Origin of the sequence: Dokdonella sp. (assembly GCF_019634775.1) — a bacterium.
Classification (GTDB): domain Bacteria; phylum Pseudomonadota; class Gammaproteobacteria; order Xanthomonadales; family Rhodanobacteraceae; genus Dokdonella.
Window position 1 is genome coordinate 344,987 of record NZ_JAHCAS010000002.1, and the last position, 347,706, is coordinate 692,692.

Sequence of the window (347,706 nt, forward strand, 5' to 3'; positions counted from 1 at the left end):
GTCCGCTGTCGGATGCGCTCGGCCGCCGCGGCGTGATCCTCGTCGGCGTCGCCGTGTTCACCCTCGCCTCGATCGGCTGCGCGCTGTCGGATTCGATCGGCATGCTGCTCGCGTTCCGTGCGTTGCAGGGCATCTCGGCCGGGGCCGGCCTCATCGTCGGCCGCGCGATCATCCGTGACTGTTTCGAGGGCGCCGATGCGCAGCGCCTGATGTCGACCGTGTCGATGATTTTCGGCGTGGCTCCGGCGGTCGCGCCGATCGTCGGAGGCTGGGTGGTCGGCCATGCGCACTGGTCGATGATCTTCTGGCTGCTTGCCGCGTTTGCCGGCGTCCTGTTCGCGGCCTGCTTCGCCTGGCTGCCGGAGACGCATCCGCCGGCGCGGCGCCTTGCGTTGTCCCCGCGAGCGATCGGCGGTGCTTATCTGTTCGTGGTGCGCGACCGCGCCTTCCTGCCGCTGGTGTTCGCCGGCAGCCTCGGTTTCAATGCGCTGTTCGTCTACATCGCCTCGGCGCCGGCCTTCGTGCTAGGTCTGCTGAAACTCGGGCCGCAGCAGTTCGCCTGGCTGTTCATCCCAGCGATCGGCGGCCTCATGCTCGGCTCGTTCCTGTCCGGCCGGCTGGCGGGCAGGCTCAATGCGCGCAACACCGTGCGCCTCGGCTACACGATCATGCTGGTCGCCTGCGCGGCCAACCTGGCCGTGGCCGTGCTGCTGGACACGCCGCGCGTGCCGTGGTCGGTGCTGCCGATCGGCCTGCATTCGGCCGGTATCGGCATCGCCTTCCCGACCGTCACCCTGCAACTGCTCGACCGTTTCCCGCAACACCGTGGCGGCGTTTCGTCATTGCAGGCCTTCGTCAGCCTGCTCGCCAGCGCGCTGATCGCTGGCGCGATTTCGCCACTCGTGTCGCATTCCGCGTTGGCGCTTGCGGCGACGGCGGCTGGCGTTACCGTGCTGGGATTTGTTGCCTGGCGGGCGAGCCTGCGTTTCGGGGAGGCGTGATTGGTGATTCGTGATAGGCAAAAGCGATGCTCTACCCGAAATCCCAAATGCCAAATCAGGCCGACTCGACCTTCGGCTCGGCCGGCGCGGCCACGGAAGCGCCAAGCAGGGCGCGCATCAGCGCGTAGATTTCCTCCTTGGTGCCTACCACGTTGGTGTGGCTTTCCCGGGTGAGATCGGTACCGAGGCTCACCGAATAGGCAAGACCGAGGTCGGTGCCGTCTTCGTCGATGCGCATGAAGCTGTCGATGCGACCGATGCTGGCGATGCGGTTGCCGTCGATGAAGCGGCCGTCGGGAAGTTTCAGCCAGCGTTGCATGGTGGGCCTCGATGGATTCGTTGAGCGTGCATTGGATCGGGTTTCGCGCGCACGCACAAGGCGGCGTGCGTGCGCGCGGTCGGGTTTACCAGCCGCAGGACTTGCCCTTGTTCTGTTCCTTGAGCCAACCCTGCAGCGGGGCGAAGTAGTCGAGGATCGCGCTCGCGTCCATTTCGTCCTGGCCGGTCATGTCCTTCAGCGTCTGCTGCCACGGCTGGCTCGCGCCGGCCTTCAGCATCGCCCAGAACTTCGCGCCGGCTTCCTTGTTGCCGTAGATCGAGCATTCGTGCAGCGGGCCGTCGAAGCCGGCCTCCCTGCACAGCGCGCGCTGGAACTGGAACTGCAGGATGTGGGCAAGGAAGTAGCGCATGTACGGCGTGTTGCCGGGCACGTGGTACTTCGCGCCGGGATCGAAGTCGTTTTCGTCGCGCGCGACTGGCGAGGAAACGCCCTGGTACTTGCGGCGCAGTTCCCACCAGGCCGCGTTGTAGCGGTCGGTCGGGATCGAGCCGTCGAACACGCCCCAGCGCCATTCGTCGATCAGCTTGCCGAACGGCAGGAAGGCGACCTTGGCCAGGGCGAGCTGCATCTGCGAGTTGATCACCGCCTTGTCGCTCGAGCGCGCGCTGTCGACGAGGCCGACGCCGTGCAGGTAGGCCGGCGTCAGGTTGAGCTGGACGGTGTCGCCGATCGCCTCGTGGAAGCCGTCATGCGCGCCGTTCTGGAACAGTAGCGGCTGGTCGTTGTAGGCGAGGAAATAGTAGATGTGGCCGAGCTCGTGATAGATCGTGGTGAACTCTTCCTCGTTCGGCACGATGCACATCTTGATGCGCACGTCACCGCTGAGGTCGATGTCCCAGGCGCTGGCGTGGCAGACCACGTCACGGTCGCGCGGACGCACCAGCATCGAACGCTCGTAGAACGAGGCCGGCAAGGCGGGCATGCCGAGCGAGGTGTAGAAGTCCTCGGCGCGACGCACCATCTTTTCCGGCGTGTACTTCTGTTTCTTGAGCGCAGAGTCGAGGTCGACGCCGGCGACGCCGGGGAATGGCTGCACCAGTGGATACAGCGCCGACCAGTCCTGCGCCCACATGTTGCCGGTGATGTGCGCGGGAATGGTTCCGTCCTTGGGCATGCGCGTGCCGTACTTCTTCTCGAGGCGACTGCGCACATAGCACTGCAGGTCGGAATAGAGCGGCTGCACCTGGCCCCACAGGCGGTCCGTTTCGGCACGGAAGGCCTCGGAATCCATGTCGTAGCCGGTGCGCCAGCCCTGGCCGGCGTCGGCGAAGCCGGTGTCGCGCGCGCCCTCGTTGAGCAGTTCGGCGAAGCGCTGGTAGTCGGCGCGTGAGGCACGGGCGACGTTGTGCCAGCCTTGCCAGGCCTCAAGGCTGGCATCCCAGTCGCGGTTCTTGGCCATCACCTCGGACAGCTCGTTGAGGTTGCGGCAGGTCTTTGCATCATTCGGATCGCGACACGACTTGCCGGCGCCGTACGCGGCACCGAGCTTCGAGCCGAGTGCGGCGAGCTCGGCGAGGTGGGCCGGATCCTTCGGTGCCGGCATCGGGCTCTGCCGGCGCAGCAGTTCGATCTGGCGCGCGGTGGCCGGCGACAGGCCGGCGATGCCGTCGAAACGACGCGAGGCTTCGATCGAATCCTTGAGGCGGATCAGCGCGCGCTCGCTGGCCTTGGCCTCGAGCAGGCCGGTGTCCTGGGTGATGTAGGTCGCCGCCACCCACTGCGAGGCAACTTCCTCGGCGTAGTGCTCGCGGGACGTCTTTTCCACGCTGGAGATGAAGGCGTCTGCTTCCGCGGGCGTGGCTGCGACCGGCACGGCGGCCTTCTCGGGCGTCGCCTTCGGCGTGGTCGGCGTCGACGCGCAGGCGGCGAGGCCGAGTGCGATGGCGAATGGCAACAGGCTGGACTTCATGGTGGCGACTCCCCGCGAAATGGTCAGGAAGGCTAGTCCGCGGCATGCGGTGCTGGCAAGGCCGTTTGGCCGTGCGCAATGGCATCGCGAAATTCTTCCGTAGGAAGCGCCTTCAGGCGTGATGCTTTGCCTTTGAGGGGTTGTACAGCCAGAGCAGCGCGGCGAAAGCCGCTTCCTACGGTGACGATAAGCTGGGCAACAGCCCGCGCTCGGCGAGCCAGGCACGGGCGTCCTCGGCATCGGATTCGAACCAGGCACGGGTCGAGCCGAGGCGGAAGCTGTAGCCCCAGGCGTCCATGTCCTGCATCAGGCGCTCGCGGCCGACGCCCGGCAGGGCATCGGCGAGGACGATCTGCAGATAGCAGGTGGCGTCCTCCTCGGCGACGGAGTCGCTGGCGTCGGTGTGCACGCGCGCGCGCCGCTCCCGCGGCAGTACGATCAGGTGGGAACTTTCATGCAGCAGCGAATGCACGGGCGTATCGGCACGTGCGTAGACGGTGTTGCCGATCACGCCGGCTTCCGGCTCGCCCCAGTAGCTGCCTGGGATGGGGGCGCCATCGGCGACGCGTTCGAGCACGAGGCCATGGCACGCAAGCAGGGCATCGACCGCAAGTGCGTCGATGTCGGCGAGCCGAAGCACCGGCTCAGTCCTCGTCCGCGACGGCGGCCTTGTTCCGCTCTTTTTCCGGCAACGTGACCGACAGCTCCAGCACCTCGTGTTCGCCGTCGCGTTCGACGCTGATCAGCACGGCATCGGGGTCGACGTTGACGTACTTCTTGATGACCTCGAGAAGCTCGCGACGCAGGGTCGGCAGGTAGTCCGGTGTGCCGCGCTGGGCACGCTCCTGCGCGACGATGATGCGCAGGCGGTCCTTGGCCACGCTGGCGGTGTTCTTCGGCTTGTTCCTGAAAAAGTCGAGGATACCCATGCTCAGCTCCCGAACAGGCGGGCGAGGATGCCCTTCTTCTGCGCATCCACGAAGCGTAGTGGCCGCGTTTCGCCGAGCAGGCGCGCGACGGCGTCATCGTAGGCCTGGCCGGCGTTGGAGGATTCGTCGAGGATGACCGGCACGCCGGCATTCGACGCGGCGAGCACCCCTTCCGATTCGGGGATCACGCCGATCACCTCGATGCCGAGGATCTCCTGCACATCCTTGATGCTCATCATGTCGCCGGCCTCGACACGCACCGGGTTGTAGCGGGTCAGCAGCAGGTGCTGGGCGACGCCGCCCTCGCCGAGTTCGGCGCGGCGGGTCTTGCTCGACAGCAGGCCGAGGATGCGGTCGGAGTCGCGGACGCTCGACACCTCCGGATTGACCACGACGATCGCGCGATCGGCGAAGTACATGGCCAGCGCGGCGCCTTTCTCGATGCCGGCCGGCGAATCGCAGATGACGAAATCGAAGCCTTCGGTCTTCAGTTCGTCCAGCACCTTGCCCACGCCTTCCTTGGTCAGCGCGTCCTTGTCGCGCGTCTGCGATGCGGCGAGCACGAACAACGTCTCGTGGCGCTTGTCCTTGATGAGCGCCTGCTTGAGCGTGCACTCGCCGTGGATGACGTTGACGAAGTCGTACACCACGCGCCGCTCGCAACCCATGATGAGGTCCAGGTTGCGCAGGCCGACGTCGAAGTCGATTACCGCGACCTTCTTGCCATGTCGGGCGAGGCCGACCGCGAGCGAGGCGCTCGTCGTGGTCTTGCCCACGCCACCCTTTCCGGATGTGACGACGATGATTTCAGTCAAGGACGTTCTCCATGCGGCTCTTGTCGTTGTCCGCCGTCAGCCGAGCCTGGCCAGCAGCAGCTTTTCCCCCTCCAGCCAGACCTGCACGGGTTTGCCGCGCAGATCCGATGGAAGATCCTCGAACACACGGTAGTGGCCGGCGATCGACACCAGCTCCGCGTGGAATTCCTGGCAATGGATGCGCGCCGAGGTGTCGCCCTGCGCGCCGGCGAGCGCGCGTCCGCGCAATGCGCCGTAGACGTGGATCGAACCGTCGGCGATGACTTCGGCGCCGTTGGCGACCATCTTCGTCAGGACCAGGTCGCCGCCTCGCGCATAGACCTGTTGGCCGGAGCGCACCGGCGCATCCTGGTACAGCGTGCCGCCGCTCTGGCGTGGGGGCGGCGGTGGTGTGTCCGTGCTCTGCGCAACGGGTGGTGTGGCCGGCGCTGGTGCGGGTGCAGGCGCCGGGTCGACCGACCCGCCCGCGCGTTCGAAGGCGGCCCGGAACTTGGCGAACAGCGGCACGTCGAGCTCACGCGCAAGTGCCTCGTTCGCACTGGTGCCGTAGGAAAGCCCCACCGGCATCATGCCGGCGTCGCGGATGCGCTCGAACAGGTCGCGCACGTGGTCCGCATCCGGCAGGGCGGGCAGGTGGCTGAGGTCGAGCACGACCGGAGTGCGCGCGAACAGTTGCGGTGCAGTCTGCATCTTTTCGGCGAGTTCGGCCGACATCGCTTCCGGATCGTCGCGCTTGAGGCGCAGGTTGGCGATGCCGACCTGGCCGAACTTCAGTTCGGCCGCTGGTTCGAACGGTTTCTGCGTGCCGGACATTGCCACTCAGGCTCCACTCGCACGACGCGCCGGAGCCTCGTCGTTGCCGGCGCGTTCGGCCAGCCACGGCAGGTTCGGCAGGCGACCGTTGCCGGCGCGCAGCCAGGTGTCGCGCACGAACTCATAGCTGCACAGCGTCTTCGCCAACAGGCTTACCGGACGACCGACGCCGGGCATGAGTTGCTGGCCGACCTCGTTGAAACCGTAGGTTCCATGGAATAGCACGGCGACGTCGTCGCGAGGCTCGAGGAAAACCTCGCAGGTCAGCAACGGCACGCGCACTTCGGCATAGCTCGTCACGTCGCAATAGAACACACGGCCGAGCCCGTGGCCGCGAAAGGGTTCGGCGACGACGATGCGGTCGATGTAGACGAATTCGGGATAGCGCTCGCGGAACCAGAGGAAGTTCGGGCTGGAATAGTCGGCGCTCTCGCGCATGGCGATGAGGAAGCCAGCGAGGCGGCCGTCGATCTCGGCAACGCGGAAGTACGAGGCGTTTTCGAAGAACCAGCGCATGCGCGCCGCATCGAGGGCGAGGATACTGGGTCCGACGGCGTTGTTCAGCGCGAGCACCGAATCGAGTTCGTGCTCGAGCACGTCTCGGATGACGAGGGACATGCGGGTGAGGGCTCCAGGCGGACACGGATCGGCCGGAAGTCCGGCGACGGGCCGGAATTATCGCACGGCCCCTGCTGCGGGGCCATGAAGAAATCGTTGCCGTCGCGCAATGCGGGAATGGGGAATAGGGAATGGGGGATGGTTGAGGCCGCTCCGCTCTTCGCTCCCTGCTCCTGACCACTCCCCATTCCCGGCCGCAATGACTTCGGACAGATGGCGCCGACGGGGACCGGGCTATCATGCGGCCATGCCGATGCCGCATTTCAATCACATCCAGCTGCTGCGCTACGCAAGCCTGTTCACCTACGCCTGCGTCGGCATCCCGTTGCTGCGCCGCTCCACGCTGGTTGCCGAGATGCTCGACCGTGGCTGGCCAGCTTGGTACTACGGCTTGTGCCTGTGCTGCTACCTCGTGTTCGGCCTGGTGTTCTGGTTCCTTACCCATGACATGGGTGTGCGTCATCCGACACGCCTGCGCAGGATTGGGCAGATCGCCCTTCTGCTGCTGCTGATCGCCCTGGCGATGGCGATAGGCTGGTTGAGCCAGAGTGCGTTGTCCTCGCTGCTGCTCGTCGTCGTCTCGGTGGCGCTGCCGTGGATCCTGCCGGTCCCGGTTGGTATCGCATGGATGGTGCTGCAGAACTTCTTCATGCTGCCTCAATTCGCCAGTCTGCAGGGCTATACCCTCGGTCTCGCCTTCCTGCAGTCGAGCCTGTACGTCGGCACTTCGGCGCTGAGCTTCTTCACTTCGCTGGTCGCGCGCCAGCAGGTTGAGGCGCGCGACGAGCAGCGCCGCCTCAATGCCGAACTGCGCGCGACACGCGCACTGCTCGCCGAGTCGAGCCGGCTCGGCGAGCGCATGCGCATCTCGCGCGAGTTGCACGACCTGGTCGGCCACCACCTGACCGCGCTCAGCCTCAATCTCGAGGTGGCCAGCCATCTCGTGCAGGGCCAGGCGCTGGAGCACGTGCGTCAGGCACAGTCGGTGGCGAGGCTGCTGCTGTCGGACGTGCGCGAAGTGGTCAGCCAGTTGCGCGAGGACGGTGACATCGACCTCACGGGCGCCCTGCAAACCCTGATCGAGGGTGTCCCGGGACTCGATATCCACCTCGAAATCCCGCCGCGCTTTGCTGTCGAGGACCCGCGCCGTGCCCAGGTGCTGTTGCGCTGCGCTCAGGAAATCATCACCAATGCGGTGCGTCATGCCGGTGCCCGCAATCTATGGCTCGTCTTCGAAGCCACCAGTGATGGCGAACTCGCGATCCATGCGCGCGATGATGGTCGCGGTTCCAGCCAGGTCAAGCCGGGCAACGGCCTCAGCGGCATGCGTGAACGCCTGTCGCAGTTCGGTGGCCGTCTCGATATCGTCACTGCCAGGGACCAGGGCTTCGTGCTCGACGTCTGGCTGCCAGCCTATGCCGAAGGGGGGACATCATGATTTCCGTCTGTCTAGTTGATGATCAGACGCTGGTTCGGCAGGGCATCCGTTCGCTGCTCGAGCTTTCTGACGCGATCCGCGTGGTTGCCGAGGCTGCTGATGGTGCACAGGCGGTGCGCCTGATTCCCGAAGTGAAACCCGACGTCGTCCTGCTCGACATGCGCATGCCCGGCATGTCGGGCCTCGACGTACTCAATGCGCTGGCCGCCGAGGACAGGCTGCCGCCGACGATCATCCTGACCACGTTCGATGATGATCAGCTCGTGCTGGCCGGGTTCAAGGCCGGCGCGCGCGGCTACCTCCTCAAGGACGTCTCGCTCGACCAGCTCGTCGATGCGGTCAAGGTCGTCGCCGGCGGTGGTTCGCTGGTCGCCCCGGTGGTCACCCAGCGCCTGCTGTCCGGCCTCGAGCGCATGCACAATGATTTCACCAGCCTGGACCGCCCGGATCCGCTGACCGAACGCGAGACCGAGATCCTGCGCCTGATGGCTGGCGGCTACAGCAACAAGGAGATCGCCAACTCGCTTGGCGTGGCCGAGGGCACGGTCAAGAATCACGTCTCGAACATCCTGTCCAAACTTGGCGTGCGCGACCGCACCCGCGCGGTGCTGAAGGCATTCGAGCTTGGGGTCGTTTAGGGGGCGCCGACCACCCCCATCCACGGACATGAACAGTGGTTGGGGGCGTCGTGTGCGGACGCAACCCGGCGTTGCGTCGGCTCGACAACAGGCCAGGCTGCCTTCGCCGTCGCGCCTTGACCTGCGCCCATGCATGACGGCAATGCGGTCGCGGGGTTGATCGGAGCATCATTGCGGATTCCCTGGTTGCGACTTGAGTTGCTCCCGCAATATCAAGACCTTGCGGGAGCCAGATCGGCCACGACGGAGGTTCGCCGGAGCGCCTGACGACGCTCCCGGGCAGGCATAGCCAGCGCCGGGCGGACCAAGTACCATGCCCGGCCTGACGCACGGGGGCCCGGCGTCGGCATCTGCGCATGTCCGTGGCCGCTCACGTCGTTCACGTGCCCCGCGCGGGCGGTGGCTGCCGTGTTGGTCATAGTCTGGAGAAGTCCTGAATGGTTCGTCTGCTCGAGTTGCTGGTTTCCCTGGTGATCGTGGCCGTCCTGATCCTCGTGATCGGCGTTCTGCTGCCCGATCGCGGCCACGTGGAGCGTTCCGTCGAGGTATCGAATCCGGTCCGCCAGATCTACGACTCCATCAATACGCTGCACCGCTTCCCCGATTGGTCGCCTGAGCGTCGCCTCGATCCGGCTCTGTCGTTCGACTATGCCGGTCCGCGTGATGGCGTCGGTGCCGCACTGACCTATCGTGGCAACGACCTGGTTGGCAGCGGCCGCCTCGAGATCATCGAGTCCGACACCGACAGCCAGGTAAGGATGGCCGTCGAGAACAACTTTGCCGGCAAGAACAAGAGCTACACGATCCGCCTCGATCCCGCACAGAACGGCAAGACCACGCGCATCTACTGGCGCTACGATGCCGAATACGGCTGGAACCTGTTCTGGCGCTATGCCGGCCTGTATATCCACGGCGCGCCTGACGCCAACGTGCAGACCGCGGTCGGCAGCCTGTCGAACATGTTGGCCACGTTCCCGAATGTCGATTACAAGGACCAGAACATCGAGGTCGTCGATGTCGTGGGCAGCCCGATGATCTATGTCAGCCTTAAGGCGCCACGCACGCTCGACGATGTCGCCACCGCCACCGACGAAGCGACGGCGAAGCTCGAAGCCTTCATGAAGAAGGCGGGCCTCGCTGCGTCCGGCCCGCGTCGCACGATCACCACGAACTGGGGCGACGAGAGTTACGTGTTCGATGTCGCCATTCCGGTCAACTCGACGACCTTCACGTTCGACCGCAAGGAGTTCACGATCCCGGCGGCACCGGCGATGAACGGCAACGACGATGTGCTCGAGGGCCTCGACGACAGCGACGAGCCGAGGACCTATGCGGTAGGCGACATCGACGACAACGGCCACCTCATCCTCGAGGATGGCATCAAGGCGACAACGAGCTATACCGGCAAGGCGCTGGCCAGCCAGTACGACGGCAGCGCCGCTTCGATCCCGTTGCTGCGCGTGATGGAAAAGGCCTGGGCCGAAACCCACGGTTACGAGTACAGCGAGATGGACAACGGCCGTTTCTGGGACGAGATCGTCCCGCCGACACCAAACGAGGACGGCAGCATGCCGGCAGCCGAGGAAGGTGTGAACACCTGGCGCGTGTATTTGCCGGTCATGGAATGATGGTGCGGGAGCGTCGGATCGAGGAACGGGCGGACCGCGAGGTTCGCCCGTTTTTTCTGGAGGGTCGAGGTGAAAGGCGGGGCGCGACAATCGTCGCTTGCTGCATGGTCGACATGCCACGAGGACTGCCGCTGCACCGCGTTCCGCGATCATGACGGCGCGCCTGTCGCGCCGTTGCACCTCATGGCTCTCTTTTGTCGCTACTCATACGCCACCGCCACCACGCAACACATTCGCACTCCGGTCGGCGTGGCCACCTCGAATTCATCGTCGATGCGGCGACCCAGTGCAGCGCGGGCAAACGGTGAGTCGATGCTGATCCAACCACGCCGGGCGTCGCTCTCGTCCGGGCCGACGATGCGATAGGCGTGCTCTGAACCATCCGCGTCTTCGACGCGGAAGTACGCGCCGAAGTAGATCACGGCCTGGTCCGCCGGCAGTTCGTGCGAGGCGCGCAGGCTCGGGATGCGCTTGCCGAGGTAACGAACGCGGCGATCGATTTCGGCAAGCTGCTTCTTGCGGTAGATGTACTCGGCGTTTTCCGAGCGGTCGCCTTCGGCCGCGGCGGCGCTCAGGGCGGCGACCACTTCGGGTCGGCGCCGCGTCCACAGGTCGGTCAGTTCCTCCTGTAGTCGGCGCAGGCCCTCGGGTGTGATCAGCACCGAGGAGGCCGCTCCCGGTGCGCGCCAGCGTCCCATCAGCGTGACTTGAAGATGCCGCCGAGGACGCCGCGCATGATCGAGCGGCTGATCTGGTTGCCGGCGTTGCGTGCGGCCGATTTCGCCATCGATTCGAGCATGCCCTGGCGGCGTTTGGTACCGAACAACAGGTCCTTGGCCGCGCCCATCAGTCCGCCTTCTTCGGCCGGAGCTTGTTTCGCCTTGTCCTTGCTGGTGGAGGTCTGCTCGGCTGCATTCTGCGCACGTGCGGCAAGCAGTTCGAAGGCCGACTCGCGATCGAGCTCGGTATCGTACTTGCCACCAACCGGCGAGCGCGAACGGATCGTCGTGCGCTCCTCGTCACTGATCGTGCCGATGCGACAGCCCGGCGAGGCGATCAGGGTGCGCTGCACGGGCAAAGGCTTGCCGCCGTCCTGCAGCGTCGTCACCAACGCCTCGCCGACGCCGAGTTCGGTGATCGCCTTGACCACGTCGACCTGCGGGTTCGGTGGAAAGGTCTCCGCGGCTGCACGTACGGCCTTCTGGTCGCGCGGCGTGAATGCGCGCAGTGCGTGCTGCACGCGGTTGCCCATCTGGCCCAACACCACCTGCGGCACGTCGTCGGGATTCTGCGAGCAGAAGTACACGCCGACGCCCTTCGAGCGGATCAGGCGCACGACTTGCTCGATGCGCTGCACCAGTGCCGCCGGCGCATCGGCAAACAACAGATGCGCCTCGTCGAAGAAGAACACGAGTTTCGGCCGGTCGAGATCGCCCGCCTCGGGCAGGTTCTCGAACAATTCCGAGAGCATCCACAGCAGGAAGGTCGAATACAGCTTCGGCTTGAGGATCAGTTGGTCGGCGGCGAGTATGTTGATGATGCCGCGCCCGGACATGTCCTGACGCATGAAGTCGGCGAGGTCGAGTGCCGGCTCGCCGAAGAAATGATCCGCGCCGGCCTGTTCGAGTGAGAGCAGGGCGCGCTGGATCGCGGCCAGCGAGGCCGGGCTGATCAGGCCGTACTGCTGCGAGATCGCCTTGGCGTTTTCCGACGCGAAGGCCAGCATCGAGCGCAGGTCCTTGAGGTCGAGCAGGAGCAGGCCTTCGTCGTCGGCGCACTTGAACACGACCTCGAGCACGCCTTGCTGGGTGTCGTTGAGTTCGAGCAGGCGGCCGAGTAGGGTCGGGCCCATCTCCGAGACGGTCGCGCGCACCGGATGGCCGAGCTTGCCGTAGATGTCCCAGAACACCACCGGGTTCGCGTTCGGGCTCCATTCGATGCCGAGCTGGTCGATGCGCGCCTTGAGTCGGTCGCTCATCGCGCCGGCCTGGCAGAGCCCGGCCAGATCGCCCTTGACGTCGGCAAGGAAGACCGGCACGCCCAGCCTCGAGAAGCCTTCGGCGAGCAGCATCAGGGTGACGGATTTGCCGGTGCCGGTGGCACCGGCGACCATCCCATGGCGGTTCGCATAGCGCGCGCGCAGCCACACCTCGATGTCGCTCTTGCCGATCAGGATGTCATCCACTTCGTAGGCCCTCGTTGCCGGAACAGCGCGCGAATTGTAGAGCGTGGCGCCGTGCATTTGCCCACGTGCGATGCCTCGGGTACCGTGCTGTGTCGTCCAGCCGGAGTTTCTCCACACATGAGTTCCGTCCTGCGTTGCCTGCCGATCGCCCTTGGCCTCCTGCTGGCTGCCTGCGCAACGGCGCCGGCGAAGACCTCCGGCCGGCCCACCCCCGGCAACAAGGGCAAAGTCGACGAGATCGCGCTCAACCGGCTGTACGGCGAGTTCGATGCAGCCAGCCAGCGCCACCTCTCGGCGCTCGACCTCGCCGCGCATGGTGAGGTCGAGCGGGCGCGCGTCGAATTGAACGGCGCGCTCGACGAATTGCAGGCCGCCGCCGTACGTTGCACAACCTTGCCGGGTTGCGACGGCGCACGCTTCTTTTCGACCTACGACCGCCTGTTGCGTGCGGGCCTCGAAACGCCGGACGACGTCGATGGCGAGGAGCCTGTCGTCGTCGGCGACGAAGGGGGCGTGGCCGGGAGCCCGCTCGTCGCCGCACTGCCGGCGATGGATCGCACCATCACCCTGCTCAATGGCCGCGAACTGGCCGACATCCTTGTGCTCAACGAGCCGGTCAAGGCCGGCATCGAGCAGTGGCTCACGCAGTATCGGCCGAACCTCGTGACGGCCTACGTCAACTACCAGATCATGCGCTATCGCATGTGGCCGGAGTATCACAAGGTTGGTCTGCCCGAGGCCTTGCTGTTCGGCATCCTCGCCAAGGAATCCGGCGGACGGGTCCACGCGGTGTCGCGTGCGGGCGCCTCGGGGCCTCTGCAGTTCATGTACGCGACCGGTCTGCGCTTTGGCCTGACGCGTCGCGATGGCTTCGACCAGCGCTTCGATCCGGGTCTGTCGGCGCGCGCGAACGCGGCCTATATCAATGAGCAACTCGCCATATTCAACGGCAACCTCGAGCTGGTCATCGCTGCCTACAACGGCGGGGAAGGGCGCATGCAGCGATTGGCCGGGCGTGGCGGGCAAAAGAGCTTCTGGGATCCCGACATCTATGCCGCCCTGCCGGCGGAGACCCGCGACTACGTGCCGATGGTGCTCGCCGCGGCCTGGTTGTTCCTGCATCCGGAGCGCTACAACCTGCAGTTCCCCAAGGTCGATGGTCGTCCGGGCAGCATCATGCTGGCCGAGCCGGCGACACTGGCGGAACTGACGGTCTGTCTCGGCAACGAGGGCGCATCGGCCGACGGCTGGTTCCGCGCCTTGCGCAATCTGAATCCCGCCCTCGATCCGGCCGAGCGCCAGCCGGCAGGGACGCGCATCGAACTGCCGGCACAACTCGAGCCGATATATCGTCGGTCATGTGTCGAAGGCCAATGGGGCCAGCTCGCCGCAGACCTGCATACGGCGAGCCTTGCTGTGGCCGCGACGACGCCGAAAGCGACACGTGTCGCCACCGTGCGCGGCAGTGGTACGCACAGCTATGTCGTGCGCAAGGGTGACAGCCTCGCCGCGATCGCGCGTCGCTCCGGCTGCGCGCGTATCGAGGAAATCGCGCGCCTCAACGGACTGCGTGCGCCGCGCTATGCCATTCGCGCAGGGCAGACGCTCAAACTGCCTGCGTGCGCCGCCGGACGCTAGGGATGCGCATATGATCAATCCCGCAACGGCGTCATGACATCCGCGAGGTTCGCAGCGCGGTGGACGTGGCGAAGTGCAGGCTGGTTGCCTGGACGAGCCGCGCACGCCGCGCTGCGGGCCTTGCGGATGACACCCCGTCATTGGGACTCAAAGATTGGGGCCGTCCGGTGCGGGCGCAGTTCGGCGTTGCGCCGGCTCGACAGACGGCCAGCCTGCCTTCGCCGTCGCGCCTTGATTCCCGTCCGCCCAGGCCGGTGATCCCGGTGCGGGACCGGTCAGCGCCCCTTGGGGATGGCCTGTTCAACCGAATCGCTACTGAAGTTGCTCCCACTGAATCAAGATCTTGCGGGAGCGCCTTCAAGCGTCACGGGAATTGATCGGAGTCCCCCGGCACAATGTATCGACCGCCCCGCATTGGTGGCCCGTCCCGCGCTGGATTCCCGGGCAAAGCGCGAACTTGAACTCGGTGGACATGTGCGTTAACGTTCCGCTCATATCTGGTGGTGGCTTCAACGAAGCCGATACCCGTTCCGTGTCATGCATCGAACCGGACCGTTCGCATGATCGTGGAATGTGGCGGGAGCCTCCGGTGGTTGTGCGTTTGGGGCATCCATCCCCGTGCTTGGTGGTAAAAACCCGGTTATCCGAACTCTGGCTGTGGAGACAAATCCAATGAATCATGAGAAGAAACTGAGTCGCTCCATCCGCAACAACTTGGGGCTTATGGCGGGAGCGGCCCTGCTTCTTGCTGCGACCACGGGCAATGCGGCAATCGTCTGCGATACGCCGCCACTTGGTGGTGCCTTGCCGTACTCCATCCCCGACAATATTGATGGCGTGTACGCCAATCTCGTCACGGGCGCGTACAACAACGGCTCCGTGGCCAACTGGGACATCAATTTCTACAACAATAGCGCGGGCCTGTCGTTCTGGACCAACCCAGGCACCGGTCCCGGCACCAACCAGGTCGTGTCGTCGACGCCCGGTACCGCAGACGTTCTTGCCGCTGGCGCGACCATCGGACCGGGCCAGACCTACAATACATCGAACGTCACCGGCGGGACGGTCCCAGACGCACTCCTTGGTGGTGGATCGGGCTATATCGGCGTCAGGTTCTACAATGAAGTCACGTCAGCCCAGAACTACGGCTGGGTTGCGCTGACGACAACGGGTCCTAACGGCTTCCCGGCAACGATCACCGGTTTCTGCTACGAGAATACGGGTGCTGCGATCACGGCCGGTACCACGCCGGTCACCCTGCAGGGTTTCTCGGTGGACTGATCCACTGTTCCATGCGGTGTGTTTCCGAGCAGGCGCCCCAGGTGGGCGCCTGCTTTTTTTGCGGGAGCGGGTCCGCACCGGGGCAGGTCGCTGCGGTCGCCTCGGGTTGTCGGCTCCCGCAGTGCGTTGATAAACGGGCGTGGGATACAGTCGCCAAGATTCGCAGGCGCGGTCCGACGAGCAGCCTCATCCGGTGCGCGATGGGCGTGGTGCGGAGACGTGCCGTGGGCATCGTGCGGACTGGAGTTTCCGGCTCCCGACAGCCGCACGAGCACGAAGGACCACCGGTTGGTGGTACTTCGTGGCGACGATCAGGGGAATCGTACGGTGCGCTGCGACCTGAGGGGAACCTGCCGGATCGCTCGGCTTTGCCGCCTGGAACGCGGGGGTTTCAGGCGGCGCGAGGGCTGTTCTTGAAGTATTCGCTGGCAGTGTCGGGGGCGTCGCCAGCCGACTCCTTCAGCGTACGCAGGGTGCGCATGACCTGGCGGTGCAACTCGCGCTGGTCGGGGAATGGCGAATCCTTGGTCTCGTGGAAGCTGACGATCAGCCAAAGGGCAAGGCCACGCAGGCGCACCTGCAGGCTGTCGGATTTCATGCGCTCGAAACCGATTGCGGTGCCGGAGCCCCACGGCGCGTACTTCTCTTCGGGTGGGGTGGCGTAGAGGTGCGGGAACTCGCTCTTCGATGCGGCGGAGAACTCGCGCATGGCAATCGCGGCAAGCTGGCGGCGCGCACCGGGTGCGAGCTGCTCGAGCGCTTTTTCAATGTCCTTGAACTGGCGCTTCAACTGCATGCCGCGAGTCAGCGCGATCAAACGGGTAAGGATCTGCATGGTCGCCCCCTGTGGACTCGTGGAGCGGCGATTGTAGCCGGGTCGGCAGTGATTTTGGTCACTTCCTGCCAATTTTCGTCACATTTTCGCGGAACCGGTCACGCTCCGGAGCGTACTCAGGCGTGGCCAATGCGCTGACCGACGCGCACGGACTGTTCGGGGGTCAGCGCGTCGAGGTGCGGGCCGCCAGGCGGCAGCAGCAGGATGACAGTCGAACCCATGTTGAATCGTCCCATTTCATCGCCCCGACCGAGATGCAGGTCGCGGCTGCGCCAGTCGCGTGCGACCGGTCGCGAGGCATAGGGCGGGATCTCCAGGCCATTCCATACCGTCGACACGCTCGACACGAGCAGGGCGCCGACCAGGACGAGGACAAACGGGCCGTGCTCGCCCTCGAAATGGCAGACCAGGCGTTCATTGCGCGCGAACAGCCGCGGGATCCCCGCAACCGCAAACGGAGCCACGCTGAACAGGCGCCCCGGCACGTGCAGGGTCGAGACCAGGCGCCCGGCCAGAGGCATGTGTACCCGGTGGTAGTCGCGGGGTGAAAGGTAGACGGTCACGAAGGCGCCGTCGGCATAGGGCGCAGCGGACGCGTCGTCGCCGAGCAGTTCGGCGGCACTGTAGTCCTGGCCCTTGGCCTGGAACACGCGTCCGGCACGGATCGGGCCGGCCTGGCTGATCCGGCCATCGGCCGGGCACAGCAGGCTGGCAGGGTCGGCATCCTGCGGGCGTGCACCGGCCTTCAGTGCGCGGGTGAAAAAGGCGTTGAAGTGTTCGTAGGCGTCGGAGTCAGGTTCCGCGGCTTCGTCGAGGTCGACGTGATAGCCCTTGGTGATCCGGCGGATCAGCCAGTTCTTCCATGGCCGCCAGGTCCGGCGTGTGGCCCAGTGGACCACACGCGAAAGAAATCGGTGCGGCAGCACGTACTGCAGGAGGATCGACGGCGTCATCAGTGCTTTCCGGCCAGGGTGGCAAGGTCAGTGGCGATGGGCTCCACCTCCAGCGGCGGGCGGAACAGGCCGATGACGCGACCGTCGGGATCGATGATGACGACCGATGCGCTGTGGTCGACCGAGTAGCCTCCCTTGTCGTCCGGCACATGCGTGTAGACCAGGCCGAGCGAGCGTGTGAAGCGGGTGAGGTCATCGTTGCTGCCGGTCGCAGCTTCGAAGTCCGGGTGGAAGTAGCGCACGTAGTCGGTGAGGCGCGTACCGTTGTCGCGCTCCGGGTCGACCGAAATGAAAGCGAAACGCAGCCTCGCCGTCAGGCCCTGTGCGTCGAGCCGGTTCCAGACCTGGCGGAACACGGCGAGCGTGTTCGGGCAAACGTCCGGGCAGTGCGTGAAACCGATGAAGACAAGGGTCCAGCGGCCCTTCCAGTCGGCCGCGGTCAGCGGTTTGCCGTCGGCGGCGGCGAGGTTGAACGCTGGAACCTCGCGCGGCGCCGGATAGAGCACGGCGGTCGTCATGGCGGGTGCAGGCGGTGCGCCAAGAAAACGCGAACCGACGAAGAAGCCGATGGCGACTGCCACGGCGGCGATCAGGATCAGCGGTGTCGCACCGATGCGCGTGCGGGTAGGGGGGGCGGTCATCCGCCCAGTATAGCCGCCATGTCGCGGAAGGTCGGCAGGTCCACACGGCTGCCGGTACACTGGTAGGCCGTGATTGGTGATTCGTGATCGGCAAAATGCACAAGCCCGCACGAAGCTACTCCGAATCACCAGTCACCATTCACCGCTGCCAAGCACCGCTACCAATGACCGCCGAACTCGCCACGATCATCGATTTCATCCGCTACGGAGCAAGCCGCTTCGGTGAGGCCGACGTCACCTTCGGGCACAGCTACGACAATGCGCTCGACGAGGCCACGCACCTCGTCCTGCAGACCCTGCATCTGCCGCATGATCTTTCCCCGGCCTATGGCCAGGCGCGCCTGACCAGCGCCGAGAAACAGGCCGTCCTCGACCTGTTCGAGCGCCGCGTGCGCGAACGCACGCCGGTCGCCTACCTGACCGGCAAGGCCTGGTTCGCCGGCCTCGAGTTCATCACGGACCGCCGTGCGCTGGTGCCGCGTTCGCCGATCGCCGAGTTGATCCAGAACGGCTTCTCGCCTTGGCTCGATGGGCGCGACGTCGGACGTGCGCTCGACCTGTGCACGGGCTCGGGCTGCATCGGCATCGCCATGGCCTCGTACAACCCGGACTGGCAGGTCGATCTGGTTGACATCAGCGACGAGGCGCTGTCGCTGGCGCGCGAGAACATCGATTACCAGGACGTCGGCGCATGCGTGCGCGCGATCTGCTCCGACCTGTTCACCGGCATCCCGGGCGAGAAGTACGACCTCATCGTCAGCAACCCGCCTTACGTGACCGAAAGCGAGTTCGCCGCCCTGCCGGCCGAATATGCGCATGAGCCGAAGCTCGGCCTCACCGCCGGCAGCGATGGCCTCGACTTCGCGTTGCGCATCCTCGCTGAAGCACCGGCCCATCTGACCGAGCATGGCGTGCTGATCGTTGAAGTCGGCGAGAGCGAGCGTGCCTTGGTCGAACGGTTGCCCGAGGTGCCGTTCAACTGGGTCGAATTCGCCGTCGGCGCAATGGGTGTGTTCGTGATCGACCGTGCCGATCTGGTGGCGCATGCGCCCGCCATTCTCGCTGCGGCGGCGGCGCGAGGTTAGAGGACAAGGTTGGGGAGGAGATTCGAGTGCCGTGGACCATTGCGGGATCGAAGCTGTTGCTGCAAAGGTCGCTGCGCTGCCCTCCTGAACATGACCATGCCCGGTTGTCGTGCCCGCGCGTCCCGCTCTTCGTCGCCGTGTCCCAGTAGCAGGCCTCGCACTCCATGAGCAATACATTCGGCAAGCTCTTCACCGTCACCACCTTCGGCGAAAGCCACGGTCCGGCAATCGGCTGCGTGATCGACGGCTGTCCGCCGGGACTGGCGATCGCGCCCGAGGAGTTCCGCCACGATCTCGAGCGCCGTGCGACCGGACGCTCGCGCTACACCTCGCAGCGCCGAGAGGCCGACGAGATCGAGATCCTGTCGGGCGTGTTCGAGGGGCGCACGACCGGCACGCCGATTGCGCTGCTGATCCGCAACACCGACCAGCGCTCGAAGGACTACGGCGAACTGCTCGAAACGTTCCGTCCCGGCCACGCCGACTACACCTACTGGCAGAAGTACGGCATCCGCGATCCGCGCGGTGGCGGTCGTTCGTCTGCGCGCGAGACGACGATGCGCGTCGCTGCCGGTGTGGTTGCCAAGAAGTGGCTGGCTGAACACCACGGCATCTGCGTACGCGGGTGCGTCGTGCAAATCGGTGATCTGGTGCCGCGCTCGTTTGATTGGAAGGCGGTCGAGGGCAATCCTTTCTTCTGGCCCGATGCGGCGATGGTCGGCGAGCTCGAGGCGTTCATCGACGCGCTGCGCAAGGCCGGCGACTCGGTCGGTGCGCGTGTCGACGTGCTCGCCGACGGCGTGCCGCCAGGCTGGGGCGAGCCGATCTACGGCAAGCTCGACGGCGATCTCGCTGCGGCGCTGATGTCGATCAACGCAGTCAAGGCGGTCGGTATCGGCGATGGTTTCGATGTCGTGACTCAGAAGGGCACGCAGCATCGCGACGAGCTGACCCCGGAAGGGTTCCTCTCCAACCATGCCGGTGGCATCCTCGGCGGCATCAGCAGCGGCCAGCCCGTCGTCGCCAGTGTCGCCTTCAAGCCGACCTCGAGCATCCTGGTGCCGGGACGCAGCGTGAACCTTGCCGGTGCGGCGGTCGACGTGCGCACCAAGGGCCGCCACGATCCCTGCGTAGGCCTGCGCGCCGTGCCGATCGTCGAGGCGATGGTGGCCCTCGTGCTGATCGACCACGCCCTGCGTCACCGCGCGCAGTGCGGCGACGTCGGTGCGGTCACGCCGCGCGTGCCCGGCGTCGCGGGGCTCGTACCACGCGGCAATTGAGCCGCAACCTCGTTCCTCCGCACAATGTGCGGAGTGGACACCTTTCCGGACATCCCATGAGCCAGAAGTCGAGCTACAACGTCGCCCTCGTCGGTGCCACTGGCGCGGTTGGCGAGGCACTGATCGAGATCCTCGCCGAGCGGCGTTTTCCGATCGGCCAATTCGTGCCGCTGGCCAGCGCGAAAAGTGCCGGTGGAAAGGTTTCGCTCGGCGCCAAGCAGGCCACGGTGCGCGAGTTGGACAGCTTCGACTTCAAGGACATCGACATTGCCTTCTTCTCGGCCGGCGGCGCGGTCAGCCGGGTGCATGCGCCGCGCGCGGCGGCCGCCGGTGCGGTGGTCATCGACAACACGTCGGAGTTCCGTCGCGCCGAGGACGTGCCGCTGGTGGTCAGCGAGGTCAATCCGCAAGCGATCGCCGGCTATGCGCAGCGTGGCATCATCGCCAACCCGAACTGTTCGACCATGCAGATGTTGGTTGCGCTGGCGCCGATCCATCGAGCTGTCGGCATCGAGCGCATCAACGTGGCCACCTACCAGTCGGTGTCCGGCGCCGGGCGTTCGGGCATCGAGGAACTCGGCCGGCAGACCGCCGCCCTGCTCAATTTTCAGGATCCGGCGCCGACGAAGTTCCCGAAGCAGATTGCCTTCAATGTCATCCCGCACATCGACGACTTCCAGGACAACGGCTACACCCGCGAGGAAATGAAGATGGTGTGGGAGACGCGCCGCATCCTTGGTGACGATACGATCCAGGTGAACCCGACCGCGGTGCGTGTGCCGGTCTTCCTCGGTCACGCCGAGGCCGTGCACATCGAGACACGCGAAAAGATCAGCGCGGGGCGCGTGCGCGAACTGCTCGAAGGAGCGCCCGGAGTGCGCGTGATCGACGAGCGCAAGGCCGGCGGCTATCCGACGCCGGTAGGCGACGCGGCCGGCGCCGATCCGGTCTTCGTCGGCCGCATCCGCGAGGACATCTCGCATCCACGTGGCATCGCTTTGTGGGTCGTTGCCGACAATATCCGCAAGGGGGCTGCCCTCAATGCGGTCCAGATTGGTGAGCTATTGGTGAAAACGTATCTCTGATATAGAGTTACGATTGTGTTATAAGGCGTTTTCGAGCTTTTTCCGGCCGTTCCCAGGGGAGCGGTCGACCGTTGCAGACCACGCTTCCGGGGAGCGCTGTACATGAAACGACCGCTGAAATTGTCGCTGGCCATTGCGCTCGCGCTGGGAGCGACCGATGCGTTCGCGCTGGGTCTGGGTTCGATCCAGGTCCGTTCCGGCCTCAACCAGCCACTGGTGGCCGAGATTCCGGTCATCCAGGGGACACCGGGCGAGGCCGAAGGCCTGATCGTCCAACTGGCCTCGGCCGACGACTTCGACCGCGTCGGCTTGAACCGCGCGAACGTAGGCGTGCCGCTGGAATTCACGCTGGGCAAGAACGCGAGCGGCGAGACGGTGATCCGCGTGACCAGCCGCGAAATCATCCGCGACCCGTTCCTCAATCTGCTGCTCGAGGCGAATTGGCCAAAGGGCCGGTTGCTGCGTGAGTACGCGGTTCTGCTCGATCCGCCGATCATGGCGCCGGCAGTCAAGGGTTCGAGCGCTATCGCTGCGGCCGCGAGCGAGCCCGAGCGTGTCGCCGTGCAGCCGATTCCGGAGAGCAAGCCGAAGCCCGCCGTGGCTGCGCCCAAGCCGGCTCCGGCCAGGCCTGTGGCGGCTGCCGAACCCCCTCCGGCCGCCGCGCCGCGTGTTGCCGCGGCCGGCGAATACGGCCCGGTGGCCGCCGGCGAGACGCTCGGAGAAGTCGCGCGCGCCACGCGTCCCGACGAGAGCGTCAGTGTCAACCAGATGATGCTGGCCCTGCTCAAGGCCAATCCGAACGCGTTCTACCGTGACAACATCAATGCGCTGAAGCGCGGAGCCGTGCTGCGCATTCCAAGTGCCGATGAGATCGGTGCGGTCGGATCGGCGCGCGAGGCGGCTGCAGCGGTTCGCGCCCAGGTCGACGAATGGCGTGGCGGCTTCGCTGCAACACCGACCCTCGTCGCCGACAGCACGCCGACGACAACGAGCGCGCCGCCTCGCTCGACGTCGACACCGGCACCCAAGGGCGAACGCCTGGCCCTCGTGCCGCCACGCGAAGGAAAGGCCGGTGACAGCGCGGCCGATCGCCCGAGTGGCGGTACCTCGAGTGGCGGGGATGCGGCAACCAAGGCCGAACTCGCGCGCGTGCGCGAGGCCTTGGCCAGCCGTGAGCAGGAGTCCGGCGAGCTGAAGTCGAGGGTTCGCGATCTCGAGGACATCAAGAACAAGAACGAGCGGCTGATCTCGCTGCAGAACAGCGAGCTCGCCGAGCTGCGCGACAAGCTGAAGGCTCTGCAGGCCGCTTCGACGACCGCCACGCCGGTGGCTGATCCGGCGGCGGCCGTGCCTGCCGCTGCGACGGCGACGCCTGCCGCCACCGCGCCAGCGATCACCAAAGACGACATCTGGGGTGACGGCGACAAGGCGGCGGCGCCGCCTGCGGCTTCGGCCACACCGACAGCGGAACCTGCGCCCACACCGGCTGCGGCAGAAGACAGCGTGACCTCACCTGCGACGACCGAACCTGTGCCGGCAGCAGGTGACGCGACGCCGGCCGAACCGGCACCCGCAGCAACCGCCGTGGATACGGATGCCACACCCGCAGCCGATACCCCGGCTGTGGCCACGCCGCCCGCGGCGTCTCCTGCGCCGGCAACCTCCGAAGCGGCCAAGCCGACGCCGCCGCCGGCTCGGCCGGTCGCTCCGGTACCGGCGCCCGATTCGGCCACGCCGTGGTATCTCGAGCCGTGGGCGCTTGCGGCCGGCGGCATCGGTGGCCTGCTGCTGGTCTTGCTGGGCCTGTTTGGTCTGCGCAAGCGCAAGGCGCCGGCGCAGGCTGCGGGTCGTCAGTCGATTGCCGACAGCTTCGGTGCCGCGCCGGTCGGCGGTGCATATGTGGCCGCCAGCGATGCATTCGGCGAGGAACAGCAGCTGATCGACCAGGTCCAGCGCGATCCGTCCAACGCCGGCTCGCATCTCGAGTTGCTGAGCCTCTACTACGCGCAGCGCGATGCAGCGAAGTTCGAGGCTGCCGCCGAGGAAATGTATGCCTCGATCGCCGATCCAAACCAGGCGGAATGGCGCGAAGCGCGTGCGATGGGCGAGGAACTCGTGCCGCACAATCCACTGTTCGGGGGCGATCCGTTGTTTGGCGGCGAATCCGGTGGTGAGTCGTTCGGCGGTCATGCCCCCGCGACGCCTGCGTCCGGCGCGGATTTCGGCTTCGATGGCCTGGACACCGCGGCGGGCAGCCATGGCGGCTACGGCTTCACCGATGAGCCGAAGCCGCTACAGCCGGAAGATTCGCTCGCGACCGCCGAGTTCACCGCCGTCGAGTACGACTTCGACACGCCGAAGTCGGGCACCACCTCCGGGGCCGATGAGGGGTTCACCTTCGACGAGGTACCGCCAATCGCGCCGGTCGAGGCGTCGCATGTGGTGACCGAATTCGAACCCGACGACAAGTCTGGCGGGGGTGAGGGCGACGACGATTTCTTCGCCGGCGAGGATGCGATCGGAACCAAGCTCGATCTGGCCAAGGCCTACCTCGACATGGGCGATCCCGATGGGGCGCGCGCGATGCTCGAGGAGGTGCTCGGCGAGGGCAGTCCGTCCCAGCAGGATGAGGCGCGCAGGCTACTCGGCGAAATCCGCTGAGGGATACCCGCTGCTTCACACGACGAGGCCGGGAGCGATCCCGGCCTCGTCGTTTCCGCACGCCGCGCCACGGGGCGGCGGAAGCGGGATACTTCCGGAACCTGTCACGGCGGACCTGACCCTTGCGCCTTGCTCTCGGCATCGAATACGACGGCACCGACTTCCTCGGCTGGCAGCGCTTGAGCCATGGCGCCACCGTGCAGGGCGCAGTCGAGGATGCACTGTCGGTGGTGGCCGATCATCGTGTCGAGGTCACCTGCGCAGGGCGGACCGATGCCGGTGTGCACGCAATCTGCCAGGTCGTGCATTTCGACACCGCTGCGGAGCGTTCACCGCGCGGCTGGATGCTCGGTGCCAACTCGCGCCTTCCGGCGAGCGTGGCGGTGCGCTGGGTCGTGCCGGTCGCCGACGACTTCCATGCCCGGTACGGTGCGCGTGCACGGCGCTACCGCTACTCGATACTGAACCGCGCCGCGAGGCCGGCACTCGAGGCGCGCTATGTTGCCTGGGAACGCCGATCGCTCGACGCTGCGGCCATGCATGCTGCCGCGCAGGCTCTGGTCGGCGAGCACGATTTCAGTGCGTTCCGCACGATCGCCTGCCAGGCGCGGACGCCGTTCCGCAACGTGCATGCGATCTCGGTCGGTCGCACCAGCGAACGCGTCGACATAACCATCGAGGCGAATGCCTTCCTGCACCACATGGTGCGGAACATCGTCGGCTCGTTGCTGCCGGTCGGACGTGGAGAACGTCCGACCGGCTGGCTCGAGGAACTACTGGTCGGGCGCGATCGCAGCGTGGCCGGACCGACCGCGCCGGCAGCGGGCCTGTGTTTCATCGCTCCGCGCTATCCACGCGAGGCCGGCTTGCCGGACGAGGCCTGCCTGTCATGATCCGGACGCGCATCAAATTCTGCGGAATCACACGTGCCACGGATGCACAGTCGGCCTGCGCACTCGGTGTCGATGCACTCGGTTTCGTGTTCACGCGGCGCAGCGCACGCTTCGTCGAACCGGCAACGGCGAATGCAATCCGCCGCGACCTGCCGCCGTTCGTGTCGGCTGTGGCCCTGTTCATGGACGACGATCCGGCCTGGATCGCGCACGTGGTCTCGATCGTCGCGCCCGACCTCGTGCAGTTCCACGGCAGCGAGGCCGCGCTGGATTGCGCGCGCGTCGGTCGGCCCTGGATCAAGGCCGTGGCGATGGCTTCGCACGAGGATGTGGCAAGCTATGCGGCCCGATATGCCGGTGCCAGCGGGTTCTTGCTCGATGCCCATGCGGTCGGCGAACAAGGGGGCAGCGGCCGTCGTTTCGATTGGTCGCGCGTGCCTGCACTCGATCGGCCCGTGATCCTTGCCGGCGGGCTCGATGCCGGCAACGTTGCCGAGGCGATCGTGCGCGCACGGCCGTACGCGGTCGACGTGTCGAGTGGCATCGAATCGGCGCCCGGCATCAAGGACGTGGCGCGCATGCGCGATTTCATCGCTGCGGTGAAGGGCTGACGTCGGATGGAAGGGCAAGGCAATCAGGCGGGTGAGAGGGTTCAGTGAACGCAGTGGGCAATAACGAACCGATCGTCGTCACCGACTTCCACGCGTATCCGGATGCGCGTGGACGCTTCGCCGATTTCGGCGGCATCTACATGCCCGAGACGCTGATGCCACCGCTGGAGGAACTGACTGAAGCATATCTCTCGATGCGCGAAGATCCGGCTTTCATTGCCGAATTCGAGCGTGACCTCAGGCACTACGTCGGCCGGCCCTCGCCGATCTACCACGCCGAGCGCCTGTCGAGGAAGATCGGAGGCGCACAGATCCTGCTCAAGCGCGAGGATCTCAATCACACCGGCGCGCACAAGATCAACAACACCATCGGCCAGGCGCTGGTCGCGCGGCGCATGGGCAAGCGCCGCATCATCGCCGAGACCGGTGCCGGGCAGCATGGCGTGGCCACTGCCACGGTGTGCGCACGTTTCGGACTCGACTGCATCGTCTACATGGGCGCGGTGGACATCGAGCGGCAAAAGATCAATGTCTACCGCATGAAGCTGCTCGGCGCCGAGGTCGTGCCGGTCACTTCGGGCTCGAAGACGCTCAAGGACGCCCTGAACGAAGCCATGCGCGACTGGGTGACACATGTTGCCGACACCTTCTACATCATCGGCACGGTCGCCGGTCCGCATCCGTATCCGATGATGGTGCGGGACTTCAACGCCGTGGTCGGTCGCGAGGCGCGCGCGCAGATGCTCGAACAGTACGGCCGTCTGCCCGATGTGCTGACGGCCTGCGTTGGTGGCGGATCGAATGCGATTGGCCTGTTTCACGCGTTCCTCAACGACCGCGATGTCGCCATTGTCGGCGCCGAGGCGGCCGGCGAGGGCATCGATACCGGCCGCCATGCTGCCTCGCTGGCCGCCGGCCGCAAGGGCGTGCTGCATGGCAATCGCACCTACGTGATCTGCGACGATCACGGCCAGATCACGGAAACGCATTCGATTTCTGCCGGCCTCGACTATCCCGGCGTCGGTCCCGAGCATGCCTTCCTCAAGGACAGCGGCCGTGCAACCTATGTCGGCGTGACCGATGACGAAGCGCTGGCCGCGTTTCATGAACTCGCCCGCACTGAAGGCATCCTCGCCGCCCTCGAATCGAGTCATGCGGTTGCCCAGGCGATCAAGCTGGCCCGCGAGCTGCCGCCCGACAGGCTGGTCTTGTGCAATCTGTCCGGGCGCGGCGACAAGGATGTGCATACGATCGCCGCGCGCGAGGGGATCGCGCTGTGACCTGGCTTCGTCCCTTGACTCGCATCGACCGTCGATTCGCCGAACTGCGTGCGCGCGGCCGCAAGGGTTTGGTGCCATTCATCACCGCCGGCGATCCGCTGCCGGAGGCGACCGTCGACATCATGCACGCCTTGGTCGAAGGCGGTGCCGATCTCATCGAGCTGGGTGTGCCGTATTCGGATCCGGTCGCCGATGGGCCGACGATCCAGCATGCGAGCGAGCGCGCGATCGCGCACGATGTGGGCATCGAGGCGATCCTCGGATGGGTGCGTGCGTTCCGCGAACGCGACACCGATACGCCGGTCGTGCTGATGGGTTATCTCAATCCGATCGAGATTCACGGCCATGCGCGCTTTGCTGCCGAGGCCGTGGCCGCCGGCGTGGATGGCGTGCTCGTGGTCGATGTGCCGGTCGAAGAAGCCGACACCTTGCATCCTCTCATCGAGGCCGGACTCGAGCAGATCTTCCTGGTTGCGCCGACGACCACCGATGCTCGCCTAGCGGCGATCCGCGCGCGTGCACGCGGCTTCATCTACTACGTCTCGTTTGCCGGCATCACCGGCGCCGACCGACTCGACCCCAAGGCGGTGCGTGCGCGCATCGCGCACATCCGCGCGGGTGGTGACATTCCGGTCGCGGTCGGCTTCGGCGTGCGCGATGCCGCGACCGCGGTCGCGGTCGGCGAACTGGCGGACGCCGTCATCATAGGCAGCGCGCTGGTGGCGAAGCTTGCCGAAGCGAAGGACGCCGCCGCCGCGGCGACCATCGCGCGCAACACGTTGGCGCCGATCCGCGCGGCGCTCGATGCCATGCTGCCGACATGAACACGAACGATGCGGGGCGCCGCGAAACCATGCCCCACATCATTGACCGGAGCGCTTCACGATGAACTGGTTGCAGAAACTCATGAGTCCGCGCATCCGCACGCAGAACGCAGGCAAGGGCAAGGTTCCCGAAGGTCTGTGGGAGAAGTGCGATGGTTGCGGTGCCGTGCTGTACGGGCCCGAACTCGAGAAGAACCTCATGGTCTGCCCGAAATGCACGCACCATCACGCCATTGGCGCGCGCAAGCGTCTCGTGGCGCTGTTCGATGCAGGCAGCGCGAGTGAGGTTTTCGGCGAGCTCGAGGCTGTCGACGCGCTCAAGTTCAGGGACACGAAGAAATACAAGGATCGCCTGGCCGCCTCGCAGAAGCAGACCGGTGAAAGGGATGCACTGCTTGCCATGCGTGGTGCGCTCAAGGGCCGCCCACTTGCTGCTTGCGCCTTCGAGTTTGCCTTCATGGGCGGCTCGATGGGCTCGGTCGTCGGCGAGAAGTTCACGCGCGTGGCCGAACTTGCGCTGGCCGAACGCATGCCGATGGTCTGTTTCTCGGCGACCGGCGGTGCACGCATGCAGGAAGGTCTGTTCTCGCTCATGCAAATGGCCAAGACCTCGGCCGCGCTGGCGCGCCTGCGCGCGGCTGCAGTGCCGTTCATCTCGGTGCTCACCCACCCGACCACCGGCGGCGTGTCGGCGAGTTTTGCCATGCTCGGCGAGATCAACATCGGCGAGCCAAAGGCCTTGATCGGCTTCGCCGGTCCGCGCGTGATCGAGCAGACCGTGCGCGAGACCCTGCCGGAGGGCTTCCAGCGTTCGGAGTTCCTGCTCGAACACGGTGCTCTCGACCTCATAGTCGATCGCCGCGAGATGCGCGACCGCCTCGCCGATCTGTTCAACCTGCTGATGAAGCAACCGCGCGCGGCGTGACGGCGGAGTACCCGCTCGGGCCGCGCCGAGTCCGGCGCGGCGTGACTGCGGTATCGATGACCTGGGCGAGGCGACCGATGTGGAGCAGGGACGGCCGCGGCTGAGGGCGCGCGCAGCGAGGTTGCCGCGGTGGCGCCCTTGCATCGGCCCGGACGGTTCAGGAACTGCGGTCGACCGAGTAGTCGGCAAGCACGGCCAGCGCCTCGCGGGCGGGTGAGGCGGGCAGGGCTTCGAGGGCCGATTTGGCTGATCTCGCATAGGCCTGCGCGCGGGCCTGCGCGTAGTCGATCGCGCCCGAATGGCGGATCGCCTCGACGATGTTGTCGAGCGAATCGACGCCGCCGCTCTCGATTGCGCGGCGCAGGCTGGCGGCCTGTTCGGGCGTGCCGTGGGTGATCGCGTGGATGACCGGCAGGGTTGGTTTGCCTTCGGCGAGATCGTCGCCGATGTTCTTGCCGAGCGTGTCGGCATCGGACACGTAGTCGAGCACGTCATCGGCGATCTGGAACGCGTAGCCGAGGTCCATGCCGAAGCGTGCGAGGGCTAGTTCCTGCGTTTCGGGCAGGCCGGCCAGCACGGCGCCGAGACGCGCGGCGGCGGAGAACAGCACGGCGGTCTTGCGTTCGATGACATCGAGATAGGCACGCTCGGTCGTATCGGCGTTGCCGATGTTGAGCAGTTGCAGCACCTCGCCCTCGGCGATGCGGTTGGTCGTGTCGGCAAGGATGCGCATGACGCGCATGCTGTCGATCGCGACCATCATCTGGAACGAGCGCGAATAGAGAAAGTCGCCAACCAGCACGCTCGCCGCATTGCCCCACAGTGCGTTGGCCGTCTTGCGGCCGCGACGCAGGTCCGATTCATCGACGACGTCGTCGTGCAACAGGGTCGATGTATGGATGAACTCGATCAGCGCGGCGAGCGGAACATGCTCCGCGCCGGTGTAGCCGGCTGCCTGGGCGGCGAGCAGGTGCAACATCGGCCGCAGGCGCTTGCCGCCGCTGTGGATGATGTGCTCCGAGATCTGGTTGATCAGCACGACGTCGGAGGCCAGGCGCGTGCGGATCAGCGCGTTGACGGCCTGCATGCCGGGGGCAGCAAGCGCCTGGACGTCGGCGATCGTGCGCACGGCGGTGGCGTCTGCGAGGGAGGTCGATGAACTCAAGAGCGGATTCCGTGGAGCGGACGCGCGCAGTATAGCCGCCCGCGCCACGACCCCGGTCGCGGGTGTCGGCGGCTGGCATGGGAATCGACGTTTTCCTACAACACGGCGGGACGACGGCCGGCAGCAGGGGAGGGTGGGGTCTGGTGTATCCTCGCCGCCCATCACGCACGATCGCGGCGAAGAAACGAGGACTCCAGCATGGCACGCGGCATCAACAAGGTCATCATCGTCGGCAACCTCGGCGCGGACCCCGAAACGCGCTACACGACCAGCGGTTCGGCGATCACGAACATCCGCGTGGCCACGTCGGAGAACTGGAAGGACAAGCAGACCGGCGAGAACCAGGAACGCACCGAGTGGCACCGTGTCGTCCTGTTCGGGCGCCTCGGCGAGATCGCCGGTGAATATCTCAAGAAGGGCCGGCAGGTCTACATCGAAGGCTCGCTGCGCACCAACAAGTACACCGACAAGGATGGCATCGAGCGCTACACGACCGACATCGTCGCCAACGAGATGCAGATGCTTGGTGGCGGTGGCGGTGAAGGGGGCGGTTACAACCGCGACCGTGGCGAGCGCGGTGGCGGTGGCGGTGGCGGGCACGACCGTGGCGCCCCGTCGCGCGCCACGCAATCCGCACCGCCGCATGCGTCGGCTACACCCCTGCGCAACGATCCATTCGACGACGACGAAATTCCGTTCTGACGCCCGGAACGGGGAATGGTTGAAGCGACAAGGCGCAAGCGCCTCGATGCTCCGCTTCGGCCATTCCCTGTCCCCCTTTCCCCATTCCCCGCTCTTCCCCCTCCCGGCCTCCGCGGCCAGGCGTTATCATGCGCCCCCGCCGATCGTGGCGGCCGCCAGGCATCCCGTCATGGACATTCCGAGTAGAACCCCTCGCCGGTTCACCCCGATCCTGACCGATTGATCCCTGCCGGGCGCCCGTCCTGCAGGACGGAGCGCACGATGAGCGACATCGAAACCAGCACGAAGCCGGCCACACCGCTGCAGGGGCACCTTGCGCGCGTGTCCGAGATGCTGCGCCGGCACCATCTGGTCGAGGATCTCGCGCAACGCCAGTCCGGTACGGATCAGGAAACCGACGACGACCTGATTCATCGCCAGCACGTGGAGGAACTGCAACGCGAGATCGATGCGCTGCACCCGGCCGACGTCGCGCGCATCCTCGAGGCGCTGCCACCCGAGGACCGTCTGAGCGTCTGGAACCTGGTCAAGGCCGATCGCGACGGTGAGATCCTGCTCGAAGTTTCCGATGCCGTGCGCGAGTCGCTGCTCGCCGACATGGACGCGCCGGAAATCCTCGCTGCTGCCGAGCAGCTCGATGCCGATGAGATCGCCGACCTTGCCGAGGATCTGCCCGAGGACGTGGTCGACCAGCTCATGCAGCGTCTCGACGCGCCCGAGCGCGAGCAGCTGCGTTCGGCGATGTCCTACGAAGACGACCAGGTCGGCGCGATCATGGATTTCGAGATGGTCACGATCCGCGAGGACGTGAGCCTCGAGGTCGTGCTGCGCTATCTGCGCCGCCTCAAGGAACTTCCCGAGCAGACCGACAAGCTGTTCGTCGTCAACAAGGATCATGTGCTGACTGGGGTGCTGCCGTTGAAGTGGCTGCTGGTCAACGATCCAGCGCGCGAGGTCAGCGAGGTCATGGCCGCCGACGCGAACACGTTCCGGCCCGAGGACGACGTGTTCGACACCGCGCAGGCCTTCGAGCGCTACGACCTCGTCTCCGCGCCGGTCGTTGATGCCGAGGGGCGGCTGGTCGGGCGCCTGACCATCGATGCCATGGTCGACGTCATCCGCGAGGAAGGCGACGCCGAGGCCCTGAGTCGTGTCGGCCTGCGCGAGGACGAGGACATCTTCGCCTCGGTCTGGCGTTCGCTGCGCAACCGCTGGACCTGGCTGGCGATCAACCTCGTCACCGCCTTCCTCGCCTCGCGCGTCATCGGCCTGTTCGAGGGCTCGATCGAGAAGCTCGTCGCGCTCGCCGCGTTGATGCCGATCGTCGCCGGCATCGGCGGCAACTCCGGCAACCAGACCATCACCATGATCGTGCGTGCGCTCGCGCTCGGTCAGGTCAGCCCCGAGGGGGCACGACGCCTGTTGCGCAAGGAAGCCGGTGTTGCCCTGCTCAATGGCGTCATCTGGGGTGGCGTGGTCGGCCTGGTCGCCTGGCTGCTGTACGGCAATCCGGCGCTCGGTCTCGTCATGACCGCAGCCATGACCCTCAATCTGTTGCTCGCCGCGGCGATGGGCGTGGTCATTCCGATGACCCTTGAGCGCTTCGGCCGAGATCCGGCCATGGGCGCCAGCGTGATGATCACGGCGATCACCGACAGCGGCGGCTTCTTCATCTTCCTCGGTCTCGCCACGATTTTCCTGATGTGAGTGGCGGCCACGTCATGATTCCGGAGAGTGTCCGATGAACGAACTTCCCCCTTGCCCGCAATGCGGCTCCACCTACAGCTACGAGGATCGCGGCTTGCTCGTGTGCCCCGAGTGCGCCCATGAATGGTCGCCCGGCACGATCGCTGAAGGTCCGGTCGAAGACGTTGCGCGCATCGTCAAGGACGCCGTGGGCAACGTGCTGGCCGACGGCGACAGCGTGGTCGTGATCAAGGATCTCAAGGTCAAGGGCTCATCGAGCGTGGTCAAGGTCGGCACCAAGGTGCGCAACATTCGCCTCGTCGATGGGGATCACGACATCGACTGCCGCATCGATGGCATCGGTCAGATGGGGCTCAAGTCCGAGTTCGTGAAGAAGGCATAGCCGCCCCGCAGGCACGGCAGAGGAGGGGTTCGCTATGCCGATGTCGTCACCGCCGGCAGCTCCACGCGCATTTGCCCGAGCAGGTCCGCAATGCGCTCGCGGCTGGTGGCGCGCAGCAGTTTCGGCGCGAGCCTGCGCAGGACGCTGCGGTCCAGCGCGTTGATCCTTTCGCGCACCTCGAGCAGGGCGCGCGGGTGCATGCTGAACTCGGTCAGGCCGAGCGCGAGCAGCAGCGGCGTGAAGACAGTGTCGCCGGCCATTTCGCCGCACATGGCCACGGGTTTTCCGGCACGCCCGCCGGTGGCGATGATCTGCGCGAGCAGGCGCAGCACGGCCGGGTGCAGCGGGTCGTAGAGGTCGCCAAGCGCGTCGTTGCCACGGTCGACCGCGAGCGTGTACTGGATCAGGTCGTTGGTGCCGATCGAGACGAAGTCGAGCATGCGGATCATGCTGGGCAGGGCGATCGCCGCGGCTGGCACTTCGATCATCGCACCGAGTTCGAAGTGATCGGCGATCTCGTGGCCCTGCGTGCGCAGGTCTTTCGCGCAGGCACGCAGTTCGCGACGCACAGCCTCGATCTCCTCGACGCAGGACACCATCGGCACGAGGATGCGCACGGGGCCATAGCCGGTGGTGCGCAGGATGGCACGCAGCTGCGTGCGCAGCAGGCCAGGCACGCGCAGCGAAAGGCGCACGCCGCGCACACCGAGCGCGGGGTTCGGTTCCTCGCGCAGGGCGAGTCCGGCGTTGTCGATCTTGTCCGCGCCGAGATCGAGCGTACGGATCGTTACCGGTAGGCCCCCCATGCCGAGCACGACATCGCGGTAGGCCAGAAACTGCTCCTCCTCGGTGGGCACTTCCCTGCGCTGCAGGAACAGGAACTCGGTGCGGTAAAGGCCGATGCCGGCGGCGCCGTTGGCACGCGCCTGGGCGACGTCGGCGGTCATCTCGGCATTGGCGTGGAGATTGATGGCGACACCGTCGATGGTGCGCGTCTCGACCGTGCGCAGGCATTCCAGGCGCTGGTCGTGCTGGGCCGCTTCGCGTTGCCAGAGCCGATAGCCGGCAAGGTCCTGGGCAGTCGGGTGGACGATGATCTCGCCACGATCACCATCGACGAGCACGAGATCGCCGTCCTGTACGTGCGAAAGCGCCTCGTGCGCACCGACCACCATGGGCAGACGCAGCGAACGTGAGAGGATCGCGCTGTGCGACAGGGTGCTGCCAGCGGTCAGGACGAAGCCGAGCACGCCATGCTCGGCCAGCGGCACGAGCTCGGATGGGGCGACCGTGTCGCTGACCAGGATCTCGCCGACGCGAGAAGCGAGCTTGCGTTCCTCGATGCTCGATTCCCGACTCAGCGCACCCTGCACGCGGCCGATGACGTGTTCGATGTCCTCGCGGCGACTGCGCAGGTAGGGGTCGTCCATCGCCTCGAACACGGCGACAAGACTGTCGCGCTGGAGCTTCAGGGCGGCGCTGGCATGCATTCGACCCTGGCTGACGAGATCGCGCAGGCCATTGACGAACTCAGGATCGGCCAGGATCAGGCTGTGCGCGTCGATGAACTCGGCGACTTCGCGCGCCAGCGGTCCGCTCAGCTTGTCGCGCAGCGTGCGCAGTTCGGCGCGGGCATCGGCCAGGGCGTGCTCGAGGCGGGCCAGTTCGGCGGCGATGTCCGCCTCGTCGAGGCGCGTCTCGTCGACGAGAAACCGGCTGGGTTGCTCGAGGCGAGCACGCCCGAGCGCCTTGCCGCGCGAAGCTCCGCTGCCGGTCAGTACGAGTCGCACCTGGTGGATGGTCCATTCCGCTGGTCCTGGGCGGCATCATAGCCACAAGGTGTGTCGAGCGGGGGCCGGGCACGCCGCCCAGGGCCGTGGGCAGCCGATGCCGCGGAGGGATCTGCACGGCGCAGTCGCTCGCCGGGTGGGCCGTCGTGCGCGGGGCGTACGTGCATGGCATAATCCGCGACCTTTTTCGGGTGCCTGGATCTCGTGTCCGGCACCGCGCAACCCTTGGAGCCACAATGGATTTTCTCATCAGTTCCGCGCATGCCCAGGACGCAGCCGCCGCCGCACCGAATCCGCTGGCCTCGTTCCTGCCCCTGATCATCATCTTCGCGATCTTCTATTTCATGCTGATCCGGCCGCAGATGAAGCGCGCCAAGGAGACGCGCGCGATGATCGCGGCGCTGGCCAAGGGTGACGAGGTGGTCACGGTTGGTGGCATCGTCGGCCGCATCGAGGAAATCACGGACTCGTTCGTCACCCTGGAGATCGCTGACAAGGTCAGCATCAAGGTGCAGCGCAACGCGATCAGCGCGGTGCTGCCGAAGGGCACGCTCAAGCAGTCTTGAAGTCCGGCCGCGTGGTCCCGATACAGCATCGGGACCCGCGTGGCACGCATGCGCGGCTCCGGGGCAGGCCACGTTCCTCCCGCGCATCCCGGTCTTGCTCCGTTCTTCCCGTCATTGGCATCCACCCGGATCCTTCCGCATGAATGATTACCCCCGCTGGAAACACGCGCTCGTCCTGCTCGTGACCCTGGCTGGCCTCATCTACGCACTGCCCACGCTGTACCCGAAGCAGCCGGCCGTGCAGATCCTGGCCAGCAAGTCGAGCGTCGTCGTCGATGAGGCGCTCAAGGAAAAGGCCTTGCAGGCCCTGCAGACGCGCAACATCGAATTCGAGAGCGTCGAAGTGAAGGAGGAGCGCCTGCTTGCGCTGTTCCCGAACACCGATACCCAGCTCGCCGCCTCGAGTGCATTGCGCGAGGATCTGGGTGACGGCTACACGGTTGCGCTGAATCTTGCGTCGACCGTTCCCGCGTGGCTGCGCACGATCGGCGCCAACTCGATGCCGCTCGGCCTCGACCTCCAGGGCGGCGTGCAGTTCCTCATGCAGGTCGATCAGAAGAGCGTGCTCGACATGCAGGAGCAACGCTATGTCGACGACATCCGCGGCCTGCTGCGCGACCGCAACGTACGCAACGCCTCGGTCAACCGTACGCCCCAGGGAATCGTCGTGCAGACGAAGGGGGTCGAGGACCGCGACACGATTGCCGCGGCGATCAACCGCGACCTGAGCACCGAGCTGCTCGTCATGGACGGCAACGTGATTGGCGACCAGGCCACGCTCAACGTGACGGTACGCCCGGAGCGTCTCCGCCAGATCGCCGACGAGACGATCAAGAGCAACGTTGGCACGCTGCGCAACCGCGTCAATGAACTCGGCGTCGCCGAGCCGGTGATCCAGCAGCAGGGCAGCAGCCGCATCGTCGTCGAGCTCCCGGGCCTGCAGGACACTGCCAAGGCGAAGGAACTGCTCGGCGCGCAGGCCACCCTTGAGTACCGAGCGGTTGACGAGAGCGTCAACCCACTCGAGGTCGAGCGCACCGGCATCGTGCCTCCCGATTCGCGCCTGTACCACTTCAAGGACGGCCGCCCGGCCGTGCTCAAGAAGAAGGTCATCGTGACCGGCAACGAGCTGGTCGGCGCGACCAGCATGCCCGATCCGCAGACCGGGCAGCCGGCCGTCTCGGTGACCCTCAACGAGGCGGGTGCGCGCAAGATGCTCGACTTCACCACGCAGAACCTCAAGAAGGGCATGGCCGTGGTCTTCGTCGAGCGTACGCCCGAGGTGAAGATGGTCGATGGCAAGGAAGTGCGCACTGCCAAGATCACCGAGGAAGTCATCAGCCTGGCCACGATCCAGGGCGTGTTCTCGAAGAAGTTCCAGACCACCGGCCTGGAAAGCATGGCCGCGGCCTCCGAACTCGCCCTGCTGCTGCGCGCCGGCTCGTTCGCCGCGCCGGTCGATATCGTCGAGGAGCGCGTCATCGGTTCGAGCCTCGGTGCCGACAACATCCGCAAGGGCGTGCTCGCCGTCATCGTCGGCCTCACCCTCGTGGTCGTCTTCGTCGGCATCTACTACAAGCTGTTCGGCGTCATCGCCGACCTTGCCCTGATGATGAACCTCGTCCTGCTGGTGGCCATCCTCAGCATCTTCCAGGCCACGCTGACCCTGCCCGGCATTGCCGGCATCGTGCTCACGCTTGGCATGGCCATCGACGCCAACGTGTTGATCTGTGAACGCATCCGCGAGGAACTGCGCAATGGCGTGACACCGCATACCGCGATCCGCGCCGGGTACGAGAAGGCCTGGGCGACGATTCTCGACGCCAACGTCACCCACCTCATCGCAGCGGTCGCCCTGCTCGCATTCGGCTCCGGTCCGATCAAGGGCTTCGCTGTCACGCTAACCGTCGGCATCCTCACGTCGATGTTCACCTCCGTCACCGGCACGCATTCGCTGGTGTCGCTGATCTTCGGCCGCACGGCCAAACTCAAGGCCTTGCCGGTCTGACGCCGGAGGAGAACGTTCATGGAACTCTTCAACCCGAACATCAACATCGACTTCATGCGCTGGCGCAAGGCCAGCCTCGTCGTCTCGTGCATCCTCATGGCCCTGTCGGCGGTGATCATCTTCGGTCGAGGCCTGAACTATGGCCTCGACTTCACCGGCGGCACGCTGGTCGAAGTGACCTACGAGCGTGGCATCGATGTCGGCGAGGTTCGCGCCGCTTTGGCCGAAGGCGGATTTGCCAACGCCGTCGTGCAGACCTACGGCGGCAGCAATGACTTCGCGGTGCGCATCGCCAACGAGGAGCACGACGGCGAGGCGGGAGCACCCAATGAGGCCGCGACCGACGAGGCCGAGAAGCAGGCTGCCGACCGCATCGCCAGGGAAGTCGTCGCCGCCCTGCAGGCCAAGCGCGCCGATGCCAAGGCGACACGTTCGTCGTTCGTCGGACCGCAGATCGGTGAGGAACTTCGCACCGATGGTCTCATCGCGGTGATCTTCGTCATCGCCGGCATCTCGATTTACCTGTGGATCCGTTTCGAGTGGCGCTTCGCAGTCTCGGCGGTTGCGTCGGAACTGCACGACGCCCTGCTGACGGTCGCCGCCTTCGCGCTGACCGGCCGCGAGTTCGATCTGCCGGCGCTGGCCGCGGTGCTGTCGGTGGTCGGCTACTCGATCAACGACAAGATCGTCGTGTTCGACCGCGTGCGCGAGATCTTCCGTTCCTCGCGCAAGGGTGAGCCGGCCGAGATCCTCAATCGCTCGATCAACTCGACGATGTCGCGCACGATCATGACCGGTGTGACCACGGCGCTGGCGGTCGGCACGCTGTATTTCCTCGGTGGTCCGGCTCTCGAGAACTTCGGCCTGATCATGCTGATCGGCATTGCCATCGGCATCCTGTCGACGATCTTCTTCGCCAACCCGGTGCTGCTGCTGCTCGGTGTGTCCAAGCAGGATCTCATGCCGGTCACGCGCGACGATCCGGAGCTTGCACGCAGGCCTTGAGGAAGAGCGCGCGGCGCGGAAACCAGGAACGGGTGGCACGCACTCGCCGCGCCGAGGCATGAACCGCACCGGGAAACCAAGCCATGGCCTTGCCCGCGTTCTTTCCAGGCGCGGGCTGTGCTCGCGCGCCGAGGCCGAGCGCCTGGCCCGGGCCGGACGCGTACGGGTGGACGGACGCGTCGTCCGCGATCCGCATGCGCGCACGCCCGCTGATGCGGGCCTCGCCATCGACGACGTCGAGGTCGTCGCGCCCACGCGCCGCTATGTGATGCTCAACAAGCCACGTGGCCTGGTCACCACGCGCAGCGACGAGCAAGGACGCGCCACCGTGTATTCCATGCTCGGTGCGGCCGGGGCGGACTGGCTCGCCCCGGTCGGTCGGCTCGACAAGGCGAGCGAAGGGCTGCTGTTGTTCAGCAACGACAGTGCCTGGGCGGCAGCGATCACGTCGCCCGAATCGGTGCTCGGCAAGACCTACCACGTGCAGGTCGACTGCCTGCCTGGCGACGATCTGCTCGCGTCGTTGCGCGCCGGCGTGGTCGATCGTGGCGAAACGCTGTTGCTCAAATCCGTGCGCGAACTGCGCCGCGGCGAGCGCAATGCCTGGCTCGAAGTCACCCTCGACGAAGGCCGCAACCGCCAGATCCGCCGCGTCCTGGCCGGATTCGGCATCGGTGTGCTGCGCCTCGTGCGCGTCGCCATCGGTCCGCTCGTGCTCGGCGATCTGGCCAAGGGGGCGTGGCGGGAGCTTTCCTCGGACGAGGTCGAGGCGCTGGTGCCGCGCCAGACTCGTCCGGGAAGGCGTGGATCGCCGATTCGCGACTGAAGGCGTTTCCGTGGAATCAATGCCTTGCGGAGTCCTGGCGCGTTGAAGGGGCGCTCGGAATATCCTTGGGTGGGTGCGCAGGACGCACGAACCGGAGGCTGGCCATGCAACGACGCACCTTCCTGAAGTCCACGCTGGCTGCGGCGGCGTTCGCCGCTTCGTCCTGGTGCCCTGCCGAAGCCGGTCCACGCGGGAAACTGCGGGTTGGCGTGCTCGGCACCGGCTTGCGCGGCCAGGTCCATCTCGACGAACTGCTCAAGCGCGCCGATGTCGATGTGGTTGCGTTGTGCGACATCGAGCCGGTCATGCTCGAGGCGGCGCTGAAACAGGTTGCCGGTGCCGGTCGTCGCAAACCGAAGGTCTACACCGGCAGCGACGATGCCTGGCGCACGATGCTGGCCAAGGCACGTCTCGACGCGGTGATCATCGCAACCCCGTGGGAACTGCACGAGGCGCAGGCGATTGCAGCCATGCAGGCGAGGGTCGCCGTTGGCTGCGAAGTCGTCGCCGCCACCACGCTCGAAGGACACTGGAACCTGCTGCGGACGCAACAGAAGACCGGCACACCGTACATGCTGCTCGAGAACGTCTGCTATCGGCGCGACGTGCTGGCAGTGCTGGCGATGGTACGCGCTGGCGTGTTCGGCGAGCTCCTGCATCTGGAAGGTGGCTACGAGCACGACCTGCGTGCGGTCAAGTTCAACTCGGGCGACCCGGCCAGGCCCTATGGCGGCGGTGTCGAATTCGGCGCCAAGGGCTGGTCGGAAGCGCGTTGGCGCACCGACCACTCGGTACGCCGCAATGGCGACCTTTATCCGAGCCACGGTATCGGCCCGTGCGCGATGTGGGCCGACATCCACCGCGGCAACCGCTTCACGCGCCTGACCAGCTATGCGAGCAAGGCGCGCGGCCTGCATCGGCATGTCGTCGTCAACGGCGGTGAGCAGCATCCGAATGCCACGGTGCGCTTCGCGCTGGGCGACATCGTCACCACGCAGATCGCCTGCGAGAATGGCGAGACGATCCTGCTGACCCACGACACCTCTTCGCCACGCCCGTACTCGCTCGGGTTCCGTGTGCAGGGCACGAAGGGTTTGTGGATGGACATCAACCAGTCGATCCACATCGAAGGCGAGAGCCCCGCACACAAGTGGGAGCCCGCACAGGCCTGGCTCGAGCGCAACGACCATCCGTTGTGGAAGAGGCACGCGGCGAGTGCCGAGGGAGCCGGTCACGGCGGCATGGACTTTTTCGTCGTGCATGCCTTCGTCGAGGCACTCAGGCGCAACGAGCCTATGCCGATCGATATCTACGACGCCGTGGCCTGGAGCGCGATCACACCCTTGTCCGAGCGGTCGATCGCCGAGGGCAACCGCACCCTGGACTTCCCCGATTTCACCGAAGGGCGCTGGAAGACGCGGCAACGGATCTTCGCGCTGGATGACCGCTATTGAGGTCAGTGCATCCTCGGCGTGGTGGGGAAGTCCTGCTCGTTCCGGTCACCGCTGCGGTCGTTCCTGGCAGCCCTTCCAGTTCCGACGGGGGCGGCCTCGGTCGCGATGGGATCGGGGCCGGACGGCTGCGTCCCGCGGGTACGCCGTGGCAGCATGGCATGCGCTGCCTCAGATCACCCCGAGCTTGCGGCCGACCCTGGTGAATGCCGCGACCGCGCGGTCGATCTGTTCGGGGGTGTGCGCGGCGCTCATCTGCGTGCGGATGCGCGCCTGACCCTGCGGGACTACGGGATAGAAGAAGCCGATCACGTAGATACCCTCATCGAGCAGGTCGGCAGCGAACTGCTGGGCAAGCTTGGCGTCGTGCAGCATGACCGGGACGATGGCGTGCTGGCCGGGGCGAAGTTCGAAGCCCGCTTCGCTCATGCCGGCGCGGAAGCGGCGCGCGTTGGCCTCGACGCGATCACGCAGTTCGGTCGAGCGGTCGAGTATTTCGAATACCTTGATCGAAGCCGCGACCAGTGGCGGCGGCAGCGTGTTCGAGAACAGATAGGGGCGTGAGCGCTGGCGCAGCAGGTCGATGATCTCGCGCTTCCCAGTGGTGAAGCCGCCGGAGCCGCCGCCGAGGGCCTTGCCGAGCGTCGAGGTGAACACGTCGACCTCGTGCATAACTCCGTGCAGTTCAGCCGAGCCGCGGCCGGTCGGGCCGACGAAGCCGGTGGCATGCGAGTCGTCGACCATCAGCAGGGCGCCATGCCGCTTCTTCAGTGCGACGATCTCGTCGAGTTTGGCGATGTAGCCGTCCATCGAGAACACGCCGTCAGTGGCGATCAGGCGCGTGCGCTTGCCGGCCGTCTCCAGGAGGTGGCTTTCGAGCTCGGCCATGTCACCGTTCGCGTAGCGGCGGCGCTCGGCCTTGCACAGGCGGATGCCGTCGATGATCGAGGCATGGTTGAGTGCATCGGAGATGACGGCATCCCCGTCGCCGAGGATGGTTTCGAACAGGCCGCCGTTGGCGTCGAAGCAACTCGTGTAGAGGATCGTGTCCTCGGTGCCGAAGAAGGCCGAGATGCGCGCTTCCAGCTGCTTGTGCAGGTCCTGCGTGCCGCAGATGAAGCGCACGCTGGCCAGGCCGAAGCCATGCGTGTCGAGTGCATGTTTCGCCGCCGCGATGACCTCCGCGTTGTCGGCCAGGCCGAGGTAGTTGTTGGCGCAGAAGTTCAACACTTCGCGGCCATCGTTCGTGCGGATCGCCGAGGACTGCGGGGTGGTAATGATGCGTTCGGTCTTGTACAGGCCCTGTGCGCGGATCGAGTCGAGTTCGGCGGCGAGGCGGTCGCGGGTGGTGGTTTGCATGGCGGGAGCGGGCGGGATCGGGAGGGGCATTGTCTGCGAAAGCAGGGGCAGGGCGTTAGGGATCTGTTCTTGTCAGATCCTTTCGCGGCGGAAGCCGCTCCCGCAAGAGGTTGATCTCGCGGGAGCGGCTTCGGCCGAGGAGGGGATCGATCAGACCTTCTCTGGCACCCGGGTCTCAACATCCCTACACTCCGACGCCCGGCAGGAAGCCGTCATCCACCCACCCGCGGAGTTCCCATGCGCCTGCTTGCCGCCAGTCTTGTCCTGCTGGCCTTTTCCGCTGTCGCCGACGCCGCGCCGCGCGAGGCGGATCCGGCCTTTCTCGCCACCATCGTGGATGACCTGCCGCCACCGCTGCCGCGTGGCCTGGCAGCACACGAGCGCGGCCTGGCCCTGCCGCGGGCACCGTTCGCGCCGCTTGCGCCGCCGGCAAGCGTGCCGCGCGCGCAGGCCGAATACGAGGCTAATCACGGCATCCTGATCCGCTGGGGCAACTTCAACGCCCTGCACACCGCGATGGTCGTGCCACTGACCACGGCCGAGCCGCCCGCGGACGTCTGGATCGTGGTCGGCAACACCAATCAACAGAATTCGGCCACGACCGTGCTGGCGAACGCGGGGGCGGACCTTGCCCATGTCCACTTCGTCATCGCCAGTACCGATTCGGTGTGGATCCGCGACTACGGCCCGCGCTTCATCGATGACGCCGGGCGTCGCGCGATTGCCGATCACACCTACAACCGTCCGCGCCCGAACGACAACAACTTCCCGGGCGTGTTTGCCGGTCAGCTCGGCGAGACGCGGTACGTGATGCCACTTGTGCATGGCGGTGGCAATTTTCACCTGTTCCGCAACCGCGAGGCGTTCATGACGCGCCTGATCGTCAACGAGAATCCTTCCTCTACCGAGCAGGAGATCAAGGACACCTACCTGGCCTACCAGGGCCTCGACGTCACCCTGACCGATCCGTTCCCTTCGAGTTACGATTCGACCCAGCACATCGACATGTGGATGCTGCCGCTCGGCGATGACAAGGTGCTGATCGGTGAGTATGCGGCAGCCGAGGGCGGAGGCGTGCCGAAGGCGGTGACCGACGCCACCGCGGCGCTGATGCAGTCGCGCGGGTACACGGTACATCGCACGCCGGGCTGGCGTAGCGGTGGCGCGCACTACACCTACACGAACGCGGTCATCGTCAACCAGGTCGCGCTGATCTGCCGCTTCGGCGGCAGCAACGCGACCCGCGACGCCGAGGCCCGAGCCACATTCGAAGCCGCCATGCCCGACCACGACATCGTGCAGGTCGACTGTTCGGGCATCATCGGCCTGTCCGGCGCGATCCATTGCATCGTCATGCATGTGCCGGATCTGCTGTTGCGCACGGACTTCGACGGAGCGATCCCGCAACCCTGATGGCACGGGCCGCCTGAACAGCATTCCGGATCGATCACGATGTCCACCCTGCGCCTTGCGCTCGCCCAGTTCGATTTCCCGGTCGGTGCGGTGGCCGCAAATGCGGCGCGTATCGCCGCGTTGATCGCCGAGGCGCGAGATGTCCACCGTGCCGACCTCGTGGTTTTCCCCGAGCTGGCCCTGAGTGGCTACCCGCCCGAGGACCTGCTGCTGCGCCCGGCCTTTCTCGCCGAGTGCGAAGCCGCGCTCGAACGCATCGCGCCTGCGGTGCGCGGCATCGTTGCCCTGGTTGGCTGGCCACAGAGCGCGGGCTCGATCCTCTACAACGCCGCCAGCGTGCTGCGTGACGGCGTGATCGAGGCGACCTACCGCAAGCGCGAACTGCCCAACTACGCCGTTTTCGACGAGCGCCGCTACTTCGACGTCGATCCCGACGGTGGCGCTTGCGTGTTCATGGTTAGGGACGTGCCGGTCGGCGTGGTGCTCTGCGAGGACCTATGGTTCGCCGAGCCACTCGATTCGACCGTGCGTGATGGCGCCGAGCTGGTCGTTGTGCCGAATGCCTCGCCGTTCGAGCGTGACAAGCACGCGCAGCGCGACCAGTTGCTGGCTACGCGTGTCGCCGAAACGGGTGCCGCGCTGGCCTATCTGAACGTCGTTGGTGGGCAGGACGCGGTCGTCTTCGATGGCGCCTCGGTACTCGCCGACGGCGACGGTTTCGTGCATCCGGCCGCGCGCGCCTTCGAAGACCACTGGCTGCTCGCCGACTACGACGCGGCCACGCGTCGCTTCAGCCTGGTCGACTGGCCCGGCGATGGCGACGAGAGCCGGGACGCTCTGGCCTGGCGCGCCATCGTGCGCGGTACGCGCGACTACTGTCGCAAGAATGGGTTCGACAAGGCATGGATCGGCTTGTCCGGTGGCATCGATTCGGCGCTCGTGCTGGCGGTTGCCGTCGACGCGCTCGGCGCCGACAACGTGACCGCCGTCCGCCTGCCGTCGCGCTATACCTCGGATGCCAGCAACGACCTCGCCGAGGAACAGGCGCGCACCCAGGGGGTGCGCCTCGAGACGGTGCCGATCGGTGCGCCGTTTGCGGGCTTTCTCGACGCGCTGGCGCCTCTGTTCGCCGGTCGCTTGCCCGACATCGCCGAGGAAAATCTGCAATCACGTTGTCGCGGCGCGATCCTCATGGCCCTGGCCAACAAGTTCGGCGGACTCTTGCTGACCACCGGAAACAAGAGCGAGTACGCGGTCGGCTACGCGACGATCTACGGCGACATGTGCGGCGGCTATGCGCCGATCAAGGATCTCTACAAGACCGAAGTCTACGCGCTCGCGCGCTGGCGCAACGCGCAGGGCCCGACGCCGGTGATTCCGCAGCAGGTCATCGACCGCGCACCGTCGGCCGAATTGCGTGACAACCAGACTGATCAGGATTCGCTGCCGCCATACGACGTGCTCGACGCGATCCTGTATCGCACGGTCGATCAGGAGCAGTCGCGCGACGAGATCGTCGCTGCCGGGTTCGACGCGGCGACTGTCGACCACGTGCTGCGCCTCGTGCGCGTCAACGAGTGGAAGCGCCACCAGGCCGCTCCGGGGCCGAAGATTTCCCGCCGTGCCTTCGGCCGCGAGCGGCGCTATCCGATCACTTCGGGGTGGCGTTGAGGCGCGTGTGTAGGAGCCCCTTCAGGGGCGATGCTTTTCTGGCGCGTGTTGAAGAGCATCGCCCCTGAAGGGGCTCCTACGGCTGCCTGCGTGACCGAGGCTACTGCCCTTCGTCGAACTTGCGCTCGAACAGGTCGACCAGTGCGGCCATGGCGGCTTCTTCATCGGCACCTTCGGCGCGGAGTTTCAATTCCGCGCCGAGGCCGGCAGCGAGCATCATCACGCCCATGATGCTCTTGGCGTTGACCTCCTTGCCGCGGTAGGCCATGAACACGCTCGACTGGAAGCCGTGCAGGGTCTGCACGAGCTTGGCCGAGGCGCGCGCGTGCAGGCCGAGCTTGTTGGTGATGGTGATGTCGCGCTCAAGCATGGTCGATGTGGATTCCGCTGCGGCCGCCGCTGGCAGCGGTTTGCGCGAGTTCGTCGAGGGATTGTTCGGGGTAGTTGAGCACGCGAAGCAGCATCGGCAGGTTGAGACCCGAAACGCAGTGTGTGGTGATGCCGAGCGCGGGCAGGCGCTGGGCGACATTGCAGGGCGTCGAGCCATACAGGTCGGTCAGCACCAGCACGCCGTCGCCGCCATCGAGTCCGCGGGCTTGCGCGGCGGCACATTTCAACGCGTTGTCCGGGTCTGCACTGGCCGGGACCTCGACGACGTCGACGGGCAGCGACAGTCGGCCCAGCACATGCCGTGCCGCGCCGACAAGGGCCGCGCCCATTGCTTCGTGGGTGAGAAGGAGTACGCCGACGCCCATGCAGGTGATCCGAACGGCTCGCCGCGCTGGCGCCGTGGCCCGTCAGGTTAACCGACAAGGTGCGGGCGCGGGAAGCGTTGCTTCACTCGAGTTCGCGATGATGGCTCAGGACCTGGTCATGGTGCGGGCGGAAATGCTCGGTGAGGCGCTCGACCAGATGGACCGAGCGGTGACGGCCGCCGGTGCAGCCGACGCAGATCGTCACGTAGCTGCGTCCTTCGCCGAGGAAACGCGGCAGCCACGCCTCCAGGAAGGAGCGGATCTGTTCGAAATACCGGGTGACATCGGCATGCGCTTCCAGCCACTCGCGCACTGGCGCATCGCGCCCGGAGAGTGGGCGCAATTGCGCGTTCCAGTGCGGATTCGGCAGGCAGCGCGCGTCGAACACGAAATCCGCATCGGACGGCACACCGCGCTTGTAAGCGAACGATTCGAACAGCAAGGTCAGCGAATGCGCCTTCATGCCAAGTTCGGCGATGACGAGGCGGCGCAGCTGGTGCACGTTGAGTTCGCTGGTGTCGATCGTACGGTCCGCGATCGCCGCAATCGGGCGCATCAGCTTGCGTTCAAGCGCAATCGCGTCGGCGAGGCCAAGGCCGTCGCCGGACAACGGATGACGGCGGCGCGTTTCCGAGTAGCGCTTGATCAATACCTCGTTGCGTGTATCAAGGAACACGAGTTCGTAGTCGATGCCGACTTCGGCCAGTCCGGCGAGCACGCCGGGCAAGCGGTCGAGGTCGTCGGCGCGGTTGCGCACGTCGACGCCGACCGCGAGCTTTGGGTGCAGGCCGGCAGTGTCCTCGGATACGGCGCGTACGAAGGCGGGCAGCAGTGCACTGGGCAGATTGTCGACGCAGTAGTAGTCGATGTCCTCGAGCGTGCGCAGGGCCACCGACTTGCCGGAACCCGACAGGCCGCTGACGACGATCAGGCGCGTACCGCCCTGGGCGGGGCGTGCTTCGGTCATGGAGTCACCATGGCGGCAGGCGGCGCAGCTGGTGCGCCTGGCGGTCGACGAAGGTCTGTGCGGGGTCGAAGCCCTTGCTCTTGAGCATGTGGCTGCGCACCGCGGCCTCGACGAGCACGGCGATGTTGCGGCCCGATGCGACCGGAATGACGATCTGCGGGATCTGCACGTCGAGCACTTCGCGGTAGCCGACGTCGCCGTACAGGCGTTTCATCGCATCGTCGGCACCGAACTGGCCCATCGGTTGCAGGTGCACGATGAGACGCAGGTACTTCGAGCCCTTGACGGCGGTATGGCCGAACATCTCGCGCACGTTGAGCACGCCGAGGCCGCGCACCTCGAGCAGGTCGCGCAACATTTCCGGACAGGTGCCGTCGACGACATCGGGTGCGATCAGGGTGAACTCGGGCGCGTCGTCGGCGACCAGGCGGTGCCCGCGTGTGATCAGCTCCAGGGCGAGCTCGCTCTTGCCGGTGCCACTCTCGCCGGTGATCAGCACACCGATCGAGTTCACCTCCATCAACACGCCGTGCAGGGTGATCTGGCGGGCGAGGCCGCGCGCGAGGTGATACTGCAGGTAGGTCAGGAGTTCGTGGCCACGCTTCGGGCTTGCCCAGAGCGGAGTCTGCGATTCCTCCGCGGCCTCGCGCAGGTCGCCAGGGATCTTCTGGTCCTTGGTGATGAGCAGGGCGATCGGCCGGTAGGCGATGATCTTCTCGATGGTCTCCCAGCGTTGGCGCGGATCGAGGCTGTCGAGGTAGTTCAGCTCCTCTGTGCCGATGATCTGTACCTTGTTCGGGTAGATGATGTTGAGGTAGCCGATCTGCGATGGTCGCCGCGACAGGTTGTCGCCGGGTTCGATCGCCCTCGATTCGCCGCGCATGCCGGCGACCCAGCGCAGTTGCATGCGCTCGCCGACAGCATCGAAGAGCTGGCGGGCACTCAGTCGGTCCATGGCTCGATCTCGGCTTGGCGGCGCTTGAATTCTGCCAGTTCATCGCGCAGGGCGGGGGCGTCGGGAGCCGTGCGCAGACGTGTGGTCAGCTCGCTGTTGGAGAACATCTCGGCGAGTTCGGCGAGCAAGTGCAAATGGCCATCGGTGTAGTGGGTCGGTACGACCAGCGCGGCTACGAGGTCGACCGGGTGACCGTCGATGGCTTCGAAATCGAGGGGGCTGGCGAGCCGGATAAAGGCTGCACGTGGTTGATCAAGGGCCGCGACGCGCCCATGTGGAATGGCCACGCCGCGACCGAGCCCGGTCGAGCCGAGTTGTTCGCGGGCAAGCAGGGACTCGCGAATGGCCGGGCGCTCGTCGCCGGTGACGGCGAGCAGGTCGGCCAGCGACTCGATCAGTGCTGGCTTGCCGGTGACCACGAGATCCGTGCGGATGCGCGGCGGCGGCAGCAGGTCGAGAAACGGCATGCGAAGGTCGGCGGCGGCTTGGGACCGGCGGGAGTATGCACTCGCGGCGCGGACTTGTCCGCGCCTGTACTGGCGGCACGACGGCCCGCCGCCTCGATCGCGCGTGGCGGCGGGCCGGATGGGGCGCTACTGATAGCGTGAGGCGCGCACCTCGTCGTTGTGGTGGTTGGTGAGCTTTTCCTTGTGCTTGCGCACCTGCGCGGTGAGCTTGTCGGCCAGCGCGTCGATCGCCGCGTACATGTCGGTGGCGACGGCATCGGCGTGCAACTGCTTGCCGGAGACGTGGACGGTCGCTTCGGCCTTGTGCAGCAGCTTCTCGATGCTCATGAAAATCGTGAGATCGTGGAGGTGGTCGAAGTGTCGGGTCAACCGCTCGAACTTGGAATTGGCGTGCTCGCGCATCGCCTCGGTGATTTCGAGATGGTGACCCTGGATGGTGACCTGCATGACAGCCTCCTCGTAGGTGGGCCGGAAGAATGCCGGCCCTGAAATCCGGATGGGTATTCGACGGGCCGCGTTCAAGGGCGACCCTCGATCCTGCGACCATTGCGCGCGGCGCGTGTTCCCGGGCCGTCGCGGCCCGCGTTCAGCCGAGCCGGCAACGGTCGTTCGACGACGGTATGTTGAGGGCCTCCCTGTATTTGGCGACGGTGCGCCGCGCGACGCTGATGCCGCGGCGGTTGAGTTCGACGGCGAGAGCCTGGTCCGACAGCGGGCGCGTGGCCTTTTCGTCATCGATGAGCTTGCGGATCATGGCCTGGATCGCCGTGGCCGAGGCGGCCCCGCCGTCGACGGTCGACACGCCGCTTGAGAAGAAGTACTTGAACTCGAAGGTGCCGCGTGGCGTGTGCAGGTACTTGCGCGTGGTCACGCGCGAGATGGTCGATTCATGCATGCCGATTTCCTCGGCGACGTCGCGCAGCACGAGCGGGCGCATCGCCTCGGCGCCGAACTCCAGGAAGGCCGACTGCGCGCGCACGATCGCCTGGGCGACCTTGAGCATCGTGTCCGCGCGCGTCTTCAGGCTCTTGATCAGCCAGCGCGCTTCCTGCAGCTGGCCGCGCAGGTAGTTGGCGTCGTCGCGGCGGGCGCGCGCGATCAGGCTCGCGTAGTGTTCGTTGATGGTCAGGCGCGGCTGGCTGTTCGGCGACAGCGAGACCTGCCAGCGCCCGTTGACCTTGTGCGCGTAGGCATCCGGGGCGACGAACTCGGTCTGCGTGTTCGAGTAGCCGGCGCCTGGTTTCGGCGCGAGCGAGCGGACCAAGTCGATGGCGACCTCGAGTTCGTCCGGCGTGGCGTGCAGCTTCTGGCCGAGGCGCGTGCGGTCGTTGCGCGCCAGTGTTTCGAGGTGCTCGGCGACGATGCTGCGCGCATGGGCGAGGCCAGGCGTCTGCGCATCGAGCGCATCGAGCTGCACGCCGAGGCATTCGGTGAGCGTGCGCGAAGCGACGCCGAGCGGGTCGAAGCACTGGATGCGGTGGCGCATCGCTTCGACCTGGTCCGGCGTCACCGCGTGCAGGCCGGCCAGGCTCTGCACGAGTGCCTCATTCGTTTCGGAGAGGTAGCCGTCGTCGCTGATGGCCTCGATGATCGCTGCGCCGATGGCGCGGTCGGCCGGCGACAGCGGGGTCAGGTTGAGTTGCCACAGCAGGTGGTCGCGCAGGTCCTCGGCTGCGGCGTCCTGCGGCTCGAAACCGTCCTCGTCCGTGGCGGTGCGGTAGTCGGCGCGGTCCAGGCCGAGATCGAGCGGTGCATCGTCGAAGTCCGGGGTGGCATCCGCGGCTTCACTGGGCGCATCGATGGACGAGGCCAGCGGGATCTCGTCGGGCGCCAGCAGTTCGACCGGCTCATCCGCCTCGCCACCGGCTTCGTCCAGGTCGAGCAAGGGGTTCGACTCCAGCGCGAGATTCAGCTCGAGCTCCAGCTCCATGCTCGACAGCTGCAGCAGGCGGATGGCCTGCTGCAGCTGCGGGGTCAGTGCCAGCTGCGACTGGACGCGGAGTTGAAGCGCGGGTTTCATGCTCCTGGATCTTGCCGGGATCACGTGGCAATCCTAGCGCCTAAAAACGGTTGCAGGCAGGTCTTGACGCTGTCCGCAGGTCGGTTCAGGCTTCCGGATCGACCCCCTGGCCGCAGGCGTGGGCCACATCGCCTTGCGGCCGGGAGGCGGGCGCAATGCCGAGCCCGGCTCCTGCAAAGGAGTCCCCACTGACGCTCGCGCCGTTCGCTTTTGGGCCGGCCGTGCTCCGAACGCGCCTCCGAACCGCCCCGGGAAACGTGGACGCTCCAACTCTTGAGGGCATGGAGGGCTGCGGATGTGCGGTTACATCCGGAATTCGCGCCCAAGGTAGACATCCCGCACCTGCTCGTTGGCCAGCACCTCGGCCGGTGAGCCCTGGGTCAGCACGCTGCCGGCGTTCATGATGCAGGCGCGGTCGCAGATGCCGAGCGTCTCGCGCACGTTGTGGTCGGTGATGAGGATGCCGATGCCGCGAGCCTTGAGCTGGCGCACGATGCGTTGGATGTCGACGACCGAGATCGGGTCGATGCCGGCGAAGGGTTCGTCGAGCAGCAGGAAGCGCGGCTTTGCCGCCAGTGCGCGCGTGATCTCGACGCGGCGGCGTTCGCCGCCGGAAAGGCTGATGCCCTTGCTGCCGGCGATGTGGGTGATCTGCAGTTCGTCGAGCAGTTTGTCGAGTTCGGCCTTGCGTCCCCGCTCGTCGAGGTCCTTGCGCAGCTCGAGGATCGCCATGACGTTGTCGGCGACGCTGAGGCGGCGGAACACCGAGGCTTCCTGCGGCAGGTAGCCGACGCCGAGGCGGGCGCGCTCGTGCATCGGCCGTTCGGTGATGTCGCGGTCGTCGAGGCTGATCGTACCGTCGTCGGCGGCGACCAGGCCGACCACCATGTAGAAGCAGGTCGTCTTGCCGGCGCCATTCGGGCCGAGCAGGCCGACGACTTCGCCTTCGGCGACCGAGAAACCGAAGTCACGGACGACGGTGCGTCCACCATAGCTCTTGCGCAGACCCGTTGCGGCGAGCATCAGGGTGAGTCGGCCTTCGCCGCTGCGGGCTTCTTCGGCTTGAAGATCATGCGCACTTCGCTTCCGGGCGACTGGCTGCCGCCTTCCATCGCGCCGCTGTTGGTGTTGTAGGTCATGCGCGGCCCGCGGAATTCGGACTTGCCTTCCTGGATGACGACGACATCGCCGCTCAGCACGGCGATGCCGCTGCCGTCGTTGTAGTCGATCTCGGCGGCGCGCGCGGTGACCTTGCCGCCGTCGCCGTCGAGCAGTTGTTCGAGATGGGCCGGCTTGCCGGTCAGTACCATGCGCCGCGCGTTGCCTTCGCCGTCGTATAGGCGCGCTTCGTCACCGCTGGCCTTGAGTGAGCCCTGCACCATGCGCACGTTGCCGGTCAGCAGGGTGTGGCTCGCGCGGCCGTCGCCGCCGAGCATGGTCTTGTTGTAGGCGGCGTAGACCTCGAGATCCTTCTCGCGATCGCTGCGGAGCGCCTGCGCCGGGCCGGCGATCGCCAGCGCCAGGATGGCGGCGGGAAGCGCGCGCCGGAGGAGCGACTCAGCGCTTGCGCGCGCGCGGCTCGAAGGTGTTGTGCACATCGGACAGGAGTTCCAGGACTTTTGCATTGAGGTCACCGCGCATGCCGGTGCCGCGCAGTATAGAGCCCGGCTGTTCGATGCGCGTGGCGGCGGCGGTCTCCAGTGTGTGTTGCTTCGGTCGCAGGGTCAGTTCGCTGGTGTGGATCGTCGCCGGCGCGACGCCATCGGCTGGCGTGCGGCGCATGACGACCTCGCCTTCGAGCTGCATCAGCGAGCCGTCGCGGTTGACCCAGGCGGAGGCCGAAGTGCCGGTCCATGGATGATCCTGGCTGTCGACCATGATGTAGTCCGGGCTCGACACGAAGATCGAACCGTCCTCGCCGCGCCGCACGAGGCGTGGGCCGGAGACGCTGAAGCTGAGGCGACCGTTCTCGTCGAGCGCGTGCATGGTGAAATCGGCCAGCGTGTAGCCCGAGCGTGGCGGGCCGATGAAGGCTGGTTCCTCGGGCCGTGGGCGCGTCAGCCAGACGAGGATCTGGGTCGCCAGCGCGAGCATGGCGAGCACGGCGATGATGGCAAGGGTGCGGCGGTCGACCATGCTGGGCACGCGCGCAGACGTTCAGCCGGTGCCGAGATGATGGGCCAGTTCCGCTTCGCCATGGCCCTGCGCGCAGAGGATCAGGTCGCAGACCTCGCGCACGGCGCCCTTGCCGCCGCCCAGGCGCGTGCGCCAGTGCGCGCGTTCGCGTACCCAGGGATGGGCGTTGGCCACGGCGATGGCGAGGCCGACCTCACGCATGACACCGAGGTCGGGCAGGTCGTCGCCGGTATAGGCGCACTCGGCCGCGTCGATGCCGAGCGCCTCGACCAGTTGCGCGAAGCAGGCGCGCTTGTCGTCCTGGCCGTGGTAGACGTGGGCGATGCCGAGTTCGGCGGTACGCTGTGCGACCAGGTGGCTGATGCGCGCGGTGATGATCGCGACCTCGATGCCGTTCGCGCGCAGGCGCTTGAGGCCGAGCCCGTCGTGCACGTGGAAGGCCTTCAGCTCGCGCCCGTCCTCGGCATACCACAGGCGCCCGTCGGTCAGCACGCCATCGACGTCGAACACGGCCAGCCGCACGCGCGCGGCGCGTTCGCGGATGTCGGCGGGGAGGTCAGCAAAGAGCATGGGAATGGGAAATGGGGAATGGAGAATGGTTGGGAGCCGGGAACAGGGAATGGCTCAGTTCGAACGCTGCAAGCCCGCGCTTGACCATTCCCGATTCCCTGCTTCTCAAACCACTCTGGCCCGCAGCAAGTCGTGGATGTTGAGCGCGCCGACCACGCGGTTGTCGGCGTCGACGACGAGCAGGGCGTGGATCTTGAACTCTTCCATGACGCGTGCGGCTTCGGCAGCGAGCTTGTCGGCGGTGATCGTCTTCGGGCTGGAGGACATGAGCTGGCGCACCGGCGTGTTGCGCAGGTCGACGTCGTTGTCGTCGATCGCGCGGCGCAGGTCGCCGTCGGTGAACACACCGAGCAGGCGGCCGTCGTCGTCGGTGACTGCGGTCATGCCGAGGCCCTTGCGGGTCATCTCGACCAGGGCCGTGGTCAGCGAGGTGTCGGCACCGATGCGCGGCACCTGATTGCCCGTGTGCATGATGTCGCTGATGTGCACGAGCAGGCGGCGACCCAGCGAACCGGCCGGGTGCGAGCGCGCGAAGTCCTCGGAGGTGAAACCGCGCGCCTCGAGCAGGGCGATCGCCAGCGCATCGCCCATGACCAGCGCGGCGGTCGTGCTTGCGGTCGGGGCGAGGCCGAGCGGGCAGGCCTCGGCCGGCACCGAAACGTCGAGGTGCACGTCGGCGAGGCGGGCCAGCGAGGAGTTCTCGTTGCCGGTCATCGAGATCAGCGGCACGCCCTGGCGCTTGATCAGGGGCAGGATGGTCAGCAGTTCATCGGTCTCGCCGGAATTGCTCAAGCTCAGCACGACGTCCTTGTGGGTGATCATGCCGAGGTCGCCGTGGCTGGCTTCGGCCGGATGCACGAAGAACGCCGGCGTTCCGGTCGAGGCCAGGGTCGCGGCAATCTTGCGCGCGATGTGGCCCGATTTGCCGATACCGATGACGACCACGCGGCCGGGGCAGTCGAACATGAGCTGGCAGGCTTGCAGAAAGCCGGCATTGACACGTTCGCGCAGGATCGAGATGGCGCGGGCCTCGGTGTCGATCACGGCCAGCGCGCTGGCGCGGATCGCCGCTTCGTCGAGCAGGGGGTTGGTCAGCGGCAAAATCGCAGCAGCGGCGTTGGTTTGGGCGTTCATGAGGGCGGGATTGAGGAGCGAAACGGCCGGGTCGGCCCATTCCTGTTTTCGGCGACGCAGGATTTTGAGTACCATTCGCGCTTCCCATTGTATCCGCAAGCCCCCGTCGGCGCTAAGGACGAGGCCGACCGCGGGTTCGTCGCAGGCCGACCAGGAATCCGCCACATCTTGGACACCCAGACCATCCAGGCTTTGATCGAGAACGGCCTGCCCGGTGCGTTGGTCGAGGTGTCCGGCGCGGATGGCGTGCATTTCGAGGCGCGCGTGGTCAGCGCGGCATTCGCCGGCAAGCTGCCTCTGGCGCGGCACCGCATGGTCTACGCGACGCTCGGCGACCTCATGGGCGGCGCGATCCATGCGCTGGCGTTGCGCACGCTGACGCCCGAAGAAGCGGGAATCGGCAGGTAAGGACCGGGAGCCGCTTCCCCCGCGTCACGCTGCCTTTTCCATTCCCCATTCCCCATTCCAGATCCCCGATCCCCGAGTTCAAATGGCCAAAATCGTAATCAGCGGCGGCGAACCGCTGCAGGGCGAAGTACAGATTTCGGGCGCGAAGAACGCCGTGCTGCCGATCCTCGCCGCCAGCCTGCTCGCCGACGAGCCGGTCAGCATCGGCAACGTGCCGCATTTGCACGATGTCACCACGACGATGGAACTGCTCGGCCAGATGGGCGTCGAGCTGATCATCGATGAGCGCATGAAAATCCACGTCGACCCGCGGCCGGCGCGCAACTATTTCGCACCCTATGACCTGGTCAAGACGATGCGTGCGTCGATCCTCGTGCTCGGTCCGTTGGTCGCGCGCTTCGGCGAGGCCGAGGTGTCGTTGCCGGGCGGCTGCGCGATCGGTTCTCGCCCGGTCAACCTGCACATCCAGGGTTTGCAGGCGCTCGGCGCCGACGTGCGTGTAGAGAACGGCTACATCAAGGCCCGCGCCAAGCGGCTGAAGGGTGCGCGGATCAATCTCGATCTGGTCACCGTCACCGGCACCGAGAACCTGATGATGGCCGCCACGCTCGCCCAGGGTACGACGGTGATCGAGAATGCGGCGCAGGAGCCCGAGGTGGTGGATCTGGCCAACTGCCTCAATTCGATGGGCGCGAAGATCTCCGGCGCCGGCACCAACACGATCACGATCGAAGGCGTCGAACGCCTGCACGGTACCGACTACACGGTACTTCCGGACCGCATCGAGACCGGCACCTTCCTGGTCGCCGCGACGATCACCGGCGGCAAGGTGCTGGCCCGCCATGCGCGCCCGAAGACGCTGGACGCCGTGCTCGGCAAACTCGAGGATGCCGGCGCACACGTGTCGACCGGCGACGACTGGATCCAGGTCGACATGAGCGGGCGCCGCCCGCGCGCGGTCAACGTCACCACCGCGCCGTACCCGGCCTTCCCGACCGACATGCAGGCCCAGTTCACTGCACTCAATTGCGTGGCCGAAGGCGTCGGTGTGATCACCGAGACGGTATTCGAGAACCGCTTCATGCACGCGCTCGAGCTGCAACGCCTTGGTGCCGACATCCAGCTCGAGAGCAATACCGCGATCATCAAGGGCGTGCCAAAGATGACCGGTGCGCCGATGATGGCCACCGACCTGCGTGCTTCGGCCTCGCTCGTGCTCGCCGGTCTCGTCGCCAGCGGCGAAACACAGATCGATCGCATCTACCACATCGATCGTGGCTACGAGAACATCGAGGAGAAGCTCGGCTCGCTCGGCGCACGCATCCGCCGCTTGCCGAGTTGAGCAACGGGATTCGGGATTGGAAATAGCCTGGTTCGAAGGCGGCCCGACGCTTTTCCCGAATCCCCAATCCCGAATCTCGAATCCCGTCCTCGGCCAATCACGGCTTTTGCAGCGACACCAGTTCCAGCGTGATCGTCCCGTCCTTCTCGACTTGCTCGATGCGTACAGGAAGCCAGCCGGCCGATTCGGCGAACCAGCTCGTCGAGGTGCGCTTGGCGCGCCGGCGTTCGAGGCAGCGCGTGTCATAGCGACCGGCCGGCACCGAGACCTGCGCGTCGGTGCAGCCGGTATAGCGGATCTCCTCGATCGCATTCTTCGCCGCCACCGGATAGGGTGCGGGCGTCGTGCCGCGCACAAGGTCGGCGACCAGGGCCATGGTCACGGCGTGGCGATCGACCGTGCCGTCCACCAGGGCGTAGCGTGCGTCGCTGTCGCCGTCGCGCATGCGCACTTCGCCGCGCTCCCAGTCGAAGTCGCCGTGGCGGCGCTTGCTGCGCAGGGCGGCCTTCTGGCGGTAGTCGTAGACCAGGGTTTCCGGACGTCCGTGGCGCCAGCGCAGTCGCGATTCCTCGACCACGTCGAGACCGGCGAGGCTGGCCAGGCCCGCCGTACCGACGGTCGTGGTGCGCAGCGTCCAGGTGTCGTCGCGGTTGTCGACCAGTTCGATCGTCGTGCGGCCGAGCGTCTTGCCGTTGCGCGTGGCGGCGTATTCGGCCTTGAACGCGGCGACTGGCGAGGGTTCGGCGGCGGCGGCCGGAATCAGCGCGAGCAGGCACAGTGGAATCAGTCTGTTCATGGCAGTCACTCAGGGCGAGGCGCACGCGACTGTGCCGGCAGGTCGATGAATGTGGACTGGCCGTCGTGGCGCAGCGGCTCGGCGAGCGGTTTGCCGTCGAGCCGGGGCATGCCGTCGTGCCAGTCGAGTCGCCCGCTCGCGGCCAGCGCGATGACGCCCACGTACAGGCGATGCTCGAGTGGCAGCAGGCGTTCGGCGAGTGTTTCCGGCGTGTCGCCGGCTTCGATGGCGAGGCGGGACTGGGCAATCACGGGCCCGCCGTCGAGTTCGGCGGTGACGTAGTGCACGCTGGCACCGTGCTCGCGGTCGCCGGCCTCGATGGCGCGCCGGTGCGTATGCAGGCCGGGGTATTTCGGCAGCAGCGAGGGATGGATGTTGAGTACGCGGCCGACCCATGGGGCGAGCGCAGCCGCGTCGATGATGCGCATGTAACCGGCCAGCACGACCAGGTCGGGCGCGAAGGCGGCGATGCGCGCGAACAGGGCTTCGTCGAAGGCCGCACGGGTCGGATAGGTGCGTGGGTCGAGCACTTCGGCGCCGATGCCCTCCGCGCGCGCGATGGCCAGGGCGGGGGCTTCGGCCTTGTCGGACAGCACGCCGACGACCTCGACCGGCAGATCGCCGCGCCGACTCGCATCGAGGATGGCTCGCAGGTTGCTGCCGCGGCCGGAGGCGAGTGCGACGAGCCTCGAAGGCCGGGATCGGGGATTCGGGATTGGGGATTCGGTCGAGCCGCGGTCGTCGGGGCAGCGCGTGCTCACGCCGCTCGGTCCGCTCCCGCACGCGCCTGCAGTGCTTTCCCGAATCACGAATCGCCAATCCCCAGTCCCGGCTTCAACGGATATGCACACGCTCGTCGCCGCGTGCCGGCACGACCGCACCGATTGTCCACGCCGACAGGCCGAGTGTCTCGAGCATGTCGAGCGCGGCCGCGGCCTGGTCGCGGGCGACGATCAGCGTGTAGCCGATGCCGCAGTTGAAGGTGCGCCACATTTCCTCGCGGGCGACCTTGCCTTCGTGCTGCAGCCAGTCGAACAGCGCCGGATGCTTCCAGGCACCACTGTCGAGGTCGATCGCCAGCGCCCCGGGTACGACGCGGATGATGTTTTCCCTGAGGCCGCCGCCGGTGATGTGGGCCATGCCGTGCACGGGCAGTTGCTGCATGAGTTTCAGTACCGGCTTGACGTAGAGCGCGGTCGGCGCCATCAGCGCATCGGCCAGGGTCTGTCCGCCGACATCCTGATCGAAGCCGCCGTTGTCGACGGTCGCGCCGGCACGCTCGACGATGCGGCGGATCAGTGAGTATCCGTTCGAGTGCGCACCCGATGAGGCGATGCCGATGATGGCGTCGCCGGCCTGGATGCGGCTGCCGTCGATCAGGGCGAGCTTCTCTACCGCGCCGACGCAGAAGCCGGCGAGGTCGTATTCGCCGGGGCCGTACATGCTCGGCATCTCGGCGGTCTCGCCGCCGATCAACGCGCAGCCGGCGAGTTCGCAGCCTTTGGCGATGCCGCCGACGACGGCGACCGTGGTGTCGACATCGAGCTTTCCGGTGGCGAAGTAGTCGAGGAAGAACAAGGGCTCTGCGCCCTGCACGAGCACGTCGTTGACGCACATGCCCACGAGGTCGATGCCGATCGTGTCGTGGCGGCCGAGCGTCTGCGCGAGCTTGAGCTTGGTGCCGACACCATCGGTGCCCGAGACGAGCACCGGTTCACGCCAGCGCCCACCGAGTTCGAACAGTGCACCGAAGCCGCCGAGGCCGGCCATGACCTCCTTGCGGAAGGTGCGTGCGACCAGCGGTTTGATGCGCTCGACGACGGCGTTGCCGGCATCGATATCGACGCCGGCATCGCGATAGGTGAGGGCCTCGTTCGGGTTCGCCATGGGCTTCGGACCGGTGCGCGGGGCCGCGCATGATACCAGCCGGAATGGACGCGCACGCGCGGCTTCGGGCAGACTGGCCGCCGTTTTCGCGCCGGAGTCTGCATCGATGCATCCCGTGCTCCAGGGCCTGCGCCGGCTGGTGTTTGCCGCTGGGCTTCATCTCGTCGCCTGCCTGCCCATCTGCGCGCCGACGGCGTTTGCCGCGCCGCCGACCTACCGCGGCGAAGCGAGCGTGGCCAGCCAGGCCGAAGGTGAGCGCAACGAGGGCCTGAAGAACGCCCTGGGCGGCATCGTCATGCGCCTTTCCGGCGACAGCGGCGTGCTCGCGCGCGGCGAAGTTGCCCACGCGGTCGCCGAGGCGCCGCGTTACGTGCTGCAGTACCAGTATCGTCGTGATTCCGAGGCGTCGCAGCTCGTGTTGGTCGCCGAATTCGATGCTGCTGCGGTCGATGCGATGCTGGCGCGGCTCGGTCTCGCCGATCGCAGTGCGGTTGCGAACGAACCGCCCGGCACGCATCGCCTGTGGATCGCTGGCATCCAATCCGCGGTCGACTACGCGCGCCTGCTCGGCTATCTCGACCGCCATGCGCTGGTGCGCGAAGTACGACCGCTCGAGGCGCGCGGCGATGGCCTGCTCATCGAGGTCGGCTCCGCCTCAGGCCTGACGCGCCTGCTCGATGCGCTTGGCAGCGAGGGCACGCTCGGCATCACCCATGCATCGCCGCCGCTCGACGGCATCGACGCCACCCTTGCCCTGCTGCCGTGACCGGAGATGTGGCGGCACCTGCCCAATCTCATCAGCATCCTGCGCCTGCTGCTCGTGCTGCCGGTGTTCCGGCTGATCGAGAGTCAGCGTTACGCCGAGGCGCTCGGTCTTGCGGCGCTGGCAGGGGCGAGTGATGCAGTCGACGGCTTTCTGGCCAAGCGCTACGGCTGGCAGAGTCGCCTTGGCGGCATGCTCGATCCGCTCGCCGACAAGATGCTGCTGTTGGCCTGCTTCGCCGGTCTTGTCCTCGTCGATGCGCTGCCATTGTGGCTGCTCGTGCTGGTCGTCGGCCGCGATCTGGTGATCGTTGCCGGCGCGGTTGCCTACCACAATCTGGTCGGTCCGTTCGACGCTGCTCCGACCTTGCTGTCGAAGGCGACCACGGCCGTGCAGATCGCCTGTGTGCTCGTCGTTCTGCTGGGTCTGGCCTGGCTGCCCGGCCTTCCCGGCATCGATGTGCTCTTCGTGCTCACTGCCGTGATCACACTGGCCAGCGGGCTACACTATGTCGTCGTCTGGTCGCTGCGCGCGGTGCGCACGGTGCGGGCACGCAATGGAGAACCGCCGCGATGAGTACGTACGTGCTCGACCTGCGTCTCAAGTGGGTTGTCCTGGTCGTCGTCCTGGGCGCACTGCTATGGGTGCTCGGGCCCTCGCTGACGCCGTTCGTGGTCGCCGGCCTGTTCGCCTACCTGTTCAATCCGCTGATCCAACGTCTCGAGAAGCGTGGCATCGCGCGCGTCTGGAGCGTGAGCCTGCTGTTCCTCATCATGGCCCTGGCCCTGGTTGGCATCGTGCTTGTGCTGATCCCCTTCATCGAGAACCAGATCAGCAGTTTCCTGCGCCAGTTGCCGAAATGGGTCGAATGGGCACAGACGATCGCTGCGCCTTGGATCGAGCAGCGCTTCGGCATCAGCCTCGGTTCGATCGATGCACAGCAGGTGATCGGCCTGCTGCAGGGCCACTGGCAACAGGCCGGTGGTTTCGCCACCAACCTCATCGCCAAGGTTTCCAAGTCCGGTTTCACCCTGGTCGGCTGGGCGCTCAACCTCGTCATCATTCCGGTCGCCGCGTTCTACCTGCTGCGCGACTGGAACATCGTCGTCGAGCGCATGCACGCGCTGGTCCCGCGCAGCATCGAGCCGGTCGTGGCCCGTCTCGTGCACGAATCCGACGACACGCTCGGTGGTTTCCTGCGCGGCCAGCTCAGCGTGATGATCGTGCTTGGCGTGATCTATGGCGTCGGGTTGTGGGCGGTTGGCATCAGTGTCGGGCCACTGATCGGCATGATCGCAGGTCTGATCAGCTTCGTGCCCTATCTCGGTGCCATTGTCGGCGTACTGATGGGCGTCATCGCCGCGCTCGTGCAGTACCAGGACTGGTATCACGTCATGCTCGTGCTGATCGTCTTCGCGGTCGGCCAGACGCTGGAAGGCTATGTGCTCGTGCCGAAGCTGGTCGGCGACAAGATCGGCCTGCACCCGGTGGCGGTCATGTTCGCGATCCTTGCCGGCGGCGAACTGTTCGGCTTCATCGGTGTGCTGGTTGCGCTGCCGGTCGCGGCGGTGGTCATGGTGCTGCTGCGTTACGCCTACGAGCGCTACACGCAGAGCGAGATGTACCAGGATTCCGATGCGCCTCAGATCGTGGTCGCCGGGGATGTCGGCGCGACGCCCACGCCGGCCGAAGCGGTCGTCGTCGACAAGCGCCCGCCGCGTCCGGAGTCCGATCCCCGTCCATGAATGCGCAGTTGCCGCTGGCCCTGCGCTGGCCGTCGTGGTCGCGCTTCGAGTTCTTCGATGCCGAGGGTGCCGACGAGGGGGTGGTTCCTTCGCTTGAGCTGGCCGCCGCAGACCCGGCTGCACCATGGACCTTCGTCACCGGCCCCGCCGGTTGCGGCAAGACACATCTGCTCGTCGCCACGTGCCATGCGGCCACCGAGTGCGGACGTCGCGCGCAATACATCAGTGCGGCCGAGTTCCGTATCGATGTGCAGCGCCTGCGTACGCTGGGCGGCAGCGACCTGCTCGCCATCGACGACCTGCAATGCCTGGCCGGCGATGCCGCGGCCGAACACGCGCTGTTCGACCTGTACAACCGTTGCCGTGCCGAGAGTGCGACGATGTTGTTTGCCGCAACCGAGTCGGCCGTGGCGTTGCCGCTTGGCTTGGCCGACCTGCGTTCGCGGCTTGCCGCCTGCGCACAAGGCCGGGTGCGCGTGCTGGCAGAACCGGCCCGTCGCGCGATCCTGAAGCAGCGCGCCGAAGCGCGCGGGATCGAACTCGATGCCGCTGCGCTCGACTGGTTGTTCACATACCACGCGCGCGACATCGGCAGCCTGGTCGCCCTGCTCGAACGCATCGATCAGGCGTCACTGGCCGCGCGCCGGCGCGTGACGGTGCCATTCCTGCGCGACTTGCTGGGTGGGAGCTGAATCCGTGGGGCGCGGCGGTGGGGCCGGCAGGCGTCCAGTCGGGTTGGCTGCGCACGGGGTCGGTGCGCGCTTCAACGCAGCGCGGCGTCGAGCTCGGCGAGGCGTTCCGGGGTGCCGACGTCGGTCCAGCGTCCGCGGTGATGCAGGCCGCTGACTTCGCCGCGCCGCATTGCTGCCCGGAGCAGGTGGACGAGCGCGAAGCGTGGCGGCGTGGTTCCGTTCCAGGCGTGGCCGGCGGCGGCCAGGTCATCCTGCCAGCCGGCAAGCAGGGCAGGGCGATAGACGCCGATGCCGGCATAGGTCAGGCGAGGTTCGCCCTCGGCGTGGATGCGGCCATGGGTATCGAGGTGGAAGTCGCCCTGCGGATGCTGGAGCGGGTTGTCGACCAGGACGAGGTGTGCCAAGCCAGTCGGTTCGGCCGGCAGGCGGGCGAAGTCGAAGTCGCTCCAGACGTCGCCGTTGACGACGGCGAATGGCTGGTCGCCGAAGTGGTCCAGCGCGTGCAGCATTCCGCCACCGGTTTCGAGCGGTTCCTCGCCTTCATGGCTGTACACCAGGCGCAGGCCCCAGCGCGTGCCGTCGCCGAGGGTTGCGGGAAACTGATCGGCAAGATGCGCGGTATTGATGACGACCTCGTCGAAGCCGGCGGCGGCGAGTTTCTCGAGGTGCCATTCGATGAGGCGGCGTCCACCGGCCATGAGCAGCGGTTTCGGGGTGCGCTCGGTCAACGGCCGCATGCGTTCGCCACGACCGGCGGCGAACACCAGGGCGCGGCGCGTCATGGATCGCTCCTGGTCGGCGTGATGCGCGCGAGCACGGCGGCGAACTCGTCGAACTCCGGGTAGCGCGGCAGCACCTCTGCCAGGTACGCGAAAAAGCGCGGCACGTCCTCGACATAGTGTGCCTTGCCGTCGCGATGCTTGAGGCGCGCAAAGATGCCGATGACCTTGAGATGACGTTGCATGCCGATCCAGTCGGCATCGCGCAGGAAGCCCGGCCAGTCCGGCACCGGCAGCGTGGCGGCGCGCGCGCGCTCCCAGTAGCGGCGCAGCCAGCTTTCGGCACGTTCGAGCGGCCAGGAACGGAAGGCGTCCTTGACCAGACTGAGCGGATCGTAGGCGATGGGGCCGGCGACCGCGTCCTGGAAGTCCAGAACGCCAATACCGCCCTGGTCGGCACACTGCATCGGCATCAGATTGCGCGGCATGAAGTCGCGATGCACGAACACGCGCGGTTGCGCCAATGCGGCATTGACGAGACGTGTGCGCGCATCGAACCAGACCGCCTGCTCGCGGGTGTCGAGGGTGATGCCGCGATGGCGGGCCAGATACCAGTCCGGGAACAGGTCGAGTTCGCGTTCGAGCAGGCTGGCGTCATAGCCCGGCAACCAGGTCGGCATGGCAATCCCTTGCATGTGCACGAGCGCGTCGATGGCGGCCTCGAACAGTGGCTCGGGATCGGCGCCGGCATCGATCGCCTGCAGCATCGTGCGATCGCCCAGGTCCGACAGGAGCAGGAAGCCCTGAACCGTGTCTTGCGCCAGCACTTCCGGCGCAGTGATGCCGGCGTCGCGCAACAGGGCGGCGATGGCCAGGAACGGAGCAAGGTCGTTGCTCGCCGGTGGCGCATCCATGACGATCCGGCTGCGGTTGCCGGCAAGCACGCGCCAGTAGCTGCGCGCACCGGCATCGGCGGCGGCATGCGCAAGGGTGAAATCGGCGGTCCCGAGGACACGGGTGAGCCAGTTCTCGAGCAGGGGGCGGCGGTTCGTTGGCAAAGGCGCACGGGGGGTAGCCGGGAATCGCGCAGTGTACGGCGTCCGTGTGCCGACGCGACTTGCCCCATGAGGGTTAAATCAGTACCATTTCGGTCCTTAATTACTGTCGACCGATGCCGATGCTCCGCGTCAGCAAGCTCACCGATTACGCCACCGTCGTCATGACCTGCCTCGCCGGCGCCGGCAACGAGGTCATGAGTGCGCAGTTGCTCGCCGAGCGCGCCCGTCTCGAACTGCCGACGGTCAGCAAGCTGCTCAAGCAGCTTGCCCAGGCCGGTCTCGTCACCTCGTTCCGTGGCGTCAACGGCGGCTACCGCCTTGCCCGCGCGCCGCAGTCGATCACCGTCGCCGAAATCGTCACGGCGATGGAAGGGCCGATCGGCATGACCGAGTGCAGTGCCCATCGCGGCCAATGTGGTCACGAGGCGCATTGCGGGGTGCGCGTGAACTGGCAACGCATCAGCCATGCGATCACCGCGGCGCTCGACAGCGTCACCCTGGCCGACATGGTCAAGCCGCCCCCGCGATCGAGCGCGACGATCCCGTTGCGCGTCGCCGCCACCTGAGTGCGAAGGCAGCCAATGGCCACCGAACGCAGCGACATCGAGACCCGTATCCGTCCCCAATTCCCGGCGGGTGGCAACGAGCGCATCGTCGAGGCGATGAACCGGCGTTACGAGGCCGGCTTCGTCACCGATATCGAGACCGAGTACGCACCGCCCGGCCTGTCCGAGGAGATCATCCGCTTCATCTCGGCCAAGAAGGGCGAGCCGGTGTGGATGACCGACTGGCGCCTGGCCGCGTACCGCCACTGGCTGACGATGAGCGAGCCGCACTGGGCGAAACTCCGTATCGGGCCGATCGATTTCCAGGCCGTGAGCTACTACGCCGCTCCGAAGAACCGGCCGAAGTCACTGGCCGAGGTCGATCCGAAACTGCTGGAGACCTACGACAAGCTCGGCGTGCCGTTGCATGAGCGCGCCAAGCTGGCAGGCGTCGCCGTGGACGCGGTGTTCGATTCGGTGTCGGTTGGCACGACCTTCCGCAAGGAACTGGCTGAGGCCGGCGTGATCTTCTGCTCGATGTCCGAGGCGATCCGCGAGTACCCGGAACTCGTGCGTGCCTACCTCGGCAGTGTCGTGCCCGTCGGCGACAACTACTTCGCCGCGTTGAACTCGGCGGTGTTCTCCGACGGCAGCTTCGTGTTCGTGCCGAAGGGCGTGCGCTGCCCGATGGAACTGTCGACGTACTTCCGCATCAACGCCGGCCACACAGGCCAGTTCGAGCGTACCCTGATCATCTGCGAGGACGGCGCCAGCGTGTCCTATCTCGAAGGCTGCACGGCACCGATGCGCGACGAGAACCAGTTGCATGCGGCGGTGGTCGAGCTGGTCGCGCTCGACGACGCGAACATCAAGTATTCGACCGTACAGAACTGGTATCCGGGCGACGAGAATGGTGTCGGTGGCATCTACAATTTCGTGACCAAGCGCGGCGATTGCCGTGGTGCGCGGTCGAAGATCACCTGGACCCAGGTCGAGACCGGTTCGGCAATCACCTGGAAATATCCGAGCTGCCTGCTGCGCGGCGACGATTCGGTCGGCGAGTTCCATTCGGTCGCACTGACCCACCATCGCCAGCAGGCCGATACCGGCACCAAGATGATCCATATCGGTCGCAACACGAAATCGAAGATCGTTTCCAAGGGCATCAGCGCCGGCCGCGGCCAGAACAGCTACCGCGGCCTGGTCAAGATCGAGAAGGGCGCCAGCGGTGCGCGCAATCACACCCAGTGCGACAGCTTGCTGATCGGCAAGCAGTGCGGTGCGCACACCTTCCCGTACATCGAGGTGAAGAACCCGGATGCGATCGTCGAGCACGAGGCGACGACGTCGAAGATCTCGGATGACCAGCTCTTCTATTGCCGCTCGCGCGGCATCGCCGAGGAGGATGCGGTGTCGATGATCGTCGATGGCTTCTGCAAGCAGGTATTCCGCGAACTGCCGATGGAGTTCGCGGTCGAGGCGAAGAAGCTGCTGGAGGTTTCGCTGGAGGGGGCGGTCGGATGAGTGGTGCGGCAACGGTGGACGTGAAGGAACTGCTCGGCGGAGGGCGCGTCGAACGCGTGGTCGCGAAGTATCGCGCGAACCTGCCCTTGCGTGTGATCGGGCGCGAGGATCCGCTCGGGAACAAGCGTGCAACGAGGCGTTTGAAGGATCGGATGGATGTTGATGAGTTCGGGCGTGCCGAACGCGAAGGGGAGGGGAAGGAGTGACCATGTTGAAGATCGAAAACCTCCACGTCCGTGTTGCCGGCAAGGAGATCCTCAAGGGCCTGTCGCTCAGCGTGAACGCGGGCGAAGTGCACGCGATCATGGGGCCGAACGGTGCCGGCAAATCGACCCTGGGCAACGTGCTGGTCGGTCGTGAAGGCTATGAGGTCGTGGAAGGCTCGGTGACGTACGAGGGTGCCGACCTGCTCGCGCTTGAGCCCGAGGCGCGCGCTGCGGCCGGCGTGTTCCTCGCCTTCCAGTACCCGGTCGAGATCCCGGGCGTGAACAACACCTATTTCCTGCGCGCCGCGCTGAATGCGCAGCGCAAGGCGCGCGGCGAGGCGGAGCTCGATTCGATGCAGTTCCTCAAGCGCGTGCGGGAGAAACTCGCCGTGCTGCATCTCAAGGATGAACTGTTGCATCGCGCCGTCAACGAGGGCTTCTCCGGCGGCGAGAAGAAGCGCAACGAGATCTTCCAGATGGCCTTGCTCGAACCGAAGCTGGCGATCCTCGACGAGACCGATTCGGGTCTCGACATCGACGCATTGAAGATGGTCGCCGATGGCGTCAACGCGATGCGTGACCCGGCACGTGCCTTCGTCGTCATCACCCACTACCAGCGTCTGCTCGACTACATCGTGCCGGACTTCGTCCACGTGCTCGCCGATGGCCGCATCGTGCAGAGCGGCGACAAGTCGCTTGCGCTCAAGCTCGAGGAGGAGGGCTACGCCTGGGTGGCCCAGCGCCGCGTGGCCGGGGCGGCGTGATGGTGGAGCCGCTGCTCGAATCGCTGCTTGCGCCTACGGCCGAGGCCGATGCACCAGGACCGGACTGGCTCGGTGCAGCCCGTCGTCATGCGCGCGAGGTCCTCGCCCGCGATGGATTGCCAGGTCCGCGCAATGAAGCCTGGAGGTACACGAATCTGCGCGCGCTGGCGCAGCGCCGTCACGCCAATGGCGATGCACAGGCGGGCACGCGTGCGGTCGATCCGACTCTGGTCGGACTGCCTGGCCTGGATGGCACGCGCCTCGTCTTCGTCAATGGCGCGTTCCGCGCCGATCTTTCGCGCCTGCCGACAACGGCCGGCATTTCTGCCGTGCCGCTGGCCGCCGCGCTCGCCGCGGGTTCCGCCGCGCTGCAGGCGAGCTTCGAGCAGCCGCTAGACGATCCGGCACTCGCATTCGCGCGCCTCAACACGGCACTCGCCGGCGATGGTCTCGTGCTGCGTGTCGCCGCCGGCGTGCAGGTGGACGAGCGCGTGCACGTGGTGATGCTCGGCGCCGGAACAGGGCCGCTGGCGTGGAACCTGCGTCTGGTCGTCGAGCTCGGCGCGGGCAGCGCCATGACGCTCGTCGAACACCACGCCAGCGACGCGGACGATGCTCATCTCGGCAACGCGGTCGGACACTTCACGCTCGGTGACGGTGCGCGGCTCGACCTGCTGCAGCTCCAGGCTGCGGCCGAGACGGCAACACGCATCCGCCGCAATACGTTCACGCTTGGAACCGATGCCGCGCTGAACCTGCGCACCCTCGAACTCGGTGGCGCGCTGGCACGTCACGATCTCGTCGTCGACCTCGATGGTGATCGCGCGCGCTGTACTTCACGGGGTGTATTCGTCGCGCGCGCACGTCAGCATGTCGACATGCACATCGACGTGCGCCACCTTGCCCGCGACACCGCCTGCGACCTGGTCTGGCGCGGCGTCGCCGGCGGTCGCGCGCGCGGCATCCTGCATGGCGCGATCACCGTCGAACCTGGTGCCGACGGCAGCGATGCCAGCCTCGACACGAAGAACCTGCTGCTCTCGGCGCAGGCCGAGATCGACGCCCAGCCGGTGCTGGAAATCCACGCCGACGAGGTCAAGGCCGCGCACGGTGCGACGGTTGGTCGCCTCGATGAACGCGCCCTGTTCTACCTGCGCACGCGTGGCTTGCCGGAAGCCGAAGCGCGTGCACTGTTGACCCTGGCGTTCTGCCGCGTTGCCATCGATTCGCTGGAAAACATGGCCTTGCGCGAGCACATCGACGGCCTGCTGCTGGAACGTCTTCCAGTGCGCGAGGAGGGCGTGTGAGCGAATCCGACTTCGACGTCGAGCGCATCCGTGCCGATTTCCCGCTGCTCGCACGCCAGGTTCATGGCAAGCCGCTGGTTTATTTCGACAATGCGAACACGGCGCAGAAGCCTGCTTGTGTGATCGAGGCGGTCGACCGCTTCTATCGCAACAGCAACGCCAATGTCGCGCGCGCGGTGCACACCCTTGGCGAGGAGGCGACGGCTGCCTACGAATCGGCACGCGACCGCCTTGCGCGCTTCATCAACGCGCCCGCACGCGACGAGGTGGTCCTGACCTCGGGCACGACCCAGGCGATCAACCTCGTCGCCTACAGCCACGTCCTGCCGCGCCTGCAACCGGGTGACGAGATCCTCGTCACGCGGATGGAGCATCACGCCAACATCGTGCCCTGGCAGCTCGTCGCCGAACGCGTGGGCGCGAAGGTCGTGCCGGCACCGATCACGCAGGCTGGCGAGCTGATCGTGGAGGAGTTCGTTGCGCGTTTGTCGCCACGCGTCAAGCTGGCCGCCGTCGCCCATGTCTCCAACGTGCTCGGTACGGTCAACCCGGTCGCGGTGCTCGCCCGTGAATGCCGACGGCACGGCGTGCCGCTGCTGGTCGACGGTTCGCAGGCTGCGCCGCACCTTGCCATCGACGTGCGCGCGCTCGGCTGCGATTTCTATGCGCTGACCGGCCACAAACTGTTCGGTCCGACCGGTACCGGCATGCTTTGGGCGAAGCGAGCGCACCTCGAGGCGATGCCGCCGTTCTTCGGTGGCGGCGAGATGATCCGTGAGGTGCGTTTCGACGGCACCACGTTCGCGGATCCGCCGCACAGGTTCGAGGCCGGTACGCCTAACATCGCCGGTTTCGCCGGTCTTGCTGCAGCGATCGACTACGTGAATGCGCTCGGCATCGAGACCATCGCCGCGCACGAACAGGCGCTGCTCGCACATGCCCGGGCCGCGCTCGGCGCGATGCCGGGGCTGCGCTTCGTCGGCGAGGCGCCCGGCAAGGCGCCGGTGATCTCGTTCCTGGTCGACTCGGCGCATGCGCACGACCTCGCGACCCTGCTCGATCATGAAGGCATCGCCGTGCGTTCGGGCCATCATTGCGCGCACCCGCTGATGCAGTTCTACGGGGTGCCGGCGACACTGCGCGCCTCGCTCGCGTTCTACAACACGCACGCGGAGATCGACCGCTTCGTCGCCGCGCTTGGGCGTGTGCGCGGATTGCTGGCATGAGCCGCACGTACTCGATCGCCACGGTGGACGATGTGCCGGCCCTCGTTGCCCTCGTCGAATCGGCGTATCGCGGTGATGCGAGCAGGGTGGGGTGGACCACCGAAGCCGACCTGCTCGATGGCCAACGCATCGACCCGGACGGGCTCCGCGAACTCATCACCAATCCGCTCGCGCGCGTGCTGCTCGTGCGCGAGGGCGCGCAGTTGCTGGCTTGCTGCGAGCTGCGCCGCGAGGGTGACGACGCCTACTTCGGCATGTTCTCGGTCAGGCCCGACCGCCAGGGCTGCGGTCTCGGCGGCCAGCTGTTGCGCGAGGCCGAGCGCATTGCCCGCGACGATTGGCATTGCCACGGCATGCGCATGACGGTCATCGATGTCCGCGAAGAACTGATCGCCTGGTACCAGCGGCGCGGCTTTGCGCGCACCGGCGAGCATCAGCCGTTCCCGTACGGCGACGCGCGTTTCGGCATCCCGAAGCGCGACGATCTTCGTTTCGAGATCCTGTACAAGCCCCTGCGTCCGTCCCTGCCGGAAGCGTAGCGATCAGGACACGCAGGCCGCGCCATGGGCGCGGCTGGGTGGGGGCGCGGCCGTTGTCGCTGGCTGCGCTCCGCACGCTGGCGCGGGGCTCCGCGGCAATCGACCGCAAGCCTGTTGCAATTGCGAACGATTCTCATCTTGTGCTGTAATCCGCCGGGTTCGAGGCAGGAAATCGTGCGCGTGGGCAAGCCAGTGGACGCGAAGCGCCGGTCGTACTGGCTGAAGACCCTGCATCAGTGGCACTGGATCAGCTCGGCGATCTGCCTGATCGGCATCCTGCTGTTCAGCCTCACCGGCATCACGCTCAACCATGCAGGTCAGATCGAGGCCAGGCCAGCGGTCGAGACGCGCACAGCCGAGCTGCCGACGGAGCTGCTGGCGATGCTCGCCGATGGCGGCACAGACACCAAGGCGCCACTGCCGGCGGCATTGCGCGACTGGTTCGTTCACGCCATGGATGTGCGCATTGGCGACCGCATCGGCGAGTGGTCGGAGGCCGAGGTCTACGTGTCGATGCCGCGGCCAGGTGGCGACGCCTGGCTCAGCATCGATCGGGTGACCGGTGCGGTCGAGTACGAGCGCACCGATCGCGGCTGGATTTCGTACCTCAACGATCTGCACAAGGGACGCAACACCGGCACGGCATGGAGCTGGTTCATCGATCTCTTCGCCGTTGCCTGCATCGTGTTCTCGGTCACCGGTTTCTTCCTGCTGCAGTTGCATGCGCGGCAAAGGCCGATGACTTGGCCGCTGGTTGGCCTTGGTTTCGTGGTCATGCTGCTCGTGGCCATCCTGTTCATCCATTGACGAGGTTGCCGATGCGAGTGCGCCTGCTTCCCTTGCCCCTGCTGTTTGTCACCGGCCTTGCTGCCGCCGGTTCGGTCAACGTGACCGTCGAGATCCCGCGCATCGATGCGTCGGAATACCACCGTCCCTATGTCGCCGTGTGGATCGAGAAGCCTGACCAGAGCGTCGCCGCCAACCTTGCTGTCTGGTACATGCAGAAGGACACCAGCGAAGGTGCGGGTACGAAATGGCTGGCCGACCTGCGCCAGTGGTGGCGGCGCAGCGGCCGCGACCAGACCATGCCGATCGATGGCATCAGCGGAGCGACGCGTCCGGTCGGCCAGCATCAACTCAAGTTCGACACCGCCAAGGCGCCGTTCGCGAACCTCGAACCCGGCAAGTACGGCCTGGTCGTCGAAGCGGCGCGTGAAGTCGGTGGTCGCGAACTCGTGCGCATACCGTTCGACTGGCCAGCGGCGTCCACCGCGCATCTCGAAGCGAAAGGCTCGCACGAGCTTGGCGCGATCAAGCTCGACCTCAATCCCTGATTCCGATTCCCGGAGCGATGTGATGAAGACTGTTTCCAAGACCTGGATTTTCGCCGCCGTGGCGCTGGCCCTGCCGCTGTCCGCGCAGGCACACAAGGCCTGGCTGCTGCCGTCGGACACCGTGCTGTCGGCGAAGGATCCGTGGATCACCGTCGACGCAGCGGTGTCGAACGACCTGTTCTATTTCAACCACGTGCCGCTGCGCCTGGACAACCTCGCCATCACCGCACCAGACGGCAGCACCGTACCGGCACAGAACATGGCGACCGGCAAGTACCGCAGCACGTTCGACGTGCACCTGACCCAGACCGGCACCTACCGCATCGCGGTAGTCAATGCCGGGCTCTCCGCGGTTTGGGAAGAGGACGGCAAGCCGAAGCGCTGGCGCGGCAAGGTCGAGGATTTCGCGAAGGATGTGCCGAAGGAAGCGAAGAACCTGAAGGTTTCCCAGGCCGCTGGCCGCATCGAAACCTTCGTCACCGCCGGGCGGCCGAACGACTCTGCGCTCAAGCCGACCGGTGTCGGCATCGAACTCGTGCCGGTCACCCATCCGAATGACCTGTTCGCCGGCGAGCCGGCGACCTTCAAGCTGCTGCTCGACGGCCGGCCGGCAGCTGGGCTCGACATCGAGATCATTCCCGACGGCATCCGCTATCGCGACAAGCAGAACGAGTTGGCTGCGACCACCGACAAGGACGGTGCGTTCAGCGTGACTTGGCCGGCAGCGGGCCGATACTGGATGGAAACCGTCGTGCAGGATGCCAAGACCTCGCTGCCGCAGGCGCAGGAGCGTCGCGCGAGCTACGTCGCCACGTTCGAGGTGCTGCCGCAGTAACGGGCTGTCCCTTCTCCCCGCACGCGGGGAGAAGGGAGGCGACAGGCCGAGCTTTCATGAAAGCACTGTTCGTTCCGCTCCTGCTCGCGCTGTTCGCATCCGCCTGCACGCCACGCGCCGGCATCGTCACCCTCGCCGGCGAGTCGATGGGCTCGACCTGGACGGTCAAGTATGTCGGCCGCGACGATACCGCGGCACGGGTGCGTGCAGCGATCGAACACGAGCTCGCCGACATCGACGCGCAGATGAGCACGTGGAAGTCGGAGTCGCCGCTGAGCCGCTACAACACGGCGGAGGCCGGCACATGGCATGACTGGCCCGAATCGCTATTCACGGTCGTGCAGGCGGCACTTGCACTCGCCGCCGACACCGGGGGCGCCTATGACCCGACCGTTGGTCCGCTGGTCGAGCTGTGGGGCTTTGGCCCCGGCAAGGCGCGGCGCGAACCGCCGGCTGCCGACGAGATCGAAGCCATGCGTGCGCGCGTCGGTTGGCGCAAGGTACGCCTGGATGTCGAGCACCGTCGTGTGTTCCAGCCCGGCGGCTTGTACCTCGACCTGTCGTCGATCGCACCGGGTTATGCGACCGATCGCATTGGCGCGTACCTCGAAGCGCAGGGATGTGCCGACTACCTCGTTGAGATCGGCGGTGAACTGCGCGCCCGCGGAAGCAAGCCCGACGGCAGCGACTGGCAGGTCGCGATCCAGCGTCCGCTCGACAACGACAGCAGCGACGGAGCGATCGATGTCCAGCGCATCATCGCCCTGCGCGATGCCGCGCTCGGCTCGTCGGGCGACTACCGGCACTTCTTCGAGGACCAGGGACGCCGCTACGCGCATCGCATTGATCCGCGTACCGGCTGGCCGCTCGACAACGATGTCGCGTCGGTGACCGCATTGGCCGAGCGCGGTATCGATGCCGATCCGTTCGCCACCGCGTTGAGCGTGCTCGGTCCAGACGCCGGGCTGGCCTGGGCACGCGAGCGCGGTGTTGCTGTGCTGTTCATCCTGCGCAGCGGTGGGCGTTTCGAGGAACGCATGAGCGACGATTTCGCCGCGAGGCTGACCCAGTGAGTGCACCGATCGATCGCCGCGCGTGGCTCGGCAACCTTGCCGTCGCGGGTCTGCTCAGCGTGATCGCCTTGTTGCTGCTTGCCTGGCAGCGTGGCTCGCTCGGCTGGAGCGATCCGGGCCCGGTGCGCGTCGCCGCGGCGGTTCTGGTCGTCGTCGCCTATGCCGGGGCCTGGGGTGCCGGCTGGAGCTTGCGTCGACGTCGCCAGCGCGCCGCGCAGGTGTCGGTGGGGCCGCGTGCTTCAGTCGCGAAATCCGTACTGGTCGCATGGGCAAGCCAGACCGGCGTCGCCGAGCAAGTCGCCCGGCAGACCGCGGAGTCGCTCGCAATGGCGGGTGTGGTCGTCGAAACCCGCCCTTTCGGTGAACTCGATGCCGCGCAGCTTGCTGGCGTGCGCCGTGCGCTGTTCGTCGTCAGTACGACCGGCGAGGGTGATGCGCCCGACATGGCAGCGGACTTCGAGCGCCACCTCGTTGAAGCCAGGCTCGATCTTGCGCATCTCCACTACGGCGTGCTCGCACTCGGCGACCGGGAGTACGTCAATTTCTGCGCATTCGGTCATCGCGTCGAGCGTTGGTTGCAGGACGCGGGGGCTACGCCACTGTTCGACCTGGTCGAAGTCGATGACGGCGACGAAGGAGCGTTGCGACATTGGCAGCATCATCTCGGCCAGTTGGCCGGCCGCAGCGATCTGCCGGACTGGAGCAGCCCGAACTACGCGACATGGCGACTGGTCGAACGTCGCCTTGCCAACCCCGGCAGTGCCGGCGCGCCGTGCTTCGCGCTCGGCCTGAAGCCGGATGATCCCGCGCAGCTGCATTGGCGTGCCGGCGACATCGCCGAGATCGGGCCTTGCCATGCGGCTGCCGTGATCGATGCCTGGCTTGCCGCGAGCGGGCTCGACGGCGAGGTTCAGCTCGGTGACCACGGCAGCGTTCGATCGCTGCGTGATGTGCTCGCGCGCAGTGTGCTGCCCGCACCTGCCGATGTTTCAGGTCAATCGATCCATGCCGTCGTCGAACGCCTCGTTCCGCTACCGCATCGCGAGTATTCGATCGCCTCGGTGCCGGCTGATGGTGTGCTCGAATTGCTGCTGCGGCAGATGCGCGGCAGCGACGGCCGCCTCGGCCTCGGCAGCGGCTGGCTGACCGAATGGGCACCACTCGGTGCTCGCGTTGCCCTGCGCATCCGCGCCAATACCAACTTCCATGCGCCCGACGATGCGCGTCCACTGATCCTCGTGGGCAACGGCACCGGCATCGCCGGCCTGCGCGCCCTGCTGCGCGAACGCATCTCCCGCGGCCATCGACGCAACTGGCTGGTGTTCGGTGAACGCCATGCCGAGCATGACTACTACTGGCGTGACGAGATCGAAACCTGGCAACGCAAGGGTGACATTGAACGTCTTGATGCGGTGTTCTCGCGCGATGGCGCCGCACGCGAATATGTCCAGCACCGCCTCGCTGCGCGCGCCGACGAACTGCGTGCGTGGGTCGCAGAGGGTGCCTCGATCCATGTCTGTGGCAGTCTCGAAGGCATGGCGCCCGGAGTTGATGCCATTCTGCGCGCAACGCTCGGTGCCGACGCCGTCCAGGGCATGCTGGCCAGTGGGCGCTATCGGCGTGACGTGTACTGAGGGAGCAGGGGATCGGGGCGATTCCGCGGGCGCGGTGGCAATTGCGGTCGAACGATCCCGAGTTTCCTCAAGGATGCATCCTTAACGCCCGTTTAGCGCGCTCCGCGTATGCTGCGCGCGCCACGGCGCACCCCCGCGCCCCGCTTGTCCCTGAATGCCCCAACCGGACGCCGTCACCGTTGCGACACCCGTTCCGAGTGCGAGCGAGACGGCCGGGCTTCGGCTTGCCTATGCCGGCAGGCTGCGCGTCCGCGAGCGCAAATGGCATGCTCCGCAGGTCGCCCCGCGCACGATCGGCGTGCTGGTTTTCCTCGCGGTGCTCGCCAATATCGCCTGGATCGTCGCCCTCGATCACGTGATGGTGGTGGCGCCGCATGGGGATTCGCGCGATGCGATCCTCGTCACCATCATCGAACCGGTCGAGCCGCTGCCGATCCCCGACGAGCCGCAACCGGCGGTGTTTGCACGCAAACCGTCGCGCATCGTCGTGCAGCCTCCCGAGGCGAAACTCAAGCCGCCGCCGCTGCAGTCCGAAGAGTCGTCGACGACGAGCGCGCGCATCGGTGCCGCCGGCACGCCCGCGCCGCAACTGTTCAATCCGGATGGTTCGTTACGCATGCCCGAGGTGGAGACGCGCATCGGCCCCGAGCGCATCGACAATCCGCAGGAAGCCGGCAAGGCGCGCTGGGCCGAGATCGCACAGCGCGGCGAGAATCCGCTCGATTGCCAGCGTACACGCTTCGCTGGCGCGTTCCGCGCCGACCAGAGTGTCGGCGATGCGTTCGCCGGCAAGTACCTCAGCTGGATCGGTCTTGCCGACGGCGAGGCGATCGCCGAACGCAAGCGCCAGCGTGCGCAGCGTGCGGCAGACGGTTGCGATCCGCCGCCGCAGGATTGATCAGGGCATCCTCACAGCAACCGCAACAGCTCGGGCATCAGCGGCAGCTTGCGCACGCGTACGGTGGTGGTGGCGAAGATCGCGTTGGCGAGGGCAGGGGCGACGCTGCTGAAGGCGAGATCACCGGCGGCGACCGGCTCGGCGCTCGATTCGACCATGTGCACTTCGACGCGTGCGGGGGCTTGCGCCATCGGCATCAGGCGGTAGTCGCGCCAGCCGTGCTGCTGGACCTGACCGTCTTTGAGCGTGATCGCCGCGTGCAAGGCAGTGCCGATGCCGTCGACGGTGGCGGCGGAGACTTCCGCCTCGAGTCCGAGCGGATTGACCACGCGGCCGGCGTCGATCACGCAGATGGCGCGGTGGATGCGCAGCCGCTCACCTTCCATCGAGGTTTCCAGTGCATGTGCGACGTAGCCGCCCGCCCAGGCATGGCAGGCGATGCCGACGCCTCGGCCATCGTTGCGTCGTCGGGTCCACTGGATGTTCTCGGCGCAACGTTTCAGTACCTCGGCCATGCGCGCGGTATCGAAACCGGGCCCGCCGGCCGTGGCATCGATCAGGCGCGGTTCGCCGAGCAGTTCCAGACGCAGTTCCACCGCGTCGCGCCGCACCTCGAAGGCGATCTCGTCGATGAAGCATTGTGCAGCGAACGCCTGCGCCGTGTCGGCGGTTGCACGCCAGGCGCCACGCGGCAATGCTGCCTCGAGAGCATGGAAGCGCTGCTCGTGGTGCGCGACGAGGCCAGCCGGGAAGGAATCGGCCTCGAGACAGCCGCTCCAGACCGGCGCGTTCATGGTGGAACCGTGGTCATTGCGTGGTGTGCCGGCGCAAGCATGCGACCAGCCGGCAATACGGTTGCGCCGGTCGAGGGTTGCCGCCAGGGCATGCACGGACAAAGGGCGGAAGAAGTCGTGGCTGAGGTTGTCCGCCTGCGTCCACAGCAGGCGCACCGGCCTGCCGGCGAGTCGGGCGATGGTGACGGCCTCGGCGACGAAGTCACTGGCCAGTCGCCGGCCGAAGCTGCCACCGCCGCGTGGCAGGCGGATCTCGATCTTCGTGCGTGGCAGGCCGGTCAGTTGTGCGACGAGGCGAGAAGCCGCGTCCGGGTCCTGCACGGCGGCGATGATGAGGGCGCTGTCTTCACGCAGTTCGGCGACCACAGCCGGTGCTTCGAGCATCGCATGGGCGAGGAATGGCAACTCATAGCGGGCACTGACCTGATGCCGCGCGCGCTTGCGCGAACCGGCGAAATCGCCGTGCTTGTGCAAGTCGATGCCCGGTTCGCCAGCGTCGAGCAGGGCATGCGCCTGCGAGACGAGTGCGCTGCTTGACGCGTTGCTGTCCGGTCCTGGCGACCAGGTCGGCTTCAGCGCAGCGCGTCCCTGCAGAGCGGCCCAGGTCGTGTCGGCGAGCACGGCGATGCCGGCAGCGAGTGGCGCGTCTGCGGCAAATCCGGTTTGCGGGCCATCGAAGCGCACGACATCGCGTACGCCGCTGATCCGGCGCGTCTCGGTGTCGTCGAGCGTGTCGAGCTTGCCGCCCGGGTACGGACAGCGTGCGACGACGGCGACGAGCATGCCGGTGAGGAATTCGTCGCCGGCGTAGCGCGTGCGCCCACGCACGACGTTCGCAGCGTCGGGCGTGCGCGCCGGCCTGCCGATGATGCGGAACGCCGTCGCGTTCTTGAGCGCTGGCTCGCCGTCCGGTGGTGCCTGCGACGCCGCGCTGCGCGCCAGCGCGCCGTAGCTGAGGCGGCGGCCACCGGCATCGAGCACATGCCCCGACTCCGTGCGCAGCGATTCAATGGGTTGCTGCCAGACAGCGGCGGCGGCACGCAGCAACAGCGCGCGGGCGATCGCGCCGGCTTTGCGCAATTCGTCCCAGTCGCGGGCTACATCATCGGGTCTTCCGCTCGCCTGGTGGCCATAGGCGTTGCCGGAGCGTCCATCGATTTCCTGGTAACCGTAGGCGAGCTGGACCACGCGCACCTGCGCCCAATCGACATCGAGTTCCTCGGCGACCAGCATCGGTCCGCGGGTCTTCGCGCCCTGTCCGACTTCGCAGGCACGCGAACCGATGACGACCCGGTTGTCGCGCTCGACCATGACGAAGGCGCCAAGCGGCATCAGCTCGTCACCGATCAGGTCGAGCGGCAGTTTCATGTCCTGCGCGTCGGCTTCACCGGCGGCGAATCCTACGACCAGCGCGCCGCCGGTCGAAACGGCGATGCGCAGGAAGCGCCGGCGTGAGGCATCGTGGGCGGCGATCACGGCGCACGTTCCCCGGCCAGCTCCGCCGCACGTCGGATGGCGGCGCGAATGCGCGGCTGGGTGCCGCAGCGGCAGAGGTTGCCGATCGCGGCGATGTCGGCATCGGATGGTTTGGACGTGCGTTCGAGCAGGGCGACCGCAGCCATGATCTGGCCGGCCTGGCAATAGCCGCACTGGATCACGTCATGCTCGAGCCAGGCGCGCTGCACCGGATGCAGGCCATCCCGGTCGAGGCCTTCGATCGTGGTGATCGCGTGGCCGGCGGCGTTGAGCATGGTCAGTTGGCAGGAGCGCGCGGGCTTGCCGTCGGCCAGCACCATGCACGCGCCGCTGCAGCCGTTCTCGCAGGCGTACTTGGTTCCGGTCAGGCGCAACGTGTCGCGCAGGTACCAGACCAGCGGCATCGCCGTGTCGCCACGGTAGTAGAAAGGCTTGCCGTTGATCGAAAGTTGCAGCGTGCCGGCAGGCAGCGCGCGCGCCGAGGTATCGGGCGCCTCGGTGCGGGGTTCGGGAAGGTCCTGCATGCACGCTCCGGAGCCGTGCGGGCCGCCATCGGCCGCAGCACGGCGATTGTCGCATCGGGGCAGGGGATTCGCCAAAGCGCCACGGCTGAAGCCGCCCCCACAAAAACCGCACCCACAAAAGCATCGTCTATGGGGCGTGCAGCGCGCCACCCGCGCGCACCGCGGCCGGCAGCGGCACCGGACGGCCGTTGCGTGGATCGATCCAGACCAGCACGACGTGGCCGTCGGAATACAGTGTGTTGCCATCGGCGCTGGTGATGCGATGGCCGATTGTCAACGAACTCGTACCGGCCTTCAGACAGGACAGTTCGACCATGACCTGGCCAGGCCACGGCATCTGGTTGCGATAGTTGACCTGGGTGGCGGCCACGACTGGCGCCTGGGCATCATCGATCCAGGTGCCATCGAGCCCGGTGAGCCAGCGCAGGCGAGCTTCTTCCAGATAGGTCAGGAACACCGAGTTGTTGACGTGGTTGAAGGCGTCGAGGTCGCGCCAGCGAACGTCGAGCGTGACGCGCGCGAGGATGATCGATGGGGTCGTGTCGGTGGGGTTCATGCAGTGCGCTTCTTCTTTGCGTCGGCGAGCGTGCGGGCGAGGAAGCGGCCGGTATGCGAATCCTTCGTGCGCGCGATCGTCTCCGGCGTGCCGGTGGCGATGATCGTGCCGCCACGGCCACCGCCCTCGGGCCCGAGGTCGACCACCCAGTCGGCGGTCTTGATCACATCGAGGTTGTGCTCGATGACGATGACCGTGTTGCCGTCGTCGGCGAGGCGATGCAACACCTTGAGCAGTTGCTCGATGTCGTGGAAGTGGAGGCCGGTGGTCGGCTCGTCAAGGATGTACAGGGTGCGGCCGGTATCGCGCTTGCTGAGCTCGCGCGAAAGCTTGACGCGCTGCGCCTCGCCACCGGACAGGGTGGTCGCGCTCTGGCCGAGGGTGATGTAGCCAAGACCGACGTCGAGCAGGGTTTCGAGCTTGCGCGCGAGCATCGGCACCGGCTTGAACAACGCATGGGCGTCCTCGACGGTCATGCCGAGCACGTCGGCGATGGTGTGTCCCTTGTAGGACACATCCAGTGTCTCGCGGTTGTAGCGCTTGCCGTGGCAGACGTCGCAGGGAACGTAGACGTCAGGCAGGAAGTGCATCTCGACCTTGATCAGTCCGTCGCCTTCGCAGGCCTCGCAGCGCCCGCCCTTGACGTTGAAGCTGAAGCGTCCAGGCCCGTAGCCGCGCGCGCGCGCCTCGGGCACCTGGGCGAACAGTTCGCGCAGGGGCGTGAACAATCCGGTGTAGGTGGCCGGATTCGAGCGCGGAGTGCGTCCGATCGGCGACTGGTCGATGTCGACGACCTTGTCGAACTGTTCAATGCCTTCGATCGCGCGGAATGGCGCAGGCTTCTCATTGGCGCCGTTGAGGACCGCCGCGACCTGGCGGTACAGGGTGTCGTTGACCAGGGTCGACTTTCCCGAGCCCGATACGCCGGTGATGCAGGTGAACAGGCCCACGGGAAGTTCGAGGTCGACGCCCTTGAGGTTGTTGCCGCTTGCGCCGAGCAAGCGCAGCATGCGCCCGGGATCGGGTTTGCGACGCTGCTTCGGCACTTCGACGGAGCGTGCGCGCGAAAGGTACTGACCAGTCAAGGAACGTTTCGCGGCAAGGATGTCCGTCAGCTTGCCCTGGGCGACGATTTCGCCGCCATGCACGCCGGCGCCGGGGCCAATGTCGAGGATGTGGTCGGCGGCGCGGATCGCGTCCTCATCATGCTCGACGACGATGACCGTGTTGCCGAGGTTGCGCAGGCGTTCGAGCGTGCCGAGCAGACGTTCGTTGTCGCGCTGGTGCAGGCCGATCGAGGGCTCGTCGAGCACGTACATGACCCCGACCAGGCCGGCACCGATCTGGCTGGCGAGGCGGATGCGCTGCGCCTCGCCGCCGGACAGCGAATCGGCCTGCCGGTCGAGGGTGAGGTAGTCGAGCCCCACGTCGACGAGAAAGCGCAGGCGCTCGCGGATTTCCTTGACAATCTTCGCCGCGATCTCGCCGCGCCAGCCGGTCAGCGCCAGCCGTTCGAACCAGGCCACCGACTGCTCGATCGGCAGTGCGCTCAGTGTCGGCAGGTTGGCGTCGGCGACGTACACATGACGTGCGCTGCGATTGAGGCGCTGGCCTTGGCAGTCCGGGCACGGACGCGGACTGATGAACTTGGCGATTTCCTCGCGCACGGCCTGCGACTCGGTTTCGCGATAGCGCCTTTCGAGATTCGGGATGATGCCTTCGAAGCGATGCTTGCGTGTGAAGCGTCCACCGGCTTCGGTGATGTGGGCGAATGCGATCAACTCGTCGCCGGAGCCGTTCAGCACGCGCTCGCGGATCTTCGCCGGCAGCGACTTCCACGGCGTGTCGACGTCGAAGCGATAGTGCTTCGCCAGCGACTGGATCATCTGGAAGTAGTACATGTTGCGCCGGTCCCAGCCACGGATCGCCCCCTCGGCCAACGCCCGCTCGGGATGGGCGACGACGCGCGCCGGATCGAAGAACTGGGTGATGCCGAGGCCGTCGCAGGTCGGGCAGGCACCGGTAGGCGAGTTGAACGAGAACAGGCGCGGTTCGAGCTCGGGCAGCGAGTAGTCGCAGACCGGGCACGAGTAGCGTGACGAGAACGTCGTCGCCGTGGCCTTGTCGTCGTCCATGTCGACCAGTTGGACGATGCCGTCGCCGAGACGGAGGGCGGTCTCGAACGACTCGGCAAGGCGCTGCTTGATGTCCTCGCGGACACGGAAGCGGTCGACGACCGCTTCGATGGTGTGTTTCTGGCGCAGCGCGAGTGGCGGCACCGCGTCGAGTTCGTGGATCGTGCCGTCCACGCGCGCACGCACGAAGCCCTGGGCGCGCAGTTGCTCGAACACCTGCACGTGCTCGCCCTTGCGATCGCGCACGACGGGCGCGAGCAGCATCCAGCGTTTCGTCGGGTCGAGGGCGAGAGTGCTGTCGACCAACTGGCTCACCGTCTGTGCTTCCAGGGCGATGGCGTGCTGCGGACAACGCGGCGTGCCGACCCGGGCAAACAGCAAGCGCAGGTAGTCGTGGACTTCGGTGATCGTGCCGACCGTCGAGCGCGGATTGTGCGAGGTCGACTTCTGTTCGATCGAGATCGCCGGCGACAGGCCTTCGATATGGTCGACGTCGGGCTTTTCCATCATCGAGAGGAATTGCCGTGCGTACGAGGACAGCGATTCGACATAGCGACGCTGGCCCTCGGCGTAGATCGTGTCAAAGGCCAGCGAGGACTTGCCAGAACCCGACAGGCCGGTGATGACGATCAGGGCATCACGCGGCAGGTCGAGGTCCAGATTCTTCAGGTTGTGCGTGCGCGCGCCGCGGATGCGGATCGTGTCCATGTGTTCGGGGGCTACGGCCAAGGTCGGGGAGGCGACCGAACCCGCAATATAGCGTGGCGGTCACGCCGGGCGAGATGGGGGCGGAATGGTGCGATGCAAATCCGCGTATGAATCCTGCCTGCGAGGCGCTCAGCGGTGGCGGTCCGGGAGGCGCGGGTTGCCATGTCGATGCATCGGCGACATGACCGCGGTCTTGATGCGGCGTTGCAGCATGAATGATTGCTTGACATCGGGCGCACCGCGCATCTAGCGTCGCGACCGGTTCGGGCAGGGCGGTGCCCGTACGTCCATCGTTCTTTCCTTCCTGGGGTCCCATCATGCGCAAGAGTTCGTTGCTGGCTGCGGCCATCGCAGCCACGTTGTCAGTTGCCCATGCGGCAGACGGCGCCAAGATCGTGTTGCCAGCCGGTGTGAGCGCGCCGGCCGGCTATCAGTTGATCGCCGACTACGGCACGTTCGCCCTCTATCGTGGCAATCCTGCTGCGATGCCTCGCAACGTCGTCGGCGCGCAGGTGCTGAACGAAGCTGATGTCCTGCAATTCGACCGTTTGCGGATCGATACGCAGACCTCGCAGATCATCGCACCACCGGGATTCACGCTGAACGCGCCGAGTGGCGCCGCGCTGCACCTGGTTCAGTTCGTCGGCCCGCTCAAGGATGCCTGGCTCGACGAGGTGCGCGCCACCGGAGCGGTGCCGGTCCACTACATCGAAAGCAACGGCTACCTGGTGTGGGCGAATGCCTCGGCGCGCAGCGCGCTGGCCAACCTCGCCGCACAGAAGAACACGCTGCAGTTCAGCGCGCCGCTGCCGTCCTTCGTCAAGCTCGGTGACTCGCTGTTCGCCCGCATCCAGGGCACGCAAGCCACCGCGGCGGGCACGCTGATCCCGATCACCGTGCAGATCTACCGCCACGCCGATGGCGTGGTGACCAAGCAAGCCCTTGCGGCCATCGGACTCAAGCCGACGGTCGACTGGAGCCCGATTCTCGGCTACGAGGTCGCGAAGTACGAGGCAACGCTCGACCAGGTGCGCCTGATCATCGAGAACCCGGACGTCTATTGGGTCGGCGAGGTGCATCCACGCACGCTCAACGACGAGGTGCAGGCACAGATCATCCGTGGCTATTTCAATTCCGGCAATACCGGCCCGCAGGCGGAGGGATACCTGCCGTGGCTCAATGCGCTGGGTTTCTCGACCAATCCGGCTGACTACCCGGTCGTCGACATTTCCGACGACGGCATCGGCGACCGCACGACGAACACCGGCGATCCGACCCTGCACGTGCTCGGCGACACGGCGAATCCGTCGCGCGTGGTCTACAACCAGCATTGCGGCTCGGCGGCCACGAACGGCACCGTGCGAGGCCACGGCCACATCAATGCCAACATCGCCGGCGGATACGACGTACGCACCAACGCCACGACACCGGGTGCACGCTTCCCCGGCGAGTACCAGCGCGGCCAGGGCATGAACCCCTATACGCGCCTCGGCGGAACGCGCATCTTCAACTCGAGCAACAGCTTCGACCAGAGCGGCTGTGGCAACACCGATGCCGGCGTCATCAAGGCCGTCTACACCGCGGGTGCGCGCATTTCGTCGAACTCCTGGGGCTGCTCGGGTTGTGCTTCCCAGTATGACGACAGCTCGCAGGCCTATGACGCCGGCACGCGCGACGCCGACACGACCGCGTCCGGCAACCAGGAGCTGATCACGATCTTTGCTGCCGGCAATTCCGGGTCCGCTGCCGGCACGGTCGGTACGCCGAGCAACGGCAAGAACATGATCACGGTGGGTGCCTCGGAGAACCAGCGTCAGGTCGACGAGAACGGCAACTGGTCCGACGGCTGTGGCGTCGGCCCGACCGGTGCCGACAACGCGATGGACATCATTGCCTTCTCGTCGCGCGGCCCCTCGCCGGGCCAGCGCATCAAGCCCGAAGTCATTGCGCCGGGTACGCATATCACCGGTACACGTGCCACCCCGTCGACCGGCGGGAACGTCTGCGACTCGGCGCGCCCGGTCGGCAACGCCACCTACGCCGCCTCGTCGGGCACCAGCCATTCGACCCCGGCTGTGTCGGGCGTCGCCTCGCTGGCCTGGTGGTGGATCGCCAATGGCCAAGGCGCGCTTTCGTTCGATGGCGGCTCGCCCTCGGCACCGTCGCCGGCGTTGATGAAGGCCTGGTTGATAGCGCATCCGACCTATCTGACCGGCGTATCCGGCAACGGCAACCTGCCGACCAATGCGCAGGGCTACGGCATGCCGAACCTCGAGGCGATGTTCAGCGACACGCCGACGCTCGTCGTCAACCAGACCCAGGTGCTCGGTGCGACCGGTGAGACCTGGGAATGGATCGGCGCCGCCGTGGACCCCGACAAGCCGGTGCGCGTCGCCCTGGTCTGGACCGATGCGGCCGGCGCGATCGGCACCAGCCCGCAGGTCAACAACCTCGACCTTGCGGTCGAGTACGGTGCGAACACCTACCTCGGCAATCGTTTCACCGGCCAGTGGAGCACCACGGGCGGTACCGCGGACAACCGCAACAACTATGAGGCGGTGTTCCTGCCGGCGGGTACGCCTGACTCGATCAAGATCACGGTGACCGGCTTCAACATCGCCGGTGACGGCGTGCCCGGCAATGCCGACACGACTGATCAGGACTTCGCTATCGTCTGCAGCAACTGCGCGCAGAACCCGACGTTCACGCTGGCTGTCGATCCGTCCCAGATCAGCGTCTGCACCCAGGACACCGCGTCGGTGCCGTTCAACATCAGCGCAGGATCGATCCTCGGCTTCTCGACCCCGGCAAACCTGGCGGTTTCCGGCGAACCGAGCGGCACGACGACATCGTTCAGCACGAACCCGATCGCGACGTATCCCGGCAGCAGCGTGCTGACCGTCGCCAACCTGGGCGCCGCCGCAGCCGGCACGTCGACGCTGACGATCACCGGCACGGCCGGTGCCGAGATCAAGACGCGCGCGGTCGGGCTGACCCTGTACACGGACGATCCCGGAGCGTTCACCCTGACCACACCGGCTGCCGGCGCGCAGAATGTCGCCTTGAGTCCGGTGCTGACCTGGGCGGCCTCCACCCAGGCGGCGACGTACTTCGTCGAAGTCGCCTCAGATGCGGCCTTCTCGAACATCGTCTGGTCAGGCACGTTCGCGTCGAACACGGCAACCGTCGGCACGTCGCTCAACAGTGCCGCGACCTACTACTGGCGTGTCACTGCGCAGAATGAATGCGGCGATACGGCTGTCAGCCAGGAGTTCTCGTTCACCACGATTCCGCTGCCCGGCGACTGTCCGGTGGGCGTGACCCCGGTCGACGTCTATGCGACCGATTTCGAGGGCGACAACTCGGCCTGGGTCGCCACGCATGCTGCCGGTACCGCCGACTGGGCGGTTTCCGGAACGCGCACGCACAGCGGCACCAAGGCTTTTCTGGCTCAGGACGTGGCGGCGGTGTCCGACCAGTTGCTGACCTCGCCTGGCATTGCCCTGCCGGCCGCTACCTCGCCGATCAACCTGCTGTTCTGGAACCACCAGACGATCGAGGACTCCAGCGCAACGGCATGCTACGACGGTGCCCTTCTGCAAATCTCGACCGATGACGGGGCGACCTGGACCCAGGTGCCGGACGCGCTGCTGCAGATTGGCCAGTACAACGGGCCGATCAGCTCGAGCTTCTCGAATCCGGCCGGCGGGCTGCGCGCCTGGTGCGGTGATCCGCAGGACTGGACGCGCTATGTGGTCAACCTCGACAGCTATGCGGGTCAGACCGTGAAGTTCCGTTTCCGCATGGCGACCGACAGCTCGGTCGGCCGCGTGCCGGACGGTTTCTACCTGGATGACGTGAGGGTACAGGCCTGCGGCGAAACAGAGCCACCCGACCTGATCTTTGCGGATGGCTTCGAGACGGGTTCGGGTCCGGTCTCCGGTGTGCTCGTCGACGAGTTCACCGGGCGCGCGATCACCAATCCGACCGGTGGTCCGGGCGGCGCACCGATCAGCGAACTGCAGACGTCGCTCAGCATGACGACGCTCGGAGCGGGTGCGCAGATCTCCTCGAACAACGTGGTTGCCGAGGACTTCACGGTGCCGGCTTCGGGCTGGTCGATCACGAAGGCGAAGTTCTACACCTACCAGACCAATTCGGGTACGACGAGCACGATCAACGATCTGCGTCTGCGCATTTTCAACGGTACGCCGGGCGGTACTTTGGTGTTCGGCGATACGACGACCAACCGTCTGAGCTCGACGAGCTGGAACGGGGCCTATCGTGTGACGCAAACAAATCCGACCGACGCTACGCGCCCGCTCTACGAGGTGGTGGCGGAGTTCAGCCCGCCGATCGCGCTGGCGGCGGGAACGTACTGGATTGCGTGGAGCATGGGCGGCACGGGAACATCGGGGCCGTGGGCGCTGCCGCAAACCGTGGCGGGTGTGACCACCACCGGAAATTGCCAGCAGTCATTGGGTTCTGGTACTGGGACCTTCGCGCCACTGCTCGATGGTGGTACGTCGACAGCGCTCGGTTGCACGTTCGTGCTCGAAGGAACGGCACCGTAACCACAGCGTACAGGTCGGACCGATTTGACCCGGTCCGACCCGCGGTGACTCAACTGCCGGCCATTGGGCCGGCAGTTTTTTTTCGTGCTGCGCGCACGGGCAGGCATGCCGAAGCGATCGCAGCCCTGCGCGAAACCATTCGCGAATTTGCCGCGCGCTACGGCGGTGACGGATAGTCGTTGGCTCATTGCAGCCGCGGCCACCGTGCTCGACTGCCTCGGAGTCGTCGATTCGCGCGCAGACCGTGTGGTCAGGAGCGCTGCCGCAGGCCTGCATGCAACGCCGCAGGAAACGCCTTCGGGCGTGATGCTCCTTCTGTACAACGCCGCAAAGAAAGAGCATCACGCCTGAAGGCGTTTCCTGCGGTGCTCACGTATTCGCGGATGCCAATCCCGAATCCCGGCTTTCGACACACGGATCGGCGATGCCCAGCTCCTTCTGTGCAACGCCGCAAAGAAAGAGCATCACGCCTGAAGGCGTTTCCTGCGGCGCTCACGTATTCGCGGATGCCAATCCCGAATCCCGGCTTTCGACATACGGATCGGCGATGCCCAGCTCCGCCAGCACATGCCGCTCGAGTGCCTCCATGCGCTCGGCGTCGGTATCGTCGATATGGTCGTGACCGACCAGGTGCAGGACCCCGTGCACGGTCATGTGCGCCCAGTGGTCGCGCGGACGCTTTTCCTGCGCGATCGCCTCCATCGCCACCACCGGTGCGCAAATCACCAGGTCGCCGAGCAGGGCGGTTTTCTCGTGCGGCATCGGCTCGTAGGGGAAGCTCAGCACGTTGGTCGCATAGTCGCGCCGGCGGTATTGGCGGTTGAATAGACGGCCGGCCTCGCTGCCGACGATCAGGATGTTGACCTCGGCACGCTTTCGCCAGCGCGCACCACGCAGTGCGGCGTCGACCCAGCGAGTGAAGCTGGCGGTCAGCGGCACGCCGCCGCGCGCGGTTTCGTTGCGCACGAATACGCAGTACGGGCTTGCGGCATTCTTCTTGCGTGCTGGCATGGGGCGTTCAGCGCTCGAAGTCGGCGTAGAACAGCGAGCCGTCGCAGCCCGGCGCGTCGATCAAGGTCACCTTGTTCTGGCTGGACTCGGGCACACCGACCTGGCCCTTCGGCCAGGCGAAGTCGATGTCGGCCGGATTGCCGAGGTTGTTGGCCAGCACCACCGGGGTCGAGCCCAGCGTGAACGGCGGATCGAAGCGGCGCAGGCAGCCGGCCGGTGAACCGCCGGCACCGCAGTTGCCCCAGGCGCTGACGATGATCGAGCCGCGGCAGTCCAGCGTGATGCCGTCGAAGCTGGTCAGCGTGGTCTGGATCAGGTCGACCGGCGTCGCGCCGGGCGTGGTGAGGTCCAGCGACTGGATGCGCGCATTGGCGCTCCAGGTGGCGATCAGCAGGCGTTCGTTGGCACGGTCGTAAACCAGGCCGTTTGGCGTCGGCACGGTGGCGACGCTGGTGCCGGGCACGGGCAGTGCCGGATTCGAGATGTCGACCGGGTGGATGCGTTTGGCGCTGAAGTCGCTGATCCACAGCCGGTCGGTGCCGTTCGAGGTGATCCCGTTGAGGAAGGAAGCGCCGGGAATCGGGATGTCGGCGACCGGCGTGGCGGTGTCGATGTCGTAGCCCTTGAGGCGACCGCTGTCGAGCACCCAAAGCACCCCGGCGACGAGTTCGATGCCGTAGGGGGCGGTCGGCGCGCTGGTGAACACGCTCAGCGTGCCGTCCGCGGCACGCGCGAGGATGTTGCCGCCGCTGGTGTTGCTGACCAGATGGCGATCGAGGCGCACATGGTATTCGGCGCTTTCTGGGCCACTGTAATTCTGCGCGCAAGCGGCTCCCGCGAAACCGAGCAGGAATGCGGCGGTGACGATGCGGCGCAGGCTCATGGCGTGCTCTCCTTGGTCGGCTCGATGCGCGCCTCGTAGGCGCGCACGATCTTCTGCACGAGCGGATGGCGCACCACGTCCTTCGAGTTGAAGAAGGTGAAACTGATGCCGTCGACGTCGCGCAGCACCTCGATCGCGTCGCGCAGGCCCGACTTGATGTGGCGCGGCAGGTCGGTCTGGGTGATGTCGCCGGTGACCACGGCCACCGAGCCGAAACCGATGCGGGTGAGGAACATCTTCATCTGTTCGGTCGTGGTGTTCTGTGCCTCATCGAGGATCACGAACGAGTCGTTGAGCGTGCGTCCGCGCATGTAGGCGAGCGGTGCGATCTCGATGACGTTGCGCTCGACCAGCTTGGTCACGCGCTCGATGCCGAGCATCTCGTAGAGCGCGTCGTAAAGCGGGCGCAGATAGGGATCGACCTTCTGGGTGAGATCGCCGGGCAGGAAGCCGAGCTTCTCGCCGGCCTCGACCGCCGGGCGCACGAGGATCACGCGCTGCACGCGGTTCTCGTTCAGCGCATCGACCGCCATGGCGACGGCGAGGTAGGTCTTGCCGGTGCCGGCCGGGCCGATGCCGAAATTGACGTCATGCGTGGCGATCGCATGCAGGTAACGCACCTGGTTCGGCCCGCGCCCGCGGATGGTGCCGCGCTTGACCTTGACGCTGACCTCCTGCGCAGCCTCCGCGGCGGCTGCGGCGATCGCCTCGATGCCGGATTCCTGCAGGCGCAGGTTGAGCTGGTGCGCGTCCAGCGTTTCAGTTGCGGTCAGTGCGTACAGTTCGCGCAGCAGGCGCGCGGCGACCTGCACGGGCTTCGCGTCGCCGACCACACGGAACACGTTGCCACGGTTGGCCACTTCGACACCGAGGCGCAACTCGATCTGGCGCAGGTGCTCGTCGAATGGGCCGACGAGGTTGGACAGACGCTCGCCGTCGTCGGGTTCGAGTGCGAATTCCATGCGGTTGGCTTCGGTCATAGGCGCGCGAGGGTAGCGCGCGCGCCGTGCGTGCGCCACCGCACGGCGTTGTTCCGGCGTCGGGAGGCATCGCGCCTGAAGGCGCTCCTACAAAGACATCGTGATCCTGTAGGAGTGCCTTCAGGCGCGATGCTTCCGTCAAGGCACCGACTCGAAGCCGTGCCGGAAGATCACGTCGCCACGCGCTTCGTCGGCACCGATGTCGTACGGTGCGACGCGCGCTTCGCGGTCGATGTCGTCGTTGACGGCCGGATCGGCGCTGCCGGCGTCGATCGCGGGACTGCCGGCGGGGAGATGTCCGCCCGCATCGACGCTGAACGGGGCGACCAGGCTGTTGAGGTCGGCGTTGGCATGGCTTCGCCATTGCGCCAGCGTGCCGCCGCCGGCCAGCGGGCTGCCGGGACGGTTGTCGGCGAACACGCAGTTGCCGCCGCTGCGGTAGTAGCCGTTGTAGTCGCTGCCGCTGGCGCCGGTTAGGCCCGAGAGGCCGCCAAGTTCGCTGCTCCAGCGGATGCGCAGGCTGTTGCCGCTGCCCTGGATGACGAGGTTGTTGGCCAGGCGCGGATTGAGGTTGGGCGGGCGCGCGGCCTGCGGCTCCCAGTCCTGGAAGGTCACGCCGAAGTACAGCGCGGCGTGGCCGAGCGTGGCGGTGTCGATGATGGTGTTGTTGGCGACGATCGAATCGCGCGAGGCGTACAGGCCGATGCCGGCATAGCCGGCGCGGCGCACGACGTTGTTGCGCACGATGCCGCGGATCGCTTCGTAGTAACCGGGGTTGGCCTGCAGGTCGAAGAACTCCGGGCTGGTGTCGAAGCCGACCAGGACGCCGGCCACGCCGCAGTCCTCGAGGCGGTTGCGCTGCACGATCACGTCGGTCGCGCCACCCTTGAAGTAGACGCAGGTGGTGGCGGTGTGGTGGATCCAGTTGTCCTCGACCACCATGCCAGAGCCGTTGACGTTGTCGATGCCTTCGGCATTCATGTCGTCGAGCGGGGTGCCGGGCGGATAGATCGCGCCGCTGTGGTGGATCTCGCTGTTGCGGATGGTCACGCGGTCGCTGTGCGGCGTGATCTTGATCGCGTCGCGGCCGGTATGGTGGATGAGCAGGTCGTCGAGCAGCACGTCGGATGCGCCGCGTTCGTTCTCGCCGCCGCCCTGATACCAGTACGTCTGCAGGAACACCCCGTAGTAGAAGCCGCCGCTGATTTCCAGGTGCGTCAGCACGCTGCCGGAGGCGTTCGGGTCGATCTGCACGGCCACGCTGTCGGGCACGCCGAGCCCGCAGGCGATGTGCGCGCGCTCGCCTGGCGGCGAACGCAGGGTCAGGCGCACGCGCAGGCGCACCTCGCATTCGGCGTAGGTGTTGGCGCCGGCCGGTCCGCGCACCGTGACGATGTCGCCGGCCTGCACGATGCCGTTGGCCGGCGACAGCACGTGGTTCAGCGTGCGGAACGGCTGCGCCGCCGAGCCGGTGCCGGTCGTGTTGTTGCCGGTCGTGGCGACGAACCACTCGGCCGCATGCAGCGGCGTGGTTGCAACGGCGAGCAGGGCGAAAAACCGGAGGGCATGCCGCGGCATGGGATTCCGCCTGTGGGTTGGGCCTGTGATATGCCACGGAAAACCGCCTGCCGGGAGGACAGGACGGATCCGCCGGGTGGCGGCTTCATCGATCGTATTGCCGGAGCGGTTTCCGTGCATTTCAGTCCGCACTGGTGGCGTCGTACACGAACTGCCCCTCGCTCAGTTCGACCTTGCTGCCGTCGTTGGCCGTTAGGGTGCCGGAGAAGCGTGCCTCGATGCGATCCGGATTCTTCGAGAGGCGCACGACGTCGACCGTGACGTCGTAGCCGAACAGGTTGCCGGCGAGGAAGCGCTGCGCGTCGAGATTGGCGATCTGCGCGGCACCGGTTGCCGGATCGGCACTGGTCACCCGGTATCGACCGGGCGCATCGATGCCGAACAGGTTGAGGTTGAACGCCTGCTCGTTGGCATTCCTGCCGCCGCGCGATCCGGCGATGAGGATCGCACGGTCGTAGCCGGTCGGATGGACTGCGCCGAACACGTCGTGTGCGGCGACCCATTCGGCGCCGTCGATGCGCATGCGCAATGGCGCGGCATCGCGTGGTTCCGCAGCAGGCGTCGTGCCCGCCACCGGTGTCGGCGTGGTCGCCGCGGCCGGCGGCGCAGGACTGCCACAGCCGGCCAGCACGGCGAGCCCGAGGGCGAGGGCGAGGAAGGGCGGTGAGGTGGCAAGCTGGTGGGTCATGAGCATGCTCCGCGGCGAGGGTTCAGAGGGTCGGCAGGACAACGCTGCGGTCGAAGCCGTCGGCGAAGATGCGGTCGGACGGCGCCACCGCGGCACTGAGGAAGACCGGGCCGAGGTTGGCGATCGTGTTGGTGAGGTCGCCGCTCACCAGGTAGCGGCCCTGGCCGGCGTGGCTGATGCCGCGCAGGCGCGCGTCGCCGAAGCGCTCGCCCTGGTATTCGATGGGCAGGCGGGCGAGGCCGCGCTGGCTTCCGTTCGTGGCATCGACGCGCAGCAGGGCGCCGTCAACGCGCAGCGTGCCGCCCTGGTCGAGCGAGGCGGTCGTGCCGGCCACCGCCAGTTCATTGCCCTGACGCGCGAGGTCGCCGAGGTACAGGCTGGCCTCCTGCGCGCAGATCGTGCCGGTTTCGCTCGAACCGCCATGCACGACGCGGCCGCCGACACCGAATCCGGCCGGGATCTGGTTTTCGCTGGTCACGGCGACGATGCCGATGCCGTCCTTGCAGCTGCGACGCACGTTGCCGGCGATGAACAGGGTGTCGGCGGTCAGCCCAGGGATGCCGGAGTCGATGTCGAGACGATAGGCAAAATCGCCGCTGTCCGAGCCGGGCTCGCTGAAGTCGAAGTAGTTGGTGCCGCCGGCGCCGAAGCTGGTGTCGATCGTGCCGTTGGCGTTGATGCGGACCACGGCGAAATCCCAGTCCGGGCCGTTGTACTGCGCGCTGCCGACCACGTAGATCGGCATGCCGTCGCCCTGGAAGAAGCGCTTCGGCCGGGCGATGTCGCCGGCGTAGAAGCCGCAGCCGCCGCCCGTGCAGTTGAACGGCACGACCAGCGGAGCGCCGCCGTTGAAGTTGGCGTCGGCGGACAGCAGGCCGTTGCTGCCGAGGTTCAGCTTGGTCACGACCATGCGCGCGAGCGGCGCGTAGCGCTCGGCGAGGACCGTCAGCGTGACCGGCTTGGCGGTAATGCCGGTCACGGTCACTTCGAGCGCGCGCGCGTATTCGTTGGCAGTGCTCGCGATCACCGAAAGATTCTGCTGGAACGTGCCGTCCTCGTTGAACACCACGACGGCGGCATCGCGCTCGACACCGCCGAACACGCGCGTAACCAGCACGTAGATCTTCCCCTCGGCGTAGGCGATGTCCTCGACGCTTTCGATCAGCGCGTCGCCGGTGCCGCCGTTGGTGAGGTTCGGATAGAGCACGTACTGGTTGAAATTGTGGAAGTACGGGCCGCCGCTGCCCGTCCACAGCCGGGGATAGCCCTGCGGCGAATAGCGCACGAGGCCGATATTCCAGTACGGCGCGATCGTGTCGTTTTCCAGGCGCACGATGCCGGCCACGACGATGTCGCCGTTCGGCAGAACGGCATGCTTGCCGCCATAGCGTGCCGACTGGCCGCTGACCGTGGCGAAGATGTCGACGAAGTAGCCCAGGCTCGGAAAGTAGGTCGGGTCCAGGCCGTGATCGGCCTGGGCGGTCGAGGCGAGTCCGGCCCCCAGCAGGATTGTGCCGGCAGCAAGGAAGCGGGCTCGGCGCGCGAGTCCGCGGCGGTCGCGGTTCATTGTGGGGTCTCCATGGCGTGACGGGTGGATGCTGATATCGACTTGCTGAAACGAGGTTGCGCGGCATATCGGTCCATCGCCGACGCAGCCGCTTCAGGGCAGCGACACGCTGCGGTCGAAGCCGTTGGCAAAGATGCGGTCGGAAGGGGCCACGGCGGCGCTGACGTAGAGGCTGCCGAGGCCGAACGGGACGTTGCTGAGGTCGCCGGTCACGAGATAGCGGCCCATCCGATCGTGGCTGATGCCGCGCAGGCGGCCATCGCCGACGGGGGTACCGACGACCACAAACGGCAGCCTGGCGAGGCCGCGCTGGCTGCCGTTCGTCGCATCGACCCGCAGCAGGCCGCCATCCACGCGCAGCGTGCCGCCCTGGTCGGGGCCCTGCATCGTGCCGGCCATCGCGAGTTCGTTGCCGTTGCGCACGAGGTCGCCGATGGCGAGGCTCGCATCCTGCGCGCAGATCGTGCCCGACTCGCTCGATCCGCCGTGGACGATGCGCCCGTTCGTACCGAAACCGACCAGGTCGTTGCCGTCGTCGCTGATCGCGGCGACACCGATTCCATCCTTGCAGCTGCGATGCACGTTGCCGGCGACATACAGCGTGTCGAAGGTCAGGCCCGGCAGGCCGGAATCGATCACGAGGCGGTAGGCGAAGTCACCGCGGTCCGAACCGGGCTGGTCGAACGGGATGTAGCGCGCGCCGCCGAACCCGAAGCTCGTGTCGAGCGTGCCGTTGGGATTGATCCGGGTCACCAGGTAGTCCCAGTCGGCGCCCGAGCGCTGCACCGAGCCGACCACGTAGATCGGCATGCCATCGCCGGGAAAACTGCGCGTCGGGCGCGCGACGTCGCCCGCGTACATGTTGCAGAAGTCGCTGCCGGCGCAAGCCGTCGAGATCGGGACGAGCAGCGGCACGCCGCCGTTGAAGTTGTCGTCGACGGCCAGCAGTCCGTTCGTGCCGAGGTTGTACTTGGCGACGACCAGGCGGGGCCTGGTGCGTAGCGCTCGGCGAGGATGGTTACGCTGACCGGCTTGGCGACGAGGCCGGTCACGCTGACTTCGAGTGCGCGGGCGTACTCGTCGGCACTGCTGGCGATCACCGAAAGGTTCTGCTGGAACGAGCCATCCTCGTTGAACACGACGACGGCGGCATCGCGCTCCACGCCGCCGAACACGCGCGTGACCAGCACGTAGATCTTCCCTTCGGCGTAGGCAATGTCCTCGATGCTTTCGATCAGCGCATCACCGCTGCCGCCGTTGGCGAGGTTCGGATAGACCACGTACTCGCTGAAGTGCCAGAAATACGGGCTGCTGCTGGCTGTCCACGGACGGACAAAGCCCTGCGGCGTGTAGCGTACGAGTCCGATGTTCCAGTACGGCGCGATCGTGTCGTTCTCCAGGCGCACGATGCCCGCCACGACGATGTCGCCGTTCGGCAGCACGGCATGCCTGCCACCGTAGCGCGCCGATTGGCCGCCGTCCGTGCTGAACGTGTCGAGCAGGATGCCGGCACTGCCGTTTTAGTCCGGCGCGAAGCCGTACTCGGCGCGTGCGCGCAGGCACGAACGCGTGCCGATCAGGCAGAGCATGCCGAGCAGTGTGGCGCGGATGGGGGCGGGGCACGGCGTGGTATGTTGGGTCATGAGGGTGTTCTCCTCGGCGCGGCCGGAACGGCGGCATCGCCCGACCGAAACGCGGAATCGTGGCGCATCGGTCCATGCCGGAGCCCGACGGACGCGGGACGCGAGGCGAACGGGCGGAGTTGCCGGCATGACGAAAGCAAAGCCAGGCCTGTGGATTCGCGGCGCGTGCGCCGTGCTGGCGGCCTGCATGGCCACGCCCGCGCAGGCGGGCGCGGTGTTCTCCGTCGCGCCGTGGCCATTGCCTGCGACGAACGTGCCATCCGCGCAGCCCGACCTCGTCGCGGCGACGGACGGGAGCTGGCTGCTGGCATGGACCGAGAAGCGCGACGACGGATCGCAGGCCTTGCGCGTCGCGCGCTCGCGCAAGGACGCGGCGGGCTGGGGCGTGCCGCGCACGATTGCCGCCGGCAAGGACTGGTTCGTCAACTGGGCCGACACGCCGCACGTCGTCGCGCTCGGCGATGGCTCGCTGTGGGCGCACTGGTTGCGCCGAAACGGCGCCGGCATCCATGACTACGGCATCGCCCTCGTGCGCTCGCACGATGACGGCGCGACCTGGTCGACTCCGATCCGCATCGAGCCGGACGGCGCGAGGAACGACTACGGTTTCGTCTCGATGTGGCCGCAATCGCGCGACACGCTCGGCATCGCCTGGCTCGACAGCCGGCAGAAGCCGGCCGCGCCCGCCGACGCCCATGCCGGGCATGCGCATGCCGACCACGGCAGCGGCCGCATGATGCTGCGCGCCGCGACCTTTGCCACGAACGGCCGGCGCACGATCGAGTGGCCGCTCGACGCATCGACCTGCGACTGCTGCACGACCGCCGTCGCGCAGACCGCGCGCGGGCCGGTCGTGGTCTACCGCGGCCGCAGCGACGGCGAAATCCGCGACACGCGCCTCGTGCGGCTGGAGAACGACGCCTGGACGCCACCGCGCGACGTGCATCGCGACGGCTGGAAGTTCGCCGGTTGTCCGGTCAATGGCCCGGCGGTTGCCGCGCGCGGCGACGAGGTCTGGGTGGCCTGGTACACCGAAGCGGACGGCAAGCCGTCCCTGCGCCTTGCGCGTTCGAGTGACGCCGGTGATCGTTTCGGCAAACCGCTGCACGTAGCCGAAGGCGAAGGCGTGCTCGGGCGTGTGGCGCTCGCGTTGGATGGCGGCAAGGTCTGGCTGGCCTGGCTCGGCGAGCGCGACGGCGGACGCGACGGACAACACCTGTGGCTCGCACGTATTGATGCGCATGCCGGCACGATCGAATCAAAGCAGGTTGTCGCCGACCTCGCCGTGCGTGGTCGCGCCAGCGGCTTGCCGCGCCTCGGCGTGCGCGATGGCGAAGCTTTTCTCGTCGTCACCGACCTCGACAACGGCCGGGCGCGCCTGCGCGGTTTGCGCGCGCGTTGATCCGGAAAGGCATCGCGCCTGAAGGCGCTCCTACACACGCGTCGTTGTAGGAGCGCCTTCAGGCGCGATGCCTTGTCAAAGCACGCCTCAATCGAAATCCGCCCAGAACAGGTGGTCGCCCGCGAACTCGCTGGTGTTGTCGAGCGCATCGGTCGCAGAGAGGACGAGGGCGCCGCCTGCGAGCGCGGCGGCGGCGAAACTGATCGTGCGCTCGAGGCCGGCATCGCCGGCGAGATAGGTCGTGCTGGCGATGGACGCCTCGGGCTGGCCGTTGCGTCCGCGCATGAGGTCGATGCGCAACGGGTACGCGGCATTCGCCACCGCCGTATCGACGCGGAACCCGAGCGTGCAGGTTCCAGCCACGCAGGCGAAGCTGGTTATTTCCGGTGAATTCTGCAGGCGGTTGCCACCTTCGTCGGCGTCGCCGGCATCGTTCGCGGTGGTGCCATCGGCATTGCTCGACAGGGACAAATCGAGCGCGAGGCGGCGATTGCGCAGGAAGCGGTTGCCGAGCACCGGCACCTGCGTGCAGTTGGCGACCTGCACGCCAGCCGCCCCGCTATGGGCGATCAGGTTGCCTTCGCCGGGTGCATCACCGCCGACGGCGATGCCGCAGCGTCCTGTGCCGAACACGAAGATCGTCGCCTGCGGCTGGCTCGGCGAGCCTGGATTGAGGCCATTGCCGAGCGCGAGCGTTTCCGATGGATCGGTGCCGAAACGGTTGCCGAGAATGCGCACGGCCTGTGGATCGGCCATGCCGGTCGGTACCTGCGCATCGACGTAGATCGCGCCGAAGCGGTTGGCCGCGAACAGGTTGCCTGCACCCAGCGTGCTGCCGCCGATGGTCGCGGCCTGGCCGAGCGCGTTGATATGGATCGCGTAGTCCTGGCGTGCCAGTTCCGCGGTGCCGGTGGCGTTGGTGCCGAACAGGTTGCCTTCGATCCTCGCCGGATTCGGCGTCTTATCCCACAGGCCGATGTACAGGTTGCCGGAAACGAGGTTGCGCTGCCCCGGCGACGAGCCACCGAGATGCAGCGTTCCGACCGAGTTGATGATGCCGATCCAGCCGGCCACGGCCGGATCGAATCCCGACATGCCGCTGATGTCGGTGCCGATGAAGCAGCCCTCGATGCGATGCACGCCGGCGTTCATCAGGTAGATCGCCTGGAAGAACCGGTTGATGGCGATGCCGCGCAGGAGCAGCGGCGCGGCTGCTGGTCCATTCACAGCCTGCAATCCGATCGTCTGCGCGGCGCGGCCGGGGCCGGCGATCTCGATCTTCAGCACGGCGTTGGTGCCACCCGCGGCCGCCGCCAGGGTGTTGGGAGTCGCACCCGGCTGGGTGTAGCCGTCGATGGTCAGTTCGCGCGTGATGTACGGATACGGCGTGGCCGGGCTGAAGCGCCAGTGCGCCGTGGCAGGCACGTAGCCGGCGTCGCTGGTGGGCAGGTCGAAGCGGATCGTGTGCGGTCCGGGCGAGGCATCGATTGCGGCAAGGGCGCCGCGCAACGAGCAGTTTGCGTTGGCCGCGTCTGCGTCGCAGATCTGGAACGCAGGGCCTCCGTCGTCATCGGTGGTATCGACGAGGAACTCGGCGGCGGTTGCATTCGTGCCGACGAGCAGCAGGAATGCCGATAGAGCGTGGAAGGGTCGTGGGAACATGCGGGCCTCCGGTCGCGGGAATCGACGGGAAGCCTGAACGGATTTCAGCGGGCAGGAGGTCCATCCGTGCCGACGGCGTCCTCGAGCCAGGCTGTGAGCAGGGTGCGTGCGGCGGCAAGGTCGCGCTTGACAGTCTGTTCGGAAACACCTAGGAAGTCGGCAATCTCGGCGTACGTGGCACCGCCGAAGGCCTGCATCTCGATCGCATCGGCCTTGCGCGCATCGAGCGTGCGCAAACGTTCGATCGCATCGATCACGCCGTGTTCGTCGACCAGTGCTGCCTCGGTACCGGCGAGGTTTGCGGTCATGGTGACCGGCGTGGCATCGCCGCCGCGCTTTTGCGTCTGCCGTGCGCGCGCGTTGTCGACAAGCAACTGGCGCATTGCCAAGACGGTCGTGCGTACGAGATGTCGGCGGTCGACATAGGCGCCATCGCGCGGACGCAGCTTGAGCCATGCTTCGTGGACGAGCGCGGTTGTGTCGAGCGTTTCGCCGAGCTGGCCGCGGCGCACGGCATGCGCACGCCGCTTGAGTTCGGCGTAGATCTCGTTGAGCAGCTGCGGGTCAACGATTGTCATGCAAGGGTTCCAAGCAGGCCGACGAGTGGTCCGTCGCGTCGCGCTCCCTGCCGGCGCGATCTCGGCACCGGGGGAGTCTACACCACGTCAGCCAGACGGCAGGCGCGCGAGCAGGCTGCGTGCGTAGCGCGTGTCGAGCGCATGCAGCCGCGGAGCAAGATCATCGCGCAGCCGGACGGCTTCGGCAGTGCGGCCGAGCGAGGCCAGCGTCGACGCGAGTTCGACTTCGATCTCGAGGATGCGCGGATCGCTGTCACCAAACGGTGGTCGATTGGCAGCGATCGCCGCGCGCAGCAGCGGTTCTGCTTCTGCAGCGCGAGCGTGCGCGCCGAGGGCGCGCGCAAGCGCGAACTGCGGAGCGCGCAGCATCAGTGCATTCGGCGCGACGGCGTCATTGGCCATCGCCATCGCCTTCTGCGCGTCAGTCAACGCGCCCGCCGAATCGCCAGCGTCGAGGCGCGCCTCGGCCAGCGTGGCCCGCAGGAACACCGGGATCGGCGTGGGCTGACCGGCCGCGGCGCCGATCGCAGCGATGGCTGACTCGATCTCGGCCAGTGCCTCGCGTGGATGCCCTTCATGGCGCAACAGGATCGACAGGTAGCCGCGGTACATCGCGCGCCATTGCGAATCGGCAGCCTGATGTCGTGCGGCAATTGCGATCGCGCGTTGCAGGGCCGCTTGGGCTGGGTCGGCATGGCCGAGCATCAGTTCGGCGACGCCGAGGCTCCACAGCGGATCGGCCAGTTCGACCGCGGATTCCGAGGCTTTGATGCGTGTCCACAGCGCTACCGCTTCGTGCGCCGATGCAGCGGATTCGGCGAATCGGCTGAGCCCGCGATACTCGGCGGCCAGCGCGCCGTGGATGTACGCCAGTTGCTCAGGGCGCGTGTCGGCCAGGGTGCGCCGTGCGATGTCGAGCAGGGCGAGATGGCCGTCGAGCGCTGCCTGTGTGTGTCCTGCGCGATTGAGCGCGAGGTAGAGGTTTGATCGCTGCACGATCGTGTCGCGGTGTTCGGGGCCGTAAAGGCGAGTGGCGATCGCCGCAGACTCGCCCAACGTGGCGATCGCGCCGTCACTGTCACCCTTGTGCGCGAGTGCAGACGCGCGCACGCCAAGCGCACTGATCACGCTGCTGTGGTCGCGGCCATGCACGGCGGTCAACCCGGCGATCGCGCGGTCGGCGGCGGCGATCGCTTCGTCGTGGCGAGACAGTTCCTTGTAGGCGAGGCCGAACAGTTCCCAGTCGGCGGCGACTTCCGCGCTTGCCTCGCCGAAGGCCGTGCGGTCGGCCGCGAGTGCATCGTCGAGTATGGGCAATGCGCGCTCGGCGGAGCCCTGCGCGATGACAGCCTCGGCGACGATGCGGCGCGCCTGCGACGCTTCGATCTGGGCATTCGTGCCGACGCGGCCCGCGCGAAGGATCGCTTGTTCGGCATGCCCGACCGCGGCCTCGTTCGCGTTGCGGCTCAGTTCGGCGCGGGCAAGGCGTAGCAAGATGAGCGCATGCACGTCATCGGGCACCGCTTCCGCGTCGACCGATTCGATGGCCTTGCGCAACAGCGTTTCGGCGCGCGCGTAGTCGCCAATGTTCCAGTAGAGCTCGCCAATCAGGCTGGTCAACTCGATCTGCAACGCGGCCGGCATGTTCTGTTCGGTGGCGAGTTGGCGTTCGCCCTTTTCGAGCAATTGCTCAGCAGTGAACGGCTGGCCCTTGTTCTCGTCGGGGCTGGCTTGGGCGAACACGCCAACGAGGAACTCACGTGCGGCCTCGGCACGTTCGCGCTGCACGCGCTCGCGTTGCGCGGTGGCAAGCACGAGCACGCTGCTGGCGAGCACGGCGACGGCGAGTACGCCGACGATCGCCGAAGCAATGGCGTGGCGGCGCACGAAACGCAGGGTGTGATGCAGGCGCGAGGGGCGCCGCGCGAGCACCGGGTGACCACCAAGGTGGCGTCGCAGGTCGTCGCCGAACGCGGCGGCCGAGGCATAGCGTTCGCCGGGTGCGGCGGCCATCGCGCACGTGACGATCGCTTCCAGGTCGCCGCTGACGGCGCGGCGCAGGGTTTTTGCGTTGCGCAGGCCGAGCATTCGCGCCCGCGTATCGGTTGCGCCGCGCGTGAGCGGTTCGCGTGTGGCCGTCGCGATCGCCTGCTCGAGCTGGGCGGCGGAAGCGAAGGCGAGCCGGTACGGTCGCATGCCGGCAATGAGTTCGTGCAGGACCGCACCGAGCGAATAGAGGTCGGTCGCGGTCGTCAGCGCTTCGCCGCGGATCTGCTCGGGGCTCGCGTACGGCACGGTCAGCAGGCGTCCTCCGGTCGCGGTCAACGTGCCATCACCGGCTGGTGCGCCGGTGTCGTCGAGCAGCCTGGCGATGCCGAAATCGAGCAGGCTGACCTGACCTTGTGTGTCGACGAGGATGTTGCCGGGCTTGAGGTCGCGGTGAATGACCAGGTTGGCGTGCGCGTATTGCACGGCTTCGAGCACCTGCAGGAACAGCTCGAGGCGGACGCGCAGCGGTGAGCCGTGCGTATCGCACCAGACGGTGATCGGCGCGCCTTCGATGTGGTCGATGGCGAGGAACGGTTGGCCGTCATCAGCAACCCCGGCATCGTGGAGCCGCGCGATGTGCGGATGGCGCAGGCGCGCAAGGATGTCGCGTTCGCGCGCGAAGCGCTCGGCAAGACCGTGTCGTGCATGCAACGCGTGCGGCAACTTCAACGCGAAACGGCGACACAGGCCGTCGTCGTCGCGCTCGGCCAGCCAGACGCTGGCCATGCCGCCGCGACCGATCGCTTCGAGCAGGCGATACGGCCCGATGTGATCGCCGGCGGTAAAGCCCGTACCGTCATCGACGGGATCGGCAACAGCCAGCAGTTCCGCCTCGACGTGCCGGCCGAAATCCGTGCCCGAATTGCCGGCTTCGGCATCGAACAGGGTGCGGACACGCGCGGCGATGTCACCCGTTTCGCCGGCGAGGCGCTCGAGCAGTTTCGCACGCCCTTCCGCATCGAGGCCGGCGGCATCGTCGAACACGGCCAGCACGCGCTTCCAGTCTGTCACGATCGTCCTCCACAGGATCCAGCGTGCAGGTTAGCAGCGTCGCTGCAGGCCGCCAGTCGCTGGTGCGCGTCAACGACCGCAGGGCGCTCGATCGATATGGCTGGTATCTCCAGCGTGACCGTGAGGCGGGCGCTCCGCAGGTGATCGCGGGTGTTGCGGCGGCATGGGGTGCGCGCGGGACGCGCGGTCGGGGCAGATCGGACGGCTGGCGTCACACGCTCATGCACCATGCGCCGAACTGGCTGGGGACGGCCCTCGCGGCTCCGTCGCTGTGTCGTCCGGCGCAGGTGACGTCCGCAGCCTTCCGTCAAGCAGCTTGCCGATCACGGTATGTCGGACCAGCCATTGGTAGCTGGCGAACGAGAACAGGAACGTCAGCGCCACCGACGCGATGAACTTCGCCGTCCAGTGCATCGGCATGTCGAGCAGCCGGTACTGGATTGCCAGCAGCATGGGCAGGTGTATCAGGTAGACCCAGTACGAGCTGTCGGCGAGCCAGCGCATGGCCGCGCTGCGCGTATTCAGCCAGCGTCTGGCGGCGAGCAGACACCAGAGTGTCATCCAGGAACCGGCGCATGCTTCCAGCAAGGCGTTCACGCCGTTGCGCATGGTGGTTGGCGGCACGGCAATGAATCCTTCGGTCGCAACGAACAGGATCGCATGGGCGATGACCGCAGCGGCAAGCAGGAAAGGCGAGAACGGCCGCAGGCGTTCGAGCAATCCGCCATGGAGGAAAAGCTGGTAGCCGAGCGTGAAGTAGAGCCCGAAGAACACCAGCGCCCACAGCGAAGGCACAAGGAAGTCCGGCGCGGGCCACGGCGTACCGACCAGGGCCAGCGGCGGCGTCAGCAGTACCGGCAGCCCCACGACCAGGGCAGGCGCGGGCAGAGTGGCCAGTCGTTGGCCGATGCGCCACAGGCCGAGAGCCGATGCGACCCACACCAGCACGGTGAACTGCAGCAGGTAGAACAGGAACCACAGGTGTGCCCAGCCGGGCGAGGACGGCATGCCGCCGTGCTGGTCGATATGGGCGCGGATCCAGGCCAGTGCCGGTGACGGATGCGCCACCGTGGTTGCCGCATGTCCGGTCAACCCGCTCATGCCGGCGAGCAACGGCGCTGCGAAGACAAGCAATGGCAGCAGTATGCGTGCACAGCGGTTGCGGAACAGTCCGGCCATGCCGCGGCGCGCCACCAGCAGGGCGGCGAAATAGCCCGCGACAGTGAAGAACAGCGGCATTCGGAATTGGTGCAGGAACCAGGCGATTGCATCGACGGCGATTGAGTTTTCGGCATCTGCTGCCGGCCAGAGCGGATGCATCAGCGGGCTGAAGGCAAGCGCAGCATGGAACACCACGCCGGCCAGCATGGCCAGGGCACGCAGATTGTCCATGGCGTGGATGCGGTCGATGTCGTGCATGCCGTCGTCCCTACAGGAATGAGGGCTTGCGCGCGTGCACCCAGCCTGCGGCAAGGATCGCCGTCACGATCACCGCCAGCTCGCCTGCGAGCACGCCGAGCACCGGTGTGCTCCAGACGATCTGGTCGGTCCGCAGGTGGCGGGCGATGGCGTCGAGCCGGCTTACCCACCAGATGAAGGGTCCGACCAGGGTCATCAGTGCGAGCATCGCGAAGACGTTCCAGCCTTCGGAATCAACGGCGATCGCCACGCACAGCGACACACAGAAGTTGGCCAGCAGAAACATCGCGACCAGCACCACCCAAGGTACGGCGCCGTCCGGGCGCGGAGTGGTCAGGATCAGGGCAAGCAGGCCGCCGACCACGAGCAGGAACGGCACGAGGTAGATGACGAGGTTGGCCAACAACTTGGCCCAGAACACGTCCATCGGCGTCACTGGCAGGCTCATCACGAAGGGCTGGGTCTGCAGCTTGCGTTCCGCCATCACCGACGACTGGATGGCGTAGGAGCCGACCACGATCAACAGCACCAGCAGGATCAATGCCCCGGCAGCAGACAGCAGCGGTGTACCCATCCCGACCAGGCCGAGCGCGAGCAGCAGGCCGGCGACGTAACCCGCCAGTTGCTTCTGGTAGACCTGCCAGTCCTTGACGATCAGCCGGCGGACCATCGTGATATCGGATGCGAGCCAGTTCATGCGTTGCCTTCCCCACGGACGGTGGTGACGAATATGTCTTCCAGCGACATCGGCTCGACCGACTCGACGCAGAGCCCGAGCGCCTGCAATGCCGGCACGGTGGATGCGTCGAATGCGCCGGTTTTCAGTTCGACCAGCGGCGCGCTGCCGCGTACCGAAACCAGGCCGGGCAGGCGACGGACTGCTTCCGTGCGTTCGCCACGGCAAAGGATCCGCCGCCAGCCGTCGAGGAAAGACTCCTTGTCGCGCGAAGCGAGCAGGCGCCCGTCATGCAGGAAGGTCACCGAATCGGCGACCTGTTCAATATCGGCAGTGTTGTGCGACGAGAACAGGATCGAACGCTCTTCGTCGCGCAGCACATCGGCCAGTGCATCGAGCACCTCACCGCGCGCCACCGGATCGAGCCCGGTGGTCGGTTCGTCGAGCAACAGCAGGCGCGGATGGCGGGCGAAGATCAGCAGCAGCAGGGCCTTGACCCGCTGCCCGTGCGAGAATCCGCCCAGCACCTGCTGCGGCCGCAAGTCGAAGCGCTTCAGCAGGACTTGCGCATAGGCCTCATCCCATCCGGGATAGATGCTGCGAATGAAATCCATGTGCCAGCGCAGGGGCTGCGCCCGATACAGGCGCATGTCGTCGGAGGCGTAGCCGATGTCGCGCTTGACTGCGACCTGTTCCTGCGGCAAGCGCAAGCCGAGCACCTCCACCGTACCGCCGTCGGCGCGAACCAGCCCCATCAAAACGCGCAGCAGGGTCGATTTGCCTGCGCCGTTGACGCCGACCAGTCCCATCACCTGGCCGACCGGAAGCGCGAGGTCGATGTCGTGCAATGCGAAGTCGTCATAGTGTTTGCGCACACCGCGCAGTGCGATGGCAGGGATCATCATGGCTTCCTTCGTTCGGGATTCGTGTGCGTTGGCGATGCATCGGTCAGGCGATCAAACGCCTGTCCAACCCGCTCGACCACCTGACGGCGGCCGAGCCCGAGTTTCCTGGCCGCATCCAGCAGCCCCTGCATCTGGGTCTGGAATTCGCCTTCGGCGAGTGCCTGTGTCGCGTCCAGCGCATCGGCCACGAACGAACCTTTGCCTTGGCGCGTCACGATCACCCCGGCTCGTTCCAGTTCCAGATAGGCTCGCTTGACCGTGATCACGCTGACCCGGCTGCCTGCCGCCAGTTCACGGATCGAGGGGAGGGGCGTGCCTGGTTTCCATGTCCCACTCATGACCTTGGCGACGACCTGCTCCACGATCTGCACGTACATCGGCGTGATCGAATGCGGGGAAAGCAGCAAGTCGGTGCCCATGCGGCCCTGCTATGACTGGATTGCGCCGCGTTGTCGTGCACCGTCAGCAGGGATCGCCAGTACCCGCCACGCCACCGATATGGCTTGGGATGCTCTGAGCGATCCCGCAATGGCGTCGTGACATCCGCAAGGTTCGCAGCGGGGCGGACGTCGTGTGGGCACATGCTGCTTACGGGTCGATGTTCGCAGGCACTGGTTGCGCAGCGCGCATGCGCTCATGCCTGCGAAGTCCGTCCATGCGCTGCCGGTGCTGCCGATGAGGTCAACCACGTCGGCAAGGCTGCAGACGGGTGCTTGCATGAGGCCTCCGCGGACGTCGGTATCTGTGTATAGTGAGTATACACGGGCATTTCCAGAGATCAAGCGGGTGTCCCGTCGGGGCAGGCGCGGTGGGTAGCCTGTTCGATAAAACCCTGGCGCAGCGAACGACCGCCGATGTGCCGTCGGATGCAGTTTCGACAAGTCGGCGTGGATCGGGCCAACCGGCGTTGTGCGACTGCGCGGGGCCGCGGCCAGCCTCGGCTTTCGCGTGGCCCGGTCGGGAGCAGGATCACGACAGCGTGCGATTTTCCCGCGCGTTGCAACGGGGTGGTCGCGTTGCGCCGGGTCGGTGATGGCTCAGGCGATCACGCCAAGCTGGCGAAGGATCGCCTTGGCGGCCTCGCGGCCGTCGAGGACGGCACGAACGACGAGGTCGGCACCGCGTACGGCGTCGCCGCCGGCGAAGACTTTCGGATTTGCAGTCTGGCCGGGCAGGCGTGTGCTGCCGCCGACTTCGACCCGGCCGCTGGCGTCGGTGCCGATGCCGTTGCTTCCGAACCAGTCCTCGGGGCTGGGCAGGAAGCCGAACGAGAGAATCACCACATCGGCGGGGATGACCTGGGTGCTGCCTTCGACGATCTCTGCGCGTGCACGCCCGTGTGGGTCGGCGACGAGGCGCGTTTCGCTGATCTCGACGCCGTCCACCGCGCCGTTGCCGGTGATCGACCGTGGTTGCGCCTGGAAGCGGAAAATCACGCCTTCATCCCGGGCGTTCTTCACTTCCTTGCGCGAGCCCGGCATGTTGGCCTCGTCGCGGCGGTAGACACAGGTGACGCGGGCGGCACCGAGGCGCACGGCGGTGCGCACGCAGTCCATCGCGGTGTCGCCGCCGCCGAGCACGACGACGCGCTTGCCGCTGAGGTCGGGCAGCACGTCGGCCGTGCCGGCGAGGCCGAGCAGGTGGCGCACATTCGCAATCAGGAAGGGCAGGGCGGCGTGCACGCCGGCAAGGTCCTGGCCGGGCAGGTGCGCGTCGACGAACCGGTAGGCGCCGGTGGCGACGAACACGGCGTCGTAGTCGGCGACGATCGCGTCGAAGGCGAGATCGCGGCCGATGTCGATACCGAGGCGGAAGCGCACGCCAAGTTCCTCGAGCACGGCGCGACGCGTGCGCACCACCGACTTCTCGAGCTTGAATGGTGGGATGCCGAAGGTCAGCAGGCCGCCGATCTCCTGCTGACGGTCGAACACGTCGACGGCCACGCCGGCGCGAACGAGGCGGTCGGCCGCGGCGAGGCCGGCCGGGCCGGCGCCGATGATGGCGACGCGCTTGTCGGTGGTCGATGGCGCAGGTGACGGACGCCAGCCGCGGCGCAGGGCTTCGTCGGTGATCGAGCGCTCGATCGCGCCGATGGTCACCGCACCGAAGCCGGCCTCGAGCGTGCAGTCGCCTTCGCAGAGGCGGTCCTGTGGACAGACGCGCCCACAGATCTCGGGCAGCGGATTGGTCTCGTGCATCAGCGTGGCGGCATCCTCGATGCGCCCGTCGCGCACAAGTTTCAGCCACTGCGGAATGCGGTTGCCGAGCGGACAGGCCCACGAGCAGTACGGGTTGCCGCAGTCGATGCAGCGCGAGGCCTGGTCGGCGGCATCGCCGTCGGCGAAGTCGGCGTGGATCTCGCCGAAGCCGACCACGCGGATCGGGATCGCGATTTCGCGCGGCAGCGCGCGCGGGAACTTGAGGAACGGAAAAGGCTTCTCGCTCATGCCGCGGCCTTCAACTCGTCGGCGAGCGCGGCGAGGCTGGCGGCCTTGGGCTTGACCAGCCAGACCTTGTGCAGCACCTCGCGGAAGTCGGCGAGCAGGCGCTGCGCCCATGCGCTGCCGGTCAGTTCGATGTGTTGGCGGATCAGCGCACGCAGATGCTGGGCGTGGTTCTCCATGCCTTCGAGCGAGATGCGGTTGATGTCGACGAGTTCATGGTTGTAGCGGTCGACGAAGTCGCGTTCCAGATCGAGCACGTAGGCAAAGCCACCGGTCATGCCGGCGCCGAAGTTGACGCCGCTGCGGCCGAGCACGGCGACGCTGCCGCCGGTCATGTACTCGCAGCCATGGTCGCCGACGCCCTCGACGACGGCGAGTGCGCCGGAATTGCGCACGGCGAAGCGTTCGCCGGCACGGCCGGCGGCGAACAGCTCGCCGCCGGTGGCGCCGTACAGGCAGGTGTTGCCGATGATGCTGGCTTCGTGGCTGGCGAAGCGCACGCCATCGACCGGGCGCACCACGATGCGACCGCCGGCCATCCCCTTGCCGACGCCGTCGTTGGCCTCGCCGCGCAGCACGAGGTGGACGCCGCCGGCATTCCATGCGCCGAAACTCTGTCCGGCCGAGCCGTCGAATTCGAGCGTGATCGGGTCGTCGCGCATGCCGGCATCGCCCCAGTGGCGCGCGACTTCTCCGGACAGGCGTGCGCCGATCGCGCGGTCGACATTGCCGATCGCGTAGTGGAAGCGTCCGCCGCTGCGCGTGGCGACTGCGCTGGCGGTGTCGTTGGCGATGGCCCATGCAAGCGGACTTGCGCCGGGCGCGAGCGGGCCCGGCGCGCAGGTGCCGCGCACCGTATCGGCCAGCGCGGCGGTGGCCAGCAGCGGGGCGAGATCGAGCCTGGCCTGTTTGGCGGTGATGCCGGGCAGCACGCGCAGCAGGTCGGTGCGGCCGACGATCTCACCCAGTGAACGCGCGCCAATCGAGGCGAGCAGGTTGCGCACGTCCTCGGCGATGAAACGGAAGAAGTGCTGCACCATCTCAGGTGCGCCGAGGAAATGCTTGCTGCGCAGGATCTCGTTCTGCGTGGCAATGCCGGTGGCGCAGGAATTGAGGTGGCAGATGCGCAGGTACTTGCAGCCGAGCGCGACCATCGGCCCGGTGCCGAAGCCGAACGAGTCGGCGCCGAGGATTGCTGCCTTGACCACGTCCAAACCGGTCTTGAGGCCGCCATCGGTCTGCACGATCACGCGCTCGCGCAAGCCGTTCATGACCAGGGTCTGGTGGGTTTCGGCAAGGCCGAGTTCCCACGGCGTGCCGGCGTAACGGATCGAAGTCAGCGGACTTGCGCCGGTGCCACCGTCATGGCCGGAGATCGTGACGAGGTTGGCGCCGGCCTTGACCACGCCGGCGGCGATCGTGCCGACGCCCGCGTGCGAGACGAGCTTGACCGACACCAGTGCGGACGGATTGACCTCACGCAGATCGTGGATCAGTTCGGTCAGGTCTTCGATGGAATAGATGTCGTGATGCGGCGGTGGCGAGATCAGGCCGATGCCGGGCTTGGCATGGCGCAGGCGCGCGATCAGGCCGTTCACCTTGTCTCCGGGCAGCTGGCCGCCTTCGCCCGGCTTGGCGCCCTGGGCGATCTTGATCTGCAACACTTCGGCATTGACGAGATAGGCCGGCGTGACGCCGAAGCGGCCCGAGGCGACCTGCTTGATCTTCGACATGCGCTCGGTGCCATAGCGCGCCGGATCCTCGCCGCCCTCGCCGGAGTTCGAGCGCGCGCCGAGACGGTTCATCGCGGTGGCCAGCGCCTCATGCGCTTCCGGCGAGAGTGCGCCGAGCGACATGCCGGCGGAATCGAACCGCTTGAGGACATGTTCGCTGGCCTCGACCTCGTCGAGCGCGGCCGGCGCGATGCCGTCGCGCAGAGCGAGCAGGTCGCGCAGCGCCGACGGTGGACGTGAGTTCACGGCATCGGCGTAGCGTCGATAGTGGGCCGGATCGCCGGTGCGCACGGCAGCTTGAAGATGGCCGACCACGGCCGGGTTGTACATGTGGTACTCGCCGTCGGGCACGGCCTTGAGCAGGCCACCGGCCGGCAGCGTGTAGTTCGGGTTGCGCGCCGCGGCAAGCTGGGCACGGTATTCGTTCTCGATGTCGGCGAAGCCGGCACCGCCGATGCGCGAGGGCGTGCCGGGGAAGCACAGGTCGACGATTTCTCGGTCGAGACCGACGATCTCGAACAGTTGCGCGCCGCGGTAGCCGGCAATGGTCGAGATGCCCATCTTCGACAGGATCTTGAGCAGGCCCTTGCGGATGCCGTGGCGATAGCTGCGGCCGATCTCGTGGATCGGCTCGTCGGCACGCCCGCGCAGTTCACCGTTGCGGTTCATGTCGAACAGGGTCTGGTACGACAGGAATGGATACACCGCGGTCGCACCGAAGCCGATCAGGCAGGCGAAATGGTGTGGATCGCGTGCGGTGCCGGTTTCCACCAGCAGGTTGCAGGCGCAGCGCAACTGCAGGCGTGTGAGGTGTGCATGCACGGCGCCGGTGGCGAGCAGGGCGTGGATTTGGGTGAGCCCCGGTAGCGGATAGCGATCCGACAGCAGGATCAGCACAGCGCCATCACGCACGGCCTGCTCGGCCTGGTGACAGACCTGCTCGAGCGCGGCCTTCAGGCCTATCGACTCGTTGTAGTAGAGGTCGATCCTGACGTGGTTGTCGACGATGTGCGGCAGGGCGAGGATCTGGCGCAGCTTGCGCTGCGAAAGGATCGGCGAACTGAGCAGCACCTGCTTCGCGTTCTCGGGCGTGAGGTCGAACAGGTTGCGCTCGAGGCCGATCTGGGTGACCAGCGACATCACCAGGCGCTCGCGCAGTGGATCGATTGGCGGATTGGTGACCTGGGCGAAGGCCTGGCGGAAGTAGTCGTAGAGCGGGCGCGACTGCTGCGAGAGTACGGCCACCGGCGTATCGTCGCCCATCGAGCCGGTCGCCTCGGCGCCGGTCTCGGCCAGGGTCTTCAGCACGACATCGCGTTCCTCGCGCGTCAGCGCGAACTGCTTCTGGAAGCGTGCCAGCACGTCGGGCGGGAACGGTTCGGCGGCGAGCGCGGGATCGATCAGATGCGATTCGAGGTGGATCACGCCCTCGCGCAGCCATTGCCGGTACGGCGCGCGCGCGGCGTTGATGCGGTCGATCGCCGCCGCGTCGAGCAGGCGGTTGGCGACCAGGTCGACCGCGATCATCTCGCCGGGGCCCAACCGACCCTTGGCGACGATGCGCGATTCGGGCACGTCCCACAACCCTGCTTCGGAAGCGACGATCAGGTGGCCGTCATCGCTGCGCGCCCAGCGTGCCGGGCGCAGGCCGTTGCGATCGAGCGCGCAGGCGGCGTAGCGGCCGTCGCACATGACCAGGCCGGCCGGGCCGTCCCAGGGTTCGGTGAGCAGTGCGTAGTACTGGTAGAAGGCCTCGAGGTCGGGATCGAGGTTTTCGTCGGCACTCCAGGCCGGCGGCACGAGGATGCGCATCGCTGCGATCAGCTCGATGCCGCCGCTGACGAGCAGCTCGAGCATGTTGTCGAGACTCTGCGAATCCGAACCGTGGGTTGTTACCGGATCGCCGAGGTCAGAGAGGTCGAGCAGCGCCGAACGCATGGTGTCGCGCCGTGCCAGCGCCCAGTTTCGGTTGGCCTTGATCGTGTTGATCTCGCCATTGTGGGCAAGCAGGCGGAACGGCTGGGCAAGCCGCCAGTTCGGCAGCGTATTGGTCGAGAAGCGCTGGTGGAACGTCACCGCGCGGCTGGCGAGGTCGCTGCGTTGCAGGTCGGGGAAAACTTCACGCAGACGACCCGGCGCGGCCATTGCCTTGTAACCGATCGTCGTTGCGGCAAGGCTGACCACGTAGAACGCGGCATCCTCTGCCAGCGCGATCTCGGCGCGCCGCCGTGCGCGGAACAGGGCGCGGTCGAACGCCGCCTCGTCGAGCGTGGCGGGTGCGTCGACGAATGCCTGCTCGATGCGCGGCCGGCTGGCCACGCCGAGCGGTCCGCAGGGTTCATCGACCAAGGGCACCAGGCGCCAGCCTGCACAGCTGAGGCCTTCCTCGCGCAGCAACGTTTCGAGCACCTTGCGCGCGTGAGCGGCGCGCGCGTCGTCGTGGTCGAGGAAGACGAGGCCGGCGGTGAAGCGCGGCGATGGCGTGATGCCGGCCTCGCGGGCGAGCGAGCGCAGCCATTCGTGTGGGCGATGGAGCAGGATGCCGCAACCATCACCGGTGAGGCCGTCACCGTTGACCCCGCCGCGGTGCGACATGCGGGCGAGCGCATTGAACGCCTGATCGACCAGCCAGGTACTGGCGCGACCATCAATACTGGCGATGACGCCGAAGCCGCAGCTGTCGTGCTCGAATGCAGGGTCGTAGAGGTTTGGTCCACGGCTCGGTGTCATGTTTGCGTTCCGCTCGAAGGTTGCGAGCGCAACGAATTACGCCGGCAATACGCCGCCAATCAATCACAAATGCTGCGGAGCGTCAAACCGTTTGGACGTCCGGCCGTCCATTCGGATGGTGGCATCCGAAACCATCGGATGCCGCGGTGGGCGAGCCGCGCACGCCGCGCTGCGGGCCTTGCGGATGTCGCCTTGATCTGCGCCCGCACAGGACGGTGACGCCGTTGTGGGATTGATCAGAGCATCTCTAGCGCATGCCGCAGCGCACGGACGAGGCGGGTGTCGAAATCGGCGTGTTGCGCGGGGAAGGCGCCGGTTTCGGTCCAGCGCATCAGCAGCGCTTCGAGTTGCTGCGCCGGGGCCTGTGCGCGTTCGCCGCGCAGGCGCGCGGAAAGCTGGCTGACCTGCAGGTCCATGCGCCGCTGGCGATCTTCGGCAGGCGAATCGACGCCGGCAAAGCGCTCGAGCTCGATCAGGGCATCACGATGTTCGGCCATATCGCTGGCCGTGGCGACGGCAGCGCCCGCCAGCGCATCGGCACGCGCCTGCATCGCCGCGGTGGCTATATCGAGCGCGGGCAGGGCGGCAAGCGCCTCCATCGTGGTCGCGGCATCGCGTTCACCGCGCTCGCCCGCGCGCAGCACCTCGTAGTGTGTGAGCCAGGCGTCGAAACGTGCGCGGCGCTCGCCGCGACGGCGTCGTTCGGCCGCATCGCGCAGCGCGGCATGGGCGGCTTCGTGACGCCGCCGCAGGGCCTGGTCGCCGATGCCCAGGGCCAGCCAGGCTGCATCGATGCGTGCAACCTCACCGCGCGGTGGCGGCTCGGGTGCCGCAGCCAGCGTTTCGAGTTCGGTACACAGGCGCGCTGCGGTCTCGCGAGTGGCTGTGTCTTGCGCCTCGCGTTGCGCGCGTTCGTCGTCAGCGCGGGCAAAGACGCGATCGATGGCGCCGCGGAATGCCTTCCACTGCGCCTCGTCACGCGAGCGACGGCCGTTGCCGGCAGCTTGCCAGCGCTTCTGCAGGTCGCGTGCAGCATTCATCGCACTGCGCACGTCGTCGAGTGCGGCGAGTGCCTCGGCGCGTTCGATCAAGGCGGCTTTGGCCGCTTGCACGCCTGCGTTGCTGGCGTCGATGCGGTTGTCTATGCGCGCGAGCGCGTCCTTGAGTTTCTGTGCGAGCGCCTTGCGCGAGCGTGGGTCTACGCGATCGAGGTTGCGCAGCGCATCGGCGGCCGCCCGGCGCAGCGGCAGCAGGGCACCGACCGGCGTGTCGTCGCCATCGGCCAAGCCAATGCGCGCAAGCAGATCGTCGACTTTCGCGGCGTGCGCCTTGCGCAGTTCGTCGCGCTTGTCGAAGTACGGCCGCACCGGTTCGATCGCCGCACGACAGAGCGCACGAAAGCGCCGGGCGAGGCCATCGACGACCTGCGCCGGGCGGCCTTCGAGTTCGTCCAGGCGGGTCCACTCGGCCTGCGCTTCCTTGACGCGCGTGGCGATGGCGTCGGGATGCATGCCGCTGGTGGACAGCGTGGCGATCTCGTCGCAGAGCTGCTGGCGGCGCTGGTTGTCGCCCCAGCGCTGCCATTGCTCGAGCTTGGCGTGCGCCGCTTCGGCATCGACGTAGCGCGATTGCAGGGCGGCCGGCAGGGCACCTTCGAGCGTGCGCCGCTGCTCGGCGAGTTCGTTCCACGCGCGGTGTGCGTCGGCGCTGTGGCCAGTTGCCAGCGCGGCTTCGACGGCGCCAAGGCATGCATCGAGCCTGGCCAGATCGGCCTCGCGGCGTTCGCGCTGGCGACGCTGCGCTTCGGCTGTTTCGCGGCGCCGGCGTTCGGCGGCTTCGGCGTCGACGTCCGGCGTGGTACTCGGCTTGCCCGGCGCGGGTTGCATGGCGAGCTGGTGCAGGCGCGTGGCAATCGCGTGCACACGGCGCGCATCGACGATCTGTGGCCCGTCGACGTCTTGTGCGGCGCCCTCGGCGAAGCGCATCGCCAGCATGTTGAAGCGTTGCTCGAGCGCGCTGAGGTCGGCGTGCGCCGAAGGCAGGGTGAGTGCGTGTTCGAGCGCGGCGACTTCGTTGGCGATGCGTTCACGCTCGCGCGCACGTTCGCGCAGTGCGGCGACGCGTACCGGGTCGCTGCTCAGTGCGTGCAGTTCGCGCGCGGCCTCGAAGCGCGTGCGCAGTTCGGCTTCGATCGGCTGTGCGATGGCCTGCCAAGCCTCGACGACCGGTGCGACTGCGCTGCTGTCACCGTTGCGCAGCGCCGCCTCGAGGCGCTCGCACAGGCGGCGCGCGTGTTCGCGCACCGTGGCGGCGTCGCCGCGCGCGAGGCGCAGGCGCTCGATGCGCTCGCCGGCTTCGCGGCTGATGCGCTTGTCGGTCTTGCGCGTACGCTCGACGATGCGCGCGAGTTGGGCCTCGTCGTCGATGCGTGAGAGCGCGGCCGTACGCACCTCGGCATCGGCGTCGGTGGTCGCGCGCTCGAAGATCAGGGCCGGACGCATCACGCGTGCGAGCGCGGCGAGGCGCAGGTCGGCTTCCGGGGCGCGCACCGCAATGTGTTCGATGAGCTTGGCATCGTCCTGGCCACGCAGCAGGCGCAGGCGTTCGGTGAGCGATGGCGATTGCGCGTGCGTGCCGGTCAGCAGGTCGGTCCACAGCGCGGCCGCGGCCTTGCGCACGCCTTCATCGCGGTCGTCGCTGGCCAGGCTCTGGGCCAGCGCAGGTTCGGCCAGGCGCTTGAGTGCGGCGAGGCGGACGCCGGCATCGGGATCGTCCTTCGCCAGTTGCGGCAGGGCCGCGCGCAGTTCGACGTCGTCGTCGCGGGCGACGGCATCGCGACGGACGTCGGCGTCCTTCGATTGCCAGCGGGGCTTGGAAAAGAGTCGGCCAAGATTCATGCAGGGTCGTCGTTGAAATGGGGAATCAGAGCACGCGGCGCAGGATGCTCAGGCCGGCAATCCACAGGCCGACGCCCATGCCGATATTGGTCAGCAGGAACACCAGCAAGGTGCGCGAGATGCGGTTGCGCCACCAGCCGCGCCATTCGGTCACATCGTCGCGCAGGCTGTCGAAGTCGGCCACGCGCGGGCGGTGCAGCCAGGCTTCGGTGGCTGCACTGGCTGCACCGGAAGGCACGCCGGGGCGGAATGGCTTCAATGGCGCGACGATGAAGGCGACCACTGCACTGAGCGGATGGCCGCCGGCGAGCAGTGCGCCGACTGCGGCGCCGAGGCCGGTGCAGAGGATCCACAGCCAAAGCGCATCGGTACCGATCTGCACACCGCGGGTGAACAGGATGGCGATGCCGGCGGCGATCAAGGCGAAGATGGCGAAGGCGATGATGCGACCCCAGGGCTTGCGCGGCGGCAATTCGACGAGATTCTTCTGCAGGGGTGCCGGATCGTCCTGTTGCGTGGCGAGCGCCTCCTCGATGCCGGCGAGGTGGCCGGCACCGATGACCACGAGCACCTTCCGCACCGATGCCGCGGCATTGCCGGCTTCCTCGCGCAGGCGCGCGGTCATGTAGCGATCGCGCTCGGCGATCATGGCCTCGTACAGCGGCGGCGATTCCTTGGCGAACTCGTTGAACATGCTGCCGAGCACGTCGCCCTGCTTGAGTTTCTCGATCTCGTCCTCTTCGACTTCGTCGCGCGAGAGCAGGTTGCCGGCAAGGCCGGCGATGACGGTCATGCGCTCGAAGAAGCCGATGCGGCGGATCGCTCGGCGCAGGGTCACGCTGACTTCTCGGTCGATCAGCCAGACCGGCAGGTCCCGCGTCTCCGCCCCATCGATCGCGGCCTTCATCTCGGCGCCCGGCTCGATGCCGAACTGTTCGGCGAGGCGACGCTGGAAGGCCGACAGGGCGAGACTGGTGGCGACCAGGCCGACCTTGCGTTGGCGAATCACCTGGAACAGGTCGAGGTTGCGGAAGGCTTCGGGGTCGCGCATGGTTTTGTAGCGCGGTTCGCAGAGCTCGATCGCGACGGCGTCGAAGGGTTCCCTGGCGAGTATCGCGTGTACGGCTTCGGCGCTGGCCCGCGAGACATGCGCGGTACCAAGCAGCACGTACTCGATGCCATCGCGCACGACGCGCGAGATCGGTTGTTCGGCGAGCAGGTCGCTGCCGGGAGTGGTTTCGGTGTCCTGCATGGCCGTGCTCAATCGCGGAAGCGCCTGACGAGATCGCCATAGGCGTCGATGCGCCGATCGCGCAGGAATGGCCAGATGCGGCGCACCGATTCGCTGCGGGCCATGTCGATGTCGACGAGCAGCAGTTCGCGGCGGTCGGTCGAGGCCTGGGCGAGGAACTCGCCCTGCGGGCCGGCGACGAAGCTCGAACCCCAGAAAGCTATGCCGCGCCCGCCGTCCGGAGCTGCCTCGAAACCGATTCGGTTGCAGGCCAGCACGGGCAGGCCATTGGCGACCGCATGGCCGCGCTGCACGGTAATCCAGGCTTCGCGCTGGCGATCCTTCTCGGCCTGTTCGTCCTGCGGATCCCAGCCGATTGCGGTTGGATAGAGCAGCAGGTCGGCGCCGGCCAGGGCCATCAGGCGCGCAGCTTCGGGATACCACTGATCCCAGCACACCAGCAGACCGAGCCTGCCGACCGAAGTCTGGATCGGTTCGAAGCCGAGGTCGCCCGGCGTGAAATAGAACTTCTCATAGAACGCCGGATCGTCCGGGATGTGCATCTTGCGATACTTGCCGGCCAGCGTACGCGAACGGTCGAATACAACCGCGGTGTTGTGGTAGAGGCCGGCCGCACGACGTTCGAACAGCGAGGCGACGACCACCAGTTCCAGTTCTTCGGCGAGTGCACCGAGGCGTTCGGTCGATGGGCCGGGAATCGCTTCGGCGCGATCGAATTCGTCGACGCTCTCGTGCTGGCAGAAATACGGCCCGTTGTGCAGTTCCTGCAGCAGCACGAGCGCGGCACCGGCTGCTGCGGCTTCGCGCAGGCCGGCCTCGATCGCGTCGAGGTTGGCATCGCGGCTGCCGCGGTCGGATTCCTGCAGCAGCGCGACTCGGAGGGTGCGTTGGGTCATGGCCGTGCCCGACGGAAAACGCGATGGTAGCGCGCCACCTCAGTTGGCAGCGAGCACGCCCGCAGGCAACTGCATGGTCACGCAGTGCAGGCTGCCGTTCTGCCAGATCAGCGGTCGGCACGGGATGGGTTCGACGACGCGGCCCGGGTGGGCGAGGCCGATCAGGCGGGCGGCTTCGGCGTCGGCAGCGTCGCCGTAGGCCGGCACGAGCACGGCGCGATCGGTGATCAGGTAGTTCGCGTACGAGGCGGCGAGGCGGCGGCCATCGTCGACGATCGGTCGTGGCCAGGGCAGGGCGATCGTGCGATATGCACGGCCGTCGGCGGTGCGCAGCGCCGCGATCTCGTGAGCCATGCGAGCGAGCTCGGCATGATGGCTGTCGGCGACGTCGTCGCAGGCCTGATGGACGATCGTGTCACTCGGGGCGAAGCGCGCCAGGGTGTCGATGTGGGCGTCGGTGTCATCACCTTCGAGGTGGCCGCTGTCGAGCCAGAGCACGCGCGTGGCGCCGAGGGTGTCGGCGAACACCGCATCGATGTCTGCGCGCGTCCTCGCGGGATGGCGCAGGTGCAGGCACTTCCAAGTGCTGAGGATCGTGCCGGTACCGTCCGATTCGATCGCGCCGCCCTCGAGGGCGAAGTCGATCCGGCGATGGCGTGCGCCGGCGACGAACAGGCCACGCTCGACCAAGCCTTCGACCAGGGCATCGTCGCGCGAGGCTTCGAACTTGCCGCCCCAGCCGGTGAAGCGGAAGTCGTTAAGCACGCAACCACCGGGGCCGACGAGGCTGATCGGTCCGGTGTCGCGCAACCAGGTGTCGTCATAAGCGATCTCGATGAAGCGCACGCGGCCGAGGTCGACGCCGGCGGCCACGAGCTTCGTGCGGGCCTGCTCGCGCAGGCCTGCATCGGCCACGCAGACCAAGACCCGGCCATGGCGCGCGAGCGCACCGACCAGGGCGACATAGGTCGATTCGACTGCATCGAGGCGTTCGGCCCAGTCGGTCCCCGCATGCGGCCAGGCGACCAGTACGGCCGATTGTGGTTCCCATTCGGCCGGGAGGCGGAAGGCGGGGGTGTTCATCGCAAATACAAGGGCAGGGTTGAACGCAAAGACGCCGCAGGAGCCCCCTCAGGGGCGATGCTCCTCGGCACGATGGCCCCGAAAAAGCATCGCCCCTGAAGGAGCTCCTACAGGGGATCGAACAAGGGGGCTCAGGCCCCGTCGCGCACGCTGTGGATCACGCGGTCGCGCTCGAAGTACACGGTGAAGCCGTTGTAGCGCCAGCGGTTGATCGGGGGCTGGCGCGGTGCGCCGCCGCCGACGGTCGGCAGCTTGTCGAGCGGGGCGCCATAGCGGCGTTCGACTTGCCCCATGCTGAGGCCGCGCACCGGTACGTCGCGGGCGCTGACGACGGTCTTGCCGAGCGTCACTTCATCCGCACAGGCCTCGCCTGTCACCACGAAGGCCGCGGCGGCGAAGGCCGCGCCGACAAGAATGGACTTGAAATTCATCGCCGAACCTCCTGATCTGGATGGAAACTGCCTGCGAACCAGCGCGTTGTAACAGATGCCGGGGCGCAGTTCCATGACACAGCGGTCCTTTCCGCTTGCGGAAACAAGAAAGGCCGCACAGGGCGGCCTTTCAGGGGATGCTGCGGCAGTGGTCCGCGATCAGCGCTGACGCGCCTTGAAACGCGGGTTGCTCTTGCAGATCACGAAAACCTTGCCGCGGCGGCGCACGATCTTGCAATCGCGGTGACGGCTCTTGGCAGACTTGAGCGAGGAAAGCACTTTCATGGGAGGCCTCGGGGCAATGCGGAGCGACAAAGCGCGGCAGTATATCCGAAGCCTTTTCCTTTGCAAAGCAGGGACTTCGTCCGTCCGGGCCGGCTTCGGCACTGGCGGGCGGTGCGGGGTGCCTGCATATGTGGGTTTCGCTCCCGTCGAGGTCCCGTCCCGGTGAAATTCGACAACAGCTTCCTTGCCGAACTGCCGGCTGATGCCGAAACCGGCCCGCGCCTGCGCGACGTCCATGCCGCCTGGTCCTCGGTCACGCCGACGCCGGTCGCCGCGCCGCGCTTGATCGCCCATGCGCGCGAGGTGGCGGCGCTGCTCGGTCTCGACGAGGCCGAGGTCGCCGATCCACGTTTCGCTGCCGTGTTTGCCGGCAACGCCCTGTATCCGGGCATGCAGACCTATGCAACGGCCTATGGCGGGCACCAGTTCGGCCATTGGGCCGGCCAGCTCGGCGATGGCCGCGTGATCGGGCTGGGCGAGGCGATTGGCGGTGATGGTCGGCGCTGGGAGCTGCAACTGAAGGGTGCCGGGCCGACCCCGTTCTCGCGCCGCGCCGATGGCCGCGCCGTGCTGCGCTCGTCGATCCGCGAGTTCCTGTGCAGCGAGGCCATGCACCACCTTGGTGTGCCGACCACGCGCGCCCTCTGCCTCGTCGGCACCGGCGAAATGGTCGAGCGCGACATGTTCTACGATGGCCACCCGCGCGACGAACCCGGCGCGGTCGTCTGCCGTGTCGCACCCAGCTTCATCCGCTTCGGCCATTTCGAGTTGCCGACCGCGCGCGGCGACATCGATCTGTTGCGTGCCTTCGCCGACTTCACGATTCGCCACCATTACCCGCATATCGGCGGCGAAGGCGAGACGCGCCTCGGTGATTGGTTCGGCGAAATCTGCGAACGCACCGCGCGCATGGTCGCGGCATGGATGCGTGTCGGTTTCGTGCACGGCGTGATGAACACCGACAACCTGTCGATCCTCGGCCTGACCCTCGACTACGGTCCCTATGGCTGGATCGACGACTACGATCCCGAGTGGACGCCTAACACGACCGACCGTCACCACGGCCGCTACCGTTTCGGCCAGCAGCCGCGCATAGCGCACTGGAACCTCGCCTGTCTCGCCCATGCGCTGTCGCCGCTGTTTGCTGTTGCCGAGCCATTGCAGGCCGGTCTCGTGCGTTATGCCGAAAGCTATGCGGCCTGCGAGCGCGCCGATATCGCCGCCAAGCTCGGTCTTGCGCAGCTGCGCGACGACGATGGCCCCCTGGTCGCCGACCTGCATGCCTGGCTGCGCACCGCCGAGGTCGACATGACGCTGTTCTTCCGCAACCTCGCCGACCTCGATCCGGCACGGCCGGATCCGCAACTGTTCGAGGCCGCGTTCTACGACGAGTCACGCCGTGCTGCCCATGCCGCCACGTTCGACGACTGGCTGGCGCGCTACGCCGCGCGGCTGGGTGACGATCCGCAAGCGCCGGACGCACGCCGCGCGGCGATGCGCCAGGTCAATCCACGCTACGTGCTGCGCAACTATCTCGCCCAGCAGGCCATCGATCGCGCCGAACAGGGCGACGAGTCGATGATCCATGAACTGCTCGATCTGCTGCGCCGTCCATACGACGACCAGCCGGAGCGCGACCACTATGCCGCCCGTCGCCCCGACTGGGCGCGCACACGCGCGGGGTGCTCGATGCTGTCGTGCAGTTCGTAGGAGCGCACCCTGTGCACGATCCGCACACCGTTGCCCAATTCTTTGTAGGGTTGTACAGACAGGGCATCACGGCTAAAGCCGTTTCCTACAGTCGTTTCCTGCATCTGTTTCGCATGTCGTTTCCTGCGGGTGTGTCGCTACGCCTGCGGCTCGCCTTTGGCGATGACCGGGTCGTTGTGCTGTGCGCGCGCGAGACGTGCCTCACGGCGCGCGATGTAGAGGCTGGAGGAGATGACGATCACCGCGCCGATCACGGTGTAGCGATCGACCGTTTCGTCGAACAGCAGCCAGGCCAGCACAGCCACGACCAGCAACTGCAGGTAGCTCAGCGGTGCCAGCGCCGAGGCATCGGCGAGCTTGAGTGCACGCGTCCAGCAGTAATGGCCGCCGGTGCCAAGTGCGCCCGAGAGCACGAGCCAGGGCCACGCCTCGAGCGTCGGCCACTGCCAGACCGCGAGTGCGCCGGGAAGGGTCATCGGCACCCACAGCAGGGTGGTCAGCAGCACGATGCGGTCGGGTGGCTCGCTGCGGGAAAGGAATTTGATGCTGATCGTGACCAGGCCGCTCATCGCCGCCGCGGCCAGGGCGACCAGGCTGGCCGAGCTGAAATCGGCCGTGGCCGGTCGCATGATGACCAGCACGCCGATGAAGCCGGCGACCACCGCGCTCCAGCGACGCAGGCGCACGATCTCGCCTAGCACGAGCACGGCACCGATGGTCACGAACATCGGTGTCGAGTAGGACAGTGCCACGGCCTGTGCCAGCGGCAGATGCACCAACGCCCAGAAGCCGCACAGCATCGATACCGTACCGACCAGACAGCGAGCAACATAGAAGCCGAGCCGCTGCGTGCGCAGGATCTGCCAGCCGTGCACGCGGAGCAATGGCAGGGCGAACAACGCGCCGAACGTGCAGCGGAAAAACGCGATCTCGAAGGCGTGCAGCGTGTGCGAGGCATAACGGATCGCGACGGCCATCAGGCCGAACAGGGTCGCGCTGGCGACCATCATCAGCGCAGCGCGCGGGGGCAGCCCGGCGATGGGAGGCGCGGGCACGGGGGCGAGGGTGTTCAAGGCAAGGGCATCGCGGCAGTGGCGCGCATGATATCGCGCCAGGGATGCCCTGATCGGTCGCGCACCGGACGGTGACGTCGATGTGGGATCGATCGGAGCACCTCTGGCCCAGCCGGGGGCGTCGGGCGCGGGCGTCTGGCCGGTCTGTTGCACCGCCCGCGTCTGCGAGGGGAGGTGTTCCGGTCGCCCCGGCCGCGGCTGAAGTCACTCCCGCACGGTGGTGGTCCGGGACGCGGTCGGCATAGCGAGGGTCGCCGTCGGATTTCGATGCTCAGCGCATCACAAATGAAAAAAATGATCGGTTTTGTCGGGGGACGACATTTTCCGAAATCTACGGCATGCATAGAATGGCGGTTCGCAGCGCCAGGACCCTTGTGCAATGGAAACCGCCCTCCAGAATCCCAGCCTCCGTTTCATGGTTGCCATCCCGGCCCGGCACGGGTCGTCGCGCCTTCCCGGCAAGCCACTGCTGCCCCTGGCCGGAGAACCGATGATCGTGCACGTCGTGCGACGCGCCCGTGAAGCCGGGGCGCGCGAGGTCGTCGTCGCCACGGATGATCCACGCATCGCCAACACGCTGATGGATCTCGAAGTCGATGTGGAGATGACCCGCCTCGACCATACCTCCGGCAGCGATCGCCTGGCCGAGGTCATCGAGCTGCGCGGCTGGCCCGACGACACGATCATCGTCAACCTGCAGGGTGATGAGCCGCTGGCGCCGGCCAGCGGCATCCGCCGCGTCGCCTACGCGCTGGCCACCAACAAGGCGCCGATGGCGACTCTCGCCACGCCGATCATATCCGCCGAAGAACTGTTCGATCCGAACTGCGTGAAGGTCGTGCGCAACCAGCACGGCGACGCGCTGTATTTCAGCCGCGCGCCGATGCCATGGCCACGCGATGCCTTCGCCACCGACCGCAACCAGTTGCCGGACGGTGTCCCGTTCCTGCGTCATATCGGCATCTATGCCTACCGCGCGAGCTTCCTGCGCACACTGACCAAGCTGCCACACAGCCTGCTCGAAAAGACCGAGATGCTCGAACAGCTGCGCGTGCTCGAGCACGGTCATTCGATCCATGTTGCGCTCGCTCCGGAACCCTTCCCGGGCGGCGTCGACACGATCCAGGACCTGATCCGCGTCGATCGCGCGATGGCGCCGAAGAGCGGACGCAAGAGGAAGTAGGCTACCCCGCTCGGACGCGGGCTCGACACCGGGGCTCAGGATGCGCTGAATCTACCTTTCAAGGCTGAGGCCGCACGCAATCAGGGCCCTGTGGGAGCGGCCTCGGCCGCGAGGGGGTGATCAGACCTTCCCTCACGCGCCGGGATCAGTCGCGCTTCGATGAATCGGAGGCTTTCCCGCGTTTCGACGCGGTGACGTTCCCGTCTCCCTTCTCGGCGGATGGATCGGTTCGGTTGGTTTCGTCGAGGGACGCGAGCGTGACCTCATCGGCCCATCCGGTACCACCGTCGAGCAGCAGGAAACCGACCTCGATATCGGAGGTGCGCATTGGCACCTTGCCGCGCAGTTTCACCCGTTGCCAGCCGCTGGTGCCTGTGAGCGGCGCGGTCCGCTCCTGCCACAGCACGTCGCCGTGGTCGAGGAAGCTCATCACCAGCACCCAGCCCTGTTGGCCGACATCCTCGGTCCTGATCGAAGCGCTCGCCTCGACCGTCTGGCCGATATATGCATTGCCCGGCACGCGCTGCGCGATCATGCCGTAGACCTGTTCGGCGGTCCGCTTCATGCGGATGCTGCGATTGCCCTTGGTCGCACGCTCGTCATCGATCTTCAGCTCGTAGGCGGGTGTGCCCGAGTGCTGGGTGAACATCCAGCCTGGAACACGCCCACGGGCATTGACCTCTGCCTCGAAGTCCGCGTTCTCGAGTCTGATTTCGGCGGCGCTGGCACTCGCGCCGGCCAGGATTGCGGCGGCGAACATCGACCATGGTCTCGGCATGCGTTGTCCTTCGATCTGGAGGTGACGGGGCGACCTTAAGGGCTGGCCGGCACCGAGGCAACCTCGACTCGGCGCATGGGGTTGGCCGGCGCTACAATCGGCGTTCGATCGAATCGGAACACCGCCATGAGCACACCGGTCCCGCTTCCTGTCGCCGACCACCTGGCTGACGCCACTCCGCTGCGTTTCGTCACGGCGGCCAGTCTGTTCGACGGCCACGATGCGGCCATCAACATCATGCGTCGTCTGATCCAGTCGCAGGGCGCCGAGATCATCCACCTCGGTCACAACCGTTCGGTCGAAGACGTCGTGCGCGCGGCCCTGCAGGAAGACGCTGACGCCATCGCCCTGTCGAGCTATCAGGGCGGCCACGTCGAGTACTTCAAGTACATGGTCGACATGCTCAAGGAACGCGGCGCCGCCCACATCCGCGTATTCGGTGGTGGCGGCGGCACCATCACGCCGGAGGAAATCCGCGAACTCGAAGCCTATGGCGTCGAGCGCATCTATCACCCCAATGACGGCATGAAGATGGGGCTGGTGGAGATGATCGAGGATGTGGTGCGCCGCGCGGCAGCGAAGCGGGCATTGCGGTCGGGGACCGGCGATATGGTTGTCCGGGCTCCTGACATCGATGACGAGATCGGCATCGGCCGCGTGCTCAGCGCGATCGAGAATGGCGAGTTCTCGGACTCCGAGCTGACGTTGATGCGCAAGGGTTGGAATGCCGGTCCTGGCGAATCGCGCCGACCGGTTACCCCGGTCGTCGGCATCACCGGTACCGGCGGTGCCGGCAAGTCGAGCGTGGTCGACGAGTTGCTGCTGCGCTTCCTGCACGCATTCCCGCAGATGCGCATCGCCGTGCTCGCGGTCGATCCGACCCGGCGGCGTTCCGGCGGCGCGTTGCTCGGCGACCGTATCCGCATGAACTCGCTGCGCTCGCATCGCGTGTTCATGCGCTCGATGGCGACGCGTCGCCAACATGCCGCGACCAATGCGATGCTCAAGGATTGCATCGCGTTCTTGAAAGGCCGTGGCTTCGATCTCGTCATCGTCGAGACCGCCGGTATAGGCCAGAGCGATTCGGAGATCGTCGACCTCGTCGACTTCCCGATGTACGTGATGACCAGCGACTACGGCGCGGCCAGTCAGCTCGAGAAGATCGACATGCTCGACTTCGCCGAACTCGTCGTACTGAACAAGTTCGACAAGCGCGGCGCCGAGGATGCCCTGCGCGATGTGCGCAAGCAGTGGAAGCGCAACCGGGTGGCGTTCCAGCTCAAGGACGATGACGTGCCCGTCTATCCGACCATCGCCAGCCAGTTCAATGACCCGGGCGTGAGCTGGATGTTCGTGAACCTGTGCCGCCTGTTGCGCGACAAGCCCGGGTTCGCCAGCGGCGAATCGGCAGCGGGCGAGGTTTCGCGTTGCGATTTCGCCCCGCGACTCGACACCTCGCTCAAGGAGCCTCGTGCCACCGTGCTGATACCCGGCAGTCGCGTGCGCTATCTTGCCGAGATCGCCGAGCAGGGCAGGGCGATCAATGCGCGTATCGGATCACAGGCTGAAATCGCCGATTGCGCGCAGGCCTACTGGCAATCGCTGCGCGACCTCGAAGATCCCGCGCTGCCAAAGGCGCTTGACCTCTACGCGGCGGATGCCCTGTCTTCCGCGGAGACGGAGCGAACACTCGTTGCCCTTCGCCAACGTTACAACGACGCTATCCAGTCACTCGACTCCGAAGCCCTCAAGCTGCTGCGTGAGTGGCCGGCGCGCCTCAAGTCGATCACCGACGATGTCACCGAGTACGAGGTGCGCGGCAAGGCGATCCGTGTCGACAATTATCGCGAATCGCTCTCGCACCAGAAGATCCCGAAGATCGCCGCGCCCACCTGCAAGAGTTGGGGCGAACTGCTGGTGTTCCTGCAGAAAGAGAACCTGCCCGGAAGCTACCCCTACACCGGCGGTGTCTACCCGTACCGCCGCACCGGCGAAGACCCCATCCGCATGTTCGCCGGCGAGGGGACGCCGGAGCGAACCAACCGCCGCTTCCATTACCTGAGCCAGGGCCTGCCGGCCGCGCGTCTGTCGACCGCGTTCGATTCGGTCACCCTGTACGGCGAGGATCCGGCGCCGCGTCCGGACATCTACGGCAAGATCGGCAACTCCGGCGTCAACATCCCGACGCTCGACGACATGAAGAAGCTGTACTCCGGCTTCGACCTGTGCGCGCCGACCACCTCGGTTTCGATGACGATCAACGGCCCCGCTCCGATCATCCTTGCGATGTTCATGAACACCGCGATCGATCAGCAGGTGGAGAAGTACCTGAAGGCGGATGGCAAGCGTTGGGTCGAAGCCGAGTCGAAGATCGCGAAGTTGTTCGAAGGGCGCCAGCGCCCGCGCTATCACGGTGATCTCCCGGCCGGCAACGACGGTCTCGGCCTCGGCCTGCTCGGCGTATCCGGCGACCAGGTCGTCGATGCCACCACCTATGCGCGCATCAGGGCCGAAACCCTGGCCAGCGTGCGCGGGACCGTGCAGGCCGACATTCTCAAGGAGGATCAGGCGCAGAACACCTGCATCTTCAGCACCGAGTTCGCCCTGCGCATGATGGGTGATATCCAGCAGTTCTTCGTCGAACAGAAGGTGCGCAACTTCTATTCGGTGTCGATCTCCGGTTATCACATCGCCGAAGCCGGCGCGAACCCGATCAGCCAGCTCGCCTTCACCTTGTCCAATGGCCTCACGATCGTCGAGTACTACCTCGCGCGTGGCATGAAGATCGACGACTTCGCGCCGAACCTGTCGTTCTTCTTCTCCAACGGCATGGATCCGGAATACACCGTCATCGGCCGCGTCGCCCGGCGCATCTGGGCGCGCGCGATGCGCGAGCGCTACGGCGCCAACGAGCGCAGCCAGATGATGAAGTACCACATCCAGACCAGCGGTCGATCCCTGCACGCGCAGGAAATCCAGTTCAACGACATCCGCACCACGTTGCAGGCGCTGTACGCGCTGTTCGACAACTGCAACTCCCTGCACACCAACGCCTACGACGAGGCCATCACCACGCCGACCGAGGAAAGCGTGCGCCGCGCCGTCGCCATCCAGATGATCATCAACAAGGAGATGGGGCTCAATTTCATCGAGAACCCGTGGCAGGGCAGCTTCGCCGTCGACTACCTCACCGACCTCGTGGAAGAGGCCGTCTACAGGGAGTTCGAGGCCATCAGCGAACGCGGCGGCGTGCTCGGCGCGATGGACACCATGTACCAGCGCGGCAAGATCCAGGAAGAAAGCCTGTACTACGAGCACAAGAAACACGACGGCAGCCTGCCGCTGATCGGCGTCAATACCTTCCTGCCCAAGGAGCACGGTGGTGAAGTCGTCACCGAGATCGAACTGATCCGTTCGACAGAGGAAGAGAAAGGCCAGCAGATCGCCAACGTCGATGCCTGGCAGAAGAACCGCAACCGTCTTGCCCCGCTCGGCGAAACCTCACGCGAACACGGCACCGACGTCGACGAAGCCGATACCAGTCCGCACGATGGTCATGGACTACGCTACCTGCAGGACACCGCGCGCGACCGCAAGAACGTCTTTGCCGCGCTGATGGAAGCGGTCAAGACGCACAGCCTGGGGCAGATCAGTCATGCGTTGTATGACGTCGGCGGCGAGTACCGGCGCAACATGTAGCGGGAAGGCGGGCCATGGCTGCGGCCCGTTTGGAGGACATCATCGCGGCGCTGGAACAGGCGCAGGTCCGCTACGTGGTCGCTGGCGGTTTCGCCGTCAATCTGCACGGCTTTCACGAAGGACATGGATCTGCTCGTCGACCTGGAGACCGGCAACGCCGCGCAGTCCATGCAGGTGTTGAGCGCGCTTGGCATGAAGTCGCGCGCTCCGGTCGCGAGCGAGGATTTCGCCGACGAAGCGAAGCGCGACGACTGGTTCCGCAACCGCAACCTGCACGAGTTCCAGTTGTGGAACCCGGTCGATCCGACATGCACTGTCGACGTGTTCATCCGGGCCTTTGAAGTTTCGTGTGGAAGACTTTCTGCCTTGACCTATTGCGCGCGCGCGTGGGGCGATGCAGGCGGGTCGAGGCCGACCTTGCACAGACACGCGTCCGCTGCCGAACGGGTTTGCGGGTACGGCACCCACCTGGTTCGGCGGCGGCATCCCGTTGCAGGGCAACGGCAGCGACCTGGCCTATTCCATTGGCGCCTTCGGCGTGGGCGAAGCCAAGCTGATCGCCTGGATTCGCGGTATCGGCATCATCTCCGCCGGAGGCAATTCGTCGTAGTTCGACAACCGCGGCAACTCCATTCATCACGATCGCGGCCTGGGTCTGGTGAACGTCGATCCGGGTAGTCCCGGTCCTTCGCCCAAGGATGCTTTGACGCCGTGCAACGCATCAAGGCCGTTTGCGCCAAGCCCGCAACGGCCAAAGCGCCACTGATGCCTGTCAATACGCAGCCGTCGACGCGATCCTGCAAAAGAGAGCTGGGTGAGCCCTGGAATGGTGTTGCTTGCGGAAGCGCCACCAAGGTCCGATGTTTCGCGTGTCCCGATGATTCGATGTTTCCCGATTTTGTATGCGTGCTGATGTTTGCCGATGTCCTGGCTGGAAACGGTCGCAGGCAGCGGCCAACCGGCCTCACCAGGACCCGGACGCGCCGCCGCCACCCGAGCGCCCGCCGCCGCCGGAATAACTGCTGCTTGAGCTGCTGCTGGATCTGCCGCCGTAGCTGCTGCCACTGCCACCACCGGCGGAGCCGCTCGATGCGAATTCGATTTTCGAGATGCCGAACAGGAAGCCGACGATCACCGCTAACGCAATCAGCCAGTCCGGGCCGCCGAGCCCGGGACCGATCGCGTGGAAGAAGCCGCCCATTCCCGCCCCCACGATTGCGCCGCGCAGCCATCGTGCCCGCCGCCATTGCGCTTGCCCCCGTTGCGGCAAGCTGCTGACCAGTGCATCGGCCATGCCGCGCATCATCATGCTCAACATGAAGGCCATGAACACGCCGAGAATCGTCTTTCCGTCGATGCCGAGGTGGGACCCGTCATCCGCCTCATCCCGGTGCGTGGCCTGCGCAGCTTCGGGCAGGGCCTCGCCATCGACCAGCTTCGCCAGTGTCGCGGAGGCCTCGGCGATGCCGCCCGCGAAATCGCCCTCACGGAACCTTGGCAGCAGGTATTCCTGGATCACCCGATGCGCGGTGACGTCGGGGATCGTGCCTTCCAGTCCATAGCCGACCTCGATGCGCGTGGTGCGGTCGTCCTTGGCGACGACGAGCAGCACGCCATCGTCCACGCCGGCGCGGCCAAGCCTGAACTGCTCGAAGGCGCGCACCGCATAGGCCTCGATGGTCTCGGGCTGCGTGGTGGAAACCATCAGCACCGCGATCTGTGCGCCTTTTGTCGATTCCAGCGCAACAAGCGGCGCCTCGATGCGCGCGATGGCGGCGGCATCGAGCGTGCCGGTGGTGTCGGTGATGCGCGTGCGCAGTTCGGGAATGGCGGCTTGTGCGAACGCGAGGCTGCCGGCACAGGCCAGCAGCAGGGCAACGACCGCGAACACGAACCGGTGCAAGGCCATGCCTCAGTCCTCCGGCTTCGGCGGCGCGCCGAAATCGACGACCGGCGCGGTGGAAATCGCTGCCTCGTTCTCGACGGTGAAGCTCGGTTTGGGATCGTAGTTGAAGATCCAGGCGGTGAGATTGTTGGGAAATACACGGATCAGGCTGTTGTATTCCGCGACCTTTTCGATGAAGCGGTTTCGCGCCACGGTGACGCGGTTCTCGGTGCCTTCGAGTTGTGCCTGGAGGTCGCGGAAGGCGGCATCGGATTTCAGGTTGGGATAGTTCTCGGTCACCATCATCAGCCGCGACAGCGCGCTCGACAGTTCGCCCTGGGCCTGCTGGAATGCGGCGAGCGAGGCCGCGTCCTCGGCCTTGACCTCGATCCTGCCGACCTTGGCGCGCGCCTCGGTCACCCGCACGAAGATGTCCTGCTCCTGCTGCGCATAGCCCTTGACCGTGTTCACCAGATTCGGGATCAGGTCGGCGCGGCGCTGGTACTGGTTCAGTACCTCGCTCCACGCGGCCTTCGTCGCCTCGTCCTGGCGTTGCATCGAGTTGTAGCCGCAGCCCGACAGCAGCAGGGCCATCGCGATCAGGAGCAGGCGCGCCGCACGACCGGCGGCATGGACGACTGCTGCGGGAGCGGGGCAGGCAAGTGACTGGGGCATCGCGGTTCTCCGGGGTGCGCGGGGCTCTACCCAGAGGTTTACGGAAAACTGCGTGGTCAGAGGCCACGCGGCGGCAGGTAGAGTCGGGGTTCACCCCTCGGAGGAGGCGGTGGGGTGAGGGTTCGGGCGAAGCGCGACATGCAGGCTTGAACCGTCCCTGCAACGCTTCGCTCAGTTCAGCTCGTATCCCCGCCTACCCTGTGCACCCTGTCCCGGTACGCTCCGCCGTTTTCGCCGCTGATGCGCGACTGGCGGGTGCCCTTGATCTCGTCGACCTTGGCGTCGGAGCCGGTGACGGGTTGGGCTTCGACGGCGGTTTCGCGTTCGAAGGCGTGGGATTTGTCGGTATTGCGGTAGTACCGGTACAGGGCCCAGTACAGTGCGGTGGCGCCGGCCGGGCCGGCGGCGAGGAGCCAGAGTCCGCCGTCGTCGCTCATGATGAGTTCGCCAGTAGCCAGAGAACGATGCCTTCGATGAAGGTGCCGGTGGTGATCGCCGCGAGCAGCAGTTTCCATTGCTGCACCGGCACACTGCCCATGGTTTCGCCGGTGCGGCCGTTGACGGCGATGTAGTGCAGCATGCCGCCGTTGCTGCCGGGCTGGTGGTAGGAGTACAGCCACACCGGCAGGTACATCGAAACCCAGCGCGTGCCGTGCACGTCGAGGCGCTCCTGTTCCCAGCGCACGCCGCGGTCGTAGCGGCGCACCGTGTCGTGTACCTGGTGGCGTGCGATCGACAGCAGCTGGTCCTCAAGGCGTGGCCGCAGGTGCTCGACGTTGGCGTTGCGTTTTTCCGAACTGAAGCCGGAAAGGTACGAGGCGTTCCACTTCACCGCGTTCTTGGTGTCGAACGGCAGGATCGTGTTGATGATGTTGTTGGTGTTGACACGCGTATCGAGGTTGCCGCGCTCGGTCGATGATTCCAGCGGCAGGTCATCGACGGTGAAGTCGATCGAGCGCTCGATCTGGTAGATGTCGGCGTCGTAGTAGGTGGTCTTGTTGTTGCCGCTGCCGCGCGTGTACTCGCGCGTCTTGATCTCGCCCTTGCCCCACATGGCGGCGCTGGCGTTGCCGTCGACGACCATGTAGGGCAGGTAGACGCCGACGACGTTCTCCGGGGTGAACTGTTCCTTGAATTCCTTCAGTGCGAACAACTGGCGCTTGTCGACGAACTGGCGGATGCGCGCGACGGCATCGTCCTTCTTGATATGGAAAGGAAGCACGGCGTCGGGCACGGCGCCGTTTGCGACCTGCTCGTTGACACCGAAGACATGGCGGCACCAGTGACAGCGGGCGGTCATCGCGTTTTCGGTGTTGACCGTGACTTCGGCGCCGCAGCCGGTGCACTTGAAGCTCATCAAGCTGGCGGCGTCGGCGGCGATGTCGCGTGCGCCGGAGGCCATGACCGTGCCGCGCAGGTCGGCGATGCCTTCGCCGAGGCCGAACAGCTCCTCAACGCGTTCGCCGTGCCATTCATGGCGGCAGTACTGGCAGACCAGCAGGTCGGAGCCGGCGCGATGGCGGATGTCGGTGGCGCCGCATTTCGGGCAGCGGTTGAGGCCGTCCTTCAGCTCCTGCGCGGAGGTATCGATGGCGACCGGATCGGGCGACAGCAATTCGTCGCGGATCGGCCGTGGCAGCGTTTCCGGATCGATCGGAAAACTGCCAGGCAGTGGCGGCACGTCCTGCGGGGAGCCGGGACCGTCGAGGGGCGGTCCCGGTGGCGCTTTGGCATTTGACATGGTGCGTCCGCGGTCCGCTTACAGGCCGAGTGCCTTGGCCTTGAGCGCGTCGTAGTCCGCCTGTGTGATCAGGCCCATGTCGAGCATTTCCTTGGCTTTCTTCAGTTTGGTGACCGGGTCTTCGGCGGCGGGTGCGGCCGGCGTGACCGGCTGCTGCAGGGCGCCGAGGCCGCCCATCATGCCGGAGGCCATGCCGATGCCCATCATGCCGGCCGCGCCGCCGTTCTCGCCGGCGGCCTGCATGCCCGCGGCGACGCTGGCCTGCAGGTTCGAGTTGCCGCGCGAGCCGGCCAATGCGTCGGCACGCTGCACGGTCTTGAGCAGTTCGCGCGTGTTGGCGTCGTACTCGATCGAGACGATGGCGGTCTTGACGATGGCCAGGCCGCGGTCGGTCCTCCACTGGTAGGCGTTTTCCACCGCGTCGGAAAGGCTTTTGGCGAAGCCGATCGAATCCTGCTGCAGTTTGCTGATGCGGTTGCCCTTGGCCGGGTCGTTCGAGTACAGGCTGAAGGCCGGCGCAAGCGAGCCAACCACCTCGTTGAACAATTGACCGGCCGCGGCGTTGTCCATGTCGGTGAAATCGAAGATCTTGCCCGGCTGCAGGAAGCTGGCCGGCACATAATTCTTCACGAACAGGATCGGGTCGACGATCTTCAGCGTGTACGAGCCGCGCGTGACCGCGCCGACCTGGGCATTGAGATACCCGTCGTCCCAGTAGATCTCGGACTGCGTGCCGAAGCGGTTGTCCGGCAGTTCCTTCAGCGAGACGAAGAACGCGGCCTGCTGCGAGCCCGGCTGGCCGCCGAACTTGAAGCGCTCCCAGCTCTGCATGATGAGCGGGCTGACGATGCCGTCGCCGGCGAAGATCGATTTCGAATTGATGTCGTCCGAACGCCACTCGTAGCCACCCGGCTCGGCGGCGAAGCCGGTGATCTTGCCGTCCTGGAACAGCAGCAGGCCATAACCCTCGGGGACGATGATCTTCGAGCCGTTGGTGATGATGTTCGAGGAGGCCGAAGTGTTCGAACCGCGTCCGGCGTTGCTGCCTTGCGGGACGGCGGCGAACAGTGCCGCGGTCGACGGCAGGCCGGCCGGGACCGTGTAAAAGTCCTTCCACTGATCGGCGAGTGTGCCGCCGATCGCTCCCACCACCGCTTGCAAAAGACCCATGGCCACTCCTGCTTTCCGGGGCGGGCACCGTACCCGCCGGTTGGCACACTATACCGTTGCCGGATGACAAAGGAGCATCGCCGCCGAAGGGACTTTTGCAGGGGCTCCCGGGCGGAGGAAATGGAATGTCGTAGGAGCCCGTTCACGAGCGACCGGGTGTTGCGATGAATCGAAAACCATCGCCCCTGAAGGGGCTCCTACCGATTCATGATGTCGGTCGCAATGCAGGCATCAACGCCGGTCGAGCTCGTGGTGGATCAGCACGATGCATTGCGAGGCGAACAGCATTCTCGATCCGAGCGTGAGTTTTTTCGCGCCGAGGCGTTCGAGGCCGCGCAAGGTGTTCTTTGGCATCGGGATATGGTCGGTCAACAGGAAACACGGGTTTTCGTCGAACACCTGCTCGTGGATCGGCAGGCCCTTCCGGTCCATCACGTACAGGGCGTGGTCTGCGGCCAGCCGTTGCACGAGCCGCTCGAAGCTGATCGTCTGCACGCTGACACCGGCTTCGACGGCCCGCGTTTCTTCCTTGCCCATGCCCGCCGACGCATCGAGCGCCCTGGCGATCCTGCCGAGCAGCGCACGTTCGTCGAAACCACCGATATCACGCATGACGTCAGCCTCGAAGCGGATCGTGCGTGAGTAGTCGGGCGTGCTTTCGAGCACGAGATAGATCACCACATCCGGCCGATGCGACTGCGCCACGAAGATCGCGTTCATCAGCGCGTGGGCGAGGATCTCCACATGCACCTCGCTGCCGACCGATGCCAGCAACGTCTTGCCGTCCGTCGGCGCTGCTCGCGCCCGCAGTACGAAAGTTCTCATGCGTGCATTGTCACCGTAAAACCGGGCGAGGTCGCGGTGCGCACGCTTCCGGGTCGGTCCTCGTGGTCGCTCCACCGCCCGGGATAGGCCCATCGGCATGGGTCAACGGCCGTATCGATGCAGTACCTTCGGCGGTTCCGATCGAATCCGCCGGGGGTTGCCATGCTCACATCGCGCCAGACGATTGCCGCCTGCCTGCTCGTTCTGACCGCCAGCGCGCAGGCGCAGTACAAGCAGCCGCCTGAGCCCTTGCTCGGCGTGATGCGTGCACCACTGATTCCGTCGCCGCAGCCCGACCCCACCGGCACCACGCTGCTGCTGGTGCAGCAGGCACAGTACCCGTCGATTGCGCGCGTGGCCGAGCCTTATCTGGCCCTGGCCGGCGTGCGCATCGAGCCGCGTGCCCACACCCGGCACGACATGTCCAGCGGCTACGGTATCCGCACCTGTCTCGAAGGATTCGTTCTGGTGGATATCGCCACGCGCAAGCAGACCCCGGTGACATTGCCGGAAGGGGCGTGTCCGGGTAGTCCAAGTTGGGCTCCCGATGGCAGTCGCATCGCCTTCAGCAACACGACTGACACCACGGTGGAGCTGTGGGTGGCCGATGCGAAGACCGGCGTTGCCAGGCGCATGGACGGCATCCATCTGAACACCATCCTCGGCGGTGCGTTTGAGTGGTTGGGTGATGGCAGGCGGCTGCTGGTCAAGGCAGTGCCCGCCGGCCGTGGCGGCGCACCCGTCAGATCGCCGGTTCCACCCGGGCCGGACATCAAGGACGCCACCGGAGGCGGTGGCGAGAGCAGTACCTACGAGGCGCGCGACACGTTGTCCAGTCCCGAAGACGAGGCAATGTTCACCTGGTACGCGACCTCGCGCCTGGCCAAGGTGGATGTGGACGGTGGCACGCTCACCCGCGTCGGCGAGGCTGGGGTCATCGGCCGGGTGGCTGTCGCACCCGATGGTCGCCATGTGTTGATCGAAACATTGCAGCCGCCGTACTCCTACGTCACCACGTGGGAGAGATTCGCGCGCGATGTCACGGTGCTCGACCTCGCCAGTGGCAAGGCGTACACCATCGCGAACTTGCCCGCCGCCGAGAATGTACCGGTGCGTGGCGTGCCGACCGGTCCACGCGACCATGGCTGGCGCGCGAATGAACCGGCCACTCTGCTGTTCACCGAGGCACTGGATGGCGGCGATTGGCGCAACGAGGTTCCCGAGCGCGATCGCGTCCTGATGTGGCGCGCTCCGTTCAAGCGTGCACCGGTCGAGATCACCCGCACCGCGCAGCGATATGCCGGACTTTCCTGGTTCGAGAAGGGGACGCAGGCCCTGCTCACGCAGTTCGATGCGAACAAGCGCTGGCTTCGCGTGACGCTGGTTGACGTGGACAGGCCGCGTCAGGCTGGGCGTGTGCTGTGGGATCGTTCGCTCGATGAGCGCTACGCCAATCCCGGCATGCCCATGTTGCGCATCCTCCCCAATGGTGCTGCCGTGCTGCGCGAGGAAAACGGCCATCTGTTCCTGAGCGGCCCCGGATCCTCTCCGACCGGCGATCGCCCGTTTCTTGATCGCTACAGGCTTGCCGATGGCAACACCGAGCGTGTGTTCCGCAGTGCGCCGGATGCGTATGAGCGTGCGTTCGGCTTTGCCGGCGATACGTCCAGGTTGCTCACCTGGCACGAATCGCCCGTCGATCCGCCCAATGCATTCTTGCGCACGCTCGGTGAGCCATCCGTCGATGCGGAAGCGGGAGAGGCCGCACGCGCATCCACTCGCGAGCCGATCACCACGTTCATCGATCCTGCGCCGCTGGTGCGGCAGGTCAAGAAGCGCCTGGTCACCTATCAACGCAAGGACGGCGTGAATCTGTCGTTCACGCTCTACACACCGCCGGGCTATGTGGAAGGCACACGAGTGCCGGCCATCCTGTACGCCTATCCGATGGATTTCGCCGATCCGTCGAAGGCGGGACAGGTGACCGGTTCGGAGCAGACTTTCACCCGCCTTGCGAACTACCGCCTGCTGCTGCTGGCCGGATACGCCATCATCGACAACGCGGCGTTTCCCATCGTCGGTGATCCGCGCACCGCGTATGACAGCTATCTGGAGCAGCTCGTTGCCAACGCCGAAGCGGCGGTCGAAAAGGCGGTGGAGCTGGGCGTGGTCGATCGTGACCGCATCGGTGTCACCGGCCACAGCCACGGGGCATTGATGACGGCCAATCTGCTCGCGCATACCGACCTGTTCCGTGCCGGCGTGGCTTCCAGCGGAGGCTACAACAAGACGCTGACGCCATTCGGCTTCCAGAACGAGCGCCGTTCCTTCTGGACCGCGCCCAAGGCCTACGAGCAAAGCTCGGCGTTCTTCCACGCCGACAAGATCAACGAACCGATCCTCATCGTGCACGGCAGCGACGACGCCAACCCGGGCACCGAACCCACCCAGTCGCCGCGCCTGTTCCAGGCGGTGCGCGGCAACGGGGGTACGGCAAGGCTGGTCATGCTGCCGTTCGAGCCACACTGGTATTCAGCGCGGGAATCCAACGAGCATTTCGTGGCGGAGATGCTGGAATGGTTCGATCGCTACGTGAAACCGCCAAGGGCGGGAAGCAAGTAGAGGTCTCCACGACGGGTTGGGGTCGAGCTGGTGTCGGGATGCTCTGATCCATTCCACAACGGCGTCAACGTCCTGCGCGGGCGCAACCCGGCGTTGCGCCGGCTCGACAGACGGCCCGGGGCCGCGGGTTGCAGCAATCGCCTCCGGGGCGCACAAAGGAAGAACCCGGCCGGAGCCGGGTTCTTACGCAAGCCTGTTCGATGCTCAGTTCGTCTTGCCCATGCCGCAGCTTGTGTTGAGGAAGTCTTCCATCAAGGTGAACTGGGTACGGAAGTGGCGCGGGTACCACGGCAAGCTGTGCGGCTGGTCGGGGATCAGCTCGTACTTCGCCGTGACATGGTTCTTGACGCCGTTGTAGAAGCTCTGCGCGTGCCAAGCGGGGGTGCGCACGTCGCGGTCGCCGACATAGAGCAGGACCGGGATATTGGCCTTGTCGGTGTTCCTGATCGGGTCCATGCCCTTGACCGTGCGACCCTGCAGCAGGCGCTGCAGGCGATTCTCGCTCCAGCGCACGCCGAGCTTGCCGAGGTCTGTGACTGGAGCGCCGGAGATTGCGCACTTGTATGGACTGTTCGGCCGCACCACCGCGGCAGCGGCGGCAAAGCCACCGTATGAATAACCAAAGATGACCAGGCGCTTTGGATCGGCGATGCCCTCCTTCACCAGCCAGGCGGCACCATCATCCTTGTCATCCTGCATCTTCTGGCCCCACTCGGCGTCACCTGCCAGCCAAAGCTTGCGGCCGAGATCGGTGGAGCCGCGGTACTGCGGGCGCAGCACGGCGTAGCCGCGTGAGGTGAAGTAGGGGATCCAGGTGCTGCGATCCCAGCCACCGTAGTCGCGCGCCCAGGGGCCGCCATGCGGATGGATCACCGTCGGCAGCGGGCCCTTGTCCCTGCTCCAACCGGCGGGGAGGTCGAGGATGGCCGGAATGGTCAGGCCGTCACGCGCCTTGTAGCTGACCCAGCGCTGCTCGCCGAGGCTGTTCGGGTCGATGCCGCTGCGCTCGGTACCGAGGGTCTTGACCGGCTTGCCTTCGAGCAGCAGGCGGTAGGTCGGCGGATGGCGATTGCTCTGGGTCGAGAACAGCACTTTGCTGCGGTCGTCGGTGAAATCCAGGATGGTGACGTGCTGCCCCGGATATGCCTGCTTGAGGCCCTGGTGGATGCTTGCCATGCGTGGTTCCACCCACTGTGTTTCCGGCATCAACGCGCCGATGGTGAAGCCGATCACCTTGTTGAAATCGCTTTTGCGCGTGCCGAAGCGCAGCGCCATGATCGAGTACTCGGGGTGCGCGATCAAAGGCTCATCGTCGAACTTCTTCGCCACCGGATCGTACAGGTGCGCCTGTACCTGATCGGAGTTGCGGTCGGTGAGCACGTAGAACTTTCCGGATTCCTCGTCGCGGCCGACGATGTCCATGGTGTAGCGGTCGCTGAGCTTGGTCGTCAGCGCGTCATGGACCTCGAACTCGGTGGAGTTGGGTTTTCGGATCAGCACTCGCTGCTCGTAGTCGCCGCCGACCGGCTCGGTCTGCACGCGCGTCAGCAGGTCGCCGTTGCGTGCGTCGAACAGGCCTGGCTGCGAGCGTCCGGTGGCGCGGAACAGCACCTCGGTGTCCTTGGTGCGCAGGTTGTAGCGCTGGTATTCGCGGCGGAAGGACGCGAGGTCCATCTGCACGATGATGACGTGGTCAGGGTCGAGCGGAAGCGTGCTGACGATGGAGGTGGTGCCGGCGATCTCGAAACAACGACGGGTGCGGTCGCTGACGTCGGTCGCGCGACCCTTGGAGACGAAGGCTTCCTCGATCTTGGCCTGCGTGGTGTCGGTGAGGTAGGGCTTGGTGACGAAAGTCTTGGTCGAGCCGATGCTCTTGCCCTCGCCACAGCCTCCGAGCTCGCCGGTCCACTCCTGGCGTGCCAGCACGAGGATGTGCCCCGACTTGATCGAGTCGGCCGCAATGAACTTCATCCGGCTGCCCGAGGCCGTGACGGTCGGTTCCTTGTCGAGATTGTCGAGATCCCAGTTCGCGAGTGATGTGTCGTACTCGTCGGCGCCCTGGCGACCGATCAGGGCAACCAGCTGTTTGCCGTCTGCACTCATCGAGATCGAACTGACTTCGGGCATCTTCGACAGGGTTTCGATGGGAATCGGATCGGCCATGGCCGTTGCCGGTGCGACGAGGCAGACAGTCGCGGCGAGAGCGGGCCAGCGAGCAAGCTGCATGTTCATGGGCTACTCCTGAGGGTGGGTGAGGGGTGTTTGAATACGCGCGCCGACCTGGGAACCCTCGCCGGGGACAACGCTTGGGAAATCCAGTCGAACCCGTTTGCGTTGGCGCCGCTTCGCCGCAGGGAAGTCGGAATCGAACGCCAAAACGGGTTCCGCAAAAGCCGACGGCCGGTTTCCCGGCCGTCGGTGTCCTTGCAGTGCGTGCCGCGCCTGTCAGAAGCGATAGGCGAAGCGCGCGAACAGCGAGCGACCATACCAGTCGTACTGTGACGCGAACAGCGGGACCGTGCCGAGACGGGTCGAACCACCACCGTTCGACATCTTCGGCGGGTCCGTATCGAACAGGTTGGTCAGGCCGACCACCGCGCTCCACTTGTCCGTCGCGTAGCGGACCGAGAACGCGTGGTAGAGGCGCGAACCGGCCTTGATGTCGTAGACGGCATCAGGGTTGCCGCGGTACGAGCCGATCGGGTCAAGGTACCAGTTCTTGGTGCTGTCGATGTAGTTCATCGTCCAGGTGTAGGTCCAGTCACCGCGATTGAGCGCGGTGCGCAGATCGCCGACCAGCTTCGGACGCGTGACGATGCCGTTCTGGTCGTCGATGGCGAAGCCGCCTTCCTCGGCCGTGTCGAACAGCAGGTAGACGTCTTCCATGGTGTACGTCAACTGGCTTTCGACTTCCAGCTTGCCGAACGAGAACTCGCGATCCCAGCGCAGGTTCAGGTCGTAGCCGCGGGTCAACTGCTTGTTGACGTTGACATAGGCGTCGCGAATGCTCTCGATGTTGTAGGCGCCGGTTGCGGCGTTGCCCGGACGACGGGTGAACAGCGAGCAGAACGCGTTCGGGAACGAGTCGGCGTAGTAGCACGCACCGACGATGCCGGCGCCGCCGAGCGAGTCGATCTGATCGTTGACCTGGATCTTGAAGTAGTCGAGCGACACGCTGAGGTTGGCGAACTCCGGCGTGAACACGATGCCTGCGGTCAGCGCCTTCGAGGTTTCAGGCTTCAGCACGCCGAGGCCGCCGCCGGTGAAGATCTGTGCGGACGAGCCGACGCCGTCATAGTCTTCCGGAATGCCGTCGGCCGCACAGTTCGCACGCACGCGCGGGTCGATCGCATTGGTGCCCCAGTTGATGCAGGGGTCGATTGCCGCCTGGCCGAGGAAGCCGCTGAGGTCACCGAGGTACAGCTCGTACAGGCCCGGAGCGCGGTACGAGGTGCCATTGGTGGCACGCAGGCGCAGCGACGGGATGATCTGCCACGATCCGCCGATCTTCCAGACCTTGTCCGAGTCCTCCACGGTGTCGTACTTGAACATACGCGCCGAAGCGTTGAAGGTCAGTTCCTCGACACCCGGCAGGCCGGCCAGGACCGGAAGCTCGAGTTCACCGTAGATTTCGCTGATGTAGTCCTTGCCGCGGGTCGGGCGGGCCGAGGACTGGCCCCAGGCTTGCTGGTTGAGCTCGAACGCTGACGGCGTATCGTCGATCGAGATGCGACGGAATTCCGAGCCGATAGCCGCCGCGGCGGTACCGCCCGGCAACTCGAACAGCTCACCCGAGGCCATCGCATTGGCCACAAACTGCGTGTACACGGTGTTGCCCGTGTGGCGCTGGCCGATTGCCGCCATCAGATCATCCATGCGCTCGCCGCTGAGGATGCCTGGATCGAAGTAGTTGATCGGCATGTCGCCGCCATCGCGGTCGGGCGTGGTGACGCGGTCGCCCGTGATGTCGCGGTTGATCGCGAAAACCGTGTAGTCACCGCTCGAATGCGAATAGCTGGTATTGAAGCGCCAGCTCCAGCTGCTATCGTTGCCGAAACCGCCGTTGAAGTTCGACGAGGCATACCAGTAGTCGACATCGATGTCCTGGTTGGACTTGGCCGGCATGATCACCTGGACGTTGCCGGTGAGGTTCGGGTTGGCACTCGGATTGCCGACGAAGCCATACGGGCGGCCATCCACCTGCGGGAAGAACTGGCGGAACCGGCGCGACTTCGTTTCACGCTCGGTGTAGAGCAACTGGCCGTTCCAGCCGATCGAGCCGAAGGTGAAATCACCGGAAAAATACAGGCTCAGGCGATCCTGTTCGGCAAACACGTCACCCTTGTTCGCGAACGGGGCGTAGAAGGGCTGCTCGTAGTAGGCCGGTGTTCCGGCGCCAGGGTTGGCGTTGCCGTTGCGAACGATGCCATAGCCCGGGATCGGGCCGCCGGTTGCTCCTGGCACCGGCCCGTAACGGCGACCCGAGGCCGGCAGGCCGAGATCGTCGATCGCATTGTAGATGCCGAAGTTGATGCAGCCCTCGTTCTCGGTGCCGCGCGTGAACGAACGATCCTCGTACGGCAGGATATTGCCGGCGGCATCGCGCACCAGATCGTAGTTGCACTTGAAGAAATCGCGATCGCCAACCTTCAGGGCGTTCATGTGGTAGCGCTGGAAGGCGGCAACGACGCTGCCGTTGTCGAAGTTCCAGCCGCCTGCGCCGGAGATGTTGTAGCGTTCGCCGCCGCTCTCGGTCGGCAGGTTCATGTCGACGATCAATTCGGGGCGGTCCATCGACTTGCGGGTGATCAGGTTGACCACGCCGGCGACCGCGTCCGAACCGTAAATCGAGCCGGCACCATCCTTGAGGATCTCGGCACGCTGCAGGATGACGGAGGGGATCACGTTGAGGTCGAAGGCGCCGACCTGGCCACGCGTGCCCGCAGGACCGGGGCGCTGGCCGTCGAGCAGGACCAGGGTGCGATTCGCGCCGAGACCGCGCAGCGACAGGGTCTGCACGCCGGTGCCACCCTCGACGATGTAGGCGCCGAACTGGGTGCTGATCTGGGTGGAGCCTGCTGCAACGTTGGATGTCTGCAGGATCGTGGCGGTATCGAATTCGCCGGCCGCGATGCTGTTGTCGGCCGTGATGACCTGTAGTGGGGAGATGGTGTCGAAGCCCAGACGGCTGATCAGCGAACCGGTGACCCGGATCGGTTGCAGCGCGGTTTCTTCACTCTTCTTGGTGTCTTTCTCGCTCTCGCTCTCGTCGCTGCCCTGATCCTGCGCGAACAATGCACCGGAAGGAAGGGTCAGCGCGGCAGCAAGTGCCAGCGCCAGCTTGTTGCGGAAGTATCGAGCGTGTGTCGACATCAGGTCTGTCCCCTTACTAAGTTGTTGTATTCAAAAGAGTGTCGTAGCGATCTTCCGGGCAAAAAAGTCAAACCCGAGCGTAGCCTAACAAAATGTGAATCATCGCTCAATCATCATGGAACTTTTGTAAATGCTCCAGTAAATCAATGGGATAGAACGGCGCAATCCAGGGAGCCAGATCGTCACGGGAGCGAAGTTTCCTTCCACTCCACAATCCACGTCCGCGGCTATAGTCGGCAAGCCTTGCGCCGGTGGCATGGTGCTGCCGGCGCAGGTGCTCCCCTGGGTTCGACTGCGGAGTCCGCATGGAAATCGCCATCCTTGGCGCCCTGATCGTTCTCAACGGACTGTTTTCGATGTCGGAGATCGCGCTCGTCACCGCGCGCCGCTCGCGCCTGCAGGCCCGAGCCGAGCGTGGCGACAGCGGTGCGGCGGCGGCGCTGGCATTGGGACAGGATCCAACCCGCTTCATGTCGACCGTGCAGATCGGCATCACCTCGATCGGCATCCTCAATGGCATCGTCGGCGAGACCGTGTTGGCCGAGCCGGTAGCCGCGCGCTTCGCCGGGTGGGGACTCGAACCCGGCAGCGCACGCGCCCTGGCGACGTTCGTCGTCGTGGCGACGATCACCTATTTCTCGATCGTCGTCGGCGAACTCGTGCCCAAACGCCTCGGCCAGGCCCATCCGGAGGCCGTCGCGCGCCGAGTGGCCCTGCCGATGGGCCTGCTGGCGATGATCGCCAAGCCGTTCGTGCTACTGCTGTCGCTGTCGACCCGAATCCTGCTTGCGCGCGTTCGGTGTGCGCGAACAGGCCACCGCGACGGTGACCGAGGAGGACATCCATGCCCTGCTGAGGGAAGGCACCGAGGCCGGCGTCATCGAAAGTCACGAGCACGCGATCGTGCGCAACGTGTTCCGGCTCGACGACCGCCAGATCGTCTCGCTGATGGTGCCGCGCATGGATGTCGTCGTCCTCGATCTCGCCGCGCCACGGGAGCGCAACCTTGCGCTGCTGCAGGCGGGAGGCCACAACCGCCTGCCGGTGGTGAAGGGTGGCCTGCACGAAGTGCTCGGCGTGGTCAGTACGCGCCACCTGCTCGCCCAGGTCCTGCGTGGTGAGGAGATCGATATCGAAGGATCAATGCGCAAGCCGGTGTTCGTGCCGGAGAGCATCACCGGCATGGAACTGCTGCAGGAATTCCGCCGCTCCGGTGAGCAACTGGTGCTCGTCGTAGACGAGTACGGCAGCGTCCAGGGAATCGTCACCCAGCACGACGTGCTCGAGGCGATTGCCGGCGAGTTCAAGCCGACCGTGCCCGAAGAAGCCTGGGCGATGGCGCGCGAGGATGGCTCATGGCTGCTTGATGGCCTGATCCCGCTGCCAGAACTCAAGGATCGCCTCGACCTGCGCGAACTGCCTGACGGCGTGCAGGACCGCTACCACACGCTCAACGGCCTGTTCATGCTGCAGATGGGCCGCCTGCCGGCGACCACCGACCACATCGACTGGGAAGGCTGGCGCCTCGAGGTCGTCGACATGGACGGCAACCGCATCGACAAGGTGCTGGCCAGTCGTATCGGGGCCGAAGCCTGATCAACGAAGCATCGCCCCTGAAGGGGCTTCTGCGGAGCGCATGTTGCCCCCGCAGGAGCCCCTTCAGGGGCGATGCTCTTTCAGGGCAACCGTGTCGAGAAACATCGCCCGTGAACCGGCTCCGGCGGGTGATTCCAATCACCCGTCACGGTGCTCAAAGGTCGAACTTGATCCCCTGCGCCAGCGGCAGCGCGTCGGAGTAGTTGATCGTGTTGGTTTGCCGGCGCATGTAGGCCTTCCATGCATCGGAACCCGATTCGCGGCCGCCGCCGGTTTCCTTCTCGCCGCCGAAGGCGCCGCCGATCTCGGCGCCCGAGGTGCCGATGTTGACGTTGGCGATGCCGCAGTCCGAACCGGCTGCGGAGAGGAATTGCTCGGCGGCCTTGAGGCTGCCGGTGAAGATCGACGAGGACAGGCCCTGAGGCACGCCGTTCTGCATCTCGATCGCCTCGTCGAGGATCGAATACTTCATGACGTAGAGGATCGGCGCGAAGGTTTCGTGCTGGACGACGGCGTCGCTGTTCTTCAGGCCGGTGACGATCGCCGGGCGCACGAAGTTGCCGGGGCGGTCGAGCGCGGTGCCGCCGGTCTCGACCTTGCCGCCGCTGGCCTTGGCTTGTTCGATCGCGGCGAGGAACTGCTGCACGGCACCGGGGCTGTTGAGCGGCCCCATCAGGTTGGCCGGGTCAGTCGGGTCGCCGATCTTGGTCTCGACCTGCCGGTAGGCCTTCACCAGCGCGGCCAGCACTTCGTCGTGGATCGACTCGTGCACGATCAGGCGGCGCGTCGTCGTGCAGCGCTGGCCGGCCGTGCCGACCGCGCCGAAGACGATGCCGGGGATGGCGAGCTTCAGGTCTGCGCTGGGGTCGAGGATGATCGCGTTGTTGCCGCCGAGTTCGAGCAGCGAACGCCCCATGCGGCGGGCGACACGCTCGCCGACGATGCGCCCGACCTGAGTCGAGCCGGTGAAGCTGATCAGTGGGATGCGCGTGTCGTCGACGAACTTCTGCGCCAGTTCGACGCCGGCGTCGTTGATGAGGAAGAACAGGTCCGGGAATCCGCCGGCCTTGAGCGCCTCGTTGCAGATGCGCGTCGCCGCGATCGCCGTGAGCGGGGTCTTGTTCGATGGCTTCCAGATGCAGATGTCGCCGCAGATGCCGGCGAGGAAGGAGTTCCAGGCCCACACCGCAACCGGGAAGTTGAACGCGCTGATGATGCCGACCAGGCCGAGCGGGTGCCACTGCTCGTACATGCGGTGGCCGGGGCGCTCGGAGTGCATGGTGTAGCCGTACAGCATGCGGCTCTGGCCGACCGCGAAATCGGCGATGTCGATCATCTCCTGCACTTCGCCGTCGCCTTCGGGCTTGGACTTGCCCATCTCCATGGCAACCAACGAGCCGAGCGCGTCCTTGTGCCTGCGCAGCGCCTCGCCGCACAGGCGGATCGCCTCGCCGCGGCGCGGTGCCGGCGTCGTTCGCCAGGTCCTGAACGCGGCCTGCGCGCGCGCGACGACGGTCTCGTAGTCGGCTTCGCTGGTGGCCTCGACCTCGGCGATCGTCTCGTTGGTGGTCGGATTGATCGAGCGCAGCACGCCGGTCCCGGTGGTCGTCGACCATTCGCCGTTGCCGAGGTAGGTGCCGGAATTGCTTGCGCCGAGGCCGAGGCTGGCGAGCAGGGAATTGGCCATGGAAGGTACTCCGTCGTGGGCTGCGGCACGCCTGCGGGCGCGCTGCCTGGAAGGGCGTGAACGGCAACGCCCATGGGCGCGGGTCCGCTCACCGGAAAGCCCGCCATTCTAGGGATGTTCTGATCAATCCCACAACGGCGTCACCGTCCTGTGCACGCGCAGCTCGGCGTTGCGCCGGCTCGACGGACGGCCAGCCTGCCTGCGCCGTCGCGCCTTGATCTGCGCCCGCACAGGAAGGCCCCAACCATTTTGATTCCAATGACTGGGTGACATCCGCAAGGCCCGGAATGCCAGCGACAATGCGCGCGTTACAACGCGTTGGATCGGTACCGACGAGTGCCTATCATGCGTACACCGTTGGAGCCGTGCGCGAAAAGCGCCGCCCCGTCCGTGTCCGCAACCAGGAGGTTCATCATGATCCGCAGACTTGCCCTCGCATCCGCGCTGCTGTTCGCCTCGTCATCCGCCTTTGCGGCCTGCTCGGTCGACATCGAAGGCAACGATGCCATGCAGTTCAACCTCAAGACGATCGAGGTCGACAAGAGCTGCAAGGACTTCACCGTCAACCTCAAGCATGTCGGCAAGCTGGCGAAGAACGTCATGGGCCACAACTGGGCGCTGACGGCCAGCGCCGACATGCAGGGCGCGGCCACTGATGGCCAGAAAGCCGGACTCGAGGCCGACTACATCAAGGCCGGCGATGCTCGCGTCATCGCCCACACGAAGATGATCGGTGGCGGCGAATCGACCTCAGTCACTTTCCCGGTGTCGAAGCTCGCCGCCGATACCCCGTACACTTTTTTCTGCTCGTTCCCGGGACACTGGGGCATCATGAAGGGCACGCTCACGCTCAAATGAGGCGAGAAGTGCGTGGCAGGAGGATTTCGGCTTCTGCCGCGCAGGCTCCGAGGCGACTCGGAATCGTGGGTTCGATGTGTGAAAATGCGGGGCCGTCTGCACTCAGCGGCCCCGTAGCTCAGCTGGATAGAGCGTTCCCCTCCTAAGGGAAAGGTCGCCCGTTCGAATCGGGCCGGGGTCGCCACCCCTTGCTGGCGTGAGCGGCTGGCCCGCTCCGCCATTGAATGCCGGGGCGATCTTTCCCGCTCTGGCCCGGATGTTTCCGTGCAAGGCCATCGCGGCTGTAGCCGTGCCCACCGGGACCGCTACATGCGGAATACGCCGAACCGTCCCGGTTCGATCGGTGCGTTGAGGCTGGCAGAGATGGCGAGTCCGAGCACGCGGCGGGTGTCGGCGGGGTCGATGACGCCGTCGTCCCACAGGCGCGCGCTGGCGTAGTACGGGTGGCCCTGGGCCTCGTACTGCTCGCGGATCGGTGCCTTGAAGGCGGCTTCGTCCTCGGCGCTCCAGGTCTTGCCGGCGGCTTCAAGGCCGTCGCGACGCACGGTGGCGAGCACGCTGGCGGCCTGTTCGCCACCCATCACACTGATGCGCGCGTTCGGCCACATCCAAAGGAAACGTGCGCCGTAGGCGCGGCCGCACATGGCGTAGTTGCCGGCGCCGAAGCTGCCGCCGGTGACGACGGTGAACTTTGGCACATGCGAGCAGGCTACCGCGGTCACCATCTTGGCTCCGTCCTTGGCGATGCCCGCGTTCTCGTATTTCCTGCCGACCATGAACCCGGTGATGTTCTGCAGGAATACCAACGGCACGTTGCGCTGATTGCACAGTTCGATGAAGTGCGCGCCCTTGAGCGCACTCTCGGCGAACAGGATGCCGTTGTTGGCGACGATGCCGACCGGGTAGCCGTGGATGTGGGCGAAGCCGGTGACCAGGGTCTTGGCGTAGCGCGCCTTGAACTCGTCGAAGTCGGAGCCGTCGACGATGCGCGCGATCAGTTCGCGGATATCGAACGGGATGCGCGTGTCGCGCGGCACGATGCCGTAGATCTCCTCGGCGGCGTACAGCGGTTCGCGCGGCTCGGCGACGGCCAGCGGCACGCGCTTGACGCGGTTGAGGTTGCCGACCACGTCGCGGGCGATGGCAAGCGCATGCGCGTCGTCCTCGGCAAAATGATCGGCGACGCCCGAGATTGATGTGTGCACGTCGGCGCCGCCGAGCGATTCGGCATCGACGATTTCGCCGGTGGCAGCCTTTACCAGTGGCGGGCCGCCAAGGAAGATCGTGCCCTGTTCACGCACGATGATCGTCTCGTCGCTCATCGCCGGCACATAGGCGCCGCCAGCCGTGCACGAGCCCATGACCACGGCGATCTGGGCGATACCCAGCGCGCTCATGCGCGCCTGGTTGTAGAAGATGCGGCCGAAGTGCTCCTTGTCCGGGAACACTTCGTCCTGGAGCGGCAGGAACGCGCCGCCCGAATCGACCAGATAGACGCAGGGCAGGCGGTTCTCCAGGGCGACTTCCTGCGCGCGCAGGTGCTTCTTCACCGTCATCGGGAAATAGGTGCCGCCCTTGACCGTGGCGTCGTTGGCGACGACGACGACCTCGATGCCGCGCACGCGGCCGATGCCGGTGACGAGACCGGCGCCCGGCGCGGCATTGTCGTACATGCCGTGCGCGGCCAGCGGTGACAGTTCGAGGAATGGTGAACCGGGATCGAGCAGGGCACGGATGCGCTCGCGCGGCAGCAGCTTGCCTCGCTCGGTGTGCTTTGCCCGTGCCTGCTCGCCGCCGCCGAGCGCGTTGCGTGCGGTCTGTGCGTGCAGGTCATCGACCGCTGCGCGCAACTGTGCGGCATTGGCCTGGAAGGCGGGGTCACGCGGATCGATCTGGCTGGTGATGACCGTCATTGCTGCGCGCTTCGGTGCGTTGGGATCGGCGTGAATATGTGTGCGGGAGCACACCCCCGGATCGAGTCCGGGGCAAGCTCCATGCGTGATTGGCGCACCACGAAAAGAACGATCGCGCACAGGGTGCGCTCCTGCGTGCATTGCGGCGGACACCGGGCGAAACAGGCCCGGTGTCCTGGCCTGATCGGCGATCAGTCCTTCTTCAGTTCTTCCTTGGCCGCTTCCTTGGCGGCCTTCGCCGTTTCGGCGATGTCGTGGCCGACTTCCTTGGCGCCTTCCTTCACTTCGTGGCCGGCCGCCTTGGCGGCATCCCAGGCTTCCTTGGTCGCTTCCTTGGTGGCGTCGACGGCAGCGGCGGCCTTCTGGGCGGTCGAGTCGGCAGCCTTGGATACCTGCTCGCCGGCATCCGCTGCAGCTTCCTTGGTCGCCTCGACTGCATCACCCGCGGCCGCAGCGGTGGCATCAGCCGCCTTCTGCACGGCTTCCGCCGCCTTGTCCGCGGCTTCCTTGGTCGCCGCAGCGGCGTCCTGGGCCGCCTTCGCCGTGGCGTCGGCGGCATCCTGTGCGCGCTTCTGCGCATCGTTGCCGCAGGCGGCGAGGGCGGTGGTAAGGGCGGCGGCGAGCAGGATCTTGGTCAGCTTCATGGGAATTCCCCTCAGGGTAGATGGCGACGATCTTCAAGGGCAGGCGGCTCGTCGCGATGGCCGCCGCCCGTAACGTGCAACGAAACAGGGACAGCGCCGCGGCCCGCAATGGCCGCAGCGGAACCGGGGATCAGGCCAGCTCGACCGCGATCGCCGTGGCTTCGCCGCCGCCGATGCACAGCGAGGCGATGCCGCGCTTGCCGCCGCGCGCCTTGAGCGCGTGCAGCAGGGTGACGACGATGCGCGTGCCGGAAGCGCCGATCGGATGGCCGAGCGCGGTGGCGCCGCCATTGACGTTGATCTTCTCGTGCGGCACCCCGAGCTCCTTCATCGGTGCCATGGCGACCACCGAGAATGCCTCGTTGACCTCGAACAGGTCGACGTCCTCGACCTTCCAGCCGGTCTTGGCCAGCAGGTTGCGGATCGCGCTGACCGGCGCGGTGGTGAACCATTCCGGCTCCTGCGCATGGGTCGAGTGAGCGACGATGCGCGCGAGCGGCTTGATGCCGCGCTTTGCCGCCTCGTCAGCCGACATCAGCACGGTGGCGGCGGCGCCGTCGGAAATGCTCGACGAGCTGGCAGCGGTGACCGTGCCGTCCTTGCGGAACGCGCCCTTGAGGGTGGGGATCTTGGCGATGTCGGACTTGCCGGGTTGCTCGTCCGTGGCGAACTCGACCTCGCCCTTGCGCGTGGCAACCTTGACCGGAACGATTTCCTCGGCGAACGCGCCGGAGGCGATCGCGGCCTGCGCGCGCTTGACCGATTCGATCGTGTAGGCGTCCTGCGCCTCGCGCGTGAAGCCGAGCTTGTCGGCGGTCGCCTCGGCGAACACGCCCATCGACTGGCCGTCGTAGGGATTGGTCAGGCCGTCCCAGGCCATGTGGTCGACCAGTTTGGCGTCGCCGTAGCGCAGGCCCGGGCGCGCCGAGACCATGTGCGGCGCATTGGTCATCGATTCCATGCCGCCGGCGACGACGATGCTGGCCGAGCCGGCCTTGATGAGGTCGTGGCCGAGCATGATCGCCTTCATGCCGGAGCCGCACACCTTGTTGATCGTGGTGCAGGCGGCCGATTTCGAAAGACCGGCGGCGATCGCGGCCTGGCGGGCCGGCGCCTGGCCGAGATTGGCCGGCAGCACGCAGCCCATGATGACTTCGCTGACATCGGCGGCGGGCACGCCGGCCTGGTCGAGCGCGGCCTTGATCGCAGCCGCACCGAGGGTGGTCGTCGGCACGCCGGTGAACTGGCCGAGCATGGAACCGATCGCGGTGCGACGCGCACCGACGATGACGATATCGGACATGGCAAACCTCCAGGAACGCGAGCGGTTGCCGGCCGTAGCCGGCGCGGGAAAACCCGGATTATGCCACGCTGGCCGCTACGATCTCGCTGCCCCCGGGAGTGGGGCCGGGTGGGCATGGCGGATTGCTCCACGCGGCCTGCGTTTGCATGATCGGGCGATGTTCGCCGCCAGCGCATCCCCGATCCGCCTGACTGCCCGCCAGGCTCGCCTCGTCCACCTGGCGGCACAGGGGTTGCTCGCCCGGCCACCGGCGCGGCCGACCCGTGACGACGCGCTGGCCGCGATCGCGCGCATGCAGCTGCTGCAGATCGACACGATCCACGTCGTCGCGCGCAGCCCCTACCTTGTGCTGTTCTCGCGGCTCGGCGCATATCCGTCGGAATGGCTGGAACACCTGCTCTCCGATGGCGCGATCTTCGAGGCCTGGGCGCACGAGGCCTGCTTCGTGCCGGGCAGAGACCATGCCCTGCACCGCGCCCACCGCGAGGCCGAGGCGCGCACGCCCCACTGGTCGGACCGGAACGCCCTGCGCATGCATGCGCAGCAACGCGCCGGCATGGACAGGCTGCTCGCACACATCCGCGAACACGGCGCGGTCAAGGCGGCCGACTTCGAGCGGCGCGGCCCGAAGTCGGCCTCGGGCTGGTGGGAATGGAAGGACGAGAAGCGCTGGCTCGAGGCGCTGTTCGCGCGCGGCGAACTGATGGTCGCACGGCGCGAGCGCTTCCAGCGCGTCTACGACCTCGCCGAGCGCGTGATCGCGCGTCTGCCGGCGCAGGCATCATTCGACACCGACGTCTCGCGGGAACTCGTGCTGCGTTCGGTGCGCGCACTCGGCATCGCCCAGGCACGCTGGATCGCCGACTATTTCCGCACCGGCCGCAAGCATCGCGACGAGGATCTCGACGCGCTGGTCGACAGCGGCGAGCTCGTGCGCATCGCCGTCGATGGCTGGAAGGCCATCGGCTACGTGCATTGCGAGACCTTGCCGCTGGTCGAGGCGGCGCGTGCCGGTCGCCTGCGGCCGACCCACACGACCCTGCTGTCGCCGTTCGACCCGGTGGTCTGGCACCGCGAACGCGCCAGCACGATGTTCGGATTCGATTACACGTTGGAGTGCTACACACCGGCGCCACGGCGGCACTACGGCTATTTCGTCCTGCCAATCCTGCACCGTGGCGCACTGGTCGGCCGCCTCGACGCCAAGGCGCATCGCGCCGAAGGCTTGTTCGAGGTACATGTCGTGCATCTCGAGCCCGGCGTCGAAGCCGACATCGCTCTTGCCCGACCGATCGCCGCTGCGATCCGTGCCTGCGCCGACTGGCACGGCACGCCGCGCGTGAAGATCACCCGCAGCGATCCGCGCGCATTCGCGCCGCTGCTGCGCTCCGCCCTCTAGGAAACGGCCTTGGCCACGATGCCTTTGCATTGCGAGATTGCAGAGCCAGAGCATCGCGACCGGCTTTCAACAGCCGAGGCGCTTTCCAACAGCCGAATGGCTGGTCATGGCTGGTCAGTCGCTCCCGCAAAAGAATGATGATCTTCAGTGGGAGCGGTTTCAGCCGCGATTGAAGGAGGTGACTTCCACCATCGTCGTGGCGTGCATCGCCGCGCTCCCCGTTACCATCACGATATCGCTCCCAGAGATCGTGCCCATGGACCACGCCCACGGCATCACCCGCATCGACACCGGCTTCTTCCGCGACGACTTCGACGCGGCCTGGCTGATCGTTGAGGACGGCCGCGCGGCTTTCGTCGATACCGGCATCAATGCCTCGCTGCCGCGACTGCTCGGTGCGCTCGAAGCGAAGGGGCTCGGCGTCGAGGCGGTCGACTGGGTGATCCCGACGCATGTGCATCTCGACCATGCTGGCGGCGCCGGCCAGCTCATGCGTCGCCTGCCGAATGCACGCCTCGTCATCCATCCGCGTGGCGCGCCGCACATGATCGACCCGACCAGGCTCATCGCCGGCGCCTCGGCGGTCTATGGCGCGGACGAAGTTCAACGCACCTACGGCGACATCGCGCCGGTGCCGGCCAAGCGCGTGGTCGAGGCGCCGGACGGCTTCACGGTCGATCTCGCCGGACGCAGGCTGCTCTGCCTCGACACGCCCGGCCACGCACGTCACCACCTCTGCGTGTGGGATGCACGCAGCCGCTCGTTCTTCACTGGCGACACCTTCGGGCTGTCCTACCGCGAGTTCGATACCGCGAACGGTGCCTTCATCCTGCCGACGACGACGCCTTCGCAGTTCGATCCGGGCGAGTTGCGCAGCTCGATCGACCGGCTATGTTCGTACGAACCCGAGGCCATGCTGCTCACCCACTATGGCCGCGTCACTGGCGTGCCGCGCCTTGCCGCCGACCTGCGCACGCAGATCGACGCCATGGCCGCGATCGCGCGCGAGCACAAGAGCGCGACGGATCGCCACGAACGCATCACCTCGGCCCTTGCCGACCTTTACGTCTCGCGCGCACTCGCCCATGGTGTCGATATGCCCCCAGACGCCATCCGCGAATGTTTGGCGATGGACATTGAGTTGAATGCGCAGGGACTGGGGATCTGGGTGGATCGCTGAAGGGCAGGGATTAGGAGCCTGCGCGGCAGAAGCCAACCGGGCTGCGAAGTCCTCCGCGCGGTCCATTTTCTTGGCATCCTCCTACATGGCAGGAGGTGCGAGGGCTCGAGAACCGCACGATGTTGCCAATACACGATTTTCGAGCCCTCGCCCCTCGCCCCTTCTACAAAAGCCACCGCGTGACCCCCTCAACCATCGTGCGCGTGCATCCACCCACCCACACCGCGCCATCCGCATCGATGCGCACGACGATGCGTGCGTCGTGGCCGATCTCGCGGCCCTGGCTGACGGTGTAGCCGCGGGCGAGCGTGCCGTGGGGTTCGGCTTCGGCGATCCAGGCGCCGATCAGGCCGTTGGCTGCGCCGGAGGCCGGGTCTTCGACAATGCCGACGCCGGCCGGGAAGGCGCGCACGCAGAGGTCGAACTCGTCGCCCTCGCAGCGGGCGAACGCGCACAGGCCGAGGCTGCCGCTGGCCTGCGCGAGCGCACCGATCGCGGCATGGTCGGGTTGCCAGGCGCGCAACGCGGATTCGCTGGCGAACTCGGCCAGCCACCAGCGTCGCCCCCCTTCGACGAAGGCCGGCGGCAACGCGCCGAGATCGACGCCGTCGAGGATGCCGGCGAGCAAGGGCTGCGCGTCGATGCCGCATGTGAGCACACGCGAGCGAGGCGACTGCACAGACAACCGGCGTGCATCGCCATCGCCCTCGACACGCACCGGCAGCAGGCCGGCCTGGCACTCCTGCACGAGCCGGCCGTCGCGCGGCATGGCGATGCCGGCCTCGAGCACGGCATGTGCGCTGCCGATCGAGGGATGACCGGCGAAGGCGATCTCGCGCTGCGGCGTGAAGATGCGCACGCGATAGCTCGCCTGCGGCGTCGTCGGCGTGAGCAGGAAAGTCGTTTCGACCAGATCGGTCCAGCGCGCGAAGGCCTGCATGGCTTCGTCGCTCCAGTCGTCGGCACCCACCACCACGCCGAGCGGATTGCCGCCGCCGGGGCGATGGCTGAACACGTCGAGCTGGAAGTAGCGGTGTGCGGACATGGTCGGCAGGGCAGGGATCGGGGCCGCGCAGCTTGCCTCAGAACCGCTCGCCCGTGAACGGGCTCCCACGAAAACCATATGCGCCGCAGGAGCCCCTTCAGGGGCGATGCTTTCCGTGATGCCAGACGTCTTCGTTGCTCGCCCGTAAACGGGTTCCTGCGGCAAAGCGCGAGGTTGCCTCAACCCGCGGCTTTGGCTTTCCACGCGTCCAGCAGGGTCTTTTCACGCTCGGGCGTGAGTCCGGAACCGAGTTTGGCCTGGCGTTCGGCCGGCAGCGACTTGAACCATGCCAGCGTATCGCTGGCAGTGGTCGCGAGCGGTCGGAAGCTGAGTCCGGTGGCGAGGGCGCGGCCGATGTTGCGCTGGCCGAAGCCGGCACTGTCGCCCTGGGCCGGAATCCAGACCGGCATGTCGCTCCATGGCGAGACTTTCTGTTCGGCGAGGAACGTCGTGGGAATCCAGTGCAGCGTCGCACCGGCGGTGGTGGTCGCGCGGATGCCGTGCAGCAGTGCGGCCATCGACATCGTGTAGTTCGGTCCGGTCGCATTGAAGACGCCGAACGTACGCGATTCGGCAAGGCGGATCATCCACTCGGTGAGGTCGCGGGCATCGATGACCTGCACGGGATCACTGCCGTCGCCGGGTGCGACCACGTCGCCACCCTGGGCGAGACGCACGGGCCAGTACGTGAAGCGGTCGGTCGGGTCGCCTGGGCCGACGATGAGTCCAGGCCGCACGATCGTGGCGGTGCCGCGGAACTGCTTGCGTGCCTCGAATTCACACGCGGCCTTGAGCGGGCCGTACAGCGCCATGTTCGCACGCAGGCTGTCACGCGTCTCCTTCATGACGTTGCGGCCGGTGTACTTGGCCAGCGCGGCATCCTCGTCGGCGTTCGGCGTGCCATTGTCGGCATAGACCGAGATCGTCGAGACGAACATGTACTGTTTGACCTTGCCCTTGAGTACCTTGGCGGCGTCGCGAACCCAGAACGGCGTGCTGGTCGGGTTGTCGATGCAGACATCCCATTCGCGCCCCTTGAGTGCGGCGAGGTCGCCCTTGTCACGGTCGCCGTTGAGGTGCTCGACACCCCCGGGGAGATCGGCCTGGCGTTGGCCGCGGTTGAACACCGTGACCTGGTGGCCACGTGCCACCGCGTAGCGCACCTGGTGCGGGCCGATGAAGCCGGTGCCACCGAGAATCAGGATGCGCAATGGTTTGATGGCCGGCGTGTCGGCGCGCAGCAGGCCGGGGCGTGCGGTCAGGCCGAGTGCGCCGGCGAGTGCGCCGAGCTTGATAAGATCGCGGCGACTGATCGGCATGGCGGGTTCCTCGTTGGTCGGATTCGGATGGCAGTGAAGCGGGTGCCGAGCCTGTCGTCGCCCGTGCGGGCCATACAGTGCCATCAGTCCTTCCCTGTCTTTCGTCATACCTCCAACCGGTTAGCAGATGGCCCTCGTCGAAACCCGCAAGCTCGACTACAGCGTCGGCGGTCCGTTGCTGCTCGAGGGCGTCGATTTCGCCCTCGAATCGCGTGAACGGGTCTGCATCGTCGGTCGCAACGGTGCCGGCAAGTCGACCCTGATGCGCCTGCTCGCCGGAGAAATCCGCCCGGACGACGGCGAGGTGCGCGTTTCGCCCGGTGTCGTGGTCGCGCGCCTTGCCCAGGAAGTTCCGCACGATCTCGATGGCACGATATTCGACGTCGTCGCCGCTGCACTCGGCGACATCGGCCAGTTGCTCGCCGAGTTCCATCGTCTCAGCCATGCGCTCGACGGCGAAGCCGACCTGCGCGCGCTGGCCGCCGTGCAGGCGCGCATCGACGGCGCCGACGGCTGGGATCTCGACCGCCGTGTGACCGAGGTGCTGGCGCGCCTCGAACTGCCCGAGGATGCGGCGTTTGCTGCGCAGTCCGGCGGCATGAAGCGTCGCGTCCTGCTCGCCCGCGCGCTGGTGCGCGCACCTGATGTGTTGTTGCTCGATGAGCCGACCAACCATCTCGACATCGAAGCGATTGCCTGGCTGGAGGAGCTCGTGCGTGGCTTCGCCGGCAGCGTCGTTTTCATCACCCACGACCGGAGATTCCTGCGCGAGCTGGCCACGCGCATCGTCGAGATCGATCGGGGCACGCTGACCAGTTGGCCGGGCGACTACGCAAATTACCTGCGCCGGCGTGAAGAGCGCCAGCACGCCGAAGCCCAGGCCAACGCCCTGTTCGACAAGCGCCTTGCTGCCGAGGAGGTGTGGATCCGCCAGGGCATCAAGGCACGGCGCACGCGTGACGAGGGTCGCGTGCGCCGGCTCGAGGCAATGCGCCGCGAACGCAGCGAACGTCGTGAGCGCACCGGCCGCGTGCGTCTTGAAATGACCGCCGCGCAGAACTCGGGACGCAAGGTCGTCGAGGCAAGAAACGTCGACTATGCGATCGGCGGACGCACCCTGGTGCGTGATTTCTCGACGACAATCCTGCGCGGCGACCGCGTTGGCCTGATCGGCCCGAACGGCGCCGGCAAGACCACGCTGCTGCGCCTGCTGCTCGGCGAACTATTGCCGGATAGCGGTGAAATCGAACTCGGCACCCAGCTCGAAGTTGCCTATTTCGACCAGCACCGCGCGCAACTGCGCGAGGATCTGAACGCGCTCGACAACGTCGCCGACGGCCGCGAGTTCATCGAAGTCGGCGGTACGCGCAAGCATGCGATCGGCTACCTGCAGGATTTCCTGTTCACGCCGGAACGGGCGCGTGCACCGATCTCGGCGCTCTCCGGCGGCGAGCGCAACCGCCTGCTGCTGGCCAGGCTGTTCGCAAAGCCCTCGAACCTGTTGGTCATGGACGAACCGACCAATGACCTCGACGTGGAGACCCTCGAACTGTTGGAAGAGCGGTTGATGGAATACCCGGGCACGCTGCTGCTGGTCTCGCACGATCGCGAGTTCCTCGACAACGTCGTCACCAGCACGCTCGCGCTCGAAGGGGAAGGGCGCATCGGCGAATACGTCGGTGGCTACAGCGAATGGCTGCGCCAGCGGCCACCATCTGCAGCGGCTCTCGTCGGTGCCGCGAAAGCCGCGCCGCAACCGGTCGGGGCCGCGCCGGTGCCCACTTCAGCGAAGCGCAAGCTCGGTTACCGGGAAGCGCGCGAGCTTGAGCAACTGCCGCAGCGCATCGAGGCGCTGGAGGCCCGCATCGCCACGATGACCGCCGCGATGGGCGACCCGGCCTTCTTTCGCCAGGACGGTGCCGCCATCGCCGCCGCGAATACCGAACTGGCGGCAGTCCAGGCCGAGCTCGATGCCGCCTATGAACGTTGGCAGGCGCTCGAGGCATGACGTTGCATCGACGTGGCTGCTAGGCTCTGCGTCCTGCTGCGAGGGTGGTTCCATGTCCATGACACGATTCCGACGCCATCTCCTTGCGGTCGCCCTGGCTCTCATTGCGGTGGCGGCTCACGCCGCCGATACCGATCGGCGCGCCGTTCTCGTCGACATCCGCACGGCGACCGCGGCCGAAGTCGACGCCTGGCGCACCGCGGCGGGCGTGGACTGGTGGCTCGAACTCGGCGACGAGCTGTTGCTATCGGGCGACGTGTCGGCGATGCGGCGTGCGATCGCACGCGATGTGGTCCTGCGTGATCTCGGCAAGTTCGAACCTCAGGATCTTGTCCTTCATGCGCGCGGCTGTGCGGTCGACCTGACCCCACCCGATCTGCTTGTCTATCCTGGTTCGCGCTACGACCTGCTGCTGCGTCCCGACGCTGCGCGCATGGCCGCGCTCGGCCACGGCGACCCGGCCCATGTCGGCGCTGATGAATGGGTCGAGGTACAGCCGAACAGCGTGATTGCCCGTCAGTACCGCTTCGAGCGGCCGCGGGCTCTGCCTGCCGATCCGGCGATCAGCATGCTGGTTGCCGAGGTCGATACCGCGCGCTGGTTTGCCGACGTTGAAATGCTGGCGTCATGGGATCGTTCCAGCTTTTCTTCCGAATTGGCTACCGCGCGGCAGTGGATAGCTGCGCGCTTCGCCGCGCTCGGTCTCGAGGTCAGCGAGCCGTCGTTCTCACTGGTATACGGCGCTACCACCTATACGCCGTCGAACGTCATCGGCCGGCTCGTCGGTGCGACGCGCCCGGACGACTGGGTCATCGTTGGCGGCCACTACGATTCGCGCAATGCGATCAACTCGCCGGCATATGCAGCCGATACTCCCGGCGCCGATGACAATGCGACCGGCTGCTCGGCGGTGCTCGAACTCGCGCGCATCTTCAGCCGCAAGCGCCCGGCGGCGACCATGTTCTTCATGTGCTATGCGGGCGAGGAGCAGGGTCTGGTCGGCAGCGGTGCGCATGCGGCGGGACTGCAGGCGAGCGGCGAATTGAGCAAGGTTCGACTCGCCGCGATCATGGACATGATCGGTTGGTCGCCGAACGCCACTTTGGGCGCCGACCTCGACACCACGTCGGCCAACCTCGCCACACGCAACCTGTTCGCCGATGCCGCACTGACCTACGTGCCGGAACTTGCGATTACGGTCAGCCCGCTGACCTGTTGCTCCGACCACATGCCCTACATCAATCGTGGACGCCCAGGCATCCTCAGCATCCATCGCAGCTACACCGGCTACGTGCACTACCACAAGTCGACTGACCTGCCGGCCAATCTCGGCAGCCACGCGCAGGCGATCGGCGGAGCGATCATGAAAATGAACGTGGCTGCGGTGGCCAGCGTGGCCGGACCGATGGATCGAATCTTCAGCCATGATTTCGACGATTGAGGGCAAGTGGGACGATCACTCTCGTCGGACCTGCCTGCCGCTTTCGTGCTGCCCGACCAACGTCAAACCAAACCTGCCAATCGTCCGGAGGCTTCAACGATGACAACCGTCTACGACTTTTCCGCCCGCGACATCGATGGCAACGAACGTCCGCTCGCCGATTTCCGCGGCGAGGCCCTGCTCATCGTCAATGTGGCTTCGAAGTGCGGGTTCACGCCGCAGTACAAGGGCCTGGAAGAGCTGCACCGGAAGTACCATGCGCAGGGGTTCAGCGTGCTCGGCTTTCCCTGCGACCAGTTCGGCCATCAGGAGCCCGGCGACGAGGACGAGATCCGCAACTTCTGCTCGCTGACCTATGACGTCAGCTTCCCGATGTTCGCCAAGATCGACGTCAATGGCAGTGGCGCACACCCGCTCTACCAATGGTTGCGCAAGGAGAAGCCGGGTCTGCTCGGCTCGACCGCGATCAAGTGGAACTTCACCAAGTTCCTGGTCGACCGCGATGGCGTGCCGCTCAAGCGCTACGCGCCGACCGACACGCCCGAGTCGATCGGCAAGGACCTGCCGGCGGTGCTGGGCTAGTCGTCGCGCAAGATGTCATATGACGCCAGCAGGAGCGCACCCTGTGCGCGATTGAGGCGTCGCGGAAAACCGATCGCGCACAGGGTGCGCTCCTGCGGGTGACGGGGGCGCGCGCAGGGTTCCCAGTCTACAAATCGGTTGGCTCGATCGCGTCGAAGCTCGTCACGCAGGGATGGCGCGCGTCGGCCGGGCAGCCGCCTGCATCACGGGCGAGTTGCACGGTGGCAAGGCCCGAAGCCTTCGCCGCGTCGAGTTCCTCGGCGATGTCGGACAAGAACAGGATCGCACCGGGTTCGACACCGATCGCAGTGGCAATGCGCGCATACGACGCGGCCTCGCGCTTGGCGCCGGTTTCGGTATCGAAGTAACCACTGAACAGCGGAGTGAGGTCGCCGGCTTCGGTATGGCCGAACAACAGCTTCTGCGCCGGCACCGAGCCTGACGAGTACACGTACAGCGCCAGGCCGCGCGCGTGCCATTCGCGCAGGCACGGCGCGACGTCGGCATAGACATGTGCGCGGAATGCGCCATCGGCGTAGCCGTCTTCCCAGATCATGCCCTGCAGCGCCTTCAGCGCGGTCGATTTGCGATCGGCATCGATCCAGCCGATGAGCAGGTCGATGATTTCCTGCTCACTGGCCGAGACGAGGCCGGCTTCCTTCGCTGCTTCATGCAGCCAGTGCTGCACCTCGGGCTTGTCGGCGTGGGTGACGACGAAGGCCGGCAGGCGTTCGCGCGCGAACGGGAACAGCACGTCCTTGACGAAGCTGATCGAACTGGTCGTGCCTTCGATGTCGGTGAGGATCGCACGGATCGTCATGGCGGCGCTCCGAGGGGAGGGGGCGCAAGATTAGCAGGCGTCGTGCATGGCGCAGGGAGGCGACGCGCGGGGCGAGGGCGTGGCAAGGATCAGGGCATCCCTGCGTGCGGATGCGCGCCGCGGTCGCCTCGATGTGGGTTCGTCAATCGTCCGGTCCGGCCATCGGTTGCCGTGCTTCAGCCGGCGTCGCGCCCAGGATGCCGACGTTGATGACCGTTTTGCGCGCCAAATTGCGTCTCATTAGTTCGAAGCTCACGGGAATCGCATCCGTTCCACAGCCGGATGGCGGTTTCCGTGGGCTCCAGACGGCACACCCCGTCCGTCTGGGGGGCGCGCCCGCATACCCCAAGGTGCGTGGCGCGCTCCGGTTTTTTCTTCGACATGCCTCGATCGGTCCGCCGTTGCGACGGAAAACGTTCCCGCGGGACTTTGCGTTCGTGGCTGCACCTTCCGCCACGATTCGACGATTCAGGACAACCACTGCCGCTTTCGCGCGGACGGCGCGTGCTGCCGGCGCATCACGCCGTCGTCGTCGCTGAGGCGTGTGGCAGCATGCGTGGAAATCGTTCCGCGATGGCGTCGCCGGTGAAGTTCGCCACCCAGCCGGCCGGGTTGTTGAACAGGCGGATCGCGACGAAGTACGGCGACTCACTCATGTCGAACCAGTGGCGCGTGCCGTCGGGTACGCCGATGAGGTCGCCCTGTTCGCAGAGCACGTCATAGACCTTGTCGCCGAGGTGCAGGGTGAACTGGCCAGCGCCGGCGACGAAGAAGCGCACCTCGTCCTCGGCATGGGTGTGCTCGCTGAGGAACTTGGCGCGAAATGCGGCACGCTCAGGATGGTCCGGAGTCAGGCTGACCACATCGACGGTCTGGTAGCCTTCCTCGCGCATCAGGCGATCGATGTCCTCGCGATAGGCGGCGATGACCTCATCCTGGCTGGCGCCGGGGGCGATCGGCTGGTTTGCCTGCCAGCGTTCGAAGCGCACGCCGGCCTTGCCCAATTCGCGGGTGATGTCGTTGAAGTCGGTGTAGGTCGCCAGCGGCGCGTCGCCGTGGTCGTCGCGGAAAATGCGCAAGCGGCTCATCGTGACAGTCTCCTCAGGTCCAGCTCGCAGTTCAGCAGGAACTCGAAGGCCTCGATATGGCGTTTGGCCTCATCCATGTCAACGCCCCAAGTGTAGATGCCGTGGCCGTCGATGAGATAGCCATGCAGCGGCTTGCCGGCATCCAGCCAGGCATCGACCCGGGCGACCAACTCGCTCATGTCCTGGGTGTTCGGGAACACCGGCAGGTCGAGCACGCTCTCGTGAGTCGTGCAACCGGCAATCGCCTTCTGCAGTTCCCATCCTTCGAAGCGCACCAGGCCTTCCTGCGCGTACAGCCGTGAGGCCACGCTCTGTGCACGTGAATGCGTGTGCAGGACTGCGCCGGCCCCGGCGAAACGACGGTAGATCTGCGTGTGCAGGGCCGTCTCCGCGGACGGACGCCGACTCGTGCCGACCGCTCTCGCATCGAGGTCGACGACCATGATGTCATCGATGCCCAGTCGGCCCTTGTCGCGGCCGGATACCGTCACGGCGGCATGCGAGGCATCCAGGCGCATCGAGAAGTTGCTGCTGGTCGCTGGTGTCCAGCCACGGCCGGACAGGTCGCGACCGGCGGCAGCGATGATTTCGGCGCATTCGCGCAGGCGGGCAGGGGCGTACGGGAGCGCGGTGGTGTCGGTCATCTGGCAGATGGCCATCCAAACGGGGGCTGGCAACTATACGTGACCAGGAACCTGGTCGCGCGCAATGAGACGCGGTCTGCGATCATCGGCACTTCGATCCGGCCGGTGGAGACCGATGCCCGAATTCCTGAACCCGTTCCTCGTCATCGCCGTGCTGGCCGGATTCGCGCTCGGCGCGCTCGTGTTCTTCTTGCTGGGGTTGCAGCGTGCGCGTGCGGCTGCCCTGCAGGCGCGCCTCGGCATTGAGCCCGAGCTGACTGCACTGCGCGAACAGCGCGATGGTCTGGAGCACCGTTTCAATGACCAGCGCAGCCAGCTCGAACGGCTCGAGCACGAGCGCAGCCATGCCGAACAGCGGCAGCAGGCCGCACTCGCCGTCGCCGCGGAACGCAAGGCCGAGGTTGAGCAGCTGCGCGCGCGTCTCGTCGAGGCCGATGCACGCCATGACGCAACCAACCGCGACCTGCGCGCACTTGCAGAGCGCCATGCTGCGCTGGAAGCCGGCAGCGCCGAGCAGGTGCGCGCCGCCGCCGACAAGCTCGCCTTGCTCGAACAGGCCGATCAGCGTCTGCGCGAGGCATTCCAGAACCTTGCCCAGCAGATCCTCGACGCCAAGGCCGAGCGCTTCAAGGAACAGAGCGCCGAGCAGCTCGGTGGCCTGCTGGATCCACTCAAGGTCCAGCTCAGGGAGTTCCGCGAGGCGGTCACGCAGACGCATGCGAATGATCAGCGCGAGCGCGGCATGCTGGTGCAGGAGATCCGTTCGCTGCGCGACCTCAATCAGCGCATCAGCGAGGACGCGATCAACCTGACGCGCGCGCTCAAGGGTGACAGCCAGCGCCAGGGCGCATGGGGCGAGATGGTGCTCGAACGCGTGCTGGAGGCATCCGGACTGCAGGCCGGGCGGGAATACGAACTGCAATCGAGTTTCACCGACACCGAAGGTCGGCGTCAGCGCCCCGACGCCCTCGTGCGCCTGCCCGAGAACAAGGTCATCGTGGTCGACTCGAAGCTCTCCCTGGTTGCCTGGGAGCGCTCGATCGCCGCGGCCGAACCGGGCGAGCGCGAGGCTGCGCTGCGCGAGCACCTGGCTTCGCTGCGCCGGCACATCGAGGGTCTGTCGACGAAAGACTATGCCGGTATCGACGGCGTGCGCACGCTCGATTTCGTGCTGATGTTCGTGCCGATCGAGGCCGCCTTCATCGAGGCCGTGCGCCTCGACAGTGACCTCTACGGCCACGCGCTCGCGCGCAACGTCTCCCTGGTCAGCCCGAGCACGCTGCTGGCCACGCTGCGCACGGTCGCTCACCTGTGGCGCATCGAGCGGCGCAACGAGAATGCGCTCGAGATCGCCAGGCGCGCGGCCAACCTGCACGACAACTTCGCCCTGCTCGCGCAGGACCTCGAAGGCGTCGGAAAGCAGTTGCGCGACGCGCAGGACGCCCATGCGCGTGCGTTGCGCCGCCTGACCGATGGAGGCAAGGGCAGCGTCGTACTGCAGGTGCGCAGCCTGGCTGAGATGGGCGTATCGACCAAGCGGACCTTGCCGGGCGGCCTGCTCGACGCGGCGGCGGCCGGCGTCGCCGAGGAGCCCGGCGAAGGCTGAATCGCGGCGCGTTGTTGCCTGCCTTCCCTTTTCCCCGCGCGCGGGGAGAGACGCTGCGGGGTATGCATGCCTCCCGATCATCATTGCCGAAAGCCGGACTGGCGATCTTGCTACTTCCGAGGGCGGGGCTGACTGGTCTGGCGCCGCCGGCGGCGTTCGACTCGATCTGCTCGAAGATCAGCCCTGAGCCTGCGCCATCTTGGCCATCCCGCCCTGCTTCGCGCGGATCTCCGCAATCAGCGGCAGTCCTTGCAGGTACGAGACGATCGGAATGCGGCGTTCGTCGGGCCGACCGGGATTGAAGATGAAGGTGCCGCTGCGCGTGGAGGTGAACTCCAGGCGCGCGGTATGCGGCAGCAGAGTGGCTGAGGCCACGGGCGACGGCCCCTGGCCGTTGAACTCGGGTCCGCCCGTCACCTTTGCGAACTGGCCGCCAGCAGCAGGAACCCACCGAAGCGACTCGGGGGCGACTCAATGTCGCGCTTGAGCGCCGTAGGAATCTCCGGCCTTCAGGCCGGGGAGGATGTCAAGACGGAATTCAAACGCAGCATCAGTGTCATCGGATTGAGCGGCGACGCCTGAAAACCATAGTGCTCGTAGAACGCCTTGGCGTGGTCGTGCAGTGCGTGCACCAGCAGCGCCCGGACACCAGCATTCTGCGAGACCATCACAGCGCGATGAACCGCGTCCTGTAGCAGCGCCCCGCCCAACTTGATGCCTTGGGCGCGATGGTCGATGGCCAATCTGGCAAGCACCATCACCGGCACTGGGTCGGGCATATTGCGGCGTACGGCGCTGGTGGCGGCTTGGTGCGAAACCGCCCCTGCGGCCATCGCGTAGTAGCCATGGACACGCCCGGCCTGGTCGGCGACGACGAAGGTGCGGCTTGCGCCGCTCAACTGGTTCGTCAGTGCCCGGCGCTTGAGCCATTCATCGAGACTGGCCTCCTCGCAGGCGAATTCATCCAGGATGTGGGTGGCCGCAAGGGGTTGCGGCGCGCTCAGAGCCAAACTCATGCCTCGCCGGTGTTCCAGGGCGCTTTGACGGACATCAGGCGTTCAAGCCCGGGGTTGGGGGCGGGAGGCGCATCCAGCATCGCTGTGAACTGCTTGAACTTGTCGGCGTCCAGGCTGAAAAAGACCTGATCCAGCACCACGGACTGAGCGCGCTCGCAAGCGGCCTCCAGCATGAAGTCCGAGCGGTTCTTGCCGAGCAGGCTTGCAGCGTGATCGATCAGATCACGCTGCTCGGGCAGCGCCCGCAGATTGATGGCGGCGTCACGCATTGGCATCTCCTATTTGCGCATACACAACAGATACACGCATTGTGGCGTGTCGTATAGCTGTTGTCGATACGCTTCATCAGGGTCTGCGTGCGGCGGGCGGGTTTGCGGGAACGCCCGTTTCGTACAGATGGGTACCCGTAAGCGGCAGGGCGCAGACCCGATTTCTTCATTGGGCATGTGGCTATCCATGTCACCACCGTTTACCAACTCCAAAACAAACGCTTGCGAGATGATATCAATAACCATACAATGATGCCATTGATAGCGTTACATTGGAGAGCTACCAAATGGCCACAGTGAATGTAAGAAACCTGCCCGATGCTGTGCATCGTGCGCTTCGCGTGCGTGCCGCACATCATGGCCGCAGCACAGAGGCGGAAATCCGCTTCATTCTGGAAGAAGCCACCCGGCCAACCGGGCGCGTCAAGCTGGGTTCGTTGCTGGCTTCCATCGCCCGCGAGGCGGGCGGCCTGACCGATAAAGAACACGCCTTGTTTGAGAGCGTGCGCGACAAGACGCCGGCAGAACCAATGAGGTTTGAATGATCGTCATTGATACCAACGTCATTTCCGAGCTGTGGAAGATTGAGCCGGATTCCAACGTGCTTGCTTGGGTTGATGCTCAGGCTATTGAAACGCTCTATCTGTCTGCCGTCACCGTCGCAGAGTTGCGCTATGGCCTTGCGACGATGCCCGAGGGCAAGCGCCGCACGATCTACCAAGAGCGGCTAGAGGATGAGGTTTTGCCGAACTTCGCCGGCCGCGTGCTGGCCTTCGACCTGGACACGTCCAAGACCTATGCCGAGCTGATGGCGCGGGCGAGGGCAGAGGGCAAAGCAATCGCCAAGGCAGATGGCTACATCGCGGCCACGGCCGCCGCTCATGGCTTGATCGTGGCAACACGCGACACCAGCCCTTTTGAGGCCGGAGGGCTTGCTGTCATCAACCCTTGGGAGGCTTCGCCATGAAGCAGCAGCACCAAGCCGCTTACACCCGTTTTTCCGTTTCGTGAGCGACGAATCATCACGCTGTTCGCGCTGTCGAACCTGTGGATGGTGCGAAAGACGTTGTTGGCGATGACAGGAGAGGTGCGTCCACAGGGAGCCGGATGAGGGTGCGCGTACGAAATGGCGGAAAAATGCCGCCGATTCCTCTTTCCAGACGCTATCGCGCCGAATTTTCCGCGGACATCGTTCGACCACCGCTCAATCGGGAGTTTCAGGTGGCTTGATGAGAGCTTCCCTAACGAAAAGGCCCCGGGAATCGCTCCCGGGGCCTTTTCGTTTTCAGTGGGCTTGCGCCCGATCCCGGATGGGAGCCGCTCAGCGCGGCGGCGCGGCGTCTTCCTTGAACTCCGGCAGGTCGGGGCCGTCCAGCGGCGGCTCACCCTTGGCCAGCTGTGAATTGCGCATGCCGTAGACGAAGTACAGCGCAATCGAGCCAAGCAGATACCACAGGAAGAACAGCAGCACGCGGTTCTCGACGGTGAAGATCAGTGCGAAGCAGGCGATGATGCCGAGGATCGGCAGCACGGGATACAGGGGTACCCGGAATCCGCGCGGCAGGTTCGGATGTGTGCGACGCAGCCACATGACCGCGATGCAGACGATGCCGAACGCAGCGAGCGTACCGACCGAGGTCATGTCACCAAGTGTGTTGATGTCGAAGAAGCCGGCGGCCACCGCCGTGATGATGCCGACCAGGATCGTGTTGATCCATGGCGTCTTGAACTTCGAATGGATGTTGGCGAACACGCGCGGCAACAGGCCGTCGCGTGCCATCGTGTAGAAGATGCGCGTCTGGCCGTACATCAGGACGAGGATCACCGAGGTCAGGCCGATGATCGCGCCAGCCTTGACGATCTTGGCGAACCAGGCCCAGTCCGGGCCGAGCGCGTCGACGGCGACGGCGACCGGGTCGGGCACGTTGAGCAGCTTGTAGTTGACGACCATCGTCATGACGATCGACACCAGGATGTAGAGCAGGGTGCACACGACCAGCGAGCCGATGATGCCGATCGGCATGTCGCGCTTCGGGTTCTTGGCTTCCTGGCCCGCGGTGGAAACGGCCTCGAAGCCAATGTAGGCGAAGAACACGATGGACGCGGCGCGCAGGATGCCGCCCCAGCCGAACTCGCCCTTCTCGCCGGTCGGCTCGGGGATGAACGGTTGCCAGTTCACCTTCAGCGCGTCGTAGTGCTGGATCACGTACCAGCCCACGATCAGGATGAAGGCGATGATGACGCTGGTCTTGATCGCGACGATCACGTTGTTGACCTTGGCGCTCTCGGACACGCCGATGACGAGCAGCGCGGCGAGGGCGAGGCAGATCAGGAAGGCGGGCAGGTTGAACAGGTAGGTCATCGGCATGCCGGCCGCATCGAGCAGCGGCTGGCCGTCGCGCATGATCGTGTGGCCGAACGGACCGGTCAGTTCGATCGGCACCTTGATGCCGTAGTCGCCGAGCAGGCTGACCACGTAACCGCCCCATCCGACCGCGACCACCGAGGCGGCGAGACCGTATTCGAGCAGGAGCAGGGCGCCCATCGACCAGGCGGCGAATTCGCCGATGGTGGTGTAGCTGTAGGTATACGCCGAGCCCGACACCGGCAGGGTCGACGACAGCTCGGCGTAGCACAGGCCGGCCAATGCGCAGACCGCGCCGGCGACGAGGAACGAGACCAGCACGGCCGGCCCTGCATGGAGCGCGGCGGCGTTGCCGGTGCGCACGAAGATGCCCGCGCCGATGATGCAGCCGATGCCGAGAAACACGAGGTTCCACGGTCCCAGCGAACGTTTGAGTTGGCTTGTGTCGCTTTCGCGCTGTACCTGGGCAACGCTCTTGCGCGCAAGCATGCGCCCAAGGAAACCCTGGTTCTGGGTATTCGCCATGGGACTATTTCCTGTTTGGCCGGTGATCGGAAGCGGCGGCTGCCGCGAGATGGAACCGGCCGCGATGGCCGGAAGCGGCGCCGCTCGCCGAGACGGCTGGCGGCTTCAAGCGCGTGCAATGCATGGTGTCCTCCCCGTGGAACGATCCGGCCTGAACGCCCGTCTGCAGCGGAGCTGTCCGGATGCCGGCACCCGACATTACCGGCTCGCACGCGGTGTGCACAAGCATGGGCGGCCGTTGGGCGCGATAATCACGGCATGCTTGCGTCATTCATTCCGGACATATCCAGTCATGACCGAACCTGCCACGGTGCTGCGTGCCGCCCTCGCGGCCTTCGCCGCGCTCGCACCGACCTCGGAATGGGTTGCTTTCACCTGCCTGCTCGACGACCCGGAGGATCCTTTCGTACGCACACGCCTGGCCGGCCACTTCACCGGCTCGGCCTGGCTGGTCAGCGGTGATGGTCGGCGCGTGCTGCTGACCCACCATCGCAAGCTTGGCCGCTGGTTGCAGCTCGGCGGCCATGCAGACGGCGAGCGCGATCTCTCCCTGGTTGCTCTGCGCGAAGCCACAGAGGAGTCGGGGCTGCACGGCCTGACGGTCGAGCCGGAGATCTTCGACATCGACCGCCACTGGATTCCCGAGCGCGGAACCGAGCCCGGACACTGGCACTACGACGTGCGCCATGTCGTGCGTGCGACGGCTGACGAGGCATTCACCGTGGGCGATGAGTCACTCGACCTGGCGTGGGTGGACATCGCGGCGATTGCCGCCGATCCAGGAGCTGACGAATCGCTGCGGCGCATGGCGCGGCGCTGGATGGCGCGCTCCGCGCACGGGCGCGCCATCGGCTCCTGATCGGGCAGTCGCCGTCACCCAGTTGTCGCTTCGCGCCAATGGACGAGCCGGTACAGCGCAGGCAGCACGAACAGGGTCAGCAATGTCGAAGAAACGATGCCGCCGATGACCACGCTGGCCAATGGCCGCTGCACTTCCGAGCCAGGGCCCACGTTGAGCGCCATCGGCACGAAGCCGAGCGCGGCAACCAGTGCGGTCATCAGTACCGCGCGCAGACGACCGGTCGCGCCGTCGAGAATGGCCTGATCGAGCCCGATACCCTGGCTGCGCAGGGCGCGGATGAAACTGATCATGACGATGCCATTGAGCACGGCGATGCCGGACAGGGCGATGAAGCCCACGGCGGCGGACACCGATAGTGGAATGTCGCGCAGCCATAGTGCGGCGACACCGCCCGTCAGGGCCAGTGGCACGCCGCTGAACACGATCGCTGCGTCGCGAACCGAGCGGAAAGCCACATAGAGCAAGCCGAAAATCACGACCAGGGTCACGGGCACTACCACCGCCAGCCTCCGCGCCGCCGAGATCAGCTGTTCGAAGGTGCCGCCGTAGTCGATCCAGTAGCCGCTCGGGATGTCGACTTCATCGACGATGCGCGTACGCAACTCCTCGACGAAACTGCCGAGATCGCGACCGCGCACGTTCGCAGTGACGACCACCCGGCGCTTGCCATTCTCGCGATTGATCTGGTTCGGCCCTTCGCCGTAGTCGATCGTCGCCAGTTCACGCAGTGGCACCGTGGTCGGATTGCCGCTCGCCCAGTTTTCGGCGCGGCTCGACTCATCGTGCCCGGCATCATTTGTCGCAAGCGGGATCGGCAGGTCGGCGAGGCGCGCCGGGTCACTGCGCAGAGCCTCGGGCAGGCGCACGACGATGTCGAAGCGCCGGTCGCCCTCGAACAGCTGGCCGGCGACGGTGCCGCCGATCGCGGTGCCGATGGCCGACTGCACGGCGATCTGGTTCAGGCCGTAGCGGGCGAGCCCCGCTGCATCGGGGGTGATGGTCAGCAGTGGCAGGCCGGTGGTCTGTTCGAGCTTGACGTCGGCGGACCCCGGCACGCGAGTCGCGACAGCCTCGATGCGCCGGCCGACCTCGGCCAAGGTGTCGAGGTCGTCGCCGTAGAGCTTGATCGCGACGTCGGCACGCACCCCGGAAATGAGCTCGTTCATGCGCATCTGGATCGGCTGGGTGAACTCGTGGCTGCTGCCGGGTAGTTCGTTGGCGGCCCGCTCGATTTCCGCGACGAGCTGCGGCTTCGGCTTGCGTGGATCCGGCCACTCGTCGCGCGGCTTGAGGATCAGGAAGGTATCGGCCACCGATGGCGGCATCGGATCGGTCGCCACTTCGGCCGTGCCGAGCTTGCCGAACACGCGTTCGACCTCGGGGAAGCGTGCGAGCCGTGCTTCCAGCGTCGATTGCATCGATACGGCCTGGCTCAGGCTGGTACCGGGAATACGCATCGCGTGCAGGGCGATGTCGCCCTCATCGAGGCTCGGGATGAACTCGGAACCGAGCCGCCCCGCGAGCGCGGCAGCGGCGACGACGAGCAGCATGGCCGCGCCCACCGCGACAAGGCGCAGGCGCAGCAACGATTCGAGCGCGCTTGCGTATATCCGGTGCGCGAAACGCAGTGGTCGGCTGTCGTGCTCGCGCACGTGCCCGCCCAGGAACATGGCGATTGCCGCCGGCACCCAGGTCAACGACAGCAGCATCGCCGAACCCAACGCGAGCACCACGGTCAGCGCCATCGGGTGGAACATCTTGCCTTCGATGCCGCCGAGCGCGAATACGGGTACGTAGACCGCGGTGATGATGGCGATGCCGAACAGGCTCGGCCGGATCACTTCGGCGGCTGCCACGGCGGTGAGATCGAGGCGTTCCTCGCGTGTCATCACCCGGCCAAGCGCCTGTTGGCGTTCGCCGAAGCGGCGCAGGCAGTTCTCGACGATGATGACCGCGCCGTCGACGATCAGGCCGAAGTCGAGCGCGCCGAGACTCATCAGGTTTCCCGAGACGCCGCCGCGCTGCATGCCGATGAAGGTCATGAGCATGGCGAACGGGATCACTGCCGCGGTGATCAGCGCCGCACGCAGGTTGCCGAGCAGGGCGAACAGCACGGCAACGACGAGCAGCGCCCCTTCGACCAGGTTCGTGCGCACGGTCGCGATGGTGCGTTCGACGAGGGCGGTACGGTCGTAGACGGGACGTGCGACGACGCCTTCAGGCAGGCTGGGCGCGATCGCGCGCAGGCGCTCGGCGGTCGCTCGGGCGACCGTACGGCTGTTGCCGCCAACCAGCATGAACACCGTGCCAAGCACGACCTCTTCGCCGTTCTGCGTGGCCGCTCCGGTGCGCAGCTCCGGACCTTCGCCGACATCGGCGACATCACCGATACGGATCGGAATGCCGTCTCGCCGGGCCAGCACGATTGCGCGCAGAGCTTCGAGCCCGGCGACCTGCCCCGGCACGCGCACGAGGTACTGCTGGCCGTTGCGCTCGATGTAGCCGGCGCCGATGTTCTCGTTGTTGATGGCGATTGCGCTGACGATGTCCTGGAGGGTGAAGCCGTGGGCGACCATCCTGGCCGGGTCGGGGGTGACGTGGATCTGGCGTTCGAAGCCGCCGATCGTGTTCACCTCGGTGACACCTGGGGTGTTGCGCAGCTGCGGACGCACGATCCAGTCCTGTACCGTGCGCAGATCGGTCGGCGTCCATGTCGTTCCATCGGCTTTCGGGCCGTCGGCCTCGACCGTATACATGTAGATCTCGCCGAGCCCGGTCGATACCGGCCCAAGTTCAGGCTCGATGCCGGCCGGCAGTCGCGTGCGTGCCTGCTGCAGGCGTTCGGCAACCTGCTGGCGGGCGAACCAGATGTCGGTGCCGTCCTCGAAGACGACGGTCACTTGCGACAGGCCGTAGCGCGACAGCGAACGCGTGTAGTCGAGACGGGCCAGGCCGGTCAGCGCGTTCTCGAGCGGAAACGTCACGCGTTGTTCCGCCTCGAGCGGCGAGAAACCGGGTGCGATCGTGTTGATCTGAACCTGGACATTGGTGATGTCTGGTGTCGCGTCGATCGGCAGTTGCTTCCAGCTCCATGCGCCGATCATGGCGAGCACGAGGGTCAGCACGAGCATGAGGGCGCGCTGCGCGATGGCCATGCGAATGATGCGTTCGAGCATGTCGGCGGCCCTCAGTGGTCGTGCGAGGCGCCGGATTTCCCGATGTCCGCCTTGATGAGGTAGCTCTGTTCGACGACCACCTCCTCGCCAGCGGTGAGACCCGCCAGCACCTCGACATTGGTGCCGTCGCGCCGGCCGAGTTCGACCTGTCGCGCTGCGTAGACCTCACCAGTGCGGACGAACACCACATCGCGGTCACGCAGGCGTTGCAGGGCCGACTGCGGCACGAGCAGATCGACCACATCGACGGCCACGGTCACGCGCGCGCGCACGGCCGCGCCGATCCGCCAATGGCGATCGGCATTGGCGATCGTGGCACGCGCAACCGTGCTCTGGCTCGCCGTTGCCGTGCCGGGCAATACGCGGTCCAGCCGTGTTGTCACGCCCAGGCCATCACCGAGGCGGACGACCTCGACCGGCAGGCCCGGGGTGATGTGCTGGGCGTCGGCGCCGAACAGATGCAGGTCGACCCATACCGTCGACAGGTCGGCGATTTCGAACAGTGGTGCGTCGCCGGCCAGGTCGCCGGGGGCGGCATTGCGCGCCATCACCGTACCGGCGAACGGGGCGAGGACCGCGTAGTCCGAAAGGCTGATGTTGCTTTCGACCACGGCCAGGGTCTGGCCAGCACGCACGTCGTCACCGACTCCGGCGTAGACCCGCTTGATCGGTCCGGGAAAGCGTGCGAAGACCCGGGCGCGACGCCCTTCGACCGGCGTGACGAGGCCCTGCACCTCGTGTTCGTCGCGGATCTCGCCGCCGGCAGCCGGTGTCGTGCGAATGCCGGACCGGGCGGCGATCGCCGCGGATATCGTGGTGCGGTCGACGTCCCGCGCCGCGTGTTCGTCATGGCTATCGCCGTGGTCACCGTGGTGGTCGTGGGTAGCGTCGTGCTCGTGTGCGTGTCCGTCGGCTGCCTCGTGTCTCGAGCAGGCGACGGGGCCGGAGGCGAGCGCAACGATGGAGAGGATGGCAAGGATGAGTCGGAGTTTCATGGTGTGGATGTCCTCTGCGCGGTCGCGCCGAAGGCATGGCCGGTCAGTCTTTGGATTTCGATGAGGGCGCGTTGGGCCTCGACCGTGGCGGCGAGCTGCTGGCGCTTGAGCGTCGTCGTTTCTGCCTGCAACTGAGACCACTCGAGCTGGCTCGCCGCACCTGCCCGGAAGGCGCGTTCCGCTGCCGCGGCGGCGGCGTCGAACCGTGGGATGACCTCGTCGCGCAGGTGGTTGGCTTCGAGAGCGCGCGCGTTGAGGCGGGCATGCGCTTCGGCGAGAACCGAGCGCAGGTCGAGCAGGCCGGCCTCGCGCTCGTGGCGTACGGCTTCCCGCTCGGCTTCCGCGGCGCGGATGGCGAACGCGGCGCGTGGGCGCGTACCCAGGGGCAGGGTCACACTGCCGACCAGGCCCCAGTCATCCGTGGCCTGCAAGCGACGTACACCGACTCGCCATTCGATATCGGCGTGCGCCTCGCTGCGTGCGAGCTGCACGCGCGCCTCGCGCAGGCGTTCCTCGTCGGCGTAGCGACGTAGTTCAGGCGTCGTCGCGAGCAGGCCGTCGATATCGGCGAAGGCGGGCACGGTTGGAATGAACGGCGTCGCCATGTCGGCGCGCAGGCCGATGGCATCGTTGCCACCCCACATGATGGCGAGCCGCAGGGCGGCCGCGGCCTGGGCCTGCTGTGCGCGTACGAGTTCGAGGTTTGCACGGGCGAGTTCGGCCTGCGCAGCCAGATGTACGGAAGCTGGTGAGGCGCCGGCATCGAAGCGTCGCTTCGTCGCGCGCAGCGTGTGCGTGCGCTGAGCGACAGCGTCGCCGGCAATCGTTTCCTCTGCCTGCGCGGCGACCAGGTCGAGGTAGCGACGCGCTACCTCGGCGAGCAGGTCGAGTCGCTTCGCGTCTTCGGCACTGGCGAGTGCCTCGCGACGCCGTTCGGCGACGGCGACGCGCGCTGGCCGCTTGCCGCCGCGCTCGATCACCGAGCCGAGGCCGAAGCTCAACTCCGCGCCGTCGAAGCCGCTTGCGCTGCCGCTGCCGAGCGCGTTCTCGATGTCGAGGCCCAGGCGTGGTGACGGTCGCAGCGCGGCGAGTTCCGCTTCGGCGGAGAGGACGTCGCGGGTCGCGGCAAAGCCGGCAAGCGCGGGATGATTGCGCTCGACGCGGGTGCTGGCCTCGTCGAGACTGATCGTTGCAGGCGTCGGCTGCGCCCGTGCATGCGCACAGGCGCCGACCGCCAAGGCGACGAAGGTCGCCATCCGGATGGACATGGCAGGACTCCGATTGAAGGGATGAAGGGCCGGTCGGCTTCAACCACTGATCGGAGGGCGCAACAGGTCAGGGCGCGGGTATGGGGGTATGCCCGGGGCATGGTCGATGGCGACGAATCCTGGTAGCAGGGCGGCCAACTCGACCGTCGTCGCGGCCGGCAGCACCGGCGTGCAGCAGCAGGCATCGATGTGCATCAACACATGCCAGCCCTCTGGTGGAGCGTGCTCGGCGCGCTCGCCGGCTTCATCGAGAGCCAGCCCGGCATGTGCAAGCGCATGCAGGTCGCTGTGCAGTTCACTGGCCAACTCCAGCGCTGGACGCGCCAGCACGCACAACGCGAGCAGCACGAAGCCGAGCCAGTGCAGGCGAATGAGTCGGTGACGGAGGCCGTCCATCGGCGCAGCTTAGCGAGCGGGCCACGCGATACACAATTTCATCGTCGTCGGGGCAGCATGGTCAAACTGGCCGTCCGCAGCTGCGTGCTACCATCCTCGGCCAATTGGACATCCATTCGGGAAGCGATGCAGATCGAAACCAAGCTGCCGAAGGTCGGCACGACGATCTTCACGGTCATGAGCCAGCTTGCCGCAACCCACGATGCGGTGAATCTCGGCCAGGGCTTTCCCGACTTCGACGGTCCGCAGGAACTGCGTGACGGGCTCACCGCGGCGATGAGTGCCGGTCGCAACCAGTACGCGCCGATGAGCGGTTGGCCGGCGCTGCGCCAGCAGATCGCGCTCAAGACGAAGGCGCTTTACGGCCGTGCGGTGGATGCCGACACCGAGGTGACCGTGACCTCGGGTGCGACCGAGGCGCTGTTCGCCGCGATCGCGGCGGTCGTGCGCACGGGTGACGAGGTCATCGTGCTCGATCCCTGCTACGACAGCTATGAACCGGCGATCGAACTGAATGGTGGTGTTGCCGTGCACGTGCCACTCGACGGCAGTGATTTCTCGGTGGACTGGCAGCGCGTGCGCGATGCGCTCACGCCGCGCACGCGCATGATCGTCGTCAATACGCCGCACAACCCTTGTGGCTCGGTGTTCTCGGCCGCCGACCTCGACGAACTCGCCGCGCTGACCCGCGACACCGGCATCTTCGTTTTGTCCGACGAGGTCTATGAGCACATCGTCTTCGATGGAGCCCTGCACCAGAGCGTGCTGCGCCACAACGAACTCGCTGCGCGCAGCTTCGTGGTCAGCTCGTTCGGCAAGACCTTCCACTGCACGGGCTGGAAGATCGGCTACTGCGTCGCCCCGCAGGCGCTCAGCGCCGAGTTCCGCAAGGTCCATCAGTACCTCACGTTCTGCACCTTCACGCCGGCGCAGATCGCGCTTGCCGAGGTGCTGGAACGCCTGCCGCAACACTATCTTGAGCTGCCGGCGTTCTACCAGGCGCGGCGCGAGTTCTTCCGCGGCCTGATGGAAGGTTCGCGTTTCCGCCTGCTGCCCGTCGGCGGTGCCTATTTCCAGGTCGCCGACTACTCGGCCATCAGCGAAAAGGACGACCTCGCCTTCTGCGAATGGATGGTGACGACGGCGGGTGTCGCGGCGATCCCCCTGTCGTCGTTCTACGAGACGCCGCCTTCGGGCCAGCGTCTGGTGCGCTTCTGCTTCGCCAAGTCCGACGACGTGCTGCGGGCGGGCGCCGAGCGCCTGCGCGTCCTGTGAGGAATCGACAGCGATGAACCTGCCCACCGCTCCGCTGCGCGTGTCCCTGGTGCAGGGCTCGACGCGCTGGCATGACGCTGCGGGCAACCGCGAATATTACGGCGGGCTGGTGCGCACGCTGGCCGGGCAGGGCGATCTCGTCGTCCTGCCCGAAACCTTCCTCAGCGGCTTCACCAACGAAACGCTTGGCAATGCCGAGACGATGGACGGCGAGGGCCTGCGCTGGCTGCGCGGCCTCGCCGCCGAGGTCGGTGCGGTCGTCACCGGCAGCTTGGTCGTGCGCGAGGGCGACAAGTGCGTGAACCGGCTGGTCTGGATGTGCCCGGACGGCAGCCATGCCTGCTACGACAAGCGCCACCTGTTCCGCATGGCCGGCGAACACGAGCGCTACACCGGGGGCAGCGAACGCCTCGTCGTGGACATCAACGGCTGGCGCATCTGTCCGCAGGTCTGCTACGACCTGCGTTTCCCGGTCTGGCTGCGCAACCGCTGGTCGCGCGAGGCGCAGCGCTTCGACTACGACCTGCTCGTGTTCGTCGCCAACTGGCCGTCGCCGCGCCGCTACGCCTGGTCGACCCTGCTGCGTGCGCGCGCAATCGAGAACCTGAGCTACTGCGTCGGCGTCAATCGTGTCGGCAGCGATGGCAACGGCCATGCCTACAGCGGCGACAGCGCCGTTCTCGATTTCCTCGGCCAGCCGCTGGTCGAACTCGGCGCACAGGAACAGGTCGTCACGGTGAGCCTCGATCCGCAGGCCTTGGCCGCGCACCGCGAACGTTTCCCGGCGTGGATGGACGCCGACGCGTTCACGATCCTCGATTGATTTTGCGCTCGGTCGCAGGAGCCCCCGCAGGAGCCCCTTTGGGGGCGATGCTTTTCGACGAATTGATGATCGCCCCTGAAGGGGCTCCTGCGGGCGTTTCGTGCGCCTCGCAGCAGGCGCGCTCCCAATACGGCTCGGGACCGAAGCGCTCGACCAGGAAATCGATCAGCGCGCGCGTCTTTGCCGGCAATGCGCGGGTCTGCGGGTAGACCGCGTGAATGCCGATCTCCGGTACCTGCCAGTCGGCGAGTACGGGTACGAGCCGGCCCGTTTTCAGCGCATCGCAGGCGATGAAGGTCGGCAGCAGGCCGATGCCGCAGCCCTCGATCGCCGCCGCCAGTACGTAGTCGCCGTTGTTGACACGGAGATTGCCGGCCAGCTTGACCTGCACGGTTTCACCCCGGCGTGTGAAGCTCCATTCGCCGGGCTTCTGCGACAAGGTGTAGATCAGCGCGTTGTGGGCCACAAGTTCGTCGGGGTGCTGTGGCGTACCGGCACGGTCGAGATAGGACGGCGCCGCCACCGTGACCAGGCTCACCAGTGCGATGCGCCGCGCGACCAGGCTCGAATCGGCGAGCCGACCGATGCGGATCGCGAGGTCGTAGCCCTCATCGACGATGTCGACCAGGCGGTCGTTGAGGCCGAGCTCCAACTCCACGCGCGGAAAGCGCTTCTGGAACTCGGCCAGCGCAGGAGCGAGATGGCGCACGGCGAACGAGATAGGCGCACTGACGCGCATGCGTCCGCGCGGTTCGATCTGCAGTTCGGCCGCTTCTGCCTCTGCTTCGGCGAGCGCGTTGAGCACGTCGTTGACGCGCGCGTAGTAGTTCTTGCCGGGATCGGTCAGGCTGACACGCCGTGTCGTGCGGTTGAGCAGGCGTACGCCGAGGCTGTCTTCGAGCGCCTGGATCTGCTTGCTCGCCAGCGCGCGCGAAATACCCATCTGGCCAGCTGCGGCGGTGAAGCTTCCGGCGTCGACGACGCGCACGAACAACTGCATCGCCTGCAACTTGTCCATCAGAGGATGGAGAGGATCGCTTCGGGCGGCCGGCCGATCGCCGCCTTGCCGTTGGCGAGCAGGATCGGGCGTTGCAGCAGGGCGGGATTGGCGACGAGTGCGGCGATGAGTTCCTCGCGTCCGAGTCCCGCATCGTCGAGGCCGAGTTCGGCATAGCGCGGTTCGCCGGTGCGCATCAGCGCGCGCGGCTCCACGTCCAGGCGGGTCAACAGGTCGGCGACGAATGCCTTGGTTGGCGGAGCCTTGAGGTACTCGGCGACCTCGAACGCGACCCCGCGCGCTTCCAGCAGGGCGAGGGCCTCGCGCGATTTCGAACAGCGCGGATTGTGCAGCAGGATCGGGGTTTCCACCGGCTTCTGAATGGGCTGAACGGAACCTCACTGTAGCCGAATGCGCCATCGAGGCAAGCGCAAGGTTCAGCGTTTGCGGCGGACGGGAGCTGGAGTTGGCTGCGCGCATGCATGCAGTGGCCCGCATCACCCGATGTCGGCAGGCGTTCTTTGCTGCGCCGCAGCGAATGTGAAACGTTTTGCATTCGTTGGGTGAAGCCCTGCAACAGGTGTCCGCGCAACGGGACGCATAACGGCATTTGCAGCCTGCTAGAATGCGCGCCGATCGCTCCTATGGGGCGGGCGACACGGGTCGGTTCGAAGCAATCCTTACGGGAGCACAAGCTGATGAAGAAGTTTGCAGTGGTGGCCGCGATGGCCATCGCCTCAATGGTTTCGGGCACGGCATTCGCGCAGGGCAAGCCCTCGATCGGTGTCGCCGAGTTCAAGAACGAATCCGGCGCAGCCTGGTGGCGCGGCGGTGTGGGCTGGGAACTCTCGGGCATGCTGTCGAACGAACTCTCCAGTACCGGCAGCTTCCGTGTGGTCGAACGTGCCAAGCTCGAGAAGGTGCTGGAGGAGCAGAATCTCGCCGCCTCGGGTCGGGTGCGTTCGGGCAGCGGCGCCAAGATGGGTCAGTTGACCGGTGCCGATTACCTGGTGATGGGCACGGTGACTTCGTACGAAGAGAACACCGCCAGCACCGGCGGCGCGATCGCGTTCAAGGGCATCGCGCTCGGCGGCAAGAAGAGCGAGGCCTACATTGCGGTCGACGTGCGCGTGGTCAACGCGACCACCGGTGAAGTCGACTTCTCGCGTACGGTCGAAGGTCGTACCTCAGGTGGTGGCGTCAGCGTCGGTGTGTTCCGCGGCGGCTTTGGCGGCACCCTGGCCAACGAGAAGAACACCCCCGCCGGCAAGGCGATCCGCGCCGTGCTGGTTGAGATCACCGATTATCTCAGCTGCGTGATGGTGGAGCGTGGTGGCTGTGAGGCCGAATACGCGGCCAAGGAGCGCAAGCGCCGCGACAGCAACAAGAAGGGCCTCAAGCTCGACTGACGCCTCGCCGCCGGGCCTGCTGCGGCAGGCCCGACGGCCCGCGTGACAGAACCGCCCCTCCCGTGCGAGCGGGAGGGTTTTTTGTTGGCGTTGTTGCCCGTGCGAGCATCCACGAGCGCTGCCGCGAGCGCGCTTGGGCTGACTGCAGGGCGGTTCGATCCCGATCCGCGGACGCCACCTGTGCCCTGCTCGCAGGAGTGGACACGATGCGGGCACCCTCATTGCTGGTCCGTCGTGGCGGCCACCCTGGCCGTTTCCTCGCTGAGGGCCTGGCTGCGTTTGGCCGGAGTCGTGTAGGGCGTCGGTTTCGGCGCATTGCCGAGCAGCAGGTGGCGGCCCGCGCCGAACCCTCCGGCGATGTCGAGTTTGAGGCGTTCGGCATCGCGGCGGCGGATATCCGCCGCTGTCTCCCTGGCTTGCTCCGCGTCGACGCCGAGTTCACGCAGTGCCACCTCGCCGAAGGTCATCGCGGACTCGAAGGTCTCGCGCACCAGGTGATCGACGCCCTGGCCGATCAGTTCGACCGCATGCTCGCGGTCGAAGGCGCGCACCAGCAGCTTCGCCTGCGGAAACTCGTGGCGCGCCAGCTCGACGATACGACTGGTCGTGCGGCGATCGTCGACACAGGCCGCGATCAGCCGGGCGCGACCGGCGCCCGAGGCATGCAGCACGTCGAGGCGACAGCCGTCACCGTAGTAGATCTTGAAACCGAACGTGGTGGCGGCGCGAATCATGTCGGTGTCCGTGTCGATGATCGCGATGTCGAACCCGCGCGCGAGCAGCAACTGGCTGACGACCTGGCCGAAGCGGCCGAAGCCGATGATCAGGACAGTGCCTTCGAGGTCATGCGCGGCCTCGACCCCGTCCATCGATGGGCCGCGCTTCGGCGAGAGTCGGCGCAGGGCCAGCATCGCCAGTGGTGTCAATGCCATCGACAGCACGACGATGGCGGTGAGATTGGCGTTGATCGCAGCATCGATCACCCCGGCATTGGCGGCATGCGAGAACAGCACGAAAGCGAACTCGCCGCCCTGGGCCATCAGCACGGCGCGGTCGATCGCATCGACATGGCTGGCGCGGGTGAGGCGTGCGACGACGTAGATGCACAGTGCTTTCATCGCCATCAGCGATAGCACCCCGCCGAGGATCAGCGGCCCGTTGCGCGCGACCACCGCGAGATCCAGCGACATGCCGACGGCGAGGAAGAACAGGCCGAGCAGGATGCCGCGGAACGGTTCGATGTCGGCTTCGAGCTGGTGCCGGAACGTCGATTCCGACAGCAGCACACCGGCAAGGAAGGCGCCCATGGCCATCGACAGGCCACCGAGCTGCATGAGCAGGGCCGCACCGAGCACGACGAACAGGGCCGCTGCGGTCATCACCTCGCGCGCCTTGGCGCGGGCGAGGACGCGGAACAGGGGATTGAGCAGCCACAGGCCGGCCACGATCAGGCCGGCCAAGGCAGCGATGCCGATGCCGATGCCGGCCCAGCGTGACTGCCCGGCGTCGACATGGTGTGGCGACATGAAGGCGACCAGGGCGAGCAGCGGCACGATCAGCAGATCCTCGAACAGCAGGATCGAGACCATGCGCTGGCCGCGCGGCTGGCTGATGTCGCCGCGTTCGTCGAGCAGTTGCATGACGATCGCGGTCGAGGTCAGCACGAAGCCCATCGCGCCGATCAACGACACCGGCAGCGGGAAGCCGAAGGCGAGGCCGACGCCGGTCAGGCCGAACGTGCAGGTGGCGATCTGCAGGGCGCCGAGGCCGAAGATCTGGCGACGCAGCTTCCACAGGTGCGAGGGCTGCATTTCCATGCCGACGACGAACAGGAACATGACCACGCCGAGCTCGGCGACATGCAGGATTGCCGCGGGATCGGATATCCACTTCAGCCCGAACGGGCCGATGACAAGGCCGGCGGCGAGATAGCCGAGCACCGATCCGAGACCGATGCGCCGGAAGATCGGCACCATGACCACGGCCGCGCCGAGCAGGGCGACCACCTTGACCAGTTCCCCACCCGTGCCTTCGATCGCCATGCCCTCGCTCCGTCAGTATGGGTTGCCCGCCTCGCGCGGTGGGATCGATATCAGCGCCGCCCGCGTGGAATGGTCGCGAGCAGGAGCAGGCCGCCGACGATGGCAAGATTCTTGAGGAAGTGCAGCCATTGCCCATGCGCCTCCGCGCCGTGGTAGCGCCAGAACGGATGCGCGAGGAAGGCATCGGCAACCAGGAAGACGGCGATGAGCAGGGCCAGGATGCGCACCTGCCAGCCGATCGCGAGGAGCAGGCCGGCGGTCAGTTCGAGGGCGCTGAGGACGAGATTGCCGCTGGAGATGGCCGTGCCGGCGAGCGGGCCGACGCCGGTGGCACCGAGCAGGCGTTCGCTGCCGAGTCCGATGAAGATGCCGGCCAGCAGCACGCGGGCGAGCAGGGGGACGAAGGATGCGTTCATTCGGGCTCCATGGGCCACGCGCGTTTCGCGCGCGCCCATGATGCCATCGGCGGTCAGCGCGTGGTGTAGCCGCCGTTGGCGAAGATCGTCTGCCCGGTGATCCACCAGCCTTCGGTGACGAGGAAGCGCACGATCGGGGCAATGTCCTCGATATCGGTCAGGCCCTTCTTCGAATAGCCGCTGAGTGCCGCGGCGGTGCTGTGGTAGGCGACGGCCTCGGGTGTTTCCTGGCCGTAGAAGAACGGCGTGTCCATCGGGCCCGGGCCGATCGCGTTGACCGAGATGCCGCGTGCACCGAACTCCTTCGAGGCAGCGCGCGTGAAGTGCTCGACCGCAGCCTTGCTGGCCGGATAGACCGCATAGAACGGCGTGTAGGCGGCGAGCAGCGAGCTGACGATGGTGACGATGCTGCCGCCGTCGGCGAGCGTGCGGCCGGCCTGCTGGATGAAGAAGAACGCGGCCTTGGCGTTGGCGTCGAAGCTCCGGTCGTAGTCGGCCTCGGTGACTTCGAGGATCGGCTTCTTGATGACCACGCCGGCGGTGTTGACGGCCACATCGATCTGGCCGAAGTGCCGCTGCGCGGTATCGAACAGGCGTGTGTTGCTTTCGACCTCGGCGAGGTTTCCCTGCACGAGGATCGCTTCGCAGCCGAGGGTCTTCAGTGCGGCGGCGGTGCGTTCGGTTTCGGCCTTGGAGGCATCGCTGTTGTAGTGCAGGGCGATGCCGCGCGTGCCGGCTTCGGCGAACTGGCGAGCGATCAGTGCGCCGAGGTTCTTGCCGCCGCCGGCGATGACGGCGACTTTTCCGGTGAGGGTGCGGGCACTCATGCGGGACTCCTGATGATTGGGGTCTTGAGCATGATTTGGACGTGAAGGAAGATAAATCGGCTCGAACTGAATGGTATCGTCGGATTTCTCGACCAATCACCGGGAGGAGGCCATGGATCGTCTCCAGGCCATCGAGGTCTTCGTCCGCGTCGTCGACGCCGGCAATTTCACGCGGGCCGCCGACAGCCTGCGCATGCCGCGCTCGAGCGTGTCGACGATCGTCCAGCGTTTCGAGTCGTATCTCGGCGTACGCCTGCTCCAGCGCACCACGCGGCGCATGCAGTTGACCGACGAAGGCATCGCCTGCCACGCCTGGTGCCAGCGCCTGCTCGCGGACATCGATGAGGGTGAAAGCCGGTTCCGCGGGACCGGGATGCGCCCGCGTGGCCGCTTGCGCGTCGACGTGCCGAACCGCATCGCGCGGCGGGTCATCGCCCCGGCCCTGCCGGGATTCTTCGCCGAGTTCCCGGACATCGAACTCGAACTGCGTTCGAGCGACCGCGCCGTCGACCTCGTAGAGGAGGGCGTCGATCTTGCGATCCGCGTCGGCGAACTGCGCGATTCGCGCCTGGCCGCGCGGCCACTCGGGCATCTGCGCATGATGAACCTCGCCAGTCCGGGGTATCTGGCACGCCATGGCTTGCCGCAGGTTCCCGCCGACCTCGACCGGCACTTCGCGATCCACTACGCCTCTCCGACCAGCGGCCGTATCGAGGAGTGGGAATACGTCGAGGACGGAGTCGTGCTGACCAAGCCGATGCAGGCCAGGGTCACGGTCAACAACGTCGAGACCTACGTCGCCTGCTGCCTTGCCGGGCTTGGCCTGATCCAGATCCCCGCCTACGACGCGCGCGAACACCTGAGCGACGGTTCGCTTGTCGAAGTGCTGTCCGCATGGCCGGCGGCAGCGATGCCGCTGTCCGCGCTGTACCCGCACCGGCGCCACCTGTCGCCGCGGGTGACCGCTTTCCTCGACTGGCTGGTGCCGTTGTTCGAGGCCGGGTTCCAGCCACAGCATCCCGTGTAGGAAACGGCTTCAGTCGTGATGCTCTGGTTTGCAACGTCACAGGGCAAACGCACCAGGCTTGGGGTGTTTCCCGCGAAATCGTCGGCGTCGCTGGCGCGCACCGACGGATCAAGTCCGGAGCACAAGCCGGGCAACTTGCCGCCGCGTGCCGGCTTGCGGCACTCTTTGCGCCTTGCGCTGTCTCCAGGAGCTGCGCCCGACCCCCGGGGATCGTCGCCCGCATGTTCCGACCGCTCGAAGTCTTCATCGGCCTGCGCTACACGCGCGCCAAGCGCCGCAACCATTTCATCTCGTTCATTTCACTGGTGTCGATCCTCGGCATCGCGGTCGGCGTGACTGCACTGATCACCGTCATTTCGGTGATGAACGGCTTCGACAAGGAGCTCAAGGAGCGCATCCTCGGCATGGTCGCGCACGCGACGATCTCGGGCATCGACGAAAGCGTGCGCGACTGGCCGCATGCTCTCGAACGCGCCGCGGCGAATCCGCACGTGCTCGGCGCCGCGCCCTATGTCGAACGCGAGGCCATGCTGCAAGGCGAGCGTGTGGCCGGTGCGATCGTGCGCGGCGTCCTGCCCGAGTACGAGCCACGCGTGTCGGAAGTCGATCGGCGCATGGTGCAAGGTTCACTCGACGAACTTGCCAGGGGGCGCTTCAATATCGTGCTTGGCCGCGAACTGGCGATGCAGCTCGGCGTCGGCATCGGTGACATGGTCACCGTCATCACCCCCGAGGTCAGCACCTCACCGGCCGGCGTGCAGCCGCGCTTCAAGCGCTTCCACGTCAGCGGTCTGTTCGAAGTCGGCATGCAGGAATACGACGGCGGTCTCGCCATCATGCACATGGACGACGCGCAGACGCTGTATCGCCTGGGCGGACCGACCGGCGTGCGCCTGCGCCTCGACGACCTTTTCCGCGCCTATGCAGTCGCGCGCGACGTTTCCGGCCAGCTCGGCCAGGCCTATCGCGTGACCGACTGGATGCAGGGCCACAGCAACTTCTTCAAGGCGATCGCCATGGAGAAGAAGGTCATGTTCCTGATCCTCTCGCTGATCGTCGCGGTGGCCGCGTTCAACCTCGTCTCGACCCTGGTCATGCTGGTCACCGACAAGCAGGCCGACATCGCCATCCTGCGCACGCTCGGGGCCACGCCGGCCAGCGTGATGGGCATGTTCATGGTGCAAGGGGTGCTGGTCGGTGCGCTCGGCATCGCCCTTGGCGTGCTGTTCGGCGTGCTGCTCTCACTCAACCTCGAGGCGATCGTCAAGTGGGTCGAGACGACGTTCGGCATCTCGTTCCTGTCGCCCGATGTCTACTACATCAGCGAACTGCCGTCCGATCTGCACTGGAACGACGTTGGCTGGATCACGGTGACGGCTTTCGTGTTCTGCGTCATCGCCACGCTGTACCCGGCCTGGCGTGCAGCGCGTACCGAACCGGCGGCGGCGTTGCGCCATGAATGAGCCGAAGGAATCCGTGATGACGATGCCGGTCGTGCTCAGTGCCGACAAGGTCGCCAAGGTCTATGCCGAGGGCAGCCTGCGCACCGATGTGCTGCACGATGTCAGCTTCAGCGTGCGGTCCGGCGAGACCGTGGCGATCGTCGGTGCCTCGGGCAGCGGCAAGAGCACCTTGCTGCACATCCTCGGCGGCCTCGACACGGCGACCTCGGGCGAAGTGACAGTCGCGGGCCGGGAAATGTCGCGCTTGTCCGACCGCGCGCGCGGCGTGCTGCGCAATCGCGCGCTCGGCTTCATCTACCAGTTTCATCACCTCCTGCCTGAGTTCACCGCGCTCGAGAACGTGTGCATGCCGTTGCTGATCCGCGGCACGTCGATCGCCGACGCGTGCACGCAGGCCACCGCATTGCTCGAACGCGTCGGCCTCGGCGCGCGCCTCGGACACAAGCCCGGCGAACTGAGCGGCGGCGAACGCCAGCGCGCCGCGGTCGCACGTGCGCTCGTCACCCGTCCCGCCTGCGTGCTCGGCGATGAACCAACCGGCAACCTCGACGAACGCAACGCCGCGCAAGTCTACGAGCTCATGCTGGAACTCAACCGCGAGATCGGCACGGCGCTCGTCCTTGTCACGCATGACCGTGGCTTGGCCGAGAGGATGGATCGGGTGCTGGAGTTGCGCGGTGGGAAGTTGCACGAGCTCGTGGAATAGACTCGACCGCCCCACGGCCGTCATGCCGGTGCAGGCCGGCGTCCAGCTCCTTGCGTTTGCTGTTCGTTTTCTCTTGGTGGCTTGGGTACCGGGTTCCGCTCGCCTCGACAGCGAGCGGAACCGGATACCAAAGTCGCCAACAGGAAGCGCAGAACAAGTCCGGCAGAGCGCGTGATCCAGGCACCCGCCCACACAACGGCGACGAGCGTCGCCGTATCGTCGCCCGAGGGAGCAGGGAGACCACCTATCCAGCTGTCAAGATTTCCGCGGCTAGCTCGGTGATCTGGAGATTACTCCCCCATGACCCTCACCCGAATCTCACCATCCACCAACCGCGCACGCAACGCGGTGCCGGCAGTGACATCGCCGACCGAACGCAGCACGCGGCCGCTGTCGGCGTCGAACAGGATCGCGTAGCCGCGGCTGAGGGTGGCAAGCGGGCTGGTGGCCTGCAGCGTGCGGGCGAGTCCGGCCATGCTCATGCGGCGGCGCTCGATGGCGTGGACGACTGCACGACACAGGCGGGTCTGCAGGGTGTCGAGACGCGTGTGCGTGCGCTGAATGTGCGCACCAGGGTGGTTGACCTCGAGGCGCGAAAGCGCCTTGGCGAGACGGGCATGCCGGCGCTCGCTGCCGTGGGCGACGAACTGCTCGAGGCGCCGGCGCAGGCCGAGCAGACGCTCATGGCCACGCGCGAGCCGCTCGCCGGGGCGCAGGGCCTGAAGGCGCGCATGCCAGTGGTCGAGATGCTGGGCGAGGGCTTCGAGACGGTGGCGCTGGCGGACCACCAGGCGATCGCGCTGGCCCTGCAGGAGACGGCCGAGATCGGCCTGGTCCGGCACGAGCAACTCGGCAGCAGCCGAAGGCGTGGGCGCCCTCAGGTCGGCAACGAAGTCGGCGATCGACACATCGGTTTCGTGACCGATCGCGGCGACCACCGGAATCGGGCTGGCCACGATCGCGCGCGCGACACGTTCGTCGTTGAAGGCCCACAGATCCTCGAGCGAGCCGCCGCCGCGGGTGAGCAGCAGTACGTCGTGCCGTGCGGCTGCAGCGGCGGCAGCCAGCATCGTGGCGATCGCCGGTGCTGCCTCATTGCCTTGCACCGGCACCGGCAGCACGTCGACTTCGACCAGCGGGAAACGTCGACCAAGGACGCTGAGCACGTCACGCACGGCCGCGCCGGTGGCCGAGGTGATGACGCCGATCCGGCGCGGCCATGCGGGAAGGGCGCGCTTGCGGGCGGCATCGAACAGACCTTCCGCGGCGAGACGGGCTTTCAGGCGTTCGAATTCGCGGCGCAACGCGCCTTCGCCGGCTGGTTCGAGGTGCTCGGCGATGAGCTGGAACTCGCCGCGCGCTTCGTACAGGCTGACACGTGCGCGTGCCAGCACCTGCATGCCGTCGGTCGGCTTGAATGGCAACCAGGTGCTGCGCGGCTTGAACATCGCGCAGCGTACCTGTGCTGCGCTGTCCTTGAGCGTGAAGTAGAGATGCCCTGAGGCCGGGCGCGAGACATTCGACAGTTCACCCTCGACCCACACCAGCGGCAGGGCATCTTCGATGAGGTCGCGTGCCAGGCGGTTGAGCGAGGACGGCGTAAGGATCGTGCGCGCCCGTGCACCGTCGCCTTCATTTGCCGGGCTCATGGATGAATGGTTGCCGTTGTATCCATGGTGACGGTTTCGCATGGTCTGCCTGCGCTGGCAAGGGGCGGATGGCATGGATCCGCTCTGTCCGACGTATACCCAGCCCCCCGAACTCGTTGTACATTTCGTCGCACGGGCAAGGATCAGGCGTCCGCCAGCGGGTTTGGCGCAGGGGGATATGGAATGGGTGATGCCGGGTTCAGTACGGCGTTGGCAAGTTCGCGCCCTCTCGAGATCCTCCTTGTGGAGGACAATCCGGGCGACGTGCGTCTTGTCGTCGAAGCCCTGCGGCAAGGACGCTTGCTGCACCACCTGTGCATTGCCGCGAGTGGCGACGAGGCGATGGCGGTGTTGCGCCGCGAAGGCCGCCATGCGCATTGCCTGCGCCCGGATCTGATCCTGCTCGATCTCAACTTGCCTGGCCTGAGCGGCCACGAGTTGCTGCACGTCTTGAAATCGGATCCCACCTTTGCGCGCATCCCGGTCGTCGTCCTGACCGGATCGGTCGCGCACGAGGACATCGTGCGCGCCTACGCCTCGCATGCGAATTGCTACATCCGCAAACCGGTCGATCTCGACCAACTGCTGGGCGTCATGCGCACGGTCGGCAACTTCTGGCTGTCAGTGGTGGATCTGCCGGGAGCGGGCAGCCGCGAGCGCCTCGGCAACTGGCGCTTGCTGCTGGTCGAGGACAATCCTGGCGATGCGCGTCTCGTCGTCGAAATGCTCTCCGCGCCGCAGTTGGAAATCGTTCACGTGGAACGCTTGTCCGACGCGCTCGATCGGCTGCGCGATGGGGCGTTCACGGTAGCCCTTGCCGATCCCGGTTTGCCCGACTCGAGCGGCATCGACACGATCGGGGCGCTGTTGCGCGCGGCGCCACTGCTGCCGGTGGTGGTGTTGAGCGGCGCCGAGGATGAAAACCTGGCCCTGCGTGCGATCCAGCTCGGTGCACAGGACTACGTGGTCAAGGGACGGGTCGATGCGGATGCGTTGGTACGCGTGATGCGCTACGCAGTCGAGCGCAAGCTCGTGCAGGAGCGCCTCGACTATCTGGCCACCCACGACGGCGTCAGTGGCCTGCCGAACCGTCAGGTTTTCATCGATGAGCTTGGTCATGCGATTGCGCAGTGTCAATTGCGCAGCCACGATGCCGCCGTGCTGATGGTGTCGCTGTCGGGGCTGTCGCGCGTGAACCAGGTGCATGGGCACGATTTCGGCGATCTCGTCATCGGTGCCGCCGTCGCGCGCATGCGCAATGTACTGCCATCGGCTGCGCGCGTCGCCTGTACGGGCAGTGCCGAGTTCTCGGTCATCCTGACTGACACGCAGTCGATCATGGATACGCCGCACATTGCAGAAGAACTGATCGCCGAAATTGGTCGGCCTGGCACCATCAACGGCCAGCAATACAGTCTTGGCGCCAACGTTGGCATGAGTCTGTTTGGCATCGACGCGGAGACGCCGTCGACCCTGCTCAAATGCGCCGAGACGGCGCTGTATCAGGCAAAGAGCGTGGGCAGGAATACGTTTCGCTTCTATTCGGCAAAGATGAATGCCACCGTGCTGGATCGTCTGGCGATCGAGCACGACCTGCGTGATGCGATAGACCGGGAGGATTTCGAACTCCACTTCCAGCCACTGTTCGACGTGATGGATGGCAGCCTGGTTGGTGCCGAGGCATTGCTGCGCTGGCGCCATCCGTCGCGTGGCCTGCTCGCGCCAGAGCATTTCCTCGACGTTGCCGAACAGAGCGGATCGATCCTCGAGATCGGAGCGTGGGTGGTATGCGAAGCCTGCAGGATCGCCGCGGCTTGGCCGGAAATCGGTGGGCGTCGCGTGCAGATCGCGGTCAACGTTTCCGCGCGCCAGCTCGTTGCCAGCGGTTTCGCTGAAGTCGTCGACCTTGCCCTCGAAACGAGTGGGTTGCCGCCGTCGGCGCTGGTCATCGAACTGACCGAAAGCATGATGCAGGCCGAAAGCTCGCGCGACATGTTGCAGCGCCTGCGTGCGCGTGGCGTCAACATAGCCATCGACGATTTCGGTACCGGCTTCAGTTCGCTGGCCTACCTGCGCCGGTTCCCGGTCGACGTGCTGAAGATCGACCGCACCTTTCTCGGTGCTGTCACTGGCGACGAACGCGATGCAGCCATCGTGCGCACGATCGTTGCCATGGCGCGCAATCTTGCCCTGTCTGTCGTCGCCGAGGGGGTCGAAACCAAGGCACAGCTCGAGTTCCTGCGCGGAATCGGCTGTGACAAGGCCCAGGGGTACCTGCTCGGTCGTCCGGTCGACGCACCTGCGTTCTCGGCTTGGCTGGGAGCCGGCACGCACGGCTTGCTCTCTGACGGGAGCAGTTGATGCTGTCGCGGCTGCTGCGAAACCCGCTGCATTTCGGTTGTGCACTCGCCGTTGCGGTCATCGCGTTGGGATTCCTCGGTGCAAGGCCATGGGTCGAGGACGATCTGCTCAGGATCCGTCCGTTGAGCGCGGCGCTGGGTCTACTCGTTGCCCTTGGCCTGTTGCTGCGCGCCCGCGGTGGATCACGTATCCCGAAAGTGCTGGTCGGAGTCGTGGTTGCCGGTCTGTGCGGCCTTCAGCTCAGCTGGTTCCTGGTTGGCGGTTCGGGTACCGGCAGCGATGGCTCGGACATGCAGGCGGTCGGACAGGGCTTTGCCGCCGGATTGTTCTGTGTCGGCATGGCCTTCATTCTCGATGGGGTGCTACCGGCGCACTGGGGGCGCCACTTCGTGTTTGGCCTGATCGGGGCGGTCGTTGCCGGCATCGGTGTGTTCGGCCTGATCGAGATCGTCGGTCTGCGTCAGGGCCTCGGCATCGCCAACGAGGACCTGCCGGTCGGCATGCGCCTGCCGAGTGCCCTGACCTTGCTGTTCAGCGGAGTTGCCTTGCTGGCCGGTGCGCGCTTGCGTGGCGTGGCGATCGAAGGGGCTTCGCTCGCCGATGTGCGTCCAGGAGCGCTGCGCGACCGCACCGGCATCGCTGCCGGGCTTGCCATGTTGTGCATCAGCTTGGGTGCAACCGGCTTGATCTGGCGCGAGACGCAGATCGATGCGCGTGCACAGGAGCGTCAGCGCGCCGATGAAGGACTCGATCGCTTCGCCGACGCCCTCGGTGAGCAGGCGCTGGCGACCTCTGCGCTGCTGGATGGACTGGCGGGGCTATTCGCTGCATCGGATGATGTCACCGAGGAGGAATGGAGCGAGTACCTGCGACACACGCAAGTCGAAAAGCGCTATCCAGCCGTAGTAGCCGTCCTGTTCGTGCGTGGTGTGCGCGGCGCTGCTGAGCCAAAGCGAGAACAACAATTCGATGCCGATCACATGCAGCAGGCGAGCCGTCCATCGCGATGGTCCGAGCGCCAAATGGTCATCACCTATGTGTCACCCAGGGCGGAAGTCCTGCGCGCGCTCATAGGCACCGATATCGAACGCGACCCCAACTATCGCCAGATCCTCGACATTGCCCGCGACGGTCTGGCATTTGCGGTATCCGCTCCGATTGCATTCGCCCGCCATGGAGACCCCAGGCAACGTACCGGCTTCGCGGTCGTCCGCGACGTGCATGGCGCCACGCCGGAGGACAGCGGATTCGTCTACGTGATGATCGACATGGCTGCACTCGTCGCGCGCGTGCGCGATGATGTCGGTGCGGCATGGATCAGCCTGCGCGTACGGGATCTTGGCGTGGACGATGCGGCTGGAGTACTGCATGACACGGCTGACTTCGTTGATTCGCGTTCCCCGCTGTCGGCTGAGATCGATGTCGGTGGACGCCGTTGGCAAATCCAGACGCAGGCGCGGACCGCGCAGTCCGGGGATGTCGCCTCGCGCACGTCGTCGCTCGTGGCCATCGTTGGTCCGCTGGTCGCGGTTGCCCTGTTCGCGATCACCTGGGTACTCGCAGGTCACCGTGCGCGTGCGCTGAACTTGGCAGCGCGCATGACCGCGGAGCTTCGTCGCAGCCAGCGTGCCCAGCGGGCGATTGCCGATACTGCAAGCGCCGGGATCATCACGGCAGACGCAAACGGAAAAATCCTCTACGCCAACCCGGCAGTCGCGGCGATCTTCGCCTACGAAGCCGACGACTTGCCCGGGCGCCATCTGACCGAACTCGTTCCGGAGCGTCATCGCGAACGCCATCAGCTCGGTATTGACCGTGCCCGCGCGGGAATATCACCGAACATTCTGGGTCGATCGATCGAAAGCGTCGGACGGCGCAGCGACGGCAGCGAATTTCCGATAGAACTCATCGCCTCGGAATGGTCGAGTGACGGAACGATCTACTTCACCGGATTCGTCCTTGACATCAGCGGGCGCAAGCAACAGGAGTCGATGCTGCTGCAGAAGACACGCGAACTCGAGCGCTCGAATGCGGAGCTGGAGCAGTTCGCCTACGTGGCGTCACATGACCTGCAGGAGCCGTTGCGCATGGTGGCGAGCTATGTGCAGTTGCTCGCGCGGCGCTACCGAGGCCGCCTCGATCACGACGCGGACGAATTCATCGGCTTCGCCGTCGATGGTGCATCGCGCATGCAATCGCTCATCCAGGACCTGCTGGCCTACGCGCGCGTGGGGCGCTCGGGTCAACAGTCGATCCCGGTGCATATTGGCCACTGTGCGGCATCGGCGCGCTTGGCACTCCAAGAGTCGATCGTCGAGAGCGGTGCGTGCGTCGACATCGCCGCCGACGGCGTTGCCCGAGCGGTCCCGAGTCAACTCGTCCAGCTGTTCCAGAATCTGATCGGCAATGCAATCAAATTTCGCAGCAAGGACACGCCGATCGTTTCGATCGACGCGACGCGGGAGGATGAGTTCTGGCACGTGCGCGTGCGCGACAACGGCATCGGCATCGAGCCTCGATACCGTGAACGCGTGTTCGCGATCTTCCAGCGCCTGCATACACGCAACGAGTATCCAGGCACAGGGATCGGCCTGGCGATCTGTCGCAAGATTGTCGAGGGCTTTGGGGGGCGCATCTGGATCGAGTCAGAAACAGGACAACAAGGCAGCGTTTTCCATTTCACCATTCCCGCCAGCGAGGACAGTGCATGAACGCGCAAAAGACCGCCCATGTCGTCGAGATACTGCTCGTCGAGGACAACGAAGGCGATGTGCGCCTGACCCGCGAGGCCCTGAGCGAAGGCCGCATCCGCAATTGCCTCAGCGTGGTCAACGACGGTGAACAGGCGCTCGCCTTCCTGCGTCGCCAGGAGCCATATGCGCAGGCGCCGCGCCCGGACCTGATCCTGCTCGACCTGAACTTGCCGCGGCTCGACGGCCGCGAAGTACTCGCCGAGATCAAGAGTGATCCCGACCTCAAGCAGATACCGGTGGTCGTGTTGACCAGTTCGCGCGCAGAGCAGGATCTGCTGCGCGCCTATGACCTGCATGCCAACTGCTTCATCGGCAAGCCGGTTGCATTTGAGGAATTCATCGACGTCGTGCGCAGCATCGAGGATTTCTGGCTGACCATCGTCGTGCTGCCCCCAAAGGAGTGATGGGCACGGGTAAGGAGCGCCCCTGCGCGCGATTCCTTGCAGCTATCGAAGAACCTTCGTGCACCGGGAGCGCTTCTACGCATCACTTTCAGGCGGGTTGCCGTTGCGGCGACGACGGATGCCGAGCCATCGTGCCAGCAGGGCGAGACCAGACCAGAGCAGGATCGCGGCGGCCGGCCAGGCCAGCGCACGCGGCCACAGGAAGGCCACCACGGCGATGGCGAGAAGGAGCAACCCCCCGATGCCAAGCATCGACGATTCGGAGCGGCCGAGTACGCGCCGGTTGGTGATCGCCGCACCGACCGAGTTGGCCAGGCGCAGCGCACCGGCTGCCGCGCGCCCTGAACTGCCACCCTTGCATGCGGCGGCGCGATGATTCCGACGCTGCAGACGTCTGCCTTCGTGCAGGACGATCTCGGTGCTGTTGTCGAGATCCTGTAGGTACTGCGCTTCCATGCGTTCGGCGAAAGTGCGGTTTTCGACGGCGACGTCGATCTCGCAGTTGCCGATCCAGCTGGCCAGATTGAGGTTGCTCGAACCGACACGTGACCAACGGCCGTCGGCTACGGCGGACTTCGCGTGCAGCATCGAGCCGTTCCACTCGAACACACGCACGCCGGCTTCCAGGAGCGGCCGATATCCCGCGCGCGACATCGAGCCGACCGCGGGAATGTCGCTCGATCCTGGCACGAGCAGGCGAACGTCGACGCCGTCACGAGCCGCAGAGGCCAATGCCTGCACGTAGGGCGTGACGCCGACGAAGTAGGCGTCGGTGAGCCATAGCCGCTCTTCGGCCATGGCTGCGATCAACTGGTCGAGTCGGTACAGGCCGGCCGCATTCGGCACGGTCGCAATCACACGCAGGTCGACGTCGCCGGCCACGCCGGGCACTGCTGCGCAAGCATCGAAATCGAGGGGAGTGCCGATGCGCGCCCAGACGTCGGCAAAGGCGTTGGCCAGCTCGGCGACGGCGGGTCCATGCACGGCGACGCCGGTATCGCGCCAAGGCGGGATCTTCCTGGCCGGATTGCCCAGCCATTTCGCGCTGACGCAGATGCCGGAAAGGAAGCCCGCATGACCGTCGGTCACGAGCAGCTTGCGATGGTCGCGCGAAAGCCAGCCAAGCGGACTGGCGAGCCGTGGCGGGTTGTAGGTGCGCACTTCTCCGCCTGCGGCGACCAGCGGTGACCAGAATCGCGCACGTGACTGACCGAAGCAGCCGAGCCAGTCGCGCACGACGCGGACCCGTACGCCGGCCTCGGCGCGCTCGACGAGCGCGTCCCGGAAGGTGCGCGCAGTTTCATCGTCGCGGAAGATGTAGTTCTCGAACAGAATCGATGCGCGCGCCGCACGGATCGAGGCCAGCCAGGCATCGTAGTTCGCTGCGGCATCGATCAGCAGTTCGATCGCATTTCCGCCGATCAGCGGCGCACCCGCCGCACGGCTCAAGGCCTGCGTGGCGACGAGCCGCGTCGACGCATTCCACGCGGGCACGGGCCTCGGTTCGAAGGGCAGGGCGGACATGCGGGTGAGTGTAGCGCCCGAAGGAGAAGAGCACCGCCCACACGGGCGTCCTTTCTGCATGAGCCCGTTCACGGGCGATCGGACACTGCGATGAATCGAAAAGCCGAGCATCGTCCCTTAAGGGGCTCCTGCAGCGGCTCCTGCGGGAGAATGCAGGCGCTATTTCGTTTCGCGCTCGGTGGCGATGAAGCGTTCGAGGGCTTTGCGCGCGTTGACGGTGACCTTGGCACGCAGCGGCGGTGTCCAGCCCAGCAGGAGACCGAGCGGCCCGAGCGCCTGGCGCGACCAGCGCCAGAAGGCGAAATCGTCGACCTGTTCGACGATGAGACCGTCGGCGAAGCGGAAATGAGAGCGCACGATGTTGTGCACGGGGCGCCCGGTACTCGAGAACGTGTACCAGGCCTGCCAATCTGCGCGCCCCTCGTCGCCTTCGGCAACGATGCCGGACGCCTGCACGCGCAGATCCGCGGCACGCGAGCACAGCATCCGCCACATCGCGCCGACTTCAGCGCCATACAGTTCGAATACCGGATCGCGGAAACTCGCATGGGTGTGGTAGCAGGCCGCCATCGCCGCGCCGTCGTGGCGGGCGAAGGCGGCGAAATAGCCTTCGATCAACGCACGCATGTCGATGGGTGCCGGCACGACGCGCTCGCCCCGATCAGTTCGGCCCGTGGGTGTCCGATGCCGTACCGGTCGGCGCGGCATGCCTGGACGGGCCGGCGACGGGTACGGGGATGTTGGGGGAGAGCGCCGTGCCGTGGTCGTCGATGGCGTTGCTGACGTACCAAGGTGTGCCATCCTCCTTGAGGAACAGGCGGCGCATTTCCTCGAGGGTGAACGGGCGCGAGCCGATGCGGCCGAATACGGCGACCTGATGGCCGCTCTCGTCGACCGCGCGGTCGCGTTCGAGGCCGCGCGACAGCGACAGGGCAGGCTTGCCGGTCGGATACCAGGCGACGAGCTGCGGCTTCGGGTCGGGGGCGAAACCGTAGAACTTCGGTTGCGATTCCGGCGACGTGAGCTGGATGACCTTGAGACCGTTGCGGCCGTCTGCGACATAGGCGAACAGCGAGGCGTTGGTCGTTCCGACCACGACGTCACGCGCATCGTTGAGCTTGCCACCGGCGTTGTACATCTCGTACAGCCTGGGTTGCTCGGGATTGGTCACGTCGATGATGGCGAGGCCGTCAGCGCCGTTGGCGATGAAGGCCCAGGTGCGGGCGATGTGCAGCTTTTGCGGGTCACGCAGAGACAGATGGGCGCCGGGGACTTCGGCGGCTCGCTCGGGCCTGGTCACGTCGACGACGTGCAGGCCGTCGGTGGCGGTGACGAAGAGATAGCGGAATTGCACCTGGCTGGCGCGCGCCCCGGCGATCGGGATCGTCTTGACGTAGCGCGGTGCGAGCGGGTCATCGAGGTCGAGGACGACGATGCCGCGCTCGGTGGCAACATAGAACGTCGTGCCGGCGATGGTCAGGTGGCGCGCTCCGTTGAGCACGCCGTCGCCGTTCCAGGTCATGGCGCGCTCGAGGTTGTTGTTGCGCGCCTCGCCATCGACCAGGGTGTCGATGTCGGTGGCGATCAGGCCTTCCTCGGCATCGGTGATGAAAGCGTATCGGTAGACCGGATGCATCACCTGTTCGGCGTTGGGGCCGCGCATCAGCTCGCCTTCGTTGCGCTTGGGCGCGACCGGTTGGGTCGTTGCCAGCGCAACACAGGTTGCATTCCTCGACTTGATCGCAGTGTTCTGCCCGAGTGGGGAGAACGGTGCGGTGATGAGTTTCTGCGAGAAGCCCTTGTTGCCGATACTGGCGACGTCGTAGATCTGCGTGCCCTTGGTGCCTTCGGCGACGAACAGGTACTCGCCACGCAGTTGCAGGCACTCGGCAGTGCCGGCCGAATGCGCATGCGCGACTGGCAGGCGCTGCCCACGCTGCTGGTGCTCGGAGAACCAGTCCGGATAGGCGTATTTCTGCAGGTAGCTGCCGATCACCGCCTGCGGCTCGTCCCACTCGGTGACCTGTACGGCGTTGATCTCGCCGTCGCCACCGACCCAGGCGTGGAAGCCGACGAAATCGATGAACTTCGTGCCGAGCAGCAGCAGCTGCGCCATGATGGCATTGTTGTCGTTGTTCTTCGACAGGTGGCAATCCTCGCAGTCCTTGGTCTCGGTCTTGCGTTCGGTGTGCGGGTAGTGCGGCGCAAATGCCTGCGAGCTGTAGCCCGAAGCGGCGATCGGCGGCTGCTGGACGTAGATCTTCTCGCGGTTGATGTTGGTCGAGGACAGCACCAGCGCCGACGAGGAGCGCACCGGCGCAATCTTGCCGTCCTTGATCCCGCCATGCTTGCCAAGGAAGAACATCTCGTCGCGCGCGACCTGCGGGTTGTAGGTGGCGAAGTTGCGCGTGTAGCCGCCTTCGTACTTGTGGCGCTCGGTTTTCCAGTTGGCCTCGATCGGCAGGTGGCAGCCGCCGCAGCTCGTCGTCCAGGAGGTGTGGCACGAGTAGCACAGCATCTTGTCTTCGCCGTGGGCGCGTTCGTCGAGCGGCACATCCTTGCCCCAGCGCAGCTCGTCGGTGCCGCGCGCCATCGTATGGGCGCGCGTCGCCTTCGGATTGTATTCGCCGGACAGAGGATCGACGCTGTCCTTGACCAGGCTCATCGTCCATTCCAGGCCGGGTGTCACGGCCGAGCGCTGGATCAGCTTGTCGCCGACCCATTCGAAACGCTTCTTGCCGTCCGGGTTGCGGATCAGCAGCAGGTTGGTGCCGAACTTCGAGGCCGCCGGACCCGAGGTCTTCAGCGTCGGTGGCGCATCGACCGTGCCGTGGCAGTCCTGGCACTGGATTTCCACCGCGCCCATGACCTCGGCCTTGAGGTAGCCGTTGCCGTGATTGTCCTGGGCGAAATGGCAATCGACGCACTGCATGCCGACGTCGACGTGGATCGACGAGAGGTGCACGCCCTTCTTCCACTTGTCCGGATCGTCGTCGGCGATCTTCGTGCCGGCGGCGTCGAGCAGATTGCCCTTGCGGTCACGCTTGTAGATCGCGCGGAAATTCCAGCCGTGGCCGTGGTAGTCGGCGAACTGGGTGTCCTTGAGCTGCGGATTGAGCAGTGAAACATCCTTGAGGAAATCGACATCGGCCCACTTGCCGCGCGGTGAGGCGCCCTCAGGATTGCGGTCAAGGATCTTGCGCATCTTCTCCGCGTCGGGGTACTGCTGCTTCTCCGGCCACATGAACGGCGCGTCGGACTCGTAGTCCCACATCGTGTAGCCGAGCATGGTGTTGATGAACATGTTCGGCTGGTGCATGTGGCAGATCATGCACTGGCTGGTCGGGATCTGGCGCGTGAACTCGTGCTTGAGCGGATGGCCGGGCACGTCTTTCGGGATGGTTGGATCGGCCTGCTGGCTCGTGCCCATGTTGCCGAACTTCGCGTAGATGGCAGAGTGGCGGGGGTCGCGGTCGTTGGCGTAGACGACGTGGCAGGCGCTGCAACCGGACGAGCGGAAGTCGCCGGGATTGTCGTTGGTGCCGAGCATCCAGATGAATGGATCGTTGAGGCGTGTCTTGTGGATGTTGAGCACGGGGATCGACACGCGCAGGCCGGTGCCGGGCCCGCGGAACGACTGCTTGAGGTCGGGCCGGCCCGGTTCCTCGAGGCGCTGGATCTGGCCGAACTCGTTCGGCAGACCGATCTCGGCGAAGATGTTGTTGATGTTGCGCCCGCCGCGCTCGAACACGCGGAAGATGTCGCCCGGCGGCACGGTTTCCCAGGTCGGCATCGGGTTGATCTTCGGCAGAATTCCGCGCTTGTCCATCGCAGCATCGTTGGGGATGCCGTTTTCGACGGCGGCTGGCTCGCCCTCACGCGAATAGGATTCGCCAAGGATCGAGTGCTTGAACGGCAGGATGCCGTTGTTGTACGCGGCGGCGCCCCAGAACATCGCCGCATTGGCCATCAGGCTCTTCTCGTTGGCCTGGATGATCGGCAGGTGGCAGGCACCGCAGGCCTCGCGCGCGATGCGCAGGTCGCCCGGGTTGATGAAGCGCACGAACTCGGGGGCTTCCTGCATCAGCCAGGCATAGCTGCGCTCGGGATTTGCTGCTGACGGGAAGCGCGACGGATAACGTGGCAGCACATGGGCGCGTTCCAGCGCTGCGCGATACTCGACGCTGCCGGTCGAACCCTGGGCCTGCACGCTGGCATCGCCTCCATGGCAGTCCGTGCAGCCGAGCACCACGGCCGGATTGGCGTGCATGGTCTTGCGATCGGATGCGCTGTGGCAACTGACGCAGCCAGCCGATTTCGCTTCGGCCTGTTCCCAGGTCTGGAAGGCCGGCGCGGCAGGTGCGGTGACGTATTCGCGCTCGACTTTCGCAGGCTTGCTGCTGTCGGCGAGAACGGGCGTCGCGGTGAGGGCGACGGATGCGATGCAAGCGGCGGCAATGGATCGCAGCATGGTTCTTCGCGCCCCCTCAGTACGTGAAGATCAGGTTGCCGAGCACCGTGTAGTAACGGGTGTCGTTGCCATAGAGATCCTTGAGGCCCTGGCCGGGCAGCAGGGTCGCCGCGGACAGGCGCAGGATGATGTTCTGCGTGGCATACGGCCGCCAGATCCACGCCACCGAGACATCGGTGCCGATATCGCGGCTGATGTCGGCTTGGTTGCGTGCAGTCTCCAGGACTTCCGAACGATCGAACCACAGGTGGTTGACGTTGGCCGACACGCGCGACTGCGGTGTGAGGTCGAAGTCGGCGCCGAGGCCGATCAGGCGCAGGCCCGGGTTGTCGAAGTTCGACTGGCCCTGTTCCTTCGAGGAATGCAGGTTGGCGAGCAGGCCGTTGCGTCCGGCCAGGGTCACGCCGCCGCCGCCGATGAACGGGATGTTCTGGCGAATCCAGTAGCTGGTGTCGGCACCGGCGAAAATCGGGTTCTCGAAGATCGCGTCGTAACCGGTCGAGCGATCGTCGTAAGGATCCTTGTCGCCGCTGGCCCAGGCCGCCGAGGCGCGCACGCGGATCCAATCGAAGTCCATGGACGCTTCAGCCGCCACGAAGCCGGCGCGTATATCGGTCTTTTGCGGCACGAACACTCCACCGTCCTTCTGGTCGCCGATCGCCGCATACGCGGCCACGGTGAGGTTCAGGCGCCCTATGTGCCCGTCGCCGTTGTAGCCGATGTAGCCGACATCGTAGGTGCGCGGCGCCTCGCGGCCGATCGCGGCCGGGCGCTGGATGAAGCCGTTGGAGTCGTAGAAGCTCTCGTCCTCGCGGTTGCGGTTCCAGGCAACGATCGCCTGCGAAGTGAAGCCGAGGAACGGGAAGTCCTGGCGGTACAGGCTGGCCAGCAGGATGTCGTCGTCGCGCGGTGATTTCGTGACATCGTTGAGGCCCGAGTTCAGGTCCTTTTCGAGGCGCCGGAACCAGGCGATGTTGTACTGCCACTTGTTGTTGTCGCGGTTGCCGAAGAAACGCACGCCGGGCTGGTTGTCCTGGTACAGGAAACCGCGGAAGTCCGACGAGAACGGTTGGATGCCGATGCGTACCTCGTCGACGTCGTAGCGCGACGAGGCGGTGCGGTAGTCCTTGGTGAAGAACAGCTCCTGCACGCCGATGAACCCGTCGTCGCGCGTGCGGCCGAAGGTCGGATCGAGCTGCAGGGCGCGCACTTCTTCGGTGCGCACGCGGTTGTAGTTCAGGGCCAGCGCGAGCTTGAACTCGTAGTCGGGTGGCTTGAATGCCGTGTCGCCCTTGTAGAGCAGGAAACTGGCGATCACGGTCTGCGCGAAGATGGTCTGGTCGGTGTCGCCGAGCACATCGTTGGACCCGGGTTCCGGGCTCGACTGCGGGCCGACCGGAGTCGGGATGCCGCGCGGTTCGACCAGGGTGTCGGACACTCCGGTCATGGCGAAGAACCAGTCCTCGCCGAAGATCGGCTTGTCACCCTTCAGTACGTTCTGGTTGTAGGGGTCGTACCACGGCGACTTGAGACCGAGCGCCTCCATGATGCGCCAGCGATCCGGGACCGGAATGAAGCTGCCAGCCTGGTCGACCGGGGCCGGGTTCACCGCGTCGGGATTCTGCTCGACGAACATCGGCAGCGGTTCGGGCGGATGGCCCGGACGCCTGCGCGGAATCTGCGACTGGTATGGATCGTAGGTCGGCGCCTGCAGCACGCCGAACAGCAGCAGCCAATCGGGCTGGATGCCCGGCAGGTCGGCCTGTGCGTTGCCGACGAACAGGGCCCCGGCGAGACCGAGGCCGAAGGTGCGAAGGTGCAGGGCGATGCGGCGCATGTCACTTGCCCTCGCAGACGTACTGTTCGTTGGAATTCAGGAACGGCGATTGCGGACACTGCACGTAGAGCAGACGCGCGCCCTGCGGGACCAGGGTGTCGGCACGGATTGCCGGCGGTGCGTTGCCGATTGCGCCACCGAGGACGACACCGGCGTTGTGCAGGCCGAGGAAGGCGACGAGGTCGCTCTGGTCGGTGCCATCGCCGGAGGCACCGACCGCGCCGACCAGGGTGTTGCCGCGGTAGATCGGCACGCTGCCGCCGAACAGGGTGATGCCGTTCGGCACGCGATCGATGCCCGTGCAGTTGGTCGGTGCCTCGCCGAGCGGGGGCAGGTCGGTGCCGTCGAGGCTGACGGTCAGGCCGATCTGCTGCAGGTAGAAGGCGAGGAACAGGGCAGCCTGGTTGTAGTCGAGATCGAGTTCCAGGCCGGTGCTGAACACGCTCCAGTCGTTGATCGGCAGGCTCAACGGGCCCGGCGGGCGGCCCGGCACGCCGTCCGGATAGAACGGCCGCGACAGGTTGCCGATCGCGCGGTTCGAATACGCGATCGCGCCGTCGCCGAGCGCGCCCGAAGCGGGCAGGAAGGCGCGCAGTGCCGTGACGTAGGCGAAAGGACTGCGTGAGCCGGCCGAGGTGAAGGCGACGCGGCCGTTGGCGAGGTCGAGGGCGCCGCGCAGGTAGGTTGCCGGCGGCACCGAGGCGAGATCGGCGGCAGCGTAGCCGCCCGAGAAGAATGCGGCCGTGCGCGCCTTCTGCGTGGTCACGTCGACTGCATCCACCAGGGCGTCGCGCGAGCGCACGAGGCCGAGCACGACGCCGTTCGTGTCGACCACGACGATGGTTTCGCCGGCCGGTGAGCCGAGTGGCTTGCGCACCTGCGCACGCGTGCGGTTGGCGACCTTGAGCGCTTCGCTCATCAACGTGCGCACTTCCTCTGCGCTGAGCGCCGCCGGGCCATCGGTGCCCGCGCGCGGCGGAAAGCGGTTGGTGCCGCTGCCGTCGTCGACGACGAAGGCATCGAGGCCGGGAAAAGTCACCGGATCGGGCCGGATGCCGGATTCGACCTGGCCGAAGGCGAGGCCGCGCGAGATCGTGCCACTGAAGAAGGCGGGGATCGCGATCACTTGGCCGTCGGCCGGGCCGAGCGTGGCGAATGCCGGTGCGCTGGCCGGATTGCGCGCAAGCTGGTTGAACTCGACATCGGTGAAACGCAGGCTCAAGCCACCGGCCGTGATGCGATCGGCGCGGCGGTCCACCGGTGCGGCGAAACCATACGTCCCGGCCAGGGCGATGTATTCGTCGAGGTTGCGGTCGATGTCGCCGGCGAAGGTGTCGACGCCGTAGGTGTCGTCGGCGGATACGCCGATCGCACCGACCGGCACTCCATTCTTGTACAGCGGCACCCCGCCTGGATCGGCGGCGATACCGATCGGCGAGCGATGTGGGCCGGCGCTCGGGCCGATGCCGTTGAAGCGTGCCGAGATGTCCGAACACGGCAGTTGCGAGAACTGCACGCCGAACAGAGGCCCCGAAGGAGCGGTGATGTCGCCGGGATTGAAATGCTCCTGCGCGACCTGGCCGGCCGTACGCGAGGTGAAGGCATTTCCTTCGGAGGAGAAATACACCGAGGTGATGGCCTTGGCGATCGCGGTCAGTTCGCTCGGAATCTCGAGGCCTTCGAGGCCGCCGATGACGCCACGCCCGGAATCGACCTTCTGCGTGCGTCGGCTGTTGGTCATGCGATAGGCGCCGAGCACGTTGCCGACGCGGTCGACGACAGTGATCGTCGCCGGCAGGTTCTGGCCCTGCGCCTCGTTGACGGCCTGCGCGATGATGCGCCGGATGTCGTCTTCGGTGAGGAACGAACTGGCGTTTGCGCACGAACCCGAGCACCCGGAGTCACCGGAGCCGGTGCCGGGTCCAGGCGATGTCCCGTCGGTACTGGCGGTATTGCTGCCACCGCCGCACGCGGCCAGCAACGATGTCCCGATCAGCAACGCGCCGAATCTCACGATCCCCATCCGTCCTCCCGTAGCGAGCATCGAGCTGGCTGGCGGTACCCCGCGGGCGATGATAGCTCAGCGGCCCACGGTCGCCTATCGCGCCTTGTTTCCGGTTGCCGGCGAACGTGTCGTCGGTGTGTCCAGGGTCAGGCCCGGCAACCGATGGTAGTCGTGGCAGGCGATGCAGGTGCTCTGCACCTTGCCTGCCGCGTGCGCTCCGCCATGGCACTGGCGGCAGTTGTCGATGCCGGGAATCAGCAGATCATTCGCACCCTTCGAGGTTTCCGCTCCGGCATGGCAGTCGACGCAGGCCATCGTCTCGTGCCGTTGGTGGCTGAACTTCGCATCGACGTACCAGAGCCCGGCCACACGCACCGGTGCGACCTTCCATTCGGGATTGTTCGGACTCGGCGCGGCAATCGTGTGGCAGGTGACGCAGGCCTTGCCGGTGAACAGGGTGCGGGCCGCCTCGCGCGAACGGTCGCGCGCCCAGGCCAGCGCCTCGACGGTTTCCTGGCGCGACAGCGGCGGCGAACCGGGTCGGCGGCGCTCCTGCACGATGGTCGGCGCACGCGCGTCGGCATAGCCGCCTTCGAGCGCGCGCCGCGCATAGAACTCGTCGAGCGTGTAGACCACGGCGGGCACGTCGGCATGCGGCACCTGGCGGTCCGGTGCCAATGTGTCGAAACCGAGCGCGTGGCATTCGCGGCACATCGTCTCGAAGGCGATCGGTTTCATCGCCGCGCCACCCGGTTCGGTGACGTGGCAGCTCGCACACTCCAGCACCTTGCGCCCGTTCGGCGTGTTCAGGCCATCCGCCTTCAGGTGCACGGCATGGTCGAACTTGAGGCCGGAGTTTTCCTTCAACCCAGCCGACCACGGCATCGACTTCGGCATGAAGTTGCCGGCAATGTCCCAGCCGGGCAGGTTGACGTGGAACTCCGGGTGCGCGGTACCGAAATCAGCAATGTCGGCGATCGAGCTCGCGCCCCGGGTGTTTGCCTTGAGGTCGCGGTGGCAGTCGGCGCACAGGCCTTGGTCGGTGCTGACCATGCCGCGGTTGCCATTGTGGTCCTTGTGGCAGGTCGCGCAGCGCGTGTCGCCTAGTTCGGGCAGGTTGAACGCCATCGGGTCGGCATGCGCTTTGGTGCGCACGTGGCAGGTCGTGCAGGCGCTGTCGCGCACCATCAGGAAGGGATTCTGGTGGCAACTGCGGCAATCGTCGCCGAAATGGCGATGGGCGGCATCGAGTTCGCCGGTGCTCCACGCGCCGACGCTCGGCAACGGCGAATGTGCGAGCAGCTTGCCGAGCGGCGGGACGAAATGGCCGGCCATCGGCAGGACGAGGAACAGGCCGAGCACGAGCAGGAAGCCGAGCCACGACGGCCAGCGCTTGCCGAGCCAGGTCTGCGCGAGCGTGGTCGGCTTGCCGCGGCGGGCGAGCATCTCGGCCTGTTCGTTCTTGTCGATCGCGGCCACCTCGACCGCGGCATCGTAGTCGCCGCGCGTGTCGAGCAGGGTGATGCGCGTCGAGCCCAGTTCGATCGCCGTGCCGGCACCGACCGTGGTCGCGTAGGTGATCTGGCCGTCGACGCGGATGCCGGCGACGATCAGCGACTCGACGCGATATTGGCCGCCGCCAAGCGAGGTCACGCGCGCGTGGTTCAGTGCCGCGCGCAGGTCGGGCAGGAAGATCGCCTGGTCGGCGGCGCGGCCGATCGTCAGCACCTCGCCGTAGTGGATGTCCTCCTCATACGAGACGGAGCTCTTCCCCTTCTTGAGGACGCGACGGATCAGCCAGCGCATCGGCTTGCCTCGCGTCCGATCGGGTTCGGATTCGGCTGGCTCATGGCTTGCCGGGCGCCTACCAGTAGAAGAACACTGAAACGATGTGGCCGATCAGGGCGGCGAGCAGGGTCACCGACAGCGGCACGTGGATGTACAGCCAGATCTCCATGATCGCCTGGTACTGGATGTCGCGCGCGACGCGCGTGGCCAGTGCGCGCTTGCGCGAGAGCATGTCGATGAGCTTGCGCAGTGCCTCGGTCTGGCGGTCGTCGGCACCGCCGGCGAGGAAATCGACCATGGCGATGATCGTCTGCCCGGCTTTCAGCCCCGCTGGAGGCGCGCCGACCTGGGTGCTGCGTTCGGCGATCGCGCTGCGGATGCGCGCGATGGCGAGGTCGGAGCCGTCACGCGCACGCAACTGCGTCCACACGCCGCCGCCGAGGCGCGTGTTCTCGATCGAACGCAGTACCACCGCGTGGATCTCCGGCGCGATGCCGTCGGCGAGCGCGAGCGCGTTCTGGTCGATCTCGGCGATCTCCTCGAGCATGGCGTCGCGCGTCGCGTTCTCGCGGTTGCGCGTCATCAGGGCCGGGTAGCGCAGATAAGCGTAGACGCCGAAGAAGCCGCTGAAGATCACCAACAGCATCAGCACGAGTGCCAGCGTGTGCAGGTTCCAGCCGAACTGGAAGCCGCTGTGAAGCAGGGCGACGAGGATCAGCGCGGTGCCGAGGTAGATGTGTGCGGACAGCCAGCCGCGCGTCGAGCCGAGCGACGTCGAGTAACTACGCTTGCGCACGCCGAACAGCAGCAGCCAGACGATCAGCAGCGCACCGATCGTGCCGAGCGTGTAGCCGAGCCAGGTGCCGCCGTTCGGCACCGGATCGGGGTCGTGCCAGACGTAGAACCCGATCGACAGCACGCACAGGGCGAGAGCGATCCACAGGTAGCGGGAGCGGGCGTGGGTCAGGATGGACTCATGCACGGTGGCGCTCCTGGCTTGCTGTTCTTGGTGCGTGGAAGCAGGAGCGAAAGCTGGGGAGTGCGGGCAGCGCTTCTGCAGGAGCCCCTTCAGGGGCGATCGACCCATCGCCCCTGAAGGGGCTCCCAAGGGGGCTCCTGCGAAGCAAAAAACGGCTGTGCGCAGGCGTTACCGCCATGGTCGCCACCTTTACCTCAGCGCCTCGACTGTGCATACGCCGGAAACTCCTCGGGGCTGATGCGGATCGCCGCACCGGTCGGGCAGGCGCGCACGCAGGCGGCGCCGCCGGACTGGTCCTTGCACATGTCGCATTTGACGGCTTTCTTGGCTTGGCCGTCCTTCTTCGCGTCCGGGTCGTAGGGCGCTTCGCCCGGGCCGGGGCCGCGCCCGAACAGCAGCCACTGCAGCAGGCCGGGCTTCTTGGGCGGCTTGCTGGCCATGTGGATGACGCCGTACGGGCAATTGCGCTCGCAGTTGCCGCAGCCGATGCAGTTGTCTGCAATGAAGACCTCGCCGTTCGGCGCGCGCCGCAGCGCGTCGGGTGGGCAGTCCTTCATGCAGTGCGGGTGCTCGCAGTGGCGGCACGAGGTCGGTACGTGCACGTTGGCGAAGGTCGGGCCGGCCTCGCGATCAAGGCGCGAGGTGCCGCCGTGGGTTTCCGCGCAGGCCTTTTCGCAGTTGTCGCAACGCACGCACAGCGATTCGTCGATCAGCAGGATGTCGGTCGCCTCGCCGGCGCCTTGGGCCATCAGGAACGAAATGATGTCGCCGCCTTCCGGCGTCGACTGCATGGCGAGGTTGGCGGCGGTGCGCTGACGGTATTCCTTCTGCAGGCGCAGGCGCAACGCGGGGATGCGATCGATCATGCGCTTGAAGGTGTCGCCATCGAGACGGATCGTCTCCGTCGCGATGGCCGCACGCGCTGTCGCCGAGCGCCTTGTTTCGCCCATCAGGGCCATCTCGCCGACGTAGTTGCCGGCGGCGACGTAGGTCAGCACGACATCCTTGCCGCCGAGGTTGCGCGAGATCGTCAGCGAACCTACACGCACGAGGTGCAGGCAGTCACCGGCCTCGCCTTCCAGAAACACGTTGTCGCCGGCGCGGTAGCGTTGCAGGGTCGCGCCGGCCGCCATCTCGTTCAGTTGCTCGATACTCGCCTCGGGGGCGAAGCGCGACTGGATCGCGCGCACGATGAACACGCGGTCGATCTCCCTGCGCACGGCTTCCACCGAAGCGATCAGGCGGTTCATCGAGCGCCGTGGCGTCTCGACGAGGATGCAGTTCTGGCCTGCGATGACGGTCGCGGTGCGTCGGCGGCCGGAGATCAGGCCCATCTCGCCGAAGAATTCGCCGCGGCGGAGGATCACCGGGCTCGATTGGCCTTCGATGACGATGCGCACGTCGCCTTCGACAATCGAATAGAAGCTGTTGGTGTAGTCGTTGCGTGCGAAGATCGTCTCGCCGTCCGCGGGCGTGCGGATGTCCGAGTCGAGCATGAATTCGCGCATCTGCAGCGGCGTGATGTGCGAGAGCACCGGCACGTTTTTCTGGATGCGAGCAAGCGCCTCGTCGACACTGCGGAAGCCGCTGATGCCTGCAAACTTGGCCTTGAGCAGGGGAGTGTCGGCCGGTTCGACGTTGCCGCCGCAGATGTATTCGACGACTTCGTAGCCCTGGTTCATCGCCTGCTTGATGAGCGGATAGCCGCCCAGCGCGCCGACGATGTAGAGGCCTTTCACGTTCGACTCGTACTGCGCGCTGATCGCCGGCACTGCGGCAGGATCCTTGCTCGGGAACTCGATGCCACAGGCCTCGACGAAGCCGCGCGGCGCGGTCGCGCCGAGACGGGCGATGACGCGGTCGACGAGCACCTGCGCGCGTCCCTTGTCGGTGGCGAGGATCATGCGGCCTGGCTTGCGTCCAGCGCTCAATGCCTCGACCCGCTCGGGCGAGCTGTTGTAGTAGCACTCGATGACGCCGTCCTCGATGGCCTTGAGCACGGCCTGCTCGTTGCCCTTCTTCGCGCGCGAGAACTCATCCTTGCGGTTGATCAGGACGACGTTGTTCTGTTTCGCAAGGGCCAGCGCGTTCTCGATAGCCGCATCGCCGGCACCGACGACGACGATCGTCTCGCCCTCGTAGGCATCCGGGTCGTCGAGCTGGTACTGCACGAACGGCAGATCTTCGCCGGCGACACCAAGCTTGCGCAGGTTGCCCTGCAGGCCGATGCCGAGGACGACGGCCTGGGCCTCGACCTTCGCGCCATTCGTGCAGGCGATGTCGAAGATGCCATCGGCGCGGCGCTGGATCGAGGCGACTTCGTGGCGATGGCGCACGTTGATCTTGAGGCGCGCGGCGGACTCGTCCCAGGCGTCGAGGATGGTCTCGCGCAGGCCGGCAGTGAACGGGATCGGCGAGCGCAGCGGCAGGATGCCTGGCTCGTCCATCACGTACTTGCCCTTCTGATAACGGTAGATCGTGTTCGACAGGTGCGGCTCGGCCTCGAGCAGCACGTGCGATTCACCGCGCTCGGCGGCGCGAGCCGCCGCGGACAGGCCACCCGGACCCGATCCCACGATCGCGATCTTGAAACGCTCGGTCATCGCCACCCCTCAGCCCCGGCCGATCATAGGCGCGGACACGACTCATGGAAAGCCGGAGATTCCGCCCCAACCTGTCGATATCCAATGACGGGGTGACATCCGCAAGGCCCGCGGCGCGGTCTGCGCGGCTTGTCCAGGCCGCCAGCCTGTACTTCGCCACGCCCACCTCGCTGCGAACCTTGGGGATGTCATGACGCCATTGCGGAATGGATCAGAGCATCCCTAGACTCGACCTCCGCAGGGGGACGAAACCATGACGGAATTGCATCGCCGGCTGCTGCGTGACGTGCCCGAGCGGCGCGCGGCGCGCAGCGGCGACTTTGCCACCGAGCCACGCGCCCTGCGCAACTGGGTCGCAGCCCTGCCGCTGGCCAACTTCCTTGCCACTGCACGCATGCTCGTCGACGGCCTGCGTGCGATGAACGCGTTGCGCATCCCGCCCGGCGAACGTCTCGACGCGCTCGAGATCCTGCGGGGGCCGATCAACCAGTTGGCCTCGCTGGTGGACAAGCAGATCGTCGGCGCCAGCTTCCCGCTGCCGCCACAGCGCTCCGAGCTGGGCACGCTGGCCCAGGAGTTCCAGTCCGAGCTGGCGCTTGGCTACCGCATGACACTGCACGACTACTGTGCGCCGAACGGCAGCGTACCGCTGCTCAAGGGCAAGTCCGTCGCACTTTCCGCCGCGCGTGCACTGGGCCACTGCGGCGCGCGCCTGCACAAGGCGTACCTGTTGTATCGCACGCCACCAAAGGGTTGCTGGCAATCGCTGCACGACGTCTACCGGTTCACCGCTTCGCTCGGCCTCGATTCGCGCAGCGTCGATGATGATGCCTTCGGTTCGGCCACGCCGCGCCAGTCCTATGTGCATGCGATCTTGCTCGCACTGGCGAACCCGTATCGGTTCACCCAGCGCGAGTTGCTTGATTTGATTGCCTTCACGCGCACGTTGGCGCCATATCCGGAACTGCGCCGGGTTGCCGGCGGGCAAGCCGCGCATCCGATCGACGTCGAGCGCGATGCAGGCCCCGGCTACATCCCCGAAGAACGCACGACCGTCGACGATGGCGTGCTCGAACTCGATCTCGGTCCGGTGCTTGCCTTCATCGACGAACAGGTCCGCATGGTCCCGCCCGGAATCCGCCTGGCGACATTCCGCGTGCGCGGTGGCGCGCCGGCACAGGTCGAGGTTGACTTGGTTCGTCGCATCGTCGATGGCTGGACCTCCGACGGCACGCGAGGGCATCGTCGCCTCGCCGGCGGACATGTCCTGCAGACCGTGATCGGACTGCACGACCTGCACTTCGTCCTCGCCGGCAACGAGGACTTCGACGGCTTTCTGCGCAAGGTGCGCGGTACCTCGATCAGCCTTTCCGAGCGCGATACGGCGGCCTCCTGGGTCGTCGGCTCGGGTGAGCAGATGCGCACCCAACGCATGTCTGCGCACATCGTCGACCAAGGCCTGGGCGGCTACCGGTTGGTCTGGGAACGTGGTGCGTCCGGTGAAAGCGTGCGCGCCAAGGTCGGAGAGCTGGTTGGACTGTCCTTGCCTGAAGGCGGCGATACGACCCCGGACTGGATGGTCGGCAGCGTACGCTGGATGCGCATCGACGACGAAGGCCGTATCGATGCCGGCATCGAACTGCTCGCACGTCGTTCGCTCGCGGTCGGCGCCGCTGCAGTCGACGCTGCGGGTCAGGCACGCGCAGACATGCGTGGCATCCTGCTGGCGCCGCTGCGCGAGGAGGAATCCGCGATTTACTCCAGTCTGTTGACGCCCGGACTGTTCGAGCGCGAGCCGGCCTCGATCGAAATGACGATTCCTGCCGATCCACATCGTTGGCCATCGGCGCCATGCGTGCTGCGGGTACAGGGGGCAGGCACCATGGATTCGACCGGTTCCTACCTCATGTTCGCGCTGCCGTCGCTGGATCTGCCGGACGATGGCATCGACGCAGCACCCGTGCTGGCGGGCGGGCCCCGGGCTTGAGTATCCTTCGCCTTCCGCGGACGTCGTTTCGGTCCGCTCCGATTCCGCGCCCCGGCGCTGCAGATCCCGCATGACCGATCCATCCGAGAGCGAGCGCGCCCGTCGCCTGAGCGTGGGGGTCCGCGTCGGCACGAGCCTTGTCGGCGGCCGCGCACCGATCGTGGTGCAGTCGATGACGAATACCGACACCGCCGACGTCGCCGGTACGGCGAAACAGGTTGCCGAACTGGCCCGTGCCGGTTCCGAACTGGTGCGGATCACGGTCAACAATCCGGAATCCGCTGCCGCCGTTCCGCGCATCCGCGAACGCCTCGACATGATGGGCGTCGACGTGCCGTTGATCGGAGACTTCCACTACAACGGTCACCAGTTGCTCGCGGCCGAGCCGGCCGCGGCGGAGGCGCTGGGCAAGTACCGGATCAATCCTGGCAACGTCGGCTTCGGACGCAAGAAGGATCAGCAGTTCGCAGCGATCATCGACACGGCACTGCGCCACGGCAAGCCGGTGCGTATCGGCGCCAATTGGGGCTCGCTCGACCAGTCGATGGTCGCCGCCCTGATGGACGAGAACCACGCACGCACGGTTCCTTGGGATGCCGCGCGCGTGGCCCGCGAGGCGCTGATCCGATCGGCGCTCGATTCGGCCGCGCGTGCCGAGGAACTCGGGCTGGGTCGCGATCGCATCATCCTTTCGTGCAAGGTGTCCGGTGTGCAGGAATTGATCGCCGTCTACCGCGATCTCGCCGTGCGTTGTGACTACGCACTGCACCTTGGCCTGACCGAAGCCGGCATGGGCTCGAAGGGTATCGTCGCTTCGACCGCGGCACTCGGCGTGCTGCTGCAGGAAGGCATCGGCGACACGATCCGCATCTCGCTCACCCCGGAGCCCGGCGAGTCGCGCACGCGTGAAGTCATCGTCGCGCAGGAACTGCTGCAGACCATGGGCCTGCGCGCGTTCACACCGCTTGTGACCGCCTGTCCGGGGTGTGGCCGCACGACCAGCACGTTGTTCCAGGAACTGGCCAGGACCGTGCAGGAGCATGTGCGCGCGAAGATGCCCGAGTGGCGGATCAAGTACGACGGCGTCGAGAACATGACTCTTGCGGTCATGGGCTGCGTGGTCAACGGGCCAGGCGAGTCCAAACACGCCGACATCGGCATCTCGCTGCCCGGCACTGGCGAGGCTCCGGCCGCACCGGTATTCATCGACGGCGAGAAGGCGATGACCCTGCGCGGCGAGAACATCGCCCGCGAGTTCGTCGACATCGTCGAGAACTACGTTGCGCGCAAGTACGCACAGCGCGGTTGAGCCGATGGCCAAGCAGGGCGAAATCGACTACGTGGCGAGGATCGGCGAGGTCGGCGCCGAGCACGCGCGCGGCAAGCCGTTCACTGCACCCGATTGCGGCCGCTTGCTGGCGGATCTCGGTGGCCTGTTCATGGTGCTGCCGCCGGCGCCGGCGCGGCTGCTGGACCTCGGTTGCGGCAGCGGCTGGACCAGCGTGTTCTTCGCCCGTCGCGGCTATCACGTCACCGGCCAGGACATCGCGCCGGACATGATCGCGCTGGCCGAACGCAACCGCGCCGAAGCCGGCCTCGGCAACCTCGATTTCCGTGTCTGCGACTACGAAGGGCTCGGCTTCGACGGCGAGTTCGATGTGGCCGTGTTCTACGACGCGCTGCATCACGCCGAGGATCCGACCCTGGCGCTGGCCAGCGTGTTTCGTGCACTCAAGCCCGGTGGCGTGTTGGTGACGATCGAGCCCGGGGTTGGTCATGCCGCAGCCGAGGCTTCACGCGCAGCGGTCGACGCCTTCGGCGTGACCGAGCGCGACATGCCGCCGCGTGAAATCGTGCGGCTCGGCCGTGCCGTCGGTTTTCGTGGCGCGCGCGTCTATCCAACGCCGAAGATGCTGGCGATGATCCAGTACGAGATGCCGAAACTCGCCCGTCTGCCGGATTGGGTCTCGGATTTCATCCGCTGGAGCGGCATGGGTTGGCTCATGCTCATAGCCAAGCATCGCCGCGGCGGAATGGTCGTGCTGCGAAAGTAGGAGCCCCCGTGGATGGGGCGATGCTTCTGCATCGACACGGCATGGGCTGCGGGTGAAACGGCCCGACTGCAAGGCGCCAGGCGCGCAACGGCATCGACTCCATGGGTGAGCGCCGGTTCCGCCGCTGCGCGACTCGAACCGGCCTGTGCTCCTGGCCTCGAATCGGGAGCGAGAGGCTGAAGCACGAAGCACGCGAAGATCGTTGAAATACCTCTTTCTCCGTGTGCTCTGCGTGCTCCGTGGTGTCGGACTTTGCTTTTTGTGTCGCTTACGCGCGCAGGGGGATGGCGCTGGATCGGGTGAGGTCGAGATTGCCACGGCACTTGAGGATTTCTACGCAACTACCTGATCCAGAATGAGAAATCTTGAGTCGAAGCGCGGCCGGGGTGGCTTCGTGGCAAGCCTTGAGCGGACGCAGCAGGAAGGCCAGGGCGTCGCCGGTTTCGGCGGCGAGTTGCAGGCGCCGCAGTTGGCGGTAGTCGGCTTCCGGCAGCCAGTGCAGCACCGCAGCGCAGCAGCCGGCGCGTAGACACTGCTCGGCGCTCCAGTGACGCTCGGCCGCGGCGGCCTCGATCTGCACGAGATGGGCAAGGTCGACGCCGGCGGCGGCGAGGGCCGGCGGATAGGGCACGTAGGGTGGGGCGATCACGGCGACGCGCCGGCGCATCCGGGTGAGGGCGGCGATCGTCGGCAACAGCAGGCTCATTTCACCGAGACCGTCGTGTTCGACCAGAATTTCGGTCAGTGCACCGAGTGGCCAGCCGCCACCGGGCAGGCGTGCATCGAGGCGGGCGTCGCCGGTCGGCTGCGTGCGCAGTGACGGTACGCCGTCACGGCCACGGCGCCAGATGCGCGGATGATCGAGCAACTCACCGAGTGCCACGCGGCGCGCGCTGGCCGGTGCAGTGCTGAACGGGGAGCTCAGGAGCGCAGCCATCAGGTTCTCCGGATCATGCCGACGTAGAGGCCTTCGATCGCGAAATTCGTGCGCTCGGGATCGACTTCGATCGGCGCAAAGTCGGGGTTGGCGGGCAGCAGGCGGATACGGCCACGCCTGCATTCGAGGGTCTTGATGGTGACGTCGTCGTCGACACGGGCGACGACGATGCGACCGTCATCGGCGTGGTCGGTGCGGTGCACGGCGATGAGGTCGCCGTCGAGGATGCCGGCATCGCGCATGCTGAGGCCGACCACGCGCAGGAAGTAGTCCGGGCGCGGGTGGAACAGCGAGGCATCGATGCCGAACTCGCCTTCGATGTTCTCAGTGGCGAGGATCGGACTGCCGGCGGCGACGCGGCCGACGAGGGGAAGCAGCGTCGTCGCCGGCGTCCGTGAGCGATGCGGCAGGCGCAGGCCGCGATGCGGCAGGCGCTCCAGCGCGCCCTTGCGCACGAGTGCCTCGACGTAGTCTTGCGCCGAGCTGTGACGGGCGAAACCGAGAGCCTCGGCGATCTCGCGCAGGGTGGGCGGGCGGCCGTACGCGTCGATGTGGGCACGGATGTGCTCGAGCACGCGGCGCTGGTTGTCGGTGAGGTGGGTTTCGTTCATACGTACCAATGTACGTATTCCGGAAAGGATTGCAAGCCCCTGTGCGTGGGAGCCCCTTCAGGGGCGATGCTTTTGGACAAGGTTGCAAAGAGCATCGCCCCTGAAGGGGCTCCTGCGGCGGACTCACCGAACGGGCGGGCATCAGCCCGCCTTGTGCCGCGCCAGCTTGAGCCAGGTGTCGACGACGGTGTCGGGGTTGAGCGACACCGACTCGATGCCTTCGTCCATCAGCCACTCGGCGAGGTCCGGATGATCACTCGGCCCCTGACCGCAGATACCGACGTACTTGCCCTTCTTGCGCGCGGTCTGGATGGCCAGCGAGAGCAGCTTCTTCACGGCCGGATCGCGCTCGTCAAACAGGCTGGCGACGATGCTCGAATCGCGGTCAAGGCCGAGGGTGAGCTGGGTCAGGTCGTTCGAGCCGATCGAGAAGCCGTCGAAGATGTCGAGGAACTCGTCGGCGAGCAGGGCGTTCGACGGCACTTCGCACATCATGATGATCTTGAGGCCGTCCTTGCCCTGGGCGAGACCGTGGCGGCCAAGCACTTCGATGACCTTGCGGCCCTCGGCGAGCGTGCGCACGAATGGAATCATCACCCAGGCGTTGGTCAGCCCCATCGTTTCGCGCACCTTCTTCATCGCCTGGCATTCCAGGGCGAAGGCTGGCTCGAAGCCCGGGTCGACATAGCGGCTGGCGCCGCGGAAGCCGATCATCGGGTTTTCCTCGTGCGGTTCGTATCTGGTGCCGCCGATGAGGTTGGCGTATTCGTTCGACTTGAAGTCCGACAGGCGCACGATGACCGGCTCGGGCGCAAAGGCGGCGGTGATCGTGGCGATGCCTTCGGCGAGGCGGTCGACGTAGAACGCGACCGGGTCGGAATAGCCGGCCATGCGCTCATCGATGCGCTTCTTCGTCTCGGCGTCCTGCTGGTCGTATTCGAGCAGGGCCTTCGGGTGCACGCCGATGTGGCTGGCGATGATCATCTCGAGACGGGCGAGCCCAACGCCGGCATTCGGCAGCATGGCGAAATCGAAGGCGCGCTCGGGATTGGCGACGTTCATCATGACCTTGAGCGGCGCCGGCGGCATCGCGCCGAGGTCGGCGGTGATGCGCTCGAACTCGAGCTTGCCCGCGTAGACGTAGCCGGTGTCGCCTTCCGCACAGGACACCGTCACTTCGGCACCGTCAGGGATCGCATCGAGGCCGTTGCCGGAACCGACGATGGCCGGCACGCCGAGTTCGCGCGCGATGATCGCGGCGTGGCAAGTGCGCCCGCCACGGTTGGTGACGATCGCCGAGGCGCGTTTCATCACCGGTTCCCAGTCCGGGTCGGTCATGTCGGCAACGAGCACGTCGCCGGGCTGCACGCGATCCATGTCCTTGATCGAACGGATGACCCTGGCGATGCCGGTGCCGATCTTCTGGCCGACCGAACGGCCCTCGACCAGCACCGTGCCGCGCTGCTTCAACTGGAAGCGCTCGATCTGCGTGGCCTTCGCCCGCGACTTCACCGTTTCCGGGCGCGCCTGCACGATGTAGAGCTTGCCGGTCGCGCCGTCCTTCGCCCATTCGATATCCATCGGGCGGCCGTAGTGGGCCTCGATGGTCAGCGCCTGGCGCGAGAGCTCGTGCACGTCCTCGTCGCTGATGCAAAAGCGCATGCGCTCGGCGCCCGGCGTCTCCTCGATCTTCACGCGCTCGCCGGGCTTGTCCGAATAGACCATGCGCTGCTGCTTGGCACCGATCTGGCGGCGCAGGATGGCCGGCTTGCCGGCCTTCAGGGTCGGCTTGTAGACGTAGAACTCGTCCGGATTGACCGCGCCCTGCACGACCATCTCGCCAAGGCCGTAGCTGCCGGTGACGAACACGGCGTCGCGGAAGCCCGATTCGGTGTCGAGCGTGAACAGCACGCCCGAGGCACCGATGTCCGAACGCACCATGAGTTGCACGCCGGCCGAGAGGAACACCTCTTCGTGCTTGAAACCATGGTGGACGCGATAGGCGATGGCACGGTCGTTGTAGAGCGAGGCGAAGACTTCCTTGACCTTGTGGATCACCTCGTCGGCGCCACTGACATTGAGGAAGGTTTCCTGCTGGCCGGCGAACGAGGCGTCCGGCAGGTCCTCGGCGGTGGCCGACGAGCGCACCGCCACGGAGATGTCGTTGCCGCCGGCCCGCCTGCACAGTTCGGCATAGGCCTCGCGCACGGCGACATCGAATGCCGGGATCAGCGGCGTGTCGATGACCCACTGGCGGATCTCTGCGCCGGCCGCGGTCAGCGCGGCGACGTCCTCGACGTCGAGCGTTGCCAAGCGCTGCTGGATGCGTCCGGCCAGGCCGCTCTGGGCGATGAACTGCTGGAACGCGTGCGCCGTGGTGGCGAAGCCTCCCGGCACCGAAACGCCGAGTTTGGCTAGGTTGCCGATCATCTCGCCGAGCGAGGAGTTCTTGCCGCCGACCTTGCCCAGGTCGGACAGGCGCAACGCATCGAGCCACAGGACCAGATCGCTCAAGACAGTCTCCGCATGCGGGAAGGGCGGCGGCAGCGCGCCGCGAGCCCGTGATTTTCGGGCTTTGGCGGCACAGGGGCAAGCCAAGACGCGGTTCGGTGTGGCATTGCAACAGGGGGCGTGAGGTCGCAGCAGACCGCTGCGAAGAGGTAGTGGGCTTTGCGATCAATGGATTGGCTGGGTTTGCGAAACCGCATTCGAGGGCACGCAGGGCTGGACTGCGGCAGCGCATCGGCCGGATGACGCACATGCGCGGCATTCCGTAGACTCGCCGCTTCGCCGTCACCGGAGCCGTCATGCGCCGTACCGTGTTCTACATCTCCGACGGCACCGGCATCACCGCCGAGACGATCGGCCACAGCGTGCTGACCCAGTTCGAAGGCGTCGATTTCGACACCTTCCGCATTCCGTTCGTGGACAGCGCGGAGAAGGCCGAACAGGCCGCCGTGCGCATCAAAACGAGCTACGCCACCAGCGGCGTGCGGCCGATCGTGGTCAATACGATCATGGACAAGGCGCTCGGCGACATCGTCGCCACCGGTGGCGCACTCATGCTCGACGTGTTCGCGCCCTTTCTCGCCCCGCTGGAAGACGAGCTCGGCACGATCCGCTCGCCGCGTGTCGGCAAGGCACATGGCCTGACCAACTTCGCCGAGTACGAGGCACGCATCAACGCGACCAACTACGCGCTGACCCACGACGACGGCATCGATGTCATGTACGACGATGCCGAAGTCATCCTGGTCGGTGTCTCGCGCGTCGGCAAGACGCCGACCTGCCTGTACATGGCCCTGCACTACGGCGTGAAGGCAGCGAATTATCCGCTGACCGAGGAAGACCTCGAGAATCTCGAACTGCCGAAGCGTCTCGTCGCCCATCGGCGCAAGCTCTATGGCCTCAGCATCGACGCACAGCGCCTTGCACAGGTACGTGAAGCGCGCCGTCCGGGCAGCCGCTACGCGAAGCTCGAGCAGTGCCGGCGCGAACTCGATCTTGCCGACAAGCTGTTCCGTCGCGAAGGCATCCCGGTGCAGAGCACGACGCACACCTCGATCGAGGAGATCGCGAGCAAGATCCTGTCCCAGCTCGGCATCGAGAAGCACATGTTCTGAGCCGGGCGATGCGCGCATCCGGCGCACGCTTCGGCAGGAGCCCGTTCACGGGCGACTGGCTGATGCGACGAATCGAGAAGTATCGCCCCCGAAGGGGCTCCTGCGGACATCTGGGACGCCGGGCGCCGTGGGACTTCGCATGCTACGCGCGATCGCTTCCGGCCGACAGTCTTCCGCGCCGGCAAAACCGCTGCGTATGATCCGGCCATGTCGAACCCGATCGCCGAGCGCCACGACGTCCTGCCAAGCCGCTTCGCCTGGCTGATGGGGCTGTACGGCGAGAACTATCACCGTCTTGTCCATATGTTCGCGCCACAGCGGCTGGCGGTCGGGCGCTACGTATCGTCGGTCGACGATCAGCTGGACGTCTGCCTCGAGATGGTCGAGCACCATCGCTACACGATCGACCTCGTCCTCACCTATGCCTTCGTCGATGGTGAAACCGGCCGACCGACGCCATCGGCGCAGTTGCGCATGTACCGCGACGCCCACGTCGCCGAAGTCCTGCACTGCCAGGTCGACGGTCGCCTCGCACGCGTGCTCGATGTGCCGCCGCCGGCACGCACGCTGTTCCAGCGCCGCGTGCGCATGAACTCGTTCCTCAACCGCTGGCTCGAATACCTCGCCGCGCAAGGCCATTCGATCGGCACGCTCGAGCCGGCCGAGGTCGCCGCACGCCGTATGGCCCCGGCGTTTGCCTGAAACCAACGAAAAAGCCCCGCCGAGGCGGGGCTTTGGGATCCGGGAAAGTGGCGGAGCGGACGGGACTCGAACCCGCGACCTCCGGCGTGACAGGCCAGCATTCTAACCAGCTGAACTACCGCTCCGCATTTTCCTGCGCGCCTCCTGCGCCAACCGCGTTTTCCCTCGTCGAAGCGAGCGCCTTGGGGCGTCGTCCTTCGTCACTGGCGTCCCCAAGGGGATTCGAACCCCTGTTACTGCCGTGAAAGGGCGGTGTCCTGGGCCTCTAGACGATGGGGACGCTTAGAGAAACCTGAGAAACCTGGTGGAGCCAGGCGGGATCGAACCGCCGACCTCTACAATGCCATTGTAGCGCTCTCCCAGCTGAGCTATGGCCCCGGGAAAGGCGGCGAAGAATAGAGATCGCCCGACCCTTCGTCAACCATTGATTGTGTCGGTGCGGTGCAGCCGATGCGGCTGATCCGGGTGCTGCGCACCTTGGCTGACCCCGATCCTGCATGCGCGGCGTCGCCGCTCCGGCAGCGAAAGCCTATGATCCGGTCTCCCTTCGCCGAGGAGAACCCCCATGCGCATCGAACTCATCGCCCTCAGCACGTTCGCGCTGGCGGCGGCTTTCGGCAGCGCGTCCGCCGCCGACGCGCCGACGCCATCCGCACAGGCACGCACGAAATCCCCGCCCGGAGTCGAGTTGTATTTCATATCGCCGAAGGATGGCGACAAGGTGGGCCGTGAAGTCACCGTGCAGTTCGGCCTAAAGGGCATGGGCGTGGCGCCGGCCGGCATCAGCGTGGACAAGACCGGACATCACCACCTGCTGATCGACGTCGATGCGTTGCCGTCGCCGAACGAGCCGATTCCTGCCGATGCAAGGCATGTGCATTTCGGTGGTGGCCAGACACAGACGACGGTCACCCTGACGCCTGGCCAGCACACGCTTCAACTCAATCTCGGCGACGCCCTGCATCGCCAGTTCGATCCGCCGGTGCTGTCCGGGAAGATCACGATCACCGTCGAGTAGCTGCGCTGCGACGTCGTCGCCGCGTGAGCGCAAGCCCGCCGGCGACGGCGAGCAGACCGGCCAGCAGGCCCTTCAGCGCCGGTGAATCCACGGGCACGGCGACCGCGGCAGTACCTTGTCCGCCGCGGTATTCGTACGCGCCGATGTCCGCCGCGCCGCCGATCACGCGTGGATGACCGGTGCCGCGTTGGTCGGTTGCGAGTCCTTGGGAGTTGTTGCCTAGATCGATGGCCGGACTGCCGGCAGCAAGCGCATGGGTCAGCGTGCTGCCACCATTGTCGGCCAGCGGCAGCAACCGCGGATCGAGGCTGAGCGTGTCGGCTGGCAGGGCGAGCATCGCATCGGCTTGGCCGATGAGATTGTGCGATCCGGCGATCGCCAGTGCCATTGTGCTTGCAGCGTCGTCGGCGGTGCCGCCCGCGCGGTTGCCGGCGATGATCGAGCTGCGCATCACCGACGGCTGCGCGTGGTTGATGAACGAGATGCCGCCACCGAACGAACCGGCTTCGTTGTCGGTGATCGTCGAGTTCTCGATCACGATCGATGTGATCTGGCGCACGCGAACTCCGCCGCCGTCGTCGTCACGCACGCGATTGCCCGATACGGTCGAGTTGCGCAGGACGAGATCGCCTTCCTGGGTCAGCCCACCGGCAAAACGGATCGCGTAGTTGTCGGCGATCGTGCAGCGCTCGATGCGGCCACCGTTGCGTGCCACGAACACGCCGCCACCGATTTCCCAGTGCGAGAGTGGCGGGTTGTGCGTGCCGAGGGCGCGGTTCCCCGAGATCGTGCTGTCGAGCAGGTCGACGCCATACGAGAACGCACCCCCGCCATAGGCGGCCGTGCCATTGGTCTCGTGATGGCCGAAGGCCAGATTGCCGGAGATCGTGCTGTTGCGCATGGTCAGCGGGCCCGACAGCACGCCGCCGCCGTACGCACCGACGCCGACCGCCTCGCAGTCGCGCACGACCGAGCCGATCAGGCTGAGGCGGTTGCCGGCGGCGATGCAACCGCCGTAGCCGACATCGGTGCCGCTGGCGCGATGCACGCCGCGTTCGATGGTGAGGCCTTCGATGGTCAGCTCGCCGTGGGAAGCGTGGCGCAGCACGCGGTCCTGGCGCCCGCCATCGATGGCGAGCAGGCCGGCGCCGGGGCCGCGCAGGACGAGATCTTCGGCTTCGATGTCGAGCACGCCATCGACCAGGGTGATGCGTCCGCAATCGAGTGTGCTCAGGTCGATGACGTCGCCGGAGATGGCCGACTCGACCAGCGTGCGCAGACTGCCCGGGCTGCCGTCGTCGGCGCAGGTGGTGACGACCAGGGTTGCAGACCCGCGCGTGGCGGCGATCGGCTGCGTCGCCTGCAGCGCCAGCATGCGCTCGCGCAACGGTGTCAGCGCGGCGCTGCGTTCCTGCGGCAGTGGCCATTCCAGTGGCACGTGCGTGACGGCCATGAGTGTCGCCGGCGATCCGCCGATCCCGGCCAGGGCAATGGCGGCGACGAGGGCGGAGCGGCGCAGCGGGCGCATGGATCGATGGGGCACGTTCGGTTCCTCGGATCTGCGGGAGCGGCCGGCTGCTGTCCGCCGGTGGTGACGATAATGCAATACGGCATCCGCCCCGACTCTGGGTGACTGTTGGACGGGGAGCAGGGAATGGTGAATGGCAAAGCCAAAGCCAAAGCGATGCTTTCCGATCCCCCATTCCCGATCAGTGCTCCACCGAGAGGTCGAGCGCGTACGTCGATGTGCCATCGCCGTTTTCGCGCAGCAGGCGCAGGCCGGTGATGCCGGCTGCGCGGGCGAGGGCATCCTTGCCGCTGGCGGTGGTGAAGCTCACCGGAGCGGCCGTGCGCAGCGGCACGAAGCGCCATGGACGATCGCTGGCATCCTCGTCGCGGGTCAGCCGGCCGCGCGCACGCACCCAGTCGATCAGCAGGTCGCGGTTCATGATCTGATCGGACAGCACGACGCGGTCGCCGCCGGTGCCGGGGAAGTCGCCGCCGCCTCCGGCCCGGTAGTTGTTCGTGGCCAGGATGAAGCGCTGGGCGGCGTCAACCGGCTGGCCTTCGTGGCGCAGGTCGACGATGCGTTCGCCTGCTGGTCTGGACAGGTCGATGCGCCAGCTGATGCCGCCCTGCACGACGTCGAAGTTGTAGCCCGGGAAGCGCCGGTTGACGAGTTCCTGCGGTGTGGTGGCCTGCGGATCGATGCGGTTGAACCAGGTCGAGGCCTTGTCGAGCCAGGCGCGCAATTCGGCGCCGTTGACGAGCACGGCTGCGATCGTGTTCGGATACAGGTAGAGGTCGGCTGCGTTGCGGATCGCCAGCGGCCCGGCGGCGATGTCCGTGTAGTCGGTTGCGCCGGCGAAGCCGACCTTGAACGGCGCGACCGCGGACAGCACCGGGAGGTCGGCGAGATCCGGGCGCGTTTCGGCGATGCGCTTGCGCACGAAGTCGCGCTGCGCACGGTTCACCGGTTCGATCGCGCTGACGTCGCCAAGGGCGACGAAATGGCTCGTCATCGCGAAATCGCTGCTGCCGATCGGCGTGGACACGTAACGGATGGTCGCCGCGTGCTCGGCTTCGATGGCCGCGGCGATGGCCGGGTCGGGTTCGACGAAGTCGCCGGCGGCGCGACGGATGTCGCGCACGTGCGAACGCGTGGCCGAATGGTCGATCCGCCAGTGCCCACCCTCGTGCACGAGCGCGAGTTCGATCAGGCCGAGATTCTTGCCCCAGAAGCCGCCCATCACGGCTGGCTTGCCACGCAGGAAGCCGCGCTCGTTGTCGACCTCGGGCATCCTCGCGAAGCGCGACTTCGGATTGCCTGGGTCGGGAAAGACCTGATGCGAGTGGCCGAGCAGAAGCACATCGATGCCGGGTTCGGCAGCGAGATGCCAGTTCGCGTTCTCCATGTCGTGTGTGTGTGGCGAGGGGTTGATGCCGCCGTGCGAAATTGCGATGACGAAGTCGACGCCTTGTGCGCGCAGCGCCGGCAGGTGCCGGCGTGCCGCTTCGACGACGCCACTCACGCTCACGCGGCCGTCGAGGTTGTCCTTGTCCCATTGCAGGATCGGCGGTGGGGTGAAACCGATCAGGCCGATGCGCACGGTGGCCTCGATGGCATCCCCGCGCGCGTCGCGCGCCGCGATCCGGCGCTCGATGACAGCGGTCGGCGCAAACAGCGGTCGTCCGCTGCGCTTCGAATCGACATTGGCCAGCACGATCGGGAAGTCCGGACCCTTGCATGGTTTCGGGGTCACGCCGTCGACGTCGAGGGCGGAATTGGTGACCTGGGCGAGGAAGGGCAGGCCGTAGTTGAACTCGTGGTTGCCGATCGTGCCGCCGTCGTAGCCGAGCGCATCCATGGCCTTGTACATCGCGAGTTTGTCGCCGCAGGCCAGCGGTTCACCACGTGCCTGCCAGTCGGCCAGCGCAGTGCCCTGGATGGTGTCGCCGGCATCGAACAGCAGCGTGTTCGCATACTCGCGGCGCGCCTGGCGAACCAAAGTGGCGAGGCGCTCGAATCCGAGCGACGGGTCCTCGGCAAGCTTGTAGTAGTCATAGCCGAGTACGTTGCTGTGCACGTCGGTCGACTCGAGGATGGCCAGCGTGGCACGCGCGCCGTCGCCAGGCGTCGGGCCGCGCGCGGGCTGCCCGGCGCAGGCTGCGAGCAGGATCAGGATGGAGGCGCAGGCGATTCGGCGGGAAGGGTGCATGGCGACGGATCGTTCAGGGGGAGGGCGGCGATTCTGCCCGCATTGCACGACGGGTGTGCGCGGGGCTGCTGATCAGTCCCCGTCGCGGCCCATGCCGCTCCCGCAAGATGTTGATTTCATGAGTGCGATTTCAGTCGCGAGCCGATGAGTCAAGGTTTCCCTGGAACAGACGTGCGCGGTCGATCTGCTACGATCCGCGCCCCGATTTTGCAGTGTCCTTTCGCGCCATGACGGTAAGAACCCGCTTCGCCCCGAGCCCCACGGGCTACCTTCACATCGGCGGCGCACGCACCGCGCTGTACTGCTGGCTGGAGGCACGCCATCGTGGCGGCGAGTTCATCCTGCGCATCGAGGATACCGACCGCGAACGTTCGACCGCCGCCGCCGTGCAGGCGATCCTCGACGGCATGAACTGGCTCGGACTCGCCCACGACGAGGGTCCGTACTATCAGACCCTGCGCATGGAGCGATATCGGCAGGTCGCCGAGGATCTGCTCAAGGCCGGCAAGGCCTACTATGCCTACGAGACCAAGGAAGAGATCGAGGCGATGCGCGCCGAGGCGATGGCGGCCGGGATCAAACCGCGATACAACGGCCACTACCGCGACCGCAACGAGCCGTACCGCGAGGATCCGAACCGGGTCATCCGCTTCAAGAACCCGACCTCGGGCAGCGTGGTATTCGAGGACAAGGTCAAGGGCCGCATCGAATGGAGCAACGAGGAACTCGACGATCTCGTTCTGTTCCGCTCGGATGGCTATCCGACCTACAACTTTGCCGTCGTCGTCGACGACATAGACATGCGCATCACCGACGTGGTGCGTGGTGATGACCACGTCAACAACACGCCACGCCAGATCAACATCTACCACGCGCTTGGTGCGGCCGTGCCGGCCTTCGCCCATCTGCCGATGATCCTCGGTCCGGACGGGCAGAAACTCAGCAAGCGCCATGGCGCGGTCAGCGTCATGCAGTACCGTGACGACGGCTTCCTGCCGCACGCCCTGCTCAACTATCTCGTGCGCCTCGGCTGGTCGCACGGCGACCAGGAGATCTTCTCGCGCGAGCAGATGATCGGGTTGTTCGACGTTGCCGACGTCAATCGCGCGGCGGCGCGCTTCGACCTGGAAAAGCTGTCCTGGCTCAATCAGCAGTACATCAAGAACGATGATCCTCTCGAACTGGTGCCGCATTTCGAATGGCACCTGCATGCGGTCGGCATCGATCCGGCCGCCGGCCCCGACCCGGTCGACGTCATCGTCGCCCTGCGCGAGCGCGCGCAGACGCTGAAGGAAATGGCCGAGAAGGCGCGCGTCTGGTACGCGCCGCTGACCGACTACGATGCGGCGGCGGTGGCCAAGCACCTCAAGTCGCCCACCGCGGTGCCGGCACTCGAGGCCGCGCACGCGCGGCTCGGCGCGCTCGCGCACTGGAATGTCGCCGAGGTGCATGGCGCGATCCAGGCGGCTGCCGAGGCGATCGGCGAGGGCATGGGCAAGGTCGCGCAGCCGCTGCGCGTGGCGATCACCGGTACCCAGGTCTCGCCGTCGATCGACCACACGGTGTTTCTGGCGGGCCGCGACGAGACCCTGCGCCGCATCGATGCAGCGCTGGTGCGCGCGCGGGGCTGATCCGTGCGCCTGTTTGCCTGCCTGCGCGATCTGGCGAATTTTGACGTCGGCAAACCCGAGCAGGCAGGTGCAGTGCTTGAGGGTTGTCTGTCGTCCCTGCTCGATCCGGTGCTGTGGCTGTGGGTGAGCGTGCTGACGCTGGTCTGTTCGGGCATCGGCGCACTGATTGGCTGGTGGAAGGGACGCACTCTCTCCGGTCTGGTCTGGGCCACCGTGCTCGGACCGATCGGCTGGATCGTCATGGCACTGAAGAGCACCGACCCACATGCCTGCCCGCATTGTGCGAAGGCGAACCGAGAGTTCGCCAGGACCTGCCGACATTGCGGCGCAGTGCTGCAGGCCGTGGTCGGTGAAGCGCCGCGCCACGATTGATTCGGGGGTGTCGTTGCGTGCGCGGTGGTAGCATCGCGGTGCCATCAGATTGGGTCCGCCCATGCCCCGGGTCACCGCCAAGTCGCACAATCATGTTCATGCCCACGATGCGCGCGGCTTCGTCCGCGATGTCGCGCGCGCCTGCGACGAGCGTGGCCTGCGCCTGACGCCGTTGCGCCTGCGCGTACTCGAACTCGTCGCCGCGGCGGAGAAGCCGGTCAAGGCCTACGACCTGCTCGAACGCATCAAGGATGGCCCGGGCGTCGCCGCACCGCCCACCGTCTACCGCACCCTCGACTTCCTGCTCGAGAACGGCTTCATCCACAAGCTTTCGTCGATCAATGCATTCGTCGGTTGCCATCATCCCGGTGAGGCGCACCAGGTCCCATTCCTGATCTGCGACCGCTGTTCGAGCGCGCTCGAACTCTGCGACGAACGCGTATCGAAACTGTTGACCACGCAGGCCAAGGAGCGCGGCTTCACGCCGGCTGCGCAGACGCTCGAGGTGCACGGCCTGTGCGCGAAGTGCAGCGGCTGAACGCAGCACGGTCGGCGTGCGCTCATGCTGTGCCGCCACGTCTCATGGCTGACGCGTGATCTCGCGCAGGAGCCCGTTTACGGGCGACCGCACATGGCGAGGATGCGCGAGGAAGCATCGCCCTGAAGGGGCTCCTGCAGGCAATGCCAACGCCGCCCCCGCGCGTTGTTGCACCATGTGTGCGGTCCCGCCGGAGCCGCTCAGAATGCATGGCGGAACCCCGCGGTGACGTTGCGCCCGGGCAGCGGCACGACGCTGGCAAGGAACGATGTGTGGTTCCACACCTTCTCGTCGAGCAGGTTGCTGCCGCGCAGGAACAGGCGGCTGTTGCCGGATTCGCCGAAAGCGTAGCTCAGCGTCAGGTTCAGCATGTCGTGGGCCGGCGAGACGGATTCGTGATCGGCAATGCGGTCCTGGCGGGCAACATGGAAATACTCGATCTCGCCGCTGAAGGCATCCCAGGTTCCGTTGAGGCGCGTGCCGATGCGTGCGGCGGGGATGCGTGGCAGAGAGCCGCTGCCGTCACTGAAGGTCGCGCGCACGCGGTCGCCGAACAGCGTGGCCGAGAGCGTGTCGCTGAACTGCCAGGTGGCCTCTGCCTCGATGCCGGTGAAGCGTGCGTCGCGTTGCGTGTACTTGACCAGGCGGAAGTCCTCGAACCGGTCGAGCGTGCGCGCGTGGATGTAATCGTCGACGTCGTTGCGGAAGCCACCGAGGCTGAAGCTGAAATCGCCAATGGTTCTGCGCAGGGTGAGTTCGACGTTGCGCGAGGTCTCGGTGTCGATGGCGGCGTCGTTGGCTGCGCCGCCGCAGGTCAGCGCGCTCGGCAGCAGGCCACATTCATAGGTGTTGGTGGCGAGGTGGATGCCGCGTGCGAATAGCTCCTGCGCGTGTGGCAGGCGCTGCGAGCGCGCGGCCGAGAGCGTGATCGAGTAGCCCGGTGCGAACTCCCAGATCGCCGCGCCGGCGAACGAAACCGCGCTGTCCTTGAACGCCGGACGGCCACGCGGGTCATCGATTGGCTTGTGTTCGAGCCGTTCGTAGCGGCTGCCGAGCTCGAAGTGCCAGGCCTCGTTCAACTGGTAGTGCTCGACGAGGAACAGGCCGGTCGAGCGCGTATCGACTTTCGGCATGAACGCTTCCATGCCGTCGGCGCTGAATGTCGTGTCCGCGTGCTGCAGGCCGATCACGCCGGTCCAGTCGCCGAGCGGGACGTGCTCGATCTCGATGCGGCCTTCCTGACCGCGGTTGATGAAGGTCGTCGTGGTTTCGCCGTCGTCGATTTCGCGGTGGCGATAGTCGGTGTCGCTCAGGCGGAAGCGGATGCGCCCAGCGCCGGCGAACGGTTCGGTGTATTCGCCGCGCAGGTCGATGCGCCTGCTGACCAGGTCGATCGTCGGCGGCGCCTCGTGTTCGTGATCGTGATCGTGGTCGCCATCGCCGCCGCCGTGGTCGTGTTCCTCGCAATGCAGTTGGTCGCCGTGTGGGTGGCAGCCCTCGTACTCGTGGTTGTGGCCGGGCAGGCCGTAGTCGTCGTCGCGATGGGAATACGCGATGCCGATATGGCCCTGTGGCGTGATCCATGAGAAGCCGACCGCCGAATTGGCCGAGGCCGCGGCGCTGCCGTCGACACGTGAGTGCGCCCAGCCGGGCACGCGGTAGTCGTCGGCATCGCGCGTCGAGTGCTCGACATGGAAGGCGATACTCGATCCGAGCTGTGCGGTCAGGTCGACCGCTGCGGCACGTTCACGGGCGACCGAGTTGCCGCGCACCACCAGCGAAGCGTCGATGCCGCCTTCGGGCATGCGCGCCGGAACCTTGCCGTCGAGGATGTTCACCACGCCACCGACCGCGCCGCTGCCATAGAGCAGCGTGGCCGGTCCGCGCAGGACCTCGATGCGCCGGGCGAGCAGGGGGTCGACGGTGGTGGCGTGGTCGGGCGAGATGTCCGAGGCGTCGAGGATCGATGCGCCGTCCGCAAGCACTTTCGTGCGCGGCGCGCTCTGGCCGCGGATGACCGGACGACTGGCGCCGCCGCCGAAGTTGTCCGAATGCACGCCGGGCAGGCCGGCCAGCGCATCGCCGAGCGTGCCCTGGCCGTTCTTCAACAGGCTGTCGTGGTCGATGATGCTGTATGGCATCGCGATGGCGTTCGGATCCTCGCCGAGGGCGAGGGCGGACACCTGCACCACGGGCAGCGCATCGCCGTCCGTTGCCGCGGCGGTTTCGGCGGCCGGCGCCGGAGCGCTTTCGGAATCGTCGGCGAGTGCGGTGGCTGCGGTGAGCAAAGTGGCCAGGCCGAGATTCGCGGCAAGTGCTAGGGCAGGGCAGGGCTTGGGCATGAGCGCGATGCGGTAGCGGGAACGCCATTATTGTTATAGTATAACATTCCTTCCAACAAGCCCGACTCCGGTGACTGGCGATGGGCAGAGGCATGGCTTCCGGCAATGCGCTGCACGAATCACGAGTCACCTGGCGGATTGGTACGACGTCCATGCCGATGCCCGAACCACCGACGCGCTGGAACCGTTTCGTCGATCGCTTCGGCGCTTTGGCGTCATTCCTGTGCGCGGTTCACTGCGCCCTGCTGCCGGTCGTGTTCGGCGTGCTGCCGGCACTCGAGCTGGCGTTCCTGTCCGACCATCGCATCGAGCGCGCCTTCGTGGCCTTCGCGGTGGCGCTGGCCACGACGAGCCTGTTGTTCGGCCTGCGCCGGCATGGCAGCTGGCGCGCATTCTGGGTGCTCATTCCCGGCATTGCCCTGCTCGTGGCCGGACTGCTGGTCGGCGACAGCCACGCCAACCCGCTGCATGCCGTACTGGTCAGCAGCGGTGGCGTGCTGGTTGCGCTTGCGCACCTGGTCAACTTGCGCCTGGACCACGTGCACGGTCCGGATTGCAGGCATTGGGCGCGTTGAAATTGTGTAACTGCGCACCTGCTCACTAGCATCGCCGGCCATGCACGACCACGCCACGCCCAAGCACCATGACCATGCGGCGCATGCACATGACCATCACCATGGTCATGCGCATGCGCCGCGCAGCGAGCGCCATCTGCTGTGGGCATTCGTGCTGACCACGATCACCCTCGTGGTCGAGGCGGTCGGTGGCTGGATCTCGGGTTCGCTGGCCCTGCTCGCGGACGCCGCGCACATGTTCGTCGACGCCGCGGCCCTGCTGTTCGCCTGGCTTGGCGCACGCTTCGCGCGCCGGCCAGCCGATGCGCGGCGCAGCTTCGGCTATGCCCGCCTGGAGGTGCTGGTCGGCTACACCAATGCGCTGACCCAGGTCTTCCTCGTCGCCTGGATCCTGTTCGAGGCAGTCACGCGCTTTCTCGCGCCGGCGCCGATCCTGTCCGGCACCATGCTCGTGGTCGCCATCGCCGGACTCGTCGTCAATCTGGTCGTCCTGCGCGTGCTCGGCGGCCATGACCACGACGACGTCAACACCGCCGGCGCACGCCTGCATGTGCTCGGCGACCTGCTCGGTTCGCTCGGCGCAGTGGTCGCGGCGCTGCTGGTGCGCTGGCTCGACTGGCTGTGGGCGGACCCGCTGATTTCGGTTTTCGTCGCTCTGCTGATCCTCAACGCCGCGATGCGCCTGCTGCGCCGCTGCGCGCATATCCTGCTTGAAGGGGTGCCCGACGGAGTCGAAGTCGAGCGTGTGTCGGCGATCGTCGAAGGCGAAGCGGAAGGCGTGCGCGACATCCATCATGTGCACATCTGGCAACTCTCGGGTGGGCAACGCATCGCCACCCTGCACGCATGCCTGCGCGAAGGCGTCGCCCCCGATCACGCGATCCGGTCGATCCAGCAGGTCCTGCGCCTGCACTTTGGCATCGCCCACGCCACCGTGCAGGTCGAGGATCTGACCTGCGCGCAGGCGGATTGTGGCCATGCGGCGGGGCGTTGAGGCCGACATCCCTTGCGATCTGCCGGCTTGCTGCTATCCTGCGCGGCCTTTGTTGACCCGAATACCTGAGAGGACGTCCGATGGGCCGTGGTGACCGCAAGACCCGCAAGGGCAAGATTTCCATTCGCAGCCATGGCAACGTGCGCCCGCGCGCGGTGAAGAAGGCGGCCGGCGCCAAGCCGGCGGCTGCTGCTCCGGCGAAGGCGGCAGCCAAGAAGGCCGCGCCGGCCAAGAAGGCTGCGGCGAAGAAGACCGCCGGCTGATTGTCGGCGTCTGGTTTTGCCCGCGAACCCCCGCTTCGGCGGGGGTTCGTCGTTTCGGGGAATGCCGTGTTCGGACTCTTTCGTGGCTGAGTCCATACAGGACGTCGATCGTGTGCGGCTTCAGTCGCGATCGGCCAAGTCGGAACATCCTCGGGGGCTGGATCAGGGAATGCCTCCGACGCGGCGCTCCCGATCCAGACCTGATGCCGATCACAACCTCACTGGCCACCGATCCAAACACGCCGCGCCAGGGTGCCGCCGATCCAGTAGCACAGATCAGCCGGACGTCCGATGTCCCAGGCAACGAAATCGGCACGTTGCCCCGGAGCGAGGCGACCGCGGTCACCGAGACCAAGCGCACGCGCGGCGTGCACGGTGGCGCCGCGCAACGCTTCCTCCGGCGTCAGGCGGAACAGGACGCAGGCCATGTTCATGGCCAGGCGCAGCGACAGCAGCGGCGAAGTGCCGGGATTGAGGTCGCTGGCCACGGCCATCGGCACGCCCTGCGCGCGCAGTTCGGCGATCGGCGGCAGGCAGGTGTCGCGCAGTGCGTAGAACGCGCCGGGCAGCAGCACGGCGACCGTGCCGGCCGCAGCCATGGCGGCGACGCCGGCCGCGCTGGTGTGCTCGATGTGGTCGGCCGAGAGTCCGCCGAACGAGGCACACAGCGCGGCGCCATCCAGGTCGGACAACTGGTCGGCGTGCAGCTTGACCGGCAGGCCGAGTGCGCGAGCAGCGTCGAACACGCGCCGGGTTTCGCTGGGGGTGAAGGCGATCTTCTCGCAGAACGCATCGACCGCATCGGCGAGGCCGCTGGCGGCCACGGCTGGCAGCATGGTCGCGCAGATGTGCTCGACGTATTCGGACTGACGTCCGGCGAATTCCGGTGGCAGCGCATGCGCTCCGAGAAACGTCGTGCGCACGCCGAGGCCGAGCCGTGTGCCGATGGCGCGGGCGACACGCAGCATTTTCAGTTCGCTGTCGAGGTCAAGGCCGTAACCGGATTTGATCTCGACCGTGGTCACACCGTCTGCAAGCAGGGCGCGGGCGCGCGGCAGCGAGGCGGCGAGCAAGGCTTCGTCGTCGCGTTCGCGCGTCGCGCGCACGGTCGAGGCGATACCGCCACCGGCTCGTGCGATGTCCTCGTAGCTCGCGCCTTCAAGGCGCAACTCGAACTCGTGCGCGCGGTCGCCGCCGAAGACGAGATGGGTGTGGCAGTCGATCAAGCCCGGCGTGATCCATGCGCCGTCGAGCGATTCGACCTGGCGCGCCGTGGCGCGGGCCTTGGCAGGCAGGTCGACCAGCGCGCCGGCGAACACGATGCGCCCGTCCTTCCAGCCGAGCGCGGCGCGCTCGATCGCACCGTACGGCATGCCGGTGTCGGCCAGCGTGGCAAGGCGGACGTCGAGCAGCAACCCATCCCAGGCGTCATCGTGCGAGGCGGTATTCATGCGCCGATTATTGCATCGTCGCGCTGCGCGGCGGCGCGCTTCGGCGATGTCGGTCCTGCTCGGTGTGGTCGAAGCCGCTTCCCGGCGTGGCTTTGAATTCGTGGGGGCTGCAGCCGGCAAACGCCTTGAACAGCGATTCCCTTCCGGTGGCGCCGCATCCCGGCCGATAATCGGCGCTTTGCCGCGGAGTGCGAGCGATGAAGACCCAGGTGCTGCACGCGGCGAATGCGTGGCTGCCGGATGGCTGGGCCAGTGACGTGCGCATCGAGGTCGAGGGCGGGCGTTGGCTCGCCGGCGCGCTGCTCGATGTGCGCGCGGATGCGGGGGCCGTCGAGGCCGAGCCGATCGACGGTTGGGTGCTGCCGGGCATGCCGAACCTGCATTCGCATGCCTTCCAGCGTGCGATGAGCGGTCTTGCCGAACGCCGTGGCCCTGCCGATGACAGCTTCTGGACCTGGCGCGAGGTCATGTACGCGTTCGCCTCGCGTGTCGGTCCCGACGATCTGCGCGCGATCGCCAGCCAGCTCTACGTGGAGATGCTCAAGTCCGGTTATACGCATGTCTGCGAGTTCCACTACCTGCACCTCCAGCCTGATGGCCGCCCGTATGCCGACCCGGCGGCGATGGCGCTGGCCCTGGTCGATGCCGCGCAGGAGACCGGCATCGGCCTGACCCTGTTGCCGACGCTGTACATGACCGGCGGCTTCGACGGGCGTCCGCTCGCTGAACGCCAGCGTCGTTTCGGCCACGGTGTCGACGGTTTCCTGCGCCTCGTCGAGCGCTTGCGCATGCTCGAGGATGCACGCGTGCGTGTCGGCGTTGCCCTGCATTCGCTGCGCGCGGTGCCCGCAGATGCCTTGCGCGCTGTATTCGATGGCCTCGCCGCGCTGCCGCCGGCGCGCTCCGGCCTGCCGGTATCGATGATGCCGATCCACATCCACATCGCCGAGCAGGTCGGCGAAGTGGAGGACTGCCTGGCCGTGCGTGGTGCGCGCCCCGTTGCCTGGCTGCTCGACCATGCGCCGGTGGATGCGCGCTGGTGCCTGGTCCATGCCACCCACATCGATGCCGACGAAACGCGACGCCTGGCCGCCACGGGCGCGGTAGCCGGCTTGTGCCCGACCACCGAGGCGAACCTCGGCGACGGCCTGTTCCCGTTGCGCGAATACCTCGATGCCGGCGGCATCATCGGCATCGGTTCGGACAGCCACATCTCGGTGTCACCGGTCGAGGATCTGCGCTGGCTCGAATACGGCCAGCGACTCGTCACGCGCCAACGCAACGTCGCCGCCGATGCGACACGGCCGAGCACCGGCGAAACCTTGTTCGCGCAGGCCCTGCTCGGCGGTGCGCGCGCATCAGGCCTGGCTATCGGTCGCCTCCAAGGTGGCGACGCCGCACTGCCGTCGGTCGGCGCGCGTGCCGACCTTGTGGTCCTCGACGACACTTCTCCTCTGCTCGCCGGTCGTACATCGGCGAATCTGCTCGATACCTGGATCTTCGCCGGCAATGCGCCACTCGTGCGCGACGTCATGGTCAATGGCGAATGGGTCGTGCGCGGTTTCCGCCACCGCGACGAGGCACGGATCGCGGCGCGCTATCGTGCCGTGGTGACGAGGCTGATGAATTCCGCGTGAGCGCGTGTCCCTTCTCCCTTTGCAGTCGGGGGAGAAGGCGACGCGTGGCTTTCCCGGTGTGCGGGCGGTGAGTTCCGCGCAGAAGGCTGGCAGCCTTCAATGCAGCGCGGCACGCGTGCTGACCGGGTCGCCGTCGTTCGGTTCGGGCTTCAGTCCGAGCAGGTGGGCGAGCAGCGGGTAGACGTCGACATTGTCGAATGGCGGAATGACGACGCCCTCGCGGAATGCCGGTCCGCGTGCAACGAAGATGGCGCGCATGTCAGGTTCCTCGTTGTCGTAGCCGTGTCGACCGAGCGGGAAGTGCTTCATGCGCGCCATGGCGGCATGCGACGTGATCATCCAGCCGATTTCGGCGATGCAGACGATCGGTGGAATGCGTTCGTTGCGTCCGTAGTGCAGGCGCGCGGGGATCGCTCGTCGCCGATGGCAGCTCATGTGGTCGTGTGGTGCCAGCAAGGCCTTTTCGACATCACGACGATGTTCGCGCAGCGGGCGGACGCCGGCCAGGGCGCCCCAGGTCACCACGTGCACGGCCTGTTCCTCGACGATGTCATCGAGATAGATGACCTGCTCGGGAGAGTTTGCAGTCATGCCGTGGTCGGAGACGATGATCAGGTTGATGCGCCCGCCCAGACCACGCGCGTCGAGGCCGCGCAGGAGACGTCGCAATGCGTCGTCGACATGGCGCAGGGCCTCATCGACCTCCGCTGAATCCGGGCCGAAGTCGTGGCCGCTCGTATCCACGCGATCGAAGTACAGGGTGAGCAGCGAAGGTCGCCGTTCCGCAGGCAAGTCGAGCCAGCCGAGCACGGTGTCGACGCGTGCCTCGTCGGTCACGCTGGCATCGAACGGCGCCCAGTAGTCGGGCCAGGTGCCGTGCACGGGTGCTTCCGAACCTGGCCAGAACATCGTGCCGGCGCGCAGGCCGGTGCGTTGCGCGGTGGTCCACAACGGCACCGCCTGGTTCCACCAGCGCGCATCCTGGACGGCCTCCCGGTTCGTCGGGCTGAAACGCGACTTTGGTATGCGCTTGTCCTCGAAGTGATTGGCGACGATGCCGTTGCGATCGGGGCGCAGGCCGGTGACCAGGGTGTAGTGGTTCGGAAAGGTCAGCGACGGAAAGGAGGGGCGCATGTACTCGGCGCGTGCGCCGTTCGCCGCGATCGCACTCAGGGTCGGGGTCAGGCCACGTTCGAGATAGTCGGCGCGCATGCCGTCGATCGACACGAGAATCACCGGATCGGGCGGTGCGACGCTCTTGCGTACTCCGCTCGGCGCACAGGCGGCGAGCAGCAGCAGCGGCAGGATCAGCAGGCGGGTGGACCACGGCAGGTGCATCGTCGGCATCGGTTCGTCAAAGCGCGCCATTGTCCCGCATGCGGGCCGACAGGTGAATCATGTGGCCTGTTATGCTCGGCCGATGCGACAGGCGTCCACGATCTGCTCGGGATTCTTCTTGTTCATGGCATGCGTGCTGGCCGGGGCCGCGCGCGCTGCCGAGATCGACCTGTTCGCACACGCCGGCGGTATTGTCGAGGCGGCTGTCGACGATGTGCTGAGCGTGAGCCTGCGCGGCAACGTCTCGACCGGCTACGTCTGGGAACGTGTCGACGACGACGGCAGTGGCGTGCTGGTGCGGATGCTTGGCCCAGTCGCGGCAACCGGTGCAGCGAAAGATGACCGCCCCGCCGTGGGTGGACCGACCACCGCACTGTGGCGCTTCCGTGCGCAGACGCCCGGCGAGACCACGCTTCGCCTGCGCTATTGGCGGCCGTGGGAGAAGGATTCGAAGCAAGTGCGGGAGATCTCCTGGTCGGTGCGCGTGCGTTGAGCCGACCGGCTATGCTTCCCGGCGGGGATGTGCCCACTCCATCTCCTCGCCGTGTTGGCCGGTGACGGGCAGACGCTGCACGATCATCGGTCGACTCTCGTCAAGGGGTGTTCTGATCAATCCTGCAATGATGGCGTCGCCCTTGCAGGATTGATCAGAGAATCCCAAGGAGTCCATACATGAAGGCCCTGTTGTTCACCGCATTGACGCTGTTCGCCGCCGCACCCGTGATTGCCCAGGACGCGGAGGATGACAGTCCCTTCTCCCGGCTCGATTGGCACAGGGGACCCGGCAGTGAGGACATCGCACGCAAGGCAACGCTTCGCACTGGCGAATCGATCTCGTTTCTCGATGAAGCCAACAGCCGGCGTTTCCTCGAACTCACCGGCAATATCCCCGAGGATGGCAACTACATCATCGTCTCATCGACCGAGGACGCCGACTGGTGGGCGACGTTCACCTTCGACCCGGTCGGCTACGTCAAGGATGACGAGAAGATCGATGCCGATGAACTGCTGTCGACCCTGAAGGACAATGACGTACCGGCCAACGAGTACCGCCGGCAGCTTGGCCTTGGCGAACTCCACACGATCGGTTGGGCGGTGGCGCCGCACTACGATACGCAGACGCGCCGCCTCGAATGGGGCCTCAGATTGCGCAGTGACGAGGGTGAGTCGGTCAACTACACGGTGCGCCTGCTCGGTCGCACCGGCGTGATGAATGCAACCCTCGTGACCGACCCAGAAACCCTCGAGCGGGACATCCCGTCGTTCAAGGCCTCGCTCGCCGGTTTCGCCTTCAATCCGGGTGAGACTTACGCCGAGTACCGCGAGGGCGATCGCGTCGCCGAGTACGGACTCGCCGCGCTGGTCGTCGGTGGTGCCGCCGCGATCGCGGCGAAGACCGGCTTCCTGGCCAAGTTCTGGAAGCTGATCGTCGGTGGCGCGGTCGCACTGTTCGCTGCGCTTGGCAAGCTGTTCGGACGCAAGAAGAAGGTCTGAGCATGGCCATTTCCGCGGAATGGCAGTTCGCCGCGGTCGTCATCCTGATCTACCTGCTCGATGGCCTGGTCCTGCTGCACGTCGACGAGGCCGTCGTCGAGTGCGGTCGGCGTCGGCGCATCCTGTTCGGATCGCAGCAACCCTGGATTGCGCGCCGGCGCGTGCTGCTGCTCGCGCCGTGGCGACCACTGGCAACGGCGTGGAAGCTCGGATGGGGCGTGCGTGACACGCTCGATCCGCCCGATGGCACCGACGTGGCACGCGCGCTGCTCGATGCACGTGTGCGCGCGATCGCGCGACTGGCGCCATGGGTCTGTGCGGTATGGCTGTTGGTGCTGGTCGCCACGCCGCTCACGCTGGTGTTCGCGACGATTCCGCTGTTCGTGCTGGTCGCGGCGCTTGCCTGGCTGTCCGTGTGGGCGCTGGTGCTGCGTCTCGCGCTGTTGCGTCGCGCGCTCGATCTGTCCTGGAGCACCTATGCCCTGGTTGCTTTCGAATGCGTCGCCTGTCCGCCGGTGGCGGCGAACCTGCCGCGCAAGCTGTCGTTGCACCTGTCGCCGACGATCGATCTCATGGCTTTCGTCGATGCGCCGTCACGGCGGCAGGTGCACGCGCAGCTGGCGCACGATCTCGACGCACGCCTGGTGTTCCTCGATCCGGACACGCCGGCCCACGCGCGTACTGCGGCATATCGCGATCTTCTGCTCGCGACCATGGAAGCGGAGGCCTGAGATGGATTGGCAGGAGCTTTTCGCCATCGGCGGCGGATTGGTCGTCGGCTATTGGCTCGTACGCAAGTATCTGGAAGGCTGGCAGCCGGGGCAGGGTGCCGGTCGTGGCGAGGACGGCGCCTGGCATGAGCGTGATGCCGCGCCAGCGGCGTCGCCAGCGCCACGCGAGACGGTGATAATCGCCACCCTGCCTGTCCCGGAGAGCCACATGCCTTCCCCCGTCTCGCGCAAGGATTCCTCACGCACCATCCGTGCCCCGCGCGGTGCCACGCTGACCTGCCGCAGTTGGCTGACCGAAGCGCCGTTTCGCATGTTGCAGAACAATCTCGACGCCGAGGTTGCCGAAAACCCCACTGAACTCGTCGTCTATGGCGGTATCGGCCGGGCGGCGCGTGACTGGGCCTGCTATGACGCGATCATCGAGACACTGAAGACGCTGGGCGATGACGAAACCCTGCTCGTACAGTCCGGCAAGCCGGTTGGCGTGTTCCCGACCCATGCCGATGCACCGCGCGTGCTGATCGCCAACTCCAATCTGGTGCCGCATTGGGCGACCTGGGAGCACTTCAACGAGCTCGATCGCAAGGGCTTGATGATGTATGGCCAGATGACGGCGGGTTCGTGGATCTACATCGGCTCGCAGGGCATCGTGCAGGGCACCTACGAGACTTTCGTCGAGATGGGGCGACAGCACTACGGCGGCTCGCTCAAGGGGCGCTGGATCCTCACCGCCGGTCTCGGCGGCATGGGAGGGGCGCAGCCGCTCGCGGCAAGCCTCGCCGGTGCCTGCTCGCTGAACATCGAGTGTCGGCAGACCAGTATCGATTTCCGCCTGCGCACGCGTTACGTCGACGAGCAGGCCAGTGACATCGACGACGCGCTCGCACGTATCGCGAAGTACACGCAGGCCGGCGAGGCGAAATCGATCGCCCTGCTTGGCAATGCCGCGGAAGTCCTGCCGGAACTGGTGCGCCGCGGCGTGCGCCCGGACTGCGTGACCGACCAGACCAGCGCGCATGACCCCGTGCACGGCTATCTCCCGATCGGCTGGACGGTCGAGCAATGGCTCGACGCCCAGCAACGCGACCCGAGCGGTGTGCGCGACGCGGCGAAGAAATCGATGCGCGTGCACGTCGAGGCGATGCTGGCTTTCCATGCACAGGGCATCCCGACCGTCGACTATGGCAACAACATCCGCCAGATGGCCAAGGACGAAGGTTGCGCCAATGCCTTCGACTTCCCCGGTTTCGTGCCAGCCTACGTGCGCCCGCTGTTCTGTCGCGGCATCGGCCCGTTCCGCTGGGTCGCGCTCAGCGGCGATCCCGAGGACATCTACCGCACCGACGCCAAGGTCAAGGAACTGATCCCCGACGATCCGCACCTGCATCGCTGGCTCGACATGGCGCGCGAGCGCATTTCGTTCCAAGGGCTGCCGGCGCGCATTTGCTGGGTCGGCCTCGGTCTGCGCCACAAGCTCGGCCTCGCCTTCAACGAAATGGTGCGCAAGGGCGAGCTGAAGGCGCCGGTGGTCATCGGCCGCGATCATCTGGATTCCGGCAGCGTTGCTTCGCCGAACCGCGAGACCGAAGCGATGCGCGACGGCAGCGATGCCGTCAGCGACTGGCCCTTGCTCAATGCCATGCTCAACGTCGCCGGAGGCGCAACCTGGGTCAGCCTGCACCATGGCGGCGGCGTCGGCATGGGCTATTCGCAGCACTCAGGCGTCGTCATCGTCTGTGACGGCACTGCCGGGGCGGACCGGCGCATCGCCCGCGTGCTGTGGAACGATCCCGGCACCGGCGTCATGCGGCATGCCGATGCGGGTTACGAAATCGCCCAGGCCTGCGCGAATGAGCAGGGCTTGAGGTTGCCGATGGTGTAGGAGCCCATTCACGGGCGATCGGGTATCGCAACGGCGTGCGAATGGGCATCGCCCCTGAAGGGACTCCTACAGGGGCTCCTATGGGTGTGCGAAAGGGCGGTCAGGCCTTCAACTCGAACACCGGCACGAACCCGCCGAAGATCATGCGCTTGCCATCGAATGGCATCTGCATGTTGGACGGGTCGAAGCGCGGGTCTTCCATCATGCGCTGCATGCCGGCATCGCGGGTCGCCTTGTCCGGCCATTCGACCCACGAGAACACCACCGTCTCGTCGGCCGTGGCCTGCACGGCACGGGCGAAATCGGTGACCTTGCCGGGTGGAACGTCGTCGCCCCAGTTTTCGACGACGCGTGTGGCGCCGTATTCGATGAACACCGGATCGAACTCGCGGGCGTGGTCGATGAACTTCTGCTTGTTGGCGGTCGGTACGGCGATGACGAATCCGTCGATGTAGCTCATGGCGTGGTTCCTGGCTGGGAAAAAACGGGAACATTGTGGTTGACAGACGGGAAGGGCGTGGATCGACATGTCCGGCCCCGCATTGGTCGTCGTGGCGGATGTTTCCGTATCATGCGCGCCCTTTCGCCAATTGGCGCGCCCGCGTGGCGCGGCGACCGATGAACAGCGTTCCGACCTCCAATGCCGCCGATGCCGGGACGGCTGCCGCGAACGAAGGCATCGCCTTCCTCGAAGCCGTGGCCGCCGACCGTTCGTTGGCCGACCACCTGCCGGACGAACTGCGCGAGCGCCTGTTTCGCGCGATCGCGTCGATCTACGAGCCTGATCCGAGGCTGCGCCGGCAGCGCCTAAAGGCCGCCGGACGTCGGCGCGCGGCCGAGCGCGTGGCACGGGAGGAGGCGGTTCTGCACGCGACCGGCATCCGCGAACTGCGCCGCAAGCCGGTGTTCACGACCCCAAATGTGTTCCCGCCCGAAGGCTTCGTGGCCGAGGACAGCGAGAGCAACGAACCCGAGCGCCGCGAGACGATCGAACCGCAGCACTGCTACGTGTGCAAGCGCAAGTATTCGCGGATCCATCATTTCTACGACCAGCTCTGCCCGGAGTGCGCGGACTTCAACTATGCCAAGCGCAGCGAGACGGCGGACCTGCGTGGTCGTGTCGCCCTGCTCACGGGCGGGCGCGTGAAGATCGGCTATCAGGCCGGCATCAAGCTGCTGCGCGCGGGTGCGCGCCTGATCGTGACGACACGGTTTCCACGTGATTCGGCATTGCGCTACGCGGCCGAACCCGATTTCGCCGACTGGGCCGGACGCCTGGAGATCTTCGGCCTTGACCTGCGCCATACGCCGAGCGTCGAGGCGTTCTGCCGCGAACTGCTGGCAACGCGCGACCGCCTCGATTTCATCGTCAACAACGCCTGCCAGACGGTGCGGCGGCCACCCGAGTTCTACGCGCACATGATGGAACTCGAGAGCGCCGCCGAAGCGAGCCTGCCGGATCACGTGCGCGCCCTGCTCGGTCGCTACGAGGGCCTGCGCCGCTACGCCATGCTGCCCGAGGGTTCGCCGTCGAATGCACTGGCGCGCGACGAGGTCGCCGGTGGTCTCGCCGGACTCGCGCGTTCCGCACAGCTTTCGCAGCTGCCGCTGCTTGCCGAGGAGTTCGCCGAGCGACCGCACCTGTTCCCGCAGGGTCGGCTCGACCAGGATCTGCAGCAGGTGGACCTGCGCGAGAAGAACTCCTGGCGCATGCTCATGGCCGAGGTGCCCGCAGTGGAGCTGCTCGAAGTGCAGCTCGTAAACGCGATCGCGCCGTTCATCCTCAATGCGCGCCTGAAGCCGTTGATGCTGCGCACGCCGGAACGCGACAAGCACATCGTCAATGTGTCGGCGGTCGAAGGGCAGTTCTACCGCAACTTCAAGACTTCCCGGCACCCGCACACGAACATGGCCAAGGCCGCGCTCAACATGATGACGCGCACCGCCGCGACCGACTATCACAACGACGGTATTCACATGAATGCGGTCGACACCGGCTGGGTCACCGACGAGGACCCCGCCCACATTGCGGCGCGCAAGGTCATCGAGGAACGCTTCCATCCACCACTCGACATCGTCGACGGTGCCGCGCGCATCGTCGACCCGATCATCGACGGCATCAACACCGGCAACCACGTCTGGGGCAGGTTTCTCAAGGATTACCGGCCGACGGACTGGTAGTGGCGCCGGCGTGGCGTGCCCGCGAAATGCCGCCGCAGCGTCCAACATGATGTCGTCGCGCCGAAGCGGCACCTTGCCAGCCTCATCCGCCGGCAATCGCCGCAGGGGCGACGTCGTCGGTTCGCCTGCTCAGGTGCGGCGTTGCGTGAGCCAGCGGTCAAGTGCATTGGCGAAGGCCTGGCGATCGCGTGCATGCAGGGCGGGCGGGCCGTCGGTGGCGATGCCGGCGCCGCGCAGTCCGTCCATGAAGTTCCGCATCGCCAGGCGCTCGGCGATCGTGTCGGGTGTGTAGAGTTCACCACGCGGATTCAGTGCGAGCGCGCCTTTTTCCAGCACGCGTGCGGCCAACGGAATGTCGGCGGTGACGACCAGGTCGCCGGCGATGCAGCGCCGGACGATTTCGCTGTCGGCGACGTCGAGACCGGCATTGACCTGCAAGGAGCGGATGTGGCGCGAAGGTGGCACGCGGATCCACTGGTTGGCGACGAGCACAACCTCCACCGGCGTGCGTTCGGCGGCGCGGAACAGGATGTCCTTGATGGCGTTCGGACAGGCGTCGGCATCGACGAAGATGCGGGGTACGGCAGCGGTGTCTTCAGCCGACATGCTTGGCCTCGGACGTAGCCAGGGTTTCGTCGATATCGATGCGTCGGCGCGGTTTCAGCAGCGGATGTACGAACACGGCACCGAGGATGACGACCACGCCGGCGTAGAACAGGGGCGTCAGTTCGCGTTGTTCGCCGAGCAGCAGGATGGCCAGCACGATCGCGTAGACCGGCTCGAGGTTGACCGCGAGCTGTGCGGCGAACGCACTCATGTGACGCAACGCCACCAGGGACAGCGCGAACGGCAGCAGGGTGCAACCCAGCGCCAGCGCGAGCAGCCAGGCGGTGTCGCGTGGCGACGGGATCTCGAACAGCGAACCGGCGAATTGTGGAAACACCCACGGCATGAGCGGTGCAAGCGCCGTCAGCGCCAGCGCACCGGCACCGAGCTCGAGCGCAGTCACGGTCAGCGCATCGCCGTGCTCGACGAGGCGTTTGTTGAGCGAACCGAAGATCGCCACGAACAGCGCTGACAGCGCGCCGACGGCGACGCCGAGGTGCATGTCGTCCGGCACGCCGCCGACCACGAGGGCGACGCCCGGCAGCACGGCGATACCGAGCAGCAATTCACTGCGTGCAAAGCGCGAGCGTGCCAGCCAGGGCTCGAGCAGGGCGGTGAACACGGTGGCCAGCGCGATGCAGGTCGCCGCCACCGAGGCGTTGGCGAGCTTGATCGAGCCGTAGAAAGTCAACCAGTGCAGGGCGACCAGCACGCCGATGCCGGCATAGGCCAGCACGAGGCGCGACGACATCGCACGCAACCCGCGCCAGACACGCGGCAACAGGGCGAGCACGGCGACCACGATCAGCATGCGCCACCAGACCAGCGGCAGCGCCGGCAGGGTGATGAGCTTGCCGAGGATCGCAGTGAAGCCCCACAGCAGCACGCAGAAGTGGATCTGCCATTGGGCGCGGGCATGGTCGGAAAGCGGCTTCAGGGCACGGGGCTCGGTGGGGCGGGCGGCGCGGGGGCAACAGCATGCCAGTCCGCCGTGGATAGGAGAATGGGGCACCTGCAAAACTCCGCAGAAAACAATTGTAGGAAACGGCTTTGGCCGTGATGCTCTTGCCGTACAACGCTCCAAGAGAAAAGCATCACGGCTAAAGCCGTTGCCTGCCGGTTCGATTTCATGCGGGTGCAAGCTCCGGCGCGCTACCATCACCATCCCCATTTTCGTGGCTGCAGCATGTCATCGCGCATCGAGATCAACGGCGAGCCGCCGCGCGTCGAGGCGCTGGCACAGCTTGCCCAGGTCAACTACGGGCATTTCACGACCTTGCAGGTGCGCGAGCGCCGTGCGCAGGGTTTCGACCTGCATCTCGAACGCCTCGATGCGGCGACGCGCCGCCTGTTCGGCACGCCGCTTGATGGCGGGCAGGTACGCACCTGGGTGCGTCGCGTACTCGATGACGAACCGGCCTCGCTGCGCATCACGGTGTTTTCGCAGGCCTTCGATCGCGAGCATTCCGAGCGGAACGTGCCGGTCGACGTGCTCGTCACCACCGGCGCCGGTCGCGAACCACTGCGGACGCCGCTGCAGGTCACGGCGTGCGTGCATGAGCGGACCATGCCTGGCCTCAAGCACGTCGGCACCTTCGATTTGCACGCGCTGCGTCGCGAGGCGCGTCTTGCCGGCAGCGACGACGTGCTGTTCACCCGCGTCGACGGCACCATCGCCGAAGGTTCGACGTGGAATCTCGGCCTGTGGGACGGCGTACGCGTGGTCTGGCCTCTGGCGCCCGCGCTTGATGGCGTCACCCGTCGTCTTCTTGACCTCGGGCTGCGCGAATGTGGCATCGAATCGACCCATCGGCCGGTGCGGATCGACGAACTGGCATCCTTCAGCGTCGCGTTCGCCTCGAACACGACCTCGCCCGTGCGGCCGATCGTCGCGCTGGCTGGTCATCGTTTCGCCAATGATGCCGCTGTGCTCGGGCGCATCGAACGCTGCATCGACGCCCGGCCGTGGCTGCCGATCTGAACCTTCCGCCTGCTATCGTGCGCGCCCGTCCATTTGTGTTTCCGCGTCGATGATCGAAACCTTCAAGGCCGGCGTCCGCCTCGTCGTTGGCGGCGTCCTCGTCGTTGCCAGCACGCTGTTGCACGGCACGCCCCTGCTTGCGCTGGCCGTGGTCAAGGTGCTGCTGCCGATTGCGACCGTGCGTCACCTGCTCACGCGCATTCTGACCCGGATCGCCGAGAGCTGGGTCGGCGTCAACAGCGTGTTGATGGGCTCGCTGGGCGGTACCCGCATCGACGCCCCCTCCCTCGACGGCCTGCACCGAGACGGTTGGTATCTGGTCGTGTGCAACCACCAGAGCTGGGTCGATATCCCGGTCCTGCAGGCCGTGTTCAACCGGCGTATCCCCTTGCTGCGCTTCTTCCTCAAGCAGCAGTTGATCTGGGTGCCGGTACTGGGCCTGGCCTGGTGGGCGCTCGATTTCCCGTTCATGAAGCGCTATTCGAAAGACGTGCTGACGAAGCGCCCCGAACTGCGCGGCAAGGATATCGAGGCGACGCGGCGCGCGTGCGCGAAGTATCGCGAACTGCCCGTTGCGGTGATGAACTTCGTCGAAGGCACGCGCTTCACTCCGGACAAGCATGTGAAGCAGGCATCGCCTTACCGGCATCTGCTGCTCCCGCGCGCCGGCGGCATCGCCTTCGTGCTCGATGCAATGGGTGAACTGATCGAGGCGATCGTCGATGTGACGATCGTCTATCCAGCCGGCAAGCCGAGCGTGGCCGACCTGTTCACCGGTCGCGTACGTGAAGTGCGTGTTGACGTGCGCGTATTGCCACTGCCTGCACGCGGCGACTACGAGAACGATGCTCGGCATCGCCAGCGGTTCCAGGCCTGGCTCAATGCGTTGTGGCAGGACAAAGACGACACCTGTACGCGGCTTGGCGGTTCCGGCTCACGGTGAACGCTGGACTCGCCATGCCGCGCGCTCGGTTACCATGCGCTCCCCCCGCACCATCCGGTATCCGCCGATGCGCATCCGCCTGACCGTCGCTGGCCTCGTTCTTTCCGGCCTACTGGTCGCCTGCACCGGAACGCCGCCCCGCGAGGCCGTGCCGACACTCAAGATCGCCGCCTGGAACATCGAGCATCTGGCCGAACGTGACGGCAGCGGCTGCCGGCCACGCGCGGAGGCTGACTATGCCGCGTTGCGTGCACACGTGAAACGCCTCGCCGCCGATGTCATCGCCTTCGCCGAGGTCGAATCGGCCGCCGCCGCCGCGCGCGTGTTTCCGCCCGACGACTACCTGATCGTCATGTCGGATCGGCCGGACAGCAGGCGCGACTATTTCTGCCGACGCGATGCCGCTTCGGGACCGCGGATCAACAAGCAGGACGTCGGTTTCGCGATCCGCCGGAGCGTGAAGTTCACCCGTCACGCCGACCTTGCCGCGCTCGGTCTCGGCGACCCTGATCTGCGCTGGGGTGTCGACGTGACGATCGAGGCAACGCGCCCGCTGCGCTTGCTGTCCGTGCACCTCAAGAGTGGCTGCTCGGCCGGCGTCGAGCGCGAGGCCTGTCCGATCCTGTTCGAGCAGGTGCCGGTGCTCGAGCGCTGGATGGCCGAGCGCCGTGCCGAAGGTGTCGACTTCGCCGTGCTCGGCGACTTCAACCGGCGCCTGGCCGTCGCCGGTGACCGCGTCTGGCGCGAGCTCAACGGGGACGGCATCTCCCTCATCGATGCGGCGGGTGGTGAAGGTTCGCGCTGCGTCGAACGCTATGCGGATTTCATCGACCACATCGTGCTCGATCCAGGTGCGGCGAGGCGGATGGTCGCCGGCTCGTTCGAACAGTTCGACTACGGCGTGCCGGAGGCCGAACATCCGTCCGACCATTGCCCGATCGCGGTGCGCGTGCGCTGAACTGCATTGGCCCGCTAAAATCACGCTCTGCCGACATCCGCAACGACAGGAATCCCCATGGGCAGAGGCCCCAGCATCGAAGGCCGCAAGAACGCCGAGGACGCCCGGCGCGGCAAGATCTTCACCAAGCTGATCCGCGAGATCACCGTAGCCGCACGCAACGGCGCCGACCCGGCCGGCAATGCGCGCCTGCGCATTGCCATCGACAAGGCGCTGTCATCGAACATGTCGAAGGACACGATCGAACGCGCCGTGCGTCGCGGCTCGGGTGCCGACGGTGCGGACGACATGCAGGAGTTGCGCTACGAAGGCTATGGCCCGGCCGGCGTCGCCCTGATCATCGATGCGATGACCGACAATCCTGTACGCACCGTCGCCGACGTGCGCCATGCGCTGGGCAAGCACGGTGGCAATCTTGGCACCAGCGGCTCCGTTGCGTTCCAGTTCGCCCGCCTCGGCGAGATCGTCGTGGATACCTCGGCGGCCGGCAGCGAGGACCGCGTGCTCGAGGCCGCCCTCGACGCCGGTGCCGACGACGTGGCCGGCGAGGGCGGGCGCACCACCGTGGTGTGCGCGCCGGATGCCTTCGAGGCGGTCAAGAAGGCCGTCGCCGACGCCGGTTTCGAGGTGCTGGATGCCGGTGTCGTGATGCGCCCGGCGAACCGCGTCGCCGTCAGCGGCGAGGCCGAAGAGACCCTGCGCGACCTGCTCGACTGGCTGGACGGGCTGGACGACGTGCAGGAGGTCTACCACAACGCGGTGCTGCCAGACTGATCCAAGGACTGATCGGAACCTCTTCCACCGCGCGCGCGTTCGTCGCACCATGCGCGTCTGGGCAGTGGAGCAGGGGACGACCATGGGCAGCGAAGGCTTGGGTGGCGTGCTGCGCGATCTGCGTGGCGCAATCGGCGGTTTCTTTTCGGGTGGCAATTTCGACGAGGCGCTGCGCGTTCCGGTCGAAGTCTCGTTTGGCCTGATGGGCTGGCTGGCCAAGGCCGACGGCGTCGTCACCAGCCATGAGACCGATTTCGCCAACCGCCTGATGGACGATCTCGGCCTGCCGGAACGCGGCAAGGCGATCGCCCATGCGGCCTTCCTGCGCGGCCAGAGGCGCGAGATCGACATCAATGCCGAGGTCGGCCGGTTTCTCGCCGTGCACCCGAAGGGAAGTCCCGAACTGGGCCGTCTCTACGATACCTTGCTGCGCGTGGTCGCCGCCGACGATCGCATCTTCGCGCGCGAGCGCACTGCTCTGGAAACGCTGACCGATGCCTTCGGTTTCCCGCGTGCATTGATCGATGCGCGGCTGGAAGCGGTGCGCAGTGGTTGAGCGCGGCCTACCCATAAAGAATGTTCTGATCAATCCCGCAATGGCGTCATGACATCCGCAGGGTTCGCAGCGGGGGGCATTGCGAAGTGCAGGCCGGTTGCCTGGGCGAGCCGCGCACGCCTCGCCGCGGGCCATGCGGATGGCGCCCCGTCATTGGGAATCAGAGTGATCGGAACATCCCTGAATGCCTGTAGGAAACGCCTTCGGGCGTGATGCTCGATATCTTTGCGGCGTTGTACGGAAGGGGCATCGCGGCTGAAGCCGCTTCCTACAGCCGCTTCCTGCAGTCGCTTCCTACGGTCGCTTCCTGCCGCGGTTCCCGACAGGCTCCCTGTTCCGCCATGGTGCACCGTGTCTTTTTTTCCGCGGCGGAATGCCTAGACTCGCCGCCGACCGGAGCGTCGGCGCCGCCGACAGGTCTCGCAGCGAGGGAGTGAGGTGGAGCCCACCGACGTCCGTGTAGCCAGCTATTTCCACAAGGTTGTCGATTGCCAGTGGGCCTGCCCGGCCCACACTCCGGTCCCTGAATACATCCGCCTGATTGCCGCGGGCCGGCACGCCGACGCCTATCTCGTCAATTGGGAATCGAACGTCTTTCCGGGGATCCTCGGGCGCACCTGCGATCGTCCCTGCGAGCCGGCCTGCCGGCGCGGGCGTGTCGAGGAGAACAACGGCGAAAAACCCGAGCCGGTGGCGATCTGCCGGCTGAAGCGCGTTGCGGCCGACCACAAGGGCGACATCGCCGCACGTCTGCCGAAGGCGGCGGCCACGCGCAACGGCCTGCGTGTGGCCTGCGTCGGTGCCGGCCCGGCTTCGTTGACCGTGGCGCGCGACCTTGCGCCGCTCGGGTATTCGGTGACGGTGTTCGAGGCCGAGGCCAAGGGCGGCGGCTTCATGCGCACCCAGGTGCCGCGCTTCCGCCTGCCCGAGGCGGTCATCGACGAGGAAGTCGGCTACATCCTCGATCTCGGCGTGGAATTGCGCGGCGGCCAGCGCATCGAATCGATGCGTGCGCTGCTGGCCGAACGCTATGACGCCGTGTTCGTCGGTTGCGGTGCGCCGCGTGGGCGCGCGCTCGAGTTGCCTGGCGCGGCCGAGGCTGCAGCGCACATCCACATTGGCATCGACTGGCTCGCATCGGTGTACTTCGGCCACGTCGAGCGTGTGGGCAAGCGCGTGATCGTGCTCGGTGGCGGCAATACCGCCATGGATTGCTGTCGCTCGGCGCGCCGCCTGGGCGGCGAGGACGTCAAGGTCATCGTGCGCTCGGGCTTCGATGAGATGAAGGCTTCGCCATGGGAGAAGGAGGACGCGATGCACGAAGGCATCCCGATCCTCAACTGCCTGGTGCCGACCGCCTATGTGCACGATGGCGGGCGTCTGACCGGCATGACGTTTCAGCCGGTACGCTCCGAGGTCGACGAGCGTGGCCGCCGTCGCCTCGTGCCAACCGGCGAGGCAGACCGATTCTTCGCCTGCGACGAGGTCCTGGTTGCTGTCGGCCAGGAAAATGCGTTCCCGTGGATCGAACGCGATCTCGGCATCGAGTTCGACGAATGGGGTATGCCGGTGGTCGATGCGGCCACATACCAGTCGACCTTGCCGCATGTGCTGTTTGGCGGTGACGCGGCATTCGGTCCGAAGAACATCATCTGGGCGGTGGCGCACGGCCACGAGGCTGCGGTATCGATCGATCGCATGCTGTCCGGCGAGGATCCGCGCGAGCGTCCGCTGCCTCACCTGCGCATGCTCTCGCAGAAGATGGGCATCCACGAATGGAGCTACGACAACGACGTTTCGCCCGACGAACGCTACAAGGTGCCGCTGCTGCCCACGGCGGAGGCCCTGCGCGACATCCGCCTGGAAGTCGAACTTGGCTTTGATGCCGAGACCGCGTGGAAGGAAACCCAGCGCTGCCTGAACTGCGACGTGCAGACGGTGTTTACCGCCAATGCCTGCATCGAATGCGATGCCTGCGTCGATATCTGCCCGATGGACTGCATCACCTTCACCGTCAATGGTGATGAAGCCGAACTGCGCCAGCGTCTGACTGCGCCGGCGTTGAACCTCGAGCAATCGCTGTACGTGTCGCCGCCGCTCGGAACGACGCGCGTGATGGTCAAGGACGAGGATGTCTGCCTGCATTGCGGCCTGTGTGCCGAGCGCTGCCCGACCGGCGCCTGGGACATGCGCAAGACGCTGATCCGCATGGCCCACGCCGGCCCGGCCTGTCGCGGCGGCAAGCAGGAGGCGGCATGAACGGCAACACAGGGCGGGGCGTGCAGGCAATCACCGCAACCAACGATTTCGTCGTCAAGTTCGCCAATGTCAACGGCTCGGGTTCGGCCTCGGCCAACGAGATGTTCGCCAAGTCGATCCTGCGCATGGGTGTTCCAGTCAGTCCGCGCAACATCTTTCCGTCGAACATCCAGGGCCTGCCGACCTGGTACGAGGTGCGCGTCAATGAGCGCGGCTGGCTGGGTCGGCGCGGTGGTGTCGATCTCATGGTCGCGATGAATCCGCAGACCTGGGATGCGGACGTCAAGGAGATCGAGAACGGCGGCTATCTCTTTTACGACAGCAGCAAGCCGCTGCCGAGTTCGCGCTTCCGTGAGGATATCCACGTCATCGGCGTGCCGCTGACGGCGATCTGCAATGCCACCTACGACGATCCACGCCAGCGCCAGCTGTTCAAGAACATCATGTATGTTGGCGCGCTGTCGCTGCTGCTTGGCATGGATGTCGGCGTCATCGAGAAACTGATCGGCGAGCAGTATCGGGGCAAGGAGAAGCTGCTCGAGGCGAACGTGCGCGCGCTGCATCTCGGCCGCGACCACGCTGGCGCGCACCTCGAACCGATCGGCCTGCAGGTGCGTGCGGCCGACAACGTCGGCGAGCGCATCTTCGTCGATGGCAACAGTGCCGCCGCGCTCGGCTGCGTCTACGGCGGCGCCACGGTCTGTGCCTGGTATCCAATCACGCCGTCGTCATCGCTGGCCGAGGCATTCCAGAAGTACTGCCAAAAGTATCGGGTCGATCCCGACGGCGGCGGCAACCGATACGCGATCATCCAGGCCGAGGACGAGATCGCCTCGATCGGCATCCTCACTGGCGCCGGTTGGAACGGCGCACGTGCGTTCACCGCCACTTCGGGGCCTGGCATCTCGCTGATGAGCGAGTTCATCGGCCTGGCCTATTTCGCCGAGATTCCGCTGACCATCATCGATGTACAGCGTGGCGGGCCGTCGACCGGCATGCCGACGCGCACCCAGCAGTCCGATGTGCTCGCCTGCGCCTACGCTTCGCACGGTGACACCAAGCACGTGCTGCTGTTTCCGCAAGACCCGCGCGAGTGCTTCGAGTTCTCCGCGCAGGCGCTCGACCTCGCAGACCGCCTGCAGACGCCAGTGTTCGTGCTGACCGACCTCGACATCGGCATGAACCAGCGCCTGTGCGAACCGTTCGTGTGGGACGACGCGCGCGAGTACGACCGCGGCAAGGTCATGGGGGCTGCCGACCTCGAAGCCGGGCGCGACTTCGGCCGCTACAAGGACGTCGACGGAGACGGCATCCCGTACCGCACATATCCAGGCACGCACCCGACGCGCGGCGCATTCTTCACCCGTGGCACCTCGCGCGATCCGTACGCGCGCTATTCGGAGCGTGGCCCCGATTACGTCTACAACATGGAACGCCTGCTGCGGAAATTCGACACGGCCAAGGCGTTGGTGCCTCAACCGATGCAGCGCCAGGCCGGCCGCCATACGCCGTTCGCGGCGCTGTACTACGGCTCGACCAGCCCGGCCATGGACGAGGCGATCGCCGTGCTCGAGGCACAGGACCTGCATCTCGACACGCTGCGCCTGCGCGCGTTTCCGTTCCCGGAATCGGTGCGCCAGTTCGTGCTGGCGCACGAGCAGGTTTTCGTCATCGAGCAGAATCGCGACGCCCAGTTGCGCACCCTGCTGATCAACGAATTCGACCTCGATCCTGCGCGCGTGATCGCCGTGTTGCACTATGACGGCACGCCGATCACTGCGCGCTTCATTGCCGGCGAAATCTCCCGGCGCATGCGCGGCGCGAACATGCAGCCGATCGACGAGGAGAGGGTGGCATGACCTGGATCGCCAAGCCGAAGCTGCATCATCCAACCCTGCCGCGCAACGCGCTGTGCCTGACCCGGCGCGACTACGAGGGCAAGATCTCGACGCTGTGTGCCGGTTGCGGCCACGATTCGATCTCGGCGGCGATCGTGCAGGCCTGCTGGGAACTCGCGATCGAGCCGCATCGCGTGGCCAAGCTGTCCGGCATCGGCTGTTCGTCGAAGACGCCGGACTACTTCCTCGGCCAGTCGCACGGCTTCAACACAGTGCATGGGCGCATGCCCTCGGTGCTGACCGGTGCCAATCTCGCCAACCGCAGCCTGCTCTATCTCGGCGTGTCTGGCGATGGTGATTCCGCCTCGATCGGCATGGGCCAGTTCGTGCACGCCATGCGCCGTGGTGTCGACATGGTCTATATCGTCGAGAACAATGGCGTTTACGGACTCACCAAGGGTCAGTTCTCGGCCACCGCCGATCAGGGCTCGGTATCGAAGCGCGGCGTGGTCAACGCAGACAGTCCGATCGACCTCGTCGGCCTGGCCCTGCAACTCGGGGCGAGCTATGTCGCGCGTGGTTTCTCCGGCGACAAGCGCCAGCTCGTGCCGCTGATCAAGGGTGCGATCGGCCATCGCGGCCCTGCCTTCATCGACGTCATCAGCCCGTGCGTGGCGTTCAACAACCACGCCGGCAGCACCAAGAGCTACGAGTACGTGCGTGAGCACAATGATTCGGTCAATCGTCTCGACGTGATCCCGGTGCGCGAGGAGATCCAAGTCGACTACGCCGAGGGAGAAATGGTCGAAGTCGCCCAGCACGATGGTTCGATCCTGCGTCTGCGCAAGCTCGCAGCCGACCACAACCCGTGCGATCGCATCGCCGCGGCCAACTACGTGCAACAGCACCAGGCGCGCGGCGAAGTCGTTACCGGCCTGCTCTACGTCGACCCGCAGGCCGCCGACCTGCACACCCACCTTGGCACCATCGCCGCGCCGCTCAACTCGCTTGGTGCGCGTGAGCTGTGTCCCGGCACGAGTGTGCTCGACAGGATCAACGCGTCGCTGCGTTGAGTCGCGAGTCCAGCATGCCCCCGGTCACCCGTGAACGGGCTCCCATGGACGACACGCGCCCTTGTAGGAGCCCTTCAGGGGCGATGCCTTTCGTCGACCCGGACGCAAGAAGCCGGCCGGGACGTCTTGCGTCCCGGCCGGCTGGGTTTGCGGCGAATCGATCCCGCCGATGGATCAATACACGTCGTTGACCGTGTTGTAGACGTTGAACTTGCCGGTCGGCGTGATCAGGCGCGGGTCCTTCAAAACGGCCTTGAGCTTGAGGGTCTTGTCATCGACCACGACGATCGCCGAGCGCTGGTCCTTGCCGTTCCACACCGAGAACCAGACTTCGGTGCCGTCTTTGTTGTACTCGGGCTGCACGACGCGCTTGGGCCCGTCGCCGAGCTTGGCCCATTCGGCGATAGGCAGCGCCTTGTAACCCTTGTCGAGGTTGTCGATGTCGAACACAGCGATGGACTGACTGATCTTGGCATCCGGGTTGAGCGTTGTGTCGACCCAAAGGTTGCGTGATTTCGGATGGGTCTTGACGAACAACGAACCGCCGCCCTGGCCCTTCAGCACCTGCACGACCTTCCACGCATGTTGCGGGTGCTTCTCCGGATCGGTCGCGATCAGCGTGACCTTCTCGTTGCCGAGAGCCGAGGTTGCCCACACCGGGCCGAACTCTGGATGCACGAAGTTCGCGCCGCGGCCCGGGTGCGGGATCTTGTCGACATCGATCAGGCCGACCATCTTCTGCTCCTGCGAGTCGACCACGGCGATCTTGTCGCTCTGGTTGGCTGCGGTCAGGAAGTAGCGCTTGCTGACGTCCCAGCCGCCATCGTGGAGGAAGCGCGCGGCGTCGAGCGTGGTGACCTTCATGCTCTCGATGTCGCTGTAGTCGACCAGCAGGATGCGCCCGGTTTCCTTGACGTTGACGATGAACTCCGGGTGCTTGTGGCTGGCGACGATGGCGGCGACACGCGGTTCGGGGTGGTATTCCTGCGTATCGACGGTCATGCCGCGGGTCGAGACGATCTTGATCGGCTCGAGCGTCGGGCCATCCATGATCACGTACTGCGGCGGCCAGTAGGCGCCGGCGACGGCGAACTTGTCCTCGTAACCCTTGTACTTGGATGTCTCGACCGAACGCGCCTCGAGGCCGATCTTGATCTCGGCGACACGCTCGGGGACCTTCATCCACAGGTCGACCAGGTCGATCTTGCCGTCGCGGCCGATCGTGTAGATGTAGCGGCCCGAATGCGACACGCGCGAGATGTGCACGGCGTAGCCGGTCTTGAGGATGTTGATGATCTTCTTGGTATCGCCATCGATCAGCGCGATCTCGCCCGAGTCACGCAGGGTCACCGAGAAGATGTTGTCGAGGTTGTAGTTGTTTTCCTTGCGCTTCGGGCGCTGCTCGACCGGCACGAACACCGTCCAGCTGTCACGCATTTCCTTCATGCCCCATTCCGGCGGATTCGGTGGCGTGTGCTGGAGGAATCGTGCCATCAGGTCGACTTCGCTGGCGCTCAATTCACCACCAGTGCCGAAGTTCGGCATGCCGCCGGGCGAGCCGTAGTTGATCAGCGCCTTGAGGTAGTCGGTACCGCGTGCCTGGGTCAGGTCGGGCGTCAGCGGCTTGCCGGTCGCGCCCTTGCGCAGCACGCCATGGCAGCCAGCGCAACGCTGGAAGAAGATTTCGCTCGCGCGCGTGAACTCGGCTTCGGTCATGTCCGGCGCGCCGGGCGTGCGCACCTGCTTGACCTCGGCACCGCTCATCGAGGTTGGTGCGCCCTCGTAGGCGGCCTGGGCCTGGCTGGTGCCGGGATGCAATTCTCCCTGCGCTGGATCGGTGGATACGGCCAGCTTCTCGCGCTGTGCCTTCACCTCTTCGGCAGTTATGCTGCCGCCGGGGTTGTTCCAGTTCGCCAGTACGTAGCTGATCGCCGCGGCGATCTCGGCATCGCTCAAGTGACTCTGCGCGGGCATCACACTGTTGTAGGTCTGGCCGTTGACCACGACTTCGCCGGTCAGGCCGGTCAGCACGGTGGCGGCAATTTCGGCTGGCGTCTTGCCCTTCAACCAGTCGGCGCCGGCGAGTGGCGGGAAAGCGCCGGTCAGCCCCTTGCCGTCAGGCTGGTGGCAGGCTGCGCAGTTCTGGAGGTAGGTCGCCTTGCCGGTGTCATCGAGCGCGATCGCGAGGGGTGCCAAGCTTGCAGCGATGCCGAACGCCAGCGATTTCAGCAGTAGTTGGGTGGTCCGTTTCATGGCGGATGCCTGCTCTGGTTGAAGGAAATGGTTGACCCGTCGACTTGCTTGAGAGTGTCTTGGTCGCACCGAATGCCGCGCCCTGATCCACGTCAAGCCATGCCGGGATCGGCCTGCGTCGTCGTGACGCACGGACGGGCAGGTTGACTGCAATTGTGCTTGATGTGCGTCAACATGGCGACGACCGAATGAACTGAGAATGCGAACCAGTCATGATTGGAAGGGAGTCGTCGTGGATATGCGCTTGTTGCCCCTGATCTTTGTTCCCGGTCTTGCTTTCGCCCAGGCTGTCGACGATTCCGCTGCGAACGCCACGGATGCGGCACTGCTTGACAGCATCGTGGTCGTCGCCAGCCGTGCTGCCGAGCCGCTCAGCCAGGTCGTCGCCAGCGTCGCCCAGGTCGAGCGCGAGGATCTCGAGCGTCATCTCGTGCACGACCTCGAAGGCCTGACCCGCTACGTGCCTGGCATCGGCATCACCCGCGAGAGCCACCGTTTCGGCAACGGCGGCTTCTCGATCCGCGGCCTCGAAGGCAATCGCGTGCGCATCCTGGTGGATGGCATCCCGCTGGCCGATGCCTACAGCATCGGCCAGTTCGCCTCGGCCGGGCGCGATCTGGTCGATCTGGAAGCGATCGAGCGCATCGAGATCCTGCGCGGGCCGGCATCGACCCTGTATGGCAGCGACGCACTGGCCGGGGTGGTCGCGTTCCGCACGCGCGATCCGGCCGATCTGCTCGCACGCAGCGGCGATGGCCAGCACATCGGTCTGCGTTTTGGCTGGGATGGCATGGACGACAGTTTCCTGCGCGCGGCGAGTTGGGCTGGCGAGAGTGAAGCCTCGCGTTGGCAGGCTATGGCGGTGGTCGGGCGGCGCAGCGGTCATGAAGCCGACAACCGCGCCTGGCGCGCCGAGGATGGCCCCAATCCGATCGACTACACGCGCGACAACGCGCTGGCCAAGCTCGTGCACGATGCCGGCGACGCCGGTCGCTATGTGTTCACCGTCGAGGCCAACCGGAACGAGCGCGAGACCGAAGTGAATTCGCTGCGTTTCGGTACCGGGCGCTACAGCACGACCTATCGCCTCGATGCCGACGATCGTGATCGTCGTGATCGGATCAGTCTTGCCGCACAGTGGCAGCCGCAGCTCGCCTGGCTGCAGTCGTTGGATGCGCAGATCCACGTGCAGGACACCTCGGTACGCCAGGACAGCGATCAATACCGTCTGCCCGATCCAGCCACGCCGTTCGAGTCGTTGCGCTGGCGGCGCTTCGAGTACGACGCGGACGCGGCCGGTCTGACCTTGCTTGGCCAGGCACGCCACGACGGCACGCGCATGCGGCACTGGCACGTGTTCGGCGTCGATCTATCCCGGCAGCGCTACGAGGGCCTGCGTGACGGTCTCGAAACCAATCTCGTCACCGGAGCGACCAGCTCGATCGTTCTTGGCGAACCGTTGCCCGTACGCGACTTCCCCAACACCGACGCCGACAGTCTCGCCCTGTTCTGGCAGGACGAGATCGGTATCGGCGAGCGTTTCGCGGTGATCCCGGGCCTGCGTGCCGAGTGGTACCGATTGCGCGCGAAACCCGACGCGATCTTCATCGAGGACTTTCCCGACGCGGATCCGGTCGATATCGACGAACGCCAGGTCACGCCGCGCCTCGGCCTGCGCTGGTTGCTCGGCGGCGGTCACAGCCTATTCGCACAGTACGCACGTGGGTTCCGCGCGCCGCCGTTCGGTGACGTCAACATCGGCCTGATCCTGCCGGTCTATCACTATGAGGTGCGCGCAAATCCGGATCTGCGGCCCGAACGCAGTCATGGCGTCGAACTCGGTTGGCGCCACGTCGGCGACCGCCTGCGTGCCAGCGCTTCGATCTACGAGAACCGTTATCGCGACCTGATCGAATCGCGCGCCAATCTGGGCATCGAACCCGGTACGGGTCTGCTCGTGTTCCAGTCGGTCAACCGCGACCGCGCGCGCATCCGCGGCGTCGAGGCCGACCTGTTGTGGCGCGTGCCGTTCGACGCCGGTGGCCCGGGCGGCTGGCAGCTGCGCGGTGCGTTGGCATGGTCGCAGGGCGACGACCTGCGTCGCGGGCAGCCGCTCAACAGCATCGATCCTGGACGCATCACCCTCGGCCTGCGTTACGAAGCCGATTCGGGGCGCTGGGGCGTGGAGACCGCTGGCGTCGCCGCACAACGCAAATCGCGCATCGACCACCAAAGCGGGCGTCTGTTCGCGCCACCCGGCTATGGTCGCCTGGACCTCTACGCCTGGGTCGAGCCCTGGCAGGGTGCGCGCATCAATGCCGGTCTCGTCAACCTCGCCGACCGCCGATACTGGGATTGGAGCAGCATCCGTGGCGTGCGCGCCGACGCCAACGACATCGGCTTCTTCACCCGTCCAGGCCGCAGCCTTGCGCTGAGTCTCGCGATGGAGTGGTGACGCACGGCACCATGTCGCCTCAGTGCGTCGAGGGTTCGTCCTCGTCGGCGACGAAGCGTGCCGGGTCGGCTATTTCCAGCGAGCGCAGCAGCAGGCTGGCCTGCGTACGGGTGCGCACGCCGAGGCGCTCGAACACGGCGCTCATGTGCGCCTTGACCGTACGTTCCTGGATCGCCAGGCGGTCGGCGATCTGCTTGTTGAGCAGGCCTTCGGCGACGAGGCCGAGCACGCGCAACTGTTGCGGGCTGAGCGATCCGAGTCGTGCGGCAAGTTCGCGGTCGCCGGCCTGCGCGGGTGCGTCCGGCAAATCCGGAACCGGCAGCTGCGGAGTCTCGCAGGCGAGCACGGCGCGCAGGGTGCCTGCAAGCTCGTCCAGGCCAGTGCGCTTCGGCACGAAGCCGGCGGCACCATAGGTCAGCGCTCGGCGGATCACCTGCGGATCGTCGTTGGCCGAGATCATGACCACCGCGACAGCCGGGAACTCACTGCGCAGTGCAACCAGGCCGACCAGGCCGTGGCTGCCCGGCATGTGCAGGTCGAGCAGGACGAGATCGGTATCCGGTTGCGCCTTCAGGGCCTCGCGTGCGGCCTCGAAACCGCCGGCCTCGTCGACCACGGCATCGGCGATGAGGCTGCGCACGGCCTGGGCGAGGGCGAGGCGGAACAGCGGGTGGTCGTCGGCGATCAGGATGCGCGGCATGGTGGGACTCTAGCAGGTGTCGGGCGTATCACCCGCACGCACATTCGCATCGTATGAGCGCCCGTACGAGCCTCTCCAGGGGCGATGCTCCTTCTCCAGGCGCATCTGACGAAGAAAGAGCATCGCCCGTGAACGGGCTCCTACTGGTGAGCTGTTTTCGCTTGCGCGGCGGAGCGGAATGTTCGTAGGGTGGCGGCATGGACAGACTCATGGTTAGACCGATCCTCCTGCTCGCTGTTGCGACCGTCGTCGCCTGCGCGCGTGTTCCCGTCACTGCGGAGAAGGACTCGATGGCTGACGATGCTTTCGGCACGCTGCGCGTGACCACCCACCGCGATGGCGACGATCTGTTGAGCGCAGGTCTCGGCCTGGCCGGCCTGCGTGGTGCGCAACCGGGCTTCGCCGACTCCGAACGGCCCACTGCGGCCGAGCTGCGTCGTCGCGCGATCCACGCGAACTGGCGCGGCATCGCTGACCTCGGCCCTCTCGGCGGCTATGGCGAAATCTATGGTGCCGTGCCGGTCGTCAGCGGGCGCGAATACAGCGCCTTCGCCACCTTGGCCGGGGCCACGTCGGCACATCGCGTGCTCGTGCAGGTGCCCGATCTGTTCGACCGCGAGCGTCGCTGCGTGGTGGTCGCCGCTTCCTCCGGATCGCGCGGCATCTACGGTGCGATCGCGCTGGCTGGTGCCTGGGGCCTGCCGCGCGGTTGCGCGGTGGCGTATACCGACAAGGGGGCCGGCACCGGCTATTTCGATGTCGCCAGCGGCACGGGCGTGCGTCTGGACGGCACGCGGGGCGAGGCCGGTAGCGAGCCGCTCGAGTTTGCGCCACCGCCCGGGGCCACGATCGCGCCTTCACAGGCCATCCTGGTCAAGCACGCGCATTCCGGCGACAACCCAGAGGCCGAGTGGGGGCGCCACGTGCGCCAGGCGGCGCGGTTCGCCCTGCATGCGCTCGACCAGGCCTTTCCCAGTGAAGCTCCGTTCACGGCGGAGAACACGCACATCATCGCTGCTGGCCTGTCCAACGGTGGTGCTGCGGTGTTGCGTGCGGCCGAGATCGACGATGGCCTGCTCGATGGCGTGGTTGCGATCGAGCCGAACGTCTGGGCTGGGCAGGGTGGTCGGGCTCTGTACGACTATGCGACCGAGGCGGCCCTGTTGCTGCCGTGCGCGTTGCTCGATCCGAGCTTCGACGGTGTGCCTTTCGCGCGCGCGAACGGAGTGCCGCCACCGGCCTGGCGCGCACGCTGCCAAGCGCTGTACGAGAATGCTCGCCTGGCCGGTGCAGACGAGAGCGCGCAGGCCAGGGAAGCACTGGAACGCCTGCGCGACGGCGGCTGGACCGATGCAGCGCTTGCCAGCGCTGCTGCGAGTACGGCACTCGACCTCTGGCGTGCGATCGGCGCAACCTATGCGGCAGCGTATTCGCGCAGCGGCGTCGGCGACATGCCGTGCGGTTACGCGTTCGCGGCGTTCGACGGCAACGGCCGCCGGCATGCGCCGACGGCGACCGAACGTGCGGCGTGGTGGGCCGAGGCCAGCGGCATCCCGCCCGGTGCCGCCGTCGGTCTGGTCGATTCGCGAGCCACCGGCGCCGATGCGGCCATGCCGGGCCTGCTCTGCCTGGCCGAGCTGTGGACACGCTCCGACGCCAGTGGCGAACGCCTGCGTGCCGGCGTGGCGATGGCACGCGCTGCCCTGCCGCGCGCGGACCTGCCGATTGCGATCGTGCATGGCGTCGCCGACGGGCTGATCCCGATCGCGTTCTCTTCGGACCCCTATGTGGCTTGGCTCGAGGCGAACGGGCGCACCCCGATGTACTGGCGCATCGATCATGCCCAGCACTTCGACGCCTTCCTTGCCTTCCCGGGATTCGGCGACCGCCACGTGCCGATGCTCCCATACGCCTATGCCGCCCTCGATCATCTGTGGATGCGCGTGGTGCATGGCATGGCGCTGCCGGAAGGTCGCGACATCGCGACGACGCCACGCGGCAGCGAGGTGCTCGGCGCGCATCAGCTCGGCCGTATCCCGGGCGACTGATTGCCGCAGTACGGGGACGTTCGCAGCGGACGTCGTCGCGACGGAAGCCGCTTCCAGCAAGGTTCGAACTCGTGCAGTCGTGGCTCCGGTTGCGCGCAGGGGAGACGAGCCATCCTGGTCTCCGCCGCAACCGTACTATCATGCGCGCCGACGACACTCGTCGCGACCGTCTGTTCCGGAGATGCATTCGATGACCGATCCGATCGATTTCAGCCAGTGGGCCCGCCAGTGGGAAGCGACGATGCGCGAGCTCATGGCGAGGATGCCGGACGCCGGCAATGCCGCCGCACTCGGCACGACGCCATGGGGCACGCTCGGCACTTCGCCCACGCAGGGCGAGGCAATCGAACGCATGCTCGCTGCCGCACAGGGCTACCTCGGTTTGCTGCAGTCGCTGACCTCACCGGCTGCCGTGCAGGGCACCGGTGGTGTCGGCACGATCCCGCCGTGGCTCTCCGCGCTCGGCAACAGTGCCGGATTCGCGCCGGCCTCGGCACCATGGTTCGCCAATCCGGTCAGCCAGGCCATGCGCGGCGTCGGCATGCAGGGTGCGGCCGGCTTCGAGCAGCTGATGGAGCGGTTCGCCAGCGCCGCCGGCCCGATGCTCGATGGCGCCAAGGGCGCACTGGATCTTCCCGCATTCGGCTTCCTGCGCGAACACCAGGAGGAAGCACAGGCCACGGCGAAATCGTTGGTCGACTACCAGGAGCAGATGGCGCGCTACAACCGCTTGATGCTCAAGGTCGGCGAGCAGGGCTTTGCGCGCTTCCAGCTCAAGCTGGCCGAACGCGAGGAGCCGGGCCGGCAGGTCGAGTCGGTACGTGGCCTGTACGATCTCTGGATCGACGCGGTCGAGGAAGCCTATGCCGAGATCGCCCTGTCCGAGGAATTCCGCGAGGTCTACGGTGCCCTGGTCAACGCGCAGATGCGCGTGCGCGAGCACGTGCAGCGCAAGGTCGAGCGTTTCAGCAACGAGGTCGGTGTGCCGACGCGCAGTGAGGTCGATTCGATCGGCCAACGTCTGCAGGCACTGCGCCGCGAATTTCGCGCCGAACGTGAGGCGAACGGCGACATTCTCGCCCTCACCGCCGAAGTCGCCGCGCTGCGCGACGAAGTTGCGTCCCTGCGCGCACGCCGGGAGCCGGCCGCGGCGTCCAACGTGGTCGCCTTCGGGCGAGCGCAGCACGTCGCTGCGAAGACAGCCGAACCGGCCGCATCGGTGAAGAAGCGCGCGGCAAAGGCACCACGCAGCCGCAGCGCGGCGCGCAAGGCCAAGTCCGTGCCGCAGGTCGCACGCGCGGCCTCGCGCACGGCGGCCCCGCCACCCAAGCCGAAGCCCAAGCCAGCGCATGCCTCGCGTGCGAAGGTCGCCACCCCGGCCACCCGGCTGCGCGCCGACAAGCCGTCGTTCGCCGCCCGCATGGCGCGCTTCGCACGCGCCAACGTCGACGCCGGCAAGGCCGGCATGAACCCGAAGTCGAAGCCGTCCAGGCGCTGAGGAGCACACCATGGGTCCCGTCCGCATCGAACCTGCCAAGCTCGTCGACGAGACGATCCGCTTCAAGAAGAAGCTCGCCGCCGGCGTGGAGGTTTTGCGCAACCTCGATGACGTCGATTTCGGCTGCACGCCGAAGGAAGAGGTCTACCGCGAGGACAAGCTGGTCGTCTACCGGTTCCGCGGAGATCGCGCGCCGACGGCGCGCGTGCCGACGCTGATCGTCTATGCCTTGGTCAACCGGCCATACATGGTCGACCTGCAGGAAGACAAGTCGCTGGTGCGCAACCTGCTCGCGCAGGGCGAGGATGTATACCTGATCGACTGGGGCTATCCGGACCGAGCCGACCGCTGGCTGACCCTCGACGACTACATCAACGGCTACATCCGCCGCAGTGTCGATGCGGTTGCGCGCAAGGCCGGCGTCGAACGCATCAACATTCTCGGCATCTGCCAGGGTGGAGCGTTCTCGTTGTGTTTCAGCGCGATATATCCGCACAAGGTGAAAAACCTCATCACCATGGTCACGCCGGTGGATTTCCATACACCGGACAACATGCTGTCGAACTGGACGCGCAACATGGATGCGGACCTGTTCGTCAACACGATCGGCAATGTGCCGGCCGACCTGATGAACTGGTGTTACCTCACGCTCAAGCCGATGCGTCTGCTGCAACAGAAGTATGTCGGCATGATCGATATCCTCGACGACAAGACCGAACTCGAGAACTTCCTGCGCATGGAGAAGTGGATCTTCGATTCACCCGACCAGGCCGGCGAGGCGTTCCGCCAGTTCATGCGCGACTTCTATCAGGGCAACAAGCTGCTCAAGGGCGGCCTGCGCATCGGCGATCGCGCGGTCGATCTGAAGAACATCACGATGCCGGTGCTCAACATCTTCGCCGAGCAGGACCACCTCGTTCCGCCGGACTCTTCTCGCGCACTCAAGGATGCGGTCGGCAGCCGCGACTATACGCAGATCGCCTTCAAGGGCGGCCACATCGGCATTTATGTCTCCGGGCGCGCACAACGCGAGGTTCCACCAGCGATCCACGAGTGGCTGAAGGCGCGGAGCTGACCGGGTTTGCTGGCAATGCAGAGGAGCATGCTGTAGGAAACGGCTTCAGCCGTGATGGCTTGGCCGTACAACGCCACCAAGACAGGGCATCACGGCTGAAGCCGTTTCCTACGGGGGCGTCGAGCGGATGATTTTCGTGATGTGGCTAGAATGTGCGCGTCCCCATTGCACGTCGAGCCACCATGAACGAAGTCCTGTTCCATATCCACAGCATCGGCGTGACGCCGTGGAAACTCGTGGGGTATCTCGGCGTGCTGCTGTTCACCAGTCGTTGGTTCGTGCAGATGTACGCGACGAAGCGTCTCGGTCGTGTGCACATGCCGCGGGCCTTCTGGTGGCTGTCGATGGCCGGAAGCCTGATGCTGGTCAGCTATTTCACATTCGGCAAGAACGACTCGGTCGGCGTGCTTTCGAACCTGTTCCCGGCTTTCGTTGCCATCTACAACCTCGTCGTCGATTTTCGGCATCGCCGCTCGACCGAGGTGGCTTGAGGCAGCTGGCGCGCTTGGGATTGATCAGAGCGTCCCTTGAGCCCAACGTCGAGACGACGGATGGGCAAAGTGTCCACCCAGTCCGCGGAGCAATACTCTCCGAGCGGAGCGCTGAGGTGGGGCATGCGCGCAATCACTCGGGATCGTAGTCGAGATTGGGTGCAAGCCAGCGCTCGGCTTCACTGAGCGACCACCCCTTGCGTTTCGCATAGTCCTCGACCTGTTCCTTCGACAGGCGGCCGACGACGAAGTACTGGCTGCGCGGGTGCGAGAAATACCAGCCGGAAACGGCCGCCGCCGGGTACATGGAAAACCCTTCGGTCAATTCGATACCGGCATTGGTCGTCGCATCGAGCAGATCGAAGAGGGTCGCCTTCTCGGTGTGGTCCGGACAGGCCGGATAGCCGGGGGCGGGGCGGATGCCGCGGTACTTCTCGTCGATCAGGGCATCGTTGTCGAGCGCTTCGTCCGGTTCGTATCCCCAGAACTCCGTGCGCACGCGTTCGTGCATGCGCTCGGCGAACGCCTCGGCGAGGCGGTCGGCGAGGGCCTTTAGGATGATCGCCGAATAGTCGTCGTGATCGGCGAGGAAACGGTCGATATGCGCCTCGATGCCAATGCCGGCGGTCACCGCGAACGCACCAATCCAGTCCTCGCGCCCGGAGTCCTTCGGCGCAATGAAGTCGGCGAGGCAGAAATCGGGGCGATCGATGGGTTTGTCGGCCTGCTGGCGCAGGAAATGAAGCCGGGAATGGGACAGCGTCGCGTCTGCTCCTGACGATTCTCCGGTCTCCCCGTGACCGCCTGCGGCCACGACCACATCGTCACCCAGGCTGTACGCCGGCCACAAGCCGATCACGCCGCTGGCCTTCAGCCACTTCTCCGCGACGATACGTTCCAGCATCGCGCGCGCGTCCTTGTACAGGCTGCGTGCCTGCTCGCCGACGATCGCGTCATCGAGGATGGCCGGGAATCTTCCAGCCAGCTCCCAGGCGCTGAAGAACGGCGACCAGTCGATGTAGTCGACCAGTTCGGCGAGCGGATAGTCGGCAAAGACGGTGACGCCAGGCTGGCGTGGTGCCGGGGGTACATGGTCGGCCCAGCCGCCGTCGAAGCGCTGCGCGCGGGCCTTGTCGAGACTGACCAGGCGCTTGGCGTTGCCGCGGTCCTTGTGCCGCTCGCGGATCTCGGCGTACTCGGCGCGGATTCGCGCCATGAAGGCATCGACGAGTTCCTTCGAGATCAGCGACTGGGCCACGCCGACCGCGCGCGAGGCGTCCTTGACCCAAACGGTCGGCGCCCTGTAGTGCGGCTCGATCTTCAGTGCGGTGTGCGCGCGCGAGGTGGTCGCACCACCGATCAGCAGCGGCAGGTGAAAATCCTGGCGCTGCATCTCGCGGGCGACATGGCTCATCTCGTCGAGTGAGGGCGTGATTAGGCCGGACAGGCCGATCATGTCGGCGTTTTCGGCACGGGCGACGTCGAGGATCTTCTGTGCCGGCACCATCACTCCGAGATCGACTACCTCAAAGTTGTTGCAGCGGAGCACCACGCCGACGATGTTCTTGCCGATGTCATGTACATCGCCCTTGACCGTGGCCATGACGATCTTCCCGTTCGACTTTGCAACATCGCCGGTGCGGGCCTTCTCGGCTTCGATGTGAGGCAGCAGCCAGGCCACGGCCTTCTTCATCACGCGTGCCGATTTGACCACCTGTGGCAGGAACATCTTGCCGGCGCCGAATAGGTCGCCGACGATATTCATGCCGTCCATGAGCGGCCCCTCGATGACGTCGAGCGGCCGCGCGGCGTTGAGTCGCGCCTCTTCGGTATCTCCGTCGACGAAGGTATCGATGCCGTGTACGAGCGCATGTGCCAGGCGCTTTTCCACCGGCAGGTTGCGCCAGGCCTCGTCGCGCACGTCGGTTTCGTTGGCCTTGCTGCCCCCGCGATACCGGTCGGCGATCGCGAGCAGGCGCTCGGTCGCATCGGGGCGGCGGTTGAGGACGACGTCTTCGACGTGTTCGCGCAGTTCGGGATCGAGATCGTCGACGATCGGCAGGGCACCGGCGTTGACGATCCCCATGTCCATTCCGGCGGCGATTGCGTGGAACAGGAACACCGAATGGATCGCCGCACGCACCGGCTCGTTGCCGCGGAACGCAAACGACACGTTCGACACGCCGCCGGAAACGTGGCAATGCGGCAGGGTGGCGCGGATGATGCGGGTCGCTTCGATGAAGTCGACCGCGTAGTTGTCGTGCTCCTCGATGCCGGTGGCGATGGCGAAGATGTTCGGGTCGAAGATGATGTCTTCGGGCGGGAAGCCGACCTCGTCGACGAGGATGCGGTAGGCGCGCGTGCAGATCTCGACCTTGCGCGCGCAGGTGTCGGCCTGGCCCTGTTCGTCAAAGGCCATGACCACGGCCGCGGCGCCGTAGCGCAGCACCTTGCGCGCCTGGTTGACGAAGACGGCTTCCCCCTCCTTGAGCGAGATCGAGTTGACCACGCCCTTGCCCTGCAGGCATTTCAGGCCGGCCTCGATGACGCTCCACTTCGACGAATCGACCATCACCGGGATGCGTGCGATGTCGGGCTCCGAGGCGATCAGGTTGAGGAACCTGACCATGGCTTTCTCGGAGTCGATCAGGCCCTCGTCCATGTTGACGTCGAGGATCTGCGCGCCGTTCTCGACCTGCTGGCGCGCGACCTCGATGGCGTCCTCGTAGCGCCCCTCCTTGATCATCTTGCGGAACTGCGCGCTGCCGGTGACATTGGTCCGCTCGCCGACGTTGATGAAATTCAGTTCGGGCGTGATGACCAGCGGTTCGAGGCCAGCCAGGCGCGTGTGGCGGGCTGGTGCGTTCATGCGGCGCAGGCCAGTCCCCGCGAGGGCAGTGCTCGCGGCGCGATCCCGCGCACCGCTTCGGCGATCGCGGCGATATGCGCGGGCGTGGTGCCGCAGCAGCCGCCGACGAGGTTGAGCAGGCCGGCTTCGGCGAATTCCTTCAGCGTCGCCGCCATTTCGTCGGGAGTCTCGTCGTAGCCACCGAAGGCGTTCGGCAGCCCTGCATTCGGGTGAGTGCTGACCGCGCAGCCGGCGACGCGGGACAGTGTCTCGACGTGTTCGCGCAGATCCTTCGCGCCGAGCGCGCAGTTGAGTCCTATCGACAGCGGGCGGGCGTGTGCGAGCGAGGCGTGGAAGGCCTCGGCGGTCTGGCCCGACAGCGTGCGGCCCGAGCGGTCGGTGATCGTGCCGGAGATCATGACCGGCAGGCGGCTGCCGCGCGCGTCGAAGACCTCCTCGATCGCATACAGCGCGGCCTTGGCGTTGAGCGTGTCGAAGATCGTCTCGACCATGAGCGTGTCGGCGCCGCCTTCGATCAGGCCTTCGGCTGCCTCGGCGTAGGTCGCCCGCAGTTCGTCGAAGTGGGTATTGCGGAAGCCTGGATCGTTGACATCGGGGCTGATCGAGGCGGTGCGACTGGTTGGACCGAGCACGCCGATGACGAAGCGCGGCTGTTCCGGTGTTTTCGCTTCGACCGCATCGCAGCATTCGCGGGCCAGGCGCGCGCCTTCGCGGTTCAGTTCGCGCACCAGGTGCTCGAGGCGGTAGTCGGCCTGGCTGATCGAGGTTGCATTGAAGGTGTTGGTCTCGATGAGGTCGGCGCCGGCGTCGAGATAGGCCGTGTGCACGGAGGCGATGATGTCGGGTCGGGTCAGCAACAGCAGGTCGTTGTTGCCCTTGAGGTCATGCGCGCAGCCGGCGCCGTGCGCATGGCGGTGCGTGGCATCGCAGCCTTCGGCGAAACGCTGGCCGCGGTAGTCGGCTTCGCCGAGCTGCCAGGTCTGGATCATCGTGCCCATGGCGCCATCGATGACGAGGATGCGTTGCGCCAGTGCAGCCTCGAGCGCGGCAACCCGCGCCGGATTCGACCATGGAAGGACGTGGCCGCTCATGGCTTGCACGCGAGCAAGGACAGGACTTCGAAATGCGGCGCCTTGGCCTCGCGCGTGATGCGCTCGCAGGAGACCACGTCCAGCCCCGCGTTGGTGGCGAAGCGACGCAGTTCCTCGACGCGGAAGCCGAGGTTGCGGTGGTCGAAGGGTTCGACCGCGGTGCGGTGGGCATGGCGGGCGAGGGTGGCGACGAGCAGACGTCCGCCCTTGCGCAGCACACGCGCCGCCTCGACGACTACCTCGGCGGGGCGGTCGGTATAGGTCAGCGCGTGCATGAGCAGGACGAGATCGAAACGGCGCGGGCCGAGGTCGAGTGCGTGCATGTCGCCTTCGATCACCTCGACGTTGGCATAGGCCTTCAGGCGTTCCCGGGCGGCACTGACCACGCGCGGCGTGGCGTCGATGCAGACGATCGAGCGCGCGCGCGGCGCCAGCAATTCGGCCAGCACGCCGTCGCCGGAGGCGATGTCGAGGACGTCGCCCGGTTCGGCCAGGCGCGTCATCGAGCGTGCCAGCGTCTCCCAGGTGCGGCCCGGCGAGTAGTGGCGTTCCATGTCGCCGGCGACGGTGTCGGCCCAGCCTTCGGCACGCGCGCGCTTGGCGAGCACGCCGGGCAGGCGGCGCTCGTCGTCACGCAGCAGGGCATCATCGATGTTCGCCTTGAGCGCGTGCAGCAGGGCTGCGTGCGGTGTGTCGAGTTCGCCGTTGAAGCGGTAGTACGAGGACACGCCGGCACGCCGGTCGCGCACGAGATCGGCCTCCTTGAGCTTGGCCAGATGAGTCGACACCCGCGGCTGGGCGAGACGCAGCACCGCCGACAACTCGGCCACGGTCAGTTCCTCACGCTCGAGCAAGGCGAGCAGGCGCACCCGGGTCGGATCGGAGAGCAGGCGCAACAGGGCCGACGTGGCGGCGAGATCCACTTAGTATCCTTTCATCTTGATCGAAAGATGGATGCGCAGCCTAATCGTGGCAGCGGGGGGGCGTCAACGGGGGCGAGAACCGGGAACAGGGAATAGGGAACGGAGAATGATCAGGAGTGGAAGCAACGTCGCTTCTCCGATTCCCCATTCCCCATTCCCGCCTCCTCTACAATGCGGAGCTTCGTCTGCACCGGGAGGACTCCATGGATTTCAACATCACCGACGACCAGCGCGCGATCCAATCGATCGCCCGCGATTTCGCCCAGAAGCGCATCGCGCCGGTCGCCGCAGAGCTCGATCGACTCGGCGAGTTCCCGCTCGACAACATCCGCGAGATGGGCCAACTCGGCCTGATGGGCATCGAGGTGCCAGTGGAATACGGTGGCGCCGGCCTCGACCCGGTCGCCTATGCGCTGGCGATGATCGAGATCGGCGCGGCCGATACCGCGCATTCGACGATCATGTCGGTCAACAATTCGCTCTACTGCAACGGCATCCTCACCTACGGCACCGAGGAGCAGAAACAGAAGTACGTGCGTGCGATTGCCAGCGGCGAGCACATCGGTGCCTATGCGCTGACCGAACCGCAGTCCGGTTCCGACGCCTCGGCCATGCACACGCGGGCGACGAAGAACGCGGATGGCGATTGGGTCATCAACGGCAAGAAGAGCTGGATCACCTCGGGCCCCATCGCGCGCTACATCGTGTTGTTCGCGATCACCACGCCGGGCATCGGCGCCAAGGGCATCTCCGCCTTCATCGTCGACACGCAACGCGATGGTTTCCATGCCGGCAAGACCGAGCCCAAGCTCGGCATCCGCGCTTCGGCGACCTGCGAGATCGAGTTCCGCGACTACGTCTGCCCGGCCGCCGATCTGCTCGGTACGGAAGGCAAGGGCTTCGGGATCGCCATGGGCGTGCTGGACGCCGGGCGCATCGGCATCGCCTCGCAGGCGGTCGGCCTGGCCCGCTCGGCCTACGAGGCCAGCCTCGCGTATGTACGCGAGCGCAAGGCCTTCGGCCAGGCGATCGGTTCGTTCCAGATGATCCAGGCCAAGATCGCCGACATGAAGTGCCGCCTCGACGCGGCGACCCTGCTGACCCTGCGCGCCGCCTTCGCCAAGGGCGAAGCCGCGCGCACGGGGGGGCGTTTCAGCACGGAGGCCTCGGTGGCCAAGCTGTTCGCCTCGGAAACGGCGATGTTCGTCGCCCACCAGGCCGTGCAGATCCATGGCGGCATGGGCTATTCCAAGGAAATGCCGATCGAGCGCTACTTCCGCGACGCCAAGATCACCGAGATCTACGAGGGCACCAGCGAGATCCAGCGCCTCGTCATCGCGCGCAACGAAACCGGCGTGCGTTGAGGGCAGGGCGCGGCAAGCCGCGAAGCGGCTGCCCCGCCTTGGCGCTCGCGGAGCGTTGCAGGACGTGGTGATTCATCGCCACGTACCGTCTTGCCATGTGCCAGGGTAAGCCATGCCCTCATCCACTGTCTTACCCTGTCGTGCTGTGCAATGGAAACCGTCGTGCTTTCGACCAAGGGCCAGCTTGTCATCCCGGCAAGCGTGCGCGGCAAGCTGCGGTGAAAGCAGGCAATCGCCCGAGCGTGGCGGTGAAGGATGAGAACACCGTGCTTCGCCCACAAGTGGGGCCGACGTGGCAGCTGCCGAATCCCGCCGGTGTGCGCCTGAGCACGGCCGAGCTGTCCTGGCCTTCGACAAGTCCTTGCGGCGCAAGGTGGCAAAGCTCGGCCTGGGTGCCGAGGGCGTCACCTGAGCGAGGTAGAGCCTGAAACACGAAGAACACGAGGAAGAGCATTTCAGGAGTTCTGGCTCTTCTCCGTGTGCTCCGTGTTTCCATCTTTCGCGCTCGGCCGACAAAGCCTGGAACACGGAGCACATGGAGATGAGCTCTTCAATGAGCCGCTTCTCCTTCGTGTTTCAGTCTTTCCTGGCGCTTTCGATCGAGTCAACGCAGGTAGGCACCCGCCAGCGTATTGAGATGCAGTCGCTCGGCATCGCGCAGGAACGGGGCGATCAGCATCATGACCTGGTGGATGCCGCGGCCGGGGTCGACGGTTTCGTTCTGCGCGCGGCCGTGGCGCACGGCGTCGAAGTTGAACCAGAACGCGACCACGAGGACGATGTTCTCGGCGGTGGCGCGGATCTCGTCGGCGCTGGCACGCATGACGCCGGCGGCGGTCAGGCCGCGCATCACTGCTGCGGCGTTCTCGGCGGCGCGCTTGAGGATACGCGCATAGTGCAGGCGCAGTTTGCGGTTGCGCGAGAGGATCTCGACGAGATCGCGGTGCACGAAGCGGTAGTCCCACATGCACTCGAAGACCAGGTGCAGTTGGAGCCAGATGTCCTCGAGGCCGGGCAGGCGTTGGTCGGGGACGGCGAGGGCCGAGTCGAGGCGCTGTTCATAGCGCGCGAACAACTGGCCGATGATGTCGTCCTTGTTGCGGTAGTGGTAGTAGAGGTTGCCGGGGCTGATGCCGAGTTCGTCGGCGATGTGATTGGTGGTGACGTTCGGCTCGCCCTGGGCATTGAACATGCCGAGCGCGGTTTCGAGAATGCGTTCGCGGGTCTGGCGTGCCATGGCCGGCAGTCCCGTGTTGCCGTGCTCAGGCGCGCAGCTTGGCGACGAGGTCGATGTATTTTTGCATCGCCTCTTCGGGTTTGGTGCCCTTGAGCTTGTCCCAGGCCTCGTACTTGGCCGTGCCGACAAAATCGAAGAAGCCGGGTTTCGGGCCGGAGACGTCGCCCTCGGCGCCCTGCTTGTAGAGTGCGTAGAGCTTGAGCAGGGTGTCGTTGTCCGGGCGGTCGGTCAGTTTTTTCACGTCTTCGGCGGCTTTCTCGAAGCGCTTCTTCAGATCGGACATGACTTTGGCCTCGCCAGTGATGCGCCCCCTTGCGCGCCGCCTTGATTAACATGCGCCGGCCCGAAGGGTCAACGCGCGCTGCGGCGTGCATGGAAAGCTGCGGTGTGGGCGACTATGCTCGCAGGCCTGAAACGCCCGTGATCGCGGTTCGCGGGCGATGAACCCCGGAGGAAGGCATGACGTATTTCGTGACGGGCGCGACCGGCTTCATCGGCCGTCATCTGCTGGAACGGCTGCTTGCACGCAAGGGTACGGTCTACTGTCTCGTGCGCAAGGAGTCGATGGCGAAGTTCGAGGAGATCGCCGCGCGGCTTGGTGCGGCCGAGGGGCGCCTCGTTGCCGTGACCGGCGATCTCGCCAGGCCGAAACTCGGCGTCAGTCCGGCGACGATCACGCGGCTCGCCGGCAAGGTGAAGCACTTCTTCCATCTGGCCGCGCTCTACGACCTCGCGGCCGACGAGGCCAGCCAGGTCGAGGCGAACATCGTCGGTACGCGCAACGCGATCGCGTTGGCGGAGGCGCTCAAGGCCGGTTGCTTCCATCACGCCAGTTCGATCGCGGCGGCCGGTCTGTACCCGGGAGTGTTCCGTGAGGACATGTTCAAGGAAGCCGAGGGGCTCGACAACCCGTACTTCCGTACCAAGCACGACTCCGAGGGTATCGTGCGCAGTGACTGCAAGCGCCCGTGGCGCATTTATCGGCCGGGCATCGTCATCGGCGATTCGCGTACCGGCGAGATAGACAAGATCGACGGACCCTACTACTTCTTCCGTCTGATCAAGAAAATGCGCCAGGTGCTGCCGCCGTGGATGCCGACGATCGGTCTCGAGGGCGGGCGCCTCAATCTCGTGCCGGTCGACTGGGTGGCGGCAGCGATGGACCACATCGCGCATGCGCCCAAGCTCGACGGCCAATGCTTCCACCTGACCGATCCGGCGCCACGGCGCATCGGCGAAGTGCTCAACATCTTCGCTCGTGCCGGCCATGCACCGCAGATGACGATGCGCCTCGACGCACGCATGTTCGCCTTCGTGCCGGGTGCGGTGCGCCAGGCGCTGTCGAGCCTGCCGCCCGTGCGGCGCATGGTCGGCATGTTCCTGCGTGATTTCGGCATCCCGGCGCAGGTCATGAAGTTCATCAACTACCCCACCCGATTCGATTCGCGCGAGACCGAGCGTGCCCTGCGCGGTTCGAAGATCAAGCTGCCCAAGCTCGAAAACTACGCCTGGCGCCTGTGGGACTACTGGGAGCGACACCTCGATCCGGACCTGTTCGTCGACCGCTCGCTGGCCGGCAAGGTGCGCCGGCGCGTGGTGGTCGTGACCGGTGGTTCGTCCGGCATCGGCAAGGCGGTGGCGCAAAAGCTCGCCGCAGCCGGGGCGAAGCTGGTCATCTGCGCACGCGGTGCCGACGAACTGGCGGCGACCAAGGCGGAAATCGAGGCGGCCGGGGGCACCTGCCACACCTACGTCGTCGACCTCGCCGATCTCGCCTCTTGCGATGCCTTCGTCAAACAGGTGCTCGACGAACATGGCAGCGTCGACGTGCTGGTCAACAATGCCGGGCGTTCGATCCGCCGTGCGATCGCGGCAAGTTACGACCGCTTCCACGACTTCGAACGCACCATGCAGCTCAACTACTTCGGCTCGCTGCGGCTGATCATGGGCTTCCTGCCGAAGATGGCCGAACGCCAGCGCGGCCACATCATCAACATTTCGTCGATCGGCGTACTCACCAATGCCCCGCGATTCTCGGCCTATGTGGCCTCGAAGGCCGCACTCGACGCGTTCTCACGCTGCGCCCAGGCCGAGTATTCGGACCAGGGCATCAACTTCACGACGATCAACATGCCCCTGGTCAAGACGCCGATGATTGCCCCGACCAAGATGTATGACTCGGTGCCGACCCTGTCGCCGGAGGAGGCTGCCGACCTCGTCGTGGAGGCGATCATTGAGCGCCCGGTGCGCGTCGCCACACGTACCGGCATCTTCGCGCAGCTCTTCTACGCGATATCGCCACGCGCCTACGAGATCGTCATGAACACCGCCTTCCGCCTGTTCCCCGATTCGGCGGCGGCCAAGGGCATCAAGGGTGTGCGCGAGGACGCACAGCAGGGGCCGTCATCGGAACAGGTCGCATTCGCCGCGCTGATGCGCGGCGTGCATTGGTAGGGTGCGGCTGTCCTTCTCCCCGCATGCGGGGAGAAGGTGCCCGAAGGGCGGACGAGGGGCGCATTCCCCTCACTGGTCGCCAACGGCGAAAGGCTCGCCCGTCATCCAGTGCTTCGCACCACCTTCTCCCCGTTGTCACGGGGAGAAGGGCGGTCGGCTCAGCGCTTTTTGGCCTTGCCGGCCGGCGTCTTCTTCGCGGCGGGCTTCTTCGCCGCCGGCTTCTTCACGGTGGCGGCGCGCTTGGCCTTGGCCTTGTCGAGCTGGGCCGATTCGAGTTCGCGGGCGACGTCGGCCAGTTCGTCCTTGACGCGGGCGACCGAGCGCGCGGCGCTGGTCTTCGACGTGGCCTTGGCGTTGAGCTTGTGCACTTCGCGGGCGAGTTCCTCGACACGCGTGGTCAGCGCCTTCAGTTCCTGGCTGCCCGGCACGCCGAGGCGGCCGAGGGCGCGTGACACGCGCGACTCGAACACCTTCTCGAGCTTGTCCCAGGTTTCCTGGCTGCGCTCGCGGACCTGACCGACCGCGGCTTCGACCGCACTGCGTGCCTCTTCGGCGCGGCCAGCGGTCAGCTTGCGCGTCTTCTGCTCCAGGGCGACGCCTTCGCGCACGAGTGCCTCGAACAGGCGCGAGCCTTCGTCCTGGGCCTTGGCGAACGCGCCGAGGCCGGCCAGCCAGATGTGCTGGGCCGATTCGATGATCGACTTGCCGGCGGCGCGCGCGGCGCCCGGGATGGCCGAGGCAGCCTTCTCGGTGACGGCGGCGGGCTTGTGCGACTTGAGCTTCGGTTTGTTCACGGGACACTCCTTCGGTGACGGGTGCGGGGGACGGAAGCGCGGCAGGGTAGGCGCAGCGACTGGAGCAAACACCCCAGCGGCGCCGGAAGCCTCACGTGGATGGCCCACGGCTGGCGCGCAGGGGAGGGGTCCGCGCGGCACGCTTGCGTGCCGGCTTGGTTGCGGCCTTGCGCTTGCGCGGCGCAGCACGATTTGCACAGATCGCTGCATCAAGCTCGTCGAGGGCGCGCTGCAAGCGCGAGGTTGCTGCCGAATGCCGAGGTGCTTGCGCGCGCAGGCCGGCAATGAGGGTGCGGCCACGATCGTCGAGCACTTCGTCGCGCAGGCCGAGACCGTGGCGGCGCAGCAGCGGCCCGAGTTGCGCACGGTGCTGGCGCAGGTCGCTCAGGGTGCGCTGGTAGGCATGCTCGGCAAGGCGCTCGCGATGGTGGAAACTGAAGACGTTGGTGAAAAACATTTCGGCGTCGGCGCCGTCGGGTTCGAGCAGGAGCAGGTCCGAGCCGGAATAGCGGCTGGCGTACTTCGGCATGCTCGCCTGCATGCGGGATTGCAGCAGGGTACGGAAGGTCTGCGAAAGAATCGTCGGCAGACCGCCCTCGACGAGGCTGGCCGGCGAGTTGCGGCGTTGCGTGCGCGCCTGCGCGGTGTCGACCGGCACCAGCGGATTGATGGCGAAGACGAGGTCGGCACCGGCATCGAGCGCGACCGATGCATGCAGGGTGTGGCGCAGCACGCCGTCGACGTAGTACTTGCCGTCGATGCCGACCGGCGGATACAGGCCGGGCAGGGCCGAGCTCGCCTCGATCGCGCGCGAGATCGGCACGGCATCGTGGCCCGGCGCGCCGAAGCGCACCGCCTGCCCGCTGTCGAGCTCGACGGCGACAATGTAGAGGCGACGTTCGAGGGTGCGGAAATCGTTGCTGCGCCCGTGCGAGGTGAACGCCTCGCGCATGAAGCGCTCGATCGCCTCGTTGTCGAACAAGCCGGTCGGCAGGGCACTGCCGACGCGCAGAAGGCTGTCGGCAAGGCGCAGGTCGAACGGATGGCGAGCGGCCTCGGCCAGCCAGCCGACCAGCATGCGCGGAATGCCGGCGAGGCGACGCAGGTATTCGTACAGGGCCGGGCGCAGGAAGTCCTCCGTGCGGATGCGGAACTGGTCGGAATCGCCGGTGATGAAGACACGGCACATTTCCGCGGTATCCAGCCGATTGGCCAGGGCGGCGGCGACGAAGGCGCCCGAGCTGACCCCGACGTAGACGTCGAGCGCGTTCATGTCGAGGCCGTCGATGGCTTCGTCGAGGGCGCGCAGGGCGCCCACCTCGTAGATGCCGCCGATCGGGCCGCCACCTGCAACGGCGAGGCCAATGCTTGAAGGCTTGCGTGCGCTGCGGGGCTTCGGTGCGGCGTGGACGACGAGCATCGGATCAGCCGATCTGCTCGTCGAGGTGGCGGTTGATCTCGCTCTCGATAAGCCCCTTCATCATGCCCATGACCAGGCCCAGCTCGGCGTAGACGTGCACCTGACCCTTCTCGAGGGCGATGTGGCCGTCGACGCCGCTGCGCGTGAAGGCGAGGATGTTGCCTTCCCAGGTGCATTCGACATCGAACTCCGTGCCCAGCTGCCGGGCGACCTTGTCCACGGCCTTGCGCGCTTCCTTGAGCGGCAGGTCATGCTTGCGACGGATGTCGATGCGCGCCATGAAGGTCTCCGGTTGCGGACGCGCCGACGGCCAAGGCCGAGCGGCGGGTGCCATTTTGCCTCAAGAGCCCCCTGGCGGGCACGCCGAGGCAGCGGATGCCAGACACCGTTCATCCTGCTATTGTTCAGCCAGTCCCACGGCCCGGTGGCCCGATGCGCCTGAGCTTCCCCAGCGGTGAGCATGCCGATGTCGTTGCCAGCAGCGGAGTCGTTGGCATCGGCAGCGCTGAAGGCAACAGCGTCGTCCTTGTCCGGCCGGGCGTGCAGCCAATGCACGCGCGCCTCGTCCTCGATTCGCGTGGCATGGTCCTGGAGGTGCTCGAAGCCGGCGCGCGCACCCATGTCAACGCCCGTCCGGTCCTCGAAAAGGCCCTGCTGCGGCTTGGCGATACAGTCAACATCGGCAACGTCACGATCGTGCTCAAGCCCGACCGCGATGACATCATCGACGTGCACGTGCCGCCTGCCCAGAAGCCGACCGGCACGCGTGCCGGTGTCGCCAGCGTCGTCCTGCGTGGCGTTTCCGGCACGCATTTCGGCAAGACCATCGCGGTCGGCGAACAACTCGTGCTCGGTCAGGGTCGCCACGGCCTCGAGCTCGACGAGCCCGGCATGGGCGAACGTCACGCGATCATCGAGGTTGTCGATGACGCGATCCACCTGCGCGACCTCGGCTCCTCGGGCGGGACCTCGGTCAATGGCGTGCCGGTGCGCGACGCCGTGCTGCACCCCGGCGACCAACTCGCCTTCGGCCGCAATCGTTTCGTCCTGGAGGCGCCCGGTTTCCCTGCCCGCGGGCAACACCGCACGCCGCCTGCCAGCTTCACCCCGGCGATCACGCAGATGATGGCTGCCGTGGATGTCCCTGACCCGCCCGCCGCAATACCCGAGGTCGAAGACCGCGGCAGCAGCATCTGGTGGCTGCTCCTCGCCGCCGGGCTGATCGGCCTCGGCATCGCCGGGGTGATCTGGCTCGGCGGGTACTAGGGATTGATCGGACATCCCTGAGTTCTCGCCGCGATGGATACAGCAGGCGCTTGCGGGTAGCAGGCCGTGATCCGGTTGCATGGACCAGCATTGGAGCGTTGGGGGCGTTTCGGTATACGATGGGGGGCGCAGGTTCGGTTGAGCTTGCGTTCCGGGGAATCCAGACTGTTTCTTCACCTAATCGGGGTCAAGGGAGATTGTCATGCAGTTCACGAAAGCTGTTTTGGTCTCGTCGCTGGTGCTGGCGTGTACGAATGTGCTCGCGCAGGGGTCGATCACGTCCGGGTCTGCGGTCTATCAGATTCCGGCGAGTCATTTTGATGACTCGCCGACAGTCAACTTCACCGGAGTAGGGACTGGTGACCAGTTGTTCGAGGCGGGGTGGTGGTTCCGCATCGAAGGCGATGCGCGCGAATTCAGTTTCCCGGCGCCGACGGCGCAGAACTACACCGGCGACACCGCCACCATCACCTGGGACAACCTTGCATCGCGCGACCTTGCAGTGACCAAGACCCATGTGATCACCAGTGCAGGCGCCGGTCAGGGCGAAACCGTGACCTCGCTTGCCGTCACCAACAACGCGGCAACTGCGATCACCCTGCAGCTCTTCCACTTTGTCGACTTCGACGTCAATGGCTCGGCCACGGGAGACTCGGCCACGATGGTCGGCAGCAACCATATGCGCATCACCGACGCGACTGCCGGCCAGTGCGAGTACCGCGCACCGACTGCATCTGCATACATGGTCCGGCCTTTCAGCGCCACAAGCGATGTTGCTGCCTTGCTCAGTGATACCTCTGTCACGAACCTTGACAACTCGGGTCTGCCGTTCGGCCCGGCCGATTTCACCGGAGCGTTCCAGTGGACGCTGCAACTCGCCGCCGGTGCCTCGGCGACGGTGAACGTGCACCTGGCGTGCAACACGGCGGCCACCCCGGTTTCGCTGCAGCAGTTCGAGATCGATTGACGTGGCCGGCAGCGCCGCTACACGGCGGCGCTGCCCCTACTTCCGTTGCATCAGCCGCGCGAGCATCAGCGCGGCGAAGACCGTCGCGTAGATCACCGGTTCGGGCGCGGCGATCGTCTCGCCCCATTTGACTTGCCAGAGGAAGTGCAGCACGGCCAGTGCACCGATGGCGTAGACGAGTCTGTGCAGGACGGCCCAGCGGCGGCCGAGGCGGCGCATCATCGCCTTGGTCGAAGTCAGCGCGAGCGGGATCATCAGCAGCCAGGCGAGGAAGCCGACCGTGATGAACGGCTTCTTCGCGATCTCGCCAAAGACCTGTGCCCAGAAGCCGCCGAGGTCGACGACCAGGTAGATCACCAGGTGCAGGCTCGCGTAGAAGAACGTGAACAGGCCGAGCATGCGCCGGTAGCGCAGCAGCCAGTGCCAACCCGTTGCGCGACGCAGCGGGGTGATCGCCAGCGTGGCGAGCAGGAAGCGCAGCGCCCACAGGCCGGTTTCGTGTTCGAGCGTGGCGACCGGGTCGGGCCCGAGCGTGCCGCTGTGTGTGGCGAGCACGAGCAGGGCAAGCGGCAGCAGCGCCGCCGCGAACACGAAGGGCTTGCTGGCGGCAACGCGGTCGAGTCGATGCGGCATCAATGGTGCTTGCGCAGGTCCATGCCGGCGTACAGCGCGGCCACCTCGTCGGCATAGCCGTTGAACGGCAGCGTGTGGATGCGGTTGCCGAGCAGATTGAAACCTTCGCCGGCGATGCGCCGCTCGGTCGCCTGGCTCCAGCGGGGATGGCTGACGTCCGGATTCACGTTGGAATAGAAGCCGTATTCGTGCGGAGCCGAGACGTTCCACGAAGTCGTCGGCTGCTCCTCGGTGAACTCGATGCGCACGATCGACTTGATGCTCTTGTAGCCGTACTTCCACGGCACGACGAGGCGCAGCGGCGCGCCGTTTTGCCCCGGCAGCACGCGGCCGTAGAGGCCGACCGCGAGGATCGTCAATGGATGCATGGCCTCGTCGATGCGCAGGCCCTCGCGGTACGGCCAGTCGAGCACCGGGTAGGACAGGCCAGGCATTTCACGCGGGCGCTCGACCGTGGTGAAGGCGACGTACTTCGCCTGCGAGGTCGGCGCGAAGCGTTTGAGCACGTCGCCGAGCGGGATGCCGACCCACGGAATCACCATCGACCAGGCCTCGACGCAGCGCAGGCGGTAGATGCGCTCCTCGAGCGCATGCGGCGCGAGCAGGTCTTCGAGGGCGTAGCGGCCGGTTCTTTCCGCATGGCCGGCGATCTCGACGCTCCACGGTTCGGGCTTGAAGCGGCCGGAGTTGCGTGCCGGATCGGATTTGTCGGTGCCGAACTCGTAGTAGTTGTTGTAGCTCGTCGCATCGATCTCGCGGGTCAGCGGATCGCTGCTCGAATAGCGTCCGCGTACGGCAACGTCGAGCGCGCGGCGTTGCGGCTGCGTGGGCGCCGGCCCGCTTGCTGCATCGGCATCGCCACGGCCGACGCATCCGGCCAGCGCGAAAGGCGCGGTCAGCGCGGCCTTGAGCACATCGCGGCGACGCAGCCAGACTGCTTCGGGCGTGATCGATGAGGGGGGCAGGTGCGGTGGTCTGTAGCAGGGCATGGGGACCAGTATGGTGCAGGAGAACCTTGCCGTGGGAGCGGCTTCAGCCGCGATGCATTCGGGTAGCAGGTCGGTACGGGAGCGGAAAAGATTGCGGCTGGTCAGCCGCTCCCATGGTATCGATTCTCGAAGGAGCGATTTTGGTCGCGGGCGGCGAAAAAGCCTCGCGGCTGCAGCCGCTCCCCTGGGTACGCATCGGTTGCGGCTTTGCTGCATGGCGGCATAATGCGGGGCCCGGCCATGGCCTGCCGATCCCGGCGGCTTGCCGGGGTGCCCAGAGGATATTCCGTGACACGAGGTTTCAACTTCAGTGCCGGCCCGGCGGCGCTTCCGGAGGCAGTCCTGCGCCAGGCCCAGGCGGAGTTGCTCGAATGGGGCGGCGCGCGCGCTTCGGTCATGGAGGTCAGCCATCGCGGCAAGGAATTCATGGCACTGGCCGAAGAATCCGAGCGTGACCTGCGTGACCTGCTCGACATGCCGTCGAACTACAAGGTGTTGTTCCTGCAGGGCGGGGCGACCCAGCATTTTGCCCAGATCCCGATGAACTTCGCGCGCCGCGAGGGCGTGGCCGACTACGTGGTCAGCGGCGCCTGGGGCGAGAAGGCCGTGCGTGAGGGCTCGCCGTACACGCGCGTGCGCCTCGCCGCCTCTTCGCTCGATTCGAACTACACGTGCATCCCGTCGCGTGGACAATGGGATCTCGATCCCCGCGCAGCCTATGTGCACTACACGCCGAACGAGACCATTCACGGTGTCGAGTTCCACGATGTTCCCGACACGGGCGACGTGCCCCTGGTTGCCGACATGTCCTCGAACATCCTTTCGCGCCCGCTCGACGTCTCGCGTTTTGGACTGATCTATGCGGGTGCGCAGAAGAACATCGGTGCCTCGGGCCTGGTCGTGATGATCGTGCGCGAGGATCTGCTTGAACGTTGTCCGCGCGACATCGCCAGGATCATGAGCTATGCCGAACACGCCGCCCATGGCTCGCTCCTGAACACGCCGAATACGTTTGGCTGGTATCTCGCCGCGCTGGTGTTCAAGTGGCTCAAGGCGGAAGGCGGTCTTGCCGCAATCGGCGAACGCAATCGCGTCAAGGCAGAACGCCTGTATGCGGCGATCGACGCCTCGGCTGGCTTCTACGTCAACCGCGTCGAGTGTTCAGCGCGTTCGTGGATGAACGTGCCGTTCTTTCTGCCTCGCCCTGAACTTGATGCGATGTTCCTCGCCGAATCGAAGGAGGCGGGTCTGCTTGCATTGAAGGGGCACAAGGCCGTCGGTGGCATGCGTGCCTCGATCTACAACGCGATGCCTCTTGCCGGCGTCGATGCCCTCGTCGACTTCATGCGTGATTTTGCGCGCCGCCACGGCTGAATCCATGCCCGGCGCCTCCAGGAAACCGAATCATGAGCGATGACACCACCAGCAATGACCCGGCCCCGAACCTGGCCGAGGTGCGCACGCGCATCGACGCGATCGACCGCAACATTCAGGAACTGATCGCCGAGCGAGCGCGCTGGGCGCACCAGGTCGGACTGGCCAAGGGTCCGCTCGCTGCCGCCGTCGACTACTACCGGCCCGAGCGCGAGGCCCAGGTGCTGCGCATGGTCGTCGACCGCAACCAGGGCCCACTCAGCGACGAAGTGCTGGTGCATGTGTTCCGTGAGATCATGTCGGCCTGCCTGGCGCAACAGGAGCCGCTGAAGATCGGCTATCTCGGGCCTGAAGGCACGTTCAGCCAGCAGGCCGTGCTCAAGCACTTCGGACGCTCAGCACATGGCATGCCGATGGCGAGCATCGAGGAAGTGTTCAACGAGGTCGAGAACGGCAATGCCGATTTCGGCGTGGTGCCGGTCGAAAACTCTGGCCAGGGCACGATCCAGGTCACGCTCGACATGTTCCTCACCTCGAACCTGAAGATCTGCGGCGAAGTCGAGTTGCGTGTGCACCAGTTCCTGCTGTCGCGCTCGGGGCGCATCGAGGACATCGAACGCATCTATTCGCATCCGCAGTCGTTTGCCCAGACCCAGGCTTGGTTGCGTGGAAACCTGCCGAACGTCGAGAAAGTCCCGGTGTCGAGCAATGCCGAGGGAGCGCGCCGCGCGCGCAACGCCGATGATGCCGCGGCGATCGGTGGTGAGGCGGCGGCCCATGTCTATGGACTGCGCAAGGTCATCATGAGCCCGATCGAGGACAACAAGGACAACACCACGCGTTTCCTCGTGCTCGGCCGCCAGTTGTTCCCCGCTTCCGGCCACGACCGCACCTCGGTGCTGGTATTCATCAAGGACCAACCCGGTGCGCTGTTCAACGTGCTCAGCCCGTTCGCACGCCATGGGGTCAGCATGAACCGCATCGAATCGCGGCCTTCGCATCAGGCCAAGTGGGAGTATGCGTTCTTCATCGATCTTGCCGGTCATGTCGACGACGTGCCGATGCAACAGGCACTGGCCGAACTCGTCGAACACTCGGCGCAGATCAAGGTGCTTGGCTCCTACCCGGTCGCGGTGCCGTGAGTTTCGACGCGCTTGCGCTGGCCAACGCGGCGACGGCGGCGCTGCATGCCTACGATCCTGGCCATGACTTGCCGGCGCTGCGGCGTGCTCATGGTGCGCTGCTGGCCGAGCTGGGTTCAAACGAGAACGTGTTCGGGCCGAGTCCGCGCGCAGTCGCGGCGATGCGCGAGGCGATCGGCGAGGCGTACCGCTATCCCGATCCGAAGGGCGGGGCGCTGAAGCAGGCGTTGGCCGCGCAGCTCGGCATTGCGATCGATCGCATCGCGCTAGGCAACGGTTCGCACGAGCTGCTGATGCTGCTCGCACAGTGCTTCGCCGGGCCAGGCACGTCCACCGTGTATTCGCAGTTCGGCTTCGCCGTGTTTCCGATCGCCACGGCCGCGGCCGGTGCCGAGGGCATCCGCGTGCCGGCCTATCCGCGCGAACATGTGCGACGTTACGGCCATGACCTCGATGCCATCGCCGCCGCGGTCAGGCCAGACACACGCCTGGTCTTCCTCGCCAACCCGAACAACCCGACCGCAAGCTGGTTCGCGCAAGGCGAACTGGCCAGCCTGCTCGAACGTGTGCCGGCAACAGCTCTCGTCGTCGTCGACGAGGCCTACCAGGAGTTCGTCGACGACGATGGCCCGCGCAGTGCGCTCGATCTGGTCGCACGCCACCCGAACCTCGTTGTCACCCGCACGTTCTCGAAGGCGCACGCCCTGGCCGGCTTGCGTGTCGGCTATCTGGTCGCCGATGCAGGCGTGGTCGCGGTCATCGAACGCCTGCGTGAATCTTTCAACGTCAACGCGATAGCGCTTGCCGCCGCGGAGGCCGCGCTGTCCGATCAGGAGCATCTCGAAAAGGCGCGTGCCTGGACATTCGCCGAACGAACCTGGCTGTCCGGCGAACTCGCCGCGCGTGGCTACGAGGTCTTACCTTCGCAGACCAATTTCCTGCTCGTCGATCTCGGCCGCGACGCCACCGGACTCGAACAGCACCTGTTCGCACGCGGCGTGATCGTGCGGCCGATGGGCGGCTACGGGCTCGGTCACACCCTGCGCATCAGCATCGGTCGTCGCGACGAGAACGAACGCCTGCTGGCGGCCTTGCCATGAGCGCACGCATCGACTGGACCAGCACACGCTCCGCCGGTCTGGCCGGCGAACTCGTCGTGCCGGGCGACAAGTCGATCTCGCACCGTGCCGTGATGTTCGCCGCACTCGCCGACGGCAGCTCGACGATCGACGGCTTCCTCGAAGGCGAAGACACCTGTGCCACCGCGCGCGCATTCGCGCAGATGGGCGTGCGCATCGAGACGCCGTCGGCGTCGCGGCGCATCGTGCACGGTGTCGGTCTGCATGGTCTTGCCGCCAGCGCACAGCCGATCGACTGTGGCAACGCCGGCACCGGCATGCGACTGCTTGCCGGTTTGCTCGCAGGCCAGAGTTTCGATTCGGTTCTGATCGGCGATGAATCGCTGTCGCGGCGACCGATGCGCCGCGTGATCGAGCCACTGGTCGCGATGGGGGCGTCGATCGAGGCGGGCGAGGCAGGGTTGCCACCGTTGCGCATCCACGGTGGTCGCGTACTGCGTGGCATCCATTGTCGGCCGCCGGTGGCAAGCGCCCAGGTCAAGTCGGCGGTCCTGCTCGCCGGGCTGTATGCCGAGGGCGAGACCGAGATCTCCGAGATCCACCCGACGCGCGACTACAGCGAGCGCATGCTCGCGGCATTCGGCTGGCCGATCGCCTTCGGCGCAGGCTGGGCGCGCCTCCATGGTGGCCATCGCCTCGTCGCCACCGATGTCGTCGTGCCGGCCGATTTCTCGTCAGCGGCGTTCTTCCTCGTTGCCGCGAGCCTGGTGCCCGGATCGGAGCTGATCCTGCGCGATGTCGGCCTGAATCCCCGCCGCACCGGACTGCTCGAGGCGCTGCGCCTGATGGGCGCCGACATCAGTGAGTGCCGCCGCCGCGAACGATGCGGGGAGATGATTGCAGACCTCGTGGTGCGCCACGCGCCGCTGCGGGGCATCGACATTCCGGTCGAACTCGTGCCCGACATGATCGACGAGTTCCCGGCGCTGTTCATTGCCGCGGCGGGGGCACGTGGCACGACGCGCGTGCGCGGTGCAGCGGAATTGCGGGTCAAGGAGTCGGACCGCATCGCGACGATGGCGACCGGTCTGCGTGCGCTCGGCGTCGATATCGCCGAAACCCCGGATGGTGCCGACATCGTCGGCGGAGTGATCGGTGGTGGCCAGGTCGCCAGCCACGGTGACCATCGCATCGCCATGAGTTTCGCCGTCGCCGGCCTCGTTGCCGCGGCACCCGTCCGCATCACGGACTGTGCCAACGTGGCTACTTCGTTTCCCGGATTCGTCGAGATGGCGAATGGTTGCGGGTTCGGTCTGTCATCGATCGGGGCATGAAAAAAGGCGTGGCGGATCACCGCCACGCCTTTTTCGACCCGGGCTTTGGTCCGGAGGCTGACCCGTGTGGATCACGGTGTGAGCGTGATGGTGCCCTTCATCAGCGCCGAATGACCGGGAAAGCTGCAGAAGAACGAATACGGACCCGCGGCGAGCTTGGCCACCGGGAAGGTCATGCTGGTGCTTTCACCACCACCGATCATCTTGCTGTGGGCAATCACGCGGGCGTCGTCCGCCTTGATGTACTCGGCGGCAGCACCGGCCTTGATGCCGTCAGAAGCCACGGCCGCCATGTCGGCAGTCGCGGCGATGACCACGTTGTGGCCCATGGCGGCCTTGGGCAGCTTGCCGACGTGCTTGAGGTTGATCGTGAAGTCCTTGCAGGACTTGCTGATGTCGATGTTCGCGAGGTTGTACTTCATCGCGTCATTGCTTTCGATTTCGACAGAACAGGTCGCGGCCGCGGCGAGGGGGGCAGCAACGAGCAGTACGGCGGCGGCAAGCAGGTGGCGGATCATGTGAATCTCCTGGCAGATGTGGAAGTGGAGGGCGCTGCGGCACGGATCTCGCCCGGGCGGTCGACCGCCTTGCATGGATCCGAAGCCGCATGTCGGGACGGATGTTGGGATGGAACGGCGGGCCGTGCCTTGACTGCGATCAAGACTCGGTACGCCGTTCAGCAAGCCTTGATGATTCCGTTAAGGACGATACACCCGTCGCGGGGTCGCCTTGGGCAGGCATCAGGGTTGCAGACTCGACAGCCAGGCCGACAGCGCGTGGATGCTGTCGTCGTCGAGTTGCCGTCCGATTCCGGTCATCACGAAATCGGTGGTCGAGTAGCGCATCCTGCCCTCGCGGAACGCGGTCAGGCGGGCCTGAAGGTAGACGTCGCGCTGCCCGCGCAAGGCCGGGAAAGCAGCGTAGGGCGTGTGTCCACGGCTGTCGCGCAGGTCTGCAAACGCGGGGCCGCGGCCGTCGGCGCCGTGGCAACCCTGACAGGCCGGGATGCCGCGCGCGGGGTCGCCGTTCATGTACAGATGCTCACCGCGTGCGAGGACCTCCGGACCAGGCGGTTCGACACTGTCGTCGACTGGTTGTGGCTCGGGAGTCTGGACGGCATAGAAACTGGCCAGATCACGGATGTCCTCTTCGGTGACTTCACCGGTCAACACGGTCATTGGTGATTCGAGCAGGGTGCCGCGCTTGTATTCGAGCAGTTCCCAATACAGGTAGCTGGCACTTTGGCCGGCCACGTTGGGGATCATCGGCGCGACCGAAGTGGCTCCGGTGGGGCCGTGGCAGGTGGCGCACAGCAAGGCCTTGGCGCGTCCGGCCTCTATGTTTCCTGGGGGCGCTGCCTGCCGGCGCAGATCGAACCAGTCATGGTTGGCCTCGGCTGCCGTGTCGGCGTTCGTCGCGCAAGCGGTGCCGACGCACAGCGCAGCAGCCAGTGCGCAGATCGGAAGGAGCAGCGAGTGCGCCCGTGTGGATCGGAGGTTCGGTTTCACAGCTTCACCTCCATCATCACCCCGAACAGGCGGGCGTTGTAGTCCTCGGGTCCGCCGTCGATGTAGATGAGATTGCCGGTGGTACGGTCGTTGTCAAAGCCGGCGTAGTGCCAGTCGAATACCCGGCCACGCTCCCAGTTGCCGAACAGGCGCACGGCCGTACGCTGTCCGACCGGCATGTGCAGCGATGCACTCAGCGAGTTGACCCGATAGGTCATGTCCGGGAAGGCGCCGGACAGACCGGCGACGGTTGCGGTCGGACTGGCGAAGCTGGTTTCGGCGACCCACGCGGTAATGCCCTTCGCGCGGATGTAGCTCCAATCGAGATCAAGCGTGGCACGCCCGATGCGATGCCTGAAATTCGAGCCAAGGGTATGGTTGCGCTGTGTATCGCTCATCCACCAGCGGTATCCATCCGGGTAGGCGGCATTGCCTCCGTTGGCAGGAGGGGTGCCACCCAAACCCGGATCGCGCCCCGTGTTGACGTCGTTGGTGTTCGCCACGCGAAGCTTCGAGCGGTCGTAGGCATACCAGGCACTGACCGTGGTCGCTGTGCCAGGCTGCCATTCCCATTGCAGGCTGGCCGCCATCGTGTCGTAGCCGTAGCGCCCGATCAGCGCGTCGTGGTCGTTGTCCTCGGCACGGACCGAGGCGTAAACGGTCATGTCGTTCGGCAACACGAAGGTCGTCATCAAGTCGAGCTTGTTCTGGCGTTTCTCGCCGACGTCGTATTTGCGCAAGGCCGTGGTCGTGTGCGGGGCGACACCGTTGGCCGGTTCGACGAACCCGGGCGCATGGTGCGTGTACATGAATTCGTACGGGTCGAAGTTGTAGTCATCGCCGCGGCGGTCGAGGAAGGCGTAGTTGACGCGCAGGGTGAGCCAGTCGTTGCTGCGGTTGACCCAGGTCAGCTTCAGGCTGTCGTCAGTGGTGACGTCGTACTCGCGGTTCGTTCGTTCGATGCGGGTGTGGCCCAGGGTCGCGCCCAGCGTGTTGCGGTTGCCAAGGCGCCAATCGACGCCTGAGCTGAACTCCAGGGTTTCCTTGTCCAGCGGCAGGTTGCCGATGTGCACGTTGTTGGACGCGCCGGGCATCCAGGTGGTGTTGGGGAATGCGCCGTTCTCGCCGATGTAGCCGTATTGGCCGGTCAACGGGTTGTAGGCGACATAGGTGCCATCGTAGTCCTCGCGCAGGAAGTTGAGCTGGCTGCGCCAGGTGAGGTTGCGAGAAGGCTGCAGGACCAGTTTCCCCGCCAGGCGCTGGTTGTCTATGCCAAGGTCGGCATTGCTGCGCGACAGCGCGGCGGGCGTGTTCCAGTTGTTGCAGTTGATGGTGGCATTGAGCATGCCGGTACAGGCCAGCAGGCCGGGTACGAGCGCTTCGTCCTGGCGCATGCTGGTCAATGCCGCGACCAGCGAGAACTCGCCGTTCCACTTCGCGCGGATCTTGCGGGTGAAGGTGGCGCCGATGCGGTGGTAGTCGTTCTCCGGCTCGTACGAGAACAGTCCGACCGGATTGTTGTTGTTGGTCGTGTAGGGCATTTCGTAGGTGAAATGGTCCATCCCGTTGCGGAAGAACGAGCCCGTATAGGTGAACTCCATGCGCCAGTCGTTGCCGGCAAAGCGCAGCCCGCCATTGAAGTTGCTGGTGCTGTCGTCGATCGGACGCAGCACTTCGACGAGACGGCCGAACGAGAACGGGCCACCGAACGGGCGCGAACCCTCGCGGCTTTCGTGGCTGGCATTGAAGAACACCGTCCAGCGCGGATCGAGAAACCAGTTGAGGCCGAGGCCGTGCTTGTCGCGGGACACGCTGATCCGCGAGGCCGGGTTCGCTGCCATGAACGCATCGAGCTGCGCCTGCGAGGTGGCGCCTCGCACCAGGCCGGGCTTGAGTACCAGGTTCTGCGCGCCGAGGTTGCTCCACAGCGACTGCGCGTTGCTGCTGAGCACGTTGTCCTGGCTGCGCGCGAACAGCTGCACGCGGTACTCGCCGGCACGACCGCCGACCAGGCGGTAGTACTCGCTGTCGGCGTCGATCCGGCTGGCGCGGAAGTCGAGGTAGCTGCCGTCGCCGGGGCGCACCATGTCGACGCGCGCACCGAAGATCGGGCCGTCGTCGAAGCCGTTGAAGCGGCTCCAGGTGGATGAGCCCTCGTCGCCACCGAGTCCCAGATAACCGAGGCCGAGATAGCCGCGCAGGAACCATTCATTCCAGCGTTCCCGGTAGTCATCGGCAGCGGGGACGCAGTCGTAGAGGAATCCCGTCGGCGTGCGCTTGCGCTCGGCCAGCAGCCAGGTCGCGCCATCGGCATCGCAGGCGGTTCCGACCATGCCGCTCGGGTCGAGATCGTTTCCAAACTGCAGGTCGACGCCGAGGCCGCTGTCCTGCGCAAGTGCGGTGCCGATCGCGGCGATCAGCGGCAAGACGACCAACGGACGGTGAGGCAGACCCAGGCGGGCGTACATGCTGTCCCCCTCCAGTTACTGGTGGAATCTCGGTCCGGACGGGCTGTTGGAGCCGTGGACCTGGGCGTGGCAGTTGATGCAGCCGCGCGACATCACTCGCCAGTCGGGTGCCGTTCCGGTCATCAGTCCGGCGGTCGTGGTCAGGTCATTCGGATGATTGATATGCGTATGGCACTGCTGGCAGAGCATGGGGATCGGCGCCACCAGCAGGGCGTGCTGGTTGGAACCATGCGGCGTGTGGCAGTTGAGGCAGCTGTCGCGTACCGGGGCGTGTTCGAACAGGAACGGGCCACGCTTCTCCGCATGGCACTGATAGCAGGTCTCGTTCACGGTATCCGTCTTCAGCAGGGCTGCGTTGAGCGTGCCATGCGGGTTGTGGCAGTCGACGCAGGCCATCTGGCCTTCAGGCAGGGGCATGTGCGAGCGGCGGTTGAATTGCTGGCGGATGTCCTTGTGGCAGGTTGCGCAGGTTTCATTGATCGACTGCTTGGCCATTAACCCTTCGGTGGAGAACTTGCCCATCGGGTTGTGGCAGTCGCTGCATGAAAGCTCGTTGCGTTCGTGCACCGAACCGAGCCAATGGTCACGCGGACCGCCAGCATGACAGGCGAGACAGGTGGCGGCCTGGACGTCGGCGGGGGTACCGCCGTTGTGGGTGAAAGCGATGATCGCGCCAGCCTCGGTCGGATGCTGCGCATGCCGGGAGCCGGGGCCATGACAGGCTTCGCAGGTCGGCGCAGCAGGATCGGCGGCGTACGCCACGTTCATGCCGAGCGCGTGGATGGTGTGGGCGAAGGTCTCGTTCTCGCGCGAATGACAGGCGATGCACACTTGCTGGCCGACGGCCTTGGCGTCGGGATGCCGCGGATTGTTCGGCAGCGATGCCCGGGCAAAGCCTGGTGCTGCGGCAGCGATCGACGCGGCGCGTGTGTTGCCTTCGAGCGCCCCGCCGGGGAGCTGGAGATGTGCCGTGGACGTCGGGGCCGGCTGGGCGGCGAGTGGTTCTGCCCAGTCGATGACGGCGATGGCCGCCGCTGCGGTCATGGCTAACAGCAGGTTCGGCAGGAGCCTCATCACCCGTTACCCCCTTGTTCTGGCTGGCCGATCAAAGCCGGCTGGCTGGAGAACTGCGTGACCCGCGCGAAATGCCTCGCGCGTTTGGTAATGTCGATTACAGTTCAGTCGGGACTTTCGGTGGCTGACGAGTCCGGGTCAATCTGCGCCGCAACATGCATCTCCGGTCAGGGCCGGTTTTCCATGTTCAGCGTGGCAGCACGCCATTGAGGAAGATCACTACGGCCTTGCGGACTTCCTCTCGAACACGCGGCACATCCGCAGGTGTGGCGAACCCCATCACGCTGTCCATGATCGCGCGGGCAAACACCGCCATGTAGAAGCGGTTGGCGGTGACGTCCGGGCATGTCATGCACAACCTGCCGGCGACCTGTTGGCAGCGGAAGTATTCGCCGAGGGCGCGCTCGGCTGGGCGGATGGCGTGCTCGAAATACCAGTCGCGCAGTTCGGGGAAGGCCAGTCCATCGCCGATGACGATCCGGTGAATCACGATCTGCACCGGCGAGAGGATCACTTCGACCATGCGCAAGGCGGTTTCCGTGAGTGCCGCTTCCGGCGCTGCGTCGGATGCGAGAAGCAGGCCCTGCGCTTCGTCGAAGGCATTCATGCCGCGCTCCATGATCGCGCGGGCGAGTCCCTCCTTGTCGCCATAGGCGCGGTACAGGGTGGCGTATGAGCCTCCGGCCCGGGCGACAATGTCGCTCAATCGCGTCTGGCGATACCCCTTTTCAAGGAAGACCTCGATCGCGGACTGCAGGAACATCTCCGCACGTTCTTCGCCGCGTCTGGCGAGGTCGACCTTCCGGCGTTCGTGCACGGGAGCGGTGTTGTCTCGAGGGGGGAGTGCAGGGCTGTTCATTGATGGCTGTGCGCTGAAAAACGGGAGAACGAACCGGGGCGCGGGGAACGGAGCACGGTCCCGGTCCGCACTATGCCGATTTTCGGGCGGCGTTTCCGCGTCATCCCCCAGCGTTGTGGGTTGGCTGCACAGCGAGAGCCACCCGTTCGCTTGATCCCCACCCCGGCCCCATGTGCCCGCTACAATCGCGGCTCCCCACCGACTTTGCGCACCATGCCGAGCAACGCGATTCCGGTACTGACGATCGACGGTCCCTCCGGTTCAGGCAAGGGCACGATCAGCCGCCTCGTCGCCGAGGAACTCGGCTGGCACCTGCTCGATTCCGGGGCGATCTACCGTGCGGTCGGCTATGCGGCTGGCATGGCCGGCATCGACCTGACCGATGCCGATGCAGTCACCCGCATGGCCGAGGCGGCGAAGATCGCGTTCCGCGCACCGAAGGACGGTGGCGAGACGCGTGTGATCGTCAATGGCCATGACGCCACCGACGAGCTGCGAACCGAGACCGCCGGGGCGGCGGCGTCTGCGATCGCGGCGTATCCGTCGGTGCGCAGCGCGTTGTTCGACAAGCAGCGCGGCTTCCGCAAGGCGCCCGGCCTGGTCGCGGACGGTCGTGACATGGGTACGGTCATCTTCCCCGATGCGCCGTATAAGGTGTTCCTCACCGCAAGTGCCGACGAACGCGCGCGCAGACGCTATAAGCAGTTGAAGGACAAGGGGTTGAATGTTACCCTTGCCGCCCTTTTGCGCGAGATTCAGGCGCGCGACGAGCGCGATGCCACCCGAGCGGTGGCGCCGCTGAGGCCGGCCGACGATGCGCTGACGATCGATACCACGGGTATTGCGGTCGACGGCGTGGTCGCCGCCGTGCTCGCTGTCGTCCGTCCTGTCGCCTGAGCGTACGCAAAAGGGAATCAACGGTCCGGCGCCGCGTGCGCCGGTAACAGCAACGGCATGTGACCCATGCCCCCGACAGGTGGGTCGGAACCGTCAACGTGGCCACGGGCCACGCCCGGGCCGGCCTGGTGTCCCCACAGGAAACCCAACCCAATGAATGCAAGTCTCGCCGAATCCACCATGACCGAAAGCTTTGCCGACCTGTTCGAGCAGAGCCAGCAGTCGATCGCCAAGCTCAAGCCAGGCTCGATCGTGCTTGGCACGGTCGTGGAAATCCGCTCCGACGTGGTCGTCATCAATGCCGGCCTGAAGTCCGAGGGCGTCGTTCCCATCGAGCAGTTCCGCAACGACCAGGGTGAACTCGAAATCCACGTCGGAGACGAGGTCAAGGTTGCGCTCGACTCGATCGAGAACGGTTTCGGCGAGACGGTGCTCTCGCGTGAGAAGGCCAAGCGTTCGCTCGTCTGGGACGAACTCGAGGAGATCCACTCGAAGAACGAGAGCGTCATCGGCCGCATCTCAGGCAAGGTCAAAGGCGGCTTCACTGTCGACATCAAGGACGTCCGCGCATTCCTGCCGGGTTCGCTGGTCGATGTGCGCCCGGTGCGTGATCCGTCGTACCTCGAGGGCAAGGAGCTCGAGTTCAAGATCATCAAGCTCGATCGCAAGCGCAACAACGTCGTCGTCTCGCGCCGTGCGGTCGTCGAGAGCGAATTCAGCGTCGAGCGCGAGCAGCTGCTCGACCGCCTGCAGGAAGGTGCAGTCATCAAGGGCGTGGTCAAGAACCTCACCGACTACGGTGCGTTCGTCGACCTCGGTGGCATCGACGGTCTGCTGCACATCACCGACATGGCGTGGAAGCGCGTGCGTCATCCCAGCGAGGTCGTCAACGTCGGCGACGAACTCGACGTGCGCGTGCTCAAGTTTGATCGCGAGCGCAATCGCGTCAGCCTCGGCCTCAAGCAGCTCGGCGAGGATCCGTGGGTTGCGATCAGCCGCCGCTATCCGGCCAACACGCGCCTGGTCGGCAAGGTCTCCAACGTCACCGACTACGGCTGCTTCGTCGAGCTGGAGCCGGGCGTCGAGGGTCTCGTGCACGTGTCCGAGATGGACTGGACCAACAAGAACGTCAATCCGGCCAAGCTGGTGCAGGTCGGTGACGACTGCGAGGTCATGGTGCTCGATGTCGACGAGGAGCGTCGCCGCATCTCGCTCGGCATCAAGCAGACCCGCGCCAACCCGTGGGAAGCGTTCGCTGCCATCCACAAGAAGGGCGACAAGGTCTCGGGCAGCATCAAGTCGATCACCGATTTCGGCATCTTCATCGGCCTGGATGGCGGCATCGACGGCCTCGTGCACCTCTCGGACATCTCGTGGGCGACCGCGGGCGAGGATCTCGTGCGCAATTTCAAGAAGGGCGACGAAGTCGAGGCGGTCGTGCTCGCCGTCGATCCGGAGCGCGAACGCATCTCGCTCGGCATCAAGCAACTCGAGCAGGATCCGTTCGGCCAGTTCATGGCGAGCAATCCGCGCGGCAGCATCCTTACCGGCACGGTCAAGGAAGTCGACGCGCGTGGCGCGACGATCGATCTGGGTGATGGTGTCGAGGGTTACATCCGCGCCAACGACATCGCCAAGGAGCGCATCGACGACGCCACCCAGCACCTGAAGGTTGGTGATACCGTCGAGGCCAAGTTCACTGGCATGGACCGCAAGGGGCGCGTGCTGCAACTCTCGATCCGTGCCAAGGACGACGAGGAACTGCAGTCGGTGCTCGAGGACTACCAGGGCAACGCAGGTGCGACCACGCAACTCGGTGCCCTGCTCAAGGAAAAGTTCAACCGCGATTGATCGCGGGTGGTGCGCGAGTGCCACTGATGCCCAGGCGCCCACCGTCAGGTGGGCGCTTTTCTGGAAAGCCCGAACATGCGTCCAGCAATGACCAAGTCGGAACTGATCGAGGTGCTGGCAGTGCGTCAGCAACATCTTCCGGCCAGTGACGTCGAACTCGCCGTCAAGAGTCTGCTCGAGCAGATGACGCAGGCGCTCGCCACAGGTGAGCGCATCGAGATCCGCGGTTTCGGCAGCTTCTCGCTGCATTTCCGTCCGCCGCGCATGGGGCGCAATCCGAAGACTGGCGATGCGGTCGCGCTGCCCGGCAAGCATGTGCCACACTTCAAACCCGGCAAGGAGCTGCGCGAGCGCGTGAACGGGGCAGCCGTCGCCGATCCTGACGCGCAGACCTGAATTCGCCGCGGTCGTCCGCTGCGGTCGTCGCTTCCCGGAGTGCTCGAACGATGCGTCTCGGTGCCGTCGTGCTGGTCCTCTTGTTCGCCGTGTTCGGTGCCGTGTTCGGCGCGCTGAATGCCGAGCGTGTCGCTTTCGATCTCTACTTTTTCGCATTTGAATTGCCCAAAGGCGCGGTGGTACTGGTCGCGCTGCTGGTCGGATGGATCGCCGGTGGCCTCGTCGTGTGGGCGCTGCGCGTGCCGCGCCTGCGTCGCGAACTGGCCGCGTCGCGACGCCAGTTGCGCGAGCTGCGCGCCACTTTGGCGCGTGAGGAAGGCGGCGACGGCGATCGCGGGGACACATGAGCGGCCTTCCTCTGCTTTTCCTTTTGCTGCCGCTGGCCGCGCTGTCCGGCTGGTATGTAGCGCGGCGCGGCAGCGAGCGCACCTCCGGCGCGCGCGTCAGCGAGCTGTCGACGAACTATTTTCGCGGCCTCAACTACCTGCTCAATGAGCAGCAGGACAAGGCGATCGAGGTATTTCTCAAGCTTGCGGAGTTCAACCGAGACACTGTCGAGACGCATCTTGCCCTCGGCAACCTGTTCCGTCGCCGTGGCGAGGTCGACCGCGCGATCCGCGTGCACCAGAACCTGATCGCGCGGCCGGGCTTGAGTGACGAGGAAAAGACCATAGCCTTGCTCGAACTGGGCGAGGACTACATGCGCGCCGGTCTGCTCGATCGCGCCGAAACACTGTTCAACGACCTCGTTGCGATGGACGCGCTGGCGCCGTCCGCACTCAACCACCTCATTGCCATCTGTCAGCACGAACGCGACTGGGGCAAGGCGATCGAGCACGCCCACAAGCTTGAGCGCGTCACCGGGGAGACGCAGGTCGCAGTGATCGCCCAGTTTCATTGCGAAATTGCCGAACAGGCGCGCTCGCGCGGCGACCTGGACGGCGCGCGCAAGGCGGTACATGCGGCCTTCGCGGCGCAGCCGGAAAGCGTACGGGCGAGCATCATCCTTGGACATCTGGAGTCTCAGCAGGGGCACCTCGACGCGGCGATCGAAGCCTTCGAACGCGTCGCCGAGCGGGATGTCGACTATGTGCCCGAGGTGCTATCGCCGTTGCTCGACTGCTATGCGCGCGCCGGACGCATGCAGCGTGCCGAGGAGTTCCTGCTGCAGATCAATGAGCGCTATCCGGGCGTGTCGCCGGTGCTCGCGCTGGCCAAGCTCTATGCACGCACGCACGGCGAACCTGCTGCGATCGAGTTTCTCACCCGGCAGCTGCGGCAGCGGCCATCGGTGCGCGCACTGATGGCGTTGATCGAGGTGAATCTGCACACCGCTCAGGGCGAAGTGCGCGAGAACCTGCTGATCCAACGCGACCTCACGCGCAAGCTGCTGGAGGGCCAGGCGATGTACCGTTGCTCGCGCTGCGGATTTGGTGCCAAGGCACACCACTGGCAGTGTCCAAGTTGCAAGAGCTGGGCGTCGGTGCGGCCGATCCATGGCGTCGTGGGTGAATAGGCAGGCATGAGTCTTCTCGGTGAGCCGTCCTGGGCAATGGCCTGCGTGGCCGCGTTGTTCGTATCGGCTCTGCTCACCCATGCCGGCATCCGATACGGACGATCGCGCAAGCTGATCGACGAACCGGGGCGGCGGCGCTCGCACGTCGTGCCGACTCCACGCGGTGGTGGCATCGGCATCGTCGTGGCAGTGCTGGGCTGCGCGATGCTGCCGGCCGTGCTCGAAGGCTTCGGCGGTGAGCGCCTGGTTGCCGTACTGATCACGCTGGCGATTCTCGTCGTCGCCGCGGTCGGCTGGATCGATGACCATCGCGGACTTGGGCGCTGGGTCCGCTTCTTCGCGCAATGGATCGCGGGCTTCCTCGTGCTGGCCGGCTATGAGCAGTGGCCGGCATGGCTCGACATCGACGGGTACTGGTTGCAGGCGGGTATCGTGCTGTTGTTCGGCATTCTCGGCGTGGTCTGGTCGATCAACCTGCACAATTTCATGGATGGCATCGATGGCCTGCTGGCTGCTCAGGCTGTCTTCGTGTTTGTGGCCGGTGCGCTGCTGATGTCAGCGCCCTATCCGTGGCTGGCGGATGAGGAGTGCATCCTCGTCGTCGCCGCTTTCGCAGTGCTCGGCTTTCTCCCGTTCAATTTTCCGCGTGCACGGATCTTCATGGGCGATGTCGGCAGTGGCACGCTGGGACTGCTCGTGGCAGTCGCCGTGATCTGGCTGCTTCAACGCCCGGACATCGCCCTCGGAACCGGGCTCGTGCTCTGTTCGGGCTTTGTCACCGATGCGACGGCGACCCTCGTCCTGCGCGTCGTGCGCGGCCGTCGTTGGTATAGTCCGCACCGCGAACATCTTTACCAGTGGCTGGTCCGCTCGGGTTGGAGCCATGCGCAGGTCGTCACCGCCTACATGGGATGGAATACCTGCATCGTCGTGCCGGTGGTGTGGTGGATGAACCGCGATCCGGCAGCAGCGATCGATGGCGTAGGGCCGAGTGCGCGCGTCTTCGTCCGCGACTGGGTGTCGGACATTGCCGCTGCCGTACCGCTCGTTGCAGGGGTGCATGCGCTGGCCCTGCTGGTGTGGATGCTCGGCAAACGCCATTGCCTGAAGCAGGCACGACTTCGCGTCAGAGGTGCGTGTGCTGGATAGACTCATCGCCCTGATCCATCCGCGACTCGCGGTCGTTGCCCACGATCTGGCGATGGTGTGGCTGGCCTGGACCGCGGTCGGCTCGTTGCGCTGGTCGTTCGAGGCCGCGCGTCCCGATCCGGCCTGGTTCGGACCCGAGGTCGTGCTCGTGCTTGCCGCGCAGGGCGTCGTGTTCTGGATTACCGGCCTGTACAAGGGCTTGTGGCGCTTCGCCAGTCTGCCTGACCTGTGGAACATCCTTCGCGCGACCGTGCTCGGAGCGCTGGCGATCACGGTGACGCTGTTCCTCTACAACCGCATTGCCACGGTTCCGCGCACGGTGCTCATCGTCTACCCGTTCGTGCTCGCCGTCCTGCTCGGCGTGCCGCGCCTGGCCTGGCGTTACTGGAAGGACAATCGCCTCGATTTCCTCTCGCGTTCGCCGATGATGCGCGTGCTCGTGCTCGGTGCCGGACGCGCCGGCGATGCGCTGGTACGCGACCTGGTGCGCGAGAACCGCTACCGTCCGGTCGGCATCCTCGATGACAACGCGCAGATCCGCGGTGCCCGCATCCACGGAGTACCGGTGCTCGGCGCACTTGAGCGCCTGCCCGAACTCGCGCGCGAAACCGCCGCACAGATGCTGCTTATCGCCATGCCGTCGGCGACCAGCGCGCAGATGCAGCGCGTGGTCGGTTTTTGCGAGATGACCGGCCTGCCGTTCCGCACCATGCCACGCCTGGCCGATGTCGTCGCCGGACGTTCGCTGTTTGGTGAACTCAAGGAAGTCGCGATCGAGGACTTGCTCGGCCGCGAACCCGTACAACTCGACTGGACGGCGATCCGTACCGGGCTTGCGGGCAAGCGCGTGCTCGTCACCGGTGGTGGTGGTTCGATCGGTTCGGAGCTGTGTCGCCAGGTAGCACGCCTCGGTGCAGCCGCTTTGACGATCATCGATGTGTCCGAATACAACCTCTACCGCATCGAACAGGAATTGCGCGTTGAGTTCCCGGACTTGCTGCTCGACCCGCGTCTTGGTGACTGCGGCGACGAGTCGGGCTGCGAACGTGCGTTCCAGTGTGCGCGTCCGCAAGTCGTGTTCCATGCCGCCGCCTACAAGCACGTCCCGCTGCTGCAGGATCAGCTGCGCGAGGCGTTCCGCAACAACGTGCTCGGCACCAAGGTCGTCACCGAAGCGGCCGATCGACATGGTGTGGAGTGCTGCGTACTGATCTCGACCGACAAGGCGGTAAATCCGTCCAGCATCATGGGCGCGTGCAAGCGAGCAGCCGAGATCTGGTGCCAGAATTTCGCTGCTCAATCGCGCACGCGCTTCATTACGGTGCGTTTCGGCAATGTGCTTGATTCCGCTGGTTCGGTGGTGCCGTTGTTCCGCGAGCAGATCCGCAAGGGTGGACCGGTGACGGTCACGCACCCGGAGATCACGCGCTGGTTCATGACGATCCCGGAGGCCAGCCAGTTGATCCTGCAGGCTGCCGTACTCGGTCGGGGTGGCGAGATCTTTGCCCTGGACATGGGTGAGCCGGTCAAGATCGCCTATCTCGCCGAACAAATGATCCGTTTGGCCGGCAAACAACCCGAACGCGACATTGCCATCGCATATACCGGCCTGCGCCCCGGCGAGAAGCTGTTCGAGGAACTGTTCCATCCCCTCGAAAACTACCAGTCGACCGCGCACGCGAAGATCTTCCTCGCCCAGCCGCGCAGCATGGCCTGGCCATTGCTGAGCACGCTGATGCGTCAAGCGGAATTGGCGGTGCGTGATTTCGATGAGGACGCACTGCGCCGCGTCATCGACCAATTGTTGCCCGAATTCGACCCTCGCTGCGACGAAGCCGCCACCGTGCTGCCGTTCGCACGTCCTTCCTGACCACACCACGAGTATCGCCATGAGCCAGGCTCGCCTGCGCAAGGTTGTGTTTCCCGTTGCCGGACTCGGCACACGCTTTCTGCCTGCAACCAAGGTTGTCGCAAAGGAAATGTTGCCCGTGCTCGACCGACCGCTGATCCAATACGCGGTCGATGAAGCCGTCGATGCCGGCGCCGACACCCTGGTGTTCGTCACCAATCGCTACAAGCACGCGATCGCCGATTATTTCGACAAGGCCTACGAACTCGAATCGAAGCTTGCGCAATCCGGCAAGGATGAACTCCTGGCCCTCGTGCAGGGCACGCTGCCGAAGCACGTGCGTTGCGTGTTCGTCACTCAGCCCGAAGCGCTTGGCCTCGGCCATGCCGTGCTGTGCGCCAAACCCGTTGTCGGTAACGAGCCGTTCGGCGTGATTCTCGCCGACGACCTGATCTGGAACGGCGCACCCGGCAACGGCCGCCCCGGTGCGCTGCGCCAGATGGCTGCGGTCGCCGAGCGCGAGAACGCCGGCGTGCTCGCGGTCGAGGAGGTGCCACACGAGCAGACCAACAAGTACGGAATCGTCGATGCGGAACCGATCAGCGAGCGCGCGGCGCGGGTGCGTCTCGTAGTCGAGAAGCCCAAGCCGGAGGACGCACCATCCAACCTCGCCATCGTCGGTCGTTACGTGCTGCCGGGCCGCATCTTCCAGTTGCTCGAAAATACCCGGCCCGGTGCGGGTGGAGAGATCCAGCTCACCGATGCCATCGAATCGCTGCTGCACGAATCGTCGGTTCTCGCCTACCGTTTCGAGGGTACGCGCTTCGACTGCGGCAACAAACTGGGACTGGTTCGCGCAACCATCGCGATGGCCCTTGAGGATCCGGCGCTGGCAGCGGCGACGCGTGAATACATCCGCGAATGGGGAATGGGGAACAGGGAATAGAACAATCGCGCGCAGGGAGTGGCGGCAGCATAAGTGCAGGAGCGGACATGAACGAAGAATCCCCGGTTCCGATCCCCCATTCCCGATTCCTTGATCTGAGCCACATCCTCAACCATCTCGGTGAGGAGCGCGAGGGCTACCACGGCGCGGTATCGCCGCCGCTGGTGCAGTCTTCGATTTTTGCGTTCCCGACCGTTGCAGCGATGCGCGAAGCGTTCCGCGACGAGTACGCGGCCCACCTGTACACGCGCGGCAACAACCCGACCGTCTCCATCCTGCGCAAGAAGCTCGCCGCGCTCGAAGGGGCCGAGGATTGCCTGGTCTTCGCCAGCGGCGCGGCGGCGATGGCCGCTGGCATTTCCACCTTCGTGCGTGCCGGAGAACATATCGTCTGCGTGGCGCGACCTTACAGTTGGACGCGTGGCCTGCTGCGCGACCTGTTGCCCAGGTTCGGCGTGGCCACAAGCTTCGTCGACGGCGGAGAAGTGGCGGGCTTCGAGGCGGCGTTGACGCCGTCCACACGCCTGATCGTGCTCGAAAGTCCGAACTCGATGACCTTCGAGCAACAGGATCTGGCTGGAATCGCCGCCCTCGCTCGTCGGCACGGCATCCTCACCCTGTGCGACAACAGCCATGCGACACCGCTGAATCAGTCGCCGCTCGCGTTGGGCATCGACCTGGTCGCGCATTCGGCGACGAAATATCTCAACGGCCACAGTGACGTCGTCGCTGGCGCGCTGTGCGGACGCGAGGCGCTGCTGCGCGAGGTGTTCAAGGGGCCGTACATGACCTACGGCGCGATCCTGTCGCCGCATGACGCCTGGCTGATGATCCGTGGCCTGCGCACGCTCGGCGTGCGCGTCGAGCGCATCGCCGCGACCACGACAAAGGTGAGGGCATTCCTCGATGCGCATCCGCGCGTGCGCAAGCTGTACGCGCCGCATGCCGGCGACAATCCACAACTCGCCATGACCCGCGCGCAACTGCACGGTGCGAGCGGTCTCATGTCGATCGAACTCGATGTCGACGACATCGCCGCGGTCGAACGCTTCTGCGATGGCTTGAAGCGCTTCCTGATGACGGTGTCGTGGGGTGGCTACGAATCGCTGGTGATGCCGCTCTGTGCGGTGTTTCCGGCTGGTGCCTCCCTGCATCCGGCCGGTGGCCTGCCGCTGAACCTCGTGCGCCTGTCAATCGGCCTCGAGGATGCCGATGCCCTGGTCGCCGACCTCGAACAGGCGCTGGCACGGATGTAGGCTACGCCGATTGAATGTCGACGTGGCGGCAGCGATCCCCGAATGGGATTGCTGTCGTGGCGGGAACTCGCTCGCGATCGGCGGGGCGGGGTGCGTTCGATCTTCGTCGATGCGGCCGGCCATGCGCCCGCAACGTCGTCCACCAGGGGCATAACCTGACCCTGCGCCGGTGCCATGCGCGTCGGGCAAGAATGCTTCGGGAGGATCCACGGATCCCGACGAAACGACGGATCGCGACCGACATGGCGCGCTGGTGGAGCGCTCGGACAGCGGAGGAGCGACATGCCCACATCGTCCAGGCGGGTTGCCATCGCCGGCTACGGCACCGCCGGCCAGGCCTGCGCGATCCTGCTCGCGCGCGACGGCTGGTCGGTCGACGTGTTCGAGCAGGCGCCGGCGACCGGCCCGGTCGGCGCCGGCTTCCTGCTTCAGCCGGTTGGCCTGCAGGTACTCTGGGAGATGGGGCTGCTCGACGCCGCCCTGGCGCATGGACGTCGCATCGACCGCCTCTACGGCGACACGCCGCGGGGGCGCGCGGTCATGGACATGCGCTATGGCGGACTCGATGCGCGCCTGTTCGGCCTCGGCATGCAGCGTGGCGCATTGTTCGCCATGCTCGACCACGCCTGGCCGGGCAGGGAAACGATCCGACTCGGTCATCGCATCATCGCGGTCAGCGTGGACGGTCGCCACGTGCGCGACGAGCAGGGCAGGGAACACGGTCCCTACGATCTCGTCATTGCTGCCGATGGTTCGGCCTCACGCCTGCGTGCTGTCGTCGGCAAGGCGCGGCTCGATGCGCCGTATCCGTGGGGCGCGCTGTGGTGCCTGCTCGATGAAGGCGACTGGCCGCATGTCAACGAGCTTCGCCAGCGCTACCGCGCCGCGCGCCGCATGATCGGCATGCTGCCGGTCGGCACGCGGCCGGATGATCCGGTGCCACGCGTCAGTTTCTTCTGGAGCCTGCGTGCCGATAGGTTCGGACGCTGGCAGGACGAAGGCATTGCCACGTGGCGCAACGAGGTCGTCGCGTTGTGGCCCGAGGTCGCGCCCCATGTCGGCACGATCGGTGACTGCGCGCAGCTCGCACGTGCACGCTATCGCGATGTCGTGCTGCGCGACTGGCACCGTGGCCGCCTCGTCCTCGTCGGCGATGCCGCGCACGCGATGAGCCCGCAGCTCGGTCAGGGCGTGAACATGGCCTTGCTCGATGCGCTGGCCTTGCGCGATGCGCTGCGTACGCACGGGCATATCGAAGCCGCACTCGCCGCCTACCAGCACGAGCGCCGCCGCCATGTGCGCATCTACCAGTTCTGGAGCCGCTGGCTGACGCCGCTGTTCCAGTCCGAACGCGATGTCCTCGCCGGCTTGCGTGATCTCGCTTTCGCGCCAATGGGGCGATTGCCCGGATCACGCGGTCAGATGCTGCACGTGTTGAGCGGCACGCGTCTCGGCGCGTTCGGACGCCTGCGCCTGCCGCCGGCTTTCCTGGCGGAACTCGGGAAGTGCGCATCACTCGGTTAGACTGCGCGCAATTTCGCGGAGAAGTGTCGATGCAGAGTTTCATTCCCCCCGATGTGCTGTTGCTTGGGCCGGGCCCGTCGCCGGTGCCGCCGAATGTCCTCGCCGCCCTCGCGCGGCCGACCATCGGTCATCTCGATCCGCGCTTCGTCGGCATGATGGACGAACTCAAGGATCTGCTGCGCTATGCCTTCGAGACCGACAACGCGCTGACCCTGCCGGTATCGGCGCCCGGTTCGGCCGGCATGGAAACCGCCTTCGTCAACCTCGTCGAACCGGGCGATACCGTCGTCGTCTGCCGCAACGGCGTGTTCGGTGGCCGCATGCGCGAAAACGTCGTGCGCGCAGGCGCGAACGCGGTCGTGGTCGACGATGCCTTCGGCACGCCGGTCGACCCGAACAAGGTCGAAGCCGCGCTCAAGGCCAACCCGGGGGCAAAGGCGCTCGCTTTCGTGCACGCGGAAACCTCGACCGGCGTCGAATCCGATGCGGAGGAACTGTGCCGGCTCGCGCGTGAATACGGCGCGCTGGCGATCGTCGATGCGGTGACCAGCCTCGGCGGCATTCCCGTGCGTGTCGACGCCTGGGGCGCCGATGCGGTCTATTCGGGTTCGCAGAAATGCCTGTCGGCACCGCCCGGCCTGTCGCCGGTAACCTTCAGCGAGCGTGCCGTCGAGGTCATCAAGTCGCGCAGGACCCCGGTGCAGAGCTGGTTCCTCGACCTCGGCCTGGTCATGGGCTACTGGCAGGGTGGCGCTGCGCGCGCCTACCACCACACCGCGCCGATCAACATGCTCTATGCGCTGCACGAAGCCCTGCTCGGCCTCAAGGAGGAGGGCCTCGAAGCCGCCTTCGCCCGCCATCGCGCCAACCATGAGCGTCTGCGCGATGGCCTTGCCGCGATCGGCCTCGACCTGCTCGTCGCCGAAAACGTGCGCCTGCCGCAACTCAATGCGGTCAGGGTTCCCGAAGGCGTCGACGAGGCGGCCGTACGCCGGCGGCTTCTGCAGGACTTTTCGATCGAGATCGGCGCCGGCCTCGGCGAACTCGCCGGCAGGATCTGGCGCATCGGCCTGATGGGCGCCGGCAGCACGCCGCAGAACGTCGACCGCGTCGTCGGTGCGCTCGGTGAATGTCTGGGACGAAAGGTGGCTTGATCGTTGTGCGTTCGCCGCTGCGGCCCGGTGGAGAATATGACAGGGGACGCACTGCGGCCGGCCTCCGGCGCGGTCAATGAAAGTCCCGCGACTGCGGGTCGAGGCCGGCCAGCAGGGCATCGTGGTTGAGCAGGCGTTCGGCGACGATGTGCTGCACGCCATGGCTCGATTGCAGTTTCCCTTCGACGCCGAGCAGGACAGTGTCGAGCAGGATGCGGCGTTGTCGTTCGGCGAGGGCCCGCCAGACGATGATGTTGGCGATGCCGGTCTCGTCCTCGATGGTCACGAAGGTCACGCCCTTTGCCGTGCCGGGGCGTTGGCGCACGATGACGATGCCGGCACAGCGCACATGACGGCCATGCGCAAGACCGAGCGCGTCGCGCGTGCGCAGCACGCGGTGCGCATCGAGCGATGGGCGCACGAGGGCGAGCGGGTGCCGGCGCAGGCTGAATCCGGTGTGTGCGTAATCAGCCATGACCTCGCTGCGCAGCGAGGGGGCGGGCATCGGCACGTGCTGCTCGTGGATGCGCGTGTCGGCGAGAACCTCGGTTTCGCGCAGGCTGCCGGCAGCTTCCCATCGAGCCTGGTGACGATGGCCGGCGAGGCTGCGCAGCGCGTCGGCGTCGGCGAGGCGCGCACGCTCGCGGGCGTCGAGGCAGGCACGTTGCACGAGGTCGGCGACGTCGGTAAAGGCTTGTTGTGTGCGCGCGGCGATGATGCGCAGGGCAGTTGCCCTGGCCAGTCCGCTGATGCGTGAGAAGCCCAGGCGCAATGCATGCGCATGCCGGTTCGAAACGGCCTCCGTTTCGAGCGTGCAATCCCACGCGCTGGCCGTCACGTCGACTGCCAGCACGCGCACGCCATGTTGCCGGACGTCCCTGATGAGTTGCGCCGGTGCGTAGAAGCCCATCGGCAGCGAGTTGAGCAGGGCGCAGGTGAATGCCGCCGGATGGTGGCACTTGAGCCAGGCCGAGGCCCAGGCGAGGTGGGCGAAGCTGGCCGAATGCGATTCAGGGAAACCGTAGTCGCCGAAGCCCTTGATCTGTTCGAAGATGCGCTCGAAATACGCTTCGTCGTAGCCATTGGCGAGCATGCCGGTGCGGATCTCGTCGTGGAACGGTTCAAGGCCACCCTTGCGTTTCCACGCAGCCATCGCCCGGCGCAGCGCGTCGGCGCGCCCCGGCGTGAAGCCGGCAATGGCCTGCACGAGCCTCATGACCTGCTCCTGGAAGATCGGAATGCCGAGCGTGCGCGCCAGTATCTGCTTGACGCGAGGGTTCGTTTCGCCGCGCTCGCGTTCGTCGCGTGACAACGGATGATCGACCGCTTCCTCGCCGCTACGTCGACGCAGATAGGGATGCACCATACCGCCCTGGATCGGACCGGGACGCACGATTGCGATCTGGACGACGAGGTCGTGGAAGTTCTCCGGCTTCAGGCGCGGCAGTATCGACATCTGCGCGCGTGACTCGATCTGGAACACGCCGATCGTGTCGGCACGTTGGATCATCCGCCAGGTTGGCACATCGTCGTGCGGGATCGTGTACAGCTCGAGCTGGCGGCCTTCGTGTCGGCGCACGAGATCGAAACAGCGGCGCAGGCAGCTCAGCATGCCGAGGGCGAGGCAGTCGACCTTGAGCAGGCGCATGTACTCAAGGTCGTTCTTGTCCCACTGGATGATCGTGCGCTGTGCCATCGCTGCGTTCTCGACCGGTACCAGTGCATGCAACGGACGTTCGGAGATGACGAAGCCACCGACGTGCTGCGAGAGGTGGCGCGGAAAGTCGATGAGCTGCTCGACGAGCACGACGAGGCGGCGAATCAGCGCGTTGGCGGGGTCAAAGCCGCGCTCGCGCAGGCGTTCGGCCAGATCGACGGAGCCGTTCGAACGGGAGTACGCCGCACCCAGCTCATCGAGCTGGTCTTCGCCCAGGCCGAGCGCACGACCGACGTCGCGCGCTGCGCTCTTGCCGCGATAGTGGATCACCGTGGCGGCGAGCGCCGCGCGTTCACGCCCGTACTTGCAGAATACGTACTGGATGATTTCCTCGCGGCGGTCGTGCTCGAAGTCGATGTCGATGTCCGGTGGTTCGTCGCGCTCGAGCGAGAGGAATCGTTCGAACAGCAGGTTGCCGTCCTCCGGTCGGACCGCGGTGATGCCTAGTGCGTAGCAGACCGCCGAGTTCGCCGATGAACCACGGCCTTGGCAGAGGATCGGCGGATCGAGTTTGCGCGCGTGGTGCACGATGTCGGCGACGGTGAGGAAGAAATGCTCGAATTTCTTCGTGCGGATCAGCGCGAGCTCGTGTTCGATCTGGGTGGCGACAGGCGCGGGGATGCCATCGGGCCAGCGTTCGTTCGCACCCTTGAAGGTCAGCTGGCGCAGATGGGTGGAGGCGTCCATGCCTGCCGGAACGAGTTCATGCGGATAGACATAGTCGAGGTTGCGCAGCTCGAACGAGATGCAACGTTCGGCAATGCGCAGGCTTTCGGCAAGCAGGTCGTGCGGGTAGATCGCTTCGAGGTCGGCCAGTCTACGCAGGTGGCGTTCGCCATTGGGGAACAAGGCATGGCCGGCTTCGGCGACCGTGCAGCCGATGCGGATGGCGGTCATTACGTCCTGCAGCGCGCGCCGCCCGCGCACGTGCATGTGCACGTCTCCGCTGGCGACCAGCGGCAGGCCGTGGCGTGAGCCGAGGTTGCGCAGGTCGGTGAGCCGTTGCGCGTCGTTGCCGCCACGATGCAGTTCGACCGCGATCCAGACGCGATCGTCGAAGCACTGGCGCAGCCAGGATGCGGTGGCGTCGAGTGCGTCCTCGCCAGCCTGTGGCGGCCATAGGGCGAGCACGCCGGAGCCGAGTGTCTGCACATCGGCGCGGACGAGATGGTAATGTCCCTTGGCGCTGCGTCGCCGGCCGAGCGTGATGAGCCGGCAGAGGTCGGCATAGCCATCGGCACAGGTGGCGAGCAGGATCAGCTTCGGCCCATCGGCGAGTTGCACTTCGGTGCCGACCACGAGCGGCACGCCGGAGCTTTCCGAGGCCATGCGTGCACGCACGATGCCGGCCATCGAACATTCATCGGTGATGGCAAGCGCCGAATAGCCAAGCGCGGCGGCGCGTTCGAACAGTTCGTCGGCGGACGAGGCGCCTCGCTGGAAGCTGAAGTTGCCGAGTGCGTGCAGCTCGGCATAGCCGACTGCGCTTTCGCCGCACATTGAAGGAGGGCGTGCAGCTGCATGCGGCGTGCGCCGTGCACGCGCGCTCATGCGAACCATCCGTGCAGCATCCAGCCTGCGGTCGCGCCGGCGGCAAGATAAGCCCAGGCACGTTGGCCTGTGGGCAGGCGCACGATGTAGTAGTCGCGGCGCTCGTCGCCACCATCCCACCAGCCGCTTTCGATGCGCTCGGGGCCGGCGAGAATGGCGATCGGCCCGGGGCGCAAGGGGATCACGCGCGGCAACAGCCAGAACGGGCGTGCACCGGCCGAGGAGGAGACTGATTCGCAAGTGGCGACCATTGGGCCCGGGGACCGCGATGACCTGCCCATGGCAGGTGGCGCCAGCCGCCAGGCGCGAGCGGGGCGATGCTCGGCGCAGGCGGCAAGGCCGTGCAGGGCCTCGTCACCGAGACGTGCACGCAGACGCTCGGCCAGGGCTGGCCAGTCGAGCGCGCCCTGACGATGGTCCTCGAATAGGTCGGCATGGACGGGTTTCAGGGTCGGCAGGTCGTCGGCCACGAGTGCCATCGCGCAGACGGCATCGGCCAGTTCGACGCGCTCCAGGCGCGCGCGCGCGAACTCAAGCAACGCCGCAGCCTCGCATTGCGGTGCAAGCAGGCCGACTGGCACACGCCGACGTGCACCACCCTCGTGCTCGAGCACGATCTCGAAGCGCTGCACGCCGCCATCGCGCGCGACGAGGAACCGAGCGAACTCGCGCAGCAGGCGTTGCAGCGGGAAAGCGAGGGCGTGCACCTCATCGATGCGGCCATCGAACTCGAGGCGCCGCGCATAGCGCGCCGGTGGCTGCCATGCCGGCAGGACCTCGGGAGCCAGGCCGCGCAATCGATCGAGATGGGCGAGCGCGGTTGGGCCGATGCGTCGCCCCAGTTCGGCCCGCGGCAGGGCGAACACCTGACCGAGCCGGGTCAGGCCCATGGCCGACAATGAAGATGAAGTTTCTTCTGCAAGTCCGCATTCCGTAACGAAAATCCCATCAAGTTCAGCGAGCAGCGATGGCATTTCCATGCAGGCGCGACCCGGCAGACGGCGGGCCAGCACGCGCGCCGCCGAGGCCACCGGCGCGAGCGCCAGTGCATGCCCCAACCCGCTCGCGGCGAAGGTTTCGCGCAGGCGCCGCTCCAGCCGCGGCCAGCCACCGAACAGGGCGAGACTTGCCCCGATCTCGACCAGCAACGCGCACGGTGCCGCGAGACTGACGTTCGCGCTGTAGCCATAGGCCAGCGCGGCCAGGCTTTCCAGCAGCACCCGCTCGGCTTCGTCATCGCGCGGCCAGGCCGGCAAACCGGCATGCAGCGACCGCGCCGCCGCCAGCGGCTGTCCCGCGCGCACCCCGAGCGCCTGTGCCGCCGCATTCGCCAGCACGATGCGCGGATGGCGCAGCGAACCATCGGTCAACACCGCCGCCGTCTCGGGTGCCAACCCGTCCGGGCGGACGGCGGCAAACGGCAATTCGGGGAAATGCAGGCAGGTCCAGAGCATGACGAATCGCAATGTACGTATTCAGTACGTATCATCGCACCAGGCATGGCAATGGCCAAGCAGCAAAGGCTTGCGGCAGCGCGGCCCTTCGAGAAGGCCAGGTTCGTGCGGTGCTGGCGGGTTTGCCAAGCCCTGATCGATCCCGGTCGTGGCGGAAGTCGCTTCCACCAGGGTGGTGATCCTGAGGGACTGATCAGAGCATCCCTGAGGGAGGGACATTGCCATTGGTTGCGCAAGCAACTGTGGGCATCGTGCAATCGCTGTGCTATCTAGCGCCCATGTCGACGAACTTCTTCCGCCCGTATTTCTGGTACCGCAGCGCATCGGCGCGGCTTGCGGAGGAAAGCGTGCGGTCGGTTTGAGTCGACCTGACACCGGAAACTCCAAGGGCCGCCCATCAGGGCGGTTTTTTTTTGCTTCGTCAGTTGTGCGATCGTCCGTGATCGCTGCTTCGACTGCTTTTTCATTTGCATGCGAGGTGGTTCGATCGTGGATTCCAGAAGTGGCCATCCATGGCCGCACTTGTCGAAAAGCGGGAACCACACCATGACCACCCCCACCGATGATCTACGCATCCGCACGATCCGCCCCCTCGGTACGCCGGCCGAGGTGACCGCCGCGGCGCCATGTACGGAAGCCATTGCCGCGACGGTCAGTCGTGCGCGCCGAGCCGTGCATGCCATCCTCGAAGGCCACGACGACCGCCTCGTCGTCGTCATCGGGCCGTGTTCGATCCACGATCCCATTGCCGCGCTCGACTATGCACGCCGCCTTGCGGCCGAGCGTGAGCGTCACGCCGGTGACCTCGAGATCATCATGCGCGTGTACTTCGAGAAACCGCGCACGACGGTTGGCTGGAAGGGCCTGATCAACGATCCGGGCCTCGACGGCAGCTTCGACATCGACCGCGGCCTGCGCCTCGCGCGCGGCCTGTTGCGCGACATCAATGCGCTCGGCCTGCCAGCCGGCTGCGAATTCCTCGACATGATCACGCCGCAGTACATCGCCGACCTCGTCGCCTGGGGCGCGATCGGGGCGCGCACGACCGAGAGCCAGGTGCATCGCGAGATGGCTTCCGGCCTGTCCTGTCCGGTTGGTTTCAAGAACGGCACCGATGGCAGCGTGCGCGTGGCCGTCGACGCGGTCATGGCCGCCTCGCAGCCGCACCATTTCATGGCGGTGACCAAGGACGGCCGCACGGCGATCGCGACGACCGCCGGCAATCGCGACTGTCACGTGATCCTGCGCGGCGGGCCGCAGCCCAACTTCGACGCGGTCAGCGTCGCCGCGGCCTGTGACCTGCTCGAGCGCAGCGGGCTCGGCCCGCGCCTGATGGTCGATGCCAGTCACGCCAACAGCGGCAAGAAGCATGACAACCAACCACGCGTGATCGATGACCTCGCCGCACGCATCGGCGGCGGCGATACACGCATCGCCGGCGTCATGGTCGAGAGTTTCATCGAAGCCGGACGCCAGGACCTGATCAACGGTTGCGCGCAGGTGTACGGGCAAAGCATCACCGATGCCTGCATCGATTGGCCGACCTCGGTCGCAGTCCTCGACTGCCTCGCGGCTGGCGTGCGCGCACGGCGTTCTCAGCGTCGCGAGGCGGTGGCGGCGTGAGCGGATATCGCGCGCCGAGGTCGACCCGGTGACGCATTCCGTCGGAAACGCCTTCAGGCGTGATGCTTTTTCGCTTTGGGGCGTTGTACGGCTGAAGCATCACGGCTGAAGCCGTTTCCTGCCGCCATTTCCCACGCTGTTTTCTATGGCTATTTCCGGCGGTCGACGCCGGTGAACTCGACCGCAAGCGCCTCGGCGACGCGTAGCCCATCGATCGCTGCGGAAAGAATGCCGCCGGCGTAGCCGGCGCCCTCGCCGGCCGGGTAGAGACCACGCACATTGATGCTCTGCAGGCTGTCGTCATCGCGTCGAATGCGGATCGGCGACGAAGTGCGCGTCTCGACCGCAGTCAACACGGCATCGGGCAGGGCAAAGCCACGAATCTGGCGGTCGAAGATCGGGATCGCCTCGCGCATGGCCTCGATGGCAAAGGCCGGCAGGCAAGTGGCAATGTCGGCCGGTTTCACGCCCGGCGTGTACGAGGGCACGACTTCTCCGAGCGCCGTCGAGGCGCGGCCGACGAGGAAGTCGCCGACCCGCTGTGCTGGTGCCGAATAGTCGCTGCCTCCGGCGACGAAGGCGAGCGATTCCCAGTGGCGCTGGAAGTCGATGCCGGCGAGCACATGGCCCGGATAGTCCCGCTCGGGGGTGATGGAGACGACGATCGCGCTGTTCGCGTTGCGTTCGTCGCGCGAGTACTGGCTCATGCCATTGGTGACGACGCGGCCTGGCTCCGAAGTTGCGGCGACCACGGTGCCGCCCGGGCACATGCAGAAGCTGTAGACCGCGCGTCCGTTGCCGGCGTGGTGGACGAGCTTGTAGTCGGCCGCGCCGAGCAGCGGATGGCCCGCGCTGGGGCCGTAGCGTGCGCGGTCGACCAGCGATTGCGGGTGCTCGATGCGCGCCCCGATCGAGAACGGCTTGGCCTCGATGTGCACGCCGCGCCGGTGCAGCATGGCGAAGGTGTCGCGCGCGCTGTGGCCGATCGCAAGCACGACGTGATCGGCGCGGATTTCCGTGCCGTCGGCGGTCACGAGGCCACGCATGTTGCCATCCTCGATGAGGATGTCGTCGACACGCTGGCCGAAGCGGATCTCGCCGCCCAACGCCTCGATCTTCGCACGCATGTGCTCGACCATCTTGACCAGACGGAACGTGCCTATGTGAGGCTTGCTCACGTATAGAATCTCCGCCGGCGCGCCGGCTTCGACAAATTCCTCCAGCACCTTGCGGCCATGGTGCCGAGGATCGCGCACCTGGCTGTAGAGCTTGCCGTCGGAAAACGTGCCGGCGCCGCCTTCGCCAAATTGCACGTTCGATTCGGGGTCTAGCACGCGCTGCCGCCACAGGCCCCAGGTGTCGCGTGTACGTTCGCGCACGGACTTGCCACGTTCGAGCACGAGCGGTTCGAGGCCCATCTGTGCGAGCACGAGGGCGGCCAGAAGGCCGCATGGTCCCGTGCCGATGACGACCGGGCGCGGTTGTCGCGCAGATGCGGCAATGGCCGCGGGGTCGCCGCGTGCAACGACCGGCCGGTAGCGCATGTCAGGCGTCGGCATGACATGCGGGTCCTTGGCGAAGCGGGTCAGCAGTTCGTTGGCGCGCGGTGTGTCGAGATCGAGCGTGTAGGCGAACAGGATTGCAGACTTGCGCCGTGCGTCGACGCCGCGCCGGTGCACGTGGATCGTCAGCGGCTCATGCGTGCCGATGCCAAGCCGCTCGCGGACCGCCACGTCGAGCGCGGCTTCGGTGTGGTCTAGGGGCAGTTTCAGTTCAGTCAGGCGCAGGGTAGGCATCGGCAGGTCGTCGGTGTTCGCCGGTTCATGGTGTCATGCGGCGAGACCCGCCGCATGCCCAGAGGCCCAGGCCCATTGGAAGTTGTAGCCGCCGAGGTGACCGGTGACGTCGACGACCTCGCCGATGAAGTACAGGTTCGGCACGTGTCTTGAAGCCATGGTCGAGGATGACAGCGTATTCGTGTCGACACCGCCAAGGGTCACTTCTGCGGTGCGATAGCCTTCGGTGCCGCTGGCGACAAGGGCGAAATCGTGCAAGCCGGCAGCAATCGCCTTGAGCTCCCTCGGTGTGTACTGGCGCATCGGCTTGTTGGCAAAGCGCGTTTCGCACAGGCGTTGGGCGAGCCGGCGCGGCAGGGCCTCGGCGAGCAGGTTGCGCAGTTCGGCAGCCGGATGCGCAACGCGGAGTTCTTCGAGGAAAGCGAGAGCATCGCGATCGGGCAGCAAGTCGAGGCGCAGGTCGTCGCCCGGTTGCCAGTACGAGGAAATCTGCAGGATCGCTGGCCCGCTGACGCCGCGATGCGTGATCAGCATGTCCGCGTCGAAGCGCACTCCGTTGCAGCGCGCTGAAACCGGCAGGGCAATGCCACTGAGGCCGGCGAGTTCATCCTGGTGACGCCCGCTCAGGGTCAACGGCACGAGCCCTGCGCGGGTCGGCAGCACAGTGTGACCGAAGCGTTTCGCCAGCGTGTGGCCGAAGCTGCTCGCACCCATGCTCGGAATCGACAGGCCACCGCTGGCGACGACCAGGGATCGCGCTGTCATCGCCCCGAGCGAAGTCGTGAGCCTGAATCCATCGCCATCCCGTTCGAGGTTCTCGATCGTACAGCCGGTGTCGATGCGCACGCCGGCCGCGCGGCATTCGTCGACGAGCAGGGCGACGATTTGCTTCGAGGACACGTCGCAGAACAACTGCCCGCGTTCCTTCTCGTGATACGCGATGCCGTGGCGCTCGACGAGGGCGACGAAATCGGCCGGCGTGTAGCGCGCCAGTGCAGACTTGCAGTAGTGCGGATTGGCCGAGATGAAGTTCGCCGGCGTCGTGCCGAGGTTGGTGAAGTTGCAGCGCCCGCCGCCCGACATGAGGATCTTCTTGCCGACCCGGTTGGCGTGTTCGAGCACGCGCACGCGCCGCCCGCGCTGGCCCGCCGTCGCTGCGCACATCAGGCCGGCCGCGCCGCCGCCGATGACGACGATGTCGCAGGAATCCATCGGGGCTCCGGGTGTGCTGCGCAGGGGCGCGCATTGTAGGCGGGTGGGCGATCACGTGTAGGAGCCTGTTCACAGGCGATGCTTCCGTGCGGGGTTGTACGGCCAGGACATCGGCCGTGAACGGGCTCCTGCATGCGCGATTACAATCCCTCGCCGTGCCGTCACCACAAGCGCATCGATGACCATCCCCCTTCCAAGCGCGATCCTGTTCATCTGCATGGGCAATATCTGCCGCTCGCCGACCGTCGAGGCGGTCGCGCGCAGGCGTTTCGCCGACGCCGGGCTGCGCATCGAGGTCGCCTCGGCCGGTACCGAGGACTACCACGTCGGCGACGGTGCCGATCGTCGCTCGGTCTGTCATGCCGAAGCGCGCGGCTACGCGCTCGGCGCGCATCGCGCGCGCCAGGTCGAGGCGGCAGATTTCACTCGCTATGACCACCTGCTCGTGATGGATCGGGTCAATTTGAACGCTCTGCTGGCGCGGGCCCCCCGCACGGGCCGCGATCGCGTCGCCCTGTTCCTGCCATTCGCCGGCGTACCCGGCATCGAGGAACTGCCTGATCCCTACTACGGCGATGCGGCCGGTTTCGAATACGCGCTCGATCTCGCCGAGACTGGCGTGGATGCCCTCGTGAACAGTTGGCTGGGTCATAATCGGCCATCGCCGCGCGCTTGAGCGGGGCTGCCCGACGGGGAGGGCAATGATGGAAACGCGCTTGCCGGCACCGGAGTTCCCGGCTGGGCTGGAATGGGTCAACGTCAGCGAGCCACCGATGCTCGCCGGCCTGCGCGGGCGTGTGGTTCTGCTTTGGTTCTGGACCTGCGACAGTGCCAATTGCTGGAACCTGCTGCCTGATCTTGCCTGGCTCGAAAGCCGTCATCACGATGGCCTCACCGTCATTGGCATCCATACACCGAAGTATCCGCAGCACCATGACGCGGGCGCCGTGCTGAAGGCGGTCAACCGCCTTGGCATTCGCCATGCGGTAGCCAGCGATCCGGAATTCGTCCTGTGGCAGCGCTATGCGATCGACGCCTGGCCGACCGCCGTGTTGATCGATGCAGAAGGCCTAATCGCCGAGGTCGTCCCCGGCGAGGGGCGCCGCCGCGATCTCGACCAATGGATCACACGTTTGCTCGACGAGGCGGCCGAGCGCGACCTGCGCGAGTATGGACCGGCGATGCCGGCGTCCCGACCCGAACCGCGCATGCCATTGGCCTTCCCGGGCAAGCTGCTGGTGGCCGACAACGTTCTGTTCGTCGCCGACAGTGGCCATCACCGCGTGCTCGAATGCACGCACGAGGGCCGCATCCTGCGCCAGTTCGGTTCGGGTGATCCCGGTTTCTGGGACGGACGCAACAGCGAGTGCGGCTTCAACGATCCGCAGGGCATGGCGATCCGCGACGACATGCTCTACGTCGCCGACCGCGGGAACCATGCCGTGCGCCGCATCCGACTCTATGGCGGCGAGGTCGAGACCGTGCTCGGTACCGGACACCCGGGCCGCGAGCGCCCACGCGATGCCGAGGCGTTGCAGACGCCGATCGGCCTGCCGACCGACCTGGCCATGGTCGCCGATTCGCTCTACGTGGCCTCGGCTGCGCAGAACCAGATCTGGCAGCTCGACCCGGCGCGAGGACGTGTCGGCATGTTCGCCGGCAGCGGCCAGCTCGGCCTCGAGGACGGCCATGGCCTCGATGCGGCCTTCGGCCAGCCGAGCGGGCTCGCCGCCAGCGGCCTGCAACTGCTCGTCGCCGACGCGGCGACCTCGGCGATCCGCCTCGTACGTCTATCCGACGCACGGGTGACGACCTTTGTCGGGGTGGGCCCCTGGGAGTTCGGCGATGCTGCCGGTGGTCGCGACACCGCACGTTTGCAGAACCCGCTTGCCGTCGCCCTTGATCCGCGCGGCATCGTTTTCATTGCCGACAGCTACAACCACCGCATCAAGGCGCTCAGCATGAAAACCGGGGTGCTGCGTCCCCTCAACATCAACTACCGCTTCAACGAACCTGGCGGCCTTGCTGTCGGCGGCGGTGCGCTGTGGGTCGCCAATACGAATGTGCATGAGGTCGTGCGCATCGACCTTGCCAGCGGCGCCGGCAAGCGCGTGGCGGTCGGCGAGTAGTCGTCGACTCCAACCGCGCCGCCTTGGCCGTTCTTCCCTCGCGGGGCTCGGACCTTGAGGTTTTCCGAGGCCATTTCCGGCAATCCCGCGGGGGCATGGCCATCCCGGCTTCAGGTTGAATTCCGTGGACAGCCGAGCGGCCTGCTTCTATCATTCGCACTCGCCTTGATTCCCTTTCCACGCCCTTCCACGGACTGGTAGCCACCGGACCGCGGGTTTCGTCGCACCCGCTGCCGGCCGGTGACGGCGCAGGGGCCCCCACGCAGGCGAACGCATGACCACCCCAGCCCTGCTCGCACTCGCCGACGGCAGCCTCTTCGAAGGCCGTTCGATCGGCGCGCACGGCGGCACGACCGGCGAAGTCGTGTTCAACACGGCCATGACCGGATACCAGGAGATCCTCACCGATCCCTCGTACGCGCGGCAGATTGTCACCCTGACCTGTCCACATATCGGCAACACTGGCTGCAATCGGGCCGATGCCGAGTCCGACCGCGTGCATGCCGGCGGCCTGGTGATCCGTGACCTGCCGCTGCTGGCGAGCAGTTGGCGCAACGAGATCGCGCTCGATGACTACCTCAAGCAGCACGGTGTGGTCGCGATTGCCGACATCGACACGCGCCGCCTTACGCGCATCCTGCGCGATACCGGTGCGCAGGGCGGCTGCATCCTTGCCGGTGACGGGATCTCCGCCGAGGCGGCTCTGGCTTCCGCGCGCACATTCCCCGGACTGGCCGGGATGGATCTCGCGAAGATAGTGTCGACGAGCACATCCCATGTCTGGAACGAAGGCACGTTCGATCTCGACCGCAACAAGCCACGCATCGGCACCCGCCGCTTTCGTGTCGCGGCATACGATTTCGGCGTCAAGCACAATATCCTGCGCATGCTCGTGGACCGCGGTTGTGAAGTCACCGTATTGCCCGCGCAGACGCCAGCCAGCGAGGTGTTCGCACTCGCGCCTGACGGCGTGTTCCTGTCAAACGGCCCGGGCGACCCGCAACCCTGCGACTACGCGATCACGGCGATCCGTGAGTTCATCCGTGCGCGCCTGCCGATTTTCGGCATCTGCCTCGGTCACCAGTTGCTCGGTCTCGCCGCTGGCGCGCGCACGCTGAAGATGAAATTCGGCCACCACGGTGCCAATCACCCGGTCATCGACATCGCCACGGGCGGTGTGATGATCTCGAGCCAGAATCATGGCTTTGCGGTTGACGAGGCGACGCTGCCGGCCAACGTGCGGGCCACGCACCGTTCGCTGTTCGACGGCTCGCTGCAGGGCATCGACCTCGTCGACGCGCCTGCCTTCGGCTTCCAGGGCCATCCGGAAGCAAGCCCGGGCCCGCACGATGTGGCTCCTTTGTTCGATCGTTTCATCCAACTCATGGAGGCGCGCGCGGTCGCCGCGGCGTAGACGTCATGACGCAAGTGATAACCCGACTTTCCCTGCTGTGCCTCGCCCTCGCCGTGGTGATTGCCCCGGCACTGGCTGTCGAACCAGCCAAACCCAAGGCCGAGCAGGCTGCATCGAACCAGCGCGAGGTCGAATACCCCGCGCTCGAGCGGCATGTCGGCAAGGCCATCGTCGTGCACACGACCAATGACACCGTGCGCACAGGCACCCTGCTCAAGTACACCAACGTCAATCTGACCATCCAACTCGGCCCCGAAGCCGGGTCGATCGAGCTGACCGTGCCACGGAACACCGTGCGCCGTGCCTTCGTCACGGTCGGCAATGCCGATCCATTGTTCCCGAACGACACCTTCCACCAGGAAACGAAACCCGGTGCCCAGAAGAACTGATCTCCACTCGATCCTCGTCATCGGCGCTGGCCCGATCGTTATCGGCCAGGCCTGCGAGTTCGACTATTCCGGCGCGCAGGCCTGCAAGGCGCTGCGTGCGGAAGGCTTTCGCGTCATCCTCGTCAACTCGAATCCGGCGACGATCATGACCGACCCCGACACGGCAGATGCGGTCTACATCGAGCCGATCACGGCGGCCACGGTCGAGAAGATCATCGCCAAGGAGCGCCCCGATGCGCTGCTGCCGACGATGGGTGGGCAGACCGCACTCAACTGCGCGCTCGACCTGGCGGATCATGGCGTGCTTGAGAAGTATGGCGTTGAGCTGATCGGTGCCTCGCGCGAAGCGATCCGCATGGCCGAGGACCGTGAGCTGTTCCGCGTTGCCATGGCCGAGATCGGCCTTGAATGTCCGAAAGCCGAAGTCGTGCGCACATTCGAGGAAGCCCTCGCTGTGCAGGCCAAGGTCGGTTACCCCACCATCATCCGCCCAAGCTTCACCCTCGGTGGCTCGGGAGGCGGCATCGCCTACAACCGCGAGGAGTTCGAGGAGATCGTCAAGCGCGGCCTCGACCTTTCGCCGGTGCACGAGGTCCTCGTCGAGGAATCGGTGTTGGGATGGAAGGAGTTCGAGATGGAGGTCGTCCGCGATACTGCGGACAACTGCATCATCGTCTGTTCGATCGAGAACCTCGATCCGATGGGCGTGCATACCGGGGACTCGATCACCGTCGCCCCGGCGCTGACCCTGACCGACAAGGAATACCAGCGCCTGCGCGACGCCTCGCTCGCCGTGCTGCGCAAGATCGGCGTCGACACGGGTGGCTCGAACGTGCAATTCGGCATCAATGCCGAGAACGGTCGCGTCGTCGTCATCGAGATGAATCCACGTGTGTCGCGTTCCTCGGCACTGGCCTCGAAGGCGACGGGTTTCCCGATCGCAAAGGTCGCCGCCAAGCTCGCCGTCGGCTACACCCTCGACGAACTCAAGAACGAAATCACCGGTGGCCTCACGCCAGCCTCGTTCGAGCCGGCGATCGACTACGTCGTCACCAAGATTCCGCGTTTCGCCTTCGAGAAATTCCCGATGGCCGATGCGCGCCTGAGTACGCAGATGAAATCGGTCGGCGAGGTCATGGCGATCGGCCGCACTTTCCAGGAATCGCTGCAGAAGGCACTGCGCGGACTCGAAACCGGCAAAAATGGCCTGAGCCCGATCTGTGCGGAACCCGCCGGCGACGAGGCTCTGGCCACGATCCGCCGCGAATTGCGCGAGCCCGGTCCCGATCGCATCTTCTGGATCGGCGATGCGTTCCGTGCCGGCTTGACCCGCGATGATGTCTACGCGTTGACCCGTGTCGATCCCTGGTTTCTCGCCCAGATCGAGGATCTGGTCGCCACCGAGTCGGTCGTGCGGGCGCAGGGGCTGCCGGCGATCGACGCCGCACGTCTTCGCGCGCTCAAGCGCAAGGGCTTTTCTGATTCACGCCTGGCCGAACTGCTCGGCACCGACGAACATGCTGTGCGCCATTTGCGCCGTGCGTTCAATGTGCGCCCGGTCTACAAGCGCGTCGACTCCTGTGCCGCCGAGTTCGCCACGACCACTGCCTACCTCTACTCGGCCTACGAGGAAGAGTGCGAGGCCAATCCGTCCACGCGCGAGAAGATCATCGTGCTCGGTGGCGGGCCGAACCGCATCGGCCAAGGCATCGAGTTCGACTACTGCTGCGTGCACGCTGCGCTTGCGCTGCGCGAGGATGGTTTTGAGACCATCATGGTCAACTGCAATCCGGAAACGGTCAGCACCGACTATGACACGTCCGATCGCCTGTACTTCGAGCCGCTGACGCTCGAGGACGTGCTGGAGATCGTCGACAAGGAAAAGCCGAAGGGCGTCATCGTGCAGTATGGCGGTCAGACCCCGCTCAAGCTCGCTCGCGCGCTGGAAGCGGCCGGCGTGCCGATCATCGGCACCAGCCCGGACAGCATCGATCTCGCCGAGGATCGTGAACGTTTCCAGCAGATGATCGCAAAACTCGGCCTTGTGCAACCGCCGAACCGCACCGCGCGCAATGCCGACGAGGCATTGGCACTGGCCCGCGAGATTGGATACCCATTGGTCGTGAGGCCGAGCTACGTGCTCGGCGGGCGCGCGATGGAAGTCGTCCACGACGACGCCGACCTCGCACGCTACATTCGCGACGCGGTACGCGTGTCGAACGATTCGCCGGTGCTGCTCGACCGTTTCCTCGATCATGCCACCGAAGTCGATGTCGACGTTGTCGCCGATGCCGATGGCGATGTGCTGATTGGCGGCGTCATGGAGCACATAGAGGAAGCCGGCGTGCATTCCGGTGACTCGTCCTGCTCGCTGCCACCGTATTCGCTGTCCACGGATTTGCAGGTGCGCTTGCGCGATCAGGTCACGCGCATGGCGCGCGAGTTGAACGTCGTCGGTTTGATGAACACGCAGTTCGCCATCCAAGGTGAAACGATCTACGTGCTCGAGGTCAATCCGCGCGCTTCGCGCACCGTGCCGTTCGTGTCCAAGGCCACCGGTGTTGCACTGGCCAAGATCGCTGCGCGCTGCATGGTGGGACGCAGCCTCGCCAGCCAGGGTGCGACAACCGAACTGGTTCCGGAGTACTTCTCGGTCAAGGAAGCGGTCTTCCCGTTCCTGAAGTTCCAGAACGTCGATCCGATCCTCGGCCCGGAGATGCGCTCAACTGGCGAGGTCATGGGCGTCGGGCGCAGTTTCGGCGCGGCTTTCGCGCGCGCGCACGAAGCCGCCGGCATTGCCGCGCCCGGCATTGGCAAGGCCTTCCTGTCGGTGCGCGACTCCGACAAGGAGCGCCTGTTGCCGATCGCGAAGGACCTCCTTGCGCGCGGTTTCGGTCTCGTTGCTACGGGCGGCACCTGTGCCTTCCTGGCCGGGCAGGGCATCGCCTGCGAGCGCATCAACAAGGTGATCGAGGGTCGTCCACACATCGTCGACCTGATCAAGAATCGCGAGATCGCGTTCATCGTCAACACGACTGAAGGCAAGCAGGCGATCGCCGATTCGTTCTCGATCCGTCGCCAGGCCTTGCAGCAGCGCGTGACTTATTCGACTACCATCTCCGGCGCCAGGGCTTTGCTGCACTCGCTCGATTTCCGCGACAGCGGCGGCGTGCACAGCCTGCAGGAACTGCACAGGGAACTGACCGCATGAACCGAGCACCGATGACCCGCAAAGGGGCCGACCGCCTGCGTGCCGAACTCGAGCGCCTGAAGAGCGTGGAACGCCCGCGCATCATCGCCGCGATCGCCGAAGCGCGCGCGCATGGCGACCTCAAGGAGAATGCGGAGTATCACGCCGCACGCGAGATGCAAGGGTTCACCGAGGGGCGCATCAACGAGCTCGAGGCGGCACTCAGCCATGCCGACGTGATCGATGTAGGCAAGCTCAACGCCGGTACGCGCATCGTGTTCGGCGCCACCGTCAGGCTGGCCGACGAGGACAGCGGTGAGGAAGTCACTTATCAGATCGTCGGCGACCTCGAAGCCGACATCAAGCTGCGGCTGATCTCGGTGTCGTCGCCGTTCGCGCGCGCGCTGATCGGCAAGAATGCCGGCGACAGCTTCGAGTTCACTGCACCGAACGGCTCGCGTTGGTACGAGATCCTGTCCGTTCTCTACGAAGGCTGAGCACGGCCCGCGCCGTGTCTGGACTCCTGTTCTTCCTGCCAACGCTGACCCGTTGCCGCATGATCCGCGGCCTGGGTGACGGCGTACTCGATCGCTGGCTTGCTCGCGGCGATGCCCTGACCCCGGCTGCTGCCGGGCGCCAGGCGCAGTGGCGGCATGCCTTCGACTGGCATGGTCATGACTGGCCAGTGGCCGCGCTGACCCGCCAGGCCGATGTCGGCGACGCGGCCGGCGCACACTGGCTGCGCGCCGATCCAGCCCACGTGCGCGCCGACATGACCACGGCGCGCATGCTCGCCTGCGGTGCGCTCGGCCTTACGCCCGACGAGACGCAGCGCATCGCGCGCGACCTCAAGCCCCTGTTCGGCGATGCAGGGTTCCTGTTCGACGCGGCGACGACGGATCGTTGGTACCTGCGCGCGGAACCCGGCAGCGGGTTGCCCGATGGTGGCGACCCCGACGAAGTGCTCGGTGACGATCTCAAGCTGCACCTTCCGGCCGGCGCCGCCGGCAAGCGCTGGCGCATGTTGTTCAACGAGGCGCAGGTGCTGCTGCACAACCACGTGGTCAACGTCGAACGCGAACGGCGCGGCGCGGTCGCCGTCAACGGCCTGTGGTTCTGGGGAGGCGGTGCCTTGCCCGAACGTGTGCGCAGTCACTGCGGCGAAGTGGTGACCCGCGATCCAGCGTTGCGCATGCTGGCCACGAGCGCCGGTGCATGTTGCCACGATCCGGATCCACAGGGGGGCGTGCATGCGCTCGGCGCTGATTCGGACAAGACTTGGCTCATCGATCTCAATGATCTGCGTGACGAGACTCTCGAAACGCACTGGCTCGCCCCGGTCGATGCCGCGTTGCGGCGCGGTCGCCTGCGCCGCGTCGAACTCGCCTTCGTGTCGGGCGAGCGTATCGAAGTTCGGGCCGTCCATCGCTGGCGCTTCTGGCGACGCATGGCGCGGCATCCCGCATGAGGCCCATCGAAATCCGCCAACGGGAATCTGCAGGCGTTGTGGGTGGGTGGCCCGAGCATGTGCATCCAGTGCTGCACCGGGTCTATGCGCAGCGTGGCATCGTGGATCCGCGCGAGGTCGAGCATCGCCTTGGCGCGCTCGCATCGCCCGATCTTCTCGGCGGCATCGACACCGCCTGCGACATGCTGGAGCATGCAATCACGCACGAGCGCAGGATCACCATCGTTGGTGATTTCGACTGTGATGGCGCGACCGGGACGGCGGTCGCCGTGCGCGGCCTGCGCCTGCTCGGCGCGAAGCATGTCGATTTCCGCGTACCGAACCGAGTACTGCACGGCTACGGGCTCAGTCCAGCACTCGTCGCCACGCTCGATCCGCGCCCCGACCTTGTCGTTACCGTCGACAACGGCATAGCCAGCCATGCCGGCATCGATGCTGCGCGTGCACGCGGTATCGACGTGCTCGTCACGGACCATCACCTGCCCGCGGCGACGCTTCCGGCTGCGCGTGCGATCGTCAATCCGAACATCGATGGTGATGCGTTTCCGAGCAAGGCTCTGGCGGGCGTCGGCGTGATGTTCTGTCTGCTCATCGCCTTGCGTGCGCGCATGCGCGTGCGCAGGGCGTTTGCCGCCGGCGCAGAACCCGATCTGTCCGCGCTGCTCGATCTCGTTGCGCTCGGCACGGTGGCCGATCTCGTACCGCTCGATTTCAACAATCGCATCCTGGTCGAGGCTGGCTTGCGCCGCATCCGTTCGCGGCGCGCCTGTGCGGGCATACAGGCTTTGCTTGACGTAGCGGGGCGTGATCCGACTGGTGTCGTGGCCGCCGACTTGGGCTACGTGCTCGGACCGCGCATCAACGCGGCAGGTCGTCTCGAGGACATGGCGATCGGCATCGAATGCCTGCTCAGCGACGATGTCCACGAGGCGCGCATCCTCGCCGCGCGGCTCTCGGCCATCAACGCCGAACGCCGGGACCTGCAGGACACCATGGTCGAACAGGGCGAGGCCGTGGTCGCGCGCTGGATCGCGCAACACGGGAGCGAGGCACTGCCATTCGGCGTCACCCTGTTCGATGACGACTGGCATGCCGGCGTGGTCGGTCTGGTCGCCTCGAAGCTCAAGGAGCGCCTGCATCGCCCGGTGGTCGCCTGCGCACCGGCCGGGGATGGCAGTGACGAGGTGCGTGGCTCGGCGCGCTCGATCCGCGGCGTGCACGTGCGCGACCTGCTCGCCGAAGTCGATGCGCGCTGTCCGGGTCTGATCCGCCGCTTCGGTGGCCACGCGATGGCCGCGGGCCTGAGCCTCGCGCGGGCCGATGTCGCCCGTTTCGCCGCAGAGTTCGACGCGGTCGTGCGCGAACGCACGGCGCGTGAACTTTTCGATCCGGTCCTCTACAGCGATGGCGAACTCGAACCGGCCGACATCTGCCTCGAACTCGCGCAGCAGTTGCGCGCTGCGGGCCCGTGGGGGCAGGGCTTCGCCGAACCGCTGTTCGACAATGTCTTCGAACTCGACTCCTGGCGGATCGTCGGCGGCCGCCATTGGCGCCTCGACCTGCGCTTGCCTGGCTGCACCGGCGTCATCGAGGCGATCCTGTTCAACGCCGAGGCCGGTAGCGCACCGCCGCCGCGCTTCCGGGCCGCCTATCAACTCGACGTCAACGAATGGAATGGTCGCCAGCGCGTGCAACTCGTGGTGCGGCATCTGCAGGCGGCGTGATGGCGAAGCCGATGACATACAGCGCGAAGTATTGGGGATGCCCTGATCAATCCCACAATGGCGTCACCGTCCTGTGCGGGCGCAACGTCGAGCTGCGCCCGCACAGGACGGCCCCAACCTTTTGATTCCCAACGGCGGGGGGCGAGTCGAGCAGCGCGAACCGGCCGATGCAGACGGCGACCGGGTACAGCAGCGGCCACAGCAGCGCACCCTTACGGGCGTGATGCCGCCTGAGCGGGCGCACCGCATGATTTGCTATCCTTCGCGCCCTTTTTGCTGCAACGCAATGACACCGTGATCGAGACCAATCCGATTCAGGCGCGCATCGAAGATCTCAAGGATCGGGTGCTGTCGCTCAGGGGGTATCTTTGACTTCGATGCAAAGGCGGAACGCCTCGAGGAAGTCACCCGTGAACTCGAAAGCCCGACCGTCTGGGACGATCCGCCGCGCGCCCAGGAACTCGGCAAGGAGCGGGCGCGTCTCGAACGCATCGTCGTCGGCATCCGCTCGCTGACCGGCGGGCTCGGCGATGCCGCCGAGTTGCTCGAACTCGGCATCGCCGAGAACGACGAGGCCACCGTGATCGGTGTGCGCAATGACGTCGAGCGGCTCGCCGGTCAGGTCGCCCAGCTCGAGTTCCAGCGCATGTTCTCCGGCAAGATGGATTCCGCGAACGCCTTCGTCGACATCCAGGCCGGTGCCGGCGGTACCGAGGCACAGGATTGGGCCGAGATGCTGTTGCGCATGTACCTGCGCTGGGCCGAGGGCAAGGGCTGGAAGACCGAACTGCTCGAAGCCTCTGCTGGCGAAGTGGCCGGCATCAAGAGTGCGACCTTCCGTGTCGAAGGTGACTACGCCTATGGCTGGCTGAAGACCGAGATCGGCGTGCACCGCCTGGTGCGCAAGTCGCCGTTCGATTCCGACAATCGCCGCCACACGAGTTTCACCTCGGTGTTCGTCTCGCCGGAAGTCGATGACGACATCGATATCGACATCAATCCAGCCGACCTCAAGACCGACGTCTATCGCTCATCCGGCGCCGGTGGCCAGCACGTCAACAAGACCGAGTCGGCGGTGCGCATCACCCACGTGCCGAGTGGCGTCGTGGTCGCATGCCAGACCGAGCGTTCGCAGCATGCCAACCGCGACCGCGCGATGAAGATGCTGCGCGCCAAGCTGTACGAGATCGAGATGCAGAAGCGCAACGCCGAGAAGGATGCGCTCGAGGCATCGAAATCCGACATCGGCTGGGGCAGCCAGATCCGCAACTACGTGCTCGACCAGTCGCGCATCAAGGACCTGCGCACCGGCATCGAACGCAGTGACACGCAGAAGGTGCTTGACGGCGACATCGATGAGTTCATCGAAGGCAGCTTGAAGGCCGGCCTCGAGGCCGGTGCCAAACGCGTCGATGCCTGAACCAGCCCATCCGGATGCTGCATGTGGCGGGATGATGATCCCCACGCATGAGCAACCGACCCAGGCCATTGAAACTTACATCCTGGAACCGCGCCCGCCATGACCGAGCCCGCCCCATCGCCGCCCGCTGACGAAAACAGCCTCATTGCCGAGCGCCGCGCGAAACTGTCGGCGTTGCGCGCGAACGGGCAGGCCTTCCCGAACGACTTCCGCCGCGAAACCTATGCCGGCGACCTCCAAGCCGAGTTCGCCGATGCCGAGTCGTGGAACGCCGAGGCGCTCGAGGCGAGCGGCCGGCGTGTGCGGCTGGCTGGCCGCTTGATGGCCAAGCGCGTGATGGGCAAGGCGAGTTTCGCCCAGATCCAGGACGAGTCGGGACGCATCCAGTTGTTTCTGCAGGGCAACGTCCTCGGCGACGCCTATGAGGCCTTCAAGGGTTGGGATGTCGGTGACATCATCGGTGTCGAAGGCGGGCTCACGCGCACGCGCACCGGCGAACTGTCGATCAGGGCCGATCACCTGCGCTTGCTGGTCAAGTCGCTGAGGCCGCTGCCTGACAAGTGGCATGGCCTGGCCGACGTCGAGCAGCGTTACCGTCATCGCTACGTCGACCTCATCGTCACCCCGGAGGTGCGTGAGGTATTCGTCCGACGTTCGAAGATCATCCGCGCGATCCGCTCTTGGCTCGACGCACGGCGCTTCCTCGAGGTCGAGACGCCGATGATGCATTACATCCCCGGCGGAGCGACCGCGCGGCCTTTCGTCACCCATCACAACGCACTCGATCTCGACCTTTACCTGCGCGTCGCGCCGGAGCTGTATCTCAAGCGTCTCGTCGTCGGCGGCCTCGAGCGCGTCTACGAGATCAACCGCAATTTCCGCAATGAGGGGGTGTCGACGCGGCACAACCCCGAGTTCACGATGCTCGAACTGTACGAGGCCTATGCCACCTACCACGAGGTCATGGATCTCACCGAGACATTGATCCGCGACGTCGCCGAGGAAGTCCTCGGTACCACCCGTATGACCTGGGAGGGCGCCGACATCGACCTCGGTCCGGCCTTCCGCCGCTGGCGCATGGACGAAGCGGTGCGCCACCACAATCCCGGGCTGTCCGTCGCCGACTGCACTGATCGCGAGGCTCTACAGCGCCATTGCGCGACGCTCGGTATTCGCGTCAAACCGTCCTGGGGCTGGGGCAAGCTCCTGCTCGAAGTGTTCGAGGCGACCGTCGAGCACACCCTGGTGCAGCCGACCTTCATCACCGATCACCCGGTCGAGGTGTCACCCTTGGCACGGGCGAGCGACAGCGACCCCGGATTTACCGACCGCTTCGAGTTGTTCGTCAACGGCAAGGAGCTTGCCAACGGCTTTTCCGAGCTGAACGACCCGGAGGATCAGGCTGCGCGCTTCCGTGCCCAGGTCGACGCCAAGGCGGGCGGTGACGACGAGGCGATGCATTTCGACGCAGACTACATCCGCGCGCTCGAGGTCGGCTTGGCGCCGACCGGTGGCCTCGGCATCGGCATCGATCGCCTGGTCATGCTGCTGACCGGTTCCGACTCGATTCGCGACGTGCTGCTGTTCCCGTACATGCGACCGCAACCCTGAGCGTCGACCAGCGAGGAAATCGTAGACAATTGTCATCTTGCCGTTCGGTCGTTGTGCTAGCCTCGACGCCGTTGTGGCCCAACCGGGGTGGAATCGGCACGGGGGAGGGGTACCCCTGCCGGCGGAGAGCACGTCGTGAATGTATTGATCGTCGACGACCAACCGTCCGCCCGGACGATGCTGCGGCACGTGATCGAGGGCATCGGCCCAGGTGTGCATGTATCGGATTTCGGCAATCCGGTCGATGCCTTGCGCTGGTCGGAGAACAATACCCCCGACCTGCTCCTGCTGGACTACCGCATGCCCGAGATGGACGGGCTCGAGTTCGCACGCCGGTTCCGCCGCCCGCTCGTGCGGCGTGATGTTCCGATCGTCCTCATCAGTGTGGTCGGGGACGAGCCGGTGCGTCAGGCCGCGCTCGATGCTGGCGTCATCGACTTTCTGGTCAAGCCAGTGCGACCACGCGAACTGCGGTCGCGCTGCAAGAACCTGCTGCAGATGCGCCGCCAGGGCGAAACGGTCAAGGAGCGCGCCCGCTCACTCGAGCAGAAGGTCATCGAAGGGGTGCAGGACGTTGAGCAGCGCGAGCGCGAGATGCTGTTCCGCCTTGCCAAGGCCATCGAATACCGCGATTTCGGTACCGGCGCACACCTGCTGCGCATGGCCCGCTACTCGGAACTGATAGCCGAGGAACTCGGCATGCCCGACGAGGAAGTGCGCATTCTCACCCTCGCCGCACCGCTGCACGACATCGGCAAGATCGGCGTGCCTGATTCGATCCTGCTCAAGCGCGGCAGCCTTACCGACGAGGAAATGGCGGTCATGCGCAAGCATCCGCTGATCGGCTACGAGATCCTGCGCGACAGCCAGAGCCGCTTCATTCAGATCGGCGCGGAGATCGCCCTGCGCCATCACGAGCGCTGGGACGGCAGCGGCTATCCGGACGGACTGCGCGGTGAGCAGATCCCGCTGAACGCGCGTATCGTGGCAATTGCCGATGTCTTTGACGCACTGACATCCGAGCGCCCATACAAACATGCCTGGAGCAACGAGGAGGCTTTCGCCTATCTCGAGGAGCACGCTGGCACATTTTTTGATAGAGCTTGTGTCAAGGTCCTGCTCGCCAATACGGCGAGAGTGGCTGACATCCAGCAGGCCCGCCTGGAACCGCCTGGGCTGGGGCTCTGAGAAGATCCGGACGGGCCGCAGGAGGTGGCCGGATGCAATCGATGATCGAGCGGGCGTGGTCGCGTTTCGAGAAGCGGCCCGACAGCGAGCATGAGCAGGCGTTCGTGCGCCTGACCATCAATGCCGTGTTTCTCGTCTACCTGCTCGGACTGGCTTCGGCCAAGGGTCTGACCGGTGACGTGCTGCCTTATGCGTTGCTGATTCTGGTCGTCGAGACCGTGGTCTGCCTCGGCATCCTCGCTCACATGCTCATCAATCCCGGCGTGTCGCATGTGCGGCGCTGGATCGGGATGGTGACCGACTATGCGGCGATGGGTGCGATGATGACCCTCGGCCCGGAGCTGGCGCCGATCTATGTCGTGATCCTCTGGGTCACGATCGGCAACGGGCTGCGCTATGGTCCGCACTATCTGTTCTCAGCCGTATCGTTGGGCGTGCTGTCGTTTCTCGGTGTCATTCTCGTCACGCCGTACTGGCAGCAGAATGGTGCCCTGGCTTGGGGCCTGCTCGGCGGCCTCGTCGCCATCCCGGCCTACCTGAATTCGCTGTTGCGCCAGTTGACCCGCGCAACCGGCGAGGCGCGGCGCGCGAACGAAGCGAAGAGCCTGTTCGTGGCCAACATGAGCCACGAATTCCGTACGCCTCTGAACGGCATCGTCGGCATGTCGGAACTGCTTTCCACCACGCCGCTCTCCGAAGAACAACGCGAATGCGCCGAGGTCCTGCAGGCGTCGGCGCGGTCACTGCTGACCCTGGTCGAGGACGTGCTCGACATCTCGGCGATCGAAGCCGGCAAGCTGCACAGCCACGAGGTCGACTTCCGGCTGTCGGACCTCCTGCGCGGCATTCAGGTCATGCTTCAGCCGACCGCCACCGACAAAGGACTCGCATTCCACATCGGCGTCGGCGACGGCGTCGAGGATGAGCTGCACGGTGACGTCGACCACCTGCGGCAGATCCTCATCAACCTGCTCTCGAACGCTGTGAAGTTCACCGAACAGGGGCGCGTAGGTCTACATGTGACTCGCATCGGCACCCGTGGTGACGGCCGCATGCATCTGCGTTTTTCAGTGCAGGATACCGGCATCGGCATTCCCACCGAAGCGCAGGCGCGCATCTTCCACGCGTTCGAGCAAGCCGATCGCGGTCATGCGCGCCGTTTCGGCGGCACCGGCCTGGGCACGGCCATCGCCAAGTCGCTGACCGAGCTGCTCGGCGGCACCATCGCGTTCATCAGCAAGGAAGGCGAGGGCTCGCATTTCTGGGTCGATATCGCATTCGCCCGGGCCAGCACCTCGTTGCGTGCGCCGACCGGGATCGGCGCGCCGGCGGCGCCGAACGTGATCGCCTTCGACGATCCGTTCGTGCGACATCGCGCACGTGTTCGGCCCATGAAGGTGATCATTGCAGATGACCAGCATGCCAACCTCACCGTGCTGTGTCGCCTGCTCGAAAAGGCCGGCCACCAGGCGCGCACAGTGCACAGCGGAGAGGACGTGCTCGCGGCACTCGAAGCTGAACACTTCGACTGCGTCATCATCGACCTGCACATGCCAGGTACCAGCGGCATCGATACGATCAAGCAGGCCCGCATCATGGAGGCGGGGCGCGAGCGCACGCCCTTCATTGTTCTGAGTGCGGATGCGACCTCATCGGCACTGCGTTCGGCCGAGCGGGCAGGTGCTTTCGCCTACCTCACCAAGCCGGTGGTCATCGGGCGCCTGCTCGACACATTGGCCGACGTGGCTATCGCGGAGGAACCTTCCGAAACGATGGTTCGGCATGTCTCGAGCGTCGCAACCCCTGTGACCGGCGAGGCACCGCTGATTGCTGCTGAGGTACTGGGTGAGCTCAGGGAACTGAACCTCGGCGATGAGTTCATCGCGCTGTTCATCGATGAATGCCTGCACGATTCAACCAAATGCATCGCCGATCTCGAGCGCGCCGCGCAGTCGTCGCAGTGGGACTCCTTCAGGGACCTCTGCCATGCGCTCAAGGGCGTGGCGAGCAATATGGGAGCCATGCGGCTTGCTGAAGTGGCTTCACGCCTGATGCGGCAAGGGAATGCGGAGCTGGCAGCGGGGTGGACGTCGCGACTTGCGGAGCTGGTCAGCGAACTCGGCAAGGCACGCCTTGCCCTGAAGACATCGCTCCCACGGGATCGCAACCAGGCCGGACCGGACCGCCGCTGATTCGTTCCGACCTGTTGCGTAGCCCGTCCTCAGCCGACTTGGCGAACAGCTGCGGTTGTCGGTTTCGCTGGAACCTCGTGCAGCGGCCGCTTTTCCTGCGCACGTACAAGCCGCTCCATCGTACGCAGCGACTTCTCGCCGAGTCGCATGGCCGTGTCGACCCAAATCTCGGTGATCTGCATCAGTTCGGCAAGACTTATCGGCTGCGCGATTTCGCGCACGCGGTTCATCGCTGCGCGCGCATGGCCGATGCGCTGGTTGCGGCGGATCAGGTCGTGGACGGCCTGCACGCCATCGCCACGCGGAACGAGCACGTCGACGATGCCGGCCCGGTGCAACTCGTTGCTCGAGTAGATCGCGCCGTTCAACATCATCTCCTCGGCATATTTCGGGCTCACACGCTTGCACAGGAAGGAGTACGCGCCCATCCCGGGGAACAGGTCGAACAGCACCTCGGGGAAGCCCATGCTGGTGCCTTCCTCCGCGATGATGGTCTGGCACGACAGGGCGGCTTCGAAACCACCGCCGAGGGCATCGCCCTGTACCAGGGCGATCGAATGCGCATTGCGGTTGAGATGTGCGTGGAACGCGTAGACGCCCTCCACGCACTGGCGTGCATAGGCCAGCAGGTGTTCGCGGTTGCGCTCCCGGATCAGGCGGCAGAACAGGTCGAGGTCGCCACCGAGATTGAACACGTCGGCATCCGAGGCGAGCACGATGTGGGCCAGTCGGCTGTCGGCATGCGTTGCGCCTGCAGTCAACTTGTCGGCAGTGCGTTTCTGGAACTCGCGGATTTCCTTGATCAGCCATGGCGAGAAACAGGCGCGGTATCCCGGCTGCTTGGGGAAGTGGCGCGCGTGCATGAAGCACCAATGTGTATTGGTCTGCGGATCTTCCTGCGTGCGCAGCAAGTGGAAGTCGCAGTCACGACGGAGCGGTTCGACGGCGGTCATGGGGGCACCCTCTATGCAACGGCACCGCCAAACCGGATCGCGCGATCTGCGCGGCACATTTCGGCATGAATTATGCATCCCCTCGTGGGGGATGCACGCGATCGCGACCAGTTTAGTCCAAACGTGACATTCCGCTGGGTGCCGGCATTCCGGAAAGTGTGATCTCGCGCGCAGTTTCGGTGACTGTGTGGTCACGGAATCCGCGTCAGTCATGTTCGCTGCCAAAGGCCGGCCCATGCCGGACACGAGTCCAGTCGTGTCTGTGGCAAAGTCGGTCGGGAATGGCGAGGAGAAAAAAGCGATGCGAGCGGGCAACGAGTACGAACGACCAAGGCATTCCCGAATGCCGATCCGTTCGGTCGTCCTCATCAGCCAAGGGCCACTGTCCTGGACTTCCGAAGTCGAGAACATCTCGGCAACCGGGGTGCTCGTCCTCCGTCCTGCCGGCTGGCACGGTGCGCCGGGCGACACCTGTGTCCTGGATCTGCTCCTGGGGGAAGAATTGCACATCAATCTCGAGGCCTGCGTGGTCCGCTTGTCCGCCGACCACATCGGTTTCGAGTACACCCGCATTCCCGAGAACAAGGAGGCTGAGCTATGGTCATTGCTCGGCCGCCACGCCGACGATGTCGCCGGGTGAGGCTCTGCCGCCTTATGCCTGGGGATGTTCTGATCAGATCTCTTCGCGGCTGAAACCACTCCCGCAATGCCTTGATTTCGTCGAATCGACTTCAGCCGTGAAGGGCAGAATCAGAGCATCCCTAGGATGGATCGGGGGTATCGTGCAATGCGCGGCGGAGAATCTTGCCGACATTCGTCTTCGGCAATGAATCACGAAACTCGATGTACTTCGGCTGCTTGTAACCGGTCAATTCGGAACGGCAGTGTGCGCGAATGGCTTCCTCGGTGAGGCCGGGGTTCTTCTTCACGACGACGAGCTTGACCGCCTCTCCGGATTTCTCATCAGGCACGCCGATAGCTGCGGCTTCGAGAACATCCGGCATGAGTGCGACGACGTCTTCGATCTCGTTCGGATACACGTTGAAGCCGGAAACCAGGATCATGTCCTTCTTGCGGTCGACGATGTAGAAAAAGCCTTTCTCGTCCATGCGCGCGATGTCGCCGGTGTGCAGCCATTCGTTCGCGTCAATGACCTTGGCGGTTTCTTCGGGGCGGTTCCAGTAGCCCTTCATCACCTGCGGTCCGCGCACGCAGAGCTCACCGATTTCACCTGCAGGCAGAAGCTTGCCGTGATCGTCCTGGATGCAGACGTCAGTCGATGGCACCGGCAGGCCGATCGAGCCGTTGTATTCGGCCAGGTCGAGCGGATTGATGCATACTGCCGGCGAGGTCTCGGTCAGGCCGTAAGCTTCAGCGAGCGTCGAACCGGTAACCTTCTTCCAGCGTTCGGCAACAGCCCGCTGCACGGCCATACCGCCGCCGAGAGTCATGCGCAACGTGGAAAAATCGAGTTGGTCGAACCCGGGCGTATTGAGCAGGCCGTTGAACAACGTGTTGACGCCGGTGAAGCTGGTGTAGCGAATCTTCGCCAATTCGGCGACGAACCCCTTCATGTCGCGTGGATTGGTGATGAGATGGTTGAGCCCGCCGATCTTCATGAACGTCAGGCAGTTCGCCGTCAGTGCGAAGATGTGGTAGAGCGGCAAGGCCGTTATGATGATCTCCTCGCCTTCGCGCATGCCACCGCTGATCCAGGCCGATGCCTGTTGCATGTTGGCGATCATGTTGCGATGGGTGAGCATTGCTCCCTTGGCCACGCCGGTTGTGCCGCCCGTGTACTGAAGAAAGGCGATGTCGTCAGGACTGACGCTCGCTTTCGGAAGGTCGCTGCGCGCACCGCGCCGAAGTGCGTCGCTGAAGCGGATCGATCCTGGGATGGACCAAGCAGGCACCAGTTTTTTCACATGCTTGACCACGAAGTTCGTGATCATGGATTTCGGGAAGCCGAGCAGGTCGCCTAACGCGGTGGTGATCACCTTCTCTACACGGGTACTGCCAACGACATCGGCCGCCACGTGGGCGAAGTTGTCGAGCACCACCAGCACACGTGCGCCTGAATCATCGAGCTGATGCTTGAGTTCGCGCGCCGTGTACATCGGGTTGGTGTTGACCACGGTGAGACCGGCGCGCAGCGCGCCGCAGATCGCAACCGGGTATTGCAGCACGTTCGGCATCATCATGGCGACGCGGTCGCCCTTGGTGAGCTTGAGCTCATCAACGAGGAACGCGCCGAACTGACGGCTCAGTTCTTCAAGTTCACCGTAAGTGATCGAGCGGCCCATGTTCGAATAGGCCGGCCGGTGGCGGAAACGGTCGAACGAGGATTCAAGCAGGTCGACGATCGAGCCAAATTCATTGAGGTCGATTTCGGTGGGAACACCCTTCGGATAGTGAGCCAACCACGGGCGATCGTTGCTGCCGGACATGCTTCCTCCGCTGGCGTGCCGTGGCCTGGCCGCGGGAAGGGCGAGGCTCCATACAGACACGAATCGGCCCGATTGCAACACAGCCCGCGAAGGTCCAGCAAGGCGCAGCGCAGCGCTGCCTCGCTGGAGTGACCCGCTCGCTTGCAGGGTTGGCCCGCACGTGCGACGGTCGCCTCCAACTCGCACCGGGTGGGTTTCCGATGATCGTTTCCACATGTCGTGGGTTGCTTGTGGGTTGTCTCGTGGCGCTCGCCGCCTGCGCGCGCACGCCCGACGAACAGTTGCTGCGCGAGGCCATGGACACGATGCAACAGGCGCTCGAGCAGGCTCGGCCTGCCGATTTCATGGAACACGTGGCCGAGGATTTCACCGGCGCAGGCGGCAGCATCGATCGCAAGGGCCTGCGCGACCTGCTTCGCGCGCAGATGCTCGGCAATGCCCGCATCGGCATCACGCGCGGCCCAGCCGACATCGAGGTCCATGGTGATCGCGCCACGGTGCGCGTCACCGCGACCTTCACCGGCGGCGATTCGCGCTGGCTGCCAGAGCGTGGCTCTGTGTACACGTTGACCAGCGGCTGGCGCAGGACCGGCGGCAAATGGCATTGCTACAACGCGCAATGGGAGCGTGTGCTGTGATGTCCCGGGAGGAACATGGCGGTCCCACCCGGCTGCCGCTGGAGTTCGGCAATGCCACCGAACCGTCGTTTCCACACGGCAATCCCCGGATCAGCCCTTTTTGCGGGCCAGTTGACGCAACACGTAGTGCAACAGACCGCCATGGCGGAAATACTCGACCTCCTTTGGCGTCAGCAGCAACACCTTCGCCTGGAAGCGACGCTCGCTGCCGTCGTCACGCCGCGCAATGACCGTGGCGGTGTGGGCAGTGCCGTCATCCAGTCCGGTGATGTCGAAGATTTCCGAGCCGTCGAGGCCGAGCGATTGCGCGTTTTCACCCTCGCGGAACTGCAGCGGAAGCACGCCCATGCCGACGAGGTTGGCACGGTGGATACGCTCGAAACTTTCGGCGATAACGGCCTTAACGCCGAGCAGGAGAGTGCCCTTCGCCGCCCAGTCCCGTGACGAACCCGTGCCGTACTCCTTGCCGGCAAGCACGACCAATGGCGTGCCGTCAGCCTGGTATTTCATTGCGGCATCGTAGATCGAGAGTTTCTCGGGTTCGCTGCGGCCAGGCGGGCGGTACAGCGTATTGCCGCCTTCTTCGCCGCCCAGCATGAGGTTCTTGATGCGGATGTTGGCGAAGGTGCCACGCACCATGACGTCATCGTTGCCGCGTCGGCTGCCATAGCTGTTGAAATCGGCCGGTTGCACGCCCCGGCCGATCAGGTACCGCCCGGCCGGTGAATCCTTCTTGATGCTGCCGGCTGGCGAGATGTGGTCGGTGGTGATCGAATCGCCGAACAGGCCCAGCACGCGAGCGCCGTGGATATCGGCGATGTGGCCTGCATCCATCGTCATGCCATCGAAATAGGGCGGGTTCTTGATATAGGTGGATGCGTCATTCCATGCGTAGCGTTCTCCGTCCGGTGAGTCGATGCCGTTCCAGCGCGCATCGCCCTTGAATACGTCGGCATAGTTCTTCGTGAACATGTCCGGGGCGATGGCGGCGGCGATGGTGTCGCCGATTTCCTTCGCGCTTGGCCAGATATCGCGCAGAAACACCGGTGTACCGTCACTGCCTGTACCCAGCGGTTCGGACATCAGGTCGATGTCGATGCTGCCGGCGATGGCGTAGGCCACCACCAAGGGGGGCGATGCGAGATAGTTCATCTTCACTTCAGCATGGATGCGGCCCTCGAAATTGCGGTTGCCGGACAGCACCGATGCCACCACCAGGTCGTTCTGGGCGATGCCGTCGGACACCGCCTGCGGCAACGGGCCGGAGTTGCCGATGCAAGTGGTGCAGCCGTAGCCGACCACGTAGAAGCCGAGTCTTTCCAGATCGTCGAGCAGGCCGGCTTTTTCCAGGTAGTGGGTGACCACACGCGAGCCCGGCCCGAGTGAAGTCTTGACCCACGGCGCAGCCTTCAGCCCTTTCGCCACGGCATTGCGCGCCAGCAGACCCGCGCCCAGCATCACCGCCGGATTGGAGGTGTTGGTGCAGGAGGTGATTGCGGCGATAACCACCGAGCCATCGGTCAGTTCATGTTCGCCATCATCGAGCCTGATCTTCGAGACAGGTTTCGCCGCCAGATGATGTGCTTGCGGCTGTGCACCGCCTTCATCCTTGAACCCTGCCACCTGCCTGCCTTCGGCAGGCTTGCGGCTGCGTGCAAACCCGCCGAGGTTCTCGTGGAAATTGCGCTGCACGTCCTCCAGCAGCACGCGATCCTGCGGACGCTTCGGGCCGGCCATCGACGGCCTGACTTCGCCCATGTCCAGATACAGCACGCTGCTGTACGCGGCTTCCGGCGCGCCGGGTTCGTGCCATAGGCCTTGCGCCTTGGCATAGGCTTCCACCAGCGCGATCTGGTCTTCACTGCGACCAGAAAGGTGCAGGTAGTTCAGCGATTCGGCATCGATGGGAAAGATGCCGCAGGTCGCGCCGTATTCCGGTGCCATGTTGCCGATGGTGGCGCGGTCGGCCAGAGGCAGGTGTTGCAGGCCATCACCGAAGAACTCGACGAACTTGCCGACCACGCCATGCGCGCGCAGCATCTGAGTGACGGTCAGGACCAGATCCGTCGCCGTCGTGCCTTCCGGCAGTTTTCCGGTCAACCGAAAGCCGACTACCTGCGGAATCAGCATGGACGAGGGCTGGCCGAGCATGGCGGCCTCGGCCTCGATCCCGCCCACGCCCCAACCCAGCACGCCGATGCCGTTGATCATGGTGGTGTGCGAATCGGTGCCGAACACGGTGTCGGGGAAGGCCCACGATTCGCCGTCCACCTCACGCGTCATCACTACCCGCGCCAGGTGCTCCAAGTTGACCTGATGGACGATGCCGGTGTTCGGCGGCACCACTTTGAAGTTGTCGAACGCCGTTTGCCCCCAACGCAGGAAGCCATAACGCTCGGCATTGCGCTGGAATTCGATGCGTCCGTTGAGGTCGAGCGCATCGGCGCGCCCATAGGCATCGACCTGCACTGAATGGTCGATCACCAGCTCCGACGGAATCAGCGGATTGATCTGGCCGGCATCGCCACCCAGCGTCACAACCGCATCGCGCATCGCGGCCAGATCCACCACGCAGGGAACACCGGTGAAGTCCTGCAGGATCACGCGCGCCGGCATGAAGTCGATTTCGGTGGCTGGCTCGGCCTTGGCATCCCAGTTCGCTGTTGCTTCGATATGGTGCGGCAGTACGGAAACGCCGTCCTCGTGACGCAGCAGGTTTTCCAGCAGGATTTTCATGGAGTAGGGCAGGCGCGCGATGTCGTGCCGCTGGCCGAGTCTGGCCAGACTGGCGAAGGCGAAGCTGCGTCCGTTGACGGTAAGGGTGTCACGGGTCTGGAAGCTGTCGTTCATGGCAAATCCTTCTTGCTGGAAGCAAAGGGGTTGCTGGCTGGACCGATCATTGTGCTCCCGTCGGCAGGAACCTCCCAAGCCCGCCGTGTTTCGATGCCTGGCGTGTGTATCAGGGCAACGTGAATCAAAATCGAGTTGCCGGTTTTCGGCAGGATCGTCGGTGACCGTTCTGCAAATGCGGACATTGATCACTTGGCTTCTTCCGGTTGCCAGCCTCGTGTGATCGGCTCAGCCCGATAGGCACTTTGGGGCATGACATGATCGTTACACGGCACGGCAACACGCTCATCGGCATCCTGACACGGGTTGCGCGCGAGGCGTTGAATGCCGATAGCCTGGAGCCTTTGCTGCAAGGCATTTGCGATTTCATCGTGCGCGAGCTGCCGGTGCAGGTTGCCAGCATCATGATGCTCGACGAGCAGGTAGCCTGCTTCATTCACGAGGTATGGGCCGGCGAGCCGGGTTTGACACCGCCTCCACCCATCGGCGAGTGGCCGAGTCATTGGCCGTTGACCATGGGCGTAGCCGGTCGCTGTGCACGCAGCGGCACCGCACAGCAGGTCGAGGATGTTCACGCTGATGCTGATTTCGTGCCGGGCAATGCCGCCGTGTGATCGGCGTATATGGTGCCGGTCCGGTGTGCAGGATCACGGCCAATCACGAGATCATCGGCGAAACACCGGCTCCGAAGCCCACCGAAGGTTCCGGAGCCGGTTTTGCTTATTCAAAGCCATCCGCGAGGATGATCTCATCAACCGTCAGGCGGGTCACGAAGCCGTCAGCGAAGCCGCCACCGTATGCCGCCTGCGCGCCGCCGGCCGTGCCGGGCAGGTTGCTGGAACCGGTCTCGCCTGCCACCAGCACATCGCCATTGCTGGCCAGCGCCAGCGTAGAGATATAGTCGTTACTGCCGCCGCCCAGGTAGGTGCTTTGCACCAGCGTCTGCAGGTTGCCCGTCAGGCGGGTCACGAAGCCGTCTCTGCCGCCAGCGTGTGCCGCCTGCGCGCCGCCGGCCGTGCCGGGCAGGTTGGTGGAAGTGGTATGGCCTGCCACCAGCACCTCGCCATTGCTGGCCAGCGCCAGCGCGCGGATATCATCATGAGCGCCGCCGCCTAGGTAGCTGCTTTGCACCAGCGTCTGCAGGTTGCCCGACAGGCGGGCCACGAAGCCGTCGTAGCCGCCCGCGTTTGCCGCCTGCGCGCCGCCGGCCGTGCCGGGCAGGTCGGTGGAACCGATCTTGCCTGCCACCAGCACATCGCCATTGCTGGCCAGCGCCAGCGCGCGGATATCATCATGACCGCCGCCGCCTAGGTAGCTGCTTTGCACCAGCGTCTGCAGGTTGTCCGACAGGCGGGCGACGAAGCCGTCGTAGTTGCCAGCGATTGCCGCCTGCGCGCCGCCGGTCGTGCCGGGCAGGTCGGTGGAATCGGTGACGCCTGCCACCAGCACATCGCCATTGCTGGCCAGCGCCAGCGCGCGGATTTCTTCGTAACTGCTGCCACCCAGGTAGCTGCTTCGCACCAGCGTCTGCAGGTTGCCCGTCAGGCGGGTCACGAAGCCGTCGTAGATGCCACCAGCAAATGCCGCCTGCGCGCCGCCGGTCGTGCCGGGCAGGTTGCTGGAATCGGTGGAGCCTGCCACCAGCACATCGCCATTGCTGGCCAGCGCCAGCGCGGTGATGCGGTCGTCACCACTGCCGCCCAGGTAGCTGCTTTGCACCAGCGTCTGCAGGTTGCCCGACAGGCGGGCCACGAAGCCGTCGTAGCCGCCGCCAGCGTATGCCGGCTGCGCGCCACCGGCCGTGCCGGGCAGGTCGCTGGAAATGGTGATGCCTGCCACCAGCACATCGCCATTGCTGGCCAGCGCCAGCGCGTAGATGTGGTCGTCACTGCCGCCGCCCAGGTAGCTGCTTTGCTCCAGCGTCTGCAGGTTGCCCGACAGGCGGGCCACGAAGCCGTCGTAGCTGCCAGCGTATGCCGCCTGCGCGCCGCCGGTCGTGCCGGGCAGGTTGCTGGAATAGGTGTAGCCTGCCACCAGCACCTCGCCATTGCTGGCCAGCGCCAGCGCGGAGATGTAGTCGTTATCGCTGCCACCCAGGTAGGTGCTCTGGATCAGCGGGTCGATGGTGAGCGGGTGGCGCGGGTCGTGCGCGGCGAGCACGAAGCCGTAGTGGTGTGCACTGCCCTGGGTTTGCTTGAGGGCGTAGCGCACGTCCACGGACACGCGCTGGCCGTCGATGTCCTGCCAGGCGATGGGGGCGGTGTAGGCCACTTCGCCATTGCCGGTGCCGGCGATCAGGCGGCCGTCGGCGTCGATGCGCAGGCTTTGCGCGCCCTCCAGGGCAATGCCGATCTGGCCGGCGTCGGCGCCGGGGGCGACGTGAAACAGTTTTTCGACGTTGTTGCCGCGCGCGCTCAGCTCCACCTCGACGCCCGGCCAGGCCTGGCCCAGGCGCACGCCCTGCCAGGTGCTGGCCTGGTGGGTGCCGGCGGGGGTGAAGCGGGTGATGTGGGTGCTGGCAGCGGCGGTGCCTTGCGGCGTCAGGGCTTGGGCGCCCAGCAGGGTTTCCTGTAGCGCCCAGCCGGGTCCGCGTTCGGTGCGCTGCTGGCGCTGCGGCGGCTGGCTGGCGCTGGTGTCTGCATCCAGCGGCTTGCCGGGCAGGCTGTAGACGATGCGCCCGTCGCGAGTGACGAACACCGCGCCGGCAAAGGTTTTGGCCATGTAGGCCACCTGGGGGTCGAACTGGCCCTGGTTCTGCTCAAAGGGCACGGCCAGCCCAGCCAGAGCCTGCTGCACGGCCTGGCGGTCGGGAGTGGCCGATTCAGCGGCCGGGCGTACGGCTGCGGCGGCGTTGCCGACCAGCAGCACGGCGCTCAGCGCCAGCGTGACGCTGGCAGCCTGTCGCCAGAGGGATGTGGCAAACCTGCGCACCGAGCGGCGCAGGCGTTGACTCCAGGTGGCAGTCGAGTGCATGGAGGCTCCTCCTTGATCGATGACCTGTGGGCATGGCCCGCATCGGTGGGGCGGCTTGGCCGGTCGTACCGACGCTGCTGCCGACGTGGATTCTCATCTCGTGCAGCAGCGGTGTGGCGGCGCACGCGTTGCGGGCCGGCACAGTATGCCAATGTTCGACAGGATGCGGGATGCGCCCCACATCCTGTCGCAGGTTGTTATCGCTGCTTGGCGGGTCAGTTGATCCGCCGCCACGCCAACGTTCCCATTAACACTGCCAGCAACAGCAGCACCCAATGCGACAGCGTGGGCAGCTGAGTCACGGTGCTGAATCCTGCGACGATGGTGATGGTCTGGCTCACATCGGCCGCCGGCAGCCAGTTGGCATCGCCCGCCTGGCTGGCCACCACGGTGCAGGTGCCCGCCGCCACCATGGTCACGGCGCTGCCGCTGGTCGAGGATGTTCACGCTGATGCTGATTTCGTGCCGGGCAATGCCGCCGTGTGATCGGCGTATCTGGTGCCAGCCGGTATCGCCGGCGCCTGCATGGCGTACTCAACATCGAAACCACGCGGTCGGGGTTTTTCCACAGCGAGGTCTGTGCGGTGTTCGATGCGGTGGCCGACCAGATCGCCGGAGCCATTCATTTCAAGCGGGTGGCCGATGAGCTTGCCGCGGCCAACCGCAAACTGGAACGGCTCTCCATGCTCGATGGCCTGACCGGCATCGCCAATCGCCGCAGCTTCGATCCGTGCTCGCACCGGACGGACCCACCATGCCGGCAGTTTCCGATTGGTCGAAGCCGCAGCCAAGCGCATGTGTTCGCGTTTGCGAACCCCGCAGCAGCCGGGAATTCCGTGTGGCTGGCCGGGACGCCTGCAAGCGCATCCGGATCGACGGCGATTTCTCGGCGGATGCTCGTAGCATGCCGGTGTTGCCGACAGGACGCCGGGAGTTTGCCAAGCGTTCATGAGTATGCAACGAAATGTATGTATAATTCCCGCATACCAGCGACTGCGGGAGAGCCACATGGAAGCCATCGTTGCTGAACGCGGCCAGATCACCCTGCCGAAGGCGGTACGCGACGCGCTGGGCCTGGGCAAAGGCAGCGTGCTGAAGGTGGAACTGGACGGCGGCCGGATCGTGCTGTCCAAGCGCGTCGACGATGCGATCTCCCGCGTGCGCGGCAAGTTCGCCCTCGACGTCGGCAGTGACGGCAAGGACACCGCGTGATTGCCGTTGACGCCCCGATCCTGGTCGAGCTGCTGGCCGACGGCCGTCGTGCCGACGCGGTGGAGGCCAGTCTGCGCCAAGCCCTGGTCGCCGGCCGGGTGGTGGTGTGTGACGCCGCGCTGGCGCAGGTCTGCGCCGCCCTGCGCAACGGTGTCGAGGCGCTGGCCACATTGGAAGGAATGGGCGTCCACTACAGCGCGACCGAGGCAAAATCCGCGTTGCGCGCCGGCGAAATGCAGCGCCGCCAGCGCCAACGGGGCGAGGCCCCACGCCCGATCGCGGATTTTCTTGTCGGCGCCCACGCGCTGTTGCAATGTGACGCGCTGATCACCTTCGATGCCACGTTTCACCGTGACTACTTCAAGGGCCTGAAGCTGATCGTGCCGACGCTGCTGGCTGATTCTCGTTGATTGTCACCCTTCTCCGGAGATGTCCCCATGTTGGAAGCCTACCGCCACCACGTCGCCGAGCGTGCCTCGCTCGGAATCCCACCGCTGCCGTTGACCGCACAGCAGACCGCCGCCGTCATCGAACTGCTCAAGGCGCCGCCGGCCGGCGAGGAGGCGTTCCTGCTAGACCTCATCACGAACCGCGTGCCGGCCGGTGTCGACGATGCAGCCAAGGTCAAGGCCTCGTACCTCGCCGCCATCGCCTTCGGCAGCGAGAAAAACCCGCTGATCTCCCGCGCGCGCGCAACCGAACTGCTCGGCACGATGCTCGGCGGCTACAACATCCATCCGCTGATCGAGTTGCTGGACGACGCCGAGGTCGGCGCGGTCGCCGCCGATGCGCTGAAGCACACCTTGCTCATGTTCGATGCCTTCCATGACGTGCAGGAGAAAGCCGGCAAGGGCAACGCCAATGCCCAGGCCGTGCTGCGGAGCTGGGCCGATGCCGAGTGGTTCACGTCGCGCCCCGAGGTGCCGCACAGCCTGACCGTCACCGTGTTCAAGGTGCCCGGCGAAACCAATACCGACGACCTCTCGCCGGCACCGGACGCGACCACGCGCCCGGACATCCCGATGCACGCGCTGGCGATGCTCAAGAACAAGCGCGACGGTGCGCCATTCGTGCCCGAGGACGACGGCAAGCGCGGTCCGATCCAGACCATCCTCGATCTCAAGCAGAAGGGCCATCTCGTCGCCTATGTCGGCGACGTCGTTGGTACCGGCTCCTCGCGCAAGTCGGCAACCAACTCGGTATTGTGGTGGACCGGCGAGGACATCCCGTTCATCCCGAACAAGCGCTTCGGTGGCGTCTGCCTCGGCGGAAAGATCGCGCCGATCTTCTACAACACGATGGAGGATGCCGGCGCGTTGCCGATCGAGCTCGACGTTGCGCGGATGAATCAGGGTGACGTCATCGAGCTGCGCCCGTACGACGGCAAGGCGCTCAAGGACGGCCAGGTCATCGCCGAGTTCAAGGTCAAGTCCGAGGTGCTGTTCGATGAGGTGCGCGCCGGTGGACGCATCCCACTGATCATCGGCCGCGGCCTGACCGCCAAGGCGCGCGAGGCGCTCGGCCTGCCTCCGTCGACCCTGTTCCGGCTGCCGCAGCAGCCAGCCGACAGCGGCAAGGGCTACACGCTCGCGCAGAAGATGGTCGGCCGTGCCTGCGGTCTGCCGGAGGGGAAGGGGGTGCGTCCTGGAACCTACTGCGAACCGAAGATGACCTCGGTCGGCTCGCAGGATACGACCGGGCCGATGACGCGCGACGAGCTGAAAGACCTCGCCTGTCTCGGATTCAGTGCTGACTTGGTCATGCAGTCGTTCTGCCACACCGCCGCCTATCCGAAGCCGGTCGACGTCAAGACGCATCACACCTTGCCGGAATTCATCTCCACACGCGGCGGCATCGCGTTGCGTCCCGGTGACGGCATCATCCACTCGTGGCTCAACCGCATGCTGCTGCCCGACACGGTCGGCACCGGTGGCGATTCGCATACACGCTTCCCGATCGGCATCTCGTTCCCGGCCGGCTCGGGCCTCGTCGCCTTTGCCGCGGCGACCGGCGTGATGCCGCTCGACATGCCGGAATCGGTGCTGGTGCGCTTCAAGGGCACGATGCAGCCCGGCGTGACCCTGCGCGACCTCGTCCACGCGATCCCGCTGTACGCGATCAAGTCCGGTCTGCTGACTGTCGAGAAGCAGGGCAAGAAGAACGTTTTCTCGGGTCGCATCCTCGAGATCGAAGGCCTCCCCAACCTCAAGATCGAGCAGGCCTTCGAACTGGCCGACGCTTCGGCCGAGCGTTCGGCGGCGGGTTGCACGGTGAAGCTCAACAAGGAACCGATCATCGAGTACATCAACAGCAACATCGTGCTGTTGAAGAACATGATCTCCCAGGGTTATGCAGATGCGCGCTCGCTGGCTCGCCGCATAAGGAAGATGGAGGAGTGGCTGGCCAATCCGCAACTGCTCGAAGCCGACGCCGACGCCGAGTACGCCGCGGTCATCGAAATCGATCTGAACGACATCGTCGAGCCGATCGTGTGCTGTCCGAACGATCCGGATGATGCCAAGACGTTGTCCGACGTGGCCGGGGCGAAGATCGACGAGGTCTTCATCGGTTCGTGCATGACGAATATTGGCCACTTCAGGGCGGCGGCCAAGTTGCTCGAGGGCAAGCGCGACATTCCCACGCGCCTGTGGGTTGCGCCGCCGACGCGAATGGATGCCGCCCAACTCACCGAAGAAGGCCATTACGGCACGTTCGGCACGGCCGGCGCACGCATGGAAATGCCGGGCTGCTCGCTTTGCATGGGCAATCAGGCACAGATCCGCGAAGGTGCCACGGCCATGTCCACGTCGACGCGCAACTTCCCGAACCGGCTCGGCCGCAATACGAATGTCTACCTCGGATCGGCTGAACTTGCGGCGATCTGCTCGCGCCTCGGCCGGATCCCGACCCGCGAGGAATACCTTGCCGACATCGGCGTGATCAACCAGAACGGCGAGAAAATCTACCGCTACATGAACTTCGACCAGATCGAGGAGTACGCGGAAGCGGCGAAGGGCGTGGCGGCTTAGTCCTCGGCGCCGCGATACGGCCACGACAAGGGCCAGCCGCGCTGGCCTCGTCGCGTCGCGGCAGGCAGGCCGGCGATGTTGCGCATATGCATCGCCGGTCTGCCGACGAGACGGCGTCGGCGTTTTGGCCACGGTTGCACAAATGCCGCACGACTCACCGCAGTGACATCGATCAGGGCGGTGGGCGCACGGTACGCCAAGGATCGGCTCGTGCGCTCTACCTGATCCACGGGGACGTCGTGGACCGAACACGGTGTGCGGTGCTGCCCGTCGCAAGGCCGGGCAGGCAGGGGTTCCGCATCCAGGCCAGGGATGCTCTGATCAAGCCCGCAATGGCGTCATGACATCCGCAAGGCTCGCAGCGGGGTGCAGGCTGGTTGTCTGGGCGAGCCGCGCACGCCGTGCTGCGGGCCTTGCGGATGTCACCCCGTCATTGGGGATCTAGAGGTTGGGGCTGTCCTGTGCGGGCGCAGCTCGGCCTTGCGCCAGCTCGACAGACGACCAGTCTGCCTTCGCCGTCGCGCCTTGATCTGCGCCCGCACAGGACGGTGACGCCGTTGTGGGATTGATCAGAACATCCTTGGGCCTCGCCGTCGTAGCCGCAGCGTTCGACGCCGCCTATACTTCAACCCGCTGCCGCTGCGCGCGGACGCCCGTACCAAAGGACCCGTCTGCCGGCCACGGGCGAGTTTAGGGGCTCGACTTACGATGCAGGCGATGACGCCAGGCTGGAGTGCCGCGGCACCCGCTCCCACAGTCCCGGACACGGGGATTGCGTCCCTGCTCGCACTCGACGACCTCATCGAGCTCGACCGGCACATCGCCAGAATCATTCCTGCTTGCTTTGCAGGAACAACAGCAGCGGCCATTGTCTTTCGGCACGAAACGGGTGCCGACGCAGGTCGACCGGAAACGTTGCTCGACGCGCAGCAACGCCATCGCCTCGAGGCTGCGCAAGGTGCCTGGCATGTCGACGCATTGACGATCGGGGCCGACGGCAGCGGCTGTTGGCTGGTTCGCGTCGGAATACCGATCGATACCGAAGACGCTGGCTGGCGCATGTTCGTGGAACTGTTGTCGGCATGTGCATCCCGCCTGCTCGAGATCGAATACCTGCGTCTGGAGGTCAAGCGCACCGACCGCGCACGACATATTCAACGCGCGCTGTTCGCAATCGCGACGATGGCAAGTTCCGACCTCGATATGCCGGAGATGCTGCACGGCATCCATGAGGTCATCGCCGAACTCATGTATGCGGAGAACTTCTTCATCACCCTGTATATGCCAGAAAGCGACAGCCTGCGCTTCCTGTACATCCGAGACTCCGTCGACACCACGCCGACCAGCCTCGAGGTTGACCTGCCGGTGAGCTCGATCCCGGATAGCCTGACCGTGGCGATGATCCGCAGCGGTGAATCGCAAATGGGGCCGTCGGTCGAAATCCGTCGGCGCTTTGGTCTCGGCTTCAATCCGCAGCTCGGCCCCGAAAGCGAAGACTGGCTCGGCGTCCCCATGTCCGGGAGCGGCGACATCCGTGGCGCGATCGTCGTGCAGAGCTACTTGCCCGACGTGCGCTATACCGAGGAGGATCGTGCCCTGCTCCAATACGTCGCCCAGCACGTGCTGACCGCGTTGGAGCGCAAACAGGCACGGGACGAGCTCGAGTTGCGTGTCGAACAGCGTACGCGCGAACTCGCCGAGGCGAACCGCGTCCTCCAGCACGAGATCAGCGAGCGCGAACGCGGAGTACGGGTGCAGTCGGCCCTCTTCCGCATCGCCGAACGCGCAAGCACGGCCGATTCACTCGATGAGTTCTACGCAGCCGTACACGGCATCGTCGGCGGGCTGCTCAACGCGCGCAATTTCTATATCGCCCTGCTGTCCGATGACGGCGAATCGCTGGATTTTCCCTACTCGGTTGACGAGATCGACCCGGTACGCCCAAGCCGCCGCCTCGGCACTGGCGTCACCGAATACGTCTTGCGCACGGGTCGTGCGCTGCTGGCCGATCGCGCCAGCATTGAGGAACTGACGGCCGAGGGTGCAATCGCGACATATGGGCCGCGCGCCTACTCCTGGCTTGGCGTGCCGCTGATCTGCAACGAGCGTACTGTGGGCGTGCTCGCGGTGCAGAGCTATGACGATGCCTCGCATTTCAGCGCCGCCGATCAGGAACTGCTGACTTTCGTTGCCTACCACATTGCCAACAGTCTCGAACGCAAGCTCGCCCAGGATTCACTGCGTGTCGCCTATGTCGAGCTCGAAGGCAGGGTAGAGGAGCGCACGCGTGAACTCGGCCGAGCCAATCGCGATCTCACGCGGCAGATTGGCGAGCGCGAACGCATCGAGGCGCGCCTCATGCACCAGGCCTTGCACGATACCCTGACCGGCTTGCCGAACCGCGCCCTCCTGCTCGAGCGCCTCGATCAGGCCCTGTCGCGTTACCGTGCCGATCCGGCACAGGTGTTCTCAGTGTTGTTCCTCGACCTGGATCGTTTCAAGGTCGTCAACGACAGCGTCGGCCATCTGATTGGGGATGAACTGCTCAAACAGGTCGCGCAGCGGCTCGCTTCGGCGTGTGGTGACGCGCTCGTCGCGCGGCTCGGTGGCGACGAGTTCGCTGTGCTGGTCGAGCAGCATGCCGATGTTGCGCATGCTGCCTCGGTCGCACAGAACCTGTTGGATGCCCTGGTCGAACCGGTGCGCGTCGGTGACAAGGAGATGTTCACTTCCGCAAGCATCGGCATTGCCCATGTCGAGCCACACTACCAGCGAGCCGAAGAGTTGCTTCGCGATGCCGACGCGGCGATGTATCGCGCCAAGGCGCAAGGCCGCCAGCGCCACGAGATATTCGACGAGAAGCTGCGCATGGAAGCCTTGCGCGCACTCGATCTCGAAGGCCAGTTGCGCCGCGCGATTGCACGCAACGAATTCGAACCACACTTCCAGTCGATCGTCTCACTCAGCGACGCACGAGCGGTGGGGTTCGAGGCATTGCTGCGCTGGAACCATCCGGAGCGCGGCATTCTGTTGCCGGAGGATTTTCTTGGTGCAGCCGAGGACAACGGCTGTATCGAACAGATCGACTGGCTGATGTTCACGCAGGCCTGCGAACAGGCGCAAAGGCTGCCTGATCACACCTATGTCTCGATCAATGTCTCGGCGTCTCATCTGCGCTCGCCCGGGTTCGAGGAGAGCCTGCTGCACGTGCTCTCACGCAGCGGGTTGTCGCCAGACCGGCTGCGCCTGGAGATCACCGAGGGTGCGCTGCTCGATGAACCGGAACAGACGCGGCGAGTGCTCCTGCGCCTGCGCCATGCGGGCATTCTCGTCCAACTCGATGATTTCGGCACCGGCTATTCCTCGCTCAGCTACCTGCACCAGCTGCCGATCCATGCCTTGAAGATCGACCGCTCTTTCGTCGCCGATCTGTCGACGCGCGGAAGTTCGATGGCGGTCATTCGCGCGATCATCGCGCTCACCGAATCACTCGGCATCGAAGTGATCGCCGAGGGCGTGGAAACGCCGGAGCAACGGAAATCGCTTATCGAACTCGGCTGCCGGATGGGGCAGGGCTATCTGTTCTCGATGCCGGCACCGGTTGCGCGGATCAATGCCTGAGCGCATGGGAACCCCCCTAGGAGCCCCTTCAGGGGCGATGCCCCTTCCGTACCCCCCAAGCTGAAGCATCACCCGTGAACGGGTTCCTGCTGAGCATTCATTCTTGCGGTGCGGCCGTCAGTACAACACCCGCGTGCGCAGCGTACCCGGGATCGCCGCCAGCGCCTCACGCAATGCGCCGGCCTGCGTTTCCGTCGTCGAGGCATCGACGACGACATAGCCGATCGACGGGTTGGTTTGCAGGTACTGGCCATCGATGTTGACGTTCTCGCGCGAGAAGATCTCGTTGATGCGCGAGAGCACACCTGGGACATTGCGGTGGATGTGCAGGATACGATGGCTGCGTGGATGCTCGGGCAGTGTCACTTCGGGAAAGTTGACCGCCGACAGGGTCGAACCGTTGTCACTGTAGCGCACCAGCTTGGCGGCCACTTCGAGACCGATGTTGTCTTGCGCCTCGAGCGTGCTGCCGGCGACGTGCGGGGTGAGGATGACGTTGTCCATGCCCGCCAATGGCGAGACGAACGCTTCGGCATTGCCTTTTGGCTCGACCGGAAATACGTCGACCGCCGCGCCGGCCAGGTGCCCCGAGGCGAGACTCGCGGCAAGCGCGTCGATGTCGACCACCGTGCCACGTGCCGCGTTGATGAACACCGCGCCGGGTTTCATGCGCGCGAACTGTGCCGCACCGATCATCCATTTCGTCTGCGGTGTTTCCGGCACATGCAGGCTGATCACGTCGGCGCGCTCGAGCAGTTCGTCGAGGCTGGCGACAGCGCGCGCGTTGCCGAGGGTCAGCTTCGCTTCGATGTCATGGAAGACGACCTGCATGCCGAGGCCTTCGGCGAGCAATCCGACCTGGGTGCCGATATGCCCATAGCCAACGATGCCGAGCGTCTTGCCGCGGACCTCGTAGCTGCCGGCCGCCGACTTCGACCAGCCACCACGGTGGCATTCGGCGTTCTTCTGTGGAATGCGCCGCATCAGCAGGATCGCCTCGGCGATCACCAGTTCGGCAACGCTGCGGGTGTTGGAATAGGGCGCGTTGAATACCGGGATGCCGAGTGCCTGGGCGGCGGCAAGGTCAACCTGGTTCGTGCCGATGCAGAAACAGCCCACCGCGATCAGCTTCCGCGCATGCTCGAACACCTCGGCAGTGAGCTGGCTGCGCGAGCGGATGCCGACCAGGTGTGCCTCGGCGATGCGGCGCTTGAGTTCGTCCTCGGACAGGGACTTGTCGTGCAGCTCGATCTGCGTGTAGCCGGCGGCCGCGAAGGTCTCCACGGCGGTGCGGCTGACGCCTTCGAGCAGCAGCACACGGATGTCCTGGCGCGGAAACGAAGTCTTCTTCATGGGCGCGGGGTTATTGACAGGGGGGCAGGGGCGGGCGGTCGACTATGCCAGAACCGGGCCGGGCTGTGCGGCATTGCAGCAGTGGACGGCTCGCGGCGACGCTGGCAGGCTGGCGGAAGCCTTCCCTGATGCCGATCCGATGACAGCACCCCTGGCCGAACTCGCCGCGCAACTGCCGCATCTGGCGCTGAAGACCGCGCCGGCGGACCTCGAATACTACGGCCGTGACTGGACGCGGCGCTGGGCGCCCACGCCGCTCGCGGTCGCTATGCCCGGCACGGTCGACGAGGTGCGGGGCATCGTGCGCTGGGCGCTGCTGCACGGCATTGCCCTGGTCCCGTCCGGTGGTCGCACCGGCCTGTCGGGCGGTGCGGTCGCCGCGAACGGCGAACTTGTCGTCAGCTTCGAGCGCATGAATCGCGTGCTCGGTTTCGACCCGGTCGACCGCACCTTGACTGTCGAACCCGGCATCGCCCTCGAAGCCTTGCAGGCGGCCGCGAAGCAGCACGGCCTCATCTACCCGGTCGACTTCGCTGCGCGCGGTTCCTGCTCGATCGGCGGCAACATCGCCACCAATGCTGGTGGCATCCGCGTGATCCGCTATGGCAACACACGTGAATGGATAGTCGGCCTCAAGCTGGTCGATGGCAGGGGTGATCTACTGGATCTGAACCGTGGCCTGATCAAGAATTCCAGTGGCTACGACCTGCGTCACCTCGTGATCGGCTCGGAAGGGACCCTTGGTCTGGTGGTCGAGGCCAGCGTACGCCTGACCGACCCGCCACCACCATCGAACGTCATGCTGTTCGCCCTGCCGGCGATGGACGCACTGATGAAGGTATTCGACGTCTGCCGGCGTGGACTGACCTTGAGTGCCTTCGAGTTCTTCACCGATCGCGCCCTGCATCACGTCCTCGCGCATGGCGCGCAGCGACCGTTCGAGGGTGATTCGCCGTACTACGTGGTCACCGAATTCGATGCCGCCAGCGAGGCGCAGCAGGCCGCCGCGCTGGCTGTGTTCGAGGAATGCGCGGGGCAGGGCTGGGTCGACGACGGCGTGATCAGCCAGAGCGAGGCACAGGCCGCAGCGCTGTGGCGTCTGCGCGAAGGCATCACCGAAAGCCTCGCGCCGCACAAGCCGTACAAGAACGACATTTCCTTGCGCATCAGCGCCATTCCGGCCTTCATGCACGAGATGGCTGCGATCTTCACGCGCGAATACCCGCAGTTCGACGTCGTCTGGTTCGGGCACATCGGTGACGGCAACCTGCACATCAACATCGTGCGTCCACCCGGCCTCGACGATGAATCCTTCATCGCCCAGTGCGAACACGTGACCCACCTGCTCGGCGAACGCCTGCAACACTTTGGCGGCAGCATCTCGGCGGAACATGGCATCGGTCTGGTCAAGAAACCCCATCTCGGCAGCACGCGCAGCGCCGCGGAGATCGAGCTCATGCGCGGGATCAAGCGCGTGCTCGACCCGGCCGGCATACTCAATCCAGGCAAGCTCTTCGATTGAGATGCAAGGAGCGTCGCCCGTGAACGGGCTCCTTCGGAGAATCGGATACGACCCCACGCCATGCCGACTCGCGCTACGTCGATGCGCCTGCTGGCGACGCAGACCGTGCAGCAGCGCCGCGAACGCGCGAAGCGGGAGATCAACGAGCGCCTGCGCACCCTGATCGCGGCTTATCGCAACCCTGGCGGTTCGTTCACCGGCAACCTCGCCGTCGATCCGACCTACCTGCGCGAGCTGCACCAGTCCGGTGCCGAAGGCGCCGAAAGCGACGAGTGAACCGCCCCGGGAAACGTGGAGGCTCCAACTCTTGAGAGAATGGAGCCATGAACAAGTCGAAGAAGTTTTCCCCTGAGGTCCGCGAGCGTGCAGTCCGGATGGTGCTGGAGCATCGTGGAGAGTACCCGTCGCTGTGGACGGCCGTGGCGTCGATCGCCCCCAAGATCGGCTGTGTGCCGCAGACGCTGCTGACGTGGGTGAAGCAGCACGAGGTCGATGCAGGGACGCGCGATGGCGTGACGACCGCGGACGCCAAGCGGATGAAGGAGCTGGAGCGCGAGAACAGGGAACTGCGCCGGGCCAACGAGATCCTGAAGCTGGCGAGTGCTTTTTTCGCCCAGGCGGAGCTCGACCGCCGGCTGAAGCCCTGAGGACGTTTGTCGCCACGCACCGGAGCACGTTCGGGGTCGAGCCGATCTGCAGGGCCTTGCAGATCGCCCCGTCCGGCTACCGGCGACACGCGGCCCGCCATCGCGAGCCTGAGCGACGCCCGGCGAGGGCGAAGCGCGACGAGGCCCTGATTCCGGAGATCCACCGGGTATGGCGGGCCAACCTGCAGGTCTATGGCACCAACAAAGTGTGGCGACAGCTCGGCCGTGAGGGCATCACGGTGGCTCGATGCACGGTCGAGCGACTGATGCGCCAGCAGGGCCTGCGCGGCGTGATGCGCGGAAAAGCGGTGCGAACGACGATCAGTGATCGCAACGTGCCGTGCCCACAGGACAAGGTGAACCGGCAGTTCCGCGCCGAACGGCCGAACCAGCTGTGGGTGTCGGACTTCACCTACGTTTCGACCTGGCAGGGCTGGCTGTACGTGGCCTTCGTCATCGACGTGTTCGCCCGCCGCATCGTGGGCTGGCGGGTCAGCGACTCGATGCGGACGGACTTCGTACTCGATGCGCTGGAGCAGGCGCTGTACGCACGCCAGGCGGAGCGTGACGGCACGCTGATCCATCACAGCGATCGGGGTTCGCAATACGTGTCGATTCGCTACAGCGAGCGGCTCGCCGAAGCGGGCATCGAGCCGTCCGTTGGCAGCCGAGGAGACAGCTATGACAACGCGCTGGCCGAGACCATCAACGGGCTCTATAAGGCCGAACTGATCCACCGCCGTGGCCCCTGGAAGACGAAGGCGGCGGTGCAACTGGCGACGCTGGAATGGGTCTCGTGGTTCAACACCCAGCGCCTCCTCGGATCGATCGGCCATATCCCGCCGGAAGAGGCTGAGGCAAACTAGAGGGTCGGCAGGGATTCGTGAGAATTTCGCGGTTCCACAGATAAGCTCTTGAAAGAAAAGCCTAGTTGGAGCGCGATTTGCCTTAGAACTCACGACGCGGGCTTGCTGGCCGCAGCGGCCGCGACAGGATCCCATTTGGCAAATACTGCCTCCAGCGTGGCACGTTGTGCCAAGGCGGCCTCCGCGGCGCTCTGCGCCGCGACGCGCGCTTCGCGCTCGCCTTCGAGCGCCGCGCGGGTCTCGACGAGTTCCCGGCGGACCTGCTCGAGCGTGCTGGCGTCCCCGCTCCAGCGCGACTTGAGCGCCTGCAGCTCCTCGCGCACGCCCTGCTGTGCCGCCAACTCGTCCTCGCGCCGACGCGCTTGCTGATCGGCGTGCTGAAGCTGTTTGCTCAGGCTGCCGACCTGCTCGGTCAGCCGAGCCGCCGCGGCGTTGATCTGCACGAGTTCGTGGTTCTTGCCGGCGAGGGTTTCCTGCGCCTGGCGCAGATCTGCCTGCAGTCCCTGGACCTGATGTTCGTGGCGGCGCAACTCCTGCTCGCGCTGCTCCTTGGCGGTGGTGCGAAAGTGCTCGAGCGCCTCGCGGGCCTGCACATGCTTCTGCTCCAGCGAGGCGGCATACATTTCCTGCTCCTGTAGGCGCGCCTGCAGACCGGCTTCGCGCTCGGCGTGGGCGGCGGCCTCTACCCGCGCCGCCTGCAGCTGCCCCTCGAGAACGGCCAGGCGGCTGCGGGTATCGGCCAAGGCGGTTTCGGCCCGTTCGGCCTGCGCCCGGAACTGCGCCGCTTCTTGGGCGACGCGCTCAGCGGCGGCCTGCTGCGCTTGGCGTTCGGTGGCGGCCTGGGCGCGAACCTCCTCGATCCGGGCGTCGGCTTCGGCATGCAGTTGGGCGGCCAAGCTCCCGACAAGGTCCTGCAGGGCATCGCTAGTGCTGGCGGCCGAGCCAGTGTTGGCCCCTTCCTCGGCTTCCAGCTCTTTCAAGTAACGGTGGATGGTGGTCTTGGAACCGGTGTTCCCAAGCGCCACGCGCACCGCGTCCACGGACGGGTGCTTGCCTTGCGCGAGCAGGCTGCGCCGCGCTTTCTGGATCTCGGTTTTGTACACGCCGCCCCGCGCCATGGTTGTCCCTCCGATATTTCGTAATGTATTACATACCATGTAATTACATACTGAGTCAATTACAAACAACGGGTATAGTCGGTCGAAATTACATGCGGGATAATATGGGA

285 protein-coding genes, 4 tRNA genes, 1 pseudogene and 1 other annotated feature (1 of these 291 running past the window's edge) are annotated in these 347,706 nt (G+C 66.1%); of the genes and pseudogenes, 145 read left to right on the plus strand and 145 right to left on the minus strand.

What is annotated here, in order from left to right; translation table 11 throughout:
- Nucleotides 1-1,001: the 3' portion of a multidrug effflux MFS transporter gene (locus KF907_RS12370; RefSeq protein WP_291220803.1), read on the plus strand. Its footprint begins 232 nt before the window's first position; only the last 1,001 of its 1,233 coding nucleotides appear in the window; the start codon falls outside the window, past its left edge; it ends in the stop codon at nt 999-1,001.
- A 55-nt stretch (nt 1,002-1,056) separates the two neighbouring features.
- Here the strand turns inward: KF907_RS12370 and KF907_RS12375 are convergent, their stop codons facing one another.
- From KF907_RS12375 to KF907_RS12405, 7 genes are all read right to left on the minus strand, one after another.
- Nucleotides 1,057-1,320: a hypothetical protein gene (locus tag KF907_RS12375; protein ID WP_291220805.1), complete on the minus strand. Its 264-nt coding sequence runs from the start codon at nt 1,318-1,320 to the stop codon at nt 1,057-1,059.
- Nucleotides 1,321-1,405: 85 nt separating this feature from the next.
- Nucleotides 1,406-3,250 (minus strand): M2 family metallopeptidase, encoded by a 1,845-nt coding sequence (locus tag KF907_RS12380; RefSeq protein WP_291220807.1) that lies wholly within the window; start codon nt 3,248-3,250, stop codon nt 1,406-1,408.
- A gap of 175 nt (nt 3,251-3,425) precedes the next feature.
- The gene (locus tag KF907_RS12385) at nt 3,426-3,890 is read right to left on the minus strand and encodes a hypothetical protein (protein WP_291220808.1); all 465 of its coding nucleotides are present in this window, start codon (nt 3,888-3,890) and stop codon (nt 3,426-3,428) included.
- 4 nt (nt 3,891-3,894) lie between these two features.
- Nucleotides 3,895-4,179, minus strand: a complete 285-nt coding sequence (gene minE / locus KF907_RS12390; RefSeq protein ID WP_291220810.1) for a cell division topological specificity factor MinE — start codon at nt 4,177-4,179, stop codon at nt 3,895-3,897.
- Nucleotides 4,180-4,181: 2 nt separating this feature from the next.
- Nucleotides 4,182-4,994, minus strand: coding sequence for a septum site-determining protein MinD (gene minD / locus KF907_RS12395; RefSeq protein ID WP_291220812.1), 813 nt, complete (start codon nt 4,992-4,994; stop codon nt 4,182-4,184).
- A gap of 36 nt (nt 4,995-5,030) precedes the next feature.
- Nucleotides 5,031-5,807, minus strand: a complete 777-nt coding sequence (gene minC, locus KF907_RS12400) for a septum site-determining protein MinC (RefSeq protein ID WP_291220813.1) — start codon at nt 5,805-5,807, stop codon at nt 5,031-5,033.
- 6 nt (nt 5,808-5,813) lie between these two features.
- On the minus strand, nt 5,814-6,425 hold the full coding sequence (locus tag KF907_RS12405; RefSeq protein WP_291220815.1) for a GNAT family N-acetyltransferase: 612 nt from the start codon (nt 6,423-6,425) through the stop codon (nt 5,814-5,816).
- Nucleotides 6,426-6,672: 247 nt separating this feature from the next.
- Between KF907_RS12405 and KF907_RS12410 the strand changes: the two genes are divergently transcribed.
- From KF907_RS12410 to KF907_RS12420, 3 genes are all read left to right on the plus strand, one after another.
- On the plus strand, nt 6,673-7,863 hold the full coding sequence (locus KF907_RS12410; RefSeq protein ID WP_291220817.1) for a sensor histidine kinase: 1,191 nt from the start codon (nt 6,673-6,675) through the stop codon (nt 7,861-7,863).
- Nucleotides 7,860-8,501 carry a response regulator gene (locus tag KF907_RS12415; RefSeq protein ID WP_291220819.1) on the plus strand — a complete coding sequence of 214 codons (642 nt, stop codon included), beginning with the start codon at nt 7,860-7,862 and terminating at the stop codon, nt 8,499-8,501. The genes KF907_RS12410 and KF907_RS12415 overlap by 4 nt, the downstream gene beginning before the upstream one ends.
- Nucleotides 8,502-8,938: 437 nt before the next feature.
- The gene (locus KF907_RS12420; RefSeq protein ID WP_291220821.1) at nt 8,939-10,129 is read left to right on the plus strand and encodes an SRPBCC family protein; all 1,191 of its coding nucleotides are present in this window, start codon (nt 8,939-8,941) and stop codon (nt 10,127-10,129) included.
- Nucleotides 10,130-10,329: 200 nt separating this feature from the next.
- Here KF907_RS12420 and greB read toward each other — a convergent pair whose 3' ends face one another.
- Nucleotides 10,330-10,827 carry a transcription elongation factor GreB gene (greB, locus tag KF907_RS12425; RefSeq protein WP_291220823.1) on the minus strand — a complete coding sequence of 166 codons (498 nt, stop codon included), beginning with the start codon at nt 10,825-10,827 and terminating at the stop codon, nt 10,330-10,332.
- Entirely contained in the window at nt 10,827-12,314 is a 1,488-nt protein-coding gene (locus tag KF907_RS12430) for a helicase HerA-like domain-containing protein (protein WP_291221233.1), read from the minus strand. Before KF907_RS12430 ends, greB begins: the two co-directional genes overlap by 1 nt.
- Nucleotides 12,315-12,431: 117 nt before the next feature.
- Between KF907_RS12430 and KF907_RS12435 the strand changes: the two genes are divergently transcribed.
- Together KF907_RS12435 and KF907_RS12440 are read left to right on the plus strand one after the other, a co-directional pair.
- Nucleotides 12,432-13,952: a transglycosylase SLT domain-containing protein gene (locus KF907_RS12435; RefSeq protein WP_291220825.1), complete on the plus strand. Its 1,521-nt coding sequence runs from the start codon at nt 12,432-12,434 to the stop codon at nt 13,950-13,952.
- Between the two features lie 672 nt (nt 13,953-14,624).
- Nucleotides 14,625-15,233 carry a hypothetical protein gene (locus KF907_RS12440; protein WP_291220827.1) on the plus strand — a complete coding sequence of 203 codons (609 nt, stop codon included), beginning with the start codon at nt 14,625-14,627 and terminating at the stop codon, nt 15,231-15,233.
- Between the two features lie 391 nt (nt 15,234-15,624).
- Here KF907_RS12440 and KF907_RS12445 read toward each other — a convergent pair whose 3' ends face one another.
- From KF907_RS12445 to KF907_RS12455, 3 genes are all read right to left on the minus strand, one after another.
- Nucleotides 15,625-16,068: a hypothetical protein gene (locus KF907_RS12445; RefSeq protein ID WP_291220829.1), complete on the minus strand. Its 444-nt coding sequence runs from the start codon at nt 16,066-16,068 to the stop codon at nt 15,625-15,627.
- A gap of 116 nt (nt 16,069-16,184) precedes the next feature.
- Entirely contained in the window at nt 16,185-17,021 is an 837-nt protein-coding gene (gene asd / locus KF907_RS12450) for an archaetidylserine decarboxylase (protein ID WP_291220831.1), read from the minus strand.
- The gene (locus KF907_RS12455) at nt 17,021-17,662 is read right to left on the minus strand and encodes an SCO family protein (protein WP_291220833.1); all 642 of its coding nucleotides are present in this window, start codon (nt 17,660-17,662) and stop codon (nt 17,021-17,023) included. Before KF907_RS12455 ends, asd begins: the two co-directional genes overlap by 1 nt.
- A gap of 164 nt (nt 17,663-17,826) precedes the next feature.
- On the opposite strand from KF907_RS12455, the gene prmB reads away from it, so the two are divergent.
- The 9 genes from prmB to accD all read left to right on the plus strand — a co-directional run bounded on the left by prmB (nt 17,827) and on the right by accD (nt 28,306).
- Nucleotides 17,827-18,747 (plus strand): 50S ribosomal protein L3 N(5)-glutamine methyltransferase, encoded by a 921-nt coding sequence (prmB, locus tag KF907_RS12460; RefSeq protein WP_291220835.1) that lies wholly within the window; start codon nt 17,827-17,829, stop codon nt 18,745-18,747.
- 164 nt (nt 18,748-18,911) lie between these two features.
- Nucleotides 18,912-20,027 carry a chorismate synthase gene (gene aroC / locus KF907_RS12465; RefSeq protein ID WP_291220837.1) on the plus strand — a complete coding sequence of 372 codons (1,116 nt, stop codon included), beginning with the start codon at nt 18,912-18,914 and terminating at the stop codon, nt 20,025-20,027.
- A 56-nt stretch (nt 20,028-20,083) separates the two neighbouring features.
- Entirely contained in the window at nt 20,084-21,112 is a 1,029-nt protein-coding gene (locus tag KF907_RS12470; protein ID WP_291220838.1) for an aspartate-semialdehyde dehydrogenase, read from the plus strand.
- Between the two features lie 102 nt (nt 21,113-21,214).
- Complete coding sequence (locus KF907_RS12475; RefSeq protein ID WP_291220840.1) at nt 21,215-23,773, plus strand: motility hub landmark protein FimV; 2,559 nt, start codon at nt 21,215-21,217, stop codon at nt 23,771-23,773.
- A 122-nt stretch (nt 23,774-23,895) separates the two neighbouring features.
- Nucleotides 23,896-24,666: a tRNA pseudouridine(38-40) synthase TruA gene (gene truA, locus KF907_RS12480; protein WP_291220841.1), complete on the plus strand. Its 771-nt coding sequence runs from the start codon at nt 23,896-23,898 to the stop codon at nt 24,664-24,666.
- On the plus strand, nt 24,663-25,277 hold the full coding sequence (locus tag KF907_RS12485) for a phosphoribosylanthranilate isomerase (RefSeq protein ID WP_291220842.1): 615 nt from the start codon (nt 24,663-24,665) through the stop codon (nt 25,275-25,277). Before truA ends, KF907_RS12485 begins: the two co-directional genes overlap by 4 nt.
- 53 nt (nt 25,278-25,330) lie before the next feature.
- Complete coding sequence (trpB, locus tag KF907_RS12490; RefSeq protein WP_291220843.1) at nt 25,331-26,557, plus strand: tryptophan synthase subunit beta; 1,227 nt, start codon at nt 25,331-25,333, stop codon at nt 26,555-26,557.
- A gap of 14 nt (nt 26,558-26,571) precedes the next feature.
- On the plus strand, nt 26,572-27,381 hold the full coding sequence (gene trpA / locus KF907_RS12495) for a tryptophan synthase subunit alpha (protein WP_291220844.1): 810 nt from the start codon (nt 26,572-26,574) through the stop codon (nt 27,379-27,381).
- 61 nt (nt 27,382-27,442) lie between these two features.
- On the plus strand, nt 27,443-28,306 hold the full coding sequence (accD, locus tag KF907_RS12500) for an acetyl-CoA carboxylase, carboxyltransferase subunit beta (RefSeq protein ID WP_291220845.1): 864 nt from the start codon (nt 27,443-27,445) through the stop codon (nt 28,304-28,306).
- A 157-nt stretch (nt 28,307-28,463) separates the two neighbouring features.
- Here the strand turns inward: accD and KF907_RS12505 are convergent, their stop codons facing one another.
- Complete coding sequence (locus KF907_RS12505; RefSeq protein WP_291221235.1) at nt 28,464-29,393, minus strand: polyprenyl synthetase family protein; 930 nt, start codon at nt 29,391-29,393, stop codon at nt 28,464-28,466.
- A 276-nt stretch (nt 29,394-29,669) separates the two neighbouring features.
- On the opposite strand from KF907_RS12505, the gene ssb reads away from it, so the two are divergent.
- The 3 genes from ssb (at nt 29,670) to KF907_RS12520 (ending at nt 32,262) form a co-directional block, all read left to right on the plus strand.
- Nucleotides 29,670-30,173, plus strand: a complete 504-nt coding sequence (gene ssb / locus KF907_RS12510; RefSeq protein WP_291220846.1) for a single-stranded DNA-binding protein — start codon at nt 29,670-29,672, stop codon at nt 30,171-30,173.
- Nucleotides 30,174-30,434: 261 nt separating this feature from the next.
- Complete coding sequence (gene mgtE / locus KF907_RS12515; RefSeq protein ID WP_291220847.1) at nt 30,435-31,880, plus strand: magnesium transporter; 1,446 nt, start codon at nt 30,435-30,437, stop codon at nt 31,878-31,880.
- A gap of 34 nt (nt 31,881-31,914) precedes the next feature.
- On the plus strand, nt 31,915-32,262 hold the full coding sequence (locus KF907_RS12520) for a zinc ribbon domain-containing protein YjdM (protein ID WP_291220848.1): 348 nt from the start codon (nt 31,915-31,917) through the stop codon (nt 32,260-32,262).
- 32 nt (nt 32,263-32,294) lie between these two features.
- Here the strand turns inward: KF907_RS12520 and ptsP are convergent, their stop codons facing one another.
- The gene (ptsP, locus tag KF907_RS12525) at nt 32,295-34,052 is read right to left on the minus strand and encodes a phosphoenolpyruvate--protein phosphotransferase (protein WP_291220849.1); all 1,758 of its coding nucleotides are present in this window, start codon (nt 34,050-34,052) and stop codon (nt 32,295-32,297) included.
- A 236-nt stretch (nt 34,053-34,288) separates the two neighbouring features.
- On the opposite strand from ptsP, the gene yajC reads away from it, so the two are divergent.
- The 5 genes from yajC (at nt 34,289) to KF907_RS12550 (ending at nt 39,911) form a co-directional block, all read left to right on the plus strand.
- Nucleotides 34,289-34,618 (plus strand): preprotein translocase subunit YajC, encoded by a 330-nt coding sequence (gene yajC / locus KF907_RS12530; protein ID WP_291220850.1) that lies wholly within the window; start codon nt 34,289-34,291, stop codon nt 34,616-34,618.
- A gap of 139 nt (nt 34,619-34,757) precedes the next feature.
- The gene (gene secD, locus KF907_RS12535; RefSeq protein WP_291220851.1) at nt 34,758-36,626 is read left to right on the plus strand and encodes a protein translocase subunit SecD; all 1,869 of its coding nucleotides are present in this window, start codon (nt 34,758-34,760) and stop codon (nt 36,624-36,626) included.
- An 18-nt stretch (nt 36,627-36,644) separates the two neighbouring features.
- Nucleotides 36,645-37,631 carry a protein translocase subunit SecF gene (secF, locus tag KF907_RS12540; protein ID WP_291220852.1) on the plus strand — a complete coding sequence of 329 codons (987 nt, stop codon included), beginning with the start codon at nt 36,645-36,647 and terminating at the stop codon, nt 37,629-37,631.
- Nucleotides 37,632-37,689: 58 nt separating this feature from the next.
- Nucleotides 37,690-38,457 (plus strand): pseudouridine synthase, encoded by a 768-nt coding sequence (locus KF907_RS12545; RefSeq protein WP_291220853.1) that lies wholly within the window; start codon nt 37,690-37,692, stop codon nt 38,455-38,457.
- A 104-nt stretch (nt 38,458-38,561) separates the two neighbouring features.
- Nucleotides 38,562-39,911, plus strand: a complete 1,350-nt coding sequence (locus tag KF907_RS12550) for a Gfo/Idh/MocA family protein (RefSeq protein WP_291220854.1) — start codon at nt 38,562-38,564, stop codon at nt 39,909-39,911.
- Nucleotides 39,912-40,079: 168 nt separating this feature from the next.
- On the opposite strand, the gene kbl is transcribed toward KF907_RS12550, so the two are convergent.
- On the minus strand, nt 40,080-41,267 hold the full coding sequence (gene kbl / locus KF907_RS12555; protein WP_291220855.1) for a glycine C-acetyltransferase: 1,188 nt from the start codon (nt 41,265-41,267) through the stop codon (nt 40,080-40,082).
- Between the two features lie 237 nt (nt 41,268-41,504).
- On the opposite strand from kbl, the gene KF907_RS12560 reads away from it, so the two are divergent.
- Both KF907_RS12560 and KF907_RS12565 read left to right on the plus strand, forming a co-directional pair.
- Nucleotides 41,505-42,680, plus strand: a complete 1,176-nt coding sequence (locus tag KF907_RS12560) for an agmatine deiminase family protein (RefSeq protein WP_291220856.1) — start codon at nt 41,505-41,507, stop codon at nt 42,678-42,680.
- A gap of 39 nt (nt 42,681-42,719) precedes the next feature.
- Nucleotides 42,720-44,351, plus strand: coding sequence for an NAD+ synthase (locus tag KF907_RS12565; protein WP_291220857.1), 1,632 nt, complete (start codon nt 42,720-42,722; stop codon nt 44,349-44,351).
- Between the two features lie 100 nt (nt 44,352-44,451).
- On the opposite strand, the gene KF907_RS12570 is transcribed toward KF907_RS12565, so the two are convergent.
- From KF907_RS12570 to KF907_RS12625, 12 genes are all read right to left on the minus strand, one after another.
- Nucleotides 44,452-44,721 (minus strand): HPr family phosphocarrier protein, encoded by a 270-nt coding sequence (locus KF907_RS12570; protein ID WP_291220858.1) that lies wholly within the window; start codon nt 44,719-44,721, stop codon nt 44,452-44,454.
- Nucleotides 44,714-45,106 carry a PTS sugar transporter subunit IIA gene (locus KF907_RS12575; protein ID WP_291220860.1) on the minus strand — a complete coding sequence of 131 codons (393 nt, stop codon included), beginning with the start codon at nt 45,104-45,106 and terminating at the stop codon, nt 44,714-44,716. Before KF907_RS12575 ends, KF907_RS12570 begins: the two co-directional genes overlap by 8 nt.
- A gap of 82 nt (nt 45,107-45,188) precedes the next feature.
- Entirely contained in the window at nt 45,189-46,073 is an 885-nt protein-coding gene (gene rapZ, locus KF907_RS12580) for an RNase adapter RapZ (protein WP_291220861.1), read from the minus strand.
- A 4-nt stretch (nt 46,074-46,077) separates the two neighbouring features.
- A complete protein-coding gene (gene hprK / locus KF907_RS12585; RefSeq protein WP_291220862.1) occupies nt 46,078-47,028 on the minus strand; it encodes an HPr(Ser) kinase/phosphatase in 951 nt (316 codons plus the stop codon).
- Nucleotides 47,016-47,495 carry a PTS sugar transporter subunit IIA gene (locus KF907_RS12590; RefSeq protein ID WP_291220863.1) on the minus strand — a complete coding sequence of 160 codons (480 nt, stop codon included), beginning with the start codon at nt 47,493-47,495 and terminating at the stop codon, nt 47,016-47,018. Before KF907_RS12590 ends, hprK begins: the two co-directional genes overlap by 13 nt.
- A 126-nt stretch (nt 47,496-47,621) precedes the next feature.
- Nucleotides 47,622-47,942 carry a ribosome hibernation-promoting factor, HPF/YfiA family gene (gene hpf, locus KF907_RS12595; protein ID WP_291220864.1) on the minus strand — a complete coding sequence of 107 codons (321 nt, stop codon included), beginning with the start codon at nt 47,940-47,942 and terminating at the stop codon, nt 47,622-47,624.
- A 139-nt stretch (nt 47,943-48,081) separates the two neighbouring features.
- Nucleotides 48,082-49,515: an RNA polymerase factor sigma-54 gene (locus KF907_RS12600; protein WP_291220866.1), complete on the minus strand. Its 1,434-nt coding sequence runs from the start codon at nt 49,513-49,515 to the stop codon at nt 48,082-48,084.
- Nucleotides 49,516-49,818: 303 nt separating this feature from the next.
- Entirely contained in the window at nt 49,819-50,538 is a 720-nt protein-coding gene (gene lptB / locus KF907_RS12605) for an LPS export ABC transporter ATP-binding protein (RefSeq protein WP_291220868.1), read from the minus strand.
- The gene (gene lptA, locus KF907_RS12610) at nt 50,538-51,113 is read right to left on the minus strand and encodes a lipopolysaccharide transport periplasmic protein LptA (RefSeq protein WP_291220870.1); all 576 of its coding nucleotides are present in this window, start codon (nt 51,111-51,113) and stop codon (nt 50,538-50,540) included. Before lptA ends, lptB begins: the two co-directional genes overlap by 1 nt.
- Nucleotides 51,073-51,651 carry an LPS export ABC transporter periplasmic protein LptC gene (gene lptC, locus KF907_RS12615; protein ID WP_291220872.1) on the minus strand — a complete coding sequence of 193 codons (579 nt, stop codon included), beginning with the start codon at nt 51,649-51,651 and terminating at the stop codon, nt 51,073-51,075. The genes lptA and lptC overlap by 41 nt, the downstream gene beginning before the upstream one ends.
- A gap of 21 nt (nt 51,652-51,672) precedes the next feature.
- Entirely contained in the window at nt 51,673-52,221 is a 549-nt protein-coding gene (kdsC, locus tag KF907_RS12620; RefSeq protein ID WP_291220874.1) for a 3-deoxy-manno-octulosonate-8-phosphatase KdsC, read from the minus strand.
- Between the two features lie 105 nt (nt 52,222-52,326).
- Nucleotides 52,327-53,355, minus strand: coding sequence for a KpsF/GutQ family sugar-phosphate isomerase (locus KF907_RS12625; RefSeq protein ID WP_291220876.1), 1,029 nt, complete (start codon nt 53,353-53,355; stop codon nt 52,327-52,329).
- A gap of 168 nt (nt 53,356-53,523) precedes the next feature.
- On the opposite strand from KF907_RS12625, the gene KF907_RS12630 reads away from it, so the two are divergent.
- Both KF907_RS12630 and murA read left to right on the plus strand, forming a co-directional pair.
- Complete coding sequence (locus tag KF907_RS12630; protein ID WP_291220878.1) at nt 53,524-53,763, plus strand: BolA family protein; 240 nt, start codon at nt 53,524-53,526, stop codon at nt 53,761-53,763.
- Nucleotides 53,764-53,845: 82 nt separating this feature from the next.
- A complete protein-coding gene (gene murA, locus KF907_RS12635) occupies nt 53,846-55,105 on the plus strand; it encodes a UDP-N-acetylglucosamine 1-carboxyvinyltransferase (protein ID WP_291220880.1) in 1,260 nt (419 codons plus the stop codon).
- 97 nt (nt 55,106-55,202) lie between these two features.
- On the opposite strand, the gene KF907_RS12640 is transcribed toward murA, so the two are convergent.
- The 3 genes from KF907_RS12640 to purM form a co-directional block, all read right to left on the minus strand.
- Nucleotides 55,203-55,901, minus strand: a complete 699-nt coding sequence (locus KF907_RS12640; RefSeq protein WP_291220881.1) for a DUF3108 domain-containing protein — start codon at nt 55,899-55,901, stop codon at nt 55,203-55,205.
- 5 nt (nt 55,902-55,906) lie between these two features.
- The gene (gene purN, locus KF907_RS12645) at nt 55,907-56,617 is read right to left on the minus strand and encodes a phosphoribosylglycinamide formyltransferase (protein WP_472843879.1); all 711 of its coding nucleotides are present in this window, start codon (nt 56,615-56,617) and stop codon (nt 55,907-55,909) included.
- A gap of 118 nt (nt 56,618-56,735) precedes the next feature.
- Nucleotides 56,736-57,788, minus strand: a complete 1,053-nt coding sequence (purM, locus tag KF907_RS12650) for a phosphoribosylformylglycinamidine cyclo-ligase (protein ID WP_291220884.1) — start codon at nt 57,786-57,788, stop codon at nt 56,736-56,738.
- Nucleotides 57,789-57,894: 106 nt separating this feature from the next.
- On the opposite strand from purM, the gene KF907_RS12655 reads away from it, so the two are divergent.
- From KF907_RS12655 to hda, 4 genes are read left to right on the plus strand one after another with little or no spacing between them, the layout of a single operon-like run.
- Nucleotides 57,895-58,554 carry a DUF2066 domain-containing protein gene (locus tag KF907_RS12655; RefSeq protein WP_291220886.1) on the plus strand — a complete coding sequence of 220 codons (660 nt, stop codon included), beginning with the start codon at nt 57,895-57,897 and terminating at the stop codon, nt 58,552-58,554.
- A gap of 6 nt (nt 58,555-58,560) precedes the next feature.
- Nucleotides 58,561-59,127: a CDP-alcohol phosphatidyltransferase family protein gene (locus KF907_RS12660; protein WP_291220888.1), complete on the plus strand. Its 567-nt coding sequence runs from the start codon at nt 58,561-58,563 to the stop codon at nt 59,125-59,127.
- Nucleotides 59,124-60,296, plus strand: coding sequence for an AI-2E family transporter (locus KF907_RS12665; protein ID WP_291220890.1), 1,173 nt, complete (start codon nt 59,124-59,126; stop codon nt 60,294-60,296). The genes KF907_RS12660 and KF907_RS12665 overlap by 4 nt, the downstream gene beginning before the upstream one ends.
- Complete coding sequence (gene hda / locus KF907_RS12670; RefSeq protein WP_291220892.1) at nt 60,293-60,988, plus strand: DnaA regulatory inactivator Hda; 696 nt, start codon at nt 60,293-60,295, stop codon at nt 60,986-60,988. Before KF907_RS12665 ends, hda begins: the two co-directional genes overlap by 4 nt.
- Before the next feature lie 71 nt (nt 60,989-61,059).
- Here hda and murU read toward each other — a convergent pair whose 3' ends face one another.
- Together murU and KF907_RS12680 are read right to left on the minus strand one after the other, a co-directional pair.
- Nucleotides 61,060-61,770 carry an N-acetylmuramate alpha-1-phosphate uridylyltransferase MurU gene (murU, locus tag KF907_RS12675; RefSeq protein WP_291220894.1) on the minus strand — a complete coding sequence of 237 codons (711 nt, stop codon included), beginning with the start codon at nt 61,768-61,770 and terminating at the stop codon, nt 61,060-61,062.
- Complete coding sequence (locus KF907_RS12680; protein WP_291220896.1) at nt 61,767-62,765, minus strand: aminoglycoside phosphotransferase family protein; 999 nt, start codon at nt 62,763-62,765, stop codon at nt 61,767-61,769. The genes murU and KF907_RS12680 overlap by 4 nt, the downstream gene beginning before the upstream one ends.
- 119 nt (nt 62,766-62,884) lie before the next feature.
- Here KF907_RS12680 and KF907_RS12685 point away from each other — a divergent pair, with 119 nt between their 5' ends.
- The 13 genes from KF907_RS12685 to KF907_RS12745 all read left to right on the plus strand — a co-directional run bounded on the left by KF907_RS12685 (nt 62,885) and on the right by KF907_RS12745 (nt 74,650).
- Nucleotides 62,885-63,331: an SUF system Fe-S cluster assembly regulator gene (locus tag KF907_RS12685; protein WP_291220898.1), complete on the plus strand. Its 447-nt coding sequence runs from the start codon at nt 62,885-62,887 to the stop codon at nt 63,329-63,331.
- A 96-nt stretch (nt 63,332-63,427) separates the two neighbouring features.
- Entirely contained in the window at nt 63,428-64,834 is a 1,407-nt protein-coding gene (gene sufB, locus KF907_RS12690) for a Fe-S cluster assembly protein SufB (protein ID WP_291221237.1), read from the plus strand.
- A gap of 20 nt (nt 64,835-64,854) precedes the next feature.
- Nucleotides 64,855-65,040, plus strand: a complete 186-nt coding sequence (locus KF907_RS12695; RefSeq protein WP_291220900.1) for a hypothetical protein — start codon at nt 64,855-64,857, stop codon at nt 65,038-65,040.
- Nucleotides 65,041-65,042: 2 nt separating this feature from the next.
- Nucleotides 65,043-65,804, plus strand: coding sequence for a Fe-S cluster assembly ATPase SufC (gene sufC, locus KF907_RS12700; protein WP_291220902.1), 762 nt, complete (start codon nt 65,043-65,045; stop codon nt 65,802-65,804).
- Nucleotides 65,804-67,111, plus strand: coding sequence for a Fe-S cluster assembly protein SufD (gene sufD / locus KF907_RS12705; RefSeq protein ID WP_291220904.1), 1,308 nt, complete (start codon nt 65,804-65,806; stop codon nt 67,109-67,111). Before sufC ends, sufD begins: the two co-directional genes overlap by 1 nt.
- Entirely contained in the window at nt 67,108-68,337 is a 1,230-nt protein-coding gene (locus KF907_RS12710) for an aminotransferase class V-fold PLP-dependent enzyme (protein WP_291220905.1), read from the plus strand. Before sufD ends, KF907_RS12710 begins: the two co-directional genes overlap by 4 nt.
- On the plus strand, nt 68,334-68,876 hold the full coding sequence (locus KF907_RS12715; RefSeq protein ID WP_291220906.1) for a GNAT family N-acetyltransferase: 543 nt from the start codon (nt 68,334-68,336) through the stop codon (nt 68,874-68,876). Before KF907_RS12710 ends, KF907_RS12715 begins: the two co-directional genes overlap by 4 nt.
- A gap of 171 nt (nt 68,877-69,047) precedes the next feature.
- Nucleotides 69,048-69,683, plus strand: coding sequence for a PepSY-associated TM helix domain-containing protein (locus KF907_RS12720; RefSeq protein WP_472843880.1), 636 nt, complete (start codon nt 69,048-69,050; stop codon nt 69,681-69,683).
- Nucleotides 69,684-69,694: 11 nt separating this feature from the next.
- A complete protein-coding gene (locus tag KF907_RS12725) occupies nt 69,695-70,210 on the plus strand; it encodes a DUF2271 domain-containing protein (protein ID WP_291220910.1) in 516 nt (171 codons plus the stop codon).
- A gap of 22 nt (nt 70,211-70,232) precedes the next feature.
- Nucleotides 70,233-71,045, plus strand: a complete 813-nt coding sequence (locus KF907_RS12730; RefSeq protein ID WP_291220912.1) for a DUF4198 domain-containing protein — start codon at nt 70,233-70,235, stop codon at nt 71,043-71,045.
- Nucleotides 71,046-71,101: 56 nt separating this feature from the next.
- Entirely contained in the window at nt 71,102-72,118 is a 1,017-nt protein-coding gene (locus KF907_RS12735; protein WP_291220914.1) for an FAD:protein FMN transferase, read from the plus strand.
- A complete protein-coding gene (locus KF907_RS12740) occupies nt 72,115-73,752 on the plus strand; it encodes a sulfite reductase subunit alpha (RefSeq protein WP_291220916.1) in 1,638 nt (545 codons plus the stop codon). Before KF907_RS12735 ends, KF907_RS12740 begins: the two co-directional genes overlap by 4 nt.
- Nucleotides 73,753-73,906: 154 nt before the next feature.
- The gene (locus KF907_RS12745; RefSeq protein ID WP_291220918.1) at nt 73,907-74,650 is read left to right on the plus strand and encodes a hypothetical protein; all 744 of its coding nucleotides are present in this window, start codon (nt 73,907-73,909) and stop codon (nt 74,648-74,650) included.
- An 11-nt stretch (nt 74,651-74,661) separates the two neighbouring features.
- Here the strand turns inward: KF907_RS12745 and KF907_RS12750 are convergent, their stop codons facing one another.
- From KF907_RS12750 to uvrA, 4 genes are all read right to left on the minus strand, one after another.
- Nucleotides 74,662-76,920: a xanthine dehydrogenase family protein molybdopterin-binding subunit gene (locus tag KF907_RS12750; RefSeq protein ID WP_291220919.1), complete on the minus strand. Its 2,259-nt coding sequence runs from the start codon at nt 76,918-76,920 to the stop codon at nt 74,662-74,664.
- A complete protein-coding gene (locus KF907_RS12755; RefSeq protein ID WP_291220922.1) occupies nt 76,917-77,444 on the minus strand; it encodes a (2Fe-2S)-binding protein in 528 nt (175 codons plus the stop codon). The genes KF907_RS12750 and KF907_RS12755 overlap by 4 nt, the downstream gene beginning before the upstream one ends.
- Nucleotides 77,445-77,571: 127 nt before the next feature.
- Nucleotides 77,572-78,000, minus strand: a complete 429-nt coding sequence (locus KF907_RS12760; protein ID WP_291220924.1) for an acyl-CoA thioesterase — start codon at nt 77,998-78,000, stop codon at nt 77,572-77,574.
- A complete protein-coding gene (uvrA, locus tag KF907_RS12765) occupies nt 77,997-80,843 on the minus strand; it encodes an excinuclease ABC subunit UvrA (protein ID WP_291220926.1) in 2,847 nt (948 codons plus the stop codon). The genes KF907_RS12760 and uvrA overlap by 4 nt, the downstream gene beginning before the upstream one ends.
- 317 nt (nt 80,844-81,160) lie before the next feature.
- On the opposite strand from uvrA, the gene KF907_RS12770 reads away from it, so the two are divergent.
- A complete protein-coding gene (locus KF907_RS12770) occupies nt 81,161-85,417 on the plus strand; it encodes a S8 family serine peptidase (protein ID WP_291220928.1) in 4,257 nt (1,418 codons plus the stop codon).
- A 492-nt stretch (nt 85,418-85,909) separates the two neighbouring features.
- Here KF907_RS12770 and ybeY read toward each other — a convergent pair whose 3' ends face one another.
- The 9 genes from ybeY to KF907_RS12815 all read right to left on the minus strand — a co-directional run bounded on the left by ybeY (nt 85,910) and on the right by KF907_RS12815 (nt 93,767).
- Nucleotides 85,910-86,428 carry an rRNA maturation RNase YbeY gene (gene ybeY, locus KF907_RS12775; protein WP_291220930.1) on the minus strand — a complete coding sequence of 173 codons (519 nt, stop codon included), beginning with the start codon at nt 86,426-86,428 and terminating at the stop codon, nt 85,910-85,912.
- A gap of 7 nt (nt 86,429-86,435) precedes the next feature.
- Entirely contained in the window at nt 86,436-87,311 is an 876-nt protein-coding gene (locus KF907_RS12780) for an NHL repeat-containing protein (RefSeq protein ID WP_291220932.1), read from the minus strand.
- Nucleotides 87,308-88,291: a PhoH family protein gene (locus KF907_RS12785; protein ID WP_291220934.1), complete on the minus strand. Its 984-nt coding sequence runs from the start codon at nt 88,289-88,291 to the stop codon at nt 87,308-87,310. Before KF907_RS12785 ends, KF907_RS12780 begins: the two co-directional genes overlap by 4 nt.
- Nucleotides 88,292-88,429: 138 nt before the next feature.
- Nucleotides 88,430-89,869 (minus strand): right-handed parallel beta-helix repeat-containing protein, encoded by a 1,440-nt coding sequence (locus tag KF907_RS12790; RefSeq protein ID WP_291220935.1) that lies wholly within the window; start codon nt 89,867-89,869, stop codon nt 88,430-88,432.
- A gap of 121 nt (nt 89,870-89,990) precedes the next feature.
- Nucleotides 89,991-90,557 (minus strand): hypothetical protein, encoded by a 567-nt coding sequence (locus KF907_RS12795; RefSeq protein WP_291220937.1) that lies wholly within the window; start codon nt 90,555-90,557, stop codon nt 89,991-89,993.
- Nucleotides 90,558-90,579: 22 nt separating this feature from the next.
- Nucleotides 90,580-92,124 carry a delta-60 repeat domain-containing protein gene (locus KF907_RS12800; RefSeq protein WP_291220939.1) on the minus strand — a complete coding sequence of 515 codons (1,545 nt, stop codon included), beginning with the start codon at nt 92,122-92,124 and terminating at the stop codon, nt 90,580-90,582.
- A gap of 93 nt (nt 92,125-92,217) precedes the next feature.
- Complete coding sequence (locus tag KF907_RS12805) at nt 92,218-92,934, minus strand: NHL repeat-containing protein (RefSeq protein ID WP_291220941.1); 717 nt, start codon at nt 92,932-92,934, stop codon at nt 92,218-92,220.
- Nucleotides 92,874-93,566, minus strand: coding sequence for a hypothetical protein (locus KF907_RS12810; RefSeq protein ID WP_291220942.1), 693 nt, complete (start codon nt 93,564-93,566; stop codon nt 92,874-92,876). Before KF907_RS12810 ends, KF907_RS12805 begins: the two co-directional genes overlap by 61 nt.
- 78 nt (nt 93,567-93,644) lie before the next feature.
- Entirely contained in the window at nt 93,645-93,767 is a 123-nt protein-coding gene (locus KF907_RS12815; protein ID WP_291220944.1) for a hypothetical protein, read from the minus strand.
- 127 nt (nt 93,768-93,894) lie between these two features.
- On the opposite strand from KF907_RS12815, the gene KF907_RS12820 reads away from it, so the two are divergent.
- Nucleotides 93,895-95,169 carry a sialidase family protein gene (locus tag KF907_RS12820; protein WP_291220946.1) on the plus strand — a complete coding sequence of 425 codons (1,275 nt, stop codon included), beginning with the start codon at nt 93,895-93,897 and terminating at the stop codon, nt 95,167-95,169.
- An 87-nt stretch (nt 95,170-95,256) separates the two neighbouring features.
- Here KF907_RS12820 and KF907_RS12825 read toward each other — a convergent pair whose 3' ends face one another.
- From KF907_RS12825 to ykgO, 15 genes are all read right to left on the minus strand, one after another.
- Nucleotides 95,257-96,831 carry a hypothetical protein gene (locus tag KF907_RS12825; protein ID WP_291220948.1) on the minus strand — a complete coding sequence of 525 codons (1,575 nt, stop codon included), beginning with the start codon at nt 96,829-96,831 and terminating at the stop codon, nt 95,257-95,259.
- A 44-nt stretch (nt 96,832-96,875) separates the two neighbouring features.
- On the minus strand, nt 96,876-97,409 hold the full coding sequence (locus tag KF907_RS12830; protein ID WP_291220950.1) for an ECF-type sigma factor: 534 nt from the start codon (nt 97,407-97,409) through the stop codon (nt 96,876-96,878).
- An 87-nt stretch (nt 97,410-97,496) separates the two neighbouring features.
- Nucleotides 97,497-100,469: a serine/threonine-protein kinase gene (locus tag KF907_RS12835; RefSeq protein WP_291220951.1), complete on the minus strand. Its 2,973-nt coding sequence runs from the start codon at nt 100,467-100,469 to the stop codon at nt 97,497-97,499.
- A 219-nt stretch (nt 100,470-100,688) separates the two neighbouring features.
- Entirely contained in the window at nt 100,689-101,888 is a 1,200-nt protein-coding gene (locus KF907_RS12840) for an acyltransferase family protein (protein ID WP_291220952.1), read from the minus strand.
- A gap of 10 nt (nt 101,889-101,898) precedes the next feature.
- The gene (locus KF907_RS12845) at nt 101,899-102,585 is read right to left on the minus strand and encodes an ABC-2 transporter permease (RefSeq protein WP_291220955.1); all 687 of its coding nucleotides are present in this window, start codon (nt 102,583-102,585) and stop codon (nt 101,899-101,901) included.
- Nucleotides 102,582-103,466 carry an ABC transporter ATP-binding protein gene (locus KF907_RS12850; protein WP_291220957.1) on the minus strand — a complete coding sequence of 295 codons (885 nt, stop codon included), beginning with the start codon at nt 103,464-103,466 and terminating at the stop codon, nt 102,582-102,584. The genes KF907_RS12845 and KF907_RS12850 overlap by 4 nt, the downstream gene beginning before the upstream one ends.
- Nucleotides 103,466-103,888 carry a GntR family transcriptional regulator gene (locus KF907_RS12855; RefSeq protein ID WP_291220959.1) on the minus strand — a complete coding sequence of 141 codons (423 nt, stop codon included), beginning with the start codon at nt 103,886-103,888 and terminating at the stop codon, nt 103,466-103,468. Before KF907_RS12855 ends, KF907_RS12850 begins: the two co-directional genes overlap by 1 nt.
- Nucleotides 103,889-104,506: 618 nt before the next feature.
- On the minus strand, nt 104,507-105,916 hold the full coding sequence (locus KF907_RS12860) for an FAD-dependent oxidoreductase (RefSeq protein WP_291220961.1): 1,410 nt from the start codon (nt 105,914-105,916) through the stop codon (nt 104,507-104,509).
- Nucleotides 105,913-110,376 (minus strand): glutamate synthase large subunit, encoded by a 4,464-nt coding sequence (gene gltB, locus KF907_RS12865; protein ID WP_291220962.1) that lies wholly within the window; start codon nt 110,374-110,376, stop codon nt 105,913-105,915. Before gltB ends, KF907_RS12860 begins: the two co-directional genes overlap by 4 nt.
- A gap of 236 nt (nt 110,377-110,612) precedes the next feature.
- A complete protein-coding gene (locus KF907_RS12870) occupies nt 110,613-113,273 on the minus strand; it encodes a DUF349 domain-containing protein (RefSeq protein WP_291220963.1) in 2,661 nt (886 codons plus the stop codon).
- Nucleotides 113,274-113,298: 25 nt separating this feature from the next.
- Nucleotides 113,299-114,525 (minus strand): TraB/GumN family protein, encoded by a 1,227-nt coding sequence (locus KF907_RS12875; protein ID WP_291220964.1) that lies wholly within the window; start codon nt 114,523-114,525, stop codon nt 113,299-113,301.
- 8 nt (nt 114,526-114,533) lie between these two features.
- Entirely contained in the window at nt 114,534-115,421 is an 888-nt protein-coding gene (locus KF907_RS12880) for a carbon-nitrogen hydrolase (protein ID WP_291220966.1), read from the minus strand.
- 39 nt (nt 115,422-115,460) lie between these two features.
- The gene (locus KF907_RS12885) at nt 115,461-116,504 is read right to left on the minus strand and encodes an agmatine deiminase family protein (protein ID WP_291220967.1); all 1,044 of its coding nucleotides are present in this window, start codon (nt 116,502-116,504) and stop codon (nt 115,461-115,463) included.
- 131 nt (nt 116,505-116,635) lie between these two features.
- On the minus strand, nt 116,636-116,935 hold the full coding sequence (locus KF907_RS12890; protein WP_291220968.1) for a hypothetical protein: 300 nt from the start codon (nt 116,933-116,935) through the stop codon (nt 116,636-116,638).
- 159 nt (nt 116,936-117,094) lie between these two features.
- Nucleotides 117,095-117,220 carry a type B 50S ribosomal protein L36 gene (gene ykgO / locus KF907_RS12895; RefSeq protein WP_092410730.1) on the minus strand — a complete coding sequence of 42 codons (126 nt, stop codon included), beginning with the start codon at nt 117,218-117,220 and terminating at the stop codon, nt 117,095-117,097.
- 162 nt (nt 117,221-117,382) lie between these two features.
- On the opposite strand from ykgO, the gene KF907_RS12900 reads away from it, so the two are divergent.
- Nucleotides 117,383-118,930: a protein adenylyltransferase SelO gene (locus KF907_RS12900; protein ID WP_291220969.1), complete on the plus strand. Its 1,548-nt coding sequence runs from the start codon at nt 117,383-117,385 to the stop codon at nt 118,928-118,930.
- A 137-nt stretch (nt 118,931-119,067) separates the two neighbouring features.
- Here KF907_RS12900 and KF907_RS12905 read toward each other — a convergent pair whose 3' ends face one another.
- Nucleotides 119,068-119,940 (minus strand): DMT family transporter, encoded by an 873-nt coding sequence (locus KF907_RS12905; protein WP_291221239.1) that lies wholly within the window; start codon nt 119,938-119,940, stop codon nt 119,068-119,070.
- A 442-nt stretch (nt 119,941-120,382) separates the two neighbouring features.
- On the opposite strand from KF907_RS12905, the gene kdsB reads away from it, so the two are divergent.
- Entirely contained in the window at nt 120,383-121,186 is an 804-nt protein-coding gene (kdsB, locus tag KF907_RS12910) for a 3-deoxy-manno-octulosonate cytidylyltransferase (protein WP_291220970.1), read from the plus strand.
- Between the two features lie 145 nt (nt 121,187-121,331).
- On the opposite strand, the gene KF907_RS12915 is transcribed toward kdsB, so the two are convergent.
- Nucleotides 121,332-121,964, minus strand: coding sequence for a hypothetical protein (locus KF907_RS12915; protein WP_291220972.1), 633 nt, complete (start codon nt 121,962-121,964; stop codon nt 121,332-121,334).
- A 126-nt stretch (nt 121,965-122,090) separates the two neighbouring features.
- On the opposite strand from KF907_RS12915, the gene KF907_RS12920 reads away from it, so the two are divergent.
- Complete coding sequence (locus KF907_RS12920) at nt 122,091-125,663, plus strand: methylmalonyl-CoA mutase family protein (RefSeq protein WP_291220973.1); 3,573 nt, start codon at nt 122,091-122,093, stop codon at nt 125,661-125,663.
- On the opposite strand, the gene KF907_RS12925 is transcribed toward KF907_RS12920, so the two are convergent.
- The 7 genes from KF907_RS12925 to trmY all read right to left on the minus strand — a co-directional run bounded on the left by KF907_RS12925 (nt 125,618) and on the right by trmY (nt 131,959).
- Complete coding sequence (locus KF907_RS12925) at nt 125,618-125,992, minus strand: hypothetical protein (RefSeq protein ID WP_291220975.1); 375 nt, start codon at nt 125,990-125,992, stop codon at nt 125,618-125,620. The genes KF907_RS12920 and KF907_RS12925 overlap by 46 nt on opposite strands.
- A gap of 635 nt (nt 125,993-126,627) precedes the next feature.
- A complete protein-coding gene (locus KF907_RS12930) occupies nt 126,628-127,566 on the minus strand; it encodes a TPM domain-containing protein (RefSeq protein WP_472843881.1) in 939 nt (312 codons plus the stop codon).
- A gap of 9 nt (nt 127,567-127,575) precedes the next feature.
- Complete coding sequence (locus KF907_RS12935; RefSeq protein ID WP_291221241.1) at nt 127,576-128,142, minus strand: LemA family protein; 567 nt, start codon at nt 128,140-128,142, stop codon at nt 127,576-127,578.
- A 257-nt stretch (nt 128,143-128,399) separates the two neighbouring features.
- Entirely contained in the window at nt 128,400-128,660 is a 261-nt protein-coding gene (locus KF907_RS12940) for a hypothetical protein (RefSeq protein WP_291220977.1), read from the minus strand.
- On the minus strand, nt 128,657-129,964 hold the full coding sequence (locus KF907_RS12945) for a TFIIB-type zinc ribbon-containing protein (protein WP_291220979.1): 1,308 nt from the start codon (nt 129,962-129,964) through the stop codon (nt 128,657-128,659). Before KF907_RS12945 ends, KF907_RS12940 begins: the two co-directional genes overlap by 4 nt.
- 18 nt (nt 129,965-129,982) lie before the next feature.
- Entirely contained in the window at nt 129,983-131,134 is a 1,152-nt protein-coding gene (locus tag KF907_RS12950; RefSeq protein ID WP_291220981.1) for an SHOCT domain-containing protein, read from the minus strand.
- A 231-nt stretch (nt 131,135-131,365) separates the two neighbouring features.
- Nucleotides 131,366-131,959: a tRNA (pseudouridine(54)-N(1))-methyltransferase TrmY gene (gene trmY, locus KF907_RS12955; RefSeq protein WP_291220983.1), complete on the minus strand. Its 594-nt coding sequence runs from the start codon at nt 131,957-131,959 to the stop codon at nt 131,366-131,368.
- A gap of 162 nt (nt 131,960-132,121) precedes the next feature.
- Here trmY and KF907_RS12960 point away from each other — a divergent pair, with 162 nt between their 5' ends.
- Nucleotides 132,122-134,581, plus strand: coding sequence for a S9 family peptidase (locus KF907_RS12960; RefSeq protein WP_291220984.1), 2,460 nt, complete (start codon nt 132,122-132,124; stop codon nt 134,579-134,581).
- Nucleotides 134,582-134,785: 204 nt separating this feature from the next.
- On the opposite strand, the gene KF907_RS12965 is transcribed toward KF907_RS12960, so the two are convergent.
- Both KF907_RS12965 and KF907_RS12970 read right to left on the minus strand, forming a co-directional pair.
- A complete protein-coding gene (locus tag KF907_RS12965) occupies nt 134,786-136,813 on the minus strand; it encodes an alpha/beta hydrolase family protein (protein WP_291220985.1) in 2,028 nt (675 codons plus the stop codon).
- 213 nt (nt 136,814-137,026) lie between these two features.
- Complete coding sequence (locus KF907_RS12970) at nt 137,027-139,954, minus strand: TonB-dependent receptor domain-containing protein (protein WP_291220986.1); 2,928 nt, start codon at nt 139,952-139,954, stop codon at nt 137,027-137,029.
- A 356-nt stretch (nt 139,955-140,310) separates the two neighbouring features.
- Here KF907_RS12970 and KF907_RS15455 point away from each other — a divergent pair.
- A pseudogene (locus tag KF907_RS15455) lies at nt 140,311-140,682 on the plus strand (CNNM domain-containing protein); the annotation flags it as partial.
- 58 nt (nt 140,683-140,740) lie between these two features.
- Nucleotides 140,741-141,550 (plus strand): hemolysin family protein, encoded by an 810-nt coding sequence (locus tag KF907_RS12980; RefSeq protein WP_291220990.1) that lies wholly within the window; start codon nt 140,741-140,743, stop codon nt 141,548-141,550.
- A gap of 154 nt (nt 141,551-141,704) precedes the next feature.
- Here the strand turns inward: KF907_RS12980 and amaB are convergent, their stop codons facing one another.
- Nucleotides 141,705-143,237 carry an L-piperidine-6-carboxylate dehydrogenase gene (gene amaB / locus KF907_RS12985; RefSeq protein ID WP_291220992.1) on the minus strand — a complete coding sequence of 511 codons (1,533 nt, stop codon included), beginning with the start codon at nt 143,235-143,237 and terminating at the stop codon, nt 141,705-141,707.
- Nucleotides 143,238-143,651: 414 nt separating this feature from the next.
- Here amaB and azu (KF907_RS12990) point away from each other — a divergent pair, with 414 nt between their 5' ends.
- The gene (azu, locus tag KF907_RS12990; RefSeq protein ID WP_291220994.1) at nt 143,652-144,095 is read left to right on the plus strand and encodes an azurin; all 444 of its coding nucleotides are present in this window, start codon (nt 143,652-143,654) and stop codon (nt 144,093-144,095) included.
- A gap of 107 nt (nt 144,096-144,202) precedes the next feature.
- Nucleotides 144,203-144,279, plus strand: a tRNA-Arg gene (locus KF907_RS12995).
- A gap of 121 nt (nt 144,280-144,400) precedes the next feature.
- Here the strand turns inward: KF907_RS12995 and KF907_RS13000 are convergent.
- From KF907_RS13000 to KF907_RS13010, 3 genes are all read right to left on the minus strand, one after another.
- Nucleotides 144,401-146,008 carry a carboxyl transferase domain-containing protein gene (locus KF907_RS13000; RefSeq protein ID WP_291220996.1) on the minus strand — a complete coding sequence of 536 codons (1,608 nt, stop codon included), beginning with the start codon at nt 146,006-146,008 and terminating at the stop codon, nt 144,401-144,403.
- Between the two features lie 191 nt (nt 146,009-146,199).
- Nucleotides 146,200-146,652: a hypothetical protein gene (locus KF907_RS13005; RefSeq protein WP_291220997.1), complete on the minus strand. Its 453-nt coding sequence runs from the start codon at nt 146,650-146,652 to the stop codon at nt 146,200-146,202.
- Between the two features lie 130 nt (nt 146,653-146,782).
- A complete protein-coding gene (locus KF907_RS13010; RefSeq protein WP_291220999.1) occupies nt 146,783-147,955 on the minus strand; it encodes a thiolase family protein in 1,173 nt (390 codons plus the stop codon).
- Between the two features lie 157 nt (nt 147,956-148,112).
- On the opposite strand from KF907_RS13010, the gene KF907_RS13015 reads away from it, so the two are divergent.
- Together KF907_RS13015 and KF907_RS13020 are read left to right on the plus strand one after the other, a co-directional pair.
- Nucleotides 148,113-149,354 carry a winged helix-turn-helix domain-containing protein gene (locus KF907_RS13015; protein ID WP_291221001.1) on the plus strand — a complete coding sequence of 414 codons (1,242 nt, stop codon included), beginning with the start codon at nt 148,113-148,115 and terminating at the stop codon, nt 149,352-149,354.
- A 256-nt stretch (nt 149,355-149,610) separates the two neighbouring features.
- On the plus strand, nt 149,611-150,534 hold the full coding sequence (locus tag KF907_RS13020; RefSeq protein WP_291221003.1) for an MBL fold metallo-hydrolase: 924 nt from the start codon (nt 149,611-149,613) through the stop codon (nt 150,532-150,534).
- Nucleotides 150,535-150,697: 163 nt separating this feature from the next.
- Here the strand turns inward: KF907_RS13020 and KF907_RS13025 are convergent, their stop codons facing one another.
- Nucleotides 150,698-151,579 carry a PhzF family phenazine biosynthesis protein gene (locus KF907_RS13025; protein WP_291221005.1) on the minus strand — a complete coding sequence of 294 codons (882 nt, stop codon included), beginning with the start codon at nt 151,577-151,579 and terminating at the stop codon, nt 150,698-150,700.
- Between the two features lie 179 nt (nt 151,580-151,758).
- Complete coding sequence (locus tag KF907_RS13030) at nt 151,759-152,898, minus strand: NAD-dependent epimerase/dehydratase family protein (protein ID WP_291221006.1); 1,140 nt, start codon at nt 152,896-152,898, stop codon at nt 151,759-151,761.
- Between the two features lie 127 nt (nt 152,899-153,025).
- On the opposite strand from KF907_RS13030, the gene KF907_RS13035 reads away from it, so the two are divergent.
- The 3 genes from KF907_RS13035 (at nt 153,026) to KF907_RS13045 (ending at nt 156,929) form a co-directional block, all read left to right on the plus strand.
- Nucleotides 153,026-154,906 (plus strand): ATP-binding cassette domain-containing protein, encoded by a 1,881-nt coding sequence (locus KF907_RS13035; RefSeq protein ID WP_291221008.1) that lies wholly within the window; start codon nt 153,026-153,028, stop codon nt 154,904-154,906.
- Nucleotides 154,907-154,958: 52 nt separating this feature from the next.
- Entirely contained in the window at nt 154,959-156,347 is a 1,389-nt protein-coding gene (locus KF907_RS13040) for a M28 family metallopeptidase (RefSeq protein WP_291221009.1), read from the plus strand.
- Nucleotides 156,348-156,446: 99 nt separating this feature from the next.
- Nucleotides 156,447-156,929 carry a glutathione peroxidase gene (locus tag KF907_RS13045; RefSeq protein ID WP_291221011.1) on the plus strand — a complete coding sequence of 161 codons (483 nt, stop codon included), beginning with the start codon at nt 156,447-156,449 and terminating at the stop codon, nt 156,927-156,929.
- A 127-nt stretch (nt 156,930-157,056) separates the two neighbouring features.
- Here KF907_RS13045 and mtnC read toward each other — a convergent pair whose 3' ends face one another.
- The 3 genes from mtnC to KF907_RS13060 all read right to left on the minus strand — a co-directional run bounded on the left by mtnC (nt 157,057) and on the right by KF907_RS13060 (nt 159,481).
- Nucleotides 157,057-157,749, minus strand: a complete 693-nt coding sequence (gene mtnC, locus KF907_RS13050; RefSeq protein ID WP_291221013.1) for an acireductone synthase — start codon at nt 157,747-157,749, stop codon at nt 157,057-157,059.
- Between the two features lie 518 nt (nt 157,750-158,267).
- Nucleotides 158,268-158,837, minus strand: coding sequence for a 1,2-dihydroxy-3-keto-5-methylthiopentene dioxygenase (locus KF907_RS13055; RefSeq protein ID WP_291221015.1), 570 nt, complete (start codon nt 158,835-158,837; stop codon nt 158,268-158,270).
- Nucleotides 158,834-159,481 carry a methylthioribulose 1-phosphate dehydratase gene (locus KF907_RS13060; RefSeq protein WP_291221017.1) on the minus strand — a complete coding sequence of 216 codons (648 nt, stop codon included), beginning with the start codon at nt 159,479-159,481 and terminating at the stop codon, nt 158,834-158,836. Before KF907_RS13060 ends, KF907_RS13055 begins: the two co-directional genes overlap by 4 nt.
- A gap of 115 nt (nt 159,482-159,596) precedes the next feature.
- On the opposite strand from KF907_RS13060, the gene KF907_RS13065 reads away from it, so the two are divergent.
- Nucleotides 159,597-161,087 carry a DNA recombination protein RmuC gene (locus tag KF907_RS13065; RefSeq protein ID WP_291221019.1) on the plus strand — a complete coding sequence of 497 codons (1,491 nt, stop codon included), beginning with the start codon at nt 159,597-159,599 and terminating at the stop codon, nt 161,085-161,087.
- A 177-nt stretch (nt 161,088-161,264) separates the two neighbouring features.
- Here KF907_RS13065 and KF907_RS13070 read toward each other — a convergent pair whose 3' ends face one another.
- The 3 genes from KF907_RS13070 to KF907_RS13080 all read right to left on the minus strand — a co-directional run bounded on the left by KF907_RS13070 (nt 161,265) and on the right by KF907_RS13080 (nt 162,372).
- The gene (locus KF907_RS13070) at nt 161,265-161,462 is read right to left on the minus strand and encodes a hypothetical protein (RefSeq protein WP_291221021.1); all 198 of its coding nucleotides are present in this window, start codon (nt 161,460-161,462) and stop codon (nt 161,265-161,267) included.
- A 134-nt stretch (nt 161,463-161,596) separates the two neighbouring features.
- Complete coding sequence (locus KF907_RS13075; RefSeq protein WP_291221023.1) at nt 161,597-162,103, minus strand: GNAT family N-acetyltransferase; 507 nt, start codon at nt 162,101-162,103, stop codon at nt 161,597-161,599.
- Nucleotides 162,100-162,372, minus strand: a complete 273-nt coding sequence (locus tag KF907_RS13080) for a type II toxin-antitoxin system TacA family antitoxin (protein WP_291221025.1) — start codon at nt 162,370-162,372, stop codon at nt 162,100-162,102. Before KF907_RS13080 ends, KF907_RS13075 begins: the two co-directional genes overlap by 4 nt.
- 287 nt (nt 162,373-162,659) lie before the next feature.
- Between KF907_RS13080 and KF907_RS13085 the strand changes: the two genes are divergently transcribed.
- Together KF907_RS13085 and KF907_RS13090 are read left to right on the plus strand one after the other, a co-directional pair.
- Complete coding sequence (locus tag KF907_RS13085) at nt 162,660-162,917, plus strand: FitA-like ribbon-helix-helix domain-containing protein (protein ID WP_291221027.1); 258 nt, start codon at nt 162,660-162,662, stop codon at nt 162,915-162,917.
- Nucleotides 162,914-163,339: a type II toxin-antitoxin system VapC family toxin gene (locus tag KF907_RS13090; RefSeq protein ID WP_291221029.1), complete on the plus strand. Its 426-nt coding sequence runs from the start codon at nt 162,914-162,916 to the stop codon at nt 163,337-163,339. Before KF907_RS13085 ends, KF907_RS13090 begins: the two co-directional genes overlap by 4 nt.
- 354 nt (nt 163,340-163,693) lie before the next feature.
- Here KF907_RS13090 and KF907_RS13095 read toward each other — a convergent pair whose 3' ends face one another.
- Nucleotides 163,694-165,262, minus strand: coding sequence for an amino acid permease (locus KF907_RS13095; RefSeq protein WP_291221031.1), 1,569 nt, complete (start codon nt 165,260-165,262; stop codon nt 163,694-163,696).
- Nucleotides 165,263-165,554: 292 nt separating this feature from the next.
- On the opposite strand from KF907_RS13095, the gene KF907_RS13100 reads away from it, so the two are divergent.
- Nucleotides 165,555-166,121 (plus strand): NUDIX hydrolase, encoded by a 567-nt coding sequence (locus tag KF907_RS13100; RefSeq protein WP_291221032.1) that lies wholly within the window; start codon nt 165,555-165,557, stop codon nt 166,119-166,121.
- A gap of 14 nt (nt 166,122-166,135) precedes the next feature.
- Here the strand turns inward: KF907_RS13100 and KF907_RS13105 are convergent, their stop codons facing one another.
- The 4 genes from KF907_RS13105 to KF907_RS13120 are packed head-to-tail and all read right to left on the minus strand — an operon-like array spanning nt 166,136 to nt 171,959.
- Nucleotides 166,136-169,300 (minus strand): efflux RND transporter permease subunit, encoded by a 3,165-nt coding sequence (locus KF907_RS13105; protein ID WP_291221034.1) that lies wholly within the window; start codon nt 169,298-169,300, stop codon nt 166,136-166,138.
- A gap of 11 nt (nt 169,301-169,311) precedes the next feature.
- Entirely contained in the window at nt 169,312-170,295 is a 984-nt protein-coding gene (locus tag KF907_RS13110) for an efflux RND transporter periplasmic adaptor subunit (protein WP_291221036.1), read from the minus strand.
- On the minus strand, nt 170,292-171,563 hold the full coding sequence (locus KF907_RS13115; protein ID WP_291221038.1) for a TolC family protein: 1,272 nt from the start codon (nt 171,561-171,563) through the stop codon (nt 170,292-170,294). The genes KF907_RS13110 and KF907_RS13115 overlap by 4 nt, the downstream gene beginning before the upstream one ends.
- 39 nt (nt 171,564-171,602) lie before the next feature.
- Nucleotides 171,603-171,959, minus strand: coding sequence for a hypothetical protein (locus KF907_RS13120; protein WP_291221040.1), 357 nt, complete (start codon nt 171,957-171,959; stop codon nt 171,603-171,605).
- 126 nt (nt 171,960-172,085) lie between these two features.
- Between KF907_RS13120 and KF907_RS13125 the strand changes: the two genes are divergently transcribed.
- Both KF907_RS13125 and KF907_RS13130 read left to right on the plus strand, forming a co-directional pair.
- Nucleotides 172,086-173,234 (plus strand): pyridoxal phosphate-dependent aminotransferase, encoded by a 1,149-nt coding sequence (locus KF907_RS13125; protein WP_291221042.1) that lies wholly within the window; start codon nt 172,086-172,088, stop codon nt 173,232-173,234.
- 13 nt (nt 173,235-173,247) lie between these two features.
- Nucleotides 173,248-174,057, plus strand: coding sequence for an amidohydrolase (locus KF907_RS13130; RefSeq protein ID WP_291221043.1), 810 nt, complete (start codon nt 173,248-173,250; stop codon nt 174,055-174,057).
- Here the strand turns inward: KF907_RS13130 and KF907_RS13135 are convergent.
- Together KF907_RS13135 and arsC are read right to left on the minus strand one after the other, a co-directional pair.
- Nucleotides 174,041-175,075 (minus strand): LysR family transcriptional regulator, encoded by a 1,035-nt coding sequence (locus KF907_RS13135; RefSeq protein WP_291221045.1) that lies wholly within the window; start codon nt 175,073-175,075, stop codon nt 174,041-174,043. The genes KF907_RS13130 and KF907_RS13135 overlap by 17 nt on opposite strands.
- On the minus strand, nt 175,075-175,425 hold the full coding sequence (gene arsC / locus KF907_RS13140) for an arsenate reductase (glutaredoxin) (RefSeq protein WP_291221046.1): 351 nt from the start codon (nt 175,423-175,425) through the stop codon (nt 175,075-175,077). Before arsC ends, KF907_RS13135 begins: the two co-directional genes overlap by 1 nt.
- Before the next feature lie 327 nt (nt 175,426-175,752).
- Between arsC and KF907_RS13145 the strand changes: the two genes are divergently transcribed.
- On the plus strand, nt 175,753-176,463 hold the full coding sequence (locus KF907_RS13145) for a CsgG/HfaB family protein (RefSeq protein ID WP_291221047.1): 711 nt from the start codon (nt 175,753-175,755) through the stop codon (nt 176,461-176,463).
- A 218-nt stretch (nt 176,464-176,681) separates the two neighbouring features.
- Here the strand turns inward: KF907_RS13145 and KF907_RS13150 are convergent, their stop codons facing one another.
- Genes KF907_RS13150 through KF907_RS13160 form a run of 3 tightly spaced genes read right to left on the minus strand, consistent with a single transcriptional unit; the run spans nt 176,682 to nt 179,748 of the window.
- Nucleotides 176,682-178,505: a monovalent cation:proton antiporter-2 (CPA2) family protein gene (locus KF907_RS13150; RefSeq protein ID WP_291221048.1), complete on the minus strand. Its 1,824-nt coding sequence runs from the start codon at nt 178,503-178,505 to the stop codon at nt 176,682-176,684.
- A 50-nt stretch (nt 178,506-178,555) separates the two neighbouring features.
- The gene (locus tag KF907_RS13155; protein WP_291221049.1) at nt 178,556-178,921 is read right to left on the minus strand and encodes a DoxX family protein; all 366 of its coding nucleotides are present in this window, start codon (nt 178,919-178,921) and stop codon (nt 178,556-178,558) included.
- A gap of 53 nt (nt 178,922-178,974) precedes the next feature.
- A complete protein-coding gene (locus tag KF907_RS13160) occupies nt 178,975-179,748 on the minus strand; it encodes an SDR family oxidoreductase (protein ID WP_291221050.1) in 774 nt (257 codons plus the stop codon).
- Nucleotides 179,749-179,860: 112 nt separating this feature from the next.
- On the opposite strand from KF907_RS13160, the gene KF907_RS13165 reads away from it, so the two are divergent.
- From KF907_RS13165 to lolD, 3 genes are all read left to right on the plus strand, one after another.
- Entirely contained in the window at nt 179,861-180,775 is a 915-nt protein-coding gene (locus KF907_RS13165) for a LysR family transcriptional regulator (protein ID WP_291221051.1), read from the plus strand.
- Between the two features lie 221 nt (nt 180,776-180,996).
- On the plus strand, nt 180,997-182,238 hold the full coding sequence (locus KF907_RS13170) for a lipoprotein-releasing ABC transporter permease subunit (protein ID WP_291221052.1): 1,242 nt from the start codon (nt 180,997-180,999) through the stop codon (nt 182,236-182,238).
- Complete coding sequence (gene lolD, locus KF907_RS13175) at nt 182,231-182,944, plus strand: lipoprotein-releasing ABC transporter ATP-binding protein LolD (protein WP_291221053.1); 714 nt, start codon at nt 182,231-182,233, stop codon at nt 182,942-182,944. The genes KF907_RS13170 and lolD overlap by 8 nt, the downstream gene beginning before the upstream one ends.
- A gap of 290 nt (nt 182,945-183,234) precedes the next feature.
- Here lolD and xseA read toward each other — a convergent pair whose 3' ends face one another.
- Nucleotides 183,235-184,593, minus strand: a complete 1,359-nt coding sequence (gene xseA / locus KF907_RS13180; protein ID WP_291221054.1) for an exodeoxyribonuclease VII large subunit — start codon at nt 184,591-184,593, stop codon at nt 183,235-183,237.
- A gap of 243 nt (nt 184,594-184,836) precedes the next feature.
- Here xseA and KF907_RS13185 point away from each other — a divergent pair, with 243 nt between their 5' ends.
- Genes KF907_RS13185 through KF907_RS13195 form a run of 3 tightly spaced genes read left to right on the plus strand, consistent with a single transcriptional unit; the run spans nt 184,837 to nt 190,111 of the window.
- A complete protein-coding gene (locus KF907_RS13185; protein WP_291221055.1) occupies nt 184,837-186,954 on the plus strand; it encodes a putative bifunctional diguanylate cyclase/phosphodiesterase in 2,118 nt (705 codons plus the stop codon).
- Nucleotides 186,954-189,665: an ATP-binding protein gene (locus tag KF907_RS13190; protein ID WP_291221056.1), complete on the plus strand. Its 2,712-nt coding sequence runs from the start codon at nt 186,954-186,956 to the stop codon at nt 189,663-189,665. Before KF907_RS13185 ends, KF907_RS13190 begins: the two co-directional genes overlap by 1 nt.
- A complete protein-coding gene (locus KF907_RS13195) occupies nt 189,662-190,111 on the plus strand; it encodes a response regulator (protein ID WP_291221057.1) in 450 nt (149 codons plus the stop codon). Before KF907_RS13190 ends, KF907_RS13195 begins: the two co-directional genes overlap by 4 nt.
- 75 nt (nt 190,112-190,186) lie before the next feature.
- On the opposite strand, the gene KF907_RS13200 is transcribed toward KF907_RS13195, so the two are convergent.
- The 8 genes from KF907_RS13200 to KF907_RS13235 all read right to left on the minus strand — a co-directional run bounded on the left by KF907_RS13200 (nt 190,187) and on the right by KF907_RS13235 (nt 205,318).
- Nucleotides 190,187-191,635 carry a phospholipase D-like domain-containing protein gene (locus tag KF907_RS13200; protein ID WP_291221058.1) on the minus strand — a complete coding sequence of 483 codons (1,449 nt, stop codon included), beginning with the start codon at nt 191,633-191,635 and terminating at the stop codon, nt 190,187-190,189.
- A gap of 159 nt (nt 191,636-191,794) precedes the next feature.
- Nucleotides 191,795-192,280: a nuclear transport factor 2 family protein gene (locus KF907_RS13205; RefSeq protein WP_291221059.1), complete on the minus strand. Its 486-nt coding sequence runs from the start codon at nt 192,278-192,280 to the stop codon at nt 191,795-191,797.
- A gap of 16 nt (nt 192,281-192,296) precedes the next feature.
- Complete coding sequence (locus tag KF907_RS13210) at nt 192,297-196,106, minus strand: LVIVD repeat-containing protein (protein ID WP_291221060.1); 3,810 nt, start codon at nt 196,104-196,106, stop codon at nt 192,297-192,299.
- A 16-nt stretch (nt 196,107-196,122) separates the two neighbouring features.
- A complete protein-coding gene (locus KF907_RS13215; RefSeq protein WP_291221061.1) occupies nt 196,123-197,943 on the minus strand; it encodes a hypothetical protein in 1,821 nt (606 codons plus the stop codon).
- A gap of 1 nt (nt 197,944) precedes the next feature.
- Nucleotides 197,945-199,957, minus strand: coding sequence for a heme-degrading domain-containing protein (locus KF907_RS13220; RefSeq protein ID WP_291221062.1), 2,013 nt, complete (start codon nt 199,955-199,957; stop codon nt 197,945-197,947).
- A gap of 84 nt (nt 199,958-200,041) precedes the next feature.
- Nucleotides 200,042-201,754, minus strand: a complete 1,713-nt coding sequence (locus tag KF907_RS13225) for a cytochrome c3 family protein (protein ID WP_291221063.1) — start codon at nt 201,752-201,754, stop codon at nt 200,042-200,044.
- A gap of 58 nt (nt 201,755-201,812) precedes the next feature.
- Nucleotides 201,813-202,718: a hypothetical protein gene (locus KF907_RS13230; protein ID WP_291221064.1), complete on the minus strand. Its 906-nt coding sequence runs from the start codon at nt 202,716-202,718 to the stop codon at nt 201,813-201,815.
- Between the two features lie 191 nt (nt 202,719-202,909).
- The gene (locus KF907_RS13235; RefSeq protein WP_291221065.1) at nt 202,910-205,318 is read right to left on the minus strand and encodes a cyclic nucleotide-binding domain-containing protein; all 2,409 of its coding nucleotides are present in this window, start codon (nt 205,316-205,318) and stop codon (nt 202,910-202,912) included.
- Nucleotides 205,319-205,571: 253 nt separating this feature from the next.
- On the opposite strand from KF907_RS13235, the gene KF907_RS13240 reads away from it, so the two are divergent.
- The 3 genes from KF907_RS13240 (at nt 205,572) to KF907_RS13250 (ending at nt 209,359) form a co-directional block, all read left to right on the plus strand.
- Nucleotides 205,572-207,305, plus strand: a complete 1,734-nt coding sequence (locus KF907_RS13240; RefSeq protein ID WP_291221066.1) for a hypothetical protein — start codon at nt 205,572-205,574, stop codon at nt 207,303-207,305.
- A gap of 70 nt (nt 207,306-207,375) precedes the next feature.
- Nucleotides 207,376-208,614: a flavodoxin-dependent (E)-4-hydroxy-3-methylbut-2-enyl-diphosphate synthase gene (gene ispG, locus KF907_RS13245; RefSeq protein WP_291221067.1), complete on the plus strand. Its 1,239-nt coding sequence runs from the start codon at nt 207,376-207,378 to the stop codon at nt 208,612-208,614.
- Between the two features lie 4 nt (nt 208,615-208,618).
- Nucleotides 208,619-209,359 (plus strand): class I SAM-dependent methyltransferase, encoded by a 741-nt coding sequence (locus KF907_RS13250; protein ID WP_291221068.1) that lies wholly within the window; start codon nt 208,619-208,621, stop codon nt 209,357-209,359.
- Nucleotides 209,360-209,627: 268 nt separating this feature from the next.
- Here the strand turns inward: KF907_RS13250 and imuA are convergent, their stop codons facing one another.
- The 3 genes from imuA to ppsA all read right to left on the minus strand — a co-directional run bounded on the left by imuA (nt 209,628) and on the right by ppsA (nt 213,421).
- The gene (imuA, locus tag KF907_RS13255) at nt 209,628-210,296 is read right to left on the minus strand and encodes a translesion DNA synthesis-associated protein ImuA (RefSeq protein WP_291221069.1); all 669 of its coding nucleotides are present in this window, start codon (nt 210,294-210,296) and stop codon (nt 209,628-209,630) included.
- Complete coding sequence (gene lexA / locus KF907_RS13260; RefSeq protein ID WP_291221070.1) at nt 210,296-210,907, minus strand: transcriptional repressor LexA; 612 nt, start codon at nt 210,905-210,907, stop codon at nt 210,296-210,298. The genes imuA and lexA overlap by 1 nt, the downstream gene beginning before the upstream one ends.
- 141 nt (nt 210,908-211,048) lie before the next feature.
- Nucleotides 211,049-213,421: a phosphoenolpyruvate synthase gene (gene ppsA / locus KF907_RS13265; RefSeq protein WP_291221071.1), complete on the minus strand. Its 2,373-nt coding sequence runs from the start codon at nt 213,419-213,421 to the stop codon at nt 211,049-211,051.
- Between the two features lie 293 nt (nt 213,422-213,714).
- Between ppsA and ppsR the strand changes: the two genes are divergently transcribed.
- On the plus strand, nt 213,715-214,530 hold the full coding sequence (gene ppsR / locus KF907_RS13270; RefSeq protein ID WP_291221072.1) for a posphoenolpyruvate synthetase regulatory kinase/phosphorylase PpsR: 816 nt from the start codon (nt 213,715-213,717) through the stop codon (nt 214,528-214,530).
- A gap of 207 nt (nt 214,531-214,737) precedes the next feature.
- Complete coding sequence (locus KF907_RS13275; protein WP_291221073.1) at nt 214,738-215,232, plus strand: DUF1249 domain-containing protein; 495 nt, start codon at nt 214,738-214,740, stop codon at nt 215,230-215,232.
- 48 nt (nt 215,233-215,280) lie between these two features.
- Here the strand turns inward: KF907_RS13275 and KF907_RS13280 are convergent.
- From KF907_RS13280 to KF907_RS13290, 3 genes are all read right to left on the minus strand, one after another.
- Nucleotides 215,281-215,357 (minus strand) — tRNA-Asp (locus tag KF907_RS13280).
- Between the two features lie 79 nt (nt 215,358-215,436).
- Nucleotides 215,437-215,512, minus strand: a tRNA-Glu gene (locus KF907_RS13285).
- Nucleotides 215,513-215,534: 22 nt separating this feature from the next.
- Nucleotides 215,535-215,610 (minus strand) — tRNA-Ala (locus KF907_RS13290).
- Between the two features lie 187 nt (nt 215,611-215,797).
- Here KF907_RS13290 and KF907_RS13295 point away from each other — a divergent pair.
- The gene (locus KF907_RS13295) at nt 215,798-216,250 is read left to right on the plus strand and encodes a DUF4399 domain-containing protein (RefSeq protein ID WP_291221074.1); all 453 of its coding nucleotides are present in this window, start codon (nt 215,798-215,800) and stop codon (nt 216,248-216,250) included.
- Here the strand turns inward: KF907_RS13295 and KF907_RS13300 are convergent.
- Nucleotides 216,237-217,793 (minus strand): right-handed parallel beta-helix repeat-containing protein, encoded by a 1,557-nt coding sequence (locus KF907_RS13300; RefSeq protein WP_291221075.1) that lies wholly within the window; start codon nt 217,791-217,793, stop codon nt 216,237-216,239. The two genes, KF907_RS13295 and KF907_RS13300, sit on opposite strands and share 14 nt — an antisense overlap.
- 166 nt (nt 217,794-217,959) lie before the next feature.
- Nucleotides 217,960-219,969 carry a bifunctional 2',3'-cyclic-nucleotide 2'-phosphodiesterase/3'-nucleotidase gene (locus tag KF907_RS13305; protein WP_291221076.1) on the minus strand — a complete coding sequence of 670 codons (2,010 nt, stop codon included), beginning with the start codon at nt 219,967-219,969 and terminating at the stop codon, nt 217,960-217,962.
- 227 nt (nt 219,970-220,196) lie between these two features.
- Here KF907_RS13305 and gltX point away from each other — a divergent pair, with 227 nt between their 5' ends.
- From gltX to KF907_RS13320, 3 genes are all read left to right on the plus strand, one after another.
- A complete protein-coding gene (gltX, locus tag KF907_RS13310; protein WP_291221242.1) occupies nt 220,197-221,600 on the plus strand; it encodes a glutamate--tRNA ligase in 1,404 nt (467 codons plus the stop codon).
- A gap of 3 nt (nt 221,601-221,603) precedes the next feature.
- Nucleotides 221,604-221,972: a hypothetical protein gene (locus tag KF907_RS13315; RefSeq protein WP_291221077.1), complete on the plus strand. Its 369-nt coding sequence runs from the start codon at nt 221,604-221,606 to the stop codon at nt 221,970-221,972.
- Between the two features lie 61 nt (nt 221,973-222,033).
- Nucleotides 222,034-222,510 (plus strand): transcriptional repressor, encoded by a 477-nt coding sequence (locus tag KF907_RS13320; protein ID WP_291221078.1) that lies wholly within the window; start codon nt 222,034-222,036, stop codon nt 222,508-222,510.
- A gap of 200 nt (nt 222,511-222,710) precedes the next feature.
- On the opposite strand, the gene KF907_RS13325 is transcribed toward KF907_RS13320, so the two are convergent.
- The gene (locus KF907_RS13325) at nt 222,711-224,852 is read right to left on the minus strand and encodes a TonB-dependent receptor domain-containing protein (protein WP_291221079.1); all 2,142 of its coding nucleotides are present in this window, start codon (nt 224,850-224,852) and stop codon (nt 222,711-222,713) included.
- 92 nt (nt 224,853-224,944) lie between these two features.
- On the opposite strand from KF907_RS13325, the gene KF907_RS13330 reads away from it, so the two are divergent.
- From KF907_RS13330 to KF907_RS13340, 3 genes are all read left to right on the plus strand, one after another.
- Complete coding sequence (locus KF907_RS13330) at nt 224,945-225,427, plus strand: MerC domain-containing protein (protein ID WP_472843875.1); 483 nt, start codon at nt 224,945-224,947, stop codon at nt 225,425-225,427.
- Nucleotides 225,428-225,467: 40 nt separating this feature from the next.
- Nucleotides 225,468-226,421, plus strand: coding sequence for a cation diffusion facilitator family transporter (locus KF907_RS13335; RefSeq protein ID WP_291221080.1), 954 nt, complete (start codon nt 225,468-225,470; stop codon nt 226,419-226,421).
- Nucleotides 226,422-226,501: 80 nt separating this feature from the next.
- Nucleotides 226,502-226,684 carry a 30S ribosomal protein THX gene (locus KF907_RS13340; protein ID WP_291221081.1) on the plus strand — a complete coding sequence of 61 codons (183 nt, stop codon included), beginning with the start codon at nt 226,502-226,504 and terminating at the stop codon, nt 226,682-226,684.
- A 218-nt stretch (nt 226,685-226,902) separates the two neighbouring features.
- Here the strand turns inward: KF907_RS13340 and hutI are convergent, their stop codons facing one another.
- Nucleotides 226,903-228,135, minus strand: a complete 1,233-nt coding sequence (gene hutI, locus KF907_RS13345) for an imidazolonepropionase (protein ID WP_291221082.1) — start codon at nt 228,133-228,135, stop codon at nt 226,903-226,905.
- Between the two features lie 197 nt (nt 228,136-228,332).
- Between hutI and KF907_RS13350 the strand changes: the two genes are divergently transcribed.
- Nucleotides 228,333-229,772, plus strand: a complete 1,440-nt coding sequence (locus KF907_RS13350) for a formimidoylglutamate deiminase (protein ID WP_291221083.1) — start codon at nt 228,333-228,335, stop codon at nt 229,770-229,772.
- Nucleotides 229,773-229,868: 96 nt separating this feature from the next.
- Here the strand turns inward: KF907_RS13350 and KF907_RS13355 are convergent, their stop codons facing one another.
- Nucleotides 229,869-231,140 carry an alkaline phosphatase family protein gene (locus KF907_RS13355; protein WP_291221084.1) on the minus strand — a complete coding sequence of 424 codons (1,272 nt, stop codon included), beginning with the start codon at nt 231,138-231,140 and terminating at the stop codon, nt 229,869-229,871.
- Between the two features lie 94 nt (nt 231,141-231,234).
- On the opposite strand from KF907_RS13355, the gene KF907_RS13360 reads away from it, so the two are divergent.
- The 4 genes from KF907_RS13360 to hutU all read left to right on the plus strand — a co-directional run bounded on the left by KF907_RS13360 (nt 231,235) and on the right by hutU (nt 235,217).
- Nucleotides 231,235-231,603 carry a protease inhibitor I42 family protein gene (locus KF907_RS13360; RefSeq protein WP_291221246.1) on the plus strand — a complete coding sequence of 123 codons (369 nt, stop codon included), beginning with the start codon at nt 231,235-231,237 and terminating at the stop codon, nt 231,601-231,603.
- Nucleotides 231,604-231,782: 179 nt separating this feature from the next.
- Nucleotides 231,783-232,604 (plus strand): DUF2167 domain-containing protein, encoded by an 822-nt coding sequence (locus tag KF907_RS13365; RefSeq protein WP_291221085.1) that lies wholly within the window; start codon nt 231,783-231,785, stop codon nt 232,602-232,604.
- 2 nt (nt 232,605-232,606) lie between these two features.
- Complete coding sequence (locus KF907_RS13370; protein WP_291221086.1) at nt 232,607-233,335, plus strand: hypothetical protein; 729 nt, start codon at nt 232,607-232,609, stop codon at nt 233,333-233,335.
- 208 nt (nt 233,336-233,543) lie between these two features.
- Nucleotides 233,544-235,217 (plus strand): urocanate hydratase, encoded by a 1,674-nt coding sequence (hutU, locus tag KF907_RS13375; protein ID WP_291221247.1) that lies wholly within the window; start codon nt 233,544-233,546, stop codon nt 235,215-235,217.
- Nucleotides 235,218-235,317: 100 nt separating this feature from the next.
- Here hutU and KF907_RS13380 read toward each other — a convergent pair whose 3' ends face one another.
- Nucleotides 235,318-235,677 carry a DUF1428 domain-containing protein gene (locus tag KF907_RS13380; protein WP_291221087.1) on the minus strand — a complete coding sequence of 120 codons (360 nt, stop codon included), beginning with the start codon at nt 235,675-235,677 and terminating at the stop codon, nt 235,318-235,320.
- 158 nt (nt 235,678-235,835) lie between these two features.
- Here KF907_RS13380 and KF907_RS13385 point away from each other — a divergent pair, with 158 nt between their 5' ends.
- The gene (locus KF907_RS13385) at nt 235,836-237,398 is read left to right on the plus strand and encodes an SDR family oxidoreductase (RefSeq protein WP_472843876.1); all 1,563 of its coding nucleotides are present in this window, start codon (nt 235,836-235,838) and stop codon (nt 237,396-237,398) included.
- Nucleotides 237,399-237,527: 129 nt separating this feature from the next.
- On the opposite strand, the gene KF907_RS13390 is transcribed toward KF907_RS13385, so the two are convergent.
- The gene (locus KF907_RS13390) at nt 237,528-238,004 is read right to left on the minus strand and encodes a YaiI/YqxD family protein (RefSeq protein WP_291221088.1); all 477 of its coding nucleotides are present in this window, start codon (nt 238,002-238,004) and stop codon (nt 237,528-237,530) included.
- A complete protein-coding gene (locus tag KF907_RS13395) occupies nt 237,994-238,941 on the minus strand; it encodes a DMT family transporter (protein WP_291221249.1) in 948 nt (315 codons plus the stop codon). The genes KF907_RS13390 and KF907_RS13395 overlap by 11 nt, the downstream gene beginning before the upstream one ends.
- Nucleotides 238,942-239,190: 249 nt before the next feature.
- Between KF907_RS13395 and KF907_RS13400 the strand changes: the two genes are divergently transcribed.
- From KF907_RS13400 to KF907_RS13435, 8 genes are all read left to right on the plus strand, one after another.
- Complete coding sequence (locus tag KF907_RS13400; RefSeq protein ID WP_291221089.1) at nt 239,191-239,985, plus strand: aminotransferase class IV; 795 nt, start codon at nt 239,191-239,193, stop codon at nt 239,983-239,985.
- Nucleotides 239,986-240,034: 49 nt separating this feature from the next.
- Nucleotides 240,035-240,928 carry an acyltransferase gene (locus tag KF907_RS13405; RefSeq protein ID WP_291221090.1) on the plus strand — a complete coding sequence of 298 codons (894 nt, stop codon included), beginning with the start codon at nt 240,035-240,037 and terminating at the stop codon, nt 240,926-240,928.
- Nucleotides 240,929-240,995: 67 nt separating this feature from the next.
- Complete coding sequence (locus tag KF907_RS13410) at nt 240,996-241,886, plus strand: endonuclease/exonuclease/phosphatase family protein (RefSeq protein ID WP_291221091.1); 891 nt, start codon at nt 240,996-240,998, stop codon at nt 241,884-241,886.
- 57 nt (nt 241,887-241,943) lie between these two features.
- Entirely contained in the window at nt 241,944-242,660 is a 717-nt protein-coding gene (locus KF907_RS13415) for a YebC/PmpR family DNA-binding transcriptional regulator (protein ID WP_291221092.1), read from the plus strand.
- Between the two features lie 82 nt (nt 242,661-242,742).
- The gene (locus KF907_RS13420) at nt 242,743-243,216 is read left to right on the plus strand and encodes a TerB family tellurite resistance protein (RefSeq protein WP_291221093.1); all 474 of its coding nucleotides are present in this window, start codon (nt 242,743-242,745) and stop codon (nt 243,214-243,216) included.
- 438 nt (nt 243,217-243,654) lie between these two features.
- The gene (locus KF907_RS13425) at nt 243,655-245,475 is read left to right on the plus strand and encodes an FAD-dependent oxidoreductase (protein ID WP_291221094.1); all 1,821 of its coding nucleotides are present in this window, start codon (nt 243,655-243,657) and stop codon (nt 245,473-245,475) included.
- Nucleotides 245,472-247,334, plus strand: coding sequence for a 2-oxoacid:acceptor oxidoreductase subunit alpha (locus tag KF907_RS13430; protein ID WP_291221095.1), 1,863 nt, complete (start codon nt 245,472-245,474; stop codon nt 247,332-247,334). Before KF907_RS13425 ends, KF907_RS13430 begins: the two co-directional genes overlap by 4 nt.
- On the plus strand, nt 247,331-248,386 hold the full coding sequence (locus tag KF907_RS13435) for a 2-oxoacid:ferredoxin oxidoreductase subunit beta (RefSeq protein ID WP_291221096.1): 1,056 nt from the start codon (nt 247,331-247,333) through the stop codon (nt 248,384-248,386). The genes KF907_RS13430 and KF907_RS13435 overlap by 4 nt, the downstream gene beginning before the upstream one ends.
- 174 nt (nt 248,387-248,560) lie before the next feature.
- On the opposite strand, the gene KF907_RS13440 is transcribed toward KF907_RS13435, so the two are convergent.
- Complete coding sequence (locus KF907_RS13440; RefSeq protein ID WP_291221097.1) at nt 248,561-250,639, minus strand: cytochrome D1 domain-containing protein; 2,079 nt, start codon at nt 250,637-250,639, stop codon at nt 248,561-248,563.
- Nucleotides 250,640-250,877: 238 nt separating this feature from the next.
- Between KF907_RS13440 and KF907_RS13445 the strand changes: the two genes are divergently transcribed.
- Nucleotides 250,878-253,094, plus strand: a complete 2,217-nt coding sequence (locus KF907_RS13445) for a TonB-dependent hemoglobin/transferrin/lactoferrin family receptor (RefSeq protein ID WP_291221098.1) — start codon at nt 250,878-250,880, stop codon at nt 253,092-253,094.
- Between the two features lie 19 nt (nt 253,095-253,113).
- Here the strand turns inward: KF907_RS13445 and KF907_RS13450 are convergent, their stop codons facing one another.
- Complete coding sequence (locus tag KF907_RS13450; protein ID WP_291221099.1) at nt 253,114-253,794, minus strand: response regulator transcription factor; 681 nt, start codon at nt 253,792-253,794, stop codon at nt 253,114-253,116.
- A gap of 197 nt (nt 253,795-253,991) precedes the next feature.
- On the opposite strand from KF907_RS13450, the gene KF907_RS13455 reads away from it, so the two are divergent.
- From KF907_RS13455 to KF907_RS13470, 4 genes are all read left to right on the plus strand, one after another.
- Nucleotides 253,992-255,842 carry a 3-hydroxybutyrate oligomer hydrolase family protein gene (locus tag KF907_RS13455; RefSeq protein ID WP_291221100.1) on the plus strand — a complete coding sequence of 617 codons (1,851 nt, stop codon included), beginning with the start codon at nt 253,992-253,994 and terminating at the stop codon, nt 255,840-255,842.
- 190 nt (nt 255,843-256,032) lie between these two features.
- The gene (gene phaE / locus KF907_RS13460) at nt 256,033-257,340 is read left to right on the plus strand and encodes a class III poly(R)-hydroxyalkanoic acid synthase subunit PhaE (protein WP_291221101.1); all 1,308 of its coding nucleotides are present in this window, start codon (nt 256,033-256,035) and stop codon (nt 257,338-257,340) included.
- Nucleotides 257,341-257,350: 10 nt separating this feature from the next.
- Nucleotides 257,351-258,415, plus strand: coding sequence for a class III poly(R)-hydroxyalkanoic acid synthase subunit PhaC (locus tag KF907_RS13465; protein WP_291221106.1), 1,065 nt, complete (start codon nt 257,351-257,353; stop codon nt 258,413-258,415).
- Nucleotides 258,416-258,597: 182 nt separating this feature from the next.
- Nucleotides 258,598-258,906, plus strand: a complete 309-nt coding sequence (locus KF907_RS13470) for a lipid-A-disaccharide synthase N-terminal domain-containing protein (RefSeq protein WP_291221108.1) — start codon at nt 258,598-258,600, stop codon at nt 258,904-258,906.
- Nucleotides 258,907-259,039: 133 nt separating this feature from the next.
- Here the strand turns inward: KF907_RS13470 and metH are convergent, their stop codons facing one another.
- Genes metH through KF907_RS13485 form a run of 3 tightly spaced genes read right to left on the minus strand, consistent with a single transcriptional unit; the run spans nt 259,040 to nt 263,789 of the window.
- Nucleotides 259,040-261,775: a methionine synthase gene (metH, locus tag KF907_RS13475; protein ID WP_291221110.1), complete on the minus strand. Its 2,736-nt coding sequence runs from the start codon at nt 261,773-261,775 to the stop codon at nt 259,040-259,042.
- Complete coding sequence (locus tag KF907_RS13480) at nt 261,772-262,866, minus strand: homocysteine S-methyltransferase family protein (protein ID WP_291221112.1); 1,095 nt, start codon at nt 262,864-262,866, stop codon at nt 261,772-261,774. Before KF907_RS13480 ends, metH begins: the two co-directional genes overlap by 4 nt.
- Nucleotides 262,863-263,789: an ArsR/SmtB family transcription factor gene (locus KF907_RS13485; protein ID WP_291221114.1), complete on the minus strand. Its 927-nt coding sequence runs from the start codon at nt 263,787-263,789 to the stop codon at nt 262,863-262,865. Before KF907_RS13485 ends, KF907_RS13480 begins: the two co-directional genes overlap by 4 nt.
- A 203-nt stretch (nt 263,790-263,992) precedes the next feature.
- Here KF907_RS13485 and KF907_RS13490 point away from each other — a divergent pair, with 203 nt between their 5' ends.
- Complete coding sequence (locus tag KF907_RS13490; protein ID WP_291221116.1) at nt 263,993-265,153, plus strand: acyl-CoA dehydrogenase family protein; 1,161 nt, start codon at nt 263,993-263,995, stop codon at nt 265,151-265,153.
- 604 nt (nt 265,154-265,757) lie between these two features.
- Here the strand turns inward: KF907_RS13490 and KF907_RS13495 are convergent.
- Both KF907_RS13495 and KF907_RS13500 read right to left on the minus strand, forming a co-directional pair.
- Nucleotides 265,758-266,390, minus strand: a complete 633-nt coding sequence (locus KF907_RS13495; RefSeq protein ID WP_291221118.1) for a TetR/AcrR family transcriptional regulator — start codon at nt 266,388-266,390, stop codon at nt 265,758-265,760.
- Between the two features lie 25 nt (nt 266,391-266,415).
- Complete coding sequence (locus KF907_RS13500) at nt 266,416-266,673, minus strand: acyl-CoA-binding protein (RefSeq protein WP_291221120.1); 258 nt, start codon at nt 266,671-266,673, stop codon at nt 266,416-266,418.
- 176 nt (nt 266,674-266,849) lie between these two features.
- Here KF907_RS13500 and KF907_RS13505 point away from each other — a divergent pair, with 176 nt between their 5' ends.
- Nucleotides 266,850-268,844: an SDR family oxidoreductase gene (locus KF907_RS13505; RefSeq protein ID WP_291221122.1), complete on the plus strand. Its 1,995-nt coding sequence runs from the start codon at nt 266,850-266,852 to the stop codon at nt 268,842-268,844.
- Nucleotides 268,845-269,002: 158 nt separating this feature from the next.
- On the opposite strand, the gene KF907_RS13510 is transcribed toward KF907_RS13505, so the two are convergent.
- The 3 genes from KF907_RS13510 to KF907_RS13520 all read right to left on the minus strand — a co-directional run bounded on the left by KF907_RS13510 (nt 269,003) and on the right by KF907_RS13520 (nt 271,338).
- Complete coding sequence (locus KF907_RS13510; RefSeq protein WP_291221124.1) at nt 269,003-269,638, minus strand: phasin family protein; 636 nt, start codon at nt 269,636-269,638, stop codon at nt 269,003-269,005.
- Nucleotides 269,639-269,729: 91 nt separating this feature from the next.
- Nucleotides 269,730-271,058: a patatin-like phospholipase family protein gene (locus KF907_RS13515; protein ID WP_291221126.1), complete on the minus strand. Its 1,329-nt coding sequence runs from the start codon at nt 271,056-271,058 to the stop codon at nt 269,730-269,732.
- A gap of 4 nt (nt 271,059-271,062) precedes the next feature.
- Nucleotides 271,063-271,338 (minus strand): polyhydroxyalkanoic acid system family protein, encoded by a 276-nt coding sequence (locus KF907_RS13520; protein WP_291221127.1) that lies wholly within the window; start codon nt 271,336-271,338, stop codon nt 271,063-271,065.
- Between the two features lie 152 nt (nt 271,339-271,490).
- Between KF907_RS13520 and KF907_RS13525 the strand changes: the two genes are divergently transcribed.
- A complete protein-coding gene (locus tag KF907_RS13525) occupies nt 271,491-272,324 on the plus strand; it encodes an FHA domain-containing protein (protein WP_291221129.1) in 834 nt (277 codons plus the stop codon).
- Nucleotides 272,325-272,526: 202 nt separating this feature from the next.
- Nucleotides 272,527-273,291 carry a hypothetical protein gene (locus tag KF907_RS13530; protein WP_291221131.1) on the plus strand — a complete coding sequence of 255 codons (765 nt, stop codon included), beginning with the start codon at nt 272,527-272,529 and terminating at the stop codon, nt 273,289-273,291.
- A gap of 36 nt (nt 273,292-273,327) precedes the next feature.
- Here KF907_RS13530 and KF907_RS13535 read toward each other — a convergent pair whose 3' ends face one another.
- The gene (locus tag KF907_RS13535; RefSeq protein WP_291221133.1) at nt 273,328-273,924 is read right to left on the minus strand and encodes a protein-methionine-sulfoxide reductase heme-binding subunit MsrQ; all 597 of its coding nucleotides are present in this window, start codon (nt 273,922-273,924) and stop codon (nt 273,328-273,330) included.
- A complete protein-coding gene (msrP, locus tag KF907_RS13540) occupies nt 273,924-274,913 on the minus strand; it encodes a protein-methionine-sulfoxide reductase catalytic subunit MsrP (protein ID WP_291221136.1) in 990 nt (329 codons plus the stop codon). The genes KF907_RS13535 and msrP overlap by 1 nt, the downstream gene beginning before the upstream one ends.
- Before the next feature lie 288 nt (nt 274,914-275,201).
- On the opposite strand from msrP, the gene serC reads away from it, so the two are divergent.
- The 4 genes from serC to aroA are packed head-to-tail and all read left to right on the plus strand — an operon-like array spanning nt 275,202 to nt 279,842.
- Entirely contained in the window at nt 275,202-276,287 is a 1,086-nt protein-coding gene (gene serC / locus KF907_RS13545; RefSeq protein WP_291221137.1) for a 3-phosphoserine/phosphohydroxythreonine transaminase, read from the plus strand.
- A gap of 32 nt (nt 276,288-276,319) precedes the next feature.
- Entirely contained in the window at nt 276,320-277,429 is a 1,110-nt protein-coding gene (gene pheA, locus KF907_RS13550; RefSeq protein ID WP_291221139.1) for a prephenate dehydratase, read from the plus strand.
- Nucleotides 277,426-278,529, plus strand: a complete 1,104-nt coding sequence (gene hisC, locus KF907_RS13555) for a histidinol-phosphate transaminase (RefSeq protein WP_291221141.1) — start codon at nt 277,426-277,428, stop codon at nt 278,527-278,529. The genes pheA and hisC overlap by 4 nt, the downstream gene beginning before the upstream one ends.
- A complete protein-coding gene (aroA, locus tag KF907_RS13560; RefSeq protein ID WP_291221142.1) occupies nt 278,526-279,842 on the plus strand; it encodes a 3-phosphoshikimate 1-carboxyvinyltransferase in 1,317 nt (438 codons plus the stop codon). Before hisC ends, aroA begins: the two co-directional genes overlap by 4 nt.
- 71 nt (nt 279,843-279,913) lie before the next feature.
- Here aroA and azu (KF907_RS13565) read toward each other — a convergent pair whose 3' ends face one another.
- From azu (KF907_RS13565) to KF907_RS13585, 5 genes are all read right to left on the minus strand, one after another.
- A complete protein-coding gene (azu, locus tag KF907_RS13565) occupies nt 279,914-280,525 on the minus strand; it encodes an azurin (protein ID WP_343214760.1) in 612 nt (203 codons plus the stop codon).
- A gap of 57 nt (nt 280,526-280,582) precedes the next feature.
- The gene (locus tag KF907_RS13570) at nt 280,583-281,350 is read right to left on the minus strand and encodes a c-type cytochrome (RefSeq protein ID WP_291221144.1); all 768 of its coding nucleotides are present in this window, start codon (nt 281,348-281,350) and stop codon (nt 280,583-280,585) included.
- On the minus strand, nt 281,347-283,818 hold the full coding sequence (locus KF907_RS13575) for an MtrB/PioB family outer membrane beta-barrel protein (RefSeq protein ID WP_291221146.1): 2,472 nt from the start codon (nt 283,816-283,818) through the stop codon (nt 281,347-281,349). Before KF907_RS13575 ends, KF907_RS13570 begins: the two co-directional genes overlap by 4 nt.
- Nucleotides 283,819-283,833: 15 nt before the next feature.
- Nucleotides 283,834-284,892, minus strand: coding sequence for a DmsE family decaheme c-type cytochrome (locus KF907_RS13580; protein ID WP_291221148.1), 1,059 nt, complete (start codon nt 284,890-284,892; stop codon nt 283,834-283,836).
- Between the two features lie 187 nt (nt 284,893-285,079).
- A complete protein-coding gene (locus KF907_RS13585; RefSeq protein ID WP_291221150.1) occupies nt 285,080-285,709 on the minus strand; it encodes a TetR/AcrR family transcriptional regulator in 630 nt (209 codons plus the stop codon).
- Between the two features lie 255 nt (nt 285,710-285,964).
- On the opposite strand from KF907_RS13585, the gene cmk reads away from it, so the two are divergent.
- The 11 genes from cmk (at nt 285,965) to KF907_RS13640 (ending at nt 298,289) form a co-directional block, all read left to right on the plus strand.
- A complete protein-coding gene (gene cmk / locus KF907_RS13590) occupies nt 285,965-286,648 on the plus strand; it encodes a (d)CMP kinase (RefSeq protein WP_291221151.1) in 684 nt (227 codons plus the stop codon).
- Between the two features lie 180 nt (nt 286,649-286,828).
- A complete protein-coding gene (rpsA, locus tag KF907_RS13595) occupies nt 286,829-288,499 on the plus strand; it encodes a 30S ribosomal protein S1 (RefSeq protein ID WP_291221153.1) in 1,671 nt (556 codons plus the stop codon).
- Between the two features lie 87 nt (nt 288,500-288,586).
- Nucleotides 288,587-288,895 carry an integration host factor subunit beta gene (locus KF907_RS13600; RefSeq protein ID WP_291221253.1) on the plus strand — a complete coding sequence of 103 codons (309 nt, stop codon included), beginning with the start codon at nt 288,587-288,589 and terminating at the stop codon, nt 288,893-288,895.
- Between the two features lie 50 nt (nt 288,896-288,945).
- Nucleotides 288,946-289,242, plus strand: a complete 297-nt coding sequence (locus tag KF907_RS13605) for a LapA family protein (RefSeq protein WP_291221156.1) — start codon at nt 288,946-288,948, stop codon at nt 289,240-289,242.
- Complete coding sequence (gene lapB, locus KF907_RS13610; protein WP_291221158.1) at nt 289,239-290,411, plus strand: lipopolysaccharide assembly protein LapB; 1,173 nt, start codon at nt 289,239-289,241, stop codon at nt 290,409-290,411. Before KF907_RS13605 ends, lapB begins: the two co-directional genes overlap by 4 nt.
- 6 nt (nt 290,412-290,417) lie before the next feature.
- Nucleotides 290,418-291,560, plus strand: coding sequence for an MraY family glycosyltransferase (locus tag KF907_RS13615; protein WP_291221159.1), 1,143 nt, complete (start codon nt 290,418-290,420; stop codon nt 291,558-291,560).
- 52 nt (nt 291,561-291,612) lie between these two features.
- On the plus strand, nt 291,613-293,430 hold the full coding sequence (locus KF907_RS13620; RefSeq protein WP_291221255.1) for a nucleoside-diphosphate sugar epimerase/dehydratase: 1,818 nt from the start codon (nt 291,613-291,615) through the stop codon (nt 293,428-293,430).
- Nucleotides 293,431-293,449: 19 nt separating this feature from the next.
- Nucleotides 293,450-294,355 (plus strand): UTP--glucose-1-phosphate uridylyltransferase GalU, encoded by a 906-nt coding sequence (galU, locus tag KF907_RS13625; protein ID WP_291221161.1) that lies wholly within the window; start codon nt 293,450-293,452, stop codon nt 294,353-294,355.
- A 47-nt stretch (nt 294,356-294,402) separates the two neighbouring features.
- Entirely contained in the window at nt 294,403-295,611 is a 1,209-nt protein-coding gene (locus KF907_RS13630) for a trans-sulfuration enzyme family protein (protein WP_291221163.1), read from the plus strand.
- A 282-nt stretch (nt 295,612-295,893) separates the two neighbouring features.
- Nucleotides 295,894-297,135 carry an FAD-dependent oxidoreductase gene (locus KF907_RS13635; protein ID WP_291221165.1) on the plus strand — a complete coding sequence of 414 codons (1,242 nt, stop codon included), beginning with the start codon at nt 295,894-295,896 and terminating at the stop codon, nt 297,133-297,135.
- Between the two features lie 29 nt (nt 297,136-297,164).
- Nucleotides 297,165-298,289 (plus strand): pyridoxal-phosphate-dependent aminotransferase family protein, encoded by a 1,125-nt coding sequence (locus KF907_RS13640; RefSeq protein WP_291221167.1) that lies wholly within the window; start codon nt 297,165-297,167, stop codon nt 298,287-298,289.
- A 73-nt stretch (nt 298,290-298,362) separates the two neighbouring features.
- Here KF907_RS13640 and KF907_RS13645 read toward each other — a convergent pair whose 3' ends face one another.
- Both KF907_RS13645 and KF907_RS13650 read right to left on the minus strand, forming a co-directional pair.
- Nucleotides 298,363-301,506 carry an error-prone DNA polymerase gene (locus KF907_RS13645; RefSeq protein WP_291221257.1) on the minus strand — a complete coding sequence of 1,048 codons (3,144 nt, stop codon included), beginning with the start codon at nt 301,504-301,506 and terminating at the stop codon, nt 298,363-298,365.
- A gap of 47 nt (nt 301,507-301,553) precedes the next feature.
- Entirely contained in the window at nt 301,554-303,011 is a 1,458-nt protein-coding gene (locus tag KF907_RS13650) for a Y-family DNA polymerase (protein ID WP_291221169.1), read from the minus strand.
- 546 nt (nt 303,012-303,557) lie between these two features.
- Between KF907_RS13650 and KF907_RS13655 the strand changes: the two genes are divergently transcribed.
- A complete protein-coding gene (locus KF907_RS13655; protein ID WP_291221171.1) occupies nt 303,558-304,634 on the plus strand; it encodes a 3-deoxy-7-phosphoheptulonate synthase in 1,077 nt (358 codons plus the stop codon).
- 149 nt (nt 304,635-304,783) lie between these two features.
- Here KF907_RS13655 and KF907_RS13660 read toward each other — a convergent pair whose 3' ends face one another.
- The gene (locus KF907_RS13660; RefSeq protein ID WP_291221172.1) at nt 304,784-306,430 is read right to left on the minus strand and encodes an NAD(P)/FAD-dependent oxidoreductase; all 1,647 of its coding nucleotides are present in this window, start codon (nt 306,428-306,430) and stop codon (nt 304,784-304,786) included.
- Nucleotides 306,431-306,463: 33 nt separating this feature from the next.
- Nucleotides 306,464-307,642 carry a BaiN/RdsA family NAD(P)/FAD-dependent oxidoreductase gene (locus KF907_RS13665; protein WP_291221174.1) on the minus strand — a complete coding sequence of 393 codons (1,179 nt, stop codon included), beginning with the start codon at nt 307,640-307,642 and terminating at the stop codon, nt 306,464-306,466.
- 178 nt (nt 307,643-307,820) lie between these two features.
- On the opposite strand from KF907_RS13665, the gene KF907_RS13670 reads away from it, so the two are divergent.
- From KF907_RS13670 to KF907_RS13725, 12 genes are all read left to right on the plus strand, one after another.
- Complete coding sequence (locus KF907_RS13670; RefSeq protein WP_291221176.1) at nt 307,821-308,318, plus strand: low molecular weight protein-tyrosine-phosphatase; 498 nt, start codon at nt 307,821-307,823, stop codon at nt 308,316-308,318.
- 28 nt (nt 308,319-308,346) lie between these two features.
- The gene (locus KF907_RS13675; RefSeq protein ID WP_291221177.1) at nt 308,347-309,771 is read left to right on the plus strand and encodes a thioredoxin-like domain-containing protein; all 1,425 of its coding nucleotides are present in this window, start codon (nt 308,347-308,349) and stop codon (nt 309,769-309,771) included.
- A gap of 274 nt (nt 309,772-310,045) precedes the next feature.
- Nucleotides 310,046-311,185, plus strand: coding sequence for a glutamine-hydrolyzing carbamoyl-phosphate synthase small subunit (gene carA, locus KF907_RS13680; protein ID WP_291221179.1), 1,140 nt, complete (start codon nt 310,046-310,048; stop codon nt 311,183-311,185).
- A 5-nt stretch (nt 311,186-311,190) separates the two neighbouring features.
- Nucleotides 311,191-311,574, plus strand: coding sequence for a hypothetical protein (locus tag KF907_RS13685; protein ID WP_291221180.1), 384 nt, complete (start codon nt 311,191-311,193; stop codon nt 311,572-311,574).
- On the plus strand, nt 311,558-314,785 hold the full coding sequence (carB, locus tag KF907_RS13690) for a carbamoyl-phosphate synthase large subunit (RefSeq protein WP_291221181.1): 3,228 nt from the start codon (nt 311,558-311,560) through the stop codon (nt 314,783-314,785). Before KF907_RS13685 ends, carB begins: the two co-directional genes overlap by 17 nt.
- Complete coding sequence (gene greA / locus KF907_RS13695) at nt 314,782-315,261, plus strand: transcription elongation factor GreA (RefSeq protein ID WP_291221183.1); 480 nt, start codon at nt 314,782-314,784, stop codon at nt 315,259-315,261. The genes carB and greA overlap by 4 nt, the downstream gene beginning before the upstream one ends.
- 14 nt (nt 315,262-315,275) lie before the next feature.
- Nucleotides 315,276-316,232, plus strand: coding sequence for a phosphoglycerate mutase (locus KF907_RS13700; RefSeq protein ID WP_291221185.1), 957 nt, complete (start codon nt 315,276-315,278; stop codon nt 316,230-316,232).
- Complete coding sequence (recJ, locus tag KF907_RS13705) at nt 316,229-317,956, plus strand: single-stranded-DNA-specific exonuclease RecJ (RefSeq protein WP_291221187.1); 1,728 nt, start codon at nt 316,229-316,231, stop codon at nt 317,954-317,956. Before KF907_RS13700 ends, recJ begins: the two co-directional genes overlap by 4 nt.
- 294 nt (nt 317,957-318,250) lie before the next feature.
- Nucleotides 318,251-319,376 (plus strand): peptide chain release factor 2 gene (gene prfB, locus KF907_RS13710; RefSeq protein WP_291221188.1). Its coding sequence is split into 2 segments (ribosomal slippage): nt 318,251-318,325 and nt 318,327-319,376, totalling 1,125 coding nucleotides; the frame shifts between segments, so codons are not numbered across the junction.
- A 99-nt stretch (nt 319,377-319,475) separates the two neighbouring features.
- A complete protein-coding gene (gene lysS / locus KF907_RS13715; protein ID WP_291221189.1) occupies nt 319,476-320,987 on the plus strand; it encodes a lysine--tRNA ligase in 1,512 nt (503 codons plus the stop codon).
- Between the two features lie 87 nt (nt 320,988-321,074).
- Complete coding sequence (locus KF907_RS13720) at nt 321,075-322,175, plus strand: HD domain-containing phosphohydrolase (RefSeq protein WP_472843877.1); 1,101 nt, start codon at nt 321,075-321,077, stop codon at nt 322,173-322,175.
- A gap of 32 nt (nt 322,176-322,207) precedes the next feature.
- A complete protein-coding gene (locus tag KF907_RS13725) occupies nt 322,208-324,367 on the plus strand; it encodes an ATP-binding protein (RefSeq protein WP_291221193.1) in 2,160 nt (719 codons plus the stop codon).
- A gap of 29 nt (nt 324,368-324,396) precedes the next feature.
- Here the strand turns inward: KF907_RS13725 and KF907_RS13730 are convergent, their stop codons facing one another.
- On the minus strand, nt 324,397-325,320 hold the full coding sequence (locus tag KF907_RS13730; RefSeq protein ID WP_291221195.1) for a crotonase/enoyl-CoA hydratase family protein: 924 nt from the start codon (nt 325,318-325,320) through the stop codon (nt 324,397-324,399).
- A 211-nt stretch (nt 325,321-325,531) separates the two neighbouring features.
- On the opposite strand from KF907_RS13730, the gene KF907_RS13735 reads away from it, so the two are divergent.
- On the plus strand, nt 325,532-325,960 hold the full coding sequence (locus KF907_RS13735; protein ID WP_291221196.1) for a PilZ domain-containing protein: 429 nt from the start codon (nt 325,532-325,534) through the stop codon (nt 325,958-325,960).
- 121 nt (nt 325,961-326,081) lie between these two features.
- On the opposite strand, the gene KF907_RS13740 is transcribed toward KF907_RS13735, so the two are convergent.
- Entirely contained in the window at nt 326,082-327,767 is a 1,686-nt protein-coding gene (locus tag KF907_RS13740) for an AMP-binding protein (RefSeq protein WP_291221259.1), read from the minus strand.
- Between the two features lie 200 nt (nt 327,768-327,967).
- On the opposite strand from KF907_RS13740, the gene KF907_RS13745 reads away from it, so the two are divergent.
- On the plus strand, nt 327,968-328,405 hold the full coding sequence (locus tag KF907_RS13745; RefSeq protein ID WP_291221197.1) for a nuclear transport factor 2 family protein: 438 nt from the start codon (nt 327,968-327,970) through the stop codon (nt 328,403-328,405).
- A 90-nt stretch (nt 328,406-328,495) separates the two neighbouring features.
- Here the strand turns inward: KF907_RS13745 and acnA are convergent, their stop codons facing one another.
- Nucleotides 328,496-331,255: an aconitate hydratase AcnA gene (gene acnA, locus KF907_RS13750; RefSeq protein WP_291221261.1), complete on the minus strand. Its 2,760-nt coding sequence runs from the start codon at nt 331,253-331,255 to the stop codon at nt 328,496-328,498.
- A gap of 257 nt (nt 331,256-331,512) precedes the next feature.
- Here acnA and KF907_RS13755 point away from each other — a divergent pair, with 257 nt between their 5' ends.
- Nucleotides 331,513-331,869: a hypothetical protein gene (locus tag KF907_RS13755; RefSeq protein ID WP_291221199.1), complete on the plus strand. Its 357-nt coding sequence runs from the start codon at nt 331,513-331,515 to the stop codon at nt 331,867-331,869.
- Nucleotides 331,870-331,975: 106 nt separating this feature from the next.
- On the opposite strand, the gene KF907_RS13760 is transcribed toward KF907_RS13755, so the two are convergent.
- From KF907_RS13760 to KF907_RS13770, 3 genes are all read right to left on the minus strand, one after another.
- Complete coding sequence (locus KF907_RS13760) at nt 331,976-334,228, minus strand: DUF7948 domain-containing protein (RefSeq protein ID WP_291221200.1); 2,253 nt, start codon at nt 334,226-334,228, stop codon at nt 331,976-331,978.
- Between the two features lie 215 nt (nt 334,229-334,443).
- Nucleotides 334,444-334,641, minus strand: a complete 198-nt coding sequence (locus KF907_RS13765) for an IPTL-CTERM sorting domain-containing protein (RefSeq protein WP_291221263.1) — start codon at nt 334,639-334,641, stop codon at nt 334,444-334,446.
- Nucleotides 334,642-334,671: 30 nt separating this feature from the next.
- A complete protein-coding gene (locus tag KF907_RS13770) occupies nt 334,672-335,025 on the minus strand; it encodes a hypothetical protein (protein ID WP_291221202.1) in 354 nt (117 codons plus the stop codon).
- 211 nt (nt 335,026-335,236) lie between these two features.
- Here KF907_RS13770 and KF907_RS13775 point away from each other — a divergent pair, with 211 nt between their 5' ends.
- The 4 genes from KF907_RS13775 to KF907_RS13790 all read left to right on the plus strand — a co-directional run bounded on the left by KF907_RS13775 (nt 335,237) and on the right by KF907_RS13790 (nt 342,090).
- Nucleotides 335,237-335,440, plus strand: coding sequence for an AbrB/MazE/SpoVT family DNA-binding domain-containing protein (locus KF907_RS13775; RefSeq protein ID WP_291221203.1), 204 nt, complete (start codon nt 335,237-335,239; stop codon nt 335,438-335,440).
- On the plus strand, nt 335,437-335,850 hold the full coding sequence (locus KF907_RS13780) for a type II toxin-antitoxin system VapC family toxin (protein WP_291221205.1): 414 nt from the start codon (nt 335,437-335,439) through the stop codon (nt 335,848-335,850). The genes KF907_RS13775 and KF907_RS13780 overlap by 4 nt, the downstream gene beginning before the upstream one ends.
- A 27-nt stretch (nt 335,851-335,877) precedes the next feature.
- On the plus strand, nt 335,878-338,469 hold the full coding sequence (gene acnB, locus KF907_RS13785) for a bifunctional aconitate hydratase 2/2-methylisocitrate dehydratase (RefSeq protein WP_291221207.1): 2,592 nt from the start codon (nt 335,878-335,880) through the stop codon (nt 338,467-338,469).
- Between the two features lie 915 nt (nt 338,470-339,384).
- Nucleotides 339,385-342,090 carry an EAL domain-containing protein gene (locus tag KF907_RS13790; protein WP_291221208.1) on the plus strand — a complete coding sequence of 902 codons (2,706 nt, stop codon included), beginning with the start codon at nt 339,385-339,387 and terminating at the stop codon, nt 342,088-342,090.
- Between the two features lie 117 nt (nt 342,091-342,207).
- Here the strand turns inward: KF907_RS13790 and serA are convergent, their stop codons facing one another.
- Nucleotides 342,208-343,443, minus strand: coding sequence for a phosphoglycerate dehydrogenase (gene serA / locus KF907_RS13795; protein WP_291221210.1), 1,236 nt, complete (start codon nt 343,441-343,443; stop codon nt 342,208-342,210).
- 139 nt (nt 343,444-343,582) lie between these two features.
- Here serA and KF907_RS13800 point away from each other — a divergent pair, with 139 nt between their 5' ends.
- The 3 genes from KF907_RS13800 (at nt 343,583) to KF907_RS13810 (ending at nt 346,478) form a co-directional block, all read left to right on the plus strand.
- The gene (locus KF907_RS13800) at nt 343,583-344,965 is read left to right on the plus strand and encodes an FAD-binding oxidoreductase (RefSeq protein WP_291221212.1); all 1,383 of its coding nucleotides are present in this window, start codon (nt 343,583-343,585) and stop codon (nt 344,963-344,965) included.
- A gap of 60 nt (nt 344,966-345,025) precedes the next feature.
- On the plus strand, nt 345,026-345,241 hold the full coding sequence (locus KF907_RS13805) for a hypothetical protein (protein WP_291221266.1): 216 nt from the start codon (nt 345,026-345,028) through the stop codon (nt 345,239-345,241).
- A gap of 47 nt (nt 345,242-345,288) precedes the next feature.
- A protein-coding gene (locus tag KF907_RS13810) for an IS3 family transposase (RefSeq protein WP_291221213.1) occupies nt 345,289-346,478 on the plus strand; the annotation gives its coding sequence in 2 pieces (ribosomal slippage) (nt 345,289-345,568 and nt 345,568-346,478; 1,191 coding nt in all).
- Nucleotides 345,567-345,683, plus strand: a sequence feature (AL1L pseudoknot). (Overlaps the previous gene by 117 nt.)
- An 89-nt stretch (nt 346,479-346,567) precedes the next feature.
- On the opposite strand, the gene KF907_RS13815 is transcribed toward KF907_RS13810, so the two are convergent.
- Nucleotides 346,568-347,596, minus strand: coding sequence for a DNA-binding protein (locus KF907_RS13815; RefSeq protein WP_291221215.1), 1,029 nt, complete (start codon nt 347,594-347,596; stop codon nt 346,568-346,570).
- Nucleotides 347,597-347,706: the final 110 nt, after the last annotated feature.

Excerpts from the sequence above, each read along its gene's own strand:
- KF907_RS12870 (WP_291220963.1), bottom strand. The coding sequence starts at position 113,273 with ATGAATCTTGGCCGACTCTTTTCCAAGCCCCGCTGGCAATCGAAGGAC.
- KF907_RS13470 (WP_291221108.1), top strand. The coding sequence starts at position 258,598 with ATGAACGAAGTCCTGTTCCATATCCACAGCATCGGCGTGACGCCGTGG.
- uvrA (WP_291220926.1), bottom strand. The coding sequence starts at position 80,843 with ATGGACACGATCCGCATCCGCGGCGCGCGCACGCACAACCTGAAGAAT.
- purM (WP_291220884.1), bottom strand. The coding sequence starts at position 57,788 with ATGGCGAACCCGAACGAGGCCCTCACCTATCGCGATGCCGGCGTCGAT.
- KF907_RS13580 (WP_291221148.1), bottom strand. The coding sequence starts at position 284,892 with ATGAGGCTCCTGCCGAACCTGCTGTTAGCCATGACCGCAGCGGCGGCC.
- KF907_RS13640 (WP_291221167.1), top strand. The coding sequence starts at position 297,165 with ATGCAGAGTTTCATTCCCCCCGATGTGCTGTTGCTTGGGCCGGGCCCG.
- KF907_RS13330 (WP_472843875.1), top strand. The coding sequence starts at position 224,945 with ATGGCTTCCGGCAATGCGCTGCACGAATCACGAGTCACCTGGCGGATT.
- mgtE (WP_291220847.1), top strand. The coding sequence starts at position 30,435 with ATGAGCGACATCGAAACCAGCACGAAGCCGGCCACACCGCTGCAGGGG.
- KF907_RS12625 (WP_291220876.1), bottom strand. The coding sequence starts at position 53,355 with ATGAACGCCCAAACCAACGCCGCTGCTGCGATTTTGCCGCTGACCAAC.
- ybeY (WP_291220930.1), bottom strand. The coding sequence starts at position 86,428 with ATGCCAGCACGCAAGAAGAATGCCGCAAGCCCGTACTGCGTATTCGTG.
- kdsC (WP_291220874.1), bottom strand. The coding sequence starts at position 52,221 with ATGCTCTTTGCTGACCTCCCCGCCGACATCCGCGAACGCGCCGCGCGC.
- minE (WP_291220810.1), bottom strand. The coding sequence starts at position 4,179 with ATGGGTATCCTCGACTTTTTCAGGAACAAGCCGAAGAACACCGCCAGC.
- KF907_RS13065 (WP_291221019.1), top strand. The coding sequence starts at position 159,597 with ATGCCCGAATTCCTGAACCCGTTCCTCGTCATCGCCGTGCTGGCCGGA.
- serA (WP_291221210.1), bottom strand. The coding sequence starts at position 343,443 with ATGAAGAAGACTTCGTTTCCGCGCCAGGACATCCGTGTGCTGCTGCTC.
- KF907_RS13190 (WP_291221056.1), top strand. The coding sequence starts at position 186,954 with ATGCTGTCGCGGCTGCTGCGAAACCCGCTGCATTTCGGTTGTGCACTC.
- cmk (WP_291221151.1), top strand. The coding sequence starts at position 285,965 with ATGCCGAGCAACGCGATTCCGGTACTGACGATCGACGGTCCCTCCGGT.
- KF907_RS13025 (WP_291221005.1), bottom strand. The coding sequence starts at position 151,579 with ATGTCCGCACACCGCTACTTCCAGCTCGACGTGTTCAGCCATCGCCCC.
- KF907_RS13005 (WP_291220997.1), bottom strand. The coding sequence starts at position 146,652 with ATGAAGCTGACCAAGATCCTGCTCGCCGCCGCCCTTACCACCGCCCTC.
- KF907_RS12485 (WP_291220842.1), top strand. The coding sequence starts at position 24,663 with ATGATCCGGACGCGCATCAAATTCTGCGGAATCACACGTGCCACGGAT.
- KF907_RS13325 (WP_291221079.1), bottom strand. The coding sequence starts at position 224,852 with ATGCCCAAGCCCTGCCCTGCCCTAGCACTTGCCGCGAATCTCGGCCTG.
- KF907_RS13805 (WP_291221266.1), top strand. The coding sequence starts at position 345,026 with ATGCCGACTCGCGCTACGTCGATGCGCCTGCTGGCGACGCAGACCGTG.
- KF907_RS12405 (WP_291220815.1), bottom strand. The coding sequence starts at position 6,425 with ATGTCCCTCGTCATCCGAGACGTGCTCGAGCACGAACTCGATTCGGTG.
- KF907_RS13630 (WP_291221163.1), top strand. The coding sequence starts at position 294,403 with ATGAACGAAGAATCCCCGGTTCCGATCCCCCATTCCCGATTCCTTGAT.
- KF907_RS13455 (WP_291221100.1), top strand. The coding sequence starts at position 253,992 with ATGGACAGACTCATGGTTAGACCGATCCTCCTGCTCGCTGTTGCGACC.
- KF907_RS13525 (WP_291221129.1), top strand. The coding sequence starts at position 271,491 with ATGCGCCTGAGCTTCCCCAGCGGTGAGCATGCCGATGTCGTTGCCAGC.
- KF907_RS12915 (WP_291220972.1), bottom strand. The coding sequence starts at position 121,964 with ATGCCGAGACCATGGTCGATGTTCGCCGCCGCAATCCTGGCCGGCGCG.
- hda (WP_291220892.1), top strand. The coding sequence starts at position 60,293 with ATGAATGCGCAGTTGCCGCTGGCCCTGCGCTGGCCGTCGTGGTCGCGC.
- KF907_RS13765 (WP_291221263.1), bottom strand. The coding sequence starts at position 334,641 with ATGGTGGCGGCGGGCACCTGCACCGTGGTGGCCAGCCAGGCGGGCGAT.
- asd (WP_291220831.1), bottom strand. The coding sequence starts at position 17,021 with ATGACGCCGTCGATCCTCCTGCAGTACGTGCTGCCGCACCGATTTCTT.
- KF907_RS13800 (WP_291221212.1), top strand. The coding sequence starts at position 343,583 with ATGACAGCACCCCTGGCCGAACTCGCCGCGCAACTGCCGCATCTGGCG.
- gltB (WP_291220962.1), bottom strand. The coding sequence starts at position 110,376 with ATGACACCGAGCCGTGGACCAAACCTCTACGACCCTGCATTCGAGCAC.
- KF907_RS13530 (WP_291221131.1), top strand. The coding sequence starts at position 272,527 with ATGCAGTTCACGAAAGCTGTTTTGGTCTCGTCGCTGGTGCTGGCGTGT.
- KF907_RS13195 (WP_291221057.1), top strand. The coding sequence starts at position 189,662 with ATGAACGCGCAAAAGACCGCCCATGTCGTCGAGATACTGCTCGTCGAG.
- KF907_RS12505 (WP_291221235.1), bottom strand. The coding sequence starts at position 29,393 with ATGCAGGCCGTCAACGCGCTGATCCGCACGCGCCTGGCCTCCGACGTC.
- KF907_RS12565 (WP_291220857.1), top strand. The coding sequence starts at position 42,720 with ATGTCCACCCTGCGCCTTGCGCTCGCCCAGTTCGATTTCCCGGTCGGT.
- KF907_RS13670 (WP_291221176.1), top strand. The coding sequence starts at position 307,821 with ATGACCATCCCCCTTCCAAGCGCGATCCTGTTCATCTGCATGGGCAAT.
- KF907_RS13655 (WP_291221171.1), top strand. The coding sequence starts at position 303,558 with ATGACCACCCCCACCGATGATCTACGCATCCGCACGATCCGCCCCCTC.
- KF907_RS13045 (WP_291221011.1), top strand. The coding sequence starts at position 156,447 with ATGACAACCGTCTACGACTTTTCCGCCCGCGACATCGATGGCAACGAA.
- KF907_RS12830 (WP_291220950.1), bottom strand. The coding sequence starts at position 97,409 with ATGACAATCGTTGACCCGCAGCTGCTCAACGAGATCTACGCCGAACTC.
- KF907_RS13100 (WP_291221032.1), top strand. The coding sequence starts at position 165,555 with ATGACCGAACCTGCCACGGTGCTGCGTGCCGCCCTCGCGGCCTTCGCC.
- KF907_RS12375 (WP_291220805.1), bottom strand. The coding sequence starts at position 1,320 with ATGCAACGCTGGCTGAAACTTCCCGACGGCCGCTTCATCGACGGCAAC.
- KF907_RS13660 (WP_291221172.1), bottom strand. The coding sequence starts at position 306,430 with ATGCCTACCCTGCGCCTGACTGAACTGAAACTGCCCCTAGACCACACC.
- KF907_RS13435 (WP_291221096.1), top strand. The coding sequence starts at position 247,331 with ATGACCTGGATCGCCAAGCCGAAGCTGCATCATCCAACCCTGCCGCGC.
- secD (WP_291220851.1), top strand. The coding sequence starts at position 34,758 with ATGAATGATTACCCCCGCTGGAAACACGCGCTCGTCCTGCTCGTGACC.
- KF907_RS12470 (WP_291220838.1), top strand. The coding sequence starts at position 20,084 with ATGAGCCAGAAGTCGAGCTACAACGTCGCCCTCGTCGGTGCCACTGGC.
- KF907_RS13085 (WP_291221027.1), top strand. The coding sequence starts at position 162,660 with ATGGCCACAGTGAATGTAAGAAACCTGCCCGATGCTGTGCATCGTGCG.
- acnA (WP_291221261.1), bottom strand. The coding sequence starts at position 331,255 with ATGAACGACAGCTTCCAGACCCGTGACACCCTTACCGTCAACGGACGC.
- KF907_RS13385 (WP_472843876.1), top strand. The coding sequence starts at position 235,836 with ATGAACAGCGTTCCGACCTCCAATGCCGCCGATGCCGGGACGGCTGCC.
- gltX (WP_291221242.1), top strand. The coding sequence starts at position 220,197 with ATGACGGTAAGAACCCGCTTCGCCCCGAGCCCCACGGGCTACCTTCAC.
- lapB (WP_291221158.1), top strand. The coding sequence starts at position 289,239 with ATGAGCGGCCTTCCTCTGCTTTTCCTTTTGCTGCCGCTGGCCGCGCTG.
- KF907_RS13150 (WP_291221048.1), bottom strand. The coding sequence starts at position 178,505 with ATGGCGATCGAAGGCACGGGTGGGGAACTGGTCAAGGTGGTCGCCCTG.
- KF907_RS13620 (WP_291221255.1), top strand. The coding sequence starts at position 291,613 with ATGGTGTGGCTGGCCTGGACCGCGGTCGGCTCGTTGCGCTGGTCGTTC.
- xseA (WP_291221054.1), bottom strand. The coding sequence starts at position 184,593 with ATGAGCCCGGCAAATGAAGGCGACGGTGCACGGGCGCGCACGATCCTT.
- KF907_RS13515 (WP_291221126.1), bottom strand. The coding sequence starts at position 271,058 with ATGCTCGTCGTCCACGCCGCACCGAAGCCCCGCAGCGCACGCAAGCCT.
- KF907_RS13105 (WP_291221034.1), bottom strand. The coding sequence starts at position 169,300 with ATGCTCGAACGCATCATTCGCATGGCCATCGCGCAGCGCGCCCTCATG.
- KF907_RS12455 (WP_291220833.1), bottom strand. The coding sequence starts at position 17,662 with ATGACCGCCCCCCCTACCCGCACGCGCATCGGTGCGACACCGCTGATC.
- KF907_RS12840 (WP_291220952.1), bottom strand. The coding sequence starts at position 101,888 with ATGCACGACATCGACCGCATCCACGCCATGGACAATCTGCGTGCCCTG.
- KF907_RS12880 (WP_291220966.1), bottom strand. The coding sequence starts at position 115,421 with ATGACCCAACGCACCCTCCGAGTCGCGCTGCTGCAGGAATCCGACCGC.
- KF907_RS13015 (WP_291221001.1), top strand. The coding sequence starts at position 148,113 with ATGTTCGCCGCCAGCGCATCCCCGATCCGCCTGACTGCCCGCCAGGCT.
- KF907_RS13480 (WP_291221112.1), bottom strand. The coding sequence starts at position 262,866 with ATGAGCGGCCACGTCCTTCCATGGTCGAATCCGGCGCGGGTTGCCGCG.
- KF907_RS12795 (WP_291220937.1), bottom strand. The coding sequence starts at position 90,557 with ATGACCCACCAGCTTGCCACCTCACCGCCCTTCCTCGCCCTCGCCCTC.
- KF907_RS13360 (WP_291221246.1), top strand. The coding sequence starts at position 231,235 with ATGGCATGCGTGCTGGCCGGGGCCGCGCGCGCTGCCGAGATCGACCTG.
- KF907_RS12435 (WP_291220825.1), top strand. The coding sequence starts at position 12,432 with ATGAGTTCCGTCCTGCGTTGCCTGCCGATCGCCCTTGGCCTCCTGCTG.
- KF907_RS13055 (WP_291221015.1), bottom strand. The coding sequence starts at position 158,837 with ATGAGCCGCTTGCGCATTTTCCGCGACGACCACGGCGACGCGCCGCTG.
- KF907_RS13390 (WP_291221088.1), bottom strand. The coding sequence starts at position 238,004 with ATGTCGGCTGAAGACACCGCTGCCGTACCCCGCATCTTCGTCGATGCC.
- KF907_RS13675 (WP_291221177.1), top strand. The coding sequence starts at position 308,347 with ATGGAAACGCGCTTGCCGGCACCGGAGTTCCCGGCTGGGCTGGAATGG.
- KF907_RS13250 (WP_291221068.1), top strand. The coding sequence starts at position 208,619 with ATGGCCAAGCAGGGCGAAATCGACTACGTGGCGAGGATCGGCGAGGTC.
- KF907_RS13415 (WP_291221092.1), top strand. The coding sequence starts at position 241,944 with ATGGGCAGAGGCCCCAGCATCGAAGGCCGCAAGAACGCCGAGGACGCC.
- KF907_RS13090 (WP_291221029.1), top strand. The coding sequence starts at position 162,914 with ATGATCGTCATTGATACCAACGTCATTTCCGAGCTGTGGAAGATTGAG.
- ykgO (WP_092410730.1), bottom strand. The coding sequence starts at position 117,220 with ATGAAAGTGCTTTCCTCGCTCAAGTCTGCCAAGAGCCGTCACCGCGAT.
- KF907_RS12755 (WP_291220922.1), bottom strand. The coding sequence starts at position 77,444 with ATGCAGGACCTTCCCGAACCCCGCACCGAGGCGCCCGATACCTCGGCG.
- KF907_RS12770 (WP_291220928.1), top strand. The coding sequence starts at position 81,161 with ATGCGCAAGAGTTCGTTGCTGGCTGCGGCCATCGCAGCCACGTTGTCA.
- KF907_RS13020 (WP_291221003.1), top strand. The coding sequence starts at position 149,611 with ATGGACCACGCCCACGGCATCACCCGCATCGACACCGGCTTCTTCCGC.
- KF907_RS12785 (WP_291220934.1), bottom strand. The coding sequence starts at position 88,291 with ATGACCGAAGCCAACCGCATGGAATTCGCACTCGAACCCGACGACGGC.
- KF907_RS13165 (WP_291221051.1), top strand. The coding sequence starts at position 179,861 with ATGGATCGTCTCCAGGCCATCGAGGTCTTCGTCCGCGTCGTCGACGCC.
- KF907_RS12820 (WP_291220946.1), top strand. The coding sequence starts at position 93,895 with ATGACGAAAGCAAAGCCAGGCCTGTGGATTCGCGGCGCGTGCGCCGTG.
- hutU (WP_291221247.1), top strand. The coding sequence starts at position 233,544 with ATGCCTTCCCCCGTCTCGCGCAAGGATTCCTCACGCACCATCCGTGCC.
- KF907_RS13440 (WP_291221097.1), bottom strand. The coding sequence starts at position 250,639 with ATGAAACGGACCACCCAACTACTGCTGAAATCGCTGGCGTTCGGCATC.
- kdsB (WP_291220970.1), top strand. The coding sequence starts at position 120,383 with ATGGAAACCGCCCTCCAGAATCCCAGCCTCCGTTTCATGGTTGCCATC.
- KF907_RS12945 (WP_291220979.1), bottom strand. The coding sequence starts at position 129,964 with ATGTCAAATGCCAAAGCGCCACCGGGACCGCCCCTCGACGGTCCCGGC.
- KF907_RS13495 (WP_291221118.1), bottom strand. The coding sequence starts at position 266,390 with ATGGCACGCCAGACCCGCGAACGCATTCTCGAAACCGCGCTCGGCATG.
- KF907_RS13110 (WP_291221036.1), bottom strand. The coding sequence starts at position 170,295 with ATGAAACTCCGACTCATCCTTGCCATCCTCTCCATCGTTGCGCTCGCC.
- KF907_RS12800 (WP_291220939.1), bottom strand. The coding sequence starts at position 92,124 with ATGAACCGCGACCGCCGCGGACTCGCGCGCCGAGCCCGCTTCCTTGCT.
- KF907_RS13775 (WP_291221203.1), top strand. The coding sequence starts at position 335,237 with ATGGAAGCCATCGTTGCTGAACGCGGCCAGATCACCCTGCCGAAGGCG.
- KF907_RS12970 (WP_291220986.1), bottom strand. The coding sequence starts at position 139,954 with ATGTCGACACACGCTCGATACTTCCGCAACAAGCTGGCGCTGGCACTT.
- acnB (WP_291221207.1), top strand. The coding sequence starts at position 335,878 with ATGTTGGAAGCCTACCGCCACCACGTCGCCGAGCGTGCCTCGCTCGGA.
- imuA (WP_291221069.1), bottom strand. The coding sequence starts at position 210,296 with ATGGCTGCGCTCCTGAGCTCCCCGTTCAGCACTGCACCGGCCAGCGCG.
- KF907_RS13445 (WP_291221098.1), top strand. The coding sequence starts at position 250,878 with ATGCGCTTGTTGCCCCTGATCTTTGTTCCCGGTCTTGCTTTCGCCCAG.
- KF907_RS12860 (WP_291220961.1), bottom strand. The coding sequence starts at position 105,916 with ATGAGCGAGAAGCCTTTTCCGTTCCTCAAGTTCCCGCGCGCGCTGCCG.
- KF907_RS12855 (WP_291220959.1), bottom strand. The coding sequence starts at position 103,888 with ATGGGCACCGACTTGCTGCTTTCCCCGCATTCGATCACGCCGATGTAC.
- KF907_RS12440 (WP_291220827.1), top strand. The coding sequence starts at position 14,625 with ATGAATCATGAGAAGAAACTGAGTCGCTCCATCCGCAACAACTTGGGG.
- rpsA (WP_291221153.1), top strand. The coding sequence starts at position 286,829 with ATGACCGAAAGCTTTGCCGACCTGTTCGAGCAGAGCCAGCAGTCGATC.
- KF907_RS13145 (WP_291221047.1), top strand. The coding sequence starts at position 175,753 with ATGAAGAAGTTTGCAGTGGTGGCCGCGATGGCCATCGCCTCAATGGTT.
- KF907_RS13505 (WP_291221122.1), top strand. The coding sequence starts at position 266,850 with ATGACGTATTTCGTGACGGGCGCGACCGGCTTCATCGGCCGTCATCTG.
- KF907_RS12725 (WP_291220910.1), top strand. The coding sequence starts at position 69,695 with ATGCGAGTGCGCCTGCTTCCCTTGCCCCTGCTGTTTGTCACCGGCCTT.
- KF907_RS13235 (WP_291221065.1), bottom strand. The coding sequence starts at position 205,318 with ATGACCGAGCGTTTCAAGATCGCGATCGTGGGATCGGGTCCGGGTGGC.
- sufD (WP_291220904.1), top strand. The coding sequence starts at position 65,804 with ATGGTGGAGCCGCTGCTCGAATCGCTGCTTGCGCCTACGGCCGAGGCC.
- KF907_RS13730 (WP_291221195.1), bottom strand. The coding sequence starts at position 325,320 with ATGACCGCCGTCGAACCGCTCCGTCGTGACTGCGACTTCCACTTGCTG.
- KF907_RS13370 (WP_291221086.1), top strand. The coding sequence starts at position 232,607 with ATGGCCATTTCCGCGGAATGGCAGTTCGCCGCGGTCGTCATCCTGATC.
- KF907_RS12545 (WP_291220853.1), top strand. The coding sequence starts at position 37,690 with ATGAACCGCACCGGGAAACCAAGCCATGGCCTTGCCCGCGTTCTTTCC.
- KF907_RS13135 (WP_291221045.1), bottom strand. The coding sequence starts at position 175,075 with ATGGACAAGTTGCAGGCGATGCAGTTGTTCGTGCGCGTCGTCGACGCC.
- murA (WP_291220880.1), top strand. The coding sequence starts at position 53,846 with ATGGCCAAAATCGTAATCAGCGGCGGCGAACCGCTGCAGGGCGAAGTA.
- KF907_RS12925 (WP_291220975.1), bottom strand. The coding sequence starts at position 125,992 with ATGAACACGTCGACAGTGCATGTCGGATCGACCGGGTTCCACAACTGG.
- KF907_RS13275 (WP_291221073.1), top strand. The coding sequence starts at position 214,738 with ATGTCGAACCCGATCGCCGAGCGCCACGACGTCCTGCCAAGCCGCTTC.
- hprK (WP_291220862.1), bottom strand. The coding sequence starts at position 47,028 with ATGGACCGACTGAGTGCCCGCCAGCTCTTCGATGCTGTCGGCGAGCGC.
- KF907_RS12825 (WP_291220948.1), bottom strand. The coding sequence starts at position 96,831 with ATGTTCCCACGACCCTTCCACGCTCTATCGGCATTCCTGCTGCTCGTC.
- KF907_RS12640 (WP_291220881.1), bottom strand. The coding sequence starts at position 55,901 with ATGAACAGACTGATTCCACTGTGCCTGCTCGCGCTGATTCCGGCCGCC.
- KF907_RS13760 (WP_291221200.1), bottom strand. The coding sequence starts at position 334,228 with ATGCACTCGACTGCCACCTGGAGTCAACGCCTGCGCCGCTCGGTGCGC.
- minC (WP_291220813.1), bottom strand. The coding sequence starts at position 5,807 with ATGTCCGGCACGCAGAAACCGTTCGAACCAGCGGCCGAACTGAAGTTC.
- prmB (WP_291220835.1), top strand. The coding sequence starts at position 17,827 with ATGACCGCCGAACTCGCCACGATCATCGATTTCATCCGCTACGGAGCA.
- KF907_RS12560 (WP_291220856.1), top strand. The coding sequence starts at position 41,505 with ATGCGCCTGCTTGCCGCCAGTCTTGTCCTGCTGGCCTTTTCCGCTGTC.
- greA (WP_291221183.1), top strand. The coding sequence starts at position 314,782 with ATGAACCGAGCACCGATGACCCGCAAAGGGGCCGACCGCCTGCGTGCC.
- KF907_RS13125 (WP_291221042.1), top strand. The coding sequence starts at position 172,086 with ATGCAGATCGAAACCAAGCTGCCGAAGGTCGGCACGACGATCTTCACG.
- KF907_RS12575 (WP_291220860.1), bottom strand. The coding sequence starts at position 45,106 with ATGGGCGTCGGCGTACTCCTTCTCACCCACGAAGCAATGGGCGCGGCC.
- KF907_RS13305 (WP_291221076.1), bottom strand. The coding sequence starts at position 219,969 with ATGCACCCTTCCCGCCGAATCGCCTGCGCCTCCATCCTGATCCTGCTC.
- sufC (WP_291220902.1), top strand. The coding sequence starts at position 65,043 with ATGTTGAAGATCGAAAACCTCCACGTCCGTGTTGCCGGCAAGGAGATC.
- KF907_RS12655 (WP_291220886.1), top strand. The coding sequence starts at position 57,895 with ATGCATCCCGTGCTCCAGGGCCTGCGCCGGCTGGTGTTTGCCGCTGGG.
- KF907_RS13210 (WP_291221060.1), bottom strand. The coding sequence starts at position 196,106 with ATGCTGCGATCCATTGCCGCCGCTTGCATCGCATCCGTCGCCCTCACC.
- KF907_RS12410 (WP_291220817.1), top strand. The coding sequence starts at position 6,673 with ATGCCGATGCCGCATTTCAATCACATCCAGCTGCTGCGCTACGCAAGC.
- KF907_RS13615 (WP_291221159.1), top strand. The coding sequence starts at position 290,418 with ATGAGTCTTCTCGGTGAGCCGTCCTGGGCAATGGCCTGCGTGGCCGCG.
- rapZ (WP_291220861.1), bottom strand. The coding sequence starts at position 46,073 with ATGACCGAAGCACGCCCCGCCCAGGGCGGTACGCGCCTGATCGTCGTC.
- KF907_RS13490 (WP_291221116.1), top strand. The coding sequence starts at position 263,993 with ATGGATTTCAACATCACCGACGACCAGCGCGCGATCCAATCGATCGCC.
- KF907_RS12380 (WP_291220807.1), bottom strand. The coding sequence starts at position 3,250 with ATGAAGTCCAGCCTGTTGCCATTCGCCATCGCACTCGGCCTCGCCGCC.
- secF (WP_291220852.1), top strand. The coding sequence starts at position 36,645 with ATGGAACTCTTCAACCCGAACATCAACATCGACTTCATGCGCTGGCGC.
- aroA (WP_291221142.1), top strand. The coding sequence starts at position 278,526 with ATGAGCGCACGCATCGACTGGACCAGCACACGCTCCGCCGGTCTGGCC.
- KF907_RS13155 (WP_291221049.1), bottom strand. The coding sequence starts at position 178,921 with ATGAACGCATCCTTCGTCCCCCTGCTCGCCCGCGTGCTGCTGGCCGGC.
- amaB (WP_291220992.1), bottom strand. The coding sequence starts at position 143,237 with ATGGCCAATTCCCTGCTCGCCAGCCTCGGCCTCGGCGCAAGCAATTCC.
- lptC (WP_291220872.1), bottom strand. The coding sequence starts at position 51,651 with ATGGTCGACCGCCGCACCCTTGCCATCATCGCCGTGCTCGCCATGCTC.
- KF907_RS13040 (WP_291221009.1), top strand. The coding sequence starts at position 154,959 with ATGTCCATGACACGATTCCGACGCCATCTCCTTGCGGTCGCCCTGGCT.
- KF907_RS13335 (WP_291221080.1), top strand. The coding sequence starts at position 225,468 with ATGCACGACCACGCCACGCCCAAGCACCATGACCATGCGGCGCATGCA.
- KF907_RS12940 (WP_291220977.1), bottom strand. The coding sequence starts at position 128,660 with ATGAGCGACGACGGCGGACTCTGGCTCCTCGCCGCCGGCCCGGCCGGC.
- KF907_RS13815 (WP_291221215.1), bottom strand. The coding sequence starts at position 347,596 with ATGGCGCGGGGCGGCGTGTACAAAACCGAGATCCAGAAAGCGCGGCGC.
- galU (WP_291221161.1), top strand. The coding sequence starts at position 293,450 with ATGAGCCAGGCTCGCCTGCGCAAGGTTGTGTTTCCCGTTGCCGGACTC.
- KF907_RS12950 (WP_291220981.1), bottom strand. The coding sequence starts at position 131,134 with ATGGGTCTTTTGCAAGCGGTGGTGGGAGCGATCGGCGGCACACTCGCC.
- hutI (WP_291221082.1), bottom strand. The coding sequence starts at position 228,135 with ATGAATACCGCCTCGCACGATGACGCCTGGGATGGGTTGCTGCTCGAC.
- KF907_RS12790 (WP_291220935.1), bottom strand. The coding sequence starts at position 89,869 with ATGCCGCGGCATGCCCTCCGGTTTTTCGCCCTGCTCGCCGTTGCAACC.
- KF907_RS12475 (WP_291220840.1), top strand. The coding sequence starts at position 21,215 with ATGAAACGACCGCTGAAATTGTCGCTGGCCATTGCGCTCGCGCTGGGA.
- murU (WP_291220894.1), bottom strand. The coding sequence starts at position 61,770 with ATGACGCGCCGCGCCCTGGTGTTCGCCGCCGGTCGTGGCGAACGCATG.
- KF907_RS12760 (WP_291220924.1), bottom strand. The coding sequence starts at position 78,000 with ATGAACCCCACCGACACGACCCCATCGATCATCCTCGCGCGCGTCACG.
- KF907_RS12730 (WP_291220912.1), top strand. The coding sequence starts at position 70,233 with ATGAAGACTGTTTCCAAGACCTGGATTTTCGCCGCCGTGGCGCTGGCC.
- ssb (WP_291220846.1), top strand. The coding sequence starts at position 29,670 with ATGGCACGCGGCATCAACAAGGTCATCATCGTCGGCAACCTCGGCGCG.
- KF907_RS13650 (WP_291221169.1), bottom strand. The coding sequence starts at position 303,011 with ATGCTCTGGACCTGCCTGCATTTCCCCGAATTGCCGTTTGCCGCCGTC.
- KF907_RS13600 (WP_291221253.1), top strand. The coding sequence starts at position 288,587 with ATGACCAAGTCGGAACTGATCGAGGTGCTGGCAGTGCGTCAGCAACAT.
- KF907_RS12815 (WP_291220944.1), bottom strand. The coding sequence starts at position 93,767 with ATGACCCAACATACCACGCCGTGCCCCGCCCCCATCCGCGCCACACTG.
- KF907_RS12420 (WP_291220821.1), top strand. The coding sequence starts at position 8,939 with ATGGTTCGTCTGCTCGAGTTGCTGGTTTCCCTGGTGATCGTGGCCGTC.
- KF907_RS13605 (WP_291221156.1), top strand. The coding sequence starts at position 288,946 with ATGCGTCTCGGTGCCGTCGTGCTGGTCCTCTTGTTCGCCGTGTTCGGT.
- KF907_RS13450 (WP_291221099.1), bottom strand. The coding sequence starts at position 253,794 with ATGCCGCGCATCCTGATCGCCGACGACCACCCGCTGTTCCGCCTCGCC.
- msrP (WP_291221136.1), bottom strand. The coding sequence starts at position 274,913 with ATGCCCTGCTACAGACCACCGCACCTGCCCCCCTCATCGATCACGCCC.
- KF907_RS12735 (WP_291220914.1), top strand. The coding sequence starts at position 71,102 with ATGAAAGCACTGTTCGTTCCGCTCCTGCTCGCGCTGTTCGCATCCGCC.
- ispG (WP_291221067.1), top strand. The coding sequence starts at position 207,376 with ATGACCGATCCATCCGAGAGCGAGCGCGCCCGTCGCCTGAGCGTGGGG.
- lptB (WP_291220868.1), bottom strand. The coding sequence starts at position 50,538 with ATGCTCGCCGCAACGGGTCTGCGCAAGAGCTATGGTGGACGCACCGTC.
- kbl (WP_291220855.1), bottom strand. The coding sequence starts at position 41,267 with ATGCAAACCACCACCCGCGACCGCCTCGCCGCCGAACTCGACTCGATC.
- KF907_RS13075 (WP_291221023.1), bottom strand. The coding sequence starts at position 162,103 with ATGAGTTTGGCTCTGAGCGCGCCGCAACCCCTTGCGGCCACCCACATC.
- KF907_RS13080 (WP_291221025.1), bottom strand. The coding sequence starts at position 162,372 with ATGCGTGACGCCGCCATCAATCTGCGGGCGCTGCCCGAGCAGCGTGAT.
- KF907_RS13535 (WP_291221133.1), bottom strand. The coding sequence starts at position 273,924 with ATGCCGCATCGACTCGACCGCGTTGCCGCCAGCAAGCCCTTCGTGTTC.
- KF907_RS13320 (WP_291221078.1), top strand. The coding sequence starts at position 222,034 with ATGCCCCGGGTCACCGCCAAGTCGCACAATCATGTTCATGCCCACGAT.
- sufB (WP_291221237.1), top strand. The coding sequence starts at position 63,428 with ATGAACCGGCGTTACGAGGCCGGCTTCGTCACCGATATCGAGACCGAG.
- KF907_RS13500 (WP_291221120.1), bottom strand. The coding sequence starts at position 266,673 with ATGTCCGATCTGAAGAAGCGCTTCGAGAAAGCCGCCGAAGACGTGAAA.
- KF907_RS12660 (WP_291220888.1), top strand. The coding sequence starts at position 58,561 with ATGTGGCGGCACCTGCCCAATCTCATCAGCATCCTGCGCCTGCTGCTC.
- KF907_RS12845 (WP_291220955.1), bottom strand. The coding sequence starts at position 102,585 with ATGAACTGGCTCGCATCCGATATCACGATGGTCCGCCGGCTGATCGTC.
- KF907_RS13420 (WP_291221093.1), top strand. The coding sequence starts at position 242,743 with ATGGGCAGCGAAGGCTTGGGTGGCGTGCTGCGCGATCTGCGTGGCGCA.
- KF907_RS12935 (WP_291221241.1), bottom strand. The coding sequence starts at position 128,142 with ATGGCCCTGCTGCTGTCGGGCTGCGGCTACAACTCGATGCAACGCCAG.
- metH (WP_291221110.1), bottom strand. The coding sequence starts at position 261,775 with ATGAACGCACCAGCCCGCCACACGCGCCTGGCTGGCCTCGAACCGCTG.
- KF907_RS13645 (WP_291221257.1), bottom strand. The coding sequence starts at position 301,506 with ATGTGCGGCGAAAGCGCAGTCGGCTATGCCGAGCTGCACGCACTCGGC.
- KF907_RS12965 (WP_291220985.1), bottom strand. The coding sequence starts at position 136,813 with ATGAACATGCAGCTTGCTCGCTGGCCCGCTCTCGCCGCGACTGTCTGC.
- KF907_RS13350 (WP_291221083.1), top strand. The coding sequence starts at position 228,333 with ATGAAGACCCAGGTGCTGCACGCGGCGAATGCGTGGCTGCCGGATGGC.
- KF907_RS12715 (WP_291220906.1), top strand. The coding sequence starts at position 68,334 with ATGAGCCGCACGTACTCGATCGCCACGGTGGACGATGTGCCGGCCCTC.
- KF907_RS13355 (WP_291221084.1), bottom strand. The coding sequence starts at position 231,140 with ATGGCGCGCTTTGACGAACCGATGCCGACGATGCACCTGCCGTGGTCC.
- KF907_RS13200 (WP_291221058.1), bottom strand. The coding sequence starts at position 191,635 with ATGTCCGCCCTGCCCTTCGAACCGAGGCCCGTGCCCGCGTGGAATGCG.
- recJ (WP_291221187.1), top strand. The coding sequence starts at position 316,229 with ATGAGGCCCATCGAAATCCGCCAACGGGAATCTGCAGGCGTTGTGGGT.
- KF907_RS13095 (WP_291221031.1), bottom strand. The coding sequence starts at position 165,262 with ATGGCGAATACCCAGAACCAGGGTTTCCTTGGGCGCATGCTTGCGCGC.
- KF907_RS13295 (WP_291221074.1), top strand. The coding sequence starts at position 215,798 with ATGCGCATCGAACTCATCGCCCTCAGCACGTTCGCGCTGGCGGCGGCT.
- KF907_RS13380 (WP_291221087.1), bottom strand. The coding sequence starts at position 235,677 with ATGAGCTACATCGACGGATTCGTCATCGCCGTACCGACCGCCAACAAG.
- accD (WP_291220845.1), top strand. The coding sequence starts at position 27,443 with ATGAACTGGTTGCAGAAACTCATGAGTCCGCGCATCCGCACGCAGAAC.
- lysS (WP_291221189.1), top strand. The coding sequence starts at position 319,476 with ATGACCGAGCCCGCCCCATCGCCGCCCGCTGACGAAAACAGCCTCATT.
- KF907_RS12445 (WP_291220829.1), bottom strand. The coding sequence starts at position 16,068 with ATGCAGATCCTTACCCGTTTGATCGCGCTGACTCGCGGCATGCAGTTG.
- KF907_RS13635 (WP_291221165.1), top strand. The coding sequence starts at position 295,894 with ATGCCCACATCGTCCAGGCGGGTTGCCATCGCCGGCTACGGCACCGCC.
- KF907_RS13115 (WP_291221038.1), bottom strand. The coding sequence starts at position 171,563 with ATGTCCATCCGGATGGCGACCTTCGTCGCCTTGGCGGTCGGCGCCTGT.
- KF907_RS12805 (WP_291220941.1), bottom strand. The coding sequence starts at position 92,934 with ATGCCGATCTACGTGGTCGGCTCGGTGCAGCGCTCGGGCGCCGACTGG.
- lolD (WP_291221053.1), top strand. The coding sequence starts at position 182,231 with ATGAATGAGCCGAAGGAATCCGTGATGACGATGCCGGTCGTGCTCAGT.
- KF907_RS12920 (WP_291220973.1), top strand. The coding sequence starts at position 122,091 with ATGAGCACACCGGTCCCGCTTCCTGTCGCCGACCACCTGGCTGACGCC.
- KF907_RS13365 (WP_291221085.1), top strand. The coding sequence starts at position 231,783 with ATGAAGGCCCTGTTGTTCACCGCATTGACGCTGTTCGCCGCCGCACCC.
- KF907_RS13400 (WP_291221089.1), top strand. The coding sequence starts at position 239,191 with ATGTCATCGCGCATCGAGATCAACGGCGAGCCGCCGCGCGTCGAGGCG.
- KF907_RS13430 (WP_291221095.1), top strand. The coding sequence starts at position 245,472 with ATGAACGGCAACACAGGGCGGGGCGTGCAGGCAATCACCGCAACCAAC.
- KF907_RS13000 (WP_291220996.1), bottom strand. The coding sequence starts at position 146,008 with ATGACGGTCATCACCAGCCAGATCGATCCGCGTGACCCCGCCTTCCAG.
- KF907_RS12590 (WP_291220863.1), bottom strand. The coding sequence starts at position 47,495 with ATGCCGTTTCTCGACCTGCTGCCGCCGCCGCGCATCCGCACGGATCTC.
- KF907_RS12890 (WP_291220968.1), bottom strand. The coding sequence starts at position 116,935 with ATGAATTTCAAGTCCATTCTTGTCGGCGCGGCCTTCGCCGCCGCGGCC.
- KF907_RS13745 (WP_291221197.1), top strand. The coding sequence starts at position 327,968 with ATGATCGTTTCCACATGTCGTGGGTTGCTTGTGGGTTGTCTCGTGGCG.
- KF907_RS13520 (WP_291221127.1), bottom strand. The coding sequence starts at position 271,338 with ATGGCGCGCATCGACATCCGTCGCAAGCATGACCTGCCGCTCAAGGAA.
- KF907_RS12850 (WP_291220957.1), bottom strand. The coding sequence starts at position 103,466 with ATGATCCCTGCCATCGCACTGCGCGGTGTGCGCAAACACTATGACGAC.
- KF907_RS13685 (WP_291221180.1), top strand. The coding sequence starts at position 311,191 with ATGACGCAAGTGATAACCCGACTTTCCCTGCTGTGCCTCGCCCTCGCC.
- greB (WP_291220823.1), bottom strand. The coding sequence starts at position 10,827 with ATGGGACGCTGGCGCGCACCGGGAGCGGCCTCCTCGGTGCTGATCACA.
- KF907_RS13215 (WP_291221061.1), bottom strand. The coding sequence starts at position 197,943 with ATGCGCCGCATCGCCCTGCACCTTCGCACCTTCGGCCTCGGTCTCGCC.
- lexA (WP_291221070.1), bottom strand. The coding sequence starts at position 210,907 with ATGAACGAAACCCACCTCACCGACAACCAGCGCCGCGTGCTCGAGCAC.
- KF907_RS13770 (WP_291221202.1), bottom strand. The coding sequence starts at position 335,025 with ATGCGCTTGGCTGCGGCTTCGACCAATCGGAAACTGCCGGCATGGTGG.
- KF907_RS13575 (WP_291221146.1), bottom strand. The coding sequence starts at position 283,818 with ATGTACGCCCGCCTGGGTCTGCCTCACCGTCCGTTGGTCGTCTTGCCG.
- KF907_RS12600 (WP_291220866.1), bottom strand. The coding sequence starts at position 49,515 with ATGAAACCCGCGCTTCAACTCCGCGTCCAGTCGCAGCTGGCACTGACC.
- KF907_RS13465 (WP_291221106.1), top strand. The coding sequence starts at position 257,351 with ATGGGTCCCGTCCGCATCGAACCTGCCAAGCTCGTCGACGAGACGATC.
- KF907_RS12685 (WP_291220898.1), top strand. The coding sequence starts at position 62,885 with ATGCTCCGCGTCAGCAAGCTCACCGATTACGCCACCGTCGTCATGACC.
- KF907_RS13035 (WP_291221008.1), top strand. The coding sequence starts at position 153,026 with ATGGCCCTCGTCGAAACCCGCAAGCTCGACTACAGCGTCGGCGGTCCG.
- ppsR (WP_291221072.1), top strand. The coding sequence starts at position 213,715 with ATGCGCCGTACCGTGTTCTACATCTCCGACGGCACCGGCATCACCGCC.
- KF907_RS13410 (WP_291221091.1), top strand. The coding sequence starts at position 240,996 with ATGCGCATCCGCCTGACCGTCGCTGGCCTCGTTCTTTCCGGCCTACTG.
- KF907_RS13725 (WP_291221193.1), top strand. The coding sequence starts at position 322,208 with ATGCAATCGATGATCGAGCGGGCGTGGTCGCGTTTCGAGAAGCGGCCC.
- KF907_RS13225 (WP_291221063.1), bottom strand. The coding sequence starts at position 201,754 with ATGCGCTGGCTGATCCGTCGCGTCCTCAAGAAGGGGAAGAGCTCCGTC.
- trmY (WP_291220983.1), bottom strand. The coding sequence starts at position 131,959 with ATGAGAACTTTCGTACTGCGGGCGCGAGCAGCGCCGACGGACGGCAAG.
- KF907_RS12415 (WP_291220819.1), top strand. The coding sequence starts at position 7,860 with ATGATTTCCGTCTGTCTAGTTGATGATCAGACGCTGGTTCGGCAGGGC.
- KF907_RS13755 (WP_291221199.1), top strand. The coding sequence starts at position 331,513 with ATGATCGTTACACGGCACGGCAACACGCTCATCGGCATCCTGACACGG.
- KF907_RS12665 (WP_291220890.1), top strand. The coding sequence starts at position 59,124 with ATGAGTACGTACGTGCTCGACCTGCGTCTCAAGTGGGTTGTCCTGGTC.
- KF907_RS12745 (WP_291220918.1), top strand. The coding sequence starts at position 73,907 with ATGCCCCAACCGGACGCCGTCACCGTTGCGACACCCGTTCCGAGTGCG.
- KF907_RS12875 (WP_291220964.1), bottom strand. The coding sequence starts at position 114,525 with ATGCAGGACACCGAAACCACTCCCGGCAGCGACCTGCTCGCCGAACAA.
- KF907_RS12570 (WP_291220858.1), bottom strand. The coding sequence starts at position 44,721 with ATGCTTGAGCGCGACATCACCATCACCAACAAGCTCGGCCTGCACGCG.
- phaE (WP_291221101.1), top strand. The coding sequence starts at position 256,033 with ATGACCGATCCGATCGATTTCAGCCAGTGGGCCCGCCAGTGGGAAGCG.
- KF907_RS13405 (WP_291221090.1), top strand. The coding sequence starts at position 240,035 with ATGATCGAAACCTTCAAGGCCGGCGTCCGCCTCGTCGTTGGCGGCGTC.
- yajC (WP_291220850.1), top strand. The coding sequence starts at position 34,289 with ATGGATTTTCTCATCAGTTCCGCGCATGCCCAGGACGCAGCCGCCGCC.
- KF907_RS12885 (WP_291220967.1), bottom strand. The coding sequence starts at position 116,504 with ATGAACACCCCCGCCTTCCGCCTCCCGGCCGAATGGGAACCACAATCG.
- KF907_RS12550 (WP_291220854.1), top strand. The coding sequence starts at position 38,562 with ATGCAACGACGCACCTTCCTGAAGTCCACGCTGGCTGCGGCGGCGTTC.
- KF907_RS13735 (WP_291221196.1), top strand. The coding sequence starts at position 325,532 with ATGTTCGCTGCCAAAGGCCGGCCCATGCCGGACACGAGTCCAGTCGTG.
- aroC (WP_291220837.1), top strand. The coding sequence starts at position 18,912 with ATGAGCAATACATTCGGCAAGCTCTTCACCGTCACCACCTTCGGCGAA.
- KF907_RS13060 (WP_291221017.1), bottom strand. The coding sequence starts at position 159,481 with ATGACCGACACCACCGCGCTCCCGTACGCCCCTGCCCGCCTGCGCGAA.
- KF907_RS13010 (WP_291220999.1), bottom strand. The coding sequence starts at position 147,955 with ATGTCCGATATCGTCATCGTCGGTGCGCGTCGCACCGCGATCGGTTCC.
- KF907_RS13240 (WP_291221066.1), top strand. The coding sequence starts at position 205,572 with ATGACGGAATTGCATCGCCGGCTGCTGCGTGACGTGCCCGAGCGGCGC.
- KF907_RS13665 (WP_291221174.1), bottom strand. The coding sequence starts at position 307,642 with ATGGATTCCTGCGACATCGTCGTCATCGGCGGCGGCGCGGCCGGCCTG.
- lptA (WP_291220870.1), bottom strand. The coding sequence starts at position 51,113 with ATGTGCACAACACCTTCGAGCCGCGCGCGCGCAAGCGCTGAGTCGCTC.
- KF907_RS12780 (WP_291220932.1), bottom strand. The coding sequence starts at position 87,311 with ATGAGCCTGCGCCGCATCGTCACCGCCGCATTCCTGCTCGGTTTCGCG.
- KF907_RS13030 (WP_291221006.1), bottom strand. The coding sequence starts at position 152,898 with ATGCCGATCAGTCGCCGCGATCTTATCAAGCTCGGCGCACTCGCCGGC.
- KF907_RS13740 (WP_291221259.1), bottom strand. The coding sequence starts at position 327,767 with ATGTCCGGCAGCAACGATCGCCCGTGGTTGGCTCACTATCCGAAGGGT.
- KF907_RS12905 (WP_291221239.1), bottom strand. The coding sequence starts at position 119,940 with ATGATGGTCGCCAGCGCGACCCTGTTCGGCCTGATGGCCGTCGCGATC.
- pheA (WP_291221139.1), top strand. The coding sequence starts at position 276,320 with ATGAGCGATGACACCACCAGCAATGACCCGGCCCCGAACCTGGCCGAG.
- carA (WP_291221179.1), top strand. The coding sequence starts at position 310,046 with ATGACCACCCCAGCCCTGCTCGCACTCGCCGACGGCAGCCTCTTCGAA.
- KF907_RS13130 (WP_291221043.1), top strand. The coding sequence starts at position 173,248 with ATGAACCTGCCCACCGCTCCGCTGCGCGTGTCCCTGGTGCAGGGCTCG.
- azu (WP_291220994.1), top strand. The coding sequence starts at position 143,652 with ATGATCCGCAGACTTGCCCTCGCATCCGCGCTGCTGTTCGCCTCGTCA.
- mtnC (WP_291221013.1), bottom strand. The coding sequence starts at position 157,749 with ATGACGATCCGTGCGATCCTCACCGACATCGAAGGCACGACCAGTTCG.
- KF907_RS13340 (WP_291221081.1), top strand. The coding sequence starts at position 226,502 with ATGGGCCGTGGTGACCGCAAGACCCGCAAGGGCAAGATTTCCATTCGC.
- KF907_RS13120 (WP_291221040.1), bottom strand. The coding sequence starts at position 171,959 with ATGGACGGCCTCCGTCACCGACTCATTCGCCTGCACTGGCTCGGCTTC.
- KF907_RS13170 (WP_291221052.1), top strand. The coding sequence starts at position 180,997 with ATGTTCCGACCGCTCGAAGTCTTCATCGGCCTGCGCTACACGCGCGCC.
- KF907_RS12520 (WP_291220848.1), top strand. The coding sequence starts at position 31,915 with ATGAACGAACTTCCCCCTTGCCCGCAATGCGGCTCCACCTACAGCTAC.
- hpf (WP_291220864.1), bottom strand. The coding sequence starts at position 47,942 with ATGCAGGTCACCATCCAGGGTCACCATCTCGAAATCACCGAGGCGATG.
- KF907_RS13160 (WP_291221050.1), bottom strand. The coding sequence starts at position 179,748 with ATGAGTGCCCGCACCCTCACCGGAAAAGTCGCCGTCATCGCCGGCGGC.
- KF907_RS12960 (WP_291220984.1), top strand. The coding sequence starts at position 132,122 with ATGCTCACATCGCGCCAGACGATTGCCGCCTGCCTGCTCGTTCTGACC.